Below are 456,102 nucleotides of genomic sequence, written 5' to 3'. Positions count from 1 at the left end.
CAGCAGCGCGGCGCGATCGCCGTCCCAGGACTGCTTCCAGTACAGGTCGTTGGTGACTTCGCTGGCTTCCACCAGCAGCGCGATCATGCGGCGCGTGTTCTCGTCGAAGCGCGAGAGATCGGCCTTCAGCGGCACGACGGCGTAGTCGCCGGCGTGCGCGGCGGCGTAGGACGTCGCGGCGGGCGCTTGCGCGGGCGTGGACGCCGCGGGCGCGGCTTCGGGCGGGTTCGCACGCTGGCAGGCGGCGAGGGCGACGACGGCCAGGCAGGCCAGGACGAGCGGGCGCTGTGTGGAAGACATGACGGCGGCGTTGGGCACGGGGAAAGTCGCCATCGTACGCCGTGCCGCGATGCGGCACGCATCACGCCGGGCGGGCTAGAATGCAGCCATGTCCGTTACGCCCACGCCACTGGCCAACCAGCTGCTGATCGCGCTGCCCGCGCTGGCCGATTCGAACTTCGCGCGCAGCGTGGCGCTGATCTGCCAGCACGACGCCGACGGTGCCATGGGCATCGTCGTGAACCGCGCTTCCGAATACACGCTGGGCGAAGTGCTCGGCCAGATGGGCCTGGAAGGCGGCGACGAAACCATGCGCGCGCAGCCGGTGCTCGCCGGCGGCCCGGTGCATCCCGAACGCGGCTTCGTGCTGCACGACGGCGGCATGCAGTGGGACTCGACCATGGCGATCACCGAGCACCTGTTCCTTACGACCTCGCGCGACATCCTCGAGGCGATGGCGCGCGGCGAAGGCCCCGAGAACGCGATCGTCGCACTCGGCTGCGCCGGCTGGGGTTCGGGCCAGCTGGAACACGAACTGACCGAGAACGACTGGCTCACCGCACCGGCGGACGCCGAGCTGCTGTTCGAGCTGCCGCTGGATGCGCGTTGGCAGGCCGCCGCCGGCCGCATCGGCGTCGATTTCGCGCACCTGGCCGACTACGCCGGTCACGCGTGATGGCGGCCTCGCCCGACAAGCCCGGCATCCGTCGCGACGGCACCGTGCTGGGCTTCGACGTGGGCGCGCGCCGCATCGGCGTCGCCGTCGGCAGCGCGTTCGGGCACGGCGCACGCGCGCTGGCCGTGATCGACGTGCACGGCCACGGCCCGGACTGGGCATCGATCGACCGCCTGCGCAGCGAATGGCGGCCCGACGGCCTGATCGTCGGCGACCCGATGGCGCTGGACGGTGGCGACCAGCCGATCCGCCTGCGCGCGCACGCCTTCGCGCGTGAACTCGCGCAGCGCTACAACCTGCCGGTGGTGCTGGTCGACGAGCGCATGAGTTCGATCGAAGCCGCGCAGCGGTTCGCGTCCGATCGCGCCGAAGGCCGCAAACGTCGCCGCGACGCCGAAGCGCTCGACGCCGTCGCCGCCGCGGTCATCATCGAACGCTGGCTCGCGTCGCCCGACGACGCGCTCGACCTTTCCGATCTTCCCGATTCCACGAAATCGAACCGGCCGACGCCGCCTCCGACCGCATGAACAACACGCACCTTCCGCGCCATCTGCTCACGCTCGATGGCCTGCCTTACGACGCGCTCGATGCGCTACTCACGCGCGCGCAGGCCTTCGCCGACGGCCATTACGACCGTCGTGCGCTCGACGGCATCGCGGTGTGCACGCTGTTCTTCGAACCGTCCACGCGCACGCGCATGAGCTTCACGCTCGCTGCGCAGCGCCTGGGCGCGGACGTGCTGAACTTCGACGCGTCCACCTCGTCCACGCGCAAAGGCGAAACCGCGCTGGACACGCTGAAGAACCTCGAAGCGATGGGCGTGCGCGGCTTCGTCATCCGCCATCACGAAGATGGCGCGGTGGCCGCGCTCTCGCAGCACGTCGAGCACGGGACCGCGCTGGTCAATGCCGGCGACGGCCGCAGCGCGCATCCGACGCAGGGCCTGCTCGACATGCTCACGCTGCGGCAGGCGAAGGGGCACGACTTCTCGAAGCTGAAGGTCGCGATCGTCGGCGACGTGAAGCATTCGCGCGTCGCGCGTTCGGACCTGCAGGCGCTGCGCACGCTCGGCACCGGCGAGATCCGCGTGTGCGGCCCGGCCTCGCTGCTGCCGGACGATGGCACGCTCGACGGTTGCGTCGTCTCGCACGATCTCGATGCCGCACTGGACGGCGTGGACGCGGCGATGATGCTGCGCCTGCAACGCGAACGCATGGAAGAAGGTCTGGTCGCCTCGCTCGACGACTACCACCGCGAGTTCGGTCTCACCGCGCAACGCCTCACGCGCGCCGCGCCCGATGCGGTCGTGATGCATCCGGGCCCGATCAACCGCGGCGTGGAAATCACCGACGAAGTGGCCGACGGTCCGCAGTCGCTTATCCTGCGCCAGGTGAGCAACGGCGTCGCCGTGCGCATGGCGGTGCTGGAGGCGTTGCTGCGCGGGTGAGGCCCGTCATCCCGGCGAAAGCGGGGACCCGGGCCGGGTGCGTCGGCGCACTGTCTCAGCGGCGAACCGTTATTTCGTCATTCCAGCGAAGGCTGGAATCGATGTTGATCTTCGCTAATCCGCGGCCTGCGCCTCACGCATGAATTGCGGGTGCGTGCGACAGCGAGCCGGCCGGCCCTCACCCCAACCCCTCTCCCGCAGGCGGGAGAGGGGCTCAGGAATCCGGCATCAGAACAATCCGCCCTTACGCTGCTGCGCGAACGCCCAGGTCCACAGGTCCGGGGTGGCATACGCGGCGTCCCAGCTGTTGTGGCCGAGCTCGGCGAACTCGGTGTAGCGCACGTTGCCGCCCACGTTGCGCAGCGCTTCGACGAAGTGCCGCGACTGGTCCGGAGTCACGACGTCGTCCTTCCCGCCGTGGAAGGCCCACACCGGCAGCTTCTGCAGTTTCTGTGCGGCCGCGAGGAAGGGATCGGGCGCCAGCGCCACGCCCTCGACCTGCAGGTGTTCCTTCAGCGCCGGCGGCTGGGTGATGCCGCCGCAGACCGGCACCAGCGCGGCAAAGCGGCGCGGTTCCATGATCGCCAGTTCCAGTACGCCGTAGCCGCCGCGCGACATGCCGGTGAGCACGATGCGGTCCTCGTCGCCGTCGAATTCGTCGATCGCCGCATCCAGCGCAGCCAGCGCGACGCGCGCCTGCGTGCCGGTCCATGACGTGCCATCCGGCGACTGCGGGAAGACGACGATGGCGGGGAACGTCTCCGCGTGTTCGCGCACGAACGGGCCGAGGCCGACGTCGACCTGGCGCTGGTTGTCGGTGCCGCGCTCGCCGGAGCCGTGCAGGAACAGCACGGTCGCCGGATGCTTCCCGCCGGCCTGTCGCGACGGCACGAAGACCTGGTAGCGATGGCTGCCGCCGTCGACCACGACGCTGCGTTCGACGAACCGGCCCGGCGGCACCTCGCGCGGTGTGGTCGCGCAGGCGGCGAGTGCGAGCGCCAGGGCGACGACGGCGAGGCGGGTCAGAAGGGAAAACGCGGAACGCGGAAACGAAGGCATGGACAGGCTCCTGGCATCGGCCCGCATGATTGGCGCAGCCGCGGCGCATCGCAATGGCGTGCGTCGCAGATCGCGACGCGGGTCCGCATCGGGCGCCTCAGCGCAGCAGGATGATCGTGGCCAACCCGAGGAAGGTGAAAAAGCCCATGACGTCGGTCACCGTCGTCAGGAAGATGCCGGACGCGAGCGCGGGGTCGTAGCCGAAGCGCCGGATCGTCACCGGCACCAGCACGCCGGCCACCGCCGCGAACAGCAGGTTCGCCGTCAGCGCGGTCGCGATGACTATCGACAACCCGACGCTGTGGAACCACAGCAGCACGATCAGGCCGAGCAGGGTGCCCAGCACCACGCCGTTGAGCAGCGCGACGCGCGCTTCCTTCCACAGCAGCGTGCGCACGTTCGCCGCGCCGACCTGGCCCAGCGCAAGGCCGCGCACCATCAGCGCCAGCACCTGCGTGCCGGCGTTGCCGCCCATGCCGGCGACGATGGGCATCAGCACGGCCAGCGCGACCAGCTTGTCGATGGTGTCGGCGAATTCGCCGACGACGCTCGCCGCCAGGAAGGCGGTGCCGAGATTGATCGACAGCCAGATCAGTCGGCGACGCATCGCGCGCCAGACCGGGCTGAACAGGTCCTCGTCCTCGTCCAGGCCCGCGGCGCTCAGCGCCTGGTGCTCGGCCTGGTTGCGGATGATGTCGACGACGTCGTCGATGGTGATGCGGCCGAGCAGGATGTTGTTGTCGTCGACCACCGGCGCGCTGAGCCAGTCGTGGTCGGAGAACTTGCGCGCGACCTCGTTGGCCGATTCCTCGACGTCGATCGCCGGCTGTTCGTCGTCGATCAGCTTGTTGATCGGCGTGCCGGGCTCGTGCGTCAGCAGCGCCGCCAGCGCGATGCGGCCCAGGTACTGGTGGCGCCGGCTGACCACGTACAGGTGGTCGGTGTGCTCGGGCAGTTCGCCGCGCAGGCGCAGGTAACGCAGTACCACGTCGATGGTGGTGTCGGTGCGCACCGTCACCACGTCGGGGTTCATCAGTCGGCCGGCGGTGTCCTCCGGGTACGACAGCACCTGCTCGAGCCGCTCGCGGTTCTCGCGGTCCATCGACTTGAGGACTTCGTCGATGACGGTATCGGGCAGGTCCTCGACGAGGTCGGCGAGGTCGTCGATGTCGAGGTCTTCGACCGCGGCGATGATCTCGTCCGGGTCCATCTCGGCCAGCAGGCCTTCGCGCACGTCGTCGCCGACGTGCACCAGCACCTCGCCGTCGTCCTCCGCATCGACCAGCCCCCACACCACCGTGCGCTTGCCCGGCGGGAGCGATTCGAGGAGGTTGCCGATCTCGGCGGGGGAGAGCGTGTTGACCAGCCGGCGCACGGGGCCAAGGCGGCCGCTGTCCAGTGCATCGGAAAGCAGGCGCAGTTGGCGCGCGGTCTTGTCGTGGCGGACGGCTTCGGCCATGCGGGGCTTCCCGGGCTTCGTGAGAAGCGTGGTCGCGTCGGGCCGCTCGGGCACGACAGGGTCAGGTGTTCATCGCGACATTATCGCCCCGAACGCCGGGGATGCCCACCCCTTCGCGCGCATCGCCGATGCGGCATCACGCCACGACGGGTGCGTTCTCCGCGATCCATTCCTCGATGCCGGCGCGGTCGCGCGCGCGCAGCAGGGCAGGGGCGCGCGACTGCAGTTGCGCGAGGTCGCAATGGCGGATCGTGCGGCGCAGTTCCAGCAGCGTGGCCGGGTGCAGGCTGAATTCCATCAGCCCCAGCGCGAGCAGCATCGGTGCGAAGTGCGAATCGCCGGCCATCTCGCCGCACACCGCCACCGGCTTGTCGCGCTTGCGGGCCAGCTGGATGACGTCGCGCACCAGCCGGATCACCGCAGGATGCAGCGGCGTATAGAGGCTCGTCAGCGCCTCGTTGTTGCGGTCGGCCGCGAGCAGGTACTGCACCAGGTCGTTGGTACCGATCGACAGGAAGTCCACGCTGCCGATGAACGCCGGCAGCGCGATCGCGGCCGCCGGCACTTCGATCATCGCGCCGAGCGGGATGTTGTCGGCGATCGCGTGGCCCTGTTCGCGAAGTTCCAGCGTGACGCGCTTGAGCGTGGCGCGCACCTGGCGCACTTCCTCGCGCGTGGAGATCATCGGCAGCAGGATCCGCAGCGGCCCGTAGCCGGACGCACGCACCAGTGCGCGCAGCTGCGCTTCCAGCAGGCCCGCGCGCGCGAGCGACAGGCGCACGCCGCGCAGGCCGAGCGCGGGGTTGGGTTCGTCGCGAAGCGCCAGCCCCGTGCGGTCCGCCTTGTCGGCGCCGAGGTCGAGCGTGCGGATCGTCACGGCGCGACCGGTCATGCCGAGCACGACGTCGCGGTAGACGCGGAACTGCTCTTCCTCGTCCGGCAGTTCATTGCGCTGCAGGAACAGGAATTCGGTGCGGTACAGGCCCACGCCGGCCGCGCCGAGCGCATGCGCCTCGGCGACGTCGTCGCGCGATTCGGCATTGGCGTAGAGCTTGATGTCGACGCCGTCTATCGTGCGCGTCGGTTCGCGGCGCAGGCGATGCAATTGCTTGCGTTCGCGCGCCAACTCGCGGACGCGGCCGCGATGCGCGCGCAGGTCGTTCGCGTCGGGCTCGAGGATGACGTTGCCGGTGGCACCATCCACCGCGAGCACGTCGCCGTCGTTGATCCGCTGCAGCGCGCCTTCGGCACCGACGACCAGTGGCAGGTGCAGGCTGCGAGCGAGGATCGCGCTGTGCGACAGGATGCTGCCGGTGGTCGTGACGATCGCCATCACCCCCTGCGCCTGCAGTTGCGCGATTTCCGCCGGCGCGACGTTGTCCGTCACCAGGATCTCGCCCGCGACGCCGGGCATGCCCGCATCGTGGCGGTGCAGCGCGGCGTGGATGCGGCCGATCACCTGGTCGATGTCGTCCACGCGGCTGCGGAAATAGGCGTCGTCCATCGTCTGGAAGACCGAGGCGATGCGATCGCGTTGCAGGCGCAGCGCGTAGTCGGCCGAATAGCGACCGGTGCGGATCAGTTCGTCCAGTCCCTGCAGCAGTTCGGGGTCGTCCAGCAGCAGGCTGTGCAGGTCGAGGAATTCGCCGACTTCGTGCGCGAGCGCGCCGTGCAGGCGTTCGCGCAGGGCGAACATCTCTTCGCGCACGGTGGCGATGGCCGCGTGCAGGCGGACGATCTCGCCCTCCACGCGCTTGGCTGGGATGTGTTCCTCGACGACTTCCAGTACATGCGGCAGGCGGACGCGTGCGCGGCCGAGCGCGCTTCCGCGCGAGGCCCCGTGACCGACGAACGTCTGCCTCATCCGCGCCTCAGCTGTCTTCGTCGAAACGGCGTTCGAACAACGACACGACCGCCTGCGCGGCGTGCTCCTCGTCGTCGCCTTCCACGCGCAGGCGCACCTGCGTGCCCTGGCCGGCGGCGAGCAGCATCACGCCCATGATGCTCTTGGCATTCACCTCGCGGCCCTTGGCCGTGAGCGTGGCGCTGCTGCGATAGCCCGACAGCGTCTGCACGAGCTTGGCCGTGGCCCGCGCATGCAGGCCGAGTCGATTGCTGACGGTCAGTTCGTGCTCGATCATCGTCGCGTCCTCCGGGCCCGTTGCCGGTCCCGCGTGTGTGTTGCTCCAGTCATGCTTCTTCCAGCTGTTTCGCGCCCGACCGGCGTCAGGCTTCGTCCAGGATCACGCCGTTGCGCGCGCCGGCGGCGGCGACCGCCGGCAGTTCGTCCAGGCCCAGGTCGGCGTAGTTCATCACCCGCAGCAGCATCGGCAGACTCACCGCCGATACCCGCCGCACCGGCGTACCCAGCCGCGCGACCTTGGCCGCGAGATTGCTGGGCGTGGCGCCGTAGAGATCGGTCAGCACCAGCACGCCGTCGCCCGCATCCACGCGGCGCAATGCCGCGCTGGCCTGCGGCAGCAGGGCGTCCGGGTCGCCTTCGAACGGCACCTCGAGTGCTTCGGTCCGCAGCGGCAACTGGCTCAGCAACCGGCGCGCCACCGCGACCAGCGCGGTGCCGATGCCTTCGTGGGTGATGAGGAGGATGCCGACGGCCATGGCGTCAACTTAACAGGTCCGGGTGACGGGCCGAAAGCCGGAAACAGGCCGTCTTGCGACTTCCGCGATGCTCGCCCCGCAAAGGTCCCGGAGTCGTGTTGAAGACGGTCACGAATCCGCAGCGCCGGATACGAGAACGGCCCGCGGGTGCGGGCCGTTCGGGGGGGATGTCCCCGTGCGATCAGGTGCGCGGCGGAGTGGTGCTGTCCTGCGGCGTGGTCTGGTCGGCCGGTGGCGTCGTGCCTTCGGTGGGCGGCGGGGTGGTGGCCGGCGGTGTAGTCGTATCCGTCGGGGTCGTCGTATCCGTCGGCGGCATCGTGCTGTCGGTCGGCGGCGTGGTGGTGTCCGCAGGCGGCGTGGTCGTGTCGGCCGGCGGCGTGGTGGTATCGGCCGGTGGCGTTTCGGTGGCCGGCGGGACGACGTCGGTTTCGTGCTTCTGGCAACCGGCCAACGCCAGCGTCGAGGACACGAGGATCAGCGCAAGGGCGCCGGTGAGTCGATGGGTGTTCATTCGGTTGGTGCTCCTTTGGTCTCAGGGGGAACGGCTTGTCGATGGGGTCTTGTCGTTGGGGCCCTGCGCGAGACGCGCGCGGATCATCGCGGCGTCGAGGTATCGGTGCGCTGGTGGCCCGCTGCGTATTCGGCTTCCGACACCTGCCCGTCGCCGTCGCGATCGACCTGCGCGTAATGGCTGGTCAGTCGTGCGTCGGCCGCGGCTTCGTCCTTGCTCACCTTGCCGTCGGCGTTGACGTCGAGGTCGGAGAAGCTGAGCGTGCGCGGGGTCGTGTCGGTGGTACTGCCGGTCGGTGGCGACGTGGGCGTCGGCGGTTCGGTCCGCTGTGCGAGGGCAGGGGAAGCGAACGCGACGGCCATCGCGATCAGGACCGTTCGTGTCACGGTGGACTTTCGCATTGCACTCTCCTGCGGATGAGCGCCGTCGATCAGCGCAACCCGACCGTAGCCTTGGCACCGCAAGGCGCGTGCAAGCGTGATGCGAAAATTTCGTGAGGCGTGCTCATGCGAAGGCACGAGTCAGGACGCATTCACCGCGATGAGGCCGCCTTCGTTGCGGTGCCGTGAAGACGACTGGAAGCCGGTGAAGATCGCGCGCCGATCAATCCAGCTCGCGATGATGCACGGCGACCTCGTCCCAGCCCTGCTCGCGCGCGTGCTCGGCGAAGCGTTCGGCCAGATACACCGAACGATGGCGACCGCCGGTGCAGCCGAAGGCGATCGTCGCGTAGCTGCGCGTGCTGTCCACGTGCAGGCGCGGCAGCCACGTGTCGAGGAACGTGCGGATCTGCTCGAAGAACAGGTTCACGTCGGCCTGCGATTCCAGGTATTCGCGGATCGCCGCATCGCGCCCGGACAACGGGCGCAGCACCGGATCCCAGTGCGGGTTCGGAAGCGCGCGCGCATCGAAGACGAAATCCGCGTCCGGCGGCACGCCGCGACGGTAGGCGAAGGATTCGAACAGCAGCGACATGCCGGTGTCGCCGCCGATGCCGAATTCGGTGAGCACCTGCCGCCGCAGCTGGTGCACGTTGAGGGTGCTGGTGTCGACCACCGCATCGGCGATGGATCGAAGCGGCTTGAGTACCTGCCGCTCCAGCGCGATCGCATCGGCGAGCGACAGCCCGAGATGGCTCAGCGGATGACGACGGCGCGTGTCGGCATAGCGCTTGAGCAGCGCACTTTCGTTCGCGTCGAAGAACACCAGCCGCGGATCCAGCCCGAGCTTGCCGACAGCTGAGAGCCACTCCGGGATGTTGCTCAGGTCGCTGTGGCGGTTTCGCACGTCGATGCTCACCGCCATCTTTGCCGGCGCGCCGTCGTCGGCGCGCATCACGCTGGCGACGAATTGCGGCAGCAGATCGGCGGGCAGGTTGTCGACGCAGAAATAGCCCAGGTCTTCGAACGTGCGCAGTGCGACGGATTTGCCCGAACCGGACATGCCGCTGACGATGACAAGCGTGGAGTTGGGCGTTTCGCTCATGGCGCTGGCAGGCGAAGGGAAGGTGCGCGGTCAGGAATCGCCGCGTTCGAGGAAGTTGCTGTGTCGCGCGATGAACGCCGCCGCCGGGTCCAGCCCCTTCATGCGCAGGCTGTGCAGCCGCGTGGCTGCTTCGGTCAGCACGGCGAGGTTGCGGCCGGGCATGACGGGCAGGGTGATCATCGGCACGTCGAGGTCGAGCACGCGACGCACGCCGCTGTCGCCGGTGAGCCGTTCCATGCCCATCGGCTTGGGTTCGGTCATCGGCCTGCCAAGATGCACGATCAGGCGCAGGTACTTGTTGTTCTTCACCGCGGTGTCGCCGAACATCTGGCGGATGTTGAGCACGCCCAGGCCGCGTACTTCGAGCAGGTCCTGGAGCATTTCCGGGCACGTGCCGTCGAGGACGTCGGGCGCGATCTGCGTGAATTCGGGCGCGTCGTCGGCGACCAGGCGGTGGCCGCGCGTCACCAGTTCCAGCGCGAGTTCGCTCTTGCCCGATCCCGACTCGCCGGTGATCAGCACGCCGATGGAGTAGATCTCCATGAAGACGCCGTGCAACGTCACCCGCGGCGCGAGTGCGCGCGCGAGGTGGTACTGCAGGTGGTTGAGCAGCTCATGCCCGCGTCGCGGCGAGACCCACAGCGGCGTGTTGCTTTCCTCGGCCGCGATGCGCAGGTCTTCCGGGCACGCCTGGTCCTTGCTGATGACCAGCGCGAGCGGGCGGAACTGCATGATCTTCTCGATCGTTTCCCAGCGCAGGCGCGGTTCGAGCGCGTCCAGCCACGCCAGTTCCTCGGTGCCGAGGATCTGCACCTTGTTGGGGTAGATCGCGTTGAGATAGCCGGCCAGCGACGGACGGCGCGCGACGGTGTTGACCGCTTCGAGGATGCGACGGTCGCCGCGTTGCCCGGCCAGCCAGCGCAGGCCGAGACGATCGCGTTGTTGTTCGAACAGTTCCCCTGCGCTGATGCTGGTGCTCATCCGGGCCCTCAGGCGGCGCAGGGAAGGAAATCGGGACCCGAGCCGCCCAGCAGCTGGCGCAGGTGGCCTGCGTCGCGGGCCTTGCGCAGCGCGGCGCGATACTCGGGATCGGCGAAGCGCTCGGCGATCTCCGCCAGGCGCTGCAGTTGCGCATTGACGTCGTGCTCGGGCACGAGCAGCGCGAGTACGAGGTCGACGGGCTTGCCGTCGGCCGCTTCGAAATCGACCGGGTGCTCGACGCGCAGAAACGCCGCACGGCATTCGTCGATGTCGGCCACGCGCGCGTGCGGCACGGCCACGCCGTCGCCGATCGCCGTGCTGGCGCGGCGTTCGCGATCGCGCAGGGCGAGCGAGATCGGCGCGCTGTCCTCGCCATCGGACAGCAGCCACGCCGCTGCGTCGAGCACGCGCAGAAGTGCGGGCGCGCCCTCGGACGCGCCCGCTTCTATCGCGTGGCCATCCAGGATGGCGACACGCGCGCGTGACAACAGATCATGCAGCGGCATGGTGTGGGGTGGCGGGTCTCGGTCAGCCGAAGCTGTTGCTGCGGGCGGCGCTTTCGCCGCGATGATGGTCGACGACCTTGCTGCGGTGTTCGCGAAGCAGGCGGTCGAGCTTGTCGGTGAGCAGGTCGATGGCGGCGTACATGTCCAGCGCCTGCGCGTCGGCCACGAGCGTGCGGCCGGCGAGATTCACGGTGGCCTTTGCGCGGTGGTTGGGTTTCTCAAGGCTCAGCTGGGTGCGGACGTCGAAGGGTTGTTCGCAATGGCGCTCCAGTCGCGAGAGCTTGCTTTCCACGTAGTCCCGCAGGGCGGGCGTGACCTCGATCTGCTGGCCGTAAGTTTCGATGCGCATCGAAGACCTCCTTTACGTCGCGACGGGAAGACAGGATGGCACGCCCGGTGCGTTGCGCAAGGGGCATCCATCCGCAGTTTCGGGCTTGCGCGTCGAACGCTTTGATCCGGCAAGGTTTTGTGATCGCCGCTTTCACGCAACGATCCCGATTTCCTAACCGATCCTTACGCGGTCCTGCGAGGACGGGATGCTCATGGCCTCGCGGTACTTGGCGACGGTGCGGCGCGCGACCGGGACGCCGGTGGCCTTGAGGGTCTCGGCCAGGCGGGCGTCGGAGAGGGGCTTGCGGGGGTTTTCGGCCTCGATGAGGCGGCGGATCATCGCCTGGATGGCCGTGCTCGACGCCTCGCCACCGGCGCCGGTCTCGATACCCGATGCGAAGAACGCGCGCAGCGGCACCGTGCCGCGCGGGGTGCGCGCGTACTTGCGGGCGATCGCGCGCGAGACGGTGGATTCGTGCAGGCCGACCTCCGCCGCGACTTCGCGCAGGGTCAGCGGACGCAGCGCGCTGTCGCCGAACTCCAGGAACGCCGCCTGCTGCTTGATCAGGCAGCGCGCCACCTTGATGAGCGTTTCGCCGCGCGCTTCCAGGCTCTTGAGCAGCCAGCGCGCTTCCTGCAGGTGTCCGCGCAGGTAGCTGGCGTCGGTGCCGCTCGCGTGGCGCAGCATGTTCTCGTAGCCGCGATGGATCGAAATGCGCGGACGCATGCCGTCGGCCAGCGCCACGCGCCACAGGCCGTGCTGTCGCCAGATCACGACGTCCGGTGCGACGTAGGTGTCGCTGGCGATGGCACCGATCTGCGCGCCGGGGCGCGGATCGAGCGAGCGCAGCAACTGCACGGCCGTTTCCGCTTCGACCAGATCGAGCTTGAGTTCGGCCGCCAAACCCGCCACGCCGACGCGCGGCAGGCGTTCCAGCGGGCCATTGGCCAACTGGTGGGCCAATGCGCGCCCCGGCGTCTCCGGCGGCAGCTGTGCGAGCTGCAAACGCAGGCATTCGCCCAGCGTGCGTGCGCCGACGCCCACCGGGTCGAACTGCTGGATCTGGTGCAGCACGGTGGTGAGTTCGTCCTGGCTGCATTCCAGCGAGGACTCGAGCGAGGCGGCGATCGCGTCGAGTGGCTCGCGCAGGTAGCCGTCGTCATCGATGGATTCGATCAGCGCCACGCCGATCGATCGATCGCGTGAGGAGAGCGGGCTGAGGTGCAGCTGCCAGAGCAGGTGATCGTGCAGCGTGTCCGATTCGGCGACCTGTTCGGCGATCGGCGTGTCGTCGTCGCTGTCGGCCGGGCCCACGCGTTCGTACCAGGGCTCGCCGTCGGTGTTCCATTCGGCTTCCGGCGGCAGGTGTTCGGGTTCGGCGCCGTTGGTGGCGCTTTCGCCCGAGGATTCACCGTTGGTGGCCGAACCGTTGGTGACGCTGATGGCCGTTTCCGTCCAGTCGAGCAGCGGATTGCTCTCGACCGCCGCGGCCAGTTCAGCCTCGAGCTCGACCGCAGACAGCTGCAACAGGCGGATTGCCTGACGCAACTGCGGTGTCATCACCAGCTGTTGTCCGAGTGCGGCTTGAAGACGCGGTTTCATTGTCCAATGCCAACGCGACCAGGGGGAACCGACGGCCGCGTGGCTATGGGTGTGCGGTGAAACCGCACCCTTCGACTACATCCTTACAGCCGGAAGGTTTCACCCAGGTAGACGCGACGCACATCGGGGTTCGCAAGCAACGCATCCGGTGCACCCTGCGCCAGAACGCCGCCTTCGTTGAGGATATACGCACGATCGCAAATGCCCAAGGTTTCGCGGACGTTGTGGTCCGTGATCAGGACCCCGATTCCGCGATTCTTGAGATGGCTCACGATCCGCTGGATCTCGCCGACCGAAATCGGGTCCACGCCCGCGAACGGTTCGTCGAGCAGCATCAGGCGCGGCCTTGCCGCCAGTGCGCGTGCGATTTCGACACGACGGCGCTCGCCGCCGGAAAGGCTCGCGCCGATCTGGTCCGCAACGTGGCCGACCTGGAGTTCGTCGAGCAGGCTGTCGAGTTCGCGGTCACGGCCGTTGCGGTCCAGGTCCTCGCGAAGCTCAAGCACCAGGCGGATGTTGTCGGCCACCGACAGCTTGCGGAACACAGACGGCTCCTGCGGCAGGTAGCCGACGCCGTACTTGGCGCGCGCGTACATGGGCTCGGACGTGATGTCCTTGCCGTCGAGCACGATCTGCCCGGCATCGGCGGGCACCAGGCCGACGATCATGTAGAAGCACGTGGTCTTGCCGGCGCCGTTGGGGCCGAGCAGGCCGACCACTTCGCCGGCATCGAGCGTGAGGCCGAAGTCCTTCACCACTTCGCGCGAACGGTAGGCCTTCCGCAGGCCCTGGGCGACCAGCATCAGCCGCCCCCCTGATTCTTCGGAATGATGCGGATCTTCACGCGATCGTTCGTGCCCTGGCCGCCGCCCTGCACCTGGCCGGTCCTCATGTTGTAGACCACGCGCTCGCCGGCGATCGAGCCCGACGGCTGGCGGATGTTCACGCTGCCGGTGAAGACGACGATCTCGGTCTTGAGGTCGTAATCGACTTTCTTGGCGACGGCGTCCATCTGCTTGCCGTCGTCGAGTTCCTGCTTGAGGGTGACCGGCGAGCCGGTCAGCACCACGCGCACCGGATCGCCGTTGGCCGAGGTGATCACGGCCTGGTCGGCGCGGATCTCCAGCGTGCCCTGCGTGATGATCACGCCGCCGCTGAGCACCGTCGGACGGCTGTCGTCCATCGAGTAGTCGCTCTTGCCGGCGTCGATGTCCATCGGCTTGCTGCGATCGGACGTGCGCGCGAACACCGTCGCCGGCATGAGGGCCAGTGCCAGCAGCACAGCGCTAAGGGGCAGCACGTTCATATCGGGCCTTGACGTCGTTCTTGAGGGTGATGCGCTTGGCATCGAGGTCGGCATCCAGGCCGCGGCCGTTCAGTATAAGGCCGGGCTGCGTGAGGGTTACCTGCGAGGCCGTGGTGGCGCGGCGCGCATCGGGGAAGACGTTCAGTTCCTCGGTGACGATCTTGATCGGCTTGCCGTCAGCATTCGCGCTCTGGGCGCGCACGCCACCGAGCAGACGCACCTCGTCCGCCTTCGCGCTGACCCAGCCGCTCTGGGAGTTGATCGTCCACGCCGAGGCCTGGCCGCCTTCACGCGGCGGGATCTGGAATTCGGGCGTGGCGATCTGCATCGTCCGCACGTCCGGATCGCGCTCCAGCTTCGGCGCCACGACGGTGAAGGACTCGCGTCCGCCCTCGTCGAGCACCGTGGCCTGGAAGTCGTGCAGCACGTAGTCGGGACGCTTGCCGACGGGGCCCGTCGCGGTGCCGCGGTCGCGTTGCTGCCACATCATCCAGCCGCTGAGCAGGGCGCCGCACAGCAGCGCCAGCGTCCCGATGGCGCGCCAGTTCATCGCGCTCCACTTCATGCGTTGCCTTCCACACGCACGCCTTCCACGCGCAGCAGGTCGGCGAGCAGGCGCTCGGCGTGGCCCTGGGCGGCGAGCAGCAGGTCGCAGAACTCGCGAACGGCGCCATGGCCGGCGCGCGCGGTCGTGCGCCAGTGCACGCGTTCGGCGACCCAGCGGTGCGCGTCGGCCGGCGCGACGGCGAAGCCGGTCTGCAGCATCACGCGCAGGTCGGCGAGGTCGTCGCCCATGAAGGACACCTGTTCCATGCCGATGCCCAGACGCGCGGCGATGTCCTGCACGCACGCCAGCTTGTCCTTCACGCCCACGTGTACCTCGTCGATGCCCAGGTCGGCGCCGCGGCGTTTCGCGATGGGACCGCCGCGCGCGGTGATGAAGGCCACGGCGATGCCGACCTTGCCCAGCAGCGTCAGGCCTTGGCCGTCGTGCACGTGGAAGGCCTTCAGTTCGCTGCCCTCTCCATCGAAGTACAACCGCCCGTCGGTCAACGTGCCGTCGACGTCGAAGCACGCGAGCCGCACGCGCGTGGCGCGTTCGCGGATGTCGGCGGGATAGTCGTTGAGGTGGCTGTAGGGCATGGGGCTCTTAGACCACCCTTGCGCGCAACAGGTCATGAATGTTGAGGGCGCCGACCACACGTCCTTCATCGTCCACGACCAGCAGGCCGCTGATCTTGTGCGCTTCCATCAGTTGCGCCGCTTCCACGGCCATCGCGTCGCTGCCGATGGTCTTGGGCGAACGCGTCATCACCTCGACGATGCGCGTGTTCCGCAGGTCGAGGCGATCGTCGTCGAGCGTGCGGCGAAGGTCGCCGTCGGTGTAGAGGCCGAGCAGGCGATCGTTCTCGTCGACCACCGCGGTCATGCCCAGGCGCTTGCGGCTCATCTCGACCAGCGCTTCGCTGACGCTGGCATCGGCGCCCACGCGCGGAACGCTGTCACCCGAATGCATGATGTCGGCGATGTGCAGCAGCAGGCGGCGGCCGAGCGAACCGGCCGGGTGCGAACGCGCGAAATCGTCGGCGGTGAAACCGCGCGCGTCGAGCAGCGCGACCGCGAGCGCATCGCCCATCGCGAGCGAAGCGGTGGTGCTGGAGGTCGGCGCCAGCGCGAGCGGGCACGCTTCGGCGTGGACGCTCACGTCCAGATGCACGTCGGCTTCGCGCGCGAGCGAGGAATTCGGCCGGCCTGTCATCGCGATGAGCTTGTTGCCCTGGCGCTTGAGTACCGGCAGCAGCATCAGCACTTCGTCGCTTTCGCCCGAGTAGGACAGCGCCAGGACGACGTCGACGTCGGTGATCATGCCCAGGTCGCCATGCCCGGCTTCGCCCGGATGCACGTAGAACGCCGGGGTGCCGGTGGACGCCAGGGTCGCGGCGATCTTCCGGGCGATGTGTCCCGACTTGCCCATCCCGGTGCAGACCACCCGCCCCTGCGAGGCGAGGATCAGGCGGCAGGCGGCGCTGAAGTCGCCGTCGATGCGCGCGGCGACTTCGGCCAGCGCCTGCGCTTCGATCTCGAAGACGCGGCGTCCGCTCGCGGCGAGCGTGGCCGGGTCGTCGGCGTAGGTCGACGCGTGGAGGGGCGAGGAACGAGAGGGAACGGGAATGCTGGCCATGGGGCGCGCCATTTCGGACCGGGGGTCTTTCCGCTAGGCTAATCCCTCCATTCTAGGCGGTTGCGCCGGCAAGTGCCCGTCACGGGCGCCCCGACAGCGCCAGGCCGATGGCCACCGCCGGCATGCGCGGCGCGCAGGACGCGCGAAAACCGCACGCTTCCAAGCCCATTCCCCCGAAGCCCAGACTCCAAAGGCCGTCCCTTGAACCCCGACACCATCCGCCAGCTGATCGAACAGGGCCTGCCCGGCGCGCGCGCCGACGTGCAGGGCGACGACGGCGTGCATTTCGAAGCCACCGTCGTGGCCGAAGCCTTCCGCGGCAAGCTGCCGCTGGCCCGCCATCGTCTGGTGTACGCCACGCTCGGCGACCGCATGGGCGGCGAAATCCACGCGCTCGCGCTCAAGACGCTGACGCCGGAAGAAGCAGGACAGGCGTAGTCGGCGATTGGTGGCCGACGATTCGTCGGCCCTCTTGAATCCACGCAGCGCGCGACCCCATCACGAATCACCAATCACGAACCACGTCCCCATGCAAAAGATCGTTGTAGAAGGCGGCGCCGCGCTCAACGGCGATGTGCAGATCTCCGGCGCGAAGAACGCCGTGCTGCCGATCCTGTGCGCAACGCTGCTCGCCGATGGCCCGGTATCGATCACCAACGTGCCGAACCTGCACGACGTGGTGACCACGGCCAAGCTGCTGGGCGAACTCGGCGCCGGCATCACGGTGGATGAGGGGACGCTCGGCCGCGGCCGCGGCATGGTGATCGACCCCACCACCGTCCACAGCCACGTCGCGCCGTATGAGCTGGTCAAGACGATGCGTGCCTCAGTGCTCGTGCTCGGTCCGCTGCTGGCCAAGTACGGCGCGGCGGAAGTCTCGCTGCCGGGCGGCTGCGCGATCGGCTCGCGTCCCGTCGACCAGCACATCAAGGGCCTGCAGGCGCTGGGGGCCGACATCACTGTCGAGAACGGCTACATCAAGGCCCGTCGCGACGGTCGCCTGAAAGGCGCGCGCTTCGTGTTCGACATGGTCACCGTCACCGGCACCGAGAACGTGCTGATGGCCGCCGCGCTAGCCGAAGGTACCAGCGTGCTGGAAAACGCCGCGATGGAGCCGGAGATCGTCGACCTGGCCGACTGCCTCAACGCACTCGGCGCGAACATCGAGCACGCCGGCAGCGGCCGCATCGTCGTGCACGGCGTCGAACGCCTGCACGGCGGAAGCCACCACGTATTGCCCGATCGCATCGAGACCGGCACCTTCCTCGTCGCCGCGGCGATGACCGGCGGCCGCGTGACCGTGCGCAACGCGCGCCCGGACACGCTCGACGCGGTGATCGACAAGCTCAAGCAGGCCGGCGCCGACATCACCGTCGATGGCGATCGCATCACGCTCGACATGGGAGGCCGTCGTCCGAAGTCGGTCGACCTCACCACCGCGCCGCATCCGGCGTTCCCGACCGACATGCAGGCGCAGTTCATGGCGCTCAACTGCATCGCCGAAGGCGTGGGCGTGATCAACGAGACCATCTTCGAAAACCGCTTCATGCACGTGTCGGAACTGCAGCGCCTGGGCGCCGACATCCGCGTGGAAGGCCACACGGCGATCGTGCGCGGCGTGCAGCGCCTCAGCGGCGCGCCGGTGATGGCGACCGACCTCCGCGCGTCGGCGTCGCTGGTGCTCGCGGGCCTGGTCGCCGAAGGCGCGACCACCATCGACCGCATCTACCACCTCGATCGCGGCTACGAGAACATCGAGGAAAAGCTGTCGGGCCTCGGCGCGAACATCCGCCGCATCGCAGGCTGATCCCACGATGGCGCTGATCGATCTCTCGCGAAAGAAATCGGCTCCCTTTACCGCGCGCCGCATGGCGACGCTGGGCTTCTTCGTCACGCTGCTGATCGTCGTCGGCTGGCTGCATTTCACCGGTGCGGCCGCCACGCGCGGCATCGAACGCAAGGACATGGACTGGAACAACGACGGCAACGTCACCATGCGCGAGATGCTGCAGTCCTTCTACGCCGTCACCGTCATCACGACGACCGAAGGGGCGCGCGAGTGCCGCACGTTCGCGTTCCGTGGAAGCGACCAGTCGCTGCGCGTGGACTGCCGGACGGTTCTGAAGGGCGCTGAGGATTGACTCGATCGATCGAGCTCAACGCGTGCGACCTGCATTGGCTCGGTGACGAACGAGGCTGGCCGGACGATCAATGCGCCCACGGCAGCGTCGAGTTGAGGGTGGGCGATGTGGTGCTGGTGGACGCCGGGGACCTGACTCTCAGTGGCGCCGCTTTGCACCTGCTGCGCACGATCGATGCAGATCACAGCCCGGAACACTCCGCCGCTCCAGCCAACCTCCTCTTTCCTTGTTGCGCATTCAATGCGTGGCCCGATGATGTTCACGGCCTGCTACTCGTCGGCTGCCCTAATGGGGTTGACGTCGTCGTCGAGCATCTGGAGGGCGGGAGCGTTCGACTCACACGCGACGAAACTACCCTGCACGTGGCATCAATCGATTGGCGGATGGCAGTTGTCGGCTTCGCCCGGCAAATCGAAGCCTTCTACGCAGCATCGACTCCGAAAATCCCGCCGGGCGACGAGCTTGATCGCAAGGGGTGGGAACTGTTCTGGTCGGAGTGGCGAACGCTTGTAGCTCGGCACTCTCGCGCCTGACAGCCTCGCGATGAAACGAAAAAGCCCCGCAATGCGGGGCTTTTTCATGTCCGGTAACGACGAAGGTCAGCGCACGTTCTGCACCCGCAGGTCGATCGCGTCCTGACCCTTGTCGCGCTGGAGGATGCGCGCCGGCACCGGCATGCCGTCGACCACCCACGCGATGGTTTCCTTGTCGCCCTGCTTGCTGACGACCTTGGTCGCCTGCTTCGACTGGCCGCCGACGGTGATCGCTTCCTTGCCGGCGACGGTGTAGGTGAGGTCCTTGACGCGGCCATCCTCGACCATCCGGTAATGCGTGGTCTTGCCGGCCTGCACGTCGCGCACGATCGCCAGGTTGATCAGCAATGCGTCCATGTCGCCGGCCTGCAGCTTGATCGGGCCGGCGCGTTCGGGCTTCACGTCGCCCGTCCACGTCGCCACGCCCTTGGACCAGTCGTAGGTGGCGTTCTTGTTCTGCTTCTTGGTGAGCACCTGCGAGCTGTCGTTGCCGGACACCGGGCGCCACTGGCCGCCGGTGTCTTCAAAGACGGTCGTCTGGCGCAGGTTCGCCAGCGGGCTGGTCACCGAGAGGCTGTACTTCCAGCGATTGGTGCCGTCGGCGACGAGCGTCATCTTGCCGGCACCCTGCATGCCCATGTAGCTGGCCTGGTAATCGGCGGTAAAGGGCTGGATCGCCAGCGCCGGCGCGCTGACCGCAGCCAGGATCGCCGCTGCAACCAACGGGCGCAGCAGGCGGGTGGTGAAGCGAGCCTTCGTGGGGGCCATCAGGGAGCTCCTTTGTAGTCGACCAGGCGCAGGTCGTAAGTATCCGTGCCGTTTTCGCGCTGCAGGATCCGCACGGGGGTGGGGACGCCTTCCACGACCCACACTACCGTTTCGTCGTTGTTCGAGCCCTGAACGCGGCTCACGCGCATCGCGTTGAATCCCATGCCGTCGACGGTGACTGGTTCCAGATCCTGCGCGACGGTGAAGTTGTGGTCGCGCGCGCGACCGTTGTCGACAAAGCGGTACTGCAGCGCCTTGCCGGGCTGCGCGTCGCGAACGATCGCGAGGTTGATCAGCAGCCCGCTCATGTCGCCGTCCTTCAGCGGCACCGGCACCTGGCGCTTCTTCTTCACATCGCCCGTCCAGCGCGCGGTGCGCGCATTCCAGTCGTAGGTGCCCGTCATCTTGCGGCCAACGAAGATGGCCTTGCGCACCGTGCTCTGGCTCAGCGGCCGATAGACGTCGTTGCCGACGACATCGAACACCGTGCTCTGCTGCGCATTGACGTTGGCCAGGCCCATGAGGCCCTTCGTGCCGCGCATGTCGAGATCGATGCGCCAGTGCGCGGGATTCTCATCGGGCACGACCTGCATGGTCGCTTCGCCCAGCGGCTTGCCTTCGTTGAAGATCTGGTAATTCGCCACGAACGGCTCCAGCGCCGACGCCGGCGCGGAAAACGACGCGAGCACGAGGCAGAGCAGCGGGGCGGTGGTGAGGACGCGGGAGAGGTGCTTCATCGACAGCCAGTACGAGGGAAGGTGCCGTGTCATGCCGATTCCCCGGAAGGCCCGTTAGACGGGGCCGTCGGCGCCGGGGGCACGCAGGGCACCGGCGGAATCTAGGAGGAGCGGCGTAAACAGGGCATGACCGTCCAGGGTCGTGGTGGTTCCCCGTTCAGCCAGCCGGCCCGCGACCGCCAACCGCAGCACCGCGAGCAGCAGCGGGTGCTCCACTTCGAGCACGCGCGCGGCCAGCGCATCGGCGTCATCGCCGGGGCGCACCGGCACGCGTGCCTGCGCGACGACGGTGCCGGCATCGAGTTCGGGAATGACGAAATGTACGCTGGCGCCATGCTCGGGCTCGCCATCGGCAATGGCGCGCGCGTGCGTGCGCAGGCCGGGGTACTTCGGCAGCAGGGAAGGATGGATGTTGAGTAGCCGTCCCTGGAAGCGTTGGACGAACGCATCGCACAGGATGCGCAGGTAGCCGGCGCAGACGATCCAGTCCGGCCGAGTCGCCTCGATCGCATCGCCGAGCGCGGCGTCGAAGGCCTCTCGCGAGGCGTAATCCTTCGGGCTCGCACTCCAGCGCAATGCAGGTTCGACGCGCTCGAGCGCGGCCGCGGATGGCTTGTCGGAAAACACGCCCACGATGTGCGCCGGCAGCGTGCCGGCGTCGATCGCATCGAGGATCGCCTGCAGGTTGCTGCCGCGCCCCGACACCAGCACCGCGATGCGGTCGGGACGCGTCGGCGTCGCGCTCAAGTCCGCGCTCAACCGATGTGGACGCGACTTTCGAGCGACGCGCCCGCGGCGGCCTTCACGACCTGTCCCATCGGGCGATGACGCAGGCCCAGGCGGTCGAGGTCGGCGTTCACCGCGGCGACATCGCCCGGCGCGACGACCAGCACGAAGCCGACGCCGCAATTGAAGGTGCGCCACATCTCTTCGTTCGGCACGGCGCCTTCGCGCTGCAGCCACTCGAACACCGGCGGCAGCACGATCGCCGACGCCTCGATGTCGAGGCCGAGGCCGTCCGGAATCACGCGGATGATGTTTTCGGTCAGGCCGCCGCCGGTGATGTGCGCCATGGCGTGCAGATCGTGCTTGCCGAGCAGTTCGAGCACCGGCTTCACGTACAGCTGCGTCGGGGCCATCAGCGCGTCGATCAGCTTGACGCCGCCGACGTCGAGGTCGGCCGGGCGGCCGGCGCGATCGTAGATCCTGCGCACCAGCGAATAGCCGTTCGAATGCGGGCCGCTGGAGGCGATGCCGATCAGGACGTCGCCCTCGCGCACCTTGGCGCCGTCGAGCAGCTTGGACTTCTCTACCGCGGCGACGCAGAAGCCGGCGAGGTCGTATTCGCCCGGCGGGTACATGTCGGGCATTTCGGCGGTCTCGCCGCCGATGAGCGCGCAACCGGACAGCTCGCAGCCCTTCGCGATGCCGCCCACCACTGCGACCGTGGTATCCACGTCGAGCTTGCCGGTCGCGAAATAATCGAGGAAGAACAGCGGTTCGGCGCCCTGCACGAGGACGTCGTTGACGCACATCGCCACCAGGTCGATGCCGATGGTGTCGTGCCGGTTCAACTGCTGCGCCAGCTTGAGCTTGGTGCCCACGCCGTCGGTGCCCGAAACCAGCACCGGCTCCTTGTACTTGCCCGACAGGTCGAACAGCGCGCCGAACCCGCCGAGCCCGCCCATCACCTCCGGGCGGAAGCTGCGCTTGACCAGCGGCTTGATGCGTTCGACCACCTCGTTGCCCGCGTCGATGTCGACGCCGGCGTCGCGGTAGGTGATCGGAGTGGGGGCGGAGGGGGAACTGGACACGGGCGGCCTCGTCGGTCGCGGGAGATGAAGCGGCGATTTTAACAGTCGTGACGAGCTTGAATGGACGGGCCGGGCCTGCCTGCGGCACCATTTCGGCTGATGACGCACCCAGGTACAGCGATGGTTCGGGCAATCCGCGCGGAAATGCCGCGCACGACGTTCCTCCGGAAGCTCCATTTCCTGATGATGGCCGCCGCCTTGATGGTGGCCAGTTCCGGCGCCTGGGCCCAGCGCGTGGAGGGCGATCGAGCCCGCGCCGAGGGCATCTACGCCACCGAGGTGAAGGTCAACGGGCAGGGCGAGACCGAGCGCAACGGCGCGTTCGCGCGCGGCCTGGCGCAGGTGCTGGGCAAGCTCTCGGGCGACCGCAGCGTCTCGTCCAAGCCCGGCGTCGGCAACGAGCTGCGCCAGGCGAAGATCTACGTGAAGCAGTACGACTACCGCCAGGACGAGGGTGTCGGCCCGACGGGCGCGCCGAGCTTCAACACCCTGCTGGTGATCCAGTACGACGAGGAGGCCGTCAACGACCTCGCCGCCACGCTGGGCATCGCGATCTGGCCGCAGCCGCGGCCCAAGCCGGTGCTATGGCTGGCCATCGACGACGGCAGTGGCCCGCGCCTGGTCGGCCTGCCGCAGGTGAATGCGGCCCGGCCGGCCCTGAACCGTGCGGTCGAGCGGGGCTACAAGCTCGGACTCCCGACCGGCAACGCCGCCGAACAGGCGGCTGTCGGTGCGATCTGGCGCGGCGACAGCGCCGCCGTGGCACGCGCGTCGGCGCGCTATAGCCCGCCGATGCAGCTGATCGGCAAGCTCTACCGCGATACCACCGCCGGCTGGAAGGCCGACTGGACTTTCGTCGATGCCGGCAAGGTGCTGGCGAACTGGTCGCAGACCGGCGCGGACGCCCGCCAGTTGATGGCCGGCGGCGCCGATGGCGCGGCCGATGCCCTGATGAAGCGTTACGCCAAGCGCGCGCCGTCGGGCGAGCCGGGTGTGTACCGCGTGACCTTCACCGGCATCGACAGCAGCGATGATTTCATCCGCCTGGCGGGCTATCTGCAGAAGCTCTCGGTCGTGCGTCGCCTCGCGCCGGTGCGCGCGACGCCGCAGGGCCTGGAATACGAACTCGACCTCGTCAGCGGAATGCCGGGCTTTAACCGCCTGCTCGCACGCGACGGCGTGGTCGATGTCATGGAAGGCCTGGAAGGCCAGCCGCCGGTCTACCGCCTGCGCTGACGTCATCACCGACAAGGAACCGCATGCAATCGCAAGCCCTGGACGACATCGCACGCTTCCTGCGCCGCCTGCAGTGGACGGCGCTCGCGCTGGCCGTGTGCTGGCTGGTCTGGGTGCTCGCACCGATCCTGACGCCGTTCGTGTTCGCGCTGATCCTGGCGTGGCTCGGCGATCCGCTGGTCGACCGGCTCGAACGCGCCGGGCGCTCGCGCAACGTCGCGGTGACGCTGGTGTTCACCGCGATGGCGCTGATCGTGCTGGCGGGCCTGCTGATCCTGGTGCCTTTGCTTGAACGGCAGATCGAAACGCTGATCGCCTCGTGGCCGCACTATCGCGACTGGTTCATGGTGACCGCGCTGCCGTGGGTCGAACAGCGCCTGGGCATCGAACTCACCGATTGGCTCGATTTCGGCCACCTCAGCCAGCTCGTGCGCGAGAACTGGGACCGCGCCGGCGGCATCGCCGCGACGGTGCTGGGGTATCTCTCGCGCTCGGGCTTCGCCGTGATCGGCATCGTCGCCAACGTCGCGCTGCTGCCGGTGATCACCTTCTTCTTCCTGCGCGACTGGGATTTGCTGGTCGAACGCGTCGCCTCGCTGATCCCGCGCGACCACCTGGACGTCGTGAGCCGCCTGGCGCACGAATCCAGCGAGGTGCTCAGCGCCTTCCTGCGCGGCCAGTTCCTGGTGATGCTGGTGCTGGGCGTGATGTACGGGCTGGGCTTGTGGGCCGTCGGTCTCGACCTGGGCATCCTCATCGGCCTGATCGCCGGACTGTTGACCTTCGTGCCGTACCTCGGCCCGGCAAGCGGCATTCTTCTCGGCGTGATCGCCGCGCTCGTGCAGTACGGCGACTGGCAGCACGTCGCCGGCGTGCTGGTGGTGTTCGGCATCGGCCAGGTGATCGAGAGCTACGTGCTGACGCCCAAGCTCGTGGGCGATCGCATCGGCCTGCACCCGGTGGCGGTGATCTTCGCCGTGCTCGCGGGCGGGCAGCTGTTCGGCTTCCTCGGCATGCTGCTGGCGCTTCCGGTGTCGGCGGTGGTCAACGTGCTGCTGCGATACGCGCAGGAGCGCTACCGCCACAGCCGTCTCTACGTCGGCACGCATTCCTTGCCCGAGGACGCCGTGCCCGATCCGCTCGCCGATCCGCACCTGCCGCCGCCGGTCGACCGCAAGCCCGAGTGATCGAAGAGCGAGTAATCCCGCAGTGAGCGTTCCGCAGTTGCCGCTGGCCTTGCGCTATCCGCCCGACCAGCGACTGGACACCTTCGTGCACGCGCCCGCCGGCGCGATCGAACAACTGCGCGCGCTGGCCGAAGGCCACGCCGATGCGCGTCGCGACAGCACCTACGTCGCCGGCCCCGCCGGCGTCGGCAAGACGCATCTGCTGCTGGCGACGTGCGCGGCGACCGAAGCCGCGGGCCGTCGCGCCGCGTTCCTGCCGCTCGCCGCGGCGGCCGGGCGTCTGCGCGATGCGCTGGAATACCTCGAAGGCAACGACGTGATCGCGCTCGATGGCCTGGACGCCATCGCCGGCCATCGCGACGACGAAGTCGCGTTGTTCGACGCCCACAACCGCGCGCGCGCCGCGGGCCGCGCGCTGGTCTATGCCGCGCGCGACATTCCCGACGCGATCGGGCTGACCCTGCCGGACCTGCGCTCGCGCCTGGGACAGTGCACGCGCATCACGCTCGCGCCGCTGGACGAAGACGGCCGTCGCGACGTGCTGCGCCAGCGTGCCCAGCGACGCGGGCTCGTGCTCGAAGACACGGCGCTCGACTGGCTGCTTCGACGCGTGGGCCGCGATCTGGGCGGACTCACTGCGTTGCTGGACCGGCTCGACCGCGCGTCGCTCGCGGCGCAGCGCCGGGTGACGGTGCCGTTCCTGCGGCAGACGCTGGGGAGTGGAGAGTCGGGTTCGTAAGGGGCACAAATCCGTCATCCCGGCGAAAGCCGGGACCAGGCCCGCGATCCGTCAGCACCCTCTCGGCATTCCAGCGAACGCTGGTCTGATCTTCGCGATGTGTGGATCGCGCAGCGCAACAGCGCAGCGCGGTGCTGCGTCGATGGTTCGCCCCTGAGGCTTCGTTACCCCTCACCCCGACCCCTCTCCCGCAGGGAGAGGGGCTAAAACCCACGCCCCTCTGGCGATAGCGCGGACTTAAGCGCCCGCCAGCTCCCGCTCCAACCCCGCCAACCGCTCCGGCGTCCCAACATCCGTCCAGCGCCCGCGATGGTGTTCGCCGGTGATGCGGCCCTGCGCCATGTGCGCGCGCAGGATCGGCGCGAGGCGGAAGCGTGCCGGCGTTTCGTCCGCGCCCGCATCGCTGCTGTGCGAACGCCAGTCGTCCAGCAGCTGCGGGCGATACACGCCGATGCCGGAGTAGGTGAGTCGATCCTCGCCATCGGCACGCACGAAGCCGTCGGCATCGAGCGCGAAATCGCCCTGCGTCGCCTGCGCCGGACGATCGACCATCACCAGGTGCGCGAGGCCCGCCGGCTCGCGCGGCAGGCGCGCGAAGTCGTAATCGCTCCACACGTCGCCGTTGACCAGCACGAACGGTTCGGCACCCAGCAGCGGCAGCGCGTGCAGCATGCCGCCACCGGTTTCCAGTGGGCGGTCGCCCTCGTACGAATAGCGGATCGACACGCCCCAGCGTTCGCCATCGCCGAGTTGCTCGGGGAACTGCGACGCCAGCCAGCTGGTGTTGATCACGATGTCGCGGACGTCGAGTGAGGCGAGTTTTTCCAGGTGCCATTCGATGAGCCGCTTGCCGCCGACGCGCAGCAGCGGCTTGGGCGTGTGGTCGGTCAGCGGTCGCATGCGCTCGCCGAGGCCGGCGGCGAAGATCAGGGCTTTCAAGCGGACTCCGGTGCGGGTTACGGCGAGGGCAGGGCGACGCGTTCCATCGCCGGGCGGATGCGCACGTCCAGCACTTCGCGCAACGGCGTCAGTTCGGGGTAGCGCGGCAGCACTTCGTCGAGGTAGCGGATGAAGCGCGGCGCGTCGGGCAGGTATCTGCTCTTGCCGTCGCGCGTAATGCAGGCGCGCGAAGATGCCAAGGATCTTCAGATGCCGCTGCACGCCGAGCCAGTCGGCATCGCGCTGGAACACCGGCAATGGCGGCACCGGAATCCGCGCGCGCACCGCGCGTTCGTGATAGCGCGCCAGCCATTCGTCCACGCGCTCCAGCGGCCAGCTCAGGAACGCATCCTTGAACAGGCTCACCGGATCGTAGGCGACCGGACCCCATACGCAATCCTGAAAGTCGAGCACCGCCGGGCCGCCTTCGACCGGCATCAGGTTTCGTGGCATGAAGTCCCGATGCGTCAGCACGCGCGTCTGATGCAGCGCGTTGTCCATCAGGCGACGCTGGCCCAGTTCGAGGCGGTCCAGGTCGTCGCAGGTCAGTTCGAGTCCGAGGTGCCGGCGCAGGAACCAGTCCTCGAACAGGCCCGCGTCGCGCTGCAGCAACGCTTCGCCGAATTCGCCCGTGCCCAGCGGCGGCTGGATCGCCTGCAGGCGCAGCAGTTGTTCGATCGCCGCGTCGAAGTGCGCGTCGGCGGTGCTCTCGTCGATGGTCTGCGCGAGCGTCGGTCCGCCGAGGTCCTCCAGCAGCAGGAAGCCGTTGGCGACGTCTTCCACCAGCACCTGCGGCACGCGCACGCCGCCGCTTTCCAGCAGCGCGCGCATGCGCAGCCACGGACGCACGTCTTCGAGCTGCGGCGGGGAATCCATCACGATGCGGCTGCCGCCGGAGGTCTGCACACGCCAGTAACTGCGATGGCCCGCATCGACGGACGCGCGCACCAGTTCGAGGTCGGGGACGTCGGTGGCGGCACGCGCCCAGGCGAGGCGCGCGTTTTCACGCTCGATGGCGTCGGGCGTGGGAAGCGGATTCGAACCGGGTACGACGGTCATGCAGGCTCCGTGCGGGATCGTTGGCGACCACAATCGCCGCCACGCACAGGTTAGCCCGCCGGCCGTGCACGGTGGAATGCACCGCGATCACGGCCCGCATCGCGTGGCGCCGGCTTGCGCGGCGCTCACGCGACCTTCGCATTGCGGGCCGTTACGCGGCGACCGCGTCGCGCTCCAGCGATTCCAGCCACTCGTCATCCGAGCCTTCGGACACGCCCTCGAACAGGAACGTCGACAGGTAGCGCTCGCCGGTGTCGGGCAGCACGGCCAGCAGCACCGAGCCCTCCGGCGCACTTTCGGCGACCTTCAGCGCCGCGGCCACGGTCGCGCCCGCCGAGATGCCGACGAACAGGCCTTCCTCTGCGGCAAGGCGGCGCGCGGTATCGCGCGCGAGGACTTCATCGACCGGCAGCACTTCGTCGGCGACGGTGCGGCTGAGCACGGCGGGCAGGAAGTCCGGCGTCCAGCCCTGGATCTTGTGCGGTTGCCATTCCTTGCCCGACAGCAGCGCCGCGCCGGCGGGCTCACTGGCGATGACCTTCAGGTCGGGACGCGCCAGCTTCAGCACTTCGCCAGCGCCGGTGATCGTCCCGCCGGTGCCCCAGCCGCTGACGAAGTAGTCCAGCCGCTTGCCGGCGAAATCGCGCAGGATTTCCGGGCCGGTCGTGCTGCGGTGATAGGCCGGGTTGGCTTCGTTCTCGAACTGGCGCGCCAGGAACCAGCCGTGCTTCTCGGCCAGTTCCTTCGCGCGGCGCACCATGCCGGTGCCGCGTTCGGCGGCGGGCGTCAGGATCACCTTCGCGCCGTATGCGCGCATCAGCTTGCGGCGTTCGACGGAGAAGGTCTCCGTCATCACCGCGACGAAGGGGTACCCACGCGCCGCCGCAACGAGTGCGAGCGCGATGCCGGTGTTGCCCGAGGTCGCCTCGACGATGGTCTGGCCCGGCTTCAGCAGGCCCTTGCGCTCGGCGTCGAGCACGATGGCGAGCGCGAGACGATCCTTCACCGAGCCGCCCGGATTGAATGATTCGACCTTCGCGTAAAGCGTCACGTGCTTCGGCGCGATGCGATGCAGCTTGACGATGGGCGTGCTGCCGATGGTGTCGAGGATGCTGTCGTAAAGGGCCATGGCGTTGCCTCGTTTCGATGTAGGGGATGTGGTGTTGCAGGAGTCAGGCGGCCGCGGCGATGGCCGGCGCGCCACGCAGCGGCGGCGCGCCGAACCAGTGCAGCGTGTCCGCGAGCGCGGCGACTTCGCCGACGATCAGCAGCGCCGGCGATTGCACGTCGTGTTCGCGCGCGCGCTGCGCCAGTTCCGACAGCGTGCCGACGATCACGCGCTGGTTCGCGCGCGAGCCGTTTTCTACGATGGCGAACGGAGTCGACGCGGCGCGTCCGTGTTCGATCAGGCGCGCACTCAAGCGGTCCAGGCCGGCGACGCCCATGTAGACGGCGAGCGTCTGCCGTTCCTGCGCGAGCGCCTGCCAGTCGAGCGTGTCGTCGGAGTCCTTGCAGTGCGCCGTGACCAGCCGCACCGACTGCGCGTGATCGCGATGCGTGAGCGGCACGCCGGCATACGCGGCGCATGCGAGCGCCGCGGTGATGCCGGGCACGACCTCGAAGTCGATGCCCGCATCGCGCAGCACTTCGAGTTCCTCGCCGCCGCGGCCGAACACGAACGGATCACCGCCCTTCAGGCGCACGACGCGCTTGCCGGCGCCGGCATGTTCGAGCATCAGCGCGTGGATCTGCGCCTGCGTCGCGTGGTGGTTGCCGGCCTGCTTGCCGACTTCGATGCGCTGCGCGTCGCGTCGCACGAGTTGCATCACCTCGTCGCTGACGAGGCGGTCGTGCAGGATCACGTCGGCTTCGTTGAGCACGCGCAGCGCACGCAACGTGAGCAGGCCCGGATCGCCCGGGCCCGCACCGACGAGCGCGACGCTGCCGCGCGAAGACGGGACTTCGGCGTGCAATTGCGCCGCGAATTCGCGTTCGGCCGCCAGATGCTGCCGCTTGCGCAGCAGCGCCGGCACCTTGCCGCGCAGCAGGCGGTCGAAGAAGCGGCGTCGTGCGCCGAGCTGCGGGAAGCGCGCGCGGATGCGCGTGCGTTCGCGGCCGAGCAGGTTGGCCAGCTCGCCCAGCGATGCGTCGAGCTGCGTTTCCAGCGTCTCGCGCAGATGGCGCGCCAGCATGGGCGCGGCACCACCGCTGGAGATCGCCATCTGCAACGGACCGCGGTCGACGCGCGCCGGAATCTGCACGGTAGACGCCTGCGCGTCGTCGACCACGTTCACCCAGAGACGGCGCGCCTCGCCGGCCTCGGCCACGGCGCGGTTCACGACGTCGTCATCGGTGGCGGCAATCGCCAGCCACGCGTCATCGAGCCAGTGCGGCGCGAATTCGCCAGGCAGATGTTCGATGTCGCCACGCTCGGCCAGCGCCGCCAGTTCCGCATTCAGCGCCGGTGCGCCCACGCGCACCCGTGCTCCGGCCTCGCGCAACGCCGTGGCCTTGCGCAGCGCCACCGTTCCGCCGCCGACGACCAGCACGATGCGGCCATGCAGGTCGGCGAACACGGGGAAGAGGGGGCGCGAAGCCTGCGGATCTGAGGCCACCGGACTGCTCATGGCACCGAAGCGAAACGGAGGGATTCCGTGACGCTACGCATGCACCCCGACGTGCGGAAATGACGCCGCCGCCTGCGGTCATGCCGTTTCGGAATGACCCGGCCGGGCCCGGCGAGGGCGCGGCCGCGCCGCGCGGCCCCGCGCTGGACACGGCCGGCCGCGCAGGGTAATTTTTGTTCATCCCTTTATTCGTATCGAGCGATATATGAACGCGGCCGCCGTTCGGACCACGTGTTGTCGGTGCACGTCGAAACCGACCGCCGCCCGCACGTCCGGGCCCGACCTGCCGCCTTCGCCACTCGCTCCGACATGACCCTTACCCAGCTCCGCTACCTCGTCGCCATAGCCGATTCCGGCCTCAACATCACGCTGGCCGCCGAGCGCGTGCACGCGACGCAACCCGGTTTGTCCAAGCAGCTCAAGCAGCTGGAGGACGAGCTGGGCTTCCAGTTGTTCACGCGCAAGGGCCGCAGCCTGGAAGCGGTCGCGCCGGCCGGCGAACGCGTGCTGATGCACGCGCGCCGCATCCTCGAGGAAGCCGGCAACATCCGCGCCTACGCCGCCAACGAACGCGGCCAGCACAGCGGCCAGCTGGTCCTGGCGACGACGCACACGCAGGCGCGCTTCGTGCTGCCGGAGGCCATCGCCGCGGTGAAGCGCGAATTCCCGCAGGTGAGCATGCACCTGCAGGCGGTCGCGGGCGACGAAGTGCTCGAACTGCTCGCGCGCGGTGAAGCGGACCTGGCGGTCATCAGCACCGCGGGCGGCGAGCCCGAGGGCGGTGTCGCCGTGCCGTTGTATCGCTGGCGCCGCCTCGTGCTGGTACCGCGCACGCATCCGCTGTCCAGACTCAAGCGCGCGCCTACGCTGGCCGAACTCGCCGCGCATCCGCTGGTGAGTTACGAGTCGTCCACGCGCGCCGAGTCGTCGCTGCGTCGCACCTTCGTCGACGCCGGGCTCGAACCGCAGCTGGCGATGACCGCGCGCGATGCCGACCTCATCAAGACCTACGTGCGTGCCGGCCTCGGCGTCGGCGTGCTGGCGGAGATGGCGGTGGGCGCGCGCGACGAAGACCTGGTCGCCTTGCCCGCACCGGACGCGCTGCCCGAGTGCGTGACCTGGGCGGTGATCCCGCGCGCCCGCGTGCTGCGCGAATATGCGCTGGCGCTGCTGCACGGCATCGCGCCGCAGCTCGATCGCCGCGACCTGCGCCGCGTTCTGGAGGGCAACCTGGAACCGCAGTGGCCGAAGGCGCCGTCGTGGCGCGAGCTGAGCCAGCCGATCACCACCTGACGGCCACACCGTCGAACACCGCGACCGTCATCGAAACGGGAGAGCCGTCATGCCGCTGGTCACCCTCACCGTACGCAAGCCCAAGCCCGTCGTGTTCAAGACGAAGGTGCTCGATGCCGTGCATGCGAGCCTGGTCTCCAGCGGCGTGCCGCAGGCGGATCTGTTCCAGCGCGTGTTCGAACTGGACGCCGACGACTTCCGTTTCGATCCCGGCTATCCCGATCTCGCATCGCCACGCACGGACGACTTCGTGCTGATCGAGATCCTCTGGTCGGTCGGCCGCAGCGTGAAGGTGAAGAAGAAGCTGCTGGCCGAATTGATGGATCGCCTCGCGCAGGCGGGGCTCGATCCCGAACACGTGATGGTGGCCTTCAAGGAAACCACGTGGGAGAACTGGTCCTTCGGTGGCGGGCGCCTGATTCATACCTGAGCGTCCGCATCGTAGCCGCCGCGGCGCCACGGATCGCCCGGTTACAGCAGCGCCATCCACACGGCCATGCCGCCGAGCGTGCCGAGCACCGCCGACGCGAGGGCGCGCCGGAACCACAGCGATTGCGCGGTCGCGGCGGACGTCAGCACCGAGTCGTCCGGCGCAAGCCCCACCATCGAAATCAGCACCAGCAGTGCGACCAGGATCGGGCAGCAGATCGCGTTGCCCACGGCGACATTCACGGCCCACTGCACGGCGGAAAGGATGCCCGCCAACGCCACCCACGACCATCCCAGGCCGCGCGCGATGAGCGGCCGCTGCCAGCGCATGATCGCGAAGACCGACCACGCCAGCAGCGCGGTCGTGATCACGGAGCGCAGGAAGTCGAACGCGGCGTATCGCATCCACGCGATGGTGGGTGCGGGCGCGTCGGAAACCGGTCGGAGTGCTTTCCCGAAGCCGCGTGGCGGCTATCCGGTCAGGCGGCGTTCGGCTCGTCGAAATGCAGGCCGCACTCGCGCTTGAGTCCGAAGAAGCGCGTGTCTTCCTCGTTCATGCCGGGCTGCAGCGGGCGCGTGGTGTGCACGTCGCCGATCGACACGTAGCCCTGGTGCCACAACGGGTGGTAGGGCAGGTCGTGCTGCTGCAGGTACTGCCACACGTCGCGATCGGTCCAGTCAGCGATGGGGTGCAGCTTCCAGCGCCCGTCGCGCAACTGCAGGAAGTCGATCGCCGCGCGGCTGCGCGACTGGCTGCGGCGCAGGCCGGCGATCCACGTGCGCACGCCCAGGTCGTCGAGCGCGCGCTGCATCGGCTCGACCTTGCGCATGCGGTTGTAGCGTTCGATGCCTTCAAGGCCGCTCTCCCACAGCTTGCCCAGGCGCGCTTCCATCCACGCGATGCCGATCTGCGGGCGATACACCTTGAGGTTGAGGTGCAGGCGTTCGGTGAGCTGGTCGATGAAGCGGTAGGTTTCGGGGAACAGGTAGCCCGTGTCGATGAGGATCACCGGCAGGTCGGCGCGTTGCTGCGTCGCCAGATGCAACGACACCGCCGCCTGCGCGCCGAAGCTCGACGACAGCGCGTGTTCGCCGGCGGTATGTTCCAGCGCCCAGGCGATGCGCTCGGACGCGCTCAGGCCGCCCAGCCACGCATTGAGTTCGGCCAGTGCGCGGGGCGATTCGGCGGCGGTGATGGGATCGGGCGGGCTCATGCGGCATTCTCGGTGACGGCGTGCTGCAGGTGGAGTTCGATGGAGGATCGGGGCGGAGCGACGATGCCGGCGCGCACCAGGAAATCGCCGAAGCCTTCCTCGTCGCGACGCTCGCCGGCGTAACGCGCGAAGAGCGGATCGAGGGCTTCGAGGATCTGCGGCTGCGCCACGTTCTCGCGATACATCGTGTTCAGGCGCTGGCCGCGGTGGTCGGCGCCGAGCATCAGGTTGTAGCGGCCCGGCGCCTTGCCCACGAGCGCGATCTCGCCCAGGTACGGACGCGAGCAACCGTTCGGGCAGCCGCTGATGCGCAGGTGGATCGGCGCTTCTCGCAGGCCGTGCGCGTCGAGCAGGACCTGCACCGCGTCGGTGAATTCGGGCAGGTAGCGCTCGGCTTCGGCCATCGCCAGGCCGCAGGTCGGCAGCGCGACGCAGGCCAGCGCGTTCTTCACCAGCGGCGTCGCCGAGACGTGCGTGTCCAGGCCGTATTGCGCGACCAGCGCATCGACGCGTGCGCGCAACACGGCCGGAATGCCTGCGATGACAAGGTTCTGGTTCGGCGTGAGGCGGAACTGCGCATCGCTCGCCTCGGCATCGAGCATGCGCGCGATCTCGCGCAAGCCGGTCAGGTGCGAGAGGCCGTCGCGATCCCAGATGCGCCCGGCGACGATGCGCAGCGTCAGGTGTGCGCGGCCATCGCTTCCCTCGACCCAGCCGAAGCGGTCGCCGTTATGGACGAAATCGAACGGTCGCGCGTCGGAGAGGGCAAAACCCGCGCGCCGTTCGACTTCGCCCTTGAACCAGTCGAGGCCGCGATCGTCGATGGTGTACTTCAATCGCGCACGCTTGCGCAGCACGCGGTTGCCGAAGTCGCGCTGCGCGGTTACGACCGCAACGGCGACCTGCGTGAGCTGTTCCGGCGTGACGAAACCGATCACGTCGGCCAGGCGCGGATACGTTTCCGGATCGCCATGCGTGGCGCCCATGCCGCCACCGACGCTGATGTTGTAGCCGAGCAGTTCTCCAGCCGCATCGATGATCGCGATGAAGCCCAGATCCTGCGCGAACACGTCCACGTCGTTGTATGGCGGGACCGCGAAGCCGATCTTGAACTTGCGCGGCAGGTAGGTCGGGCCGTAGACGGGTTCGTCCTCGCTGCCGCTGCCGGCGACGCGCTCCTCGTCGAGCCAGATCTCGTAATACGCGCGCGTGTTCGGCAGCAGGTGCTCCGACAGCGCGGCGGCGTGCGCGAAGACCTGCGCGTGCGCCTGCGATTGAAGCGGATTCGCCGCGACGGCCACGTTGCGGTTCACGTCGCCGCACGCCGCCAGCGTGTCGATCAGCGCGGCGTTGATCGCCTGCATCGTCGACTTGAGCTCGGTCTTGATCACGCCGTGGTACTGGAACGCCTGCCGCGTGGTGATGCGCAAGCCGCGCTCGGCGTAGGTCGTCGCGACGTGGTCGAGCTTGAGCCACTGCGCCGGCGTCACCACGCCGCCCGGCGTGCGCGTGCGGATCATGAAGGCGTACGCCGGTTCGAGCTTGGCCAGGCGACGTTCCTCGCGGATGTCCCGGTCGTCCTGCTGGTAGCTGCCGTGGTACTTGATCAGCGTCTGGTCGTCGTCGTTCAGCGCACCGGTGACCGGATTGGCGAGCGACTCCAGCAGCGTGCCGCGAAGGCGCCCGCTCTGCTGCTTGATGGCCTCGACGGAATGGCTGCTCATCAATACACGTCCCGCGCGTAGCGCCCCTGCTGCTGCAGGGTGTTGAGGTAGTCGTCGGCATCTTCGGCCGACTTGCCGCCGTGTTCGGAGATCACCGACAGCAGCGCCGCATGAACGTCCTTCGCCATGCGCGTGGCGTCGCCGCAGACGTAGAGGTGCGCGCCGCCTTCGAGCCAGTCGAAGAGGTCACGGCCGCGTTCGACGAGGCGGTCCTGGACATAGACCTTGTGCGCCTGGTCGCGCGAGAACGCCAGGTCGAAGCGATGCAACGATCCGTCCTTCAGCGCCTGCTGCCATTCGACCTGGTAGAGGAAATCGCTGCGGAAATGCGGGTTGCCGAAGAACAGCCAGTTGCGCCCGGTGGCGCCGACGGCGGCGCGTTCCTGTACGAATGCCCGAAACGGCGCGACGCCGGTGCCGGGGCCGATCATGATCACGTCGCGCGAGGCATCGGCCGGCAGGCGGAAGCGCTCGTTGTGCTCGATGAACACCGGCAGCCGCGCGCCTTCCTCACTGCGCGCGAAATGGTTCGACGCCGCACCCCAGCGCAGGCCGTCGCCGTCGTCGTATTCGACATGGGCGACGGTCAGGTGCACTTCGTCGCCGACGTGCTTCTGGCTGGAGGCGATGGAATACAAGCGTGGGGTCAACGGACGCAGCGCGGCGACGAGTTCGTCCGGGCTCCACGACGCCGGATAGCGTCGCAGCAGGTCCAGCACCTGCGCATCGTTCAGCAGCTTCGCCAGCGCGGGTTGCCGGTCGGGCGCGAGCAGGCCGTTGAGTGCCTCGCTGCGCGATTGCGCGGCGTGACTGGCGACGAACGGGCGCGCCAGCTTCGTGAGCTCGCGCTTCTCGCCGAGCCACTGCCGCAGCGGCAGCCGCACGCCGCCGTGCTCGACGACCGCATCGCCGTCGAGTTCGCCCGTCCGCAGGATCGCCTCGACCAGCGCCGGCGGGTTCACCGGCCACAGGCCGAGCGCGTCGCCGGGCTCGTAATGCAGGCCGGAGCCTTCCAGCGACAGTTCGACGTGCCGGACGTCCTTCACGCTGCCGCGCGCGGTGATGCGCTGGTTCGCGAGCAGTTCGGCGGCGAAGGGCGCGTCGCGGCCGTGCAGCGGCGTTGCCTGCAACGGACGCAGCGGCGTGACGGTCGCGAGCGGTGCGGCCGGCTTCAGCGCCTCCTTCGCCTTCGCCAGCGCCTGCGCGACCCACGGCTCGGCGATGGTTTCCAGGTCGAGGTCGGCATCGGCGCGCGGCAGCAGGCGCGTGGCGCCCAGTTCCGCCAGCCGCGCGTCCAGCCGTTGGCCGATCGCACAGAACTGCGGATAGCTCGAATCGCCCAGGCCCAGCACGGCGTAGCGCAGCTGCTTCAGTTCGGGCGCGCGCTTGCCGGCGATGAAGTCGACCAGCGCGCGGGCATCGTCCGGCGGATCGCCGTCGCCCTGCGTGCTGATGACCAGGTACAGCGTGCGTTCGTCCTTGAGCTCGCGCGTGGGGTAAGCATCGGCACGCAGCAGGCGAACGGGCAGGCCGGCGGCTTCGCTCTGGCGCGCGAGCTGTTCGGCCAGCCGCTTCGCGTTGCCGGTCTGGCTGCCGTAGACGATCGTCAGGCGGCCCGCGGGCGTGGCGTCGGCAACCGGCGCTGTAACCGTTTGCACGCCGGCGGTGCCGCGCGATGCGAGGCCCGCTGCGTAGCCGGAGAGCCACCAGAGGCCGTTGCTGTCGAGACCGTCGGTCACGCGCGCCAATGCCGCAAGCCGGTCCTCGGTAAGGGGAGCGGCAAGCGCGGCGGAAACGTTTGGCAGGGTGGCCGACATGGGCAACGGGAAAAAAGGGGACCGTTGCAGGCTAGGCCCCGGCGGCGGCGGCCAGAAAGGATGAGGGGTTATGCGCTCATGCCGGTGGCTTATTTCCGGCCGGAAGCACCGCCGTTCCTACAATGTGGTCAACTTGCCGCGAGCGTCCGCCGCGCCCGCCGCCCCATTTCGCAAGATCAAGATCCGATGACGTTGCCCCTGGACCTGAGCCACCTCGACCGCCTCGAAGCGGAAAGCATCCACATCCTGCGCGAGGTCGCGGCCGAGTTCCGCCATCCGGTGATGCTGTATTCCATCGGCAAGGACAGCTCGGTGCTGCTGCACCTGCTGCTGAAGGCGTTCGCGCCGGCGCGCCCGCCGATTCCGCTGCTGCATGTGGATACCGGCTGGAAGTTCCGCGAGATGATCGCCTTCCGCGACCAGCGCGCCAGGGACACCGGCGTGCAGCTGCACGTACACACCAACGCCGAAGGCATCGCGCAGGGCATCGGTCCGATCACGCATGGCGCCACCGTGCATACCGACGTCATGAAGACGCAGGCGCTGAAGCAGGCGCTGGACGCGGCCGGTTACGACGCGGCCATTGGCGGTGCGCGTCGCGACGAAGAGAAATCGCGCGCGAAGGAACGCATCTTCTCGTTCCGCAACGAACAGCATCGCTGGGATCCCAAGCACCAGCGCCCCGAGTTGTGGAGCCTCTACAACACGCGCATCCACAAGGGCGAATCGGTGCGCGTGTTCCCGCTGTCGAACTGGACCGAACTCGACGTCTGGCTCTACATCTACCGCGAGAAGATTCCGGTGCCGTCACTGTACTTCGCGGCGCAGCGCCCCGTCGTCGAACGCGACGGCGCGCTGATCATGGTCGATGACGAGCGACTGCCGCTGCGCGATGGCGAATCGCCGCAACTCAGGCAGGTGCGCTTCCGCACGCTGGGCTGCTATCCGCTGACGGGCGCGATCGAATCCGACGCCGACTCGCTGGAGAAGATCATCGCCGAAATGCTGGTAGCGACGACGTCGGAACGACAGGGGCGCGTGATCGACCACGATCCAACCGCGTCGATGGAAAAGAAGAAGCAGGAAGGGTATTTCTGATGACGCGCGCACACGACGCGGGCGCGACGATCGCCGCCTACCTCGCCCAGCACGAAACCAAGGGCCTGCTGCGTTTCATCACCTGCGGCAGCGTCGACGACGGCAAGAGCACGCTGATCGGCCGGCTGCTGTACGAAAGCCGCGCGCTGTTCGACGACCAGCTGTCCGCGCTGGAAAAGGACAGCCGTCGTCACGGCACGCAGGGCGAGGCGATCGACTATGCGCTGCTGCTCGACGGGCTATCCGCCGAGCGCGAGCAGGGCATCACCATCGATGTCGCGTACCGCTTTTTTAGCACCGACAAGCGCAAGTTCATCGTCGCCGACTGCCCGGGCCACGAGCAGTACACGCGCAACATGGCGACCGGCGCGTCCACGGCCGATGTCGCCGTCGTGCTGGTCGATGCGCGCAAGGGGCTGCTGCCGCAGACGCGCCGGCACAGCTACATCGTGTCGCTGCTGGGCATCCGTCACGTGCTGCTCGCGGTAAACAAGATGGACCTGGTCGATTTCGACCGTGGCGTGTTCGACGAGATCGAAGCCGGCTATCGCGAGCTCGCCGCGACGCTCGGCATCGAGCAGGTGCAGGCCATTCCGTTGTCGGCGTTGCAGGGCGACAACCTGATGGGGCGCTCGGAACGCACCGCGTGGTACGGCGGCCCCAGCGTGCTCGAATACCTCGAAACGGTCGACGTGTCTCGCCAGGCGCAGGACGTGGGCTTCCGTCTTCCCGTGCAGTGGGTCAACCGGCCGAACCAGGATTTCCGCGGCTTCGCGGGCACGGTGGCGGCGGGCGAGATTCGTCCGGGCGACGAGATCGTCGCGTTGCCGTCGGGCCGTCGTTCGCACGTCGCGCGCATCGTCACCGCCGACGGTGATCTCGAAATCGCGCGCGAAGGGCAGGCGATCACGCTGACGCTGCGCGACGAACTCGATGTCAGTCGTGGCGACGTCATCGCCGACGCGCATCGGCCGGCGCAGGTCGCCGACCAGTTCGCCGCGCAGGTGCTGTGGATGGGCGAGCAGCCGCTGCTGCCCGGCCGTCCGTACTGGTTGAAGATCGGCACGCGCACCGTCAGCGCCAGCGTCACGGAGATCAAGCACAAGACCGACGTGAACACGCAGGAGCCGCTGGCCGCGAAGCACCTGGAACTCAACGAAGTCGGCTACTGCAACCTCTATCTGGACCAGCCGGTTCCGTTCGAGGCCTACGCGGACAACCGCACGCTCGGCGGCTTCATCCTGATCGATCGCCAGACCAACGCGACGGTGGCCGCCGGCACGCTGCAGTTCGCGCTGCGTCGCGCGGGCAACATCCACTGGCAGCACCTGGATGTCGACAAGGCCGCGCGTGCGCGCATCAAGGGACAGAAGCCGCGCGTGCTTTGGTTCACGGGCCTGTCGGGCTCGGGCAAGTCGACGATCGCCAACCTCGTCGACAAACGCCTGCACGCGCTGGGCTACCACACCTTCATCCTCGACGGCGACAACGTGCGCCACGGCCTCAACAAGGACCTCGGCTTCACCGACGAGGATCGCGTCGAGAACATCCGCCGCGTGGCCGAAGTCGCGAAGCTGATGAGCGACGCGGGCCTGATCGTGCTGGTGAGTTTCATCTCGCCGTTCCGCGCCGAACGCCGCATGGCGCGCGAGCTGTTCGCGCCGGGCGAGTTCGTCGAGGTCTACGTCGATACGCCGCTCGCCGTGGCCGAGAAGCGCGACGTGAAGGGTCTCTACGCGAAGGCGCGCGCCGGTCAGCTGCGCAACTTCACCGGCATCGATTCGCCGTACGAAGTGCCGGAAGCCGCGGAACTGTCGCTCGACACGGTGTCCGACAATGCGGAACGACTCGCACAGCGGGTAATCGATTTCCTGACGGAGTGACGTAGGAATAGTCGGTCGCGCAACGAAAAACCCCGTCGAAAGCCGGGGTTTTCCTTTCGTGCATAACGAACCGGGTCAGGCTGTTCGCACGGTTTTCTTGCGCACGATCTCGTAAAGGAACAACAGCACGACGGCGCAGATGATCGATATTACGAAGCCGATGAAGCCGCCACCGGCGTAGATCAGGCTGCCGATGTACGCGCCGACGATGCCGAGCACGATGGTGAGGATCCAGCCCATCGGATCCGCTCCAGGTTTGAAGAACCGCGCCAGCACACCAATGACCGCACCGATGATGATCGTGTAGAGCAGACTGCCCATGGCGTTCTCCTTGGGTGGTGATGCCGGCGCAGCGTAGCAGCGCCGGACGTGGTCGGCGATCGGGCCGACGAACGGTCGCCATGGTGTGCGCGCAAACAAAAAACCCTCGCCGAAGCGAGGGCTTTCTGATGCCGCCGGATAACTCGATCAGCAGCAGCCGTGGCCGCCGTGGCGATCGCCGCTGTCGGGCGCGACCGACGCGCCGGTCGTCTCGCCGCGCAGGCTCGCCTGGTGGTGTTCGGCGATCACGCGCGACACGCATGCCGTCACGCGCTTGCCCATCGGGATGTGCAGGAACTCGTTCGGACCGTGCGCGTTGCTGTGCGGGCCGAGCACGCCGGTGATCATGAACTGCGCGCCGGGGAACTTCTCGCCGAGCATGCCCATGAACGGAATCGAGCCGCCTTCGCCCATGTACATCGCCGGCTTGCCGAAGAACTCGCGACTCGCCGAATCGATGGCTTTGGTCAGCCACGGCGACTGCGCGGGTGCGTTCCAGCCGGAGGAGGACTTCTCCAGGTCCAGCGTCACCTTCGCGCCGTTCGGCGGATCCTTCGTCAGCACTTCGCGCAGCAGTTCGCCGGCCTTCTTGCCGTCGAGCGTGGGCGGCAGGCGCAGCGACAGCTTCACCGAGGTGTACGGACGCAGCACGTTGCCCGCCGACGCCAGCGGCGGCATGCCGTCCACGCCGGTCACCGACAGCGCGGGGCGCCACGTGCGGTTGAGCACGAGTTCGGCGAGGTCCGACGCCATGGGCGTCATGCCGGGCAGGAACGGGAACTTGTCGAAGATCGCCGTGTCGAGCACCTTCGCCGCTTCGCGCGCCTGCGCGAGGCGTTCTTCGGGAACATCCACGAACAGGCCGTCGACGCGGATCTTGCCGGTGTTCTCGTCTTCCAGTCGCGACAGCAACTGGCGCAGCAGGCGGAAGCTCGACGGCACGATGCCGGACGCATCGCCCGAGTGCACGCCTTCTTCCAGCACCTTCACCGTGAAATTGCCGCCGGCCAGGCCGCGCAGCGAGGTCGTGCACCACAGCTGCTCGTAGTTGCCGCAGCCCGAATCCAGGCACACCACCAGCGAGGGCTTGCCGATGCGGTCGGCGAGGTGGTCGACGTATGCGGGCAGGTCGTAGCTGCCGGACTCCTCGCAGGCTTCGATCAGGATCACGCAACGCGCATGCGGCAGTTGCTGCTCCTGCAGCGCGAGCACTGCGGTGAGCGAGCCGAAGATCGCGTAGCCGTCGTCGGCGCCGCCACGCCCATACAGGCGGTCGCCCTTGATGACCGGATTCCACGGGCCGAATTCCGGATCCCAGCCGGTCATTTCCGGCTGCTTGTCCAGATGGCCGTAAAGCAGCACGCAATCGTCGTTGCTGCCGCCGTTGGACGCCGGGATGTCGATGAAGATCAGCGGCGTGCGGCCTTCCAGGCGCACCACCTCGACCTTCATGCCGGGAATCGGCTGGGCCTTCGCCCAGGTTTCCATCAGCTTGACCGCATCGTCCATGTAGCCGTGCTTGACCCAGTCGGCGTCGAACATCGGGGACTTGTTGGGAATCTTGATGTACTCGACGAGCTGGGGAACGATCTCGTCGTCCCATTTGTCGCCGACGTAGCGGTCGACCTTGCTGATGTCCATGGCGGATGCGGCCTTGTGGCGGGGACGACAAGTTTACGCCTCCGTGACGGCGGGCCGGCTCCCGGCGCAGCGCCGGAGGCTTCCGATACGCCGGCGGATTGTTCCGACGTACAGCGAAATGGCGCCTACGCATAGTTGCGGCGGTTTCCTTGCCGTTTTAGGCGGATCGCCCGATAGGGCCGGCTGTCCCCGCTCCGGAGACTGTGCTGGCCGCCCATGCAGCGTTTCGGCGGCCATCCAACCATCCACGTCGTGGGCCCGTCCGGGCCCAAGGAGATGCTCATGCAATCGTTCGAAATCAGGTCCCCGGCTGTCCGGTCCTTCGCGATGTTCGTCCGGGCCCTGCTGCTGTCGCTGGTCCTCACCGGTACGGCCATGGCCGCCGAGACCGTCAACATCAACACCGCCGACGCGGCCACGCTGGATCGCGTGCTGGTGAACATCGGCCCCGCCAAGGCGGAAGCGATCGTCGCCTACCGGAAGACCAACGGCCCGTTCCGCAGCGCCGATCAGCTCGCGCAGGTTCCGGGCATCGGCCTGAAGACGGTGGAGAAGAACAAGGACCGCATCGCGATCGGCGGCGGCGCGCCCGCTACGGCAGCCGCAGCCAAGCCCGCACCGGCAGCGTCGGCGGTCAACGCATCGAAGCCGGCGGCCACCAGGCACTAGGGGAGGGGCGCATGCCGGCCCGGCGCCATCGACGCGATCCGGCACGCCGGTCGCGCCGGGCCGGCACTGCGATCGCCGATGTTCGATCGCTGGAGCATTGCGACCCGTACGGAAGTCCGCACGGAGGCCGGCCGCTAGACTGTGGCGAACGACTACCGGACGTGACGGATGGCTCCCGAGCAATACAGCCGTTCGCGGGTGATGCCCGCCAACGAATACCGCCGCGAACGCTGGCGCAACCAGATGGGCTGGACGCGCGAGATCCACGCCGGCCGTCTCGACGATGCCGCGCCGGGCGCACCGTGGGATTGGCGGCTTTCCATCGCGGAGATCGAGCGCGATTCGGAGTTCTCGGCCTTTCCCGGCATCGACCGCGAACTCGTGCTGCTCAGGGGCAACGGCGTGCGTTTGCGCTTCGACGACGGCGAGTCGCACGAACTCCATCCGCCGCACGATCGCCTGCGATTCGCCGGCGAATGCAAGGTGACCGGCGAACTGCTCGATGGCCCGACGCACGACTTCAACCTGATGTGGCGCCGCGACCGGGTGCGCGCCGCATTGTGGCACCGGCCACTGGTGGGACCGATGGTGCTGTTCGCCGATCCGGGCACGACGTGGGTCGCGCACCTGATCGCAGGGCAGGCGCAATTCGCGGACGACTCGGGTCTTCCGCCGATGTCGGCGGGCGACACGGCCTTCTTCGAGGCGGGCAGCGAACGGCTCCGCCACGTGATCGATGGCGGTGGCGAACTGCTCGTGATCCGCATCGAGCCGGTCGAAGGCGCGCGCTGACGACGACGCGTCAGTAGACGTCGCGGCAGTACCGCCCGTCCGCGGCCATCGCTTCCAGCGCATCGAGGCCGACGGTCTCGCGCAACACGGCATCCACGGCGGGCGCCATGCCTTCGAGGCTGCCGCACACGAAAACGGCGGCGCCGTCGGCGATCCATTCGCGCAGGCGTTCGCTGTGTTCGCGCAACACGTCCTGCACGTACATGCGCTGCGCGCCATCGCGGGAGAAGGCGAGGTCGAGATGCTGCAGATGGCCTTGGCGGAACCAGGCTTCGATCTCGTCGCGATGGTGGAAGTCGTGTTCCCGCTGGCGTTCGCCGAAAACCAGCCAGTTGCGATGATGTCCGGCGAGTGCACGCGCCCTCAGATGCGCGCGCAAGCCAGCGAGGCCCGTGCCGTTGCCGACGAGGATCATCGGCCGGTCGTCCTTCGGAGCATGGAAAGCGATGTTGCGGCGTATGCGGACGTCGACGGTCGCGCCGACATCGGCATGCGCAGTCAGCCAGCCGCTGCCGCTGCCCAGCCGTCCGTCGGGATGACGCATCTGGCGGACGAGCAGGTGCAGCGCGCCATCCTGCGGCACGGAGGCGATGGAGTATTCACGGTGCGGCAGCGCTTCCAGCAGGTTGGCCACGGCTTGCGCGGAATGACCTTGGACGGCTCCGGGCTCGGGAAGGCGCGAGCGCTGGAGCAGGGTCGCCAATTCCAGCGTTTCGCCGTCGTGTTCGACGGTCGCGTCGCCGTCCTGGTTTGCGGCTAGCAGCCAGGACGTCACCTCGGGCGGAGCATGTCGCGGGCCGACCTCGGCGATGTCGCCGGCTTGCCAATCGAGATCGCCCGCATCCATCGGCAACAGCGCGACGTGATACGCCGCTCCCCCGACACTGCCGGGATTGAGCCATCGCCGTTCCTGCAAGCGCCACGGGCGGTAGCGCGGCGCGCTCCAGTCAGCCAGCGCGGTGTGACCGGCAAGCTGACCGAGTCGATGCTGCCAATGCCGCAGCGCGCCGGCGTCGCCGGCGTCCACGTCGATGCGGTCGAACATCGGCTGCGCGCCGCTGTGATGCAGCCATTGATCAAGGCGACGACCGAAGCCGCAGAAGCGGTCGTAGGCGCGATCGCCCAGTGCGAGCACGGCATACTCCAGCCCCGCGAGCGTCATCGGCTGGCCGAGCACGTGACGGGTGAAGCCAAGCGCGTGGTCGGGCGGATCGCCTTCGCCGGTGGTGCTGGCGATGAACAACGCCCGGCGATGCGAGCGCAGCACGTCCGCATCGACACGATGCAGCGGCATCACGCGCACCGGCGTTCCCGCGTCGCGCAGCGCCTGCGCGGTGTGCTCGGCGAGTTGCTGGCCGAAGCCGGTCTGGCTGGCCCATGCGAGCAGCATCGCGTCGTCGCCACCGGCATCGGGAACGTCAGACGCGGCCCGATCCGCGCGCGCATCGAGCCACGTCGACACGCACAGCCCGACGAAGGCCAGTGCGACCACCATCGCGAGTACCCAGCTGCCGGCGCGGGGCGAGGCGACCCACCAGGATTCCGTCTGCCAATGGCCGAACGCGACGATCGCCGCGAACAGCGCCGCCAACGCGGCGCCGTTGCCGAGCCACGCGCGGATCGAACTTCCCGCTTTCGAACGCGTCGCGCTCATGCTTGCAACAGCGCCTCGAACGCTGGCGTCATCCGCTCCTCGACGATGTCCGCGAAGCCCTGCGATGAAGGTCGCACGTCGACAAAACGCGCCGCCAGCCCGTGCGCATTGGCGACGTCCATTCCTTCATGCGTCCCCAGCACGGTGAGCGCAGTCGCCCAGGCATCGGCGCGCATGGCATCTCCCGCGGCGACGGTCACCGCCACCGGCGCGTTGGTCACCGGATGTCCGCTGCGCGGGTCGAGCGTGTGACTGATGCGGCGGCCGCGATGCTCGCGCCGGTGCCAGCGATCGCCCGACGTCGCGACCGCAAGGCCGTCGAGCGCCAGCACGCGCGGTTCGCGCGCGTCGTCTTCATCGCCATCCCAGCCTTCCACGATGACGCGCCACGGAGTGCCGTCGGGCTTTCGTCCGAAGCCGAACAGCTCGCCGCCCACTTCCACCAGCGCCGCGTCGACGCCGCACGAACGCAGGTGCGCAGCGACGGCGTCCACGCCGAAGCCCTTCGCGATCGCGCACAGGTCCAGTCGCGTTCCGCCGGGCTGCAGCACGCGGCGTTCGTTGCGATCGAGCACCACGCGGCGCCATTGCACCTGCGCGCGGGCGGCCTCGGGCGAGAAGCGTTCCGTCGTCGCGCCCGAGGGCCCGAAGCCCCAGCCATCGACCAGCGGGCCGACCGTAGGATCGAAGGCGCCGCCGCTCGCGTGGGCGATGTCGAGCGCGCACGAAAGCACGGAGAAAAACTCCTCGCGCAATGCGTGCCACGAACCGGCATCGGCCGCGTTGTAGCGGCTGAGGGCCGACGCCGCTTCCCAGTTGCTCATCTGCGCCACCACGTCATCCAGCCGCGACTGGACGCCCGAATGCAGCGCATGCAGGTCGGCGTTGCGTGGCGAGACAAGCTTCACCGACCAGGTCGTGCCCATCGTCGCGCCGCCGAGGACATCGACGGCGCGTGTGACGGACGCTGGGGGCGCGTGCATGTTCACGGAAAGACGGCGCCGCGATTACTGCGGCAGCACTTCCAGCGTGGCGACGTAGCCCAGGCGGCGCTGCTTGGCCTGCTTCACCGTGGTCTTGTCGTCCTGCGCGTTGGCTTCGATCCAGTACATGCCCGCTTCCGGCCACGTCACGGCGAACTCGCCCTGCGCGTTGGTCTTCACTTTCAGCTCGTCCTGCGCGTTGCGATAGCGCGTACCGCCGCGGACGATCTCGATGTCGAGGTTCGCCGCCGGCTTGCCGTCGATCTGGAAGCGGAACTTCGCTTCCTCGCCCGCGAACAAGTCGTTGGGATGCGTCACCGGCACCAGTTCCAGGCCGACGCCGCTGGGCTTGAGTGCCGTCTCGTTCGGCGAGCCATTGGTGACGAAGGTTTCCACGCGACTGACCGACTGGCCGACCTGCAGCTTCTTCGCGTTCTTCGGCACTTCGGTGGCGAAGGTCGCTTCGGTGCCGCGCCAGCGCTTGGGCTTGCCGTCTTCTTCCCAGCTGCCGGTGACGTACTTGTTCACCACGCCGATGCGGTAGGTGCCGGCCTGCTTCAGTTCGACGTCGAACACCGTGCGGTACTTGCCCGTGGCGATGTTCTGCGCGGCGACGGTACTCCCATCGGGCGCGGTGATGGTGAGGTTGTCGGTCTTCAGCGGCACGTGGTTGAAATAGAACAGATCGTTGGACACCGCGGCATCCACCGTCACCCACGGGTTGTTGCCGGCCAGCACGGTCTGCGACGGCTGCAGCCACGCCTTGTGCGCCTGCGCGCCGAGGGGAAGGGCGAGGGCCAGCGCGAGCGCGGCGAACTTGAGGGTCTTCTTCACGACATGCTCCTGCGTTCGTTGAGGTGTATCTGTTGTGGCCAAGGAGACATCAGGGCTTGCTGGCGACGCTCACCAGGCCAAGCTCGCTCGTACCCTGCGCCTTGCCGCTGCCCGCGCCGCCCCACTTGAAGGGGACCTTGACCAGTTCGCGACCGCCGACTTCGCGCGCGGCTTCCACCACCAGCGTGTAGTCGCCGGGCGGGAGCTTGCCGAGTTCGGGATGCTGCGCGCCGAAGGTGAGCGCATGCGTGCCGACCGGCCGCGTCGGGCCGGTCACGCCATCGACCGGCACCGTCAGCGTGCGGCCACTGCGGCGCCACCACTGCCGCAGGTCCGGCAGCCACTTGGTGCCGTGTCCTTCGGAGGTCGACTTCTGCTGGTACCAGACCGCGAGGTTCGCCAGCGCCTTCTGGTCCGGGCCTTCGACCCAGATCGCCACGTACGGGCGGTGGTATTCGGCAACGTTGAGCTGCGGGATCTGCACGTTCACGTTGATTTCCGCCGAGTACGCCGGCAGTGCGAGCAGTCCGCTCAGCGCGATGGTCAGTTGGACGCGCATGGGTTTCCTCACGGTCAGGTTAGTGGATGAAGAGCAGGGCGATCAGCAGCGGAAGCGCGAGCCCGAGCGCGACGTACGGCCACGTCATGCGCCGCTGTCGCGCGTGCATCTGCAGCAGGAACAAACCGGTGATGCAGAACACCAGGCAGGCCAGCGCGAAGACGTCGATGAACCAGCGCCAAGCCGCGCCGGCATTGCGGCCCTTGTGCAGGTCGTTGAGGTAAGCGACGACGCCGCGCGTGGTGCGTTCGTACTCGACCGCGCCGGTCGCGCGATCGATGCTCAACCACGCGTCACCGCCGGGACGCGGCAACGAGAGATAAACCTCGTCGGCCGACCACTCCGCCGGCTGCGCGCCGATCGATACGGGCAAGACGTCGTTGAGCCAGTCGCCGACGGTGCCCGGCAGCGGCGCGGTGCCGTCCTCGCGCGTGCCGAGCGCACGCAGCACGGAAGCGGGCATTTCGACCTTGCGCGTCAGCGTTTCGGGTTTGGCTTCGATCGCGGCCGAGTGATTCAGCGTGATGCCGGTGATCGAGAACAACAGCATCGCGACCAGGCACATGGCCGAGCTGATCCAGTGCCACGAATGCAGCGTGCGCAGCCAGAATCCGCGGCGCTGCTGCTGCGCAGCGATGTCGGGAGTGGCGGACGACGGACTCACGGCGCGCGGCTCACGGCTCGGCCCAGCGACGCAGCAGGTTGTGATAGATCCCGGTGAGCTGCACGAGCGCGGGGTGCTCCGGCACGTCCTGCGTCAGGTGGCGGATCGACACGTCCAGCTCGAACATCAACCGGCGCTGCGCATCCTCGCGCAACAGGCTCTGGATCCAGAAGAACGACGCGACGCGTTCGCCGCGCGTCACCGGCGTGACCTTGTGCAGGCTCGTGCCCGGGTAGAGCACCAGGTCGCCCGCCTGCAGCTTCACGCGCTGCACGCCATAGGTGTCCTCGATGATCAGCTCGCCGCCGTCATACTCCTCCGGCGCGCTGAGGAACAGCGTCGCCGACAGGTCGGTGCGCACCGGATCCACGCCGCCGCGGCTGCGGTCGTAGCGGATCGCGTTGTCGACGTGGAAGCCGAAGGACTGCCCGCCGCTGTAGCGGTTGAACAGCGGCGGATAGATGCGCTGCGGCAGCGCGGCCGAGAAGAACGTCGTGTTGCGCGCGAGCGCGTCGAGGATCAGCCCGCCCAGCTCGCGCGCCACCGGATCGTTCTCCGGCAGCTGCGCGTTGTCCTTCGCCATCGCCGACTGGTGGCCGGCGGTGATGCGGCCATCGGCCCAGCCGGCATCCCGCAGGCGGTCGCGGCAGTGGGCGACCTGTTCGGCGCTGAGGACTTGCGGGACCTGTAGCAGCATGTCGGATCCTTGGCTTCGTCAGGCCCGGCGAACCGGGCGTCGCGTGGCTGGATGGGGTGTCACCGGAGCGGGATAGCGAGGCGCGGATCAGAAGCGGTAGATCGCCTGCAGCACGACCTGCCGCGCCTCGCCCGGCGTCGCCCAGCCGTTGTTGCGGATGCGGGTGTAGTACGTCTTGTCGAACAGGTTGTTGACGTTGAGCTGGAAGGCGAGGCGTTCGTTGAGGTCGAAGGCCACCATCGCGCGATGCGAGGTGTAGCCCTTCGCCTCGGCGATGTTCGCGCCGTTGCCGGTGTACACGTCGTAGTTGCCCACGTACGTCAGGCCGTAGCCGAACGTCCACTGGCTCAGATCGTACGTGGTCCACAGGCTGCCCGAACGCTCCGGCGTGCCGCTGATCGGCAATCCCGCGAGCGGATCCGGATTGGCCGGCGTGTTGCCGCACGCGGTGCCCGGATTGGCCTTGCAGTAGTCCGACACGCCCTGGATCACTTCGCTGTCCAGCCACGTGAGGTTGGCGAAGATCGACCATGCGTCGGTGATGTGGCCCGCCGCGCCGAGCGCGATGCCGTCCACGCGCGCCGTGCCGTCGAGCTGCTGCTCGCCGCTCGGGTTTTCCGGATTGCCCGGATCGGCGACCTTGTATTCCTCGCGTTCGTTGCGGAACACCGCCGCGGTCAGCGCCAGTTTGCTGTTGATGTCCCACTTCGCGCCGGCCTCGATGTTGATCGCGGTTTCCGGATCGACATTGCAGTTCGCCGTGCCAGTGGTGCTGGTCGCGGTGCACGAGCCGTTGACCGAGGCCTTCGACGGCGTCTTGCTGTTGGAGTACGACAGGTACAGGCTCGCGTTCGCCGCCGGCTTGAAGATCAGGCCCGCGCGGTACGAGAACAGGTCGTCGGAGTTTTCGGCGACCACGCGCGTCGTCGGCTGGCCCAGCTGCGGGCTGCCGGCCGTGGTGTTGAACGTCGTGGTGACCGTGTCGCCCTCGTTGTGCTCGTAGCGCGCGCCGAGGTTCAGCATCCAGCGATCGTTGAATTCGAGCGTGTCGAAGGCGTAGATCGCCTGGTTGTCGAGCGAACCTTCGGCGATGCTGCCGCGGATGTAGTTGATCGGGCCGCTATAGACCGAATACGGATCGGTCACCGACATCGGCGGCAGCGGTACCGTCGCGCCGGTCGGCGTGCGGAACAGGTTGCCGGTGTCGAGGTCGAACTCCTCGCGGGAGAACGACACGCCCGTCACCAGCGAGTGCTTGACCGAGCCGGTCGAGAATCGCGACACCACATCGGTCTGGCTGACGGCGAGCGTGTTCTTCGTGTCGCGGCTGAAGCCGCGCGGGCCGCTCGGCAGGTAGGTGTTCGGCGTCGTGCACGGTGCGCCCGTCGCCGGGTTGAAGCCGGCCGGCAGGCACCACGTGCCCTGCGGCGCGTCGACGACGCTCAGCTGCTCCACCTGCTGGAAGCGCGCCAGGCTACGCAGCGTGGTGTTCGGCGTGAAGTCGTGCTCGAACACGCCGGTGACCATGTCGACATCGATCTTCTGGCGGTCGATGTTGTGGTAGCCGTAGTAGTTCTCGGTATCGACGCCCGGCAAGCCACCGCCGAACGCGGCGAAATACGGCACGCCGTACTGCGGGAGGTTGTCGTCGCTCTGGTGGAAGTAGCTCGCGGTGAAGCGCGTGTCGCCGTCCAGGCCGAACGCGACGGACGGCGCGATGCCCCAGCGCTCGAAGTTCTCGTAATCGCGGCCCGGCACGTCGTTCTGATGGACCATCGCGTTGATGCGGAACGCCGAACCGTTGTCCAGATCGGTGTTGCTGTCGAGGGTGATGCGGCCGAAGCTGTCGGTGCCGGCGCCGGCCGTCACCACGGTGGAATCGCCGCTGCGCGCGACCTTGCTCACCAGGTTGATGTTGCCGCCGACCGAGCCCGCGCCGGAATACACCGAGTTGGCGCCGTTCACCAGTTCGACCGACTCCAGGTTGAAGTTGTCGGTGCGCGTGTACTGCGCGCTGTCGCGCACGCCGTCGGTGGTGATATCGCTGTTGGCGTTGAAGCCACGCAGCGTGATGCTGTCGCCGTAACCGCCGCCGCCTTCGCCGGCGCCGAAGGTGATGCCCGGCAGCGTGCTCAGCACGTCGCGCAGGCCGATCAGGTTCTGCTGGTCCATCACGTCCTTGGTGACGACGGTGATGGTCTGCGGCGTGTCCAGCAGCGGCTGCGTGTACTTGATGGAGGACGGCTTCTCGACGTACTCGCCGTGCACCTCGATCTTGTCCAGGTCACGCGCGTTGGCGGGCTCGCCGGCCGGTTCGGCCAGCGCGGGCGCCACGACGGCGAGCGCAAGGGCGCCGGCGAGCGGCGAGACGACGAACTTCCTGTTGGACATGGGATTCCTCGGGGGAAAAGCAGGGCGGCACGGCCGCGGTTCGGCGTGAGATGTTAATGAGATGAATTCTCATTTGCAACGAAAAGTGAACGCGGGCGGACGAGCGGCGACCGCGTGGGCGTCTGGGCGGTCGTCCGCGCGGGCGCACGACGGCGTTCCTGCCAGGGCAGGCGCATGGACTGATCGGAGGTTTGGGAAGCGCTGACTGGCGAACGCCCGGCACTGCGGTAGCAGGCCTGCGGAGGGCCCGGGCTAACCTGCGCTCACCCCGGGTGCGCTTCGCTTACCCGGGCTACAAGAAAGGTGCTTTGGTGCGCGCGGTATCAGCCGCGATCGTCGCGCGTCCAGACGCCGACGTCGTCGACCTTCACCGGGAACTTCGGCACCGGTTCGTAGGCCGGCGCGCAGAGCGGGCGGCCATCGCGCACGTCGAACTTCGCGCCGTGCAGCACGCATTCGATCGTCGCTTCCTCGCCGTCGAAGTTGCCGGCGGACAGCTCGAAATCCTCGTGCGAGCACTTGTCTTCGAGCGCGTAGTAATCGCCGTCGTAGTTGACGACGAGGATGGCCGTGTCGCCATCCCATGCCACCGTGCGTTCACCCGGCAGCAGTTGCGAGGTTGCGCAGACGAACACCCATTGCTCGGCGGCGCCGCTCACAGCGGCTTCTCCAGCACCTCGAAGCGCAGGTCGTCGCGCTTGGGCTCGCCGAAACGCTCGTCGCCGTACGGGAACGGCTTCTTGATGCCGGTGCGGCGATAGCCGCGGCGTTCGTAGAAGGCGATGAGTTCGTCGCGGATGTCGATGACCGACATGCGCATAGACGGCAGCGACCATTCCTCGCGCGCGAGGCGTTCGGCTTCGGCGATGACCTGCTTGCCGATGCCGCCGCCCTGCAGGGCCGGGTTCACGGAAAACATGCCGAAGTAGCCGGCGCCATCTTCCTCGGCGACGTGCGCGCAGGCGAGCAGTTCGCCGCCTTCGCGCTCGGCGATGAGGATCGCGCTGCGCGGCCGGTCGATGCAGGCCTGCACGTCGTCCGCGCCGGTGCGGCGACCGCCAAGCATGTCGGCCTCGGTCGTCCAGCCTTGCTTGCTGACGTCGCCGCGGTAGGCCGATTCGATCAGTGCGACCAGCGCGTCGATGTCGGCGTGGGTCGCGTGGCGGAACTGCAGGGACTGAACGGTCATGGTGTCGGTCGGTGAAGAGCGGGCAGGCGGCCATTCTCCAGCGTGATCGCGGCGGTGTCATCCGGCGCGATGCGCGACGTTTACCCCAGCAGCCGGCGGACCTTCTGCAGCCCGGCGACGAACGCCTCGATTTCTTCGTGCGTGTTGTAGAACGCCAGCGACGCGCGGCACGTGGCCGGCACGCCGAAGTGCTGCATCAGCGGGTGCGCGCAGTGGTGGCCCGAACGGATCGCGACGCCTTCCAGGTCGAGCAGCGTCGCCAGGTCGTGCGCGTGCGCGCCTTCGACCAGGAAGCTCACGACCGCGGCCTTCTCGCGCGCCTGTCCGAAGATGCGCAGGCCCTCGACCTTCGACAGCGCCTCGTTGAAGTGCGCCAGAAGTTCCTGCTCGCGCGCCTCGATGTTGGTCATGCCGAGGCCGGAGAGATAGTCGACCGCGGCGCCAAGACCGACGAAGCCGGCGATGTTCGGCGTGCCCGCTTCGAACTTGTGCGGCGCGTCGTTGAAGACGGTGCCTTCGAAACGCACTTCCTTGATCATCTCGCCACCGCCGATGAACGGAGGCATGGCGGCGAGGTGTTCGCGACGCGCCCACAGTGCGCCGGTGCCGGTGGGACCGGACATCTTGTGGCCGGTGAAGGCGTAGAAATCGCAGCCGATGGATGCGATATCCACCGCGCGATGCGGAACTGCCTGCGAGCCGTCGACGACCGTGACGATGCCGCGCTTGCGCGCTTCGCGGCAGATCTCGCGTACCGGGTTCACCGTGCCCAGTACGTTGGACACGTGCGTGAGCGAAAGCAGCTTCACCTCGGGCGTAAGCAGCGAATACAGCTGCGCCAGGTCGAGCTCGCCGCGTTCGTCGATCTCGGCGACCTTGATCACGGCGCCCGTGCGCTGCGCGACGAGCTGCCACGGCACGATGTTGGCGTGGTGCTCCATTCGCGTGAGCACGATCGCGTCGCCAGCCTTCAGCTGCGGCAGTGCCCACGAATACGCGACGAGGTTCAGCGCGAACGTCGTGCCGCTGCACAGCACCAGTTCGTCGCCGCGAACGTTGAGGAACTTCGCCAGCTTCGATCGCGCGCCTTCGTACGCTTCCGTCGCCTCGGTGCCGAGCGCGTGCACGGCGCGGCTGACGTTGGCGTTGTGGCGGCGGTAGAAGTCGTCGACGGCATCGATCACCGCATCGGGTTTCTGCCCGGTGTTGGCCGAATCGAAATAGACCAGCGGCTTGCCGTGCACCTGCCGCGTGAGCAGCGGGAAGTCGGCGCGCACGCGGGCCCAGTCGATGGCGTTCGTCGAGTCGGTGGCGGGAAGGTTCATGCGTGCTCCATTCAGGCGCGCCGGTCAGGCGGCGCCGAGGCGTTCCAGCGAGGCGTCCAGGCGGGCTTCGAGCGCCGTGCGCAGCGCGTCGCCGGGCTCGAACACCGACAGGGTCTCGCGGCAGAACGCCGCGGTGAGCAGGGCGCGCGCCTGTTCGGACGAGAGGCCGCGGCTGCGCAGGTAGAACAGCGCCGTCTGGTCGAGCTGGCCGACGGTCGCGCCATGCGCGGCCTGCACTTCGTCGGCGTGGATTTCGAGCACCGGCTGCGTATCGATTTCGGCGCCTTCGCTCAGCAGCAGGTTCTTGTTCGACAGCTGTGCGTTGGTGCCATCGGCGCCTTCGCGGATCAGGATGCCGCCGTGGAACGCGGCCTTGGAACGGCCGGCCGCCATGCCACGCCACGTGAGTTCGCACGCGGTATCGCGGCCGACGTGATCGATGCCCAGCCGCGTATCGATATGGCGCTTGCCCGATGCGAGCAGCACACCGTTCGCGTGCAGGCGCGCGTTGTTTCCGTGGAGCGCGGCGTTGAGTTCGTGACGCGACAGGCCGGCGCCGAGTTCGAGGTCGAGGCGGCGATAGTCGGCCTCTTTCGCCAGCACCGCATCGGTGCGCGCCATCAGCGTCGCGCCGGCCGCCTCGTCCTGCACGCGCGCGTGGCGCAGCGTGGCGTTCGTGCCGAGGTGCACGTGCGTCAGCTGATTGGCGAGATGGTTGTGCGCGCCTTGGGCGAGATGGTGCTCGACCACGACCAGCGAGGCGTTGTCGCGAAGTTCGATGAGGTGGCGCAGATGCCAGGCTTGGTCGGCCTGCGCGGGCGCGCCAATGAAGACGATGTGGATCGGCTGCGTCGACTGCGCGCCCGATTCGGCGCGAAGCACGACGCCATCGTCGGCGAGGGCGGCGTTGAGGCGCGCGAAGATCTCATCGCTGCGATCGAAGCGGCGCGCGAGGAAGTTGGCCTCGCGCGGCTCGCCTTCGACCAGCACCTGCGAAAGCGGTTGCAGCGTCACGCCCGACGACAGACCCGAGAGGTCGCTGTGCGACACATCGAAACGACCGTTGACGAAAACGATGCGCGGCGCCGGAATATCCGCCAGCAGCGCATCATCGAACGTCGCGATCGAGGCCGAAGGCGCGGCGAACGCGCGGCGTTCCAGCGCTCGCAGCGGCGTGTACTTCCACGCTTCCACGCGCGCGTGCGGAACGCCGTCGCGCAGCACGGCATCGAGCGCGGCGCGGCGGGTTTCGCCCAACCCGGCGGCCTCGCGGGATAGAAGCGATTCGAAAGCGGTGGCGAAGGAATCGAGCAGGGCGCTCATGTCACGCGCTCGCCGCCGGGGTGATGCGTTCCTTCACCCACGCATAGCCGTGCTGTTCCAGCTCGAGCGCGAGCTCCGGGCCGCCCGTCTCGACGATGCGGCCATCGGCCAGCACGTGCACGACGTCGGGCTTGATGTAGTCGAGCAGGCGCTGGTAGTGCGTGATCACGAGGAACGCACGCTCGGGCGAGCGCAGCGCGTTCACGCCGTCGGCGACGGCCTTGAGCGCGTCGATGTCCAGGCCCGAATCGGTTTCGTCGAGGATCGCCAGCTTCGGTTCGAGCAGCGCGAGCTGGAAGATCTCGTTGCGCTTCTTCTCGCCGCCGGAGAAGCCTTCGTTGACGCCGCGATGCAGCAGTTCGTCCTTCAGGTGCAGCACGGCCAGCTTCTCGCGCACGAGCTTGAGGAACTGCATCGAATCCAGCTCGCTCTCGCCACGCGCCTTGCGCTGCGCGTTGAGCGCGCTGCGCAGGAAGTAGGTGTTGTTCACGCCCGGGATCTCGACCGGGTACTGGAACGCGAGGAACACGCCGGTCGCGGCGCGCTCTTCCGGCTCCAGGGCGAGCAGGTCCTGGCCTTCGAACGTCACGGTGCCGGCGGTGACCTCGTAGCCTTCGCGGCCGGCGAGCACGTTTCCGAGCGTGGACTTGCCGGCGCCGTTGGGCCCCATCACCGCGTGCACCTGGCCGGGCGTGAGTTCCAGCGTGAGGCCCTTGAGGATCTCCTTGCCGGCGACGGAGACGTGGAGGTTTTCGATCTTGAGCATGGGGGCGTGATTCGCGATTCGTGAGTTTTGATTCGAACGGTGCGTCAGCCGACGCTGCCTTCCAGCGATACTTCCAGCAGCTTCTTGGCTTCCACCGCGAACTCCATCGGCAGCTCGCGGAAGACGCTCTTGCAGAAGCCGTCGACGATCATCGACACGGCGTCTTCCTCGGAGATGCCGCGCGAGCGGCAATAGAACAGCTGGTCGTCGCTGATCTTGGAGGTGGTCGCTTCGTGTTCGACCGTCGCGCCGGGGTGTTTCACTTCGATGTACGGGAAGGTGTGCGCGCCGCACTTCTTGCCGATCAGCAGGCTGTCGCACTGCGTGTGGTTGCGCGCGCCTTCGGCCGAGCCGAGCACCTTCACCAGGCCGCGGTAGGTGTTCTGGCCGCGGCCGGCGCTGATGCCCTTGCTGACGATCTTGCTCTTGGTGCGCTTGCCGACGTGGACCATCTTGGTGCCGGTGTCGGCCTGCTGGCGATGGTGCGTGAGCGCGACCGAATAGAACTCGCCGACCGAGTCGTCGCCGACCAGCACGCACGACGGGTACTTCCACGTGATCGCCGAGCCGGTTTCGACTTGCGTCCAGCTGATCTTGCTGCGCGCGCCACGGCATTCGCCGCGCTTGGTCACGAAGTTGTAGATGCCGCCGACGCCGTTCTCGTCGCCCGGGTACCAGTTCTGGACGGTGGAGTACTTGATCTCCGCATCGTCCAGCGCGACCAGTTCGACGACCGCCGCGTGCAGCTGGTTCTCGTCGCGCATCGGCGCGGTGCAGCCTTCCAGATAGGAAACGTAGCTGCCTTCCTCGGCGATGATCAGCGTGCGCTCGAACTGGCCGGTGCCCATCGCGTTGATGCGGAAGTAGGTGCTCAGTTCCATCGGGCAGCGCACGCCCTTGGGGATGAACACGAAGCTGCCGTCGGAGAACACCGCCGAGTTCAGCGCGGCGAAGTAGTTGTCGCCGGTCGGGACCACGGTGCCTAGGTACTTCTTCACCAGCTCCGGATGGTCGTGCAGCGCCTCCGACAGCGAGCAGAAGATGATGCCCTTCTCCGCCAGTTCCTTGCGGAACGTGGTGCCGACGGAGACCGAGTCGAACACGGCATCGACCGCGACGCCGGCGAGCTTGGCGCGCTCGTGCAGCGGCACGCCGAGCTTCTCGTAGGTGTCGAGCAGTTCCTGCGGGACGTCGTCGAGCGAGGCGTACTTGGCCTTCGGCGCGGAGTAGTAGCTCACCGCCTGCAGGTCGATCGGCGCGATGTTGAGCTTGGCCCAGTGCGGCATCGGCATCGTCAGGAAGTGCCGGTACGCCGCCAGGCGCCAGTCGGTCATCCACTCCGGCTCGTTCTTCTTGGCCGAGAGCGCGCGGATCACGTCCTCGTTGAGGCCGGGCGGGAGGCTGTCGGATTCGATGTCCGTGACGAAGCCGGCCTCGTACTTGCGGCCGAGCTGCTCATGGATCTCGCGATTCTCGAGCGGGTGGTTTTCCAGGATTTCGGTGGCCATGGGGCTGCCTACTTCTCAAGCCAGGTGCAGGTCGATGGACCTGCGGGGTGGTTCGTTGGGCGGCGGGGCGAGCATCTGCGCGAGCGTTACCGCGCGCAGCGCCTCCACCACCACGTCGTTGATGCGGCGCCAGTTGGCGCGTACGCCGCAGGACTGTTCCAGGCCGCAGCTGCCGGTGTGAACGCTGCATTCGGTCATGGCCAGCGGCCCTTCCATGGCCTCGACGATTTCGATCAGGCCGATGTCGCCGGCCGGCCGGGCGAGCCGATAGCCGCCGTTCGCGCCCCGGAACCCCTCCACCAGCCCGGCCTGGGCCAGCGGCTTGAGCACCTTGGCGACGGTCGTCGCCTCCAGGCCCGAGCGTTCGGCCAGTTCGGAGGCGCTGAGCACGGCATCGTCGCCATGGGCGAGGGCGGTCATGACGACCGTGGCGTAGTCGGTGAGCTTGGTGACGCGGAGCATGGGGCACTGCAGGTTGAATCCGTACCGGAATTGTACGTTTTACGGCGGCCGAGGCCAAGGGCGTGCCGGATCGGCGATTCAGGCTTGCCGTACGTGCGGCTGGTTCCGGTGGCCTCGGCGCTTGAGGGCGGACGCGCGGCGGCTCTCGTGACGGGGATGTCGTGATTGGCGCGCGATGGCGATGTCGCGCGGATCCGTACAGAATGGCCGCTTTCACCCAACCGGACCTCCGCATGCCGCGCAAGATCGTCGCCCGTCGTTCCGCCATCCATGGCAACGGTGTTTTCGCCGTCGCCCCGATCGCCAAGGGCGAACGCATCGTGGAGTACAAGGGCCGCCGCCGCACCCATGACGAAGTCGACGCCGACGTCAGCGGCGACCCGGATTCGGGCCACACCTTCCTCTTCACGCTGAACGAGGAATACGTCATCGACGCCAACTACGAAGGCGGCGTGGCGCGCTGGATCAACCACAGCTGCTCGCCCAACTGCGAGGCGGTGCTGGAAGAGGCCGACGGCGACGACCGCACGAAGGACCGCGTGTTCATCGAGGCGATCCGCGACATCAAGCCGGGCCAGGAGCTGTCGTACAACTACGGCATCACGCTCGAGGAAAAGCACACGCCCGAGCTGAAGAAGATCTGGGAATGCCGCTGCGGCTCGCGCAACTGCACCGGCACGCTGCTGCAGCCCAAGACGCCGAAGAAGGCGAAGAAGGCCGCTTCGAAGTCGAAGAAGACCGCTGGGAAGAAGGCCGCGACCGGCACGAAGCGCGGTGCGAAGAAGACCGGCGCCAGCAAGACCGGCGCGAAGAAGGGCGTGCGCAAGGCCGCCTGATCCAGCTGTCACGCGCCCCGGGGATTCCGGGGCCGCGTGCGGGAACGGCTCCGCCGCAATCCCGAAACCGACCTCCCGTACCATCGAACAATGGCGCGCCCGCCGACGCATCGACACACTGCGTCCGCGCCCTTGGCGCAGTCCCGTGCATCGATCGATCAGGAGCCCCGCATGACCCAGTCCCGCGCCCTCGACGGCCAGACCGCCCTCGTCACCGGCGCCGCCAGCGGCATCGGACGGGAAATCGCGTTCGAACTCGCCCGCGCCGGCGCGGCGGTGGTCATCGCCGATCTGAACGAGGCCGGCGCGCAGGCCGTCGCAGCGGAGATCGAAGGGCAGGGCGGCAAGGCGCTGGGCGTCGCGATGGACGTCACCGACGAGGCCGCCGTGAACGCCGGCGTTGCGCGCGCGAATGACGCGTTCGGCAGCGTGGACATCCTCGTGTCGAATGCGGGCATCCAGATCGTCAATCCGATCGACCAGTTCGCCTATGCCGACTGGAAGAAGATGCTGGCGATCCACCTCGACGGCGCGTTTCTCACGACCAAGGCCGTGCTGCCGCACATGTACGGCACGAAGCCCGACGGAAGCCACCGCGGCGGCACCGTCATCTACATGGGCTCGGTGCACTCGCACCTGGCCTCGCCGCTGAAGTCCGCCTACGTGACGGCCAAGCACGGCCTGCTCGGCCTGTCGCGCACGCTCGCGAAGGAAGGCGCGAAGCACGGCGTTCGCAGCCACGTCGTTTGCCCCGGCTTCGTGCGCACCCCGCTGGTGGACAAGCAGATTCCCGAACAGGCGAAGGAACTGGGCATCAGCGAGGAAGAGGTCGTCAGCCGCGTGATGCTGGGCAACACGGTCGACGGCATCTTCACCACTGTCGAGGACGTCGCGCGCACCGTGCGCTTCCTTGCTGAATTCCCGACGGCGGCCTTCACGGGGCAGAGCTTCGTCGTCAGTCACGGCTGGCACATGCAATAGCGGACGCCGCCGTCGTGTGACGGCGCTCCACAACCCGAGATGCGCGACGCATCGAAAGGGTTGCCATGACTCACGCCACTGCGTAGGGTTCGCCGCGCCGCTTAGTCTGCGCCTCGCCCGGGCATCACGCCGCGAGCCGGCACGAAGCCGCCCCTCCAGCACGGACCGCCGGTGGATGCGCGAACGCGCAACCGGAACCACGCGCTGGGCCACATGGACCGCGAAGACCCCAACGCATGCGCGCACCGCTGCTCCTCATCCTGGCCGTCGTTTCCACGCCCGTGTTCGCCGTGGAAATCGATGGCCGTATCGACCCCGCCGAATGGCAGGGCGCACGTCACGTCACCGATTTCCGCAAGGTCCAGCCGTTGTCGCTGGAGCCGGGCACGCTGCCGACCGAGGGCTGGATCCTTGCGACGCCCGAAGGCCTCGCCATCGCGATGCGCAACCAGCAGCCGGTGGACACGCGCACGCGCCAGCGTGTGCGGCGCGACTTCGAGGAGCAGGTCGATCGCGTCAACCTGATGATCGATTACGACGGCGACGCGCGCACCGGCTACAACTTCACGGTCTCCTCGACCGACGGCATCGCCGATGCGGTGATCACCAACGAAAACCAGTTCAACGACGACTGGGACGGCAACTGGCGGCATGCCGTCAGCGAGGATGAGACGTCGTGGTCGGTCGAGATGCTGATTCCCTGGTACATCGCGCCGATGCGCGAGGGCAAGGACGGCGTGCGCACGGTGAAGATCTACCTGGACCGCGTGATCGGTTCGACCGGCGAGCGCTCGGCATGGCCGGGCGCGAGCTACACGCGGCCGCGCTTTTTGTCCGACTTCGCGCCGGTGGAAATGCCGCAGTACGACCAGTCGCTGCTTGCCGTCACGCCGTACGTGTCGGGCCTGTACGACAACATCAGCGGCGGCAGCGACTTCGACGCCGGCGCCGACATCTTCTGGAAGCCGAACGGGCAGTTCCAGCTCTCGGGCACGATCAACCCGGATTTCGGCCAGGTCGAAAGCGACGACCTCGTCATCAACTTCGACGCCACCGAAACCTTCATCAGCGACAAGCGCCCGTTCTTCACCGAGAACCAGGGCATCTTCGAGTTCACCACGCCGTCGGACTACAGCCAGCTCCTGTACACGCGTCGCGTGGGCGGGCCGGCCGACGACGGCAACGGCGCGGGCGACATCACCGCGGCGGTGAAGCTCAACGGCAGCATCGGCGCGACGAAGTACGGCGTGTTCGCCGCCGACGAAGCCGATGAAGTCGGCCGCACGTTCGGCGCGGTGCGCGTGGTGCGCGACCTCGCCAAGCAGAACCTCGGCGCGATGGTGACCTACGTCGACCGGCCATTCCTCGATCGCACCGCCACCGTGATGGGCGTGGACCACAACTGGCGCCCGACGGCCCGCGTGAGCGTGGAAACGCGCGTGATCGGCAGCCAGATCGACGAGCACGGCCGCACCACCGACGACAACGGCGCGACGATGTGGGTCAACTACGAGATGGACCACGGCTGGCGCCAGCAGTGGCTTGCGATGCATTTCGGCAACGAGCTGGAAATCAACGATTTCGGTTACCTGCAGCGCAACAGCACCAACTACCTCAACTGGCAGGTGATGCGCCGCTTCACCGATCTTCCGAAGGAATCGCGTTACGCGTCGAAGGACTGGCGCGCGCGCATCAGCGGCACCGACAACGACCACGGTGACCGGCTGCAGCGCCAGCTGCGCATCAGCCGCGAAGGCAACCTGCGCAACGGCAGCTACGAGTACGCGCAGATCAACATCAACACCTCGGGCGTGGACGACCTGCTCACGCGCGGCAACGGCGTGGTCGACAAGCCGTCCAACTTCAACGCGTACTTCGAATACGAACGGCCGCGCAAGGGCGACTGGGCGTGGGATACCGAGGCCGAAGTGTTCTCCGGCGGCCTCGCCGGCAACGACAAGATCGGCTACAACCTGCGCGTGCAGCCGACGTACTTCATCAGCGACGCGTTCAGCGTGTACCTGGGCGGCTTCTACGAGCGCATCCCGAGCTGGCTGGTGTGGCAGGAAGACAACCTGATCGGCGAGTTCAACGAACGCATGCTGCAGATCGACGCCGGTCTGGACTGGACGATCACGAACAAGCAGGAACTGCGCGTGAAGATGCAGGCGATCGGCCTGGACGCGGGCCTGGAGCAGGCATACCGCGTGCAGCCGGGCGGCGCGTCGATCGCATCGGACGACGTGGTGAACGACTTCAGCGTGCGCAACCTGGGCTTCCAGGTGCGTTATCGCTACGAGATCGCGCCGCTGTCGTACCTGTACGTGGTGTACGGCCGCGGTGGCTACCAGCAGGATCCGTTCACCGAGCGCCCCGGCGATCTGCTGCGCGACAGCCTGGAACTGCGCGACGACGAGCAACTGCTGGTGAAGCTGAGTTATCGGTTCGAGCTTTGAGGCCGTTGCTCTGATTGAGGTTCACGCTGTGCGTGGTTACCTAAAGCATCGTCATCCCAGCGAAAGCTGGGATCCATCCTGGTTCTCTCCGATAGGCAAAGCGCAGATGGATTCCAGCTTTCGCTGGAATGACGAGTGTGTGGTTTCCGTCAAAACGCCTGGGTCCCGTCTTTCGCCGGGATGACGACGCAGGGCCACGACGATCTAGGGCGCTGATGGTCCGCGCGCAGCCACCCACTCCACCGCCGTCAGAATCTCGAACCACCCCTCGCGCTTCGTCCGGCGTGCCAGCTTCAGCAGCGCCTCGTCCCGGCTGAGCAGCCATCGCGCGCCGCACGCGGCTGCGAGTTCGAGGAACTTCTGATCGTCCGGATCCGCGCAGCGCGGCAGCGCGAACGCATGCGTGTCGTCGAACGCGCGCATCGCGGCGTCGTACGCGGCCAGTTGCTTCGCACGCGCCGCGTCGTCCAGGCGCAACACCGGATACGCCAGCACGCGTTCCCATTCGCTGCGGCATGCCTGGCTGGTGGCACCGATCACGGCGCCCGAGTCCAGTGCCTCGCGCAACGCGGACACCGCCGGGTCGCGGAAGACGAACAGGTCGAGGCACACGTTGGTGTCCAGCACGATGCGCGGCGGCGCATCGGCGAATGACCCGCTCATGTCACGCCGCGCGCGTCACGGCGCCACTTCGCGGATGTCGGCCGTGCCGATGCGCCACGCGCGCTGGTCGGCGGTGGCGCCATCGACCACGGCGCGGCGCAGCGTGTACGCGCCGACGAAACGCTGCTGGCGGCCGTCGGCGTGCGTGGCGGTCAACGCGACCGGTATTTCCACATAGCGCGAACCCGCGGCGGCATCCACGCGGCCCGGCGCCATGATCTCGACCGACACGCCGGTCGTGTCGGCGAAACCGGCGGCGAACTGCTCCGGCGTCTGGTTGCTCGAGCGTCCGCCGTCGGACCACAGCGCATACGCCTGCGCGAAATCGCGGCGATTGATGGCGGCGTAGTAGTCGCGGATGACGGCGACGGCATCGTCCACGGTGGGCTCGTTCGTCGCGATGTCGGTCGGCGGCGCGTTCGGATCGACCGGCGCCGCCGTCGCAGCGAGCGGGTCTTCCGCCGGCAACACGGGATTGCCTTCGGCATCCAGCGCCACGGTCTCTTCGGGCTTGGGCGGCCCGACCACGCCGGGGCCGGGCTCGTCTGGCATCCCGGTCACGCTGCCGCGTGCGCCGGCCGGGGCGGGCAGCGCTTCGGTGTCGTCGCCGGAAGCGCCGGGCGCGCGCGACTTGTCGCCGCCGCACGCCGACAGGGCGGCCGCGCAGGCGAGGAGAAAGGCGAAGCGGAACTGCGTCATTGCATCAATCCAGGTGGACGACGACGTTGCCATTCTCGATGGCGGTGGTGCCGATGCGGCGTGAACCCAGGCGGTCGAGCAGGCTGTTGTCGAGGCGGTAGACGGGTTCCTCGCGCGCGTACTCGGCCAGCCACGAATTGAGCATGGCGCGCGCGCTGGCGTTCATCGCGCCTCCCAGTGCCGGCACGTCGACGTTCTCGATGCGCGGGTCCTGCAGGTGCAGGCCGCGCGTGGACGGATCGAAACGCAGCGCGCTGGTCAGCGCGAACCGGCCCGAGGCCTTGCTGCTGTCGCTGCCCAATGCGCCGAGGCCCACATCGAAATCCAGCCGCAGGCGGTTGCCGTCCTGGGGGATCGACAGGCGCGGATTCATCAGCGTGAGCGAGACCAGGCCGCCGAGCTTGTCGTAATGCTTCGGGAAATTGCGATCGAGCGAATGCTGCAGCTGCATCGGCGTGAATCGCACGTCGTCGCCGAGCAGCGCGCCGACTGTCGAGCAGGCGGACAGCAGCGCGACGGCGAGGGCGAAGAGGACGGCGAGGGGAAATCGGAGAGTGCGGCGCGGGTCCATCTCAAGCTCCACGGGGATGCCCGGACGATACCCGCGCCGCATGAACAACACCACTCGATCGGCGGCGTGCGGCGATGCTAGCGTCCCGCCGTCCACGCCGGGTGATGGCCCGACGAGCGGACGTCGCGACGGTCGATCAGCCGCGTTGCTGCATCGCCAGGCGCAGGCCGAGGCCGATGAAGAGCGTGCCGGTCGCGCGCTGCGTCCAGCGTCCCGCGCCGCCGGCGAGGCGTCGGCCGAAACGGCCCGCGGCGAAGCTCAGGAAGAGGTCGTTGCAGAAACCGATCACGGCCAGCAGCGCGCCCAGGACGAAGAACTGCAGCCACACCCAGCCGCGTTCGGGATGCACGAACTGCGGCAGGAAGGCGAGGAAAAACAGCGCCACCTTCGGATTGAGCACGCCGGTCACGACCGAGCGCAGGTAGACGCTGCGGCCGGATGCGCGTGGTTTCGGTGCGTCGGCATCGGTGGTTGCGGTGTCGGCGTCGCCGCTGCGCCAGGCCTTGATCCCGAGCCACACCAGATAGGCCGCGCCGAGGTACTTCACGAATTCGAACGCCATCGCCGACGTTGCCAGCAGCGCCGACAGGCCGAGCCCCGCGGCGAGCGCATGCAGCAGCGTCGCCGTTTCCAGGCCGAGGCCCGCCTGGATTCCGCGCTTCGTCCCGCCCGCGAAACTCTGCGCCAGGATCCACGCCGTGCCGGGCCCGGGCAGCAGCACCAGCACGAGGGCCGCGGCGAGATAGGCGAGCAGGGTCGTCGTGTCGAACAGGTGCATGGCGGCGCGCGGACGTCGGTGGGGCGCTCAGGGTACGCGCGTCTGGTCGCAGGCGGGGATGCGCGCGGCGCAACGGATCGTCGCGACGCCTGCACCGTCAGGGCGATGCCGCATCCGCAGGCTTCGCGCGCGCCCCGCGCGCCTGCACCGGCACCGGCGGCTGCCCGCGACGCGCGCCCGCGTAGCGCGCGTAATCGCGGTAGAGCATCTGCACCGTCGGCGTGCCGTCGAGGTCGTGTGCGACCTTGCCGCCCGCGCGCGGTTTGAGCACCGCGAACCAGCGGTGCGCGCCGATCACGTCCGCGTCGGTCAGCGGTCGCCCCTTCGTGTCGGTCGCGACCACCGACAGCGTCACCGCATGGTTGACGTTCCCGCCGATGGCGTAGAGCCGGTTGTTCTTGACGTCGGTCTTCACCACCAGGTCGCAGTGCAGCGCGTTCGACGGGCTGTTGCCGGTGCGGACGTCGGCGATGGACGCGAACGAACTGTCCCCGCGCGAGGTGCACAGCAGGTCGCCGGCATCTGGCGTCGCCTCGGTGAGGTCGTAGGCGACGAACGCATGGTTCGGATCCTGCCCATCCCGCGCGCGCATCGCGGCGCGCACGTAGTCGATGTGGCCGCCGCTGCGGCGGAACTGGTCGGTCGACAGGCCGGCCTCGCACGCCAGCCACGAAATGAACGCAGCCGACCACGGCATCGCCCAGCCGGCCTCGTGCCAGCCGTAGTTGACGATGCTCTGCACGCGCATGGCTTCCTCGTTGCCGGTCGCGGCCCAGTAGCCGGCGATGGCGCCGGCCACCGCTTCGTCGTCCTCCATCAGCCCGAGGCGTGGCGCCTGGCGCAGCACGCGATCGCCGATGGAGGCGTTGCGATCGGGCGAGATGATCTCGACCACGCCCGACGGCTGCGGCACGCGCGGCACGATCGCCGCCGGCTCCACCGCCATGTCGAGGATGGGCATGCCGAAGTACGCCCACTCGGCGGTCGCCAGGTCGATCATGCGGGCGCGGTAATCACCGGCCGCGCGAATCGACGGACAGGAACTGGTGGCGATGCGATACCCCGCCGCGCGCGCGGGCGCGTAGCCGCCGTCGGGCGTTCGGCGATACAGCGGTTCGAAGCGGTTCTCGCCGACGCGCACCATCATCGGCGGCGCTTCGTCGGCGCGCGAGTAGATCACGCGCAGTGCGGGATCGGGAAAGCCGGAGGGACGTGGGAAGGCGGGGATCGCGCGGCTCGCGCTGCGTGCCGTCTGCGCCCACGCCGGCAGGCTCGCGAACATTGCCAGGCTCATGCCGAAGGCGACCATCAGGACGGTCGGCAGCGTGTGTCGTGTCGATCGCATGGGCGCGCTCATCCGTAGCGGAGCGCACAGAGTGGCCACTGGCGCGTGAAGCCGGCATCGCGTCGCGCGCGTGCCGGCCCCGCGGGCGGGTCAATCCTCTTCGTGCCGGGGCTTGTAGGCCTCGACCAGCTTCTGCTGCACGTTCGACGGCACCGGTTCGTAGTGGCTGAAATCCAGCGAATACCGACCGCGGCCCGCGGTCACGGACTTCAGTTCGGCCGCATAGCCCTCGAGCTCGGATAGCGGAACCTGCGCCTTCACGACGATCTCGTTGCCGCGCACGCTGTCGGTGCCGCTGATGCGCGCGCGCTTGCTCGCCAGGCCGCCGCTGACATCGCCCATGTGCTGCTCGGGCGCGTTGACCTCCAGCTCGACGATGGGTTCGAGCACCTGCGGCCGCGCCTTGCCGATCGCATCGAGGAACGCCTTCTTCCCCGCGGCGACGAACGCGACTTCCTTGCTGTCCACCGGATGGTGCTTTCCGTCGTAGACGATCACGCGCACGTCCTGGATCGGATACCCCGCCAGCGCGCCGCTCTGCAGCACCTGGCGCACGCCTTTCTCCACCGCCGGCATGAACTGGCCGGGGATCGTGCCGCCCTTCACCTCGTCGACGAATTCGAAACCGGTGCCGCGTGGCAGCGGTTCGATGCGCAGGAACACCTCGCCGAACTGGCCCGCGCCGCCGGTCTGCTTCTTGTGGCGATGATGGCCCTCGGCCTTGCCGCTCACGGTTTCGCGATAAGCGATGCGCGGCGGACGCGAAGTCACTTCCACGCCGTAGCGTTCCTTCAGCCGCTCCAGGTTGATGCGCAGGTGCAGGTCCGAGAGCCCGCGGATCACGGTCTCGTTGGTTTCGGCTTCGTGTTCGACGACGAAGCACGGGTCTTCCTCGGACAGCTTGTGCAGTGCCGTCGCCAGTTTCTGCTCCTGTCCCTTGCTCGCCGCTTCGACCGCGAGGCCGAACATCGGGCGCGGGAAATCCAGCGGCGACAGGTGGATCTGGTCCTCGTCGTGGCTGTCGTGCAGCACCGCGTCGAAGTGCAGTTCCTCGACCTTCGCCACCGCGGCGATGTCGCCGGGAATCGCCTGCTCGATCTCGACGTGATCCTTGCCGCGCAGCTTGAACAGATGGCCGACCTTGAACGGCTTCTTGCCGTCGTCGACGAACAACTGCGTGTCCTTCTTCACCGTGCCCTGGTGCACGCGGAACACGCCGAGCTTGCCGACGAAAGGGTCGTTGACGATCTTGAAGACGTCGGCGATGACGTGCGCCCTCGGATCCGGCGCGGCCTGGATACGCGTGCGCTCCGGGCCTTTCTCGTACGGCGGCTCGTTGGCTTCGGCGGGGTTCGGAAACCAGCGTTCGGCGACGTCCAGCAGTTCGCCGATGCCGGCACCCGTCCGGGCCGAGCAGAACAGCACCGGCACCAGATGCCCTTCGCGCAGGCACTGCTCGAACGCGTCGTGCAGTTCGTCTCCGGACAGGCCTTCCTCGCCGAGGTCCAGGTAATGCTCCATCACCGTTTCGTTGATCTCGACGATCTGGTCGATGATCTTCTGGTGCCAGTCGGCCACGGGCCCGAGGTCGCTGTCGCCCTGCGGGTTGATCAGGCAGTCGACGACTTTCTTGCCGCCATCCGCGGGCAGGTTGAGCGGCAGGCATTCGGGGCCGAAGGTCTCGCGCAGGTCGGCCAGTACGCCTTCGAGCGACGCGCCTTCGTGGTCGATCTTGTTGACGATGATCGCCCGGCACAGGTTGCGGCCGCGGGCGTACTCCATCATGCGGCGCGTACCGTATTCCACGCCGGCGGCGGCATCGACGACGACCGCCACCGTTTCCACCGCACCCAGCGCCGACAGCGCGGGGCCGCGAAAGTCCGGGTAGCCGGGAGTGTCGATCAGGTTCACGTGCATGCCGGCGTGGTCGATGCTGGCGATGCTGGCGTCGATGGAATGGCCGCGTTGCTTCTCGATCGGATCGAAGTCGGACACCGTGCTGCCGCGTTCGATCGTGCCTGCCGTCTGGAGTGCGCCGCCGGCCTGCAGCAGGGCTTCGAAGAGCGTGGTTTTGCCGGCGCCGGGGTGGCCTGCCAGGGCCACGTTGCGGATGGATTGTGTGCTGTAGGACATGAGCGGACTTCTCCCGTGAGGGTGGGAAGGCCGTCATGGCTGTCCGGCGCTGCGCCTGCGCGAAGGGGGCGCTCGGCGGGCGGTCATGGCGGGTGCCGGCGGGGGCCGGGAGCGAAAGCCTCGCGCAAGGGGGAGGGGTGGTCAAGCCGGCGAGGGGCGAAGTGGGCAACGACGACGGATTTCACGCCGCCTCGGCGAAGCGGCCCGCATGCGCATGCGCGGCTAACGTCCGCCACGCTAGGCTGCACGCTCTTTCACCCCACGAAGGAGTAGCGAAATGGCATTCAAGCGTACGGCCGAGGCGGTGTGGCGCGGCGACCTGCAGGGCGGAAAAGGCGCACTTTCCACGCCCCAGAGCGGCTTGTTCACCGACCAGAACTACTCCTTCAAGACGCGCTTCGGCGACGAGAAGGGCACCAATCCCGAGGAGCTGCTGGCCGCCGCGCACGCGGGCTGCTTCTCGATGGCGCTGTCGGCGGTGATGACCAAGGCCGGCTCGCCACCCGACACCATCCAGACCCGCGCTGAAGTGACGATGGAGCCGGGGATGGACCCGGGGCCGACGGTCACGGGGGTGAACCTGGTCGTCACGGGCAAGGCGCCGGGCGTGGACGAGGCGACCTTCCAGCAGTACGCCGAAGCGGCCAAGGCCGGCTGCGTCATCTCGCGCGCGCTGTCTGTGCCGGTGACGCTCCAGGCCTCGTTGCAGGGCTGATCGGGCTTGATGGCGACCAATGCGATCCGCCGCGCCGTGCTGGTGCACGGCGCAGGCGGGGGCGGCTGGGAATGGCAACGTGTGGCGACGGGTGTTCGCCGCGCTCGGCATCGAGGCGCAGGCGCTGGACCTCCAGCCGGCCGAAGATGGCCTTGAGGCCACGGGATTTGCCGATTACGCCGCGCAGGTGAGCACCGCGCTCGAAGCGTCGCCGCGTCCGTGCGCGGTGGTCGGCGCCAGCCTCGGGGGCCTGCTCGCGATGGTGTGCGCCGATGCGGCCGATGCGTTGGTGCTGGTCAATCCGCTGCCACCCGCGCCATGGGTGGAAGATCTTCCTTCACGCGAATGGCCCGACGTGGTGGCGTGGCAGCGGGACGCTCGCCTCGGCTCGACGCGGCGCGCGCTGCCCGATTCGGACGAGGCCACCGCGCTGTTCGCCTTCCGGCGGTGGCGCGATGAGTCCGGCCTCGTGCTCCGCCAGGCGCATGCCGGACTGCTGCTGGACGCGCCCGCCTGCCCGACGCTGTGCATCGCGTCCTCGCAGGATGAGGACGTCCCGCCCGAGGTGACGGCCGAACTCGCGCGCGCCTGGGACGCGGACCTGTTGCGTGTCGCCTCGCCGGGCCATGTCGGTCCGCTGCTCGGGCGCGGTGCGGCCGCGGTGGCGACACAGGCCGCGGCCTGGCTGACGGCGCGGCTGTCGGCACGGTAAATCCCCGTCGCGCCTGCGCCCATGTGAAGGCGTGGATTCAGCACCCATTGCCCGCGGCGGCCGGACGATGCGCGCACGCCCTTCCGGCGCCGGAGCCTCCCCATGAATCGCCTGATCGTCGCTTCCCTCGCGCTGGCCGCCGCCGCGAGCGGTTCGGTGCACGCGCAGTCCTACCCGCAGTCGTATCCCCAATACGGTTCGACCAGCAGCAGCGACTACGCGCGCGTGGTCCGCGTCGATCCCGTGTTCGACCGTTACGAAACCAGCGCGCCGCAGCAGCGCTGCTACGAGCGCCCGACCTACGTCGGCGGCGACGGCTATCGCAATGACGGCTATTACAGCGGCGGCGATCCGTACGGCGGAAGCTCGTATCCGTCGGGAACGCAGACCGGACGCACGGTCTCGACGATCGTCGGCACCATCGTCGGCGCCGCCGTCGGCAGCCAGATCGGCGGCGGAAGCGCGCGGTATGCGACGTCGGCGATCGGCTCCGTCGTCGGCGGCATGGCCGGCCGGCAGATCTACGACCAGAACCAGGCGCAGCGCGAACGCGTCGGCACCGTGCGCGTCTGCGATCCGGTGTATGAAGGCGACGGCTACTACTCCTCGCGCAACGGCAGCCGAAACGCGAGCGCGTACGACGTCACCTACGAGTACGCCGGTCGCACCTACACCACGCGCACGAGCTACGACCCGGGCGACCGCATCCGCGTGCGGGTGAACGTCACGCCGGAGTAATCGGGTTTCGCCGTAGCCCGGGTGGGCGAAGGGCACCCGGGCAGGACGCGTAAAGCCCGAGTCGTAACCCGGGCTATCAAACTGCAGGGAGCCTTTCTCAGGCCCAGTCGATCGTCCCGCGCACGACGTTGCACACCTGTCCGCCGGACCACACCTCGCCGTCCGCATCCACGCGCAACTGCAGGCGGGCATCGAAACCGACTTCGCGCCCTTGGCTCACCGTGTATCGACCGCCGGTGCCGGGCAGGGCGTCGTTGTGCTTGAGCCACGCGGCGAGCGTGGCGTTGGCCGCGCCCGAAGCGGCGTCCTCGAACCGAGCCGGCGCGCCGACGAATGCACGCACGACCAGGTCGTAATCGCGGCCTGCATCGGCGCGGGCGAAGGCGCACAGTCCCATCGTTTCGGTGGTCTCGGCCAGGTGCGCGATGGCGTCCCAGTCCGGCGTCGCGTCGCGCAGCGCCGATTCGCTGGCGACTTCGGCGAGCCACCAGCGGCGTCCGCCGTCCATCAGCGCCGGCGGCAGCGCGCCCGGTTCCAGTGCAGCCAGCGCCGCCGCCAGGCGCGCATCGCCCGCTTCGGCAACCTCGACCACCCGCGCGCGCGGCGTGCGCACCGCGATCGTGCGCGTCGTTCCGCTGCCTTCGACCGACAGCGGAAGCGTTCCGGCCGCGCCTTCCTGCACGATCCGGCCGTCGACGAGTTCGGCCAGCCCCGCGTCGAGCACGACGTGCGCCGTGCCCACGCTCGGATGCCCCGCGAACGGCACTTCGCGCCGCGGACTGAACATGCGCACGCGGTAGGCCGCGCCGGGCTGCGTGGGCGGGAAAACGAAGGTGGTTTCGGGCAAACGCGTCCAGCGGGCGATGGCCTGCATGCGGGCATCGTCCAGGCCCTGCGCGTCCAGCACGACGGCCAGCGGATTGCCGGCACCGGGCCGGTCGGCGAACACATCCAGTTGCAGGTAGCGGCGAAGCGTCATTCGGCGGGGGTCCGAGTGGAATATTCGACTAGAATCGCGGAGTTTACGGTGCGACATCCGCCCATGCAGGCGCGGCGCGCCATTCTAGTTTCCGTGACGGCCCCGCGCCGGCATGGTTTCGGCGGCAACCACATTCCATCCAATCATCACCAGACATCAAAACCTCATCAAAGGAACCGTTGCAGTGGCGGAAGCGAATCGCTGGGTAGTACTCAAGTTCGGCGGCACCTCGGTGTCCCGCCGGAACCGTTGGGACACCATCGGGCGCCTCGCCGGAAAACGCATGGCCGATGAGGGCGTCCGTGTGCTGGTCGTGGTCTCCGCGCTGTCGGGCGTGACCAACGAGCTGCAGGCGATCGCCAATGGTGACGACGTCGACGCACGCATCGCCGCGCTGGTCGAACGCCATCGCGCGTTCTGCGGCGAACTCGACCTGGACGCCGACACCGTGCTCGGCGAGCGCCTCGCCGCGTTGCAGGCGCTCGGCACCGACGCGCGCGTCGCGACGCGTCCGCTCGACTGGCAGGCCGAAGTGCTCGCGCAAGGCGAGCTGCTCTCGTCCACGCTCGGCGCCGCGTACTTGCGGTCGCAGGGCCTGGATTTCGGCTGGTGCGATGCACGCGACTGGCTCGATGCGGTGTCGCTTCCAAACGCCAGCGCGTGGTCGCAGCGGTTGTCGGTGAATTGCCGACTCGACAGCGACGGTTTCGGCGAGCGTTTCTCCACGCAGCCGACGCGCGCGCTGATCACGCAGGGCTTCATCTCGCGCCATGGCGACGGCAGCACGGCGATCCTCGGCCGCGGCGGTTCGGATACGTCGGCCGCGTACTTCGGTGCGTTGCTGAAGGCGCAGCGCGTCGAGATCTGGACCGACGTCCCCGGCATGTTCAGCGCCAACCCGCGCGACGTGCCCGAAGCGCGACTGCTCACGCGTCTGCATTACGCCGAAGCGCAGGAAATCGCGACGACCGGCGCGAAGGTGCTGCATCCGCGATCGATCGCACCCTGCCGCGACGCCGGCGTGCCGATGGCGATCCTCGATACCGAACGTCCCGAACTGCCCGGCACGCGCATCGACGCGACCGCCGCGACAGTGCCGGGCGTAAAGGCGATCAGCCGCCGCAACGGCATCGTGCTGGTGTCGATGGAAAGCATCGGCATGTGGCAGCAGGTCGGCTTCCTCGCCGACGTGTTCGAACGCTTCAAGCGCCACGGTCTGTCGATCGACCTGATCGGTTCGTCGGAGACCAACGTCACCGTGTCGCTGGATCCCAGCGAGAACCTGGTCACGACGAACGTGCTCGAAGCGCTGAGCGCGGATCTCGCTGAAATTTGCCGCGTGAAGGTCATCGCGCCGTGCGCGGCGATCACGCTGGTCGGTCGCGGCATGCGTTCGTTGCTGCATAGACTGAGCGACATCTGGGCGACGTTCGGCCGCCAGCATGTGCATCTGATCTCGCAGTCGTCCAACGATCTCAACCTCACCTTCGTCATCGACGAAGCCGATGCCGAAGGCCTGCTGCCGCACCTGCATGCCGAACTCATCCGCTCGCGCGCGATGCCGGTGCGCGATGCGACGGTGTTCGGCCCGAGCTGGCGCGAGATCGCGTTTGGCGCGCCGCAGCGTGCGCCCGCGTGGTGGCGCGGCCGCCGCGAGCAGCTGCTTTCGCTCGCCGCGCACGGCACGCCGCGCTACGTCTACGACCTGGCGACGGTGCGCGATCGCGCGCGTTCGCTCAGCGCGACCAATGCGGTGGATCGCTGCTTCTACGCGATCAAGGCCAATCCGCATCCCGAGATCCTGCGCACGCTGGTCGGCGAGGGCTTCGGGCTGGAGTGCGTATCGCAGGGCGAGTTCGACCATGTGTTCGCAACGTTGCCGCACATCACGCCCAGCCGCGTGCTGTTCACGCCGAGCTTCGCGCCGCGTCGCGAATACGAGGCGGCGTTCGAGCGCGGCATCATCGTCACGCTCGACAACATCGAGGCGCTCCAGCGCTGGCCTGAAGTGTTCAAGGGCCGCACGACCTGGCTGCGCATCGACCTCGGCCATGGCGAAGGGCACCACGAAAAGGTCAAGACCGGCGGCGTCGCGGCGAAGTTCGGCCTGCCGATGACGCGCTTCGATGCGTTCGTCGAGGAGGCGCGCAAGCTCGGCATCCGCATCAGCGGCCTGCACGCGCACCTGGGCAGCGGCATCGAGGATCCGCAGCACTGGCGCGGCGTCTACGCGCACCTGGCCGGCCTGGCCGATGGCATCGGCACGATCGAGACCATCGACATCGGTGGCGGTTTGCCGATTCCGTACACGCCCGAAGCGCCGCAGTTCGACCTGCCGCTGTGGCGCGCGGGGCTGGAGGAGATCAAGGCCGCGTATCCGCGTTACGGCCTGGTCATCGAGCCGGGTCGCTACCTCGTCGCCGAAAGCGGCGCGCTGCTGCTGACCACGACGCAGGTCGTCGAGAAGGACGGCGTGCGCCGCGTCGGTTGCGACGGCGGCATGAACGCACTGATGCGCCCGGCGATGTACGAGGCGTACCACGGCATCTTCAACCTGTCGCGCGACGGCGACACCGCCGTGTTCGACGTGGTCGGTCCGATCTGCGAAAGCAGCGACGTGATCGGCCGCGGCCGCACGCTGCCGGCCGATACCGCCGAGGGCGACGTGATCCTGGTCGCCGACGCCGGCGCATACGGCATGGCGATGGCCAACACCTACAACCTGCGGGCCCTTCCGGCCGAGGAAGCAATCGAATGAGTGAGTGGAAATTCAACCGCGACGCCGTCGGCGCGTTCCGTTTCGTGCGCTGCGGATTCGACGCGGACACGGGCGTCGCGCAGCTGGTGTACGCCTTCGACGACGGCCCGGAAATGATCGAGACGATCACCGTGCCGGGCGCGCCGTTCGCGCTCGATGCCGAGCGTTCGGCCGCCGCCGAACGCGCGCTGCGCCTGCTGCACCTGATCGCCGGCGTGAGCTACTACAAGGCCGCGGTGCCGTCGGGGATCCGCATCGACTCGTATGCGATAGATGCCGACACCGCCGCGCTGCTGGAGCTGATCTACGTCAACGGCTTGGGCGAGTTCGCGTATCGCAATGGCCTGAACCTGCACGGGAAGATCAAGTTCCCGGTCGCGGACCAGGGCGATGCGACGGCGCCGAAACTCGGCCTGCGCGAACACGCGCTCGTCGCCATCGGCGGCGGCAAGGACTCGCTGGTCAGCATCGAAGCGCTGCGCACGCTGGGCGTCGAACAGACCGTGACGTGGATCGGCGGCTCGCAGCTGATCCGCGCGTGCGCCGAACGCACGGGCCTGCCGACGCTGAACCTCGGCCGCGCGCTGGCGCCGCAGCTGTTCGACTACAACCGCGAAGGCGCATGGAACGGCCACATCCCGGTGACGGTGTTGAACTCGGCGATCATGGTCTTCGCCGCCGTGCTGCTGGGCGTGGACCAGGTCGTGTTCTCGAACGAACGCTCGGCCAGCTACGGCAGCGTCATCGAAGGCACGGGCGAAGTGAACCACCAGTGGTCGAAGGGCTGGGAGTGCGAACGCGCATTCGGCGAATACGTGCAGCGCCACGTCGCCGCGGACCTGCACTACTACTCGCTGCTGCGCCCGCTCAGCGAGCTCGCCGTCGCGCGACAGTTCGCGAAGACCGACCGCTACGACGCGCACTTCAGCAGCTGCAACCGCAACTTCCATATTCTCGGCGAGCGTCCGGCGAGTCGCTGGTGCGGCGTGTGCCCGAAGTGCCACTTCGTGTTCCTCGCGCTCGCGCCGTTCATGCCGAAGCCGCGCCTGATGGGCATTTTCGGCCGCAACCTGCTCGACGATCCGGCGCAGATCCCCGGCTTCGATGCGCTGCTGGAATACCAGAACCACAAGCCATTTGAATGCGTGGGCGAAGGGCGCGAATCGCGTGCGGCGATGGCCGCGCTGGCCGACCGCCCGGAATGGCGCGAAGACGCGCTGGTCGACCGCTTCGCGCACGAGATCCGCCCGCAGCTGGACGCGCAGGAACTCGGTATCGAACCGCTGCTCGTGATCGACGACGAACACCGCATCCCGGCCTCGCTGTGGGAACGCCTGCGTGCGCAGTTCGCCGCCTGACATCGCCTCGCTCGACGGTCGAAAGGTCGCGCTCTGGGGCTGGGGACGCGAAGGGCGCGCGGCGTATCGCGCGATGCGCGCGCGGCTGCCGTCGCTGCCGCTGACGCTGTTCTGCTCGGCCGCCGAAGCCGCCGAAGCGGCTGCGTTGAACGACGCGAGCCTCGTCACCGAAACCGAGGCGTCCGCAGCACGGCTGTCGGCGTTCGACATCGTGGTGAAGTCGCCGGGCATCAGTCCATACAAGCCCGAGGCCGTCGCCGCGGCGGAGCAGGGCACGCGCTTCATCGGCGGCACCGCGTTGTGGTTCGCCGAGCACGCCGGTGCCGACGGTGTCGCCGCGAACACGATCTGCGTCACCGGCACGAAGGGTAAGAGCACGACGACGGCGCTGCTCGCGCACCTGCTGCGCGCCGGCGGGCATGTCACCGCGCTCGCCGGCAACATTGGCCTGCCGCTGCTGGAAGCGCTCGAGCCGGACATCGCGCCGGAATTCTGGGCGATCGAATTGTCGAGCTACCAGACGGGCGATGTCGCGCAGGCTGGCGTGCGACCGGAGATTGCGGTCGTCCTCAACATCTTCCCCGAGCATCTCGACTGGCATGGATCGCACGAGCTGTACGTCGAGGATAAGCTGAAGCTTGTCACGCAGGCGCAGCCGCGCATCGCCGTGCTCAACGCGAACGATCCGCGGCTCGCGCAGCTCGGCCCGACGTTGAGCGCAAGCGACGTCCGCTGGTTCGGGCATCGCGATGGCTGGCACCTGCGCGAGGACGATCTGTATCGCGGCGACGCGTTCGTCATGGACACGCGCGCGCTGCCGCTACCGGGTCGCCACAACCGCGGCAACCTGTGCGCGGTGCTGACGGCGATCGAGGCACTGGGTCTTGATGCGGTGCCGCTTGCGCCGCATGCCGCGAGCTTCCGGCCCCTGCCGCATCGCCTGCAGACGGTGGGCACACGCGATGGCATTACGTACGTCAACGATTCCATCAGCACGACGCCGCATGCGAGTCTCGCGGCGCTGGACTGCTTCGCGTCGCGCCGTGTCGCGATCCTCGTCGGCGGACACGATCGCGGCCTGCCGTGGGAAGACTTCGCCGACGCGATGCGCACGCATGCACCGCTGGCGATCGTCACGATGGGCCAGAACGGGCCGCGCATACACGCGCTGCTGGAGCCGGTCGCGGCGCAGGCGGACTTTGTGCTTGGTGCAGCGGTCGATCTGGCCGACGCGATGGCGCAGGCGCGCGAGGCGCTGGGCGGGGAGGGCGTCGTGCTGCTGTCGCCAGGTGCGCCGAGTTTCGGCGCCTATCGCGATTACGTGGCGCGCGGGCGCCACTTCGCCGAACTCGCGGGTTTCGATCCGGAGATGATCAGTACGATCCCGGGGCTCGGCATCGCCTGAGTTCTGCTCGCGCGTGGCGTTGGGCCCACGCGCGTTGCCCGCGCGATCAGTGGTCGCGGCTCACCGCATAACGCGCCAGCCCGCGCAGTGCGAGCGTGTAGTCGTTCTCGTCCAGGCCATCGAGCGCGTGCTCGGCGGCCTGCGCGTACTCCTGCGCGCGACGACGGCTGTAATCGAGGCCGCCGGTGGCGTGGATCGCCGCCAGTACGTCGGGCATCGCCCCGGTGTCGCCGTGTTCGACCGCGTGGCGCAGGCGCGCACGCGTGGAATCGTCGCTGTGCGCGATCGCGTGGATGAGCGGCAGCGTCGCCTTGCCTTCGGCGAGGTCGTCGCCGAGGTTCTTGCCGAGCGTCGCAGCGTCGGAGGCGTAGTCGAGCACGTCGTCGGCGATCTGGAACGCGTAGCCGAGGTTCATGCCGTAGTCGTGCAACGCGTCGCACGTGGCTTCGTCCGCGTCGGCCAGCAGCGCACCGAGGCGCGTTGCGGCGGCGAACAGCACGGCGGTCTTGCGTTCGATCACGCGCAGGTAGGCGGCTTCGTCGGTGTCGGGATTGCGCACGTGCAGCAGCTGCAATACCTCGCCTTCAGCGATGCGGTTGGTCGTGTCGGCCAGGATCTGCATGACGGCCATGCGTTCCAGTTCGACCATCAGCTGGAAGCTGCGCGAGTACAGGAAATCGCCGACCAGCACGCTGGCCGCGTTGCCCCACACCGCATTGGCCGTCTTGCGGCCGCGGCGCAGATCGGATTCGTCGACGACGTCGTCGTGCAGCAGCGTCGCGGTGTGGATGAACTCCACCACCGCGGCCAGCTGGTGCGCGTGCTCGCCGACACCGCGCCCGCTGCTGCCGCCCAGCGCTCCGTTCGCCAGCAACAGCAGCATCGGTCGCAGGCGCTTGCCGCCCGCGCCGACGATGTACTCGGCGACCTGGTTGATCAGCACCACGTCCGAAGCCAGTCGGCGCCGGATCAGCGCGTCCACCGCCGCCATGTCCTGACGGGTCAGGGCCTGGATGGTGGCCAGGTCGGGGACGGCTGGGGTCGTCGTCGGACTGGGTGGCATGGGCGAACCGCGTGGGAGGGGCTCTGGATTATACGGGCGCATTCGCGGCGAGGATTTTTCGGACAGTTCCGATGGTCCCGTCCGGTGGCGGGTTCCAACCTGTGGTTTCGATTCCCGCATCGCCACCGCCACCGGAATGCCCATGAGCACACGACACAATGCCGCCGACGACGCGATATCCCCGGTGGCGGTTCCGCACTGGCCAGGGGTGCGGCACGTCGACTTGATCGAGCGCAGCCTGCGCGGCCTCAGCGGGGCAAGTCGCGAGGCGCTGCTCGATGCCGTAGCGAGGACCCTGGATCGTTACGTATCCGGAACCACGCGTCGCGTCGGGTACGCGTGCCTGGACCTCGATGTGGAGCTCGACGAAGTGCTGCGGCGTCTCGGCCCGCCACGCTCGTCGGCCCTCGCCGGAGCGATTGCCTGATGGCCGGCCGCCCCATCCGGCGCAAAAGCCAGGAGAAGGTCCTCGCACGGGAGGCGCTGGCGATGCCCGCGGCCGCGAACGACGACCCCGCCTCGTTCGAACTGCTGCGGCTCTGGGCGGTCGACCGCAGCCTGGCGATGAGCGTGTGCCCGGCCATCGAGGGCGAACCCTCGGATTTCGGCGCCTTGCTGGCCGACCTGTTCAGCCACGCCTGCGAGCGGTATGCCCTACGCACGGGGGAGCCGGAATCCGACATCCGGGCCAGCATGTTCCTCGCCTTCGCCTGCCGCTTCGGCGACCTGACGCGCATGTGATTCCCCACGGCCGCGTCCCGGTTTCGCCTCGGTGGCGGACGACGGGCGGCTGTTATGATGCTTCCCCTGCCGGCACGCCCGCATCGCGCTTTCGTGCCCGGCCTCCAGACGAAGCACACATAAGAGGGGAAGGCACTCCCATGGCACGCGGCATCAACAAGGTGATCCTGGTCGGCAACCTGGGCGACGATCCCGAAACCAAGTACACCCAGGGCGGCATGGCCGTCACCAAGGCGCGCCTGGCGACGACCAGCGTGCGCAAGGACCGCGACGGCAACACCCAGGAGCGCACCGAGTGGCACCGGGTGACCTTCTTCGGAAAGCTCGGCGAGATCGCCGGCGAATACCTGCGCAAGGGCAGCCAGGTCTACGTCGAAGGCTCGATCCGCTACGACAAGTACACCGGCCAGGACGGCGTGGAGCGCTACTCCACCGACATCATCGCCGACGAGATGCAGATGCTCGGCGGTCGTCCGGGCGGCGAGGGTGGCGGCGGCAGCCGCAGCGAATACCGCGGCGGTGGCGGTGGCGAGCGTTCGTCGCGTCCGCCGGCGCGCCAGGAATCAGCCCCTCGTCGTGAGGCGCCCCCGGCCAAGTCGAGCAGCTTCAACGACGACTTCGCGGACGACGACATTCCGTTCTGAGCCACCTCGTTTTTTTGCGCTTTTGGGATTTGAAAGGAGTTTCAGTGGCTACGTGGATAGTGACAGGCGGCGCCGGCTTCATCGGCGGCAACTTCGTGCTGGATGCGGTCCAGCGCAACATCAAGGTCGTGAACCTCGACGCGCTCACGTACGCGGGCAACGTCGATACGCTTGCGTCGCTGGAGAACGATCCGCGGCATGTGTTCGTCCACGGCGATATCGGTGATGCTGCGCTCGTCGAGCGATTGCTGAAGGAGCATCGCCCCGACGCCGTGATCAACTTCGCGGCGGAGAGCCACGTCGACCGGTCGATCGACGGTCCGGCGGCGTTCGTCCAGACGAACGTCGTGGGAACGCTCAGCCTGCTGGAGAAGACGCGCGACTACTGGAAATCGCTCGATGCCGCCGGCCGCGATGCCTTCCGCTTCCTGCACGTTTCGACGGACGAGGTTTACGGCACGCTCGGCGAGACCGGCAAGTTCACCGAGGAAACACCGTACGCACCGAATTCGCCGTACTCGGCGTCCAAGGCGGCGTCGGATCATCTGGTGCGCGCGTTCCACCACACCTATGGCTTGCCGGTGCTGACGACGAACTGCTCGAACAATTACGGGCAGTACCAGTTTCCCGAAAAGCTCATTCCGCTGATCATCGCGCGTGCGCTGGCCGGCGAGCCGCTGCCGGTGTACGGCGATGGCCGGAACGTGCGCGACTGGCTCTACGTCGGCGATCACTGCGCGGCGATCCGCCGCGTCCTGGAAGCCGGTCGCATCGGCGAGACCTACAACGTCGGTGGTGATGCCGAGCGCCAGAACCTCGAGGTCGTGCAGACGATCTGCCGTCTGCTGGACGAGCGGCAGCCGCTTGCCGATGGTCGCGCGCGCGAGTCCCTGATCACCTTCGTCGCCGATCGCCCCGGACACGATCGCCGTTACGCCATCGACGCCTCCAAGCTCAAGGGCGAACTGGGATGGGCGCCGACGGTGACTTTCGAACAGGGAATCGCGCTCACCGTGGACTGGTACCTGCAGAACCAACCCTGGGTGAAGCGTGTGTTGGACGGCAGCTATCGACTCGAGCGCATCGGACAAGGCTAAGGAAGGCACATGGACCGTAAAGGCATCATCCTGGCGGGTGGTAGCGGCACGCGCCTCTACCCCATCACCAAGGGCATCAGCAAACAGCTGCTGCCGGTGTACGACAAGCCGATGATCTACTACCCGCTGAGCGTGCTCATGCTCGCCGGCATCCGGGAAGTCCTGGTTATCAACACGCCGCACGAGCAGGCCCTGTTCAAGGCGCTGCTCGGCGATGGTTCGCAATGGGGCATGCGCATCGAGTATGCCGTGCAGCCCAGCCCGGACGGCCTTGCACAGGCGTACCTGATCGGCCGCGAGTTCCTCGCGGGCGGACCGAGCTGCCTGGTGCTCGGCGACAACATCTTCCACGGTCCGGGCCTGACGGCGATGCTCAAGCGTGCCGACGAACGGCCGTCGGGCGCGACGGTCTTCGGCTACTGGGTGCGGGATCCGGAGCGTTACGGCGTCGCCGAGTTCGACGCATCCGGAAAGGTTGTTGGCCTGGAAGAAAAGCCGTCCGTGCCGCGCTCCAACTACGCGGTCACCGGCCTGTATTTCTACGACGGACGTGCGAGCGACTTCGCCGCCGAACTGAAGCCTTCACCGCGCGGCGAACTCGAGATCACCGATCTCAACCGCCGTTACCTCGACGAAGGCTCGCTGCACCTCGAGCAGCTCGGCCGCGGTTACGCGTGGCTGGACACGGGCACGCACCAGTCGCTGCTGGAGGCGTCGAACTACATCGAGACCATCGAGGCACGGCAGGGGCTGCGCGTCTGCTGCCCCGAGGAAATTGCCTGGAACAACGGCTGGATCACGGCCGGACAGCTCAACGAACTCGCGCGCCCGCTCGCGAAGAATGGTTACGGCGAGTACCTGATGAGTCTGGCCGAACGGGGGCCGGTGCCGTGAAGATCATCGAGACCGATCTGCCGGGCTGCGTGGTGATCGAGCCGCGCGTGTTCGGCGACGACCGCGGCTTCTTCTTCGAGTCCTTCAACCTCGACAAGCTCGGCGATGCCGGGATCAAGCCGACGTTCGTGCAGGGCAACGTGTCCTCGTCGCGTCGCGGCGTGCTGCGTGGCCTGCATTACCAGTGGCCCAAGCCGCAGGGCAAATACGTGTCGGTGGTCGAGGGCGAGGTCTGGGACGTGGCGGTGGATATCCGACGCGGATCGCCGACGTTCGGCCGCTGGACCGCGGTGCTGCTCAATGCTGAAAACAAGCGCCACTTCTGGATTCCCGAAGGCTTCGCGCACGGCTTCGTGACGCTCAGCGAACGCGCGGTGTTCACGTACTTGTGCACGGAAACCTACGACGCGTCGGCCGATGCCGCCGTTCGCTGGAACGACGCGACGCTGGGCATCGACTGGCCCATGTCCGATGTGACCCTGTCCGACAAGGACGCGCGCGCGCCGTTCCTGGACGAGATCCCGGAAGACCGCATGCCGGTGTACGTCCCATGAGGCAGGCGTCGTGAAGCTGCTGCTGGTAGGCGCGAACGGACAGGTTGGCGATGCGCTTCGGCGCAGTCTCGCTCCGCTGGGCGAAGTGATCGCGACGACGCGAAACGGGCGCCTCGACGATGAGACGAGCTGCGAAGCGCTCGACCTCGGCGATCTGGACGCCATCGCGTCGCTGGTCGCGCGCGTGCATCCTGACGTAATCGTCAACGCCGCGGCCTACACCGCGGTCGATCGTGCCGAGGACGACGTCGAGGCCGCTTTCCGCATCAACGCCCTGGCGCCGGGCCGCCTCGCGGAAGCCGCCGTCGCATGCGGCGCGTCGCTGGTTCATTACTCGACCGACTACGTGTTCGACGGCCGCGGTTCGCGTCCCTATCGCGACGACGACACAACCGACCCGCTGGGCGTCTACGGGCGCAGCAAGCTCGATGGCGAACTCGCGATCACCGGCAGCGGTGCACGACATCTGATCCTTCGGACCGCCTGGGTGTACGGCCTGCACGGTCACAATTTCCTGCGCACGATGCTGCGTGTCGGCGCCGAGCGCGACGAACTGCGCGTCGTCGCCGACCAGCGCGGCTGTCCGACGCCTGCATGGCTCATCGCCGATGTGACGGCGGCCGTGCTGCGCAAGGGTATTGCCGAGTCTGGCATCCGCCATCTCGTCGCCAGTGGTGAGACCACATGGCACGGCTTCGCCGAGGCGATTTTCGATGAAGCGTCGGAGCGTGGCCTGATTGCCCGCCGTCCGACCGTAATCCCCATCGCCACCGCCGATTACCCGACCCGCGCGGTCCGCCCCGCGTATTCGGTGCTCGATACCACGCGTCTGCGCGACGAATACGCCCTGGAGTTGCCCCACTGGCGCGACGCGCTGGCACGAACGCTGGCCTGACGCTCTACGCGTCCCACCCGCTCGTCCGGCGCTGCCTCGCGCGGTAGTCTTGTGTCGTCGCCTGGCGGGGAGCCCGGCGACCCACACTAGGGAAGGGGACAATGAAGAAGCTTCTGCTTGCCGCCGCTTTCGCGGCGCTGTCGTCCAATGCCGTCGCGGGCGGCGTCGACGTGTCGGCCTACGTCCGCAGGGACCAGTTCACCGATCTGAAGATCTCGCCAGGGGGACAGTATCTGGCCGCGACGATTCCGATGGAGGATCGAAGCGTCCTGGCCGTGATCGAACGCGGCACGAACAAACTCACCGGCACGTTCAAGATGCCGCGTGACAATTACATCGCCGATTTCGAATGGGTGGGCCCCGAGCGCGTGGTGCTGAGCGCTGCCGAGAAGTTCGGCTCGCTCGACGAGCCGCAGCTTACCGGCGAACTGTTCGCGATGAACGCCGATGGCGGCAAGGCCGAGATGCTGGTCGGGTACCGCACGCAGGACGGCGGGCTGGGCACCACGATCAAGCCGAAGAAGGGTAACGACCGCATCTGGGCGTACCTGATCCCGACGCCGGTCGGCGATGGCCGTTCGGCACTGATTTCGGCGCAACCGTACTCGGACGATCCGCATTCGAGCGCCGAGCGCATCGATGCCTTCACCGGCCGGATGAAGCGCGTGGCGATCGCACCGATGCGCAACGCCCGTTTCGCCGCGGACAACCAGGGCGTGGTGCGTTTCACGTGGGGCTCCAACTCCGACAACATCCGCCATCTCTACTACCGCACGGGCGATGGGGCCGAGTGGGACCTGCTGACCATCGAAAAGGAAGGCCTGTTCGAAGTGCCGATCGGCTTTTCGGCCGACGACCAGACGGTGTTTCTGCAGGTCGAGCAGGCGCGCGGCCCCGATGCGATCGTCGCGATGGACCTGGCTACCCGGAAGCGCACGCAGGTCCTGCGCGACGAGAAGGCAGACCCGTCGCGCATCATCTACCGCAACAACACCCGCGTGCCGATCGGCGCCTACTTCGCCGACGGCCGTCCGCATTCGGCCTTCTTCGACAAGGAGGCGCCCGAGGCGCGCCTGCAGAAGAGCCTGGAAGCCGCGTTCGCGGGGCAGGGCGTGGTGATCACGTCGCAGACGAACGACGGCGCGCTTGCGCTGGTGCAGGTCTTCAGCGACCAGAACCCGGGCGATTTCTACCTCTTCGATACGCAAGCGAAGAAGGCCGCGCACGTGCTCGCCAAGCGCGAGTGGTTCGATCCTGAGAAGCAGGCCACCGCGAAGCCGATCGAATTCAAGGCGCGCGACGGGATGACGCTGCACGGCTTCCTCACCACGCCCAACGGCAGCAACGGCAGGAACCTTCCGCTGGTGGTGATGCCGCACGGCGGCCCGATCGACGTGCAGGATTACTGGGGCTTCGATTCGGACGCGCAGTTGCTCTCGGCGGCGGGCTACGCGGTGCTGCAGGTCAACTATCGCGGCTCGTCCGGCTACGGCAAGTCCTACATCAGCGCCGGGGCGAAAGAGTGGGGCGGAAGGATGCAGGACGATCTCACCGATGCCACGCGCTGGGCCATCGCCGAAGGCGTCGCCGACAAGGGCCGCATCTGCCTGTACGGCGCCAGCTATGGCGGCTACGCGTCCCTGATGGGCGTGGCGAAGGAGTCCGATCTCTACAAGTGTGCCGCCGGCTACGTCGGCGTGTACGACCTGCCGAAGATGATCGCCGACGACACGCGCGACAGTCGCCGTTCGGGCAACTGGCTGCGTGAATGGGTGGGCGATCCGGCGAAGCTGGGCGACGTCTCGCCGAACCGTCTGGCCGATCGCATCAAGGTCCCGGTGTTCCTCGCCGCGGGTGGCAAGGATCGCGTTGCGCCGATCGAGCACAGCCGCATGATGGAATCGGCGCTGCGCAAGGCGGGCGTTCCGGTCGAAACGCTCTACTACGACACCGAAGCGCACGGCTTCTACACCGAGGAACACAGGCAGGAGTTCTACACGCGACTGCTCGCGTTCCTCTCGCGCAGCCTCGGCGGTTCGCTGGCGGCGACGGGCAGCGCAGGCGATGCGAAGGCCGCGAAGTAGTCGTCATCGGAAACACATGAAAGCGGCGCCTCCGGGCGCCGTTTTCATTCCTGCAATCACTTGATGCCGTGCATCAGCCGCCGCAACAGTGGCGCGGCGACGAAGGCGAGCACCGCCCAGCCGATACCGATTCCCGTCATCAGCCAGAACAGGTCGGCGTACTTGTCGCCAGCGGCGGCGAAGTCCAGCGCAGTGCCTTCGGGTACGTCGATGGCGGCGAGCTTGCCGAACAGCGCGGCCAGCGTCTCCGAGAACGCCGTGGCGAGGAACCATGTGCCCATCATCAGGCTCATGACGCTTCTTACCGACAGCTGCGTCACCGCGGCGAGGCCGACCGGCGCCAGGCACATCTCGCCGATTTCCAGGACGAGATAGGCCAGCACCAGCCACCACACGCTCGCGAGTTGTCCTGTTTCGCCGGCGTGCTGCGCGGCCCACGCCATCGGCACGAAACTCAATCCGGCGAACAACAGTCCCAGCGCGGATTTCGCCGGCTTCGACGGATCCAGTCCGCGACGGTCGAGTCCGTCCCACAGCCGCGCGAACACCGGCGCGAGCAACACCAGGAACAATGCGCCGAGGTACGTCAGCGATCCCGCCGTCTGCGGCAGCACGACGCAGTCGCGCAGCAGGAAGACGAGCATCAGCACGATCGCGCCGGCGAACAGCAGCTTCGGCATCGACGAGGCTGGCCTGCGATCTGACAGCGTGGCCGCCGCGACGAACGCCATCGGCGCGAGCACCAGCGAGACCGTCGACCACGGCCAAGGCGTGCCTTCGCGAATGACCAGCGAGGGAAACACATCCTTCGTCAGCAGACGATCGGTGAAGGTCACCCACGAACCGTAGGTCTGCTCGTACAGCGTGAAATACACCAGCGCCATGAAGATCAGTGCCATCAGCGCGAGCATGCGGTGGCGCTGTTCGCGCGTGCAGCGCGCCTTGAGGAACCAGGCGAACCACGCCAGCACCGCGAGCATCACCAGCAACATCAGGATCAATGCGAGCGAGATCTCGCCGCCGAGCGCGAAGCGTCCATTCGCGACGGCCCACATCAGCGCCGCCAGCGGCACCAGTGCGAGCACCGCGCCGAGGTAGATCGCCCATTCGCGCGGCAGGCCGCACACGCGTTCGCGCAGGCGTGCGGGATCCGGCGGTTCGGCATGGCCGTGCAGGTACTTCTGTCCCCACAAAAACTGCGCCAGCCCGAGCAGCATGCCGATGCCCGCCGCACCGAAGCCCCACTTCCAGCCGAGCGTCTGCCCCAGATAGCCGCACACCAGCGCGGAGAACAGCGCGCCCAGGTTGATGCCGGCGTAGAACAGCGAGAAGCCCGAGTCGCGGCGCGGATCGTTTTCCGGATACAGGCGCCCGACGATGGTGGAGATGTTCGGCTTGAGGAAGCCGACGCCGACGATGATCAGCGCGAGCGAAAGGTAGAACACGCGCAGCGCGCCCTCGTCGCGCACGACGTTGCCGCCGCTGACAGTCGCGGCATGGCCTTCCACCGCCATGCCCAGATGTCCCGCGACGAGCAGCAGTCCGCCGAATACCACCGCCTTGCGCATGCCGAGATAACGATCGGCGAGCAACCCGCCGACGACCGGCAGGCAGTAGACGAGACCGCCGTAGGCGCCGAGCACGTCGAGTCCCGGCCCGTCGCCGAAGCGGTGGTGCTGGAGCAGGTAGAGCAGCAGCAGCGCCTTCATCCCGTAGAACGAAAAACGCTCCCACATCTCGGTGAAGAAGCAGACGTAGACGCCCTTGGGGTGGCCGAAGAGCTCGTCGCGCGGATCGCGGGCGACGTCGTCGACGTGGTGGTGCGGCAGTTCGATGGCGGCCACGCAGGGCTCCGCGGTGAGTCGGTCGGGAGTATAGGAGCGACGGCGGAGCGCGCCCGCGGGAAGGATCCTGCGGACTGTATCGCCTCCTCGCGCGCAGACCGGCGCAGGTTCGATCGAATGCGCGCCAGCCTGCGTAGGGGACCACCGTGCCCTCGCGGGGCAGCCACACAGCCGCGCGCTGCGACTTTCTCGCAGGCCGTGGCAGCGCGGCAGCCTCGCGAGCGGCGCGATGCCCCCGCGAAGGCGCGGGCAAGCCTGACGTGGGTGTCGTGCGGCCTTGCGAGGCTACGCCGCAGCTGTGCGAGGGTGCTCCTCTGGCCATCCGAGGCTCGCGCCGACCCGCGCGAGGGGCGCCGCGAGTCGTTCGAGGGCCGCGATGTGTCCACGCGAGGCTGCACCGGCACCCTTCGACGATCGCCCGTCGGGCTTCGCGGCCGCATCGTCATCCCGCGCGATGACGAAGGTGGCCCCAGTCGACCTGCCACGCGATACCCCCACGTATCGCTGCACCGCCGCAAATTGCCGCGTCCTGTCCATTTGCCGCGGAGTTTTTACAGGCCACGGCAGCCAATGCGATGATCCGGGACCGCTCGATCCAACCGAGTCCTCCTGGAGCTGCCGATGGCCTCGCCCGCGACGCCGCAATTGACCTTCCGAGCTGTCCTGCTGGCCGTCGTGCTGGCGGTGATCCTCTCCGCCGCCAATGCCTACCTGGGCCTGTTCGCGGGCCTCACCATCGCCACCGCCATCCCGGCGGCCGTCGTCTCCATGGGCGTGCTGCGCCTGCTCGGCGGCGGCAGCATCCTGGAGAACAACATCGTGCAGACCGGCGCCTCCGCCGGCTCGTCGATCGCCGCCGGCGTGATCTTCACGATCCCCGCGCTGATCATCATGGGCGTCTGGCCCGACTTCAAATACTGGTGGGTGGTCGGCATCGCCGGCCTCGGCGGCCTGCTCGGCGTGCTGTTCTCGGTGCCGCTCCGCCGGTCGATGATCGTCGAGGAACCGCTGCCGTTCCCCGAAGGCAAGGCCGCGGCCGAAGTGCTCAAGGCCGGCGAGAACCCCGGTCCGGGCCTGAAGATCCTCGGCGTCGCCGGCGGCCTGGGCGCGCTGGTGAAGCTCGCTGCCGAAAGCGGCCTGCGCCTGATCCCCGACAACGCCGTCGCCTCGGGCTTCATCGGCAAGTACCTGGGCTACATGGGCACGAACCTGTCGCCGGCGCTGCTGGGCGTGGGCTACATCGTCGGCCTGAACATCGGCATCGTGGTGGTGTCCGGTTCGATCCTGTCGTGGCAGTTCGCGATTCCGATCTACCACGCGTTCTTCCTCAACTCCGATCCCGCGCTCGCCGCGCAGATCGCCGGCGCGTCCGCCGCGGACGCGGGCGGCGCGATCTGGTCGGCGAAGATCCGCTACCTCGGCGTCGGCGCGATGTTGATCGGCGGCATCTGGACGCTGTTCTCGCTGCGCAATTCGCTGGCATCGGGCATCAAGAGCGGCCTTGCCGCGGCACGCAAGGGCGGCGGCCTGGCCGTTGCCGAAACCGAACGCGACCTCCCGATGAAGTGGATGCTCGTCGCGCTGGCCGTGTTCGTGATCCCGCTGTGGATGCTCTACCACGCCATCGTGCAGTCCTGGGGCGTGAGCCTGACGATGACGATCATCATGATCGTCGCAGGCTTCCTGTTCGTGTCGGTGTCGGCATACCTCGCCGGCCTGGTCGGTTCGTCGAACAATCCCGTCTCCGGCATCACGATCGCGACGATCCTGTTCGCCTCGCTCGTGCTGATGCTGCTGCTCGGCCGGGATTCGTCCATCGGCCCGGTCGCCGCGATCATGATCGGCGCGGTGGTGTGCTGCGCGGCGGCGGTCGGCGGCGACAACCTGCAGGACCTCAAAGCCGGCTACATCGTCGGCGCGACGCCGTGGAAGCAGCAGCTGATGCTCGGCATCGGCGCGTTCTCGTGCGCGCTGATCATGGCGCCGGTGCTGAACCTGCTGGCGCAGGCGTACGGCATCGGCCCGCCGACGGCCGAACATCCGAACTCGCTGTCCGCACCGCAGGCCACGCTGATGGCGTCGGTCGCCAAGGGCCTGTTCGGCGGCAAGCTGCCGTGGGACATGATCGGCATCGGTGCCGTCATCGGTGCGCTGGTCATCGCGCTGGACGAGTGGCTGAAGTCGCGCAAGGCGCACTTCCGCGTGCCGGTGCTGGCCGCGGCGATCGGCATCTACCTGCCGCTGGAACTGATGGTGCCGATCTTCCTCGGCGGCCTGCTCGCGTACATCGTCGAGCGTCGCCACGGCCTGTCGATCGACAGCGACGAAGCCGACCGCGATCGCGCGCATCGTCCGGGCACGTTGTTCGCCGCGGGCCTGATCACCGGCGAAGCGCTGACGGGCATCGCGATCGCGATTCCGATCGTCTGGTCGGGCCGCGCCGACGTGCTGTCGCTCGGCACGCACCTGGGCCCGTGGGTCGGTCTGGCCGTGCTCGCTTTCGTCGCCTGGCTGCTGTTCCGCACGAGCGTGCGCGGCGGCGGCGTCGAATCGGCGAAGCCGGCTCCCTGATCCGAACCGCGTCATCTCCGCGAAAGCGGGATCCAGCGACTTGCCCGCAATCGAGGCACTGGGTTCCCGCGTTCGCGGGAATGACGAGGCAAGCGCAACGCGCTGATCGCTCCATCTCTACATGCATTCGAGAAAACCCATGACGCCACGCCACGCCATCCTCCCGCTCGCCCTGCTGCTGGCCTGCGGTTCCACCAACGCACTGGCCGCGCGCGGCTTCGACGTTCGCGACCTTGCCTCGCTCGAACGCGTGTCCTCGCCGACGCTGTCGCCCGACGGCCGCCGCGTGGTGTTCGCCAAGCGCGTGGTCGACATGGCGGCCAACAAGTCCTCGACCGCGCTCTACATCGAAGACCTGATGGCGCGCGATGCCGCGCCGCCCAAGCGCCTCACGCCGGAAGGCTGGAACGTCAATTCGCCGGGCTTCTCGCCGGACGGAAAGACCGTCTACTTCCTCAGCGCGAAGGGCGGCTCGATGCAGCTGTACGCGATCCCCGCAGCCGGCGGCTCGCCGAAGCAGGTGACCGATCTGTCCACCGACGTCGGCGGCTACAAGCTCTCGCCCGATGGCAAGCGCGTGGCGATCAACCTTGAGACCTTCCCGGAGTGCAAGGGCGACCTGGCCTGCTCGAAGAAGAAGCTCGACGAGCGCGGCGCGCAGAAGAACACCGGCGTCGTCTTCGACCGCATGTTCATCCGCCACTGGGATGCGTGGAACGACGGCCGCCTGAACCGCCTGTTCGTCGCCAACCTCGGCGACAAGGCGGCGACGACGGCGACGCTCGTCAGCGGCGGCGTCAACGGCGACGTGCCGTCGCGTCCGTTCGGCGACGCCACCGAATACACCTGGTCGCCGGACGGTGCGTCGCTGGTCTTCAGCGCACGCATTGCCGACGCGAAGGAACCCACCTCCACCAACTTCGACTTGTACCAGGTGAGCGCCGACGGCACCGGCGCGACGAAGAACCTCACCGCGTCGAATCCGGCGTGGGACACGGGCGCAACCTTCAGCAGCGACGGCAAGACGCTGTTCTATCGCGCGATGAAGCGCCCGGGCTTCGAGGCCGACCGCTTCGGCCTGATGGCGATGGACGTCGCCACCGGTAGCACGCGCGAGATCGCGCCGAAGTGGGACCGCTCCGCCGACGGCATCACGCTGGCGAACGACGGCAAGACCATCTACACCACCGCCACCGACATGGGCGAACACCCGCTGTTCGCGGTGGACATCGCGTCGGGCGAGGCGAAGAAGCTCGTCGGCGAAGGCAGCATTTCGGCCATTGACCTGGCCGGCCCGACGCTCGCGCTGACGCGCAACACGCTCAAGACCGGCGACGTGCTGTACACCACCAGCGCCGATGCGTCCGCGCCGCTGCGCGCGATCACGCAGACCACGGGCGAGCGCCTGCCCGACGTCGCGTTCGGCGATTTCGAACAGTTCGACTTCAAGGGCTGGAACGGCGACACGGTGCACGGCTACATCGTCAAGCCGTGGAACTACGTCGAAGGCAAGAAGTATCCCGTCGCGTTCCTGATCCACGGCGGTCCGCAGGGCAGCTTCGGCAACGGCTGGAGTTATCGCTGGAATCCGCAGACGTACGCGGGCCAGGGCTACGCGGTGGTGATGATCGACTTCCACGGTTCGACCGGCTACGGCCAGGCGTTCACCGATGCGATCAGCCAGCATTGGGGCGACCGCCCGCTGGAAGACCTGCAGAAGGGTTGGGCCGCGGCGCAAGAGCAGTACGGCTTCCTCGACGGGGACAAGGCCTGCGCGCTGGGCGCGAGCTACGGCGGCTTCATGGTCAACTGGATCGCGGGCAACTGGTTCAATCGCGATGGAAGCTCGCCGTGGAAGTGCCTGGTGAGCCACGACGGCGTGTTCGACCAGCGCATGATGGGCTTCGCGACCGAAGAGCAGTGGTTCACCGACTGGGAGCAGGGCGGCAACGCCATCGACAAGGCGGCGAACTACGAGAAGTTCAACCCGGTGAACCACGTGAAGAACTGGCGCGTCCCGATGCTCGTCGTGCACGGGCAGCAGGACTTCCGCATCCCGGTCGAGCAGGGCATCGGCGTGTTCACCGCGCTGCAGCGCCAGGGGATTCCGTCGCAGTTCCTGTATTTCCCCGACGAGAACCACTGGGTGCTCAAGCCAGCCAACTCCGTGCAGTGGCACGACACGGTCAACGCGTGGCTGAAGCAGTACATCGGGCAGTAACAACCCGGTGTTGCGGAATAAGGCGGAGCCAAGTGCTCCGCCTTTTTTATTTCCGACGGTGCAGCGATTGCGCCGACGAAAACCTCTCATGGACAGGCGCCCGCTCGCTCGCGAACTTGACTCTTTCCATGTCAAGGATCGGTCCATGGCGCATCAGGCGGAAATAGGGTTCACGCTCGATATAGCGAGTCGTGCATTCGACGTCGTTCGTTTCGATCTCACCGAGGGCGTGTCGCAGTCGTTCCGGCTTGAGCTGGAGCTGTCCGCGCCCGACGACGCCGTCGACGCCAGCGCGCAACTGGACCGCAAGGCGGTGTTCGCCATCGAACGCGACGGCAGCGCAGAGCGCACCGTGGTCGGTGTGGTGACCGCTTTCGAGCAGGGCGGAACCGGATTTCGCCTGACCCGCTACAAGGCGGTGGTCGAATCGCCGCTTGCGCGGTTGGCGCTGCGGCACAACTCCCGCATCTTCCAGCAGGTCGACGTGCCGTCGATCCTCGCGACGCTGCTGGACGAGCACCGCTTGGCGGTGCCAAGGACGGCATATCAGAGCCACCACGCATCGCGCGAGTACGCGGTGCAGTACCGGGAGGACGACCGACGCTTCCTGCATCGGCTCGCGACCGAGGAAGGCATCGTCTACTGGCACCAGACCGAAGAGGGAGCCGATCGCCTCGTGTTGAACGATCGCATCGAGACCGCGCCGCGTCTGGCTGGCGACGTCCTCTATCAGTCATCGCCGGCCGGGGATGCGCCCGTACCGCATCTGTGGCGTTTCGCACATCGGCGGCAACTGGCGCCAACGCGGATCACACAACGCGACGCGACCTTCCACAATCCCCGTTACGACCTCCAGCACGAAGCCAGATCGTGGAACGCCGAACATGCGGTCGGCGACTACGAGCACTACGACTACCCCGGCCGCTACAAGGCCGATGCCGGAGGCAAGCCTTTCACCCGCGCCCGACTCTCGGGCCTGCGCAACCTTGCTGAGCACGCGCTGATCGAAGGCAACGATGCGCGCCTGTACCCGGCGCTCGCCTTCGATCTGGCCGGCCATCCGGTCGAGACGCTCAACACGCATTGGCGCGTGATCACGATGCATCACGCAGGCGAACAGAACGTGTCGCAGGAAGCCGACGGTTCCGATTCCGAACACGGCACGCGCTACCGCTACCAGGCGGTCGTGGTGCCGGCGCACTACGACTGGAAGCCGGTCCCCGCGGCACGTCCGGTCATCGACGGTCCGCAGGTCGCGCATGTGGTCGGCCCGCAAGGTGAGGAAATCCACTGCGACGAGCACGGCCGCGTGCAGGTGTGGTTTCCATGGGATCGCGAAGGCCCGCGCGAAAACGCCACCTGCTGGATTCGCGTGAGCCAGGGCTGGGCCGGCGCGATGTATGGCTTCATGGCGCTGCCGCGAATCGGACATGAGGTGATCGTCAGTTTCCTCGAAGGCGACCCGGACCAGCCGATCGTCACCGGCCGCGCGTATCACGCGGCGAACCGCCCGCCGTACGAACTGCCGCGTCACAAGACGCGGACCACCTTCAAGTCGCAGACGCACAAGGGCGAGGGCTACAACGAATTGCGGTTCGAGGACGAAGCGGGCCGTGAGGAGATCTTCGTCCACGCGCAGAAAGACCAGAACATCGTCGTCGAGCACGATGAGACGACGAAGATCGGGCACGACCGCAGTGAAGACGTGGGCAATGACGAAACCATCGCCGTCGGCCACGACCGCAAGGAGTCGGTCGGCAACGACGAGAGCCTGAGCGTCGGCCAGGATCGCCGCGAAACGCTGGGACGCGACCACGTCATCGACATCGGCCGCTCACGGCAGATCACCGTCGCGAAGGACCTGAGCGAGTCGGTCGGCAATGTCCGCGTCGAGAACACCGCATCCGATCGGTCCGCCGAGACAGGTGGGCACTACTCGCACCGCGTTGAAGGTCGCATGGATATCGAGGCCGGCGAGCGCATACACGAGCGCACGCAGACGTATCTCATCGAGGCAAGTGAACGGCTGACGCTTCGCGGACCCGGCGGGACCATCACGATCGACGACGACGGCGTAACCATCGAAGGCCTGGCGATCGACTTCAAGGGCCCGATGAATCACGTACCTGAGGGCACGGGCAACCTGTTGTCGATGCTGGGCGTACCGAAGGACGCGATCTGCCTGGAGTGCATAGCTCGCGCCGCGATGGCAGGTCTTCCGACGGTGGCCCTGTGAATCCGCTGCCCGACGAGTGGGCGCGACTGCGCGCCGCAGCGCCGCAGGCGCACGAACTGGTGTTCATCGATGGCGCCGTGCAACACGAACTGGGCGCCAAACTGGCCGAAGATGCCTCGGGCGCGCTGTCGCTGTTCGTGGGCCTGGAGCCCGAGGCGCAGGCGCTCGGACCGTGGTTGATGAGCTCGGACACCGCGCGCGGCCTTGGTATCGACGGCGCGGCGCGCGGCGTCAATTGGCTGCTCGGTCGCGTGGACCTCACCGCGGCGCATGCCCATCTGGTCCCGTGGATCGTTGCGCCGCTACCGGACGGCACGCCGCGCGGTTATGTACGCGTCGCCGATGGCCGCACGCTGCGTGCGCTGGTTTCGATCTGGCACGCGGAGCAGCGAACGGCGTTCTTCCAGCCTTGGCATGCCTGGTGCTGCGGCGACCGCGACGGACGCGCCGTGCTGCTGGATTTGCCGCAGATGAAGAACGAAGACGCCGTCGCATGGGGTGATCCGGCACTGAGCCCGGCACAGTTCGGACAACTGTGCGAAGCCAGCGTGCCCGACCAGCTGCTGCACGAGGCCAAGGGCTTGGTCGTGCCGCACGCCACGCTGTTCTCGCGAGAGCGGCGTCACGAGGCTGCCGACACGCTGATCGAGTACGCCCGCTCCATCGGCTACCACGACCTCGATGATCAATTCACCCTGTTGCAGTGGGTATTGAAGGTCGGCACCGAGGAATGCCGCCAGTTGGGTGTGCATCCCGCGGTTCGCCAACGGCTGAAAGGCGGTGACCTGTGGAATGCGCTGATCGGAGCCGACGCGGCATGAGGTGCGAAACCCACCCGCGCGCCCACCGCGGACGGCACGGCCTGAGCGTGGCGCCGCGGATGTTCAGAGCTTTCATCAATGCGCGAAGGTCGGTGTGCGTAGTGCTGCTTGCGTCCCTCTTGGCGGGATGCGGCTCGAAGGAACCCGATCCGAACGCGACATTCGGCAGCTCCGTCACCGCGATGGACCACGATCCCAGCGACACGTTTGTGCGCAACGTGTTCGTCAATGGGACGTGGGTGGGTGAAGCGAGCATGGGAGGCGGCATCGTGGCGGGCGGTATTTCGCTGCCATATCGCTGGCGGCCCGGATTGACCGCCGTGGTGAGGTGGGAGCGTTGCGATCGGTTCGATCGAAATCATCCCGTCGCGGATGAAGAAGCCTGCCATTGGACCGAGAAGGTGGTGCCGATCCAGAAGTACGGCGAGGTTGGACACACGGACCTGCATCTTTTGGAAGGAGACCGTGTGCTGATCATCCCCACGATGCTCGATCCAAGGCATCCGGCCTACCCCGGTCCCGGGTATCCCACCAAGGATTTCTTCCATATGCCGCCGAAAGGCAAGGAGCAAAAGCAATGAGCAATGTCGCCTACACGCCGAAAGACGCGCCGGCGACCGTGCCCAAGCCGGGGCGTGTACTGATCTGCAGGAACGGTGAGTGCAAGCTGAGCATTAAGTTCGGGGTCTATTTCGACGGCACGGGCAACAACAAGAATTTGTGCGACCGCGCGGACGGCGGTTACTCGCGCGCGGATATGGCACGACGTTCGCGATGGTTCGCGACAGCGGGCGTGGCGTTGCTCGCGCTGGCGTTGGCCGCGTGCGCGCCGAAGCAGCCGGAGCCCGATGCGATATTCGGCAGTTCCGTCACCGCGATGGATCACGATCCCAGCGACACGTTTGTGCGCAATGTGTTCGTCGATGGGACGTGGGTGGGTGAGGGGGGCGTGGCGGAAAAACCGTGCTTGGCGGTATTTCGCTGCCCTATCGCTGGCGGCCCGGATTGACCGCCGTGGTGAAGTGGGAGCGTTGCGACCGGTTCGATCGAAATCATCCCGTCCCGGATGAAGAAGCCTGCCGTTGGACCGAGAAGGTCGTGCCGATCCAGAAATACGACGACGTTGGCCGTACCTGGCTTCATTTACTCCCGGATGATCAAGTGCGGATCATTCCGAGCATGTTGGCGCCAAACCATCCGGCCTACCCCGGTCCCGGGTATCCCACCAAGGATTTCTTCCATATGCCGCCGAAGGGCAAGGAGCAAACGCAATGAGCAATGTCGCCTACACGCCGAAAGACGCGCCGGCGACGATGACCAAACCGGGTCGAGTGCTGATCTGCAGGAACGGTGAGTGCAAGCTGAGCCTGAAGTTCGGCATCTACTTCGACGGCACAGGCAACAACCAACAATTGGGCGACCGAGCGGAAGGCGGTTACTCGCGCACGGATATGGCACGACGTTCGCGATTGGCAACAGCGGGCGTGGCGCTACTCGCGCTGACGTTGGCCGCGTGCGCGCCGAAGCAGCCCGATCCCGATGCGACATTCGGCAGTTCCGTCACCGCGATGGACCACGATCCCAGCGACACGTTTGTGCGCAATGTGTTCGTCGATGGGACGTGGGTGGGTGAGGGGGGGCGTGGCGGCAAAACCGTGCTTGGCGGTATCTCGCTGCCCTATCGCTGGCGGCCCGGGTTGACCGCCGTGGTGAAGTGGGAGCGTTGCGAGCCCTACGGAAAGAACTGCCGTTGGACCGAGAAGGTCGTCCCGATCCATAAGTACGAGAGGGTTGGCGGAACTTGGCTGCATCTACTTTCGGACGATGAGGTACTGATCATCCCAAGCATGGTCGGCCCCGGCCATCCCGCCTATCCCGGACCCGATCTTCCCACCAAGGATTTCTTCCATATGCCGCCGAAGGGCAAGGAGCGAACGCAATGAGCAATGTCGCTTACACCCCGAATGATGCGTCCAGAACCGTCCCGAAACCTCGCTGGTACAGGCGCGCGATGAATAGACCGGTTCCGTCCTGCCTTTCGGTTCCTCGCGCGAGTGCGAGCACGATTGCGCTTCTAGTGCTGCTGATACTGCCTCTGACTGCGTGCCGTCCCGTCGAACCGCCGATCGATCCGAACGGCACGTTCGGCAGCAGCGTCACCGCGATGGACTACGACCCCAGCGACACGCACGTGCCAAACGTCTTCGTTGATGGAACGTGGGTCGGTGAGGGAGGGCGGGGCGGAAAGATCGTCCTTGGAGGGATCAAGCTGCCTAAACGCTGGCACCCCGGCCTCACCGCGGATGTGCGGTGGCAACGATGCGATCGGCTCGATCCGCAGCATCCGGTTCCGTTGGAGGAGGCCTGCCACTGGACCGAGAAGGTCGTGCCGATTCACCGGTACGACGAGGTGGGACGAACGTGGCTGCACATTCTTCCGGGCGATCGGGTGTTGATCATCCCCAGCATGTTGGGCCCCGGACACCCGGACTATCCGGGGCCCGACCTTCCAACCAAGGACTTTTTTGGCGACTCGAGCGTGAACAACAAGAGCAAGGAGCTCGCGAAATGAGCAATGTCGCATACACTCCGAATGACGCGCCCAAGACCGTGCCGAGACCTTCCCGCGTGCTGATCTGCAGGAACGGCGAATGCCGGTTGTCACTGAAGTTCGGAATCTATTTCGACGGCACAAACAACAACCGCGAACTAGACATGCCGTCGCTTTCCCACAGCAATATCGCGAGGCTCTTTAACATTGCGCACGACGACTCGCTCGCGGGGTTGAACGCCATCTACATCCCCGGTGTCGGCACGCCCTTCCCGCAAATCGGCGAGAACGTTCCGCATCCGGATGGCTCGTCCATGGGGGCGATGGGTGCGGAGCGCATCCGTTACGCGATTCTGGTGATCATGAATCAAATCTCCTGGGTGCTCACGAAGAAACTCATCGTTCCAGAAGACAAGATCCCCGCAGCCGTCAAAACCGACGACAGCTACTGGACATGGAAGAACCGCCTCACCGCACTGCTCACGCAATCGCGTCAGTGCACGGCGGGGCCACATATCGACGATGTCGTGCTGGATGTATTCGGCTTCTCCCGAGGGGCGGCGGAGGCGCGCTCGTTCGTCAACCAGTTGCTCAACCATTTCTGCGAGGACGGGCAGTTCTGCGGCGTGCCCGTACGCATCCGCTTCATGGGGCTGTTCGATACGGTGGCATCGGTGGGGTACGCCGATTCCTTCCCCGGGCCGGTAGAGGGACACCAGGGCTGGGGAGACCAGGATTTGCTGGTGATCCCGCCCGCGGTGGAGCAGTGCGTGCATTTCGTCGCCGGGCACGAAGGCCGCAAGTCCTTTCCGGTGGACCTGGTGCTTGGCAAGGGCGGACGCTATCCGGCCAATTGCATCGAGGTGGTGTACCCGGGCGTGCATTCCGACGTCGGCGGAGGGTATGGGCCGCGCGAGCAGGGAAGGGGATACGGTTCCGGCCAAGACGAAATGCTTTCGCAGATCCCGCTCAACGACATGTACGAGCGAGCACTCGCGGCGGGCGTTGCACTACGCCGGCGCGACAAAATGGCAGAGACGGCTTACGGGGCGGAGTTCGAAGTGAGTCCCCGCTTGCGTCGCCACTTCGACCATTATCTGGCCACACTGCGACGCGAGTGCGGTGGTTATCCTGCCACGCGCCAGTACGAAGCCCATCTTCGCTACTACCTTTATTGGCGCCGTGAAGTGTTGTCTTCGGCGGCGTTCTCGGCCTCGTACAGCATGCAGCGCGTGGATGCGCAGGGTCGCATCAACCTAACGCAGTCCAACGACCAGCTCCGCCAGTACGTTACTGGCATGCAACAGGCCGATGTGCAGTTGGCCCGCTACGAGGCCGTCCATGATCCAAGAATCGCACCGCCTCCGACCGACCCGACGGGCGTGGCCCATTACCGCAAATACTGGCCCAAGCCCACGACGCTTCATGGCGGCGGACAGACGCTGCTCGACTTCTTCGACAACTACGTGCACGACTCCCGCGCGGGGTTCACCATCATCGACCCGGTCACCTATTACGATCACAAGCGCATCCATGAACGACTTAAGCAACTGGATCTGAAGTATCGGCGTGACCTCCAGGCCTACGAGGCGCAAGCCGTGCGCCGGCCACCGACGCAGTGGATGGACCCGGGCACCACGGCGGGCAGTCCGCGCGTTCGTCCGAAGGATCCGCTCACGGCTCGCGAACGCGAGAACCTCGCGATCTACAACAAGACGCGAGACCCGGATAAATTGCGCCAATACGACGAGGTCCCCCAGTACAGCGACAGACATCCGGGTACCTACGACGACGCGGGCGTTAGCGGCACCGATCTGCTTGCGGCCATGGACGGACGTCGCGAGGCACGGTGGAGCTACCTGCATCCGCGCCAGCATTTCGCGTACTCAAGACTTCCCTTCTGATGCCCTCTGCCCGCCCGGCACGATGGGCAAAGGCGGCAAGGCGAGATGCCTGTCCGCCGAGCGCCCTGCCTGATAACCTCCGGTGCATCACACAAGGCGATCCGTCCGCATGCCGCCAGCCCCCAGTACCGCGCTGATCACCAACGACATCGTGATACTGGGGCTGATCGCCGCCACGCTCGGCGCGGTGTTCTGGACCTCGTCGCTCGCCTCTTTCCGCAAGTTCTATTCGATCGTTCCCGCGCTGCTGCTGTGCTACCTGATCCCGGGGCTGTTCAACACCTTAGGCGTCATCGACGGCGAACACAGCAAGCTCTACAACCCCGTCGCAAGCCGCGTGCTGCTGCCCGCCGCGCTGGTGTTGCTGACGCTGTCCATCGACCTGAAGGCAGTGATGCGCCTCGGCCCGAAGCTGGTGGCGATGTACGTCACCGCGTCGCTCAGCGTGGTGGCCGGCGGCATCCTGGCGTTCCTGCTGTTCCAGGCGGTGCATCCGGAAACGGTCGCGGGCGACACCTGGGCCGGCATGACTGCGCTGGCCGGCAGCTGGACCGGCGGCGGCGCGAACATGCTCGCGATGAAGGAAATCTTCCAGGTCGACGCGACGACGTTCGGGCAGTTCGCGGTGGTCGACGTCGGCGTCGGCTACGTGTGGATGGCGATCCTGATCTTCCTCGCCGGGCGCTCGGCGGCGATCGACGCGCGCAGTGGGGCCGACACGCGCGCCATCGACGAACTCAAGGACAAGCTCGCCGCGTTCAAGGCCGAGCACAGCCGCGTGCCGACGCTCACCGACCTGATGGTCATCGTCGGCATCGCCTTCGGTACCGTCGGTCTCGCGCACTTTCTCGCCGCGCCGCTGTCGACGTGGTTCGGCGCGAACGTGAGCTGGGCGCGCTCGGTGAGCCTGCACGAACCGTTCGTGTGGGTGGTGCTGATCTCCACCTTCGTTGGCCTCGGCCTGAGCTTCACGCGCGCGCGCACGCTGGAAGGCGCCGGCGCATCGAACATCGGCACGCTGCTGCTGTATTTCCTGATCGCCGCCATCGGCATGCAGATGGACATCCTCGCGCTGTTCGACCGCCCCTGGCTGTACCTGCTGGGCCTGGTGTGGCTCGGTTTCCACATCCTGATGCTGTGGCTGGTCGGGCGCCTGCTGAAGGTGCCGTTCTTCTATTTCGCGATCGGTTCGCAGAGCAACATCGGCGGTCCCGCCTCGGCGCCGGTCGTCGCCTCGGCGTTCCATCCGGCACTCGCGCCGGTCGGCGCGCTGCTCGGCACACTGGGTTACGCGACAGGCACCGGCCTGGCGTATGCGATGGGGCTGGTGTTGCGGTCGCTGGCGCACTGACGAAGCGACGGGCCGAGCCGAGAGAGACATGTTCAATCCTCTCGATCCCGACAGTTGGCTCGGCCTGCTTGAGCACTGGCGTTTCTTCGCGCCGCTTGCGGTGTGCGTCGTGCTCGCGCTGGCGGTGTACCGGATCGGGGGCAGCACGCCCGATGCGGCAGCGATGGCAGCCTTCATCGGCGTGGCCGGATTGATCGGCGGCGCGGCGTGGCAAATTGTGCATTGGAGTCGCAACCGGCCGCTGGATCTCTGATCGCCCGGTAGGTCCACAAAAAGAAAAAGGCGCCCCATGGGCGCCTTTTCTCTTTCATGCTCCAGCCTCAACAACAGCGACTGCTGCCCTTGCCGTACCGCGCTTCCATCCGCTCCCGGAAGAACTCCTCGCGCGTCATCGGTTCCCGATCCGGATGCGTGCGTCGCACGTGGGCGACGTACACGTCGTAATCTGGAATGCCGATGGCCAGGCGCGCGGTCTGGCAGCTCGCACGCCACCACCGTGCGAGCAGGCCCGACGCCACGCGCAGGGTGCGCGCGGCAGTGCGATCAGCGGGCGATGGCATCGAGCGCGACATAGTCCGACTCCTTCGCCGTCGGGGTGTTGGTGCGACGCGCGGCCAGTGCGGCACGCAGGCCGAACAGAACCGTCGCCACCACCACCGCGACGAACAGTCCGCACAGCGCGGCGTCGAGGTAGTTGTTGAAGATCACGCGCGACATGTCATCCATCGACTTGGCCGGTGCGAGCACCTCGCCGCGCGCGGCGGCGTCGGCGAACTTGCGGGCGTTGGCGATGAAGCCGATCTTCGGATCGGGGTGGAACAGCTTCTGCCAGCCGGCGGTGAGCGTGCAGATCAGCAGCCACGCCGTCGGGATCAGCGGGATCCACAGGAACTTCTCGCGCTTCATCTTCACCATCACCACGCTGCAGAAGACCAGCGCTATGCCCGCGAGCATCTGGTTGGCGATGCCGAACAGCGGCCACAGCGTGTTGATGCCGCCGAGCGGATCGACCACGCCCTGGTAGAGGAAGTAGCCCCACAGGCTCACGGCGATCAGCGTGCACACCACGTTGCTGACCCAGCTCTCGGTCTGCTTGAACGGCTCGTACGCCAGGCCGACGAGTTCCTGGATCATGAAGCGCGCCACGCGCGTGCCGGCGTCGACCGTCGTCAGGATGAACAGCGCTTCGAACAGGATCGCGTAGTGGTACCAGAAGGCCATCATCCCTTCGCCCGGGATCAGGCCGTGCAGGATCTGCGCCATGCCGACCGCGAGCGTCGGCGCGCCGCCTGTGCGCGAGAGGATGGTCTGCTCGCCGATTTCCTTCGCCGTCGCGGTCAGGATGTCGGGCGTGAGCACGAAGCCCCAGCTGGAGATCGCGGCGGCGGCGGATTCGGCCGTCGTGCCGATCAGCGCGGCGGGCGAGTTCATCGCGAAGTAGATGCCCGGCTGCAGCACGCAGGCGGCGATGAGCGCCATGATTGCGACGAAGGCTTCCATCAGCATGCCGCCGTAGCCGACCATCGGGATGTCGCGCTCGCTTGCGATCATCTTCGGCGTCGTGCCCGAGCTGATCAGCGAGTGGAAACCCGACACCGCGCCGCAGGCGATGGTGATGAAGAGGAACGGGAACAGCTTGCCCGAGAACACCGGGCCAGTGCCGTCGACGAACTTGGTCACCGCCGGCATCTGCAGGTCGGGCATCGCGACGACGATCGCCAGCGCGAGGATCAGCACGGTGCCGATCTTGAGGAACGTGGACAGGTAGTCGCGCGGCGCCAGCAGGAACCACACCGGCAGCACCGAGGCGACGAAGCCGTAGGCGATCATCAGCCACGCCAGCGTCGTGCCCTTGAGGTGGAACACCGGGCCCCAGGTCGGGTGCGCGGCGACCAGTCCGCCGCCCCAGATCGCCAGCATCAGCAGCACGAAGCCGATGATCGACACTTCCATGATGCGGCCCGGGCGGAAGTAGCGCAGGTACAGGCCCATCAGGATCGCGATCGGGATCGTCATCGCCACGGTGAACGTGCCCCACGGGCTTTCCGCGAGCGCCTTCACCACGACCAGCGCCAGCACCGCCAGCAGGATCACCATGATCATCAGGATGCCGACCATCGAGATCACGCCCGCGGCGGGGCCCATCTCGGCGCGGATCATCTCGCCCAGCGAGCGGCCGTCCCGGCGCGTGGAGAAGAACAGCACCAGCATGTCCTGCACCGCGCCGGCCAGGACCACGCCGAACAGGATCCACAGCGTGCCGGGCAGGTAGCCCATCTGCGCGGCGAGCACGGGGCCCACCAGCGGGCCGGCGCCGGCGATTGCGGCGAAGTGGTGTCCGAAGACGATGCTCTTCGCGGTCGGGACGTAGTCCAGTCCGTCGTTGCGACGCCATGCGGGCGTCGCGCGCGAGCCGTCGATCATCAGCGCGTTGCGCGCGATGTACAGCCCGTAGAAGCGGAACGCGACGGTGAAGGTCGCCACCGCCGCGACCACCAGCCAGATCGCGTTGATCGTTTCGCCGCGATGCAGGGCGATGGTGCCGATGCAGAAAGCCGCCAGTACCGCCAGGACGGCCCAGCCAAGCCAGGACAGAGATTTCATGACACCCCTCCGGAAGGATCACCGAAGGGTCGCGCCGCGCCGGGCGCCGGGTCAATGCGCAATGCGTCAACTCGCCTGCGACTTTGGTCTAGGCACGGCGACGCCGGGCGCAGTTACAGCCATTTGGCGCGCCGCAACAACGCGAAGAGCACGACGCAGACCACGCCGACCAGGACGATCATGGCCGGGTAGCTCCACCGGCCTTCCAGTTCCGGCATGTGCGTGAAGTTCATGCCGTACCAGCTCGTGATCAGGGTCGGTGCGGCGAGCAGCGCGGCCCAGCCGGCCAGCCGCTTGACGATCTCGCCCTGGTGGATCGTCACCAGCGACAGGTTCACGCTCATCGCCGCGGTGAGCATTTCCCGCAGCGTGTCGGTGGTTTCGTTGAGGCGCACGGCGTGGTCGAGCACGTCGCGGAAGTACAGCTGGCTCTCCTCGTCGATGAGGCCGGTTCGCGCCCGCGCGAGCTGCCCGAGGATGTCCTGCAGCGGCGACACGGCCATGCGCAGGCGCGTGAGTTCGCGCTTGAGGTCGTACAGGTGCTTGACCGTTTCGCTGCGGAATTCCTCGGCGAAGATGTCCTGCTCCAGCTCGTTCAGGTCCTGGCTGAACTCCTGCACGATCGGCTGGAAGTTGTCGACGATGAGGTCGAGCACCGTGTAGAGCGCCGCACCGGGCCCATGCGCGAGGTCGTCCGCGTCGCGCTCGTAGCGGGCGCGCGCCGGCGCGTAACTGGTGGACGCGCCATGCCGCACCGTCACCAGGTAGCGCGGTCCGACGAAGATGTGCGTCTCGCCGAAGCGGATGTGGCTGTCCACGCTCTGCGCCGTGTGCACGACGATGAAGAGCGAGTTGCCGTAGGTTTCGATCTTCGGACGCTGGTGCGCGTTGCGTGCGTCCTCGATGGCGAGGTCGTGCAGGCCGAACTCTTCCTGCAGCTTGTCGAGGATGGCGTCCTCGGGTTCGTACACGCCGACCCAGACGAAGGTGTCGTCGTCCTTCGCGAGGACTTCGCTGATCTCGTCCAGGCTGATTTCACGGCGCGTGCCGCCCCGCCCGTAGGCGGCGCAGTTGACCACGCACTGGGGGTTGAGGCTGTTGTGTTTCGTCGGAGTCGGGGCAGGCGTGCTCATGCGCGAATCCTGCGCCCGGCACGCCCGTCGCGGCAACCCTCAGCGTCGAGCGCGGAAGGCCTGCAGGAGCCCCAGGTGGATCGGCAGCAGCAGCGCGATCCAGTGCACGTTGCGCTGCGGCGTCACCGGCAGCCAGTACACGAACAGCGACGCGACCGCACCGACGGCCACCGCGACGAGCACGCCGCGGAAGAACCGCCGCGGGTCGCGCCCGCGCAGCACGCGCACCGCGCCGGGCAGCAGCAGCCAGCACAACGGGCTGAGCAGCAGGAGATTCGCATTCGCCCACGCATACGTGTGCTGCGTGCCGAACCAGAGGAACAGCATCAACGCGCCGAGCACGCCGGCGAGGATCCAGAACGGCAGCGCGACGGCGGCGACCACGCGCGGACGCGAGCGTCCCACCACCGCCGCGGCGATGCCGAACGCGATGCCGGCCAGCGCCCAGGGCCACCAGCGCACCGGGCCGTCCTGCGGCTCGGGCGGAAGTCGATGCGGAAGGATTTCCTGTTCTTCCAGCACGAGCGGACGCCCGTCGCTGTTCTTCACTTCGCGCAGCGCGTCGGCCAGGCGCATCGGCACGTACGACTCGCGCCAGACCGGCATCGGTTGGTCGGCGGACGGACCGAGCCCGACGTCGAAACCCAGCCACATCCACCACGCCGGCGAGGCGAGCCGCACGGCTTCGCTGCGCGCGGTGGAGCCGTGCGAACGGCCTTCGATCTGCCGGCGCAGGCCGCCGTCGAGCACGCGGTCGAGCGCATCGCGCACGCGCGTGGAGCAGTTGTCGTCGAAGTATTCGTACTTGTAGAACGCGTTCTCCGGCTTCGCGTTCTCCGCCAGCGCGGCGGCCACCTCGCTCGCCTGCGCATCGGTCAGGTCGAGCCACTGGATGCTCACGCCGCGGCCTTCCTCGCGGTATTGCATCAGGTCCTGCTCGAACGGCAGCGCCGCCAGGCGATAGCGCATGTCGCCCTTCACGAAGCGGCTGACGAAATCCTTCTCGGTCGGATCGAAGAACCCGAAGTTGTAGGAAATCGCGTCGTTCGTTTCCGGATCGACCACGACGATGGCGTTGTGGCCGAAGCGCTCGAAGAAGATCTCGCCGGGCTGCATCGTCGCGACGCCAATGCGCGGCGCGGCGGCGAAGGCGGGCAGGGCGACGAACGCCAGCAGCAGGAGGATCAGCGCACAGAGGCGGCGCATCGCGCCCGGCTCACGCGTCACCCAGCACCCCGACGTGGAAGGCGTGCACGCGGCGCGCATCGGCGCCGGAGACGCGGAACACGAAGCGTCCCAGCGTGAGCTCCTCGCCGGCTTCGGGCAGGTGGCCGATGGCCGCCGTGACCAGCCCGCCGATGGTGTCGTATTCGTCGTCATCGAAGTCGGCACCGAAGCGTTCGTTGAAGTCGGAAATCGGCGTCAGCGCGTCCACCACGAACTGGCCGTCGGCCTGCGCGGCGATCAGTGCGTTCGGGTCTTCCGCGTCGTCGTGTTCGTCGTCGATCTCGCCGACGATCTGCTCGAGCACGTCCTCGATGGTGACCAGGCCGGCGACGCCGCCGTGCTCGTCGATCACGATCGCCATGTGGTTGCGCGACTGGCGGAACTCGCGCAGCAACACGTTCAGGCGCTTGGATTCGGGGATCAGCACGGCCGGGCGCAACAGTTCGTGGATGCTGCCCGGGCCGTTGTCGGCGACCACGCCGCGCAGCAGGTCCTTGGCTAGCAGCACGCCGAGGATCTCGTCCTTGTCCTCGCCGTGCACCGGGAAGCGCGAATGGCCGGATTCGACCACCTGCTTCATGAGGTCGAGGAACTTGGCGTCCGCCGGGAGCGAGACCATCTGCGAGCGCGGAATCATCACGTCGCCGACGGTGAGGTCGGACACCGCGATGGCGCCTTCCATCATGCGGAGCGTGTCGGCGGCGATCAGCCCGTCGGCCTGCGCATCGCGCAGCAGTTCGACGAGGTCTTCGCGGGTGGTCGGTTCGCCGGAAAGCGCCGAGCTGATGCGTTCGAGCCAGGAACGGGGCTTTTCGTGCCCGCGCCGGTCGGCGCGTTTTTCCTGGTGCTCGGGCGAATGGAAGCTACTACTGTCGTCCTCGGACATTGCGATTTAGTCAGGCGCCCCGGGGGGATGGGGGCGTCGGGGGAGTCTAGCGCGGATGGGCGACGGGCGCTTGGCGGGCCCGGGCCGGGCAAGCTTCATTCGCCGTAAGGGTCCTCGATGCCCATCCCGGCGAGGATTTCCCGCTCCAGCTGCTCCATGCAGACGGCTTCCTTCTCGTCTTCGTGGTCCCAGCCCAGCAGATGCAGGACGCCATGCACCGTCAGGTGCGCGTAGTGCGCGGCCAGCGGCTTCTTCTGTTCCTTCGCCTCGCGCGCGACCACCGGCGCGCAGATCACCAGGTCGCCCAGCAGCGGCATCTTCGCGCCTTCGGGCAGGCCGTCGGGCAGTTCCGCTGGAAAGCTGAGCACGTTCGTCGCGTAGTCCTTGCCGCGATAGTGATGGTTGAGCGCGCGGCCTTCCTTGGTGCCGACGATGCGGATGGCGAGGTCGGCTTCGCGGATGCGGCTGTCGAGCGCGGCCGCGACCCACTTGCGGAAGCTCACCGCGGACGGAACGCCGGCACGCGGCACGGCATAGTTGATGACGACGTCGAGACGGATCGGACCCTTGGTCATGGCATCGCTCAGGCGGACGGGCCGGTCGCCGCGTTCTGCGCGTCGCGGGCATCGTAGGCGTTGACGATGCGCGCCACGAGCGGATGACGCACCACGTCGCGCGATTCGAAGAAAGTGAAGCTGATGCCGTTGACGTCGCGCAGTACGTCCAGCGCATCCTTCAGGCCGGACTTCTGGTGCCGCGGAAGATCGATCTGCGTGAGATCGCCGGTGACCACGGCCGTGCTGCCGTAGCCGATGCGGGTCAGGAACATCTTCATCTGCTCGATGGTCGTGTTCTGCGCCTCGTCGAGAATCACATACGCATCGTTAAGCGTGCGTCCGCGCATGTACGCAAGGGGCGCGATCTCGATGACGTTCTTCTCCAGCAGCTTGACGACCTTCTCCACGCCGAGCATCTCGTACAGCGCGTCGTAGAGCGGGCGCAGGTAGGGATCGACCTTCTGCGTCAGATCGCCCGGAAGAAAGCCCAGCTTCTCGCCGGCTTCGACCGCCGGACGCACCAGGATCAGCCGCTGCACGCGCGCCTCGTTCAAGGCTTCCACCGCGCTGGCCACGGCGAGGAACGTCTTGCCGGTGCCGGCCGGACCGATGCCGAAGTTGATGTCGTTGGTGGCGATCGCGTGCAGGTACTTGGCCTGGTTCGCGCCGCGACCGCGGATCGTGCCGCGCTTGACGCGGATCGCGACTTCCTGCGGTTCGACGTCGTCGTTGGCGACGTGGTCGGCGTCGATCTCGGTGAGGCGCAGGTGGATCGCGGGCTCGGTGAGCGTTTCCTCGGCGGCGTCGCGCCAGAGGTCGCGCAGCAGGCGCTCGGCCTTGCCCACCGCGTCCTGCGGACCGACGATGCGGAAGATGTTGCCGCGGTTGGCGATCTCCACGCCCAGGCGCAGTTCGATCATGCGCAGGTGGCCGTCGAAGGGACCGCTGAGGTTGGCCAGGCGCTCGGTTTCGGCCGGCTCCAGGACGAATTCGGACGTGGTTCGGGACATCGTGACGGGATCTTCCGTGGGGGAGTGCGCGCGACGCGCGCCGGAGCCCACAAGCTTGCGCCCGCGGGTGTCATTTTTCAAAGAAGCCTCAGCGCGTGTCGCGATGGCGTCGATGCGTGGCGAACGCGCACGCGGTCCACACGGCGCCGACCGCCACCAGCCCCAGCGATCCCCACAGCCAGACGTGCATCACCATGTCGGAGAACACCTGCGCGTCGCGCGAATAGCGCATCCACCAGCGCAGCAGGCCGAGCGCGCCGAGCCCCAGGAACCACAGGCCGAGGGCGCAGCGCTGGAGGAGGGGATGCGTGGGAATCATGGGAAGGATTCCGTGGTGGACCCGTCCCCATCATGGCCGACCGGGCCGCGCGACGCTTGTCATCTTCGCAACGCCCGCGGGCTCGCAACTGCGCCACCGGACGCGACCGTTCGTCGGAACCGGCTTGCCATCTAATTAATTGCGCAATTAAATACAGGCCATGAGCGCCGAGCTACCCCCTAGACCACGTCGGAAGGCCGCAAAGGCCCCGAGCCCGCCATCCGCTCGACGAACAGGTGCGGGGCGACCCGCTGGCCGTTCGCCGGGCCGTCCGAACGCCGACAGCCCCGACCTGCGAGAACGCCTGCTCGACGCGGCGATCGCCTGTTTCGTGCGCGAGGGCATCGCTGCGACCTCGCTGCGGACCATTGCCACCGAAGCCGGCGTCACGCCGGCGCTGCTGCATTACTACTTCGGCGACAAGGCGCAATTGCAGGAAGCGGTGATCGCCGAGCGCGTGCTGCCGGCCTTCCAGCAGTTGCGCGAGCCGGTGCTCGCCGCTGGCGACGACGTGGCCGGGCTGATCGCGGGCTTCGTCACCGGCGTGGGCCGTCTGGTCGCCGCGCATCCCTGGCTGCCGCCGCTGTGGGTGCGCGAAGTGCTGTGCGAGGGCGGCGCGCTTCGCGACGTGCTGTTCGAACGCATCGGCCCGCAACTGCCGCAGATGATGGCCGCGCGCTTCGCCCAGGCGCAGTCGCGGGGCGAACTCAACGAAGACCTCGATCCGCGCCTGCTGATGGTGTCGCTGGTCGGATTGACGCTGTTTCCCGCGGCAGGTGCGCCGATCTGGCGCCGTCTGCTGCAGGCGGACGACCTCGATTTCGACGTGCTGCGCCGGCACACGCTCGCACTGCTCGACCGCGGCCTGGGACTGGAGTGACGCCATGAACGCACGTGTCTGCCTTCTCGCCCTGACGCTGGTCGTGGCCGGTTGTCGTGACGACGCGCCGCAGGCGCTGGGCACGCTGGAATGGGACCGCATCGCGCTGCCCGCGCCCGCATCGGAAAAAATCGTCCGCATCGACGTGCGCGAAGGCCAGCGCGTGAAAGCCGGCACGCCGTTGCTGCAGCTGGAGGTCACGCGAACGCAGGCGCAACTGCAGGCATTGCAGGCCCAGGCGCAGCAGGCGGGCGAGGCGCTGGAGGAACTCGAACACGGCCCGCGCAGCGAGCAGATCCAGCAGGCGCGCGCGAACCTCGCCGCCGCGCAGGCCGAAGCCGCCGACGCGCGTGCCTACTACACGCGCCTGCAGCCGCTCGGCCGGCAACGTCTGGTCGCGGCGTCCGATGTCGATCGCGCACGCGCTGCCGCGGGCACCGCCGACGGGCAGGTCCGCGCCGCGCAGGCCGCGCTGCTCGAACTCGAACGCGGCACGCGCGTCGAACAGATCGCGCAGGGCCGTTCGGCCGTCGCGGCCGCGCAGGCGCAGGCGGCGAACCAGCAGGCGACCTTGCAACGGCTCGATGTCACCGCGCCGCGCGCCGGCCTCGTCGACAGCCTGCCATACCGGCTCGGCGACGAAGCGCCGCTCGGCGCGCCGCTTGCGGTGATGCTGGTCGGCGATCGCCCCTACGCGCGCATCTACGTGCCCGAACCGATCCGCGCGAACGTCAAGGTCGGCGACACCGCGCGTGTGTTCCTGGACGGACGCGACGCCGCCTTGCAGGGCCGCGTACGCATGATCCGCAGCGAACCCAGCTTCACGCCGTACTACGCGCTGATCGGCGAGGACGCCGCGCGCCTGAGTTACCTCGCCGAGGTCGAGATCACCGGCGACACGGGCGGCGAGCTTCCGGCCGGCGTGCCCGTGCGGGTGGAATTCGCGCGATGAACGCGCAGGTCGCTCCCGATACGGCCGGCGATCTGGCGATCCGCGCGCGCGGGCTCACCAAGCGCTTCGGCCAGCTGGTCGCGGTGAACCACGTGAACCTCAGTGTCCCGCGCGCGAACGTGTACGGCTTCCTCGGTCCGAACGGTTCGGGCAAGACGACGACCATCCGCATGCTCTGCGGCCTGCTCACGCCGACCGAAGGCGACGTCGAAGTGCTGGGCCTGCGCATTCCCGAACAGGCCGAGGAACTGCGACGTCGCATCGGCTACATGACGCAGAAGTTCTCGCTGTTCGAAGACCTCACCGTGCGCGAGAACCTCGAATTCCTCGCCGCCGTGCAGGACATCCCGCGCGCGCAGGCCGCAAAACGCATCGACGAACTCGTCGAGCAGTACCACTTCGCCGATCGCCAGAAGCAACTCGCCGGCACGATGAGCGGTGGCCAGAAGCAGCGCCTCGCGCTCGCCGGCGCGGTGATCCAGAAGCCGGAACTGCTGTTCCTCGACGAACCGACCAGCGCGGTGGATCCCGAATCGCGCCGCGATTTCTGGGAGAAGCTTTTCGACCTCGCCGATGCCGGCACGACGATCCTGGTGTCGACGCACTACATGGACGAGGCCGAACGTTGCCATCGCATCGCGATCCTTGATCGCGGCGTGCTCGTGGCCGACGGTACGCCGGACGAACTTACCCACGCGCTTGCCGGCCGCACGCTCGAAGTGATGGCCGACCAGCCGCGTCGCGCGCAGAAGGTGTTGCTGGACGTGCCGGGCGTGCTCAGCGTGGCGCAGATCGGCAACGCGTTGCGCGTGCTCAACGACGCCAACGGCGATGCCGCCGCGCGCGTGAAGAAGGCGCTCGACGATGCCGGCCTGGAAGCCGATGTCTCCGAATCGACGCCGAATCTCGAAGACGTGTTCGTGTCCTCCACGCGGGGCCGCGACGACGAGCAGGATGCGGGCAAGCCGGAGAAGGCCGGATGAACCTGCGCCGCCTGCTCGCGATCGTCATGAAGGAACTGCGGCAGATGCGGCGCGACCGCATCACCCTGGCGATGATCGTCGGTATCCCGGTGATGCAGCTGGTGCTGTTCGGATACGCGATCAACCTCAACCTGCGCGGCCTGGACACCGGCATCGCCGATTTGTCCAATACCGCGGCCTCGCGCGCGCTGGTGATGGACATGGTCGCCACCGGTGTCATCGACCCGACGCTCAGCGCGACGTCGCCGCAGGAACTGATGGATGGCCTTCAGCGCGGCGAGATCAGCATCGGCGTGGTGATCCCGCCGGATTTCGAACGCCGCCGTTTCGAAGGCCGCGAAGCCGTGCAGGTGCTGGTCGACGGCAGCGACACGGTGGTGCAGAGCGCGGCCGTGCAGCTCGCGCAAGTGCCCTTGAACACGCAACCCACGACCAATCGCAGCAGCGGCAGCGCCGTCGGGCAGATCGGGCCGGGGCAGGTGAGCGTGGTGAGTTTCTACAACCCGCAGCGCCGCTCCGCGATCAACATCGTGCCGGGCCTCATCGGCGTGATCCTCACGATGACGATGGTGCTGTTCACCGGCGTGGCCATCGTGCGCGAGCGCGAACGCGGCAACATGGAACTGCTCATCGCCACGCCGTTGTCGAGTTCGGAACTGATGATCGGAAAGGTGCTGCCGTACGCGGCGATCGGCCTGATCCAGACGACGGTGATCCTCGTGCTGGGCGTGTGGCTGTTCGACGTACCGATCCGCGGCAGCCTGCTCGACGTGTACCTCGCCGCGGTGCTGCTGATCCTCGCCAACCTGACGCTGGGCCTGCTCATCTCGACCAAGGCGCAGTCGCAGTTCCAGGCGATGCAGATGACGTTCTTCGTCTTTCTTCCGTCGATCCTGTTGTCGGGTTTCATGTTTCCGTTCGCCGGCATGCCGAAGGTCGTGCAGTGGCTGGCCGAAGTCCTGCCGCTCACGCATTTCCTGCGCCTGATCCGCGGCATCATGCTGCGCGGCGCCGGTCTTTTCGAGCTGTGGCATGACGTGCTGGCGCTGCTGGCCTTCATCGCGGTGATGATGACGCTGGCGATATCGCGCTTCCGCAAGCGACTGGACTGACCGGCCGCAGCACTTGCCACGACCGTCGCGATTGCGCACAGTCCGGACACTTTCGGACATGCGGGGTAGGGGATGCGTACGCTGGTTCTAGCGCTTTCGGGCGCGCTGGTCGCGATGTCGGGCCACGCGATGGCCGCACAGGTCACGGTGCTGAGCGCCGCGCGCATCCACACGATGGAAACCGCGCAGCCGAAGGTGCAGGCGCTGGCGTACGACGAGACCGGCCGCATTCTCGCGCTTGGTTCCACCGCCGAGCTGCTCAAGCGTTATCCGAAGGCCGAGCGCATCGATGCGGGGCAGGCGACCGTGATTCCAGGCCTGATCGACGCGCACGCGCACGTCTCGGGGCTGGGCATGACGATGCTCAGCGCCGACCTGGTCGATGCCGCGAGCAAGCAGGAGGTCGTGCAACGGCTTCAGGCGTTCGAAAAGCAGCTGCCCGCCGGCGCGTGGCTGATCGGCCGCGGCTGGGACCAGAACGACTGGCCGGACAAGACCTTCCCGACCGCCGCCGATCTCGACGCCGCGTTCCCTGACCGCCCGGTCTGGCTCGAACGCATCGACGGCCACGCCGGCTGGGCGAACAGCGCCGCGATGCGTGTGGTGAAGCGCGATCTGTCCGGCGACTGGCAGCCCGATGGCGGCCGCATCGTGCGCGACGCGCGCAAGCAGCCGACCGGCGTGTTCATCGATGCGGCCTCGGCGCTGGTCGACGAAGCCCGACCGCCGCTGGACGAGGCAACCGCCGAGCGCGCGCTGTCGCTCGGCATGCAATCGGCGGTGGAGCATGGCCTGACCGGTGTGCACGACGCGGGCGTGAGCCTGGCCGAACTCAAGCGTTACCAGCGCCTGGCCGATCGCGGCGCGATGCCGCTGCGCATCACCGCGATGGCCGACGGCAACAACGAGGCGCTCGAATCGCTCTGCGCGAATGGCCTGTACACGCATCCGTCCGGCCGCCTGCAGATGCGCACGCTGAAGCTCTACGCCGACGGCGCGCTAGGCAGCCGCGGTGCGGCGATGCTGAAGGAATACAGCGACGACCACGGCAACCTCGGCATCATGGTGACATCAAAGGAGCAGATCGCGGTGGCGGTCGACAAGGCCAAGCGCTGCGGCGTGCAGGTCGCCACGCACGCCATCGGCGATCGCGGCAACCACGTCGTGCTCGAAACGTATGCGAAGGCGCTCGGAAAGGACGCGACGACCACCGATCACCGCTGGCGCATCGAACACGCGCAGGTGCTCTCGCCGACCGACCTTCCGCGCCTGGCGCAACTGCACGTGATCGCATCGATGCAGCCCACGCACGCGACCAGCGACATGCCGTGGGCGGAGGATCGCGTCGGCCCGCAGCGCATCATCGGCGCGTACGCGTGGCGCCAGCTGCGCGACAGCGGCGCGCGCCTCGCGCTGGGATCGGACTTCCCGGTGGAATCGGTCGATCCGCGCTTCGGCCTGTACGCGGCGACGATGCGCGCCGATGCGCAGGGCCTGCCGGCCGGCGGCTGGTATCCGCAGGAGAAGCTGACGGCGTTCGAAGCGCTGCGCGGTTTCACGCTCGATGCCGCTTATGCGGGCTTCGCCGAAACGCAGGTCGGCAGCCTCGCCGTCGGCAAGCGCGCGGATTTCGTCGTGCTGACGGAGGATCCGCTGGCGATCGCGCCGAACGGCCTGCGCAACCTCACCGTGCAGGCGACCTACGTGGACGGCAAGGCGGTGTACCGCGCGAAATGAGGCAGCGCGCGCCGTCGCGTTCCTCACGCAACTGAACGATCCCGCGGTGCGTGCGCGACATCGCGCGCCGCACGGCCGATAATGCGCCTCGCCCGACGCATTCGCGTACGGGCCCACGGAGACCTTCCCGCAGTGTGATCGCACGACTCCTTCCGCAGAGCCTTCGACCTGCCGCCTGACGCAGGTTCGTTCTGATCGCCGCGCCCTCGCGCCGGCACGATGGAGTCATCCCGCATGCGCGCACACGTACGCGTTTCCCAGCTTTGTTTCGCCTGGCCGGACGGCACGCCGGTCTTCGATGGACTGTCCTTCACGCTCGACGCCCGTCGAACGGGCATCGTCGCGCCCAACGGCGCGGGCAAGAGCACATTGCTCCGGCTGCTCGCCGGCGAACTGACACCTGCATCCGGGCAGGTCGACATCGCCGGCTCGCTCGCTTACCTGCCGCAGGACCTCGCCTTTCCCAGTACCTTGCGCGTCGCCGACGTGCTCGGCGTGCGCGAACGGCTCGACGCGCTCGCGGCGATCGCGGCCGGGCGCGCGGAGCAGGCGCTGTTCGATGCGGTCGGCGACGCGTGGGATCTCGAAGAGCGCACGCGGGCAAGCCTCGCCACGTTCGGGCTGGATCGCCTCGCGCTCGACCGCACGCTCGACACGCTTAGCGGCGGCGAAGTGATGGCGCTTGGGCTCGCGGCACAGTGGTTGAAGCGGCCGGACGTCTTGCTGCTCGACGAGCCATCCAACCACCTGGACGCCGCTGCGCGGCAGCTGCTTTACCGCTTCATCGACGAATGGGACGGCTGCCTGGTCATGGCAAGCCACGACCGCGCGCTGTTGGGGCGCGTGGACCAGGTGGCCGAACTCGATCGCACGTCGCTGCGTCTGTACGGTGGCGATTTTGCGTTCTACGAAGAGGCCGTTCGCGTGCAGGCCGACGCTGCGGAGCAGGACGTGCGCAGTCTGCGACGCGCCGTGAAGCGGGAGGAACGCGAACGCCAGCAGGCGCGCGAGCGCACCGAACGTCGCGCATCGAACGCACGTCGCGGCGCATCCGACGCGGGACTGCCGCGCATCGTCGCGGGCAATCGCCAGCGCGCGGCGCAGGTGTCAGCGGCTCGCTCGGAAGACGTGCATGCGGCGCGACTGGCCGACGCGGGCCGACGCCTGGCGGTCGCGCAACGGTCGATCCGCGAGGAGCCAGACCTCGGCATCGAATTGCCGGACACGCACGTACCGCCGGGCAGATGGCTGTTCTCCGGTCGATCTCTGCAGGTCCTCCATGATGGCGTCGCCCTGTTCGCGCCGGGCGGAATCGACCTGGACATCCGCGGCCCCGAACGCGTCGCCATCGCCGGTGGCAACGGGTCGGGCAAGACCACGATCGCGCGATTGCTCTGCGGCGATCTCACGCCGGACGCCGGCGTCATCAGGCGCGGCGAAGGTCGCGTCGCGCGCCTGTCGCAGCGGCTCGACGCATTCGGTGCGCCAGACACGGTGATGGGCTGCTTCAGCGCGAACACGCCGGCGCTCGACGACGTCGAACGCGCGAACCTGCTCGCACGCTGGCTTTTCCGCGGTGCCGCCATGCATCGGCCGATCGCGGCGCTCTCCGGCGGCGAGCGGCTGCGCATCAGCCTCGCGTGCACGCTGCATGCAACGCCCGCACCGCAACTGCTCGTGCTGGACGAGCCGACCAACAACCTCGATCTGCACGCGGTGCGCGAACTCGAACGCGCCCTGCGCGCGTATCGTGGCGCGCTGGTGGTGATCAGCCACGACGTGGCGTTCATCGAAGCCCTTTCGCCGACGCGGCGACTCGTACTCGACAATGGTCGCCTGCTCGAACGGGCGTTCGTCGATGCATAGCGCCCCTGTGTCCGATGTCACGGGTGGGACGCCACGCGGGCTGCGAGAATGGCCGTTCTTGCGAACGCACCATGGGAGGAGTGGATGAGCGGACGATGGATTCGATGGGCAGGTGCGATCCTGCTGGCGCCGGCGATGGCGAGCGCGCAGGTCGATCTGACCACGCTTGATCGCGACATGGCCGGTCCACGCGCGCAGGTGCTGGTGCTCGGTTCGGTGCATCTGAGCGAGCTGCCGACATCGTTCAAGCCCGCGTCCCTGGCGCCGGTGATCGACCGGCTCGCCGCGTTCAAGCCCGAGATCATCACGATCGAGGCATTACCAGGCGAGGAATGCGACATGGCCGCGCGCAACGCGGCGATCTATGGCGCCGATTACTGCGCCAGCACGGACGCGGCGAAGCAGGCCACGGGACTCGACGTTCCCGCGGCCATCGCCGAAGTCGAGAAGACCCTCGCGCAATGGCCTGCCCAACCCACGCCCGCGCAGCGCCGCCATCTGGCCTCGCGCTTTCTTGCCGCGAACGATCGCGCGTCGGCGTATGTGCAATGGCTGCAGTTGCCCGCGGGTGAACGACGCGCGGGCGATGGCTTGGACGAGGCGCTCGTCGCGATGCTGCGCAAACTCGAAACGCGCAACGACGAGAGTTACGTGATCGGCGCGCGGCTTGCCGCCCAGCTGGGCTTGCCGCGCCTGCACGCGGTGGACAACCACACCGGCGACAACGCACGCATTGCCGACGTGCAGGCGTTCGGCAAGGCACTGCAGGCGGCCTGGGATTCGGACCGCGCTGACCTCGACGCGGCGCTCAGGCGCGAGAAGGTATCGACCGAGTCGGGCGACATGCTGGCGTTGTATCGCGTGCTCAACCAGCCCGCGTCGCTGGATGCACGCGCGAAGAACAACATCGTGCCGGCGATGCGGTCGACTTCGCCCGAGCGTTATCCGCAGGTGTGGGTCGCCGGCTGGGAAACGCGCAACCTGCGTATGGTCGCCAACATCCGCGAGACGTTTCGCGAAAAGCCGGGCGCGCGCGTGCTGTCCATCGTGGGCTCCGCGCACAAGCCCTGGTTCGACACCTGGCTGGGCCAGCTGCAGGGCGTCGAGATCGTCGACGTCGGGACGGTGCTGAAGTAAGTCGCCCCGGCGCGCGCCGGGACGATGCCGCGAACGGCGCCAGGATCAGGCGTCGTTCGCTTCCGCCACCGCAACGCGGCCACGCAGCGAGTTGCTCATCGCCTCGGTGATGACGACATCGACGAACTGGCCGATCAGACGCGCGTGACCGGGGAAGTTCACCGAACGCATGTTCTCGGTCTTGCCGGTGAGCTCGTTCGGGTTCTTCTTCGACGGGCCTTCGACCAGCACGGTCTGCGTGGTGCCGACCATCGCGTCGGAGATCGACCGCGCATGCGCGTTGATGTGCGCCTGCAGGCGCGACAGGCGCGCATGCTTTTCCTCGCTGGAAACGTTGTCTTCCAGGTCGGCTGCCGGCGTGCCGGGGCGGCGCGAGTAGATGAAGGAGAACGACTGGTCGAAGCCGACGTCCTCGATCAGCTTCATGGTCTTTTCGAAATCGGCGTCGGTCTCGCCGGGGAAACCCACGATGAAGTCGGAGCTGACCGAAATGTCGGGACGCACCGCGCGCAGCTTGCGGATCTTCTGCTTGAACTCGATGGCGGTGTAGCCGCGCTTCATCGCGCTCAGGATGCGGTCGCTGCCGGCCTGCACCGGAAGGTGCAGGTAGTTGGCGAGCTTGGGCACGTCACGGTAGGCCTCGATCAGCGAGTCGGAGAACTCCAGCGGATGCGAGGTGGTGAAGCGGATGCGGCCGACGCCTTCGATCTCGGCGATCGCGCGGATCAGCAGGCCGAGGTCGGCGACTTCACCGTCTTCTCCGTACGGGCCGCGATACGCGTTGACATTCTGGCCGAGCAGGTTGATCTCCCGCACACCCTGCGAGGCGAGGTCGGCCACTTCGACCAGCACGTCCTCGAACGGACGGCTGATTTCCTCGCCGCGGGTGTAGGGCACCACGCAGAACGAGCAGTACTTGCTGCAGCCTTCCATGATCGACACGAAGGCCGACGGGCCTTCGGCGCGAGGTTCAGGCAGGCGGTCGAACTTCTCGATCTCGGGGAAGGAGATGTCGACCTGCGGCAGGCCGGTGTCGCGACGGGCCTGGATGAGTTCGGGCAGCCGGTGGAGCGTCTGCGGGCCGAACACCAGGTCCACGAACGGCGCGCGCTTCACGATCGCCTCGCCTTCCTGCGACGCCACGCAGCCGCCGACGCCGATCACGACCGGCTTGCCCCCGTTCTTCAGCGACTTCCAGCGGCCGAGCTGGCTGAAGACCTTCTCCTGGGCCTTCTCGCGGATCGAGCAGGTGTTGATCAGGATGACGTCGGCCTCTTCGGCGTTGTCGGTCAGCTCCAGGCCGTCGCTGGCGGCGAGCACGTCGGCCATCTTGGCCGAGTCGTACTCGTTCATCTGGCAACCGTGGGTCTGGATGTAGAGCTTGCGCGGCGCGGTGGCGACGGCAGCATCGGTGCCGCGCTCGGCGGCTGCCTCGAAGGGCAGGGAAGTCGTGTTGGTCTGGCTCATCTGGCTCGATCCGGGAGGGGCGGCGGTTATTCCGCGCCGGAGGGGGCGCATTCTACAGGCCGCGGTCCGGGTCCGGCCCGGAATCGCGTTCTGAGATCAGAGGGCAGACGGAGGGCGCGCGGGCCGCGCCGACGACCCTGACGTTCGTGAAGTCCCTGAAGGCAGGCTTTGCATCGCTGGGGTTGGCCGGGCTGCTCGTGGCGGCGCCCGCGGCGTGGGCGCAGTCCGGACTCGGGCAGCCAAGCCGGCCGTCCGCGCCGGCGCAGTCGCTCGGCTTCCCATTCGGTGCGGCGGACGATGCGCCGGCGGCGGTCGAAGCCGCGGACGCGGCCGACGCCCTGCCGCCGATGCGCGTCGCCCGGGGGCAGGTCTACACCTACACCGAGGCCGGCGTCGTCCACTACGCCAGCCAGCGCCCGACCCCACGCGCCGGGCTCGGGCCGGTGAGCCGGGTCACCTACACCTATATGGAGTCCTGCTACGCCTGTGCGCTCCAGCCGGGCGTGGACTTCGCGACGATCCGGCTGGACACCCGGGCCTTCAGCGCGGAAATCGCGTCGGCGTCCCGCGATTTCGGCGTCGACGAGGCGGTGGTGCGGGCCATCATCCACGCCGAGTCGGCCTACAACCCGAATGCCATCTCGCGCGTCGGCGCCCAGGGGCTGATGCAGCTGATGCCCGCCACGGCCCGGCGCTTCGGCGTGGTCAACGTCTTCGATATCCGCCAGAACATCCGCGGCGGCGTGCAGTACCTGGCGTGGCTGCTGCAGCGGTTCGACGGAAACCTGGTGCTGGCCGCCGCGGGTTACAACGCCGGCGAGGGCGCGGTCGACCGCTATCGCGGGGTGCCGCCCTTCGACGAGACCCAGCGCTACGTGCAGCGGGTGGCGGTACTGGCCGAGCGATACCGGTCGGCGACCGCGATGCGGCGCTGACCCGCACGGGGTTCGACCGGCGGGCGGGGCGGGGATGCGGGCGCGGTCACGTTTCACGAGGCCAGCGCAATCAAGGACTTGTGAAGGGGGAGCAGACAGGACACACTCGCGGCCATGAGGGGGGGCTCACTGCTGCTGGGGATCGTCTGCCTGTTGGCCGCGGCGCCGTCCGTTGCCGGCACGCTGTACCGTTGCGACGGTCCCGATGGCTCGCGCAGCTACGTGAGCAAGCGCCCGGCCGGTGCGAAGTGCACGATCGTCAGCCAGACGCCCGATGGTCCCGCGCGCAAGTCCGCCGCATCGAAGCCGATGGTTTCCACGCCAGCCGCCGCCGTCGGCGCGGTGACTTCTCCGGCTTCTTCCGTCACCGCTTCGGTGTCGGCATCCGCGCCCGCATCGACGACGCCTTCGATGATCGCGACCGTCGCCACGTCGGCTCCGATCGCACCGACGCCCGTGCCCACGCCCTCGTACAACGCGCCGCGTGTCGTGCAGGGGCAGGTGTACTCCTACATCAAGGATGGCGTGCGTCACTACACCAGCCGCAAGCCGCAGAACGTGGCCAGCGCATCGGTGGTGCGCACCATCCGCTACAGCTACATCGAGACCTGCTACGCCTGCTCCATGCGGCCCGGCGTGAACTTCGGCACGGTCCGCCTCAACACCGACGCCTACCGCGACGAGATCGCCGCCGCGGCGCGCCAGCACGGCGTCGACGAGTCGATCGTGCGCGCGATCATCCATGCCGAATCGGCCTACAACCCGAACGCGCTCTCGCGCGCCGGCGCGCAGGGACTGATGCAGCTGATGCCCGCCACCGCGCGGCGCTTCGGCGTGAGCAATGCGTTCGACGCCCGCCAGAACATCCAGGGCGGCGTGCAGTACCTGGCGTGGTTGCTCAAGCGCTTCAACAACAACCTGACCCTCGCCGCCGCCGGCTACAACGCGGGCGAGGGCGCCGTCGACAAGTACAACGGCGTGCCGCCTTACAGCGAAACCCAGCGTTATGTCCAGCGCGTGGGCCAGCTGGCCGATCGTTATCGGGGCGCCACCGCCATGATGCGCTGACGTTTTTTCCCATCCCGCGCCCGGCGGGGCGTGGGGTGCGTGCGCGTCCGTCCAGCGGACGACTCGCGCAACGTGTAGCGGATTGTCGGTTCATTCATCGTTCCGTTACACTTCCCCGTCTTTTGTGCCGCGAGCTGTCGCCAGTGGCGTTGGCAGTGCGGCGTAACTTCGTTCCAGCTTTGCGGAGTGCCGGATGGCCAACCAAGGGGTCAACGATCCTGTCAACCAGGGCCGCCGTCGGTTCCTGACCGCGACCACTGCAGTGGTCGGCGCGGTCGGTGCCGGTTTCGTGGCGGTGCCCTTCATCAAGTCGTGGAATCCGAGCACGCGGGCGAAGCTCGCCGGTGCACCGGTGACCGCCGACATCTCGGCGCTGGAAGAAGGCCAGCGACTGATCATGGAATGGCGCGGCCAGCCGATCTGGATCGTCAAGCGTTCCAAGGCGATCCTCGACGCGCTGCCGACGCTGGACGCGCACCTGCGCGATCCCAAGTCCGAGAACAAGGACCAGCAGCCGGCGTACATCACCGGTGAGCTGCGTTCGATCAAGCCGGAGATTTCTGTCCTCGTCGGCCTGTGCACCCACCTGGGCTGCTCGCCGGAAATGAAGGCCGAGATCCGCCCCGAGCCGTTCGATCCGGAGTGGAAGGGCGGTTACTTCTGCCCCTGCCACAAGTCGCGCTTCGACATGGCCGGTCGCGTGTTCCAGGGTGTCCCGGCGCCGATCAACCTGCTCGTGCCGCCGCATCATTACGAGAACGACACCACGATCGTCATCGGTGTCGATCCCTCGTCCAGCAGCAAGGGAGCGGCGTAAGCCATGGCGAACATTTTCACGAAGGCCGCTGGCGGCGTGATGGACTGGGTCAACGAGCGGGCCCCGGCGATGATGCCGGCGTACCGCAAGCACATGACCGAGTACTACGCGCCGAAGAACTTCAACCTCTGGTACTACTTCGGTTCGCTCGCGCTGCTGGTGCTGGTCAACCAGATCGTCACCGGCATCTTCCTGACGATGCACTTCAAGCCGTCCGCGGCCGAAGCGTTCTCGTCAGTCGAATACATCATGCGCGACGTGGAGTGGGGCTGGCTGATCCGCTACATGCACTCCACCGGCGCGTCGATGTTCTTCATCGTCGTGTACCTGCACATGTTCCGCGGCCTGATGTACGGCTCCTACCAGAAGCCGCGCGAGCTGGTGTGGATCCTGGGCATGCTGATCTACCTGGTCCTGATGGCCGAAGCCTTCATGGGCTACGTGCTGCCGTGGGGCCAGATGTCGTTCTGGGGCGCCAAGGTGATCATCTCGCTGTTCGGCGCGATCCCGGTCATCGGCAACGGCCTGACCGAATGGATCATGGGTGACTTCCTGCCGGGCGACGCCACGCTGAACCGCTTCTTCGCGCTGCACGTCATCGCGCTGCCGCTCGTCCTGCTGCTGCTGGTCGTGCTGCACCTGGGCGCGCTGCACGAAGTGGGTTCGAACAATCCCGACGGCGTCGAGATCAAGAAGGGTCCGAAGGGCAACCGCTGGGATCCGAACAAGCCGGCCGACGGCATCCCGTTCCACCCGTACTACACGGTGAAGGACCTGTTCGGCGTCGGCTTCTTCCTGATCATCTGCGCGTTCGTGATCTTCTTCGCGCCGGCCTTCGGTGGCTGGTTCCTGGAGCACGACAACTTCACCGAGGCCAACCGCCTGGTGACGCCGGAGCACATCAAGCCGGTGTGGTACTACACGCCGTACTACGCGATGCTGCGTGTCATCCCGCACAAGCTCAGCGGCGTGCTGGTGATGTTCTCGGCGATCGCGGTGCTGTTCTTCGTGCCGTGGCTGGACAAGTCGCCGGTCAAGTCGCACCGCTACCGCGGCTGGATCACCAAGGTGATGCTGGGCGTGCTGGCGATCTGCTTCCTGTGGCTGGGCAAGATCGGCGCCGGCCCGGGTACCGACCCGGTGGAGACGATCATCGGCCGCGTGCTGACGTTCCTGTACTTCGCCTTCTTCATCACCATGCCGCTCTGGACCAAGCTCGATAAAACCAAGCCGGTACCGCAACGGGTGACGATGCATGACTGAGATGACCGCTCGCGCCATCCACCGCCCCGTCCAAAAGATGCGCATCGTGAAAAAGTTCGCCACCTTTGCCGCCGGCCTGCTGGTGTCCTTCGTCGCGCTGTCGACCAACGTGTCGGCGGCCGAGGGCGGCCACCTGATGCAGTCGGGCACCGACCTGGACGACCGGACCTCGCTGCAGAACGGCGCCAAGCTGTTCATGAACTACTGCTCCGGCTGTCACTCGCTGAAGTACCTGCGCTACTCGCGCATGGCCGAGGACCTGGGCCTGACCGAAGACGAGGTGATGAACAACCTCAACTTCACCGGTGCCAAGTTCGGCGAGCAGATCCACGTCAGCATGACGCCCGAACACGCGAACCAGTGGTTCGGCAAGATGCCGCCGGACCTGAGCCTGATCGCCCGCGTCCGTGGCAGCGACTGGATCTACACCTACCTCAAGTCGTTCTACCTGGACGAATCGCGTCCGCTGGGCTGGAACAACCAGCTGTTCCCGAACGCGTCGATGCCCAACCCGCTGTGGGAGCTGCAGGGTCTGCAGCACGCGGAGTTCGGCGACGCGGACAAGGCGACCGGCGAGCGTCCGGTCCTCGGCCTGAAGGTGACCCAGCCGGGCCACCAGAACGCCGAGGAGTTCAACCGTTCGGTGCGCGACATCACCGCTTTCCTCGAGTACGCCGCCGAGCCGGCCGCCCTCAAGCGCCAGAGCCTCGGCGTCTGGGTGATCCTGTTCCTGGCGATGTTCACCCTGCTGGCCTACCTGCTCAAGACCGAGTACTGGCGGGACGTGGACAAGCACTGATCGCATGCTGTATCCCTTTGGAGCCCGTACAGGAATGTGCGGGCTCCTTGGTTTGCAGTGAGGGTGTAGCTGATCGAGGCCGTGACGACTGTCCACACGGGGTGGGCGGCGTCTAACCACCGGCGGATTCCGGTGGCCGGAGAGGTCGAATGGCGGCGAGTCCACGTATGCGCAATGCCCTGACGCTGTTTTCTTCCACCGACTGCGTGCTGTGCCATCGCGTGCGCCTGGTGCTGGCCGCGAAAGGCGTGACCTACGACCTGGTGCCGGTCGATCCGCAGAACCCGCCGGAAGACCTCGTCGACCTCAACCCGTACCACTCGGTGCCGACGCTGGTCGAGCGCGACCTGGTCCTGTACGCGGCCAGCGTGGTCAGCGAATACCTCGACGAACGTTACCCGCACCCGCCGCTGATGCCGGTGGATCCGCTTTCCCGCGCGCGCCTGCGCCTGGCGATGCTGCGTCTGGAGCACGACTGGGTGCCGCAGGTGCAGGCGATCCAGCTCGGCAACAAGGCCCAGGCCGAAGCCGGCCGGAAGCGCCTGAAGGAACTGCTGACCGCGTCGGTCCCGCTGTTCAAGGCGAGCAAGTTCTTCCTGAACCCCGAAATGAGCCTCGCCGACTGTGCGATGGCGCCGATCATCTGGCGCCTGGACGCGCTTGGCGTCCCGCTTCCCAAGGACGGCAAGGCCATCGAGGACTACGGCAACCGCATCTTCCGCAACCCGGGTTTCACCCGGAGCCTGACCGACCAGGAGCGCAAGCTGCGCGAGATGCCGGCCTGACGGTAACCACTGGGTTGCACGCACGGACGGGCCTTCGGGCCCGTCTTCGTATCTGCGGCCGATGACCGCCTGGAGCAGGCACTGCGTATAACCGTCGGCGACCGCGCGGCGCTACACTCCCGGCATGAGTCAGGAAAGCAATTCGTCGATGACCAGCCACCGCCCGTACCTGTTGCGGGCGCTGTACGAATGGATCGCCGACAACGGCATGACGCCGCATCTGCTCGTCGATGCCACGCGCCATGGCGTGCAGGTTCCCACCCACGCGGTGAAGGACGGCAAGATCGTCCTGAACATCGCCGAGCGCGCCGTATCGCGCCTGGAAATGGCGAACGACGCGATCCGTTTCAGCGCGCGCTTCGGCGGCGTGAGCTACCCGGTAACCGTTCCCGTGCAGGCCGTGCTGGCGATCTACGCGCGCGAAACGGGGCAGGGCATGGCGCTGCCGGAAGACATCCACGCCGCTGCGGACGAAGGCGAGGTGGAGGTCGAGCTCGCCGACGAGACGCCCATCAGCCCGCTCAGCGCGGTGCCGAGCGAACCTGCGCCCGAGGGCGACGACGACGGGCCTCAGACGCCGACGCCAAAGCGCGGCGCGCACCTGCGCATCGTGAAGTGACGTATCGGCGCGCACGCGCCATGCGCGTGCGCCTTTGCCGATACGTCATCCCGGCGAAGGCCTGGATCGAAGCCGTCACGCCATCAGCGGCAATGTTCAGGCGACAGGAGGCCAGGTCCGGTCGCGACGCCGCCGACCACGCTGATCAATGCAATGCCGAAGGCTCCCGCGTCACCGGTCCGGTGAACGCCACCAGCCGTTCTCCGCGCAGCACCAGCTTGCCGATGTGGCGGTCCTCGCCGTTGATCGAATAATCGAAGCGGAACGTTCGTTCGAAACCGAGCCATCCGCTGTCCTGGCGATAGAAGCGCAGGCCGATCGCGTGCACGCTCTGGTCCAGCCACTGCACGCCGGCAGCGCGGCAGGCATCGCGTCCGACGGCCTCGGCGCGTTCGGCGGCGGCCCGGCTGGCGCTCCAGAATGCGAACGCCATCGCAGCGACGATCATCAAGATCAGTAGAGTCATGCCGTTACTGTGGCGACGTGCCGAGCTGCTCGCAAGGTCCGACCGCGACGCGCCCCACACGTCGCGCACCACACAATGATGGGAACCGCTGCAGGGGGCAGATCCCGCTTGAAACTCGTCTTTCCGGGTGGAGAACACCCGCAGGTCCTGCTGGGCCATGGCGTCAACCGGGTCGGCTCCGACCCCCAATCCACCATCGTCATCGACCGCCCCGGCGTGCTGCCGCAGCACTGCCAGCTGCATGTCACCGCGCAGGGCGTGATGCTCGACGTCCCAGCTGGGACGGCGGTCAGCGTCAACGGCCGGCAGGTGCAGGGGCTTATCGCCCTGCGCCCCGGCGACAGCGTCGGCTTCGACCAGGTGCAGGCGAAGCTCGCCGCGCTTGGTCCGCCGCCGGTGGTCGCGCGCCAGCCGGTCGCGGGTCCCGACCTCATGTCGGCCAACGACGACCCCGGCGTCACCGCCGTGCGTCCGGTGTTGCCGCGCTTCTTCCTGCGCAGCGTGTCCGCGGAACTGGGCAGCCGCAGCGATGCGCTGGTCGGCGTGCTGACGATCGGCCGCGGACCGGACTGCAACCTGCGGTTCGATACGCCGGGCCTGTCGCGCTCGCATGCGCGGCTGATCCCGACCGACACCGGCGTGCAGGTCGAGGACCTGGGCTCCAGCAACGGCACCTTCCTCAACGGCAAGCGCATCCTGCGTGGCGAGGCGAAGGTCGGCGACGAGCTCGCCTTCGACGTGCTGCGTTTCCGAGTCGCCGGGACGTCCGTGCAGGAGCCGGTGCAGGTCGTGCCGACGTCGATGCGCAAGACGAAGGAAACCCCGAAGCGTTCGGCGTGGCCGTGGGTCGCGCTGGCGCTCGTGCTGGTGGCCGCCGGTGCCGCTGCGGTCGTGTTGATGCCGCTGTAAGGGACCCGACCGCCGCCGCCTCAGGCGGGCGGCGGTCCGAGCTTGAGCGACAGGTCGATCGCGCGGACGTGTTTGGTCAGTCCGCCGATCGAGATGCAATCCACGCCGTCCTCGGCGATGCCGCGCAGCGTCTGCATGTCGACGCCGCCGGACACTTCCAGCGGAATGCGTTCATCGGCCGGCACCTCGTGCGCGATGCGAACCGCCTCGCGGCGCATCGATGCATCGAAATCGTCGATGAGGATGCGGTCGCAACCTTCGTGCAGCGCTTCGCGCAGTTGCTCGATCGATTCGACTTCCACGATCAGCGGCAGCGAGGGGTGCATCGCGCGCGCGGCACGGATGGCGGCCGTGATCGAACCGGCTGCACGCACGTGGTTTTCCTTCAGCATCACCGCGTCGAACAGGCCGATGCGATGGTTCACGCCACCACCGACGCGCACGGCGTACTTCTGCGCCTGACGCAGGCCGGGAATCGTCTTGCGCGTATCGAGGATCCTGGCGGCCGTACCGCGTACTGCCTCGACGTAGGCCGCGGTCGTGGTCGCGGTGGCGGACAGCGTCTGCATGAAGTTGAGCGACGCGCGTTCGGCGCTTACCAGCGCACGCGCGCGGCCGTGGAGCGTCGCCAGTACCGTGCCGGCCTTCACGCGGTCGCCTTCGGCCACGCGCCAGTCGATGCGCACGTGTGGGTCGAGCGCGCGATGGCAGGCGTCGAACCACGGCCGCCCGCAGACCACGGCGTCTTCCTTGCACAACAGGTAGGCGTCGTCGGCGACGTCGGGCAGCAGGGCGGAGGTGACGTCGCCGCTGCCCAGGTCTTCGGCCAGCGCCAGCGCGACGTCGTGCGCTACGACCTCGGCCGGCGGCGGGGCGAACGTGCTCATGCCCCCGGGAAGGCCGGGATCTGCGAGGTCGCGATCGCTTCTTCGGCCAGAAGCACCGGAATGCCGTCGTCGACGCGGTAGACGGTCTTGCGATCGCGCGTGACCAGGGCCTCGTGCAGCGTCTCGATCTGCGCGCTGCCGTCGGCGCGCTGCAACCCGCCCCCCTCGATCGCGGCGTTCAGCGCCGTGAGGCCCCGGCTGTCCAGCAGTTGCAGCGGCTGGCGCGAGGTGGGGCAGACGAGCAGGTCGAGCAGCTTGCGGTCCATGGAGTCGGTGCCGGGGGAATCGAACAGGGGGTTAGAATACGTCTTTGCACAGGGCCTTAGGACCATGCCAGGAGAACCCACGCCGCTGGTCGGCATCGTGATGGGCTCGCGCTCCGACTGGGAGACGATGCAGCACGCCGCGGCGAAGCTGGAGGCGCTGGGCGTCCCGCACGAAGTCCGCGTGGTGTCGGCGCATCGCACGCCCGACGTCCTCTTCGATTACGCGGCCACGGCAAAAGCCCGCGGTCTGCGCGCGATCATCGCCGGCGCCGGCGGCGCGGCGCACCTGCCCGGCATGCTGGCCTCGAAGACCGCGGTGCCCGTGCTCGGCGTTCCGGTGCAGAGCAAGGCGCTCAACGGCATGGATTCGCTGCTGTCGATCGTGCAGATGCCGGCGGGCATTCCGGTGGCGACCTTCGCGATCGGCAACGCTGGCGCGGCGAACGCGGCGCTGTTCGCCGCGGCGCTGCTCGCCAACGACCAGCCGGCAATCGGCGACGCGCTCGACGCCTTCCGCACCCGCCAGACCGACGACGTGCTGGCCAACGACGATCCCCGGAAGTGACGGCGCAAATGACCACCGTGGGCATCCTCGGCGGCGGACAGCTCGCCCGCATGCTCGCGCTCTCGGGCGCGCCGCTTGGCTTGCGTTTCCTGGTGATGGACAACGTCGCCGACGCCTGCGCGGGCCAGTTCGCGCCGATGGTCGTGGGCGATTACCGCGATGAGGCCACGCTGTCCGAGTTCGCGTCGCGCGTTGACGTAGCGACGTTCGATTTCGAAAACGTGCCGGCCGAGTCGGCGCAGTGGCTGAGCGAACGCGTGCCGGTCTTCCCGAATCCCGGCGCGCTGGCGACCGCACAGGATCGTCTGGCCGAGAAGACGTTGTTCCGCGAACTCGGCATTCCGGTGCCGCCGTTCGCGCCGATCGACACGCGCGAGCAGCTCGATGCCGCGCTGGCCGAGATCGGCACGCCCTGCATCCTCAAGACGCGCCGCCTCGGTTACGACGGCAAGGGCCAGTTCCGCATCAAGTCGCCGGCCGATGCCGATGCCGCGTGGGATGCGCTCGGCGCCCAGGCGCCGAAGGTCGGACTGATCCTGGAAGGTTTCGTGCACTTCCAGCGCGAGCTGTCGGTGGTCGCCGTACGCGGCCGCGATGGCGAATTCCGCGCCTGGCCGCTCACCGAGAACTGGCATGTCGACGGCGTGCTGTCGGCGAGCCTCGCGCCCGCGCGCGTGGACACCGCGCTGGGCGAGATCGCCTACGACTATGCGCGTCGCCTGGCCGAGGCGATGGATTACGTCGGCGTGTTCGCGCTGGAACTGTTCTGCCGCGATGGCGAACTGCTCGCGAACGAACTCGCGCCGCGCGTGCACAACTCCGGCCACTGGACCATCGAAGGCAGCGAGACCAGCCAGTTCCAGAACCACCTGCGCGCCGTGCTCGGCCTGCCGCTGGGCGACACGCGCATGGTTGGCCTTGCGTGCATGCTCAACTGGATCGGCGAAATGCCCGATGCGCTGCCGATGCTGCGCGAGCCGGGCGGCCACTGGCACGACTACGGCAAGCTGCCGCGTGCGGGTCGCAAGGTTGGCCACGCGACGCTGCGAGCCGATGATGCGAACGCGCTGACGATGTCGTTGGAACGCGTCGGCCTCGCGCTCGGACGCGAGGCGCAGGTGGCGCCGGTGGTCGAGGCGCTGCGCTGACGCTACGTAGCCGAATACGACGCCACAACGAAAAACGGCCGGGTTTCCCCGGCCGTTTTTCACTGCATGGGGACGCGAACTTACTTCAGGTTCGACGCCACGAAGTCCCAGTTGACCAGGTTCCAGAACGCCTCGACGTACTTCGGACGGGCGTTGCGGTAGTCGATGTAGTACGCGTGCTCCCACACGTCGCAGGTCAGCAGCGGGGTGTCTTCGCCGGTGATCGGGGTGTTGGCGTTGGAGGTGCTCACCAGGGCGAGCGAGCCGTCCGGACGCTGCACCAGCCAGCCCCAGCCCGAACCGAACGTGCCGATCGACAGCTTCGAGAACTCGTCCTTGAACTTGGCGAAATCGCCGAAGGCCTTGTTGATCAGCTCGGCGACCTTGCCGGTCGGCTCGCCGCCGCCCTTGGGCGAGAGGCAGTTCCAGTAGAACGTGTGGTTCCACACCTGCGCGGCGTTGTTGAACATGCCGCCCTGCGACTTGCGGATGATCTCCACCAGCGACAGCTGCTCGAACTCGGTGCCCTCGATCATCTTGTTGAGGTTGTCCACGTACGTCTTGTGGTGCTTGCCGTGGTGGTAGTCCAGCGTCTCGGCCGAGATGTGCGGCTCCAGCGCGGTGCGGTCGTAGGGCAGGGGGGGCAGTTCGATGGCCATTGCGGGCTCCTGAGGGGGCTGGCTAAGGGAATGCCGGGCGGCGATCGGTGAACTGCGCGCGTCCGCGGCTCGGGAAGGCTTACAATTGGACATTCTATCCCCACGTTCCGTTGCCGTGCCGTCAACCGCCGGCAACGCACCATTGCAGGAGTTGTCGCCATGTCCGTGATGGAGCGGATCCAGGCCGAAGTCGAAAGCCATCCGATCGTCCTTTTCATGAAGGGCACCGCGCAGTTCCCGATGTGCGGTTTTTCCAGCCGCGCGGTGCAGGCGCTCAAGGCCGCGGGTGCGACGCAGCTGCACACGGTCAACGTGCTCGAGGATCCGGAGATCCGCGCGAATCTGCCGCGCTATTCGAACTGGCCGACCTTCCCGCAGCTTTTCATCCACGGTGAGCTGATCGGCGGCTGCGACATCACGCTCGAGTTGTTCGAGTCGGGCGAACTGGCGCGCATGATCAGCGAGACGCACAACCAGTGAGTCCGCTCGAAGGACGCGTCGTCCTGGTGACCGGCGCCCACGGCGGACTTGGCGCCGCCGCGGCGCAGGCCTGCGCGCGGGCCGGTGCGACGGTCGTGCTGCTCGGCCGCAAGGTGCCGAAGTTGAACCGCGTGTACGACGCGCTGGCGCAGGTCGGGCCGGAACCGCTGCTCTATCCGCTCGACCTGGAAGGCGCCAGCGCCGACGACTACGCCGAACTCGCGCAGCGCATCGAAGCCGAACTCGGACGCCTCGACGGCGTGCTGCATTGCGCGGCCGACTTCGCCGGCCTCACGCCGCTGGCGCAGACCGATCCGGCGGCGTTCGCGCGCGCGCTGCACGTGAACCTCACCGCGCCGTGGTGGCTGACACAGGCCTGCCTGCCGCTGCTGGCGAAGTCCGACGACGCTTCGCTGGTGTTCGTCGTCGACGATGCCGCGCGTGCCGGACAGGCGTTCTGGGGTGGCTACGGCCTGGCGCAGCAGGGGCTGGAAGGCCTCGTGCACATGCTGCATGCCGAGATGCCGAACTCCTCCATCCGCGTGGCCGGGCTGCGACCGGGCCCGATGCGTACGGCGCTTCGCGCCAAGGCCTACGTGGAAGAGAACGATCGCGCCGCGCTCGATCCGTCGGCCTATGCCGCCTCGTGCGTGACCCTGCTTTCCGCCGCCGGCGCCGCCCATCGCGGACAGGTCTGGATCCCGACACCCGCGGCCGTCGGCCTGACCCAGTTGCAGTGACCGAACGCCCATGACCATCGCGTCCGCAGCGCTGCTGCTGTTCCTCATCCTCGACCCGCTCGGCAACGTGCCGGTCTTCCTGAGCCTGTTGCGCGGCCTGCCGCCGCAGCGCCAGCGCATCGTGCTCGCGCGCGAGCTGCTGATCGCGCTGGCCGTACTGATGATGTTCCTCTGGGGCGGCAAGTACGCGCTGGAGCTGATGCACCTGCGCCAGGAGTCGGTGTCGATCGCCGGCGGCATCGTGCTGTTCCTCATCGGCATCCGCATGATCTTCCCGCCGCCGGAAGGCCTGATGGGCGAGATCCCCGACGGCGAGCCCTTCATCGTGCCCATGGCGATCCCGCTGGTCGCCGGCCCGTCGGGCATGGCGGCGGTGATGCTGATGGGCAGCAACGAGCCCGCCCGCCTCAACGACTGGAGCCTCGCGCTGCTCATCGCCTGGGGCGCGACGGCGGCGATCCTGTTCTCCGCGACGCTGCTCTACAAGCTGCTCGGCCGCCGAGCGCTGACGGCCATCGAGCGCCTGATGGGCATGCTGCTGGTGGCCATCTCGGTCCAGATGTTCCTGGACGGCCTCGGGACGTACCTCAAGATCTCGCCCCCGTAAGCGGTGCCAGCCGTCCAGACGACGCCCGATCCGGTTTTGCCGGGTCGGGCGTTTTCGTTCATGGGCCGACGTCCCGCGTCCGGATCCGCCCGATGTGCGGTTGGCGGTTTGTGTCCGTTAGTGATGGCCGTCACGGCCCTGTCACACAAGGCTTCTAGCCTGTTAAACTGACGTTAACCGGCGGGCTCCGGCCCGGCGCCCCAGGGGGCGGAATCTCAAAACCTTTTCTTGCACGGGTGCGACCGGGGTCGCGCCTGGCTTCCCTCTTGTGAACCACGCTTCGAGGCCATCGTAATGACCCATCCGAATCGCGTCCGTCTGTCCAAGCTTACGCTTGGTCTGCTCGCCGCCCTTGCCACCGCGCCCGTGTTCGCACAGGCCACCTCCGCCGGCGTCGGCGGCACCGTGACGCGCACGGACGGCCAGCCCGTCGCCGGTGCGGAAGTCGTCATCACCCACGTCGAATCGGGCACGGTGAGCCGCGCCACGACCGACGCCAGCGGTCGTTACGTCGCGCGCGGCCTGCGCGTCGGCGGTCCGTACACGGTGACCATCACCAAGCCGGGCGAAGGCACGAAGTCGGAAGACAACGTCTATCTCGACCTCAACAAGACCAACACCGTCAACGCGGCACTGACGGGCGACCTCACCACGCTCGATACCGTCACGGCGGTCGCGCTGGGCGGTTCGGACGTCTTCAGCGCCACCAAGATGGGTTCGGGCACGAGCATCAGCCGCCAGACCATCGAAGGCCTGCCGTCGGTCAACGGCAACATCCAGGACTACATGCGCCTGGATCCGCGCCTGGCCGTCACCGACCGCGCGTCGGGCTCGATCTCCGCCGGCGGCCAGAACCCGCGCTTCAACAAGATCACCATCGACGGCGTCTCGGCCAGCGACACCTTCGGCCTGGAAGGCAACAACATGCCGACGCAGCGCCAGCCGGTGTCGATGGATGCGATCGAAGCCATCGACGTCAACGTCGCCAACTACGACGTGTCGTTCTCCGGCGCCGCCGGTGCGAACGTCAACGCGGTGACCAAGTCGGGTACCAACGAGTTCCACGGCACGATCTACGGCTCGATCCGCGACGGCGACTGGTTCGGCGATTACCCGGCGCGCGTCGCCGGCAGCACGCTGGACGTCACCGGCCTGCCGTTCGACGAGTTCAAGAAGGAAACGACCTACGGCATGACCTTCGGCGGTCCGCTGATGAAGGACAAGCTGTTCTTCTTCGCGAACTACGAGAAGTTCAAGCAGACCGACATCGGTCCGGCCGGCAAGAGCCAGGGCACCAACCCGCTGGCCGTCGGCGCCGACTTCTCTGCCGACGACGTGGCCCGCGTGCAGGACATCGCGCGCAACATCTGGGGCTTCGAGCCGGGCAGCACGAGCGGCAGCGGCGACACCGAGCTTGAAGAGTACGCGCTGAAGCTCGACTGGAACATCAACGATGCCCATCGCGCGAACCTGCGTTACAGCAAGCTCGAACAGAACCGCGTGCGTCCGGAAGCGTCGACCGCATCGGTGCTCGCGCTGAGCTCGAACTGGTACAACCACGTCAAGACCGTCGAAAGCTACGTCGGCCAGCTCTTCAGCGACTGGTCGGACAATTTCTCGACCGAGTTCAAGGTGTCGTATCGCGACTACTCCGCGATTCGCGTCAGCCCGACGACGGCGCCGACGGTGCAGGTGTACTTCGACGACGGCAGCCCGACTACCGCGATCAACACCGGCGACGCGATCCGCCTGGGCACCGAGCGCAGCTCGCCGGGCAACACGCTGCTGACCGAAACGTGGAACTACTTCGCGGCCGGCACCTGGACGCTGGGCGACCACGACATCAAGTTCGGTGGCGAGTACGCCGAGAACGATATCTACAACTACTTCCTGCAGGATTCGTGGGGCAACTACAGCTTCTACGTCCCGGGTACCGGCACTGCCAAGGACTTCAGCTTCCTTGAGAACGGTCGCTACTTCGATTACGACCTGCAGACCAACCCGGCCGATCCGAATGCGATCGCCGCGCGTTACAAGGACAAGAAGCTCGGTCTGTTCATCCAGGACACCTGGTATGCCACGCCGAACCTGACGCTGACCTACGGCATCCGCGCCGATCGTCCGGAAGCCACGCCGGCTCCGCCGTTCAACGCCTGCTTCGCGTCCGCGCGCGTCGCCAATGGCACGGGCGGCGCCGCCTGCCCGAACGGCGGCTTCAGCCTCGACAACACGGCCACCTACAGCGACGACTTCATCCTGCAGCCGCGCTTCGGCTTCAACTACACCTTCAACTGGGAGCGTCCGGCCCAGCTGCGCGGTGGCGTGGGCCTGTTCCAGGGTGACGCGCCGCAGGTGTGGGTGGGCAATGCCTACAGCAGCACCGGCATGAACTACACCGCTTACGGCAACCCCGGCACGTACTCGCCGACCGCCAGCATCAACTGCTCGGGCACCGGCCCGGTCAACGGCTGGAACCCTGTCACCGGCTGCAACAACGGCCTGGACTTCAGCGCCGACGGCTTCAACCAGCCGATCCCCGCCGGCGGCACCGGCATCCGCAACGTCAACGCGATCAGCGAAGACTTCGAGCTGCCGTCGGTGTGGAAGGCGAACCTCGCCATGGATGTCGAGACGCCGTGGAACGGCATCGTCGCTTCGGCTGAAATCCTGCTCACCGACGTCAAGAACGGCCTGTTCTACCGCACGCTCAACATCGGCCCGGGCTTCATCCCGGCAAACTCGCCGGATGGTCGCGTGCTGTACTGGAACCCGAACTCGGTCAACAAGAACGCGACCGCGCGCTTCGGCAACAACAGCTACTTCGGCGACGTCTTCCTGCTGGAGAACACCAACAAGGGCAAGGGCCAGCAGTTCACGGTCTCGCTGACGCAGCCCTTCATGGAAGGCAGCGACTGGTCGTGGAGCCTGGCGTACACCTACACCAACGCCGAGGAAGTGTCGGCGCTGACCAGCTCGACGGCTGGCTCGGGCTTCGGCTCGCAGCTGAGCTTGAACCCCAACGAGCCGAGCAGCAGCACGGCGCGTTACGAGATCCGCGACCGCATCACCGGCTCGTTGAACTGGGACCACAAGTTCTTCGGTGACTACAGCACCAGCGTCGGCCTGTTCTACGAAGGCCGCAGCGGTCGTCCGTACAGCTACATCTTCAGCGGCGACGCGAACGGCGACGGTCGTACCTTCAACGACCTGTTCTACGTGCCGGCGGGCCCCGGCGACGTGCAGTTCGGTACGCTCAGCGCCACCGGCGTGTTCACCGCCAACGCGGCGATGGAGCAGGCGTTCTGGAACTGGATGGGCACGCAGACCGACCTGCAGGCCTACCGCGGCCAGGTTGCTCCGGAGAACGGCTTCCGCGCCAACTGGGTGAACACGTTCGACGTGCGCATCAGCCAGGAGCTGCCGGGCTTCTTCAAGGGCCACAAGTCGCAGATCTGGTTCGACATCCAGAACGTCGGCAACCTGCTGAACAAGGATTGGGGCCATGTGATCGACTACGGCTTCAACGCCAACCTCGCGGCGGCGACGCTGGTGGGCATCGATCCGGCGACCGGCAAGTACGTCTACTCGTACCGCAGCGGCACCGAGTTCGGCCAGGCCACGGCGAAGGGCATCCCGACCAACGCGGACGGCCAGACCAACGGCATCTCGCAGTGGTCGATGTCGATCGGCGTGCGCTACGAGTTCTGATCCAGCAGCCTGATGTACCGAAAACGGCCGGGGAAACCCGGCCGTTTTCTTTTTACGGGGGAGGGGGCTAGAGTCGCAGGGCTAAAAAACGAAAGAAGAGACAGACAGGTTCATGAGCACCGCCACCCCCATCGAAACCACGCTTCCCACCGTCAACGCCCGCATCTACCCGAAGGGCGGGCTGGACGTTCTCTCGCACAACGAAGTCGCCCGCCTGCGCGACGTGTCCACCGGCATGCACGACCTGCTGCGCCGTTGCGCGCTGGCCGTGCTCACCAGCGGCAGCGCGTCGGACGATCCGCGTGCCGCGCGCGAGCTGTACCCGGAATTCGACATCGAAGTGCACCAGCAGGATCGCGGCATGCGCATCGACCTGCACAACGCGCCGGCGATGGCGTTCGTCGACGGCGAGATCATCCGCGGCGTCGCCGAACTGCTGTTCGCCGTGGTGCGCGATCTTGCCTACACCGCGATGGACCTGGGCCCGGATTCGCCGCGCGACCTCGAGACCAGCGACGGCATCACCGACGCCGTGTTCGGACTGCTGCGCAACGCGCGCATCCTGCATCCGACCGATCCGAACCTGGTCGTCTGCTGGGGCGGTCATTCGATCTCGCGCGACGAGTACGTCTACACCAAGCAGGTCGGGTACGAACTGGGCCTGCGCGGGCTGGACATCTGCACCGGCTGCGGCCCGGGCGCAATGAAGGGCCCGATGAAGGGCGCGACGATCGCGCACGCCAAGCAGCGCCGTTTCAAGACGCGCTACATCGGCATCACCGAGCCGGGCATCATCGCGGCCGAATCGCCGAACCCGATCGTCAACCACCTGGTGATCATGCCGGACATCGAAAAGCGCCTCGAGGCCTTCGTCCGCATGGGCCACGGCATCATCGTCTTCCCGGGCGGCGTCGGCACGGCGGAGGAGATCCTCTACCTGCTCGGCATCCTGCTGCGCGAGGAAAACGCGAACCTGCCGTTCCCGCTGATCTTCACCGGCCCGGCGTCTGCCGCGCCGTATTTCGAACAGATCGACAAGTTCATCCGCCTCACGCTCGGCGATGAAGCGACCAAGCGTTACGAGATCATCGTCGGCGACCCCGACCAGGTCGCCAAGCGCATGTCGGCGGGCATTCGCAAGGTGCGCGAGCATCGCATCGCGCAGAAGGATTCGTTCTTCTTCAACTGGTCGATCGACATCCCGCTGACGTTCCAGCGCCCGTTCGTGCCGACGCACGAGGCGATGGCCGCGCTCGACCTGCATCACGGCCGCAAGCCGCATGAGCTCGCGGCCGATCTTCGCCGCGCGTTCTCGGGCATCGTCGCCGGCAACGTGAAGGAAGACGGCATGCGTCGCATCGAGGAGTTCGGGCCGTTCGAGATCCACGGCGATGCGGACATGATGCAGTCGCTCGACGCGCTGCTGCGCGCGTTCGTCGAGCAGCGCCGCATGAAGATCGCCGGCGAATACAAGCCCTGTTATCGCGTGGTGGCGTAAGCCGTCAGGGAAGGCCGGTGCGGATCGCGCCGGCCTTCCAGGTTCATCGGGTCACGCGTTCGTCGGCAGGCGCACAGTCGCGATGAAGCGGCGACCTTCCTGCTGCGTCAGCACGCTGCCGCGACCGCCGGTCAGCGCCTCGATCCGCACCTGCGATGCATTCAATCCGACGTGGTGGCCGGGCCGGTTCTCGCCGCCACTGGCCAGCGGATTGATGATCCGCACGATCACCGTGTCGGGCATCGTCGACACCGCGATCTCGACCTCGCCACCCTCGGGGCGCCGCTCGATGCCGTGCCGGATCGCGTTTTCCACCAGCGGCTGGATCGACAGCGAGGGCACCATCACGCGCGGGATCTCGCGCGGCAGTTTCCACTCGATGCGCAGACGCTCGCCGAAGCGGAGCGATTCGATTTCCAGGTAACGGCGGGCGAGCGCCAGTTCGTCTTCCAGCGTGATGTCGCGTGGACCGGCGAGCGCCGCGCGGAACAGGTCCGCCAGGTCGAGCAGCAGGCGTTCCACTTCCTCCGGCTTCCGATGCACCAGGGCGGCACCGGTGTTGAGCGTGTTGAACAGGAAGTGCGGGCGGATGCGGGCCTGCAGGGCTTCCAGTTCGAGCTGCTTGGCGCGCAGGGCGAGCTGCCGCGCGCGCCACTGGCTCTGGAACACGGCGATGCCGAGCGCGCCGATCGTCATGACCATGCCGATCAGGCGCCACTGCGTCCAGCGCCAGTCGCCGATGTCCATGCCCCAGCCTTCGCGGAAGAAGAAGCCGATCGCGGCGGTGATCATCCAGGTGCTGACCAGCAGGATCGCGAGCACCACGTACGCGATGCGGTGCGGCGGCAGCGAGCGCAGGGGGCGGCGGACCAGGTACAGCGAGGCGATGCTCCACAACAGCACCCACTGGATCGCCACCGACATCAGCCAGAAGTAGCGCAGGCGTTGTTCGTCCAGTCCGGGCGCCAGCGCGAGCAGCAGGGCCAGGGCTTCGCCCGACAGCATCGTCCAGATGATCGCCGTGGGTTGCCACAGGGCGTCCAGCGGACTGTGTGCGGGTTGCGAACTGGGCATTGGAGCACTGCACTGGAGCGGCCGCCGGGCCACCATATTGCCTGCCGGCCCGTGGCGGGGGCCATAGCCGGCAGCCACGGGCGACCGGGCGAGATGCGCGTCACAGCGCTCGCCACGCCCATCGGCCGATCCGACCGCTCATCCCCGGTGCGCTTGTCCGGGAGCGGCGGTCAGGGAAACATGCCCTCGGGGTGTAAGGGGATTTCCAACTCATGACCAGTTCCGCGAGCCGGGGGTTCACCCTCATCGAGCTCATGATCACGATCGCCGTGCTCGCCATCGGCAGCGCGCTCGCGTACCCGGCGTTCACGAGCGTGATCAAGTCCAACCGCATCGCCACGTCGACGAACGGGCTGCTGGCGGCGTTCAACCTCGCGCGGACGGAGGCGATCCGCAGCAACCGCGGTGGTGGCGTGTGCCCATCGACTTCGGGCGCGCAATGCGACGGTGCGGACTGGAACGTCGGCTACCTCGCGTACACCGACATGGATTCCAGCGGCACCTTCACCACCGGCGACACGGCGATCCGCTACTTCGAAGGCAACTCCGCGCTGCGCCTCACGGCGGTCGCCAACGGCGGCGGCGTGTCGCAGATCCCGTTCGATCGCACGGGGCGCACCAGCCAGCAGGCCGAACTCACCTTGAAGCTGGCCGACTGCTCGACGGGTCAGGATTACCAGCGCCTGATCACCCTCAAGCGCAGCGGACAGGCGCGCATGGAAAAAAGGAGCTGCCAGTGATCCGCCGACGCAACACGCCCGGGCGCGTCCACGCGCAGCGCGGCTTCTCCCTCATCGAGGTGCTGATCGCGCTGCTGGTGCTGGCGGTTGGCCTGATCGGCCTGGCGTTCCTTCAGGTGCTCAACGTCCGTTACACCAACAGCGCCCAGCACCGCACGATGGCGACGAACCTCGCCAGCGAAGTGATGGACATGATGCGGTCCAACCCGCGCCACATCGTGGTCTACAACCGCCTGACGGAGGACTCCTTCACCGGCGTCACCGTCCCCAACACCGGCTGCAGCTCCGTTGCCGAAGATGCCGCCACCGCGCTGAACAACATCGCCCGCTGGCGTTGCGACGTCGTGTCCCAGCTCCCCGGCGGTCGCGGCAGCGTGGTGGTCGTGGAAAACCCGACCGGTCGCTACACCGCCACGGTCACCGTGATCTGGGCGGACAACGTCAGCCGCACCAACGACGCGGCCAGCGGCGGCATCGAAGGCCGTCTCACGAGCTTCCAGGTGGTCTCCACGCTATGAGCATGCGCAACTTCAAACACCGGCATGGCCAGACGGGTCTGTCGCTGATCGAACTGATGATCGCGATGGTGATCGGCCTGGTCCTGCTGCTGGGATTGGTTCAGGTGATGGGGGCCTCGCGCAGCGCTTACCAGCTCTCCACCGGCGTCGCACGCACCCAGGAAAACGCGCGCTTCGCGGTGGATTACATCCAGCGCGACCTGCGCATGGCAGGCCACATGGGTTGCGTGAACGACCAGGCGCACATGGCACCCGAACGTCCGAGCGCAAGCGATGCGACACGCCAGGGGCTGAACCTCTGGTTCCTCACGCCGGCGCAGCGCACCGCACGCAACTTCCAGGCGGCCGCGTTCCCGCTGCGCTTCGACATGGGCGTGCAGGGTTTCGAGGCGACCGGAACCGCGCCCGGCGGCACCCGCGCGCTGACCGCCGGCACGCCCGTCGTGGGCAATGTCAATCAGTGGTCGCCCGCGCTCCCGGCTGCGATCAACAGCCTGCAACCGGTCGTCGGCAGCGACATTCTCGTGGTCCGCTATCTTTCGCGCGACGGTGTTCCGGCGACGCTGGCCGCCGCTTCCGCCACGTCCTACACCATCACGCCCGCCAGCTACGGTTCCGCGGTGAGCACGACCGATTCGAGCGGCCTGTTCGGCCTGGCAGATTGCCAGCAGGTCAGCGTGTTCGCCGCCAACGGCGGCGTGAACGCCGCTGGCGTCGTGTCGGCCAGCGTTACCGGACTCAACGGAAGCGGTCTCATCGGCGACGAATGGAGCTTCGAGGGCAACACGCAGAACAAGCCGGTGCTCTATCGCGCCGAAACCGTCGTGTACTTCGTGGGAGTCGGCGAAGGCACGAATACCGACAACACCCGGCCGCCGTCGCTCTTCCGCGCGCGTGCGACCGTCGATGCCAGCGGTGCGGTGACCTTCGTCAAGGAAGAACTGGTCGAAGGCGTCGAATCGATGCAACTGCTCTACGGCATGGACGAGCACCTGCCCAACGACCTGCCGCGCGGAAACGTCGAACGCACGCGCGTGGCTTCGGCCGTCAACGCAACGCCGACCAACAATCCGGACAACCTGCAGTCCGATGAGTGGCGTCGTGTCGGCTCGGTGCAGGTCGGCCTGCTCATGCGCAGTTCCGACCGCTCCGCCGCCGAGCAGGCGACGACCGTACCCAACGTGCTGGGTCTGAACCTGACCCGTCCCACGACCAACGATGGCCACTACCGCTCGGCCTACGTGACCACGGTCGTGTTGCGCAACCGCCTGTTCGGCAACTGAGGCCGGCCCGATGAAACGTTCCCCATACGCATTCCCGGCCCGCCAGCGCGGCGCGGTGCTCTACGTCGCGCTGATCTTCCTGGTGCTGTTGTCGTTGCTCGGCATTGTCGGCATGCAGGTCGCCGCGCTGCAGGAACGCATGGCATCCAACTACCGCGCGGTGAACACCGCGTTCCAGCGCGCCGAAGGCCTGGCGCGCAACGTCGAGGTCCAGGTCAACGCGGACAGCCGTTTCATCCCGCGCGCGGGCGAGCGCGACGAGGAACGCCGCTGCGACGATCCCTCGCCGGTGCGCGGTTCGGCATGGGCAGGCTTCCGCGCCGCCGACGACGACCCGGACACCGCCGTCGTCGCCACGCGCCTGAACGAGTGCACCCCCGGCTACTCGATCGCGCAGGGCACGCAGCCGGTCAACGAAAAGCCCGTGATCTGGCAGATCTCCGCATTCTCGACCGACGTGGCGGCCGATCCGACCTCGGATTCCGCGGTCGAAACCGTCTTCATGCCTTAAGGCACCTACACATGAATCTCGAACGATTGCTGATCGTTACCGCACTAGCCGCCGGCGCCGCCGGCGTGCTCGCGCTTACCGACGTAGGCGCGAACGCCACCCGTCAGGGCGACGGCGTACTTGCGCAGGAGCCTATGCACCTGGGTGCGACGGTGTCGCCGAACTTCATCATGGCCATCGACGATTCGGGTTCGATGACCTTCCAGACGATGTTCCCCGGCGCCGACGGCGAGGGTTGCTGGAGCACTTCCGCACAGAGCTTCTTCGACGGCACCGCGCTGCGTACGTCGGGGTCGTGCGATTACCTGTACGTTCTTCCCGGCACGCGTATCAACAACTATCTCGGCGTCCCGCCCTTCGACAGGTACGGCTTCGCCCGTTCGCCGGACTACAACAAGACCTATTACAACCCGGACACGACCTACGATCCGTGGGTGAAGTCAGACCTGACTTCGTACGGCGACGCTTCGCTCACCCAGACCAGGCTCGACCCGCGCCAGTCCGCGTGGGTCAACCTCTTCGCCCCGTACTACAGCACCAGCAGCGACGACGACTTCCGCATACAGACGGGCATGGTGATTCCGTCGGGCACCAAGTACGCCCGCTACCAGTGCGTGGCGACGAACTGGCAGGGTAACTGCACCCGGCAGGACTGGGTCGTCTACACCGCGTCGTCGGACGTGACGTGGAACTCGGGCGCCGAAGACATCGCCATCGAATACACGCCGGCTGTCTTCTATCTGAAGGAAAACCGCGCGATCGCCGGTTACTCGACGGCGGTGGAAGTCACCAACGCCTGTGGCACCGGCTGCTCCCTGTACAAGTACACGCCGACCACGACCGCGACCCAGCAGAACTTCGCCAACTGGTTCTCCTACTACGGCAACCGCAACCGCGCGATGGTTGCGGGCCTGACGCGCTCCCTGGTCGATACCAGCAAGCTCCGCGTGGGCTACTTCACGATCAACAGCGGCGGCGGCAGCTACGCCTACGCCAACGTCACCATGCGCGACATGGACGACAACAGCGCCAAGTCGGCGCTGCTGTCGGACGTGCTCCGCCTCGGCGCCAGTGGCAGCACGCCGAACCGCTGGGCCGTTGAGCACATCGGCAAGCAGTTCAACACCAACGCCGACATCATCCAGAACGCATGCCAGAAGAATGCCGGCATGCTGTTCACCGACGGCTACAGCAACCAGAACGGCCCCACCGGCTACGACAACGCAGACGGAACGATGGGCGTCCCGTACGCCGACACTTTCAACAACACCATGGCCGACATCGCGGCCTACTACTACAACAACACGCTGCGTGGCACGGCGTTCACGCCGGGCCGCGTACCGACGGCCAACCCGCAGATCTGCGAAGGCACCGATGCAGCCGCCAAGAAAGGCGTGGACTGCAACACCAACCTTCACATGAATTTCTACGGCATTACGCTCGGCGCTCGTGGCAAGCAGTTCGGCGTGAACTACGGCGTGATGCCCAACGGCACCACCAATGGCGCGCTCGCGACCGCTCAGGCGCTGGCGGCGACAACCTCGCCGGCCTGGGAAACGCGCACGAACGACAACCCCAACACCGTCGACGAGATCTGGCACGCGACGATGAACTCGCGCGGCCAGTACATCAACGCCCAGACGCCAGCGGACATCACCACCGCCATGCGCAACGTGCTCGCCTCGGTCGGCGTGGGCGGCGGCGTGTCGGGCAGCCTGGCGGTCACCGGATCGCGCCTCGGTGACAACTCGCTTTCGGTCACGCCGCGCTTCGACCGCAACGGTACCGACTGGCACGGCGACGTGGTCGCGTCCAAGCCGGCCCGCGTCCGCAATACCGATGGCACCTCGACCTTCACCTATACGCGCATGTGGTCGGCGAGCGAGCAGGTGCCAACGGCCGGTGCGCGCAAGCTGTTCTATGCGACGACCACCGATGACAGCACGCCCGCCGTGGCCGACTTCTACACGGCCGGACCGAGCACCCTGACCGCGCTGTGCGCCAATTACGCCAGCGGCTGCGGGCCGGTGTCCGGCGCGGACATCACAACGCTCAACGTCACTGCGACCGAAGCGGTGCAGTACCTCGCCGGCGATCGCACGCTGGAAGGCACGAAGCTGCGCCGCCGCACCACGCTGCTGGGCGACATCATCAACTCCACGCCGGTGGTCTCCGCGCCGACGGATGACTACGGTTACTCGCTCATCCGCAAGGCCGACGGTACCTTCGAGTACGACCCGTACAACTACAATGCGTACCTCACGGCCAAGGCCACGCGTAAGCGCATGGTCTACGTGGGCGCGAACGACGGCATGCTGCACGGCTTCAATGGCCTGACCGGCGCCGAGGTGTTCGGCTACATCCCGGCGACCGCCGTGGGCTACATGGGCAACCTCCTGTTCCCGACGAGTCCCAACTTCCAGCACCGCTATTACGTCGACGGCCCGGTCGTGGTCTCCGATGCGATGTTCGGCACGACGTGGAAGACGGTGCTTGTCGGCACCTCCGGTGCCGGCGGGCGCAGTGTGTTCGGTCTGGACGTCACGTCCGCGCCGAACACCGGCTTCCAGGCCAACGACGCCCTGTGGGAAGTGAACGACCGCATCCCGGGTGCCGTGGGCGATCGCATAGGTTTCGTGCTGGGCAAGCCGGTGATCGTGCCGGTGCGAGGTAGCAGCGGCCGCCCGGTGTGGAAGGCGATCTTCGGTGGCGGCTACGGCAACAAGCTGCAAGGCGTGACCGCGACGCAGGGCACCGTCACGTTGTTCGTCGTCGACATGGCCACCGGCGACGTCGATTACATCGACGCGAAGGAAACGGGCGGCCCGGCCGCCGCGAATGGCCTTGGCAACATCGTCGCGATCGACCGCTACCAGTACGACACCACGTCCAGCGGCTACCTGCTCGGCTCCGACGGCATGGTGGATACGGTCTACGGTGGCGACCTGCAGGGCAACGTCTGGAAGTTCGACCTGACCAAGACCGGTACCGCGCGTGTCTCGCTGAGCGGAAAGCCGCTGTTCACCGCGAAGGACGGCACGGGCAGCACGGCCAAGCGCCAGGCGATCACGGGCGGCTTCGAAGCTGCGGTCGGCCCGCGCGGCGGCGTCATGGTCCTGTTCGGCACGGGCAGCTTCTCGTACGACGGCGACAAGCAGAACACCGACATGCACACGATGTACGGCGTGCTGGACATGCCGGGCGAGAACCTCACCCTGCCGCTCACGCGCGCCAATCTGGTCGGCCAGACCGTCGCGGCGAGCGGTACTGTCACCAACACCACGGTGAACTACTTCACGCAGCGCGGCTGGTACCTCGACCTCGGCGTGACCGGCGGCAGCGGATTCGTCCGGGCAGGTGAGCGCATGGTCGGGTATCCGAAGATCGACGGCGGCACCCTGTACTTCACCACCTACGCGCCCACGGCAGGCGACGCCTGCTCCGGCGGCGGTGCGAACTACGTGTATGGGCTCTCCACGCTGAGCGGCGGCGGCAATCTGGGTACGGTCAAGGTCGGCTCGCCGACCGGCGACAACCTCGCGGAGGGCAGCGGCCGCCTGCAGCTCACCACCGATGGCTCCGCGCCGGTCAAGGATGTCAGCGTCTATACGACGGGCAAGGAAGCGGGCCTGTCGGGTACGCCTGACGATGCCGCCATCGCCAACTACGATGCGATGAATCCCGAATACTGCATGGCGATCGTGTCGGTGGCAGGTTCGCAGCCGCTGTATCGCGTCCGTCCATGCGGCCGCCAATCCTGGAGACAGATCCGATGAATGCTGGTGCACTTCCCACGCGACGCGCGGCCCGCGGTTTCACATTGATCGAACTGATGATCGTGGTTGGCGTGGTGGCCATCCTGGGCGCCATCGCTTACCCGTCGTACACCGATTCGGTCCGCAAGGGCCGGCGAGGCCAGGCAAAGGCCGACCTGCTGGAGCTGGCGCAGCTTGCGGAGCGCTGGAAGACGGTCAACAACACCTACGTCGGCTTCGGTTCGCCGGGCGGCGATTGCGTGCTGGCGGGCGACTTCGGCCGTTCGCCGCGAACCGGCACGGCGTACTACAGCGTCTGCATCAACGCGACCGCGACGACTTACACGCTCACCGCGAGGCCGGTGACCGGCACCGACCAGGCGAGGGACTCACGCTGTGGTGAGCTGTCGATCAACCAGGCCGGCGTGAAGACCAAGACCGGCACCGCCGCGTCGGTTTCCGACTGCTGGTGAGCACAGCTACGTTCTGACGCTGCAAGCGTCGCGGTTCGAGCGCTGGAATGCAGAAGGCCGCGAGAGATCGCGGCCTTTCTATTTCGCGCGCCGGGAAAACCCTGGCGGCCTGCACGCGACGTGACGTGATGGCCGGCGACGGCTCCAGCACGTGTGACGCACCGTGGCTGAGGACTCTCCGGCAACCGCTTCGCCGGGATAGCTTGTCGCAACCGATAGTGGCGAGATGGGTGGAACGTATCGGGCGAACATCGACGGGCATGCATGCCTCTGCGTGGCCGGCTGCGCGCACAAAAAAAGGCCCGCATCGCTGCGAGCCTTCATGTATTTGGCGCCCGAAGTTGGACTCGAACCAACGACCCCCTGATTAACAGTCAAGTGCTCTAACCGGCTGAGCTATTCGGGCGGGGACCGGCATTGTAAAGCCTCGGACGACAAGGTCAAGACATGAGCGCTCAGAAGAGGCATCCCGGGCTCGGAACGCGCGGCCGCTCCGTGCGGATGCGGCCGGGGCGGCTCACCACGACGCGGCCCACTTCGCGCTGCGCGAGGCGTTCGCACAGCAGGATCGTCAGGTTGTTGGTGGCTGTGTAGCCGCTGGACACGTAGCGCACGCGCTGGCGGCCGCTGGTGCTGCGCAGGGTGAACGCGTCCTGGTCGATGGTGAAGCGCTGCAGGATGTCAGTCGCAGTCTCGGGCTGATCCCGGCTGTGCGGATCGCGATAGAGGATCCAGCCGTCGTCCCAGATCGAATCCTTGCGACATTGTCGCCCGTCCGAGCTCGGGCACACCGTAACCGGCACTCGCCGCGACACGGCCCCCATCCGTGCCCCGGCCAGGGATGTGCCGAGCAGGCTCAGCGCCGCCGTCCCTTTCGTACTCAACATCAGCGAGCTGAATTGCGGCCAGGCAAGCGCAGTGCAGATAGCCAGCACGGCAAGGGTGGTGATCAGTTCAGGAAGGGTGAGGCCCCGGGCCTGGTCCATGGCGTCGAAAGCAGCGTGGGAGAGGGCTCCAGCGTCGCCGTCAACGCGGCCCGGCGGCATCGCCGCGCGCCGTCGGGCAGGGTAGGGAAATGCCGTTCCCGCCCCCATCCATGAGGCGGTCTACACTGAGGAATTTTCCGGAGCCATGCCGATGAACGACAGCCTCCATCCCGCCGGTTTCCAGCTCGTCTCGTCGTACCAGCCGGCCGGCGACCAGCCGCAGGCGATCGAGCGCCTGGTGGCGGGCTTCGAGAACGGCCTGGCGGCGCAGACGGTCTTGGGCGTCACCGGCTCGGGCAAGACGTTCACCGTCGCCAACGTCGTCGCGCAGGTGCAGAAGCCGACGATCGTCATGGCGCCGAACAAGACACTCGCCGCTCAGCTGTACGGCGAATTCAAGTCGTTCTTCCCGCACAACGCGGTCGAGTACTTCGTCAGCTACTACGACTACTACCAGCCGGAAGCCTACGTTCCCTCGTCCGACACCTTCATCGAGAAGGACAGTTCGGTGAACGAGCACATCGAGCAGATGCGCCTGTCGGCGACCAAGGCGCTGCTCGAGCGCCGCGATGCCCTGATCGTCTGCACGGTCTCGGCGATCTACGGCCTGGGCGATCCGAACGAATACTTCCGCATGGTGCTGCACATGGTACGCGGCGAGCGCATCGACCAGCGCGAATTGATCCGTCGCCTCACCGAAATGCAGTACACGCGCAACGATACCGAGCTGCGCCGCGCGACCTACCGCGTGCGCGGCGAAGTGGTCGACGTGCATCCGGCCGAAAGCGACGCCGAGGCACTGCGCATCGAGCTGTTCGACGGCGAGATCGAACGCCTGACGCTGTTCGACCCCCTCACCGGCGAATCGCTGCGCCAGGTGCCGCGGTACACGATCTATCCCGGTTCGCACTACGTCACCACGCGCCGCACCGTGCTCGATGCGGTCGAGACCATCAAGGAAGAACTGCGCGAGCGCCTGGAGCAGCTGTACGCGCAGAACAAGCTCGTCGAAGCGCAGCGCCTCGCGCAGCGCACGCAGTTCGACCTGGAAATGCTCGCCGAAGTGGGCTTCTGCAACGGCGTGGAAAACTACAGCCGCCACCTCACCGGCCACATGCCGGGCGAGCCGCCGCCGTGCCTGTTCGACTACCTGCCGCCGGATGCGCTGCTGGTGGTGGACGAATCGCACGTGACCGTTCCGCAGATCGGCGCGATGTACAAGGGCGACCGTTCGCGCAAGGAAACGCTGGTGGAATTCGGTTTCCGCCTGCCGTCCGCGCTGGACAATCGCCCGCTCCGGTTCGAGGAATGGGAAGGCCGTTCGCCGCGCGCGATCTACGTGTCGGCGACGCCGGGTCCGTATGAACTGGAAAAGTCCGAAGACCAGATCGTCGAACTGGTCGTGCGCCCCACGGGCCTGATCGATCCGGAAGTGGAGATCCGACCGGTGGCCACGCAGGTGGACGACGTGCTGGGCGAGATCAACGAACGCGTGAAGATGGGCGATCGCGTGCTGATCACCACGCTCACCAAGCGCATGGCGGAAAACCTCACCGAATACCTCGGCGAACACGGCGTGCGCGTGCGTTACCTGCACTCGGACGTGGACACCGTCGAACGCGTGGAGATCATCCGTGACCTGCGCCTCGGCAAGTTCGACGTGCTGGTCGGCATCAACCTGCTGCGCGAGGGCCTGGACATGCCGGAGGTGTCGCTGGTGGCGATCCTGGACGCGGACAAGGAAGGCTTCCTGCGTTCGGCCGGCTCGCTCATCCAGACCATCGGTCGTGCCGCGCGAAACGTGCGCGGCAAGGCGATCCTCTACGCCGACCGCGTGACCCGGTCGATGCAGGCAGCGCTGGACGAAACCGACCGCCGCCGCCAGCGCCAGGTCAAGCACAACCTCGAGCACGGCATCACGCCGCGTTCGGTCGCCAAGCCGATCGTGGACATCATGGAAGGCGCGCGTCCCGAACCGGGCGAGGTCGGCAAGGGCCGCGGCAAGGGCAAGAAGGTGGGCGAGAGCCTGGCGGACTACGCCAAGCTCACGCCGGCGCAGTTCGCCGCGCGCATCAAGGCGCTCGAACAGCAGATGTACGAGCACGCGAAGAACCTGGAATTCGAGGAAGCCGCAGCGGTGCGCGACCAGCTGCGGCAGCTCAAGGACGCCGGATTCGCCGCCTGAACCGGCGCGGCGACGGTCCGACGCGTACGGACCTGTTGCCGCAGCCGGGCCGACGGTTTACACTGCGCGCCCCTCGACGAGCGGTTCGCGGCGAGAGGAATCCGGAGCATTCCGGGAAGATTTCCGGGCGGTTAGCTCAGCGGTAGAGCACTACCTTGACATGGTAGGGGTCACAGGTTCGAACCCTGTACCGCCCACCACTACACAGTGGTTTCGAACGGCGCGTTCCTCCGGGATCGCGCCGTTCTGCTTTCTGCGTCCCGGCACGGCGCGTTTCGGGTTTCGCACGCATCGCCACCGGTGCGTCGCCTCACGTCCGCGTGATACAGATAGGCTAGGGGACGGCACCGTGGATGCGGGGACGCCGTGGGGCGGCAATGCCCGGGAGGGGCGCACGTGCTGGGAGCCTGGGTCAGATCGATCGGACAACGCCATCTCGACCTGCGCCTGCGCGCCGGTCGGGACTTCGATGCCCGCATCATGGAACGTCCGGGCCGCTGGATGAGCGCGACCGAACTCGCGGCGCTGTCCGCGCAATTGCGCGAGGTCGCATCCCGAACGCTGCCCGCCGGCAGCCTCACCTACGGCGTGTTCTCGGCCGACCGCACTCACCTGGCCCAGAGCGTGATCACCGTGGTCTACCGGCGCAGCGACCGCAAGCCGGTGGCGTTCAACGCCATGGCCGCGATGGGGATCCAGCTTAACGGCCGCCCCGAGGAGGTGCTGCACCTGGGGCTGGTCATGGTCGATCCGGAAGTGCGCAGCAAGGGACTCTCGTGGGTGCTGTACGGCCTGTCCTGTTTCCTGTTGCTGTTGCGCGCGCAGATGCGGCCGCTGTGGGTGTCCAACGTGACCCAGGTGCCTGCGATCGTGGGCATGGTGGCGGAGACCTTCTCGCAGGTGTATCCGGGGCCGCATGAAGGCGCGCGCCGACGCTTCGCGCAGCTGCTGGCGGCGCGGCAGATCATGGCGGGACACCGGCACGTGTTCGGCGTCGGCGGCGAGGCGGGCTTCGACGAGGACCGTTTCGTCATCACCAACGCCTATACCGGCGGCTCGGACGCGCTGAAGAAGACCTTCGACGCCGCACCGAAACATCGCAATGCGATCTATAACGAATTCTGCGCGCGCGAGCTCGACTACGCACGCGGCGATGACGTGCTGCAACTGGGGCGCATGGACCTAGAAGCGGCGATGCGCTACCTGCGCCACAGCGTGCCGCGCGACGCGTGGGCGCGGGTGTTGCTGACGGCGGTGTCCGCCGTGCTGCAGCGGCTAGCATTGCCGGTCTTGCACTGGTTCGACAGCGATCGCGAATGGGGAATGCTGCGTCCATGGAAATGGTAGGGTCGTTCGACTACGCGAGCTTCAGCGGCCGCAACCTGGGGTTCATCACCGCGCCGGAGCAGGATCGGCTGCGCCAGTCGACCGTGTTCGTATGCGGCGTCGGCGGGATGGGCGGAGCCTGCGTCCAGGCGCTGGTGCGTGCCGGCGTCGGGCGGCTGGTGCTGGCGGACGTCGACCACTTCGAGCTTTCCAACCTAAACCGGCAGGTGTTCGCCTTCACCGATACCGTCGGCGAGCACAAGGCTGAGGCGACGGCGGCGCAGTGCCGCCGCATCAATCCGGACCTGGACATCCTGCTGCTGCGCGAGGACTGGCCTGTGCATGCCGAAGACTGCGTCTCGCGAAGCGGCGCGGTGGTGAACGGCACGGACGATCTCGCCGCATCGCTGCTGCTCTACCGCACCTCGCGCCGGCTGGGGCGACCGGTGGTGGACGCCTACGCTTCGCCGCTGCCTTCCGTGTACGTCACCCGTCCGCATGAAGCGATGCCCGAGGAACGCCTGGGTTATCCCACGCGCGGCACCGCCTGGGACGCCCTCTCGGACGACCAGCGTCGCGAGGCGTTCCTTCGCGAGGCCGAATACGTGCTCCTGCATTCGTCCTCGCGCAAATACATCGATCTGGGACTGGCTGCCGAAGTCGCGGCCGGGCAGCGCAGCCGCATGTCGTTCGCGCCGATGGTGATCACCACCGGCATGCTGATGGCCTACGAGACAATCGCCCTATTGCTCGGCCGCACGTCCGTCTGCGACTGCCGAGGCTGGTTCTTCAATCCGTATGCGGCCCGCGTCGAACATCCACGCAATCCATTCGCCGCCGCTCTGCTGCGCCCGCTGGTGCGATACGGCGTGCGTAGGCTGCTGGAGGGAGCGGCGTCGTGAACGGCTACCTGGTAGCCGACAGCTTCGTCTCCATCGCGGCCGCATCGGGGCTGCTGGTCCTGATCGCGGCGCTGCGCCGGCGTCATCCGGGCGAAGGCTTGGTGGTGCGATTGTCGTTCGGACTCGGCGTACTCGCGGTGATGCTCGCCAGCCGCGTGCTGGTGTGGTGGGGAGCGCCGTTCCCGTTCAACACGTTGACCTTGACTGCCGCAGGCCTGGTCCCGCTGGCGGCGCTGCTGTTTTGCGAAGGACTGCTGCGCCGGCACGCGCCCAAGGCATTCAAGTGGGTGGCAACCGCCGGTGCGCTGGTGTTCGCGATCCTCGCATGGTTGCCGACGTCGTGGGCCTATCCATGGCGGACCATCGCGCTGCTTGTGTTCCAACTGGCGGGATTCCTGGCGATGGCGTGGCTGTTGCTGGCGCGGGACCGCACGTCGCTGTCGGCACTGGAGAATCGCAGTGCCGATCGCATCGCCCTCTCGTTGTTGCTGATCCTGCCGCTGCTGGCGACCGATTTCCGGTTTCCGGGCTTTCCGATACCGGTGCGGCTGGCGGGAATCGCTATTTTGGCGTTCTGCTGGCTGGCCCAGGGACTGGGGCGCGGCCAGCGGGCCCATCGCGACAGCGTGCGCGCCTTCGTCGCGTACTGCGCCAGCGCGCTGGCAGCGGGTGGGGCGGTGGTGCTGATCGCCGGCCTGGATGCCACGACCTCCATCCAGGTGCTCGCTGTGTGCTGCGCGGCGGTGCTGCTGGGCGCGATCGTCAACGATGCATTCGAACTGCGCGCGGAGGAACAACGGCGCGGCATGCTTCGCCTGCTTGCGCAGGGCGACCTGGCCGATGCCGATGCGTTCCTCGGCGGCCTGCAACGGCATGCGCAGATCGATGGGCTGCTGATCCTGCGTGAGGCGGAACTGGGCGACTTCGACCGGACGGTGCTGGAAGACGTGTTCGCACGGCATCCGTTACTACGCAGCGGCCAGGTCGGCACGCCGGAGTTTGACGAAGGCACGCGCGAACAGCTCGACAGCCTCATGCAGCGGTACGGCGCCAGCCATCTGATGCGCGTATCGATCCGCCCTCTGACGCTGGCGGCGCTGAACATGCCGGTGCTCGCAGACGCGCCCATCGCACAGGCGGAACTCGCTGCCGTGCAGCGCATGGCACAACTGGTGGCGGAGCGGAGGAGACAGCTTGATCCAGCTGAAGGAACGTGATTTCGAGGCCTTCTTCGAGGCGCCGTTTTCCGCGTACGGGCCTGACTGCACGTACGTATCGCCAATGAAGAGCGACCTGCGGCGTTTCCTCGCTGCCGGCGTCAACCCGCTGTTCCCCGACGAAACGACCTTCACCTGGTTCACCGCGCACCGGGATGGCCGCGTCCTGGGACGAATCACCGCACACGTGCATCCGGCGTCGAACGCGCTGTATGGACTCGAACGTGCCTACTTCGGTTATTTCGATTGCGCCGACGACAGCGAGGCGGCGCGGGCGCTGCTGGGCGCGGCGGAGGACTGGGCACGCGAACGCGGTTTCGCCGAAATCGCCGGCAACTTCAACCTCACCGCCATGCAGCAGATCGGCGTGCAGACGGGCGGGTTCGAGCATGCGCCATACACCGATCTCGCCTGCAACCCGCCGCACATTCCGCGGCTGCTCGAAGAGAATGGCTACACGCCGTTCTTCCCGATGAGCACCTTCGAGAACCGCATCGGTTCCATCGACATCGACTCGCTGATCGGACCACCGCAGCGCGCCATCCTCGATTCACCCGAGTTTTCGTTCGCACCGGTCACCTGGCGCACGATCGACCAGCGCATGGAGGATGCGCGAGTCGTCCTCAATGACGCGTTCGCTAACAACCCGATGTTCGTGCCGGTGACAGCGCATGAATTCCATTTTCAGGCGAAGGAGATGAAGTGGATCATGGATCCGCGCATCTCCGCCGTCCTGCATCATCGCGGCGAGCCGGCTGCATGCATCATCTGCATTCCGGATCTCAATCCGCTCCTGCGCGCGACGCGCTCGCGATTCCAGTTGTCCACGCCATGGCACTTCCTGCGGCACCGGCTGCGGCGCGATCGCGCCGTGCTCATCTTCTCGGGTGTGGTTGGCCGGCTGCAGGGGAAGGGCGTGAATGCGGTGGTCCTGCATCGCATCCTTGGCGCGATGCAGCGCGCCGGTTACCGGACGCTGGGTGGCACGTGGATCTCCGATGCCAATCGCGCCAGCCTCGCGCAGAAGGTCAAGATGGGCGCCTATCCGTTGCATCGATTGCACCTGTTCCGAAAGGACCTGCGCGCATGACGATCGAGCGCGGGATGCAGGAGCGCATCGTCGCGGCGGCGCGGCTCGCGCCGTCCGCGCACAACACGCAGCCGGCGCGATGGCGTTTCGAACGTGGCGGTTCGATCGTGCTGCTCGGCGACACGACACGACGCCTGCCCTGCGCCGATCCGGGCGATCGCGACTTCGCGCTGTCGTGCGGCGCCGCGCTCGAAGCCACGGTGCTGTCGCTCGGCCCGCTCGGCATCGGGGTGGCGTCAGTGGAGCCGGGTGTGTCCGATGCGCGCTCATCGCTTCCGGAGATGGCGCGGATCACGCCCGGCGGCGTGGCGGTAGTCGATCCGCTGACACGCTGGATGGAAGCGCGCAGCACGTGGCGCGGCGGTTTCGTGCCCGCAACGGACGAACAGGCCCGGTCGCTGCACACGTGGGCCGCGATGCAGACGGACGTGATCCTTGCGACGGAGCCGGACGATCGCGTGTTGCTGGCGGAACTCAATGATCGCGCGACGGCCGGCTTCCTGCGCGATGCGCACTGGCGCGCCGAGTTGTGCGATTGGATGCGGCTGTCTCCGCGGCATCCAGCCTATGCGCGCGACGGCATGAATCGCGAGGCCCTGCACATGGGCGCGATCGACGCCGCGGGGGCGCGATGGGTGCTGGGCAAGGCGTACGCCTGGCTGGATCGAGCGGGTCTGTCGACGGCGCTCGTCGGGGAACGTGCGCGCAGCATGACGGCCAACGCCATCGTGCTGTTGCACCGGCCGGCCGACGAAACGCCGCTCGCCTCGGGCCGCATCCTGTATCGCCACTGGCTCGCGCTCACGTCGTTTGGATTCGCCGCGTGGCCGATGTCGGCGGCGGTGGACGATGCGGAATGCGCGGGCCGGATCGTCTCGCACTTCGACGTGCCGTCCGGGCGTCGTCTGCTGGCCGCGCTGCGCGTCGGCAAGGCCCTGGGCGTTGCGGCCCGCGTGCGCTTGCCGGTTGGTGAACTCATAGTCGCTTGAGGTATTCGATCAGCGCGTGCTTGGCCTCATCGTCCAGGTGTTCGAACTCGCGCTCGTGCCCGCCATTGCCGAGTCCGGGACGTCGCGTATCGAACATCTCCGGTTCGGAGAACGGAACGTACCTGTCGGGATATCGGCAACGTCGTTGCGCATCGCAGACCAGCGCGAGTCCGGCCTGCGCGAAATCGAGGGCGTGGCCGCCGACCGGGAACTCAATCGCGCGCTGGTCGGGGTTCATCAGCTGCCAGAGGCTCGGCACGCTGCCGTTGTGCAGGTAAGGAGCGCTGGACCATAGGCCGGTCAACGGCGGTGCGCTGTAGCGCGGGGCAACGCGCACGTCGAGGTGGCGCCCGTAAGCGGACTCGTTGACCGCCGACGCGACCTGCGGCGTGAACTGCGTCGCCCGCACGCGATCAGTGCCGACGTCGCCTTCCCAGTTCGGGAACGTCTGCAGCCGCGGGTGTTCGAGTGAGTCGTCGTACGTGCCATGGCAGCCCGCGCAGGCGGCCGCATACAGCGTTCGACCACGCATGGCGAGCGCCTGGTCCGTGGCGCCGGGGAAGGGCTGCGGCCGGTAGTCGCGCAACCAGTGCAGGATCTTCTCGGTGTCGCCGATGTGCGACTGCGCCGCCTCCGGCGTCACCCCCATGCTCGGCACCGTGAAGTACGCAACGATCCCAGCGAGCTCGTGCATGTGCGCCTCGTCGACGTCGGCCCGCGCAAGCGGCCGCGGATCCGGCTTTCCGGGGACGCCGTAGGCGCCGGTGTTGAGCAGGCGGGTGCGCATGACGCGATCGCCCAGGTCCGGGATGGAATTGAGCGCGCTGCCCTCGACGCGTTCGCCGGGCGGAATCAGGGCGAGGCGGCGACGCAACGAATCGAATCCATTGGTCGCGCCCGGCGTGCCGGAGTTGAATGGCAGCAGGTCATCGGCGCCAGCCGCCTCCAGCGCGATTGCACGACGGCGCAGCTCAGGAAGGACCACGAAGCGCAACGTCATGCGTTCGCGCGCTTCGAGGTCCGGATACAGCCGGTCGATCGCGGACCACAGGCGCACGTCGTCCACGCCCTGTTCGCGCATCGCCCGATAAAGGCTGCGTGTATAGGCGCCCAGGTTGAGCGAGGTGTTCGGCGTGCCGAGCCACGCACGGGATGGGTCGGGGCGGCCGTCGGCTCGGTACATCACGCCGGCGTGGCAGGCGGCGCATCCCAGGTTGCCGATCGTGAGTGCCATGGGCGGCACCAGGCGCCGTGCATGGCCGATGTTCTGGCCGAGCGGCTGGCCCGCCTGCGCAGGAGGCAACGTGGACTGCGGCCAATTGCCGATGGTCGAGGGATAGAGGAACCCGGACCGGCGGAGCGCAGCCTCCACGTGATGCGTGCTCACCGTGGCGGGATCGCCGCCGGTCTCCTGCAACGCCAGCAACGTGCTCGTCAGCACCCACGGCGCGGCGGACACGCGAAGCGTGTCGGTGTCCAGCGCGGAGAAATCACCCAGGGCGAAGTAGGCCAGGCCCGGCCCGACGCGCTCGAGATCGGCCGGCGACAGCGACGCGTGGCGCTCGGATACCGCCGAGGCACGACCGTGGATCATGCCTCCCATGTCGCCGTCGAGCGCGACCAGCACGCCAAGGATGGCCGCGCCGGCCAAGGCCAGCCCGCCGAAGAGCCTGCGCTTTCGCATGGGTCACCTTCCATCGGCTCCATGCGGCGGCCTGCCTTCACGGCGACCTTCCCCAACCGCTGGAACAGGCCGATTGTAGATGGGCGCGGGCCGGCGTTTGACTTGACCGCGCTCAGCCCCAACACTTCACCTCGTACTCCGGCGTCTGCCGACCGGAGAAAGGATCGAGGTGGCCCGCGGCAAACCGCCGGCCGAGCGTGCGACATGAGCACTACCACCGCCCACTGCTGAACGCCCTCGACGCCCCTTCAAGACGGCGCCGCGGCGCCGTTTTTAGTTTCAGCCACTGCTCTTCCCCCGCGCAGCCCTTCCGGCGGCGCCGACATCAACACAGCCAGCCGCGCACCGCGCGCCCGCATCCCATGATCGCCATTACGCTCCCCGACGGCAGCCGCCGCGAGTTCGAAAACCCCGTTTCCGTGGCCGAAGTGGCCGCATCCATCGGTGCCGGCCTGGCGAAGGCCGCGCTCGCCGGCAAGGTCGACGGCAAGCTGGTCGACACGAGCTACCGCATCGGCAACGACGCCTCGCTCGAGATCGTCACCGACAAGCATCCCGACGCGCTCGACGTCCTGCGTCATTCCACCGCGCACCTGCTGGCGCAGGCCGTGCAGCGCCTGTATCCGGGCGCGCAGGTCACCATCGGTCCGGTGATCGACAACGGCTTCTACTACGACTTCGCGTACGAGCGCCCGTTCACGCCCGAAGACCTGCCGGCCATCGAGGCCGAGATGCAGAAGATCGTCAAGGAATCGCTGCCCGTGGCGCGCAGCGTGAAGTCGCGCGACGACGCGGTGGCGTTCTTCCGCGGACTGGGCGAGGCGTACAAGGCCGAGATCATCGAATCGATTCCGGCCAACGAAGACCTCTCGCTCTACAGCCAGGGCGAATTCACCGACCTGTGCCGCGGCCCGCACGTGCCGTCCACGGACAAGCTGCGCGCGTTCAAGCTGATGAAGGTCGCCGGCGCGTACTGGCGCGGCGATTCCAACAACCAGATGCTGAGTCGCATCTACGGCACCTCGTGGCTCAACGACAAGGACCTCAAGGCGTACCTGACGCAGCTGGAGGAAGCCGAGAAGCGCGACCACCGCAAGATCGCCAAGGCGCAGGACCTGTTCCACCTGCAGGAAGAAGGCCCCGGCCTGATCTTCTGGCATCCGAAGGGCTGGTCGATCTGGCAGGTCGTCGAGCAGTACATGCGCCGCGTGTATCGCGAGACGGGTTACGGCGAAGTGCGTTGCCCGCAGATCCTCGACGTGTCGCTGTGGCAGAAGTCCGGCCATTGGGACAACTACAAGGACAACATGTTCTTCACCGAGTCCGAGAAGCGGACCTACGCGCTGAAGCCCATGAACTGCCCCGGCCACGTGCAGGTGTTCAACCAGGGCCTGCACAGCTACCGCGACCTGCCGATCCGCTACGGCGAGTTCGGCGCGTGCCATCGCAACGAACCCTCGGGCGCGCTGCACGGGATCCTGCGCGTGCGCGGCTTCACGCAGGACGACGGCCACATCTTCTGCACCGAGGACCAGATCGAGTCCGAAGTGCGCGCCTTCCACGAGCAGGCGCTGAAGGTCTACGGCGATTTCGGCTTCACCGACATCCAGATCAAGATCGCGCTGCGACCGGACTCCCGCTTGGGCGACGACGCCACGTGGGACAAGGCCGAGAACGCGCTGCGTTCGGCGCTCAGTGCCGCCGGCGTGGAGTGGCAGGAGCTGCCGGGCGAGGGCGCCTTCTACGGCCCGAAGATCGAATACCACCTGCAGGACGCCATCGGCCGCACCTGGCAGCTGGGCACGATGCAGGTGGACTTCATGATGCCCGGCCGCCTCGGCGCCGAGTACGTCGACGAGCACAGCCAGCGCCGCCACCCGGTGATGCTGCACCGGGCCATCGTCGGCTCGATGGAGCGCTTCATCGGCATCCTGATCGAGCACCACGCCGGGCAGTTCCCGGCATGGCTGGCCCCGGTCCAGGCCGTGGTCATGAACATCACCGACGCCCAGGCCGATTACGTCGAAGAGATCCGGAAATCCCTTGCAAATCAAGGCTTCCGGGTCCATTCCGATTTGCGCAACGAGAAGATCGGCTATAAGATCCGCGAGCACACGCTGCAGCGGGTGCCTTACCTGCTGGTGATCGGCGACCGCGAGAAGGAAAACGGCCAGATCGCCGTCCGGACGCGGGGAGGGGAGGATCTGGGGACGATGTCCGTCGCCGATTTCGCCTCGCGTTTGCGCAGTGAGGGCGTACAGTAACGCCTGCAGCCTGACATGACTCCGGCCGCCCCCGGTGGCCGGCACGATCCAAACCGGAGATTGCAACATCAGTACCCCCGAGAAGCCGAATCGCAAGAACCAGGAAATCCGCGTACCGCGCGTGCGCGTGATCGGCAGCGATGGCGAAATGATCGGCGTGCTTTCGCGCGACGAAGCCCTGCGCATGGCCGAAGACGAGGGCCTGGATCTGGTGGAGATCCAGCCCAATGCCGATCCGCCGGTCTGCAAGATCATGGACTTCGGCAAGTTCCGCTTCGAAATGCAGAAGAAGGCCAACGAGGCCAAGAAGAAGACCAAGCAGGTCGAGATCAAGGAACTCAAGTTCCGCCCCGTGACCGACGAGGGCGACTACCAGATCAAGCTGCGCAACATGCGCCGCTTCCTGGAAGAGGGCGACAAGGTCAAGGTGAACATCCGCTTCCGTGGCCGCGAGATGAGCCATCAGGAGCTGGGCCGCGAGATGGCCGCACGCATCGAGGCCGACCTCGGCGACGACATCGTCATCGAGTCGCGCCCGCGCCTGGAAGGCCGCCAGATGGTCATGATGATCGCGCCGAAGAAGAAGAGCTGAGGTTCGCCAAGCTCCCGAAACGGGCCGCCCATGCGGCCCGTTTTCGTTTCCGGGCCCCGGCCCCCGCCGCCGGCAGCTCTGAGCAGCCACTAACGCCCTGAATTGCAAAGGTTTCCGGTTGTCTGCATAATGGCCGGCCCGGCTCGCCGGGATCTGCAGTTCGTTGTATCAGGAACCTGTCGTGATCCTTTTTGGATCAACGACTTACAAGCCGGCACGGGCAGGACGGAAAGAGTGGTTGCGTCTACTTCAGGCGCGCAGGCCACCGCCCAGGCCAGTCATCGAAATCCGAAAGGACATCGCAATGCCCAAGATCAAGACCAATCGGGCGGCGGCCAAGCGCTTCCGGAAGACCGCTTCCGGCAAGTACAAGTGCGGCCACGCCAACAAGAGCCACATCCTCACCAAGAAGGCGACCAAGCGGAAGCGCAACCTGCGGCAGACGAACCACGTTCGTGCCGAGGACGCTGGCCGTCTCGATCGCATGCTGCCGTATCTCTGAGGAGGGCTGAACAATGGCACGAGTTAAGCGTGGCGTGCAGGCGCGCCGCCGTCACAAGAAGATCCTGAAGCAGGCCAAGGGCTACTACCACGCCCGTCGCAAGGTTTTCCGCGTCGCCAAGCAGGCGGTCACGAAGGCCCTGCAGTACGCCTACATCGGTCGCAAGCAGAAGAAGCGCAATTTCCGTTCGCTGTGGATCACCCGCATCAATGCGGCGGCCCGCATCAACGGCCTGAGCTACAGCCGCTTCATCAACGGCCTGATGAAGGCCGGCATCACCCTCGACCGCAAGGTGCTGGCGGACATCGCCGTGCACGACGCGCAGGGTTTTGCGGCGCTGGCAGAGAAGGCGAAGAGCGCGCTCGCGGCGTAAGTTGCTCGCACCACCACGTCGACCCAGGGTCGGCGTCGGGCGGATGCACAACGCAATACACGCATGGGGAAGGGCGCAAGTCCTTCCCCATGTTTCGTTTTGGGCGCCCGTATCACGAATCGCGCGCCGGTCCCGCCAGGGCCGCGCGCGGCTGATGGCGGTGAACGACGGGCTTCAACGCAACACAACGATCGAAAAGGTTCGGCAGCACATGACCGGAATCGAATCACTGACGCAGCAGGCGCTGGCCGATATCGCCGCGGCGGAAACGCCGGACGCGATCGAAGCCCTGCGCGTCTCCCTGCTGGGCAAGAACGGCAGCGTCACCGCGCAGCTCAAGCAGCTCGGCGCGTTGCCCCCCGACCAGCGCAAGACCGCCGGCGAGGCGATCAACAAGGCGCGTGATGAACTCACCGCTGCACTTGGCGAACGCCGCACCGTGCTCGACGATGCCGCGCTCGATGCGCGCCTGTCCTCGGAAAGTGTCGACGTCACGCTGCCCGGCATCGATGCCGCGCGCGGCGGCCTGCATCCGGTCAGCCGCACGATGGAGCGCATCGCCGACATCTTCGGCCGCCTGGGCTTCGAGCTCAGCAACGGTCCGGAGATCGAGGACGACTGGCACAACTTCGAAGCGCTGAACTTCCCGCCGCATCATCCGGCGCGTGCGATGCACGACACGTTCTACTTCGGCGACGGTCGCCTGCTTCGCACGCACACCTCCGGCGTGCAGGTGCGCTACATGCAGGAACACCAGCCGCCGCTGCGCATGATCGCGCTGGGCAAGGTGTACCGCAGCGACAGCGACCAGACGCACACGCCGATGTTCCACCAGTGCGAAGGCCTGCTGGTCGACGAGCACGCGAGCTTCGCCGACCTGAAGGGCACGCTGGCCGAATTCGTGCGCGCGTTCTTCGAGCGCGACTTCGAAATGCGCTTCCGCCCGAGCTATTTCCCCTTCACCGAACCGTCGGCCGAAGTGGACATCGCCTGGCAGCAGCCCGACGGCTCCACGCGCTGGCTGGAAGTGCTCGGCTGCGGCATGGTGCATCCGAACGTGCTGCGCAACGTCGGCATCGATCCGGAGAAGTACACCGGCTACGCCTTCGGCCTGGGCGTGGAGCGCTTCGCGATGCTGCGTTACGGCGTCGACGACCTGCGCAGCTTCTTCGACAACGACGTGCGTTTCCTGAAGCAGTTCGCCTGACCTGTCGCGTCCCGGATAGACACGAATGAAATTCTCCGAAAACTGGCTCCGCCACCACGTTCCGACCACCGCCACGCGCGATGAACTCGCCGCGACGCTGACCGCGATCGGCCTGGAAGTCGAGGAGGTCACGCCGCTGGGCGACTCGCTCGACGGCGTGGTCGTGGCGCGCATCCTCAGCGCGACGCGTCATCCCGAAGCCGACCGCCTGCAGGTGTGCGAAGTCGACACCGGCAACGGCACCGTGCAGATCGTCTGCGGCGCGCCGAACGCGCGCGCGGGTCTGGTCGCGCCGCTGGCGACGGTCGGCGCGACGTTGCCCGGCGGCATCGCGATCAAGGCCGCGAAACTGCGCGGCGTGGAATCCTTCGGCATGCTGTGTTCGGCGAAGGAACTGGGCGTGGATCCCGATGCGTCCGGACTGCTCGAACTGCCCGACGACGCGCCGGTCGGCACGCCGCTCGCGCAGTACCTCGGCCTGCCGGATGCCAGCATCGAGATCAAGCTGACGCCCAACCGCGCCGACTGCTTCAGCGTGCGCGGCATCGCGTTCGATGTCGCCGCCGCGCACGGTGGCGAGGTGAAGCCGCTCGACGCCGCGCCCGTTGCGGCGGGCAGCGATGCGGCGATGCGTGTCGAACTCGACGCCGGCCCGCGTGTGCCGCGTTTCGCCGGTCGCGTGATCGACGGCGTCGACGCCACCGTCTCCACGCCGGCGTGGATGGCCGAACGCCTGCGCCGCAGCGGCGTGCGCCCGATCAGCTTCCTCGTGGACGTCACGCAGTACGTGATGCTCGAACTCGGCCAGCCGATGCACGCCTTCGACAAGGACACGCTGGAAGGCGACGTCGTCGTGCGCCCGGCGCGCGCCGGCGAAGCGCTCAAGCTGCTCGACGGCCGCACCGTCGAACTCGACGACGATTTCCTCGTGGTGTCCGACAGCCGTGGCGGCAAGGCCGCGCGTGCGGTCGCACTAGGCGGCATCATGGGCGGCTTCGACACGCGCGTGACCGACGCCACGCGCAACGTGTTCCTCGAAGCGGCGCACTGGATTCCCTCGGCGATCATCGGCCGCAGCCGCAAGCTCGGCCTGCACACCGACGCCGGTCATCGTTTCGAACGCGGCGTCGATCCGGAACTGCCGCGCATCGCGGTGGAATACGCGACGAAGCTGATCCTCGAGATCGCCGGCGGCGTGCCGGGCCCGACGGTCGACGTCACGCTGGCCGAGCACCTGCGCGCGCCGCAGCCGATCGTGCTGCGCCGTGCGCGACTGGCGCGCGTGCTGGGCCTGTCCGTTGCCGACGCGGAAGTCGAGCGCATCCTGCGTGCGCTGGGCCTGCAGGTCGAATCGCTGGCCGATGGCTGGCGCGTCGTGCCACCGAGCCGCCGCTTCGATCTGGAGATCGAGGAAGACTTGATCGAGGAAATCGCGCGCATCCACGGTTACGACGCGATCCCGACCACGCTGCCGGCCGGTGCCGCGCGCCTGGTCGCGCCGAGCGAAACGCGCGTCGACGAATCGACCGCGCGTCGTCACCTGGCCTCGCGCGACTTCCTGGAAGCGGTGAACTACGCGTTCGTCGACGCCGACCTGCTGTCGAAGTGGAGCCTCACCGACGGCAGCGTGCCGCTGGCCAATCCGCTCAGCGGCGAGCTCGGCGTGATGCGCACCGCGCTGCTGCCGGGTCTGGTTGCTGCGCTCGCGCGCAACGCCGCGCGCCAGCAGCCGCGCGTGCGTCTGTTCGAACTGGGCAACGTATTCCGCGACAACCCGGGCGAGGCACCGATCGAAACCGGCCGCATCGCCGCCGCCGCGTGTGGCGACGTGCATGCGGAGCAGTGGGGGATCGCCGCGCGCCCCATCGGTTTCCACGACCTCAAGGGCGATCTGGACAGCCTCGCCGCACTGGCGGGCGCGACGCTCGAATACCGCGCCTCGCAGCCCGCGTGGGCGCACCCGGGTCGATCCGCCGACGTGTACCGCGACGGCGTGCACCTGGGCTGGATCGGCCAGCTGCATCCGCGCCTGCAGCGCGCGCTGGAGCTGGATGTCGAGGTGGTCGCGTTCGAGCTCGACCTCGCGCCCCTGTTCAGCCGCGCGGTGCCGCGCGCCGCTGCGCTGTCGAAGTATCCGTCCGTCCGCCGGGACCTCGCGTTCGTCGTCCCGGAATCCGTCGAATGGGCGGCGATCGAGCGGGCCGTGAAGGCAGCCGCGGGCCCGTTCCTGCGCGATCTGGTGCTGTTCGATCGCTACCAGGGCAAGGGCGTTGAACCGGGTTTCAAAAGTCTTGCTATGGGCTTGATTCTGCAGGATGAATCGCGCACCCTGACTGACCGTGACGTCGATACCGCAGTGGCTTCGGTGACCGGCGCGCTGCAGCGGGAGTACGGGGCAACGATCCGCGGCTGAGGTTGAGGAAGCAACGATGGCATTGACCAAGGCCGAGATGGCCGAACGCCTGTTCGACGAAGTCGGGCTGAACAAGCGAGAGGCGAAGGAATTCGTGGACGCGTTCTTCGACGCGCTGCGCGAGGCGCTGGAGCACGGTCGCCAGGTGAAGCTTTCCGGTTTCGGCAACTTCGACCTGCGGCGCAAGAACCAGCGCCCGGGCCGCAACCCGAAGACCGGCGAGGAGATTCCGATCTCCGCCCGTACTGTGGTGACCTTCCGCCCGGGCCAGAAACTGAAGGAACGCGTGGAAGCCTATTCCGGAGCTGAGCATGCTTGACCCCGGCAGCAATCGCGAACTCCCGCCGATCCCGGCCAAGCGCTACTTCACCATCGGTGAGGTGAGCGAGCTGTGCGACGTCAAGCCGCACGTGCTGCGCTATTGGGAAACCGAGTTCCCGATGCTCAATCCGGTCAAGCGCCGCGGCAACCGTCGCTACTACCAGCGCCACGAGGTGCTGATGGTGCGCCAGATCCGCGGCCTGCTGTACGAGCAGGGCTACACCATCGGTGGCGCGCGCCTGCGCCTGGAAGGCGAAACTGCGAAGGACGAGTCCGCGCTGAGTTCGCAGATCATCCGCCAGGTGCGGATGGAGCTGGAAGAAGTCCTGCAGCTGCTGCGGCGCTGAGTTCCGGCCGCCGCCGCGGTGGCCGCGGCGAGGTTCCACCGTTATACTTGCCGCCCGCTCGCAAGGGCGGCACACGCAATACGTCGGGGCGTAGCGCAGCCTGGTAGCGCATCTGCCTGGGGGGCAGAGGGTCGTCGGTTCGAATCCGGCCGTCCCGACCATCTTGCGAATCTTGTGTTCTTCCACGCGCGAATCCGCGCCGCACGCCGCACCGGCGGGAAGGGAAGAACCCAATCACGATCGAAGCGAAGATCGCCGCCACGTTGCGGCGCTTGGCGCTCCTGTGCGTCGCTGCCCTTGATCGCGCGTCTGTTGGCCGAACGCCGCTCAGAGACGGACGTCTCCCAATAGCGTGTTCGCTTCCCGGCCTTCACGCGCATGGCGCGTTGGCGAGACTGCGCGCACGGTGATGACGCTGCCGAAGGATCGGCGTGAGCAACACGCGCGCATCGCCTCCGCACTGCACGATGCCAAGCGCCGCGCTCGTCGCGCGGCAGCGTCTCAGCCTGTCGCACCGTCAGTGTCGTCTCTTCACACCATCCGGCTGAGCTCGCTTCGCGACGCGCCGAAATGCCTGCTTTCACGCGCGTCGAATCCCGAAATTTCGCGCAACGAGTGCACGTCGCGCGAATCGCTCGATCAGATCACACAGCGAAAATCCCAGTCAGAAACCTGAAGAATTCACCGTGCTGAACCATTCGGCCGCATTTTCTTGAGCTGAACCACAAATACGCAAAGTCGCTTCGCTTGTTCAGCACTGTCACGATCGCGTGACGCTAAGGTGCATTCCAGTCACGAACATGATCGTGACGTGATGACCAAGCGAAGGCAGTGTGAATGCATTCGGTTCTTCGCTTCGTCTCCGTGCTGTTCAGTAATCACTCCCGGAAACGAACGTGAACGATCACCGTGCTTTCAATGCGGCCGCCATGCCGCGCCGCCAATTCTTCCAGAAGACCCTTCTCCTTTCGGTGCCGCCCATCCTCGGCTTCACAGGCATCGGCAAGGTGCTCGCCGCAGGCTCGACGACCGCCCTGACGTGGACCCCGCCGACCCGCGCCCGCGGCACCGCCGTACTGAGCGTGAAGAACTACGGCGCCGTCGGCGACGGCGTGCGTGACGACACCGCGTCGTTCCAGGCGGCGATCAACGCGCTGCCGTCGACCGGTGGCACGGTGCAGGTGCCGGCCGGCACCTATCTGATCGATCCGACCGTCAACGTGCGCCTGCGCAGCAGCATGCACCTGCAGCTGGATCCGAACGCGATCCTCAAGGCCAAGCCGAACGCCGCCGAGCGCGCCTACGTGCTAATGGCGATGCAGGTCAACGACGTCGAGATCTCGGGCGGCCGCATCATCGGCGACCGCGATGCGCACCTGGGCACAACGGGCGAGTGGGGTCACGGCATCATGCTGCGCGGTTCCAACCGCGTGACGGTGCGCGATATCCACATCTCCAACGGCTGGGGCGACGGCATCTCGATCGGTGGCGCCGCGCAGGCGTCCGGCGCGGTCATTCCGTGCAACGACGTGGCGATCCACAACATCGTGTCGACCAACAACCGTCGCCAGGGCCTGACGATCGGCTGCTCGCGCAACGTGAAGGTGTACGACAGCGAGTTCAGCAACTCCAACGGCATCGAGCCGCAGTGCGGCATCGACATCGAGCCGGACATCAACGACCTGCGCACGACCGATACCGTGCACATCCAGAACTGCCTGATCCGCAACAACAAGGGCAACGGCATCCTGGTGTACAAGCGCGTCACCAACGTCACCGTGAAGTCGTGCACGATGGAATACAACGGCGGCTACGGCCTGCTCACGGTGGGCGCGGCGGCCGGCTACATCGCGCAGAACCGCTTCCTGCGCAACACGCTGTGCGGCCTCATGTTCAGTTCGACCACCGACAACTACCAGGCCAGCAGCAACGTGTTCCGCAACAACTACACGAAGATCTTCGGCGTCAGCACCGTCGACAAGCCGCTGGTCACGATGACGGGCATCCTCGCCGGCGCGATGCCGAAGGGCAACGATCCGCACGTGCAGAAGGCCACCGCATCGACCAACATCCGCGTCACAACGAACCAGTACGCGATGTAAGCGATCCTCGTCGAGTCACAACGCTCGAACTTGATCCGCCGCTGTGCAGACAGCGGCGGATTTTTTCTGGCGGCTTATTTCGACGGGGGCGTCGTCTTCTTGCGCGCCTTCTTCGTCGTGTTCAGTGCGACGGCCGAGCGGATGAGTGCCTTCAACGCGGCTTCGTCGATCTCGTCGCCTTCATGCAGGTCGATCGCACGCCGCGTGTTGCCGTCCAGGCTCGAATTGAACAGCCCCGCCGGGTCATCGAGCGACGCGCCCTTCGCGAAGGTCAGCTTGACGTGTTGCCTGTAACTCTCGCCGGTGCAGATGATCCCGCCGTGCGACCACACCGGCACGCCGCGCCATTTCACTTCCTCGACGACGTCCGGGTCGGCCTGGTGGATCAGCTTTCGCACGCGCGCCAGCGTCTTGCCGCGCCAGTCGCCCAGTTGCGCGATGCGTTCGTCGATCAGATGCGAGGCGTCTTCGGTGCCCGCATCCGTGCTGCCGTTTCCGTTGGACTTCTTCATGGTCGATCGCCTGGTCTTGCGTGAGGGGCGGCGTTACATCTTCTCGCCGGGGAGCTTGCTGGCCTGCTTCAGCCACGTCGCGAAGCGCGCTTCGTCGACGGGCTCGTCTTCGTGGATGTCGAGGTAACGCACGTGCGCCATCTTCGACTCGCCCGGCGGCATCGGCTTGAGCGATGCGCCGCGGAAGAACGACACCTTGATGTAGCGCGTGTAGCAGTGCACGCCGAGGAACCAGCCTTCATCGCCGGGCGCACCGTAAAGCGGCGAGTTCCACTTCACGGCCTTGCGCACGCCGGGAATGGTCTTCTCGATGAGTGTGTCGAGGCGACGCCACACGTCGCGTTTCCAGCCGGGCATGGCGTCGATGTACGCCTGCACCGGCGCGTCGCCGTAGCCTTTGGGGATCTGGGGATTGCCGCCTGAAAGCAGCGTCGGCGCTGTCTTCTTCGCGACGGCTTTGGCCGTTTTCGTCGGCGAGGTCTTCTTCGCGGTCGTCGTGCGGGCGACCTTCTTGGAGGCGGGCTGCTTTGCCGCGCCTGCCGCCTTCCTTGGGGTCGTCGTCGTACCGGGCATCACGGCGCGTCCTGTCGATCATCGGGACGACGGGGGTTTCGCGTCGCCCCTGCGGGGTCGCGGCGGAGGATAGCACTGGCTGGAAATGGGCCGCCCGTGAAAGGCGGCTGCCGGATCGATCGGGCTACGCCATCAGGGCGCGTGGCCGAAACACGCCGCTCAGGAAAGCGCCAGCGCCTCTCTCCCAGCGAAGGCGCTTTCCCGAGCCGGCTCGTCGGCGAAAGCTCCAATGACGAACGGGGCGTTGCAGGCGTAGCCCTGCAGGATGCCTTCGCGGTTCACGACGTCGAAACCGACGGCGAGGCGTTCCTGCCACAACGCATTTCGTTCTGCCGACTTCTCCATCTCCTGCCCCTCAAGCGGTCAAGGGGCGCAATCTCCGCGATGCACGGTGAGGAGGCAGTGAAGTCGGCGCCCCATGCATGCCGATCACGCCGGAGGCTCAGACAGGTTGGGATCGTTCGACGACACGCGATGGCATGTGCGCGTGTGCGGGATCGGAGGACGCCTTACTCCAGCGCCTCGTCATCCAGCCCCGGCGGAACCTCGCCCGGCAGTCGCAGTTCGAACGTCGAGCCTTCGCCCGCGCCCGCGCTGTAGGCGGTGAGGGTGCCGCCGTGCAGGCGCGTGAGGCTGCGTGCCAGCGCCAGTCCGATGCCCAGGCCGCCTTCGTGCCGCTCCGGCGTGGACTCGGCCTGCGCGAACAGCTCGAACACCCGCGACAGCAGTTCGGGTTCGATGCCGACGCCGTTGTCGCGAACGCGCAGCAGCACATCGCTGGCCTGGCGTTCGATCTCCAGCGCGACCGTGCCGTTGGGCGGCGTGTACTTGGCGGCGTTGTTCAGCAGGTTCGAGAGGATCTGCGTCAGGCGCGAACGGTCGGCCCACAGCTCCACGCCGTGGGTGCGGTCGGCGAGGCTGAAGCGGTGGCCGCGACGCGTCATCAGCGGCATCGTCTGTTCGATCGCCGCATCGACGATCTCCGACAGCCGCACCCGACGACGCTTGAGCGAGGTGAGCCCGCGCGTCACGCGCGAGACGTCCATCAGGTCCTCCACCAGGTTGCCCATGTGGATGGCCTGGCGATCGATGATCTCGCTGGCCTGCAGCACGTTCTGCACGCTGTCGGGCGCCATCTTCAGCAACTGCGCGGCCGTGGCGATGGGCGCGAGCGGATTGCGCAGCTCGTGCGCGAGCATCGCCAGGAAGTGGTCCTTCTGGCGATCCGCCGAACGCAGCGCATCCTGGCTGCGCTCGAGCATTTCCTGCACGCGCTTCTGGTCCTGGATGTCCGTGCAGGTGCCCATCCACCGCACGATCAAACCCGACGCGTCGCGCATCGGCAACGCACGGCCGAGCACCCAGCGGTATTCGCCGGTGTGGAAGCGCATGCGGTATTCGATGTCGTACGGCTCACCGGTGGCAAGGCTGCGACGCCACAACGCCCAGGCGCGATCGCGATCGTCCGGGTGCAGCGGTTCGTCCCACTCGTGACCGCGCGTGGCGCCTTCAGGCAAGCCGGTGAAGTCGTACCAGCGCTGGTTGCAGTAATCGATCTCGCCATTGCCACGCGCCGACCAGACCATCTGCGGGACGAGGTTGGCGATGGTGCGGAAACGCCCCTCGCTCTCGCGCAGGGCCGACAACGCGGCCTCGCGACCGGTAACGTCGGCGCCCTGCACGAAGATGCCTTCGATGCGGCCGTGCGAATCGCGCACCGGCTGGTAGATGAAGTCGACGAAGAGCGTGCGCTCCTCCCCGCCGGTGTCCCGCAGGATCACCGGCATGCCGCGGCCGACGAAGGGGTTTCCGGTTTCGCGCACCTGGTCGAGCAGTTCGAAGAAGCCCTGCTCCCTCAGCTCCGGCAACACTTCGCGCAGCGGAACGCCGATGAAATCGCGGCGGCCGATCAATCGTTCGTACGCTTCGTTGGCCAGGTCGAATACGTTGTCAGGTCCGCGCAGCACGGCCATGAAGCCCGGCGCCTGTTCGAACAAGTCGGTGAGGAAGGCCTGCCGCGCCGACAGCCGCGCGTTGTCGCGCTGCACCGCCGCCGCGCGCGAGAGCACGCCTTCGGACATCTGCTCGGCGGTAAGCCCGGTGGCTTCGCGCGCGCGGCGTACTTCCTCGCGCAGGCGATGCACTTCGGTGACGTCGGTGGTGTGCTGCATCACCGCCACGACATTGCCGTCGTCGTCGCGCAATGGCGTGTGCGTCGCGCTCCAGTAGCGGACATCGACGATGCGGCCTTCGGGCGTGTCGGATTCGATCGCATACGGAATCAGCGCGAGCACGTCGCGCTCGCCGGTGGCGAACGCGCGTTCGAGCGAGGCGCGCAACACGTCGGCCTGCGGGCTGCCATCGTCGTTGGTGGCGCCCGGAAAGACGTCGAACAGCGCGCGCCCGAGCAGCTGCACGCGCGACAGCCCCGTCAGCAGTTCGTAGGCGTGGTTCGCCTCGACGAAGCGCATCTGCCGGTCCAGCACCATGTACGCGTTCGGCGAGTGCTGGAAGAGGCGATCGAACTGGATGGACACGAGGTGCTCCCTGGGCTGGCGCCAAGTATCCACTACCTGTGTGCAGAGGCGTGGCACGGCTAGGATGGCCCGATGGATCCGACCGCCGCGCGCCTGATCGACGAACTGCAACTCTCGCCGCATCCCGAGGGCGGGCACTACCGGCGCGTGTACGCCTCGTCGATCTCCGTCGAGCACGGCGGCCACCTGCGCCCGGCGCTGACGGCGATCCAGTTCCTGCTCGCGCATGGCGAAGCGAGCCGCTGGCACCGCATCGATGCCGACGAAACCTGGCACTGGCAGGACGGCGGGCCGATGGAGCTACAGGAGTTCGACGTCGCGACCGGCGAGCTGGTGACCGTGCGGCTGGACAGCGCCGCGCGTGGCGGCCCGGCGATGCACGTCGTGCGCGCGGGGCGCTGGCAGGCGGCGCGGCCCTTGGCGGCGTACACGCTGGTCGCCTGCACGGTGGCGCCGGGGTTCGTGTGGGAGGGCTTCGCGATGCTCGATCCGGCCAGCGGGATCGCCGACGCGCTGCGCCGTGCCGGCGCGTGGTCACCGGACTGAGCGGAACTCGCGCACGCGCCTGAAGGTCCCAAGCCAGGCAAGCGCACCACGTCGTTCAGCCAGGCGCGTCCCGTCGCGCCATTCGGACAAGGAATTCAGATGCGTCGTAGAAACGTCAGCTGGCTTTTGGGAATGCTTGTGTCGGTGGCCGCCGTCGGCATCGCCTCAGCGCAAACCGCGCCTTCGTCATCCGACGACACATTGCCGCCAATCCGCGATCTCGCTCCGCTCGTGGTCAGCGGCATCCAGCCGGGTCCCGGCTTGTGGAAGGTGCGCAAGGGCGACCACACGCTATGGGTGCTCGGCACCGTGTCGCCGCTGCCGCGCCGCATGGAGTGGGAATCGCGCGAGGTCGAGCTGGTGCTGTCGAACTCTCAGGAACTGATCGAACCGCCCGGCGTGCACATCGACGCCGACCTGGGGTTCTTCGGGAAGCTCGCGCTCGCGCCGAAGGCGTTCGGAGCACGCAAGAATCCCGATGGGCAGACGCTGCAGGACGTCGTGCCGCCGGACATGTACGCGCGATGGCTGGTGCTCAAGGGCAAGTACATGGGAAGCGACCGCGGCGTGGAAACGTATCGTCCGATCCTCGCCGCGATGGAGCTGTACCAGGAGGCCATCGAGGACGTCGGGCTGAAGCAGGGCGGGGTGGTGTGGCCGGTCGTCGAGAAGATCGCGAAGCGCCACAAGGTGCCGCGCACCGAAACGACGGTGAAGGTGATGATCGAAGACCCCAAGGTCGCGCTGAAGGAACTGCGCAGCGCGCGGCTGGAAGACCTCGACTGCTTCGCCAAGACGCTGCAGCGGCTGGAATCGGACCTGGGCACGATGCGCGAGCGCGCCAACGCGTGGGCGGTCGGCGACCTGGCATCGCTCAAGGCGTTGCCCTATACCGACCAGAACGAGGCCTGCCTGCGCGCCGCCGCGCAATCGGACGTGCTGCGCAAGCGCACGAGCGACATCGAGGCGCAGGTCGCCACGCGCTGGCTGGGCGCGGCCGAAGCGGCGCTGGCGAAGAACACGAACACCTTCGCCGTGCTGCCGATGCGCGAGGTGCTGCGGCCGGACGGCTTCGTGGCGCGATTGAAGGCGAAGGGCTACGCGGTGGAGGAACCGCAGCCGCCCGGGGCGCAGGACGTTCCGGCGGCAGCAACGCAGACGCCCTAAAGTGCGGCAATTCCCGGCGCGCGCTGCCGTAAACGACCCTTCTCCCGCTTGCGGGAGAAGGTGCCGGCAGGCGGATGAGGGCCAAGGTAAGCGAAGCGCCGCGGCGTCGTACGCCCTCACCCCAACCCCTCTCCCGCAGGCGGGAGAGGGGCTCGAAAACGGAAGGTCTTACGCCAGGACTTCGCGCGGCTGTTGTAGCCACGGCAACCCAAGCGCACCCGGGTATCTTCGAAAAGGCGGGCCCTCAGCCCGCCGCGCTCACCGCCACATTCGGTCGACCCAGCTCCGGCCAGCGCTTCAGCACCGACGCGCGAATTCCCGCGACGTCGAGGCCCGCTTCGGCCAGCAGTTGTTCGCGGCTGGCATGGTGCTGGAAGGCGTCCGGCAGGCCCAGATGCAGGATCGGCAGCGTGATGCCTTCGGCGGCCAGCAGTTCCGCCACGCCGGAACCCGCACCGCCCGCGACGACGTTGTCCTCGATCGTCACGAAGCCGGCGTGCGAACGCGCGAGTTCGAGCACGAGCGCGCGGTCCAGCGGCTTCACGAAGCGCATGTTCACCACGGTAAGGCCCAGCTCGGCACCGACTGCCTCTGCCGCGGCGGTGACCGCACCGAACGCCAGCAGCGCCAGCTTGGAGCCGTCGCGACGCACTTCCGCGCGACCGATCGGCAGCGTGTCCAGCGTGGGCAGCACGGCGACGCCGGGGCCGGTGCCGCGCGGATAACGCACGGCCGCCGGACCTTCGTAGTGGTAGCCGGTACTCAGCATCTGCCGGCATTCGTTCTCGTCGGCCGGCGCCATCACCACCATGTTCGGCACGCAGCGCAGGTAGCTCAGATCCAGGTTGCCGCCGTGCGTCGCGCCGTCCGGGCCCGACCACGCCGCCGCGGTCGATCGCGAACAGCACGTCGAGGTTCTGGATCGCCACGTCGTGCACGAGCTGGTCGTAGCCGCGCTGCAGGAACGTGGAATAGATGGCGACCACCGGTTTCGCGCCTTCGCACGCCATGCCGGCGGCGAGCGTCACCGCGTGCTGCTCGGCGATGGCGACGTCGAAATAGCGCTGCGGGTATTCGCGGCTGAAACGCACCAGGCCGGAGCCTTCGCGCATCGCCGGCGTGATGCCCTGCAGGCGCGGTTCGGCCGCGGCCATGTCGCACAGCCAGTCGCCGAAGACGTCGGTGTACGTCGGCTTCTTCGCGCCCGGCTTGCTGATCAGGCCCTTCTCGGGATCGAACGGACCGACGGCGTGGTAGCCGATCTGGTCGCCCTCGGCGAGTTCGTAGCCCTTGCCCTTGGTCGTGATGATGTGGAGCAGCTGCGGGCCCTTCAGGCCCTTGAGCGTCTTCAGCGCGGAGAGCAGGGCGGGCAGGTCGTGGCCGTCGATCGGGCCGGTGTAGTGGAAGCCCATTTCCTCGAACAGCGTGGACGGCACGAACATGCCCTTCCAGTGTTCTTCCCAGCGCTTGACGAACTTCGCCGCCGGCTTGTTCTTGTCGCCGAGCAGGCGCTTGCCGCCTTCGCGGATCGCGTTGAGCGTGCGGCTGCCGGTGAGGCGCCCGAGCATCTGCGTGAGGCCGCCGACGTTCTCGGAGATCGACATCTGGTTGTCGTTGAGGATCACCAGCAGGTTCGGCTCCGGATCCATGCCGCCGCCGTGGTTCAGCGCCTCGAACGCCATGCCGGCGGTCATCGCACCGTCGCCGATCACCGCCACGACCTTGCGGTCGTCGCCCAGCTGCTGCAGCGCGATCGCCATGCCGAGCGCGGCCGAGATCGACGTGGACGAATGGCCGACGCCGAAGGTGTCGTATTCGCTTTCCTCGCGCTTGGGGAACGGCGCGACGCCGTCGGCCTGCTTGACGGTGTGGATGATGTCGCGGCGGCCGGTCAGAATCTTGTGCGGGTACGTCTGGTGGCCGACGTCCCACACCAGGCGGTCCACCGGCGTCTCGTACAGCCAGTGCAGCGCGACGGTCAATTCGATCACGCCCAGGCCCGCGCCGAAGTGGCCGCCGACGAGGGCGACCTGTTCGATCAGGTAAGCGCGCAGTTCGTCGGCGATCGCGGACAGTTCCTCTTCGGGGAACTGGCGCAGGTCGGCGGGGACCTGGATTCGGGACAGGCGCGGATAACGTTGCGGGTCGATCATCACGACGGGGTCAGGCGACAAGTTCTCCATTGTCCCGCCGTCGTCCGGGGCGGGCAAGGATCGACCCCGATCGCTTCACGACGCCCTGTTCAGTCGCCGGCGCGAACGACCCCGGCGAAGCGCGCTGGAATCAGCGACCGCGCAGGCGTCCGAACAGGCCGCTGCCGGCCTTGCCCGGATCGACCGGCTCGGGTTCGCGCTCGACCTCGGCGAAACCGGTGGCGAGATTGGCGTTGATGAAATCGGCCACTTCAGCCTGCGTGACGCCGCTGGCTTCGGCGATTTCCGACACCAGCGACGGGCCCTTCATCATCACCGTGGCGATGCGGAAGTGCTTGGGATATTCGCGCTCGGTCTGCGGCCACTTCACCATCAGGTAGCGGCGTGCCGGATCGTGTTCCGACGCCAGCGACCCCTTTCCGGCGAGCAGGTTGCCGAACCACACCAATCGCGACAGCGGCATCGCAGCGCCAAGCCGCGCGCTTTCGCTGGCCCAGGTCGCCGCGTCGACGGGCACGAATTCGCTCGAATCCAGCTTGCCTTCGAAATGCGGGGCCAACGGCTTGAGCGCCGCCGGCCCGTGGTAGACGCGCTGATCCACATCGATCAGCAGGCCATCGGTCGCACTGCGGAGGCGCACGCGGCCCTTCAGGCGGTCGTTGGCGATCCAGTCCAGCAGCGAACCTTCGACGATCGACGACGCCGGACGTGCGGCGACCGGCTCGGCAGCGGCGGGCGTTTCGACAGGCGCTTCGGCGACGGGCTTTTCGACGACGCGTGCGGCTGCGACCGGCGCGGGTGCCGGAGTCGGGACGGGCGCAGGTTCCGGTGCCGGCGCGGGCGTCGCAGCCACCGGCGTGGGCGTGGGCGCGACAGGCGCAGGCGCAACGGGGGCCGGAGCCGGCTTCGGTTCCGGCGCGGCGGGTGCTTCGATCGTCACGCCGGCCTGCGTGGCGATCTCTCGGAGCAGGTTGGCGACGGTGTTCGCGTCGAACGGCTGGCCCAGGCGGAAATCGGCCTGAGTGCGCTGCGCGGCGGTCAGCGCGACCACGCTCTTGCCGGCGGCGTGCAGTCGCAGCCAGCTCATCGGGCCGTACATGCTGTCCATGTCGACGATGACGTATTCGGCGTCGGCGTCGGGCACGAGGCTCCACGCATTGCCCATGCGGCTGTTGGCCGCCTGTATGGCCGCCTGCAGGGCGGACTCCGTGTTCGGGTCCATGCCGGTCAGGCCGAGGGTCAGGCGCATCGTGAATCCGTCGTGAATTTGCAATGGATGGCGAGTGTCGTGGACGCCCTGACGGTCGTCAACGCGCGCAGAGCGTCGCATCTGAACGTTTTATGTCAGCCGCCCCGTTGCCGGAAGCGCGACCCCGTCAAAACGCCAACGCCATCACGCGCTGGATCCCGTCTTCGCGGATTCATGCCTGCATGCGCGCGTTCTTCGGGAGATGGCTCCGGAGGAAGGCCATCTGGTCGGCGAGGATGTTGCGGTTGGACAGGATCAGGTGCTCGACCCAACTCGGCCGGTACGGCACGGCGAGCAGCGGCATGCCCGCCTGCTGCGGCGTGCGGTTGCCCTTTCGCGAATTGCAGTGGAAGCAGGCGGCGACCACGTTTTCCCAGAGATCGCGCCCGCCCTTGGAAACGGGAATGACGTGATCGCGCGTGAGGTGCGGGCGGCTGAAGTCGTGGCCGCAGTACATGCACAGGTAGCCGTCGCGGGCGAACAACGCGGCGTTGGTCAGCGCGGGCGTGGGATCGAGTGCGTGGGCGCGCGCGTGGCTGCGCGCGGCGACGATCGGATGCAGTTCGATCACGCTCTGCTCGCCGGTGAAGCGGCTGATGCCGCCGTGCACCTGCAGGCAGGGATCGCCCAGCGTCCAGGCGACCGCACCGCGTACATAAAGACAGGTCGCGTCCTGCCAGCTCATCCAGTCGAGGACGCGGCCGTGCGCATCCAGCGAAAGCAATCGGACCGAATTCAGTCGGTCTATCGCGCCGCGAGGCACGAAGGGAGCGGACACCGGATCCAGATCGGTTCCAGTTCGGACCAGGCGCAGATTCGCTCTATCGGTCTCCATTGGGAAACCAGCTTATACGCCATTGTTTACGTTTTGTGTACATGCGACCTGCGCGGTTTGTTATCGCGCAGGTCGCATTTGGCTCAAACCGCCTCGACGGCCAGCTCCGGCAGCCCGGCCACGCCGCTTTCGATCGCCGCCGAATGCGTCAGCGTGCGCGGCAGGATGCGTGCGAAATAGAAGCGTGCCGTCGCGCGCTTGTCGTCCTTGAAGGCCTGCGGGTGCGTCGACGCATCGGCCGTCGCCACGCTGCGCGCCCACCAATAGGCGAGCACCGCGTAGCCGGAGTACATCAGGTAATCGAACGACGCCGCGCCGATTTCGTCGGCGTTGCCGGCCGCGCGCTGGCCGATCTGCATCGTCAGCTGCTGCCAGCGCGTGGCGGTTTCGCGCAGCGGGCCCACGAACTCGGCCAGCGATTCGTTGCCCGCATTCTCTTCGCAGAACGCGTGCACGCGGGCGAGGAACGCCTTCAAACCCGCGCCCTTCATCGCGAGGATCTTGCGGCCCAGCAGGTCAAGCGCCTGGATACCGGTGGTGCCTTCGTACAATGTGGTGATGCGGGCATCGCGCGCGAGCTGCTCCATGCCGTGCTCGGCGATGTAGCCGTGGCCACCGAAGCACTGCAGCGCGTTGTACGTGCATTCCACGCCCCACTCGGTGAGGCAGGCCTTGACGATCGGCGTGAGGAAACCCGCCTGTGCATCGGCCAGTTCGCGTTCGGCGGCGTCACTCGAATTCGCCGCGATGTCGCCCTGCATCGCCGCGTCGTAACCCATCAGGCGGCCGCCTTCGATCAGCGCCTTGCAGGTCAGCAGCATGCGGCGCACGTCGGGATGCACGATGATCGGATCGGCCGGCTTGTCGGGGAACTTCGCGCCGGACAGCGCGCGCATCTGCAGGCGTTCGCGCGAATAGCGCAGCGCGTTCTGCAGCGCGCGTTCCGACAGACCCAGGCCCTGCAGGCCGACGCCAAGACGCGCGGAATTCATCATGGTGAACATCCCCATGAGCCCCTTGTGCGGCGCGCCCACCAGATAGCCCTGCGCACCATCGAAGTTCATCACGCACGTGGCCGAACCGTGGATGCCCATCTTGTGTTCGAGGCTGCCGCAGCGCACGGCGTTGCGCTCGCCGGTCGAGCCATCCTGCGCCACGCGTTCACGCGGCACGACGAACAGCGAAATGCCCTTGCTGCCAGCCGGCGCATCGGGAAGGCGCGCCAGCACCAGGTGCACGATGTTGTCGGTGAAATCGTGCTCGCCGGCGGTGATGAAGATCTTCGTGCCCGTGATCGAATAGCTGCCGTCGCCGTTGGGCTCCGCGCGCGTCTTCAGCAGGCCGAGGTCGCTGCCGCAATGCGGTTCGGTCAGGCACATCGTGCCGGTCCAGCGGCCTTCGACCAGCGGCTTGAGGAACGCTTCCTGCTGCCAGGTCTCGCCGTGATGCAGCAGCGCTTCGATCGCGCCGTGCGAGAGCAACGGGAAGTTGCCCCACGCGAGATTCGCCGCGTCGATCATTTCCTTCAGCGGCACGCCGACCAGTTGCGGCAGGCCCTGTCCGCCGAACTCCACCGGCGAGGTCAGGCCCGCCCAGCCGCCATCGACGAATTGTGCGTACGCCTGACGGAAACCGCTGGGCGTGGTCACTGCACCGGTGGACACGTCGAGCTTGCAGCCTTCGCGATCGCCCACTGGATTGAGCGGTGCGAGGACCGTCTCGGTGAAGCGACCGGCTTCGTCGAGCACGGCATCGAGCACGTCGCGCGTGGCGTCGGTGAAACCCAGGCGCTGGAACTGCGCTTCGGCGTCGAGGACATCGAACAGCGCGAAGCGCATGTCGGCGAGGGGGGCTTTGTAGCTGCTCATGAAGGATTCCGTGCGTGACGCGCGCTGCGGCGGTCGATAAGAAAGAAGGGCGGGGCGATCAGCGCAGGACGCCGGGCAGGCCCGGTGCGGGGCTCAGGACGCCGTTGCGATCGAGGTCGAAGCTGCGCTGCTTGCCTTCGTCCGGCGTGGCGTCGATGCGCCCGCTGAGCGAGTACGCCAGGCTGCGGCCGGAAGCCAGCGCGTCGGCCGCGGCGAACTTGCCGGCGGCGTCGGGCATCACGGTGACGGTGATGACGTCGGCCGACTCCGGTCCGATCGTCAGGTTCGGCTGCGCGCGCAGCCGGCCGGTTTCGGCATCGGCAACCTCGACGGCCAGGTCGACGTTCTCGAACCGCATCGGGATGCTGCTGAAATTCTCTATCCGCAGTTCCGCCGACCAGCTGCCGTCGGCGCGGACGGTAAGTTGCTGGATACGCGCGGACGGCTCGGAGACGCGGCGGACGGGTCCACTGGAACAACTGGCTAGCAACAGCGCAAGCAAGGCCAGTGCGGTCCAACGTGTCCAGTGCATCGCCTTCATGCCGCCGCTCCGAATGATGGGACGGCGAGCATACTACGGCGCACGGTAGGGGCTGCCAGCGTCTGGCAACGGTGAAATGCCGGCTAGCGTTGTCGAGCGTGAAAAGGCGTTCGGCGACCGAACGCAGGCTAATCGAAACGTGCCGTCAGGTGGCGGCGGCAGGCGCGATGACCTGGGCGATCAATGCCAGCGCGGCGACCGTGGTCCAGACCACGACGTACCGCAGGGCCGCGCGGCGCGCGCGCTTGCGACGGTAGTCCCGATGCGAGTCGGACACGTTGGGGTTGACGGCGCCGTTGGCATACGAGTCCCGCGAGGAACCGCTGGCGTAAGTCGATCCCACCCTGAGCCCCTTGGACGCGCGTCCGATGTCGTGCGGAAAAGAAGAAGCGCCCCGGCCCAGCAAGCTCACCCGCTCACGGTGACGGCCTGATTCCATTGCTGAGCAGCATCCTTGCTTGCGCATTGACCGGGCTGCCGGGGCGGATGCCAGAATCGCGCCTGAACCAGCCGTGATGCCATCGGGTAATCGCGCTTTTAGGGGTAAGACTTTTCCTACCCTTCGCCCCGCGCGCCAAGTCGGCGGCGAGCGCCTTTTCCCTTTTGGAAGAGATGGTTGGGTGATGGGGCGGTCGGCATTCGGCCATGCCCAAAGTTGCGCTGAGGATGCATTTCTGACGGCGGACGCCTATATCGGCAAAGGCAAGCCGCGATGGCCCAGATCCGTCCCGCGCACTGCTTTGCATCCGAGGACGCACTGAGAATTCTCGCGTCGATTGCGCTCATACGAAAGTTGTTGCGCATGAGTCGAAATCGATGGGCATCAAAACAAAAACCCCGCGAAGTTGCCTTCTCAGGGTCTTGAATTCGAATGGTGGCCGGGGAGGGAATCGAACCCCCGACACGGGGATTTTCAATCCCCTGCTCTACCAACTGAGCTACCCGGCCATTCCGCAACGGGCAGGCCGTGCGAGAAGCGGAATGATACGGACGGGCGGCGGAGTGCGCAAGCCGGATATGCGCTGAACGGGTCGGGCCGGGGCGTCTGGCGCGTGCTTGCGGCGGGTGCATGATGGGCCGACAGTCCATGCCGCAGCCGTGCGGGCTGCAAGGAAATCCCATGAAAGCGCTTGTTTTCGCGGTTCTTTCCACCCTGGCCTTCAGCGCGTGCGCGGCCGATGCGCGCGTCAGCGACGCCGATCGCCTCGCGCTCTATCGCGCCAATGCGGGACAGCCCGTCGCGAACTTCCAGTACTTCGGACGGCTCGATGGCTGGACACCGCTGGGCGATTCCGCGCTCGCCGTATGGACGAAGCCGAGCACGGCTTACCTGATCGAACTGAAGGGCACCTGCCAGGATCTCGACTTCGCCAACGCCATTACCGTCACCAACCAGTCCGGCCGCGTGTACGCGAACTTCGACAAGGTCATCGTCCTCGGCCCGGGGATGAACCAGATGCCGTGCTGGATCAAGGAAATGCGCCCGATCGACGTCAAGGCGCTCAAGGCCGCCGAGCAGGAAAAGCGCCAGGCGCAGACGGCCGAGCGCGAGAAGACGACCTAGCTTTCGCCCGAACCTTCGGGCACGTAGCCGGCAGGCTTGGCCGCGTCGCCGCCGAAGAGGAACTTCTGCATCTCGCCTTCGAGGAAGGCGCGGTGCTCCGGGTTCATCGGCGAGAGGCGGTTTTCGTTGATGAGCATCGTCTGGTGCGCGAGCCACGCCGCCCATGCGGCCTTGCCGATGTGGGCGAACACGCGCTTGCCCAGTTCGCCGGGCCATGGGACGAAGTCCAGGCCTTCGGTTTCGCGCTTCTCGTATTCGCAGTAGACGGTACGGGGCATGTCAGGTGCCTTGATTCGTTAGCAGTTTGCGGATCGGCGCCGGAATGCCGAGCGAAGTCAGTTCGTCGCGCGCGACCCAGCGCAGGTCGTCATTGTCGCCGATGCGCGCACGCGATTCGGCACGCACGCGCAGCGGCTGCAATTGCAGCTTGTAGTGGCTGAAAGCATGGTCGATCGGCGACAACGCCTCCGCGCCGGCGTAATCGCCGGAAAGGTGTTCGTCGAACCACTGGCGCGCCGCATCCGCGTCATCGGCCTGGGGCAGCGTCCACAACGATGCCCAGATGCCGCTCGGTGGGCGGCGCAGCATCAGGATGCGGCCCTGCGCGTCTTCGGCCCACAGGACGTAAGCGTATTTCTGCGGCGGCGTCTTGCCGGGCTTGGGCGTCGGCAGTTCGGCCACGCGGCCTTCGCGACGCGCGATGCATTCGTCCTGCAGCGGACACAGCACGCAAGCCGGGTCGCTGCGCGTGCAGAGCGTTGCGCCCAGGTCCATCTGCGCCTGCGTGTAGTCGGCCAGTCGCGTGTCCGGCAATTGCGGGCTGGCGACGTGCGCATCGACCAGCGCCCACAGCTTTTTCTCGACTGCCGGAAGGCCGGGATAGCCCTCGACGCCGTGGTAACGACTTATCACACGCTTGACGTTGCCATCGAGGATCGCGTGCCGGTCGTTCCATGCCTGCGATGCGATCGCCGCTGCCGTGCTGCGACCCACGCCGGGCAGCGCGGTAAGTGCATCCACATCGCGCGGCAGCTCGCCGCCATGCAGTTCGACGCAACGCTTCGCCGCCGCATGCAGGTTGCGGGCACGCGCGTAGTAGCCGAGACCCGACCAGAGCGCGAGCACGTCGTCGAGCGGCGCCGCGGCGAGATCGCGCAGCGTCGGCAACGCCTCGACGAAGCGCTGGAAATACGGTGCGGCGGTTTTCACCTGCGTCTGCTGCAGCATGATCTCCGACAACCACACGCGGTACGGTGTGCGCGGATGCTGCCAGGGCAGGTCGTGGCGGCCGCTGACGTCGAACCAGGCGAGCAGGCGGGCGGCGAAGTCTTTGGTATTTCGTTCGGTCATGGCGTTGCGTCTTCGCCGAACTCGACTTCCACGCCTTCCAGCGTGGCACCGGCGATCTCGAGCTTCGGGGTGCTCAGGTGTCCCTTCAATGGTGGCAGCGGCGACGCGCGATCGAACGTGTCGATCCAGCTCAGGATCGCGGGCAGGCGGAATTCGCCGTCGAAATCCGTCGTGTCGCGCCGCAGTTTCAGCGCGGTGCGGGAAGACAGATCCGCGCGCCCGCGATAGTCGAGCGCGAAGGGCAGGGGCGAGGTGGATTCGCCCAGCGGCGACGGCAGCGCCGGCCAGGCGCGCGGCCACGACGACAGCGTGCCGTCGAGCTGCAGGTTCAGCGAATCGCCGAACGCGAACGCGCCTGTGCCCTGCAGGTTCGGCACCGCACCGCTGCCGTACACGACCGCACCGAGCGGCGCGATGCGCAGCGTTCCATCGCGCACGCGCAGCGGGCCGGCGAGGCCGTAGGTGAATGCAAGATCGGTCTCGCCATTTCGATACGTCGCATCCGCGCCCACGCGCATGCCGTCGAGGCCGATGCCGTCGGCCCCGTTGTGCAGTCGACCGGAAAGCCGCGTGCGCATCGGCATCGTCCACGGCGGCGAGAGCACGTTGACGTTGCCGACCACGCCAAGTCCCGCTTGCGCCGCCGGGCGCGTCAGCGCGGCGCGCACGTCGAACGGCACGCGCAGTTCGCCGGTGGCGAAGCGACCGAGCAGGCGCGCACGCACCGCGCGATCGGGATGGAACGACGGCACGTCGACGTGGATCTGCTCCACGCGCCAACCATCGCCGGCGACATTGCCACGGACGATGCGCAGGCCGTCGGTCAGCGTCGGCAGGCGCGGTTCCTTCGATGGCGGACGCGTCGCGAGCCAGCGTTGCAAGGCGGGCAGGTCGAGTTGCGGCGCGTCCAGTTCGATGCGGCGCACGGTGAGGTCGGCGCCGCGTGCGCGGATCGTCGACCACGGCAGTTCCAGGCGGATGCGATCGGCGCGCAGAAGCGGCGTGGCATCGCCCGGCTTGCGCGCGACGACACCGCGGATCGTCAACATCGGCGTGCCTCGCAGGCGATACTCGCTGGCGCCACTCGACGTGATTTCCAGTCCGAGCGCGTTGCCGACCTGCGCGAGGATCAGCCGGGCCACGCGTTCGGGCTGGGATATCCAATGCAATGCGAGCGCCAGCATCGCCAGCGCGACCAGCAGCGCCAGCAGCCCGAAGCGGCGCCGGCGCGGTGGGGTTTCGGGCTCCGGCGCGGCCATGCGGTGCCGGCGTCGCGTCAGGCGCCGAGCGATTCGGGCAGCAGCGCGTCGACGAAGGCTTCGGCGTCGAACACGCGCAGGTCTTCCGGACGTTCGCCGATGCCGGCGAAACGGATCGGGATGCCGAACTCGCGCGCGAGCGCGAACACCACGCCGCCCTTCGCCGTGCCGTCCAGCTTGGTCACCACCAGGCCGGTCACGCCGACGGCCGCATGGAACTGGCGCAGCTGCGACAGCGCGTTCTGGCCGGTCGTGCCGTCGATCACCATCAACACCTCATGCGGTGCGGCGGTGTCGAGTTTCTGCAACACGCGCTTGATCTTGCCCAGTTCGGCCATCAGGCCCTGCTGCGTGTGCAGGCGGCCGGCGGTGTCGGCGATCAGCACCTGCGTGCCGCGCGCCTTGGCGGCCTGCAATGCGTCGAACGCGACGGACGCCGCATCGGCGTTCTGCCCCTGCGCGACGACGGGCACGCCGTTGCGATCGCCCCACGCCTGCAACTGCGCGACGGCGGCGGCGCGGAAGGTATCGCCGGCGGCGAGCATCAGAGGACGGTTCTCGTCCTTGAAGCGCTTGGCGAGCTTGCCGATGGTCGTGGTCTTGCCGACGCCGTTGACGCCGACGGTCAGCAGGACGAAAGGCTTGGCGTCGACGTCGATCTGAAGCGGCTGCGCGACCGGCTTGAGCATCGCGACCAGGTCGCTCCGCAGCGCGGCGAGCAGCGCGCCGGCGTCGGCGAACTCGCGCGCCTTCATGCGCTTGCGCAGCGATTCGACCAGCTGCGTGGTCGCGCCCACGCCGACATCGGCGGTGATCAGCGCGGTTTCGATCTCGTCGAGCAGATCGTCGTCCAGGCGCGGATGACGCGAGAACAGCCCGCTGAAGCTGCGCGCGAAGGCCGAACCGCGCAGACGATCGCGCCAGCCGGTCTTGCCCGGTGCGGCCGGTTCGGCGACGGGATGATCGACCGCGATGGGGGCGACGTCGGCCTCGGCGACGACCGCGACCGGCTCGACCTCGAGCGCGGCGGCGATCACTTCGGCGGGAACGGGTTCCGGGGCCGCGGGGCGGGCGGACTCGGCCACCGGCTCGATAGTGCGAGGCGCTTCGGCTTCGACCGCCGCGGGAGCCGGCGTTACTGGAGCCGGTTCGACCTGTCCGACGACATCGCGTTCGACGGTGTCGCTTTCGGCCTGACGCGACGGGAACGCCGCCGCCAGTTCCTCGACGCTGTAGCGTTCCTGCGCGCCACCGGGCTTTGCCGCATCGGTCGGGGACTGGGCTTTCTTGCGACGGAAAATGTCGAACATCGAGGCGGCGTGGGGGAATGCGCGAGAATGCGCACATGCTAGCACCGGCCCCAGCGAGCCCCCGATGAACAAAGCGCCCCGACGCCCGCCCGGCGCGGCCAGCACGTCCGCCAATGCCGGCAAGGTTCGCATCATTGGCGGGCGTTGGCGCGGCACCCGGCTGGGCGTGCCGGACGTCGCGGGCCTGCGGCCGACATCCGATCGCGTGCGCGAAACCTTGTTCAACTGGCTCATGCCGATGCTGCCCGGTGCGCGCGTGCTGGACCTGTTCGCCGGCAGCGGCGCGCTCGGGCTCGAAGCCCTGTCGCGTGGCGCCGCAAGCGCCGTGCTCGTCGAACGCGATCCGACGCTTGCCGCCGCGTTGCGCGCGACGGCCGCGCGCCTGCCCGGCGGCGAGGCCGCGACGGTCGCGCAATCCGACGCACTCACGTGGCTGACCTCGCAGCCGGCGGGCGGCTTCCACCTCGCCTTCGTCGATCCGCCGTTCGCGGCCGGGCTGTGGGATGCGGTGCTTCCCGGCATCGCGCGGGTCGTGAAGCCGGACGGCTGGCTGTACGTCGAAGCCCCGCACGAGGCCGCCTTCGACCTGCCGCCGGACTGGCGTCCGCATCGCGAAGGCCGCACCCGCGAGGTGCGCTACGCGCTCTATCGTCGCTCTCCCGGCGGCCCCGCAACGGCCGCGCCCGCGCCCGGTTCCGCCACTGCTACACTGCCGGCCGCGCCGGCCAGCCCGGATTCCGGCGCCCTTGCCTGACCTTCGAATGACCGCGGCCCGAAACCGAATCGCCGTCTACCCCGGCACCTTCGACCCGATCACCAACGGCCACATCGACCTGGTCGACCGCGCCGCCCCGTTGTTCGAACGCCTGATCATCGGCGTGGCCGAAAGCCCGGCGAAAGGCCCCGCGCTCCCGTTGGCGCTGCGCGTGGAACTGGCGAAGAAGGCCACCGCCCACCACGACAACGTCGAAGTCCGCGGCTTCGACTGCCTGCTGGCGCATTTCGTTGCGCAGGTCGGCGCGGGCGTCCTGCTGCGCGGGCTGCGCGCGGTGTCGGACTTCGAATACGAATTCCAGCTGGCCAGCATGAACCGCCATCTCATCCCGGACGTGGAGACGCTGTTCCTCACCCCCGCGGAACAGTACGGCTTCATTTCCTCGTCGCTTGTGCGCGAGATCTCCCGCCTCGGCGGCGATGTCTCCGGCTTCGTGCCGCCGGCGGTCGACGCCGCGCTCCAGGCGCAGTGGCAACGCGCTCCACGCTGATCCGGCGCCGCCGGAACAGACGCTCCATCACCACCAACACCCGGAACAAACCGAGGGGAACCCGATGAAGACCACCACCCGTTTGCTGTTGATCGCCTGCCTGTCGATGCCGCTGCTGGCCGCCTGCAACAAGCAGGAAGAGAAGACCGAAGCCGTCGCCGAGGCCCCGCTGGCCGCGCCGACCTCCAACGACAGCACGGCGTGGGATACGTACCTGACGAAGGTGGTCACGCAGAAGATCGAAGGCGCGACCAACGTCTACCTGTACACGCTGCCCGATCCGGCCGGCGCCAACTTCCAGGGCGAGTACGACCGCCAGCTGGAGAAGGCGCAGGGCGACGTCGCCCGCGGCGGCGTAGACGGCACGCTGCTGGCGTTCGGCTCGCAGAACTCGGCCAAGTCGGCCGACCTCGCCATCGCGTCGTTCGCCCAGGCCCAGCCGGGCACGATGAAGGGCGTGCGCGTGATGTTCATTGGCGCGCAGGCCGACGCCGATCGCGTCAAGGCCGCCGTCGAGCCGTCGGGCGCCAAGTTCGAGTTCGTCGAAGCCAAGTGACGTTCCGGCCCGCGTCCGCTCGCGGACGGGGGCTTTGCCGAAACGTCACCCCGGCGAAAGCCGGAATCCGGAACGGGCCCGCGAAAGCGGGCCCGTGCTTTTTCGGGGCGCGATGGGACACAGCGTGCCCGCCCGCGAAAAGCCCCGCGCATCCCCTCATGCGACAATGCCCGCATGTCCCTGAAGATCAACGAGCTCTGCGTCAATTGCGACGTCTGCGAACCGGCCTGCCCGAACCAGGCCATCGCGCAGGGCGAGACGATCTACGTGATCGATCCGGCGCGCTGCACCGAATGCGTCGGCCATTTCGACGAACCGCAATGCGTGGTCGTCTGTCCGGTCGAGTGCATCGATCCCGACCCGGACCATCCCGAGACCGAACAACAACTGCTGGCCAAGCTGGCCGGACTGCGACTGGAGAACCCCTGATGCGGAATGCGTTGCGCGTGCTGGCCGGCCGGACCCTGTTGACCGCAAGCCTGTTGTTCCTCGCGACGACATCCCCGCTCCAGGCCGCGCCGAAGACCGCGCCGGCGAAAACTGCCGCGCAGCATCCGCCCGGCGCGGCCATCGCCAGCGCGCACGCGCTCGCGACGGATGCCGGCATGGAGATGATCCGCCAGGGCGGCAACGCCTTCGACGCCGCCGTCGCGGTGTCGGCGATGCTGTCGGTCGTCGAGCCCATCAGTTCCGGCATCGGCGGCGGCGGCTTCTTCCTGCTGCACGACGCGAAGACCGGCAAGGACGTCTTCGTCGACGCGCGCGAGACCGCGCCCGAATCCGCGACGCCGCAGGCCTTCCTCACCAAGGACGGCCAGCTCGACAACGATCGCGCGACCAACGGCCCGTGGTCGGCGGGTATCCCGGGTCTGCCCGCCGCGCTGGTGCACGTGTCGCAGAAGTACGGCCGCCTGCCGCTGAAGACCGCGCTCGCCCCGGCGATCCGCGTCGCGCGCGAGGGCTTCGAGATCTACCCGCGCCTGGAGCGCGGCTACGCCAGCCGTCGCGAAGTGATGGAGCGCTACCGCGGCACGCGCGAGGTGTTCCTCGCCGACGGCACGCCGCCGAAGGCCGGCGAGATCCTCAAGCAGCCGGACCTGGCGAACACGCTGCAGTTGCTCGCCGACAAGGGTTTCGACGGCTTCTACAAGGGCGAAGTGGCGAAGAAGCTGCTGGCCGCGGTGAAGGAAGAAGGCGGCCGCTGGCGCGCGGAGGAACTGAGCGGTTACCGCGTGAAGGAACGCGAACCGCTGCGTCTGAAGTATCGCGGCTGGGACATCACCACCGCGCCGCCGCCGTCGTCGGGCGGCGTGGCGATCGCGCAGATGCTGCAGATGCTTTCGGGCTGGGACCTCAAGACGCTCGATGAAGCCACGCGCACGCATCTCATCGTCGAATCCATGCGCCGCGCCTTCCGCGATCGCACGATTTATCTCGGCGATCCGGATTTCGTGAAGATGCCGCTTGCGCGCCTGATCAGCGCCGATTACGCCGCAGGCCAGCGTTCGAGCATCCATCCGTCGAAGGCGACGCCGAGCGACCTGCTGCCGGGCCAGCCGGCGCCGCTGGAAGACGACGAGACGACGCATTACTCGATCATCGATGGCGACGGGAATCGTGTGTCGACCACGCAGACGGTGAACCTGCTGTACGGCTCGGGCCTGGTCGCGCCCGGCACCGGCGTGCTGCTGAACGACGAGATGGACGACTTCGCACTGCGTCCGGGCACGCCGAACGCGTTCGGCGTGATGGGCTTCGAGGCCAACGCGCCGGCAGCGGGCAAGCGCATGCTCAGCTCGATGACGCCGAGCTTCATCGAGTCGAAGGACGAACTGGCCGTGCTCGGCGCGCCGGGCGGCAGCCGCATCATCACCGAGGTGCTGCTGGGCATCCTCGGTTACGACGACGGCCTGGATGCGCAACAGGTCGCCGCGAAGCCGCGCATCCACCACCAGTGGATGCCCGACGTGATCTCCGCCGAACAGGGCGCGCTGTCGCCCGAAACGGTGAAGGCGCTGGAAGCGATGGGCCACAAGGTCAACGCTGGCGAGAAGCCCTGGGGCAACCTGCAGACGGTGTCGTGGGACAAGCGCGTCAACACGCTGGAAGGCGGCACCGATCCGCGCAATCCGGTGGGCAAGGCGGACGTGCTGGTGAAGTGACGCTTTCGCCGGGTGGCGCCGCGTCTGTGGCGGAGTGTCATCCGGCGAAGGTTGTGATCCGGGCTGGCGACGTCTGGCGCTCGCTGCAAAGCCACCCAATAAAGCGACAGCGCTGCTTGTTGTTGCACTGGCGATCCGATGCTTCCCCTTCGTTGCCCCTCACCCCAACCCCTCTCCCGGCGGGAGAGGGGCTAGAGCGCAGGTTCCATTCGAATTCAACGCCGCCAGCGCTAAAATCGACCCGTCTGACGCAACGGTGACGCCATGAAACTCTGGTCCATCCTCGGCAACAGCCAGAAGCTCGACGGCGGTGCGATGTTCGGCAACGCGCCGCGTGCGATGTGGGCGCGTTGGGCGTCGCCGGACGACGAGAACCGCATCGATCTCGCATGCCGCGCGCTGCTCGCCTCGCCGCTCAACGGCAAGACCGTGCTGTTCGAGACCGGCATCGGTGCATTCTTCGAACCGAAGCTGCGCGAACGCTACGGCGTGGTGGAAGACCGCCACGTGCTGGTCGACTCGCTGGCCGCGGCGGGCTTCAAGCCGGAGGACATCGATGTCGTCGTCCTCTCGCACCTGCATTTCGACCACGCCGGCGGGCTGCTCGCGCCGTGGAGCGAAGGCCAGTCGCCGGCGCTGCTGTTCCCGAACGCGACCTACATCGTCGGTCGCCGACATTACGAACGCGCGCTGGAACCACACGCGCGCGACCGCGCCAGCTTCATTCCCGAGCTGCCCGCGCTGCTGGAAGCCACCGGCCGGCTGGAACTGGTCGACGGCGAATACTCGAACGCGCTCGGCGATACCGTGCGTTTCCACTACAGCGACGGCCACACGCCGGGGCTGATGCTGGCCGAAATCGTCGGCCCCGACCGCGTGGACGGCGAGACGCACGGCGGTGTGGTGTTCTGCGCCGATCTCATCCCGGGCCGCCCGTGGGTGCACGTGCCGATCACGATGGGGTACGACCGCAACGCCGAGCTTCTCATCGACGAGAAGAAGGCGTTCCTCGCCGACAAGCTGCGTCGCAACGTGCATCTGTTCTTCACCCACGATCCGCAGTGCGCGCTCGCGCAGGTCGTGCGCGACGAGAAGGGCAAGTTCGGCACCGCGCACGAAGTGCCGGCGCTGCACGCGAGGGCGCTGGCGGCATGAGGTTGATGGGGGCGGCGTTCGCGCTGTCGTGCGTCTGCGCGCTCGCCGTTGGCGTCGCATTCGCACAGGTGGAGGCCGAGGAGCCCGTCGGCGTTCCGCAATCCGGCGCAGGTCTACGCGATCGCGATTTCGGCGTGGTCACGCGCCAATTCGGCCTCGACCGGCAGGTCGAGATGTACCAGTGGCGCGCCAGCGGCGACGGCTACACGCAGGTGTGGAACGCTGCGCCGATCGATTCGCGCGGCTTCGCGCCCGACCGTGCCAACCCGCCGAAACTGCCGATCGAAAGCCGCCGCTGGTGGGCGACCGAGGCCACGCTCGACGGCCACCCCATCGATGCGAGCGTGCTGCAGACGCTAGGGCAGTGGCGCGTGTTCCGCCCGAACTTCTCGCGCCTGCCGGCGAACCTCGCCGCGTCGTTCCAGCCGGAAGGCGATGGCCTGGGCAGCGCGGAGAATCCACTGGAACCGCGCGTGGGCGATCTGCGCATCCACTGGCGCGAACTCCAGCTGCCGCCGCTGGAAGGCAAGGTCGAACTGCGCGACGGCCGCTGGCGCCTGTCGTCGAGCGCGGCGCAGGCGGCGCTCAGCGCGGCCAATGCGTCCAATGCGGTGGAACTGCCCGAGAACCAGGACCGCGCGTTGCTGCCGTGGTTGCTGGGCGGCGCCACGGTGGTGGTAATCGCGGGGTTGATCTGGCGTCGCGTCCGGCGTCGGCACGAGGCTTAGTCGGGACGGCGCTCTTCCCCGGGTGCGCTGCGCTTACCCGGGCTACAAGGGCAACGCGCGTCAGCGCGTGCCGGTGCGCAGGTTGGTGTCGCCGTGCAGGTGCATCAGCGATTCCATCAGCGCCTCGTCGGCGCTCGAACACACGCCCAGCAGCACCACTTCCTCGCAGCCGTCGGCCGCGATGTAGGCGTGGCCCATGTTCGAGTCGATGTACACCGATTGCCCCGCTTCCAGGATGATCGGGTCATAGAACTCGGTGTGCACTTCGGCGCGGCCTTCGAGCACGTGGATGTATTCCTCGCCCGAGTGGTGCACGAGCTCGCCGAATTCCTCGATGCTCTTGGCGCGCACGCGCGTGATCACCGGGATCATGCGCTTGCGGCGAAGTTCCGGGCACAGATAGAAGTAGTCGTAATTGGGCGTGGTGACACGCACCGCGTCCTCGATGCGGCCGATGCTCCGGCGCGCCGTGACCGGCGGTTCGGGCGTGTTGTCGTCCTCGGCGAACAATTCCGACATGCGGATGTTGAGCCGCTGACTGATCTGCTGGAGCTTGTCGTAGGTGAGCGTCAGGCGGTCGTTCTCGACCTTCGACAACGTCGACAGCGGAATGCCGCAGCGCTGGCTCATTTCCTTGAGCGTCCAGTCGTTGCGCGCGCGAAGGGCGCGCAGGAGGCTGCCGATGGTCGGGTGCTGCTGGGTCATGCCGGTGAACGCTCCTGCAGGGCCGGCGTGGGGCCGGCGTCCGGTCGGCCGAAGGCCGAATGCCTGCAATTCTAGGTGACGTCCGGACTCGGTTGACAATTTTCCAATCAGGATCATTATCTCCAACGGGGTTGGTTGGTGTCGGGCCGTGCCTGCCGCACGGGGCTGCAATCACTGGGTGGGGAGTTTTTCCTTGATGAAGAGTCCGAACAGGCGCGGTGTCTCGCGTCCCGTCGCCGCGGCGCTGCTGTCGCTGGCCATGTCGATGTCCGCCATCGCGGCCGGGCCCGCCGGCCAGGCGCCCGTTCCGCCCAAGGCCGAACCCGCGCTGCCGCTGCCGCCGGGAGAGGCCACCTCGGTCGCCGTGCCGGTGCCCGCCGCCCACGAGCGCCTGACCGCCGCGGACCTGGAAGCCTGGGTCGACGGCTTCATGCCGTACGCACTGGAGCAGACCGACGTCGCCGGCTCCGTGGTCGTCGTGGTGAAGGACGGCAAGGTGCTGTTCCAGAAGGGCTACGGCTACTCGGACCTCGTCACGCGCAAGCCGGTCGATCCGGCGCAGACGCTGTTCCGCCCGGGCTCGGTGTCCAAGCTGTTCACCTGGACCGCGGTGATGCAGCTGGTCGAGCAGGGCAAGCTCGACCTCGACAAGGACATCAACACCTACCTCGACTTCAAGATTCCGCCGTACGACGGCAAGCCGGTCACGCTGCGCAACGTGATGACCCACACCTCGGGCATGGAAGAGGTGATCCGCGGCCTCATCGCGAACAACGAGAAGGAAATCGCGCCGCTGGATGCCACGCTCAAGCACTGGATTCCCGAGCGCATCTACGAACCCGGCAGCACGCCGGCCTATTCGAACTACGCCACCGCGCTGGCCGGCTACATCGTCCAGCGCGTGTCGGGCGAACCGTTCGAGAAGTACGTTGCCAACCACATCTTCGCGCCGCTGCAGATGCAGCACTCCAGCTTCTCGCAGCCGCTGGAGAAGAACCTGCAGCCGATGGTGTCCAAGGGCTACAAGACCGCGTCCGACGGCAAGCCGCAGCCGTACGAGTACATCAACCTCGCGCCGGCCGGCAGCCTGGCGTCGACGGGCGCGGACATGGGCAATTTCATGATCGCGCACCTGAACAATGGCGCGTTCGGTGACGCGCGCATTCTCGGCGAAGCCACCGCGCGCCAGATGCACGAGACCGGGCAGGAGTCGATCAAGCCGCTCAACCGGATGATGCTGGGCTTCTACGAGACCAGCGTGAACGGCCATCGCGCGATCGCCCACGGCGGCGACACGCAGTGGTTCCACAGCGACCTGCAGCTGTTCCCGGACGACAACATCGGCATCTACGTGTCGACCAACAGCGCCGGCAAGGACGGCAGCGCACGCCTGATCCGCGACGGTCTGGTCACCGGTTTCGTCAACCGCTACCTGCCGGGTCCGGCGAACGTCGCGAAGGGCATCGACGAGGCGACCGCGAAGGAACACGCCCAACTGATGGCCGGCTCGTACAACAGCAGCCGCCGCGCCGATTCCAACTTCATGAACCTGGTCTACATGCTGGGCCAGACCAAGGTCGTCGCGAACGAGGACGGCACCATCAGCGTGCCGATGCTCGCCGGCTACAGCGGCGCGCCGAAGAAGTGGCGCGAGATCGCCCCGTTCGTGTGGCAGGACACCGGCAGCGGCGACCGCCTCGCGGCGGAAGTCGTCGACGGGCGCGTGGTGCGCTTCAGCGCAGAACCCATCGCCGCGATCATGGTCTTCCAGCGCGCCGCGTGGTGGCAGACGCCGGGCGTGTTCCTGACGATGCTCTTCGGCAGCCTTGCCGCGCTGCTGTTCACGGTGCTCGCGTGGCCGGTGTCGGCGATGGTGCGTCGCCACTACGGCGCGCGTTATCCGCTGGCCGGACAGGACGCCCGCGCGCATCGCTGGGTCCGCATCGCCTCGCTCGCGGTGCTGGTGTCGGTGGGCGCGATGATCGGCATGGTCTTCGCGATGATGTCCGACCTGTCGATGATGTCGCCGGCCAGCGACGCGTACGTGATCGCGCTGCGCCTGCTCTGCACCATCGTGCTGCCGCTGGGTGCGCTCATCGCACTGTGGAATGCGTGGGTCGTGCTGCGCAGCCCGCGTTCGTGGTGGGCGAAGTTGTGGAGCCTGGTGCTCGCGGCGGCCTGCCTGTCGCTGCTGTGGATCGGCTTCGCCACGCACCTCATCGGCTTCAGCGCCAACTACTGACGAACCCACCTGCGCGGCGGCGCGATGCCGCCGCGCATTACAGGGAGCATTGCCGTGACCAAGACCGCCCGCGTCCAGCTCGGACTGCGGAACGAGGACCTGCGCCTGTCCGCACCGTTCCGCATCTCCGGACACGTCTTCGAAGTATCGCCGGTGACGCTGGTCACCCTGCAGAAAAACGGGCGCGTGGGGCGCGGCGAAGCGGCCGGCGTGTATTACACGCGCGACACGCCCGCGCTGATGCTGCTGATGATCGAGAAACTGCGCGATGCGCTCGAACGCGGCATCGGCCGGCAGGAACTGCGCACGCTGCTGCCGTCCGGAGGCGCGCGCAATGCGGTCGATTGCGCGTTGTGGGAACTCGAAGCCGCCATCGCCGGCGTCCCGGCGTGGGAACTGGCGAAGATGGAGAAGCCCAAGCCGCTGCTCACGACCTTCACGGTCGGTGCGGACGATCCCGGCGTGATGGCCGAGCGCGCCCGCGCCTACACGCATGCGCGCGCGATCAAGCTCAAGCTCACCGGAGAAGCCGACCTCGACATCGCGCGCCTGCGTGCGGTGCGTGCGGCGCGGCCTGAAGCCTGGATCGGCGTGGACGCGAACCAGGGCTACGTGCCCGACACGCTCTCGCAGCTGTTGCCTGCGCTGGTTGACGAAGGCGTGTCGCTGCTCGAACAACCGTGTCGTCGCGGTTACGAAGCCGAACTCGATGGCGTCGATCGCGCGGTGCCGATCGCCGCGGACGAAAGCATCCTCGACCTGGACGAACTGGAAGAGCGCGCGCACTGGTTCGACGTGGTGAACATCAAGCTAGACAAGTGCGGCGGCCTCACCGAAGGCCTGATGATGGCCCGCCGCGCGCGCGAACTCGGCAAGCGCGTGATGGTCGGCAACATGGTCGGAACGAGCCTTGCGATGGCGCCGGCGTTCCTGCTCGGCCAGTTCTGCGACATCGTCGATCTCGATGGTCCGCTGTTCCTCGACCACGACCGAAAGCCGGGCGTGGTCTACGCCGACGGCCACGTCGATTGCCCCGACACGGTGTGGGGCACGCCGGATGCGGTGATCGCGTGAGCGCGCCGGCCGCCCCGCGCGACGGTGTGCGCTGGTTCTTCAACCAGCCGCCGGGGCTGGCGATCCTGTTCCTCACGCAGATGTGGGAGACGTTCTCCTACTTCGGCATGCGCGCGCTGCTGGTCTATTACATGACCAAGCAGCTGCTCATCGGCCAGCAGCAGGCGTCGATGATCTACGGCGTGTACACGGCGACGGTGTACTTCACGCCGATCGTCGGCGGCGTCATCGCCGATCGCTGGCTCGGCCGTCGCCGCGCCGTGATCATCGGCGGCGCGATCATGGCGTTCGGCCATTTCCTGATGGCGTCCGAATCGCTGTTCTTCTTCGCGCTCGCCGCCATCGCGCTGGGCAATGGCCTGTTCCTGCCGAGCCTGCCGAGCCAGATCGACGGGCTCTACGCGAAGGACGATCCGCGACGCGGTTCGGCCTACAACTTCTACTACGTCGGCCTGAACCTCGGCGGCCTGCTCGCGCCGCTGGTGTGCGGCACGCTGGGCGAAGTGTACGGCTGGCATTGGGGCTTCGGTGCGGCGGGCATCGGCATGCTCGGCGGATTGCTGCTGTACGTGTTCGGCCAGCGCTGGCTGCCGCAGGAGCCGCCGCGTTCGGCCCGCGTCGTGGAAACGACGACCGACGCCACGCCGCGCGACGCGCTGAAGCAACGCGTGATGGCGCTGGTCGCCGTCGCGCTCTGCGTGATGGTCTTCCGCGGCGCGTACGAGCAGACCGGCAACACGATCGCGCTGTGGGCCGATGCGGGCATCGACCGCAGCTTCCTCGGCCTGGTGATCCCGATGACGTGGTTCCAGGCGTTGAACCCGTTGCTGGTGATCGCGCTGACGCCGGTGCTCGTCGCGCACTGGGTGCGGCAGGCGCGCCGCGGCCGCGAGCCGACGCCGGCGCGCAAGATGGCGATGGGCGCGTTCGGCGTGGGCGCGGCGTTCGCGATGCTCGCCGTCGTCGATGCCTCCGCGCATGGGCAGGCGAACTGGGTCTGGCTCGCGCTGTTCTTCCTCGTGCTCACCACCGGCGAGCTCTTCATCCTGCCGATCGGGCTGGGCCTGTTCGCGCGGCTCGCACCGAAGGGGCATGGCGCGACGACCATCGCCGGCTGGTTCTTCACCTCCTTCGGCGGAAACCTGCTGGCCGGTGCGCTGGGAATGCTGTGGACCTCGTTCGGCCCGTCGGCGTTCTTCGGCGCGATGGCACTCGTCGCCGCGGCGGCCGGGACGCTGCTGCGCCTTCTGGACGGCGCCGTCGGGCGGGCCGAGGCGGGAAACGCTACGGCAACCACGGTATCGAAAACTTGCGCCTGAACGCGCCCAATCGGATTGACATGTTTCCAATCAGGATGTTTATATCCTGAAAGGGAGTAGAGGAGCGTAACATGGCGACCGGGTTTCCCTTCAATGACAGACGCCAGCGGCCCGAAGTGATGGGCGCCGCGGCGTCGCAGCCCGGGCCATTGATCGAGCGCCCCGCGCTTTCGCAAGACCACCAACACGATCCGGCCCGGGCGCACGCCCGCGGTCGTTCCTACGTCGACTTCGCATCCGTGCCGGGCGGCCAGAACCGCCCGCATCGCGACGTCTTGGGCTGACAGACCGGTCGAAACCGGCGAACTCTGGGGAGAGGGGAATGCACATGCACGACACGCGCGAGATGGCGATGCGACGTCGCCCGCTGACGAAGGCGATCACCCGGTCGCTGGCGGTGACAACGCTGGCCGTCGCGCTGGCCGCACCGGCCATGGCGCAGCAGGGCGCGACGCAGGCGCCGGCCGACGACGTCGGATCGCAGCAGGCGATCACCACGCTCGACAACATGACGGTCACCGCGAACAAGCGCGTGGAAAACATCCGCGAGGTCGCCACCGCCATCACCGTGCTGGGCGGCGAGCAGTTGGAAAACCTCGGCGCGACGCAGATGTCCGACTACGCCAGTTACGTGCCCGGGCTGCAGCTGCAGTCCAGCGGCACGCCGGGGCAGACGCAGGTCTCGATGCGCGGCATCGCGGCGCTGTCGCCCGGCTCCACGATCGGCACGTACCTAGACGAAACGCCTGTCGGCTCCAACAGCCTCTACCAGCAGGCGACGCTGTTCTCGCTCGACCTGTTCCCGTACGACATCGAGCGCATCGAAGTGCTGCGCGGACCGCAGGGCACGCTGTACGGCGCCGGCGCGATGGGCGGCCTGCTCAAGTACATGACGCGCAAGCCCGACACGTCGAAGACCGAGTTCCGCATCGGCGGCGGCGTGTCCGACACCGAAGGCGCGGGCGACCTGGGCACCAACTACCGCGTCGGCATGAACCTGCCGCTGGTGCAGGACAGCCTCGCACTGCGCGTGAGCTACGCGCGCAACGACATCGCCGGCTACGTCGACAACCTCGTCGATGGACGAAAGGACATCAACGAAGGCGACCAGACCAGCGCACGCGCGGCCCTGGCGTGGGAAAGCGACGTCGTCGACGTGCAGTTCGCCGCCATGCGGCAGGAGATCGACAGCAAGAACAACGCGATCATCGCGCTGGATCCGGAAACGCATGAACCCATCGCCGGCCTGAGCAACTACGTCTACGAGAACGAGCCGTTCATCAAGGACCTCGATCATTACTCGCTGACGGTCGACTGGGATCTGGGCTTCGCCGACTTCGTCTCGGCGACGAGCTACTCCGAGACGCACACCAGCATCACCACCGACCAGACGCTGACCTACGGGCCGTTCACGCAGGTGCTCGGGTTGCCGGAAGCGGGCAGGGCGCGGCTGAACTACACGCTGGACCTCGACCAGTTCACGCAGGAATTCCGCCTCACGTCCAAGTCCGGGCAGCCGTTCGAATGGCTGGTCGGCACGTTCTATTCCGACGAGGACGGCGACAACTTCCAGACCGTGCCGATCATGCAGGCCGACGGCTCGCCGATCCCGGGGCTGAGCACGCTGGGCGACCTGTCGATCCCGAGCACGTACGAGGAAACGGCGGTCTTCGCCAACGCTTCCTACAAGTTCAACGACTGGTTCAAGCTCGGCGCCGGCGTGCGCTTCTCGCGCAACGAGCAGGATTTCGCGCAGATCGTCACCGACGGCGTGTTGCTGCCCATCGGCACCAACGTGAACTCCTCCAGCGAGGACGTCTTCACCTGGAGCATCACGCCGCAGTTCCAGCTCAACGAGGACGTGATGGTCTACGCGAAGGCCGCGACCGGCTATCAGCCCGGCGGCCCGAACGTGCTCGCGCCGGGGCTGCCGCCGGTGGTCGATTCCTCGATGCTCACCAGCTACGAGATCGGCATGAAGTCCGCCTTCGCCGACAACCGCATCGCGCTGGACCTCACCGCGTACCAGATCGACTGGGAAGACATCCAGGTCGCCTCGCAGGTCAACGGCGTCAGCGGCCTGGTCAACGGCGGCGAAGCGACGAGCCGCGGCATCGAGGCCTCATTGCAGGTCCGCCCCATCGACGGTCTGACGCTCGGCCTCAACACCGCCTACAACGACGCGAAGATCGATGAGGACTTCCCGACGATCGTCGTGCCCGCCGGCCCCGCGCAGGTCGAGGTCAACACGGGCCTGAAGAACGATCGCATGCCGTACGTGCCCGACCTGACGTGGTCGCTCACCGCCGACTGGTACGTCCCGCTGGGCGGCAACTGGAGCGCGAATTTCGGTGGCGGCGTGCGCTGGGTGGACGATCGCACCAACGCCACGACCGAACGCCAGATCGTGCGCCTGCTCGATCCGCCGACGGTGCTGGATGAAACGATCACCGAGCCGCTGGTCATCGACAGCTACACCGCGTTCGACCTGTACGCCTCGTTCTCCAACGACAACTGGACGCTGCGCGCGTACCTGAAGGAACGCCACCGACGAGCGCGCGTATTCGACGATGAACGACATCATCAACCAGGTCACCGACGAAACGCACCACACCGCGGCGACGCCGATCCAGCCGCGCACGTTCGGCGTGGAAGTCGATTACCGCTTCTGAAGCCTGTGGGACGCGGGCGGCCGCAACGGTCGCCCGCGCGTTGCGGCGCGCCCGCGCGTGCGTCCATTGGGGTGAATCACTTGAAGTCCGACGTTGTTCTGCCGCAACCGTATCTCTTGTTCCTGGGCGACACGACCGAGCCCGGCTACGCGAAAACCGCCTTCGGCCTGCGCGACTGGGCCGGCGAGCGCTGCGTCGGCGAGTTCGCCATCGACGGTGCGACCGTCACCACCGGCCTTCCATCGCTCACGCCCGAAGAGGCCGCGACGATGGGCGCGAAGGCGATCGTGATTGGTGTCGCCAACGCCGGCGGTTTCATTCCGCCGACATGGTGGCCGGCGCTGGTGCACGCGATGGAAGCCGGGCTCGACATCGTCAGCGGCATGCACGCGCGTCTTCGCGACATCGACGTGCTGCGCGATGCGGGCCAGCGCCTCGGGCGACGCCTGATCGACGTGCGCGAGCCGCCCGCGAACATCCCGATTGCCACCGGCAAGCCGCGCACGGGCAAGCGCCTGCTGACGCTCGGCACCGATTGCGCGCTCGGCAAGAAGTACACCGCGCTTGCGCTGGCGCGTGCGATGAATGCACGCGGTGTCGACGCGACATTCCGCGCGACCGGGCAGACCGGCATCCTCATCGCCGGCGGCGGCATTCCGATGGACGCGGTCATCGCCGATTTCGCCGCCGGTGCCGCCGAGATGCTGTCGCCCGATGCGCACGAGAACCACTGGGACGTCATCGAAGGGCAGGGTTCGCTGTTCCATCCGGCGTACGCCGGCGTGTCGCTCGCGCTGCTGCACGGCAGCCAGCCGGACGTGATCGTCGTCTGCCACGAGCCCGGGCGCGAGCGCGTGCTCGGCCATCCCGGTTACGCGCTTCCGTCGATCCAGGACACCATCGACCTCGCGCTGCGCCTTGGCTCGCGCACGAATCCGCGCATCCGCTGCGGCGGCGTCAGCCTCAACACCGCGCGCCTCGATGCAGACGCCGCGGCGCGTGTCATCGCGCATGAATCCGATCGCCTCGGATTGCCCGTCGCCGATCCGATGCGCGGCGGCGACGCATTCGAGCAACTGGTCGACGCGTGCCTGTCGTGAACTCCACAAGGACATCCACCATGACCCTGTTCGCACCGGTTCGGCTCGCCGCGCTTGCCGTGGCGTTGTGCTCGCTTCCTGCCTTCGCTGCACCGCCGCCGGATCTCGACGCGCGCGTCGATGCCGCGATGCGCGAGCACGGCGTGCCCGGCATGGCGATCGCCATCGTCGAGAACGGCATGCCGGTGCTCGCGAAGGGCTATGGCGTGCGCAAGCTCGGTGGGCTCGAGCGCGTGGACGCCGACACGATCTTCCCGACCGGTTCGACCGGAAAGGCGATCACGGCCGCGGCGCTGGCCGTCCTCGTCGACGACGGCAAGCTAGGCTGGGACGACAAGGTCATCGACCACATGCCTTGGTTCCGCATGTACGACCCGTGGGTCACCAGCGAGATGACCGTGCGCGACCTGCTCGTGCATCGCAGTGGACTCGGCTTGGGCGCGGGCGACCTGACGTTCGTGCCGTCGTCGTCGCGCAGCCGCGCCGACACCGTGCGCGCGCTGCGCCATCTCAAGCCTGCGACGAGCTTCCGCAGCGGTTACGCCTACGACAACCTGCTGTATGCGGTGGCCGGCCAGCTGATCGAGGAAGTCAGCGGACAGACGTGGGAAGTCTTCACGCGCGAACGCGTGCTCAAGCCTGCGGGCATGGTCGATTCGGTCACCGAACAGGCGGCGCGCTTCGCGAATCCGAACCGCGCGTGGCCGCATGCGCGCACCAGCGGCGTGATGCGCGGCATGGGACCGCAGGCGGTGCTCGACGAACGCAAGACGCTGGGCGACAACGGCGCGCCGGCCGGCGGCCTGTCGTCGAGCGCGAACGACATGGCGCACTGGCTGCAGGTACAGCTGGGCAAAGGCACGTGGACGAATGACGCCGGCGCGCCGGTGAAGGTCTTCAGCGAGGCGCAGTCGAAGCAGATGTGGACGCCCGCGGTGCTCACGCCCACGCCGACGTGGCCCGGCAAGCTCGCGTCCGCGGCGCCGAAGTTCTCGTCCTATGCGCTGGGCTGGAACGTGCGCGATTACCGCGGCGAGAAGATGCTCGACCACGGCGGCGCGGTGTTCGGCGTGCAGGCGTACGTGGCGATGATCCCCGACCGGAACTTCGGCGTCGCGGTGCTGATGAATTCGGAAGACACGCAGGCGATGCGCGGCGTCGCGCTGGAAATCATCGATCACGCGCTCGGCCTGCCGGAAACCGATTGGGTCGCGGCGTTCGACGAGTTCATGGACCTTCGCATCGAAGGCGGCCTCAAGGCACTGGATGCGGCGGCGAAAACGAAGCCGGCGTCGGGCGGCAAGCCGTCGTTGCCGATCGCGCAGTACGCCGGGCGTTACAGCGATGCCTGGTACGGGCCCATCGGCATCACGAACGACAAGGGTGGGCTGCGCATCGACTTCACGCAGACGCCCGGCATGGCCGGCCGCCTCGAGCATGTTCACCACGACACCTTCCGCACCGTGTGGGACGACGCGACCATCGAGCCCGCGTTCGTCACCTTCGGCCTGGGTGCGGAGGGCAAGGTGGAGCGCATCACGCTGAAGGCCGCCTCGCCGATCGCGGATTTCAGCTACGACTACCAGGACCTGCTGTTCACGCCGCGCCCCGATGACGTGAAACAACTACCGAAATGAACGCGCCGCAGCGCGTTGTATCGGCAAACCACGGGCTTTGCTCGTGAATGGGTGGAATCAGTCGCTGCTGCTGCCAGAACCTGTCAGTGGCCCGTGCCATGATCGCGGCTCCATCGGAAAGGAGCCGTGCCATGTCGATGATCGCGTCCTGCCACTGCGGTGCCACGAAGATCCAGGCGGCCGAAACGCCGCGTTCGGCCAAGCAATGCAACTGCAGTTTCTGCGCGCGCACCGGCGCGGTGTGGGCGTATTACGCGCCGGGCGAGCTGACCTTCCTGTCGCAGGACGAGGAGCGCACGTATTCGGCGCGCGGCATGAACCAGCACCATTTCTGCGGTATCTGCGGCATGCAGACCTGGGGCGACTCGCCGGACTGGGCGTCCGCGTACAACGCCGACGGCAGCGCGAAGGAGGGCTTCACGCCCGGCACGATGCCGACGCAGCGCATCTATGCGGTCAACCTGCGGCTCGTCGACGGCCTGGACTGGTCGAAGATCGCCATCGAGCAGATGGATGGGCGGAACAACTGGTAAGCGCGTTCCCGAGCGCGGCGTTCTCCTTCGGCGGCCATGACCACCCGCAGTTGATGCAGTTCAACTTTTGCTGTCATTCCCGCGAAGGCGGGAATCCATCTGTCCGACCATCACGTTCGACGGAAAACGTGATGCACCTGACGCATGGATCCCCGCCTCCGCGGGGATGACGTGAGAAGGGCGGATGCGCTGTCGGCCTGGATCCCGGCTTTCGCCGGGATGACGGTGAGGGGCAGCGCGGCGAAGCGGCTGAGCGGCGACGCGGTGGGAGCGGTGGAGTGGCGACGCGGTGGAGCGGTGGAGCGACGACGGGGCGAAGCGGCCAAGCGGCCAAGCGGCCAAGCGGCCAAGCGGCCAAGCGGCCAAGCGAAGCGCCGCGCTCACCCATGCTGTCATTCCCGCGAAGGCGGGAATCCATCTGTCCGACCCATCACGCTCGACGGAAAACCTGATGCAGCTGACACATGGATCCCCGCCTGCGCGGGGATGACGTGAGAAGGCCGGATGCGCTGCAGGTGAAGCCCGTCTTACCCGTGCCGAGTCCCAAAGATCTTGTCGCCCGCATCCCCCAGGCCCGGAAGGATGTAGCCCACGTCATTCAGGCGTTCATCGACGGAGGCCGTGTAGACCTCGACGTCCGGGTGCCTGGCTTCCAGCACGCGAAGGCCTTCGGGCGCGGCGACCAGGAACAGGCCCTTGATGCGCTTGCAGCCGGCCGCCTTGAGCATGTCCACCGTCGCGACCAGCGTGCCGCCGGTGGCGAGCATCGGGTCGAGGATCAGCGCCGTGCGCTCGTCCATGCGGCCGGTGAGCTTCTCGTAATAGCCCACCGGTTGCAGCGTGCGCTCGTCGCGCTGCAGGCCGACCACGCCGACTTTCGCGGCGGGAATCAGTTCGAGCACGCCGGGCAGCATGCCCAGGCCGGCGCGCAGGATCGGCACCAGCGTGACCTTCGCACCCTTGATGCGGCGCGTCGTCACCGGGCCGGCCCAGCCTTCCACGACGGCCTCTTCGGTTTCCAGGTCGGCCGTGGCCTCGTAGGTGAGCAGCGTGGCGACTTCGGAGGCGAGTTCGCGAAACGCCTTCGTGCTGATGTCGCCCATGCGCATCAGGCCGAGTTTGTGCTGCACCAGCGGGTGACGGACTTCGACGACTTTCATGGGCGATACCGGGCGCGGGAAGCCGCCAGTGTGCCTCACGCGCCGTGATCGTCGAAGCCCCTTCCGGGCGGAAGGGGCGCCGACACCCGAATGCCGTCAGAACGAGTACCGCATGATCAGCTGGTAGACCCGGCCGGACGACTCGGTCTCCAGCTCGAACTCGTCGTAGTCGCGGTCGAACTGGTCGGCGGCGTTGTCGAACTTGTGGAAGACCTCGTCCTTGTGCGCGTCCAGCAGGTTCGAACCGGTCAGGCGCAGCGACAGGTCGTCGCCGAAGCGCTTCTCGATGAAGACTTCCAGATCGCCGTCGTAATGCGTGCTCACTTCCTCGGCGAGCATGCGCGAGAACGCATCGCCCTGGCGGCGGTAGCTCGCACCGAAGGACATGCCCCAGTCGCGGATGTCCTGGATGAAGCCGACGTTGTAGACGTACTTCGCCTGGTTGTTGAAACGGCGCTCGCCGAAGTCGTCCTTCACGTCGCTGTCGAGCCACGAGTAGTTCACGAACAAGCCCGTGTCCGGCAGGCCCAGCGCGGTAAGCGGCGTCGACAGATCGAACTCGATGCCGTACACGTTGCCATCGCCGACGTTGCGCGCGGTGTAGACGAAGCTGTCCGGATCGAATTCCGGATAGCCCGGCGTGGTTGGCGTCGCGCCGGGATTCTCGTCGAGGAATTCCTCCACTTCATCCTCGTAGTCGCCGATCGCGGTCGAACTCGGTTCGCCCGTGTTGACGATCTCGATCAGGTCCTTCACGTCGCGATAGAACACGTTGACGCCGAACACGCCCCGCGCGCCGAGGCGACGTTCGTAGCCGAAATCCACGCCCCAGGCGCGCTCGGGATCGAGCGTCGGATTGCCGGTGAAGTCGTTGTCGCCGAATTCCTCTTCCAGCGTGAGCGGCAGGATCTGGTCGAAGTTCGGACGACGCACCGTGCGGCCGACGGAGAACAGCAGGCGGTCTGCGCTGGTGAAATCCCACTTCAGGTGCGCCGACGGCAGCAGCGTGTTGTAGTCGTTGCTTGCGGCCTCGTCATCGAACGCGACGTCCACATCGGTCGTCTCGTAGCGAAGGCCCGCTTCCCACGCCAGCGCGCCGGCGGTGCCGGAGAACATCAGGTACGGATCGACGCGCGTTTCGTCTATGCGGCTGTCGTTGCGGTCGAAGTCCTCGTACGGCGGCAGCGCGGCGCCTTCCTCGTCGGTGTCGACCTCGCTGACCTGAAGCGTGGTTTCGCGGCGCTTGTCCAGATAATCCACGCCGAACTCCATCGTCGCGCCACCCACGCCGCGCTTGTGCGCGAGCTTGAACGAGCCTTCGCTGTCGCGCGTGTCGGTCAGGGTGCGCGTGCCTTCGCGTTCGTCGAACGAGGGCGGCGTGTCCTCGTCGTCGAAACCGCTTTCTTCCTCCGTCGAGCGCGTGTCGTCGTCGAAGCGCGCATAATCGACGTCGAATTCCGTGCGGCCGCCGGCCATGTCGAACGCGTACTCCACGCCGAGCGACCAGTTGTCCTGCCTGATCGTCTCGACCTGGTCGTTGATCGACAGCAGGTTGTCGCGGCTCGTGCTGGTCGGATCGTTGTACTCGACCGAATGCTCGGTCTCGGTGCGGTCGGTGCGCACGTAGAAGCCGTCGACCGACAGACGACCGGTGCCGATGTCGCGCGTGTACGACAGGTTGGCCGAATAGTCGTCGCCGTCGCGCGTGTCGTCCTGGTCTTCGCGATCGACGAAGTCGCCGCCGGGCTCTTCGAAGCGGTCGCTGCGCTTGACCTTCGGGTTGTAGCGGCCCTGCACGTTGAAGCCGCCGAGCAGGCGGCCGCCGCCGACTTCGCCGCTGGCGACGGCGCCGTAGGTCGGCTTGACCTCGCCGTCGTCGAAGCGCAGCGCGCCCAGGCGCACGTACTTTCCGTCGAACTCGTAGGCGTCGCGCAGCACGATGTTCAGCGCACCCGCCACCGCGTCGCCCGAGCGGTTCGCGCTGGTACTGCGGATGATCTCGATGCGCTCGACCAGTTCGGCCGGAATGCGGTCGACGAAGAACGAGCGGTCGTTGCCCGCGCCCGGCACCTTCTTGCCGTTGATGAGGATCTGCGTGTAGCCCGGATCCAGGCCGCGCAGCTGGGCGCCGTCGTACTCGAGCACGTCGGACACGAACGCCACGCTCGGCACGCGCTTGAGCATGTCGCCGACGGTCAGCGGTTCGAAACGCTGGAAGTATTCCAGATCGTACGAGAGCACCGGCGCGACCGAATCGGTGCGGTTGCGGTACGCGATGTCCGCCTGCACGACGACCGAATCCAGCTGCTTGGGATCCGGCGACGCATCGGCCGGCGCCTCGGCGGCGACGGCGGTATTGAAGGCGGCAGCAAGGCTCATCGGCGCAATCAGTGCGCACACCAGCGCACGCGACATCGCCGCGGCCAGCACGTTACGTTTCATCGAAGTGGCATCCCCAGGTAATGGAAGGCGGCAGGCGACACGCCCCCTGCGGCCGCCCAAGCCGCGTTTTGTAGCCGCGGCGCATGGCGGAAACATGACAACGTGCGCACGCGCCGCATGACACGCGACCGTCACAATGCGCGCGTAGAAATTCGCGGTTTGTTACGACGGCTCAGGGGAAGGCATGTCCGATTCGATGAAGATGCGATGGGCCGCGTTGGCGCTCGCGTTCGGTTTGACCGCGTGTGCGACGACGGGCACCGCACCGGTGGCGCAGCACGATCGCGAGCCTGATGAGGCGATGGAAGTCGATCCGCTGCTCGCGCAGGCGGGCATCGCGCACCAAATCGTGGCCGAAGCGTTCCTCACTGCGTCCACGCCCAATGAGAACGTCGATTCGCCCGCCAGCTGGCGCACGCCGGACGGCAAGCGCTGGCTGATCGCGACGGGCAAGGCGAGCGATCGCCTCATCGTGTATGACGGCGACACCGGCGCGACGCTGCGCACCGTCGGCGGCCCGGGCACCGCGCTCGGCCAGCTGCAGCGGCCCAACGGCATCAGCGTGATCGACCACTACGTGCTCGTCGTCGAACGCGACAACCATCGCGTGCAGATGTTCCAGCTGCCGGACTTCAGGCCGCTGCTGGCGTTCGGCGCCGAAGACCTCAAGCAGCCGTACGGACTATGGGTGCGTGCGCAGCGCGACAGCTACGAGGTCATCGTGAGCGACAACTACATGTCGCCGCAGAACGAAGACGTGCCGCCGCCGCTGGCCGAACTCGATAAGCGCTTCAAGCGTTACCAGCTGCGCCGCGTGCCGGACGGCTGGCAGGCGCGGCTGATGGAAACCTTCGGCGACACGGACGAGGCGGGTGCGATCCGCATCGCCGAGTCGGTGTTCGGCGACATCGGGCACGATCGACTGCTGCTGGCCGAAGAGGACATCGCCACGGGCACGCGCATTCGCGAGTACGGCCTCGACGGCACGTACCGCGGTCGCGATATCGGAGCCGACCTGTTCAAGGCGCAGGCCGAAGGCATGGCGCTGTATCGCTGCGAGGGCGGCGCGGGTTACTGGATCGCCACCGACCAGTTCAAGGACCGCAGCCTGTTCCACGTGTTCGATCGCGTGACGCTGCAGCACCTGGGCGCGTTCGCCGGCAACAAGACGGCCAACACCGACGGCGTGTGGCTCGACCAGAGCGGCGACAAGCGCTTCCCGCAGGGCGTGTTCTACGCGGTGGACGACGACCAGGCGGTCGCGGCGTTCGACTGGCGCGACATCGCGCGTGCGCTGTCGCTGCCGGCGTGCAAGGCGGAGTGACAAAAACTCGAGCCCCTCTCCCGCTTGCGGGAGAGGGGTTGGGGTGAGGGCCAACGCGTTGGGCTGACCGCCATCCGTCCCCTCATCCGCCTGCCGGCACCTTCTCAGCTCTGCACTCCCTTCGGTCGCCGCAGGCGGGAGAAGGGCTCCTTCGGGATGCGCGATATCGATCAGTCAGCGAGTAACTGCCTGCCGTCGCGGCAGGAATTGAGGTTCAAAAGCAGGCGAAGACGGCGGGTGTGGGGGCACCCGCCGCCTTCGCGGCGGCGTCCGGGGGAGGTCAGGCCGCCGCTGCCTGCTGCGCGCGGGGGCCTTCCCGCAGCGCACGAGCGACCATCGCGACCAGCAGGTCGATTTCCTCGCTGGTGATGGTGAAGGTGGGGGTGAAGCGCAGCGAATTCGCGCCGCCGTGGATGACGCCGATGCCCTGTTCGCGCAGCCACTCTTCCGTCGAGCCGGTGCCGTAGCACTTGAACTGCGGCGAGAGTTCGCACGAGAACAGCAAGCCGGTTCCCTGCACCTTGGTGATCATGCCGCCGAGTTCGGCCTTGAGCTTTTCCAGCTTCTGCAGCGACTCGGCGCCGCGCGCGCGGATGTTCTCTCGAAGTTGCGGCGTCACCTGCGCCAGCACCGCGCAGGCGACATCGAGCGCCCGCGGGTTGGTCGTCATCGTGTTGCCGTACAGGCCCTTCTTGTAGAGCTGCGCGGCCTGCGCGCCGACGGCGAGCACCGACAGCGGGTACTGGCCGGCGTTGAGCGCCTTCGAATAGGTTTCCATGTCCGGCGGATCGAGCTGCTCGAAGCCGGGGTAATCGATGATCGACAGCACGCCGTGCGCGCGCAGGCCGGCCTGGATCGAATCCACCAGCAACAGCGCGCCATGCGAACGCGTCAGTTCGCGCGCCGCGGCGTAGAACGCCGGCGGCACGCTGCGGCCCGGATCGCCTTCGCCCATCACCGGTTCGAGGAACATCGCCTCGATGAACCAGCCGTTCGCGTCGGCATCGGCGAACACCTTCTTCAGCGCGTCGACGTCGTAGGGCTCCACCGTCAGCACCGAATCCTCGCCGCGGAAGCTCGCCAGGTGCTGCAGGTAGGTCTTGCGCGAGGAGTCCGAATACAGCGCCGGGCGTTCGGTACGGCCGTGGAAGCTGCCCTTCACCACGACGCGCTTGATCGTGCGGCCGGCGTGGCGACCGCCGGTGTCGGTCATCAGCTTGGTGTTGGCATCGGCGATGCGCGCCGCGAGCGAGACCGATTCGGAACCGGAATTCAGGCAGAAGAACTTCTCGTACGGGCAGCCGCCGCGTTCGGCGCCGATCGCGGCGCGCAGCGCCTGGTCGAAGCGCAGCTGTGACAGCGACGGCGTCATGATGTTGGCCATCGCCTGCGGGCGGGCCATCGCGGTCAGCACGGGCTTGGGCGCATGGCCGAAGCCGAGCATTCCGTAGCCGCCGGAATCGTGCAGCACGGCGCCCTTCAGCGTGACCACCCAAGGGCCGCGCGCAACGAGCGCGACGTAGGGATTCACCGCGTCATCCGGGTAGAAATTGACGTAACCGCCCTGGACGGCATGCACCTGGGCGTCTTCGTCGAGCTCCAGCAGGTCGGCGAAGTCGTCCTTCACGCGCTGGTATTCCTGCTCGGCTGCCTCGATCGCCTCGATCAGCTCGGCGTGCGTGTGGGCGAAGCGCGCGATGGTCGCGTCATCCAGGCCGTGGGTACGGCGGCGGCCACCATGGGCGCGCAGGGGGGCGAGACGGTCGATGACGGCCATGAGGTCCTCCGGGGTCGAAACAGGCGGTAACCCGTCCATTATCTGGATTAAATCGTCGATCGACAGTACGGATTTGTACGAATTCGTGGATAATTTCGTCGTTTCGACGAATATTGAGGGCGAATCGTGAAGATCACCGACGCCGACCAACAGGTGCTCTCCGTGCTGCGCGAGAACGCCCGCGCCTCGACGGCGGACATCGCGCGACGGCTGAAGCTGTCGCGCACCACCGTGCACAGCCGGATCGAACGCCTGGAGCGCGAAGGCGTGATCCAGGGCTACACGGTGCGCGTCCACGACGCCGCCGAGCGCGGCTACATCCGCGCCCACATCATGATCACCGTCCTGCCGAAGCGGGCGCCGTCCGTCGCCGCCGCACTTCACGCGATGCCCGAAGTGCGTGCGCTGCATTCGGTGAGCGGCCCGTTCGACCTGGTGGCGCTGGGCGTGGCGCCGTCGGTGGAGGCGATGGACGAGCTGACCGACCGCATCGGCGCCATCGATGGCGTGGAGCGGACGACGTCGGCGATCGTGCTGTCGGCGAAGTTCGAGCGGTGAATCGCCGGGCGCTGGCATTGAGCCCCTCTCCCTCCGGGAGAGGGGTTGGGGTGAGGGTCGGTGCGTGCGATCACGCTGGCGCCTGTAGTGCCTCCTTCGGGGGCGCCAACGAAGCGGAAGCAAAATGGATTCCAGCTTTCGCTGGAATGACGAGCGTAAAGGTGAATTCGCAACCGCGAATGCCCGAGTACCCCGAACGTCACTGGCCTGGATCCCGGCTTTCGCCGGGATGACGGTGCTTTGGGCCAGGGGATTGGGCGTGACGGAGTGTCCGGCTGCCCGGGCGCCTTCCTTCTACAATGTGCGATCCCCGCTCGACCGACCGGCCTGTCTTGCCGGCCCAACGCCTTGAAGAAATCCGACTTCCATTACGACCTGCCGCCCGAGCTGATCGCCCAGGCGCCGCTGCCCGAGCGTTCGGCCAGCCGCCTGCTGGTGGTGCCGCCCACGCCCGGCAACGCCTTCGACAGCGGCTTCCAGGACCGCGTCTTCCGCGACCTGCCCGACCTGCTGCAGCCCGGCGACCTGCTGGTGTTCAACGACACCCGCGTGATCCCGGCGCGCCTGTACGGGCAGAAGACCACCGGCGGCCGCGTGGAAATCCTGATCGAGCGCATGCTCGGCGGTTTCGAGGTCCGCGCCCAGCTGGGCGTGAGCAAGTCGCCGAAGGAAGGCGCGCGTATCGCGCTCGACGCCGGCGGCGAGGCGGAAGTGCTCGGTCGCGACGGCGAGTTCTACCGCCTGCGGTTCCACATCGACGAATCGCTGGAGAAGTACCTGCTGCATGCCGGCCGCCTGCCGCTGCCGCCGTACATCCAGCGCGAGGCCGGCACGGACGACGACACTCGATACCAGACCGTTTTCGCGCGCGAGGTCGGCGCCGTCGCCGCGCCCACCGCCGGGCTGCATTTCGACGAAGCGCTGCTGGACGCGCTGAAGGCGCGCGGCGTCGAGTTCGGCCACGTGACGCTGCACGTCGGCGCCGGCACGTTCCAGCCGGTGCGCGTGGACGAACTCGACCAGCACGTCATGCACAGCGAATGGCTGAACGTCGGCGCGGTGCTGATCGAACAGATCCGTCGCACGCGCGCTGCGGGCGGTCGCGTGATCGCGGTCGGCACGACGGTCGTGCGCGCGCTGGAAAGCGCGATGCGCCGCAACGACGAGGGCGAAGGCGAACTGCAGCCGTACGCCGGCGAGACGCGCCTGTTCATCCTGCCCGGCTACCGCATCCGCTCGGTGGATGCGCTGATCACCAATTTCCACCTGCCCGAGAGCACCCTGCTGATGCTTGTTTCCGCCTTCGCCGGCAAGGCGCGCGTGTTCGCCGCCTACGACCACGCCATCGCGGAGCGCTACCGCTTCTTCTCCTACGGCGACGCGATGCTGCTGTTCCCGCAGTCGCACGATGAAAGGGAGCAGGCCGAATGAGCCGGCTGTCCTTCGAACTGCTGCGCACGGACGGAGCCGCGCGTCGCGGCCGCCTGACCTTCCCGCGCGGCACGGTGGAAACGCCGACGTTCATGCCGGTGGGCACCTACGGCTCGGTCAAGGGCGTGCTGCCCGAACAGGTCCGCGAACTCGGCGCGGAAATGATCCTCGGCAACACCTTCCACCTCTACTTGCGACCGGGCCTGGACGTCATCGGCGATCACGGGGGGCTGCATCGCTTCACCGGCTGGAATGGGCCGATCCTGACCGACTCGGGCGGATTCCAGGTCTTCTCGCTGGCGCACAAGCGCAAGATCACCGAGCAGGGCGTGACCTTCGCGGCGCCGACCGACGGCAGCAAGGTCTTCCTCGGCCCGGAGGAAAGCATGCGGATCCAGAAGGTGCTGGATTCGGACGTCGTCATGATCTTCGACGAATGCACGCCGTACCCGGCCACGGAGGACGTCGCGCGGCGCTCGATGGAACTGAGCCTGCGCTGGGCCGAGCGCAGCAAGCGCGCGCACGAGGGCAACGACGCGGCGCTGTTCGGCATCGTCCAGGGCGGCGTGCATGAAGCGCTGCGCACGCGTTCGGCGGCGGCGCTCGTCGACATCGGTTTCGACGGGTACGCCATCGGCGGCCTCGCCGTGGGCGAGCCGGAAGCCGAGCGCAACCACATGCTCGAACACACCTGCCCGCAGCTGCCGGCCGACCAGCCGCGCTACCTGATGGGCGTGGGCCGCCCGGAAGACCTGGTCGAAGGCGTCGCGCGCGGCATCGACATGTTCGATTGCGTGATGCCCACCCGCAACGCCCGCAACGGCCACTACTTCACCTCCTTCGGCACGGTACGCGCGCGCAACGCCAAGTACGAGCGCGACCTGCGCCCGATCGAGGAGGGCTGCGACTGCTACGCCTGCCGCAACGGATTCAGCCGCAGCTACCTGCGCCACCTGGACCGCTGCAACGAGATGCTCGGGCCGATGCTGGGCACCCTCCACAACCTGCGCTACTACCAGCGCCTGATGGCGCAGATGCGCGAGGCCATCGCGCAGGGAACCTTCGCCGCCTTCCGCGAGTCCTTCTACGCCGCGCGGACGCCGGAATAGGGATCCGCGCACGGTTTGCGCATGACCCGCACGGGGAGGGCGGGAGCAGCGCAGGGCAGGGGCGGGACGGATCTTCCGGCCGTCCGGGGCCCGCCTGCCGCCCCGTGGCATAATCCCCCGCTATTTTTCGATCAGGACGACCGTCATGAATCTGCTCGACCTCGTGATTTCCCCCGCCTACGCCCAGGCCGCCCCGCAGGCTGGCGCCGGCGGCTTCGGCATGTCGCTGCTGTTCCCCATCCTGCTGATCGCGGTCATGTACTTCCTCATGATCCGCCCGCAGATGAAGCGCCAGAAGGAACACCGCGCGATGCTGGAGAAGCTCTCCAAGGGCGACGAAGTCATCACCAACGGCGGCATCGCCGGCACGGTGAGCGACATCGGCGAGAACTTCATCACCGTGGAGATCGCCGACAACGTGCGCATCCGCGTGCAGAAGGGCGCCATCGCCAACGTGCTGCCCAAGGGCACCCTGAAGTCGGCGTAAGCCCGCTTTCCCGATCCCACCTGAGCGTGCGCCCCTGGGCGCGCGCGGAATGCCGCGATGCTTGAATTTCCTAAGTGGAAATATTTCCTGATCCTGCTCGTACTCGGCCTGGGCGTGCTGTACGCGCTGCCCAACGTCTACCAGAAGGATCCTTCCGTACAGATCACGGCCAACCGCAGCGGCCAGCTCGATGAAGCCCTGCGCACGCGCGTCAAGGCCGAGCTCGCCCAGGCCGGCATCACGCCGCGCTCGGTGGAGATCGAAGGCGACAACCTGATGGTTCGCCTGCCGTCGCTGGACGCGCAGAGCAAGGCCAACAACGCCCTGCGCACCTCGCTCGGCGAGAACTACACCGTCGCGCTGAACCTCGCCTCGACGGTGCCGGACTGGCTGGCCAATCTCGGCGGCAAGCCGATGGTGCTGGGCCTGGACCTCCAGGGCGGCGTGCACTTCGTGATGCAGGTCGACCAGCGCGCCGCGCTGGAAAAGCGCGTCGACGCCTACGCCGAAGACATCCGCGTGAGCCTGCGCGACGCCAAGATCGCCTACCAGTCGGTCGAACGTCGTCCGGACAACAGCATCCTGGCGATGCTCGCCCCGGGCCAGGACGCCGAGCGCGCGCGCAACGAGCTCGCCCGCCTGATGCCGGTGCTCAACTTCGACGTCACCGGCAACAACGTGGCGGTCACGATCCCCGAGGCGGAGCTGCGTGCCATCGCCGCCGGCGCGATCGAGCAGAACGTCACCACGCTGCGCAACCGCGTCAACCAGCTGGGCGTGGCCGAGCCGATCATCCAGCGCCAGGGCGAGGACCGCATCGTCGTCCAGCTGCCGGGCGTGCAGGACACGGCCGAAGCCAAGCGCCTGATCGGCGCCACCGCGACGCTGGAATTCCGCGCGGTCGTCGATGGCGACGCGATGGAAGCCAAGCGCACCGGCGTCATGCCGCCGGGCGCGCGCCTGTACACCATCCGCAACACCGACCAGCCGGTGCTGCTGAGCAAGCGCGTGCTGGCCTCGGGCGACCAGATGGTCGGCGCGAAGGTCGGCCGCGACCAGAACGGCCTGCCGGCGGTGGACATCACGCTCAACAGCATCGCCGGCCAGCGCATGTTCGACTTCACCAGCGAGAACGTCGGCAAGCTGATGTCGGTGGTGTACATCGAGCGCATCCCGACCGTGACCATGGTCAACGGCCAGGAAGTGCGCAGCGTGCGCGTGCAGGAAGAAGCGCTGTCGCCGACGCGCATCGCCGGCGTGTTCGGCAAGAACTTCCAGACCACGGGTCTCGAGAAGGTCGAGGCCGAGACGCTGGCCAAGCTGCTCAGCGCCGGTTCGCTCGCCGCGCCGATGGACTTCGTCGAGGAACGCATCATCGGCCCGAGCCTGGGCGCGGAGAACGTCGAGCGCGGCATCACCGCCGTGCTGTACGCCTTCGTGTTCACGCTGGCCTTCTTCACCATCTACTACCGCATGTTCGGCGTGATCACCTCGGTCGCGCTGCTGATGAACCTGCTGATCGTGGTGGCGGTGATGTCGATGTTCGGCGCGACGATGACGCTGCCGGGCTTCGCCGGCCTTGCGCTGTCGGTCGGCCTGTCGGTCGACGCGAACGTGCTGATCAACGAGCGAATCCGCGAAGAGCTGCGCCACGGCGTACCGCCGAAGGCGGCGATCGCGGCCGGTTACGAGAAGGCGGGCGGCACCATCATGGACGCCAACCTGACCGGCCTGATCGTGGGCGTGGCGCTGTACGTGTTCGGCACCGGCCCGCTGAAGGGCTTCGCGCTGACCATGATCATCGGCATCTTCGCCTCGATGTTCACCGCGATCACCGTGTCGCGCGCGCTGGCGCAGCTGATCTACGGCAACCGCAAGAAGCTCAAGTCCGTGGCCATCTGACCGGGTGAGAACGAATCAATGAAACTTTTCCCGCTTCATCTCATCCCCAACGACACCAAGATCGACTTCCTGCGTACGCGCTACGTGTCGATGACGATCACGGTGCTGCTGTTCATCGCCTCGCTGGTGGTCATCGGCACGTACGGCTTCAAGAAGGAGGCCTACGCGCTGGAGTTCACCGGCGGCACGCTGGTGGAAACCACGTTCCAGAAGCCGGCCGACGTCGATCAGGTCCGCGAGAACCTGGCGAAAGCCGGCTTCGAGAACGCCCAGGTGCAGGCGTTCGGCGGCGGCAATGGCCTGATGATCCGCCTGCAGCCGCACGGCGAGAGCAACAACGCCACCGGCAGCCAGTCCATCGCCAACCAGGTGGTCAAGGCGGTGTCCACCGAGGAGAACCCGGCGCGCGTGCAGCGCAGCGAGTTCATCGGCCCGCAGGTCGGCGCCGACCTCGTGCGCGATGGCATCTACGCCACGGCGTTCATGCTCATCGGCTTCCTGATCTACATCGCGTTCCGCTTCGAGTGGAAGTTCGCGGTGGTGGCGAGCCTGACGGCGTTCTTCGACCTGATCGTCACCGCGGCCTACATCTACATCAGCGGCCGCGAGTTCGACCTGACCGTGCTGGCCGGTCTGCTGTCGGTGATGGGCTTTGCGATCAACGACATCATCGTGGTCTTCGACCGCGTGCGAGAGAACTTCCGCACGCTGCGCGTGGACTCGATCGAAGTGCTGAACCGCTCGATCAACCAGACGCTGTCGCGAACGGTGATCACCGCGGTGATGTTCTTCCTGTCGGCCTACGCGCTGTACCTGTACGGCGGCTCGTCCATGGAAGGCCTCGCGCTGACGCACATGATCGGCGCGGCGATCGTGGTCTTCTCGACGATCCTGGTGGCGGTGCCGATGCTCGCCATCGGCCCGTTCAAGGTCAGCAAGCAGGACCTGCTGCCCAAGGCCAAGGACGAGGCCGCGCTGGCGCGTCGTCCGTAAGCCTGCTGCGAAGCCGTCCCGGGAAAGGGCCGCCTTGTGCGGCCCTTTTCTTTTTCGGGACGACGCCGCCTCGTGCGGCCCTTTTCTTTTTTCGGGACGACGCCGCCTCGTGCGGCCCTTTTCTTTTTCGGGATGACGCCGCCTTGGGCGGCGCTCTGGGGGATCGCGGCGTCGCGTCATCGAAGCGTCACCGTCCCGGGTCAACCTGATGCCCCCGATCTGCCCCGATCAGGCGGCTGGGAAAACTGAGACTCAAGTCACATCAAAGGCGGCCGATACCGAGTCGAACCCACACCGACTCGCCCCGATGCCACTGCCCGACGCCCACCGCGCCGCCGCAACTGCCGCCTTTCCGCACCGCCGATCGACGGCGCCCGCCAGCGCCTGGCAGGGATTGCGCGGTTCGCTGGGCCGGCGGATCGGGCTGCCGCTGGTGGCCACGATGGTCCTGATGATGGCGGGCCTGACCGTGATGGTCAGCCACTACGCAGCGCAGGCCGTCGAGACGCGCGCCCGCGACGACCTGCGCTCGGCCGCCTCGATCCTGCGCGACAACATCGCGACTTACGAGCAGAGCCTGACCGAATCGACGGCGACCCTGGGCGGCGCGTTGCAGGCCGCGCTGTCCGGCGGACCGGTGGCGCTGACGCAATCGAAGGACGGTGCGCCGCTGCTGTCGCTGCAGGGCCAGACGGTCGACGCAACCTTCGCCGCCGTCGATCGTTTCACCGCCGACACCGGCGCGGTCGTGACGATCTTCGCGCGCGACGGCGACGACTTCGTCCGCGTCTCGACCTCGCTGCGCAACGAGAAGGGCGAGCGCGTCATCGGCACCAAGCTCGCGCACGATTCGCCCGCCTACGCGCCGGTCGCGAAGAACCAGCCGTACACCGGCAAGACGCGCCTGTTCGGCCGCGACTACATGGTCCATTACCGCCCGCTGCTCGACGATGCCGGCGCGCTCGTCGGCGTTCTGTTCGTCGGCAAGGAATACGGTGCCGAGCTGACCGCGCTGAAGGACCGCACGCGCGCCATGCACATCGGCGAGCACGGCCATTTCCTCGTGGTGGAAAACTCGAAGGACGGCGTGGAAACGCTCGCGATCCATCCCGCCGCCGAAGGCGCCGCGCTCTCCGAACTCGTCGATCCCGCGGGCCTGAAGTCGTTGCGCGAGGCGATCGCGGCCGGCCGCGGCATCGCCACCGTCGACCTTGCGGCGAAGCCGAACGCTGCGGCGGAGCCGACCCTCGTCGCCGTGGAAACCTTTCCCGACTGGAAGTGGGCCGTCGTGGCCGCCGAGCCGGTCTCGCAGATCGCCGCCTCCACGCACGCGCTGGTGGCAATGATCGCAGTGGCGTCGCTCATCACGCTGCTGGTCATCCTCGCGGTGTCGTGGTGGTGCGTGCGCCGGATCGTCACGCAGCCGCTGGAGCAGGTGGCGCGGCTCGCCGACGACGTCGCGCAGGGCCGCTTCGATGGCGCGATGCCGCCGCCGCGCCACGATGAACTCGGCCGTCTCCTGCAGGCGATGGGCCGCATGCGCGAGCGCGTGCAGTCGGTCATCGCCGCGCAGCGCGAGATGTCGCAGCGCCACGAGGTCGGCCAGATCAGCTTCCGCATGGACGACGCGGCGTTCCCCGGCCAGTACGGCGAGATGGTGCGCGACACCAACGCGCTCGTCGCCGCGCACATCGAGGTGAAGATGCAGCTGGTGGACGTCATGCGGCATTACGCCGTGGGCGACCTGTCCATCGACATGGACCGCCTGCCCGGTGAGAAGGCCGTGCTCACGCAGACCATGGATACGGTGAAGGCCAACCTGTCGGCGATCAACGACGAGATCAAGCGCCTGGCCGCCGCCGCTGCCGCGGGCGAGTTCGGCGTGCGTGGCGATGCCGCGCGCTTCGAGCACGACTTCCGCGCGATGGTCGACGGCCTCAACGCGATGATGTCGGTGAGCGATGCGAACCTCGATCAGGTCTCGCGCCTGCTGCGTGCCATCGCGCGCGGCGACCTCACCGCGCGCATGCACGGCGACTTCCATGGTGTGTTCGCCCGTATGCGCGATGATGCGGACGCGACCGTCGCGCAGCTGACGGGCATCGTCGGCCGTATCCAGCACGCGTCGGACGCGATCGACGGCGCCGCGGCGGAGATCGCCGCCGGCAACGCCGACCTGTCGCGTCGCACCGAGCAGCAGGCGGCGAGCCTGGAGGAAACGGCCGCGTCGATGGAGGAACTGACTTCGACCGTCCGCCAGAACGCCGAATCCGCGCGCCAGGCCAACCAGTTCGCGATCGACGCGGCCAGCGTCGCCGCGCAGGGCAGCCAGGTCGTCGGACAGGCGGTGGCGACGATGCGCGAGATCGAAACGGCTTCGCACCGCATCGCCGAAATCATCGGCACCATCGACGGCATCGCGTTCCAGACCAACATCCTCGCGCTCAACGCCGCGGTGGAAGCCGCGCGCGCGGGCGAGAGCGGTCGCGGCTTCGCGGTCGTCGCCTCGGAAGTGCGCGCGCTGGCGCAGCGTTCGGCCAACGCAGCGAAGGAGATCAAGACGCTGATCGAAGCCTCGGTGGAAAAGGTCAACGACGGCTCGGCGCTGGTGAATCGCGCCGGCGCGACGATGGACGACATCACGACATCGGTGCGCCGCGTCACCGACATCATGGCCGACATCTCCACCGCGTCGCAGGAACAGAGCGCGGGCATCGATCTGGTCAGCGGCGCGATCACGAGCATGGAAGAGGGCACGCAGCAGAACGCGGCGCTGGTCGAGGAAGCGTCCGCATCGGCGCACAGCATGGAGGAACAGGCGCGGGCGCTCGCCGGCGCGGTGCGCCAGTTCGTGCTCGCCGATGCGCCGGCGGTCACGCGCGCGGCGGCCTGATCAACGTTGGGGAATGGAGCCTTCGGGCACGCATCGCTGGAGCGCGCCTTCGTTGGGGAGCGAAGGCGCGCTCGCGATGCGGGTTCGGTTTGGTGTGCGCTGTCGCGCGGGGCACCGGGTCGTGGTGAACCATGTCACCGTTATTCCGGCCGAAACGTCGCGATGGCCGGGATCGGCGGCGGCGCATCGCTGCGTGACAGCGCTTTGTAACGGCGCCCAACTTCACCGTCATCCCGGCGAAGGCCGGGACCCAGGCCGTCACATCGGTGCACTCCGACTGCGGTGAACCACTTCAGCGTCATCCCGGCGAAAGCCGGGATCCAGGCCCGTAACGTTCGGGCACTCCGACTACGGTGACCGCCCTCACCGTCATTCCAGCGAAAGCTGGAATCCATCTTGATGTTGCCTTTGCCGTTGCCGTTGCTCTTGCTCTTGCTCTTGCTCTTGCTCTGGTTCTGGCTCTGGCTCTGGCTCTGGCTCCTGCTCTTGCTCGTCATTCCCGCGAAGGCGGGAATCCAGGGACTCTCCATGCTTTCCCGGCAACGCGTAAGAGCAAAGAAGAATCACAATCCAAGCTTCCGATCGCCTGCGGCGCTCGGGTCACTTTTCTTTGCTCGCACAAAGAAAAGTAACCCAAAGAAAGTGCGTACAAGTCCAACCCAGTCCTACGACCGGACGGAGAAAGGGCGCGTTCGCGATTCGCCATCCATGGCTCAGCGCTCACCGCCGCACATCCTGTGCGGCGCCCTCCGGGGCTAGCGACGAATAGGCTGTTCGACAGCAACAGCAACAGCAACAGCAACAGCAACAGCAACAGCAACAGCAGGTGGATTCCAGCGTCGCTGGAATGACGGTGATTTATGTCGATGCCGGTGTAGTGCTGGCGGCACGGCTTTTAGCCCCTCTCCCAGCGGGAGAGGGGTTGGGGTGAGGGGCAACGAAGCCGTAGCGGTGAACTAACCGTGCCCTACAGCGCTGCGCTGCTGCTTCCCGTCGCGAATGCAAGAACGAAATGGACTCCAGCTTTCGCTGGAAGAGGGCGCAGAGGTGCGCGCCAAAATATTCCCGAACCGCATCCCGACCAAACAAAAAAGCCGCGCAATGCGCGGCTTTTCGTTACGACGTGAACGGGACGCGACCGATCAATCAAACGCCGCCGCATACCCCGTGTTGACGATCTTCTGCTGCAGCAGGTCGGCGACCTTGAGATTGCCCGCGACGAGCTGGCGCGTGGCCAGGCCGCGGTTGTCCATCGGGCCGGTGGTGCGGCCGCGGAAGTCGCTGACCTTGCCGCCCGCCTCGCGCACCAGCAGCACGCCGGCGGCGATGTCCCACGGCTTCACGCCGGCCTCGAAGTACGCGTCGGCACGACCGCAGGCGACGTACGCCAGGTCCAGCGCGGCCGAACCGGTGCGACGGATGTCCTCCGCCTCCAGCAGCAGGTTGTCGATGCACTTGAGCTGCGCGGACACGCGCTCGCGCTCGCGCGGCGGGAAACCGGTCAGCACCATCGCGCCACCCAGATCCTTGCGGTCGGCCACGCGGATGCGGCGCTCGTTGAGCGTCGCGCCGCTGCCGCGGCTGGCGGTGAACAGGTCGTTGCGCAGCGGGTCGAAGATCACCGCGTGGATCGGCTCGCCGTTTTCCACCAGCGCGATCGACACGCAGAAATGCGGGATGCCGTGCAGGTAGTTGCTCGTGCCGTCGAGCGGATCGATCACCCAGGTGAAGCGGTTGTGGCCGATCGAGCCGGTTTCCTCGCCGAGGATCGCGTAGTCCGGCGTGGAACGGCGGAATTCCTTGATGATCTCCTTCTCCGCCAGGCCGTCGACTTCGCTGGCGTAGTCCATCCGGTCCTTCTCGACGATGTTCAGGGCGTCGAGCTTGTTCATGTGGCGCAACAGCACGTTGCCGGCGGAGCGGGCGGCCTTGACCATGAGGGTGACTGCGGGTTTCTGCATGGGTACGGCGCCTCGTTCGGGGGACGGGGAGAGAATGGACTGGCGGGGGTGAAAGAGCGTCGCCGGCGCTGTGGCCGGGGCGCGGAGTTTACCATTGCGCGCCATGAGTTCCGAATCGAAATCCGTGAATCCTTCCCATACGCCCGCACAGCGCCTGCGCATCGTCCTGGTCGGCACCCAGCATCCCGGCAACATGGGCTCCGCCGCCCGGGCCATGAAGACCATGGGCCTGGCCCGGCTGGTCCTGGTCGCCCCGGAAAAGCGTCCCAACGAGGAGTCCTACGCGTTGGCCGCCGGCGCCGACGACGTGCTGGGCGACGCGGTGATCTGCGAGACGCTGGCCGAAGCGGTCGCCGATTGCCGCCTGGTCCTGGGTTGCACCGCGCGCAGCCGCCGCGTCCAGCTGGAGGAACTGATGCCCCGCGACGCCGCGAGCCGCGCCGTGGCGCAGGCCGCCGGCGGGGCGGAGGTCGCGCTGGTCTTCGGCCGCGAACGCACGGGCCTGACCAACGAGGAGCTCCAGCTCTGCCACGCCGCGGTGCACATCCCGGCCAATCCGGACTACAGCTCGTTGAACCTTGCCGCCGCCGTGCAGGTGCTGAGCTACGAGCTGCGACTGGCGCTGCTCGAAGGGGCCTCGGCCGAAGGGGAAAGCGCAGGCACCGAAGACCCGCGCGACCTGCCGGCCTCGCACGCCGAGATGGAAGGCTTCTTCGCGCAGCTGGCCGAAACCCTGGACGCGATCGATTTCCACAAGGGGCGCGCGCCCGAGTCGGCGATGCGCAAGCTGCGCCGGCTGTACCTGCGCGCCGGTCTGGATGCGCGCGAGGTCCGGATCCTGCGCGGCATCCTGGCCGACGCGCAGCGCATGGCGATGCTCGCCGGGTCAAAACGCTGATCTGCTGATGGCCGGGCGGTTTGCCGTTTCGGGTCGCACGCCTTTCGATTACGCTGCCGGACGGCATCCCGATGGGTCGTCGTTCTTGATCGCCAGCCTGCGTCGTACCGCCCTGTTGACCCTTTGCATGCTGGCCATGGCCGCGGCCCCGCTTTCGGTGCTGGCGGCCGACGACTCCGGCGTGCTCGTGCTTGGCCGCATCAGCGACGATCCGAAGAAGAACTACGAGCAGCTCAAGCCGCTGCTGGACTACGTGGTTCCGCGCCTGGCCGACGTGGGCATCCGCGAGGGCCGGATACTGATGGCCAAGGACACGCAGCAGATGGCCAGCTACCTGCGCCGCGGCCGCGTGGACTGGGTCACCGAGACCGCCGGCACCGCGATGCTGCTGCGACAGCGCGCCGGCGCACGCACGCTGCTGCTGACCGAGCGCGATGGCGTGAGCCACTACCGCAGCGTCTTCTTCGCCCGCCGCGACAGCGGGCTGTCCTCGCTGGACGACCTGCGCGGACACAGCATCGCCTTCCAGCGCCCCAACTCCACCAGTGCGTACTTCGTGCCGGCGGCCGAACTGCTGCGCCGCGGGTTCTCGCTGGAAATCCTGCTGTCGCCGGAAGACCGCATTGCAAGCGACGAGGTCGGCTACCTGTTCGCGTGGTCGGAACTCAACATCTCGACCTGGGTGCACAAGGGCCTGGCCGACGTGGGCGTGATGAGCAACCTCGACTGGGCCAACCCGCACCGCATGCCGCCGTCGTTCCGCGACGATCTGATGGTGATCGGCGAGACCGTCGATTACCCCCGCGCGGTGGAGATGGTGCGCGACGGCCTGGATCCGCGCGTCCAGGCCCGCCTGCGCGAGGTGCTGATCGACGCCGCCGGCGATCCCGATGCCGGCGACGCGCTGCTGCGCTTCTTCAACACCACGCGCTTCATGCCGGTGGATCCGGCGTCGCAGAAGGCGCTCGACGGCATTTCCGAAGGCGTTGCACGCGTGCGCGCGGAGGTCGAATGAAGCTGCGCATGGGGCTGCAGGCGCGCTTCCTCGCCCTGATGGGCGTGGCGATGCTGGTGGTCATCGCGCTGGTCGCCCTGCTGCTCAACCGGCAGGAGCAGATGCGCCGCGAGGTCGAAGGCGTCAGCCGCCAGGCCATGCGCACCATGGTCGGGCAGAGCCTGCGCCGGCAGGGCGAAGCGGCCGTCACGCAGCTCGCCGCCGGCCTGACCAACCCGCTGTATTACTCCGACCTCGATGCCGTCGGCGCGCTCGCGCGCTCGACGCTGGCCGCGCCCGACGTGCGCTACGTCATCGTCTACGACGAGGACGGCAAGGTCGTGCACGACGGCAGCGAGGACATCGCGCATTACGGTCGCCACATGGACGATCCGATGGCGAAGCAGGTCATCGCATCGACCGCGCTGCACACGCAGTTCGACGATCGCGTCATGGACGTGTCGATGCCGATCCTCATCGGCCAGCAGCGCGTGGGCGGCGTGCGCATCGGTTACGACATGCAGGCGATGCGCCGGCTGCAGGACCAGTCCGTCGACCGGCTGCGGTCGCGGCTGGATACGTTGGGCCAGCGGCACGTGATCTGGATCGGCCTGCTCGGCGTGGGCCTGCTGGTGTTCGGCGCGCTTTCGCTGTGGCTGATCCAGCGCCTGCTGGTGCGACCGATCCGCCGACTCGCCGAATCGGCGCAGGAAATCGAAGCCGGCCACTTCGACACCACGACGCCGGCCGACGGCCGCAACGACGAAGTCGGCGACCTGATGCGCGCGTTCGATCGCATGAGCCGCAGCCTCGCGCGGCACGATCGCGAGATCCGCCGCATGGCCTACACCGATGCGCTGACGGGGCTGGCGAACCGGCTCGCGTTCCGCGAATCGCTCGACGAACGCCTCGCGCAGAGCGACAGCCGCCAGCTCGCGCTGCTGTTCGCCGACATCGATGACTTCAAGCGCGTCAACGACACGCTCGGCCACGATGCCGGCGACGACGTCCTGCTCGAGTGCGCGCACCGCATCGAAAGCGCGGTCGCGCGCGTGGGCGGCGAGGACGCGCTGCTGGCGCGCTTCGGCGGCGACGAGTTCGTGATCCTCGTGCAGGGCAAGGACGACCCGCAGGACGACGTGCGCACGCTCGCGACGAAGCTCGCCGAAACGCTGGTCGTCGACCTTGGAGCACCGGTGGAAGTGCAGGGGCGGCAGGTGTTCCTTGGCACGTCCATCGGCATCACGCTGTTCCCCGAAGACGCCGCCAGCGGAACCACGCTGATGAAGAACGGCGACATCGCGATGTACCAGGCGAAGGTCGCCGGCAAGAACTGCTTCCGCTTCTACAGCCGCGCGATGAACCAGGCGGTCGAGCGTCGCGTGCACCTGGAACAGGAACTGCGCGGCGCGTGGGATCGCGGCGAGCTGAGCCTGGTGTACCAGCCGGTGTTCCGCCTGGTCGATGGCGCGATGATCGGCGCCGAAGCGCTGCTGCGCTGGCGCCATCCGGAACTGGGTTTCGTCGCGCCGTCGGTGTTCATCGACGTGGCCGAGCAGAGCGGCCTGATCGAAGTGCTCGGCCCGCAGGTGCTGCACGCGGCGTGCTCGGACGCGGTGGCGTGGCAGAAGGTGCGCAAGGACGCCGAGCCGCTGTTCGTCGCGGTGAACGTCTCGCCGCGCCAGCTGCGCAACGGCGATTTGCCGAACGTCGTATCGGCGTGCCTGCGCGACACGGGACTGGCCGCCGACCTGCTCCATCTGGAACTCACCGAGACGGCCGTCATCGGCGACGAACTGCACGCGAGCGCGCTGCTGTCCGAGCTGCGTGGCATGGGCGTGCGCGTGTGGCTGGACGATTTCGGCACCGGCTTCTCGGGCCTGAGCCACCTGCGACGCGTACCGGTCGACGGCGTGAAGATCGACCGCAGCTTCGTCGCCGACGTGTTGCGCGATCCGGACGACCTGGCGCTGACGACCGCGATCATCGCGATGGCGCATTCGTTGGGCATCCTGGTCGTCGCCGAGGGCGTGGAGAAGGAAGGCCAGTACGCGATCCTGCGCGAACGCGGATGCGATTTCGCGCAGGGCTACTGGCTGGGGCATCCGGTGACGGTGGATGAGTTCCTGCAGTTGCGGGCGTGAGGCTGGCGGTCTGGGGTTTGCTCCGGACGCGCTTGTAACGGCGTCCAACGTTCCCGTCATCCCGGCGAAGGCGGGGACCTAGGCCCGCAGCGTCCGGGCACTCTCTTGACGGTGCTGCACCTCACCGTCATTCCAGCGAAAGCTGGAATCCATGTTGATCTTGCCGTTGCCGTTGGCCGTTAGCGTTGCTCTTGCTGTTGCTCGTCATCCCCGCGAAGGCGGGCCGCTTTTGGGCCGCCGAATGGCGGCACATCCAGGGACTTTCCACGCTTTCTCTGCAACGGTTACGAGCTAAAGAAGAATCACAATCCAAGCTTCCGATCGCCTGCGGCGCTCGGGTCACTTTTCTTTGCTTGCCCAAAGAAAAGTAACCAAAAGAAAGGGCAGTTCCCCGACAAATCAATCCCACGGCTGGAAAGCGAAAGGGCGCGTTCGCGATTCGCCATCCATGGCTCAGCGCTCACCGCCGCACATCCTGTGCGGCGCCCGTTGGGGCTAGTGACGGTTAGGCTGTTCGATAGCAAAGCAACAGCAAATGGATTCCAGCTTTCGCTGGAATGACGGTGGGGTTGTTCGCCGATGATGGAGTGCCCAGGCCCTACTAGCCTGGATCCCGACCTTCGCCGGGATGACGAGCAAAAAAATGATGAGCGGCCGGTGCTCTTAAGCCCCTCTCCCGTTCACGGGAGAGGGGTTGGGGTGAGGGCCGGGCTGCAGGATGCATGGATTTCCACAGCGCCCTGCACTCAAAAATCAAACAGCTCCCCTAGAAGATTTTTCTTCTTCTTGTGCTTGTAGTCGGACTTGTAGTGTCCGGACTTGTACTCGTCCGAATGTCCGTAGCCACGCGGCTGCTCGCGCATCGGAGGCGGGGGCGGCGCAGCCTGCGCACGCGCCGGCGCATCGGCGGACGCGCGCTCGATCAGCTTGTCGAGTTCGCCGCGGTCCAGCCAGACGCCGCGGCATTGCGGGCAGTAGTCGATCTCGATGCCTTGGCGATCGGTCATCGCCAGTTTCACGTCACGGCAGACGGGACAATCCATGCGGGGTTCCTCGCGTCGGGGGAACCCCTGTTTTCAGGGCGCGCGGCCGCTACGTCAAGGCGCTTCCGGAACGCGCCGTTCAGCATGGCGGGCAATGAAGTCGCGCACCTGCGGGTACACCTGCGTGCGCCAGCGGCGGCCGCTGAAGATGCCGTAATGCCCCGCGCCGTCCACGGTGAGGTGTTCACGATCCGCCTCCGCGATGCCCGTGCACAGCGTGTGCGCGGCGCGCGTCTGGCCCTGCCCGGAGATGTCGTCCAGCTCGCCCTCGATGGTGAGCAGAGCAGTGCGGTGGATCTTCGACGGATCCACGCGCTCGCCGCGCACGTCCCACTCGCCGCGCGGCAGCAGGTGTTCCTGGAAGACGATGCGCACCGTCTGCAGGTAGTACTCGGCGGGCATGTCGAGCACCGCGTTGTATTCGTCGTAGAAGCGGCGATGCGCGGCGGCGTCGTCGAGGTCGCCCTTCACCAGGTGCATGTAGAAATCCCAGTGCGACTGGAAATGCCGCTCGGGATTCATCGCGACGAAGCCGCCGTGCTGCAGGAAACCGGGATAGACGCGGCGACCGTGGCCGGGATAGTTCGCCGGCACGTGCTGGATCAAATTGTCCTCGAACCACGACAGCGGCTCGTGCGTGGCCAGGTCGTTGACCTTCGTCGGGTTCTGGCGCGTATCGATGGGGCCGCCCATCATCACCATCGAGCGCGGCGTCGTTTCGCCGCGTGCCGCCATCAGCGAGATCGCGGCGAGCACCGGCACCGTCGGCTGGCACACGCTCACCACGTGCAGCGTCTCGGCGCCGATCTGGCGGATGAAGTCCTGCACGTACTCGATGTAATCGTCGAGCGAGAACTCGCCTTCGCCCACCGGCACCATGCGCGCGTCGACCCAGTCGGTGATGTAGACCTTGTGGTCGCGCAGCAGCGTGCGCACGGTGTCGCGCAGCAGCGTCGCGTGATGCCCGGACAGCGGCGCGACGACCAGGACAGGCTGCTGCTCCTTCAGGTCGCGCAGGTTGCCGGCGTCGTCGGCGTAACGCTTGAAGCGCAGCAGCCGGCAGAACGGCTTGCGCGCCATCTCGCGTTCGATCACCGGATACACGGTGCCGTCGATGTCGATGGAGTGGATGCCGAACTCGGGCTTCTCGTAGTCCTTGCCGATGCGGTACAGCAGCTCGCATCCGGCCGCGGTCTGCGCGGCGCCGGGCAGGGACGACAGCCAACCGCCCTGCGCGCCGAACATCTTGGCGCACGCCTCGGCCCAGTACGTCATCGGGGCCATCCACGCGCGGCCCAGTTCGTGCATCTGATAAAGCATCGGTTCGAATCCGGTGGCGGGCCCGGGTCGGGCCGCATGCTGCGTCGCAGCATAGCGGAACGGTCCGGACGACACGTTAATGGGGGGCTGAATGGGCGTGAGGCGCCTCAGGCCGGTCGTTCGAGCGCGACCAGACGGTCGGTCAGGGCCGGCGACAGCCACAGGTGCGAGCCCAGCGGCACGAAACCCGCCTTCGCGAACCGCTGGCGATAGAACCGGGCCGGGCGCGGATGGAAATCGACGTTGTCGCCGTCGGTCTCGTCCTCGCCAGTGAAGGTCTCCAGGAACGCGACGCCGCCGCACAACTCCGCGAGACCCGGCAGGCCGCGATCGAGCTCGCGGGTTTCCAGGTAGTGCATGACGTCGCTGCAGACCAGCAGGTCGACAGGCGGGCAGGGACGCAACTGCGCGAAATCGGCGAAACGCGCGAAGTGCAGGTTGCGTCGCGCGCCGAAGCGACGCACCGCGTACTCGCTGCTGTCGAAGCCGAGGTAGGACGCCTTCGGCCGAAGCTTCAGCAGCGGCGCACGCCATGCGCCTTCGCCGCAGCCGATGTCGAGCACGGTGCGGATCGGACGTTCGAGGTGGTATTCGGCAGTGGCCACGGCGAGCGCCACCTTGCGCGTGAGCCGCGCGGCGCTGCCGACGGCATGGTCCTTCTTCGAGGATTCGCGATACCAGCGTTCGAAGTAGGCCTGGTCGTAGTGTTTGGTCATCGGGCGATTGTACGGGCGTGGTCGCGGTGAGCGACCTGCGCGCACGCTGTGCGATCCTGTGCGCCGCTCGCGACAGCCACCTGCCATCCGCCGAGGATTCCCATGGCCTATTTCTGGATCAAGACCGCCCACCTCGTGTTCGTGATGGCCTGGATGGGCGGGGTGTTCTACCTGCCGCGCATCCTGGTGAACATCGCCGAAGCCGGGAACGAGCCCGCGGTGCGTGCGCGGCTGGTGCTGATGGGCCGCCGCCTGTACCGCTTCGGGCACATGATGTTCGGGCTGGCGTTCGCGTTCGGACTGGTGCTGTGGCTGGGCTACAAGGTTTTCCCGGGCTTCCCGACGATGGTCGGCCCCGGTGCCGGCTGGCTGCACGCGAAGCTGGCGCTGGTCGTGCTGATGCTGGTCCATTTCACCGTCGCCGGGCGCTGGTTGAAGGGCGTGGATGCGGGCCGCACGCTGCCGTCTTCCAAGGCGCTGCGCTGGTTCAACGAATTGCCGGTGCTGCTGCTGGTGGCGATCGTCTTCCTGGTGCTCGCCAAGCCGTTCTGACGGCCGGGACGTTCTCACTCCGCGTCAACCCGCGCCTGCTAAGGTTCGCCGCAATCCACCCACCCGCGTGGTGCGCGAATGGACGAGCGTCTGTCGTTGATGCGCGGCGGCCTGCTGTACCGGCTGTCGCATGCCGGAGGCGTCGCGTGGACCGCGCGCGCATACGCGCCGTGGATCGCCGGTGCACTGCTGCTGGTCGTGCTGCTTCCGGTGGTCGTGCTCAGCGCGGTGGATGGGCGCCTCCTGCGTGGCGTATCGGTGCCGCTGCTGCGCGACTACAACGTCTGGGCGCGGTTCGTGCTGGCGCTGCCGATGCTCGTTCTCGCCGCGCCGCTCGCGGACGAGCGCATGTGGCGCTCGCTCGAACACCTGCGCAACCTGGTGGAGCCAGCCGACAACGCGAATTTCGAACGCGCGCTCTCGAGGCTGCGGCGCTGGCGCGATTCACCGTGGCCCGAGCTGATCCTGTTCGCGCTGGCGATCGGCGCCTCGTTCGGCGCGCCGTCGCTGCCGCTGTACGAGCAGGCCACCAACTGGCGCAACGACGGTCCGCAGTTCACGCGTGCGGGCGCGTGGCTGTGGTGGGTCGGTTTCCCGGTGTTCCGGTTCCTCGCGTTCCTGTGGCTGTGGCGTTTCGTGCTGTGGGTCGTCCTGCTCACGCGCTTCTCGCGGTTGAACCTCTCGCTGCATGCGTCGCATCCCGACGGTTGCGGCGGCGTCGGTTTCCTCGGCTATGCGCACGCGGCTTTCCTGGTGATGCCGCTGGTGGCGAGCCTGCTCGTCGCCGGCAGCTGCGCGGTGGAAGTCAAATACCTCGGCGTTCCGTTCGCCAGCCTGCACATGCTGCTCGGCGGCTATGCGGTGCTCGTGCTGGGCGTGATGCTCGCGCCGCTGCTGCTGCTCACGCCGAAGCTCGCCGCGCTCAAGCGCAACAGCCTGCTCGCCTACGGCGCGCTGGGCACCGATTCGTCGGAGGAATTCGAACACCGCTGGCTCGGCCTTGCGCGCCGGAAGGCGGCGCCGATCCTCGATGGCGGCGATCCCTCGGCGCTGGCGGACCTCACCGCCGTCTACGCCACGGCGAGCCGCATGGGGACGGTGCCGGTGCAGCGCTGGATCCTGCTGCAGTTCATCGGCGCGACGGTGATCCCGCTGCTGCCGCTCGGGTTGCTGGTCATGCCGCTGGAAGACCTGGTGCGGAAACTGTTCTCGATGCTGGTCTGATCAGACGCCGCGGACGCGGATTTCCACGTCGTCCAGCATCACCGTCTGCCCCGCGCGGATCTTGCAGGTCTTGCGCAGCTCGACCTCGCCGTCCACCGCCACCACCCCGCTGGCGACGATCGCCTTGCCCGCGCCGCCGCTGTCGCACAGGCCAACCAGCTTGAGCAGCTGGTTGAGTTCGACGTGGTCGTGGTCGCGGTCGAGTTCGAAATCGATGTGCTGCATGGAAAGGGCCGGCGTGCGAGGGCGCTCAGGATACGCTCATGCGCCCGCGCAGAGCGCGCGTTTCTGCTCGGGGCGAAGCTGCTTGATCGCGTGTTCGGCGCGGCTGGCCGATGCGCGGTCCGGATGCGGGAACTGCCCCAGCAACCGCACCGGCGGGCGCGAGCGCGTGTAGCGCGCGCCTTTTCCCGCCAGATGCTGCGCGTAGCGCCGCGCGACATCGGTCGTGATGCCCGTGTACAGGCTGCCGTCGCGGCATTCCAGCAGGTAGACGTACCAGGGCGCGGCGATGTCGGCGTCGGAACTCATGGCAGGTAATCGTACAGCCGGTAGATCCACGACAGCTCGTAGACGATCGCGAAGATCACGAACGCACGGTGGAACCGCTCGCTGCGTACCTTCATCGCGACGAGGCTGAGTACGACCATGAGCGCGTTGCGGATCGGGTATTCGACGCCGAAGTGCTCGTAGTAGGGCTTGCCCTTGATCAGCGTGTCGACGAAGTCGATCACGTACAGCGCGGCCATGATCCCGAAGAACCAGCTGCGCCGTGACTGGAAGTAATCGCGCCACCCGCTGTAATCGGCCAGGTCGTCCGGGAACAGCAGCGTGCACAGCAGGAACAGCACCACCACGTAGAGGACCAGGAACGCGTAGGACGTGAAGCTCCACGGGTGCACGCGCACCAGCCCGAATTCCCACCACCAGAAATGCACCAGCAGGATGAACATCGACAGCGCCCAGCCCAGGTGCACGCCGTAGATGCGCTCGCGTCCCGGGTGCTGGACGAACTTCGCCATTCCCTTGAGCAGGGTGGTGAGCGCCAGGCCCAGCACGATGCCCAGCACGATGCGGATGTGCGCGAACTGCGGATCGCTGGCGGCGACGGTCGTTTCCATGGCGCGTGCGAGGGCCTGTAGCCGATGCCGCGAGGATAAACACCGCCGCCGCGTGGCGCATTCACGCCGGCAGCTGCGATCATGGCGGCATGACCGATTCCCCCGACACCGCGGCCCCGGCGGCCGCCTTCGACCGCCTCCCGCTCACGCCCGCGCTGCTGCAGGGCGTGCAGGCGCTGGGCTACACGCAGATGACGCCGGTGCAGGCGCAGGCGTTGCCGGCGATCCTCGACGGCCGCGACCTCATCGCGCAGGCACCTACCGGCAGCGGCAAGACCGCCGCCTTCGGCCTGGGCCTGCTGCACCGCCTCGATCCGGCGTCCACTGCGACGCAGGCGCTGGTGCTGTGCCCCACGCGCGAACTCGCCGACCAGGTCGGCCGCCAGCTGCGCAAGCTCGCGTTCGCGATTCCGAACCTCAAGCTGTCGATCCTGTGCGGCGGCATGCCCTTGCAGCCGCAGCTGGATTCGCTGGCCCAGCACGCGCCGCAGATCGTCGTCGGCACGCCGGGCCGATTGCAGGAACTGCTGCGCAAGCGCGCACTGGACCTGAAGAACGTGCGCACGCTCGTGTTCGACGAGGCCGATCGCATGCTCGACATGGGCTTCGAGGAACCCATCCGCGAGATCGTCCGCGCCACGCCCGCGTCGCGGCAGGGGCTGCTGTTTTCGGCGACGTTCCCGGATGCCGTGCGCGAGATCAGCCGCGCGATGCTGCGCGATCCGGTGGAAGTCACGGTCGAGGGCGGCGAACGTCATGCCGCGATCGAACAGCGTTTCTACGAGGTCGATCCCGCGCGCAAGGTGCAATTGCTGGCTGCGCTGCTGCTGCAGGAGAAACCGGAATCGTGCGTCGTGTTCTGCAACATGCGCCGCGACGTGGACGAGGTCGCCGGCTCGCTGTCGCATTACGGCTTCACCGCGCTCGCGCTGCACGGCGACATGGAGCAGCGCGATCGCGACGAAGTGTTCGTGCAGTTCGCCAATCGCAGCTGCAACGTGCTCGTCGCCAGCGACGTCGCCGCGCGCGGCCTCGACGTGAAGGAACTGGCGATGGTGGTGAACTTCGACGTGCCCTCCGATGCGGACACCTACGTGCATCGCATCGGCCGCACGGGACGCGCCGGACGCGATGGCCTCGCGTTGACGCTGGTGGGCCCTCGCGAACAGGGACGCGTGTCGGCGATCGAGGAACGGCAGGACGCGCCGCTGGACTGGTTCAAGGCGACGCCGCTTTCCGGCAAGCCGAACAACGTGCCGCCTGCCGCGATGGTGACGCTGCGCATCGACGCCGGCCGCACCGACAAGCTGCGACCCGGCGACATCCTCGGCGCGCTGACGGGCGACGCGGGCCTGAAGGCCGATTCCGTCGGCAAGATCGACGTGTTCCCGACGCGCTCCTACGTGGCAGTGGCGCGCGGGCAGGCGACGCACGCCCTGTCGCGTTTGCGAGAGGGGAAGATCAAGGGGCGGAAGTTCCGGGTCAACCGGATGTGAGCCGGCTGGCCGTCGTTCGGCCAACCTCACGCGTCATGCCGCCGTTCATCGTCATCCCGGCGAAAGCCGGGACGCAGGCCCACAACATCCGGCACTCCGACGGCGATGAACCACATCACCGTCATTCCAGCGAAAGCTGGAATCCATCTTGATCTTGCCGCCGCCGCCGCCGTTGCCGTTGCCGTTGCTGTTGCTGTTGCTGTTGCTCGTCATTCCCGCGAAGGCGGGCCGCTTCTGGGCCGCCGCATGGCGGCACCATCCAGGGACTTTCCACGCTTTCCGGTAGCCCGGCAAAGCAAAGAAGAATCACAATCCAAGCTTCCGATCGCCTGCGGCGCTCGGGTCACTTTTCTTTGCTCGCACAAAGAAAAGTAACCCAAAGAAAGTGCGTACAAGTCCAACCCAGTCCTACGACCGGAAAGCAAAAGGGCGCGTTCGCGATTCGCCATCCATGGCTCAGCGCTCACCGCCGCACATCCTGTGCGGCGCCCTTCGGGGCTAGCGACGAATAGGCTGTTCGACAGCAACAGCAACAGCAACAGCAAGATCATATGGATTCAGACCTTCGCTGGAATGACGGTGCGCGTTTTAGCCCCTCTCCCACCGGGAGAGGGGTTGGGGTGAGGGTTGGGGCGAGCGTTCACGATGGCACTCGCGGTGCTCTTCGCCACCAAGCGGAAGCAACAACAAATGAATTCCAGTATTCGCTGGAATGACGATGTGATCGTTTGTTGTTGAAGTGTGCCCGAGCGTACGGGCCTGGATCCCGGCCTTCGCCGGGATGACGACCTGGCTTTGCGCGTTGCGCTCCTGCTTTGGCTCTGCGCTTCACGCTCGTGATCTGCCAGCGACTTAAAGCGAGCCGAGCACCGGAGCTGGAAAGGGACGAAGAGCCGCGCGCTGTCTGAGCGCAGCGAGTTCGCGCGGCGCTCCCTTTCCAGTGAGGAGCGCAGGGAACCGTCGCGTAGCGGCGGATCGCGTCAGGAGCGAGTGGTTTTGGTTACTTTTGCCGAAACAAAAGTAACCCGCTCGTTCACGAGCGGAAGCTTTTGATCTTGCTTAAAAGCCGGCAGCAGGTAAAAGCCGGTTGCAGCAGAACACCGCTGCAACCGACCGTAAACCTCACCTCTGATTGAACGCCCACTTCCCCGGCCCCAACAGCGCAATGGCCGCTGCCGTCGCCAGGAACATCACCTGCAGCTCGATCGCCCAGCCGCCCTGCTGGTTGAGGTGCCCGATGTCGCCCAGATGCACCAGGTACAGCGCGAACAGCATGTTGATCATGATCAGGATCGCGCCGATGCGCGAGAAGAAGCCGGTGATGACCAGCAGCGGGGCGATCACCTCGCCGATGATCACGCCGTAGGCGAAAAAGCCGGGAAAGCCCTGCGTTTCGACCAGGCCGACGATGCCGTCCAGGCCACCTTCGAGCTTGCTCAGGCCATGCAGGAAAACCAGTACGCCGAGCGCGATGCGGAGGATCAGCTTGCCTGCGTCTTGCTGGGTGCTGCCGTTCATGCGGTACCCCCTCTGTTTGGACGTGCGTGCTTTTCTGGATTCGCGTGCTGCGGAGTCGTGCGTTGAAGGCGTGCTTGGAAGGAACAGGCGGATCGTCCGCTGCCGCCGCGTCCGGCGCAACCGTCAGCGCAGGGGCAGGGCGACGCGGCGGCCGTGCCAGTTGAGCACCACACCGTCCGCGGCGATCTCCTCCACCACCGCCTCGCCGACGCGGTCGCCCTGGCCGACGCGGGCGCCATCGATGATCGCGAACCGCTGCGCGGGCGTGGGCCCGAACATGTGCATGCTGATCTTCAGCGCGGGCAGCTGTTCGCGTTCGCCCGGCGACAGATCGGACAGCCGCACCGGCGCGCCCGTGGCGGGCGGGGGAGCCGGCAGCGGCGCGACGGGCGCCGGCGTGGCCGCGGGCGTGCGCGGCGTCGAGGCCGTCGCGGCATTGGCGATGGCCTGTTGATACCGGTCGTTCGGGCGCGCCGGTGCAGGCACCTGCGTCGCAGGCGGCTCCGGCTGCGTTGCGTCCGTCGGTGTGGCTGCGGTCGGCGTCTGCGCCGTCGGCGGCGGGTAGGCGGCGGACGCCGCGGCGTAGACGTCGTCTTCCACCGGCTGGGTCGGTTCCGGTTCTGCGCCGGGCAGCGGTTTCGACTTCGGAAGCGGCGAGGCGGCGGGCGGCGCGGCGACCACGACCGGTTCGACGGGAAGCTCCGCCGTGTCCGATGGAGGCGGTGCATCGGCCGGAATCGCGACAGCCTCTACTGCTGGTGGCGCGTCCGGCGTGCGGTTCCAGAACCCCCAGCCCAGCGCGACGATCGCAATCAGTACCGCGATGCCGGCGAACCAGAACGGCCAGCGGCGACGCGGCGCGACATTGCGCGCGGCGGGCGGAAGTTCTGCACGAAGGTCGGGCATCTCGCCACGTCGGCGTTGCGCTTCGGACTTGCGCAGGGCGTCGAGGATCAACGACATCGCGTCACTGCGCTCCCGTATCGGATTCAAGCGCGGCGGTTCGAACCGGCGCCTCGTGCGCGGCCAGCGCCATCAGCGTCGCCGGGCCGACCACGCCATCGGCGGAAAGGCCCGCATCGCGCTGGAAACGCCGCACCGCATCCTGCATCGCCGCATCGAATACCGCCGGCGCGCCGGATGTTGCTAGGTAGGCGGGATGCAGGCGCCGCGAAATCCATTCGACCACCGCGCCGCTCGCGCCGGGCTTCAGCGGCGCGTCGCGCAACGCGGCGGCGAAGGCTTCCGCATCCAGTTGCGCGAGATCGGGCTTCGCAACGGGCGAAACGACCGCCGGCTTCGTCACGACCACCGGCTTCGTCGGCACGACCGGCGTCGTCGCGGGCTTCGCCTGTACCGGCGCGCGCGGCCACCACCATGCGGCCATGCCCATCGACGCCAGCAACAGCGCGGCGACCGGCACCGCGAAGAGCCACCGTCGCGTGCGGCGCACCCGGGCGGGCAGCACTTCGGCGGACGCACGATCGACCCAGCGCGCATCCAGCATCGGCACGTCGTGCGCGAAACCGGCGAGCAGGCTGCGTTCGGCAATCACGTTGATCAACCGCGGCACGCCGCCGGAATGCACGTGGATGCGCTTCACGGCCGACGCATCGAACGGAAACCGCGTGCCGCCGGCGACGCGGTAGCGATGGCGCAGGTATTCGCCGGTTTCCGACGCGTTCAGCGGCGTCAGGTGGAAGCGCGCGGTGATGCGCTGTGCGAGCTGGCGCATGTCCTCGCGTGCGAGCATCGCGCGCAGTTCCGGCTGCGCCAGCAGCACGATCTGCAGCAGCTTCTGCGTCGGTGTTTCCAGGTTGGTGAGCAGGCGCACCTGTTCCAACGCTTCGACCGACAGGTTCTGCGCCTCGTCGATCACCAGCACCACACGCAGGCCCTGCGCGTAGGCATCCAGCAGGTAGACATTGAGCGCGTCGACCAGCGCCTTCGTGCTGCCGCGCCGGCCTTCCAGTTCGATGTGCAGTTCTTCGCAGATCGATTCGAGCAGTTCGACGGGCGTGACGCGCGGGTTGAGCACCAGCGCGACGCGGGTGGGCGTGGTCGATTCGAGCTGGGGAACTTGTTCCAGCAGCAGGCGGCACAGCGTCGTCTTGCCCGTGCCCACTTCGCCCGTCAGCTGCACGAAGCCGCCGCCGCCGCCCTGCGTGATCCCGAACAGCAGGTGCGCCAGCGCATCGCGATGGCGTTCGCTGAGGAAGACGAAGCGCGGGTCCGGCGTGATCGAGAAGGGGGGCTCGATCAGGCCGTAGTGCTCCAGGTACATGGGCGACGGTCTGGCGGCGTTGGCGTCAGGGTAAGCGAGAAACGGCCCGCAGCGGTCGCCGCCGGCCGCAACCCCGCGTCAGCTTTTGGCTTCCGCCGTGCCCAGCAGCTCCGGATCGACGCGATGCGGCCGTCCCAGCAGCGGATGGATGAACACGGCGGCGAGGATGATGACCACGCCGACGTAGAACAGCGTGGTCAGTTCGCGCTGCTCGCCCAGCAGCAGCGCGGCCAGGACGATCGCGTAGACCGGTTCCAGGTTCACCGCGAGCTGCTGCGCGAAGGCGCTCATGTGGCGCAGCGCCACCAGCGACAGACTGAACGGGAGCAGCGTGCAGGCCAGCGCCAGGCCCAGCAGCAGCCAGGCGTCGTGCGTCGACGGCGTCACCAGCAGCGGGCCGGCGAACGCCGGAAACACCAGCGGCATCAGCGGCGCGAGCAGGCTCAGCGTGAGCACGCCGGCGCCGAGTTCGAGCGCGGTGACGGTCAGCGGATCGCCGTGTTCGACCATGCGCTTGTTGAGCGAGCCGAAGATCGCCACCAGCAGCGCCGACACCGCGCCCACCGCGATGCCCGCGCGCATGCCCGCGGGCACGCCGCCGACGACCATCGCCACGCCGGGCAGCACCATCAGGCCCAGCGCGAGTTCGCGCTTGGAAAACCGCGTGCGCGTCAGCCACGGTTCGATCATCGCCACGAACACCGTGCCGAGCGCCATGCAGGTCGCGCCGACGGAGGCGTTCGAGAGCTTGATCGCGCCGTAGAAGGTGAGCCAGTGCAGCGCGACCAGCGCGCCGATGCCGGCGTAGGCGAGCATCGTGCGGCCCGACATCGCGCGCAGCCCGCGCCACACGCGCGGCACCAGCGCGAGCGCCGCGACCACCAGCAACATGCGCCACCACACCAGCGGCAGCGCGGGCAGGGTGATCAGCTTGCCCAGGATCGCCGTGAAGCCCCACAGCAGCACGCAGAAATGGATTTGCAGGTGGGCCTTGCGGGTCGGGGTCATGCGGGGCGATGCGCGGCGGGACGGGTGCGCATTGTCGCCGCAGTGGCGGGGGCGGTGTGCCTCCCAAGGCGGCTGTCGAAACCGGACGGGCGGCACGGTATTTGCCGAGTCAGGCGAAACCCCTAGCAAATTCTTAACAACCCGTTTTAGGCTGGGGCCATCCGCCACCGCAGGGAGTGCCCATGAGCCAGCACCGCAGCCGTCTGTTCAACGCAGTCACGACCGCCCTCTGGCTTGGAGGCGGGCTGCTGGTCAGCGCCGCGGCCGCCGCGCAGCAGGCGCCGCCGGTCACCGGCGAGCCCCAGACCCCGGCCGAGGAGCGCGCGGAGGACGCCCGCGCCAAGACGCTCGACACCGTCTCCGTGCTGGGTTCGCGTCGCGTCCAGCGCTCGTCCGATACCGCCTCGATGTCGCCGGTCGACGTGCTGCCGATGGACCAGGCGGTCGAGGAAGGCGCGCAGTTCGACCTCGCGCAGACGCTGCAGTACGCCTCGCCGTCGTTCACCTCGACTCGCCAGACCGGCGCCGACGGCGCGGACCTGATCGACGGCGCCGCGCTGCGCGGCCTGGGCTCCGACCAGACGCTGGTGCTGGTCAACGGCAAGCGCCGCCACACCGTGTCGCTGGTGAACATCTACGGCGCGCGCAACCGCGGCAACACCGGCACCGACCTCAATTCGCTCCCGCTCATGGCGATCGACGCGGTCGAAGTCTTGCGCGATGGCGCCGCGGCGCAGTACGGCTCCGACGCGATCGCCGGCGTCATGAACATCTCGCTCAAGCGCAGCAAGGGCTGCGAGGCCGTCGCCGGCTATGGCGAATACACCCGCGGCGACGGCGAGAACTGGCTTGCCACCGCCTACTGCGGCGCGGAACTGGCCACCGGCGGCATGTTCGCCGTCACCGGCGAATGGCAGGACCGCGGCCGCTCCGACCGCTCCGTGCCCAAGGGCAGCCCGCGCATCATCGGCGACTCGGAGGTGACCAACCGCACCGTGTACCTCAACGGCGATTCGCCGCTGGGCGAGGCCGCCGAGGTCTACTTCACCGCCGGCATGCAGTCGCGCGATGCGTCTTCGGCCGCGTTCGCGCGCGAAGGCATCGGTTCGGAAGACATCCCGTCGCGCAACTCCGAAGCGATGTACCCGGACGGCTTCGTGCCCTTTATCGACGGCGTGCTCGAAGACCGCTACGGCATCCTCGGCCTGCGCGGCGACGTGTCGCAGTGGCACTGGGACCTGTCGCACACCTACGGCTACAACGAGCTGCGCTACACGATCAACGGCACGCTCAACGCCTCGCTGGCGAACCTCGACCTGCTGAACGGCGGCGCGGGCATCAGCCCGACCAGCTTCGACGCGGGCGGTTTCTCGTTCCAGCAGAAGACCAGCAACTTCGACGTCTCGCGCTACTTCGACAGCGCGCTGGCCGGCGTCAACGTCGCCTTCGGCCTGGAGCAGCGCGAAGAGCGCTACCGCATCCGCGAGGGCGAGGAAGGCTCGTACCTGGACTACGACGGCGCGGGCGAGGGCGGCAATCCGGGCAGCCAGGGTTTCCCGGGCTTCCAGCCGGGCGACGTCACCGACAAGTCGCGCGACAGCACCGCCGGTTACGTCGACGTGGAAGTGAACTTCACCGACCGCTTCATGATGGATTACGCGGTTCGCTACGAGGACTACAGCGACTTCGGCAGCACGCTAGACGGCAAGATCGCCGCCGGCTTCCGCGCGACCGACACGGTGATGCTGCGCGGTTCGGTGAGCACGGGCTTCCGCGCGCCGTCGCTGCAGCAGAAGTATTTCTCCTCCACGATCACCGATTTCATCAGCGGCGAGCCGGTGGACGTGGTGATCGCCTCCAACGACAGCGAACTGGCCGCCCTTGCCGGCGTGCCGAACCTCACCGAGGAAACCTCGGAAAGCACCACGCTGGGCCTGACGTGGACGCCGCGCGACAACGTGTCGCTGACGCTGGACCTGTACCGCATCGACATCGACGACCGCGTCGTGCTCAGCGGCGACTTCGACACCAGCGACCCTGCGATCGGGCCGATCCTCGAAGCGATGGACGTCGGCCTGGCGCGCTTCTTCTTCAACGCGGTGGACACCAAGACCGAAGGCGCCGACCTCACGGTCACCTACGACTTCGACTGGGCCGACGCGAAGTGGAGCACCTACCTCGGCGCGAACTGGAACAAGACCGAAGTCACGCGCGTGAACACGCCGCCGGCGCTGGCCGGCCGCGAGGACACGCTGCTGCCCGAGCGCGATCGCCTCTTCATCGAAAACGGCGCGCCGCGCAGCAAGGCGGTGCTCGGCGTGGACTACACGCGCGGTTCGTGGTCGGCCAGCGCGAAGGGCATCTACTTCGGCGAGCAGGAACTGGGCACGTTCTCCGGCACCGAGGCAGGCGTGCCGAACCAGCACTACGCGAGCAAGGCCTCGGCCGACGTCAGCGTCAGCTACGCCTTCGCCGGGAACACGAAGCTCACCGTGGGCGGCTCGAACGTGTTCGATACCTTCCCGACGAAGCAGAACCCCGACGAGACCGACAACGGCCACATCTACGAGAGCGTGCAGTTCGGCCTGAACGGCGCCGCGTGGTACGTGCGGTTGTGGCACAAGTTCTGATGGGAGTTTGAGCACCGTGCAGGTCCCTCTCCCGCGCGCGGTAGGGAGCTTGCAGCAACCCATTTCCGCCTGCGGGAGAGGCCCTCGCAGTAACCCCTCTCCCGCTTGCGGGAGAGGGGCAGGGGTGAGGGCGAGGTGCCCGCCACGTTCCGCTCGTACTGCCATCGCCGACCACGCATGCCCAACGCCTTCCTCGCCCACGTCCACGACCTGCTCGATCCCCTCGGCGCGGTGTCCACGCGCGCGATGTTCGGCGGACACGGCGTGTACCTGGACGGTGAACTGATCGGCGTGGTGATGGGGGAGGCGCTGTACCTCAAGGTCGACACCGAAACCCGCCTGCATTTCGAAGCCGCCGGCTGCGAGCCGTACGTGTACCTGGGGCAGGCGGAGCCGATCACGCTGAGCTACTGGTCGGTCCCCGAGTTCGCAATGGATTCGGCCGAGGCGATGCGGCCGTGGGCGGAACTGGCGCGCGCGGCGGCGCATCGGGCGGGGCGGGGGAGGTAGTTGCCGCTTCAGGATGCGGGCAGGACAAAAGGCCCGTCATACGGTGAGTGCGGCAGGAGCGCAAAAGAAGCCGTCATCCCGGCGAAAGCCGGGACCCAGGCCTCTAACGCGCGGGCACTCCGGTGCGGTGAACCGCCTCGCCGTCATTCCAGCGAAAGCTGGAATCCATTTGGTTTTTCAGCACGGCAGCAGGCGAAAGCAACACCGCAGCGCTGTGCGGCACCGGTAGGTCACCGCCACCTCTCCGTTGCCCCTCACCCCACCCCTCTCCCTATGGGAGAGGGGCTTCAACCGTCATCCCGGCGAAAGCCGGGATCCAGGCCTGTAACGCACGGGCACTCCGGTCGCGGCGAACCACCTCACCGTCATTCCAGCGAAAGCTGGAATCCATTGGGCTTTTCCGCATGCGTTGCGGAAAGCAACACCGGAGCGCTGCGCGGCAGCAACGGGTCACCGCTGCCTCTCCGTTGCCCCTCACCCCAACCCCTCTCCCGAGGGGAGAGGGGCTCAAATCCGGCCCGCCGGGCCGATGTCGATTTCCGACCACCCCATTCGTCGAACCCATGAAGGCCGCCAACCGCGGCCGCCTTTGACGAGGAATCGCATGTCCATCCGCAAGCCGTTTCCGCAGCTCCTGCTCGCCGTGACGCTGTCGCTGTCCGCCGCGGCCACCGTCGCGGCACCGGCCGTGTACGAGATCGATCCTGCGCACACGTTTCCCAGTTTCGAAGCCGACCACATGGGCATTTCCGTGTGGCGCGGCAAGTTCGATCGCAGCAGCGGCGAGATCACGCTCGATCGCGAGAAGCAGACCGGCAGCGTCAACGTCGTCATCGACACCGCCAGCGTCGACTACGGCCTGGACGCGATGAACACCGAGGCGCGCAAGGACACGCTGCTGGACACGACGAAGTTTCCGCAGGCCACCTACAAGGGCACGCTCGCGGATTTCCGCGACGGCGCACCGACGCGCGTGAAGGGCGAGCTGACGCTGCACGGTGTGACCAGGCCCGTGGACCTGACGATCAGGCGCTTCAAGTGCATCCCGCATCCGCTGAACAAGCGCGAGCTCTGCGGCGCCGATGCCTACGGCGATTTCCAGCGCGATGCGTTCGGCATCGACGCCGGCAAGGATTACGGCTTCGACATGACCGTGTCGCTGCGCATCCAGGTCGAGGCGACGCGCAAGCCCTGATTTTCCGTTCCGCTAACACCGCTTCCCCCAAGCTGCGGCTTCCCGCCGCGACACCACAGGAGTGAACGATGGCTTTCTACGTCGATGGATTCGTACTGCCCGTCCCGCGCGACAAGGTGGACGACTACAAGAAGCTCGCGCGCATGGCCGGCAAGATCTGGCTGGAATACGGCGCGCTGGAATACCACGAGTGCCTTGCCGACGACGTGCAGCCCGGCAAGGTCACTTCCTTCCCGCAGGCGGTGAAACTCAAGCAGGACGAGGTCGTGGTGTTTTCGTGGATCGTCTACAAGTCGCGCAGGCAGCGCGACAAGATCAACGCGCAGGTGATGAAGGACCCGCGCCTGGCCGGCATGGATCCCAAGTCGCTGCCGTTCGACGGCAAGCGCATGTTCTGGGGCGGCTTCAAGCCGATCGTTTCGATGACGGCGGAATAACCGCGTCGTCCGCGCCGGCCGCCGCCTCGCACTCGGCGGCGCGCCGGCGCAACAGCGCCTGTTCGCGTGCATTGCGCGTCATCTGCGCGGCGCGCTCGAACGCATCGCGTGCCTCGCCCCAGCGTTCGAGCTTCTTCAGAAGATCGCCGCGCACCGCTGGCAGCAGGTGATAGTCCTTCAACGCCGGCTCGTCGGTCAGCGCATCGACCACCGCGAGGCCCGATTCGGGACCGAACAGCATCGACAAAGCCACCGCGCGATTGAGCTCGATCACCGGCGACGGCGTGATGCGCGCGAGCGCGCCGTACAGGCCGACGATCGCGGCCCAGTCGGTTTCATCTGCCGTGACCGCACGTGCGTGGCACGCGGCGATCGCGGCCTGCAGCGTGTACGGGCCGCCCGGCGTTGTGCCGCGCGCGGCGCTCTGCTTCTGCGCGCGATCGAGCGCCGCCAGCCCGCGATGGATCAGCAACTGGTCCCACCGCGCGCGGTTCTGTTCCAGCAGCAGCACCGGCTCGCCGTCGGGCGCGACGCGCGCGGCCGAACGCGATGCCTGGATTTCCATCAGCGCGACGAGGCCATGCACTTCCGGCTCGTTCGGCATCAGCTCCGCAAGCATGCGTCCGAGGCGCAGCGCGTCCTCGCACAGGCCGGGGCGCATCCAGTCATCGCCCGCGGTGGCAGCGTAGCCTTCGTTGAAGATCAGGTAGATCACCGCGAGCACCGACGCCAGACGCTCGTTGAGTTCGTCGCCGCGCGGCATTTCGTACGGGACCTGCTTTTCGGCGAGCGTGCGCTTGGCGCGCACGATGCGCTGGGCGATGGTCGGTTCGGGCACGAGGAAGGCGCGCGCGATTTCGTCCGTCGTCAGGCCGCCAAGCAGGCGCAGTGTCAGTGCGACCTGTGCGTGCGTCGGCAGCACCGGATGGCAGGCGGTGAAAACCAGCCGCAGCAGGTCGTCGTTGAACGGGTTGTCGAGCGCGTCCAGGTGCGCGTCGTCCGCGTGCGCCTGTTCGTCTTCGAGTTCGCGCGCGATCTCCTCGTGCTTGCGCCGCTGCAGCTTGCTGCGGCGCAGGCGGTCGATCGCGCGATGCTTGGCGGTGGCCATGAGCCACGCGCCGGGCTGGTCGGGCACGCCGCTTTCCGGCCATTTTTCCAACGCCGCGACGAGCGCGTCCTGGGCCAGTTCCTCGGCCAGCCCCACGTCGCGCAACATGCGCGCGAGCGAGGCGATGAGCCGGGCGGATTCGATGCGCCACACAGCATCGATGGTGCGATGGATGTCGGTCGCCGTCATGGCGACGGATGAGAGCATCGCGGGCTGTGCGGTGCAAGTGCGGGGAGTGTGTTTTGCGGCGGGGTGTGTGCCGAGGCGCGGAGGGGGTTGTCGGGGTTAAGGAAATGTCAGTCCTGCCACGGGCCTCGTCTTGCAGTGGATGTCATTCCTAAATGGACGTCATCTCCAAATGGACGTCATCCCGGCGAAGGCCGGGATCCAGGCTGTCACGGCATCCAACTCCTTGCTCGTCATTCCAGCGAAAGCGGGAATCCATTCGGATGTTCTGGAAGCGCAACAGCGCAGCGCTGTGCGGCAATGACTGTTCACCGTATTCGCTCCGTTACCCCTCACCCCAACCCCTCTCCCGACGGGAGAGGGGCTAAGAGCACCGTCATTCCAGCGAAAGCTGGAATCCATCTTGATGTTCTGGAAGCGCAACAGCGCAGCGCTGTACGGTCGCCGAAGGGAGAGGGGCTCAACGCCGTGGGAGAGGGCGCGTTGATGCGCATGGAAAGAACGGGCTGAAGGTTCTTTACCCCTGCTCAGCCAGCTTCTTCAGATTCGCCAACCCGCGCTCGAAGTCTTTGCCGACCATGCGGTCCATGCTGAATACCAATGACATCACCTTGCCGATGTAAGGCTGCGGACCGTGCATCGCCCAGGTGACGCGGCTTGCATTGGTTCCTTCGGGGACGATCACGAATTCGGCCGTGTTGTGCGCTTCCATCGGGCGCGTGAAGTCGAGCTTGATGCCGACCTTCGACGCAGGCACCGACTCGACGATCTCCATGCGCCCCGCGCCGGCCTTCGAGTTTCCATCCCACGTATACACCGCGCCGGTGCCGCACTGCGCGCCGGCGATCTCGCGCTTCATCGCGGGATCCAGCGTCTCGAACGGCGACCATGCGCGCCAGCGGTTGAAATCGTTGACCTGTTCGAACACGCGCTGCGGTGGCGCGTTGACGACGATGCTGCGTTCGATGCGGAACGTGTCGGGACGCGTCGCGGCGAATACCAGCACGCCTGCGATGGCCACCAGCACGATGAGTCCGATGATCTTCCACATGCGCGACGTCCTCAGTTCTTCGGCCGTTGGGTGGATTGCTGCATCTGTTCGAAGCCGGCCGCCGCTTCCTGCACGTCGGCGGGGAAATCGTCGAACTCCTGCACCTGGCGGATCTCGATGACCTCGTTCTCCGAACCCGGGCAACGCGACGCCCACGCGATGGCGTCCTCGCGCGATTTCACCTGGATCATCCAGTAGCCGCCGAGCACTTCCTTCGCCTCGGCGAACGGACCGTCGGTGACATGCGGGCGACCGCCCTCGAAGCTCACGCGCGCGCCCATCGACGGCGGATGCAGGCCATCGAGCGCAAGCAATACCCCGGCTTTCTGCAGCGATTCGTTGTATTTCATCATCGCCGCGACGCGGTCGGCAGGCGGCATCGTGCCGGGCGTCGCGTCTTCGTAGCCCTTGGGGATCATCAGCATCATAAAGCGCATGGTCGTGTCTCCTGTTCGATGGATGCGTGGAATCAGGCCGGGTCCGGCATGCCGCTCATGTGCACGAATTCCCAGTGATTTCCGTCGAGGTCCTCGAACGCGCGCGAGTACATGAAGCCCATGTCCTGCGGATCGCCGCCCGACTTCGCGCCAGCCTTCACCGCCTTCGAATGGATATCGTCGACGGCTTCGCGGCTGTCCAGCGAAAGGCAGTTGATCGCGCCGACGACCTGTCGCGTATCGGCGACGGGCTTCTTCACGAACGAGCCGAAGAACTCGCGCGTGAGCAGCATCACGTGGATGGTGTCGTCGACGACCATGCAGGCCGCCTTGTCGTCGGTGAACTGCGGGTTGTTCCTGTAACCGATCGCTTCGTAGAAGGCCTTGGCCTTCGGAAGGTCATGGCAGGGAAGGTTGACGAAGATCTGGGTCGACATGGTCTGTTCCTGTGTGGTGTTCTGTAGGTTCGAAACGGGGGCGCGAGCGGATCATTCCTTCTCGCAGTTCACCATCCACGACACGCCGAAGCGGTCGACGAACATGCCGAATCGCGCGGCCCAGAACGTGGGGCCAAGCGGCATGATCACGTGGCCGCCTTCGCTCATCGCGGCGAACACGCGTTCGGCTTCGCTCGCCGAATCGACGTTGATGGCGATCGACACGCCCTTGATGCCTTCGTACGGATGCTCGGGCACCGAGTCCGAGCCCATGATCGCCTGGTCGCCAACGACCAGCCGCGCGTGCATGATCCGGTCGCGATGCGACTGGGGCACGTGGTCGCAGGCGGGCGTGTCGCCGAAACGGCTGAGCTGCTCGAGCGTTCCGCCCAGGCACTGATGGTAGAAGCGGAACGCGGCTTCGCACTGGTCGTCGAAAGACAGGTAAGCGTTGATCTTCATCGTGGCGGCTTCCTTGTGTTGGACCGCGATTACTGGGCGCGCGCGTCGATCTGCGCGCGGATGCGTTCGCCCTGCGCCTTGAGTTCCGGCGTGACTTCACCGCCGCAGGCGTGGCCTTCGTAGACCTGGCGGATTTCGATCTGGCTCGGGCCGCAATCGGGATTCGGACAGCGCTTCACCCATTCGATCGCTTCCTGCAGCGACGCCGTCTGGAACAGCCAGTAGCCGGCGATGAGTTCCTTCGACTCGGTGAAGGGGCCGTCGATCACGCTGCGACGATCGCCGTCGAAACGAACGCGCGCGCCGTGCGAGCTGGCGTACAGCCCCGCGGCGTCGAGCAGCACGCCGGCCTTCGCCAACTGCTCGTTGTAGTGGCCCATCTGCTCGATCAGTTCGGCGCTTGGCGGCGCGCCGGCTTCGCTTTCGGGCGTGGCATGGACGATCACCATGAACTTCATTGTCGTGTCTCCGTTTTGGCGCGCGTTTTGCGCGCATCTGTGGAGACGACGAAGGGACGCGGGGGAAATCGACACGGTCCCGGATTTTTTTTTGCGCGCCCTGCGCCCGGTCGTTATCCGTCCCGTGCCGTATCCAGCAGCCAGCCGAGGAACACCTGTGCCGCCGGCCGCAGGCGCCGATGCGCCGGATACACCGCGTAGTAGCCCCACCGCGCCGGCATCGACGGCACGGGCAGTCGCACCAGTTCGCCGCCTTGCAGGTACGGCACGGCGATCCACGAGCGCGCCAGTGCGATACCAAGCCCCGCGGCGGCGGCCTTCATGGCGTCGGTGGTGTCGCTGAAGGTGTAGCGCTCCTCGAACTTCGCGCCATGCACGTGCGCGGCGCGGAACCAGTCATGCCAGCCCTGGCGGGCGTGGTCGGCGATCAGCGGATGCCGCGTCAGGTCGGCCGCGCAGGCAATCCCGGCCGCCGCGGCGTAGTCGGGTGAGGTCACCGGGAACAGCGCTTCGTCCATCAGGAAATGCGCCGTAAGCCCAGGCCAGTGGCCCGGCCCGTGGCGGATGCCCAGGTCCGGGCCGCCGTCGTCGAAGCGGGTCAGGGCGATCTCGGTGTCCACGCTCAGCGCGATGTGCGGGTGCGCCTGCGTGAAGGCCGGCAGCCGCGGCAGCAGCCAGGTGTAGGTCAGCGAATGCAGCGTGGTGATGCGCACGCGGCCTTCGTCATCGCGTGCCCCGCGCAGGCTGCGCAGCACGCCATCCACGTCGGCCAGCGCGGTGCCGGCGGCGTCGGCGAGCTGGCGGCCTTCGGCGGTGAGCGAGACCCCGCGCGCGTGGCGCTGGAACAACGCCACGCCCAGGCGCGATTCCAGCTTGCGCACGTGGTGGCTGACCGCGCTCGCGGTGAGGTGCAGTTCCTCGGCGGCGTGGGCGAAGTTCTGGTGGCGCGCCGCCGATTCGAACGCCGTGAGGGCAGGGAGCCAGTCCGCGCGAAGGGCCATATGAGCCTCAAATCTGATTTGTGTCTGCCTTCGAAAGTATGCGCTTGTAAGGCCTTGTGGCGTAACGACAATGACGGTTCGGGCTGAGCCACACTCTTGATCGCGGAGCAACGCATGGATCGATCCAACGACACCGGGCCACAGGACGTCCCGAACGACGCTCCATTCGAGGCGCCGGCGCCCGCACCTCCGGCGATGCAGGCCTGGGCCATCGACGCCGTGCCGGCGCTCCAGATCGGCCAAGGCTGCACGCGTCGCGACTTGCCCGCCGGCCCCGGCGTGCGCGTGTGGGTGGTCGACATGGCGCCGGGCGCGCAGTGGCCGGTGCTGGATCACCACGAAACCGGCGAGTCGTACTACGTCATCGCCGGGGAAGTGATCGAAGGGCAGGCGCGCTTCGGCCCCGGCACGTACGTGTACTTCGCGCCGGACAGCCGCCATCGCCCGCATACCGAAACCGGCGTGCGGCTCATCGGCATGAACCTGGGCTACTCGGCGTTCCTCGCGGCCGGCGGCAGCCCCGAATCGATCACCCACTGCTACCACCCCACGCAGGGCTGATGCCCGCAGCTGGCCCTGCGCCACACTTCCTCCCCCACGAGGCTTGCGATGAACACCGCCGTGACCGCACCCGCACTACCCGACGCCCGCGAAGGCGGTTGGCTGACGCCGCTGGAACTCGCGCTGCTGGGCGCTATCTGGGGCGCCTCGTTCCTCTTCATGCGCGTGGCGGCGAAGGACTTCGGCGCGATGCCGCTGGTCGAGCTGCGACTCGGGCTCGGCTCGCTGGTGCTGCTGCCGTTCCTGCTGCGCGCGCGCTCGCAGTTCCCGCTGAAGCTGTGGCCGAAGCTGGCGATCATCGGCGCGATCAATTCGGCTGCGCCGTTCATGCTCTTCGCGTGGGCCGCGCAGCGTGCGCCGGCCGGCATCGGCGCCATTTCGAACGCGATGACCGTTCTGTTCACCGCGCTGGTCGGCGCGCTGTTCTTCCACGAGAAGATCGGTGCACGCCGCGCCATCGCGCTGGTGATCGGCTTCGCGGGCGTGGTCGTGCTGGCGAGCGACAAGACCGCCGGTGGCGATCAGGTGGGCTGGGCGGTGGCGGCGGGCGCCACGGCGTCGTTCCTGTACGGCATCGGCATCAACCTGGTGCGCCGCCATCTGACCGGCCTTCCGCCCGCGGCCGTGGCTTCGGCGACGCTCGGCGCCGCGGCGCTGCTGACGCTGCCGTTCGCGCTCGCGACTTGGCCGACGCACGCAATTCCCGCGAAGTCGTGGTTCTCGGTCGGCATGCTCGGCGTGGTCTGCACGGGCCTGGCGTTCGTCATGTACTACCGCCTGATCGCGCGCATCGGCGCGAGCCGCGCCTCCACCGTGACGTACCTGATCCCGGTGTTCGGCGTCGCGTGGGCGTGGTTGCTGCTCGACGAACCGCTGACGATCAAGATGGGCATCGCCGGCGCGATGATCCTGGGCAGCGTGGCCTTCAGTCAGCGCGCTTCGAAGTGACGAGCCGGCGCGAAGCCGCCACGCGGCTTCGCCTTTGCCGGCTCGTCATCCCGGCGAAGTCCGGGATCCAGGCCCGTATCGCATCAGAACCAAGGACCCCGGCGACGGCCGGAATCCAGCGCTAGACCGCGTTCGAAAAGAAGCATCCGGCAAAAACCGGATCCATTCCCCTGACCTCGACTCATCGCCCCATGACCCAGAAACGCGTCGTCTTCGACTTCGACCTGCAGTTCACCAACGGCGGCGGCATCCAGGGGCAGGATTTCCGCCTCGACATCGACGGCGACGACATCGACGACGCCGCGCTCGTCGACTACATCGTGCGCGACCTGCGCCTGCTGATGGTCGGCCCCGCGCGCATCCTCAACAAGAAGATCATCGTCGAGGCACACAAGCGCAAGGCGCAGGCCGATGGCAGTCGTCGCGTGTACGTCGAACTCAGCCACGACATCGAGGACGGCATGGTGACCTATCCCGGTCTTCCGGCCGCGCGCATCTGCGATTACCTCAGCCGCGAGCGTTCGCGCGAGATCTACGCGGCGGGCACGGAATTCCAGATCGCGACGATCGAGATCGTCGCCAACACCGGCACCTACCTCGATTGCCCGTCGCACCGCTACGAACACGGCCACGACCTGTCGCAGATCGGGCCGGAGTCCTTTTGCGACCTCGACACGATCGTGATCCGCGCCGACCACCGGCAGGTGCGCGCGATCGACGCCTCGTATTTCCGCGATCGCGAACTACGCGGGCGCGCGGTGCTGGTGCACACCGGGTGGGACGCGTACTGGCGCGAGGAGGCGTACGCAGTCGAGCATCCGTTCCTGACGCAGGACGCGGCCGAATACCTGCGCGATTGCGGCGTCAAACTCGTCGGCATCGATTCGATGAACATCGATGACACCTCGCGCGACGGCGAGGGCGGCAAGTCGCGCCCGGTGCATTCGATCCTGCTGGGCGCGGACATCCTCATCGTCGAACACCTGTGCAACCTCGCCGCACTGCCGGACGAAGGCTTCGAGTTCAGCGCGATGCCGCCGAAGGTCAAAGGCGCGGGGACGTTCCCGGTGCGGGCGATGGCGCGACTGCGGGGCTAGCCGTTCGCGGCGTCACCGACGCAGTCCTTCGCCCGCCACGTCGAGACCTTCCGGCAACGGTTCCTTCTCCACGCGCGCCTGCGCACGCGCCAGGCCCGCGCCAGTCAGCGCCCATGCCAACGCGATCGCCGCACCCAGCAAGGCCGCGATCGCCGGCTGCTGCGCCAGCATGTCGACCAGCGCCTTCGCCCACCCGCTCACGGCGTCGGCGCCGCGATACACGACCGAGTCGATGAAGTTCTTCGCCTTGTACTTGGCTTCCGTCGGCACGACGGTGAACAGCATCTCGCGGCCCGGTCGCACGAAGGCGTATTCGCCGGCGCGACGCACCACCATCACCACCGCCAGCACCGCGAAGGTCGGAGCAAAGGCCAGCCACACGAAACCGAGCATCGTCACCACCGGCACGGCGACCAGCAACGCCGCCATGCCCAGGCGCTGCACCAGCCGGCCAGTGATGAACACCTGCGAGAGGATCGTCAGGCTCTGCACGATCACGTCGATCGTGCCAAACACGCGCGTCTGGTCCGCGCGGTCGGGGAATTTCATCTCGACCAGACGCGCCTGTTCGAAGTACAGGAACGTGGTCACGCTCGCCAGCAGCAGCACGAACAGCGAAATACTGAGCAGGTAGGGCGAGCGCATCACCGTCGTGATGCCCGCGAACGGATGCCCGCCCAGCGGCCGCGCGCGGGCCTGCGCGCTGAGGTTCTCGCCCGCCGGCTGCGCGTCGCGCCATCGCTGCAGATGCCGCGCGATGAAGATGCCGACCACGAGGAACGCCGCGGCAAGCCACAGCAGACCGGCATGCCCGATCGGCCCCACCAGCGCGATGCCCAGCAGCGGTCCGACCAGGCCGCCGATGCTCGCGCCGGCGGCCATCAGCGCGAACAGGCGCTTGGCCTGCGCGCTGGGGAACAGGTCCACGCACACGCTCCAGATCACCGAGATCGCGATCAGGTTGAACACCGAGATCCAGATGTAGAACGTGCGCGCGATCCACGCGTTCTCCGGATCGCGCTGGAACGCGATGGCGAACAGCGCCAGGTTCACCGCGAAGAAGCCGAACGTCCACGGCAGGATGCGACGCCGCGGCACCTTAGACGCGATCCACCCGAACAGCGGCATCGCCGCCAGCGTCGCCAGGAACGTCCCGGTGAACAGCCATTGCAGGTTGTCCACGCCGCCGGCGACGCCCATCGTCTCGCGCACCGGTCGCAGCATGAAATAGCCGGCGAACATCACGAAGAACAGCGTGGCGCCGATGAGGACCGGACGGGATTCGGCTTCGGTGATGCCGAAGGTGCGGGCGATGCGCGCGGACAGGCTCATGCGGAATTCGTGCTCAGGCCAGCGCGGCGATCAGCGCCTGCCGCTGCTTCGCGTCCAGCAGCGCGCCGGTGCCCGCACGCAGGTTGTCGACCTGGTGCTTCACCTTCGACGTCGCGGGAATCACCACCGTCACGGCCGGATGGCTCAGCACGAACTTCAGGAACAGCTGCGCCCACGAATCGGCACCGACGTCCTTCGCCCACGGCGGCAGCGGCTTGTCGCGCACCTGCGTGATCAGGCGGCCGTCTTCGAACGCGCGGTTGATCATCACGGCGCAGCCCAGCTCCTGCGCGAGCGGGAAAATGGTCTGCTCCGCGCCGCGCGAAACGGGCGAGTAGTTGATCTGGATGAAATCGGGCTTGTGCTTGCGCATCTCGTCGGCGAGCTGCGCCTGGCCGTCCTCGCGGTAATGCGTGAGGCCGGTGTACTTCGTCTTGCCCTGCTGCTTGAGCTCGCGCGCGAGCGCGATCTGCGTCGCCGTATCGCGCAGGTTGTGCACCTGCAGCAGCTCGACCTTGTCGGTGCGCAGGCGCCGCAGCGAATCGTTGAACTGCTTGAGCCCCTCGTCGCGCCCGGTCACGCCGGACAGCTTCGTCGCAAGGAAGAGCTTGCCGCGCGTGTTGGTCTGCGCGATGAGGTCGCCGAGCACGTCCTCGGCCGTGGAGTAGGTGGGCGCAGTGTCGATGAGCGAGCCGCCCGCGGCGACGAACGCCTGCAGCACGTCGCGTAGCGGTCCGCGTTCGCCCGCATCCGCGCCGACTTCGAAACTGCCTGACGTGCCCATGCCGATGACGGGGATCTTCTCGCCGCTGGACGGGATCGTGCGCGTGATCAGCGTGCCGCTGAACGGCTTCGGCGGCGCGGCGCTGGCGGCGGGCGTTGCGGGCGGGCGTTCCTGGCTGCAGGCGGCGAGCGGCGCGAGCGCGACGCCCGCGGCGGCCAGGGTGGCGGTGGAAATGAATTCGCGACGGCTGGTCATGGCGATCTCCCTTCACGGCGACAGGAACGTCGATAGTGACGTTGATAGTGTCGTGGGCGTGCGCACGGGAGTGCCGTTCGGCACGGTCCGGTGTAGGGGTTTGCGACGAAGCGCCGGGAATGTGCGGTGGGGCGTTCCGATACGGGGGCGGTTTGCGTGATTACCCCGCGTCCCGCCGCGGCCGTCATCCCCGCGAAGGCGGGGATCCATGCTTGCGAGCGTCAACGCCTTCGAAGGCCGGAATCGCGTCGGAGAGATGGATTCCCGCCTTCGCGGGAATGACGATCAAGAAAGCGGACACGCTCCTTCGAGCTTCGAGCTCCGAGTCCCGGCGGTTCCCGGGTTCGGCGTGCCCGGATCCCTCACAACTTCCCGATCAACGCCATCGCCGCCGCGGGATTGCGTTCCTTCGCCGCGCTGATGAAGAACACGAAGACATCGCGCTTTTTCTTGGGTACGGCATCCTTCGCCAGCGTCGGAAGCGCGTCAGGTTGGCCGCCTTTCGCCCATTCGTGCGCACGCTTCGCCCACGTCGACAGTTCGCTGTCGGTGTAGCCGGTCGGCACGTCGCTGCGGGCGCGCATCAGGCGCGCGTAAACGAAATCGGCGGTGACGTCGCCGAAGGACGGGTGTTCGTCCGAATCGGTGAACACCGTCGCCATGTTGTGCTTGCGGGCGAGCGCGACGTAGTCGGCGTCGACGAAATTCGGATCGCGCACGTCCAGCACGTGACGCAGCGCACGGCCTTCGGTCTCGCGCGGGAGCAGCGACAGGAACTCCGTGAAGCTCTCGCGCTGGATCTTCTGGTTCGCATCGAACTGCCACACGATCGGCCCGAGGCGATCGCCGAGCGAGGCGATGCCGCCCAGGAAATCCTCGATCTGCGGCCCGGTCTTCGCGAGCGCGCGCGACTGCATGATGCGCATCGGCGCCTTCGCGGAGAACACGAAGCCTTCCGGCGTTTCCGCCGCCCACTTGGCGTAGGTCGCCGGCTTCTGCGCGCCGTAATAGGTGCCGTTGACCTCGATCGCGGTGAGCTTGCGGCTGGCGTATTCCAGCTCGCGGCGCTGCACCAGGCCCTTCGGATAAAAATTGTCGCGCCACGGCGCGAACGTCCAGCCGCCGATGCCGACGCGGATGCCCTCGACGGGCCGGGGATGTTCGTCGAACAGTTCCATGCTCAGGCGTTCCCGCTTTCGTTCCACGGATCGTAGGTGCCGAACCACCACACGTAGCCTTCCGGATCGCGTGCCGCATAGCCGCGACCGCCGTAGTGCTGGTCGGCGATGTCGATGACGATCGCCGCCCCGGCGGCTTTCGCGCGGGCGTAATGCGCATCGGCGTCGTCGACGATCACGCACACGCCGTGCGTCGAACGCCCGCCGATCTCATCGGGCTGCGCCATCAGCTTCGCCCAGTCGCCGTCCTTGTTCGCCGAGCCGAGCATGATCATGCCGGTATCGCGATACGTCAGCTGCGCATGCAGCACGACGTCGCCCTCGGCGTAGACAGCCTGCTTCGTGAAGCCGAACGCGCGCACGAGCCAGTCGATCATCGCTGGTGCGTCGCGATAGCTCAGGGTGGGGACGACGGTGCTGCCGGGGCGTGGCGAAGGCATGGCGACTCCGGTTCGGCGCAGAGGGGCGGGGTGGGGGCGAAGCATAGCGCCGACGGGTTAAGCCGATGTCGCTTCGGGCACATTCGACGGGCGCCGCGCTGGGGCACAATCGGGCCTTCCACCTTCACCAGCATGGAGCACGCGTCATGGCGCATTACAGCGGCGGTTGTCACTGCGGCGGCATCGCCTACGAGGTCGACGGCGAGATCGACCAGGTCCTGGACTGCAACTGCTCGCTGTGCGCCAAGCGCGGCGGCCTGCTCTGGTTCGTGCCGCGAACGGCATTCGAACTGAAGACGCCCGAGTCCAACTACCGCACCTACACCTTCAACACGCACAAGCTGCAGCATCACTTCTGCCCGGAGTGCGGCATCTCGCCATTCACGGAAGGCCAGATGCCGGACGGCACGCCGATGGTGGCGATCAACGCGCGCTGCCTGGAGGGCGTGGATCCGGCGTCGCTGAAGGTGGTGCATTTCGATGGGCGTTCGCGCTGATTCCATTGCGACACCCTCGCTGTCATTCCCGCGAAGGCGGGAATCCATGCCTGCGTGCTCGCACGGTTACCGGAGAGCGTGATGCGCCGGGCTGTTGGATCCCCGCCTTCGCGGGGATGACAACAAAAAAGGCCGCGGCTAATGGAAGCCGCGGCCTCGATCTTTGAATCACCGGACGCCTGGATCCCCCCCTGCGCGGGGATGACGTTCCGGCAATGGCGTGGCCGCGGACCCGGCCGCCGTTTGCTGTCATTCCCGCGAAGGCGGGAATCCATGCCTGCGTGCTCGTTACCGGAGAGCGTGATGCGTCGGACAGTTGGATCCCCGCCTTCGCGGGGATGACGAACCGGCAAAGCCGCGGCCGCAAAGCGGCCGCGGGCCGGTTCGTCACTTGATCGGCTCGTCCAGCATCATCTCGCGCACGTAGCGCACCGGCGGGGCGCCGTAGCTCAGCACCTGGTCGTGGTAGGCCTTGGCGTTGAACTTGTCGCCGAGCTTGGCTTCCACGGCCTTGCGCATGTCGAAGTGCTCCTGCGCGCCGACGAAGTACGTCGGCAGCTGCGCGCTGGTCAGCTGCGCGCGGATCCACTTGCCGGCAGCCTCGCGTTCCTGCTGGAAGGCCTGCTTGGTCATCAGCTCCATCGCCTGTTCCTGCGTCCAGTTGTCGACGTGGACGCCCTGGTCGAGGATCGCGTTGGCGATGGTGCGCAGGTAGAACTTCAACTGCACGAGGCGGAACAGCGGGTCGTTATCGAGGTAGCCCGCGTCGGCCATCATGTCCTCGGTGTAGACCGCCCAGCCTTCGGCGAACAGGCCCGAGCGCAGCACCGAACGCAGCGTCGAATGCGACTTCACCGAATGCGCGCCTTCCAGGTAGTGGCCCGGCATCGCCTCGTGGATCGACAACAGGTGGATCATGCGGCTGTTGTATTCGCGCAGGAACGAATCGACCTGCTTGGCGTCCCAGTCGTCCGGGATCGGCGAGATCGCGTAGTACGTGTCCAGGCCCTTGTCGAGCGGACCCGGCGAATCGCAGTACGCCACCGCGACGCCGCGCTGGAATTCCGGCATCAGGATGATCTTCACCGGATCGTTCGGCACGGTGACCAGGTCGTGCTTGCGCGTGAAATCGGTCGCCTGCTCAAGCGTCTTCTTCGCGAAATCGACCACCTGGTCGCGCGCGGGCTTGTCGGCGTAGGCCAGTTCGAGCGCGGCCTCGATCGCCTTCTGCTGCTGCTCCGGCGACGGATTGGCCGGCATCTCCGGTGCGTTCGGCTTGTCCTTCAGCACGGTCTGCGCGATGGCGTACATCTCGCCGCGCACGCGCTTGAGTTCGCCTTCGGCGCGCTGCTTGATATCCGCGCGCGACAGCGACGAATTCAGCGAGAACTGCAGCTTCTCGTCGTACAGCTTCTGGCCGATGCGGAAGTCGCCCTTCGCGTTCGGCACCAGCGTCTTGTCGAGCCACGTCTGCTGGTCGGCGACCGCCTTGCGCAGGTTCGTCACGGCCTCGTCGAGCTGCTTGCGGTCCTCGCCCTGCAGCTGGTCGGCGTTGGGCGTGATGAACGTGTCGATCAGGCTCAGGATGCCGGCGTTCTGCCTGGCGACCGTCTCTGCGTGGATCTTCGGCACGCGCGCCGGATCGAGGTTCTCGCGCATCTGCGCATAGATGTTCGGGATCTTCTGCATGCGCGCGGTCGCCGACTTCAGGCGCTGCGGCATCGGCGCGAACTCGCGCGCCATCAGGTTGTAGATCGCGCCGCCGGCCAGGCCGCTGTACACCTGTGGATCCCACGCCCAGCTCTGCAGCGTCTCGACGTTCCAGATATCGCCCTGCACCTGGTTACGCAGGATCGCCGCGTCGATCTGGTTCTCGCGCGAGAGCTTGGTGGTGTCGATACCGTCGAGCGCGGCCAGCGTCTTCTTCGCGAAATCCACCTGCGCCTGCCGGCCGGCGGCGCTGAGATCGTCGACCTCGCTGTCGAAGTCGTGCTTGCCGATCTGCGTGGCGGACACCGGATTCAGGCGCAGCCAGCCGTCGAGCCACTGCTGGGAGACTTCGGCCAGGCGCGCGTCGGTCGCGGCGTCCGAGGTCGGCGCGGCGGCGGTGGCCTTCGTGTCGGCGGGCGCGGGCGTGGTCTGCGGCTGGCAGGCGGCGAGGCCGGCGCTGAGCACGGCGACGGCGAGGAGGGTGGGACGCAACGAGGGCATGTTCTCTGGGGCTCGGATCAGGCGGCGGGGCCGCGGGCCGGCCGAGGATATCGCCTGCGTGCCCGCCACCGCATGGGCCGGAGGGTGGGCGCGTCTTGCCGAATCGGGCCGCAGGGCCTTCGCTCAGGATCCGGCCGCGATCCGTTCCGGGTGCGCGTACACGTTCAGCGAATCGCCGCGCGCGAACGCCGCCAGCGTCACGCCGGCGGCGTCCGCGGTGCGGATGGCCAGGTCCGTCGGCGCGGAGATCGCCACGACCAGTCCAATGCCGGCCGTCGCCGCCTTGTGCACGATCTCGTACGACGCGCGCGAGGTGATCACGACGAATCCCGAGTCCGGCGCTATCGCGTTGCGCGCCATCGCGCCGATGAGCTTGTCCAGCGCGTTGTGGCGGCCGACGTCCTCGCGGACCAGCAGCCCACCACCGTGCGCGAAGCCCGCCGCGTGCACGCCGCCGCTGAGCGCGTTCAGCGGCTGCTGCGCGGCGAGGGCATCGAGCGCGGCTCGGATCGACCCGACGTCCACGCGCATGGATGACGTGACGCGCGGCGCCGGTCGCAGCGCCGCCTGCAGGCTTTCGACGCCGCACAGGCCGCAACCGCTGCGGCCTTCCATGCCGCGTCGCCGGTCGGCCAGCGCATCGAAACGCGGTTGCGGGATCGCGGCGTGCAATGCGACGCCTTCGTCATGGCGCACGACATCGACGAGGCGGAACTCGGATGCATCGCCGACGATGCCTTCGCCCAGCGCGAAGCCGAGCGCGAAGTCCTCCAGCGAGTCGGGCGTGGCCATCATCACGGCGAAGGACTCGCCGTTGTAGAGCAATGCGATGGGCGCTTCCACGATCACGCGATCGTCGTGCGGCGCGCGATCGCCCGCACGCAGGCGCAGCGCCTGCACCGGTTGCAACGGCTCGTTCATGCCGAATCCACCAGGCTGCGCCCCTTCTCGGTGAGCCAGAGCCGCGTGCGTTCGCCGTCCTGGCGGCGTTCGACCAGGTCGAGTCCGTCGAACCGCGGATCGTCGCCGAGCGCGGCGAGCACGCGCTGCAGTTCGCTCAGGCCCAGCTGCAATCGCTTGGCGACGCGATGGATCGACTGGCCGTCTTCCTCGCGCAGCAGGCGCAGCACGGCGAGCGCCGATTCCTCGCTCATGCCGCCCTCCGGCGCAGCAGTCGCACGGGGATGGATTTCGACGCCGGCGTGCGTGCGCGTTCGGCGTGATGGTCCAGCGGAACGAGCGGATTGGTCTCGGGGAAATACGCGGCGAGGCAACCGGGCGGGATGTCGTATTCGACCAGCCGGAAATCGCGCACGACGCGTTCGCCGTCGTGCCAGACGGAGGCGATGTCGACGTGCTCGCCGTCGCGCAGCTGCAATCGTTCGAGATCATCGCGCGAGATGAACACCACGCGGCGCAGTCCGTGCACGCCGCGGTAGCGGTCGTCCATGCCGTACACGGTGGTGTTGTACTGGTCGTGCGAGCGCACGGTCATCAGTTGCAGCACGTCGGCCTGTGGCTTGCGATCATCCAGCGCGTGCGCGTAGAAGCCCGCCTTGCCGCGCCGGGTCGGGAACACGCGCTCACGCCCCGGATGGTGAAGGTGGAACCCGCCGTCGGTGCGCACGCGCGCGTTGAAATCGGCGAAGCCGTCGACCACCTGCGCGATGCGGTCGCGGATGCGGTCGTAATCCTCGATCAGCGCCAGCCATGGCGTGCGACTGCGCGGCAACGTGGCGGCCGCGAGGTGCGCGACGATGGCCGGCTCCGACATCAGGTGCTCAGACGCCGGTGGATTCATGCCCGACGACAGATGCACCATGCTCATCGAATCCTCCACCGTCACCGCCTGTGGGCCGCTGGCCTGCACGTCGATCTCGGTGCGCCCCAGGCACGGCAGGATCAGCGCATCGCGCCCATGTACCAGGTGCGAACGGTTGAGCTTGGTGCTCACGTGCACGGTGAGTTCGCAGCGACGCAGCGCTTCGTGCGTATGCGCGGTGTCGGGCGTGGCGGCGGCGAAGTTGCCGCCCATCGCGAAGAACACCTTCGCGCGGCGGTCGAACATCGCCTCGATCGCGGCGACGGTGTCGTAACCGTGTTCGCGCGGCGGCTGGAAATCGAACGCGGCGCCCAGGCGATCGAGGAACGCGGGCGAAGGCTGTTCGTAGATGCCCATCGTGCGGTCGCCCTGCACGTTGGAATGGCCGCGCACTGGGCACGGTCCGGCGCCCGCCTTGCCGATGTTCCCGCGCAACAGCAGCAGGTTGCCGAGCATCTGGATCGTCGCCACGCTGCGCGCGTGCTGCGTGATGCCCATGCCCCAGCAGGCGATGGTCGCGGTGCTGTCGAGGTAGGTGCGGCCGGCCTGTTCGAGGTCCGCGCGCGACAGGCCCGATTCGCGTTCCAGCGCTTCCCACGGCGTCGCGCGCACGCTGTCGGCGAAGTCGTCGTAACCGTGCGTGTGCCTCGCCACGAACGTGTGGTCCACCGCGCCGGATTCGATCACCACCTTGCACAGCGCCGTGGCGACGGCGAGGTCGCCACCGATGCGCGGCTGGTAGTACTCCGAGGCGATGCGCGTGCTGCCGCCGAGCATCTCGGTTGGCGCCTTCGGGTCCGCAAAGCGCTCCAGCCCGCGCTCGCGCAACGGATTGAACGCGACGATGCGGCAGCCGCGTTTCGCGGCGCTGCGCAGTTCGCCGAGCATGCGCGGATGGTTGGTGCCCGGGTTCTGCCCGAAGATGAAGATCGCCTGCGCGTGTTCGAAATCCTCCAGCGTCACCGAGCCCTTGCCGCTGCCGAGCTGTTCGGTGAGCGCCACGCCCGAGGCTTCGTGGCACATGTTCGAGCAGTCGGGCAGGTTGTTGGTGCCGTATTCGCGGACGAACAGCTGGTACAGGAACGCCGCCTCGTTCGACGTGCGGCCTGAGGTGTAGAAGATCGCTTCGTTCGGCGACGCGAGTGAATTCAGGGCGCGTGCGATCGTCGCGAACGCCTCGCTCCACGCGATTGGCCGATAGGTGTCGCTCGCGGCGTCGTACGCCATCGGTTCGGTGAGGCGGCCCTGCGCTTCGAGGAAGCGGTCGTCCTGCTCGTTCAACGATGCGACCGTGTGTTGCGCGAAGAACTCGGGCGTGACGCGACGGGACGTCGCCTCGTTCGCCACGGCCTTGACGCCGTTCTCGCAGAATTCGAACGTCGAATGCACGTTGCGGTCCGGCCACGCGCAGCCGGGGCAGTCGAAGCCGCTGGGCTGGTTGGCGCGCAGCAGCGTGTTGGCGCCCTTCATCACGACCTGCTGGTCGCGCAGCGCCTGCCAGGAGCTGCGCAGCGCATCCCAGCCGCCGGCGGGCTTCACATAGAGTTCGATGGATTTCTTGTCTGACATCGGATGCTGCAGAAGGGCTGCGAAGGCGCACGCCAGCATCATAGGCCCGCGCGCCCGCGGCGGCGATGACGTCCGGCGGGTGCGGGCGGGCGCGAAGCGGTGGCATAGTCACCGCACTTTCCGGCCGGATCCGCGTTTTCGCGGGTCGCCCTCCGCACGGACCCACCACATGCGTCTTTCGCTGCGTTTCCTCGCAATGCTGTTCACCCTTGGCCTCGCCGCGCCCGCGTTCGCGGCGCCGGCCTGCCCGCCAGAGGGCTGGCCGCTCGAACGGCTGGAAGCCCTGCGCCAGAGCGGTTTCGTCGTCGCCGATCCGGGCGAGCGCGCGACGCTGGCGTATGCGCTGTCGAACTGCCTTGCGGCGAGCGATCCTCAACTACGCGACGAACTGGCGTATGAAGCGCTGTCGACGTGGATGCGCAAGGGCGAGCTCGCGCCCGACACGCTGCGCGCGTTGCGGGACCGCTTCTACGCGATGCTCGGCGAGCCCGATCCGGACGGCGTCGCGTGGCCGTTCGCGGCGCTGGCGTTGTCGGAAGTGGCGCGCACCGACCGCGTGTCGCCCTGGATGACGCCCGCCGAACGCACGGCGATGGTGCTGCGCGCGGTGACGTACCTGGAATCGGTGCGCGACTACCGCGGCTTCGAGCCCGGCGAGGGCTGGCGGCACGGCGTCGCGCATGGCGCCGACTGGCTGATGCAGCTCACGCTGAATCCTGCGCTGGATGCGCCGCAGCTGCATCGCATCGTCGATGCGGTGGCGGCGCAGGTCGTACCGGCGACCGGCGTTGCGTACGTGTTCGGCGAACCGCAGCGGCTCGCGGCGCCCATCGTGTACGCGGCGCAGCGCGGCGTGCGCGACGAGGCCGGCTGGACGGCGTGGTTCGCCGCGCTGGTGCCGCGCCTGGGCGATCCGTCGCAGGCGTGGAAGGATCCGGCGTGGCTCGCACGCCGGCACGATCTGGTCGCGTTCCTGCAGGCCGTGTACGTGGAAGCCGGCCAGTCCACCGACAAACGCACGCGTACGGTCATTCCGGGCGTCGTCGCGGCGCTGAAATCGCTGCCTTGAGGCGCTGCGCGACGGCGTAATTCGGACCTGTCCGATTCAAGCGCCTCCGGGATCTGCCGACCATGGCCGTTTGTTCGGACAGGGACGACGGCCGGATGCGCCATACCCAACCTCGCGAAACCTGCCCGCGCTGCGGCGCGAACGTGCGCACGCTGCAGCTCGCCGGCGAGCCGGTGCGGCATCACCAGTGCACCGGCTGCGGTTATCGCTACGAGAACGTGCCCGAGGGCTACGACGAGCAGGGGAAACTCGATGGCCTCGCTGGCATCGATGCCCTGCCGGAAGACGATCGCGATGCCATGGAAGGCATGATCTTCCTGATCCTCGGCGCGGGCACGATGATGGGCGGGATCGAGCTGACGTCACGTTCGATCGCCGAACTGGTCGCCGAACATGGTGCGCCGGAGTCGGTTTTGCGCAATTTCGCGTGGCCGGCGCACCAGTGGCTGCTGAAGCGCGTGAAACGCTTCACGTCGCATCTGGTCGCCATCGACCAGGGACAATGGCGCGTGTGTTTCACCGTGCGGCGACTGAGTCCCGTGGCGCTGGGCTAACGTTTCCGCGGCAAACGACGATGCGGGTCAGCCCTCGTCGTTGTCGAATTCCACCAGCACGTCGAGGTCGAACGCGAGCGCTTCGACCGCATCGCGCACGCGGTTGGCGGTGGCCTGGTTGGGCGCGTCGATTTCCAGCGCGTGCTGGCCCGGGCCCTGGTCGTCGGGCAGGCCGGCGGAACTGGAATCGTCGTCGTCCATGTGCGGCATGAGGTCGTCGACTTCCTCGATGTGCTCGATGCCGTCCAGGCTGGTGAGGAGGTTGGCGATGGCGCGGACGTCGTCGTCGCTGCCGGTCACGCGCAGGCGCATCAGGGGCATGGGGTCGAACCTTCGTCGGTGTGGCCGTTGGAGGCAGGCTATTGAGCGACCGGGCAAGGCGGCGTGATGGCGCCCGGCGTGCGCGTGTCATGCGCGAGGAGTAGGGTTGGGCGCATGAATGCGAAGCTTCCCGTGCCCGGCGTCACCCTTCGCCCGCTCGAACGCGGTGACCTGCATTTCGTGCATGTGCTCAACAACAACCGCAGCGTGATGGGCTACTGGTTCGAGGAACCGTACGAGTCGTTCGTCGAGCTGGAAGAGCTGTATCGCAAGCACATCCACGACCAGTCCGAACGGCGTTTCATCGTCGAGGACACGGCGCACGAACGCGTGGGACTGGTCGAACTGGTGGAGATCGACCACCTGCACCGGCGCGCGGAATTCCTGATCATGATCTCGCCCGACCAGCAGGGCCGCGGCTACGCGCGCGCGGCGACGCGGCTGGCGATCAACTACGCGTTCCGCGTGCTCAACCTCTACAAGCTGTACCTGCTGGTCGACGTGGACAACACGCGTGCGATCCGGATCTACGAGGACGCGGGGTTCCGTCGCGAAGGCGTGCTGGTCGACGAGTTCTTCAGCGACGGTCGCTACCACGACGTGGTGCGGATGTGTTTGTTCCAGCGCGATGTGCTGCGCGAGGATGCGGGGCGCAGGGAGGCGGGCGTCGGTGTTGAGGAGCGGACGGCGCCGCCGTAGTACGGATAGCGCCTCTTTAGGTGCTCTGGCTCTTGCTCGTCATTCCCGCGAAGGCGGGCCGCTTCTGGGCCGCCGAATGGCGGCACCACCCATGGACTTTTCATGCTTTAGCCGTAGCCCGGCAAAGCAAAGAAGAATCACCCGCCAAGCTTCCGATCGCCTGCGGCGCTCGGGTCACTTTTCTTTGCTCGCACAAAGAAAAGTAACCCAAAGAAAGTGCGTGCAAGTCCAACCCAGTCCTACGGCCGGACGGAGAAAGGGCGCGTTCGCGATTCGTTTGGCCCGCGCTTGCGGCGCGGGCGTTCGGGCGATGCGCGAGCCAGTGGCTCGCAAGCGCGCATCGCCCTCACTCCATGGCTCAGCGCTCACCGCCGCACATCCTGTGCGGCGCCCTTCGGGGCTAGTGAACTGATCGGCTGTTCGACAGCAACAGCAACAGCAACAGCAACAGCAACAGCAACAGCAACAGCAACAGCAACAGCAACAGCAACAGCAACAGCAACAGCAACAGCAACAGCAACAGCAAACGGATTCCTGTTGCCGCTGGAGTGACGGCGGGCCTTAGCCCCTCTCCCACCGGCGACCGAAGGGAGTGCAGAGCTGAGAGGGGTTGGGGTGAGGGGCAACGAAGCCTCGACGGCGAACGACCATCGCCGCACAGCGCTGCGCTGCACCTTTGCAGTTCGGATGCAGAAGCGAATGGATTCCGGCTTTCGCGGGAACGACGATGCGCCCCGCGACAAACCCCTACGACTTCGAAGCGCCCGCCGGCTTCGCACCCGAACGCGGCTTCTTCGCGCGCGGCTTGGGCTTCGCCTTTTCGACCACCGGCTTCGGCGGCGGTGCGCGCGTCGGGAGCGGGACGTTGCACAGGTCGATGTGGCCGGCCATGTGCTTGTACCACTCGTCGCGACGGTTGCGCCGCGCTTCGACGAGTTCAGCGAACAGCGGCGTGTCGGTGCGCAGCACTTCGATGCCGACGCGCTCCTTCTTCGGCACTTCCGACGCAAGGCGGATCGACTTGATCGGCGTGCGCTGCGACGGCTGTTCGTAGAAACCCAGCGGGCCGGTGCCGCGCGGCAGGACCGACAGCAACTCCATGCCCTGCAGCACGCGACCGACCACGGTGATGTTGCGGTCGAGCTGGCGCGGCGACTGGCCGATCACGACATACAGCTCAGTACCGTTGCTCGAATCGGCGGCCATGTCGCGGCCGGCGCCGACCGTGCCGTAGCAGTGCGCCATCCACGCGGCGTCGGCGCCCGGATCGCGCCCGGCCGGGAAACCGCTGGAGAAGCCCACTTCCGGCGCCCAGCCGTCGACGTCAGGCAGTTTGTCGAAGGGCAGGCCCTTGGTCTTGCGGGCGAATTCCGCCGGCAGCTTCGCCTTGGCGCCGCGACCGAGCGGTTTGCGGTCCTTCTCTTCCTGCGCAGGGTCGCCCCATTGCACGACGAAGTTGTCCTGCGAGCGGTTGATGCTCATGCCGTTCCAGTAGCCGTTCTTCGCCAGCGCACGGATGTTGGCCACGTGTGCCGGCGCAAAGGCGGGCGCCAGTTCGATGAGCACGCGACCGGAATCCAGGTCCAGGTACAGCAGGTTCTTGTTGTCCGGCGTGCGCCAGTCCGTCGGCTGGGAGGCGTCGAGGATTTCCTGCATCGACCGCGGCTTGCCGGGCACGGCGTCCTCCGCGGCGACCTGCGCCAGGGGCAGGACAGCGAGCAGGGCGACGAGCAGGGCAGGGCGCCAGCGGCGGGCGTCGCGCTTGGGCGCCATGGATTCCAACGCGACAGGCTTCGACAGAACGGGTTTGCGCACGACGGAAATCCCCCTTGGATCCGGATCGCTGAACACGCGGATTCTGGCTCACCGCCCCTCCGGGCGGCCAGCCCCATGCCGTGGGAACGTGATGGCCGTTGCGTGACCGGACATCACGACCCGCCGTCCGGCGGATCGTGACGGGCCATCAGGACGAAGCGCCGTTCGTGCCCTTGCGGGCGCGGGTCCGGGCGGCCTTCTTCGCCGCGGCGCTGCGCGAGGCGGACGTGCGGGTCGACTTCTTCGCCGCCTTCTTCGCGGTCTTGCGGCCCGCGGTCTTCTTCGCGGCTTTCTTCGTCGCCTTCCTTGCCGTCGTCTTCCTCCCGCTGGTCTTCTTGGCGGCCTTGCGGGCGCCGGTCTTCTTCGCAGTCTTCTTGGTCGCTTTCTTCGCCGTCTTCCGCGCGGTCTTCTTTGCGGCCTTCTTGCCGGTCTTCCTGGCCGCCTTCTTCGCCGGACTCTTGCGAGCGGTCTTCTTCGCGGCCTTCTTGTTGGCCTTCTTCGCGGACTTCTTGCGGCCCGAACCGCTGCGCTTGCCGCCACCGTCCTGCTTGTTGACCGTCGCCCAGGCGATGCGCTCGGCGGCTTCCTCGGAGCGGCCTTCCTTGCGCTCGCTCTCCTCGATGTGCTCGGCCTGTCGCTGCTGTTTGTCGGTGTAAGCGGATTTGTCGCCTCTGGGCATCACGTCGCTCCTCGGCCGCGGGGCATGCGGCACCGGATTCGGTCATAGCAGCCGCGCGGTGGAGATCCCGGCAAGGCGCGTGACTAATGGCAGGTTCGGTATATGGAAGTTCACATTACTGTTGAGTCCAGCCTACCGGCCGACCCGTCGACATGATCGAACTCGATACCCAGCTGCGGAAATTCCAGAAGGAGCTCAGCGCGGGCACCGTGTCGCTGGCGCTGCTGGCGGTATTGGGATCGGCGCCGGAGCCGCTGTACGGCTACCAGATCGCCAAGCAGCTCGAACGCATCGGCGGCGGCGTGCTCGCCGGCAAGCAGAGCGCGCTGTACCCGGTGCTGCGCAACCTCGAAGGGGCGGGGCTGCTGGAGAGCCACGTCGAGCCGTCGATGACCGGCCCGCCGCGGCGCTATTACCGCATCACCGATGCAGGTCGCACGGTGCTGCACGAATGGGCCGCCGCGTGGCGCGCGACCCGCGACAGTGTCGATTCCGTCCTGGGGGGACTTGAGCCATGAACGCCTTCGAAGCCAGCAGTGTCCGCCCCGGTGGCCTGCCCACGACCATTCCCGAGTACCTCGAACACCTGCGTCGTTCGCTCGCCGGCGCCGATCCCGCGCTCGTGCAGGATGCGCTGTACGACGCCGAGGAATACCTGCGTTCGGAACTGGCCGAAAACCCCGGCAGGAGCGAGGCCGACGTGATCGTCGCCGTCGCCGGCAGCTATGGCGCGCCCGACGAGGTCGCCGACATCTACCGCGACACCGAAGTGAAGGTGCAGACGGCGCTGCGTCCGCCCGCGCCGAAGCCGCGCCGCTCGTGGATGGGCCAGTTCTTCGGCGTGATCGCCGAGCCGCGCACCTACGGCGCGCTGTTCTACATGCTGCTGTCGCTGGCCACGGGCATCTTCTACTTCACGTGGGTGGTGACGGGTTTGTCGCTGTCGGCCGGCCTGGCGGTGCTGATCATCGGCGTGCCGTTCGTGATCCTGTATTTCGGTTCGATCCGCGTGCTGTCGCTGGTGGAAGGCCGCATCGTGGAGGCGATGCTCGGCGAGCGCATGCCGCGCCGCCCGCTGTACAGCAGCCGTGGCCAGCCGCTGCTCAAGCGCATCGGCGAGCTGTTCACCGATCCGCGCATCTGGGCGACGCAGCTGTATTTCCTCTTCATGCTGCCGCTGGGCATCGTGTACTTCACCGTCGTGGTGACGTGCCTGAGCGTGTCGCTGGCGTTGATCTCGTTGCCGGTGGGCCTGCTGCTCGGCTATGGCGGCGTGCTTTCGATCGACGACTGGAACCTCGGCATCGGCAGCGCGCCCTGGCTGTGGCCGATCGCGATGCTGGTGGGCGTGCTGCTGCTGTTCGTCACGCTGCATATCGCGCGCGGCGTGGGTTACCTGCACGCACTGCTGGCCAAGCACATGCTGGTGAAGACGGCGCAGTACGACTGAGCGGAACCGATCGCGTGAAGGCGCGCATGTGAAGGCGTCGTTCACGCACGGACTGCGGGCTGGTTAACAGAACCGGCCCGCTGCATCGCCTACGGTGCGCGGGCGGAACCTTGCCGCGACATCAAAGGAGATGAGCATGCGTCGTTTCAGGATCTTCGCATTGGCCGCGCTGGTGGGCCTGTCGTCGTTCACCGCATCCGCGAGCTGGCAGGGCACGTGGTTGTACTACGACGACGAAGGCGTGCTGGTCGGTTCGTGGACCGCAGGCTGTCGCGAACTGGACGGCCGCTGGGGCGTGGAGACCGACAACAAGGTGTTCGTGCAGGGTTGCCGCGCGTCGAGTTGAGCCGGTCGCGATCGTGTGTCGAAGAAGCCCCGCGATGCGGGGCTTCTTTTTTACCTCGTCATTCCCGCGAAAGCGGGAACCCAGCGACTTTCATCGTCACGTCAGAATGCTGGCTGAAGGCGGCTGACGCGGAACATTAGTCGCAAAGCGCGGAAAGCCCGTGGATTCCCGCTGAGCGGGAATGACAGGCTAGACCTTCTTCCGCACCTTCGGCTTGCCGCCTTTCGAAACATGCGGATCGGCCGCCACGTGCCATCGCCAGTGCAGGTCCGTCGCCTTGCTGATGCCGATGCGCGGCGACGCGACGGGCGAGTCGGGCGGCGGCGTTCCGTCGTCGCCGAACCACACCGGCGAGTTTCGATCGGTGATGTCCACGCCGTTATGAACGCCGCTCAGGCCCATCGCCTGCGCGAGGCGGCCGGGACCGCTCGCAAGCAGTCGCACGTCTTCCATGCCGCGCGCGCGACGCATGCGGTCGATGCCCTCCATCGGCGACAACGCGCGGATCAGCACCGCGTGCCCGGCCGGCCCGCCGCACACCGCGTTGATCGCCCAGTGCATGCCGTAGATGAAATAGACGTACAGATGACCGGGTGGTCCGAACATCACCTGCGTGCGCTTCGTGGGTCCGCGAAACGAATGCGCGGCAGGATCCTCGCCGCCACGGTAAGCCTCCACTTCGACGATGCGCCCGACGCGTCCGTCGGCAGTGACGATCACCTTGTTGAGCAGCAGCGGCGCGACGTCGCGTGAATCGTGCGCGTAGAAGCGGCGGGGCAGGGGCTTGATGGGCATGGGCGGATGCTAATGGAGATGAAGGCAACGCGACCTCGCGATGTCGTCATCCCCGCCTTCTCGGGGATGACGGAATGCGCGCGCATCCCGACTTCACGCCCGCCGCGCTATTCCTTCGTGCGATGGCAGACGAAACCGCACAGAACCCGGTCGAGAAAACGGCGGAGAAGCTCGATCCCACCGCGCCGCGCCGGACCGAGCCCGACCGTGGCGACTCGTTCCGCCGCCCGGCGATGAAGGCGCTCGTGCGGCGCGCGCAGGGCAGCCTGCCGGCCGATCTGGTGCGCCGTTTCGTCGATACCGAGCTGATGGCGCAGGCGGCGGCGCTCGCGCTGTACGCGATGCTCTCGCTCGCGCCGCTGTTGCTGATCCTGGTCTGGCTGACCAGCGCGCTGCTGCCCGGCGCGCAGGAATCGCTGATGCAGCAGATCGGCCTGCTCGCCGGCGGCGAAGCCGAACGCGTCGCACGCACCGTGGTCGACAACGCGCGCGACCGGCCCGATACGGGTTCGATCGCCGGATGGTGGAGCGTCGCGCTGCTGTTCATCGGCGCCACGGCGGTGTTCGCGCAGTTGCAGGACGTGCTCAACAAGATCTTCCGCACCGACGCCACGCGCCTGGCCGGCGCAATGGCGTGGCTGCGCAAGCGCGTGTTCTCGATGGGCCTGGTGCTCGCGATGGGCTTCCTGCTGCTGGTGTCGATGACGGTATCGACACTCGTGCAGCTGGCGTTCTCGCGCATGGAATGGGCGCTGCCCATCGTGATGAACGTGGCGACGTGGCTGGTGTACGCGATCAGCTTCGCGCTGATGTACCACTACCTGCCTGATCGCTCCGTCGGCTGGAAGCGCGCGCTCGGCGGCGGTGCGATCACCGCGCTGCTGTTCGTGCTCGGGCGCTGGCTCATCGGCTGGTACCTGCGCGAGTCCAATCCCGGTTCGGCCTATGGCTCGATGGGCGCGCTGGTGCTGGCGCTGGTGTGGATGTACTACGCGGCGCTGATCGTGTTCATCGGCGCGCTGATCACGGCGGTGATCGATGAGCGGCGCAAGCAGAAGCGGGGCGGGGATCGCGAGGCGGTTGGCGATGCCCGCGCTCACGCTCCGGTGGTCTCCCGTCATCCCGGCGAAGGCCGGGATCCAGGCCCGTAACGCTCGGGCACTCCGTCGGGCGCTGCCGACCTCCAGTCATTCCCGCGAAAGCTGGAAGCCATTTGCTTCTTGCGGCCCGCCCGCGTGGCACGGCCAGCGCCGGCGCTCCCTCGCGCCACGACCCTCACCAACCCCTCTCCCGCGGGGAGAGGGGCTCAACGGCAGCCCGGCGCGACGACGGTGAAGCGCCAAACCGTGCCCCACCGCCGACGAACCGTTCCCGCCCGGACCCGCCGAGGGGCTAGCATCGCTGCACCGCGTCCTCGCTCCTGCGGCTTCCATGGCCATTACCGCGACCCACCCGCTGGATCTGCCCCGCCAGCACCTGTTCTGGATCTTCCATTCCGCCGGCTGGCTCGGCTATTTCGGCCAGAGCTGGCTGTCGGCGATCGCCTACGGCAAGCCATCCGGCTACTGGATCGTCCCGTTCACGGCCGCCTGCACCGGCTTCGTCGTCACGCTCGGGCTGCGCTACCTGCTGCGCGCGTGCTGGGGCCTGTCGCCGCGCAAGCTGCTGATGACGATGATCGTGCCGATCCTCGCCAGCTCGGCGGTGATGGACCTGACCACGCGCACGATGCTGGTGCGCTTCTGCGACACCTGCGCGCCGACCAGCCGCATGGCGTACATCGCCTATTCGCTGACCTACATCTACGTGGTGCTGGCGTGGGTCGGCCTGTACCTGGGCATCAAGTACTACCGCCAGCTGCAGGACGAAACGCAACGCGCGCTCGCCGCCCGCACGATGGCGCACCAGGCGCAGCTGAAGATGCTGCGTTATCAGCTCAATCCGCACTTCCTGTTCAACACGCTCAACGCGATCTCCACGCTCGTGCTCGATCGCGACAACGCCACGGCGAACCGCATGGTGCAGGGCTTGTCGTCGTTCCTGCGGCATTCGCTGGACAACGATCCGATGCAACGCGTCACGTTGCGGCAGGAGCTGGACGCGCTGACGTTGTATCTGGACATCGAGAAGATCCGCTTCGCCGAGCGGCTGCGCATCGAGACCGACATCGACGAGGACTGCTGGCGCGCGCTGCTGCCGAGCCTGCTGATGCAGCCATTGGTGGAGAACGCGATCAAGTACGCCGTCGCCAAGCAGGTCGCCGGCGGGCTGCTTCGCATCGAGGCCGAACGCGACGGCGATCAGCTCGTGCTGCGCGTGATCGACGACGGCCCGGGTTGCTCGAGCCTGGAAGGCAACCAGCTTCCACCGGGCAAGGGCGTCGGTCTGCGCAACACGCGCGAACGCCTCAACGTGCTGTACGGCGAGGAAAGCAGCTTCTCCGTGCGCAACCGCGAGCGCGGCATCGAAGTCGAACTGCGCCTGCCGTTCGAAACCAAGCAGCTGGGTGGAGACTGAAGATGGATCGAGCGGTCGACAGTCGCGTAGTGGAACGCGAGCGCCAGTCCGAATCCGCCACGCACGGTACGCGCCTTCGCGCGCTGATCGTCGACGACGAGCCGCTCGCGCGCCGCGGGCTTGAAATCCGCCTCGAGGCGCATCCGGACGTCGAGATCGTCGGCGAGTACGGCGACGGCCTGTCCGCCATCGCCGGCATGCGCGAGCATCGCCCCGACCTGGTCTTCCTCGACGTGCAGATGCCGGGCATGGACGGTTTCGAAACGCTGCGCAGCATTCCCGCGCACGAGATGCCGCTGGTGGTCTTCGTCACCGCGTACGACCATTACGCGATCCGCGCCTTCGAGGCGTCGGCGACCGACTACCTGCTCAAGCCCGTCGAGGAGGGCCGCCTGGCGCAGGCGCTTGCCCGCGTGCAGCAGGCGCGTTCGCAGCGCGAGGCGAGCGGCCACTGCGCACATCTGCTCGGCCTGCTCGGCGAGCTGAGCGGTCGACCGCTGCTCGACCTGGACGAAGCGTTGAAGCCCGATGCGCTGGAACAGCTGCGTCGCGACGACAAGCTCGCCGTGCGCGACGGCGGTCGCACCGTGCGCGTGGACCTGTCGAGCATCCGCTGGATCGATGCGGCCGGCGATTACATGTGCATCCACACCGACGGCCCGGCCGATCGCGCCGCGCCACAGGGCGAGACGCTGGTGCTGCGCGCGACGATGCGGGATCTGGAAAAACAGCTTGATCCACAACGTTTCCCGCGCATCCACCGGTCGACGATCGTGAATGCGCGCCGCGTGGTGGAGTTGCGGCCGCATACGAACGGGGAAGGATTCCTGCGGCTGGATTGCGGGCAGGAGTTGAAGTTGTCGCGGACGCATCGCGACAAGCTGGCGCTTTTGATCTGAGCTGTCGCTGTTGATCTTGCTCTTGCTCTGGGTCTTGCTGTAGCGCCTGCTGTTGCTCGCGCTCTCGCAGAACAGCAAAGACAACAATCACGAGCAACAGCTTCCGCCCTGAAGGGCGGGTTACTTTTGTCTTGGCAAAAGTAACCAAAACCGTTCGCTCCTGACGCGAGCCGCCGCTACGCGGCGGTGCCCTGCGCTCCTCGTCGGAAAAGGGACGTCGCCCGAACTCGCTACGCTGCGCTCCGCTCAGACAGCGGGCGACTCTTCGCCCTTTTCCGACTCCGGTGCTCGGCTCGCTTTAAGTCGCTGGTAAGAGCAAGGGCAAAAGGCAGAGGCAAAGCAACAACAACAGCCACGGCAACAGCCGGAGCGACGGCTTTTGAGCCCCTCTCCCATCGGGAGAGGGGTTGGGGTGAGGGGTAACGAAGCGTTAGCGGTGAACGGTCGTTGCGGCACAGCGCTGCGCGGTTGCTTCCTAGACGGAACGCGGAAGAAAAAATGCATTCTAAGTCTCACAGGAATGGCGGTGATGTCGTTCGCCGTGCCGCGGAGTGGCCGGAGACCACGGGCCTGGATCCCGGCCTTCGCCGGGATGACGGATGACGGCGAATGGGCGCATGGGCGCGACTGACGCATCAGGCGCCGCGTCGCGTACCAGACACATGCGCAACGCACAAAACCCGCCACGACCACGTGTAGCCCGTACGCCCAACACCCCTGCCATTAGTTGGGTGCACACAACGCCCCCCGTTGCACCGAAGAAACACGAATACCCATCCAGGAACGCTTCACCGCGACGACTCAACGACTGAACGCAAAGCCCAGCCACGCGTGACTTCCGGACCATCCCGGCAAAGTCGCACGGGCGCATCGTGCGCACCGCACTCGTCCCCGCGCGGAGCCGCACGATGAAACTCACCGAAGCCTCGTTGCGCAATCCCGCCGCGGTCGCGGTCGCCGTCGCGATGGTCTGCGCCTTCGGCCTGCTGTGCCTCCTGAAGCTGCCGCTTCAGCTATTCCCCGACATCGAACGCCCGCAGATGTCGATCCAGACCAGCTGGCGCGCCGCATCGCCGCAGGAAATGGAATCGGAAATCGTCGAGCCCATCGAAGCGGTGATGCAGGGCCTGCCGGGGCTGGCGGAGATCGAATCCAACATCAACGCCGGCAACAGTTTCATCAACCTGACCTTCGCCGTCGGCAGCGACATGGACGCGACGCTGGTCGAAGTGCTCTCGCGCATGAACCGCCTGCAGCCGCTGCCGCGCGATGCGACGCCGCCGGTCGTGCAGGCCGGCGCCGACAACGCCAACAACTCGCTCACCTATTTCTTCGTGCAGCAGCTGCCGGGCACTCCGGGCGACATCCTCGACCAGCGGCAGATGATCGAGGACCGCATCGTGCCGCGGCTGTCCGCGGTGGAAGGCGTCGCGGGCGTGGAAATCAACGGCGGTGCGCCGGAGGAACTCACCATCACGGTGAACCTGGAGCGCGCGGCCGCACTGGGCATCCAGATCCCGCAGATCGCCGACGTCGCCGCGCGCGCGACGGATGTGTCCGGCGGTGTCGTCGAGGCCGGTCGTCGCGAATACGTTTTGAGGTTCGCCGGGCGCTATTCCCCCGAAGCGCTCGGCAACCTCATCCTCGCCTGGCGCGACGGCCGGCCGGTGCGGCTGGGCGATGTCGCCAACGTCGAAGTGAAGCGCCCCGAGCAGCGCTTCTTCGCCTACCAGAACGGCAATCCCGCGATCGGCCTGCGCATCCTGCGCGAGAGCGGCGCGAACGTGCTCGACACTCTCGATCGCGTGAAGGCGGTCGTGGAGGAAGTGCGCGCGAAGGAACTGGCGCCGCTCGGGCTCGACATCCGCCAGAGCTTCGACGCCTCGGTGTTCATCAACCGCGCGATCGGCCTGTTGTCGGGCAGTCTCGGCGCCGGCGTGCTGCTCGCGGTGGGCTGCCTGTGGTGGTTCCTGCGCGATGTCCGCGCGACGGCGCTCATCGCCTGCGCCATTCCGATTTCGCTGCTGGCGACCTTCATCGTGCTCAAGCTCACCGGGCGCAGCCTCAACGTGATCTCGCTCGCCGGCCTGGCGTTCGCGGTCGGCATGGTGATGGACGCCGCGGTCGTCGTCGCCGAAAACATCGTGCGCCTGCGCGAGGAAGGCGTGCCCGCGAAGCAGGCCGCGCTGGACGGCACCCGGCAGGTCGGCGGCGCGCTGGTCGCGTCCACGCTGACGACCATCGCGGTGTTCCTGCCGGTGATCTTCATGGAAGACGTCGAAGGCCAGCTGTTCGCGGACCTCGCGCTGACGATTTCCATCGCCGTCGGCATCTCGCTGCTGATCGCCGTTACCGTGCTGCCTGCCGCCGCGAGTTCGTGGCTGCGCACGCGCGAGGAGGTGCACGAGCAGAAGCAGCATCGTTTCTGGATCGGCGTCAGCGACTGGGCGATGCGCGCCACGAGCAGCCGCCGCAACCAGCTCGCGTGGGTCGGCGCGCTGGTCGTCGCGCCGATCGTGCTGACCGTGGTGCTGATGCCGAAGATCGACTACCTGCCGCCGGTGAAGCGCGCGGCGGTCGACGCGATCTTCAACTTCCCGCCCGGCATGAGCCCGGAGCGCGTGAACGCCGAGATTGCGCCGACGCTGCTGGCGCGCATGAAGCCGTACATGGACGGCGAGAAGGCGCCGCAACTGAGCAACTGGTACCTCAACCTGTGGCCCGGCGGCGGCACGGTGGGTGCGCGCGTGGTCGATCCGGATGACATCGGCGAGCTCGAACGCATCGTTCGCGATGAAGTGGCCGTCGGTTTTCCCGACACGCGCGCCTTCGCCAGCGAAGGCGAACTGTTCGGCAGCTTCGGCGGCTCGGCGCGCGCCATCGCGATCCACCTCCAGCATGCCGATGGCGACGCGCTGACGCGCGCGGCGGAAACCGGCCGGAAACTGCTGTCGGAGAAGTTCGCCGGCGCGAACGTGCAGGCGTGGCCCAATGCCGACGCCGGCACGCCGGAGCTGCGCATCAATCCCGACGACCGCCGCCTCGCCGAGGTGGGCTGGCGCCGGCCGGATCTTGCGACCGTCGTGCGTGCGCTCGGCGACGGGCAATGGCTCGGCGAATACTTCGACGGCGACCGGCGCCTGGCGATCATCCTGCGCAGCGATCGCGAGGACGACGTCGAGCGCCTGGGCGCCGCGCCGCTCGCCACGCCGAACGGCGGTGCGCTCACGCTGGCGGAGCTCGCACAAGTCGACACCGTGCTCGCGCCCAACCAGATGCGTCGCGTCGACCGCCGCCGCACGGTGACGCTCACCGTCGATCCGCCGCCGGCCATGTCGCTGGAAGAGGCGCTGGGCATCGTCGAAGGCGACGTCGTGCCGGTGCTGCGCGATGCGCTGCCGCAGGATGCCGCGATCCGCGTATCGGGCAGCGCGGACCGCCTTGGCGAGGTCGTGCGCAGCATGGGCACGAACTTCGCGATGGCGCTGGTGGTGCTGTTCCTCTTGATGGCGGCGATGTTCAGGTCGCTGCGCGATTCGGCCTACGTGATGGCGACGCTGCCGATGGCGGTGCTGGGCGGCGTGATCGGCCTGCGCGTGCTGGACCTCATCGCCGGACAAACGCTCGACCTGCTGTCGATGATCGGTTTCATCATGCTGCTGGGCATGGTGATCAACAACGCGATCCTGCTCGTGGCGCAGGCGCGCGAAGGGCAGGCCGCGGGCGCGACGCTCGACGAGGCGCTCAAGCAGGCGCTGGACCAGCGGCTTCGCCCGATCCTCATCGGCGCGTTGACCGGCGTGCTCGGCGCGCTGCCGATGGCGATCAACCCCGGCCCGGGCGCGGTGATCTACCGCGGGCTTGCCGCGGTGTCCGTCGGCGGCGTCGCGCTGAGCCTGGTGTTCATCGTGGTGCTGGTGCCGGCGCTGCTGCGACTGGCCGAATCGCGCCGCGAACGCATCGAAGCCGGCGCGCCCGCGCTGGCCTGAACCAACCCATCCCTTCCCCCGGAGGCATGCAATGAAGTTCAAGTCCCGTAAGCCGTCGTCCCGCCTGCCCGGCCGGATCATCCTGGTGCTCGCGCTGGTGCCCGTGTTGCTCGTGCCGCTGATCCGCTGGGAAGTCGAGGCGACGCCGCCCGCCAAGCCCGCCACGCCGCCGGCGGTGGTCGGCGTTGCCAACGCGGTGACCACCGAACTCGCACCGATGCACTGGGCGCCGGGCAGCGTGATCAGCCGTCGCGACGCGAAGGTCGCCAGCGAGCAGGACGGCCGCGTCGTGCGCGTGGCCGAAGTCGGGCAGAAGGTGCGCGCAGGCGAACCGCTGGCGGTGCTCGACGACAGCACGCTGGCCTTGCAACAGCAGCAGGGTGAAGCGGACGTGGCGCGCATCCGGGCGCAGCTGGACATGGCGGCGCGGCAGGAGCAGCGCTATGCGCAGCTCGCCGCGCAGCAGAACATCGCGCGTGCGCAGTACGAACAGACGCGCGCCGACCGCGACATGCTCGCGCAGGACCTTGCGCGTGCGCAGGCGCTGCTCGCGCAGACGCGGCTTCGCCGCACGCAGATGGTGGTGCGCGCGCCGTTCGACGGCGTGGTCGCAGAGCGCTCGGTGCAGCTGGGCGAATACGTCGGCATTGGCGATCCGGTCGCGCGGTTGGTCGACACCGGCGCGCAGGAAGTGCGCGTTCGTGCGCCGGTCGATCTGGCGCAGCACCTCGCGGTCGGCATGCCGGTGGAAGTCAGCGTCGGCAAGCGTGGCACGACGGAAAAGACCGGCACCCGCACGCATCCGGTGAGTGCGCTGGTGCCGGTCGGTGACGAGGCGTCGCGCCAGCTCGAACTGCGCATCGCGATGGAGGACGGCGAACTTCCCGTTGGCACCGCGGTGGACGTCGGCATGCCCGATTCGGGCAGGCGTTCGGTGGTCGCGGTGCCGCGCGATGCGCTGATCCTGCGACGCGATGGCGACTACGTGCTGCGCGTGGCATCGAACAACACGGCCGAACGCCTGCCGGTGAAAACCGGCACGGAGGTCGACGGCCTGGTGGAAGTGCAGGGCGCGGTTAAGCCGGGCGACCGGCTGATCGTGCGCGGCGGCGAGCGGATCGAAGCCGGGCAGGCGGTGACGATCCAGCAGGATCTGGCGCGGGCGACGGCGGCGAGGTAACGCTGCGGTTTTCGCGGGTGGACTGCACGGCCCCTCTGCTGAATGGTGGAGGGGTTTTTGTTCTTTGCTGTTGCTTTGATTTGCGCGTGCTCTTGTTCGTCATTCCAGCGAAAGCTGGAATCCATCTTGCCGTTGCCGTTGCAGGTTCCGTTGCTCTTGCTCGTCATTCCCGCGAAGGCGGGAATCCATGGACTTCCACGCTTTACCTGAAGCCTGGAAGAGCAAAGAAGAATCACGAGCCAAGCTTCCGATCGCCTGCGGCGCTCGGGTCACTTTTCTTTGCTCGCACAAAGAAAAGTAACCCAAAGAAAGTGCGTACAAGTCCAACCCAGTCCTACGACCGGGACGCAAAAGGGCGCGCTCGCGATTCGCCATCCATGGCTCAGCGCTCACCGCCGCACATCCTGTGCGGCGCCCTTCGGGGCTAGCAGCGAATAGGCTGTTCGACAGCAACAGCAACAAATGGATTCCAGCTTTCGCTGGAATGACGGCGCGCCTAAGCCCCTCTCCCTCCGGCGACCGAAGGGAGTGCAGAGCTGAGAGGGGTTGGGGTGAGGGTCGGGGCATGCGATCACGCTGGCGCTTGCGATAGCTCGTTGCTTAGGCTGCCGAACGGAAGGCTCACCCCTCCGTCGCAAACGCCTGCCACGGCCCGTCCACCCACTCGCGCATTTCGCGCAATGTTTCGATCGCCTGCGCCAGCGGGGCCGGACGATGGATGCCGAAGCCCTGGACCTGGTTGCAGCCGTGCATGGCGAGCCATTCGTACTGAGCGCGCGTTTCCACGCCTTCGCCGACGACCGCCAGTCCGAGGCCATGGCCGAGTGCGAGCAGTGCCTGGCAGATCGACGCACTGCGCTCGTCCCGATGCACGTCGCGCACGAAGGACTGGTCGATCTTGATCGCATCCAGCGGCAACTGCTTGAGGTACGACATGCTCGAAAAGCCCGTGCCGAAATCGTCCAGCGACAGGCAGACGCCGGCCGACTGCAATCGCCGCAATGTTTCCAGCGCCTGTTCCGGACGCGTCATCAGCACGCTTTCGGTCAGTTCGATGTGCAGCGCGCCGCGCGGAAGTTCGTATTCGCGCAGCACGCTTTCGATGTCGTGCGCGATGTCGCCATCGAGGAACTGCATCAGCGACACGTTCACCGCCACCGGCAGTCCGGGGAAGCCGGCGCGTTCGAGCAGGCGGTGCGCGGCGGCCGCCTCGCGCAGGGCCCAGCGGCCGAGCGGGACGATCAGGCCGGTGTCCTCGCACAGGCCGATGAATTCCGACGGCGGCAGGTAGCCACCACCGCGTTGCGGCCAGCGGATCAGCGTTTCCAGGCCCGCCGGGCGCGAATACGCCACGTCCCACAGGATCTGGAAATGCAGTTCGAATTCGCCTGCGTCGATCGCGCGGTGGATGCGGCCGGCCAGTCGCAGGCGATCGCTCGCGTGGCGCGCCATGCCCGGCTCGAACACGACGATCGGCCGATGCTCGGTGCGTGCGACGTGCGCCGCCAGCCCCGCGTTGCTGATCGCCTGCACCGCCTCGTCGTCGCCGGTGCGCATGTCGGACACGCCGATCCACGATTCCAGCCGGTGCAGCGTGTCCTCGCCGGGAATCGGTCGCGCGAGTTCCTGCTGAAGGCATTCGAGCGCTTCACCCCAAGCCTCCACCGGATGCACCGCGAGCGCGAACTCCTCGCCGCGCACGTGCCCGGCCACGCCGAAGCGCTCGCCCAGGCGCGCGATGCGCGTGGCGATGACGCGCAGCGTGTCGTGTCCGGCTTCGCGGCCGAGGCTATCCTCGATCAGTTCCAGCCCGCGCAACTGCACGCACGCGATGCGGCACGGGCCAGGCGGCAACGCATCCACGCGTTGCGCCAGCGCGTCGGCGTTGAGCAGGCCGCTGGTCATGTCGTGGCTCGCGCGATAGGCCAGCTCGCGCTGCTGCGCCATGCGATCGGTGACGTCCTCGGCGAGCACCAGCCGCGCGGGATTGCCGCGGAAATCGATGTCGGTCGCGTGGATGCGCACTTCCAGCAGGCGACCGTTCTTGCGGCGATGCACCCACAGGCGGATCTCGTCGCGATCGCCGGGACGATGGTTCGCCAGGTCGTTGGCGACCTCTTCGCGATGCTCTTCCGGGCGGATGTCGTAGATGGTCATCGCGAGGAATTCCTCGCGCGAGTAGCCGTACTGGTCGATCGCCGCCTGGTTCACTTCGAGGAAGCGCAGCGTGCGCACGTCGAAGACCCAGAACGGCAGCGGGTTGCGCTCGAACAGCAGGCGGAACTGGCGTTCGGCTTCCTCCAGCGCCAGCTGCGCCTCGATGCGATCGGTGACGTCCACCACGGTGCCGGCCATCTCGACCGTGCCGTCGTCGTCGCGCGTGGCGGCGCCGCGCGCGGAGATCCAGCGCACGCGGGAGTCATCGCCACGGATGATGCGATAGTCCAGCGAGTAGGGCGCGCCGGTCCGCCATGCCTCGTTGAAGTGCTGGGACAACCGTTCGCGGTCGTCCGGGTGCACGATCGCGTAGAACTCGCCGATGGTCGCGGCCGATTGTCCTTCCGGCAGGCCGAGCAGGTCGCTGACCGGTTCGGACCAGCAGATCGTGCCGTTGCGGTCGGCGATCCACGTGCCGGTACGGCCGAGCTGCTGCGCGCGGCGCAGGTTGTCGGCCGCTTCGGTCAGGCGTTCGACCATCTGCGCGTTTGCTCGCGCGTTGCGACGGACCACGCGCACCACGTACACCAGGCCGCACAGATAGAGGAGGTAGAGCGCGATGCCCGCCGCGACCAGGCGCCACCACGGCGCGAGGATGTACCCGCGCGCAATGGCGACGTCGACATGCAGCGGGTAGTCGGGCACCAGGCCGCTGACGGTCATGCGCGACACGCCGTCGCGTTGGTCGTCGTCGTCCTCCTCCATCAGCGTGGGTTCGATACGGGTCGGCACGACGGCGTCGTCGGGCTGGCCGACGTACTGCTCGCCACGCGTGTCGGCGACCAGCCGGCCATCGGCGCCGGCGAGCTGGATCAGGTGGATGCGGTCGGCATCCAGGTGCATGACCAGTTTCTGCAGTTCGGTCGTACGCAGGCGCGCGACGATCCATCGTCCGTCGTCCATCGGCAGGGCGAGCGGCAGCAGCCATTGGCCGCGATGCTGTGCGAGCGGGCCGACGAACATCGACTGCGGATGCGGCTGCGGCGTGCGGAGATCCGGCCAGTTCGGCAGGTCGGGCTCGCCGCGGCCGCTGCTGATGGGGCGGCCCTGCGCATCGGTGAGCTCGAGGCTTTCCAGTTCCTGCTGGCGCTGGGAGACGCCGGCGAAGAACTCGGTGATCAGCTGCGGCAGGTGTTCAGGTGCGGCAACGGCGACACCCTGCACATCGTTGGAGATACCGCGCATCGCGCGTTCGAGGTTGCGCAGCTGCAGCCAGACCAGGCGCTCGGCGCCGGCGGCCAGCGCGAGATTCTGTCGCTCGGCCGCTTCCAGGCGGTTGGCCCGGTCGGCCGCCGCGCCGGCGAACAGCGTCGCGGCGAGCACCACCGCCAGCGCCAGTCCGAAGCCGAGCACGGCGGCGGCCGATTGCGTGCGGCGACTGGCGGGACGGGAGCGTTCGTCGGGAGGCATCGCGTCGCGTGTTCTTCCGGCAGCGGTCCGGGACCTTTCGGTGCGTTCTATTCAGTGCGTCCGACGGTGACAACGTTGTGAGCGCATCGCCGCGCGGACACGGTTACATCGGCATCACCTTTCGATATCGGCCGAAGCGGGCACAACTTCAGTCTTCACGCGGGTAACGGCGCATCGCCCGGCTCGGCGCGCTCGGGAAGCAGCGCCAGCAGTTGCGGGATGCGGTAGGGCTTGGGCAGGAAGATCACGTTCCCCGGCAGCGCCGGCAGTTGCGCGCGCGCGAAGCCCGACGCCAGGATCACGCGCGCATGCGGCTGCAGTCGCGCGACGTGATCGGACAGCTCGATTCCCGACATCCCGTTCGGCATGCTCACGTCGCTGACCACGACGTCGAACGCCTCGCGCTCCATCGCGGTCACCGCCTGCGGGCCGTCGGCGGCGGTGCTGACGCGGTAGCCGGTCATGCGCAGCGCTTCGCCGATCAGCAGGCGCAGATCGTCCTCGTCCTCGACCAGCAGGACGCGTACCTCAGACATCGGTTCGTTCTCCGTTCGCGGCGTCGCCCCCGGGCGCCAGTTGTGCGGGAAGGTGGATGCGCACCTGCGTGCCCTGGCCGGGCTCGCTCTGCAGCAGCACGAAACCGCCGGACTGCGCGGCGAAACCGAACACCTGGCTCAGGCCCAGCCCGCTGCCCTTGCCGATTTCCTTCGTCGTGAAGAACGGCTCGGCAGCGCGTTCTGCGACCTCGCTGCTCATGCCGGAACCGTCGTCGATCACTTCGACCACGACGTACTCGCGATCGCCCTCGTCGGGCGCTTCGGGTCGCGTGCATTTCGTGCGGCGCGTGCGCACGGTGATCGTGCCGCCACCGGGCATCATCGCGTCGCGGCTGTTGGCGACCAGGTTGAGCACGGCGGCCTCGAACTGCGCGGCATCCACTTCCAGCGGCGGCGCGTCGTCGGCCAGGTCGAACTCGAACCGGATCGACGCACCGCACGCGCGGCGGTAGAGCTCGGACGAACGCGACAGCAGGTCGTTGATGTCGTGGGGTTCGGGCGCCAGGTTCTGGCCGCGTGCGAACGCGAGCAGCTGCCGGGTGAGCAGGGTGCCGCGATCGGCGGCGCGCTGCGCTGCTTCGATCCACTCCAGCGTGCGCGCATCCTGCGTGTTCTTCAGGCCGATCAGGTCCAGGCTGTTGACGATGACCGTCAGCAGGTTGTTGAAGTCGTGCGCCAGGCCCAGGGTGAGCTTGCCGATGGCCTCCAGCTTCTGCGACTGGGCCAGCGCCTTCTGCGCGGCCTGCAGGCGCAGCATCGCCTCGTAGCGCTCGGTGACATCGCGCGTGACCTTGGCGAAGCCGATCAGTTCGCCGTCCTGCCAGATCGGGTCGATCACCACGCTGGCGCGGAACCGCGTGCCGTCCTTGCGCAGGCGCCAGCCTTCGGCCTCGAACTTGCCTTCGGTGCGCGCCGCTTCCAGGCCGCGCTGCGGTTCGCCGCGGACGATGTCCTCGGGCGTGTAGAAGCGGGAGAAATGCTGGCCGACGATCTCCCGATCGGTGTAGCCCTTGATGCGTTCGCCGCCGGGGTTCCAGCTGCGGATGACGCCGTTGGGGTCGAGCATGTAGATGGCGTAGTCCGTCACGCTTCCGATGAGAAGCGCGAACTGGCGGGACTCGTCGTCGAGCCCGCGAACGGATACATCGCCAAAGTCCACGCCCGTATCACGCGGCGTGGGAATCGCGTCGACCAATGTCACTTCCCCCTGTGCGGCGACGAGCCTAGTGCGCCCGCCGTTAAATTTCCGTGCAAAACGCCACGTCCTGCGATCAACGCTCGGCCTGCGAGGGCGTCCCGTTGTCGGGCAGGTCGTACTCGGCGTCCAGCGCCGTGTCGCGCAGCGGTGGGGTGAGGTCCGCGCCCTGTCCGGGCTGATCGTCGCGGTCGTCGGGTTTGCGCAGCTCGCCCTTGCGGGTGTCGGCCTCGGGCAGTCCCTCGTGGTCGCGATGGAATTTGCTCATGGCGTGGGTCCACGGTGTTTCCAGGGTGCAAAGGTGACCACACCCGGCGAGGACGGCAAGTGAAGCCCGGCCCTTGCGCCGCCGCGCCGCGACGCTCCGACCCGATACGGCAAAGCGCCGCACGCGGCCTTCACCTGACGCACGCGCCGCCATCGGCTAGCATCGGCGCGCTTCACGGCGCGTGTTCAGGCGCGCATGCAGTGGAGCTGCACGTCTCGAATCAGTTTGCCGGCGGGCCATTCGCCGGTACCCGGGGAAAGATGGAACCAGTCACGACTCGCATCCCGTGGGGACGATGGAGGCTGCCGCTTCTGGCGGCCGGCATCGTCCTGATCATGGTCGCGCCCTTCCTGCTGCTGCAGCGCCTGTCCGAGCAGAACCTCGCGGCGGCGGACGCGGTGTCGCACACGCACGAGGTGGAGGCATCCGTGGCCTCGCTCGCGCTGAGCGTGCGCGACGCCGAATCGGCCGCCATGTCGATCGCGCTGGGCCACGACCGGCCGCTGACGCGCCAGCGCTATGCCGAAAGCAAGGCCGCCATCAGCCCGAACCTCGACAGGCTGACCGTGCTCACCGCCGATAACCCGGCGCAGCAGGTGCTGATCGGCCGCCTGCGCGAGCTGGTCGAGAACCGCATGGACGTCATGGACGAGCTCCTGCGCGATACGGCGAGCGGCGGTGCGGTCCACAGCGCGCAGATCCTCGCGCCGCTGGCCGATCGTTTCGCGATCCGTCCTGCGCTGGAGGAAATGCGGAAGAACGAACGCGACCTGCTGGCGCGCCGGAACTTCGACGCCGATCAGCAGCGCCGCCACGCCACCTGGCTCGGCTGGGCCGCGATGACCGCGCAGCTGGTCCTGATGGGCATCGTGATGCTCCTGCTGGGGCGGCAGATCTCCAGCCGAATCAACGCCGAGAAACGCTCCACGCAGGCCAGCGCCCGCGCGATGGCGGTGCTGCAGACGGTGCGCGAGCCGATCGTGCTGTTCGATGACGACCAGCGCATCGTGATGCACAACGCCGCGTTCGCCGAGATGTACGGCATCGAGGGCGATGGCGTGTCGCTGTCGCTGTCCGACATCGGCCACGGCGCATGGGACGATCCCGTCCTGCGCCAGCGCCTGCGCGACGTGCTCCAGCGCGGCCGCGAGCTGTGGGACTTCGAACAGGACCAGAAGCAGCCGGACGGTCCGTCGCGCACGGTGCTGCTCAACGCGCGCCGCATGCCGCTGCCCGATGTCGACGACCACGTCGTGCTGATGACGATTTCCGACGTCTCCGCGCAGAAGGCCACCAACCAGAAGATCGCCGAACTCAACCGACAGCTGGAAGGCAAGGTCGAGCAGGTGTCGGAAGTGAACCGCGAGCTGGAGGCCTTCAGCTATTCGGTCTCGCACGACCTGCGCGCGCCGCTGCGCCACGTCGCCGGTTTCTCCGACAAGCTCGCGCGCCATTTGTCCGAAAGCGCCGACGAGAAGACGCACCACTACCTCGACGTCATCGGCAGCTCGGCGCGACGCATGTCGCAGCTGATCGACGACCTGCTGGTGTACTCGCGCCTGGGTCGCAGCGCGCTGCGCCTGCAGGCGGTGGACATGCAGTCTGTCGTGGCCGAAACGCGCGCGATGCTCGATGCCGGCGCCGAAGCGCGGGCACCGCGCGTGGAATGGCGCATCGCGCCGCTGCCGATCCTGGTCGCCGACGAGAACATGATGCGCCAGCTGTGGACCAACCTGCTGGGCAACGCGGTGAAGTACTCCTCGCGCCGGGACGTCGCGACGATCGAGGTCGCCCATCGCATGCTCGACGACGGCTCGCACGAATTCAGCGTGCGCGACAACGGCGCCGGTTTCGACATGGCGTACGCGAGCAAGCTGTTCGGCGTGTTCCAGCGCATGCACAAGGCCACCGAATTCCCCGGCACCGGCATCGGACTGGCCAGCGTGCGCCGCGTGCTGGCGCGCCACGGCGGCCGCATCTGGGCCGAATCCGCGCCCGATGCCGGCACCACCTTCCATTTCACCCTTCCCGCGGCGCTGGACGCGCCCACTTACGAGCGAACCGCCGCATGACCGACTACCGCACCATCCTCCTCGCCGAAGACAGCCAGGCCGACGCCGAAATGGCGATCGACGCGCTGCGCGAGGCCAACCTCATCAATCCCATCGTGCATGTGGAGGACGGCGTGGAAGCGCTGGATTACCTCCTGCGTCGCGGCAAATTCGCCGATCGGGCCGAAGGCATGCCGGCCGTGCTGCTGCTCGACATCAAGATGCCGCGCATGGACGGCCTGGAAGTCCTGCAGGCCATCCGCGAGCACGATCACCTGCGTTGCCTGCCCGTGGTGATCCTGTCGTCCTCGCGCGAGGAAAGCGACCTGGCGCGCAGCTGGGACATGGGCGTGAACGCCTACGTGGTCAAGCCCGTAGATGTCGACCAGTTCTTCCAGGCGGTGAAGACGCTCGGCACGTTCTGGGCCGTCATCAACCAGGCGCCCGAGCGCGCTGGACAACAGCCGGTCTGAGCATGCAGTCCAACGGGACGCCATCGTCGCTGGGCCCGCTGAGCGTCCTCATGGTCGAGGACTGCAGCGAGGACGCCGAACTGCTCAGCGAGCAGTTGCTGGAGTCCGGGCTGCAGGCGCGGTTCCATCGCGTCGACAGCGAGCCCGCGCTGCGCGAGGCGCTCGCCCGCGAGCGCTTCGACGTGGTGCTGTCTGACCTGTCGCTGCCAGGCTTCTCCGGCATGGAAGCGCTGCGCATCCTGCGCGAGCGCGATGCCGAGCTGCCCTTCATCTTCGTCTCGGGCACCATCGGCGAGGAAACGGCGGTCGACGCGCTGCATCGCGGCGCGAACGACTACGTGCTCAAGCAGAATCCCGCGCGCCTGCCCAACGCGGTGGCGCGCGCGGTGCGCGAAGCGCGCAACGCACGCGAGCGCGAGCTTGCCGAAAAGGAGCTGATGCGTTCGCAGCGCCTGGATTGCCTCGCGATGCTGGCCGCCGGCCTGAGCCATGACTTGCGGAACGTGCTGCAACCGCTGCTGATCGTGCCGGATCTGCTGAACTCCTACAGCGACGATCCGAACATCCATCGGCTGTCGTCGCTGATCGCCGAAAGCGGGCGGCGCGGCCACGAGATGGCCGAATCCATGCTCGCTTTCGTTCGTGGTTCGCATCGCGCGAGCGAGGATGTCGCCGTCGCACAGCTTTTCCAGGCAGTGCAGCTGCTGCTTCAGGGCACGCTGCCGCGCGACATCCAGCTGGTGTGCGAGCCGCTGGAGGAAGACCTCGTCATTCGCTGCAACTACATCGAGTTCCAGCAGTGCCTGGTGAACCTCGCGCTCAACGGCGTGCAGGCGATGAGGGAACGAGGCGGCGAACTTCGGCTGTCCGCGCGACGCGTCATGCACGAGAGCGGCGATCAGTTGAGCATCCGCATCTCCGACCGCGGCTGCGGCATGGATGCGAGCACACGAGCGCGGCTGTTCACGCCGTTCTTCACCACCAAGCCCGACGGCACGGGGCTCGGGCTGATGTCGTGCAAGCGTTTCGTCGATTCGCTGCAGGGCCGCATCGTGGTGGAAAGCGAAGTCGGGCAGGGCACGACGTTCGAACTGCACCTGCCGCTGCGCGGGCCCGGTGCCGATGGCGATGCCGCCGGCGAGCGTTTCGCCGTGGGCAATGGCCAGCGCATCCTGCTGGTCGATGGCGATGGCACGCGCCTGTCGCTGCTGGCGAACGCGCTCGACAGCCAGGGCTACGAGCCGCAGATCGCCGTCGACGGTGCCGCGGCACTGCGTCTGCTCGCTCGCGAAGGCCTGCCGGCGGTGGCCATCATCGACAGCGACATCCTGATGCTCTCCGCCGTCAGCCTGCTGCTGGCGCTGCGCGATGCGGGCTTCGATGGCCCGGTGATCACGCTGGGCGACCCGGCCGATCCGCTGCGCCACGACGCGCTGCCGTCCGATGCGGTCGCCGCGGTATTGCAGAAGCCGCTGCAGATGAGTGCGGTGTTCCGGGCGGTGGAAGTCGCGCTGCGGGCGCGGGAGCCTGCTTAGGCTGCTGTGGTTCTGGAGGAGGTCGGGAGGTCGGGACGTCGGCCCGAACATTCGCGAGGTCCATGCCGCGAAAGACGGTCGGGCACTCCAACCACGTTGAATCACACCAGCGTCATCCCGGCGAAAGCCGGGACCCAGGCCCGTAGCGTGCGGGCATTCCGACGCTGGTGAACCACACCATCGTCATCCCAGCGAAAGCTGGGACCCATCTCGATCTTGCGGTTTGCTCTTGCTCTTGCCCTTGCTCGTCATTCCCGCGAAGGCGGGCCGCTCCTGGGCCGCCAAATGGCGGCACCATCCATGGACTTTTCATGCTTTACCCGAAGCCCGTGAGAGCAAAGAAGAATCACAATCCAAGCTTCCGATCGCCTGTGGCGCTCGGGTCACTTTTCTTTGCTTGCCCAAAGAAAAGTAACCAAAAGAAAGGGCAGTTCCCCGACAAATCAATCCCACGACCGGAAAGCGAGTAGGCGCGTTCGCGATTCGCCATCCATGGCTCAGCGCTCACCGCCGCACATCCTGTGCGACGCCCTCCGGGGCTAGCAACGAATTAGGCTGTTCGACAGCAACAGCAAGAGCACCATGGATTCCAGCTTTCGCTGGAACGACGGCGCGCCCCTCTCCCACCGGGAGAGGGGTTGGGGTGAGGGCCGGGGCGAGCGAGTACGTCGGCGCTCGCAGATGAATTCCAGCGTTCGCTGGAATGACGTGGGAATGGGTCAGCGTTGAAGGAGTGCCCAAGCATTCCTGGCCTGGATCCCGGCTTTCGCCGGGATGACGATGTTTTTTTGGCCGGCCGTTGCCCTTCCGCTGCCGCTGCCGCTGCCTTTGCGGTTGCTTGTGCTCTTGATCTTCCAGCGACTTAAAGCGAGCCGAGCACCGGAGCTGGAAAGGGACGAAGAGCCGCGCGCTGTCTGAGCGCAGCGCAGCGGAGCGAGTTCGCGCGGCGCTCCCTTTCCAGTGAGGAGCGCAGGGCACCGCCGCGCAGCGGCGGCTCGCGTCAGGAGCGAACGGTTTTGGTTACTTTTGCCAAGACAAAAGTAACCCGCCCTTCAGGGCGGAAGCTGTTGCTCGTGATTCTTCATCTTGCTGGCCTGCGCAGCAGGAGCCACGCGGCACGGCCGCGCAAGCGGCCTAACTCACCCCCGCACCCTCGCCACCACCCCCGCCGCATCCGGCCCCTCCACAAACACCGCCACGCGATCCGCCACGCGCTTGAGCACCAGATGCGCGCGTCGCTCGCCAAGCGTCAGGTTGCGGATCGACAGTTCCTCCACACCCGCAGGCAGGCGCGGATGATCGAGCACGATCTCCGCCGAGGGTCCGTCGATCTCGATGCCCAGGCACGCCTGCAGCGACATGAACGCCGATCCCGCCGCCCACGCCTGCGGCAGGCAGGCGACCGGATACGCCACCGGCGCGCCGCCGGGCACGCGCGGGAAGCCGCAGAACAGTTCCGGCAGGCGCATGTCGAAACCGACGGCCGCCTCGAACGCGGCACGCAGCAATCGCACCGACGCCTCGCGCTGGCCATAGCGCGCCAGGCCCGCCGCGCACAGCGCGCTGTCGTGTGGCCACACCGAACCGTTGTGGTACGACATCGGGTTGTAGCGCGCCTCGCCGACGGCAAGCGTGCGGATGCCCCAGCCGCTGAAGAAGTCCTGCGACATCAGCTGCGCCGACACCGCCTGCGCACGCGCGTGCTTTGGCAGCCCCATGTAGAGCAGGTGCCCCGGGTTGCTCGCGCGCACCGCGCACAACGCGTTTTCGCCATCGACCGCGATGCCGTAGAAGCCCGAGTCCATCCAGAAGTGCTGCTCGACCGCTTCGGCGATGCGTTCCGATCGCCACAGCCATTGCTTCGACGAGTCGTCCTCGCCCAGTGCCAGCGCCAGTCGCGACATGCCGCGCATCGCGGCGAAGACGTAACCCTGTACTTCGACCAGGGCGATGGGGCCTTGCGGCGAACGTCCATCGGCATGGAACACCGAATCAAAACTGTCCTTCCACCCCTGGTTCGCCAGCCCCGTCGCTTCGCCGCGCGCGTAATCGAGGAAGCCCAGTGGATTCGCGTCGCACACGCGTTCGATCCACGCCGCCGCGGCCTTCAGTTCGTTCCAGATGCTGCGGATGAAGATGACGTCGCCGGTGCGGCGCGCGTATTCCGACGCGAGCACGAGGAACAGCGGCGTCGTATCCACGCCGCCGTAGTACAGGCCGAACGGGAGTTCGCGAAGACGCGCCATCTCGCCCTTGCGCGTCTCGTGCATGATCTTGCCCGGCGAGGCATCCATGAACGACGACTCTTCCTTCGCCTGGTTCTTCGCGAGGAAGGCGAGCACGCCGCGCGCGAGCTGCGGATCCAGCCACAGCGTCTGCAGCGCGGTGATCACCGCATCGCGACCGAAGGGCGTGGAGAACCACGGGATGCCCGCGTACGGATACGGCCCGGTGTCGAGTTCGCTTGTCAGCAGCGCGAGGTCGGCGCGCGAACGTTCCATCCATGAATTGAACAGCGGCGCCTCGCTGCGAACACGCGACAGCCGCCGCTGCCTGCGACGCATGCGCGTGCGCGCGACGCTCGCCGCGGCGCGATAGCGCGAACGCGTGGCCGGCGGCGGGTCGTCGTCGGCGCTGACTTCCAGGTACAACTCGTCGCGCCCACGCGGCGGCAACGTGATGTCGAACGCGAGTCGCCCGTCATCGAGGCGTTGCGGCGCGCGCGAGAACACGATCGACGCACGGCAGGGCGCACCGTCGAGTCCGACGTAGCCGAAGGTCAGGCCGTCCTCGCGCGGATGCGGCGGCAGCTGCTGTCCGCGCGCCGCGCGATGCGTGCCGCGCACTTCGAACATGTCGCGGAAATCGGCATCGCAATCGAAGGCGAGGTGCAGGCGCACCGCGTCGGTGCCGTAGTTCGTCAGCGCCACGCGCTCGAACAACCGGTCCGCGCAGAGGAATCGCGTGCGCTTGATGTGCACCAGGCCGTGCGGCGTCGCGTCGCCGCCGAGCGGCGGAAGTGCCCGATTGGTCAGGTGCGCGACGAAGAACACGTTGTCGCGCGAGACCATCGAACTCAGTAGCGCCGGCGCCGTGTCGCCGAGCGTGAGGCGGAAACGCGAGAGCACGCGCGTGTCGTTGTGGAACTGGCCGTCGCCTTCGCCGACGACGTCGCCCGAACCGTTCGCGATGAGGAACGTGTCGCCGTCCTTCAGGACGTAACTTGAGAACAAGGTCGCGGCAGCGGCGGGATCCATGGGTCAGCCCGTCGATGAAGTGGGGTGGAGCGGTGCGCCCTCCGTGGCGCGCGGCGTCGCTGGCGTGCGGCTGCCGTCGATCATGCGGTGAGGCGGATGCGCGTGCCGCCCTGCTCGAGCACGCGCCAGTACAGCTCGACGTAGCGGCGCGCCATCGCGGCGGACGAGAAGCGTTGTTCGAATCGCGCGCGGATACGGCCGCGATCGTAGCGTGCGACGGCCTGCACGGCGTCCACCGCGTGGTCCATGTCGTCGACGATGACGCCGGTCACGCCGTGGTCGAGCACTTCCGGCACCGAGCCGCAGTTCCACGCGATCACCGGAGTGCCGCAGGCCATCGCCTCGATCATCACCAGGCCAAACGGTTCGGGCCAGTCGATCGGGAACAGCAGCGCGACCGCGCCCCCGAGGAAATCGCTCTTCTGCTCGTCGTTGATCTCGCCGATGTATTCCACGCCCGGCGTCGACAGCAGCGGCTCGATCTCGTCGTGGAAATAGGCGCGATCGACCGTGTCGACCTTCGCCGCGATGCGCAGCGGCAGGCCGGCGCGGCGTGCGATCTCGATGGCGCGATCGACGCGTTTTTCCGGCGAGATGCGGCCGAGGAAGGCCAGGTATCCACCGCGCGGCGTCGGGCTGAACTCGTACTGCTCCGGCGGCATGCCGTGGTACACCGTGCCCGCCCAGTTCGCCGACGGGATCGGCCGGCGCTGGTGGTCGGAGATCGACGCCAGCGGGAATTGCGGCCAGCACGCATACGCTTCCGGAAGATCCTTCAGGTCCAGCCGACCGTGCAGCGTGGTCAGCGTGCGCCACGGCATGTCCTGGAAGAACGGGAAATGCAGCAGGTCGATGTGGAAGTGCAGGATGTCGAACTCGTCGGCGCGCTGTCGCACTTCGTCGAGCATCGCCAGGTGCGCGGCGAGGTCGCTCTTCAGTGGCGCGGGATCGAGCCGGATGGCCTGGTCGCGCATCGGCGCGAGCGTCGCCCGCGTGTTCGCGTCACCGGCGGCGAACAAAGTGACGTCATGTCCGGCCTGGACCAGTGCGTCGGAGAGGTGTGCCACGACCCGTTCGGTGCCCCCGTACAGCTTCGGCGGGACCGCTTCGTACAAGGGTGAAATCTGCGCGATCTTCATGGGTTCGGTTTCTGAGGGACGCCGTCGCCGCTCGGGGAAGGCGCATGAATGGGCGCGTCCCCGGCCTGCTCGTGCTGGCTAGGCACCGACCTTATGACGCCGTTCTTCAAGGCCGCGTGATGCAAAGTCGCGATGCCATGGAGGCGCGCCGGCGGCTCGCCGACGAGGGGATCACGAGCCCGGCGCGACGATCCGGCCATGAATGAGGCAGACATCGACAGCGAGCGGACGTGCGCCGAAGCGATCTCGGCACAGGCCGCTTCGCCGGTGGAAGTACGCGTGGAATCGCGGCGCATCCGCGTCGACGACGACCACTTCTGCGCGACGCTGGCGGTGCCGCAACCCGCGCTACCGGCCGTCATCTTCGTACACGGCTGGAACGGGACGCAGGAGTTCGACCTGGGGCACGTGCGCGACGCGGTCGCGGTCGGTTGCGTGGTGCTGGCCGTCGACCTGCGCGGACACGATCGCGACGACCCGCGCAACGAACGCGTGACGCGCGAGGACAACCTGCGTGACCTGCTCGCCGCCTACGACTGCATTGTTGCGCGTGACGATGTCGATGAGCGCGCGATCGCGGTCGTCGGTTTCAGTTACGGCGCTTATCTCGCGACGTTGCTGACCGCGCAACGCCACGTGCAATGGCTCGCGCTGCGCGCGCCCGCGCTGTATCCCGACGAGGGCTGGAACGTGCCCAAGCACGAACTGGAAGCACGCGTCGCGCTGGACGAGTACCGCCGGCAGATACAGCCGCCTGACGGCAACCGCGCGTTGACGGCGCTGACGCAGTTCCGCGGCGACGTGCTGCTGGTGTCCTCGCAGCACGACCAGGTGTTGCCGCAGCCGGTCGCCGAAAGTTTCCGTGGCGCGCTGGTGCGTGCGTCTTCGATCACCACGCGAACGATCGCCGGTGCGGATCACGAGTTGTCGCATCCCGATGCGAAGCGTGCATGGGCCGACCTCCTGCAGGACTGGCTCACGGCGATGATCGGCGGCGCGAGGCGGCAGGCCGTCGTTGCCGCGCTGGAAGAACGTCACGAGACGGTGGACGGGGCAGGGGATCCGCACGAACTCGCGTGACGTTGTACGCCGCCGATGGTTGCGCGGCTATGGCCCCGCTCGCGGGAGCGGGGTGGAGTGAGGCCGAAGGCCTGCAACGCAGCGCCTCCTGCATGGCGCCAGTGCCAGAGCCTGGCAAGCGAGGCTCGGAGGCTGGTCGCCTGCATCGACGTGCCGAAAGTCGGCGCACTTCAGGCGATTTTGTGGGTGAGTCAACGACGACCACTGCAATAAGGCCCTAGGAACAATCCGAAAAAGTCGCGCGCAACCCCGCGTAGAGCAGCTTCCGACAACGATTTGGCCAAGCCGTAGAAAACTCTCATATAAGCAAAAGTCTCATCTCGCGAGCATCACCTCCGTTGCGAAGCGCACCGCGCCCAACGTCCTTTCCTTACCGAGGTGATGTCATGAACAAGATCTACCGCATCGTTTTCAACGCCGTGACCGGCCGCTGGGTCGTCGCTTCCGAACTCGCCACCGGCCGCAAGAAGCAGGGCGGCGGCGAGCGCGTGGCCGTGGCCGCCGTGCTGGTGACCGGCGTGCTGGGCAGCCTGATGGGCGCCGCGCATGCCGGTGTCGTCGTCAACGGCGATCCGCAGGAAGCCACCGCGAGCTGTGAGCTCATCACCGACAGCGGCACCACCACGTGGACCGCCAGCACCAATGCCGGCGCGTGCCTGGCCCCGGTGCTCGCCGGTTCGGCCAGCGGCCAGGGCAACCCGGGCGCGGACGCCGTGTTCTACGCCTCCAACAAGACCAACGGCAGCGAGGACTCGCTGAACCTCGGCGGTTATCTCGACACGTGGAAAACCGCCACCTTCCACGGCGGCATCGCGATGGACGGCCAGAAGATCACCGGGCTGGCGAACGGCACGGCGGCCACGGATGCGGCGACCTTCGGGCAGCTGAATGACGCGACGCATCTGTTCCGCGCGACGTCGGCAGGCGCGGATCCGACTGTGCTTACTGGAGAGAGCATCGCCATCGGTGGCGGGTCGCAGGCTGGCCTCAGCGGCTTCGGCGTCTACAGCGCGAACATTGCGGTGGGCTCGAACTCGATTGCCGGTGGCGGCAACTCGATCGCCCTCGGCACAGGCGCCAAGGCCGGGGCAAAAGCTCCCTATCCGAACACTTCCGACCTGATTGCGATCGGCGCCAACGCTCAGGCGGAGTACGGTCACAGCATCGCCATCGGCGGCAATGCCAAGCTGGATCTGGCCAGCAACGGCAGCAACGGGTTCGGCTACGCGGTCGGTATTGGCGACAGCACCACCGTCACGCAGGGTGGCGGTACCGCTCTTGGCGCCACTTCCTCCGTGACTGCCCTCAATGCCACCGCGCTTGGCGTGGGGGCGGTGGCGAGCACCGCCAACGGCGTCGCATTGGGCGCCAACTCGGTCGCCGACCGTGGCAACGCAGTGTCGGTGGGTTCCACCTCCACCAAGCGTCAGATCATCAACGTTGCAGACGGCACGGTTGCTACCGACGCGGCGACTGTTGGACAACTGACCTCGGCGATGCGGCATTTCCACGTCAACTCGGCGCTGTCCGATTCCACGGCCGGCGGGATCGACTCGACGGCTATCGGGCCGCAGGCGAGCACTACGTCTGTGGCCAGCAACTCGGTCGCCATCGGGCCGGCTGCCAAAGTGGAAGGGATCCAGAGCGTCGCCCTTGGGCGCCAGGCGACCGTGTCGGCCGACGACTCGTTCGCGGTGGGCTACCAGGCCAACATCGGTGCCGGTGCGATGAATTCGCTGGCCATCGGTCGCAGTGCGGTCGTTACGTCGAACGCGACCACCAGCGGCTTCGCGATCGGGACGGGTGCCAAGGTCGATGCCTCCGACAGCATCGCGTTCGGTCGTGACTCGTACACCGCAGGCACGGACTCGCTTGCCATTGGACGCAAGGCGAGCGTCGCTTCGGGCGCCATCAACTCGATCGCGATCGGCATGGGTGCCAGGGTGACGACGAACGCGACCACCAGTGGCTTCGCCATCGGCACCGGCGCCATGGCCGACGCAACGGATACCGTCGCCTTCGGGCGCGACTCCACGGCCACTGCGGCCAATTCGCTGGCGTTGGGCCACGCGTCGGTCGCCGATCGCGGCATGACTGTGTCGGTCGGCAAGGCCGGCTTCGAACGCCAGGTCGTGAACATGGCCAAGGGCACCGCCGACACCGATGCGGTGAACGTCGCGCAGCTCAAGGGTGTGACGGGTGCCATCGGCGGCGGTGCGGCGGTGAATGCCGACGGCACGATCAAGGCGCCGAGCTACGCGCTGTCCAACGCGAACACCATCGCCGGTACCACCGGTGCGGCGGCCGATGTCGGCGCGGGCTTCGCCAAGGTCGATTCGGCGCTGGGCAAGGTCAACACCACCGTCGCGCAGAACGCCACCGACATCGCCGGCAACACGAGCTCCATCACCAGCCTGCAGACGACCGTCAACAACATCTCCAACGGCACCACCGGCCTGGTGCAGCAGTCGGCCGCCGGCGCCAACCTCACGGTGGGCAAGGGCACCGACGGTGCTGCGGTGGATTTCGCCGACAAGAACGGCACGGCGCGCAAGCTGCTGAAGGTCGCTGCGGGCACGGTTTCGTCGGGCAGCACGGACGCGGTCAACGGCGGCCAGCTGTACACGACCAATCAGAACGTCGCGCAGAACACCGCCGACATCAGCTCGCTGGGCGGTCGCGTGACGACGGCGGAAGGCAACATTTCGACCATCAACACGAACGTCACCACCCTCGGTGGCCGCGTCACGACCGCGGAAGGCAACATCACCAATCTGCAGAACACGGTCAACAACATCAGCAGCGGCACGACGGGCCTAGTGCAGCAGTCGGCCGCCGGCGCCAACCTGACGGTGGGCAAGGGCACGGACGGCGCGGCGGTGGACTTCGCCGACAAGAACGGCTCGGCGCGCAAGCTGCTGAAGGTCGCGGCGGGCACGGTTGCGTCGGGCAGCACGGACGCCGTCAACGGCGGCCAGCTGTACACGACCAACCAGGCCGTGGCGCAGAACACCGCCGCCATCTCCACGCTGGACGGCCGCGTCACCACGAACGAAGGTGACATCAGCACGCTGAAGACCGACGTGACCAACATCGACGGCCGCGTCTCGACCGCCGAAGGCAACATCACGCAGCTCGACAACCGCGTCACGACCAACGAGGGCGACATCTCCACGCTGAAGACCGACGTCACCAACAACACCAACAGCATTTCCACGCTCAACACCAGCGTCAGCAACATCGACAGCCGCGTGACGAACGTCGAAGGCTCGGTGTCGACCATCACCAACCAGCTCAACACCGGCGAAATCGGCCTGGTCAAGCAGGACACCACGACCCGCGTCATCACCGTGGCGAAGGACGCCGACGGTGCGGTGGTCGACATCAAGGGCACGGCGGGTGCGCGCAGGCTCACTGGCGTCGCCGACGGCACGATCGCGGCCGGCTCGAAGGACGCCGTCAACGGCGGCCAGCTGGACGCGACCAACCAGGTCGTCGCGCAGAACGTGGCGGACATCGCCGACCTCGACGGCCGCGTGTCGACCAACGAAGGCGACATCACCACGTTGAAGACCGACGTGACGAACATCGACGGCCGCGTGACCAGCAACGAGAGCAGCATCGCCACGCTCGACACGAACGTCAGCAACATCGACAGCCGCGTGACGAACGTCGAAGGTTCGGTGTCCACCATCACCAACCAGCTCAACAGCGGCGAGATCGGCCTGGTGCAGTACGACGACGCGGCCGGCATCGTGACCGTGGCGAAGGACAAGGCCGGTGCGGCCGTGGACTTCCGCGGCTCGGCAGGCGCGCGTCGCCTGAAGGGCGTCGCCGCCGGTGGCGAGGACGAGGATGCGGTCAACGTGTCGCAGCTGAAGAAGATGGCCGATGCCATCGGCGGCGGCGCGACCGTCAACGCCGACGGCTCGATCACCGCGCCGACGTACTACGTCACCAATGCCGACGGTTCGAAGTCGGCCGTGACCAACATGGGCGATGCGATGAGCAACATCGACGGGCGCGTGTACAACAACACCACGCAGATCCAGTCGATCAGCACGCAGATCAGCAGCGGCACCATCGGCATGGTGCAGCAGGCCGGCGCCGGCCAGAAGCTGACGGTGGGCAAGGACACCGACGGAAGCGAAGTCGACTTCGCCGACAAGAACGGCAACGCCCGCAAGCTCACGAACGTGGCCGACGGCAAGGTCGAAGCCGGCAGCAAGGACGCCGTCAACGGCGGCCAGCTGCACGCGGTGAGCCAGTCGATGGCGAGCGCGCTCGGTGGCGGCTCGGTGGTCAACGCCGACGGCACGGTGACCGCGCCGACGTACACGGTGACCAATGCCGATGGTTCTTCCTCGCAGGTTAGCGGCGTTGAAGGCGCGGTCAGCAACCTCGACAACCGCGTCTATCAGAACACCACGGCGATCACCAACAACACTGCGGCCATCAACACCCTGTCGACGCAGATCAGCAATGGCGAAGTGGGCCTGGTGAAGCAGGACGCGGCGACGCGCCAGATCACCGTGGCCAAGGACAGCGACGGCACCTCGGTGAGCGTGGCCGGCACGGCGGGCGACCGCGTGGTGACGGGCGTCGCGGCGGCCAAGGCCGACAACGACGCAGTGAACCTGGGCCAGCTGAAGTCGGCGGGCATCATCGCCGCCAATGGCGAAGCCAAGTCGGTCATCACGTACGACTCCGGCGACAAGTCCAGCATCACGATGGGCGGCGAAGGCGCGACCACGGCGGTGACGATCCACAACGTCGCCGACGGCGTGGCCGACCACGACGCGGTCAACGTCAGCCAGCTCAACCAGCGCCTGCAGCAGAACACGACCGAAGTGCTGGTCCAGGCCAATAGCTACACCGACCAGAAGCTCGGCGACGTGTGGACGGGCATGGACAAGCTGTCGAATGAGATGGCGAAGCAGGACGGCCGCATCAGCTCGCAGGGTGCGATGTCGATGGCCGAAGCGCAGATGGCCTCCGGTGCCGCTGCGGCCGCGGTGGGCAACCCGAACGGCGCGTGGTCGGTCGGCCTGGGATCCGAGCAGGGCCACGGCGCGATCTCCGCCGGCTACGCCAAGCCGGTTGGCCGGAAGAGCCAGATCAGCTTTGGCGCAGCGTTCGGCGGCGACGACCACTCGGTCGGCGTGGGCTTCGCGCACAAGCTGTAAGCGGCACGGAAGCATGGGCGCCTCAGGGATGAGGCCACACGAAGGATGGAGCGGGCGACCGCTTCGTCCTTTCGAGCGTCCGGTCGCGCGAATCGGCGCGTCCGGCAAACGGAGCCGGCTGTATCCTGTGCGCCCGTGCGCAGGATGCCGCCGATGCCGTCACCACCGTTCCAGTTGCAGCAGATCGACCACGTGGTGCTGCGGGTCCGCGATGTCGCCGGGATGGTGGCGTTCTACTGCGACGTGCTGGGCTGCACCGTCGAACGCCGGCAGGAGGCCATCGGCCTGATCCAGCTTCGCGCCGGCGCCAGCCTGATCGACCTGGTCGACGTGGACGGCACGCTGGGCCGCAAGGGCGGCGCGGCGCCGGGCCAGGAAGGCCACAACATGGACCACCTCTGCCTGCGCGTCGAACCGTTCGACGTGGACGCGATCGTCGCCCACCTCACCGTGCACGAAGTCCGCGTCGCGGAGTTCGGTTCGCGTTACGGCGCGGAGGGCGAGGGCCCATCGCAATACCTGTACGACCCTGAAGGCAACCTCGTCGAGCTGAAAGGCCCGCCGGACGCCTGACCGTCACACATGCGGGCGCGATCGCGTCCGTATTCGCAAGAATCGAATTCCGCCGAGCCGATGCCCACGCAACCCGCCACGCTGTCCATTCCCGTCCGTCGCCTCGCCCTGCTGCTGGGCGGACTGGCGATGTTCGGGCCATTCTCGATCGACACGATCTTCCCGGCGTTCCCGGCCATCGGCGCGCAGTTCGGTGCCGACAAGCTCGCGATGCAGCAGACGATCAGCGTGTACCTGGTCGCCTACGCGCTCATGAGCATCGTGCACGGGCCGCTGTCGGACGCGATCGGTCGCCGGCGCGTGATCCTCGGCGGATTGATCGTGTTCGCCATCGCCTCGGTCGGCTGCGCGTTGTCGAAGGACCTGACGACGCTGCTCGCCTTCCGCGCGTTGCAAGGGTTGTCGTCGGGCGTGGGCCTGATCGTTGGCCGCGCGGTGATTCGCGACGTGCTGCACGGCGACGACGCGCAGCGGCTGATGAGCCAGGTGTCGATGATCTTCGGCGTCGCGCCCGCGCTGGCACCGGTGATCGGCGGCTGGATCCTCGGCGTCGCGCATTGGCCGGCGATCTTCTGGTTCCTGGTCGCGTTCTCGATCGTGCTGATCGTCGCGACGTGGCGCGCGCTGCCGGAAACGCATCCGTCGCAGGCGCGCCTGCCACTGGCGCCGAAACGTTTGTTGCGCGATTACGTGGCCATCATCGTCAATCCGCGTTTCCAGCGCCTGTCTGCTGCGGCGGCGTTCAACTTCGCCGCGCTGTGGGTGTACATCGCGTCGGCGCCGGCGTTCGTGCTCGATATCCTCAAGCTCAGCGAGCGCGAGTTCGGCTGGTTCTTCGTGCCGATGATCAGCGGCATGATCCTGGGCGCGTTCGTGTCCGGCCGCAGCGCGGGCAAGGTGAGCGGCGCGAAGCTGGTGTCGATCGGGTTCGCGTGCTCGGCCGTCGCCATGGCGATCAACCTCGGCTACAACCTGCTCACCGACGTGCCGAAGGTGCCGTGGGCGGTCCTGCCGATGATGCTCAACGCGTTCGGCATCGCCCTGGTGTTCCCCATCGTGACGCTTGCCATCCTCGACATGTACCCGCGCCAGCGCGGCTCGGCCTCGTCGCTGCAGGCATTTACCGGCCTGGTGCTCAACGCGGTGATCGCCGGCGTGCTGTCGCCGCTGATCAGCGACCACGCGCTGTGGCTGATCGCCACCGCCATCGCGTTCCTGACGATCGCGTTCGGCTTCTGGCGCTGGGAAGCGCGCGTGTCGCGGATGCGCAACGGCACGGAGGCGACGCCGACCGTCCCCGGCGAAACGCTGTAATCAGCCGCTGACCGCGACTCGGCGTCGGCGCATCCACGCATAGAGCGGGAAACCGGCGAGGATCAGCACCGCGCCCCACACGAGCGCTTCGGTGCCGATGCCGAACATCGCGTACAGGCTGTAGCCCAGCGCCAGCGCGGCGAGCGTGCGGCTCACCGCGCCGGTGCCGCGCACCAGCCACGCGGCGCTGCTGACGACGTAGGGCAGCAGCGTGGCGGCCGTCGAGAGCAGGATCGAGAACGTGAACACCTGCACCAGCGAGCGGCTGTAGTTCGCCGCGACGAGCGCGCTGGCGAGCACGCTGCTCACGATCACGCCGACCACGGGCGTGCCGCCCTTGTCGAGCTTCGTGAACGAGGCCGGGAAGAGGCCGTCGCGCGCGGCGGCGAGCGGCAGCTGCGCCGACAGCAGGATCCAGCCGTTGAGCGCCCCGAAGCAGGAGATCGCCATGACGACGGCGAGCGTCACGCCCGCGGCCGGGCCCCAGAGCGAACTTGCGGCATCGGCCATCGGCGCCTGCGACTGCGCGAGCACTTCGCGCGGCAACAGGCCGAGCACCGCCGTGCAGGCGAGGATCGTCGCCACGCCCGCGAGGAGCGCACCCAGCACGGTCGCGCGCGGCACGGTCGCCTGTGCGTTCTCGGTCGAGCCGGCGGGCACCGTCGCCGCTTCCAGCCCGAGCATCGCCCACAGCGTCAATGCGACGGTGGCGTTGGCGACGTGTGGCAGGCTGTCGATCGTCGGGTTGAACGGCGTGTAGTGCTTCGCATCGACGAACCACATCGCGACCAGGCCGAACAGCAGCAGCGGAAGCAGCTTCAGCACGGTGGTCACCAGCTGCAATCCGCCGGCTTCGCGCAGGCCGATGAGGTTCACGCCGCTGCACAACCACAACGCGCCGAGCGCGCAGATCGCCGCGCGCAGCGGCGTGGCGGTGAGCGCGGGGAAGATCGCGCCAATGCTCCCGGCGAACGCCACGGCAATGGCGGCCGTGGCGCACCAGATCGAGATCCAGTAGCTCCACGCGATGACGAAGCCCGGCAGTTCGCCGAACGCGTTGCGCGCGAACACGTAGGGTCCGCCGGTCTGTGGCCAGCGCATCGCCAGTCGCGCGAAAGTGATCGCCAGCAGCATCGCGCCGGCGAGCGTGATGCCCCAGCCGAGCAGGCTCGCCGCGCCGAACGGCGCCAGCGCCGCCGGCAGCAGGAACGCACCGGAGCCGATCATGCTGCCGACCACGAGCGCGGTGGCGGACCAGAAGCCGAGAGGGCGGGTTTGGGTCATGGGTGGTGTACTGGTCGAGGTCGGGGACGCCGAAGGGCAGGGCGGCGCGTCGCTTTTGAGTCGTCATCCCCGCGAAGGCGGGGATCCATCTGTCCGATGTGGCTCTGCTTTCAGGAAACTTGACGCGCTGAAGTGTGGATTCCCGCCTTCGCGGGAATGACGGCATTACCCTCCATCCGCCCGATACACCGCCCGCAACAGCTCATGGAAATGATGCACCGCGTTCTCGCGCAGCGGATTCAACCGGCCGGGTTCGTACGACCCCGACGACAGCCCACGCTGCACGTCCTCGCAGATCGTCAGGTCTTCCAGCTGCACTTCGTCGCTGAAATCGCGGTCAGCCTCGCGGCGCTGATGCGCTTCGTCGCTGTCGTCCATCGCGTAGTAGAAGTCGAACTCGACGCGGCAACGATCCACGCCCTTCGGCACCACGCGGTTGGTCTGCAGGCGGCCGGGCAGGATGTTGAGCATCGTGTTCGGCCACAACCAGTAATACAGCGCGTCGCCATCGCCGTAGAGGCCGTCGCCGCTCTCCAGCGGACTGAACTGGTATGAGTACCACTGCGCGGTTTCGGTGATGTAGCTGCGGTAATCGAGCAGCTTGTTCAATCCCGGATGGATGTGCGGGACGTGGTAGCCCTCAAGGTAGTTGTCGACGTAGACCTTCCAGTTGCACGCGACGTCGTAGCCGACGCGGCGATGGTGGCCGTAGCGTTCGAGATGGCGGTTCGGGCCGAGTCGCGCGTCGATGCCATCGACGAACGCGTCGAAGTCCGGCGCGCGTGCTTCATCGACCGCCGCGAATACCATCCCCTGCCACACGCGCACCGCCAGTTGCGGCAGGTGGATGTCGCCGGGCACGAAGTCCGGCGCGGAGCCCATTTCCGGCGCGGAACGCAGGACGCCGTCGAGCGTGTACGTCCAGCCGTGGTAGCGGCAGCGGAGCGACTTGGCGGCCAGGCCGTCGCAGCTGGCGATCGGCCCGGCGCGATGGCGGCAGACGTTGTGGAAGACGCGGATCTCGCCGTCCGCGCCGCGCACCGCGATCACCGGCAGCCCGGCGAAATCGCCGACGACGTGGTCGCCGGCGTCCTTCAGCTGGCACACGTGCGCGAGCAGCTGCCAGCCTGCGTCGAAGATCGCGCGGCGATCCAGTGCCGGCATCGCCGCGTCCACGTAGTAGCGCGGGGGCAGGGCGGTGGCGTGGTCGAGCGGCTGCGGTGCGAGGTCGGAGAGGCGGTCGGCGCGGTTCATGCGCGCAGGGTACGACCGCCCCTGCCATTGGGGAAGCGCCGGCGCGCGGCGGCGATCAGGGCTTCGTCGAAGCAGCCGCGGCCTGCTGCGCCGCAACGCGGCGTTCGACGTCGGCCAGCATCGCGTCGAGGTCGGCCCGATCGTGCACCTGGCCGCGCTGCACGACAGCGTGGATCCGGCGCGTGGCGTCGATGTCGCGCAGCGGGTCGGCGTCGAGCAGCACGACGTCGGCGATCTTGCCCGCCTGCAGCGTGCCGTATTCATCCGCGTGGCCGAGGAAGCGCGCGCCGTTGATCGTCGCCGCCTGCAGCGCCTGCGTCGGCGTCAGGCCGTAATGCACGAGCCAGCCCAGTTCCTGGTGCAGGCCGATGCCGGGGTAGTTGTAGGAGTTGAGGAAGCCCGCATCGGTGCCCGCGAGGATCGTCATGCCGGCCTTCTGCATCATCGGCAGCACGCCCGCGCTGGTCTCGAAGCGCTCGTGGCGACGCGCGACGGCCTGCGCGTCGTCCTTCGCCGCGCGTTCGACGCGCCAGGTGTAGGTGGCCTGCAAACCGGGGCCGATGTACTTCAGGTACGGGTCGCCCTTGTGGTCGTCCTGGTCGAGGTAGGTCACCACGCGGCTGCCGTTGATCGTCGGCGTGATCGCGGTGCCGTGCGCGGCGAGGTTGCGGTAGGCCGCCATCGCACGCGCGGGATCGAAGGTGGCGTTCCATTGCGTCCACGCATCGCGGCTGTTGATCTCGCCCCTGGCGATCTTCCCGCCGAGCGATTTCTCCAGCGGGGAGCCGGCCTTGTAGGCGTAGTCGAAGTGTTCGATCGAATCCAGGCCCGCCGCGCTCACTTCTTCGAGCGTGAGCGAATACGGCACGTGCGCGGAGGTCTTCATGCCGCGACGGTCGGCTTCCTTCACCGCAGCGAGAAACAGCTCCGGCGACAGCGTGTTGTCGGTGATCTTGACGAAGTCGACCTTCCAGCCCTGCAACTGATCGAGCGCTGCATTGAGTTCAGCCGTATTGCCAATCTCGATGTCGCCCGGCCAGATCGACTTGTAGCCTTCGATCTTCGGGCCGGAGGTGAAGATGCGCGGGCCGGCGAGCTCACCCTTGCTCACCTGGTCGCGCCACTGCAGCACGCTCGGGCTCAGATCGCCCGCGCAGTCGCGCACCGCGGTGATGCCGTGCGCGAGGTAGAGCGGAAGCAGGTTGCGGTTTTCCTCGATCAACTTGTCGCCGCCGCCGAAATGCACGTGCATGTCCCACAGGCCGGGGATGGCGAACTTGCCCTGCGCATCGACGACCTGCGGCGCCTCGTATCGCTTCGCCTGCTTCGCATCGGCGATGGCGAGGATGTGTCCGTCGCGAACGGCGATCGTGCGATGCGGCTGGAGTTTTCCGGAGACGACGTCGACGACGGTGGCGTCGCGGATGAGCAGGTCGACGCGTTCGGCGGCGTTCGCGGCGAACGGCAGCGTGGCGGCGATGGCGAGGAAAATCAGATGCTTGTTCATCCCGTCACCATACGCGTGCCGCGGTGGCGTCCGCGCTACGCAGGTTGGCGGGAATGCGGCGCGATGTCGCAGAAAAGAAAACGGCCGGCAGGGCCGGCCGTTTCCTTTGCGCGGTCAGGACGACACTCAGCCCTGCTTCGGCGCTTCCTGCTTCGCCGGAGCAGCCGGCGTGGTCGCAGGCGCCGGTGCTGCTGCGGCAGTCGCATCCGCCTGCCAGCCGCAGGTCTTGCCTTCGTTCTGCTGCTTCAGCCAGGTCTGCAGCGGGCCGAAGTATTCCAGCACCGCCGAGGCGTCCATCTGCTCGCCGCCGGTGAGTTCCTTCAGCGTCTTCTGCCACGGCTGGCTCGCGCCCTTGCTGAGCATCGCCTGGAAGCGTGCGCCAGCTTCCTTGTTGCCGTAGAAGCTGCACTCGTGCAGCGGGCCCTTGTAGCCCGACGCATCGCACAGCGCCTTGTAGAACTGGAACTGCAGCACGTGCGCGAAGAAGTAACGGGTGTACGGCGTGTTGCCCGGCACGTGGTACTTCGCGCCGGCGTCGAAGAACTCCTCGCCGCGCGCCGTCGACGGCGCCACGCCCTGGTACTTCGCCTTCAGTTCCCACCAGGCCTTGTTGTAGTCGGCCGGCTTGATCGAGCCGTCGAACACGCCCCAGCGCCAGCGGTCGATCATCAGGCCGAACGGCAGGAACGCGACCTTCGCCAGCGCCATGCGCATCTGCGCGTTGACCACGGCTTCGTCGCTGACCTGCTGCTCGCCGGCCAGGCCGATCGACTGCAGGTACTTCGGCGTCATCGACAGCACGATCGTGTCGCCGATGGCTTCATGGAAGCCGTCGTGCGCGCCCTGCTGGAACAGCGGCGGCAGCTTGTTGTACGCCAGGTAGTAATAGACGTGGCCGAGCTCGTGGTAGATCGTCGTGAAATCTTCCTCGTTCGGCTTGATGCACATCTTGATGCGCACGTCGCCGGCCATGTTCATGTCCCATGCGCTGGCGTGGCAGACCACGTCGCGATCGCGCGGCTTGATGAACTGCGTGTGCGTCCAGTAGCTCTCCGGCAGCTTCTGCATGGCCAGCGAGGTGTAGAAGTCCTGCGCTCGCTCGCTCATCAGTTTGGCCGAGGCGAGGCGGGCGTCCTGCTCAAGCTGCGCCAGTTCCGCCGGCGCGCGCTTGCCCGGGTTCTTCGCGAGCATCGCGTCGTGCGTGGCGCGGTACTGCGACTCCAGGGCGGTGGTGATCTCCGGAACGCTGGCGTTCGGATACGGCGCCAGGATGTCCCACAGGTTGCCCCAGTCCTGCTGCCACATGTTGCCCATCAGGTGCGCGGGCAGCATGTTGCCGGCAACGTGGCCGCGGTCGGTGCCGTACTTCGCTTCAAGGCGCGTGCGCGCATAGCAGTGCAGCTGTTCGTACAGCGGCTTGACCTGGCCCCAGAGGCGGTCGGTTTCGGTGGCCATCTCGGCGGGCGTCATGTCGTAGCCCGAACGCCACATCTCGCCGGTATCGGCGAAGCCCATGTCGCGCGCGCCCTGGTTCACCAGTTCGACGAAACGCGTGTAATCGCCGCGCATCGGCTTGGAGATGGTGTGCCAGCCCTGCCACGCCTGCAGCTGCTCGTCGTAGTCGCGGCTGGTGCGCAGCACGTCTTCCAAGTCGCCCAGCTGGCGGCACTGCTTCGCGTCGCCTTCGCCGGTGCAGTAAGTGCCGGCGCCGTACATGCCTTCCAGGCGCGTGGCGATCTTGGTCAGTTCCTCGAGCTTGGCCGGATCCTTCGGCGGCGGCATCGCGGTGCCGAGCTTGAGCAGCTGGATCGCGCGCGCCGTTTCCGGCGACATCTGCTGGCCTTCGAAACGCTTGGCCTGCTCGATCCAGTTGTTGAGCTGGGCGAGGTAGCGCTCGTTGGCCTTGGCCGACAGCAGCTGGCTGTCGTCATTGATGTAGGTCGAGGACAGCCACTGCGCGGCGGTCATCTCCGGATACATCTTCCGGTACTCGTCGTTCACCCGGGCGATGAACTGGTCGGCGGTCTCGCCGGCCGGCGCGGTGGTCGGCGCTCCGGTGGTCGTGGTGGTCGGGGTCGGTTCCTTCTTGCAACCGCCCAGGCCGATCGCGGCCGCGGTGATGCTGAGCGCGAGGAGCGCGCGTACGGGTTTCATGATGGCTCTCTCCGGAGTGAACTGCCCGCCAGACGGCGGCCCCGGAAGGCTAGAGGCGGCGCGGGACGGGCGCAAGGGAAGGAAGATTGGTGCGGTGCAGCGCGGCGGGTACTGGGTCGCGACAGCCCGTCATCCCCGCGAAGGCGGGGATCCAGCGCTCAAACGCGTCATGCCTTCCGGAAGGCGGAATTGCAGCGGGCGGCTGGATTCCCGCCTTCGCGGAAATGACGGCTTAGAGAGGCCCCGCCAGGGAACGCGTTGCCAGATCGGCCAGGCCGCGCACCTGCAGCCATTCCCATGCGGCATCGGAATCGCGTTCGAAATACGCCTTCGCCGAGCCCAACCGGAACGTGTAGCCCCAGCCGTCCATGTCGGCGAGCACGCGTTCGCGTCCCACGCCCGGCAGCGCATCGCCGAGCAGCGCCTGCAGCACGCACACGGCGTCTTCTTCCTCGATCGAGTCGGTGGCGTCGGTGTGCACCTGTGCGCGGCGTTCGGGCGGCAGGACGATCAGGTGCGCGGCTTCGTGCAGCAGCGAATGCACCGGCGTGTCGCCGCGCGCGTAGACGTTGTGTCCGATCAGCCCCGCTTCGCATTCGCCCCAGTAGCTGCCGGGAATCGCCACGCCGTCGGCGACGCGATGCAACGCCAGGCCGTAGCGCGCGAGCAGCGCGGCGGTGGCGTCGAAGGAGATGTCGGCGAGGGTGAGCATTGCGGGTTTCGTCCCCTCTCCCGCTTGCGGGAGAGGGCAAGGTGAGTCCCGCTTGCGGGAGAGGGCAGGTGACGGCGGACGGAGCGGCAGCTCTGGGCTGCCCTCATCCGGCCTTCGGCCACCTTCTCCCGCGGGCGGGAGAAGGGATCAGGCGATCACGCCTGCGCCGGGTTTTCCGGCAGCGCGACGGAAATGTCCAATACCTTGCTGTCGCCTTCGCCGATCAGGTCAACCTTCACCGATTCGGCGTCGACGTTGATGTACTTGCGGATCACCTCCAGCAACTCGCGCTGCAGCATCGGCAGGTAATCCGGGCTGTTGCTGCCGCGGCCGGCGCGTTCGTGCGCGACGATGATGCGCAGGCGATCCTTGGCGATCGTGGCGGTCTGCTTCTTGGCGAGCAGGAAATCGAACAAGCCCATCCTCAACCTCCGAAGATCTTGCTGAAGAAACCCTTCTTCTCTGCAGTGATGAAGCGCATCGGCCGGGTGTCGCCCAGCAGGCGCGCGACGGCGTCGTCATAGGCCTGGGCCGCGTTGGACTCGGTTTCCAGGATGACCGGCTCGCCCTTGTTGGACGCGTTGAGCACGTCCGGCGATTCGGGGATCACGCCGATCGTCTTCAGGCCGAGGATTTCCTCGACGTCGCCGACCGACAGCATCTCGCCCGTTTCCACGCGGTTGGGGCTGTAGCGGGTGAGCAGCAGGTGTTCCTTGATGCGCTCGCCGTTCTCGGCGCGGCGCGTCTTCGACGCCAGCAGGCCGAGGATGCGGTCGGAGTCGCGAACGGACGAGACTTCCGGGTTCACGACCACCAGCGCCTGGTCGGCGAAGTACATCGCCAGGTACGCACCCTTCTCGATGCCGGCGGGCGAGTCGCACACGATGTAGTCGAAGCCCTCGGCGGCCAGGTCGTCGAGCACCTTCTGCACGCCTTCCTTCGTCAGGGCGTCCTTGTCGCGCGTCTGCGACGCGGCGAGCACATACAGGTTCTCGAAACGCTTGTCCTTGATCAGCGCCTGCTTCAGATTCGCCTCGCCATTGACGACGTTGACGAAGTCGTACACGACGCGACGCTCGCAGCCCATGATCAGGTCGAGGTTGCGCAGGCCGACGTCGAAGTCGATGACGGCGACCTTGTGGCCACGGCGGGCGAGACCGCACGCGAGGCTGGCGCTGGTGGTGGTCTTGCCCACGCCGCCCTTGCCCGAGGTGACTACGATGATTTCGGCCACTAAACAATCCTCCGGTAGTGCGGTCTCAATCCTGAGCCGCGATCTTTAGTTGTTGGTCTTCGAGCCAGATCTGCACGGCCTTGCCGCGCAGTTCCTTCGGAATTTCTTCCATCACTTTGTAGTGGCCCGCGATCGCGACGAGTTCGGCATGGAACTCGCGGCAGAAGATGCGGGCCTGTTCGTTGCCTTTGGCGCCAGCGAGGGCGCGACCGCGCAACGGTCCGTAAATATGCACCGAGCCGTCGGAGATCACCTCCGCACCGGCGCCCACCGTTGTCAGTACGGTCAGGTCGCGGTTTTCGGCGTAGATCTGCTGGCCCGAACGCACCGGTGCCGACTGGATCATGCCCGGGGCGACGTTCGCGACGGCCGGCGCCGCGGCGGCGGGCGCGCTTTTCGCGGCCTTCGGCGGCGGCGGGGGCTCTGGCTCGCGAATGGTCGGCGCGGGCGGCGGCGCCTGCTCGTCGCGCTCGTAGGAGGCGCGGAACTTCGCCAGCAGCGGCAGGCCGAGCGCTTCGGACAGCCGCTCGATCTCCGTCGTGCCGTAGGCCAGCGCCACCGGCAGCACGCCGGCGTCGCGCAGGCCTTCGATCAGGGCGCGTGCGGTGGCTTCGTCCGGCGTGCGCGTGAGGCCGCCGAAGTCGATCACCACCGCCGCACGCGCGAACAGCTTCGGCGCGCGCTGCACGCGGCCGCGCATTTCCTCGGTGAGCCTGGCGACGTCGAGGGTGCGGATGCGCAGGTTCGCGATGCCGACCTGGCCGATCTTCAGTTCGCCGGCCAGTTCGAAGTCCATGGCGGCGCTCACAGGGCGGTACCGGTCAGGCGTTGCGCGGCGACGGCGTTGCGCGGGCGGGTGATCCACGGCGCCTGCGGCAGCGCGTCGCCGTAGGTCTCGCGGACCCAGGCGTAGCTGCACAGCGGCTTCATGAGCATCGCGGCGCGCACGTCGGCCTCTTCCATCACGTGCTGCCCGACCTCGTGGAAGCCGAAGCTGCCGTGGAAGAGCAGGGCGGGGTCGTTGGTGCCTTCCAGGAACACCTCGCAGGCCATCTGCGGATAGCGCAGTTCGGCGTAGCTCTGGGCGTCGGCATAGAACGCACGTCCGACGCCGCCGCCGCGACGGCGGCTGGCGACCACGATGCGGTCGATGTAGAAGAAATTCGGGTAACGCTCGCAGAACCAGCGGAAGTTGCTGCTGTCGTGATTCGTGTGGCTGCCCACGCCGATCAGGAAGCCGGCGATGGCCCCGTCGCGCTCGGCGACGCGGAAGTATTCGGCGGTATCGAAGAAGTGACGCAGTCTCGCCGCATCCAGCGGCAGGATCGCAGGGCCGGCGGCGTTGTTGAGGGCAAGGACGGAATCCAGCTCGTGCTCACGCACGTCGCGGACGACGATCGACATTCCAGGCTCCAGCTGTGCTTCGGACCGGGCGCAAAGCGCGGCCGGCGTCGCGATTATCGCATGGCCGACTCCCCCGGGCGACCCGTCACGGCGCGGCCGACGACGCCATGGGAAGATGCGGGCGACCGCTGAGACATGACTTTCGGACGGCTCCCCAGACCCTTGATGCGTTTAGCATGCCGGCATGCTGGCCCGCCTCAACCACACCCGATTGCTGCGCTACGCGGGCCTGTTCACCTGGGGCGCCGTGGGCCTCTGGCTGCTCAGCGTCTGGTTCGATCCGACCATCCTCAGTCCAGACACCGAAGGCCCGCCGGCGCTGCAGATCCTGCGCTGGCTCGTGGTTTACCTCGCGTTCGGGCTGATCTACTGGTGGATCAGCCGCCAGCTCGGACGGCCGAGCGGGGCGCTCGACAAGGTCCTGCTGCTCGTCCTCACCGGGTGCGCGATCGGGGTCGGTTACTTCTCGCGCACGGGCCTGGGCTCGATCCTGCTGATGGTCGTGGCCGGCCTGCTGCCGTGGCTGATGCCGGTGCGCTGGGGCCTGGCGCTGCTGGTGGGCGGCAACGTCGCGATCATCCCGCTGTTCGTCGAGGCGCTGGATTTCCCGCCCATGGTCGCCGTGCTCCAGTCGGTGACCTACATGGGCTTCTCCAGCCTGGTCTTCGTCACCGCGCTGGTCGCGCGCCAGCAGGCCGAAGCCCGCGAGGAGCAGCGCCGCCTCAACGCCGAACTGCGCGCCACGCGCGCGTTGCTGGGCGAGAGCGTGCGCGTGAACGAACGCACGCGCATCTCGCGCGAACTGCACGACCTGCTCGGCCATCACCTCACGGCGCTGAGCCTCAACCTGGAAGTCGCCGGGCACCTGTCGGAAGGCCGGGTGAAGGAGCACGTCCAGCAGGCGCACACGCTCGCGCGCCTGCTGCTGACCGATGTGCGCGAAGCGGTGAGCCAGCTGCGCGAGGGCGGGGCGATCGACCTGTCGGCCGCGCTGCTGCCGCTGGCCGAGAACGTGCCGGCGCTGGACATCCACATGGACATCCAGGCGCCGCTGACGCTGGACGATCCCGAGCGTGCGCACGTGCTGCTGCGCTGCACGCAGGAAATCATCACCAACGCCGTGCGCCACGCCGGCGCGCGCAACCTGTGGATCAACGCCGGGCGGCGTTCGGACTGCATCGTCATGAGCGCGCGCGACGACGGCAACGGAAGCGACAACCTCGTCGCCGGCAACGGCTTGCGCGGCATGCGCGAGCGCCTGCAGGCGCACGGCGGGGACCTCAAGATCGAAACCCGGCTGGGTGCGGGCTTCTGCCTGCACCTGACGTTGCCGGCCTCGGCGGCTGCGGCCGCCGCCTGCGAAGGAGCCATCGCATGATCCGTGTGTTGATAGTCGACGACCAGACGCTGGTCCGGCAGGGCGTCCGCTCCCTGTTGGCGCTGGCCGAAGGCATCGAGGTAATTGGCGAAGCCGGCGACGGCCGCCAGGCGGTGGACCTGATTCCGCAGCTCAAGCCCGACGTGGTGCTGATGGACATGCGCATGCCGGTGATGTCGGGCCTGGAGGCGCTGCAGCACATGGCGCGCAACAACACGCTGCCGCCGACGATCATCCTGACCACCTTCGACGACGATCAGCTGGTGCTGGCCGGCCTGAAGGCGGGCGCGAAGGGCTACCTGCTCAAGGACGTCTCGCTCGAACAGCTGGTGAGCGCGATCCAGGCCGTTGCCGACGGCGGATCGCTCGTGCAGCCGGCGGTGACGCAGCGCCTGCTGTCCGGCCTGGAACACATGCGCAACGACTTCGTCAGCCTCGATCGCCCCGATCCGCTGACCGAACGCGAAACCGAGATTCTGCGCCTGATGGCCGGCGGCTTTTCCAACAAGGAAATTGCCAACTCCCTCGGCGTCGCCGAAGGCACGATCAAGAACCACGTCTCGAACATCCTGTCGAAGCTCGGCGTGCGCGATCGCACGCGTGCAGTGCTCAAGGCCTTCGAGTTGCAGCTGGTCTGAGCGCAGGATGCCCGGCCCGGCGCAGCGCGCCGGGCGTTCGCCGCCATCGCATGCGAGGCAATGCCTCGCATGCGATGGCGGCTCACCCTGTCCAAGCTCGGCGTGTGCGATCGCACGCGTGCGGTGCTCAAGGCCTTCGAGTTGCAGCTGGTCTGAGCGCGGTCGGTACCGGGCCTTTTCCGCACGCGGAACGGGCCCGAAGTGGCAAAGCCGTCGACCGCGCCCCGGCATTCCCGGGCCGCACCTTGCCGACCCTGTCGGGTCGCCCGGCTCCGGACTGGCCGGTCCGCGCAATGGCTCGGGGCGCCGCGCCAGGCGGCCTTTCCCCACCTTACTTTTCTTGCCCGGACAGCTGCCCCGCCCGCGGCTTCCTTGATACGATTGCGGGTCTGTGTCCCGGTCAACCGGGTACCGGCGCCCTCGGAGAAACCTGAATGACCCGTCTGATCGAGATTTTGATTTCCCTGGCCATCGTGGCCGCGCTGTTCCTCATCGTAGGCATCGCGCTGCCGTCGAGCCGTCACCTGGAGCATTCGGTTGAGACCAACCGCAAGCTCACCATCGTGTACGACAGCCTCAATAGCCTGAAGCGCTTCAAGGACTGGAACCCGCTCGTCCTGCGCGACCCGAAGATCGAGCTGAAGCTCTCCGGCCCGGAATCGGGCGTGGGTGCGCGCCTTGACTACAACTCCAAGGAAAAGGGCCTGCGCCAGGGCAGCTGGGAGATCACCGCCAGCGATCCGGGCAAGCGCGTCGCCTATGCGCTGACCGACATCGAGCCGGGTCGCAACAAGCGCACCGAGTTCACCCTGCGTCCGACCGGCCGCGGTGGCCGCAACGTGCAGATCACGCAGACCTATGACGTCGACTACGGCTGGAACCTGATCGGCCGCTACGCCGGCCTGTACGTCAGCAGCAACGTCGGCGAAGACATGAAGATGGGCCTGACCCGCCTGACCAACATGCTCGCCGCCGTGCCGAACTACGACTACGCCGAGCTGAGCAAGGCCGACCCGTCGAAGGCGCCCAAGATCGTCGATCGCCCGGCCGAGAACCTGCTGGTCGTCACCGCCGCGGTCGAGCGCACCAACGACAAGGTCATGGGCCAGATCAACTCCAACATGGAGTGGATCAAGAAGGTGATGGCCGCCAACGGCCTGGAGCCGGCCGGCCCGGTCCGCATCGTGACCAACGAGTTCGGTTCGGAGATGTACTCCTTCGACGTCGCCCAGCCGGTCAAGAAGATCGGTGCCGCCGACGGCAGCGAGAAGCTGGACGTCAAGCTCGAAGGTCCGGTGACCTTCGCGTTCAACGAGCCGGCGCGCGTCGCCGTCGTCCCGGGCTTCAAGGGCCACATGGCCAACCTGCCGAAGGTCCGCGACGCGCTGCGTGGCTGGGCGTTGACGCACGGTTACGAGACGGTCGACCGTCCGTACGAAGCGTGGACCGGCGGTGTGCCGGCTGCGTTCACCGAAGAAGGCACCTTCGACGTGTTCTGGGCCGTCAAGTAAGACGCCCGGCTCACGCCGACGCTTCACGAAACGCGCCGCGGATTCCGCGGCGCGTTTTTTTGTGCCCGCGTTTCGCACTGCGAATGGGCCATGCACGGCCGCACGGTTTGGAGTCTCGCGCGAACAGGCGCTATCGTGCCGACTTCGCGCAAGGGACGACCTGCATGAGCCTCTACCCGAGCACGCACCATCTGCCGCTGCCGGCGCGCCTGCTCGCCGCCGCGGGCGCACTGCTGGCGGCCGCGGCGGTCGCGCTGTCGGCCTATGCCGCCCATGCCGCGCAGGGCGAGGACGTGCAGCGCCTGCACAGCGCCGCGTTGTTCGCCTTCGGGCATGGCATCGCAATGGCGGCGCTCGTGCCGCGCCGCCCGCGCATGTTCCGCACGCTGGCGCTGGTGTTGCTGCTGCTGGGCACGCTGGTGTTTTCCGGCAGCCTCGCCGGTGCGGTGCTGTCCGGCATGACGACGCGGTTCGCGCCCATCGGGGGCAGCATGATGATCCTGGCGTGGGTGCTCTACGCCGTCGACGCGCTGAGGCGCTGACGTGCCCCGTTTCTCGCGAGGATTCGATACCGACGCAGCGCATGCGCACCTGGTCAGGCGCGACCGGAAGCTCGCGCGCTGGATGAAGAAGATCGGCCCCATCGAACCGGATCCGCGCTGGCGCAAACCCTTCGATCCGGTCGACGCCCTTGCTCGCGCGATCCTCTACCAGCAGCTCAGCGGCAAGGCCGCGGCGACGATCGTGGGCCGCGTGGAAACGGCGATCGGCGCCACGCGCTTCCACGCCGACACGCTGGCGCGCATCGACGATGCGGGCCTTCGCGCGTGCGGGGTGTCGGGCAACAAAACGCTGGCGCTTCGCGATCTCGCGGCGCGCGAAGCACGGGGCGAGATCCCCGACCTTCGCCGCATGAGCGTCATGGACAACGACGCCATCGTGCAGGCGCTGGTCCCGGTGCGCGGCATCGGCCGGTGGACGGTCGAGATGATGCTGATGTTCCGCCTGGGTCGGCCCGACGTGCTGCCCACCGACGACCTCGGCATCCGCAAGGGCGCCCAGCGCGTCGACGCGCTGGAGGAAATGCCCACGCCGAAGGTACTGGCCGAAACCGGCGAACGCTGGGGTCCGTACCGCACCTACGCCAGCCTCTACCTGTGGCGGATCGCGGACTTCGCCGCGGCCGCGAAAGCGCCCACGAAGCGTTCGCAGGACTGAGCACCCCGACGGCTGCCAAGCGCGCGGCGCGACCGCGACGCCGGCATGACGGGGAGCGTGCCTAGATTCGAAGCGCCGACGGCCAGCGCGCGCCGTCCACCCGCTGTCCACAGAAGGAGGTTCGTCATGCGATCGCTCCAACGCTCCGGCTTCATCCGCGCCGTGTCTCTCGTCGTCCTGCTTTGCGCATGCGCGCTCGCGCAGGCGGCTCCGTCGAACAAGTGGCGCATCCAGGTCAGCAGCGATGCCGACAGCGACGGCGTCGTCGCCTTCCGCATCGCCCCGACGGACGCCGCGCCTGTCGACGTCACCGTGCAGGTGCCGAAGGACGCCGGCGAGAACCACATCGCGCGCCTGATCCGCGACACGCTGCGCGCCAAGCTCGGCGACCGCTACAAGATCGAGGTCGACGACGGCGAGGACGTGCTGGTGAAAAAGCGCACCGGCGGTTCGAACTTCGACCTGACCATCACCCAGAAGACCGTCGCCGGCGTGCGCATCACGCTGGATCGCGAATAGCGACCGGCATCGACTCGGGCACGACGTCCGGCGCGACGTCCGGCGCGACGGGCGCCGGCGCGCGCCTGCGCTTGAACCGCAACGCCGGCCGTTCGACGAAACGCCATGACAGCGCGGCGAGCGTGCCGGCGAGCAGCGTTGCCCAGAACGTGTTGAACAGCGGCCCGCTTCCGGGCGCGACATGCAGCACCAGCTGCTGCGACGGCCAGCCGTACAGGTAAAGGCCGTAGGAGATGTCGTGGTGCCGGAGCCGCGGCAGCTTCGGCACGTAGGCGACGAAGAACGTCGTGTACGACAGCGCGATGAAATAGGCGATGTAGAAATACGTCGTGCCGCGCATCACCGCCGCCGCGCCGAGCGCAACCACCAGCAGCGGCCAGGTCAGCGGAATGCGCGCGCGGTTTACCCAGGCGAACACACCCATCGCGAAGAACGCCTGGCACCAGAGGTTCGAGACCTTCCACGGCGCCAGGGCAGCGACGTCGATGAACATGAAACCGGCCACCAGACCGACCACGGCCAGCGTGTTGTAGCGCCAGCCACGCAGCAGTCGCGCCATGCCCAGCGCGGCCAGCAGCAGGTACAGGCGGAATTCCACCGGCAGCGACCAGATCGACCCGTTGATCGCCTTGCTGGGCAGGTCCTCGAACACGCCCGGCAGGAAATACTGCGCCTTGTCGAGCGTGATGTTGCGCAGCAGGTACTTCCACGTCTGCGGCGACTGCCAGTAGTCCGGCGAGGTCGTCAGCAGCGCGCCCAGCACGAACACGCTCAGCGACACGCAGACGATCAGCGCCGGGAAGATGCGCAACGCGCGCGCGGCGAGGTAGTCGCGCAGGCGGTTGCGCTCGAAACTCGCGGCGATGAGGAAGCCGCTGATCAGGAAGAACATGTCCACCGCGACAGCGCCGGCGAAGCGGATCTGAACCACCTGCTGGATCAGGTCGGGTCCCGGCGATGCCGTCACCGCGTACGAATGGCCGTAGATCACCAGCCACGCGGCGAACAGGCGCATCAGGTTGAAGTTGTTGTCGCGCTGAGAGGCGCCGTCGGCGAGCGAACGGAAGGGCGTGGGCATCTAAGGGAAAGGGAAGGATGGTTCGGCCGTGCCGCGTCACGCGGTCCGGAATGCCCAGTGCCACGGTTCGTAGACGATGCCGTGCGGGTTGTCGCGCGGGTAGGTCATGGCGAAGCCGTAACCGCCGGCGTTGTCGCGCAGCCAGGCGAAGGCGCGCGTGTGTTCGAATGATTCCTCGGCGGGCGGCTCGTCCGGCGCGCCGATGTCCAGCGCGAGGCCGGAATGGTGTTCGCTGTAACCCGGCGCCGCGTTGACGGTGAGGATGTCCTCGACGCTTAGTCCGCGTGCGAGCTTGCGTTCGAAAATGCCCAGCTGGTAGTCGTGGCTGCGGTAGCCGGAGATCGCTTCCAGCACCACGTTGTCGTGCAGCGCCGCCTCGCGCATGTGCGTCCAGGCTCGCGCGGCTTCGACGTGCAGCCACAGCGGGCGGCGATAGCGATCGAACCCGGCGAAGGCGAGCCAGTCGGGTTCGGCGACCAGTTCCAGCCCGGTGCGCTCGGCGTAAGCGTGGTCCAGGCCAAGCTGCTGGAGTCGTTCTTCCAGCCGGTCGAGCGGCAGGTCGCGCACGTGCTCCAGCCCCACGCGACGATGCGCCGGCGCGGCATCGAGCAGGTCCAGTGCTTCGTCCAGGCCGGGCTCGGCGCGCAGGCGCGGCACCAGCGCGAGCAGGCCTTCGGGAAGGTCGGCGGCGAGGTACTGGCCGTCGCATTTGCGACGCAGCACGTGGCGCGCGCGCGCGAGGGCGCGTGCGTCGAAGTTGCTGCGCGCGCGCAGCAGCCCGGCCGGCCAGATCTCGATCCGGGACGTGTTGACCAGGGCGGTCTTCAGGGGAACGGGCGCGCGCATCGGGACAGGGTAGCGGGGCGGGTGCGAAGGCGCACCCGGCAGTGCGTCAGGCCGGACGCTTCAGCACGGCGCGCAGGTGGTCGAACGGCGTCACTGGCATCACGCTGACCAGCTCCCAGCCGTCCTCGCCCAGGCGGTTCAGTTCTTCCTGCAGCCGCTCGCTGACAGCCGGGCCAAGCATGCGCGGCACGATTTCCAACACGTGGTACGTCCACTGGTTCACGTCGATTCCTCGTCGGATGCGGGGTCGGATTCCTGTGCGGAAGTATGCCCCGGCAGCCGCCCCGCCTTGCGCAGCGCGTCGCGCAGCACGTATTCGATCTGCGCGTTCACGCTGCGCAGCTCGTCGTCCGCCCAGCGCTGCGCTGCGGCGAGCACGTCGGCGCTGATGCGCAGCGGGAAGGCTTTCTTCTCGCTCACCGGGCCTCCGTCAGCGCGGCCCGGAACGGCCGCGGCCGAGCTTGAACAGCAGCACCAGCCCGAGCCCGTTCACCGCCACGACCATCGCGACGATCACCGCCAGCCGGCGCGTGCCGTCCTCGCCTGCCCACAGCAGGCCGAGCGCGCCGGCGACGATCGCCATGCCCACCAGCCGCATGACCACCGCCAGCGGCGGCCGCGGTGCGCCCGGCGGGCGGCCGCGCGACATCAGCGACGCCGCGATGAACGCCGGAAGGCTGCTGACCGCCAGTACGGCGGGAATCACGTAATCGATCATCGCCATCAGTACAGCGTGCCTGTGTTGACTATCGGCTGCGTGCCGCGCTCGCCGCACAGCACGACCAGCAGGTTGCTGACCATGTGCGCCTTGCGCTCCTCGTCCAGTTCGACGACGCCGTTCTTCTGCAGCTCGGCCAGCGCCATCTCGACCATGCCGACGGCGCCGGCGACGATCCGCGTGCGCGCGGCGATGATCGCGTTGGCCTGCTGGCGCTGGAGCATCGCCTGGGCGATTTCCGGTGCGTAGGCGAGGTGGCTGATGCGCGCGTCGACCACGCGCACGCCAGCGTCGGCCAGGCGCTCGGCCAGTTCGTCCTGCAGGTGCTGGCTGATTTCCGCCGCATGGCTGCGCAGCGCGAGCTGGCCTTCCTCGTGCTGGTCGTACGGATAGCTGGTCGCCATCGCGCGCAGCGCCGATTCGGACTGGATGTGCACGAAGCTCTCGTAGTCGTCGACGTTGTAGACGGCTTCGGCGCTGTCGATGACCTGCCAGACGATGACGGCGGCGATCTCGATCGGGCTGCCGTCCAGTTCGTTGACCTTGAGCTTGCCGCTTTCGAAGTTGCGCACGCGCTGGCTGACCTTCTTCTTCGCGTAGAAGGGGTTGTTCCAGCGCAGGCCGTTTTCCTTGACGGTGCCGATGTACTTGCCGAACAGGCTCAGCACTGCGGCCTTGTTGGGTTCGACCATGTACAGGCCGAACAGGCAGACGAAGCTCGCCAGCCCAAGAAGCAGGCCCCAGGCGACGCGCGTGCCCGAGGGGTCGTCGCCGGCGACGCCCAGGCCGGTCAGCAGCATCCAGCCGGCCGTGGCCAGGAGGATGAGCAGGATCAGCAGGACCGGGATCCCGGGCAGGGAGCGGATCGGGTTCTCTTTCATCGGGGCGATCTCCATTCGTCGATGGAGAATGTGATATCAAAAAGATATCAGGTTGCGCAATCGCGCCGGCGCGCCCGTCCGACGAGCGGCGTCAGGGGACGATCCGGTAGAGCGGGGCCGGGATGAACTCGCCGGTGGCGTAAAGCGCGGTGCCGTCGGCGCTCCAGCCCAGCGCTTCGGCCTGCGGCAGCCACGGCAGCGGCTGGAAGCGCGGCGCGCGCGAGACCGCCTCGCCCCAGCCTTCGTCGCCCAGGCGCGGGTAGAGCAGCAGCCAGCGGTAGGTCATCACCGCCATCGTGCGGTGGTCGGGCGAGATGTCGGCGGCGGTGACCTGGCTGTCCAGGCGCGCGCGCTGCGGGCTGCGGGTCAGCGCTTCGGCGGACGGCTGCGGCACGCCGGCGAGCGGCCCCAGTTTCTGCGCCGTCTGCAACGCCGTGCCGGTCGTGGGCCGCAGCGGCAGCGAGAACAACTCCGGCGGCTGGCGCTTCTTCGAGATCAGCAGCACCTGCTCGCGTTCGGCATCGACGGCGACGGCCTCGCAGTCGCGTGGACCGTCGGGCCAGCGGAAGGCGATCGACCACGCCGGACGCAGGCGCGCGTTCTCCAGCTTCGCCGGCTCCTCGATCACGTGCAGCTGCAGGCTGCGCCGAAGCCCGCCGTTGTCGCCGGTGTCGGCGATCAGCAGGTACGCTTTGCCGTCGAGTTCGAACGAGGCGATGTCTTCCCAGTCGGTCTTGGTCACGCCTTCCACGCGCAGCGTCGCCAGGCGCGTGCCGTTCGTGCTCACGGCGAACAGCCGCTCGGGATTGCCGCCGTCGTCGTGCATCCACAGCACGTCGCGATGGCGACGCGAGGCCGCCAGTCCGCTGATCTCGTCCATCTGCGGGTCGAGCAACACGCCGGCCAGGCGCGTGCCGTGCTCGACCGGGCGCGGCGCTTCGGCTTCGCGCGAGCACGCCGAAAGCGTCATCGCGAGCGCGACGACCATCCATCGAACCAGGTTGCGCGGGTGGGGGCCGGGCATCGCGGTCAAGGATCGCATGCCAACGCTGCGCGCCGACAGCCCGAAGCGGCTCGTTCGCGCCGCCGAGAGCGCCGGCCGGCGGATCGTCGCGTTGATGCGCCCGGTACACTGGCCGTCTTCTCCAGCCCCCACGGATTGCGCATGGTCACCATCGGCACGCCCTTGTCCCCGCACGGTTTCCGCGTGCTCCTGCTCGGCTCGGGCGAACTGGGCAAGGAAGTGGCGATCGAGCTGCAGCGTTTCGGCGTCGAAGTGATCGCCGCCGACCGCTACGCCGACGCGCCGGCCATGCAGGTCGCCCATCGCAGCCACGTGCTCGACATGCTCGACGGTGCCGCCGTGCGCGCGCTGGTCGCGCTGGAGCGTCCGCACCTGATCGTCCCGGAGATCGAGGCGATCCACACGCAGACGCTCGTCGAGCTGGAACGCGAGTTCGAAGCACGCGGCAGCGACGTGCGCGTGATCCCGACCGCCCGCGCCGCGCGCCTGACGATGGATCGCGAAGGCATCCGCCGTCTCGCCGCGGAAACGCTCGGCCTGCCGACTTCGCCCTACCGTTTCGTCGACACGCTGGAGGATTACCGCGCCGCCGTGGCCGAAATCGGCGTGCCGTGCGTGGTGAAGCCGGTGATGTCGTCCTCCGGCAAGGGCCAGAGCCTGGTCCGCTCGCAGGCCGACATCGACCAGGCGTGGGAGTACGCGCAGACCGGCGGTCGCGCCGGCGCGGGGCGCGTGATCGTCGAAGGCTTCATCGATTTCGAGTATGAGATCACCCTGCTGACCGTGCGCCACGCCGGCGGCACCACGTTCTGCGCGCCGATCGGCCACCTGCAGCGCGACGGCGACTACCGCGAAAGCTGGCAGCCGCAGGCGATGTCGCCGCGCGCGCTGGAGCGTTCGCAGGAGATCGCGCGTGCGATCACCGACGACCTCGGCGGCTGGGGCGTGTTCGGCGTCGAACTGTTCGTGAAGGGCGACGAGGTGTGGTTCAGCGAAGTGTCGCCGCGCCCGCACGACACGGGCCTGGTCACGCTGATCTCGCAGGACCTGAGCGAATTCGCGCTGCATGCGCGGGCGATCCTCGGCCTGCCGATCCCCGCGATCCGCCAATACGGCGCCGCGGCGTCCTGCGCGGTGCTCGCGCACGGGCACGGCGTGCCGGTGTTTTCCGATGTGGACAAGGCGCTGGAGCAGGCCGACACGCAGCTTCGCCTGTTCGGCAAACCGCGCGTGGAAGGCCATCGCCGCGTCGCCGTCACGCTGGCGCTCGGCGAGGACATCGAGAACGCCCGCCAGCGCGCCCGCGATGCGGCAGCCGCGCTCACCTTCGAACTGCGCTGAGGGCTGGCCATGGCCGAAGACAGCAAGCGCGACCGCTTCCAGGGCTATGCGGTGTTCCTGTACCCGCAGGCGCTGGAGATCCTGGGCGAAGCGATCCGCCCGTACCTGCACGACGGCCCGCACGGCCCGCACGTGCTGTGCAGCGCGATCGACACCGGCGGCGCGCTGATCGACATGACGCTGCACGGTCGCGGGGACGACGGGCATGACGTCGAGATCGAACTGATGATCCCCACCGGCATGGTGCGCATGATCGTGTCGGCGCGCAGCGATGCGGCCTTCGGCTTCGGCCCGCGCGTGTATGCGCCGGAGCCGGGTGCGTCGACGGTCCTGCCGCCTGCACCACTTGCGTCGGGCGCGCCGCCGATTCCGGCGGGCTTCGTGGAGCCGAAGATCGATGTAGCGCCGCCGACGCTCGGTAAGTTGCCGACACCGGACACGAAGCTGCCGCCTGAGGGGTGACGCTGCGCGCCTGCGAGCCAGCGGGGGCGAACGCTGGCTAGATGACGGCGCGTGACGGTCGGCGCTTAGCCCCTCTCCCATCGGGAGAGGGGTTGGGGTGAGGGGTAACGAAGCCGCGTCGGTGAACGGGCCGTGCCGTACAGCGCTGCGGTGTTGCTCTGCGTGAATGAAGAAGCAAAATGGATTCCAGCTTCCGCTGGAATGACGACCTAATGGTTCGCCGGCGATGGAGTTCCCAAGCGCTTCGGGCCTGGATCCCGGCTTTCGCCGGGATGACGAACCATCAACGCACGGCGAACCAAAACAGCCGCAGCATCAACGAAGCAGCGTCATACGAAGCAGCATCACCGCTGCTTCGAAACCGCCGCGTCCAGATCCACCCACACCAGATGATGATCGCTGCCATCGGCGATCGCGGCGTCCTGCGAAGTGGACGACGGCCAGAACACGCCGCTGTCCTTCAGCGCGAAACCCACCGAGGGCAGGACGTAATCCAGCCGCATCGTGCCGGCCTTCGGGCCGAAGTCGCCCGTCGCGTGTTCCGGCGCGCCGCGGTGGACGATGCCCGCCGCCGCGTACTGCGCGGTCTTTTCCGCCGCGCCGACACTGCGCGGCGTGGCGTAGCGAAGCACGCGCGGATGTTCGAGCAGTTCGACGATCGCTTCGTGTCGGCCATCGCCATCGACGGGATCGTTGTTGAGATCGCCCGCGATCACGAAGCGTGCATTGGACGCCAAACCGCCGCAACGGCCGCGATCGTCGCAAAGCCACGGTTTCGCGCCGTCCGACAGGTATTCCGACCACAACCGGATCTCGTCCGCGTTGCGCGCGCCGTTGCGGTCCTCCGGACCATCGAACACCGGCGGCGTCGGATGCGAGACGAGGAAATGCACCACGCCCGACGGCGTGCGCACTGGCACGTCCCAATGCGATTTGGACGATAGCCGCAGCTGCGACCAGATCTCTGCCGGATACCACGGCGCATTCGCCTTCGGATCGACCGGCATGCGCGCGCCGGGCATCGCGCTCCACTTCAGCTTCTGGAATGTGCGCACCTGTCCGGCGTCGATCGGATACTTCGACAGCACGAGCATGCCGTATTGCCCCGGATGCAGGCCGTAGCCCCACGCGTCGTTGCCGCGATTGCGTCCTTCGCCGCCCGCCGTGCCGTTGCGATCCAGGTCCAGGCCGCTGGGCACGCCGGTGTTCACCGGTGCGAGGTAGCGGTACGGATAGCGCAGCGGATCGCCGCCGCCGGGTTGCGCGATTTCCAGATAGTGCTGCTGGAACAGATCAGCCGCGCGACCCTGCTCGTCGAAATCGAACTCGTTGAGCAGCACCAGGTCCGGACGCACGCGCTGCAGCACGGCCGCGATCTTGCGCGCGCCGCCGTCGCCGGATTCGAGTCGCCGAATGAGCCCGCCGGTCTCGTCGTCGTAGAGCGACGTGTTGTACGTCGCCACGCGGAGCGTCGTGTCCGCGCTCATCGCACGCGCCCACGCTTCGGGATCGCCCTTGACGTTGACCTGCGTGCAGGCCGAAAGCAGAAGCGCCAGCGGCGCGGCAAGGAGGAGAGGGAGTCTGGACATCGCGCGATTCTGTCATGCGTCCGCGCACGCCGGATGACAGCGCGTGGCGGTTGTGCGGGCGGATGCGCGGAGCCGGCGTTCAGGGCAGGTCGTGCCACTGCCGGCCGTCGAAGGCTTCCAGCGGACGGAAACGCCGCTTGTAGTCCATCTTCGGATGGCCTTCGATCCAGTAGCCGAGGTACACGTGGCGACGGCGCTCGCGCCGGGCCCACTCGATCTGCCGCAGGATCGCCAGCGTGCCCAGTCCGCGGTCGGCCTGGTCGGGCTCGTAGAAGGTGTAGACGGCCGACAGCGAGACGTCCGTGCAATCGGTGACGGCCACGGCGAGCAGGCGTCCCGGACCCTGCCGCGAGGGTTCGCGCAGTTCGAGGAAACGGCCTTCGCTCCAGCTGCCGATCAGGAACTGGTCGAACTCCGACGCACCGTGTCCGTCCATCCCGCCGCCGGCGTGGCGCGAGGCGAGGTAGCGACGGTACAGCGCGAGCTGTTCGGCCGTGCGATGCGCGGGCAGCACGCGCATCTCGACATTGGCATTTCGCGTGAGGCAGCGGCGCTGGCTGCGGTCGGGCACGAAGCGGTCGACGGGGATGCGCACGGCCACGCAGGCGCGGCAGCCGGCGCAATGCGGGCGATAGACGATGTCGCCGGAGCGGCGGAAACCCCAGCTCAGCGCATGCGGATACCAGTGGCGCAGGCGGGGATCGCGCGGGTCCAGCACCAGGTCGCGCGCGGCCCGCTCCGGCCAGTAGCCGCATGCGTGTTCGCCCGTGTGGAACAGGCGCAGGTCGTCGCTGTCCTGCGGTTCGGTGCCCATGCACGCAGCATAGCGCCGCCGCACGTGAGGACAACGCTGTCGTGCGACTGAACGCGGCAGGCGCGACGTCAACCTGCAGTCGCGGCGCGCGTTGACCTGACATCGGCCCCATCCGGTGCCGCCCCCAGGAGCTTTGCCATGACCCGCACGACCCTGTCCGTCCTGCTCGCCACCGCCGTCGCCGCGACCGTCGCAGGCGCCGCCATCGCCGCGCCGCAGTCGGGCGCCACGCGTCAGAAGATCGACCTCAACAACGACGGCGTGATCGATCGCACCGAAGCCGCCGCCCATCCGCGCCTGGCCGCCTCGTTCGACCAGCTCGACAAGAATCGCGACGGCAAGCTCGACGCGTCCGAACGCCCGCACCACCGCAAGGGCGGCCACGGCCGCCACGGCGGCGGCATGGATCGCATCGTGAAGGCCGATGCCGACGGCGACGGCCGCATCAGCCGTACCGAAGCCGGCTCGCTGCGCTTCATCGGCGAGAAGTTCGCCGAGATCGACAGCAACCGCGACGGTTACATCGTCCGCAGCGAACTCACCCGCTACCACGAACGCATGCGTCCGCAGCACGAAGCCGAACGCGCCAAGCGCGCCGAGGAACGCTTCGCCGCTGCCGATCTCAACAAGGACGGCAAGCTGAGCCGCGTGGAAGTCAGCGAGAAGATGCCGCGCCTGGAGAAGTCGTTCGCCTTCATGGACGAAGACCGCGACGGCTTCCTGACGCGTGCGGACCTGGCGCCGCCGAAGCGTTGATCTGATCGGTAGTTGAGGTTGTGCCCGTCACGGCGCACAGCAGTTTCAGACCACGACGCTTTTAGCCCCTCTCCCAGCGGGAGAGGGGTTGGGGTGAGGGTCGGGGCGCGCGATCACGCGCGCGCTCGTAATGCTTCTTGATCGACCAGCCGACCTGTCGGATTGAAGGTCGAAGATGGATTCCAGCTTTCGCCGGAATGACGGCGACACGGTTCGTCGTCACCGGCGTTCCCAAGAGTTACGGGCCTGGGTCCCGGCTTTCGCCGGGATGACGGCTTTCGCAACCCCCACTCACATCGCCACGTGCTTCAACGTCCGTCCCACCTGCCAGCCGCTTTCGGTCTGCTTCACTTCCAGCGTCTTGTACGAACCCGACAGCCGGTGGTGGTAGGCCGTGATTTCCAGCGTGCCCGTCACGTTGCCATCGTCGTCGCGCGCGGTCGGACGGAAAGCGTGCACGTCGACGATCACCGCCGGCTTGCCCGTGCCGCGCTGGCTGCTGCCGACGTCGTCGTTCGCGTTGCGGATGCATTGCGATGCCGGAACGACGTCGCGGCGTCGCGGCTGCAGCAACAGCGGCTGCATCGCCTGCACCAGTTCCGGTGAGGCGTCGGTGCCGTCGATCGACAGGCACACCACGTCGATGCGCGTCTTCGGCAATTCCTGCGTGAACACCGCCGCCGCCAGCGGCTGGGGGATCTGCGCGGTCGTGCCGTCGAGCGGATGCGTCTTCAGCGCCTCGCCCGCGATGTCGAGCTTCACCGCGTGGCGAATCGCCAGCGCGCCGACGATCACGATGCCGGCGATCAGCACCAGCTTGAAACGCAACGCGCGCGACTGCGACTTCGCCTGAGCCGGCGTCGGGTCGGAATTGAGGCGGAAACTCGGGCCGGCGAAGCTTTCGCGCGTGGATTCCAGCAGGCCGGCTTCGCGCAGGATCTGGCGCGCCTTCACCGTATCGTCCGAACGCACGACCCACACCGCGGGCTTCGGGCCGCCCGCGTCGCTTTCGCTGTAACTGAAGGTGCCTCGGCGTCCGCCCTTGTACGAGCGCCCGTTGGTGATGCGCACCTCGATGTCCGCGTCGCGCAGCATCTGCGCGACGGTCTCGACGTTTTCCAGGCGCTGGCTGCTGAAGACCTGCCTCATGTCATTCCTTCGCCGGTACGTGCGAGGCCGCGGCGGCGTCCTTCACCACGCGGATCAAACCTTCCTGCGCGGTGCTCGCGACCAGGTGGCCGGCGCGATCGAAGATCTGCCCGCGCGCGAGGCCGCGACTGCTCTGCACGGTGGGGCTGTCCATCGAATACAGCAGCCATTCGTCCGCGCGGAACGGGCGGTGGAACCACAGCGCATGGTCGAGCGAGGCCATCTGCACGTTCGGCTGGTAGTAGCTCACGCCGTGCGGGAACGTCGCCGTGCCGAGCAGGTGGAAATCGGACGCGTAGGCGAGCAGGGCGCGATGCAGTTCCGGCGCGTCGCCGACACGCTCGGTCAGGCGGAACCAGAACTGCTGGTACGGCGGGCGCTTGGGCGGATTGAGCTCGTCGCGCGGATACACGTGGCGCAGTTCGAACGGTCCCTTGCGCGACAGCCAGCGCTGCACCTTGGTCGGCAGCGTCGCCATGACGTGCTCGGGAAGGGCCGGCGCCGGGTCGATGTCCTCGGGCTTGGGGACTTCGGGCATCGACAACTGGTGCTCGGCGGCGTCCTCGGTCTGCTGGAACGAGGCGGCCATGAAGAAGATCACTTCGCCGTGCTGGATCGCGGTGACGCGGCGCACGGAGAAGCTGCCGCCGTCGCGGGTGCGGTCGATCTGGTAGACGATCGGCGCGGCGATGTCGCCGGCGCGCAGGAAGTAGGCATGCAGCGAATGCGCGCCGCGCGGCGCCTGCATCGTCGCCTGCGCCGCCGACAGCGCCTGCCCGAGCACCTGCCCGCCGAACACGTACTTGGTGCCGATGTCGCGGCTTTGCCCGCGGAAGAGGTTGTCCTCCAGCCGCTCCAGCGAGAGCAGTTCGACCAGTTCGTGAACGACTTGCTCGTTGGCGGGCGAGGTCATGCGCAGGCTTTGTCGGGGGCGGGACGAAAGTATAACCGCGCGTGTCGGAAGGCCTTTCCGGACCTTGAGCCCTCTCCCTGCGGGAGAGGGGTTGGGGTGAGGGTCGGCACGCGCGACAACGCTCGCGCTCGCGATCCTTCGTCCAGCTCGAAAATCAAAATGGATTCCAGCTTTCGCTGGAATGACGGCGCTTTGAGCCCCTCTCCCCACGGGAGAGGGGTTGGGGTGAGGGGCAACGAAGCCGCACCGGTGAACGAACCTTGCCGTACAGCGCTGCTGGTTCGAGTCTTGAGCGCAGAAGCAGATGGATTTCAGCTTTCGCTGGAATGACGACCAGGTGGTTTTGCCAACCCGGGAGTGCCCAAGCGCTGCCTGGGTCCCGGCTTTCGCCGGGATGACGATCCGATCAGGGACGACGGCGACCTGGAGCCCCTAAGGCACCCGCACCAACCCCACCGCCCCCATCACGCGATCCCACGGAAACAGCGGCCCCGGGTCGCGCTTGCGGTACACCAGCACGTCCGGATCGTCCGTCGCGCGCACCTGCGTGGTGTCCAGGTCTTCGTGGCCGGCGATCGTCCGCAGCGACGGCAGCTCGACTTCCAGCCAGCGCAGCAGCGCGATCAGCGCGTCGATCTGCGCCGGCGTGTACGCCTCGTCCATCGCCTGGTGCGACGCCGCCAGCCAGTCGGGATAACGCCCGCGGTTCACCAGTTCGATCCCGACCGCGCGCGTGTTGTGGCCACGCACGTGGTGGGCGATGCGGTCGAGCGCGACGTACTGGTGCACGCTGCCGTCGCGGTCGATGTAGAAGTGGCCGCTGTTGCCGGTAAGCGAGGTCTCGTACAGCACTTCCTCGCCGAAACGCCGCGCCATCGCCAGGTCCGGCAGCTCGGTGCAGTGGATGACCACCAGGTCGATCGCGTCGAGCGCCCGCGCGTCCAGCCGCTCCTGGTAGGGCAGCGGATCGAAGGCGATGGACGGGGCCGGAGGGGCGGTCGACATGGGGCCGGATGCTACCATTCGCCTCCCGCGCGCCAGGCGCGGCGCCGCTTCTGCGACCCCATCCCCGCCCGCGCCCGTCGCGGTCCGACCCCCGGACGGAACCGCCCATGAAACTCCCGCCGCCCGACTCCGAGCTGGGCAAACTGATGGCCACGCTGCCGCAAACCGGCACGGTGGACTGGATCGGCCTGCGCCCGACTCGCGGCGCTCCCATGTCCGAAGTCGACCAGGTCGTGGCCACCAACGGCGCCGGCCTCACCGGCGATCGCTACAAGGGCGGCAGCGGCAAGCGCGGCATCACGCTGATCCAGGCCGAGCATCTGCCGGTGATCGCCACGCTCTCGGGCCACGCATCGGTCGAACCGGCGACGCTGCGACGCAACCTCGTCGTCTCGGGGATCCCGCTGATCGCGCTGAAGGGTCGGCGTTTCCGCGTCGGCGAGGTCGTGCTGGAAGGCACCGAGTCGTGCGATCCGTGCTCGCTCATGGAGGCCCTGCTCGGGCCCGGCGGATACAACGCGATGCGCGGCCACGGCGGCCTGTGCGCGCGCATCCTGCAAGGCGGCACGATCCGCCGCGGCGACACCGTCGTCGCCCTTCCCATCACAGACTCCAACGCATGAGCACTCGCGGACACTGCATCCTCTCCCACGGATTCGAGAGCGGTCCGGACGCCACCAAGGTCACCGCGCTCGCGCTGGCCGCCGAGCGCCTGGGCTGGACCCACGAGCGCCCCGACTACACCGATCTGGACGCCAAGCGCGAGGTGAGCGAAGTCGGCGACGTGTACGCACGCGTCGATCGCCTGCTCGGCCTCGCGCAGGCCGCCGCGTCGCGTGGTCCGGTGGTGCTCGCCGGGTCGAGCCTGGGCGCTTACATCTCCGGCCTGGTGTCGCTGAAGGTGGACACGCTCGGCCTGTTCCTGATGGCGCCGCCGGTCAGCATGGGCAAGGCGCCGCGCCTGACCGCCGCGAACGTGCCGACCTCGATCATCCACGGCTGGAACGATGAACTCATCGCGCCGGCCGAAGTCGTCGCCTGGGCCTACGCGCGCAGTGCGCGGCTGCTGCTGGTGGACGACAACCACCGCCTTTCCAACCACGTCGAAGCGAGCGCGGACGCGTTCGCCTCGCTGCTCGCATCGCTCTGAGATTACGTACATGAAGTTCTTCGCCAGCTGCGGCAAAGGCCTGGAATACCTGCTCGCCGACGAGCTGGCCGCGCTGGGCTGCACGCGCGCCACCGCGGCCATCGCCGGCGTCAACGCCGAAGGCACGCTCGCCGACGCGCAGCGCGCCGTGCTGTGGTCGCGCCTGGCCAGCCGCGTGCTGTGGCCGATCGACGAGTTCGACTGCCCCGACGAACACGCGCTTTACGCCGGCGTCGCCGCGATCGACTGGTCGAAGCATCTCGAGCCGCACCACACCGTCGCCGTCGATGCGCACGTGTCCGGTGAAGCCATCACGCACGCGCGCTACGCCGCGCAGCGCGTGAAGGACGGCATCGTCGACGTCATGCGCGCGAAAACCGGCACGCGGCCCGACGTCGATGTCGAATCGCCCGACCTGCGCGTGAACCTCGTGCTGCGCAAGGGACGCGCGATCGTGTCGATCGACCTGTCCGGCGGGCCGATGCACCGCCGCGGCTGGCGCACGAAGCAGGGCGAAGCGCCGCTGAAGGAAAACCTCGCCGCCGCCGTGCTGATGCGCGGGCAGTGGACGAAGGTGTATGCCGAAGGCGGATCGCTGCTGGATCCGATGTGCGGCAGCGGCACGCTGCTGATCGAAGGTGCGCTGATGGCCGCCGACGTCGCGCCGGGATTGCAGCGTCACGGGAACGAAACGCCCACGCGCTGGCGCGGTTTCGACATCGCCGCATGGAACGGGTTGGTCGACGACGCGCGCAAACGCGAGGCGGCCGGCATGAATGCGCTGCGCTCGGCGTTCTTCGGCCGCGACACCGACCCGCACGCGGTCCGCGCCGCACAGGACAACGCGGTGCTGGCGGGCCTGGCCGGCCTGATCGATTTCCACGTCGGCGACATCCGTTCGCTCGACCATGCGCCCGACTTTGCGCGTCGTTCCCGCGAAAGCGGGAACCCAGTGACTTCCATCGACGAAGCAACGTCCATGGATTCCCGCTTTCGCGGGAATGACGAGCAACAGCAAAGCGGCGGTGACGCAAACGGCCTGGTCGTCTGCAACCCGCCCTACGACGCCCGGCTGCACGCCGATCCCGCGCTGTACCGCGCGCTCGGCGACGCGCTCAAGCGCGCCGTGCCGCAGTGGCGCGCGAGCCTGCTGTGCGGCGATGCGGAACTCGCCTTCGCCACCGGTCTTCGCGCGCAGAAGAAGTACCAGGTGTTCAACGGCGCGATCGAGTGCACGCTGATCGTGTGCGATCCCGTCGCGCCCGCGCAGCGTCGTCGTACCGACGAAACCGGCGCGGAAGTGGCGCCCACGCTGTCGGAAGGCGCGCAGATGGTCGCCAACCGCCTGCGCAAGAACCTGCACAAGCTCAAGCGCTGGCGCGAACGCGAAGGCGTCACGTGCTATCGCGCGTACGACGCGGATATCCCGGAGTACGCCGCGGCGATTGACGTCTACACCACGCACGAGCAGAACCCGCGCACGTTCCTGCACGTGCAGGAATACGCCGCGCCGCAGGAAATCCCGGAGAACATCCAGCGCCGCCGCCTCAACGAACTGCTGGCCGCCGCGCGCGACGTCTTCAACGTGCCGCGCGAGAACGTGGCACTGAAGACGCGTGCACGCGGCAAGGGTGGAAGCAAGTACGGTGCGATGGATTCGCGCGGCGAGTTCGTCACCGTGCGCGAAGGCGACGTGCTGCTGCGCGTGAACCTGTTCGATTACCTCGACACCGGCCTGTTCCTCGATCATCGCCCGATGCGCCTGCGCATCGCGGAGGAAGCGCACGACACGCGTTTCCTCAATCTGTTTGGTTATACGGGCGCGGCGACGGTGCACGCGGCCGTCGGTGGCGCGCGCCTGACCACGACGGTGGATTTGTCGGCGACGTACCTGGAGTGGTGCGCCGACAACCTGCGCCAGAACGACATCGGCGGCACGCGCCATCGCCTCGTGCAGGCCGACGCGCTGACGTGGCTGGAAGCGGACACGCACCAGTACGACCTGATCTTCTGCGACCCGCCGACGTTCTCCAACTCCAAGCGCGCGCAGGACTTCGACGTGCAGGCGCAGCACGTGCGCCTGCTGCGCGCGGCGGTCGCGCGCCTGGCCGACGACGGCGTGCTGTATTTCTCGAACAACTTCCGCCGCTTCCGCCTGGACGAGGCGAGCGTTGCGGAATTTGCGAAGGTCGAGGACATCAGCGCCCGCACGATCCCGCCCGATTTCGAGCGCGACGCGCGCATCCATCGCTGCTGGCGCATCACGCGCAGGTAGGCGCGGCGACGAAGCGCTCGCGTCGGCCAGCGTCCTTCATCGGCATTGAACGGGCGCAGGCGTAAAGCTCAGCCCGCTCGAACGTCAGGCGCGCGACCGCGTGGTGATGCGCGCGCGCGGGACTTCGGCGACGCCGCCATCCGTCGGCGCCGATTGCCTCGGGAGCGCGCCAGATCCGCCTTCGAACCGCACCGCCGCGTCCACTGCGACCGGCCGTGAAGTGCCTCGTCCTGCTCGCGGCCTGCATCGGCGCCTGGCTTCCGGATCGCGCGCGGGCACAGGAAGCGTGTAGCGGTCCCACCGGACAGACGGTCATCGCCGTCGGCACCGGCGCGTTCGTCTGCGGCACCGGCGCGACGGCAGGCGCGGACAACGCGGTGGCGCTCGGCACGCAGGCGCAGGCGCTGGCAACGCTCTCGCTCGCCGCCGGTTTCAACACCATCGCCAACGCCACCGGCGCAAGCGGGCTCGGCCTGGACACGCTTGCGACCGGCGCGAGTTCGGTGGCGGTCGGGCACGTGGCCATCGCCAACGGCGACGAGAGCGTGGCGATGGGCCACGAAGCGATCGCCGTGGCAACCAGTGGTATCGCCATAGGCCAGCGTTCGCGTGTTGGCGTGAATGCGAACGTGGGAATCGCGATCGGTCGCGACGCGTTGTCGGAACAGGAATCGGCCATCGCCCTGGGTACCACCGCGCAGGCGCTCGGAACCGGCAGCCTCGCGTTAGGCGCCAGCACCCACGTATCCCATGACGGATCGGTGGCACTTGGCCTGCTGTCGACCACGACCGTCGGCGCGCAGACCGGCTATGCCGCGTTCGGCCTGGCCGCGCCACAAACCTCGGTCGGCGAAGTCTCCATTGGTGGATTTTCGGGCAACCGCAAGCTGACCCACGTCGCCGCCGGCAGCGAGGACACTGACGCAGTCAACGTCGCGCAACTTCGCGCGGTGCAGGTGTCTGCCGGCGACGCGTTGTTGTGGGACCCGGGCGCCGGTGCGTTCAGCGCGAACCACCTGGGCGCGGGGCCGAACCGCATCGTGAACCTCGGCGACGGTCTCGTCGCCGCGGGCAGCACCGAGGCGATCAACGGCGGGCAACTGTACGGTGCGCTGTCGGGCGTGAGCAGTGCGCTGGTGGGCGACGGCTCGCTGGTCAATGGCGGCGTGCTGCAGGCGCCGCAGTTCGTGCTGCGCGGGAACGTGTTCAACGACGTCGCGTCGGCGTTGCAGTTCCTCGACACGCAGGGCGGCGGAGGCGGCGGGAGCGATGCGCGCTTCACCGCACAGGACGCCACGCCGGCGAGCGCGACCGGCAGCAACTCGGTCGCCGCGGGCAGCAACGCACAGGCGAGCGCGAACAACAGCGTGGCGCTCGGCGCCAATTCGGTGGCCGATCGCGCGAACACCGTGTCGGTCGGCGCGGCGGGCGCGGAGCGGCAGGTGGCGAACGTCGCCGACGGTTCATCCGGCACCGACGCGGTGAACGTGCGGCAGATGCAGGCGCAGTCGGTGACGACGCTGAACCAGGCGAACGCCTACACCGACCAGCGCGTCAGCGAGATCGTGGCGGTGCCGATGCAGGCGATCGAAGACCTGCGCGGGCAGGTCGAGGACGAATTCCGCCAGACGGACCGCCGCATCAGCCGGCACGGCGCGATGAACGCCGCGATGATCCACATGGCGTCCAGCGCGGCGAACATCCAGACGACGAACCGCGTGTCCGTGGGCGCCGGTTATTCGGAAGGGCAGGAGGCGCTCGCGGTCGGCTACCAGCGCCAGCTGAAGCCGAACGTGTCCTTCTCGCTGGGCGCGGCGTTCAGTGGAAGCGAGCAGTCGGCCGGCGCGGGCATCGGCATCGGGTGGTAACAGCACGTAGGCGAGTTCTCTCTCCCTCCACTGCGCGCAGGGGAGGGTTGGGGAGGGGTGCGAAGCACCGAGCTCGCCGCGTCGAGCAGAAAGCCTCGCGGCCCGAGCTCCAAGCTCGACGCTTCGAGCAAGAAGCCTCGCGTTACGAGCTCCAAGCTCGGCGCTTCGAGCGAAAGGCCTCGCGCAGCGAGCTCCGAGCCCGGCGCGTCGAGCAAGAAGCCTCGCGTTCCGAGCTCCGAGCCCGGCGCGTCGAGCAGAAAACCTCGCGTCCCGAGCTCTGAACCCGGCGCGTCGAGCAAAAAGCCTCGCGTTCCGAGCTCCGAGCCCGGCGCGTCGAGCAGAAAGCCTCGCGTCCCGAGCTCTGAACCCGGCGCGTCGAGCAAAAAGCCTCGCGTTCCGAGCTCACAGCTCGGCGCGTCGAGCAAAACGCTCCACGTCCCGAGCTCCTGGCTCGGCGTGCCGGGCAGAAGGCTCCGGAACATGGACCGTTCCACCCACGGCACTGGCCGCGACGCGGCCATGGCACGACATTGTCGGAAGCGACATTGGAGATTCCCCATGAACAGCACCGACTTCGCCCACATCGGCCGCACCCTGCGCGGCATGCCCGCCTCGGACGGCGCCGGCGTGCGCCTGACGCGCGTGATCGGCACGCCGCAGCTGGAGATGCTCGATCCGTTCCTGATGCTGGACGAGTTCGGGACCGACCAGCCCGAGGATTACCTCGCCGGCTTCCCGGAGCATCCGCATCGCGGCTTCGAGACCGTCACGTACATGCTCGACGGTCGCATGCGCCACAAGGACAACCACGGCAACGAAGGCGTGCTCGTCCCCGGCAGCGTGCAGTGGATGACCGCCGGCCGCGGCCTGGTGCATTCGGAAATGCCCGAGCAGCAGGAGGGCCGCATGCGTGGTTTCCAGCTGTGGGTGAACCTGCCCGCGGCGGAGAAGATGAGCCAGCCGCAGTACCAGGAATTCGCGCCCGACCGCATTCCGCAGTTGCAGGCCGCTGACGGCGTGCGCGTGAAGGTGATCGCCGGACGCGTCGGCGACGTGGCCGGGCCCATCCGCCAGCCGGCGACCGATCCGGTCTACCTCGACATCGAACTCGCCCCGAACACGACCTGGGACCACGACCTGCCCGAAGGCCACAACGCCTTCGCGTATGCATTCGAAGGCGGCGGCTCGATCGGTGAAGGCGCGCAGTCGCGGGCGATCGCCTCGCAGGAAATTGCGGTGCTCGTCGGCGGCCGCACGGTGCGCCTCACGGCGGGCGAGGGCGGGCTTCGCGTGATCCTGGTCGCCGGCCGGCCGCTGCGCGAACCGGTCGCGCGTTACGGCCCGTTCGTGATGAACACGAAGGAGCAGATCATGCAGGCCTTCGTCGATTTCCAGGAGGGACGCTTCTGATGGCCGTTCGCGAACACCGCTACCGCATCACCGTCGAACACCTCGCCACCCCGCGCGAGGACCAGCCGCTGCGCGGCACGCTGAGCTTCGAGGATGGCAACCACGACGACCTGTTCCGAATCGTCGAACTGCAACGCGCCAGCGGCCGTTTCGGCAGCGAAGACGAAGCGGCGGCGTTCGCCATCGGCCTGAAATTGCTGAGCGAAGCGGTGCTGCGCAATCGCGACGATCCGCTGCTGCAGCAGCTGAAGGCGCCGATCGGCGATTTCATCAAGCAGTTGAAGGCGCAAGGCGCTGCGCGTTCGAATCCTGACGCTTGAGTCGCGATATCGGCGCACAAAAAAGGCCACGCTTTCGCGTGGCCTTTTCGTTTCGACGAGGGCGCGTGCGATCAGCGCTGCGTGCCGGTGACGTCCGGGCCGTACTGGCCGAGCCAGCGGTAGATCACGCCGCCGAGCAGGCCGCCTGCGATCGGCGCGACCCAGAACAGCCACAGCTGCGACATCGCGACAGGACCTGCGAACAGCGCCACGCCCGTCGAGCGCGCCGGGTTCACCGAGGTATTGGTCACCGGGATGCTGATCAGGTGGATCAGCGTGAGCGCCAGGCCGATCGCGATCGGCGCGAAGCCCACCGGCGCGCGCACGTGCGTGGCGCCGAGGATCACCACCAGGAACATCGCGGTCATCACGATTTCCGTCAGGAACGCCGCGTTGATGCTGTAGCCCCCCGGCGAATGCGAACCGTAGCCGTTGCTGGCGAAGGCGCCGGCCGCGTTCGGATCGATCGCGAAGCCCGGCGTGCCGCGTGCGATGTGGAACAGGATGAAGCCGGCGAAGATGCCGCCCAGCACCTGGGCGATGATGTAGGGCACCAGTTCGCGCGCCGGGAAGCGGCCGCCGGCCCACAGCCCGAAACTCACCGCCGGATTGAAATGGCCACCGGAAATGTGGCCCAGCGCATACGCGCCGGTGAGCACCGTCAGGCCGAACGCCAGCGAGACGCCGAGCAGGCCGATGCCGAGGGGATTGCCGTCACCGCCGAAATTGGCTGCCAGTACCGCACTGCCGCAGCCACCAAGGACCAACCAGAACGTGCCGATGAATTCGGCCGCAAGCTTCCTGATCATGTTGCACTTCTCCTGCCCAGGGATTGAGGGAAACCGTGCTGCGCTGCGTTTTCGCAGGCAAAACGGGCTCGGATCTTAGGAGCGGCAGGAGCGACGGTAACTGCGAAAGAAGCTGATTGCACGCGCAAGCCGATTGACGGCGCTCCGCCCGGCATCGCGGGCGGATGAGCCGTCCGGCTCGCCCGGAGACGTCAGTTGCTGGTCAGGCGCGTGGCGGGAAAGCGCATCGACTGCGCCTGGTTCAAGGTCGGGGCCAGGTCCGGCACCGCTGCCTGCAACCAGATGTGCGCGACGCGACCGTCGGGCAGCTGCACGAGCGTCTCGCGGACCTGCATGTCCGGCTTGGTCGCCAGTTCGCCCTTGTACCAATACACGCTCTGCCCATCGATCACCGCTTCTTCGGCGCGGTTGCCGCGCTTGGGCTCGAAGTTCGCCTTGCGCGAGATGTACAGGCCGAACGCTTCGGAGCCGTCCGCACGCAACGCGCGGCAGAAGTCCGAACCGCCGGTGGCCTTGTATTCCCACGTCAGCCCCGAATTCGCCGGAAGCTGCGGGCAGCTGACCCCATTCTGCGATTCCTGCGCGTATGCACCGCCGAAGCTACCGGCGAGCACGAGCAGGGCCGACATACGCCATGCCGTCGTCTTCACGACAAACCCCCTGTTGATCGTTACACCCCATGCAACGAAACAGCCCGTGGCGGACTGCTGTATGACCGCCGAAACGTGACGGATCGGCCGGTCTGGATCGAACATAGTCCAGAAAACGGCACTTGACAAATAACCAGACTTAATAGGCGAACACCCGGGCTTATGAGTCGCCCGAGGCCCTGTCCCGAGGGGCGGAAAGGGCGGAAAAGGCCGATTTCAGGGGCTTCCGGGCGGTCCAGGTGGTTTCCCGCGAAACCATTTGCGCGGCCGAAGGCCCCGGACGATCAGGTCCAGGCTTCCACCGCCGGCAGCGGTGTCTCCTGTGCGGCATCCATATCCGCGGCGGTCAGTTCCGACAGATGCAGCAGCAGTTCGGCCAGCGTCGCCACGTCGCGATCGTTGTGGGCGAGCACGCGTCGCAGGTTGAGCGCCGAACCGCCACGCAGGTACGACAGCCATGCGGCGGGCGCTTCGGAGCCGGGCAGATCGTCCTCGCGGACGACGTTCAACGCGCGACGTTCGATCGTCGCCAGCCGGCAGTTCTCCCAGCGGCCGCGATAGCGGCGTCGCGTGGGATAGAGCAGGTCGACATGCGACAGCTCCGCCAGTGGCGTGCCCATGCGGTTCAGCCGGAAACGCGTGGCGAGCAGCGGTGCGTCGTAGCACTTGCCGTTGTAGCTCACCAGCGTCGTGTCCGGACGCAGCCACTGCCGGAAGACGTCGAGCATCGCCGCTTCGCCGGACATCGCCGTGATCAGCAGCTGCCGCACGCGCAGCGCGCCGTCGAACCAGTCGGCGGCGCCGATCATGAAGGCGCGCGTGCCGCTGCCGCCGGCCAGGCCCGTGGTTTCGGTGTCGAAGAACATCAGGTTCTGCGCATCGAGCGCATCGCGACGATCGAAGCGGCCGTCGATCCATGTCTGCGGTGGCGCGAACGGCAATCGCGCTTCGACCAGTCGCAGGCCCGGTGCGATCTCGACGCCCGGTACGTGGCGGTCGTTCGATGCGATGCGCGCCACCGGTTCCGGCGCGCGACGCCGCAGGTGGCGGCGCAGGTCGTCGATGCTCGGTGTGTGCGCCGGCTCGACCTGCTTCGTGGGAGCCGCCGCGCCCGCCTGCCGCTTGAGTTGTTGGAGACGCGCGAGGGTCAGGCTCATGCCGGTGCCAGCGCCTTCAGCACGCGCAGCGCGAGCGCACGCGGCGCGACGCTCGCGTCTTCGTCCATCGCGAGTACCGGCCCCACGCACGCCGGGCAACCGGCCTTGCAGTCGCAGCGTTCGACCAGTTCGACCGCGCGCTGCACGAGTTCGCGCTGGCGGAAATGCAGCGGTTCGCTCAGGCCCACGCCGCCGGGGTAGTTGTCGTAGAGGTACACGGTGGGCACGAAGCGTTCGCCGTCTTCCAGCGTGGCCGCATCGTCGCCCGCGCCGCGCAGCTGCCCACGGCCGCGTCCATCGGCGCTGGCGAACCACGCGCCGTTGCCGTCGCCGACGGCCTTCTGCAGGTCGACGCCTTCGGCCATCACCGCGAGCTTGGCGACGACATGCAGCGCATAGCCGGCGCCGAGGAAACCGTCGAGCGCTTCCTGCCTCGACGCGAATTCCGACTCCAGCACGGCCGGTGGAAGCTGCCACCACACGCTCGTCGTATGCAGCTCCTGGTCGGGCAACGTGACCGGGCCGTAGCCGATGTTCTCGTGCGTGTAGTAGCGGATCTTCTTGTAGCCGGCGACGCGCCGCACCACGTGCACCTCGCCGTGGTGGCAGGTGCCGCGACCGGCGGGCGAACCGTCGAAACGTTCGAGCACTTTCAGCTTGGTGTAGTCGATCGCGTCGGTGTAGTAGTCCACGTGCGTGCGCGTGACGAAGGCCTTGCGGCCGTCCCAGTCGAGCTTTTCGACCTGGTAGGGCGTGGCCTGCACCATGTAGATCGCGCCTTCGTACAGCGTGAGCGGCGCGGAGGAGAAATCGACTTCGGCGATGATCGTCTGCCGGCCTTCGGTGCGATCGACCACGACGAAATTGCCGTCGGCCACCGAACGCAGGCTCACCGCGTTGGCGGGATAGCTGTCGGCGATCCACTCCCAGCGGTCGTTCTCGTTGTGGACCACGCCGTCTTCGGAAAGTAGTTGTAGGTAGACCTGCGGATCGACCGGGCCGAACAGCTCGCGCGCCTGGAACGGCAGCTCGAACGCCGCGCAGCGGATGTGGTCGAGCAGGATCACCGGCTGGTCGGCGTGGATGCGCGCGTGTTCGGGCGAGGCGTTGGCGAAGAACTCCGGATGCCGGATGACGTATTGATCGAGCGGATCGGAACTGGCGACCAGCACGCCGACCGACGCCTGCTGGCGCCGGCCGGCACGACCGAAGCGCTGCCACGTCGCGGCGATCGATCCGGGATAGCCGTTGAGCACCACTGCATCGAGCGCGCCGATGTCCACGCCGAGCTCCAGCGCGGAGGTCGACACGATGCCGTCGATGGTGCCGGCGCGCATCGCGCGTTCGGTCTCGCGGCGTTCGGTCGGCAGATAGCCGCCGCGATAGCTGCGGATGCGCGCGGGCTTCCGCGGATCGTTGTCGAAGACGTCCTTGAGGTACTTGGTCAGCACTTCGACCATCAATCGCGACTGCGCGAACACCAGCGTCTTCAACCCGGCCTTGATGGTCAGGCGCGCGATGAGGTTGCTCTGCGACCGGGCCGACGCGCGCAGGCCGAGGTCGGGATTGACCACCGGCGGGTTCCACAGCAGCACGTGCTTGTCGCCGCTGGGCGCGCCGGATTCGGTGACGGCGGTGACGTCGCGCTCGGTCAGCGCTTCGGCGTGCGCCTTCGGATTGCCGATCGTCGCCGAGCACAGGATGAACTGCGGCTTCGAACCGTAAAACGCGCAGATGCGCTGCAGGCGGCGGATCACGTTCGCCACGTGCGAACCGAACACGCCGCGGTAGCTGTGTACTTCGTCGATCACCACATAGCGCAGGTTCTCGAAGAACTGCGCCCATTTGGTGTGGTGCGGCAGGATGCCCTGGTGGAGCATGTCGGGATTGCTCACCACGATGTCGCCGTGCAGGCGGATCGCCTGCCGCGCATCGCCCGGCGTGTCGCCGTCGAAGGTGAAGGTGCGCACGCCCAGGTTGCCGGCGGCGTTGAGTTCGAGCAGTTCGGCGACCTGGTCCTGCGCGAGGGCTTTGGTCGGGAACAGGAACAGCGCCTTCGAACGCTGCGTCGATGCGGCGGCCAGCACGGGAAGCAGGTAGCACAGGCTCTTGCCCGACGCGGTGGCGGTGGCGATCACCACGTCCTCGCCGCGCCGCACCGCGTGCCACGCCTCGGCCTGGTGCGAATAGAGGCGGTCGATGCCGCGCGCGCCCAGCGCCTGCACCACCCCGGCGGGAACGTCGTCCGGCATCGGCACGCTGCGCTCGGGCCGGCCGGGCACCGTGTGCACGCCGGTGATGCGCGAGAGGTACTTGTTCTCCAGCCGCTGCGCGAGCGCGCGCCCGTCGGCGGCGGGTCGCGGTCGTGCGACCTCGGGAAAGACGGAGAGGTCGGACGGACTGCGCGCCGGCTGGCTCATGCGGGTTCGATTCGCGGAAGGGCAGGGCGTTGTAGGGCGCGCGGGTCTCACGGAGTGAGACTGCGTGATTCGGTGTTCTAGTTCGCGCGTGCGCATCCGAAGCGTCATCCCGGCGAAGGCCGGGACCCAGGCCCGCAACGTTCGGGCATTGCGGCACCGGCAAACCTGCCGCGCTAAGCTCTCGCGCGTCCCGGCGTGGTCGCCGGTCCTTCCACCCTCGGAGCACCCCCATGACCCGCACGTCCCTTTCCCTCACGGTTTCCCTGCTGCTCGCCGGCGCGATGCTCGGCGGTTGCGCGAAGCCCGCATCCGAAGAGCAGGCCGCCGCGCCGGCGACTCCGGCCGCAACGCCGGCTGCGCCCGCACCTGCACCCGCGCCGCGGGAAAGCGCCGACATCTTCCGCTTCAAGGTCGGCGCGCTCGATGCGGTCGCGCTGCTCGACGGCACCATCGACACGCCCAACGACGGCAAGACCTTCGGCGTGGGCCAGAAGACCGGGGACGTCGCCGCGCTGCTCACCGCAAACGGCCAGCCGACCGACGTGCTGCACCTGAGCATCCAGCCGCTGCTGGTGCGCGACGGCGAGCGCACGCTGCTGTTCGACACCGGCGCCGGCGACGTGAGCTGGGCGAAGGCCGGCAAGCTGCAGGCGTCGCTGAAGGCGGCGGGCGTCGAGCCGGCGCAGGTCACCGACACCTTCATCTCGCACGGCCATCCCGATCACGTCGGCGGCCTGCTGGCGAAGGACGGCACGCTGGCGTTCCCCAACGCCGCGGTGCACCTGTCGGCGCCGGAGTGGGCGGCGATCCAGAAGAACGCCGACGCGGCCAAGCTCGTCGCGGCAATCGGCCCGAAGGTCGCGACCTTCGAACCCGGCGCGACCGTGCTGCCGGGCGTCACCGCCGTCGCGCTGCCGGGCCACACGCCGGGTCACAGCGCGTACGAGATCGCGTCCGGCGAGGAGCGCCTGCTCTACATCGGCGACGCCGCGCATCACTCCATCGTGTCGGTGCAGCGCCCGGACTGGACCATCGGCTACGACACCGACGCGCCGACCGCCGAGGCCGCGCGTCGCGCGCTGCTCAAGCGTGCCGCCGACGGCAACCTGCGCGTGTACGCCGTGCATTTCCCGTTCCCGGGCATCGGCCACGTGAAGGCGCAAGGCGATGCGTACGTGTGGGTGCCGGAGGGTTGACCTCGAAGCCCGCGCGGCTTTAGCCCCTCTCCCATCGGCGACCGAAGGGAGTGCAGAGCGGAGAGGGGTTGGGGTGAGGGGGCAACGGAGTGGTTGCGGTGACCGACGGGTGCCGCACAGTGCTGCGCTCTTGCTTCGCTCGTCGAAATTGCGAAGCCCAAAAATGGATCCAGCTTTCGCAGGAATGACGGTGAGGTTGATCCCCGGCGTCGGAGTTGCCCAAGCGCTACGAGCCTGGGTCCCGGCTTTCGCCGGGATGACGATGCTCAGAGGCGCGCGCCGGATCTGACACCCACCCCGGCCACCGCCAGATCGCCCGCCGCGCTGTCCCATGATTCCCCAGCTGATACACGCCCACCGCCACCGGCGCGAACGCGAACGCCGTGAAAGGCGCCACTTCCAGCTCCCGCAGGAACGCCGCACGCGCATGCCCCAGCGTCAGGTGCGGCGCGTAGTTCGCGCCACTGTGGTCCGGCACGAAGCGCTCGACATAGCGGATCGTCGACTCGCGGATCGGTGAGCCGTCGTCGTTGCGCACGAACGCCTGCGCCGTCCCGCCCGCGACGGCCAGCGCCTGAGCCGTGGCGAGGCAATCGTCGGCCAGCGCCTGCAACGCCGGTGACGGGGCGATGCGCCACGACGCGCTGCCCGTGTCGCCATCGACGCGCACCTGCACGCCGGTGACCTCCAGCGACAGCGCGAGCGGGTTGTGCGCTTCGGCGACGCTCGCAATCCCCGCGAGCAGTGCAGCCAGATCGTGTTCGTAGACGTAACGCTGCACCAGCGTGACGTGCGGAAGGTGCGTGGCGTCGAACGCGAAACCGGCCGGATGATCCGCGCGCAACGCCGCGTTGAGTTCGCGTGCGCGGGCCTGCGTGACGGGGTCGGGTTCGAGCAGGACGTCGATGGCGATGGGGTGGCTCATCGGGCGCTCCGGAGGGAAGGTGCGGCCTGCGTCTCAAGAATGAACAGGCCCGGCCGATAGAATGCCCGACAAACCGCGATGCGATGTGGCCTGCGGGCCGGAGCGCGCCGCCTTCATCCACGGCATGGAAGCCACACGCGCGACGAAACCGCGCCGGACGACGCGATTCCATGACCGCAACCCGCCGCCGACTCTCGCCGCTGCGCGTGTTCCTCGCCGCCACGGTGATCCTGATGGCGCTCGGCCTGTACGTGGTCGCCAACGCGATCCAGTTCGCGTCCGACTACCGCTCGGTCACGCACACCTACACCGTGCTCCAGCACCTGGACCGGATCGAGTCGCTCAAGCACCAGGCCGTGGCCGAATCGCGCGGCTACCTGCTCGCCGGGCGTGCCGAGAACCGCGACAGCTTCTGGCGCATCGGCGGCGCCTTGCAGCGCGAGGCGGACCTGCTCGCCGAACAGGTCAGCGACAACCCCGAGCAGCTCGGACGCGCACTGGAGCTGCGGCGTTCCCTCGACGCGCGCCTGCGCCTGAGCGAACAGGCGATGCAGTCCTGGCGCCGCGGTGTCGACGCGCCGGTCGATGCGCCGCTGCTGGCGGCGATCCGCAACGGCGACCGCGACATCGCCACCCGGCTCGACAAGCTGCGGGCCGCCGAGAATGCACTGCTGTCCACGCGATCCAGGCGCGCGGAGCGCTCGGCGTGGCTGACGCTGCTCGCCGCGGGCATCGGCATTCCGCTGAGCCTGCTGCTGATCGGCCACGCGCAGCGGCTGCTCGCGCGCGAGAACCGCGTGCGCCAGCAGGCCGAGGCCGCGGCATCGCAATCCAACGCCGAACTCAACGCGACCGTGCAGCAACTCGCGCGGCTGTCCGACAGCATGGCCGCGCTGAGCCAGTACTCCGGGATGCTGCAGGGCGCATCCGACGCGCAGGAACTCTACGAGATCACCGCCTCGACGTTCCGCCAGCTGCTGCCGGGAATGGGCGGCCTGCTGTACGTCATCCGCGCCTCGCGCGATCACGCCGAACTCGTCGCGCAATGGGGCAGCCCGCGTGGCGCCGAACGATCCGGCGCCTGCGCTACAGGCGTGCTGGTCGGTGCGCAAGCACGCGCCGTTCGCGATGGAAGACCTGCGCCATGGCCTGCGGTGCTCGCACATCGGCCGGCCCCATGGCGCCGAAGACGTGCACGGCCTCTGCGTGCCGCTGAGCGCGCATGGCGAAGTGGTGGGCTGGCTGTCGCTGCAGGGCGAGGGCGCACGCGGCCGCATTCCCGACGAATCGCTGGCGATCCGCCTGTGCGAGCAGCTGTCGCTGGCGCTCGCCAACGTGCGCCTGCGCGAAAGCCTGCGCCACCAGGCGGTACGCGATCCGCTCACCGGACTGTTCAATCGTCGTTACCTGGAGGAATCGCTGGCGCGCGAGATCGCCCGCTGCCAACGACGCGAACAGCCGCTGGCCGTGCTGATGCTCGACATCGACCACTTCAAGGCCTTCAACGACCGCCACGGCCACGCAATGGGCGACGCGGCGCTGTCGGCCTTCGCGCGCATGCTGAAGACGCGCTGCCGTCCGGAGGACATCGCGTGCCGCTACGGCGGCGAGGAATTCACGCTGATCCTGCCCGAAACCGACTTCGCGACCGCGCTCGAACGCGCCGAGGACATCCGCGCCGGCGCGGCCATGCTGCGCATCGGCGAATCCGACGGCGCGATGCTGCGCATCACGGTGTCGATCGGCGTCGCGTTGATGCCGGAGCACGGCGATGTCGGGCTGGAACTGATGCGCGCGGGCGATCGCGCGCTGTATCGCGCCAAGCACGAGGGACGCGATCGCGTGGCGGTGGCGGCGGGACGCGTGGTCGAAGGGGCTGCGGTGCTGGAGCTGGATCGAATGGTGTGATGAGGTGGTTCACGACGCATTTCGTCGTGATGCGTTGCGTGGTGACGCGTTGATTACCATCGGCTTGTAGTCCGGTGTCTCCGTCTACTTGCCGTCATCCCGGCGAAAGCCGGGACCCAGGCTCGGCAGATTTCGGGCACGCCGATAGCGGTCAACAAACTCACCGTCATCCCGGCGAAAGCCGGGATCCGGGCTCGCAGATTTCGGGCACTCCCATAGCGGTCAACGACCTCATCTCGTCATTCCAGCGAACGCTGGAATCCATCTGCTTGAGTGGTTGGCAGCTGTCGGAAGCAACCACGCAGCGCTGTGCCGGAATCGCAGTTCGCCGGTGGTGCTTCGTTACCCCTCACCCCAACCCCTCTCCCGGTGGGAGAGGGGATTTACACCATCATTCCAGCGAATGCTGGATCCATTCTGCTTTACGCACTTACGGCGAGCTCTTCGCCGAGCGCATTTCCTTGTCGTGTCCGGCCTTCATCTCGGCCGCGGTCAGGTTGCCGTCGCCGTTGGTGTCCATCTTCGTGAACATCTGCGCCGAGCCGGCGTCGTGTTCGGCGGCCGAAATCGCACCGTCGCCGTCGGTGTCGAGCTTCTTGATCTTGTCGGCCGACGACATCTTCATCCTGTCGCCACTTTTCCCGCCCATCTTCGCGGCGTGATGGGCGTCCATCTCGGCGGCGGTGACCTTGCCGTCGCTGTTGGCGTCCATCTGCGTGAACATCGTCTTCGCGCCTGCGGCGTGCTCGGCGGAGCTGACCATGCCGTCGCCGTCGGTATCCATCAGCTTGGCCTTGTCGTCGCCAGCCATCACCGCGGCGGGTGCGAGCAGCAGCACGCCCAGCCACAGACCCATGCGCATGTCGGATCGAGTACCTGTTTTCATCGTGCCCTCCCAGGCGAGTTCGTCAGGTACGCGGCAGGGTGCGCGCGCACTCGTTCGACACGCGTCAAATCGGCGCGAAAATCCGCTGCCAGCGTTGGGCTAGGTGAATGCGGGCGGGTGCTCGGTAGACGCCACGCAACTCTTTACCGCGTCCGGAAAACCGTGCGCTTGGCGCCGGACACATCGGCGGCGGAATGCGGCCGGCGTCGGGCCGTCCCGATGGCACGGCTCTTGCGGTCTTCCTTCCATGGAGGCCGCTCCCGGGCACCTTGTCGCGGCGACGCAGTTCCTGCGTTTCCGGCCCGCCGGCGCGGCCTCCTTCTTCCACCTTTCGTGATCGGCGCCGCATCCGGGCGGCGCCACGCTGCCGGCAGGACGGGCACACTGCGCCTCTGGCACTGTGCCTCCATCCCGATCACGAGGTTGTCGAACGATGCGCCGAACCCTGGTAACCGCCGTCGCGCTGGCCCTTGCCGGCCTCAGCTCCGTTTCGACGGCGGCCCCCGACGCTCCCGCCGCTCCGGCCAGCCGCCCCGTCACGACGACGCAGCTGCCGCGCAACGTGGTGCCGACGCATTACGACGTGGCGATCACGCCCGACATCGCGAAGCTGACCCTCGCGGGCAAGGCGACGATCACGCTGCAGTTGCTCGAGCCGACGCCGAGCATCACGCTGAACGCGCTCGACATGGCCTTCGCTTCGGCCGCGCTGACGCCGGCGAAGGGCAAGGCGCTCACGCCGAAGATCGCCGTCGACAACGACGCGCAGACAGCGACCTTCACCTTCGACAAGCCGCTCGCGCCGGGCCAGTACCGTCTGGCGCTGGATTACACCGGCAAGATCGGCACGCAGGCCAACGGCCTGTTCGCCATCGACTACGACACGGCAGCCGGCAACAAGCGTGCGCTGTTCACGCAGTTCGAGAACTCCGACGCGCGCCGCATGATCCCCTCGTGGGACGAGCCCGCGCACAAGGCGACCTTCACCCTGCAGGCCACCGTGCCGACCGGCCTGATGGCGGTGAGCAACATGCCGGCGTCCGCCACGAAGGATCTCGGCAACGGCACCACGCGCGTGGATTTCGCGCCCTCGCCGAAGATGTCGACGTACCTGCTGTTCCTGTCGGTCGGCGATTTCGAACGCGCGACCACGCAGGCCGACGGTGTGGAAATCGGCGTCGTCACGCAGCGCGGCGCGATCGACCAGGCGCGCTTCGCGCTGGACTCGTCGGCCGACGTCCTGCGCGAATACAACGACTACTTCGGCACGCCGTACCCGTTGCCCAAGCTCGACAACGTGGCATCGCCGGGCGCGAGCCAGTTCTTCAGTGCGATGGAAAACTGGGGCGCGATCTTCACCTTCGAGCACACGCTGCTGCTGGATCCGAGCATTTCCACGCAGTCGGACAAGCAGCGCGTATTCGCCGTCGCCGCGCACGAGATCGCGCACCAGTGGTTCGGCGACCTGGTGACGATGAGCTGGTGGGATGACCTGTGGCTCAACGAAGGCTTCGCGACGTGGATGGCGTCGCGCACTACGCAGAAGCTGCATCCGGAATGGAACACGCAACTGGAGGCGATCGGTTCGCGCGAATCGGCGATGGCGCTGGATTCGGTGGAATCCACGCATCCGGTCGTGCAGCACGTGGAAACGGTCGAGCAGGCAAGCCAGGCGTTCGACTCGATCACCTACCAGAAGGGCAGTGCGGTGATCCGCATGCTCGAAGGCTATGTCGGCGGCGATGCGTGGCGCACGGGCGTGCGCAGCTACATGAAGGCGCACGCGTATGGCAACACCGTCTCCGATGATCTGTGGCGCGAGATCCAGTCCGCCGCCGGCAAGCCGGTGCTCGACATCGCCCACGATTTCACGCTGCAGCCGGGCATCCCGATGCTGCGCGTCGCCGCGGGCAAGTGCACCGACGGCAAGACGACGCTGACGCTCACGCAGGACGAGTTCACGCGCGACCGCCCCGGCAAGACGCCGCTGCGCTGGCGCGTGCCGGTGATCGCGCAGGCCGGCGGTCAACCGGCCCGCACGGTGGTCGAAGGCGGGCAGGGCACGCTCGACGTGCCCGGCTGCGGTCCCGTCGTCCTCAACGCGGGCCAGAGCGGCTATTACCGCACGCTGTACGCGCCCGCGCAGTTCGCGGGCCTTCGTTCGAACTTCGCCAAGCTCGATGCGATCGACCAGCTCGGCGTGATGAACGACGTCTGGGCGCTGGGCATGGCGGGATTGCAGTCTTCGTCGGACTACCTCGATCTCGTGAAGGCGACGCCGCGCGATGCGGATCCGCAGATCTGGGGCGACATCGCCGGCTCGCTGCAGAGCCTGGACGCGTACTACCGCGGCGACGCGCAACGCCAGGCCAAGTTCCGCGCGTTCGCCATCGCGCAGCTGTCGCCGGTGTTCGCCCGCGTGGGCTGGGACGCGAAGCCGGGCGAAGCCGATCCGGTGAAGGTGCTGCGCACGGACCTGATCGAAGCGCTCGGCGCACTGGGCGATCGCGACGTGATCGGGGAATCGCGTCGTCGCTACGCGGCGCAGGACTCCGGTGCATTGCCGGGCGAACTTCGCCGCAGCGTGCTCGGCGTCGTCGCGCGGCACGCCGATGCCGCCACGTGGGATCGCCTGCACGCCGCGGCCAAGTCGGAGAAGACGCCGCTGGTGAAGGACGATCTGTACATGCTGCTGTCGTCCGCGCAGGACGCCGCGCTTGCGCAACGCGCGCTGGAACTCGCGCTCACCGATGAGCCCGGTGCGACCAACAGCGCCGGCATGATCCGCACCGTCGCCGGCCTGCATCCGGACCTCGCGTTCGATTTCGCCGTGGCGCATCGCGAACAGGTGGACGCGAAGGTCGATTCGACGTCGCGCTCGCGCTACTACCCGCGTCTTGCGAACAACTCGCTGGATCCTGCGATGGTCGGCAAGCTGAAGGCGTACGCCGACAAGTACGTCGCAACAGGCTCGCGCCGCGCGACGGAGAACGCGATGGCGAACATCACCTACCGCGTCGGCGTGCGGAAGGAACGCCTGCCGGGGATCGATGCGTGGCTGGCGAAGCACGGGGGTTGAGCGCTTCTGCCCCTCTCCCATCGGGAGAGGGGTTGGGGTGAGGGGCAACGAAGCGATTGCGATGAAGGGCCGACGCGGTTCAGTGCTGCGTTTGCTCCGTGCAAGAGCAAAGAGGACTGCAAGGCTGGGTGGTGCCGGCTCGCGCTGGGAAGACAGTAGCGTTCGTTGCCGTGAGCGGATCCATTGGGCCTCACGGGCCTGGGTCCCGGCCTACGCCGGGATGACGGCGCAAGAGAGACGTCCGAACTGCACTTGACCCTCAAAGACCCTCAATGCGGCCGGGCCCGCTCCACCATCGACTCCACCGCTTCGATGATCCGCTCGGACGTGTAGGGCTTGCGCACCAGTTCGCAATCGCGGAAGTCCTGCGGGATCGTGTCCTTCGAGTACGCCGAAGCGAACGCGAACGGCACGCCGGATTCGCGAAGGCGGTTCGCGAGCGGATACACCGCTTCGCCCTGCAGGTTGATGTCGAGCAGCGCGACGTCCACGTGTTCGTGGTCGGCGATGTCGAGTGCATCAGACAGCCGCGCGGCGCCCAGGACGTGGTAGCCCGCGTCGGTCAGCAGGTCTTCCAGCGCCATCGCCAGGTACGCTTCGTCTTCGACCATCAGCACATTGGGTTTCATGAACACGCCTGTCATCGCATGCCAGCGCGCATGGTGCGGCATCGGTTCGTAACGGGAGTGTCATGATTCCGTGTCGCCGCAACCTCCGCCGGCACACGGTTCAGCGTGAACTCACGCGATCGCGTCGCGTGCGCCCCGTTCAACCAGAACATCGTCGACGATCCGCGACAGCTGGCCATGGTCGATCGGCTTGCGCAGCACGGTCCGCAGCATGTTCGCCGGCAGCGACGGCTCGCGGATGCGATCGGCCAGTCCCGTGTACAGCAGCACCGGGAGATGCGGCGCGATCGGCTCCAGCGCCTGTGCGAGCTGGATGCCGGTCATGGTCGGCATCGCGTGATCGGTGATCACCAGGCGGTACTGCGCGGGCGACTCGCGAACGCGCGCCAACGCCAGTTCCGGCGTCGAGACGAAATGCGCCTCAAGACCCCAGTTCGACAGCAGTTCGCACATGAACTCGCCGACGCTGTGCTCGTCGTCCACTACCAGCACGCGTCCTTCGCGACGCGCGATGCCGAGGCGATCGGAACGGCGCCGTGACGGCGTCGTCCGCGCCGCATCTGCACACGCGGGCAACAGCACACGGAACGACGTGCCGCGTCCGGGTTCCGTATCGACGAGCAGGTGCCCGCCGTGTTCATGCACGATGCCGTGCACCGTCGCCAGGCCCATGCCGGCGCCTTTTCCGGGTGGTTTCGTCGAGAAGAACGGATCGAACATGCGCTCCAGCACCGCGGCCTCGATGCCCGGCCCGGTGTCGCCGACACTCAGTTCGACGAACTCGCCGTCCACCGGCTGCCGGCACGCGGCGCATTGCATCGCCTCCACGCGCGCGTCGCGAAGCGCGAGTCGGAGCCGACCTTCGCCCTGCATCGCATCGCACGCGTTCACACAGAGGTTCAGCAGCACCTGCCCGAGTTGCACCGGGTCGAACTGAACCGCGCACGCGTTCGCCTGCACGTCCTGTTCGACCTCGATGCCTTGGGCCAAGGTCGGGCTGAGCACCGCGAGGTTCTGCTCGATGCAGCTGGCGACGTCGATCGCCTGCGCCTGTCCCGTTCTGGCCGCGGCTGAACATCAGCATCTGCTGGATGAGGTCTCGCGCGCGCTCGCAGGATTGCAGGGCCTGGTCGAGATAGCCGGACAGTCGCGCGTCCTCGCCGTTGTCGCTGCGTTCGTGCGCGAGCGCGACGTAGCCCATGATGCTGGCGAGCAGGTTGTTGAAATCGTGCGCGATGCCGCCGGTGAGGTGGCCCAGCGCTTCCATCTTCTTCGCCTGCAGCAGCTGCGCTTCCAGCCGCCGGCGGCGTTGCTCGGCCTCGGTGCGCTCGGTGATGTCCCGCAGATAGCCGATGAACACCTTTCCGGAGGGACTGTCGTCCACGCCCACGGCGAGCTCGGCGGGAAACTCCGCGCCGTTGGCGCGCATCGCCGTGACCTCCAGGCGCTTCTTCAGGACCGGGCCTGGTCCTCCTTCGAGGTACAGCTTCAGGCCGAACTGATGCCGCTCGCGGAAACGTTCGGGAATGATGGTGTCGGCAAGCGAGCGGCCAAGCGCGTCCTTCTCGCGGATGCCGAAACAGGCTTCCGCCGCGGGGTTGAACTTCACGATCATGCCGCGCTCGTCCATCGCGATGATGCAGTCCAGCGCCGCATTGACCGTCGCGCGCAGGTGCTCGGCATTACGCTGCGCGACGTCCTCGGCGCGCTGGCGTTCGATCTCCGCCGCCGCGCGCACGGCGAAGATCTTCATCACCGATTCGATGAACTCCGGCTGCTCCAGCGGGCGGCGCGACACGATGGAGATGATCCCCAGCGGACGGCCCTGCGCATCGCTGAGCGGATAGCCGGCGTAGCTCTCCGCGCCCATCTCGATGAAATCGTCGTCCAGCGGGAACAGCGAGCCGAGTCCGGCCGGGTACATGCGGAAGCCGTGTCCCACCACGGTGTCGCAGGCGGTGTTCGCGATGGGGTAGTCGTAGTTTTCGCGCGGCTTGTCGTCGGCGACGAAGGCGAGGATGCGCATCATCGTCGGTTCGTCCTCGCGGATCTGCGCGATGAACGCGACATCGACATCGAGGATCGCCGAGAGGTAGCGCGACAGTTCCACGAACAGATCGCGGCCGTACGCGCCCGACACCGCGAGCGCCGAACTGGTGAGCGCGGTTTCCACCTGCTTGCGCCGCGTGATGTCGGTGGCGATGCCGCACACCGCGTACGGCACCTGGTCGATGTCGAGAAGTGGGAACTTCGCCGACAGGAACGTGCGGTGTTCGCCTGCGAACACGCCGCTCTCCTCGAACTCCATCGCGCGCGCTTCCAGCAGCACGAGCATGTCGTTGCGGCGCAGCGCCGCGGCCATTTCGGGCGGAAAGATGTCGCGATCGTTGTGGCCGAGCAGGGCGTCGGCGTTGCGGCCGGTCAGGCGTTCGAACTCGTGATTGACGAACAGGTAGCGGCCCGCGCGATCCTTCGCGAACACCGCGGCCGAGGTGTTGTCGAGCACCTGCTGCAGCCGCAGCTCGCTTTCGCGCAGTGCGCGTTCGCGTTCGTCGATCTGCACCGGCGTGGGGGCGCCGTCGTTCATGGCCAGGCCCTGGTGTGCGTGGGGCGAGTATAGGAGCGGGGTTCGGGCTGCGGAGGCGGTGTTACGGGGTTGAAACAAAAAGGTGTTCGCCGCGCCCTGATCTAAGCCCCTCTCCCTCCGGGAGAGGGGTTGGGGTGAGGGTCGGCGGAGTGATTACGGGGCAGGTTGTCGTGGTCTGCTTTGTGTTGAAAGCAAGAATCTAGCCTTGCGCCGCATCGTCGTTCGAGCGATACGGCTCCGTTGCCCCTCACCCCAACCCCTCTCCCGATGGGAGAGGGGCTTGAAGGCCACGCACTCTGAGAGGCAACGAACTCAAGGCACGAACATATAGCCCACGCCACGCACCGTCCGTATCGCCCGCGGATTATCCGGATCGGCTTCCACCTTCCGCCGCAAGCGCGCGATGCGGATGTCGATGGAGCGATCGAACGGCTCCCACTCGCGGTTCTTCGTCAGCGTGAGGATCGCATCGCGCGACAGCGCCTTGCCCGCGTGCTCGTGCAGCACGCGCAGCAGGTCGAATTCCATGTGCGTGACCATCACCTCGCTGCCGTCCTCGTCGTACAGCTGGTGCGAGTCGAGATCGAGCGTGCAGCGCCCGAACGGCACGCGCCGCGCGTTTTGAGGCGCCGATGCAGCGGTGGCATCGGGACGCGCCTGGATGCGGCGAAGCACGCTCTTCACGCGGGCTAGCAGTTCGCGCGGGTCGAAGGGTTTTGCGACGTAATCATCGGCGCCGATCTCCAGCCCCACGATGCGATCGATCACGTCGCCCGAGCCGGTGACCATGATGATGCCCACGTCGTAGCGTTCGCGAAGAAAGCGCGCCAGCGTCAGCCCGTCCTCGCCGGGCAGGCGGATGTCGAGCAGCACCAGGTCGGGCGCCTCGCGTTCGAGCTCGCGTCGCATGCCGGCGCCGTCGCCGGCCTGCAACGCGCGGAAACCGTGGGTGGCGAGTGCTTCCAGCAGCATCTCGCGCGTGGGCTGGTCGTCGTCGACCACCAGGACACAGGGCGTGTGGGCCATCGCGTTACCTGCCGTCGCCAAGGGGATTCGGGCGGGCATCCTGCCGCATTGCGGGCGCAGTATCCGCCCCTGTTACCAACGGTTACAAATCCATCGACACGGGACATCGGACCGTTACCGGCCGTACGTAGATTGGCCCCATGCCGGAAACGCGCCGGCGAAGAGAGGCCGAAATGACCCGTTGCCCGCTCGAACTGGACACGATGTACCTGAATCGGCAGGTTCGTGCGACGTACGAGCGTGTCGCACGCGCCCCGGCCAGCGGATTCCACTTCCACACCGGTGCCGACTACGCCGTCCGCCAGCTGCGTTACGACGCCGCCGAGCTCGCCGCGCTGCCGGCCGCCTGCACCGAACGCTTTTCGGGCGTGGGCAACCCGCTGCGCATCGGCACGATTCCTGCCGGGGCGGTGGTGCTGGACCACGCGTGCGGCGCCGGAATGGACCTGCTGCTCGCCGCGAAGGCCGCCGGCCCCGACGGCCGCGCGATCGGCGTCGACCTCACGCCCGGCATGCGCGCCAGCGCGCTGCGTGCGGCGGCGCAGTCGGGATTGCTGGATCGCATCCGCGTCTTCGAAGGCACGTTCGAGGATCTCCCGATGGACGACGCCAGCGTCGACGTCGCGATCTCCAACGGCGTGCTGAACCTCGCGCCGGACAAGCCGCGCGTCCTGTGCGAAATCGCACGCGTGCTCAAGCCTGGCGGCCGGCTGTTCCTCGCCGACGTGGTGCTTGATCGCGAACTTGCCGACGGCGTGCGCAGCAATGCGGACCTGTGGGCGTCGTGCATCGGCGGCGCGGTGACGGAAAGCTTGCTGATGGAGTTGCTACGCGACTGCGGATTGAGCGACGCGCAGGTGACCGAACGCTTCGAGTGCTTCGCCGGCACCGACATCGACCGCAAGTTCCACACGCACCTGCACGCGTACGGCGTCAACGTGCTCGCGCACAAGCGCTGACGCGACACCCCTTTCGATTCGGCCGGTTCCCCCGCCGGCCATTCGCGCCACAGGCGCACAACGGAGGCTCGTCATGTTCAAGAAATACGTGATCGAACGGAACATCCAGGGCATCGGCGCCCAGCCGATGGAAGCGCTGTGCGGCGTCGCGCTGCAGTCCAACAACGTGCTGGACGAACTCGGCACCGACATCCAGTGGCTGCATTCCTACGTCACCGCCGACAAGACCTACTGCGTGTACATGGCGCGCGACGAGGCGCTGATCCACGAACACGCCAAGCGCTCCGGCTTTCCGGCGAACTCGATCGCCGAAGTGAAGGCCGTGCTGGATCCCACCATGGCGCCTGCGTAACGCCGGCGCGAGAAGCACCTGGAGTCACGAATGAACGCTGCAACTGCCCGCACCACCGCCCCGCAATGGAATGCCGAAGTGGCGGACGCCGACAGGGCGCGCTATGCCCGCTGCATCGAAGTGTCGCGGCGCGTGCGCTGGGACATCGACCGCGACGTGATCCGCGGACGCGATTTCGATTTCGACCGCACCTTCCTGCCGGCGGGCTTGTCGCTGGTGAACCGGCTGGATTTCCTCGACAGCGATGAGCGCCGTTTCTTCAGCCAGGTGCAGGGACGCACGTATGCATGGATGTTCGGCCTGTGCGAGCGCTTCATCGGCGCGAAGATGCTGCAGACCTCGGGCCTGCACTGGCTCGGCGACCAGAAGGCGCTGGAAGCGCTGGTGCGGTTTTCCGACGAGGAGATCAAGCACCAGGAGCTGTTCCGTCGCCTCGAAGCGCTGCTGGACTCGCGCATGCCCGACGGCCATATGAAGACGGCCGAACCCAATGCAGTGGCCCAGTTCGTGCTGGCGCGTCGTAGCTGGGCGGTGCTGGCGCTGGTGTACCTGATCGAGCTGTTCGTGCAGCGCCATTACGAAGAGAGCATCGCGCCGACGCAGGAACTGTGCCCGCTGTGGACGGACGTGTTCCTGTTCCACTTCCGCGAGGAGTGCCAGCACTCGGTCATGGACGAGATCGAATGGCGTGCCGAGGACGCACGCCTGGATCACGACGAACGCGATGCCGCCATGGACGACCTGATCGCGCTGCTGGGCGCGGTGGACGACATCCTGCGCGCGCAGGCCGATGCGGACGCGGCGTACTTCGTCGCCGCATGCGGACGACCGTTCGGCATGCGCCAGCAACTGCTCGTGCTGGACGTGCTGCGGCGTGCGTATCGCTGGCAGTACATCGCCTCGGGCGCGCGGCACCCGCGCTTTCGCCAGGCGTTGGCGAAGTTGTGCACGCCGGCGCAGCGGACGCGCTTCGAGGCGGCGCTCGCGTCGATCGTGCCCGAAGACTGATTCGACAAGACACATTCCCCGATTGCTTCATGCCCCACACGGCGACCGCGAGCGGCCGCCGCCCGACAGGACTGCAACGATGAAAACGATGACCCTGATGGCCGCGCTGGCGATGGTCGCGGCGACCCATTCCATCGCCACCCGTACCGCCGCTGCGAGCGACAACACCACCACGACCGCAACCGCGATCCGCACCTTCGACCTGCCCACCGTGCGCGTGTACGCCACGGTTGAGCGCGAGCCGGATGCGATCGCGATGCAGGCCCCGCGCATCCACGACCTCCCCCCGGTGCGCGTGCATGCGGCCCGCGACGATCGCGACGTGGCCGATGTGGGCAAGCGGGCGATCGCGATGCGCACGGCGACCGCGCGCCGTGCCTCGCTGGCCATCCCGCGTGGTTCGCAGCGTCGCGGCATCGCGCCCGAGCGCGTGATGGCCTCCAGCGCCGAAGAGCGCACCGATCGCTGGATCGCACTCGGTTGCGTCGTTCGTCAGCGCCTGGGTCGCGTGTGGCCGATGCAGCAATGCAACGGCGGTTCGACATCGACCGGCGGAATGACCGGCGGGATGCGCATGTCGCTGCCGATGTCGCTGGACCGGCGACGATGAATGCATCGATCGATGCGATATCGAGAAGCCCCGCAACCGCGGGGCTTTTCGTTTGTGGTCGTCGCAATCGTGGGAATTATCTGAGTCGAAGGGGAAATCGTCGCCTTCAAGCGACGGGCGGTTCCAACCTAAAGTCGCGGCCCGCACTCGCGCAGGGCCGGCCACCGGTCGCGTCGCGGTGCAGCCAGGCCGGAGGCGCAACGCCTCGGCAACGTGGGCCGGGCGGCGGACGACCGAAGGATCGGCACGTCATCGCGGCTTTCAGTAAATCCCCCCAAGAGAAGTACCCATGACTCAATTCGAAGCACGCTACGAAGCCGGCACGCTGTCGGCATCGCAAAAGGCCCTGCGCGTCCTCAAGCCGACCGTCCTCGCCGTCGCGATGGGCTGCGTCGGCAGCGCGTGGGCCGCCGACGGCGGTGTCGTCGTCAACGGCACCGGCCGCATCGCCACGCAGGGCGCCACCACCACCGTCACCCAGTCGACCGACAAGATGGTCGTCAACTGGAACAACTTCGACATCGCGCAGGGCCAGACGGTCAACTTCGCGCAGCCGAACGCGTCGTCGGCCGTGCTGAACCGCGTCGTCGGCCCGGTGAAGGCCACCGACATCCAGGGCACGCTGAACGCCAACGGCCGCGTGTACGTCGTCAACCCGGCCGGCGTGATGTTCGGCCAGAACGCCGTCGTCAACGCCGACAGCGTCGTTGCTTCGACGCTGGACATCGGCGCACAGCAGTTCATGGCCGGCGGCCGCACCGCGGGCAACCAGAAGCTGCTCGACCTGACGGCCGGGAGCACCAAGGGTTCGGTCGTCAACCAGGGCCGCATCAACGCCCGCCAGGTCGCGCTGCTCGGCGGCCAGGTGCTGAACAAGGGCCAGATCAACGCCACGGGTGACGTGACGCTCGGCTCGGCCCAGACGGCAACGCTGTCGCTCGACAACTCCGGTTTCTCGGTCGCCTTGGGCGCACCGGAACTGAACGCGCTGGTCGACAACGGCGGCATGATCGTGGCGAAGGGCGGCAACGTGCGCCTGACCGCCGCCGCCACCGGCGACGCGCTGCGCAACGCCGTGCGCAACACCGGCACGATCGAAGCACGTCGCGCCACCACCGGTGCGGGCGGTTCGATCGAACTGCGTTCCGACGCCGACGGCCAGATCTCCTTCGGCGGCAAGCTGACGGCGGACGACCGCATCAACATCGAAGCCCGTCCGGGCACGGCGACCAGCAAGGGCCGCACGATCGTCGTCGAGCCGCTGGCGCAGCTGCAGGCGTCGGACATCGCGATCAACGCCGTGGGCAGCACGCTGACCACCAACGGCAGCTATACCGCCAACACCGTCACGCTGGCCGGCGACAACGTCGTCGTCAATGCGCCGGTCGTGTCGGCACGCGACGTGAACGTGTACGGCGCCAACAGCGTCACGCAGAAGGCGAACATCACCGGCACCGGCCGCGTGTCGATCAACGGCAACACCATCGATCAGGCCGCCGGCGTGACCACGCGCGGTGGCGCGATCGAACTGCTGTCGAACACGACCACCGGTTCGGTCAAGGCCGCCACGCTGGACGGCGAGCAGGTCCGCATCGCCGGCAAGACCGTCGCGCTGAACGAAGACGTGAAGGGCAAGTACGGCATCGACGTCGCCGCCGGTCGCGGTGGCAACATCGCGGCGGCGAAGTCGCTGACCTCCGACGCCGGCAGCGTGAACCTCGACGCGGTGGGCGCAAAGGTCGTCACGCGCGGCGCGGTCAACGGCCAGCAGGTCCGCATGAACGCCGACGCGGTGGAAATCTACGCACCGGTTACCGGCAAGGGCGACGTCGTCCTGTCGGGCAACGTCACCGGCGTGTGGCAGGCCGCCAACGTCACCAGCACGCAGGGCAATGTGATGGAAACCGGCGGCGCGCTGTACCACGCCGCCGGCGTTACCACGACGGCCGCGCGCAACGCGGAATTCCGCGCTCCGGCGCGTGGCGTGCCGCTGGCGTTCAACCTGGGCGACATCAAGGCGTCGCAGGTCGTGGTGGATAACGCCGCGGGCAGCGTGAACCTCAACGGTGCGATCTCGGCCGATGCCGGCGTGCAGGTGAATGTCGGCAACGGCAGCCTGACGACCGCCAAGGCCATCGACGCGAAGTACGGCTCGGTGAACCTGGCCGCCACGACCGTCACCACCAACGGTGCGATCAACGCCGCAAGCGACGTCAACGTCAGCGGCACGACGATCAAGTCGGGCGTCATCACCGCCGGCAACCAGATCGCGCTGAACGGCAGCGACGTCACCCTCGGTGGCAAGCTGACCGCACGTCGCGTGTTCGTTCCGGCGAATGCGAAGAACACCGCCGGCTACATCATTGCGACGGATGCACAGCCACAGCCGCAGCCGCAGCCGCAGCCGCAGCCGCAGCCGCAGCCGCAGCCGGAACCCCAGCCGCAGCCGGAACCCCAGCCGCAGCCGACCCAGCCGATCTACCCGGCTCCGGAGCAGCAGGTGCCGCAGCCGTCGCAGCACACCGAGCGCCTCATCCCGATGAGCCAGGCGCAGGCCGAAGGCATCAACCAGTTCTCCGTGGTGTGGGTCGATGGCCGTCCCATGGCGCTGGTGATCCAGTAAGACGGGCGGGCGGTGGTTTCGGCCACCGCCCCTTCCTGTCGTGACGTGAACCAAGCGGGAGGAAGGTGCGAGGGCGCCTTCCTCCTTCTTGCGTAATGACGCTTCCGCGTTTCTTGCGTGGTCTCGATCGCGCTAAACGCTTTCCTTTCCAGATTCCAGATGCGCGGCGATGACGCCGTGCGTCGAAAACCCGTGCCGTGAATTCCTTTCCCCGTACCACGCTCCGCCGCCTGTCCATCGCGACCGCGTTCGTTCTCTCGCCGCTCGCCCACGCAGCCGAAGGCGGCATCACGTCCGGCGGACTGCTGCGACAGACGCCCGAGCTTTCACATGCCTTGCAGCCGACCGGTCCTGCAACGGCGCAGAACGATTCCACTTCGTCCTCCGAGGCGCCCGGCGAGGGCGACGAACTGCGTTTCCCGATCAATGACTTCGTTTTTGACGGCGAGTTGTCGCCCGAAGAGCGCACGCGCGTCGAGGCCTTCATCGCGCCGCTCCGCGGTCGGCAGATGACCTTGTCCGCATTGCAGATCGTGCGGGGCGAATTGACCGAACTGCTCTACCACGACGGCGAATCGCTCGTGCGCGTGACGCTGCCGCAGCAGACGATCGAGGGCGGCGTCGTGCGCTTCGAGATCGTGCGCGGCCACATCGAGCGCATCGAGGTCAGCAACGCGTCCGACGTCGCGACCGACCGCATCGAACGCATCCTGCGGGGCGGCAGCATTGCCGATCCGAAGCTGCGTGACATCGACGCGCGCATGCGCCTGCTGCGCGCATTGCCGGGCGTCGGCGCGGTGGACGCCACGCTCTCGCCCGGCAAGTACGCCGGCGGAACGATCGTGACCGTGAGTGTCGCGCCCGGCGCCGGTCTGTATGGCGCGATCACCGCCGACAACGCCGGCTCGATCGAAGCGGGCGAACGCCGCATCGGGCTCGTTGGGGGCATCAACAACCCGTTCGGTCGTGGTGACCGCCTCGAAGCGATGGTGTACGTCACGCCCACCGCATTGCAGACGCATGCGTCAGAAGGCGGGCAGACGCGCCTGGCGCGCGTGTCGTATGACGCGCCCGTTGGCGATGGCGCGACGCGTGTCGGCGCCGCGGTGTCGCATGTCGCGTACCGGCTTGGTGGCGCGTTCGACGGACTCGGCAAGGGTTCGGCCGACGTCGCCTGCGTGTACGCGAGTCGCCCCGTGTGGCGCACGCGCGACGCGAGCCTGGATGTCAGCGCGTCGATCGACCGCAAGCAGCTGCGCGACGACCGCTTCGACGGCCTGCTCGAAAGCCGCCGCGACAGCAACGTCGCCAGCGTGCGCGCCGACGGATCGGGCGTTGCGGGGCAGGGACGTTGGCGGCGCTGGTATCGCTATGGTCTCGGCGTGTCCTACGGCGCGATGGACCTTACCGATCTGGACCGCACCAGCGGCGACGACGCCACGCGCAAACATGCGACGTTCGTGAAAGCCGAGCCCGTCGCGAGCATCGCCGTCGCGCCGGTGTCGAGCCTGCAACTCAGCGCGCAGGTGCGGGGCCAGTGGGCGAGCCGCAGCCTCGACGGCTCGGAGCGGATGAGCCTCGGCGGCCCCGGCGCCGTGCGCGCCTACGACCTCAGCGCCGCGGCGGTCGACGAGGGCGCCGTGGTATCGCTGGAAGCCAGCCACGATTTCATCATCCCCAACACCCGCATCAGCGCCTTCTACGACGGCGCGGCCGGTCGCTATCGTTCGGCGATGGGGTACCCCTCGCGTTCAACGAACCTGCAAGGCGCCGGCATCGGCGTGAACTGGAACTGGAAGGGCGTGCAGGGGCAAGTGAGCGTCGCGCGTGCGATCGGAGGTGCGGACGAAAAGCCGAAGGACGATCAGGTGTGGGTGACGGTGGGGAAGTCGTTCTGAGCCCGGCCATCCTACGGAGCGCGATGCAACGGACAGCGCAGCTTTTCGCCCCTCTCCCGACGGGAGAGGGGTCGGGGTGAGGGGCAACGAAGCGGACGCGGTGGTCAATCGTTGCGGTACAGCGCTGCGCTGGTGCTTCGATCAGCGCGAATGTGGCTTCGAAATCAGAATGGATTCCAGCGTTCGCTGGAGTGACGGTGAGGTGGTTTGCACTCGCCGGGTGCCCCAACGCTACGGGCCTGGGCCCCGGCTTTCGCCGGGATGACGGTTCTCTTTAGCGCCCTGGTCCGACCCTCGCATCACGCCGTGCCGCCGTCATTCCCGCGAAGGCGGGAATCCATCCATCCGCCGCTGCACACCTTCCGGAAAGCGCGATGTGTCGGAAGCATGGGTCCCCGCCTTCCCGGGGATGACAGCAGCAGAGCAAAGGCGCTGCTTACGCCCGACGCTGCGTTTCCCACCCGGCCATCGAATGACGATATCGCGCAACGCACGATCCAGTTCGTCGCACAGGTCTTAGAGGATCTGGAGCTTCGGGTGACAGATCGAGCTCGACGGCGTTGTGATGGATACGCGCGGACGTAAGGCGGAAGAGCAGGGCGGGCCGATCACGCAAACCGCATCAATGCGACGAAGTCGCGAACGGTAGCTGCGTCTCACATTTTCAATAACGTCGCTCGTGGAGCCCGGACACCTCACCCCGCGACAAACATCGCTTGACACGTCTCGACCGCATAGAGGCCGATCAGCGTGAAATCCCGCCGCAAACAGAGCCGAACCACGCTTGCCGCGTGCATTCGCCAAATATCGCCATTCGATGCGGCGCAAACGGTGCAGCCGAACGCCATTCCGGCCCTGTGAGTCCCCGGTTTCCTGAACTTTTGACCAGTTTTTCGCTGAGAGTTGTCTGAGGAAGAACGCCTCGATCCGCGCAGAAGCGGCTCGCGCTTATCCGGTGCTCAAACCCTCAGATTTATCCAATAGGACCACTGCCTGCCGACGACGAGGATGCGCACCCGTCTGGGCGCTCTTGCCCGGCGTCTTTGTTTTCTTCCTTTCTCGTCAAACAGGTGTGTGTCAAATGAACAAGATTTATCGGGTGGTATGGAACGCGGAGACCGGCCAGTGGGTCGTGGCTTCGGAAATGGCCAAGGGCCGCAAGAAGTCGTCGAGTGCCCGCGCAACCCTGCTGGTCTCGGCTGTGGTGAGTGGTGCGATGGGCGTCGCCGCGCCTGCATTCGCGGGTTCCCTTGACGGAGGCAACGTGAATGGCCAGCCCGATGCCGTGGCCTATGGCCCTGGCGCGTCCACACTTGGCCAGGGTGCCACCGCAATCGGCATGAACGCCTACGCCGAACAGACAGATGCCACAGCGCTGGGCAAGCAGAGTTCGGCGATTGGCATCAACTCCACGGCTCTGGGTAACCAGGTGACGACGCGCGGAAATCGCAGCATCGCCATCGAAGGCAACGATGCCCCGTTCCTGGCGATCGACGCGGCCTCCACGAACGCTATCGCCATCGGTTATCAGGGCCTCATCTCCAGCTCGGTGAACGCCATTGCGCTGGGTTCTGATGCTTCGGTAAAGAGCGGCGCGGATTCCATCGCCATCGGCAAGAAGGCTGCCGTCACGGCTGCCAACGCCGTTTCGCTGGGTGGGAGCAGTTCAGCGACAGTCGCCAGCGGCGTGGCGCTGGGCGACAGCGCGGTCGCCGACCGCGCCTCGGGCACCGGCGGCAGCACGAAGGGCGCGGTTTCGGTAGGTAGCGGCGGTACGGGTATTGCGACCGACACGCGCCAGATCATCAGCGTCGCACGCGGTACGCAGGACACCGACGCGGTGAACGTCAGCCAGCTCAAGGGCGTGACCACGGCGCTGGGTGGTGGCGCGGCTGTGAATGCCGATGGCACGATCAAGGCGCCGACGTACACCGTCAATGGCAATACCTACAACACCGTCGGCGATGCCATCGGCAACATCTCCAACGGCGGTGGCATCAAGTACTTCCACGTCAACTCGACGCTGAGCGATTCGTCTGCAGGTGGTACGGATTCCACGGCCATCGGCCCGGAAGCGACCGTCGACGCCGCCGCTACCGGGGGTGTCGCGCTTGGTCGCAGCTCCTCGGTCACCGCTGATGCCGTGGGTGGCGCCGCCATCGGGTCGGGGGCCACGGCCAGAGCCGACGGCGCGATTGCTTTCGGCCGCGATGCGGCTGCCAGCGTGTCCAGCGGCGTTGCGTTGGGCAACGGCTCGAAGGCCAACCGCGCTTCGGGGATCGGCGGCAGCACCAAGGGCGCGGTCTCGGTGGGCAGCGGCGGCGCAGACGCCGCGACCGACACGCGCCAGATCATCAGCGTCGCACGCGGTACGCAGGACACCGACGCGGTGAACGTCAGCCAGCTCAAGGGCGTCACCACGGCCCTCGGCGGCGGCGCTGCCGTGAATGCGGACGGCAGCGTCAAGCAGCCGAGCTACACCATCAATGGCACGACGTACGACAACGTTGGATCGGCCCTGACCGCGGCAGCCGCCTCGGGCGGCGGCGAAACCAAATACTTTCACGTCAACTCCACCCTGAACGATTCGTCGGCGGGTGGTACCGATTCGACGGCCATCGGTCCTGAAGCCAACGTCAACGCGGCAGCTGGTGGTGGCATCGCGATCGGTCGCAGCGCTTCGATCACCGCCAATGCCACCTATGGTGGCGTGGCGATTGCGTCGGGTGCGAAGTCCGACGCCAACGACGCGCTCGCGTTCGGCCGCGATTCGACGGCCAACGTGGCCGACAGCGTGGCGCTGGGCCATGGCGCCATCGCTGACCGCGCTTCGGGCACCGGCGGCAGCACCAAGGGTGCGGTCTCGGTGGGCAGCGGTGGCGCGGGCGTCGCGACCGACACGCGTCAGGTCATCAGCGTTGCACGCGGTACGCAGAACACCGACGCGGTGAACCTGAGCCAGCTCAAGGGCGTGACGACAGCGCTGGGCGGCGGTACGGCGGTCAACGCCGACGGCACGATCAAGGCGCCTACCTACACGATCCAGGGTACGACGGCCAACGATGTGGGCACGGCGCTGAGCAAGCTCGACACGGCGACCACCAAGAACGCCGGCGACATCACCAACCTCAACACCACCGTCAACAACATCACCAACGGCGGTGGCATCAAGTATTTCCACGCAAACTCCACGCTGGCCGATTCGGCCGCAACGGGTGCCAATTCCATCGCCGTTGGTCCGGCGGCAACCGCCAAGAGCAGCAACGGTGTCGCCATCGGTAACGCCGCCAACGCAAACGACGGTTCGACCATTTCGATCGGTGGGTCCAGCGAAGCGAAGGGCTCGTGGTCCGTCGCGCTGGGTACCAGCGCCAAGACCACGCTGGACAACTCGGTGGCGCTGGGCAGCAACAGCTCGGTGACCGTGGCCGGTGGCGTTGCCCTGGGCGACAGCACCGTGGCCGACCGCGCGTCGGGCATCGGCGGAAGCACCAAGGCTGCAGTGTCGGTGGGTAGCGGTGGCGCCGGCGTGGCGACCACGACGCGCCAGATCATCAGCGTGGCGCGCGGTACGCAGGACACCGACGCGGTGAACCTGAGCCAGCTCAAGAGCGTGGTGACTGACCTGGGCGGCGGCGCGGCCGTGAACGCCGACGGCACGATCAAGGCGCCGACGTACGACGTCAACGGCACCAACTACACCAATGCCGGCGGCGCGATCGACGCACTCGATACCCGCATCGACGGCGTGGCCGCCAACCCGCTCAAGTTCACCGGCAATGACGCGACGGCCGGAGTGGTCAGCCGCAAGCTCGGCGACACGCTGGCGATCAAGGGTCTAGCCACCACGGCCGGCACCTTCTCGGGCAACAACATCAAGACGGTGACCGACCCGACCAACGGCGGCATCTCGATCCAGATGGCCGATGCGCCGAAGTTCGGCAACATCACCGTGAACGACAGCGGCAAGATCAGTGGCGTTGCCGCTGGTACGGCCGCGACGGACGTGGTCAACAAGGGCCAGTTGGACGCGGCCGTCATCCAGGCCGGTGCGGGCTGGAAGATCAAGGCCAACGCCGGCACGGAAGGCACGATCAAGGGTGGCGACACGCTGGCCGTGGTCGATGGCACCAACACCAAGGTCGCGTTCGATTCGACGAAGAACGAACTGAAGGTTTCGGTGGCCGACGCCCCGACGTTCTCCGGCATGGTCACTGCCAACGGCGGCCTGACGGTCGGCGCGGGCAAAACGATCGACATGGGCGGCAACAAGATCACCAAGGTCGCGGCCGGCACGGCCGACACCGACGCGGTGAACGTGAGCCAGCTCAAGGGCATCACCACCGCCATGGGCGGCGGCGCTGCGGTCGCCAGCGACGGCACGATCACCAAGCCGAGCTACGACGTAAACGGCACCAAGTACGACAACGTCGGCGGTGCGGTCGACGCGCTGGATACCCGCATCGATGGCGTGAACAGCACGGTGACCAACATCACCAACGGCGGCGGCATCAAGTATTTCCACGCAAACTCCACGCTGGCCGATTCGGCCGCAACGGGTGCGAACTCCATCGCCGTTGGTCCGGCGGCAACCGCCAAGAGCAGCAACGGTGTCGCCATCGGTAACGCCGCCAACGCAAACGACGGTTCGACCATCTCGATCGGTGGGTCCAGCGAAGCGAAGGGTTCGTGGTCCGTCACGCTGGGCACCAGCGCGAAGACCGCGCTGGACAACTCGGTGGCACTGGGCAGCAACAGCTCGGTGACCGTGGCCGGTGGCGTCGCCCTGGGCGACAGCACCGTGGCCGACCGCGCTTCGGGCATCGGCGGCAGCACCAAGGCTGCGGTTTCGGTGGGCAGCGGCGGCGCCGGCGTGGCGACCACGACGCGCCAGATCATCAGCGTCGCGCGTGGTACGCAGGACACCGACGCGGTGAACCTGAGCCAGCTCAAGAGCGTGGTGACGGACCTCGGCGGCGGCGCAGCCGTGAACGCTGACGGCACCGTCAAGGCGCCGAGCTACGACGTGGGCAGCACCACCGGCATCACGACGGTGGGCGGCGCCATCAACGCGTTGGACGATCGCATCGACGGCGTCGCCGCGAATCCGCTGAAGTTCTCCGGCAACAGCGGCACGGATGTATCGCGCAAGCTCGGCGACACGCTGGCGATCAAGGGTCTGGCCACCACGGCCGGCACCTTCTCGGGCAACAACATCAAGACGGTGACCGACCCGACCAACGGCGGCATCTCGATCCAGATGGCCGATGCGCCGAAGTTCGGCAATGTCACCATCAACGACAGCGGCAAGATCAGCGGGGTTGCCGCCGGTACGGCCGCGACGGACGTCGTCAACAAGGGACAGCTGGACGCGGCCGTCATCCAGGCCGGTGCGGGCTGGAAGCTGAAGGCTAACGCCGGTACCGAAGGCACGATCAAGGGCGGCGACACGCTGGCCGTGGTCGATGGCACCAACACCAAGGTCGCGTTCGATTCGACGAAGAACGAACTGAAGGTTTCGGTGGCCGACGCCCCGACGTTCTCCGGCATGGTCACTGCCAACGGCGGCCTGACGGTCGGCGCGGGCAAGACGGTCGACATGGGCGCCAACAAGGTCACCAACCTCGCGGCCGGCACGGCGAACACCGACGCGGTTAACTTCGGCCAGCTCAAGGCCTCGGAGCAGTCCGTGGCCAATGCGCTGGGCGGCGGTTCGGCGGTCAACACCGACGGCACGATCACCAAGCCGGCCTATTCGGTCGACGGCAAGACGGTGAACGGTGTTGATGGCGCGATCACCGCGCTCGACAGCGGCGTGAAGGCGGCGAAGGACGGCATCAACGGCCTTGACGGCAAGATCGCCGATCTGGGCGACAAGGGCCTGACGTTCTCCGACACGGCCGGCACGAAGGTGCAGCGCAAGCTCGGCGAAACGCTGAAGATTTCGGGCGTGGGCACCACGGCCGGCACGTTCTCGGGCAACAACATCAAGACCGTTGCCGATGCGACCACCGGTGAAATCAAGATCCAGATGGCCGACGCGCCGAAGTTCGGCAACATCACCGTCAACGACAGCGGCAAGATCAGCGGCCTGACCGACGGTACGGCTGCCACCGACGCCGTGACGAAGGGCCAGATGGACACCGCCGTCGCCGGCGCCGGCAAGTGGAAGCTGACGGCCAATGGCGCCACCGCGAAGACGATCACCTCGTCCGACACGGTCAACCTGGTCGATGGCAAGAACACCAAGGCCTCGTTCGACAGCACGACGAACCAGTTGAAGGTCGACGTCGTCGACGCGCCGACGTTCTCCGGCATGGTCACCGCCAATGGCGGCCTGACGGTCGGCGCCGGCAAGACGGTCGACATGGGCGGCAACAAGATCACCAACGTCGCGGCCGGTACGGCGAACACCGACGCGGTTAACTTGGGCCAGCTCAAGGCCTCGGAGCAGTCCGTGGCCAATGCGCTGGGCGGCGGTTCGGCGGTCAACACCGACGGCACGATCACCAAGCCGGCCTATTCGGTCGACGGCAAGACGGTGAACGGCGTTGATGGCGCGATCACCGCGCTCGACAGCGGCGTGAAGGCGGCCAAGGACGGCATCAACGGCCTTGACGGCAAGATCACCGACCTGGGCGACAAGGGCCTGACGTTCTCCGACACGGCCGGCACGAAGGTGCAGCGCAAGCTCGGCGAAACGCTGAAGATTTCGGGCGTGGGCACCACGGCCGGTACGTTCTCGGGCAACAACATCAAGACCGTTGCTGACGCGACCACCGGCGAAATCAAGATCCAGATGGCCGACTCCCCGCAATTCGGGAACATCGTCATCAACAAGGGCGGCAACGGCGCCATCGACATGGGCGGCGGCAAGATCACCAACCTGACCGACGGCACGGCTGCCACCGATGCGGTGACGAAGAAGCAACTGGACGACGCGGTGATCAGCGCGGGCGCGGGCTGGAAGATCAAGGCCAATACCGGCACGGCTGGCACCATCAAGGGCGGCGACACGCTGGCCGTGGTCGATGGCGCCAACACCAAGGTAGCCTTCGACTCGACCAAGAACGAGCTGAAGGTCTCGGTCGTGGATTCGCCGAAGTTCGGCGACATCACGATCAACGACAACGGCAAGATCACCGGCCTGGAAAACGGCACCGCCGCCGGCGACGCCGCCACGGCCGGCCAGCTGAAGGAACTCGCCGACGTCATCGGTGGCGGCACGAAGGTCGACCCGACCACGGGCGAGATCATCAAGCCTTCCTTCGACATGGCCGACGGCACGAAGGCCGACACGGTGGCAGGCGCCATCGATAACCTCGATCAGCGCGCCAAGGACGCGAAGGACGGGATCGACGGCATCAACGGCAAGATCGAAACCATCACCGGCGACATGGCCGACGTGGTCAAGTACGACTCGGCCGACCACAAGAAGGTGACCTTCGGTACGGCCGGCACGCCGGTCGTCCTGGATAACGTTGCGAGCGGCAAGATCGCGAAGGACTCCAAGGAAGCCATCAACGGTGGCCAGATGTTCGACGTGACGAAGTCCGTGGCCGACGCCATCGGCGGTGGCGCGACGGTCGATCCGGCCACCGGCAAGGTGACCGAGCCGACCTTCACCATCACCGACAAGGATGGCAAGGAGCACGACTCGCACACCGTCGCCGACGGCTTCAGCACGCTCGACGGCCGCATGGACGGAATCGATGGCCGCGTGACGATCGTCGAAGGCAACGTCACCAACATCATGAACGGTGCGGGCATCAAGTACTTCCACACCAACTCGACGCTGGCCGATTCGCAGGCGAAGGGCGTGGACTCGGTGGCCATCGGCGGCAACGCCATCGCCAACGCTAAGAACTCGGTGGCCTTGGGCTCCAACTCGACGACCGATCGTGAAAACACGGTGTCGGTGGGCAAGGCCGGCGCCGAACGTCAGGTCGTCAACGTGAAGGCCGGCGTGCAGCAGACCGACGCGGTTAACGTATCGCAGTTGAAGGGCATCGCCGATGTCATCGGCGGCGGCACGGCGATCGACCCGACCACGGGCGCGATCACCCCGCCGAAGTTCGACGTGACCGACAAGGAGGGCAACGTCGTTCCGGCGACGAGCGTGGTCGACGCGATCACCAAGGTCGATGGCCACGTCGTCAACGTCGACAAGCGCGTCACCAACATCGAAGGCGACGTCACCAACATCATCGACGGCAAGGCCGGCCTGGTTCAGCAGGACGAGACGAGCCGCGAGATCACGGTGGGCAAGGACACCGACGGCACCGTCGTGAACTTCACCAACAAGGACGGCGAAGCGCGCGTCCTGGACGGTGTGGCGAATGGCGAGATCAAGGAAGGCGGCATGCAGGCCATCAACGGTGGCCAGGCGTACGACATCGCCAATTCGGTGACCGAAGCGCTGGGCGGTGGTTCCGTGGTGAATCCGGACGGCACCATCTCGAAGCCGCAGTACGACGTCACCAACGCCGACGGCACGACGGAGAAGGTCGACGGCGTCGAAGGCGCCATCACCAACCTCGACCAGCGCACGTACGACAACACCACCAACATCACCAACCTGACCCAGCAGATCAACGAGGGTTCGGTCGGCCTGGTGCAGTACGACGATGCGACCGGCACCGTCACCGTGGCGGCCGGAAAGGGCGGCACGATGGTTGACTTCGCCAACGTCGACGGCGAAGCCCGTCAGCTGAAGAACGTCGCCGCCGGTGCCGAAGACACCGACGCGGTCAACGTCAAGCAGCTGAAGGACATCCTCGGCGGCACGGACACGCAGGACGAGAACGGCAACTACGTCGGCCCGACCTACAACGTGACCAACGTTGATGGCACCACGCACAACTCCACGACGGTTGGCGACGCCCTTACCACCATCGACAGCCGCGTGACCAACGTCTACAACCAACTCAACGAAGGCACCGTGGGCCTGGTCCAGCAGGCGGCCGCGGGCGAGAAGCTCACGGTCGGCAAGGACACCGATGGCACCGAGGTGAACTTCACCGGCACGGCGGGCGACCGCAAGCTGACCGGCGTCGAGAACGGCGAGGTCTCCGACAAGAGCCACGACGCGGTGAACGGCAGCCAGCTGTACACGGTGGCGCAGTCGGTGGCCGATGCCATGGGCGGCGGTTCGACGGTCAACGAAGACGGCTCGGTGACCACGCCGGTCTACAACGTCACCAACGTCGATGGCACGACCACGACGGTCAACGGTGTCGAAGGCGCCGTGAACAACCTCGACCAGCGCACCTACAGCAACACCACGCAGATCCAGAACATCACGAACCAGATCAACGGTTCGGGCATCGGCATGGTGCAGCAGGCGGCCCCGGGCGCCGACCTGACTGTCGGCAAGGGTACGGACGGCAAGGCGGTGAACTTCACCGGCACCGACGGCGACCGCGTGCTGACGGGCGTTGCGGCCGGTTCGGCCGACAACGATGCCGTCAACATCAAGCAGCTGAAGGACGCGGGCGTCATCAACAAGGACGGCAGCGCCAATGCCGTGGTGACCTACGACAACGCCGAGAAGACCAGCATCACCATGGGTGGTGAGGGCGCTTCGACGCCGGTGGCGATCCACAACGTCGCCGACGGCGTGGCCGACCACGATGCGGTCAACATCAGCCAGCTGAACCAGCGCCTGCAGAGCAACAACACGGAAGTGCTCAATCAGGCCAACAGCTACACCGACCAGCGCATCAACGACGTGTGGCAGGACCTCGGCGACGAGATCAACCAGGTCAACCGCCAGGCCAACCGCGGTATCGCGGCGGCATCGGCCCTGGTCAACGTGACGCCGTACCTGCCGGGCAAGACTGCGGTCAACGCGGGTGTCGCGTCCTACCGTGGCGAAGCCGCGCTGGGCGTGGGTGTGTCGCGCTGGAGCGACAACGGCCGCGTGAACTTCAACGCGGGCGTGTCCGCGGCGAAGGGCGACGAGCCGGTGTTCCGCGTCGGCGTCGGCTACGTCTTCTGACGAGAGCGGAGGGGAAAGGACGTTGCGGGACTTCGTGCCCGCAGCGTCCCGACCGCTCGTCCGTCATCCATTCCATCCCGCGGCTCCGGCTGCGAGGCAGAGGTTCCAACGATGTTCAATTACAAACGAATGCCGGGGTTCGCCCTGGCGCTGGCCGCGGCTGCGACGTTGTCCGCCTGCGGCTCCACGCACCTGAGCAGGATCGACGACGGCCAGACGCAGCAGCCCGTGTGGCCTGCGGTCGAGAAGGCGCGTCCGATCGTCGAGTCCACGGTGTTCCCGCAGGTCGAAGCGCTTCGCAAGATCGACGTGGGTACGCCCAAGCTCGAGGTGTACCGCCTGATCGGCCATCCGATGTACCGCGAGGGCATCGCCGGCGTGCACGAGTGGGACTACGTGTTCAAGTTCCCGCTCGCCGAGCAGCCCGGCCAGTACATGACATGCCAGTACAAGGTGCTGTTCGACGACCGGATGCTGGCCCGCCAGACGTTCTGGAATCCGGCCGGTTGCGCGGGTGTCGTCGGCCCGGTGCAGGCGGTGCAGCCGGCGCAGCCGGATGCTCCGGCGCGCGTGGTCGCGGCGACCGAAGTGTCGGCGGATTTCCTGTTCGACTTCGACAGCGGAACGCTCGCCCCGGGCGCGACGCAGGCCATCGACAGCAAGGTCATGGAAGTGCTCGACAAGGCCGAACGCGTGGAAGCGTTGCGCGTGATCGGCTTCACCGACCGCCTCGGTAGCGAGGCCTACAACCAGCAGCTTTCGCTGAAGCGCGCGGAAGCGGTGAAGGCGTACCTCGTGTCGCGCGGCGTGCCGGGCGAGGCGATCCTCACGTCCGGCCGTGGTGCAGCCGAGCCGGTCGTGAACTGCCCGGGTGCGAAGAGCCCGTCGGTGGTCGCGTGCCTCAAGCCGAATCGTCGTGTTCGCATCGAGGTGGTGGCGCGCTGAGTAGCACCTGTGAGGCCGACGCTTGCTGCGTTGGCGTCGCGAATTCTCGTCGTGAGTGGAAGACGCCCCGTCATGCGGGGCGTTTTCTTTTCTGGATGCCGTTGAAGGAAGGGCACGGCGGATTCCAGCTTTCGTTGGAAGGACGGTTGGCTTGTTTCGACGCGGTGTTGTTCGCCGACAGGGGGGGGTGCCCATGCGTTGCGGGCCTGGGTCCCGGCTTTCGCCGGGATGACGAACTACAGCATTTGCCGGATGTCGGGGGAGAGCATCGCTTAAGCCCCTCTCCCGGCGGGAGAGGGGTTGGGGTGAGGGGCGGTGCGTGCGGTGCGCTCGCCTTCGCGGTGCGCTAATGCTCCGCGCTTTAGGCAGTCGCGCGTCGAGGCAACAGCAAGATGGATTCCAGCTTTCGCTGGAATGACGGTGGGGTGGTTCGTCGGCGACAGCGTGCCCATGGGATACGGGCCTGGGTCCCGGCTTTCGCCGGGATGACGGCTTCGGAGGCACGTTTCCCGCTCTTCCTAATACCGAATCCCGAATCGATCAGCAATCAGCAATCCCAAATCACCAATCACGAATCACGAATCACGAATCACGAATCACGAATCACGAATCACGAATCACACGAGTCACGACCCCCAAAAGCAGAACGCCCCGCACGAAGCGGGGCGTCTGCATCAAGGCGAAGTCTCGACGTAAAGAAACGCCTTACGCCTCGACCTCGTCATCCTTGTACGCATCGACCGGGATGCACGCGCACATGACGTTCTTGTCGCCGTAGACGTTGTCCACGCGCGCGACCGGCGGCCAGTACTTCTGCAGGCGCAGGCTCGGCAGCGGGAACGCGGCCAGCTCGCGCGGGTACGCGTGCGTCCACTCGCTCGCCGACACGGCGGTCGCGGTGTGCGGCGCGTTCTTGAGCGGGTTGTCCTCGCGATCGAGCTTGCCTTCTTCCACAGCGCGGATCTCGTCGCGGATCTGGATCATCGCGTCGATGAAGCGGTCGAGTTCATGCAGCGACTCGGACTCGGTCGGCTCGACCATCAGCGTCCCGGCGACCGGGAAGCTTAGCGTCGGCGCGTGGAAGCCGAAGTCGATCAGGCGCTTGGCGACGTCCTCGGCCGATACGCCGGTCGAATCCTTCAGTGGGCGCAGGTCGAGGATGCACTCGTGCGCGACCAGGTCGTTGCGGCCGGTGTAGAGCGTCTCGTAGTGCGGGGCGAGTCGGCGGGCGATGTAGTTCGCGTTGAGCAGCGCGACCTGCGTCGCACGGCGCAGGCCGGCGGCGCCCATCATCGTCACGTACATCCAGCTGATCGGCAGGATCGAGGCCGAACCGAAGCTCGCCGCCGACACCATGCCCACGTCGCCGTTGCCGACGCCGTCCGTCTTCACGCCATCGGCGTTGAGCGCACCGGGCAGGAACGGCGCCAGGTGCGACTTCACCGCGCACGGGCCAACGCCCGGGCCGCCGCCGCCGTGCGGGATGCAGAAGGTCTTGTGCAGGTTGAGGTGCGAAACGTCCGAACCCCACTTGCCCGGCTTGGCGACGCCGACGAGGGCATTCATGTTGGCGCCGTCGGTGTACACCTGGCCGCCGTGCTTGTGGATGATCTCGCAGATCTCGACGACCTCTTCCTCGAACACGCCGTGCGTGGACGGGTAGGTCATCATGATCGCGGCCAGGCGATCGCTGTACTTCTCGGCGTTGCGGCGGATGTCCTCGACATCGACGTTGCCGTTGCCGTCGGTCTTGGTCACCACGACCTGCATGCCGCACATCTGTGCGGAGGCCGGGTTGGTGCCGTGCGCCGAATCCGGGATCAGGCAGATGTCGCGATGCGCTTCGCCGCGCGAGCGGTGGTAGGCGCGAATCGCCAGGAGGCCGGCGTATTCGCCCTGCGCGCCGGAGTTCGGCTGCAGGCTGACGGCGTCGTAGCCGGTGCATTCGACCAGCATCGCTTCCAGTTCGCCGATGAGCCGCTGGTAGCCGGCGGCCTGCGCGCCCGGGGCGAGCGGATGCAGGTTGCCGAACTCCGGCCACGTCACCGGGATCATCTCGGCCGTGGCGTTGAGCTTCATCGTGCACGAACCCAGCGGGATCATCGTGCGATCCATCGCCAGGTCCTTGTCGGCCAGCGAGCGCATGTAGCGCAGCAGCTCGTGCTCGCTGTGGTGCGTGTTGAACACCGGGTGCGTCAGGAACGCGCTGGTGCGCAGCAGGCCGTTCGGCAGCGCGTCCTCCACGATCGCGTCCAGCGCATCGACGTCGACCTTCGCGCCGAACAGCGCGGCGAGCGCGACGACGTCCGCACGCGTGGTCGTTTCGTCCAGCGAAATGCCGAGGCTGCGCCCGTCGATGCGGCGCAGGTTGATGCGGGCATCAACGGCCTTGGCGTGGATCGCGTCGGCATCGACGTCGACCACGTGCAGCGTGTCGAAGAAGTCCGGGCCGACGGTGATGCCGGCGTTGCGCAGCGCGGTGGCGAGGATCGACGCCAGGCGGTGGGTGCGGCGCGCGATCCGCTGCAGGCCGTCCGGGCCGTGGTAGACGGCGTACATCGACGCCATCACGGCCAGCAGCACCTGCGCGGTGCAGATGTTGGACGTCGCCTTCTCGCGACGGATGTGCTGCTCGCGCGTCTGCAGCGTGAGGCGGTACGCGGCCTTGCCTTCGGCGTCGATCGACACGCCGATCAGGCGACCCGGCATCGAACGCTTGTAGGCATCGCGGCACGCCATGAACGCCGCGTGCGGGCCGCCGAAACCGAACGGCACGCCGAAGCGCTGCGTGTTGCCCACGACGATGTCCGCGCCCCATTCGCCCGGCGCGGCGATCAGCGTCAGCGCGAGCAGGTCGGTCGCCACGGCGACGAGGCCGCCGCGCGCGTGCACGGAGTCGGCGAGCGCCTTGTAGTCGTGGATCTGGCCGAAGGTGTTTGGGTACTGCAGCAGCACGCCGAAGCTGTCGATGCTGGCTGCCTCGTTGTCATCCGCGACGACCAGTTCGATCTCGAGCGGTTCGGCGCGCGTGCGCAGCACTTCCAGCGTCTGCGGGTGCACGCCGTTTGATACGAAGAAGGTGTTGGACTTCGACTTGGCCGAGCGCTTGGCCAGCGTCATCGCCTCGGCCGCCGCGGTGGCTTCGTCGAGCAGGGACGCGTTGGCGATCTCCATGCCCGTCAGTTCGGCGCACATCGTCTGGAAGTTGATGAGCGCTTCCATGCGGCCCTGCGAGATCTCGGCCTGGTACGGCGTGTAGGCCGTGTACCACGCGGGGTTCTCGAGGATGTTGCGCAGGATGACGTTCGGCGTGTGCGTGCCGTAGTAGCCCTGGCCGATGAAGCTTTTGAAGACCTGGTTCTTGTCGGCGATCGCGCGGATCTTGGCGATGGCCTCGACTTCCGTGATCGGCGCCGGAAGGTCCAGCGGCTTCGGGGACTTGATCGACGCCGGGACGATGGCGTCGGTCATCGCATCCAGCGAATCGAACCCGACCACGCCCAGCATCTGCGCGATTTCGGCATCGTTGGGGCCGATGTGGCGTTCGAGGAAGGCGTCGTGGTGCTCGAGGGCGCGCAGGGAGGTCTTCTGGCTCATGTGACGAGGGGCATCCAGGTTTGGCTCGAAAGCCGGGGCGTGCGCGGTCGCGCACGTGGAGTGCCCCTCTGTCCTTTTGCCTGAGAGTTTCAAAGCGCGGGGCGGGGGAGGAGACCCCGCTGGCTTCTTGCCCCTTCGGCGCCGGTTCCGGCCGAATGCATCGGGCGCGGGCGGTCTCTCCAGAGTGTGAGCCGACGGCGGTAATGGGGCCTGAGCGATTCCGGGCGTTTGCGCCTTCGGCAGCGGCTCCGACCTGTTCAGGTTGGGCCGCTTCTCCCACCGTCTGCTGGGTGCGAATCATACCGGTCGCGGGCCGATCCTGCCTGCCGCAGGGGCCGCCCCGGCGCGGGGTTCAGCGCTCGGGCAGGGGGATGAACTCGTCGTCGCCCGGCACGTGCCCGAAGCGGCCGTCGAGCCAGTCCTGCTTGGCCTGCTCGATGCGCTCCTTCGAGCTGGACACGAAGTTCCACCACAAGTGGCGCGGGCCGTCGAGCGGCTCGCCGCCCAACAGCATCGCCTTGACCGGCGTGCGCGCACGCAGCTTCGGCCGCGTGCCTTCGTCGAGCACCACCAGGTGCATCGCGGGGATGTCCGCGCCGTCGAGCTGCGCGTCGCCTTCCAGCACGTAGAGCGCGCGCTGCGCATGGCTGTCGTCGAGCGCGAGTTCGGCGTCGGCGTCCAGGTCGATCGCCACGTACAGCGTGTCCGCATACACGCGCACCGGCGATTCCTCGCCGTAGCCGCGACCGGCCACCACGCGCAGCCAGCTGCCGTCGCGGCGCTGCTGCGGCAGGGTCGCCGCGGGATGGTGGAAGAAGCCCGGGTCGGCCTCCTCCGAACTGCGCGGCAACGCCACCCACGTCTGCATGCCGTGCAGCGGATGTTCGTGCTCGCGCAGCGTGGCGGGCGTGCGTTCGGAATGCGCGATGCCCCGGCCGGCGGTCATCCAGTTCACGTCGCCGGGGTTGATGTCCTGCAGGCTGCCGAGCGTGTCGCGATGGGTGATCGTGCCCGACCACAGGAACGTCACCGTCGCCAGCCCGATGTGCGGGTGCGGGCGCACGTCGATGCCGCGGCCGACTTCGAACACCGCCGGCCCCATGTGGTCGACGAACACGAACGGACCGATCGAGCGCGCCTGGATGCTCGGCACCGCGCGGCGCACCTGGAAGCCGCCGAGGTCGTGCACGCGCGGGGAAACGATGAGGGTCATGGCCGGACTCCGACGTGGGGTCCGGCGAGCGTGTCACATCCTGCGGAAGGCGGCACGTCCCTGGCTGGCACGCACCGTGTCGCTCAGCGGGATGCGTCGTCCACGCGCAGCGTCGCCGGCGGGCGCGGGCCGGGGCCCAGGCCGCGGAGCGTGACGCGCCACGTGCCGATCGCGCGCGGCTGGCCCTGCTCGGACGCCTTGAGCGTCACGTCGAGCACCGCGTCGGGTTTGACGAAACGCACGTGCACGTCCGCATCGCCCGCATGCACGCACTGCACGTCGGGCGGGCAGCGCGAATCGTTGGTCGTATCGACATAGATCAGGCTCGCGCCTTCGGGCAGCGCCATGCGCCGGCCGGGGTGCAGCTGTGCCTCCACGGGCAGCGCGACGTTCGGCACGCTGGCGCAGGCCGTGAGGAGCAGGGCGAACAGGGCGGGCGCGAAACGGACCATCGTCGAATCGGAGTCGGCAGGTGAACGGGACGGCGCGAGTCTAGCCGCTGCGCGCTACGACGCGGTGATCGCCGTCGCGTGAATGAGTCGTTGAAGGGGCCGTCGCTAGAATCCGGGCAGTGCACAACGCCGGATCCCCATGACACGAAAGCTGCGGTGGATCGGCCTGGCCGTGTTCCTGCTGGCGGCGGCCTCGCTGCTGTCGCTCTACAGCTACGGACGCTTCGCCCAGCGTGCGCGCGGGGCGCCGTCGCAGGCGATCGCCGCCACGGCGGTGCAGACGCCGCTGGATCGCGTGATCGCGCCGATGGAGCAGGCGCATCCGGGCCAGGCGGGGCTTTCGCTGATCGCCGACAACCTCGACGCGTTCACCGTGCGCGCGCTGACCGCGCGCGAGGCCGGGCGCAGCCTGGATCTGCAGTACTACATCTGGAAGCCGGACCTCACCGGCAACCTGATCGTGCACGAAGTGCTGCGCGCGGCCGATCGCGGCGTTCGCGTGCGGCTGCTGCTGGACGACCTGAACTCGCACAAGAAGGATTCGGTGCTGGCCGCCCTCGACCGCCATCCGAACATCGAAGTGCGCATGTTCAATCCCTCGCGCGCGCGGCAGTCGTATTTCCTGCGCGGCGTGGAGATGGTGCTGCGGATCTTCAGCCTCAACCGGCGCATGCACAACAAGGCGTGGATCGCCGACGGCCGTGTGGCCGTAGTGGGCGGTCGCAACATCGGCGATGAGTATTTCGGTGCGGCGTCGGAGTCGAACTTCCTCGATGCGGACCTTGCGGTCATCGGCGAGCCGGTGCGCGAAACCTCGCGCATCTTCGACGCGTACTGGAACAGTTCGACCGCGATTCCGCTGTCGGAGCTGGTCGACGCCGACGAGCTGTCGCTGCAGCGGCTGAGGCGCGTGGGCGTGCTCGAGTACCGGTCGAAGGACGCCAAGCCCTACATCGAACAGCTTCGCCGTTCGCCCAGTGTCCAGGCGCTGCTGCACGGCAGTCGCGAACCGCGCTGGACGCCGAACGCGCATGTCTACTCCGATCCGCCCGAGAAAGCCGAAGGCGCGCCGCGTCGCCGGAACTGGCTGATCGATGCGATCACGCCGGCGTTCACCAGCGCCGAGCGCGAGGTGTTCATCAGTTCGCCGTATTTCGTGCCCGGAGACGACGGCGTGGCCGGGCTGCTGCGCATGCGCGATCGCGGCGTGCGCATCGGCATCCTGACCAACTCGCTGGCCGCGACCGACGTCGCCGCGGTGCACGGGGGTTACGCGCCGTACCGCGTGCCGCTGCTGCGCGGAGGCATCGAACTGTACGAACTCAAGGCCCAGGGACCGGGAGGCGGTCGCGCCGGCAGCGGTCTGCTGGGTTCGAAATCGGGCGAGGCGAGCCTCCACACCAAGGCGTTCATGGTCGACGGCGACTGCGGCTTCGTCGGTTCGGTCAACTTCGATCCGCGCTCGATCAACCTCAACACCGAGATGGGCATCCTGTTCACCGACCGCGAGCTCACGCGCGACCTGATGCGCCTGTACGCGTGGAAGATCGGCCGCGAAAACAGCTACCGCCTGTGGCTGGAGAACGGCGAACTCCGCTGGGAAGATGCCGCCGCGAAGCCGCCGCGCACGTGGACGGAAGAACCCGATGCCGACTGGAAGCGCCGCACGATGGCGACCGTGGCGAGATGGCTGCCGGTGGAGTCGCAGTTGTAGTGGCGCAGTTTTCAGCGGTCGCTGCGCTTTGAGCCCCTCTCCCAGCGGGAGAGGGGTTGGGGTGAGGGGTAACGGAGCATGAGGGCTGGAACTCGCAGTGCAGTGAGGCACGGCTGGTTCTACCGTGACGCTCCGTTGCCCCTCATCCGCCCTTCGCGCACTTTCTCCCGCAGGGAGAAGGAAACAGCAGGCGCTACTGCCTCGCCACGTCCAGCGCCGCACGCCCGGACGCATCGATCCGCACCGTCATCAGCCGGTCGTACTCCGCCTCGCTCATCGGCGCGACATCGCACGAACACAACGCGGCCGCGATATCCGGCACCGTGTTGCTATGGCCGACGACCAACACCGTCTGGCCCGCATGCCGCTGCTTCAATTGCGCGGCGAACTCCGACGCCGGCAGCTTCGCGTCGTACTCGATAAGCGGCAAACCGTGTTCCTGCGCCGTCGGCGTCGCGGTCTGGCGCGTGCGCTGGAACGGCGTGGTGTAGACCGCGATCACCGGCATCGACGACAGCCGCTTCGCCAGCGCCTGTGCACGCGCGTGGCCCGCATCGGTCAGCGGCGGATCCTTCGAGCCATCGGGCACCTTTTCGGCGTGACGCACGATCACGAACGTCATCGACGCATCGGTCTGCGCGGCCTCGGCGTGCGGTGCCGACGTACATGCGGACAGCAGCGACAGGCAGGACAGGAGCAGGGCGGTGAGCGGCATCTTTTTCATGCCGCCCACCTTAGCCGACCTCACGCGGCCGGCTGAAGTGCCGTCAGGATGCCCTTGGCGGCCAGCACGCGCGAGGATGCATCGGGCAGGTCCAGCGTCATGCGCAGCTTGTCGGGACCTTCCATCTTGTAGAGCTTCGGCTGGCCCTGGATCAGGCGGATGATCGCCATCGGATCGACATTGGGCTTCTCGACGAAATGCACGCGTCCGCCGGTTTCGCCGAGGTCGAGCTTGCGGATGCCCAGTTCCGTCGCGCGCAGCTTGAGTTCGGCCACCGCGAACATGTACTTGGCGGGGTCGGGCAGCAGGCCGAAGCGGTCGATCATCTCCACCTGCAACTCGCGCAGTTCGTCCGTGTCGCGCGCGCCGCTGATGCGCTTGTACAGCGTCAGGCGCGTGTGCACGTCGGGCAGGTAGTCGTCGGGGATGAGCGCTGGAATGCGCAGCTCGACTTCCGCGCCGCGTGCTTCGACCATGTCCACGTCCGGCAGCTTGCCCTGGCGGATCGAGCGCACCGCGCGTTCGAGCAATTCCGTGTAGAGGCTGAAGCCGACTTCCGCCATCTGGCCGCTTTGTTCCTCGCCCAGCAGTTCGCCGGCGCCGCGGATTTCCAGGTCGTGCGTGGCCAGCGTGAAGCCCGCGCCGAGCTCGTCCATCGCCGCGATCGCGTCGAGCCGCTTGCGCGCGTCCTCGGTGATTGCCTTGCGATCCGGCACGACGAGGTACGCATACGCGCGGTGGTGCGAACGGCCCACGCGGCCGCGAAGCTGGTGCAGCTGCGCCAGGCCGAAGCGGTCGGCGCGGTTGATGATGATCGTGTTCGCGTTGGGGATGTCGATGCCCGATTCGATGATCGTCGTCGACAGCAGCACGTTGTAGCGCTGCTTGTGGAAGTCGAGCATCACGCGTTCGAGTTCGCGCTCGGGCATCTGCCCGTGCGCCACGCCGATGCGCGCTTCGGGTACCAGTTCCTGCAACTCGCGCTGCATGCGGCCGATGCTTTCCACGTCGTTGTGCAGGAAATACACCTGGCCACCGCGCGACAGCTCGCGCTGGAACGCCTCGCGCAGCTGCATGTCGTCCCACGGCACGACGAAGGTCTGCACGGCAAGGCGGTGCGCTGGAGGCGTCGCGATGATCGACAGGTCGCGCAGTCCGGCCATCGCCATGTTGAGCGTGCGCGGGATCGGCGTCGCGGTGAGCGTGAGCAGGTGCACGTTCGCGCGCAGGGCCTTGAGCGCTTCCTTCTGGCGCACGCCGAAGCGCTGCTCCTCGTCGACGATGACCGCGCCAAGATCCTTGAAGCGCACGTCCTTCTGCAGCAGGCGGTGCGTGCCGACGATCACGTCGATCGTGCCGTCGGCCACCTTCGCGAGTTCCGCCTCGATTTCCTTCTTCGTCTTGAAGCGCGAAAGCACCTCGACCCTGATCGGCCAGTCGGCGAAGCGGTCGCGGAAATTGCGGTAATGCTGTTCGGCCAGCAGCGTCGTCGGCACGAGCACGGCGACCTGCTTGCCGCCCATCGCCGTGGTGAACGCCGCGCGCACCGCGACTTCGGTCTTGCCGAATCCGACGTCGCCGCAGACCACGCGGTCCATCGGCTGGCTGGAGGCGAGGTCGCGGATCACCGCTTCGATGGCCGCGTGCTGGTCGGGCGTTTCCTCGAACGGGAACGCCGCCGCGAACGGTTCGTACACCGCGCGATCGACGTCGATCGCAAGGCCCGCGCGCGCCTGCCGCTTGGCCTGGATTTCCAGTAGTTCCGCCGCGACGTCGCGCACCTTTTCGGCGGCCTTGCGCTTGGCCTTCGTCCACTGCTCGCCGCCGAGCGAATGCAGCGGCGCGGTTTCTTCCGACGCGCCGGAGTAGCGGTTGATCAGGTGCAGCTGCGCGACCGGCACGTACAGGCGGTCGCCCTTCGCATACTCGATTTCGAGGTATTCGGCCGGCATGCCGCCGGCTTCCAGCGTCACCAGTCCGCGATACCGGCCTACGCCGTGATCTTCGTGGACGATCGGCGCGCCTTCAGTGAGCTCGCCCAGGTCCTTGATGATCGCTTCGGGTTCGCGGCCGACGCGACGACGGCGACGCGGCTGGCTCGCGCGTTCGGGGAACAGCTGCCGTTCGGTGAGCACGACGAACGCCGGCTCGGTGATCGCGAAACCGTCGTCGAGCGGCGCGACGGCAATGGAGAATCGCGACGCGTCGTTCGCGAGGAACGCCGGGAAATCCGCGACGACCTCGGGCTTCAATGCGCCGGCTTGCAGGATTTCCAGCAGCGCCTCGCGACGTCCCGGCGAGTCCGCCGCCACCAGCACGCGGCCCGGGTAGCTGGACAGGAACGACGTGAGCGCATCGGCCGGGGCGTGATCGCGCGCGGCGACCGGCAGGGACGGTGCCGGCTGGTCGCCGAGCGCGCTCGCGCGTTCGCGCTGCGCGTGGCCTTCGCCGCAGACTTCCACGCGAGCGCCGGCATTGAGGCGTTCGCGCAATGCGTCCGGCGGCAGGTACAGCGCGTCGGGCGGGAGCAGCGGGCGTTCGAGGTCGTGGCGGCGCTGCTCGTAACGCTCACCCGTATGCGTCCAGAACTGATCAGCCGCCTCCATCGCACCGTCGGCGATCACCGGCAGCGTCTCCGCGTCGAGGTAGTCGAACAGCGTGGACGTCGTATCGAAGAACAGCGGCAGGTAGTACTCGATGCCGGGCGGCGCGAGGCCGGCCTTCAAATCCTGGTAGAGCGCGCTCCGGCGCGTGTCGAGGTCGAAGCGGTCGCGCAGCGCGTCGAGCGCGCGCTTCAGCGCCGCATCGCTGAGCGGCACTTCGCGGCCCGGCAGCAGGTGCACGGCGTCGATCTTCTCAAGCGAGCGCTGCGATTCCGGATCGAACGCGCGGATGGTTTCGATCTCGTCGTCCAGCAGCTCGACGCGGAACGGCTGGTCGGCGCCCATCGGGTACACATCGAGCAAGCCGCCACGCACGGCGAAATCGCCAGGATCGAGCACCTGCGGCACATGGCGATAGCCGGCCGATTCGAGGCGGCGCTTTTCGGCGTCCAGATCCAGCCGCTGCCCGGTCCTCACGTCGAAACTGCCGCCGACCACGTGCTTGAGCGGCGCCAGGCGCTGCAGCAGCGTCTGCACCGGCACGATCACGATGCCGCGCTTCAGCGTGGGCAGACGATGCAGTGCGGCCAGGCGCTGGCTGACGATGTCCGGGTGCGGGCTGAAGACGTCGTAGGGCAGGGTTTCCCAGTCGGGGAAGCCGATCACCGGCAGCTCGGTCTGCTGCGCGCCCAGGAGCGTATGCAGGTCGGATTCGAGCTGGTGTGCGCCCTGGTTGTCGCGCGCGACGACCAGCAGCGGCGCGCTATGGGCGGACGCCGCGGCGGCGACGTGGAACGCCAGCGCGGACGGCGAGGCCGGCGCGCGCCACCAGGCGCGCTGCTGGCCGGTCTTCGGCAGGGGAGGCGTGGGGATTGCGGATTTGCGCATCGGGAAGGCGTGGGGCGTCCGGAAAGCGAAAACAAGACCAGCGCCGGAAGCGTGCCTCCCAGCGCAAAGAGCCCGCATTTTACGGGACATGCGGATGAAGGCCGTTCGGACGGGCCGCTGACGGGCCGGTACCGGACCGCAGCGTTATGTCAGGGCGCGTAATATCGCTTGCAATTAGATAGCGTGCTATGTAAATTTCCGACCCATGAAGACCGTCCGCAAAGCCTCCACGCAGAAGCCTGCCCGCAACCTGCTGCATCTGGACGAGCAGCTCTGCTTCGCGCTGTATTCCACCGGGCTGGCGCTGAACAAGGTGTACCGGCGGCTGCTCGCGCCGCTGGGCCTGACGTATCCGCAGTACCTGGTGATGATGGTGCTGTGGGAGCGCGAGGGGCTGAGCGTGTCGGAGATCGGCGAGCGCCTGTTCCTCGACTCGGCGACGCTGACGCCGCTGCTCAAGCGGCTGGAGGCGATGGGTCTGGTGACACGCACGCGCGCCAGCCACGACGAGCGGCAGGTGATCGTCGAGCTCAGCGCCGAAGGCCGGGCGCTGAAAACCCGGGCGAAGTCGATTCCGGCCGACCTGCTGTGCGCCTCCGAATGCTCGCCCGACGACCTCGTGGCGATGAAGCAGCAACTGGAATCCCTGAGGGAAGCGCTCGCACGGAACGGATGAGTCCGCCGCGCGACACTTCGCCATATCAAATAAGTAGTGCGCTATGAAGTAGCGGACTATCTATGTAAACGGCCAGCCGGCCGCCACGTTCCACCCCACAACCAGGAGTCATCCCATGTCCCTCGACCAGGTCCTCTACACCGCCCACGCCACGTCCACCGGTGGCCGCGACGGCCGTTCCGTCTCCTCCGACAAGGTGCTCGACGTCAAGCTCGCCACGCCGCGCGAACTCGGCGGCGCGGGCGGCGAGGGCACGAACCCCGAGCAGCTGTTCGCGGCGGGTTACTCGGCCTGCTTCCTCGGTGCGCTGAAGTTCGTCGCCGGCAAGGAGAAGATCGCGCTCCCTGCCGATGCGAGCATCGACGCCGCCGTCGGCATCGGCCCGCTGCCGACCGGTTTCGGCATCCAGGCCGAGCTGAAGATCTCGCTGCCGGGCCTGCCGCGCGAGCAGGCCGAAGCGCTGGTGCAGAAGGCGCATCAGGTCTGCCCGTACTCCAACGCGACCCGCGGCAACATCGACGTGACGCTGACCGTCGTCTGATCGCACGAGGAAGCGCGGCGCGGGCGTCCAGCCCGCGTCGCGCGTGCCCCCTCGCTACCGGAATGAAGCGGGCCTCACGGCCTGGCTTCGAACACCAGGTTGAACGGCGTCTGCGTCGCGCGGCGGAAACGCGTGAAGCCGGCGTCCGTCATCACCTTGCGCAGCCGCGCCTCGCCGGCCTGCGCCCCAAGCGCCGGGCCGTTGCGCGCCAGCGACACCGGCACGCAGATCTGCGACGACGCGCCGTAGTACACGCGGCCGACGGGATTGAGGTTCTCCGCCACGCTGTCGCCGGCGAAGGGCTCCACCAGCATGCAGGTGCCGTCGGGTTTCAGCGCCTGCAACGCGTGCCGCGCGGCCCCGACCGGGTCAGCCATGTCGTGCAGGCAGTCGAAGAAGCAGATCAGGTCGAAGTCCTTCTCGGTGTAGCCCGTGGCGTCGGCCGCCTCGAATCGCGCATTGGTCGCGCCGGCCTGCTTCGCGCGCTCGCGGGCGACGTCGATCGACGGTACGTGGTAGTCGAAACCAAAGAAGGTCGAGTTCGGGAACGCGCGCGCCATCAGCGAGGTGCTGGCGCCGTGGCCGCAGCCCACGTCGGCGGCCTTGCCGCCCGCGCGCAGCTTGTCGACGACGCCATCCAGCGCGGGCAGCCATTCGGTCACCAGGTGCGCGTTGTAGCCGGCGCGGAAGAAGCGCTCGGTGCCATGGAACAGGCAGGGATGGTGCTCGCCCCATTCCATGCCCTGGCCGGTGCGGAAATTTGCCTTGGTCTTCTCCAGCGCGTGGAAGGTCGCTTCCACGATGGAATACGCGCCGGGCAGGTCGACCGGCCCGCCCGGATCGGCCAGGCAGAGGGCCTGTTCGGCGCTGAGCGAATAGGTGTCGCTCTCGCGGTCGTAATCGACGTACCCGCCCGCGGCCTGGTTGCCGAGCCACTCGCGGATGTAGCGCTCGTTCGTGCCGGTGTGGCGGGCGAGGTCGGCGGCGTTCATGGGCTTTTCGGCGAGTGCGCGGTACAGGCCGAGCTGGTCGCCCACGAGCATGAGCGTGGCGCTCATCGCCGCGCCGAGGTCGCCCACGGCCTGGCCGAGGAACTGGTTGAGGCGGTCTTCGTTGATGGCGTTCATCGCTGCGGTCCCGGAAAAGATCCTTCCGTGGACGGACGCGGTTGTGCCTGCCGCAAGGCCCCCCGGTCGTTGTTTTACAACGCGATGGCGCGTGCGGGACGGTCACTTCCGGCCGCTTGTCGCGCAAGCGCCTGTTCACGGGCCAGCGCAGGGCTCGCGTCGGATCACGCGTGTTGGGCTGCGTCCCGACCTGCGCCGGGATGACGCCGCGAGGCGATCAGGCGGCCTTGGGCTTCAGGTCCAGCCGTACGCGGATGAGCCCGGCGGCATCCTCGCCGCTGCGCTCGAAACCGAGCGACTCGGCGAGCGAAAGCATCGCCTGGTTGTGCTCGAACACGTCGCCATACACGCAGTCCAGTTTCTTGCCGCGCGCCCACTTGACCAGCCGGGTCATCAGATACCGGCCCAATCCCATGTTCGCCACGTAATGGCTGACCAGGATGGCGAACCCGGCATCCCGGCCGTTGTCGTCGACCGAGATGCGCGCGACCGCGCCGATCAACGCCTCGCCGGGCGGGCAGAGGCTCGGCCGCGACGAGGGCGAACTCGTTCTTGGGGTTGATGCGGGTCATCCGCTCGGCCGCTTCGGGCGTCATTTCCGCCAGGGCGTCGCGCTGGATGCCGGAGGAAAAGCGCTGGCGCACCTCCTCCGGCTGGAGCAGGGAGAAGCTGGCGCGAATGGGTTCTGCGTCTTCCGGACGGATCGGACGAATCAATACTTCGCGTCCGTTGGGAAGACGCATCCTTTCGTGCCAGGGCGGGAGTCGTTCGCGCGCGGCCATGGACGGATATTGGCACACTGCCCGTATTCACATTCTTCACGGGGACAGCCCCGGGGACAGGGCGATGGATCAGGCGGGATTGCGGGACTGGGTGGGCGGCTGGCCGGGCGTGGAGGCCTCGATCAAATGGGGCGAGGACCTGGTCTTCTCGGTGGCCGGGAAGATGTTCTGCGTGACGCGTGCCGATCAAGCAGGGGCACACGGCGCGGGCGCGGTGAGCTTCAAGGTCGAGGACGACCGCTTCCTGGAACTGACCGAGCGCCCCGGCTTCCAGCCGGCGCCGTACCTGGCGCGTTCGCATTGGGTGATGGTGGAAGAGCCCGGCCGCCTGCCGCCAGGCGAGCTGCGCGCGCTGCTGCGCCGCAGTTACGAACTGGTCCGCGAAAAGCTGCCGAAGAAGACGCAGCGCGAACTCGCCGACTGACATGCTGGCGTCGAGGTGGCGGTCTTGACGAAGCGCACACCCCGCGCCTGCATCGGCGCCACATGGCCCGGTGCTAGACTCGCGCCGCTTCGACGCACTCATCGATCCACACTTCTCTAAGGACGACGCATGGCTGGTGGTGGTGATTCGACCCGCGCGATCTTCTTCGCGCTCGGTGCCAATTTCGCGATCGCGGTCGCCAAGGGCGTGGCCGCGTTCTTCACCGGTTCCAGCGCGATGCTGGCCGAGACCGTGCACTCGCTCGCCGACTGCGGCAACCAGCTGCTGTTGCTGCTGGGCATGCGCCAGGCCAAGGCGCCGCCGTCGCCCGACTACCCGCTGGGCTACGGCAAGGCCATCTACTTCTGGTCGTTCCTGGTGGCGGTGATGCTGTTCACCGTCGGCGGCATGTTCTCGCTGTACGAGGGCATCCACAAACTCCAGCATCCCGAACCGCTCCAGCACTGGTACTGGGCCGCCGGCGTGCTGGTGTTCGGCATCATCGCCGAGGGCGTGTCGATGCGCGCCTGCCTGCACGAGGTCAACAAGGCGCGCGGCGATCGCAGCCTGTGGCAGTGGTTCCGCGAAAGCCGCCAGGCCGAGCTGGTCGTGATCTTCGGCGAGGACCTCGCGGCGCTGCTGGGCCTGGTGTTCGCGCTGGTCGCCGTGCTGCTGGCGGTGTACACCGGCAATCCGCTGTGGGATGCCATCGGCACGATCGCCATCGGTGCGCTGCTGATCGTGGTGGCCGTCTTCGTCGCCATCGAAGTGAAGGCGATGCTGATCGGCCAGAGCGTCGATCCGGCGCGCCAGAAGCAGATGCGCGACTTCCTGGAAGCGCGTCCGGAAGTGCAGCGCGTGATCAGCCTGATCACGCTGCAGCTGGGCAACGAAGTGATGGTGTCGGTGCAGGCGCAGATGCACGAGCGCCGCGACGTCGAGACGCTGGTCGACCAGATCAACGGCATCGAGCGCGCGATGAAGCAGAGCTTCCCGGAAGTGCGGTGGAGCTTCTTCGAGCCGGACTGCAAGGCGGGGCTGTAACCCGCGACTGACGCGCGACAACAGGACTGCCGGCGGCGCCGTCAGTCCTCGCGCTTCAACCACTCCAGCCGCCCGGACGCCGCGGCGTCCTCGCCGAGCACCTTGGCCAGCAGCGGCAGCACGCCGGCCATCGTCTGGTCGAGCTGCCACGGCGGATTGAGGATCAGCAGGCCGCTTCCGTTCATGCGCAGCGGCGAATCGTCGGCACGCACGAGCAGTTCGGCGACGAAGGACGACTTCGCGGGCAACGTCGCCGCGCGGCGGTAGAACGGCTGCAGCGAGCGGCGCAGCTTGATCGGATACCAGAACGCGTACGTGCCCTGCGGCCAGCGCGTGAGCGCGTCCCGTAGCGCGCCGAGTGCTGCGTCGAACTCCTCCAACTGCGCCTCGAACGGCGGGTCGATCAGCACCAGCCCGCGATTGAGGCGCGTCTCGCCGAAACGCGGCGGCAGCAGCGCCTTCATCGCGCCATAGCCGTCGCGCTCGTGCACGGCGACGCGGCTGTCGCGCGCGAACACCGATTCCAGCTGCTTCGCTTCCTCCGGGTGCAGTTCGCACGCGGCGATACGGTCCTGTTCGCGCAGCGCATGCGCGAGCAGCCACGGCGAGCCCGGGTAGGCGGTGGGCCCGTGGTCGTGGCGGCAGGCGCGGATCGCCGACAGGTAGCGCGTGATGGCCGGGTGCTTCGGTGCCTCGGCCATCAGCCGGCCGATACCGCCCTCGGCCTCGCCGGTGCGCTGGGCGGAGTTGCTGTCCAGCGCGTACAGGCCGCGCCCGGCGTGCGTGTCGAGCGCGAACGCCGCCGCCGGCTTGGCGGTCAGGGCGTCGCACAGGGCGAGCACGGCGATGTGCTTGAGCACGTCGGCATGGTTGCCGGCGTGGAAGGCGTGGCGGTAATTCATGGGGATGGGGTATTCGGAAGGAGGATCGGCAGGAGCCAGTATGCTCTTGCCGTCGATTCTACGATCCCGAACCCAGATCCCCGATCCATGCGCATCCTCCTGGTAGAAGACGAACCCGCCATCGCCCAGGTCGTGACGCACGCGCTGCGCGCCGAGGGCTTCGAGGCCGTGCATTGCCTCACCGGCGGCGACGCGCTCGCCGCGGCGCGCGGGCAGGACTTCGACCTGGTGGTCCTCGATGTCGGGCTGCCGGACATCGGCGGCTTCGCGCTGTGCCGGCAATTGCGGCGCGAGCGCGACCTGCCGGTGATCTTCCTCACCGCGCAGGACGCGGAGGCCGATCGCATCCTCGGGCTGGAAATCGGCGCCGACGATTACGTCACCAAGCCGTTCTCGCCGCGCGAGCTCGTCGCGCGCGTGCGCGTGGTCCTTCGACGAATGCAGCCGCCGCAGCCGGCAACGACGCCCCAGAACAACGCCGTGTTCGCGCACGACGCCGAAGGCCACCGCATCCGCTACCGCGGCCGCGTGCTCGATCTCACGCGCTACGAGTACGGCCTGCTCGCCGCGCTGTTGCAGCGCCCGGGCGCGGTGCTCTCGCGCGCGCAGTTGATGGATCGCGTCTGGGGCGATGCGCTGGAAAGTGGCGATCGCACGGTCGACACGCACATCAAGACGCTGCGCGCGAAGCTGCGCGACGTATCGCCCGATGAGGACCCGATCCGCACGCATCGCGGCCTCGGTTATTCGCTGGAAGCCGGTGCATGAAAATCGGGCTGCGCATCTTCCTGGGCTATTTCCTGATCGTCGCCATCGCCGGTTTGCTGCTCGCGCAGGTGTTCGTCGCGCAGGTCAAACCCGGCGTGCGCCAGGCGATGGAAGACACGCTGGTCGACACCGCCAACGTGCTCGCCGAGCTCGCCACCGACGATTTCATCGCCGGTCGCATCGACAAAGGCGACTTCGCCCGCCGCGTGCGCGCGATGGCCGGGCGCGACTACGGCGCGCAGATCTGGGGCTTCGGCAAGCGCACCTCGCAGTACCGCATCTACGTCACCGACGCACGCGGCATCGTCGTGTTCGACAGCAGCGGGCGCGACGTGGGGCGCGATTATTCGCGCTGGAACGACGTCTACCTGACGTTGCGCGGCCGCTACGGCGCGCGCTCCACGCGCAGCGAGTACGCCGATCCGAACTCCACCGTGATGCATGTCGCCGCGCCGATCCGCGACGCAGGCGGCCGCATCATCGGTGTGCTCACGGTCGCCAAGCCCAACAGCGCGATCGCGCCGTTCATCGAACGCAGCCAGCGTTCGGTGTGGCGCTGGGGCGCGGTGCTGCTGGGCGTGTCCCTGCTGATCGGGCTGATGGCGGCGTGGTGGCTGTCGCGCCAGCTCGGCGCGCTGCGACGCTATGCGAATGCCGTCACCGCCGGCGAACGCGCAACGTTGCCCCGAACCGCCGGCGAGTTCGGCGAACTCGGCCACGCGCTGGAAACCATGCGCACGCAGCTGGAAGGCAAGCAGTACGTTGAGCAGTACGTGCACACGCTCACGCACGAAATGAAGAGTCCGCTGGCGGCGATCCGCGGCAGCGCGGAGCTGCTGGAGGGCCCGCTCGACGACACCGACCGCACGCGCTTCGCCGCGACGATCCGTGCGCAGACCGAGCGCCTGTCGCAGATGATCGACAAGATGCTGGCGCTGGCCGCGGTGGAACACCGGCAGCGGCTGGAGCATCCCGAGGCGCTGTCGCTGGCGGACGTCGTCGCCGATGCGGCATCGCAGTGCGAAACGCGGCTGTCGCAGGCGGGATTGCAGTTGTCGCTGGACCTGGCTGCCGGCTTGCATGGCGTGCGCGGGGATTCGCTTCCTGCTTCGGCAGGCCGTGGTGAACCTGATCGAGAATGCCGTGGATTTCTCGCCGCAGGGCGGCGTGGTGGAGGTGCGCCTGGACGCCGAGGGTGATCGGCAACGCGTGGAAGTGCGCGATCGCGGGCCGGGCATTCCCGACTACGCCGTTGAACGCGTGTTCGAACGGTTCTATTCGCTGCCGCGCCCGGGCAACGGCAGCCGCAGCAGCGGGCTGGGACTGCCCTTCGTGGCCGAAGTCGCTGCGCTGCACGGCGGTGAGTCGTCGCTGGTCAATCGCGACGGGGGCGGGGCGGTTGCGGGGTTGGTGCTGCCCGGCTGATCTGTCTTGCCCGATATTTTGTCATCCCGGCGAAAGCCGGGACCCAGGCCCGCATCGTCTAGGCACTCCGATTGCGATGGACCACCTCACCGTCATCCCAGCGAAAGCTGGGATCCATCTTGCGGTCGCCGTTGCTCTTGCTCGTCATTCCCGCGAAGGCGGGACTTTTCACGCTTTCCCTTCAACGCACAAGAGCAAAGAAGAATCACCAGCCAAGCTTCCGATCGCCTGCGGCGCTCGGGTCACTTTTCTTTGCTTGCCCAAAGAAAAGTAACCAAAAGAAAAGGCAGTTCCCCGACAAGTCAATCCCACGACCGGCCAGCACCAGGGCGCGTTCGCGATTCGCCATCCATGGCTCAGCGCTCACCGCCGCACATCCTGTGCGGCGCCCTTTGGGGCTAGCAACCAATAGGCTGTTCGACAGCAACAGCAACAGCAACAGCAACAGCAACGGAGCCGCAGCACAGCCGCCGCCGCCGCAACCGCAACGGCGAAGCGCCAACCGCCCCCAGCCCACTTCACCCCCACTTCACCGTCCCGCCATCGTCTCCCCATGCGAGGCGCCGAAGCTCCCGACCGTTCCCCATTCCACGGAGCTGGACCATGCGGTTGTTCCTCAAGATCGGTTTCGTTGCCGCGATGACCATCGCGATCCTCATCCCCCTGCTGATGATTCGCGGCGTCATCAGCGACCGGCAGATGTATCGCGCGCAGGCGGTGGCCGACATCTCGCGCAGTTACGCCGGCGCGCAGTCGTTCGCCGGGCCGGTGCTGGTGGTGCCGTATACCGAAGAGGTCGAGGTCGAGGAGGCCGACCAGTTCAACGTCGTGCGCAAGGTGCGGCGCGCGAAGACCTCGCAGTGGGTGTTCTTCCCGACCGCGCTGGACGTGCGCGGGACGCTCGTGCCCGACACGCGCAAGCGCGGGCTGCACGAGGTGCGCGTCTACGAATGGAAGGGCAAGGCGACGGCACGCTTCAACGCGGTGATCCCGAATGAAGGCGACCCCGCGGCGCGGCAGATCGGCCGGCCGTGGCTGAGCTACGGCGTCGCCGACGTCCGCGGCCTGCGTTCCACGCCGGTGCTGCGCGTGAATGGCGCCGAGCTGCCGCTGCTGGAAGGGCAGGGCGCACGTGATGGCTCCGGCCTGCACGTGCGGCTGGATGCCCCGCGCGCCGGGCAGACGCTGGACCTGTCGACCGAACTGGACGTCGTGCTCGGCGGCACCGAAACGCTCTCGCTGGTGCCGATGGGCCGCAGGAACCGGTTCGCGCTCGACTCGAGCTGGCAGCACCCCAGTTTCTCCGGCACCTCGCCGCGACAGGACGCCGACGCGCGCGGGTTCCGTGCCGACTGGGACATCGCGTCGGTTGCGAGCAACGCACAGGGCAAGTTCCTCGCCGGCTCCTCGCTGGCCGAACTTGCGCGCGAGGAGGGCGTCAGCGTGTCGCTCATCGATCCGGTCGACATCTACACGCAGGCCGATCGTGCGACCAAGTACGGCCTGCTGTTCGTCGTGCTGACGTTCGTCGGGTTCTTCCTGTTCGAACTCATCAAGCAGTTGCCTATCCACCCGATCCAGTACGGCCTGGTCGGCCTGGCGCTGGCGATCTTTTTCCTGCTGCTGGTGAGCCTGAGCGAGCACATCCGCTTCCTGTATGCCTACCTGGCTGCCAGCGTCGCGTGCATCGGGCTGCTGGGCTTCTACCTCAGCGCCGTGCTGCGCAGCACCGCACGCGGTCTGGGCTTCGCTGCGATGCTGGCAACGCTCTATGCCGCGCTGTACGGGTTGCTCGTGTCGGAGGACAACGCGCTGGTGCTCGGCGCCGGCCTGCTGTTCCTGGTCCTGGCAACCGTGATGGTGGTGACCCGCAAGGTGGACTGGTACCAGGTGGCCGGTGCGCGCCCGGCGGTGCGTCAGGCCTGAATGAGCGCGGCCGCGAAGGAAGGATCTTCGCGGCCGCCTTCGTCGTGCCCGTCTCGTCATCCTCGCCGTCGCCAGGGGCCCTAACATGTATGTCATGGACGTCAAACCCGCCTTTACCGCACGCCCGGTCGAAATCCGCTGCTACAACGGGCTCGCGATCGAACCCTGGCTGGGCCACTTGGCTGCGTTGCGCATCGCGGTCTTCCGCGACTGGCCGTACCTGTACGACGGCGACGAGGAGTACGAAGCCGAATACCTGAAAACCTACCTGCGCTCGCCGCGCAGCGTCGCGGCGCTCGCCTTCGATGGCGACATGGTCGTTGGCGCGTCCACGGGCCTGCCGCTGGCGGACGAATCGGATGAGTTCACCGAACCCTTCACGCATACCTCGATCCCGATCACCGATGTGTTCTATTGCGGCGAATCGGTGCTGTTGCCGGCCTATCGCGGAAAGGGCATCGGGCACCGCTTCTTCGACGAACGCGAAGCCCATGCACGCAGTTACGGCGACTACGGCTGGACCGCGTTCTGCGCCGTCGACCGCGAGCCCTCGCACCCGCGGCGGCCTGCCTTCCACCGCGGTAACGAGGCGTTCTGGAACAAGCGCGGCTACCGTCCGCGCCCCGAACTTCGCGCGCGCCTGCCGTGGCGGGAGATCGGACAGGAAGGCGAAACCGACCACACCCTTACGTTCTGGCTGCGACCCCTGGAGCGCACCCGATGACCCATCCGCACGAAGCCCCGGCGGCCCTGAAGGTGGCCGTGGCGAAATACACGATAGACGCGCCGGCGGATTTCGACGCTTTCGCGCGCAAGCAGGCGCAGTGGCTGGACGAAGCGAAGGCCCTCGGCGCGCGCATCGCCGTCTTGCCGGAATACCTGTCGCTGGAACTGGCGGCGACGTTCGACACCACCATCAGCGGCGACCTTCATGCCTCCCTCGCCGCGACGCAGCGCCATCACGGTGCGTTCGTCGACCTGTTCTCGCGTCTGTCGCGCGAGCGCGCAATGCACGTGGTGGCCGGCACGTTCCTGCTCGACACCGGGCGCGGGCGCTATCGCAACCGCAGCTACGCCTTCGCACCGGACGGCGCGCACGTGTGGCAGGACAAGCTGCGCCTGACGGGCTTCGAGAAGCGCACGGGCGTGATCGAATCCGGCGATGAACTCAAGGTCTTCGAGACCGATGGCGTGCGCAGCGCGGTGTCGGTCTGCTACGACAGCGAATTCCCGCTGCCGGTGCGCGCGCAGTGCGAGGCGGGCGCGCGACTGCTGATCGTCCCGAGCTGCACCGACACCGATGCTGGCGCCACGCGCGTGCGCGTGGGCTGCCTGGCGCGCGCGCTGGAGAACCGCTGCTTCGTCGCGCAGTCCGTCACCGCCGGCGAAGCGCCGTGGAGCCCCGCGCTCGACGTCAACACCGGCGAGGCCGCGTTGATCGCGCCCATGGACGTCGGCCTGCCGCACGACGGCATGGTCGTCCAGACGCGCGGCGACCAGCATTGGGCGGTAGCGACATTGGACTTCGGTGCGCTGGAAGACAGCCGCGCGCATGCGCAGGTATCGAACGACCGTGACTGGGCCGCGCAGTATTTCCCCAGTGTCGCGAGGGCGAAGGTGGTGCGGGCGGCGGCGTAGGGTGCAGCGCTGCGTATGCGCTGCTGTTGATCTTGCTGCTGTTGCTCGCTCTTGCTCTCGCTTGCTCTTGATCGTCCAGCGACTTAAAGCGAGCCGAGCACCGGAGCTGGAAAGGGACGAAGAGCCGCGCGCTGTTTGAGCGAAGTGCAGCGGAGCGAGTTCGCGCGGCGCTCCCTTTCCAGTGAGGAGCGGAGGGAACCGCCGCGTAGCGGCGGCTCGCGTCAGGAGCGAATGGTTTTGGTTACTTTTGCCGAAACAAAAGTAACCCGCTCGTTTACGAGCGGAAGCTCTTGATTTTCGTATTCCCGTAGATCGCAAAGGCAAGATCAAAATGGGTTCCAGCTTTCGCTGGAACGACGAGATGTTGTTTTCCGCGTCGGGAGTGCCCGAACGGCACGGGCCTGGGTCCCGGCTTTCGCCGGGATGACGCGGATGGATCAAGGGATGTGGGACACGCGTGTGGCGCGAATTGGGATACCGACCGCGTCCATCGCGCAGCCGTCAGAACAACGTCACCCCCGGCACCACCCACAATGAAAGCCCCGCCAGCCCCGACCCGATCACCGTCGCGGCCAGCACGTCGCTCGGATAGTGCAGCCCCAGTACGACGCGCGAGGCCGCCACGCTTGCCGTGAACGGCACCAGCACCCACGCCAGCATCGGGTAGTGCGCCATCCCGACGAGGCTGAAGGCCACCGCGTGCAGCGTGTGGCCCGACGGGAACGAGAACTCGTCCAGCGGCGCGACCCATGCGTGGATGCGGCGGTCGGAGGCGAACGGGCGCGGGCGGCGCGTCCAGCGTTTGAGCAGCTTGTAGAGCGTCAGCGCGATCACGCCCGTCGCCGCCAGATGTGCTGACGCCGCAAGGCCGTCCAGCCCGTCCACGACGATCAGCACGCCCATCAGCACGTACCAGAACACGCCATCGCCGAGGCGGCTCACCGCTGCGAAGTACGAACGCGAACGGCCGCGTTCGCCCCAGCGGTTCGCGCGCAGGCACCAGCCGGAATCGCCGGCTGCGAAACGCTTCTGCAGGGTGTGACGGTTCATGACGCCTCCCGTTCTGCCGCCGTGGCGAGGGTGCCGGCCGCGCGTTCGCGGCGCGCATCGACGAGCTGCTGGAGCAACGCGTCGAAATCGGTGCTGACCTGTTCCGGACGCAGCGCGATCACCGCCTGCCGGGCCGCGTCGCGCATGGTTTCGCGCATCGCGTCGTCGGCGGCGATGCGCACGCATTGGGCGATGAAGCCGGCTTCGTCGTTCGGTGCGACCGCCGCGCCGTGGATGCCGTCGCGCAGGTATTCGCGCGCGGCGCCGTAATCGAAGGCCACCGTCGGCACGCCGCTGGCGAGCGCTTCCAGCGTGACGTTGCCGAAGGTTTCGCTCAGGCTCGGGAAGACGAACAGGTCGCCGCTCGCGAAGTGGCGCGCCAGCGCTTCGTCGCGCTGGACGCCGCAGAAGATGAAGTCGGGGTTCTCGTGTTCGAGCTTCGCGCGCGCCGGGCCATCGCCGATCCAGACGAAGCGAGCGTCCGGTCGCACGTTCTGGATCTGGCGGAACGCGCGCACGGCGAGATCGAGGTTCTTCTCGGCGGCAATTCGGCCGACGTAGATCGCCAGCAGGGTGCGCTCGCCGACGCCCCACTGCGCGCGCAGCGAATCGTCGCGGCGGCGCGGGTCGAACAGCCCGGTGTCGACCGCGCGCGGCAGGCGGACGACGTTGCGGAAGCGCTGCGCGGCGAGGAAGTCCACCAGCTCGCGCGTCGGTACGAGCGTCGCGTCGGCGTCGTTGTGGAAGCGGCGCATCCACGCCAGCGCAGCGCCGGTGAGGAAGGGCAGACCGTAATCGCGCATGTACTCGTCGAAGCGCGTGTGGAAGCCGCTCGCCGCGGGGATGCCGAGCCGCCGCGCCGCGCGCAGCGCCGACCAGCCCAGCGGACCTTCGGTGGCGACGTAGACCGCGTCGGGTCGCGCCTGCGTCCAGGTCTGGATCAACCGCGACGTCGCCGGCAGGCCCAGCCGCAGGCCGGGATAGCGCGGCAGCGGCGCGCCGCGCACCAGCACTTCATGCGTGGCGGCGATGTCCTGCGGCGTCTGGCGGGGACGTATCAGCCGGACGTCGTGTCCCCGGGCACGCAGCCCGTGTTCGAGCCCTTGCACGGTCAGGGCCACGCCGTTGATTTCCGGCGGGTAGGTTTCGCTGACGATCGCGTAGCGCATGCGCCGGTCCCCGGCCTGGGCAAGCCCGTTGCGCAATCGTGGTCGCGCGCGGTGAACCGGCGATGGCAGCGGAATGACGCGACGATGACGCGGCCTTCGAAAAACCGCGACTGAAAACGGTTACCCGTTGTGACGCGCGTGAAGGCCCGATGTCGCCGATGAGGCGGCCGCGCTCGGATTAACAATTCCCTGCCTAGAATTAACCGCTTTGACATCCCCCAAGGAGTGCGCGTGCACCGACGCGAAGTGTTGCTGGCCGGCCTGTCGTGGCCCATCTGGGAGTTGTTGGGAGGCGCTCAGGCGCGCGCATGGGCGCCGGCTGGCGCGCCGGCGGCGTTCGATGCCGACACCGTGGCGAAGATGGCCCAGGCGCTCGCCGCCAAGCCTTTCGTCCCGCAGAACAAGCAGCTGCCCGCCTCGCTGGAACGCATCGGTTACGACGAGTACCGCAGCATCCGCTTCAACCCGGCGCAGGCCCTCTGGCGCGCCGAAGGCCTGCCGTTCCAGGCGCAGTTCTTCCACCGCGGCTTCTTCTTCCGCGACCGCGTGGACATCTACCAGGTGGCCGACGGCAAGGCGACGCCGGTCGTCTACAAGCCGTCGCAGTTCACCTTCCAGGGCGTGAAGGCGCCGACCGAAACCGATCTGGGCTATGCCGGCTTCCGCCTGCATGCGCCGATCAACAAGCCTGAGTACTTCGACGAGATCGCGGCCTTCCTCGGCGCAAGCTACTTCCGCGCCGTCGCGAAGGGCCAGGCGTACGGGTTGTCGGCGCGCGGCCTTGCGCTGAAGACCGGCGGTTCGCAGGAGGAATTCCCGGTGTTCCGGGCGTTCTGGCTGGAGCGCCCGGCCAAGGGTGCGAAGCAGATCACCGTGCATGCGCTGCTCGACAGCCCCAGCGTCGCCGGCGCGTACCGCTTCACGATCACGCCCGGCGTCCAAACGGTGTTCGATGCCTCGGCGCGCCTGTTCCCGCGCGTCGCGCTGGACGAGGTCGGCATCGCGCCGCTCACGAGCATGTTCCAGTTCGATTCGAACGACCGCGTGGGCATCGACGATTACCGTCCCGCCGTGCACGACTCCGACGGCCTGGGGATGATCAACGGCCGTGGCGAGCAGATCTGGCGGCCGCTGTCGAATCCCTCGACCGTGCAGGAAAGCGGCTTCGAGGACACCAACCCGCGCGGTTTCGGCCTGATGCAGCGCAAGCGCGCGTTCGCCGATTACGCCGACAGCGAGGCGCATTACGAGAAGCGCCCGAGCCTGTGGATCGAACCGCAGGGCGAGTGGGGCGAGGGCGCGGTGCACCTGTTCGAGCTGCCCACCGCGGACGAATTCCACGACAACATCGTCGCGTTCTGGCGCCCGAAGCAGCCGCTGGCCGCCGGTCGCGAGCATCGCTTCGACTACCGCATGCACTGGTGCGACCAGCACAGCTGGAAGCCGGAGCTGGCGACCGTGACGCGCACGCGCATCGGCGGGCTGACCTTCGGCGAGAACGCGGGCAAGGCGCGGCTGGTGGTGATCGATTTCGACGGGGGGCGCCTTGAGGGTCTGGGCGACAACGCCAGGGTGAAGGCCGACGTTTCCGCGTCGAAGGGCCGCATCGCCAACGTCACCGCGCATCCGAATCCCGGCGCGGGCGGCTGGCGCCTGGGCTTCGAACTCGTTCCCGGCAACGAACGCAGCATCGAACTGCGCGCGGTGCTCGGCGACGAACGCGGCCCGCTCACCGAAACCTGGCTGTACCGGTGGACGCTGTGACGGAAGTCCGCACGACGATGACCGACCTGCCGACGGGCGACACGACGCCGTTGCTGCCGCCCGAAACGCCGCTGCCGATGCCCGTGCAGACGCTGCGCGCCGGCGCGCTGCGCAACCCGCGCCTTCCCACGACGCCACGCGGCATGGCGATGCGGCGACTGGCCGTGATCGGCGGCGCCGCGCTGCTGACGCTGATCGCGACCTACCAGATCTGGTGGGTGCTGCGCGGCGGCGGCATCGACGTGCTCGAGGGCATCCTGCTCGTGCTCTTCGTCGGCCTGTTCGCGTGGATCGCGCAGGCCTTCGTGGGCGCGCTCGCCGGCTTCGTGCTGATCGTCGGCGGGCATCGCGCGCGGCTCGGGCTGCGGTCGGACAACCCGTTGCCCGAGCTGTCGACGCGTACCGCGTTGCTGATGCCGACCTACAACGAGGATCCCGAGCGCCTGCTCGCGGGCCTGCAGGCGATCCATGAGTCGCTGCAGGCAACCGGTCGCATGGACCGCTTCGACTTCTTCGTGCTCAGCGACACGACGAAACCGGCGATCCAGGCGCACGAGGAGCGCGCGTTCCGCACGCTGCGCGATCGCATCGGCGACCACGCGCAACTGTTCTACCGGCATCGCACGGACAATCGCGAACGCAAGGCCGGCAACGTCGCCGAATGGGTGCGTCGTTTCGGCGGCGCATACCCGCAGATGCTGATCCTGGACGCGGACAGCCTTATGACGGGCGACACCATCGTGCGCCTCGTCGGCGCGATGGAACGCAACCCCGATGTCGCGCTGGTGCAGACGCTGCCGATGATCGTCAACGGCAACACGATGTTCGCGCGCATGCAGCAGTTCGCCGGACGCGTGTACGGGCCGGTGATCGCGCACGGCATCGCGTGGTGGCACGGCGCCGAAAGCAATTACTGGGGCCACAACGCGATCATCCGCACGCGCGCATTCGCCGAGGAAGGCGGTCTGCCGGAGTTGCGCGGTCCCCGGCCGTTCCGCGGCACGGTGCTGAGCCACGATTTCGTCGAAGCCGCGTTGATGCGCCGCGGCGGATGGGCGCTGCACATGGTGCCCAACCTCGGCGGCAGCTACGAGGAAGGCCCGCCGTCGCTCACCGACATGCTCGTGCGCGACCGCCGCTGGTGCCAGGGCAACCTGCAGCACGGCGCGGTGCTGCCGGCGAAGGGTTTGCATTGGGTCAGCCGCTGGCACCTGATGATGGGCATCGGCCATTACTTCACGTCGCCCATGTGGGCGATGCTGATGCTGGTCGGCCTGGCGATCCCGCTGGTCAACGCAGGGCTGGGCACGGCCGCTTTCACGCTGCCGGGCTTCTCGCCATCGGCGTACTGGCGCGAGCAGGATCCGGAACGCTTCCTGTGGGTCTTCATCCTGACCATGTCGGTGCTGCTGGCGCCGAAGTTCATGGGATGGCTGACGCTGTTCTTCGACCGCGAAACGCGACGCGGCTGCGGCGGCATCGTGCGTTCGTTCCTGAGCATGCTGCTGGAAACGCTGCTGGCCGCACTGATGGCGCCGGTCACGATGTACGTGCAGTCGCGCGGCGTCGCCGAAGTGCTGGCGGGCAAGGACTCGGGTTGGGATGCGCAGCGTCGCGACGACGGTACGCTGCCGCTGTCGGGGCTGGTGCGCAGCTACGGCGGCGTGACGTTGCTCGGCGTGGTCGCGGGCGTGGTGGCGTATTTGATCTCGCCGTCGCTCGCGGCGTGGATGGCGCCGGTGATCCTGGGTTTGCTGCTGTCGATCCCGATCGTGGCGTTCACGTCGGCACGCGGGCCCGGACTGTTCCTGCGCAAGCTGAAGATCTTCTCGATCCCCGAAGAACACACGCCGCCCGCCGTGCTGGTGCGCGCGGCGGAACTGCGCGCGCAGGTCGCCGAGCACGTGGAGCCGCCGGAGCCGCATTTGTAAGGCGCGCTTTAGCCCCTCTCCCCGCGGGAGAGGGGTTGGGGTGAGGGTCGGGGCGTGCGACTGCGATTGCGCTCGCGAAGCCTGCTCCACGGACGCAGTTGCTCGCGCGCGAAGCGGTAAACGAACGCAAAGCCGAGTGGACTCCAGCTTTCGCTGGAAATGGCGGTGCGATGGTTTACCGTCGAGGAAATGCCAGGACGCTACGGGCCTGGGTCCCGGCTTTCGCCGGGACGACGGTGATGGGGTTATCGCCGGGAGTGGACGCTAGAGGCCAAATCCCGGCTCACCGGGATTCCGCCTCAAACAAACTCCAGCTTCAACGCGATCCCCAGTCCCGCGATGTCCTCCGGCTCGCCTTCCAGGTCGGCGCGCACCAGCGGGCGGGCGTCGAGCCAGCGGCGCGATACGCACACGGTCAGCGTGTTGCCGTCGGCTTTCGCGTCCAGTTGCGGGATCGGATCGGCTTCGTGCGCGCGGTGCAGCAGCACAGCCAGGCGCAGCAGCGCGGCCAGGCGTCGCGCGGATGTCAGCAACCGGTCTGGCAATGCATCGAATGCGGACTTCGGGATGCTGCGGCGATGCGTGCGCACCAGCGCGGCGAGGAACTGCTGCTGCTGGCGCGAGAAGCCCGCGATGTCGGAGTGCTCGACGATGTAGGCGCCGTGCACGTGGTACTGGCTGTGCGCGATGGCCAGGCCGAGTTCGTGCAGGCGTGCGGCGCGCTGCAGCATGAGGCTGTCGTCGGCATCCAGCGACCACGCCTGCGCGACCTGTTCGAACAACCGCAGCGCGGTGCCGACCACGCGCTGCGCCTGCCCATCGTCGATGCCGTAACGCTGCATCAGCGCGGCGACCGACGCATCACGCGGATCGTCCGCGCCGCCGCGGCCGAGCATGTCGTACAGCACGCCTTCGCGCATCGCCGCCTTGCTCACGGCCATGCGCTTGAGGCCGAGCGCATCGAACGCCGCCTCCAGGATCAGCACGCCGCCGGCGATCACCGGGCGACGGTCCGACGACAGCCCCGGCAGGTCGATGGCCTCGATGCGATCGGCCTGCAGCAGGCGGTCACGCAGGATGGGCAGGGCTTCGGCCGTCACCGCGCCCTTGGTGAGCTTCATCGCCGCGCAGATGTCGCCGATGGCCTTGTTCGTGCCGGACGCGCCGAGCGCTTCGTTCCAGCCCAACGCGCGATACGTGCCGGCGAACTGCTGGAACTCCGCGGTGACTTCGGTCAGCGCCTCCTTCCATTTCTTGCGCGAGAGCTTGCCGTTCTCGAAGAAGCGGCGCGTGGTCGCGATGCAACCCAGCTGCAGGCTCTCGCGTTCGATCGCCTCGAACCCCGAGCCGATGATGCATTCGGTGGAACCGCCGCCGATGTCGATCACCAGGCGCAGCTCGCCCGGGCGCGCGGGCTGCGCGTGGGCGACGCCAAGGTAGATCAGGCGTGCCTCCTCGCGTCCGGCGACGACTTCGATCGCGTGGCCCAGCGCGGTTTCGGCCGGCATCAGGAACGCCTGCGGCACGGCGAGGCGGCGCACGGTGTTGGTCGCGATGGCGCGCACGCGCTGCGGCGGGATGTCGCGGATGCGCTGGCCGAACCGCGCCAGGCATTCGAGCGCGCGCTGGCGCACTTCCGGCGACAGGCCGCCCTTGCGGTCCAGGCCTTCGGCCATGCGGACGGTTTCGCGCAGGCGATCGACGATGCGCAGCTGGCCGAGCACGTACCGCGCCACGACCATGTGGAAGCTGTTGGAACCAAGGTCGACGGCGGCCAGGAGGTCGCCATCGACGAGCGGCAGTTTGCTGGTGGGGAAGGCGTCGCTCATCCGCACATGATCCCCGGTCGGCCCCGCGCCCGTAAATGGGGACGGTGTCCACGCCCTGCCTTCACGCGCCACGCCATGGCCGCGCCCGCGTTACGCGCCGACGTTGGCGAGCAACGAGAGCTGTGCCGAATGCGGCGCATCGCCAGGTGCGGGCGTCAGTCGCACGTAGCTGCCGTCGGACTGCAGCGTCCATGCGCTGCAGTTGTCGGCGAGATAGTTCGCCAGCGCCTCCTCGTACACGCGCTGCGCCAGTTCCGGCGCGAGGATCGGGAAGCCGGTTTCGATGCGTCGGAGCAGGTTGCGCTCGAGCCAGTCGGCGCTGGAGCAGAACAGGTCCGGATCGCCGTCGTTGGCGAACCAGTACACGCGATGGTGTTCGAGGAAGCGCCCGACGATCGAGCGCACGCGGATGTTCTCGGAAATGCCCGGAAGGCCCGGGCGCAGCGTGCACGCGCCACGCACGATCAGGTCGACCTGGACGCCGGCCTGCGATGCCATGTACAGCGCACGCACGACCTGCGGTTCATTGAGGGCATTCATCTTGGCGATGATGCGCGCGGGCTTGCCGGCCTTCGCGTGGCGCGTTTCGCGGTCGATGCGCTTGAGCACGCCCGCATGCAGCGTGAAGGGCGACTGCAGCAGGCGCTTGAGCTTGATCGTCGGCGCCAGGCCCGACAGCTGCTGGAAGATCAGGTGCACGTCGTTGCCGATGTCCGCATCGGCGGTGAACAGCCCGAAGTCGGTGTAAACGCGCGCGGTGCCGCTGTGGTAGTTGCCCGTGCCCAGGTGCACGTAGCGACGCAGCTTGCGGCCTTCGCGACGCACGATGAGCATCATCTTCGCGTGCGTCTTGTAACCGACCACGCCATACACGACCTGCACGCCCGCGTCCTGCAGGCGGTCGGCAAGGCCGAGGTTCGCTTCCTCGTCGAAACGCGCGCGCAGTTCGACGACGACGGTGACGTCCTTGCCGTTGCGCGCGGCCTGCACGAGGCTGTCGACGATCGGCGATTCCTTGCCCGTGCGGTACAGCGTCTGCTTGATCGCCAGCACGTTCGGGTCTTCGGACGCCTGCTTGAGCAGCTCCAGCACCGGCGTGAACGCGTCGAAGGGATGGTGCAGCAGCACGTCGCCTTCGGCGATCTTGTCGAACATCGCTTCCACGCCCGACAGCTGGCGCGGCTGGAACGGCACGAACTTCAGGTCCGGGCGCTGCACCAGGTCGTAGACCTGGATGACGCGGTTGAGGTTCACCGGCCCGTTGATGCGGTACACCGCGTTTTCGGTGAGGTCGAAGTTCTCCAGCAGGGTGCGCACGATGTCATCGGGGCACTGCTCGGCGATCTCCAGCCGCACCGCGCGCAGGTAGCCGCGGCCGACGAGTTCGTCGCGCAGCGCGAGCGCGAGGTTCTCGACTTCGTCCTCGTCGACGATGAGTTCGGAATTGCGCGTGACGCGGAACTGGTACGCGCCCTTCACCTGCATGCCGGGGAAGAGCTCGTCGACGAACGCCGAGAGCACCGCGGAGAGGAACACGAAGTCGTGCTTGCCGCCGGAGACGTCTTCGGGAATCTGGATGATGCGCGGCAGCGAACGCGGCGCGCGCACGATGGCCAGGTGCCCCTCGCGGCCGAACGCGTCCTTGCCCTTGAGCACCACGACGATGTTCAGCGACTTGTTGAGGATCTTCGGGAACGGATGCGCCGGATCGAGCCCGAGCGGCGACAGCACCGGCATGATCTCGTCGCGGAAATACTCGCGCAGCCACTGCGTCTGCTGCTCGCTCCAGCCGTCGCGATGCATCACGCGGACGCCGGCATCGTCGAGCGCGGGCCGCAGTACGTCGTTCCAGCATTCGTACTGCGAGCGCACCAGGTCCGCGGCGCGCTCGTGGATGTGCGCGAGCACCGTGGCCGGCGCGAGCCCGTCCGGGCCCGGCGGCACGCCCAGGTCCTGCGCGTGGCGCAGCGTGCCGGCGCGGATCTCGAAGAATTCATCGAGGTTGGTGCACGAGATGCAGAGGTAGCGCAGGCGTTCGAGCAGCGGCACCTGCGGGTCCTGCGCCTGCGCGAGCACGCGGAAGTTGAAATCCAGCGCCGACAGTTCGCGGTTGAAGTACAGCTCGCTGTCGCGCAGCGGATCGGTGTCGACCACCGTGGTGGCGGTGTCGAATGCGGCGGCGTTCATGGCAAAGCCTCGGAAAGCGCGAACTCGTCGCGCGGGCGCACGCGGTCGGCGCCGAAATGGCAGGAGAACGTGCTGCCGCGACCGACTTCGCTGGTGATCTCCAGCCGCGCCTGGTGCAGGTTCAGCACGTGCTTGACGATGGAAAGCCCGAGCCCCGTGCCGCCGCTCTCGCGCGAGCGGCTGGTGGAGACGCGGTAGAAGCGTTCGGTGATGCGCGGCAGGTGCGCGGCGGGAATGCCGTAGCCGCTGTCGATCACTTCCAGCACGGCGCCCTTGTCTTCGCGACGGAAACGGACGCGGATCGTGCCGCCGGCCGGCGTGTAGCGCACGGCGTTGCTGACGAGGTTGGAGAACGCGCTGTGCAGTTCCTTGTTCGAGCCCCACAGATCCACGCCGGCGGTGTCTTCGACGATGACCTCGTGACGGCCCTGGCTCAACGCGTTGGCCTCTCGGCGCAGCGTGGCGATCATCGGCGCCATCGCGACGGTTTCCTCGGCCGGCAGGCTGTCCTGCGATTCCAGGCGCGACAGCATCAGCAGGTCTTCGACCAGCTGCGTCATGCGCTGGGACTGGCGCTGCATCTCGGCGAGCATCGGCGCCCAGTCCGGGTGTTCCTCCGGATCGAGCATGTCGAGGTAGCCGTGCACCACCGTCAACGGCGTGCGCAGCTCGTGCGACACGTTGGCGACGAAGTCGCGGCGCATCTGCTCAAGCTGCAGCAGACGACTGACGTCGCGCGCGACCAGCATCCACAGGTCGTCGGAGTAGGGGATCAGGCGCAGGCTGAGCGTGACGGCCGGATTCCACGGCGAAGCGATTTCCAGGGTCTCGGCGTTACGCCCGGACGCCAGCCAATGGGACAGCTGCAACGGTTGGAGCCGTTGCGCGAGCGGGGCGCCGATGTCGCGCGGATAGCGCAGCTGCAGCAGGCTGTTGGCCGAATGGTTGAACCACTGGATGCGCTGGCTGTTGCGTTCCACCACGACGATGGCGTCGGGCATCGCCGCGGCGGCGGCGCGGTAGGCGCGCAGCATCTCGATGAGGCGCTTCTTGCGCGCGCGCATTTCGGACTGGCTGCGGTGGAGCAGGCGATCGAGCTCGTTCCAGATGCCGTCGCCCAGCGGCGGCTTCAGCCGCTGCCGTGCGGTGAGCCGCAGCAGCACGTTGCGAAGGCGCCAGTAGTGCCACGCGACCACGCCCAGCGCGGCGAAGGTGATGACCGGCCACGGATAGCCGATCGCCAGCCCCAGCACCGCCGCGCCCGCCAGGATCAGGGCGAGCTGGCCAAGGGTGCGCAGCCAGGCGGAATGGGATCGGGGCGGCATGGGATGGGCGATGGGTGAGTGGCGATTCGTGATTCGGTGGACGGACGTGTCCGATCGGCTACTGCCCGGATGGTAGCCGCAGGCTTGCTGCGGTTTTGCGAATCGCGACTCAGCCGTCACGCATCACGGCCGTCCCTCACGCTTCGACCGACGCGGAGAACCGGTAGCCCGCGCCCCGCACCGTCTGCACCATGCCGTCGAGCTGGTGCGGTTCCAGCGTCTTGCGCAGGCGGCGGATGTGCACGTCGACCGTGCGTTCCTCCACGTACACGCTGCCGCCCCAGACGTGGTCCAGCAGCTGCGTGCGGGTGTACACGCGCTCCGGATGCGTCATGAAGAAATGCAGCAGGCGGTATTCGGTGGGGCCGATCTGCACCGGCTGGTCGCCTTCGGCGGCATGGGCGAACACGCGGTGCGCGGCGCCGTCGATGCGCAGCGGGCCAACCGCGACGCTGCCGTCCTCGTCGTCCTCGCGCGAGCGGCGCAGCACGGCGCGGATGCGGGCCAGCAGTTCGCGGGCGGAGAAGGGTTTGACGACGTAATCGTCGACGCCCGCCTCCAGCCCGCCGACGCGGTCGTTTTCCTCGCCGCGGGCGGTCAGCATGATGATCGGGACTTCGCGCGTGAGCTGGTCCTTGCGCCAGCGGCGGGCGAGGTCCAGGCCGCTGGTGCCGGGCAGCATCCAGTCCAGCAGGATGAGGTCGGGGACGCGGTCGGCGATCGCGGCCTGCGCTTCGCGCGCGTCGCCGGCATGGACCGGCTCGTACTCGCCCTTGCGCAGGGCAAAGGACACCATGTCGCGGATGGCGGGTTCGTCTTCGACGATCAGGATGCGCTTCTGCACGCGGTCACCGGGGAGCGGGAGGGGGCTTTGGCAAGCCGCCTCAGTACACTACCGTTTTATGACGGGCCCATGACACGGTCATCCGGGCCTTCTGCGGCAAAGGGTTACTTGCGTCGCAGATCCTCGTCGCGGATGCCCTGGCGCTTCAGTTCGAGCACCGTGGGAGTGATCGCGGCGATCCGCGCCTCGATCCGCGCACGGGCGTAATAGTCCAGATCCGAACGCCGCTTCAGCGTGTTCAGCTGCACCAGCGCCTGCTCCGGGCGGCCGTTCAGATAAGCGGCTTCGGCATAGGCCTCACCGGCGCGGACCGGATCGCCGGCCATGTCGCACGCGCGGGCGAACACGCTCTGGAACTGCGCGTCGTTGGCCGACACACCCAGCAGCGGCCGCAGGATTTCCTGGGCGCGGCGCCCGGCCTGCGCGTTGCCGCGCTCGGCAAGCACGTCCGCGTAGCTGAGCACGACAGGGCGGCTGTGCGGCGTCTGGCGCAGCAGCGTCTCGAAACGCGCATCGGCCGAGGCCGCCTTGCCGCTCTTGGACTCCGCTTCGGCCAGCGCGAGGGTGAGCCAGACGTCGCCCGGATTCTTCTGCAGCAGCGCATTCAGTGCAGTCGCCGCGGCTGCGGGCTGGTTCGCGCGCAACTGCGCATAGGCGAGGCCGTAGCGCTGCGCATCGGTGCGTTTGGCCGGGTCACCCATCCGTTCGTATTCGCGGATCGCGTCGCCCGGCGTGTTGGCGCTCAGCACGCGAAGGCGTTCGCGCGCGTAATCGAAACGACCGGTGCCGCCGACGCCGAACGCGGTGCCGAGGTTGGCCTGCAGCGTGGGCGGCAGCAGCGGGTTGACCGCGCCGTCGGTGGGGAATTGCGGGCGCGGGGCGCTTTCTTCCTCGCACTGCGCCGGGCCGTCGGGATCGCGCACGCAGACCTGGCTGCTGCCGCGTTCGCGACGGATGCGCGCGGCGCGGTCCTTCGCCTCGGTGATGCGCGTGATGGTGACCGGGTGCGTCATCAGCCAGTCCGGCGATTCGCCCCAGTAATTGGCGCCGTTGCTGCGGGAGCGCGCCTGCATGATGGTGAAGAAGTCCGCCATCGCCTCCGGATCGTAGTCGCTGCGGGCGAGCGTCTGGATGCCCAGCCGGTCGGCTTCCGATTCGTTGGCTCGCGTGTAGTTGATCTGGCGCTGCTGCATCAGGCCCATCGCGCCGGCCATGGCCGCCTGCGCGGCGTCGTCGGACGAATTGCCGCCCGCGGCCTGGGCCGCGACGATCGCGCCCAGCATCGCCAGCAGCAGCGGCAGCTGGTCACGCTGTGCGCGTTCGGCGCCACGGAGCACGTGTTGCTGGGTCACGTGCGCGATTTCGTGCGACAGCACGCCGGCGACCTCGTCCTCCTTGTCGGCGGCGAGGATCAGGCCGGAATTCACGCCGATGTAACCGCCAAGCGTGGCGAAGGCGTTGATCTGCCGCTCGCGCAGCATGAAGAAGGTGAACGGCTGCTTGGGCTGGTCGCTGTTGGCGGCCAGGCGCGTGCCGAGCGTGTCGAGCCAACTGTCGATCAGCGGGTCTTCGAGCAGGTAGTCGTAGTGGCGCAGCTGCGCCAGCATCATCGCGCCGTATTCCTGCTGCTGCCGCGGGCTCAGCAGTTCGCCGGCGGACGAGCCGATATCGGGCAGTCGCGATTCCTGCGCCGGCGCGCACAGGCTCGCAACGGCGATGGTCAGGGCGGCAACGGGCAGGACGATGCGACGCAAATGAGGCTCCCTCTGGACCGGCGATCCACCGGGCGGCGGTCGCTCCGCAGGATGCGGGGCGCCCGTGGGGCCGGGATGAACGGGTCCATTACAGACGACGGTAATCCTTTCACATGGCTGTCGGGATGCACCATCGCGCGTGGTGTGTTCCACGCGCGGGGTGGAAATGGCCGCAAGCCAAGCCCATATTCGACCACAGCCCCATCCGCGAGTTCATCGGAGAACCGTTTTGACCAGTTCCAACGTTGCGCCCGGCGCCGACCCGGCTGCCAAGGGCCCGGAAATCGTCATCTACACCACGCTGATCTGCCCCTATTGCGTGGCCGCGAAGAACTTCCTGAAGAGCAAGGGCCAGTCGTGGACGGAGATCCGCATCGACCTGGACCCGGCGCAGCGCGAGATCATGATGGCGCGCGCCCGCCGCACGAGCGTGCCACAGATCTTCATCGGCGAGACCCATGTGGGCGGCTACGACGACATGATCGCGCTGCACCGCGCCGGCGGCCTGGAGCCGCTGCTGTCGCCGCAGTAAGGCGTTCCGGCCCATTGGCCCCATGAAGTTCACGGCCACGGCGCCAGACGATGTCTGGCGACAGTGGCCGGTTCGTTACAGACTTCTCCCATTCTTTCGCCCGGAACCTCCATGAGCAACGAAACCCCCGACAGCGGCGACCGCGTCGCCGAATTCACCGCGTTCCGCAAGCGCATGAACGAGCGGATCCTCGCCGAGCCGAACCAGGTCGTGCGCCGCTTCTTCGCGCTGGACACGCAGACCTACCAGGCCGGCGCGCTGGACGTGAAGACCAAGGAGCTGCTGGGTCTGGTCGCGTCGCTCGTGCTGCGCTGCGACGACTGCATCAGCTACCACGTCGCGCAGTGCAAGGAAGCCGGCGTGAACCGCGACGAGATGTTCGAGACGTTCTCGGTGGGCCTGGTCGTCGGCGGTTCGATCGTGATTCCGCACCTGCGCCGCGCGGTGGACTTCCTGGATCGCCTCGAACAGGGCGAGGCGGCCGCGCCGGCCGGTCACGACCACGGCTGAACGCGGTTCGGCGTCCCGCAAGAGCCCGCTCCGGCGGGCTTTTTGCGGTGTGGGGCGCGTCGCCGGGACTTTGGTCGCATCCTTCACGCCTGCAGGGGCGGGCCGCTTCCGGCATAATTCCGGGGCTCACCATCCGGCGCCGTACTTCCTCGTCGCGCGCCCATAAGTCGGAAGAACCCCCCAAATGACGCAGACGATTACGGTCATCCGTGGCGACGGCATCGGCCCGGAAATCATGGACGCCACCTTGCACGTGCTCGACTCGATGAACCTCGGGTTGCAGTACGAATTCGCCGATGCCGGCCTGGTCGCGCTGGAAAAGCACGGCGAACTGCTGCCGCAGGCGACGCTCGATTCCATCCGCAAGAACCGCATCGCGCTGAAGTCGCCGCTGACCACGCCGGTCGGCGAGGGCTTCAGCTCCATCAACGTCGAACTGCGCAAGCGCTTCGACCTGTACGCCAACGTGCGTCCGGCCAAGTCGTTCCCGAACACCAAGTCGCGCTTCGCCGACGGCGTCGACCTGATCACCGTTCGCGAGAACACCGAAGGCGCGTACATCGGCGAAGGCCAGACGCTGTCGGAAGACGGCGAAACCGCGCTGCTGACGCAGAAGGTCACGCGTCGCGGTTCCGAGCGCATCGTGCGCTACGCCTTCGAGCTGGCCCGCAAGACCGGCCGCAAGAAGGTCACCGTCGTGCACAAGGCGAACATCCTGAAGTCGACGTCGGGCCTGTTCCTCAAGACCGCGCGTGCGGTCGCCGCGGAATATCCGGACATCGAGTGCAACGAGATGATCGTGGACAACACCTGCATGCAGCTGGTGATGCGTCCGGAGCAGTTCGACATCATCGTCACCACCAACCTGTTCGGCGACATCATCTCCGACCTGTGCGCCGGCCTCGTCGGCGGCCTGGGTCTGGCGCCGGGCGCGAACATCGGCACCGATGCGGCGATCTTCGAGGCCGTGCACGGCACCGCGCCGGACATCGCGGGGCAGGGCAAGGCCAATCCGTGCGCGCTGCTGCTCGGCGCGGCGCAGATGCTCGACCACCTGGGCGAATGCGAGAAGGCCGAGCGCCTGCGCGCGGCGATCATCGCCACGCTCGAAGCGAAGGATTCGCTGACCCCGGACCTGGGCGGCACCGGCAACACGATGTCGTTCGCGAAGGCGATCGCCGGCCGCATCTGATCGCGGATCGCACCGACACGCTGCACCTCGACAGGGCGCCTCCGGGCGCCCTGTCGCGTTTCAGGGCGAGACACGCAGTTTTCCCGCGCCGGCGACTTGCCTCCGCGCATGCTCCGCCTGTGTTCCGCCGGTGATCTCGACACCGGCGCCCTCCGGCCTCAGAATGCGCCGCCTTTTCGCTCCATTCGGATAAAGAGATGAATGAGCCCGTCCGGCCGAGCGCCCTTGCGCTCACGCCGCTGCTGGTGTTCCTGGCGCTGTTCTTCGGCGCCGGCGTGTATTTCACCAGCCATGGCGAGGCCATGGGCTTCTACCAGCTGCGCGCGCCGGTGGCGATCCTGCCCGCGCTGGGCCTGGCGGCGCTCATTGCCTGGCGCCGCGGCCTGAAGCCGCTGGAGACGCTGCTGGGCGGCATGGGCGACCACAACGTCGTGCTGATGTGCCTGATCTTCCTGCTGGCCGGTGGCTTCGTGGAAGTCTCCAAGGCGATCGGCGCCGTGGACGCGATCGTCGCGCTCGGCATCGGCCACCTGCATCCGGCGCTGCTGCTGCCGGGGCTGTTCGTCGTGGCGGGTTTCATCTCGCTCTCGCTGGGCACCTCGATGGGCACGATCGCCGCGGTGGCGCCGATCGCACTGGGCGTGTCGGACGCGTCCGGCCTGGATCGCGCGCTGGTGCTCGGTGCCGTGATCGGCGGTGCGACCTTCGGCGACAACCTGTCGGTGATCTCCGACACCGCGATCGTCGCCAGCCGCACGCAGGGCTGCACGATGCGCGAGAAATTCCGCGAGAACCTGAAGCTCGCGTTGCCTGCGGCGCTGCTGACCGTGGTAGTGCTGGGCTTCATCGGCGAGACCGCGCCGGTGCAGACGCTCGAGCCCGTGTCGCCGTGGCTGATCGTGCCGTACGTGATCGTGCTCGGTCTGGCGATGGCCGGTGTCGACGTGATCATCGTGCTGAGCCTGGGACTGGTGATCGCCGGGCTCTTCGGCGCGTTCTTCACCGACGAATTCGGCGTGGCTGCTTACGCGACGCACATCTGGGAAGGCTTCGAGAGCATGGTGGAAATCATCCTGCTGTCGCTGCTCGTCGGCGGCCTCGGCGCATTGATGAAGGCGACCGGCGGCCTGGCGTGGCTCGCGCAGTCGATCGGCCGCTTCGCACGCGGCCATCGCAGCCGTCGCGCCGGCGAGGTGAGCATCGCGGCGCTGTCGGCGACAACGGACGTGTTCACCGCGAACAACACGGTCGCGATCCTCATCAGCGGCGGGCTGGCGCGCGACATCGCGCAACAGCACGGCGTGCCGCCGGCGCGCGCGGCGAGCGTGCTCGACATCTTCGCCTGCGTCACGCAGGGCGTGCTGCCTTACGGCGCGCAGATCCTGCTGGCGGCGTCGCTCGGAACGGTGTCGCCGCTGGCGCTGGCCGGGCATGTGCATTACAGCTGGCTGCTGGGCGCGATCACCATCGCCGCGATGCTGTGGCCATCGCGGAAGACCGCGCCGCAGGTGGCGTGAAGCGGGCAGAAAAGGGAAGGGCGCGGATTCCTCCGCGCCCTTCGCGTTTGCAGCGTCGTTGAAGCTGCGGCGTCAGTCGCGCGACTGCAGCTTCGACAGCAGGCGCAGGAACTCGACGTACAGCCACACCAGCGTGACCATCAGGCCGAACGCGCCGTACCACTCCATGTACTTCGGTGCGTTCTGCTCGACGCCGCTTTCGATGAAGTCGAAATCCAGCACGAGGTTGAGCGCGGCGATCACGACCACGAACAGGCTGAAGCCGATGCCGATCAGGCCCGACTCGTGGATGAACGGCACGCGCACGTCGAAGAACGACAGCACGAACGAGGCCAGGTACACCAGCGCGATACCGCCGGTCGCGGCGACGACGCCGAGCTTGAAGTTCTCCGTCGCCTTGATCAGGCCGGAGCGGTACGCGAACAGCAGCGCGAACAGCGTGCCGAAGGTGAGCATCACCGCCTGCATCACGATGCCGGGGAAGCGGTGCTCGAAGATCGCCGAGATCGCGCCGAGGAAGAAGCCTTCGGTCAGCGCGTAAAGCGGTGCGGTGACCGGCGCCCACTCCTTGTTGACGATCGTGGCGATGGCGAACACCAGCCCGCCGATCGCGCCGCCGAGGATGTAGGGCATCGCGCCGACCGAGCCGGTTTCGGTGAACTGCACCTGGCTCCACGCGAAGGCCGCGGTGATCACGCACAGCAGCAGCAACATGCCGGTCTTGTTGACCGTGCCGTTGAGCGTCATCGCCTCGCTATCTCGCTGGACCACCGCGCCGCTGGAAAGATCGAGGAAGGTGCTGTCCTTCAATGCGGGATTGCCGCTGCGTCCGATCATGTCGTCCCCTGTTCCGTGTCCAATGGTGGCCGGAGCATACAACGCCACCTCGCGCGGCTCGCGATCCGTTGACAGGGGCGGTCGCGCCAGCCAGACTATCCGACCTTTCGCGGCGTTGGCGCGCAACGGAAGTCCCGGCTTCGGGGTATAGCTCAGCCTGGTAGAGCGCCAGCTTTGGGAGCTGGATGTCGTGGGTTCGAATCCCTCTGCCCCGACCATCCAGGACCGAGCGGTGAGTGTTGCCGGCGGTTGCAACGGATGTGTCAGTTAAGATGTAACGCTGGCGCCCGTAGCTCAACCGGATAGAGCACCGGCCTTCTAAGCCGGTGGTTGTGGGTTCGAGTCCCGCCGGGCGCGCCACAAGTTGTAGGAAACGCCGTAAAACAAGCTTTATGGTGGCTGTAGCTCAGTTGGTTAGAGTACTGGATTGTGATTCCAGATGTCGGGGGTTCGAGTCCCCTCAGCCACCCCAGATTGTGTGACAGGTTGTTGGCGGAACACGTTTTTGTTGTTATAGTTTCGCTCCTAAGTTGTTCCGGGCCGTTAGCTCAGTTGGTAGAGCAGTTGACTCTTAATCAATAGGTCCAAGGTTCGAATCCTTGACGGCCCACCAATCCCGGAAAGCACCTGGCAACCCCAGGTGCTTTTTTCTTTTCCGGGCGATCGATTTCGGGGCATTTCAACTTTCCCGATCCCGCGGCCTAGAATGCCGCCGCGCCGGCCCGATGGCCGGCCCAAGCGAAAGTGGCGGAATTGGTAGACGCCCTGGATTTAGGTTCCAGTGCCGCAAGGCGTGCGGGTTCGAGTCCCGCCTTTCGCACCAGCCTCCCTCAGTAACCAGCGGCCGAACGCATCGAGCGAGCGCTCGCGAGTGATGCAATCGGCGGCCGGGCGGTGCTTCCGCACCGGGCCAGTAGCCCCAGCGAGCGTTCGCGAGTGATGCATCGGGCGGCCGGGCCGTGTGCTTCGACGCCAGTCCCGAGCCGAGAGGAGCCCTCTCGAGCGATGCTCCCGACAGCTTGGCAGAGCTCCCGCGCGCCCCATCCGCGCCCTTGCTCCAAAACACCGCCATCGTGTCCCCGCAACCCCCGTCCAGCGCTGGCACGATGGCCCGCAATCGGCCAAACTACGCCGTTCCGCCGGCCGCGAAGCATTCCGCCCGGGCCGCGGGCAGGACAGGACCATCAACATCGTGCCGCGGCAGCTCGCCGCGGTGGCAGGAGTGGATATGCAAGTTTCGGTCGAATCGCTCGGCAACCTCGAACGCCGCATGACTTTCAGCCTTCCGGCGGACCGGCTGGAAGCGCAGGTCGGCGGTCGCCTGCGCGAGATCTCGCGCGGCGCGAAGATCAAGGGTTTCCGCCCCGGCAAGGTGCCGGCCAAGGTGATCGAGCAGCGCTTCGGCGCGCAGGTTCGCGCCGACGTCCTCAACGACCTGCTGCGCGAAGGCTTCAGCACCGCGATCCGCGAGCAGTCGCTGCAGATCGCCGGTAACCCGCAGATCGTGCCGGCGCAGGGCGAGGACGCCCTCTCGTACGTGGCCACGTTCGAGGTCGTGCCGGACTTCGGCGATATCGACGTCGCCAAGCTCAATGTCGTGCGCCACACCTCCGAGGTGAGCGACGCCGACATCGACGCGATGATCGAGAACCTCCGCCTGCAGCGCCGCACCTGGAACCCGGTCGAGCGCGAAGCCGCTGCCGGCGACGCGGTCGAAATCGAAACCTATTCGCAGGTCGGCGACGAACGCCTGCCGGCCGAGGGCGTCGAGCGCGGCGCGACCATCATCGGTTCGGCCGCGATGTTCCCGGCGATCGAATCGGCGCTGGTCGGGATGAAGGCCGGCGACGAGAAGGACGTGGACGTCGACTTCCCGGCCGACTGGCGCGTGCCGGCGTTTGCGGGCAAGACCGTCAAGGTCCACCTGGTGGCGACCAAGGTGTCCGAGCCGGTGCTGCCCGAGGTCGATGCGGCCTTCATCAAGAGCTTCGGCGTGCGCAGCGGCGATCCGGACCAGTTCCGCGTGGACATCCGCAGCAACCTGGAGCGCGAGCTCAAGGGCGCGCTGATGACCCGCCTGCGTCGTGAGGTCGGCGAGCAGCTGATCGCGTCGTACTCGCACGTCGAGATGCCGCCGAAGCTGGTCGAGGCCGAAGCGCGCGACATGGCGCGCCAGACCATCGAGACCGCGCGCCGCCAGGGCCGCGCTATCGGCGAAATCCCGGCCGACGCGCACGTGGGCTTCATGGACGCTGCGCGCAAGCGCGTGCTGGTCGGCCTGCTCGTGGGCGAGATCGCCCGTCGCAACGAGCTGCGCCTGGAACCCAAGCGCGTGACCGAGACGCTGAACCTGATCGCCTCGACCTACGAAGAGCCGCAGCAGGTCATCGAGCTGTACCGTAACGATGCGCAGCTCATGAACGGCCTGCAGGCCCGCGTGATGGAAGAGCAGGTGATCGACTGGATCGCCGAGCGCGCCCAGCACACCGAGCAGCCGCTGTCGTTCAACGAAGCGATCCGCCAGTAAGTGGATGCATCGCGGCCGCGACGTCTCGCCGCGGCCGGTTCCATCGTAAGGACGCGCCCCTTGCGCTCTGGTCCGGTTGGCCCCAAGTTGGTCGGACCGCGCTCACCCAAGCGCCCCCTATCCGTTCCAAGGTGCCGTCGAACATGGACAACCTGACCAAAGCTTTGAACCTCGTGCCGATGGTGGTCGAACAGACCAGCCGGGGCGAGCGTGCGTACGACATCTACTCGCGCCTCCTCAAGGAGCGCGTGATCTTCCTTGTCGGCGGCGTCGACGACCACGTCGCCAACGTGATCGTCGCCCAGATGCTCTTCCTCGAGGCGGAGAATCCCGAGAAGGACATCAGCCTGTACATCAACTCGCCCGGTGGCGTGGTCACCGCGGGCCTGGCGATCTACGACACCATGCAGTACATCAAGCCGGACGTGAGCACGATCTGCGTCGGCCAGGCCGCCTCGATGGGCGCGCTGCTGTTGGCGGCGGGCGCGAAGGGCAAGCGGTATGCGCTGCCGAATTCGCGCGTGATGATCCACCAGCCGCTGGGCGGCTTCCAGGGCCAGGCGACGGACATCGACATCCACGCTCGCGAGATCCTGACCCTGCGCCAGCGCCTGAACGAGATCCTGGCCAAGCACACCGGCCAGGCCCTGGAGACCATCGCGCGCGACACCGAGCGCGACAACTTCAAGAGCGCCGAAGCGGCCCGCGAGTACGGCCTGGTCGACCAGGTCCTCGAGCGCCGCCCGGAAGACTCGATCCAGGCGGGCTGACGCCCTGCACGGCACTTCCATCACCATTTCTCGGCCCGTGATCTGGCCCGCAAGGCGGGCTGGATCGCTGTGTTATCCTCGGGCCGCAGCACCTGAACGCGTCCGGCCCGGCAAAACTTCCGGCCGGCGGGTTCAAGACACGAGCACCATTTGGGCACAGGCATGAGCGACGACCGACAGGGCCGCAGCACCGGCGACAGCAACAAGATCCTTTACTGCTCGTTCTGCGGGAAAAGCCAGCACGAGGTCCGCAAGCTCATTGCGGGCCCGAGCGTGTTCATCTGCGACGAATGCGTCGAGCTGTGCAACGACATCATCCGCGAGGAACTCGAGGAGAAGGCGCAGTCGGCCCGCAGCCACCTGCCCAAGCCGCGCGAGATCCTCGAGGTCCTGGACCAGTACGTGATCGGCCAGCAGCGCGCCAAGCGCACGCTCGCGGTGGCCGTGTACAACCATTACAAGCGCATCGAGAGCCGCCAGAAGAACGACGACGTCGAATTGGCGAAGTCGAACATCCTGCTCGTCGGGCCGACCGGTTCGGGCAAGACGCTGCTGGCCGAAACGCTGGCGCGCCTGCTCAACGTGCCGTTCACCATTGCCGATGCCACCACGCTGACCGAAGCCGGCTACGTCGGTGAGGACGTGGAAAACATCATCCAGAAGCTCCTGCAGAAGTGCGACTACGACGTCGAGAAGGCGCAGCAGGGCATCGTCTACATCGACGAAATCGACAAGATCTCGCGCAAGAGCGACAACCCGTCGATCACGCGCGATGTGTCGGGTGAGGGCGTACAGCAGGCGCTGCTGAAGCTCATCGAGGGCACCGTCGCCAGCGTCCCGCCGCAGGGCGGCCGCAAGCACCCGCAGCAGGAATTCCTGCAGGTCGACACGCGCAACATCCTGTTCGTCGTCGGCGGTGCGTTCGCCGGGCTCGACAAGATCATCCAGCAGCGCAGCACCGAGGCCGGCGGCATCGGCTTCGGCGCCAAGGTCAAGAGCAGCGAGCGCAAGAACGACATCGGCAAGCTCCTGGCCGACGTCGAGCCGGAAGACCTGATCAAGTTCGGCCTGATCCCCGAGTTTGTCGGCCGCCTGCCGGTGGTCGCCACGCTCGAGGAGCTGGACGAGCCGGCGCTGGTGAAAATCCTCACCGAGCCCAAGAACGCCATCACCAAGCAGTTCAAGAAGCTGTTCGAGATGGAGAGCGTCGAGCTCGAGTTCCGCCCGGACGCCCTCTCGGCGATCGCACGCAAGGCGCTCAAGCGCAAGACCGGTGCCCGCGGCCTGCGGACCATCGTCGAGTCGGTCCTCCTGGACACCATGTACGAGCTGCCCTCGCTGGAGAACGTCTCCAAGGTGGTCGTGGACGAGTCGGTGATCGATCACAAGACCGAGCCGTACCTGATCTACCAGACGCCTCCGGCCGCCCCGAAGGTCGCGGCCGCCGACTGACGGCGACGTGACCGGCGTCCCGCCTCCGACATCTCGGAGGACGGGCTAAGCGTCTGATTCACAAAGGATAAATGCCCCCGGCCCGCAGCATAGCCTGCGGGCCGCTTGCATCCGTTCGCGCCGGACCCCATAACCGTCGCCATGGGCGAAGTCAGCCCACGAAGTCCCCGGGCGTTCCCGCCCGCACCCGCTTTCCGGAGTCCCCCCATGGCCGTATCAACCGAGCACGAGACGCTCACCCTCCCGGTCCTGCCGCTGCGCGACGTCGTCGTGTTCCCGCACATGGTGATCCCGCTGTTCGTCGGCCGGGACAAGTCGATCCATGCGCTGGACGTCGCCATGGAAGCCGACAAGCGCATCCTGCTGGTCGCGCAGAAGTCCGCCGAGACCGACGACCCGGGCGCCGACGACCTCTACAAGGTCGGCACGCTCGCCCAGGTCCTGCAGCTGCTGAAGCTCCCCGACGGCACCATCAAGGTGCTGGTCGAGGGCGTGTCGCGCGTGAACGTCCATGACGTCACCGAGCGCGGCGGCGCCCTGAGCGGCCAGGCAGAAGTCGTCGAGCCGGAGAGCGATCGCGAGGAACGCGAAATCGAGGCGATCGCGCGCTCGCTGATGGGCCTGTTCGAGCAGTACGTGAAGACGAACCGCAAGCTCCCGCCGGAGCTGATGCAGACGCTGTCCGGCATCGACGAGCCCGGTCGCCTGGCCGACACCATCGCCGCCCACCTGGGCGTGCGCATCGGCGACAAGCAGAAGCTGCTGGAGACGCACGGCGTCGGCGCACGGCTGGAGCAGCTGGTCGGCCTGGTCGACGGCGAGATCGACGTGCAGCAGCTCGAGAAGCGCATCCGCGGCCGCGTGAAGTCGCAGATGGAAAAGAGCCAGCGCGAGTACTACCTCAACGAGCAGATGAAGGCGATCCAGAAGGAGCTCGGCGAGATCGACGATGCGCCCAACGACATCGACGAGCTCACGCGCAAGATCGCCGAAGCCGGCATGCCCAAGGCGGTCGAAGCCAAGGCCAAGGCCGAACTCAACAAGCTCAAGCAGATGTCGCCGATGTCGGCTGAAGCCGCCGTCGTGCGCAATTACCTCGACTGGCTGCTGGGCGTGCCGTGGAAGAAGCGCACCAAGGTGCGCAAGGACCTCAAGGCCGCTCAGGACGTGCTCGATGCCGATCACTTCGGCCTGGAGAAGGTCAAGGACCGCATCCTCGAATACCTCGCCGTCCAGTCGCGCGTGAAGCAGATGAAGGGCCCGATCCTGTGCCTGGTCGGACCGCCGGGCGTGGGCAAGACCTCTCTCGGCCAGTCGATCGCCAAGGCGACGAACCGCAAGTTCGTTCGCATGTCGCTCGGCGGCGTGCGCGACGAGGCCGAGATCCGTGGCCATCGCCGCACCTATGTCGGTTCGATGCCGGGCCGCATCGTGCAGAACCTCAACAAGGTCGGCAGCAAGAACCCGCTGTTCGTGCTCGACGAGATCGACAAGATGTCGATGGACTTCCGTGGCGATCCGTCATCGGCGCTGCTGGAGGTGCTCGACCCCGAGCAGAACAACGCCTTCAACGACCATTACCTGGAGGTCGACCTCGACCTGTCCGAAGTGATGTTCGTCGCGACCTCCAACTCGCTCAACATTCCCGGCCCGCTGCTGGATCGCATGGAAGTGATCCGCATACCGGGTTACACCGAGGAAGAGAAGCTCAACATCGCGATGCGCTACCTGCTGCCCAAGCAGATCAAGGGCAACGGCCTGAAGCCCGAAGAGCTGAAGGTCGCCGAGAGCGCGGTGCGCGACATCGTGCGCTACTACACGCGCGAGTCGGGCGTGCGTTCGCTCGAGCGCGAGATCGCCAAGATCTGCCGCAAGGTGGTGAAGGAAATCGCGCTGGCGGGCCCGTCGAAGAAGGGCGCGAAGAAGAACGTCGTCAACGTCACGTCGAAGAACCTCGACAAGTACCTGGGCGTGCGTCGTTACGACTTCGGCCGCGCCGAAGAGCAGAACGAAGTCGGGCTCGTCACGGGCCTGGCGTGGACCGAGGTCGGCGGCGACCTGCTGCAGATCGAAGCGACGCTGGTGCCGGGCAAGGGGCAGTTGCTGCTCACCGGCCAGCTCGGCGACGTCATGAAGGAGTCTGCATCGGCCGCGTTGTCCGTCGTGCGCGCGCGCACCGAGCAGCTCGGCATCGACCTGGATTTCCTGCAGAAGCACGACGTCCACGTGCACGTGCCCGAAGGCGCTACGCCGAAGGACGGCCCGAGCGCCGGCATCGCAATGGCGACGGCGCTGGTGTCGATGCTCACGCGCAATCCGGTCAAGGCCGACGTGGCGATGACGGGCGAGATCACGCTGCGCGGCCGTGTGCTGCCGATCGGCGGCCTGAAGGAAAAGCTGCTCGCGGCGCTGCGCGGTGGCATCCGCACCGTGATCATCCCCGAGGAAAACCGCAAGGACCTCGCCGACCTTCCGAAGACCGTGACACAGGGACTGAAGATCATCCCGGCGAAGTGGATCGACGAAGTGCTCAACATCGCGCTGGAACGTGCACCGACCCCGGCGCCTGCCTCGGCGTCCGGCGAGGGCGAAACGCCGGTTCGCGATGGTTCGAAAACGGTGACGCAGACGGACGTCAAGCACTGATTCCCGCCGCCTGTCGGATGTCGTTCGAAATCGCTGGAAGCCGCGCCACGCCTAGCTTTCAGGCTTGCGGCTCAAAAATGCCGCTGGTATAACGGCTGCGGACCGCGCAGCCGTTGCGACGCGCTGGTTGCGCGGCGAAGAACGATCGGGGGAATCGCCTTCGATTCCATGCTGCTTCATCCGAACATGCGGCGCTCGTCCGCACAGGGAGTCAGAACGAATGAACAAGGCTGAGTTTGTCGGCGCCGTCGCCGAGGCTGCCGAGCTGTCCAAGACCGACGCTGCCAACGCGGTCGACGCCATGATCAACGTGGTCACCAAGGCGCTGAAGAAGGGCGACACGGTGACGCTCGTTGGTTTCGGCACGTTCCAGGTCCGCAAGCGCGCCGCCCGCCAGGGCCGCAATCCGAAGACCGGCGAGACCATCAAGATCAAGGCGTCGAAGAATCCTTCGTTCAAGGCTGGCAAGGCGCTGAAGGATGCCGTAAACTAATCAACTCGCCGCCGATGTCTGAACGAATCGGTTAGCACCGCCGGGGTTTCGGCCCTCAGGCAGCAGTGCAAACGGGTGCTTAGCTCAGCGGTAGAGCGTCTCCTTTACACGGAGAGGGTCGGGGGTTCGAAACCCTCAGCACCCACCATCAAGCATCCAGCGGTGGTTGTAACGAGTTTTGAAGCACGCGGAGTGGTAGTTCAGTCGGTTAGAATGCTGGCCTGTCACGCCGGAGGTCGCGGGTTCGAGTCCCGTCCACTCCGCCAGTCTTCACAAGGGCGCCGGAAACGGCGCCTTTGTATTAGTGAGAGGGTCGAAACGCGGTTCATCGCGTCGATCCGGGGCTTCAGGCCCAGGTTTCAAAAAAGCGGAGTGGTAGTTCAGTCGGTTAGAATGCTGGCCTGTCACGCCGGAGGTCGCGGGTTCGAGTCCCGTCCACTCCGCCAGTTTTAAGTCGAAAGGCGCCGGAAACGGCGCCTTTTGTTTTTTCGGCGTCCGCGATGGAAACCACGTCGCGCGCTCTGCCCGGAGGCCACTTCCAGTGGTGTCGCCGGCCATCGAAATTCCTGCCTCACGCCGCCGTGACGGCGCTAAACTGTCCGGCTTACGACTGAACGCGTCCCGGACATGCTGCAGAAACTTCGCGACAAGACCTCGGGCTGGATCGCCACTGTGATCCTCGGCCTGCTGATCATTCCCTTCGCCTTCGTCGGCATCGAGCAATACCTCGGCCAGCGCACCGACAACTCGGTCGCGCGCATCGACGCGCCGCCGACCTGGTGGCCGACGGCGCCGGCGTGGTGGCCGGTGTCGGTGTTCTGGACGCACGAGAAGATCACGTCCGACGAGTTCCGCAGCCGTTTCGAGCAGGAGCGCATGCAGCGCCGCGCGCAGCAGGGCGAAGCGTTCGACGCACGCGCTTTCGAGAGCGTGGACAACAAGCGCGCGATCCTCGAAACGCTGATCGACGCACGCGTGCAGCAGATCGCCGCGCAGCGCAACGGCTTGGTCGTCAGCGACGCGATGGTGCAGAAGGCGATCATGGACGTGCCGGGTTTCCAGGTGGACGGCAAGTTCGATTACGCGCGATACAAGCTCGCGCTCGCATCGCTGACGCCGCCGCAGAGCGAGCGCCAGTTCGAAGCGACCGTGCGCGACGACGTGCAGCGTTCGATGCTCGCGGTGGGCGTGGGGACCAGCAACTTCGTCACCACCGCGGAGATGGACCGCCTGGTCCGCCTGATGGGCGAGCGCCGCGACGTGTCGCTGGTGCTGCTGCCGCCGCCCGCGCCGGACACCGCCGAGGTCAGCGCCGCGGAAATCCAGAAGTGGTACGACGCACACACCGCGCAGTTCCGCGCGCCGGAAACGGTCGAAATCGAATACGTCGAAGTCGACGCGAGCAAGCTGCCGCCGCCGGCCGCTGCCGACGAGGCGACGCTGCGTCATCGCTACGAGCAGGAGAAGGCGCGCTTCGTCGAAGCCGAGCAGCGCCAGGCTTCGCACATCCTCGTGCGCGTGGATGAGAAGGCCGACGCCGCCGCGCAGAAGGCCGCCGAAGAGAAGGCCAAGCGCCTGGCCGAACAGGCCAAGGCGCCGGGCGCCGACTTCGCCGCGTTGGCGCGTGCCAACAGCGACGACACCGGCTCGCAGGTCGCCGGCGGCGATCTGGGCTGGGTGGCCAAGGGCATGATGGTGGCGCCGTTCGAGAACGCGCTGTTCGCGATGAAGGCCGGCGAAATCAGCGCCCCGGTGAAGAGCGAGTTCGGCTGGCACATCATCCAGCTGCGCGACGTGCAGACCGGTTCGCAGCAGACCTTCGAGCAGGTGCACGACCAGCTCGCGCGCGAGCAGGCTGAAGTGGACCGCGAGCGCACGGTGAGCGACTTCACCAGCCGCCTGGTCGACCTGACGTTGAAGAATCCGTCGTCGCTCGCGCCCGCCGCGCGCGACATGAACCTGCCGCTGCAGAAGCTCGGTCCGTTCGCGCGCACCAACGCGCAGGGCATCGGCGCCAATCCGGCCGTGCAGCGCGTCGCGTTCTCGGAAGAGGCGATCCAGAGCGGCGCGATCAGCGACCCGATCGAGGTCGCACCCGGCCACAGCGTGCTGTTGCGCGTGACCGCGCATACGGCCGAACACGCGCAGCCGCTCGCGCAGGTGCGCGATCAGGTCATTGCCGCCGTGCGTGCCGACCGCGCCAGCAAGGCCGCGCGGAAGGAAGCCGACGCGCTGGTCGCGCGCGTGAACAAGGGCGAGACGCTCGACGCCATCGCGGCCGAGAAGCAGCTGCCGCCGCCGCAGGTCGTGCCGGGCGTGCCGCGTGGTGCGCCGGTGCCGGAAGCCGCGGTTTCTGACGCGATCTTCGCCGTGCCGGCTCCGGCCGCGGGCAAGTTGTCGGCGGGCCACGCCGAGCTGTCGAACGGCGGCATCGCATTGTTCGCGGTGAGCCAGGTCACGCCGGGCGACGTCGCGACGCTGCCGGCGGAGCAGCGCCAGATGCTGCAGCAGCAGATCGCGCAGGTCGGCGGTGGCGACGACGTGCGTGCGCTCGTCGATTCGCTGCGCAAGCGCGTGAAGGTGCAGGTCGTCGAGCAGAACCTCTGACGGTTCCGTCCTCGCAATGATGAAAAAGCCCGGCGATCGCCGGGCTTTTTCTTTGCGACCGGAGTGATCGCTCCCCTCGGTCGGCGACCACAAGAAAGCCCGGCATGGCCGGGCTTTCTGTTTGGCGATCCCGCGGCGTTATTCGCCGTGGATGCCCGTCATGCCGAGGATGTTGTAGCCCGCATCGACGTAGGTCACTTCACCCGTCACGCCTGCGGCGAGGTCCGAGCACAGGAATGCGGCTACGTTGCCGACGTCCTCGATCGTGACCGTGCGGCGCAGCGGCGCGTTCTCTTCGACGTGGCCGAGGATCTTGCGGAAGCCCGCGATGCCCGCGGCGGCGAGGGTCTTGATCGGGCCCGCAGAGATCGCGTTGACGCGCGTGCCTTCCGGGCCGAGGTTGAGGGCGAGGTAACGGACCGACGCTTCCAGGCTGGCCTTCGCCACGCCCATCAGGTTGTAGTTGGCGAGTGCGCGTTCGGCGCCGAGGTAGCTCAGCGTGACGATCGAACCGTTGCGGCCCTTCATCATCGGGCGCGCGGCCTTCGCCAGCGCCGAGAGCGAGTAGGCCGACACGTCGTGCGCGATGGCGAAGTTCTCGCGCGTCATGCCGTCGAGGAACTCACCGGCGATGGCTTCGCGCGGCGCGAAGGCGATGGCGTGCACGAGGATGTCGAAGCCGTCGTTCCAGCGCTGGCCGAGCTGCTCGAAGCACGCTGCGATCTGCGCATCGTCGCTCACGTCCAGCGGGATCACGATGTCGCTGCCGTACTCGGACGCGGCCGACTGCACGCGCGATTTCAGCTTCTCGTTCTGGTAGGTGAACGCCAGTTCCGCGCCCTCGCGGTGCATGGCCTCGGCGATGCCGCTGGCGATCGAACGCTCGCTGGCGATGCCGGTGATCAGTGCACGCTTGCCTTGCAGAAAACCCATGAGCCGATTCCTTCTTTGATGCCGATGCGGTGGGGACGGCCACCATGCGGCGGCCCAAAAACGCAGTTTAGCCGCAGCCGGCGCCGCGTTGCCGCGATGCGCCGGCGTATGTGGAAGGGCTCGCCGTGGAGGGCTGGCCGGTCAGGGCGAACCGGTCGCCGTCGGCAACGCGCCCGTTGGCGATTCGAGCGCGTCGATGAGCAGCGACTGGCCCGGCTTCAAGACGGCCTTCAGCGCCAGACCGTTGCGCCGCATCAGTTCGGCGACGGTGATCCGGTATCGACGTGCGATCGTCCACGCGCTTTCGCCCCTGGCGACGGTGTGGCGACGCGCAGCGGTCGATGCTGTCTGCGTCAACGGTGTCGGCGTCGTGGATTCGGACATCGACACCGAACTGGCGATATCGGCGGGGAAGTCGACCTTCGCCTCGTCGCCAGCCTCCGCGACGCGCGCATCGGTGCGGTCGGCGACGGCGAGCACGTGCGCGGTTGAACCGCTGGCCGGCACGATCCGGCCCTCCGCGTAAACCGGATTCCAGCGCTGCAGCTGCGCGGTGGTCTGCCCGGTGCGGGCCGCCCACTGATCCAGACGCTTGACGTCTTTCGGCAGCGTCACCGCCTGCAAACGCGGGACGGGGCGGTCGAGCGCGGTCATCCACTCGGCGCGATCGTCGGCCTGCTCGATCAGGCACGACAGCGCGTGCAGCTTGCGCACGTAGGCGACGGTGATGTCCGGCAGGCCGACGAGCTTGTCGAGCTGCACGTCGCGAATGTTCTGCCCGCTGCGCTTGAGCGCGCCCAGCACGCGGTATTCGCCGGCGTTGTAGGCCATCACGGCCAGTCGCCAGTCGCCGCCGAACATGCCGTGCAGCGTCTTCAGGTAGCGAACGGCCGCCTGGGTGGAATCGATCGGCGACAACCGGCCGTCGTAGCCCTTTCGGATCGGCACGCCGTGGTTGCGCGCGGTGATCGCGATCATCTGCCACAGGCCGGCCGGACCGGCGGCGCTGCGTGCGCCGGGTCGATAACCGCTCTCGACGAAGGGGATTAGCGCGAACTCGGTCGGGACGTGGCTTTCGCGCAGGGCATCGACGACGTAGCCGAACAGCGGCAGGACGTCGTCGTCGCCGGCGGCGAGCCGGCGCGGCACGTGGGCGAAGTGCTGGCGCCAGCGCGTCGACGTCGCATCGGCATCGCATTCGGGCTCGGCGAGGCCCTCGCGGAAGCTGTTGTAGATCTCCAGGCCGTTACGGGTGCGCGGGTCGGGCTGCGTTTCCGGCGTTGCTGTCTTGCTGTCTGCAGCCGACTGCGGCTCATCCGGGGCCTCCTGCGCGACGACCGGCAGGGCCGTGAAGGCGGCCAGGCAGAACGCGCCCAGCCGGCGACGCCATCGATCGGCGCCGGTCATGCGGTGAATCCGTCCTTCCAGCGCCGCAGTGCGGCGAATGCGTCCACGTCGTTGGCCGCGGCACAGCCGGTCTCGCGCGCCAAGCTGGCGCGCACCTCGGGGCGGTCCACGCGCAGGAAAGGATTGGTGGCCAGTTCGTCGGCCAGGGTGCTGGGAAGGGTGGGTCGTCCGGTCGCGCGCATGGCCGTGGCCTCCTCGAAGCGGCGCTGGAGCGCCGGGTTGCCGGGTTCTACCACGCGGGCGAAGGCCGCGTTTGCGAGCGTGTACTCATGTCCGCAACACACCCGCGTCGCGGGGGGAAGGGCGGCCAGCCGGGACAGGGACGCGTGCATCTGCTCGGCGGTGCCTTCGAACATCCGCCCACAGCCGAGGCTGAACAGGGTGTCCCCGCAAAAAAGCAGGCCATGCCCGTGGTAGGCGACGTGGCTTCGCGTATGGCCCGGGACGGCAAGGACGTCGAAATGCCAGCCCGCAACATCGATCGCCTCGCCATCGGCCACGCGTCGATAGCTCGCCGGGATGCGGTCGTCGTCCGGCGCGAAGACCGGCAGCCCCGGCCAGCGTTCCAGCAACGCCGGCACGCCACCGATATGGTCGCCGTGGTGGTGGGTGAGCAGGACCCCGGCCGGATGCAGCCCGGCGTCGGCGGCCGCGAAGACGGGCCCGGCTTCGCTCGGGTCGACGATCAGCGCCCGCGCGCCATCGTCGGCGGCGAGCGTCCAGATGTAGTTGTCGCTCAGGGCGGGCAGGGGCGTGAGGTGCATCGTCAGTCCGTGGAATGCCCCCGATCGGCCGGTCCTGCCGCACAATCGGGGAGTCGGCGCCCTGGGGCGCCCGGAGAAAAGCCGGCCCGACCATGCCCGCCGCCCACCCACCGCGTCAATCGGAGACATCCGGATCTGCGCTCGGCTGGTTCAGCAGCGAGGCGGGCCAGGGACTGCTCGCGGTCGAGGAAGCGGCGATGCTCCGCGTGCTCGCGAGTTGCCCCGCGGCGGCCTGGGGCTGGCTCGGCGTGGACGGTGCGCCGGCGCCGGAAGTCGGCGGCCGCGGACTGCTGCTTCGACGTTTCGGCCTGGGCTTCCACGGCGCCGTGCGCTGCCGCCTGCCCTTGCCCGTGGCGAGCGAAGCGCTCGGCGCGGTGCTGCTCCAGCACGCGCTGGACGACGAGGTTCCGATCGATCCGCTGCTGGACGAATGCGCCCGCGTCCTCGCGCCGGGCGGCACGCTGTGGCTGGCGGTGCTCAATCCGTGGAGTCCGTACCGCCTGCGCTGGGCCCGCACCGGACTTCGCGCGCGCGATCCGGGCGTGTGGCAATCCGCGTTGCGGCGGGCGGGGTTTCGCCTCCGATACCGTCAGCCTGCAGTGGCTCGGGCCGCACTGGCGCGTGGCGCATGGCGAAGTGGGCGTCGGCGCGTCCGATCGCCTGCGCGCGGGTGTCGCGCTCACGGTCAACAAGCGCGTGCATGCGTTGATCCCGCCCAAGCCGCTGCGTGGATTGCGATGGCAGGCGGGCACGCGATCCCACCTCGTGCGACGCGAGCCGGCGATAATGGATCCATGAATTCGCCCGACCCGACGTCCGCACCTTCCCCCAAGCACATCGAAGCCCACACCGACGGCGCGTGCCTCGGCAATCCCGGTCCCGGCGGCTGGGCCGCGCTGCTTCGCTATCGCGGCCACGAACGCGAACTGTCCGGCGGCGAGGCCGACACCACCAACAACCGCATGGAGCTGATGGGCGCGATCATGGCGCTGGAGTCGCTGAGCGAACCGTGCAGCGTCCTGCTGCACACCGACTCGCAGTACGTGCGCAAGGGCATCACCGAGTGGATCAACAACTGGGTCCGCCGCGGCTGGAAGACCGCCGCCGGCGAGCCGGTGAAGAACCGCGACCTCTGGGAGCGCCTGCACACCGCGACGCTGCGCCATCGCGTCGAGTGGAAGTGGGTGAAGGGCCATTCCGGCGATCCGGACAACGAACGCGTCGACGTCCTCGCGCGCCTCCAGGCGCAGCAGTTCCGCGCCAGCGCCACCGTGCGCTAATCCCGAACCAACCTGTGAGAATGCAGCCGATGCGGCAGATCATCCTCGACACCGAAACCACCGGCCTGAGCTGGGAGCGCGGCAACCGCGTGGTCGAAATCGGCTGCGTCGAATACATCGAGCGCCGCCCGAGCGGGCGCACCTTCCACGTCTACCTCAAGCCGGACTGCGATTTCGAGCAGGGCGCGCAGGAAGTGACGGGGCTGACGCTCGAATTCCTCGCCGACAAACCCGTGTTCGAGCAGGTGGCCGAGGAATTCCTCGCCTTCATCGACGGCGCCGAGTTGATCATCCACAACGCGGCGTTCGACCTGGGCTTCCTGGACAACGAACTGCGCCGGCTCGGCGAGCAGTACGGCCGCATCACCGATCGATGCCGCGTCGAGGACACGCTGCTGCTCGCGCGCCAGCGTTTCCCCGGCCAGCGCAATTCGCTCGACGCGCTCTGCAAGCGCCTGGGCGTGGACAACTCGCATCGCCAGCTGCACGGCGCGCTGCTCGACGCCCAGATCCTGGGCGACGTCTATCTCGCGCTGACCTCCGGGCAGGAGGAAATCGGCTTCGCGGTCGAGGCCGCGGCGAGCGCGGTCGATACGTCGCAGTTCCGCGTCGATCCGAACGTCGCCCGTCCGCGCGTGCAGATCAGCGTCGAGGAACAGGCCGCGCATGACGCGCGACTGGAGAAGCTGCGCAAGAAGGCGGGCAAAGCGGTGTGGGACCAGTTCACCGTGGTCGAGGCCGTCGCGGAGCCGGAACTGGCGACGGCCTAGTCGCCGTGGTCATCGGCGACTACGCGGGCCGCGCTCGCCGAGCGTCATCCCGGCGCACGCCGGGACCCAGGCCGGGCGCCCTTCAGCAAGACGTCCCGCCATTCCAGCGAAGACTGGAATCCATCCTGATCTTCGAAACGGGCGAGACCTGAAGGCCCAGCGGCCTTCAGTGATGCCGCACCAGGATCACGGTGACGTTGTCCGAGCCGCCGCCGTCCAGCGCCGCGGCCACCAGCGTGTCGACGCATTCCTGCGCGCTGCAGTCTGACTGCGCCAGCACGCGCGCGATGCCGCGATCGTCCACTTCCTCGGTCAGACCGTCGCTGCACAGCAGCAACTGCATGCCGGGCTTGAGCTCCCCGGTCATGGTCTCGACGTTGAGGTTGCGCGGATCGGTCACGCCTAGCGCCTGCGTCACGACGTTGCGGTGCGGATGGCTGCGTGCCTGCTCCTGCGTGATCGCGCCGTTGGCGATCAGCTCCTGCACGTAGCTGTGGTCCTGCGACAACTGCGCGAGGTTGCCTTCGCGCCACAGGTAGACGCGGCTGTCGCCGACCCAGGCCACCTCGAAGCGGTTGCCGGTGATGCGCGCGGCGACGACGGTCGTGCCCATCGGCAGCGCGTCGTTGCGCCGCTTGGAGGTGCGGATGATTTCCTCGTCGGCGATGCGGATCGCCTGCGCGAGCGGCGTGCCGTCGCGGATCTCGCGCACGATGGTCTCGCGAGCCAGGGCGCTTGCGACTTCGCCGTATTCATGACCGCCCATGCCGTCGGCCACCAGCCACAGGCCGAGCTCGCCGTCACCGTAGTAGGTGTCTTCATTGAGCTCGCGGCGCAGGCCGACGTGCGTGAGGTGTCCGAATTCGATCATGCGTCCGTTGATTCGGCGGCGGTCTTTCAGGCGGTAACGGAATCATCGGGGCGCAGCGGCCGGGTGGCAAGGAGCGCGATTAAGGTTCTCGTTGCCGACGGACTGGGCAAAGGCGGCGGACCGTCGTGCGGCGCCGAAATACGGCGATCTACCGGGAACGGACGTCCTGCTGCTTGCGGCCCCCGGCGTTGCACCGGGAGCCGAACACGTACGCGCTTACGGCGTGTTGCCGGTCCGGTAGTCCTGGTAGGACTTCTCCTCGACGTAGGCCGAGCCCAGCGCAAGGTTGATCTCCTTCTTGATCCGCGCGCGTTCGTCGTTCTCGAAGTAGACGCTGCGGGCCAGGCGGACGAACTCGTCGTCGAAGGCCTGCGCCTTCTCCTTGATGCGGATGTCGTCCTCGATGACCCACAGGCGCTCGTTGACCGCCTTGAGGTCGGCGCGCAGGCGGGCGATGTCCTTGCCGGCGGCCGGATGCGCCATCCACGTCTTCTCCAGCGCGGACAGCTCGTTGCGGACGTTCTCCAGCTTGGCCGGATCGCTCATGCGCTCGGACTTGATCTGCAGGATCGCGATCTTGTCGAGCAGTTCGCCAAAGGAGACCGGGACGAGGATTTCGGACATGACGAGGCCGTTCATTCAGGGGACTACAGTGTAGCCGGGCTTTCGGACCGCTTGCCGGACGCACGTCGTCCCCGTAGAATTGCCGGCTCACTGCACCCGGAGAGGTGGCAGAGTGGTTGAATGTACCTGACTCGAAATCAGGCGTACGTTTATAGCGTACCGAGGGTTCGAATCCCTCCCTCTCCGCCAGACAAAAAAGAAGACGCCCCCGAAAGGGGGCGTCTTCTTTTGCGTTGCGGAGAGGGAGGACGTGATGAGGACCCTCGGTTCGACAAATCGGCAGGACTGCCGATTTGGACAACCGGAGGTTGCCTGGAGGCGCGTAGCGCCGGAAGGCGAGCGCCATGGATGGCGCGAGTCCATCCCTGCATCAGTTCGCAGGGCTGCGTGAACCCGCAGTCGCTTGCTCATCACGGACGAATGCGGACTGCAATCCGCAACACTCGCGTCAACGCGCCAGCGCGTACGCGGCAAGCCCAAACGCCAGCACAGCAGCCGTCACCGCCACGCCCGTTACCCACTGCATGACCTGCAGTCGGCGGTCCTGTTCGACCTGCTGGCGGCGAAGGTCGACCAGCGTCGATTCGAGTTGCGCGGACGCCTGCTTCAATGCCGACCGCGTCTGCTCCATCTCGCTGGCCAGGGTGCGGATCGCCTGGTCGTTGCGATCGACCGCGTCCTGCAGTTCGCGGATCTGCTGCGGAATCTGCGACGGCTCGCGGCTGCGCGTGAACATGGGGCGCGCGGCGCGGATGAGCTCCGGCAGCAGCGGCGCGACGACGGTGAACCAGGCAGCCATCACGGGTTCTCCTGCGAACTGACGATCGGATGATCGGCGCAGTAGCGTTTGAACGCGGCGATGGCGTCGTCGACGGTGATCAGGTCCATCACGCCGGCATGCTCGATCTTCGTGCCCCAGCGCAGTTCGGAAGCAGGCTTGCCCAGGTATCTGCGTGCGGCGTCGTCATAGCGGTCCACGCAGTAGCGACGGTCGCTGTAGGGCCCGCTGCGCGCGGGATTGCTCGCCGCATGCAGGCCCAGCACCTTGGTGCCCATCGCATTGGCGATGTGCATCGGCCCGGAGTCGGGCGTCATCAGCAACTGACCGCGTTCGAGCAGCGCCGGCAATTGCTTGAGCGTGTCCTTGCCGATCAGGTCCAGCGCGGGATGCGCCATCGCCGAAAGGATCGCATCGCCGGTTGCACGTTCGAGGTCGCTTCGCCCGCCGCACAGCACGACGCGCCAGCCGCGCTCGGCGGCATGATCCGCGACGGCGGCCAACCGGTCGGCGGGCCAGTTGCGCAGGACGTGGCTCGAGCAGGGTGAAATGAGCAAGGTCGGCACATCGTCCTGCGGCCACTGCGCACGCGCCCATTCGCGCGCGTCGTCCGGCACGGGAAGGTCCCAGATCACGCGCTCCTGACGCAGGCCCAGCGGCTCGCAGAAGCTGCCGATGGCGTCGAGCACGTGGATGCCGGGGCGGTCGGGGATGCGCTCGTTGATGAAGACGCCATGCAGGTCCTTCGAACGCGAGCGGTCGTAGCCCACGCGCCTGCGCGCCGGAATGAAGGCCGACAACAGGTTCGCGCGTGCGGCGACCTGCATCTGCAGGAGCACGTCGAAGCGCTTCGCGGCGCCGAGGCGTTCGCGCAATTCGCCACGCAGTGCGCGCATGCCGGCCACGCCGGTCTTCTTGTCGTACTCGACGAAGTCCACGCCGGGCAGGCCGGCAAGCAGGCGGTGCTCGCCCTTGCCGATCACCCACGTCAGCCGCACGTGCGGCCATGCCGCCTGGAGCGTGCGCACCAGCGGCACGACGTGGGTCACGTCGCCCAGGGCGGACAGGCGGAGCAGGCAGATCGAAGCGGGCGCGGGAGGCGCGCTGGAGGAGGCAGCGGACACGTGAATTGCTAGACTCCGGGCAATGACGGGGTTCGATGCTGCCGAAGAGTTGACGCCGTTCCGCGACGACAGCGGGTACGGAGCCATTCTGTTCGACCGTAACCGGGTGCGGCAAGCAAGCCCGGACTGGTTCATGCCGTCGTTCTGGCAGCAACGCGCGCGCCCGGTGGAAAGCGGCGGTCGCGGCGGCGCATGGTTCGTCGACGCGCCGTTCGGTCCGGCCCTGTTGCGGCGCTACCTGCGCGGCGGCATGGTGGCGAAGGTCAGCCGCGATCGTTACTGGTGGCACGGCGCGGCCAGCACGCGCAGTTTCGCCGAGTTCCGCCTGACCCGCGCGATGGCCGAGAAGGGCGTGCCCGTGCCCCGGCCCATCGCCGCGTGCTACCGCCGCGACGGCCTGTTTTACCGCGCCGCGATCCTGCTCGAACGCCTCGACGACGTGCGCTCGCTGGCCGACCGCGCCGCCGTCGCCGGCGATGGCGCGCCGTGGGAGGAAGCTGGCCGGCTGATCGCACGCGCCCATCGCGCGGGGCTCGATCACGCCGACCTCAACGCCCACAACCTGTTGTTCACCACGACCGGGCGAGGCTGGATCATCGATCTCGACCGCGGTCGCGTCCGTATTCCCGCCACCGGCTGGCGCGAACGCAACCTCGCGCGGCTCAAGCGCTCGCTGCTGAAGCTGCGCGGGAAACGCACGGTCCCGGACGTCGAGCGCGATTACGCGCGCCTGCGCGCGGCGTACGATCGGGCCTGGGAACGAGGCTACTGAGATGACGTGGCAACTGCGTCTTCATGGCGTCGGCAATGCGTCGGCGGTCGAGCTCGGCTCGGCGATGGCGACCATCGAGCGCGACGGCGCGCCGTGGCTGACGATCGACTGCGGCGGCGAAGGCCTCACCGCATACCAGGCTTACTACGGCGACATGCCGCGCGCGCTGTTCGTCACGCATACCCACCTGGACCACGTGGCGGGCTTCGAGCGCCTGTTCGTCAGCAGCTATTTCGACGATGCGCGCCGTGGCCGCGTGAAGCTGTACGTGCCGGCGCCGGTGGTGCCGCTGCTGCACCAGCGCGTGGGCGACTATCCCAATGCGCTCGCCGAAGGCGGCGTGAACTTCTGGGATGCCTTCCAGGTGATCCCCGTCGGCGGATCGTTCTGGCACGACGGCGTGCGGCTGGAAGTGTTCCCGACGCGCCATCACTGGCCGGAAACCGCGTTCGGCCTGCGCCTGCACGGCAGCATGGTGTGGACGGGCGACACCCGCCCGATCCCGGAAATGCTCGCGCGCTACGCCGACGCCGGCGAACTCGTCGCGCACGACTGCGCGCTGCACGGCAATCCTTCGCACAGCGGCATCGAGGATCTGGAGCGCGAGTATTCCGCTGCGCTGCTCGGCCGCTGCCTGCTGTATCACTACGGCAATCGCGAGGAAGGCGAGATACTCGCCGCGCGCGGTTACCGCGTGGCCCATCCCGGCCAGGTCGTCGCGTTGCACGAACCGTCAGCGGTGCGCACGGAACCGGCATGAACGCCGCTTCGCAACCGCTGACCGCCACGATGCCGCTCGACGTGCGCGGGCGCCCGCTGCGCGACCTGCGGCTGTCGGTGATCGAAGCCTGCAATTTCCGCTGCCCGTACTGCATGCCGGCCGATCGCTTGCCGGACGACTACGGTTTCGATTCGGCGACGCGCCTGTCGTTCGACGAGATCGAAACGCTGGTGCGTGGCTTCGCGCAGCTGGGCGTGAACAAGCTGCGCCTCACCGGCGGCGAGCCGCTGCTTCGGAAGAACCTGCCGTCGCTGATCCAGCGGCTGGCGCGCATTCCCGGCCTGGACGACATCGCGCTCACCACGAATGGCTCGCTGCTCGCCGCGCAGGCACGCGCATTGCGCGAAGCGGGGCTGGGACGCATCACGGTGAGCCTCGACGCGATGAATCCCGCGCGGTTCCGCGACATGACCGGCGGCCGCGGCGAACTGTCCGACGTCCTGGCTGGGCTGGAAGCGGCACGCGCGGCCGGCTTCGAATCGATCAAGATCAACTGCGTCGTCGAGCGCGGCATCAACGACGACCAGGTGCTGCCGCTGGTGTCGCATTTCCGCGGCACGGGCCACGTCGTGCGCTTCATCGAGTTCATGGACGTGGGCACCTGCAACGACTGGTCGCGCGATCGCGTGGTGCCATCGGCGGAACTGCGCGACCGCATCGCCGCGCGCTGGCCGCTGCGCGCGCTGGAAGCGAATTACCGGGGCGAAGTGGCATCGCGGTACGCGTTCGAGGACGGGCAGGGCGAAGTCGGCTTCGTGAGTTCGGTGAGCGCGCCGTTCTGCGGCGATTGCCATCGAGCCCGGGTCTCCGCCGACGGCCGCCTTTACACCTGCCTGTTCGCCGGCGATGGACACGATCTTCGTCCCGCGCTGTCGCAGGGCGTCGACGCCCTGCGCGAGCGCGTATCGACGATATGGACGCGCCGTGGCGATCGTTACAGCGAGATGCGCGGCGGCGTCGGGGCGTCGCGCAAGCACGTAGAGATGTTTCTTATTGGTGGGTGAGCGTACGCGCTTGCGGACCACTGGTCCGCGCGTGCGCGAACGCCCGGCCATGGATGGTCGGGCAGGGCGACCCGAAGGTGGTGCGCGCCGCCATGGATGGCATGGACACGCTAGTTGAGGTGTGAGCCGCGCGGCACTGCCGCAAGGCCTGCCGAATGCCCGGCCATGGATGGACGGGCAGGGCGATCCGGAGCCGGCCACGTGCCGCCACGGACGGCCGAACCGACGCTGCCGAAGCCAATGCCTTGCGAAGGCGACTCAGCCCGCAACGTGCATCCCACCGCCCCCACCCCCAAAATACCCGCATGAAAAAGCCCGCGAAAACCCTCACGCACATCGACCCGAAGGGCCGTCCCGCAATGGTCGACGTCTCCGCGAAGGAAACGACGAAGCGCGAGGCGCATGCCCAATGCCGCGTCCGCTTTCCCGTCGACGTCGCGCGCCAGTTGCGTGCGACCGGCCTGAAGAGCGCCAAGGGCGGTATCGTCGAAACGGCGATCGTCGCCGGCACCATGGCGGTGAAGCGCACGCACGAACTGATTCCGTTCTGCCATCCGCTGCCCATCGACGGGTGTCGCATCGCCATCGAATGGGATGGCGAGTCGTCACTACGCATCGATTGTGCAGTGAAGACCACGCATCGCACCGGTGTCGAAATGGAAGCGCTGACCGGCGCGACCGTCGCCGCGCTCACCGTCTACGACATGTGCAAGGCGCTGTCGCACCGCATCGTGCTGGGCCCGGCGAAACTGCTCGGCAAGCGCGGCGGCAAGCACGATTTCGGAGCGATGTGATGACGCAGGTGACGGTGTTGTATTTCGCGAGCCTGCGCGATGCGGCGGGCATCGACTCTGAACGCGTCGAGTTCGACGGCGACCTGCGCGCGCTGTACGTTGCATTGCGCGAGCGCCACGGTTTTGCACTTCCGGTGGAGCGTCTGCGCGTCGCGGTGGATGGCGCGTTCGCCCGCTGGAGCGATGTGGCTCAGGATGGCAGCGAGGTCGCCTTCATTCCGCCGGTCAGTGGGGGGTGAGCGGCCCGAGCCGCTGCGTCCAGCTCGAAAAACCCCCTGCACACCCCGAGTGCCACGATCTCCCCATGACCCGTTTCTCGCTCGCGCAAACCCCCATCGATACCGCGACGCTGCGCGTCGAACTGCTCGACGACCGCGTCGGCGGCTACGCCAGCTTCGAAGGTTGGGTGCGCAACCATAATGAAGGCCGTGACGTGCTGGGCCTGCGCTACGAAGCCTATGCCGCGCTCGCCGAAGCCGAAGGCGAGAAGGTGCTCCACGAGGCCTGCGCGAAGTTCGACATCCTCGACGCGCGCTGCGTGCACCGCGTCGGCGACCTGGTGATCGGCGAGATGGCCGTCTGGGTGGGTGTGAGCGCCGCGCATCGCGATGCCGCCTTCGCCGCCTGCCGCTACATCATCGACGAGGTGAAGGCGCGCGTGCCGATCTGGAAACACGAGCGTTACGCCGAAGGCGACGCCGGCTGGCTGCATCCCGATACGAAGCCCTGAAACACCCTTCCCACGGAGAAACGTCGTGATTCGCGATTTCGTGATTCCGCTTTCCGTCGCCGCGATGCTGGCCGCCGCGTCCGCATCCGCCGGCGACCTGCTGGTCGGCAACAAGTCCGCCGACACGGTGTGGCGGCTTTCGACGAAGGACGGCACGCGGGTGGGCGAATTCGCGACCGGGCAGGGCCCGCACGAAATCGTCGTGAGTCGCGACAACCGCTTCGCCCTTGTCAGCAATTACGGCGCGGCGACGCCGGGCCGCAGCATCACCGTGCTCGACTTCAACAAGCCCGGCAGCACGCGCACGATCGACCTGGGCGAGAACGGCAAGCCGCACGGCATGCGCCTGCTGCCCGATGGCAAGCGCGCGGTGGTCACGACCGAAGCCTCGCGCAAGCTACTGCTGGTGGATGTGGCGAACGGCCGCGTCGAGCATGCGATCGACCTCGGCGACGGCCGCGGCCACATGGTGGCAGTGTCGGGCGATGGAAAGACCGCTTTCGTCACCAAGATCGATGCCGGCACCGTCAGTTGCGTCGATCTGGTCACGCGTACGAAGACGCATGAAGTGCCTGCCGGTGCGGGCGCGGAAGGCGTTGGCGTGCATCCGGGCACCGGTGAAGTGTGGGTCAGCAATCGCGAAGCCGGCACCGTGACGGTGCACGACCCGAAGACGCTGGCGATCCGCCACACCATCGCGAGCGAGGGCTTTCCCATCCGCGTCGTCTTCACTGCCGACAATCGACATGCGCTGGTGACCAACGCCGGTGCCGCGACGCTGTCGGTCATCGACACCGACAAGTACGCCGTCACGCATACCGTGGCGCTCTCGCGTCCGGACGTCGAATACCGCGAAACCATGCTCGGCCGCGCGGCGTTGCCGATCGGCGTGATTGCAGATCCGAAGCAGCCGCGCGTGTACGCCGCCGTCAGCGGGGGCGACGAGATCGCGGTGATCGACACCGCGCAGTGGAAGGTCGTCGATCACTGGAAGACCGGCCGCGAGCCGGACGCGCTGGGGATCGTGGAGTAGGGCGAGCGCGTTTCGTGCTTGCGCCGTTTTAAGATCAACATGGATTCCAGCTTTTGCTGGAACGACGGTGAGCTTCGTTTACCCCGTTGGGAGTGCCCGTGCGGTGCGGGCCTGGATCCCGGCTTTCGCCGGGATGACGGGCTCTTTAGGGGCATCGACTAGCCGATGCGCAACGTCAGCGGTGACGTCCGGACCCAAGAGCCCCCTTGGTAAGGGGGCGCCCCGGCAGGGGCGGGGATCGGGAGCACATAGCCGGGGCCCAAGATTCGCCCAGCGAATCTTGGGATTTCGAATGCGCAGCATGAGAAATGGCGATGACCCCGCCGGCTGACCTCGGCACCCGCATCAGTCGATACCGTTGCTGCCTTCCGGCCCTGGCGGGGTTTTCGACCTAGCGTCGCGAGGGGCCGACGGGGCCACCATAGAGACTTGCATCAAAAGCCCCGCCGTCAGCGGGGCTTTATCGAATCTGGCGGAGAGAGGGGGATTCGAACCCCCGAAGCGCGGTTTAGACGCTTACACACTTTCCAGGCGTGCTCCTTCAACCACTCGGACACCTCTCCGTTTTTCCGGGAGAGGCCTGAACGCGGCGCTGGGCCAGGTCAGGGGTGCACTCCAGGGCCGTGAATTCTAGCTGCCAGGCCCGGCATGGACAAGCGACGCCTTCACGGTCGCAGTCGATGCGATGCGGCGTGGCAGAATGAGGGCATGTCCTATCTTGTCCTCGCCCGTAAGTGGCGTCCGAAGCGCTTCGCCGAGCTGGTCGGGCAGGAGCACGTGGTCCGCGCCCTCAGCAACGCGCTCGACACGGGCCGCGTCCACCACGCCTTCCTGTTCACCGGAACGCGCGGCGTCGGCAAGACCACCATCGCCCGCATCTTCGCCAAGTCGCTCAACTGCGAGCGCGGCACCTCGGCCGAACCCTGCGGCGAATGCGCGGCCTGCCGCGACATCGATGCTGGCCGGTTCATCGACCTGCTCGAGATCGACGCGGCCAGCAACACCGGCGTGGACGACGTGCGCGAGGTCATCGACAACGCCCAGTACATGCCCAGCCGCGGCCGGGTGAAGGTCTACCTGATCGACGAAGTCCACATGCTGTCCAAGTCGGCGTTCAACGCGCTGCTGAAGACGCTGGAGGAGCCGCCGGGTCACGTGAAGTTCCTGCTGGCCACGACCGACCCGCAGAAGCTGCCGGTGACCGTGCTGTCGCGCTGCCTGCAGTTCAACCTGAAGCGGCTGGACGAGCAGCAGATCAACGGCCAGATGACGCGGATCCTCGAAGCCGAGGGCATTGCCGCCGAGCCCGGCGCGATCCGCCAGCTCGCCAAAGCCGCCGACGGCAGCCTGCGCGACGGCCTGTCGCTGCTCGACCAGGCCATCGCCTACACCGGTGCCAGCGCGGGCGCCGACGGCGGTGTGCTCGCCGACGCCGGCGTGGCCGCCATGCTGGGTACGGTCGATCGCACCCGCGTCGGCGCGCTGCTCACCGCGTTGGCTGATGGCGATGGCGAGCGGCTGCTGGCCGAAGTGGCGACGCTGGCCGAATTCTCGCCCGAGTGGGGCGGCGTGCTCGACGCCTTCAGCGACGCGCTGCATCGCGTGCAGGTGCGCCAGCTGGTGCCCGGGGCGGAAGTCGAGGCCGACGGCGTCGACGTCGACGCCCTGGCGGGGAAGCTGCGGCCGGAAGTCGTGCAGCTGTGGTACCAGATGGCGCTCAACGGCCGCCGTGACCTGGCGCTCGCGCCGAGCCCGCGCGCCGGTTTCGAGATGAGCCTGCTGCGCATGCTCGCGTTCCGTCCGGCCGAAGGCGAGGGCGCGCGCGCCGCGTCGTCATCGCCCGGCGCGAGCCGCGAGCCGGTGCGCAGCACCGCGTCGGCGGCTCCGCAGGGGCCGGCGTCCACGCCGCGCACGCCGCCGCCGAATCCGTTCGCCGATGCGACGCCGTCCGCGCGACCTGCACCGCCGGCTGCGCGGGAAGCACCGCCGGCGCGTGAGGCCGCGCCGGTCCGCGACGCGTCGCGCCCACCGCAAGCGTCGATCGAAGACTCTCCGCCGTGGGAGGTCCCGCGCGAAACGGCGGTCGCCCGCGACATTCCGCGCGAACCGGTTCGCGCGCCGCAGCCTGTCGCTCCGCCCGCGCCGGCAGCGCCGGCTACGGCCCAGAGCGCGCCGCCCGCGCCGCGTCCCGGCTTCGTCCACGACGCCGGCATCGCGGACGCCGATGCCTGGCATTCGCTGGTCGCGAATTCGAACCTGCGCGGCCCCGCGCGCGTGCTGGCCGAACACGCTGGCTTCGTCGGGTACGCCGATGGCGTGCTGAGCCTGTCGCTGTCGGCGGACGACGATCTGCTGCGCAGCAATGCGATGACGGTGAACCTGGTCGCCGAGGCGCTCGCGCCGGCGCTGGGCGTCACGCCGCAGATCCGTTTCGTCGAGGCGTCGCGACCGGCCGAATCGCTGCGCGAACGCAACGAGCGCGCGCGCGACGAACGGCAGGCCAATGCCGAAGCCAATTTCATGAGCGATCCCGACGTGCAGCGCCTGATTTCGCAACACGGCGCGAAGGTCGTGCCGGATTCGATCCGTCCGTACGACGAGAACTGAGTCGAAACACACCCGCCGCGCTCATGCGAGTCGCGGCACAACGCCCCCACTTGAACACGAGAACGAACATGCGTGGAAACATCGCCCAACTGATGCAGCAGGCGCAGAAGATGCAGGAAAACGTCCAGCGCGCCCAGGAGGAACTCGGCAAGCTGGAAGTCACCGGCAACGCCGGCGGCGGCATGGTCAGCGTGACCATCACCGGCCGCATGGAGTGCCGCAAGGTGCGCATCGATCCGAGCGTGCTGTCCGACCAGGAAATGGTCGAGGACCTCATCGCCGCCGCGTTCAACGACGCCGTGAACAAGGTCAATGCCGAGTCGCAGGCGAAGATGTCGGCCGCCACCGCCGGCATGCCGATTCCGCCGGGCATGAAGATGCCGTTCTGATGATGCTGGCTGCCGTCCGGCCGCCGGCCCGCGCTGGCGCGAACGGCCGCATGCGCAACGCATGACTTCCTCTCTGCTCGAACAACTGATCGACGCGCTGCGCGTGCTGCCTGGCGTCGGTCAGAAATCCGCGCAACGCATGGCCTACCACCTGCTCGAACGCGAGCGGGCGGGCGGCCAGCGGCTGTCGGTCGCGCTCGCCGAAGCGGTCGAAAAGATCGGCCATTGCGCGCGTTGCCGCGATTTCAGCGAAACGCCGGTGTGCGCGACCTGCGCCAGCGCTTCCCGCGACGCGCACCAGCTGTGCGCGGTGGAATCGCCGGCGGATCGGCTGGCGATCGAACAGGCCACGGGCTTTCGCGGCCTGTATTTCGTGCTGCAGGGGCGGTTGTCGCCGCTGGATGGCATCGGCCCGCGCGAATTGGGGCTCGACACGCTCGCCGCGCGCCTGGCCGAGGGCGAGGTCCAGGAGCTGATCATCGCGACCAATCCCACCGTGGAAGGCGAAGCGACGGCGCATTACCTCGCGCAGCTGGCACGCCAGCACGGCGTACGCCCGAGCCGCCTCGCACACGGCGTCCCGCTGGGCGGCGAACTGGAATACGTGGACCGCGGCACGCTGTCGCACGCCTTCGGCAGTCGCACCGAGGTCGCGGATTAGCGGCACCTTCGCAACGATTGCGGCATCATCGAAGCCCTCATCCGCAACTCTCGCCCCGCAAGGAGCGCGCCCATGTCCGAGACCATCTTCCACAAGATCATCCGCCGCGAAATCCCGGCCGACGTCGTCTTCGAAGACGATCACCTGATCGCGTTCCGCGACATCGCGCCGCAGGCGCCGGTGCACGTGCTGTTCGTGCCGAAGACCGACATCGCCACGCTCAACGATCTGAAGGAAGACCAGGCCTCGATCGTCGGCCGACTCGCGCATGCCGCGGCGGAATACGCGAAACGGGAAGGCTTCGCCGAGGACGGCTACCGCATCGTCATGAACTGCAACGGCAACGGCGGGCAAACGGTGTTCCAGATCCACCTGCATCTGCTGGCTGGCGCGCAGCTCGGGCGGTTCGGCACGCCGCGGTGAAGTTGCCGTCGACCACGCGATGCGCCGCATGAAAAAGCCCGCCTTCCGGCGGGCTTTTTCATCAAGCGAACGCGCTGGCGATCACCACCAGCCCCACCACGGCCACGGCGCCGGGTACTGCACGACATCGACGGTTTCGCGCACCGGCCACAGGTAGACCACGTCGGCCTCCACGCGCGGGAAGCGGTAGTCGTACCCACCGATGCGGCGATTCTCGTAACCCGCAACGCGTCCGACGAAGGTCACTTCGCGGTTCTTCTCGAACACCGCCGGATCGTAGAAACCGGTGCGGCAGGCGAGGAAACGGCCGCCGGTGTCGTCGCTGCCCCAGTACGGGCGCGCCGATTCGTTGAGGTTGGTGGAGATCATCTCGAAGCAGGTGCGGTTCTGCTGCGGCTCGACGCTGACGATGCGCCCGCCCCAGCGCACCGAGGCGCCGGTGGAGTCGGACGCAGCCGCCTCGCGCGGGGTGATCGGGTTATAGGCGCCCTGCAGCGGCTGCGGCGCCGAGACGCACGCGCTCAGCAGCGCGGCGCCCAATGCGAGTAGGACGAGACGGACGTTCATCGGCGTTCTCCTGGAGAAGTCGCGGGCGGGCGATGCGCGCGCAGCGCCTTGGCCAAGGCGCGAGCCGAACGTCCCCCCGTTTGGGCATCAGCGTACCGCCAATCGTTGAAACGTTGGCTGAGCACGTTCAGTTCCACGGCCAAGTCCGGACGCGCGGCGGCGACGCGCGACACCCAGGTCGATGCCGCCTCGCTGGGCGACCGCTCGAGCCCGAAGCGGCGATAGCGGCGTCCAAGGCGATGCCATGCGCGCAGCACCGGATCGCGTTCGCGTTCGCTGCGCCGGCTGAACCACACCATCCAGAGCAGGCCGAGCGTCATCGCGCCCACCAGCAACGCGGTGAGTGTGCGCCAGTCCACGCGATCGACGCCGAGCGGGCTGAGCAGTCGTTCCTGGCGTTGTGCGTCGAACGACACCACCAGGTCGTTCCAGCCGCGGCGCATCCAGTCGGTGACGTCGTAGAGCGACCGCACGCCCTGCAGCCCGGATTCGGCGGCAGCGCGCGAATCGAGCGTGTCGTAGATGCGCTCCGGCGCCACCGCGGCGGTCGGGTCGACGCGCACCCAGCCGCGGCCGCGCAGCCAGACTTCCGCCCAGGCGTGCGCATCGGAACGCCGCACGAGCCAGTAGTCGCCGAGCGGATTTCGATACCCGCCGGTGTAGCCGGTGACCACGCGCGCCGGAATTCCGGCCGCACGCATCAGTACGACGAAGGACGAACTGAAGTGCTCGCAGAAGCCCGCCTTCTGGTCGAACAGGAATTCGTCGACCGTATGGCGGCCGAGCAACGGCGTTTCCAGCGTGTACGCGAATTCGCGTTGGATCCACGTCAGCGCGCGGTCGACGATGGCCGCATCGTTGCCGGTCCCGGCTTCGGCGCGCCACTGACGGGCGAGGGCAAGCGTGCGTGGGTTGAACCCCTCCGGCAGGCTCAGCGCATGCCGACGCACGGCGGCGGCCAGATCGGCTTCATACCGTTCCGGCGGCGCGGACTGCAGGCGCCAGCGGCTGATCCCGACCATCGGCCGGAACGCCTGCAGCACGTGGTCGGGATCCAGGTGCGTGCCATCGGGCTGCCCCAGCGGCAGATCGAGCGCCACGAGCTGACGCCCATCGGTGGGTTCGACCTCCATTTCGTAATCCCAGCGCACGTCACCGGATTCGACCTGGGGCCGTGCCTCGCCCGGACGCCAACGCGGCTGCGTCCACGTGCGCCCGTCGAAATCCCACAACACCGGCCCACGCCAGTACATCTGCGACGTCGGCGGCGTCGCGCCGAAGAAACGCACGCGCAACGCAGGCGTGTCGTCGGTCATCAGGTCGATCCAGTCGCCTGGACTCATGCGGTCCGATAGCCCGGTGCGCGCCATGGCGCGCTCGGGAATGCCCCAGATCGGCGAGGCCATGCGCGGGAACAGCCAGAACGCCGCCAGCGCGATCGGAAGTCCCACCGCAAGCAGGCGTGCGATGCCCTTCAGCCGCTGCGAAGGGCCCATGGGCCGCACGTCGCCGGATTCGAGCTCCGCCATGCGTTGCAGTGTCGCCAGCACCAGCAGCACCGCGCCCAGCGCGAGCGCGAGCGACACGGGTCCCTGATCGAGCAGGAACGTCGCGAAGGGCGCGAACAACGCGAAGCCCATCAGGCTGCGCCCATCCCGGAGGTTGAAGGTTTCGGCCGGCTTCACCGCGAGCATCGCCGCCAGCAGCGCGCAGCCGGTGTCGCGCCCCACCGAGAAGCGGCTGAGCCCAAGGACGAGCGCGATCAGGGCCAGCGCGACCAGCACGCGCAACAGGCTGGGCATCGGCCTACGCCACGAAAGGGCGACGACGGCAATGGCACTGGCCGCGATGCCGCCAGCCAGTTGCGCGGGCAATTGCAGCAACAGCGGCAGCAGGCAGGCGCCGGTGCTCCAGAGCGCCCAGCGGCGGGTGCGGTCGTCCAGCGGCAGCGGCGCTTGTTTAGACATGTGGCATCAACGCCAGGGCGCGCAGGCAGGCATGGCGGTGCACTGGTCCGCGGTCGGGCCCGACGGCCGGCTGGCCGGGCAGTTGCAGCCGGTAACGGCGGCCTTCGCGTTCGGCTTCATCGATCCAGCGCGCCAGGCGAGAAATCCTTCCCTCGTACGCAAGTCCCGAGGTCGCGTGCCAGTCGAGCACGATCTCAGAGCCCAGCGGCTGTTCGAATTCGCGCACGATCAGCGCATCGCGACGGGCGGAGGTTTTCCACGCGATCGTCCGCGGGGCGTCGCCCGTGCGATAGCTGCGCAGGTGGTGCACGTCGTCGCCCGCCGGATGCAGCCGCGCCTGAGCGCTTTCGCCGCGGCCGCCCGGAAGCGGCGGGCCATGCGGCTCCGGCGTGGGGTAGACCAGCAGCGGCGTCTCGGGCCACACGTAGGCCCATGCGCGCGCCAGGCCCAGCGGGCGCGTCGTGGAAAGCCGGAGCTTCGGCACGTCGAACCAGCCGCGTTGTTCGGTCGGCAGCAGCAGTTGCGCGTCACCCGCGCCCTTGTCGAGGTTGAGGACGGAGGGCTCCGCGTCGAACGTGCCATCGTCGTCCACGCGCAGTCCGCGACGCAGCCGGCCAGGTTCGGCACGCGCATGCAGGCGCAGTTCGAGCGGCGTTCCGGCCGCGACGGGTTCGGCGTCGGCGGCAATCAGCTGGAGGTCCGACAGCTGCATCTGCGCCGCGAGCAGGCTAGCGAGTCCCGCACCGGCGAGCAGCAGGCCGAGCAGCAACGCCGGATTGTTGTTGTAGTTCAACGCACCCACCAGCATCGTGACCAACGCGACGGCGTAGAACAGACCGAAGCGCGTGGGCAGCACGTAGATGCGGCGCCGGTCCAGGCGCGCGGGCAGTGGTTCGGGATCGCGCGGCCGGGTGAACACCATCGCGATCGCGTGGGCGCGCAGGTACAGGCGCCGTGCAGCGGCGACGGGCATGGATCAGTCCACCGGCACCGCGTGCAGGATGGCCTTCGCCAGTGCCGCATCCTTGCCCGCGTCGACCTCGGCGACGAGGCGGTGCGCGGCGACTGCCGGGAAGAGGGCCTGTACGTCCTCCGGCAACACGTGCGCACGACCGAGCAGCAAGGCATAGGCACGTGCCGCGCGAAGCAACGCGAGTCCCGCGCGCGGCGAAAGCCCCACGCGCACGCCCGGATGCCGTCGGCTGCGCGCGAGCAAGGCCTGCACGTAGGCGATGAGCGCTTCGCTGGCATGCACATCCTGCACGGCCTGACGTGCGGCGATCACGTCCTGCACGCCGAGTTGCGGCGTCGCGCGGGCTATGAGATCGCGGCGGTCCGTGCCGGCGAGCAGATCGCGCTCGGCCGCTTCGCCCGGATAGCCCAGGCTCAGCCGCAACAGGAAGCGGTCGAGCTGCGAATCGGGCAGCGGATACGTGCCGGACAGGTCCACCGGATTCTGCGTGGCGATCACGAAGAAGGGCTCGGGCAGGGGATGCGTCGTGCCGTCGACGGTGACCTGGTATTCCGCCATCGCTTCGAGCAGCGCGCTCTGCGTCCGCGGCGGCGCGCGATTGATCTCGTCGGCCAGCAGCACCTGCGTGAACACCGGACCGGAGTGGAACTGGAAGTGCCGCGCCTGCGGATCGAACACGGACACGCCAACCACGTCGGCCGGCAGCAGGTCGGAGGTGAACTGCACGCGCTGGAAGTCCAGGCCGAGCGTCGCGGCAAGCGCGTGCGCCAGCGTCGTCTTGCCCAGGCCCGGCAGGTCCTCGATCAACACATGCCCGCCGGCCAGCAATGCGACGAACGCCAGGCGCACTTCCTGCGGCTTGCCGAGCACCAGCGCGTTGACCTGTGTCTGCGCGCGGTCGAGGGATGCGCGAAGGCCATCGGTTAGCATGGCCGCCGTCGAAAGGGATACCGCCATCGTGCGTGTCTCCTGGATTGTTCCGGTGGTGCGCCGCGCGAGTCGGCCAGTCGCCGACGAACTCCCCTTCGCGAGGCGGCCGGCGCGTCGGATCATGCCGGACCCTTCATTTCACCCGAGTGTAGCGAGGTCACGAACGGATGCGGGATGCAGTGCAGGCGCGGCGTGCGTTTTGGGTGCTGTGGGTCTCGGTACTGGCGGTGAAGCTGCTCATCGCCGCGCGCCTGCCTCTGTTCGTCGACGAAGCGTTCTACTGGCAGGAAGGGCGGCATCCGGCGGCGGCGTACTCCGATCTCCCGGGTCTGACGGCGTGGCTGACGCGGCTGGGCACGGCTCTGGGCGAGGGCACGTTCGCCCTGCGTTTGCCGTTCCTGCTCATTGGCGCGGCGGTGCCGCTGCTGATGGTGCACGTGGCGTCGCGTGAGTTCGGTGCGAAGACGGGATGGCAAGCCGGCGTGCTGACCCTGTTGTTGCCGCTGGCGGGCGCGCTCGGGTTGATGGCGCTGCCCGATGCGGCAATGGCGCTCGCCACGCTGCTGTGCCTGGATGCGGGCGCGCGCCTGTTGCGGCAGGTCGATGCACCGGCGGCGCTGGAACTGGCCTTCGGACTGGCGCTGGGCGCGCTGTGCCATTACCGCTTCATCGCCGTGATCGTGGTCGGCTTCGTCGCACTGCTGATGCTGCCCGAAGGTCGCCGCGTGCTCCGCGATGTGCGCGTGGTGATCGCCATTGCCTTCGGTGCGTCGGCGTGGGCGCCGCTGGTGGCCTGGAACCTGGACAACGCCGATGCAGGGCTGCGCTTCCAGCTGGTGGATCGCCACCCTTGGTCCTTCCATGCCGACGGCATCCTCTTCATCGGCATCCAGGCCCTGCTGGTGACGCCGCTGTTGTTCGCGGCGATGGCGGTCGCGGCACGGCGCAGCCTGTGGTGTGCCTCGACGGTGTCGCGGTATTTCGCGCTGCTGGGCACGGGCGTGGTCGCGGGCTTCTTCGCACTGGGCTTCTTCGCCGATACCGAGCGCGTCAGTTTCCATTGGCCGTTGCCGGGCTATCTCGCGCTGCTTCCGCTGGTACCGGCGGTGCTCGTCACGTGGCCGCGAGTGTGGCGACTGGCGACGTGGTGGCTGGCGGGCCTCGGGCTGGTCGCGAACCTCGGCTATTACGTCGCCGTCTCGAATGCGAACTGGCGCGAAGCCAGCGCGGCGGAGAAGTGGTATCCCGCCAACTTCGCCGGATGGAACACGCTCGCCGACACGGTGCGCGCGAAACTCGGCACGATGCCCGAAGGCACGCGCGTGGTCGCCGACAACTTCAAGATCGGGGCCGAGCTCGGCTTCGCGCTGGGCGATGCGCGCATCCCGGTGCTCGATCACCCGATCAACCTCAAGCACGGACGCGCACCACAGCTGCGCTTGTGGGGATTGCAGACGGCCGGACGCAGCGAGTGGGGCGCCGCGCCCGTGCTGCTCGTCGTCGGCGCCACGGAAGTGAAATACCGCGACCTGCTCGATCGCTATCACGCACTGTGCGGCATGGTCGGCCCGTTGCCGCCCCCGGAGGTGCTCAACATCGACCACGGGCGGCAGCGCTTCCTGCTGTTTGCCTTGACGGGCGAACCGGTCCCCGGCCCGTGCACGACGCCGTCGATGGCGTGGGTGGATTCGCCCGTTGCCGACGCGCGCGTGGGCCGTCGTTTCGACGTGCGGGGCTGGGCGTTCAAGGACGGCGTCGGGTTGTCGAACGTGGAGGTCACGCTGGACGGCAAGGTCGTCCGGCAGGCGCGTTATGGGCGCGAGTTCCCCGGATTGCAGCAGGTGTGGCCGGTGTCGAACGACCCGCAGCATCCGCGTGTCGGATTCGATGCAAGCATCCAGCTGGGCGAGGACAGCGGCTTCGCGCCGGGCACCCATTGGCTCGGCCTGCGGCTCACCGGCCGCGACGGCAGTGTGGAAACCTGGGCCGAGCAGCCGGTCGAACTGACGCGCTAGGAGTCAGGGCAGGCGGAAGCCCGCCTCGCGCAGCAGTCGTGCGGTAGCGATCAGCGGCAGGCCGATAAGCGCGGTCGGGTCGCGATTCTCGATCGCCTCGAACAGCGTGATACCGAGGCCTTCGGACTTGAAGCTGCCAGCGCAGTCGTAGGGCTGCTCGACGTGCAGGTAGCGTTCGATCTCGTCGGCGGCGAGCTCCCGGAACTTCACGACGGTGCAATCGATCGACTCGAGCGGCTGCTCGCCTTGGCGCACCAGGCACAGGCCGGTGTGGAACCGCACGGGCTGGCCCGACATCGACGCGAGTTGCGCCGTCGCGGCTTCGTGCCCGCCGGGCTTGCCGAGCGCACGGCCCTCGCATTCGGCGACCTGATCGGAGCCGATCACCCACGCACCGGGGTGCCGCGCCGCGACGTCCGAGGCCTTCGCCTGGGACAGACGACGGGCCAGCGCTTCGGGTGTCTCGCCCGAGAACGGCGTCTCGTCGGTGCCGGGGCGCTCGGTATCGAACGGCACCCCCAGGCGGGCGAGCAGTTCGCGCCGGTAAATGGAGGTGGAGGCCAGGATCAGCCGGGGCGTGGCGTTCATGCGCCCGGTGCGCGGGCCTGGGCGATGCGCGACAATTGCTGGTCGATCCGGCCGCGCGCTGCGTCGATGGAGGTGCGGACCTCGTCGAGCTGGGCCAGGCTGGCGTCCGGACCGTGGTCCCGGAGCCACAGCCGCTGGCGGAGCATCTCGCGCATGGCCTCGCCGACCGGGTCGTCGCCGTCGCCGCCGGTGACCGCCTCGATCTCGGCCCGCGCCACACGCAGCTGGGCTTCCAGCGCATCGGCCGCATCCAGGACGTCGCGCATGGCGCGGTCGCGCCGGCTGGGTCGGGAGCGGGAATAGACCAGTGCCGCGATCACCAGGGCGGATACCAGCAGGAGCAGGGCGATGGTCACGATCGTCGACGGAAGAACGGAAGGCCTTCAGTGTGAAGGGCCGCCCCGCGCCCCGCAAATGCGACGGGCGGAAAACGTGAACTGGCCCGCTCCGGCACGACGTGTTCAGGTTTGACAGCGGGTACGGCGATCTCTAACATTCCGCAGCTTATGTCAGCGGACCTGCCCGAGATTCTTGATGCTTGGCGCATGGTGGCGGCGCGGCGCGGCGTGGAAGGCCGTGTGCCGTTGTCGGCGCTGACGCGGCTGCGGGACAGCCTGGTCGACACCCAGGGTGAAGTGCGGTTCGCGCTCGATTTCGATCGCGACTCGCTCAAGGTGCCTTATGTCGAACTGCGTATCGATGCCGAGCTGCCGCTGACCTGTCAGCGCAGCCTGCAGCGGTTCCTGTTGCCGGTGAACATCGTGCAGCGGCTCGGCCTCATTCGCGACGAAGCGGACGAAGCCGCGTTGCCGCCCGGATACGAGCCGCTGCTGGTGCCTGAAAACGGCCAGCTGCGGACCGTCGAACTGGTCGAGGACGAACTCATCCTCGCCGTTCCGGTCGTGCCGATCATGCCCGGCACGGAAGCGGTGGAAGGCGACTGGCCCGCTCCCGAAGAGGGGCCGGAGCCGGAGCGCGTGAACCCATTCGCTGCGTTGTCGGCGTTGAAGAAACATTCGAACTAGTTTTTTTGGAGCAAGACCATGGCTGTCCAGAAGTCCCGCGTTTCCCCGTCCAAGCGTGGCATGCGTCGTTCGCACGATGCGCTGTCCGCCAAGCAGCTGGCCACCGACCCGACCACGGGCGAGACCCACCTGCGTCACCACGTCACCGCCGACGGTTACTACCGCGGCAAGAAGGTGATCGACACCAAGTCCAAGGTTGCCGACGAAGAGTAATCTCTTCGCCCACCGCCGCCCGCGCCCGTCGTCTGACGCGCGCGGACGCCGCCGGGCCGACTGTCCGCCGCCGCAAGGCCCCGCGAGGCAGCGAGGCCGTGGCTGCGATCCTGATGCATTAGGGTAGCGGCGGTACGCTTCCGTCGGCTTCGCCGGCGGTCCCCGGCAAGTGCCCGACAGGGCCATCACGGCTGTGCAGCGGAGTGGCGATGACGCAACAGATTTATTCCCGCATCGCGGGAACCGGCAGCTACCTTCCCGAGAAGGTGCTGACCAACGACGATCTCGCGAAGATCGTCGATACCAGCGATGAATGGATCGCGGCCCGCACCGGCATCCGCGAGCGCCACATTGCCGCCGAAGGCGAGACCACGAGCGACCTGGCCTATCACGCCTCCGTGCGCGCCCTCGAAGCGGCCGGTGTCGATGCCACCGATCTCGACCTCATCGTCGTCGGCACGACCACGCCCGATCTCATCTTTCCGTCGACCGCCTGCCTGCTGCAGCACCGTCTCGGTGCCAACGGCTGCCCCGCGTTCGACGTCAACGCCGCCTGCACCGGCTTCGTTTATGCGCTGACGGTCGCCGACAAGTTCATTCGTTCCGGCGCCGCGAAGACCGTGCTCGTGGTCGGTGCAGAAACGCTGACGCGCATGCTCGACTGGAGCGACCGCTCCACCTGCGTGCTGTTCGGCGATGGCGCCGGCGCGGTCGTGCTCAAGGCCGACACCGAAACCGGCATCCTCAGCACCCACATGCACGCCGATGGCGGCAAGAAGGAACTGCTGTGGAATCCGGTCGGCGTGTCGGTCGGCTTCAAGCCCGAAGAACACAACGCCGGCGTGCGCGTGCTGATGACCGGCAACGAGGTCTTCAAGCATGCGGTGAAGGCGCTCGATTCTGTCGTGGAAGAAACGCTGGAAGCCAACGGACTGGATCGCCATGACATCGACTGGCTGATCCCGCACCAGGCCAACCTGCGCATCATCGAAGCCACGGCCAAGCGCCTGGACATGCCGATGGATCGCGTGGTCGTCACCGTCGACAAGCACGGCAACACGTCGTCGGGTTCGGTGCCGCTGGCATTGGACGAAGCCGTGCGTTCGGGCAAGGTGCAGCGCGGCCAGCTCGTGCTGCTCGAAGCCTTCGGCGGCGGCTTCACCTGGGGCTCGGCGCTGCTGCGCTACTGAGTTTCCTCGTCGCGAACAACATGACGCCTCCGCTCGGTGCGGAGGCGTTCTTGTTTGTGCCTTCGAGACGGCGAGCCTGAGCCGGTCCTCGGAATTTGCCTACAGCCTGTCGCGCACTGTTGCGATGCCATCGGTTCCGCATGCACGTCATGCTTGCCCGATCTCGAACGACACGGACAAGCGGCCATGAACAGGCGGACGAATGCACGCGCCGACGCGAACGGCGACACGAGTTGCGCCGCCGAACGTGCCCGGCCAGCGAGGTTGCTGCGCGAGCCGTTTACGAAGCGCGCGCCTTCACAGTTCCGCAACGCATCCGGTCTTCAATACGATCCGGTACAGACGCACTAGAGCAAAGGCTCGTATCATGCGCACTCTTTTCGCAGGGACCCCCGCCGAGTGACCGATTCCACCGCCCACGACGCTTCGCTGGCCTTCGTGTTTCCCGGCCAGGGTTCCCAGTCCGTCGGCATGCTCGCGGAGCTCGCCGAACTGCACCCGATCGTGCGCGAGACCTTCGCCGAAGCCAGCGATGGCGCCGGCGTCGACCTGTGGGCGCTGAGCCAGGGCGGTCCGGAAGAAATGCTCAACCGCACCGAGTACACCCAGCCGGCGCTGCTCGCCGCGGGCGTGGCGGTGTGGCGCGCGTGGCATGGGCAGGGAGGTCGTTCGCCGGCGCTGCTTGCCGGCCACAGCCTGGGTGAATACACCGCCTTGGTCGCCGCTGGCGCGCTGTCGCTGAAGGGCGGCGCGCATCTGGTTCGCCTGCGCGGGCAACTGATGCAGGACGCCTCACCGGCGGGTGTCGGCGCGATGGCTGCGGTCCTGGGTGCCGAAGACGCGCTCGTGCAGGAAGTCTGCGAAGCCGTATCCGGCACCGAGGTGGTGGTTCCGGCCAACTTCAATTCGCCCGGCCAGCTCGTCATCGGCGGTCATGCCGCGGCGGTCGACAAGGCGCTGGCGATGCTTGGCGAACGTGGCGTGCGCAAGGCGGTGAAGCTCGCCGTCAGCGTGCCTTCGCACACGCCGCTGATGCGCGAGGCTGCCAACCGCCTTGCCGAAGCGATGGCCGGCCTGTCCTGGCGCATGCCCGACCGGCCCGTCGTGCAGAACGTCGATGCACGCGTGCACGAAAACGTGGACGCCATTCGCGACGCCTTGGTGCGCCAGCTCTACCTGCCGGTGCAGTGGACCGGTTGCGTGCAGGCGCTGGCAGGCAAGGGCGCCACGCGCATGGCCGAATGCGGCCCCGGCAAGGTCCTGGCCGGTCTGGTCAAGCGCATCGACAGGGGCATCGACGCACGCGCGATCGGCGCAGTGGGCGAGTTCGAATCCGCGCTCGCCGAGTGGAAATGATCATCGGCATGCAGGCGCGCGGATCCGCCTGATCCCGCGTCGGACGCGCATCCCGACGGATGTGCTTTCACTGCGCTCTCAATGGAGACCTCAATGACCCAGCTTCTCAAAGGTGAAATCGCCCTGGTCACCGGTGCCAGCCGCGGCATCGGCGCGGCGATCGCCGACGAACTGGCCGCGCAGGGCGCGACGGTGATCGGCACGGCCACGTCCGAAAGCGGCGCGAACGCCATCGGCGAACGCCTCGCCGCGCACGGTGGCCACGGCCGCGTGCTCGACGTCAGCGACGCTTCGTCGATCGAAGCGCTGATCGACGGCATCGCCAAGGACATCGGCCCCATCTCGATCCTCGTCAACAACGCCGGCATCACGCGCGACAACCTGTTGATGCGCATGAAGGACGAGGACTGGCAGGCGATCCTCGACACCAATCTCACCAGCGTCTACCGCACCAGCAAGGCGGTGATGCGCTCGATGATGAAGGCGCGCAAGGGCCGCATCATCAACATCGCCTCGGTGATAGGCGTCACCGGCAATGCCGGACAGGCCAATTACGCCGCGGCCAAGGCCGGCATCATCGCCTTCAGCAAGTCGCTGGCGAAGGAGATCGGCAGCCGCAACATCACGGTCAACGTCGTGGCGCCGGGCTTCATCGACACCGACATGACCAAGGCGCTGCCGGAAGAAGCCAAGAACGCGATGCTCGGCCAGATCGCCCTCGGGCGTTTCGGCGAGCCGGCGGACATCGCCCGCGCGGTGGCCTTCCTGGCCGGCCCCTCGGCGGCCTACATCACCGGCGAGACCCTGCACGTCAACGGCGGCATGTACATGCCGTGAGCGGCCTCGGCCGGTCAATGTTTCACCTGTAACCGCTTGAACCCAAAGGGCTTTCGCGTATGCTCGCGATCGTCCTCGATTCAATTAGACTATTCCGTCGAATATCCCGTCCCGGGAGGAGTGAGAACCCATGAGCAGCATCGAAGAACGCGTCAAGAAGATCGTGGTCGAACAGCTTGGCGTTAAGGAAGAAGAAGTCACCAACAACGCTTCGTTCGTCGACGACCTCGGCGCGGACTCGCTCGACACCGTCGAGCTGGTGATGGCGCTCGAAGAAGAGTTCGAGTGCGAGATCCCGGACGAAGAGGCCGAGAAGATCACCTCGGTGCAGCAGGCGATCGACTACGTGAAGGCTCACGTCAAGAGCTAAGCGTCCATCGCTTGGCGGATGCCGGCCCATTGGCCCGGCGTCCGCGAAAACCAACGCCGAGCTTCGGCGCCTGGTACGTCAGGAAAATCAGACCGGGGCCGCACATAGCGGCCCCGTGTCTTATCAGCCGGTCTATACGCCGGCGTAGTGTCAGACGGAGTGTTTCATGTCCAACAACCGACGCGTAGTCGTGACCGGCCTGGGCGCTGTGTCGCCGCTGGGCAACGACGTCGCCAGCACCTGGGACGGCATCGTCAACGGTCGCTCCGGCATCGGCCCGATCACCCATTTCGACGCCACCAACTTCACCACCCGCATCGCGGGCGAAGTGCGCGACTTCGACATCACCCAGTGGGTGAATCCGAAAGACGCCAAGAAGATGGAGGAGTTCATTCATTACGGCGTCGCCGCCTCGCTGATGGCGATGAAGGACGCCGACCTCACGGTCGACGACTCCAACGCCGAGCGCATCGGCGCGCTTATCGGCTCCGGCATCGGTGGCCTGCTGGGCATCGAGGAACAGACGGTCAAGTTCCACGAAGGCGGCCCGCGCAAGGTCTCGCCGTTCTACGTGCCCAGCACGATCATCAACATGCTGCCCGGCCAGGTGTCGCTGCTGACCGGCATCAAGGGTCCGAACTTCTCGGCCGTCTCGGCCTGCGCCACCGCCAACCATTCCATCGGCATGGCGATGCGCATGATCCAGTACGGCGATGCCGACGTGATGATCGCCGGCGGCGCCGAGCGCGGCTCCTCGCCGACGTCGGTCGCGGGCTTCTGCTCGATGAAGGCGATGTCCACCCGCAACGACGACCCGACGCACGCGTCGCGCCCGTGGGACAAGGACCGCGACGGTTTCGTGCTCGGCGACGGCGCCGGCATCCTGGTGCTGGAAGAATACGAACGCGCCAAGGCGCGCGGCGCGCGCATCTATTGCGAACTCGCCGGCTTCGGCGCCAGTTCCGACGCCTTCCACATGACCGCCCCCAGCGAGAACGGCGAAGGCCCGGCGCGCTGCATGGCCGCGGCGATGAAGGACGCGGGCGTCAACGCCGACCAGATCGAGTACCTCAACGCGCACGGCACCTCGACGCCGCTGGGCGACCTCGCCGAAACGCTCGCGATCAAGCGCGCGCTGGGCGACCACGCCTACAAGACGATGGTCAGCTCCACCAAGTCGATGACCGGCCACCTGCTCGGCGCGGCCGGCGGCGTGGAGGCCATCTTCTCAGTGTTGGCGCTGCACCACGGCATCATCCCGCCGACGATCAACCTCTTCGAAGCAGGCGAGGGCTGCGATTTGGACTACGTGCCGAACGTGGCACGCGAGAAGAAGATCGACGTCGCGATGTCGAACGGCTTCGGCTTTGGCGGCACGAACGGCACGCTGGTGTTCCGGCGCGTCTGATCGCCCTTCAAGTGCGACCCGGAAATCCCCGCTTCGGCGGGGATTTCTTTTTTGCACAGCCGCTCAGTTCAGTCCCGGATTCACCCGATCGCGTGTGCCGGCGCCGTGCGTGACGGCGATGAAAAGCGTTCATCGGCCAGCGACGAACGTTCGAGGCCTGGATCCCGGCCTTCGCCGGGATGACGAGCGGATTGTCGCGACGGCGGGTGTACGGGCCGCCAGACCGCGCCAATAGACGACAATGTCGCCATGCTCCTGACCCATTCACTTCCCACCTCCTTCGACCTGCTCGCGCTCCAGCGCCTTGCGCCGGCCCGCTACCCGCTGCTGCTGGAATCCAGCGCGCACGGCACCGCGCAGGGCCGTTGGGACCTGCTGCTCGTTGCCGATGGCGGCCAGCTTCGCCTCGACGTCGACGCAACGGTTCGCGACGAAAATGGCACCGGGATCGGCACCGATTTCTTTGCCGCGCTCGACGCCCAATGGCAGGCCGAGCGCGTCCCGCGCGACGAACCGCGCTGGCCGTTCCGTGGCGGCTGGGCACTGCTCTTTGGTTACGAGGCCGCGGCGCAGGTCGAGCCGATCCTGTCGCTGCCGCGCGCGGAAGGTCGCCTTCCAGTCGCGCTCGCATTGCGTTGCCCGGCCGCCGTGCTGCGCGATCACACCAGCGGCGAGTGCGTGCTGGTCGTCGAAACGGCACACGAGACGCTGCGCGACGACGTCCTCGACGACATCGCCCAACTCGCCGCGCAACCGCCGCTGCCGGCGTGGCACGCGCCTGTCGCGCTGGACGAAGACGAACCCGATCGCTTCACCGATGGCGTACGCCGCGTGCTCGATTACCTCGCCGCCGGCGATGTCTTCCAGGCCAATCTGTCGCGCGGCTGGCGCGCGCGTTTCGGTCGCGACGTGCAGGCCGCCGAGCTATTCCAGCGCCTGCGCGAGAACAACCCCGCACCGTTCGCCGGTGTGTTCGCGGGCGACGACTGGGCCGTCGTCAGCGCGTCGCCGGAGCGGCTGGTGTCGGTGCGCGGCGATGTCGTCGAGACGCGTCCCATCGCCGGCACGCGTCCGCGATTCGATGGCGACGACGACGCGGCGCGCATCCAGGAACTGGTCGGCCATCCGAAGGAGCGCGCCGAGCACGTGATGCTGATCGACCTGGAACGCAACGACCTCGGACGCGTCTGCACGCCGGGCAGCGTCGAAGTCGATGAACTCATGACGGTCGAAAGCTACGCGCACGTGCACCACATCGTGAGCAACGTGCGCGGCCGCCTGCGCAGCGACGCGACACCGGGGCAGGTGATCCGTGCGGTGTTTCCGGGCGGCACCATCACCGGCTGCCCGAAGGTGCGCTGCATGCAGATCATCGCCGAGCTCGAAGGCGTCGGCCGCGGCGCCTACACCGGTGCGATGGGCTGGCTCAACCGCGATGGCGACATGGATCTGAACATCCTGATCCGCAGCGCCGAGCTCGAATCGACGCCCGACGGCGCGACGCTGCGCTTCCGCACCGGTGCCGGCATCGTGGCCGATTCCGACCCGCGCAAGGAACTCGACGAAACCCGCGCCAAGGCGCGCGGCATGCTGCGCGCGCTGGGAGTGGCCGGATGAGCGTGCGGCACTTCGTCGGCGAACAGGCCGTGGCGAACACGCCCGACCACGATCGCGGCCTCGCGTACGGCGATGGGTTGTTCGAAACGATGCGCGCCCACGAGGGCAACGTGCACTGGTGGCCGGCGCATTGGCGGCGGCTGGAACGCGGTGCTCACGCGATCGGAATCGCGTTGCCGGACCAGGCACGCGTTCGCCACGAAGCGCAGGCTCTGCTCGATGGCGCCGGGGGCGTGCTCAAGCTGATCGTCACGCGCGGAGTTGGCGGCCGCGGTTATGCGCCGTTCGATGCCAACTCGCCGCATTGGATCGTGTCGCGCCACGACGCGCCGCCCGCGGCGCCGGCCGACGGCCTGACGCTGCGCTGGTGCGACACGCGCCTCGCAGTGCAGCCAGCGCTGGCGGGGATCAAGCACTGCAACCGGCTCGAACAGGTGCTGGCGCGCGCCGAATGGCGCGATGCCGACGTCGACGAAGGCCTGATGCGCAGCACCGAAGGCGACGTCGTCAGCGCCACCGCCGCCAATCTCTTCGTCCTGCTTGGCGGCCGCTGGACGACCCCCGCCGTGGACCGCTGCGGCATCGCCGGCGTGTGCCGCGAATGGGCGATCGACGCCCTCCAGGCGCGGGAGGCGCGCCTGGCTGTGACCGAAGTCGAAGCGGCCGAGGCCGTTTTCCTGTGCAATGCCGCGCGCGGTATCCTGCCCGTGGCGCGGCTCGGCGCTCGCGTCTGGCGACCGCACCCGCAGGTGGCGCAACTTCGCCGCCGCCTGGCCGCCGAGCATCCCGCATTCGCCACGGAGGTTGCGTGAGTCGCAAATCTGGACGCCGCCTGGGCGGCTTCTTGTTCGTGTTGCTGTTGATCGCCGCCGGCGTCGGCGCGTACCTGTGGCAGCGCTACACCAGTTTCGCCGATGCGCCGCTGGCGGGTCTGGAAGCAGGCGAAAGCCTGGTCGTCGAACGCGGCGATTCGCTCCCGGCCATCGTCCGCAAGCTCCGCGAGGCCGGCGTCCACCAGGGCGATCTGGTCGAATGGCGCGCGCTGGCGCGCCAGCTCGGCGCCGCCGGCAAGCTGCAGGTCGGCGAATACGCGCTGGAACCCGGCACCTCGCCCCGCGATCTGCTCACCGCGATGCGCGACGGCAAGGTCGTGCGTCGCCGCTTCACCATCGTGGAAGGCTGGAACATCCGCGAACTGCGCGCGGCGCTGTCGCGGGCGGGGGAACTCAAGCACGAAACCACCAGCCTCGACGACGCCGCCTTGATGAAGGCGCTGGGCCATGCCGGCCAGCATCCGGAAGGCCGCTTCCTGCCGGAGACCTATCTGTTCACGCGCGGCGACAGCGACCTGGACGTGCTCAAGCGCGCGCACGAGGCGATGGAGAAGGCGCTCGCCGCCGCGTGGGAGCGCCGCGTGCCCGACAGCGTGCTGAAGACGCCCGACGAAATGCTGGTGCTCGCGTCCATCGTCGAAAAGGAAACCGGCATCGCAGAGGAACGCCCGCGCATCGCCGGGCTGTTCGAACGCCGCCTGCAGATCGGCATGCGCCTTCAGACCGACCCGACCGTGATCTACGGGCTCGGCACGAACTACGACGGCAACCTGCGCAAGGTCCACCTCACCACCGACACGCCGTACAACACCTACACGCGCACCGGCCTGCCGCCGACGCCGATCGCGATGCCCGGCGCCGACGCGCTGCAGGCGGTCGCGCGTCCGCAGCGTGGCGAGGAGCTGTATTTCGTCGCGGTGGGCGATGGCAGCGGGCGTCATCTGTTCGCGCGCACGCTCGCCGAACACGAGGCGAACGTGCAGCGCTACCTGCAGAAATACCGCCAGGCGCGCGCGGCCGAACGCACCGCCGAGCCGGCGGCCGGCGCGAAGACGCAGGAACGCCAATGACGCTTCGTTCGTACCCGCGCTTCATCACGCTGGAAGGCAGCGAGGGGGCCGGCAAGTCGACCGTGCTCGCCGCGCTGCGCGAGGTGCTGGCGGGCGATGCACGCGACACCGTCGTGACGCGCGAGCCGGGCGGCACGCCGCTGGCCGAACAGATCCGCGGCCTGCTGCTCGACACGCACCACGAACCGCCGACGACCGAAGCCGAGTTGCTGCTGGTCTTCGCCGCACGCGCGCAGCATGTGCGCGAGACCATCCTGCCGGCGCTGGAGCGCGGCGCGTGGGTGATCAGCGACCGCTTCACCGACGCCAGTTACGCCTACCAGGGCGCGGCTCGCGGCGGCGATCTCGACTTCATCGGCGAACTCGAACGCCGCGTCGTCCGCATCGCGCCCGGCATGACGCTGTTGCTCGACGTGCCCGTGGCGATCGGCCTGCAACGTGCGCGCGGACGCGGCGCGACCGATCGCATCGAGGCCGAACGCGAGGATTTCTTCGAACGCGTGCGCGAGGGGTACCTCGCACGCGCGAAGGCGGACACCGCGCGCTTCCGCGTGATCGACGCGACACAACCGGCCGACGTCGTCGCCGCGCAGGCCGTCGCGCACCTGCGCGACTGGATCGGAGCGAACGCATGAGCGCCAACGTCGCCAACTTCGCGCCGTGGCAGCAGCGCGTGTACGACCAGGCCGTCGCGGCGCTCGACGCCGGCCGGCTCGCGCATGGGCTGCTGTTCTGCGGTCCGGCGAAGCTCGGCAAGCGCGCGGTGGCCGAACGACTTGCGCGCCGCGTGCTGTGCCAGCAGCCGGTCGCCGGAGGCGAGCCCTGCGGCAAGTGCCGGAGCTGCCACCTGATCGATTCGGGCACGCATCCCGACTACCACGTCGTCTCCTTCGTTCCGAACAAGGAAGGGACGCGGCTGCGCACGGAAATCGTGATCGAGCAGATCCGCGAACTGTCCGAAAAACTGTCGCTCACGCCGCAATACGGCGGTGCGCAGGTGGCGATCCTCGATCCGGCCGAGGCGATCAACAACGCCGCCGGCAATGCGCTGCTCAAGACGCTGGAGGAGCCCGTGCCGGGGCGCTACCTGTGGCTGGTGAGCGCGCATCCGGCGCGGTTGTCGGCGACGATCCGCAGCCGCTGCCAGCGTTACGAATTCAAGCTTCCGCCGCACGACGAGGCGCTGGCCTGGCTCCGGGGCAACGGCCATGCGGACGCCGTGGCGCGTGAGGCGCTGGACGCCGCGCGCGGCCATCCCGGCCTGGCGCAGGAATGGATCGAGAACGACGGCCTGAAGCTGCGTCGCGACGTCGCCGCCGATCTGGCGAAGCTCGGCCGCGGCGATGCGGGCGCGGTCGAGATCGCGCAGCGCTGGGTCGGAGATGAACAGGCGGCGCTTCGTTTGCGGCATGCCGCGGACCTCGCGCTGGCCGAGGCCGCCGGCTTGACCGACCCGATGCGAACGCGCAGTCTGGCCGCGTGGTTCGATCAGGCGAACCGGACCCGGGACCTGCTGCGCACCACGGTGCGGGCAGACCTTGCGGTCACCGAATTGTTGCTGGCCTGGCGTGGCGCGAACGGCGCCCAGGCGTCTGGGGGAAGTAGAAGATGAGCGGTATGAACGCAGCGGGCGGCGCGCGCCAGGGCATCCTGTCGTGCGCGATCAAGGACAAGGCGCAGCTCTACAGCGCGTACATGCCGTTCCTCAAGAGCGGCGGCATCTTCGTGCCCACGCCCAAGCGCTATTTCCTCGGCGACGAGGTCTTCCTGCTGCTCACGTTGCCAGAGTCCAACGAGCGCCTGCCGGTCGCCGGCAAGGTCGTGTGGGTGACGCCGGTGGGCGCGCAGGGCAATCGCCCGGCCGGCATCGGCGTGCAGTTCGCCGACAGCGCCGAAGGCGAGACCGTGAAGGGCAAGATCGAAGCGCTGCTCGCCGGCACGCTCGCGGCGGAGCGCCCGACGCACACGATGTAAGGAGGGACGACGGACGCGGGCTCGTCGTCACGTAGGCCTTACGTTATCGCGGTGAAATCCCGACCGTCGCGTCTGCGCTCGACGTCGATTCGCGTCGGTAGATGCTGATTTTCTTCAGACGGACTTCAAGCGTGGGAAAGGCGATGTCCACCTGTGTCCAGGCGCCGCAAGCCATGACGGGTGCTTCCGGAAATGCATCTGCGTCGATCTCGTAGGAGACGACGAGGCGATCTCCCAGTTGCCACACCATCACGCCCTGCGGGCTTATGTGCTCGGCGCCATTGTGGCTAACGAGACCGCGAAGGCGCAGTTCCCCCTGGTTCGACCAGGCGGTCGTCCAGCCTTGCGAATGCGGTTCACCTTCGTCACAGCTTTGCGTGGTCACGTGCAGGCGGTGCGTGAGCGGCACCGGCTCGATCCACTCGGGTTCTTCCGGTGGCGGCGGAAGAACCTCAGGCAATTTGGCGAGCGCGCTGACCGGAAGGCTCAGGACGAGAGCCAGGACGGCGACGCGAACCGAATTGCGGACGCGCTTAACGTGCACGTCAGGCTGCAATCGCTGGGGCTTGCGCTGCGGTTCGCAGCGCCGGGTTATCCCAACCCGGACGCGGCTTGAAACGGTCGCCGTAACGCTGTTCGAGGATTGCCAGGCGGGCCAGCAGGTTGTCCACGCCAGCTTCGCGAACGTACTGGATCGGGCCGCCGCGGAACGGCGCGAAGCCGGTGCCGAAGATCACGCCGGCATCGAGCAGTTCCGCATCGTCCACGACGCCTTCGTGCAGGCAGGCGACCGCTTCGTTGATCAGCGGCATGATCAGGCGGTCCTCCAGGTCGGAAGGAATCTGGTAATCCTTCGGCAGCGCGGGCTTCACCGGCTTGCCGTTCTCCCACTTGTACAGGCCCTGGTTGTCCTTCTTGCCGCGCTTGCCCGCTTCGGGTGGCGTGGACAGCGACGGCGGGATGGGCAGGCCAAGGAACGGCGCGAGCTCCGCGCCGACGCCGGCGGCGACGTCGAGGCCGACGGTATCGATCAGCTCGATCGGCCCCATCGGCATGCCGAACTTCACCGCGGCCTTGTCGATCGCCGCGCCCGGCACGCCGTCGGCATACGCCGTGGCCGCTTCGAGCATGTACGGGAACAGCACGCGGTTGACGAGGAAGCCCGGCGTGCCCGCGACCGGGACCGGCAGCTTGTCGATGGCCTTGCAGAACGCGGCCAGGCGCTGCTCGGTCTGCGGCGCGACGCGGTCGTGGTGGATGATTTCCACCAGCGGCATCAGCGCGACCGGGTTGAAGTAATGCAGGCCGGCGAAATGCACCGGGCGCGCGATGTGTTCGCGCAGTTCGGTCAGCGGAATCGACGAGGTGTTGGTCGTCAGCAGCGCGTCGAACTTCATGCGCGGCTCCAGCGACGCGTACAACTCGCGCTTGGCTTCGGCGTTCTCGATGATCGCCTCGATCACCAGGTCCGCCTCGGCCACACCATCGCCGGACAGGTCGCCCTTCAGGCGCTGGGACACCGTGATGCGCTTGGCTTCGTCCTTAACCTTCTTCTCGAACAGCGTCTGCGAGCGGACGAGCGCGGCATCGATGAAGCGCTGCTCGCGGTCCTGCAGCGTGACGTTGAACCCCTTGCATGCCGACCAGGCGGCAATGTCGCCGCCCATCACGCCGGCACCGACGACGTGCACGTGGCGGATGCCGTGGTCTTTTCCGCCCAGGCTTTTGAGCCGTTCCTGCAGGAAGAACACGCGGATGAGGTTGCGCGCGGTTGGCGTCGAAGCGAGCTTCACCACCGCCTTGCGCTCGGCCGACAGCTGCTGCTGGACGCCGCCACCAGCATTCGCCCAGCTGTTGATCAGCGCGTACGGCGCGGGGTAATGCTCCTTGCGCGCCTTGCGTGCGACCTGCTTGGTCAGCATCGGAGCGAGCAGCTTGCGCGCGGGCAGGGTATTGGTCGCCCAGCCGAGGAAGCGCTGCTTGAACGGTCGCGGTGCCGCGCCCTTCAGCGCGAACGACGCGGCGACATCGATCAGCGACGCCGGATCGGTGACCTTGTCGACCAGCCCGTTCGCGCGCGCGGCAGAGGCCGAAAGCGTGCGGCCGGTCAGCATCATGTCGAACGCGGCCGGCGCGCCGATCAGGCGCGGCAGGCGCACGCTGCCGCCCCAGCCCGGGAAGATGCCGAGCTTCACTTCCGGCAGGCCGATGCGGGTGGACGAATCGTTGCTGGCGACGCGGTAACGGCAGGCCAGCGCGATCTCGGTGCCGCCGCCCATGCAGAAGCCATGGATGGCCGCGACGGTCGGGCAGGGCAGCTCGGCCAGGCGCTGGAAGGTCTGCTGGCCGCGCCGGATGGCGTCGCCCACGGTGCCCTTCTCGTCGAAGGCCTGGAATTCCTTGATGTCGGCGCCGGCGATGAAGCCGGACGACTTGGCCGAACGCAGCACCACGCCCTTCGGCGGGTCGAGCGCGAGGCGTTCGATCAGGGTGTCCAGCTCGATCAGCACGTCCTGCGAGAACGTGTTGACCGGCGTGCCGGCCTTGTCGAAGGACAGGAGCAGCACGCCGTCGGGGCGAAGCTCGGTCTGCCAGTGCTGGAAGCGGAGACCATCGAGGCCAGCCATCATCTGCGCACCATCCGTTCAGGTATGGAGAGGCCGCTATCATCCCGACGATGCTTCGCCGGCGTCAATCGCCGCTTCGGGCGGCGTGTGGCCAACATGCCATGACGGCTGGCGCTTGCGGGCTTCCGGCCAGTCCCCATTAATGAACGTGATTCAGTCTTCGCCCCGTTGAAGTTCATCGTCGACCTTTGAACTTTTCCTCCACGGGGCTGTCCATTCGTTCGGCCATGGCCGAGCTGACAGGAGCGCCGGCGCGG

At 67.6% G+C, this 456,102-nt stretch carries 403 protein-coding genes, 14 tRNA genes, 1 other RNA gene, 9 pseudogenes and 2 riboswitches (1 of these 429 running past the window's edge); of the genes and pseudogenes, 235 read left to right on the top strand and 192 right to left on the bottom strand.

Going from position 1 to position 456,102, the window contains the following annotated elements:
- Nucleotides 1–300, bottom strand: the 5' end (the start) of a protein-coding gene (locus ABIE51_RS16030; RefSeq protein ID WP_192631442.1) for a dipeptidyl-peptidase 3 family protein. Its footprint begins 1,401 nt before the window's first position; the window shows 300 of its 1,701 coding nt (coding positions 1–300); its start codon is at nt 298–300; its stop codon lies beyond the left edge, outside the window.
- An 88-nt stretch (nt 301–388) separates the two neighbouring features.
- On the opposite strand from ABIE51_RS16030, the gene ABIE51_RS16025 reads away from it, so the two are divergent.
- The 3 genes from ABIE51_RS16025 to ABIE51_RS16015 are packed head-to-tail and all read left to right on the top strand — an operon-like array spanning nt 389 to nt 2,402.
- Nucleotides 389–955, top strand: coding sequence for a YqgE/AlgH family protein (locus ABIE51_RS16025; RefSeq protein ID WP_115842563.1), 567 nt, complete (start codon nt 389–391; stop codon nt 953–955).
- Nucleotides 955–1,482: a Holliday junction resolvase RuvX gene (gene ruvX / locus ABIE51_RS16020; RefSeq protein ID WP_115842562.1), complete on the top strand. Its 528-nt coding sequence runs from the start codon at nt 955–957 to the stop codon at nt 1,480–1,482. Before ABIE51_RS16025 ends, ruvX begins: the two co-directional genes overlap by 1 nt.
- A complete protein-coding gene (locus ABIE51_RS16015) occupies nt 1,479–2,402 on the top strand; it encodes an aspartate carbamoyltransferase catalytic subunit (protein ID WP_192631441.1) in 924 nt (307 codons plus the stop codon). Before ruvX ends, ABIE51_RS16015 begins: the two co-directional genes overlap by 4 nt.
- Before the next feature lie 228 nt (nt 2,403–2,630).
- On the opposite strand, the gene ABIE51_RS16010 is transcribed toward ABIE51_RS16015, so the two are convergent.
- From ABIE51_RS16010 to ABIE51_RS15930, 17 genes are all read right to left on the bottom strand, one after another.
- Entirely contained in the window at nt 2,631–3,461 is an 831-nt protein-coding gene (locus tag ABIE51_RS16010) for a carboxylesterase family protein (RefSeq protein WP_192631440.1), read from the bottom strand.
- Nucleotides 3,462–3,558: 97 nt separating this feature from the next.
- Nucleotides 3,559–4,920: a magnesium transporter gene (gene mgtE, locus ABIE51_RS16005; protein ID WP_192631439.1), complete on the bottom strand. Its 1,362-nt coding sequence runs from the start codon at nt 4,918–4,920 to the stop codon at nt 3,559–3,561.
- A gap of 136 nt (nt 4,921–5,056) precedes the next feature.
- On the bottom strand, nt 5,057–6,784 hold the full coding sequence (gene ptsP, locus ABIE51_RS16000) for a phosphoenolpyruvate--protein phosphotransferase (protein WP_115842558.1): 1,728 nt from the start codon (nt 6,782–6,784) through the stop codon (nt 5,057–5,059).
- Between the two features lie 7 nt (nt 6,785–6,791).
- Nucleotides 6,792–7,061 (bottom strand): HPr family phosphocarrier protein, encoded by a 270-nt coding sequence (locus ABIE51_RS15995; protein WP_115842557.1) that lies wholly within the window; start codon nt 7,059–7,061, stop codon nt 6,792–6,794.
- A gap of 85 nt (nt 7,062–7,146) precedes the next feature.
- Nucleotides 7,147–7,539, bottom strand: coding sequence for a PTS sugar transporter subunit IIA (locus tag ABIE51_RS15990; RefSeq protein WP_115842556.1), 393 nt, complete (start codon nt 7,537–7,539; stop codon nt 7,147–7,149).
- Nucleotides 7,540–7,720: 181 nt separating this feature from the next.
- A complete protein-coding gene (locus tag ABIE51_RS15985; protein WP_192631438.1) occupies nt 7,721–8,050 on the bottom strand; it encodes a hypothetical protein in 330 nt (109 codons plus the stop codon).
- Between the two features lie 83 nt (nt 8,051–8,133).
- Nucleotides 8,134–8,451, bottom strand: a complete 318-nt coding sequence (locus ABIE51_RS15980; protein WP_157030959.1) for an EF-hand domain-containing protein — start codon at nt 8,449–8,451, stop codon at nt 8,134–8,136.
- Nucleotides 8,452–8,653: 202 nt separating this feature from the next.
- Complete coding sequence (gene rapZ, locus ABIE51_RS15975) at nt 8,654–9,535, bottom strand: RNase adapter RapZ (protein ID WP_115842553.1); 882 nt, start codon at nt 9,533–9,535, stop codon at nt 8,654–8,656.
- Between the two features lie 30 nt (nt 9,536–9,565).
- Nucleotides 9,566–10,516 (bottom strand): HPr(Ser) kinase/phosphatase, encoded by a 951-nt coding sequence (gene hprK / locus ABIE51_RS15970; protein ID WP_115842552.1) that lies wholly within the window; start codon nt 10,514–10,516, stop codon nt 9,566–9,568.
- Nucleotides 10,517–10,524: 8 nt separating this feature from the next.
- A complete protein-coding gene (locus tag ABIE51_RS15965) occupies nt 10,525–11,004 on the bottom strand; it encodes a PTS sugar transporter subunit IIA (protein WP_192631437.1) in 480 nt (159 codons plus the stop codon).
- Between the two features lie 40 nt (nt 11,005–11,044).
- Entirely contained in the window at nt 11,045–11,371 is a 327-nt protein-coding gene (gene hpf / locus ABIE51_RS15960) for a ribosome hibernation-promoting factor, HPF/YfiA family (RefSeq protein WP_115842550.1), read from the bottom strand.
- 153 nt (nt 11,372–11,524) lie between these two features.
- The gene (locus ABIE51_RS15955) at nt 11,525–12,955 is read right to left on the bottom strand and encodes an RNA polymerase factor sigma-54 (RefSeq protein ID WP_192631436.1); all 1,431 of its coding nucleotides are present in this window, start codon (nt 12,953–12,955) and stop codon (nt 11,525–11,527) included.
- Between the two features lie 83 nt (nt 12,956–13,038).
- Nucleotides 13,039–13,758 (bottom strand): LPS export ABC transporter ATP-binding protein, encoded by a 720-nt coding sequence (lptB, locus tag ABIE51_RS15950; protein ID WP_115842548.1) that lies wholly within the window; start codon nt 13,756–13,758, stop codon nt 13,039–13,041.
- A complete protein-coding gene (lptA, locus tag ABIE51_RS15945; RefSeq protein ID WP_192631435.1) occupies nt 13,758–14,255 on the bottom strand; it encodes a lipopolysaccharide transport periplasmic protein LptA in 498 nt (165 codons plus the stop codon). Before lptA ends, lptB begins: the two co-directional genes overlap by 1 nt.
- Complete coding sequence (gene lptC / locus ABIE51_RS15940; RefSeq protein WP_192631434.1) at nt 14,242–14,826, bottom strand: LPS export ABC transporter periplasmic protein LptC; 585 nt, start codon at nt 14,824–14,826, stop codon at nt 14,242–14,244. The genes lptA and lptC overlap by 14 nt, the downstream gene beginning before the upstream one ends.
- On the bottom strand, nt 14,823–15,404 hold the full coding sequence (locus ABIE51_RS15935) for a KdsC family phosphatase (RefSeq protein ID WP_157030954.1): 582 nt from the start codon (nt 15,402–15,404) through the stop codon (nt 14,823–14,825). Before ABIE51_RS15935 ends, lptC begins: the two co-directional genes overlap by 4 nt.
- A gap of 7 nt (nt 15,405–15,411) precedes the next feature.
- Nucleotides 15,412–16,443, bottom strand: a complete 1,032-nt coding sequence (locus tag ABIE51_RS15930; RefSeq protein WP_115842610.1) for a KpsF/GutQ family sugar-phosphate isomerase — start codon at nt 16,441–16,443, stop codon at nt 15,412–15,414.
- Between the two features lie 201 nt (nt 16,444–16,644).
- On the opposite strand from ABIE51_RS15930, the gene ABIE51_RS15925 reads away from it, so the two are divergent.
- The 4 genes from ABIE51_RS15925 (at nt 16,645) to ABIE51_RS15910 (ending at nt 19,117) form a co-directional block, all read left to right on the top strand.
- Nucleotides 16,645–16,881: a BolA family protein gene (locus ABIE51_RS15925; RefSeq protein WP_115842544.1), complete on the top strand. Its 237-nt coding sequence runs from the start codon at nt 16,645–16,647 to the stop codon at nt 16,879–16,881.
- A 91-nt stretch (nt 16,882–16,972) separates the two neighbouring features.
- Nucleotides 16,973–18,250, top strand: a complete 1,278-nt coding sequence (murA, locus tag ABIE51_RS15920; protein ID WP_157030952.1) for a UDP-N-acetylglucosamine 1-carboxyvinyltransferase — start codon at nt 16,973–16,975, stop codon at nt 18,248–18,250.
- A 7-nt stretch (nt 18,251–18,257) separates the two neighbouring features.
- Nucleotides 18,258–18,584, top strand: coding sequence for an EF-hand domain-containing protein (locus ABIE51_RS15915; RefSeq protein WP_354504488.1), 327 nt, complete (start codon nt 18,258–18,260; stop codon nt 18,582–18,584).
- The gene (locus ABIE51_RS15910; RefSeq protein WP_192631433.1) at nt 18,581–19,117 is read left to right on the top strand and encodes a hypothetical protein; all 537 of its coding nucleotides are present in this window, start codon (nt 18,581–18,583) and stop codon (nt 19,115–19,117) included. Before ABIE51_RS15915 ends, ABIE51_RS15910 begins: the two co-directional genes overlap by 4 nt.
- A gap of 66 nt (nt 19,118–19,183) precedes the next feature.
- On the opposite strand, the gene ABIE51_RS15905 is transcribed toward ABIE51_RS15910, so the two are convergent.
- The 4 genes from ABIE51_RS15905 to purM are packed head-to-tail and all read right to left on the bottom strand — an operon-like array spanning nt 19,184 to nt 22,436.
- On the bottom strand, nt 19,184–19,885 hold the full coding sequence (locus ABIE51_RS15905) for a DUF3108 domain-containing protein (RefSeq protein ID WP_157030951.1): 702 nt from the start codon (nt 19,883–19,885) through the stop codon (nt 19,184–19,186).
- The gene (locus tag ABIE51_RS15900) at nt 19,885–20,655 is read right to left on the bottom strand and encodes a DUF3108 domain-containing protein (RefSeq protein WP_354504486.1); all 771 of its coding nucleotides are present in this window, start codon (nt 20,653–20,655) and stop codon (nt 19,885–19,887) included. The genes ABIE51_RS15905 and ABIE51_RS15900 overlap by 1 nt, the downstream gene beginning before the upstream one ends.
- A gap of 21 nt (nt 20,656–20,676) precedes the next feature.
- Nucleotides 20,677–21,369 carry a phosphoribosylglycinamide formyltransferase gene (purN, locus tag ABIE51_RS15895; RefSeq protein ID WP_192631432.1) on the bottom strand — a complete coding sequence of 231 codons (693 nt, stop codon included), beginning with the start codon at nt 21,367–21,369 and terminating at the stop codon, nt 20,677–20,679.
- Nucleotides 21,370–21,377: 8 nt separating this feature from the next.
- Nucleotides 21,378–22,436 carry a phosphoribosylformylglycinamidine cyclo-ligase gene (gene purM / locus ABIE51_RS15890; RefSeq protein WP_192631431.1) on the bottom strand — a complete coding sequence of 353 codons (1,059 nt, stop codon included), beginning with the start codon at nt 22,434–22,436 and terminating at the stop codon, nt 21,378–21,380.
- Between the two features lie 120 nt (nt 22,437–22,556).
- Between purM and ABIE51_RS15885 the strand changes: the two genes are divergently transcribed.
- Genes ABIE51_RS15885 through hda form a run of 3 tightly spaced genes read left to right on the top strand, consistent with a single transcriptional unit; the run spans nt 22,557 to nt 25,598 of the window.
- On the top strand, nt 22,557–23,672 hold the full coding sequence (locus tag ABIE51_RS15885; protein ID WP_232338441.1) for a DUF2066 domain-containing protein: 1,116 nt from the start codon (nt 22,557–22,559) through the stop codon (nt 23,670–23,672).
- Between the two features lie 23 nt (nt 23,673–23,695).
- On the top strand, nt 23,696–24,859 hold the full coding sequence (locus ABIE51_RS15880; protein ID WP_192631430.1) for an AI-2E family transporter: 1,164 nt from the start codon (nt 23,696–23,698) through the stop codon (nt 24,857–24,859).
- A 22-nt stretch (nt 24,860–24,881) separates the two neighbouring features.
- Nucleotides 24,882–25,598 (top strand): DnaA regulatory inactivator Hda, encoded by a 717-nt coding sequence (gene hda, locus ABIE51_RS15875; RefSeq protein ID WP_192631429.1) that lies wholly within the window; start codon nt 24,882–24,884, stop codon nt 25,596–25,598.
- A gap of 237 nt (nt 25,599–25,835) precedes the next feature.
- Here hda and murU read toward each other — a convergent pair whose 3' ends face one another.
- The 4 genes and pseudogenes from murU to cysG form a co-directional block, all read right to left on the bottom strand.
- Nucleotides 25,836–26,537: an N-acetylmuramate alpha-1-phosphate uridylyltransferase MurU gene (murU, locus tag ABIE51_RS15870; protein WP_192631428.1), complete on the bottom strand. Its 702-nt coding sequence runs from the start codon at nt 26,535–26,537 to the stop codon at nt 25,836–25,838.
- 17 nt (nt 26,538–26,554) lie between these two features.
- Nucleotides 26,555–27,596: pseudogene (locus tag ABIE51_RS15865) on the bottom strand (aminoglycoside phosphotransferase family protein).
- 151 nt (nt 27,597–27,747) lie between these two features.
- Nucleotides 27,748–28,725, bottom strand: a complete 978-nt coding sequence (cysK, locus tag ABIE51_RS15860) for a cysteine synthase A (protein WP_115842535.1) — start codon at nt 28,723–28,725, stop codon at nt 27,748–27,750.
- 43 nt (nt 28,726–28,768) lie between these two features.
- Nucleotides 28,769–30,211 carry a siroheme synthase CysG gene (gene cysG, locus ABIE51_RS15855; protein ID WP_354504480.1) on the bottom strand — a complete coding sequence of 481 codons (1,443 nt, stop codon included), beginning with the start codon at nt 30,209–30,211 and terminating at the stop codon, nt 28,769–28,771.
- A gap of 321 nt (nt 30,212–30,532) precedes the next feature.
- On the opposite strand from cysG, the gene ABIE51_RS15850 reads away from it, so the two are divergent.
- Both ABIE51_RS15850 and ABIE51_RS15845 read left to right on the top strand, forming a co-directional pair.
- Nucleotides 30,533–31,516, top strand: a complete 984-nt coding sequence (locus ABIE51_RS15850) for a LysR family transcriptional regulator (protein WP_157030943.1) — start codon at nt 30,533–30,535, stop codon at nt 31,514–31,516.
- Between the two features lie 49 nt (nt 31,517–31,565).
- Nucleotides 31,566–31,946, top strand: a complete 381-nt coding sequence (locus ABIE51_RS15845; RefSeq protein ID WP_157030942.1) for a tautomerase family protein — start codon at nt 31,566–31,568, stop codon at nt 31,944–31,946.
- A 41-nt stretch (nt 31,947–31,987) separates the two neighbouring features.
- Here ABIE51_RS15845 and ABIE51_RS15840 read toward each other — a convergent pair whose 3' ends face one another.
- The 4 genes from ABIE51_RS15840 to ABIE51_RS15825 form a co-directional block, all read right to left on the bottom strand.
- The gene (locus tag ABIE51_RS15840) at nt 31,988–32,350 is read right to left on the bottom strand and encodes a hypothetical protein (RefSeq protein ID WP_192631425.1); all 363 of its coding nucleotides are present in this window, start codon (nt 32,348–32,350) and stop codon (nt 31,988–31,990) included.
- A 74-nt stretch (nt 32,351–32,424) separates the two neighbouring features.
- A complete protein-coding gene (locus ABIE51_RS15835) occupies nt 32,425–33,159 on the bottom strand; it encodes a phosphoadenylyl-sulfate reductase (RefSeq protein ID WP_115842530.1) in 735 nt (244 codons plus the stop codon).
- Nucleotides 33,156–34,883, bottom strand: coding sequence for an assimilatory sulfite reductase (NADPH) hemoprotein subunit (gene cysI, locus ABIE51_RS15830; protein WP_192631424.1), 1,728 nt, complete (start codon nt 34,881–34,883; stop codon nt 33,156–33,158). The genes ABIE51_RS15835 and cysI overlap by 4 nt, the downstream gene beginning before the upstream one ends.
- Nucleotides 34,883–36,700 (bottom strand): assimilatory sulfite reductase (NADPH) flavoprotein subunit, encoded by a 1,818-nt coding sequence (locus tag ABIE51_RS15825; protein ID WP_192631423.1) that lies wholly within the window; start codon nt 36,698–36,700, stop codon nt 34,883–34,885. The genes cysI and ABIE51_RS15825 overlap by 1 nt, the downstream gene beginning before the upstream one ends.
- Nucleotides 36,701–36,886: 186 nt before the next feature.
- Here ABIE51_RS15825 and cysD point away from each other — a divergent pair, with 186 nt between their 5' ends.
- Together cysD and cysN are read left to right on the top strand one after the other, a co-directional pair.
- Nucleotides 36,887–37,798 (top strand): sulfate adenylyltransferase subunit CysD, encoded by a 912-nt coding sequence (gene cysD, locus ABIE51_RS15820; protein WP_192631422.1) that lies wholly within the window; start codon nt 36,887–36,889, stop codon nt 37,796–37,798.
- Complete coding sequence (gene cysN / locus ABIE51_RS15815; RefSeq protein ID WP_192631421.1) at nt 37,798–39,681, top strand: sulfate adenylyltransferase subunit CysN; 1,884 nt, start codon at nt 37,798–37,800, stop codon at nt 39,679–39,681. Before cysD ends, cysN begins: the two co-directional genes overlap by 1 nt.
- 75 nt (nt 39,682–39,756) lie before the next feature.
- Here the strand turns inward: cysN and ABIE51_RS15810 are convergent, their stop codons facing one another.
- Both ABIE51_RS15810 and ABIE51_RS15805 read right to left on the bottom strand, forming a co-directional pair.
- On the bottom strand, nt 39,757–40,002 hold the full coding sequence (locus tag ABIE51_RS15810) for a GlsB/YeaQ/YmgE family stress response membrane protein (protein ID WP_192631420.1): 246 nt from the start codon (nt 40,000–40,002) through the stop codon (nt 39,757–39,759).
- 147 nt (nt 40,003–40,149) lie between these two features.
- On the bottom strand, nt 40,150–41,643 hold the full coding sequence (locus ABIE51_RS15805; protein ID WP_115842524.1) for a M20 family metallopeptidase: 1,494 nt from the start codon (nt 41,641–41,643) through the stop codon (nt 40,150–40,152).
- A 282-nt stretch (nt 41,644–41,925) separates the two neighbouring features.
- Here ABIE51_RS15805 and ABIE51_RS15800 point away from each other — a divergent pair, with 282 nt between their 5' ends.
- Both ABIE51_RS15800 and ABIE51_RS15795 read left to right on the top strand, forming a co-directional pair.
- Nucleotides 41,926–42,312: a ComEA family DNA-binding protein gene (locus tag ABIE51_RS15800; RefSeq protein ID WP_502913337.1), complete on the top strand. Its 387-nt coding sequence runs from the start codon at nt 41,926–41,928 to the stop codon at nt 42,310–42,312.
- Between the two features lie 168 nt (nt 42,313–42,480).
- Entirely contained in the window at nt 42,481–43,104 is a 624-nt protein-coding gene (locus ABIE51_RS15795; RefSeq protein WP_192631419.1) for a HutD/Ves family protein, read from the top strand.
- Between the two features lie 10 nt (nt 43,105–43,114).
- Here ABIE51_RS15795 and ABIE51_RS15790 read toward each other — a convergent pair whose 3' ends face one another.
- From ABIE51_RS15790 to ABIE51_RS15725, 14 genes are all read right to left on the bottom strand, one after another.
- Nucleotides 43,115–44,758 (bottom strand): flavodoxin domain-containing protein, encoded by a 1,644-nt coding sequence (locus ABIE51_RS15790; RefSeq protein WP_192631418.1) that lies wholly within the window; start codon nt 44,756–44,758, stop codon nt 43,115–43,117.
- The gene (locus ABIE51_RS15785) at nt 44,755–45,741 is read right to left on the bottom strand and encodes an FAD:protein FMN transferase (protein ID WP_354504474.1); all 987 of its coding nucleotides are present in this window, start codon (nt 45,739–45,741) and stop codon (nt 44,755–44,757) included. The genes ABIE51_RS15790 and ABIE51_RS15785 overlap by 4 nt, the downstream gene beginning before the upstream one ends.
- 24 nt (nt 45,742–45,765) lie before the next feature.
- A complete protein-coding gene (locus ABIE51_RS15780; protein ID WP_192631416.1) occupies nt 45,766–46,575 on the bottom strand; it encodes a DUF4198 domain-containing protein in 810 nt (269 codons plus the stop codon).
- A gap of 49 nt (nt 46,576–46,624) precedes the next feature.
- A complete protein-coding gene (locus tag ABIE51_RS15775; protein ID WP_192631415.1) occupies nt 46,625–47,134 on the bottom strand; it encodes a DUF2271 domain-containing protein in 510 nt (169 codons plus the stop codon).
- 19 nt (nt 47,135–47,153) lie between these two features.
- On the bottom strand, nt 47,154–47,798 hold the full coding sequence (locus tag ABIE51_RS15770) for a PepSY-associated TM helix domain-containing protein (RefSeq protein WP_192631414.1): 645 nt from the start codon (nt 47,796–47,798) through the stop codon (nt 47,154–47,156).
- Between the two features lie 10 nt (nt 47,799–47,808).
- Nucleotides 47,809–48,495 (bottom strand): Fe2+-dependent dioxygenase, encoded by a 687-nt coding sequence (locus ABIE51_RS15765; protein ID WP_192631413.1) that lies wholly within the window; start codon nt 48,493–48,495, stop codon nt 47,809–47,811.
- A gap of 87 nt (nt 48,496–48,582) precedes the next feature.
- Nucleotides 48,583–50,886 carry a TonB-dependent receptor gene (locus tag ABIE51_RS15760; RefSeq protein WP_192631412.1) on the bottom strand — a complete coding sequence of 768 codons (2,304 nt, stop codon included), beginning with the start codon at nt 50,884–50,886 and terminating at the stop codon, nt 48,583–48,585.
- Between the two features lie 323 nt (nt 50,887–51,209).
- Nucleotides 51,210–51,545 carry a non-heme iron oxygenase ferredoxin subunit gene (locus ABIE51_RS15755; protein WP_192631411.1) on the bottom strand — a complete coding sequence of 112 codons (336 nt, stop codon included), beginning with the start codon at nt 51,543–51,545 and terminating at the stop codon, nt 51,210–51,212.
- Complete coding sequence (locus tag ABIE51_RS15750) at nt 51,542–52,075, bottom strand: GNAT family N-acetyltransferase (protein ID WP_115842514.1); 534 nt, start codon at nt 52,073–52,075, stop codon at nt 51,542–51,544. The genes ABIE51_RS15755 and ABIE51_RS15750 overlap by 4 nt, the downstream gene beginning before the upstream one ends.
- Nucleotides 52,076–52,155: 80 nt before the next feature.
- A complete protein-coding gene (locus ABIE51_RS15745) occupies nt 52,156–53,400 on the bottom strand; it encodes a cysteine desulfurase (protein ID WP_192631410.1) in 1,245 nt (414 codons plus the stop codon).
- A gap of 24 nt (nt 53,401–53,424) precedes the next feature.
- Nucleotides 53,425–54,723: a Fe-S cluster assembly protein SufD gene (gene sufD / locus ABIE51_RS15740; protein WP_192631409.1), complete on the bottom strand. Its 1,299-nt coding sequence runs from the start codon at nt 54,721–54,723 to the stop codon at nt 53,425–53,427.
- Between the two features lies 1 nt (nt 54,724).
- Nucleotides 54,725–55,489 carry a Fe-S cluster assembly ATPase SufC gene (gene sufC / locus ABIE51_RS15735; RefSeq protein WP_157030925.1) on the bottom strand — a complete coding sequence of 255 codons (765 nt, stop codon included), beginning with the start codon at nt 55,487–55,489 and terminating at the stop codon, nt 54,725–54,727.
- A 44-nt stretch (nt 55,490–55,533) separates the two neighbouring features.
- Entirely contained in the window at nt 55,534–56,997 is a 1,464-nt protein-coding gene (sufB, locus tag ABIE51_RS15730) for a Fe-S cluster assembly protein SufB (protein WP_115842510.1), read from the bottom strand.
- A gap of 15 nt (nt 56,998–57,012) precedes the next feature.
- Entirely contained in the window at nt 57,013–57,459 is a 447-nt protein-coding gene (locus ABIE51_RS15725) for an SUF system Fe-S cluster assembly regulator (protein ID WP_157030924.1), read from the bottom strand.
- Nucleotides 57,460–57,692: 233 nt separating this feature from the next.
- On the opposite strand from ABIE51_RS15725, the pseudogene ABIE51_RS15720 reads away from it, so the two are divergent.
- From ABIE51_RS15720 to ABIE51_RS15710, 3 genes and pseudogenes are all read left to right on the top strand, one after another.
- Nucleotides 57,693–58,154: pseudogene (locus ABIE51_RS15720) on the top strand (SET domain-containing protein); the annotation flags it as partial.
- Nucleotides 58,155–58,466: 312 nt separating this feature from the next.
- Nucleotides 58,467–59,276 carry a 3-hydroxybutyrate dehydrogenase gene (locus ABIE51_RS15715; protein ID WP_192631408.1) on the top strand — a complete coding sequence of 270 codons (810 nt, stop codon included), beginning with the start codon at nt 58,467–58,469 and terminating at the stop codon, nt 59,274–59,276.
- A gap of 236 nt (nt 59,277–59,512) precedes the next feature.
- Nucleotides 59,513–61,732 carry a DUF5916 domain-containing protein gene (locus tag ABIE51_RS15710; protein WP_192631407.1) on the top strand — a complete coding sequence of 740 codons (2,220 nt, stop codon included), beginning with the start codon at nt 59,513–59,515 and terminating at the stop codon, nt 61,730–61,732.
- Nucleotides 61,733–61,936: 204 nt separating this feature from the next.
- On the opposite strand, the gene ABIE51_RS15705 is transcribed toward ABIE51_RS15710, so the two are convergent.
- From ABIE51_RS15705 to fusA, 6 genes are all read right to left on the bottom strand, one after another.
- Nucleotides 61,937–62,395, bottom strand: a complete 459-nt coding sequence (locus tag ABIE51_RS15705; protein ID WP_192631406.1) for a putative toxin-antitoxin system toxin component, PIN family — start codon at nt 62,393–62,395, stop codon at nt 61,937–61,939.
- Between the two features lie 15 nt (nt 62,396–62,410).
- Nucleotides 62,411–63,094 carry a hypothetical protein gene (locus ABIE51_RS15700; protein WP_192631405.1) on the bottom strand — a complete coding sequence of 228 codons (684 nt, stop codon included), beginning with the start codon at nt 63,092–63,094 and terminating at the stop codon, nt 62,411–62,413.
- Between the two features lie 4 nt (nt 63,095–63,098).
- Nucleotides 63,099–63,665 carry a DUF1439 domain-containing protein gene (locus ABIE51_RS15695; protein WP_192631404.1) on the bottom strand — a complete coding sequence of 189 codons (567 nt, stop codon included), beginning with the start codon at nt 63,663–63,665 and terminating at the stop codon, nt 63,099–63,101.
- Nucleotides 63,666–63,801: 136 nt separating this feature from the next.
- The gene (locus tag ABIE51_RS15690) at nt 63,802–64,443 is read right to left on the bottom strand and encodes a LysE family translocator (RefSeq protein ID WP_192631403.1); all 642 of its coding nucleotides are present in this window, start codon (nt 64,441–64,443) and stop codon (nt 63,802–63,804) included.
- Nucleotides 64,444–64,540: 97 nt separating this feature from the next.
- Complete coding sequence (locus tag ABIE51_RS15685) at nt 64,541–65,788, bottom strand: DUF2272 domain-containing protein (RefSeq protein ID WP_192631402.1); 1,248 nt, start codon at nt 65,786–65,788, stop codon at nt 64,541–64,543.
- Nucleotides 65,789–65,878: 90 nt separating this feature from the next.
- On the bottom strand, nt 65,879–67,921 hold the full coding sequence (gene fusA / locus ABIE51_RS15680; RefSeq protein WP_192631401.1) for an elongation factor G: 2,043 nt from the start codon (nt 67,919–67,921) through the stop codon (nt 65,879–65,881).
- Nucleotides 67,922–68,198: 277 nt separating this feature from the next.
- Here fusA and ABIE51_RS15675 point away from each other — a divergent pair, with 277 nt between their 5' ends.
- From ABIE51_RS15675 to ABIE51_RS15665, 3 genes are all read left to right on the top strand, one after another.
- On the top strand, nt 68,199–68,636 hold the full coding sequence (locus ABIE51_RS15675; RefSeq protein WP_115842500.1) for an OsmC family protein: 438 nt from the start codon (nt 68,199–68,201) through the stop codon (nt 68,634–68,636).
- A 91-nt stretch (nt 68,637–68,727) separates the two neighbouring features.
- The gene (locus tag ABIE51_RS15670) at nt 68,728–69,348 is read left to right on the top strand and encodes an alpha/beta fold hydrolase (protein ID WP_354504467.1); all 621 of its coding nucleotides are present in this window, start codon (nt 68,728–68,730) and stop codon (nt 69,346–69,348) included.
- Nucleotides 69,349–69,450: 102 nt separating this feature from the next.
- Nucleotides 69,451–70,086, top strand: coding sequence for a glycine zipper 2TM domain-containing protein (locus ABIE51_RS15665; RefSeq protein ID WP_115842498.1), 636 nt, complete (start codon nt 69,451–69,453; stop codon nt 70,084–70,086).
- Nucleotides 70,087–70,183: 97 nt separating this feature from the next.
- On the opposite strand, the gene ABIE51_RS15660 is transcribed toward ABIE51_RS15665, so the two are convergent.
- Nucleotides 70,184–71,065, bottom strand: coding sequence for a PhzF family phenazine biosynthesis protein (locus tag ABIE51_RS15660; protein ID WP_192631399.1), 882 nt, complete (start codon nt 71,063–71,065; stop codon nt 70,184–70,186).
- A 184-nt stretch (nt 71,066–71,249) separates the two neighbouring features.
- Here ABIE51_RS15660 and ABIE51_RS15655 point away from each other — a divergent pair, with 184 nt between their 5' ends.
- From ABIE51_RS15655 to murD, 3 genes are read left to right on the top strand one after another with little or no spacing between them, the layout of a single operon-like run.
- On the top strand, nt 71,250–73,823 hold the full coding sequence (locus tag ABIE51_RS15655; RefSeq protein ID WP_354504464.1) for a bifunctional aspartate kinase/diaminopimelate decarboxylase: 2,574 nt from the start codon (nt 71,250–71,252) through the stop codon (nt 73,821–73,823).
- Nucleotides 73,820–75,181 carry a UDP-N-acetyl-alpha-D-muramoyl-L-alanyl-L-glutamate epimerase gene (gene murL, locus ABIE51_RS15650; protein ID WP_192631397.1) on the top strand — a complete coding sequence of 454 codons (1,362 nt, stop codon included), beginning with the start codon at nt 73,820–73,822 and terminating at the stop codon, nt 75,179–75,181. The genes ABIE51_RS15655 and murL overlap by 4 nt, the downstream gene beginning before the upstream one ends.
- 1 nt (nt 75,182) lies before the next feature.
- Nucleotides 75,183–76,586: a UDP-N-acetylmuramoyl-L-alanine--D-glutamate ligase gene (gene murD / locus ABIE51_RS15645; RefSeq protein ID WP_192631739.1), complete on the top strand. Its 1,404-nt coding sequence runs from the start codon at nt 75,183–75,185 to the stop codon at nt 76,584–76,586.
- 46 nt (nt 76,587–76,632) lie between these two features.
- Here murD and ABIE51_RS15640 read toward each other — a convergent pair whose 3' ends face one another.
- Nucleotides 76,633–77,649, bottom strand: coding sequence for a polyprenyl synthetase family protein (locus ABIE51_RS15640; RefSeq protein WP_192631396.1), 1,017 nt, complete (start codon nt 77,647–77,649; stop codon nt 76,633–76,635).
- 142 nt (nt 77,650–77,791) lie between these two features.
- Between ABIE51_RS15640 and ABIE51_RS15635 the strand changes: the two genes are divergently transcribed.
- From ABIE51_RS15635 to ABIE51_RS15600, 8 genes are all read left to right on the top strand, one after another.
- Entirely contained in the window at nt 77,792–78,076 is a 285-nt protein-coding gene (locus ABIE51_RS15635; RefSeq protein WP_192631395.1) for a hypothetical protein, read from the top strand.
- Nucleotides 78,076–78,390 (top strand): DUF5076 domain-containing protein, encoded by a 315-nt coding sequence (locus ABIE51_RS15630; RefSeq protein ID WP_115842492.1) that lies wholly within the window; start codon nt 78,076–78,078, stop codon nt 78,388–78,390. Before ABIE51_RS15635 ends, ABIE51_RS15630 begins: the two co-directional genes overlap by 1 nt.
- Nucleotides 78,391–78,530: 140 nt before the next feature.
- Nucleotides 78,531–79,034, top strand: coding sequence for a single-stranded DNA-binding protein (ssb, locus tag ABIE51_RS15625; RefSeq protein ID WP_115842491.1), 504 nt, complete (start codon nt 78,531–78,533; stop codon nt 79,032–79,034).
- 44 nt (nt 79,035–79,078) lie between these two features.
- Nucleotides 79,079–80,131, top strand: a complete 1,053-nt coding sequence (rfbB, locus tag ABIE51_RS15620) for a dTDP-glucose 4,6-dehydratase (protein WP_115842490.1) — start codon at nt 79,079–79,081, stop codon at nt 80,129–80,131.
- Nucleotides 80,132–80,140: 9 nt separating this feature from the next.
- Complete coding sequence (gene rfbA, locus ABIE51_RS15615; RefSeq protein ID WP_192631394.1) at nt 80,141–81,025, top strand: glucose-1-phosphate thymidylyltransferase RfbA; 885 nt, start codon at nt 80,141–80,143, stop codon at nt 81,023–81,025.
- Nucleotides 81,022–81,579 carry a dTDP-4-dehydrorhamnose 3,5-epimerase gene (rfbC, locus tag ABIE51_RS15610; protein ID WP_157030899.1) on the top strand — a complete coding sequence of 186 codons (558 nt, stop codon included), beginning with the start codon at nt 81,022–81,024 and terminating at the stop codon, nt 81,577–81,579. Before rfbA ends, rfbC begins: the two co-directional genes overlap by 4 nt.
- A 10-nt stretch (nt 81,580–81,589) precedes the next feature.
- Entirely contained in the window at nt 81,590–82,474 is an 885-nt protein-coding gene (rfbD, locus tag ABIE51_RS15605; RefSeq protein ID WP_192631393.1) for a dTDP-4-dehydrorhamnose reductase, read from the top strand.
- Between the two features lie 101 nt (nt 82,475–82,575).
- On the top strand, nt 82,576–84,558 hold the full coding sequence (locus tag ABIE51_RS15600; protein ID WP_192631392.1) for an alpha/beta hydrolase family protein: 1,983 nt from the start codon (nt 82,576–82,578) through the stop codon (nt 84,556–84,558).
- A gap of 56 nt (nt 84,559–84,614) precedes the next feature.
- Here ABIE51_RS15600 and ABIE51_RS15595 read toward each other — a convergent pair whose 3' ends face one another.
- On the bottom strand, nt 84,615–86,393 hold the full coding sequence (locus ABIE51_RS15595) for a peptide MFS transporter (RefSeq protein WP_354504894.1): 1,779 nt from the start codon (nt 86,391–86,393) through the stop codon (nt 84,615–84,617).
- A 630-nt stretch (nt 86,394–87,023) separates the two neighbouring features.
- On the opposite strand from ABIE51_RS15595, the gene ABIE51_RS15590 reads away from it, so the two are divergent.
- The 12 genes from ABIE51_RS15590 (at nt 87,024) to ABIE51_RS15535 (ending at nt 100,310) form a co-directional block, all read left to right on the top strand.
- Nucleotides 87,024–88,973, top strand: a complete 1,950-nt coding sequence (locus ABIE51_RS15590; protein WP_192631391.1) for an OPT family oligopeptide transporter — start codon at nt 87,024–87,026, stop codon at nt 88,971–88,973.
- A 139-nt stretch (nt 88,974–89,112) separates the two neighbouring features.
- Nucleotides 89,113–91,194, top strand: a complete 2,082-nt coding sequence (locus ABIE51_RS15585) for a S9 family peptidase (RefSeq protein WP_192631390.1) — start codon at nt 89,113–89,115, stop codon at nt 91,192–91,194.
- Nucleotides 91,195–91,339: 145 nt separating this feature from the next.
- Entirely contained in the window at nt 91,340–93,430 is a 2,091-nt protein-coding gene (locus ABIE51_RS15580) for a type VI secretion system Vgr family protein (RefSeq protein WP_192631389.1), read from the top strand.
- The gene (locus tag ABIE51_RS15575) at nt 93,427–94,251 is read left to right on the top strand and encodes a DUF4123 domain-containing protein (RefSeq protein ID WP_192631388.1); all 825 of its coding nucleotides are present in this window, start codon (nt 93,427–93,429) and stop codon (nt 94,249–94,251) included. Before ABIE51_RS15580 ends, ABIE51_RS15575 begins: the two co-directional genes overlap by 4 nt.
- Before the next feature lie 59 nt (nt 94,252–94,310).
- Complete coding sequence (locus ABIE51_RS15570; protein WP_192631387.1) at nt 94,311–94,832, top strand: DUF3304 domain-containing protein; 522 nt, start codon at nt 94,311–94,313, stop codon at nt 94,830–94,832.
- Nucleotides 94,829–95,260: a hypothetical protein gene (locus ABIE51_RS15565; protein ID WP_192631386.1), complete on the top strand. Its 432-nt coding sequence runs from the start codon at nt 94,829–94,831 to the stop codon at nt 95,258–95,260. Before ABIE51_RS15570 ends, ABIE51_RS15565 begins: the two co-directional genes overlap by 4 nt.
- Nucleotides 95,257–95,526 carry a DUF3304 domain-containing protein gene (locus ABIE51_RS15560; RefSeq protein ID WP_253337835.1) on the top strand — a complete coding sequence of 90 codons (270 nt, stop codon included), beginning with the start codon at nt 95,257–95,259 and terminating at the stop codon, nt 95,524–95,526. Before ABIE51_RS15565 ends, ABIE51_RS15560 begins: the two co-directional genes overlap by 4 nt.
- Nucleotides 95,523–96,194 carry a DUF3304 domain-containing protein gene (locus tag ABIE51_RS15555; RefSeq protein WP_192631384.1) on the top strand — a complete coding sequence of 224 codons (672 nt, stop codon included), beginning with the start codon at nt 95,523–95,525 and terminating at the stop codon, nt 96,192–96,194. The genes ABIE51_RS15560 and ABIE51_RS15555 overlap by 4 nt, the downstream gene beginning before the upstream one ends.
- Before the next feature lie 134 nt (nt 96,195–96,328).
- A complete protein-coding gene (locus ABIE51_RS15550; RefSeq protein ID WP_192631383.1) occupies nt 96,329–96,823 on the top strand; it encodes a DUF3304 domain-containing protein in 495 nt (164 codons plus the stop codon).
- Nucleotides 96,820–98,706 carry a T6SS phospholipase effector Tle1-like catalytic domain-containing protein gene (locus tag ABIE51_RS15545; protein WP_192631382.1) on the top strand — a complete coding sequence of 629 codons (1,887 nt, stop codon included), beginning with the start codon at nt 96,820–96,822 and terminating at the stop codon, nt 98,704–98,706. Before ABIE51_RS15550 ends, ABIE51_RS15545 begins: the two co-directional genes overlap by 4 nt.
- 109 nt (nt 98,707–98,815) lie before the next feature.
- Nucleotides 98,816–100,057, top strand: coding sequence for a DUF819 family protein (locus ABIE51_RS15540; RefSeq protein WP_192631381.1), 1,242 nt, complete (start codon nt 98,816–98,818; stop codon nt 100,055–100,057).
- A gap of 28 nt (nt 100,058–100,085) precedes the next feature.
- Complete coding sequence (locus ABIE51_RS15535) at nt 100,086–100,310, top strand: hypothetical protein (RefSeq protein ID WP_192631380.1); 225 nt, start codon at nt 100,086–100,088, stop codon at nt 100,308–100,310.
- A 67-nt stretch (nt 100,311–100,377) separates the two neighbouring features.
- Here the strand turns inward: ABIE51_RS15535 and ABIE51_RS15530 are convergent, their stop codons facing one another.
- The 8 genes from ABIE51_RS15530 to ABIE51_RS15495 form a co-directional block, all read right to left on the bottom strand.
- Nucleotides 100,378–100,617: a YbdD/YjiX family protein gene (locus ABIE51_RS15530; protein WP_192631737.1), complete on the bottom strand. Its 240-nt coding sequence runs from the start codon at nt 100,615–100,617 to the stop codon at nt 100,378–100,380.
- Nucleotides 100,601–102,661, bottom strand: coding sequence for a carbon starvation CstA family protein (locus ABIE51_RS15525; RefSeq protein ID WP_192631379.1), 2,061 nt, complete (start codon nt 102,659–102,661; stop codon nt 100,601–100,603). Before ABIE51_RS15525 ends, ABIE51_RS15530 begins: the two co-directional genes overlap by 17 nt.
- Before the next feature lie 113 nt (nt 102,662–102,774).
- Nucleotides 102,775–103,794, bottom strand: coding sequence for a magnesium/cobalt transporter CorA (gene corA, locus ABIE51_RS15520; protein ID WP_192631378.1), 1,020 nt, complete (start codon nt 103,792–103,794; stop codon nt 102,775–102,777).
- 39 nt (nt 103,795–103,833) lie between these two features.
- On the bottom strand, nt 103,834–105,000 hold the full coding sequence (locus ABIE51_RS15515; RefSeq protein WP_192631377.1) for a lipoprotein N-acyltransferase Lnb domain-containing protein: 1,167 nt from the start codon (nt 104,998–105,000) through the stop codon (nt 103,834–103,836).
- 10 nt (nt 105,001–105,010) lie between these two features.
- Complete coding sequence (locus ABIE51_RS15510) at nt 105,011–105,907, bottom strand: CorC family transporter (protein ID WP_157030889.1); 897 nt, start codon at nt 105,905–105,907, stop codon at nt 105,011–105,013.
- A gap of 95 nt (nt 105,908–106,002) precedes the next feature.
- Nucleotides 106,003–106,482 (bottom strand): rRNA maturation RNase YbeY, encoded by a 480-nt coding sequence (ybeY, locus tag ABIE51_RS15505; protein WP_192631376.1) that lies wholly within the window; start codon nt 106,480–106,482, stop codon nt 106,003–106,005.
- Between the two features lie 8 nt (nt 106,483–106,490).
- Complete coding sequence (locus ABIE51_RS15500) at nt 106,491–107,474, bottom strand: PhoH family protein (protein ID WP_157030888.1); 984 nt, start codon at nt 107,472–107,474, stop codon at nt 106,491–106,493.
- Between the two features lie 88 nt (nt 107,475–107,562).
- A complete protein-coding gene (locus tag ABIE51_RS15495; protein ID WP_192631375.1) occupies nt 107,563–107,793 on the bottom strand; it encodes a hypothetical protein in 231 nt (76 codons plus the stop codon).
- A gap of 160 nt (nt 107,794–107,953) precedes the next feature.
- On the opposite strand from ABIE51_RS15495, the gene ABIE51_RS15490 reads away from it, so the two are divergent.
- From ABIE51_RS15490 to ABIE51_RS15460, 7 genes are all read left to right on the top strand, one after another.
- The gene (locus ABIE51_RS15490; protein WP_192631374.1) at nt 107,954–108,673 is read left to right on the top strand and encodes a TetR/AcrR family transcriptional regulator; all 720 of its coding nucleotides are present in this window, start codon (nt 107,954–107,956) and stop codon (nt 108,671–108,673) included.
- 4 nt (nt 108,674–108,677) lie between these two features.
- Nucleotides 108,678–109,625, top strand: a complete 948-nt coding sequence (locus tag ABIE51_RS15485) for an HlyD family secretion protein (protein ID WP_192631373.1) — start codon at nt 108,678–108,680, stop codon at nt 109,623–109,625.
- A 38-nt stretch (nt 109,626–109,663) separates the two neighbouring features.
- Complete coding sequence (locus tag ABIE51_RS15480; protein WP_192631736.1) at nt 109,664–110,608, top strand: ABC transporter ATP-binding protein; 945 nt, start codon at nt 109,664–109,666, stop codon at nt 110,606–110,608.
- Entirely contained in the window at nt 110,605–111,720 is a 1,116-nt protein-coding gene (locus ABIE51_RS15475; protein WP_192631372.1) for an ABC transporter permease, read from the top strand. Before ABIE51_RS15480 ends, ABIE51_RS15475 begins: the two co-directional genes overlap by 4 nt.
- Before the next feature lie 72 nt (nt 111,721–111,792).
- Nucleotides 111,793–113,457, top strand: coding sequence for an amidohydrolase (locus ABIE51_RS15470; RefSeq protein WP_192631371.1), 1,665 nt, complete (start codon nt 111,793–111,795; stop codon nt 113,455–113,457).
- Between the two features lie 234 nt (nt 113,458–113,691).
- Nucleotides 113,692–115,323, top strand: a complete 1,632-nt coding sequence (locus ABIE51_RS15465; RefSeq protein WP_192631370.1) for an ABC-F family ATP-binding cassette domain-containing protein — start codon at nt 113,692–113,694, stop codon at nt 115,321–115,323.
- 84 nt (nt 115,324–115,407) lie between these two features.
- Entirely contained in the window at nt 115,408–116,460 is a 1,053-nt protein-coding gene (locus ABIE51_RS15460; protein WP_192631369.1) for a DUF5694 domain-containing protein, read from the top strand.
- 45 nt (nt 116,461–116,505) lie between these two features.
- On the opposite strand, the gene miaB is transcribed toward ABIE51_RS15460, so the two are convergent.
- Nucleotides 116,506–117,813, bottom strand: coding sequence for a tRNA (N6-isopentenyl adenosine(37)-C2)-methylthiotransferase MiaB (miaB, locus tag ABIE51_RS15455; RefSeq protein WP_502913336.1), 1,308 nt, complete (start codon nt 117,811–117,813; stop codon nt 116,506–116,508).
- A gap of 260 nt (nt 117,814–118,073) precedes the next feature.
- Between miaB and ABIE51_RS15450 the strand changes: the two genes are divergently transcribed.
- From ABIE51_RS15450 to ABIE51_RS15420, 7 genes are all read left to right on the top strand, one after another.
- Nucleotides 118,074–118,862 carry a lytic transglycosylase domain-containing protein gene (locus ABIE51_RS15450; RefSeq protein WP_502913310.1) on the top strand — a complete coding sequence of 263 codons (789 nt, stop codon included), beginning with the start codon at nt 118,074–118,076 and terminating at the stop codon, nt 118,860–118,862.
- 114 nt (nt 118,863–118,976) lie between these two features.
- A complete protein-coding gene (locus tag ABIE51_RS15445; RefSeq protein WP_192631367.1) occupies nt 118,977–119,930 on the top strand; it encodes a lytic transglycosylase domain-containing protein in 954 nt (317 codons plus the stop codon).
- A 193-nt stretch (nt 119,931–120,123) separates the two neighbouring features.
- Complete coding sequence (petA, locus tag ABIE51_RS15440) at nt 120,124–120,747, top strand: ubiquinol-cytochrome c reductase iron-sulfur subunit (RefSeq protein ID WP_115842460.1); 624 nt, start codon at nt 120,124–120,126, stop codon at nt 120,745–120,747.
- Nucleotides 120,748–120,750: 3 nt separating this feature from the next.
- Nucleotides 120,751–122,010, top strand: coding sequence for a cytochrome b (locus tag ABIE51_RS15435; RefSeq protein ID WP_192631366.1), 1,260 nt, complete (start codon nt 120,751–120,753; stop codon nt 122,008–122,010).
- Nucleotides 122,011–122,047: 37 nt separating this feature from the next.
- Complete coding sequence (locus ABIE51_RS15430; RefSeq protein ID WP_115842458.1) at nt 122,048–122,809, top strand: cytochrome c1; 762 nt, start codon at nt 122,048–122,050, stop codon at nt 122,807–122,809.
- A 149-nt stretch (nt 122,810–122,958) separates the two neighbouring features.
- Entirely contained in the window at nt 122,959–123,594 is a 636-nt protein-coding gene (locus ABIE51_RS15425; protein ID WP_115842457.1) for a glutathione S-transferase N-terminal domain-containing protein, read from the top strand.
- A 148-nt stretch (nt 123,595–123,742) separates the two neighbouring features.
- Nucleotides 123,743–124,213: a ClpXP protease specificity-enhancing factor gene (locus tag ABIE51_RS15420; RefSeq protein ID WP_115842456.1), complete on the top strand. Its 471-nt coding sequence runs from the start codon at nt 123,743–123,745 to the stop codon at nt 124,211–124,213.
- A gap of 145 nt (nt 124,214–124,358) precedes the next feature.
- On the opposite strand, the gene ABIE51_RS15415 is transcribed toward ABIE51_RS15420, so the two are convergent.
- Entirely contained in the window at nt 124,359–124,679 is a 321-nt protein-coding gene (locus ABIE51_RS15415) for a DUF3301 domain-containing protein (protein WP_115842455.1), read from the bottom strand.
- Nucleotides 124,680–124,787: 108 nt separating this feature from the next.
- On the opposite strand from ABIE51_RS15415, the gene ABIE51_RS15410 reads away from it, so the two are divergent.
- Nucleotides 124,788–125,588 (top strand): FHA domain-containing protein, encoded by an 801-nt coding sequence (locus tag ABIE51_RS15410; protein ID WP_192631365.1) that lies wholly within the window; start codon nt 124,788–124,790, stop codon nt 125,586–125,588.
- A 20-nt stretch (nt 125,589–125,608) separates the two neighbouring features.
- On the opposite strand, the gene nadC is transcribed toward ABIE51_RS15410, so the two are convergent.
- Both nadC and ABIE51_RS15400 read right to left on the bottom strand, forming a co-directional pair.
- Complete coding sequence (gene nadC / locus ABIE51_RS15405) at nt 125,609–126,475, bottom strand: carboxylating nicotinate-nucleotide diphosphorylase (protein WP_192631364.1); 867 nt, start codon at nt 126,473–126,475, stop codon at nt 125,609–125,611.
- Nucleotides 126,472–126,741: a Trm112 family protein gene (locus tag ABIE51_RS15400; RefSeq protein ID WP_115842452.1), complete on the bottom strand. Its 270-nt coding sequence runs from the start codon at nt 126,739–126,741 to the stop codon at nt 126,472–126,474. The genes nadC and ABIE51_RS15400 overlap by 4 nt, the downstream gene beginning before the upstream one ends.
- Before the next feature lie 64 nt (nt 126,742–126,805).
- Here ABIE51_RS15400 and purE point away from each other — a divergent pair, with 64 nt between their 5' ends.
- Both purE and ABIE51_RS15390 read left to right on the top strand, forming a co-directional pair.
- Nucleotides 126,806–127,306 (top strand): 5-(carboxyamino)imidazole ribonucleotide mutase, encoded by a 501-nt coding sequence (gene purE, locus ABIE51_RS15395; protein WP_115842451.1) that lies wholly within the window; start codon nt 126,806–126,808, stop codon nt 127,304–127,306.
- A gap of 8 nt (nt 127,307–127,314) precedes the next feature.
- Nucleotides 127,315–128,454, top strand: a complete 1,140-nt coding sequence (locus ABIE51_RS15390; RefSeq protein WP_192631363.1) for a 5-(carboxyamino)imidazole ribonucleotide synthase — start codon at nt 127,315–127,317, stop codon at nt 128,452–128,454.
- Nucleotides 128,455–128,534: 80 nt separating this feature from the next.
- On the opposite strand, the gene ABIE51_RS15385 is transcribed toward ABIE51_RS15390, so the two are convergent.
- Nucleotides 128,535–129,113, bottom strand: coding sequence for a superoxide dismutase (locus ABIE51_RS15385; RefSeq protein WP_115842449.1), 579 nt, complete (start codon nt 129,111–129,113; stop codon nt 128,535–128,537).
- Nucleotides 129,114–129,272: 159 nt separating this feature from the next.
- Between ABIE51_RS15385 and grxD the strand changes: the two genes are divergently transcribed.
- From grxD to ppnN, 5 genes are all read left to right on the top strand, one after another.
- A complete protein-coding gene (gene grxD, locus ABIE51_RS15380) occupies nt 129,273–129,593 on the top strand; it encodes a Grx4 family monothiol glutaredoxin (protein WP_115842448.1) in 321 nt (106 codons plus the stop codon).
- Nucleotides 129,590–130,333, top strand: a complete 744-nt coding sequence (locus ABIE51_RS15375; RefSeq protein WP_192631362.1) for an SDR family NAD(P)-dependent oxidoreductase — start codon at nt 129,590–129,592, stop codon at nt 130,331–130,333. Before grxD ends, ABIE51_RS15375 begins: the two co-directional genes overlap by 4 nt.
- Nucleotides 130,334–130,343: 10 nt before the next feature.
- Nucleotides 130,344–130,940 (top strand): YhgN family NAAT transporter, encoded by a 597-nt coding sequence (locus ABIE51_RS15370; RefSeq protein ID WP_192631361.1) that lies wholly within the window; start codon nt 130,344–130,346, stop codon nt 130,938–130,940.
- Between the two features lie 294 nt (nt 130,941–131,234).
- Nucleotides 131,235–134,648 carry a TonB-dependent receptor gene (locus ABIE51_RS15365; RefSeq protein WP_192631360.1) on the top strand — a complete coding sequence of 1,138 codons (3,414 nt, stop codon included), beginning with the start codon at nt 131,235–131,237 and terminating at the stop codon, nt 134,646–134,648.
- Nucleotides 134,649–134,760: 112 nt separating this feature from the next.
- The gene (gene ppnN / locus ABIE51_RS15360) at nt 134,761–136,146 is read left to right on the top strand and encodes a nucleotide 5'-monophosphate nucleosidase PpnN (protein WP_115842444.1); all 1,386 of its coding nucleotides are present in this window, start codon (nt 134,761–134,763) and stop codon (nt 136,144–136,146) included.
- Between the two features lie 51 nt (nt 136,147–136,197).
- On the opposite strand, the gene ABIE51_RS15355 is transcribed toward ppnN, so the two are convergent.
- Nucleotides 136,198–137,220 (bottom strand): sensor histidine kinase, encoded by a 1,023-nt coding sequence (locus tag ABIE51_RS15355; RefSeq protein ID WP_192631359.1) that lies wholly within the window; start codon nt 137,218–137,220, stop codon nt 136,198–136,200.
- A gap of 212 nt (nt 137,221–137,432) precedes the next feature.
- On the opposite strand from ABIE51_RS15355, the gene ABIE51_RS15350 reads away from it, so the two are divergent.
- From ABIE51_RS15350 to ABIE51_RS15325, 6 genes are read left to right on the top strand one after another with little or no spacing between them, the layout of a single operon-like run.
- A complete protein-coding gene (locus ABIE51_RS15350; protein ID WP_192631735.1) occupies nt 137,433–137,960 on the top strand; it encodes a GspH/FimT family pseudopilin in 528 nt (175 codons plus the stop codon).
- Nucleotides 137,957–138,478, top strand: a complete 522-nt coding sequence (gene pilV, locus ABIE51_RS15345; RefSeq protein ID WP_192631358.1) for a type IV pilus modification protein PilV — start codon at nt 137,957–137,959, stop codon at nt 138,476–138,478. Before ABIE51_RS15350 ends, pilV begins: the two co-directional genes overlap by 4 nt.
- A gap of 2 nt (nt 138,479–138,480) precedes the next feature.
- Nucleotides 138,481–139,761, top strand: a complete 1,281-nt coding sequence (locus tag ABIE51_RS15340; RefSeq protein ID WP_192631357.1) for a PilW family protein — start codon at nt 138,481–138,483, stop codon at nt 139,759–139,761.
- A 10-nt stretch (nt 139,762–139,771) separates the two neighbouring features.
- On the top strand, nt 139,772–140,272 hold the full coding sequence (locus tag ABIE51_RS15335; RefSeq protein WP_192631356.1) for a pilus assembly PilX family protein: 501 nt from the start codon (nt 139,772–139,774) through the stop codon (nt 140,270–140,272).
- An 11-nt stretch (nt 140,273–140,283) separates the two neighbouring features.
- Nucleotides 140,284–144,048 carry a pilus assembly protein gene (locus ABIE51_RS15330; RefSeq protein ID WP_192631355.1) on the top strand — a complete coding sequence of 1,255 codons (3,765 nt, stop codon included), beginning with the start codon at nt 140,284–140,286 and terminating at the stop codon, nt 144,046–144,048.
- The gene (locus ABIE51_RS15325) at nt 144,045–144,500 is read left to right on the top strand and encodes a type IV pilin protein (RefSeq protein ID WP_192631354.1); all 456 of its coding nucleotides are present in this window, start codon (nt 144,045–144,047) and stop codon (nt 144,498–144,500) included. Before ABIE51_RS15330 ends, ABIE51_RS15325 begins: the two co-directional genes overlap by 4 nt.
- A 329-nt stretch (nt 144,501–144,829) precedes the next feature.
- On the opposite strand, the gene ABIE51_RS15320 is transcribed toward ABIE51_RS15325, so the two are convergent.
- Both ABIE51_RS15320 and ABIE51_RS15315 read right to left on the bottom strand, forming a co-directional pair.
- Nucleotides 144,830–144,906, bottom strand: a tRNA-Asn gene (locus ABIE51_RS15320).
- A 49-nt stretch (nt 144,907–144,955) separates the two neighbouring features.
- Entirely contained in the window at nt 144,956–145,546 is a 591-nt protein-coding gene (locus ABIE51_RS15315; RefSeq protein WP_192631353.1) for a GspH/FimT family pseudopilin, read from the bottom strand.
- A gap of 91 nt (nt 145,547–145,637) precedes the next feature.
- Here ABIE51_RS15315 and uvrB point away from each other — a divergent pair, with 91 nt between their 5' ends.
- The 7 genes from uvrB to ABIE51_RS15280 all read left to right on the top strand — a co-directional run bounded on the left by uvrB (nt 145,638) and on the right by ABIE51_RS15280 (nt 153,195).
- Nucleotides 145,638–147,671: an excinuclease ABC subunit UvrB gene (gene uvrB / locus ABIE51_RS15310; RefSeq protein ID WP_192631352.1), complete on the top strand. Its 2,034-nt coding sequence runs from the start codon at nt 145,638–145,640 to the stop codon at nt 147,669–147,671.
- A 125-nt stretch (nt 147,672–147,796) separates the two neighbouring features.
- Nucleotides 147,797–147,871, top strand: a tRNA-Val gene (locus ABIE51_RS15305).
- A gap of 196 nt (nt 147,872–148,067) precedes the next feature.
- Nucleotides 148,068–149,018: a hypothetical protein gene (locus ABIE51_RS15300; protein WP_192631351.1), complete on the top strand. Its 951-nt coding sequence runs from the start codon at nt 148,068–148,070 to the stop codon at nt 149,016–149,018.
- Nucleotides 149,006–149,899 (top strand): ThiF family adenylyltransferase, encoded by an 894-nt coding sequence (locus ABIE51_RS15295; protein WP_253337861.1) that lies wholly within the window; start codon nt 149,006–149,008, stop codon nt 149,897–149,899. Before ABIE51_RS15300 ends, ABIE51_RS15295 begins: the two co-directional genes overlap by 13 nt.
- Before the next feature lie 140 nt (nt 149,900–150,039).
- Nucleotides 150,040–151,116 (top strand): hypothetical protein, encoded by a 1,077-nt coding sequence (locus ABIE51_RS15290; protein ID WP_354504441.1) that lies wholly within the window; start codon nt 150,040–150,042, stop codon nt 151,114–151,116.
- Nucleotides 151,094–152,206 (top strand): GNAT family N-acetyltransferase, encoded by a 1,113-nt coding sequence (locus tag ABIE51_RS15285; protein WP_192631349.1) that lies wholly within the window; start codon nt 151,094–151,096, stop codon nt 152,204–152,206. The genes ABIE51_RS15290 and ABIE51_RS15285 overlap by 23 nt, the downstream gene beginning before the upstream one ends.
- A complete protein-coding gene (locus ABIE51_RS15280; protein ID WP_192631348.1) occupies nt 152,203–153,195 on the top strand; it encodes a hypothetical protein in 993 nt (330 codons plus the stop codon). The genes ABIE51_RS15285 and ABIE51_RS15280 overlap by 4 nt, the downstream gene beginning before the upstream one ends.
- Here ABIE51_RS15280 and ABIE51_RS15275 read toward each other — a convergent pair.
- Complete coding sequence (locus ABIE51_RS15275; RefSeq protein WP_192631347.1) at nt 153,182–154,879, bottom strand: c-type cytochrome; 1,698 nt, start codon at nt 154,877–154,879, stop codon at nt 153,182–153,184. The two genes, ABIE51_RS15280 and ABIE51_RS15275, sit on opposite strands and share 14 nt — an antisense overlap.
- 362 nt (nt 154,880–155,241) lie before the next feature.
- Here ABIE51_RS15275 and thrS point away from each other — a divergent pair, with 362 nt between their 5' ends.
- The 11 genes from thrS (at nt 155,242) to ABIE51_RS15220 (ending at nt 165,000) form a co-directional block, all read left to right on the top strand.
- Nucleotides 155,242–157,143 carry a threonine--tRNA ligase gene (thrS, locus tag ABIE51_RS15270; RefSeq protein WP_115842436.1) on the top strand — a complete coding sequence of 634 codons (1,902 nt, stop codon included), beginning with the start codon at nt 155,242–155,244 and terminating at the stop codon, nt 157,141–157,143.
- 67 nt (nt 157,144–157,210) lie between these two features.
- Complete coding sequence (gene infC, locus ABIE51_RS15265; protein WP_232338614.1) at nt 157,211–157,735, top strand: translation initiation factor IF-3; 525 nt, start codon at nt 157,211–157,213, stop codon at nt 157,733–157,735.
- Nucleotides 157,736–158,039: 304 nt separating this feature from the next.
- Complete coding sequence (gene rpmI, locus ABIE51_RS15260; protein WP_027083463.1) at nt 158,040–158,237, top strand: 50S ribosomal protein L35; 198 nt, start codon at nt 158,040–158,042, stop codon at nt 158,235–158,237.
- 13 nt (nt 158,238–158,250) lie between these two features.
- Nucleotides 158,251–158,610 (top strand): 50S ribosomal protein L20, encoded by a 360-nt coding sequence (gene rplT / locus ABIE51_RS15255; protein WP_115842434.1) that lies wholly within the window; start codon nt 158,251–158,253, stop codon nt 158,608–158,610.
- 211 nt (nt 158,611–158,821) lie between these two features.
- On the top strand, nt 158,822–159,817 hold the full coding sequence (gene pheS, locus ABIE51_RS15250) for a phenylalanine--tRNA ligase subunit alpha (RefSeq protein ID WP_192631346.1): 996 nt from the start codon (nt 158,822–158,824) through the stop codon (nt 159,815–159,817).
- 25 nt (nt 159,818–159,842) lie between these two features.
- Nucleotides 159,843–162,230, top strand: coding sequence for a phenylalanine--tRNA ligase subunit beta (pheT, locus tag ABIE51_RS15245; RefSeq protein ID WP_192631345.1), 2,388 nt, complete (start codon nt 159,843–159,845; stop codon nt 162,228–162,230).
- A gap of 16 nt (nt 162,231–162,246) precedes the next feature.
- The gene (gene ihfA / locus ABIE51_RS15240; protein ID WP_115842431.1) at nt 162,247–162,549 is read left to right on the top strand and encodes an integration host factor subunit alpha; all 303 of its coding nucleotides are present in this window, start codon (nt 162,247–162,249) and stop codon (nt 162,547–162,549) included.
- Complete coding sequence (locus tag ABIE51_RS15235; protein WP_115842430.1) at nt 162,542–162,898, top strand: MerR family transcriptional regulator; 357 nt, start codon at nt 162,542–162,544, stop codon at nt 162,896–162,898. The genes ihfA and ABIE51_RS15235 overlap by 8 nt, the downstream gene beginning before the upstream one ends.
- Before the next feature lie 84 nt (nt 162,899–162,982).
- A tRNA-Pro gene (locus ABIE51_RS15230) sits at nt 162,983–163,059 on the top strand.
- Nucleotides 163,060–163,307: 248 nt separating this feature from the next.
- Entirely contained in the window at nt 163,308–163,574 is a 267-nt protein-coding gene (locus ABIE51_RS15225; RefSeq protein ID WP_192631344.1) for a hypothetical protein, read from the top strand.
- A 220-nt stretch (nt 163,575–163,794) separates the two neighbouring features.
- Nucleotides 163,795–165,000: a right-handed parallel beta-helix repeat-containing protein gene (locus ABIE51_RS15220; protein ID WP_354504436.1), complete on the top strand. Its 1,206-nt coding sequence runs from the start codon at nt 163,795–163,797 to the stop codon at nt 164,998–165,000.
- A 74-nt stretch (nt 165,001–165,074) separates the two neighbouring features.
- Here the strand turns inward: ABIE51_RS15220 and ABIE51_RS15215 are convergent, their stop codons facing one another.
- The 4 genes from ABIE51_RS15215 to ABIE51_RS15200 all read right to left on the bottom strand — a co-directional run bounded on the left by ABIE51_RS15215 (nt 165,075) and on the right by ABIE51_RS15200 (nt 168,622).
- A complete protein-coding gene (locus ABIE51_RS15215; protein WP_192631342.1) occupies nt 165,075–165,512 on the bottom strand; it encodes a DUF1801 domain-containing protein in 438 nt (145 codons plus the stop codon).
- 33 nt (nt 165,513–165,545) lie between these two features.
- On the bottom strand, nt 165,546–166,085 hold the full coding sequence (locus tag ABIE51_RS15210; protein ID WP_192631341.1) for a DUF1801 domain-containing protein: 540 nt from the start codon (nt 166,083–166,085) through the stop codon (nt 165,546–165,548).
- 159 nt (nt 166,086–166,244) lie between these two features.
- Nucleotides 166,245–166,430 (bottom strand): hypothetical protein, encoded by a 186-nt coding sequence (locus ABIE51_RS15205; RefSeq protein ID WP_192631340.1) that lies wholly within the window; start codon nt 166,428–166,430, stop codon nt 166,245–166,247.
- 164 nt (nt 166,431–166,594) lie between these two features.
- The gene (locus ABIE51_RS15200; protein WP_192631339.1) at nt 166,595–168,622 is read right to left on the bottom strand and encodes a PAS domain-containing sensor histidine kinase; all 2,028 of its coding nucleotides are present in this window, start codon (nt 168,620–168,622) and stop codon (nt 166,595–166,597) included.
- Between the two features lie 72 nt (nt 168,623–168,694).
- On the opposite strand from ABIE51_RS15200, the gene ABIE51_RS15195 reads away from it, so the two are divergent.
- Nucleotides 168,695–169,168 carry a cupin domain-containing protein gene (locus tag ABIE51_RS15195; protein ID WP_192631338.1) on the top strand — a complete coding sequence of 158 codons (474 nt, stop codon included), beginning with the start codon at nt 168,695–168,697 and terminating at the stop codon, nt 169,166–169,168.
- Nucleotides 169,169–169,267: 99 nt separating this feature from the next.
- Nucleotides 169,268–170,335 (top strand): TraB/GumN family protein, encoded by a 1,068-nt coding sequence (locus ABIE51_RS15190; RefSeq protein ID WP_192631337.1) that lies wholly within the window; start codon nt 169,268–169,270, stop codon nt 170,333–170,335.
- Between the two features lie 244 nt (nt 170,336–170,579).
- Here ABIE51_RS15190 and dxs read toward each other — a convergent pair.
- From dxs to ABIE51_RS15155, 7 genes and pseudogenes are all read right to left on the bottom strand, one after another.
- Nucleotides 170,580–172,488 (bottom strand): annotated as a pseudogene (gene dxs, locus ABIE51_RS15185) (1-deoxy-D-xylulose-5-phosphate synthase).
- Between the two features lie 130 nt (nt 172,489–172,618).
- Nucleotides 172,619–173,737, bottom strand: coding sequence for a hypothetical protein (locus ABIE51_RS15180; protein ID WP_192631336.1), 1,119 nt, complete (start codon nt 173,735–173,737; stop codon nt 172,619–172,621).
- A 172-nt stretch (nt 173,738–173,909) separates the two neighbouring features.
- On the bottom strand, nt 173,910–174,572 hold the full coding sequence (locus tag ABIE51_RS15175; protein WP_157030843.1) for an HNH endonuclease: 663 nt from the start codon (nt 174,570–174,572) through the stop codon (nt 173,910–173,912).
- An 83-nt stretch (nt 174,573–174,655) separates the two neighbouring features.
- Nucleotides 174,656–176,440: an acyl-CoA dehydrogenase C-terminal domain-containing protein gene (locus ABIE51_RS15170; RefSeq protein ID WP_192631335.1), complete on the bottom strand. Its 1,785-nt coding sequence runs from the start codon at nt 176,438–176,440 to the stop codon at nt 174,656–174,658.
- 58 nt (nt 176,441–176,498) lie between these two features.
- Nucleotides 176,499–176,972 carry an LEA type 2 family protein gene (locus ABIE51_RS15165; protein WP_192631731.1) on the bottom strand — a complete coding sequence of 158 codons (474 nt, stop codon included), beginning with the start codon at nt 176,970–176,972 and terminating at the stop codon, nt 176,499–176,501.
- Nucleotides 176,973–177,126: 154 nt separating this feature from the next.
- Nucleotides 177,127–177,324 (bottom strand): hypothetical protein, encoded by a 198-nt coding sequence (locus ABIE51_RS15160; protein WP_192631334.1) that lies wholly within the window; start codon nt 177,322–177,324, stop codon nt 177,127–177,129.
- A 529-nt stretch (nt 177,325–177,853) separates the two neighbouring features.
- Nucleotides 177,854–177,929 (bottom strand) — tRNA-Phe (locus ABIE51_RS15155).
- 172 nt (nt 177,930–178,101) lie between these two features.
- Between ABIE51_RS15155 and ABIE51_RS15150 the strand changes: the two genes are divergently transcribed.
- Complete coding sequence (locus ABIE51_RS15150; protein WP_192631333.1) at nt 178,102–178,545, top strand: DUF6491 family protein; 444 nt, start codon at nt 178,102–178,104, stop codon at nt 178,543–178,545.
- On the opposite strand, the gene ABIE51_RS15145 is transcribed toward ABIE51_RS15150, so the two are convergent.
- From ABIE51_RS15145 to ftsY, 4 genes and pseudogenes are all read right to left on the bottom strand, one after another.
- Complete coding sequence (locus ABIE51_RS15145) at nt 178,542–178,823, bottom strand: oxidative damage protection protein (RefSeq protein ID WP_192631332.1); 282 nt, start codon at nt 178,821–178,823, stop codon at nt 178,542–178,544. The genes ABIE51_RS15150 and ABIE51_RS15145 overlap by 4 nt on opposite strands.
- Before the next feature lies 1 nt (nt 178,824).
- Nucleotides 178,825–179,895, bottom strand: coding sequence for an A/G-specific adenine glycosylase (mutY, locus tag ABIE51_RS15140; RefSeq protein ID WP_192631331.1), 1,071 nt, complete (start codon nt 179,893–179,895; stop codon nt 178,825–178,827).
- Nucleotides 179,892–181,154, bottom strand: a complete 1,263-nt coding sequence (locus ABIE51_RS15135) for an AsmA family protein (protein ID WP_192631330.1) — start codon at nt 181,152–181,154, stop codon at nt 179,892–179,894. Before ABIE51_RS15135 ends, mutY begins: the two co-directional genes overlap by 4 nt.
- A gap of 17 nt (nt 181,155–181,171) precedes the next feature.
- Nucleotides 181,172–182,107: pseudogene (ftsY, locus tag ABIE51_RS15130) on the bottom strand (signal recognition particle-docking protein FtsY); the annotation flags it as partial.
- A 421-nt stretch (nt 182,108–182,528) separates the two neighbouring features.
- Here ftsY and rsmD point away from each other — a divergent pair.
- The 7 genes from rsmD (at nt 182,529) to ABIE51_RS15095 (ending at nt 188,330) form a co-directional block, all read left to right on the top strand.
- Entirely contained in the window at nt 182,529–183,218 is a 690-nt protein-coding gene (gene rsmD / locus ABIE51_RS15125) for a 16S rRNA (guanine(966)-N(2))-methyltransferase RsmD (protein ID WP_192631328.1), read from the top strand.
- A gap of 7 nt (nt 183,219–183,225) precedes the next feature.
- Nucleotides 183,226–183,729 (top strand): pantetheine-phosphate adenylyltransferase, encoded by a 504-nt coding sequence (coaD, locus tag ABIE51_RS15120; protein ID WP_115842401.1) that lies wholly within the window; start codon nt 183,226–183,228, stop codon nt 183,727–183,729.
- Between the two features lie 64 nt (nt 183,730–183,793).
- Nucleotides 183,794–184,285, top strand: coding sequence for a hypothetical protein (locus ABIE51_RS15115; protein ID WP_115842400.1), 492 nt, complete (start codon nt 183,794–183,796; stop codon nt 184,283–184,285).
- Nucleotides 184,286–184,459: 174 nt separating this feature from the next.
- On the top strand, nt 184,460–184,714 hold the full coding sequence (locus tag ABIE51_RS15110; protein WP_115842399.1) for a YfhL family 4Fe-4S dicluster ferredoxin: 255 nt from the start codon (nt 184,460–184,462) through the stop codon (nt 184,712–184,714).
- A complete protein-coding gene (gene ggt, locus ABIE51_RS15105) occupies nt 184,714–186,447 on the top strand; it encodes a gamma-glutamyltransferase (RefSeq protein WP_192631327.1) in 1,734 nt (577 codons plus the stop codon). The genes ABIE51_RS15110 and ggt overlap by 1 nt, the downstream gene beginning before the upstream one ends.
- A gap of 264 nt (nt 186,448–186,711) precedes the next feature.
- Complete coding sequence (locus ABIE51_RS15100; RefSeq protein WP_192631326.1) at nt 186,712–187,602, top strand: MBL fold metallo-hydrolase; 891 nt, start codon at nt 186,712–186,714, stop codon at nt 187,600–187,602.
- On the top strand, nt 187,599–188,330 hold the full coding sequence (locus ABIE51_RS15095; RefSeq protein ID WP_192631325.1) for a TMEM43 family protein: 732 nt from the start codon (nt 187,599–187,601) through the stop codon (nt 188,328–188,330). Before ABIE51_RS15100 ends, ABIE51_RS15095 begins: the two co-directional genes overlap by 4 nt.
- Before the next feature lie 60 nt (nt 188,331–188,390).
- Here ABIE51_RS15095 and ABIE51_RS15090 read toward each other — a convergent pair whose 3' ends face one another.
- Nucleotides 188,391–189,035 (bottom strand): helix-turn-helix domain-containing protein, encoded by a 645-nt coding sequence (locus ABIE51_RS15090; protein ID WP_115842395.1) that lies wholly within the window; start codon nt 189,033–189,035, stop codon nt 188,391–188,393.
- A gap of 196 nt (nt 189,036–189,231) precedes the next feature.
- On the opposite strand from ABIE51_RS15090, the gene ABIE51_RS15085 reads away from it, so the two are divergent.
- The 7 genes from ABIE51_RS15085 to ABIE51_RS15055 all read left to right on the top strand — a co-directional run bounded on the left by ABIE51_RS15085 (nt 189,232) and on the right by ABIE51_RS15055 (nt 199,612).
- A complete protein-coding gene (locus tag ABIE51_RS15085) occupies nt 189,232–191,277 on the top strand; it encodes a serine hydrolase (RefSeq protein ID WP_192631324.1) in 2,046 nt (681 codons plus the stop codon).
- Between the two features lie 54 nt (nt 191,278–191,331).
- Entirely contained in the window at nt 191,332–192,351 is a 1,020-nt protein-coding gene (locus ABIE51_RS15080) for a dipeptide epimerase (protein WP_354504426.1), read from the top strand.
- Nucleotides 192,348–193,670, top strand: coding sequence for a peptide MFS transporter (locus ABIE51_RS15075; RefSeq protein WP_354504424.1), 1,323 nt, complete (start codon nt 192,348–192,350; stop codon nt 193,668–193,670). Before ABIE51_RS15080 ends, ABIE51_RS15075 begins: the two co-directional genes overlap by 4 nt.
- Nucleotides 193,671–193,741: 71 nt before the next feature.
- Nucleotides 193,742–193,954 carry a hypothetical protein gene (locus ABIE51_RS15070; protein ID WP_192631321.1) on the top strand — a complete coding sequence of 71 codons (213 nt, stop codon included), beginning with the start codon at nt 193,742–193,744 and terminating at the stop codon, nt 193,952–193,954.
- A gap of 38 nt (nt 193,955–193,992) precedes the next feature.
- A complete protein-coding gene (locus ABIE51_RS15065; protein ID WP_354504422.1) occupies nt 193,993–197,442 on the top strand; it encodes a TonB-dependent receptor domain-containing protein in 3,450 nt (1,149 codons plus the stop codon).
- A gap of 20 nt (nt 197,443–197,462) precedes the next feature.
- A complete protein-coding gene (locus tag ABIE51_RS15060) occupies nt 197,463–199,079 on the top strand; it encodes a serine hydrolase (RefSeq protein WP_192631318.1) in 1,617 nt (538 codons plus the stop codon).
- A 131-nt stretch (nt 199,080–199,210) separates the two neighbouring features.
- Nucleotides 199,211–199,612 (top strand): GFA family protein, encoded by a 402-nt coding sequence (locus ABIE51_RS15055; protein WP_192631317.1) that lies wholly within the window; start codon nt 199,211–199,213, stop codon nt 199,610–199,612.
- A 527-nt stretch (nt 199,613–200,139) separates the two neighbouring features.
- Here the strand turns inward: ABIE51_RS15055 and upp are convergent.
- A complete protein-coding gene (upp, locus tag ABIE51_RS15050) occupies nt 200,140–200,772 on the bottom strand; it encodes a uracil phosphoribosyltransferase (protein WP_192631316.1) in 633 nt (210 codons plus the stop codon).
- Between the two features lie 96 nt (nt 200,773–200,868).
- Nucleotides 200,869–203,214, bottom strand: coding sequence for a TonB-dependent receptor plug domain-containing protein (locus ABIE51_RS15045; RefSeq protein ID WP_192631315.1), 2,346 nt, complete (start codon nt 203,212–203,214; stop codon nt 200,869–200,871).
- Between the two features lie 202 nt (nt 203,215–203,416).
- On the opposite strand from ABIE51_RS15045, the gene ABIE51_RS15040 reads away from it, so the two are divergent.
- Entirely contained in the window at nt 203,417–204,538 is a 1,122-nt protein-coding gene (locus ABIE51_RS15040) for a phytase (protein ID WP_192631730.1), read from the top strand.
- Between the two features lie 280 nt (nt 204,539–204,818).
- On the opposite strand, the gene ABIE51_RS15035 is transcribed toward ABIE51_RS15040, so the two are convergent.
- The gene (locus ABIE51_RS15035; RefSeq protein ID WP_192631314.1) at nt 204,819–206,315 is read right to left on the bottom strand and encodes an aminotransferase class III-fold pyridoxal phosphate-dependent enzyme; all 1,497 of its coding nucleotides are present in this window, start codon (nt 206,313–206,315) and stop codon (nt 204,819–204,821) included.
- 126 nt (nt 206,316–206,441) lie between these two features.
- Here ABIE51_RS15035 and ABIE51_RS15030 point away from each other — a divergent pair, with 126 nt between their 5' ends.
- The 8 genes from ABIE51_RS15030 to ABIE51_RS14995 all read left to right on the top strand — a co-directional run bounded on the left by ABIE51_RS15030 (nt 206,442) and on the right by ABIE51_RS14995 (nt 216,320).
- Nucleotides 206,442–206,873, top strand: a complete 432-nt coding sequence (locus tag ABIE51_RS15030; protein WP_192631313.1) for an Lrp/AsnC family transcriptional regulator — start codon at nt 206,442–206,444, stop codon at nt 206,871–206,873.
- A 348-nt stretch (nt 206,874–207,221) separates the two neighbouring features.
- On the top strand, nt 207,222–208,304 hold the full coding sequence (queA, locus tag ABIE51_RS15025) for a tRNA preQ1(34) S-adenosylmethionine ribosyltransferase-isomerase QueA (RefSeq protein WP_192631312.1): 1,083 nt from the start codon (nt 207,222–207,224) through the stop codon (nt 208,302–208,304).
- Nucleotides 208,301–209,413 carry a tRNA guanosine(34) transglycosylase Tgt gene (gene tgt / locus ABIE51_RS15020; protein ID WP_192631311.1) on the top strand — a complete coding sequence of 371 codons (1,113 nt, stop codon included), beginning with the start codon at nt 208,301–208,303 and terminating at the stop codon, nt 209,411–209,413. Before queA ends, tgt begins: the two co-directional genes overlap by 4 nt.
- A 145-nt stretch (nt 209,414–209,558) precedes the next feature.
- Entirely contained in the window at nt 209,559–209,900 is a 342-nt protein-coding gene (gene yajC, locus ABIE51_RS15015; protein WP_115842381.1) for a preprotein translocase subunit YajC, read from the top strand.
- Between the two features lie 57 nt (nt 209,901–209,957).
- Nucleotides 209,958–211,802: a protein translocase subunit SecD gene (gene secD, locus ABIE51_RS15010; protein WP_157030818.1), complete on the top strand. Its 1,845-nt coding sequence runs from the start codon at nt 209,958–209,960 to the stop codon at nt 211,800–211,802.
- 18 nt (nt 211,803–211,820) lie between these two features.
- Complete coding sequence (secF, locus tag ABIE51_RS15005) at nt 211,821–212,795, top strand: protein translocase subunit SecF (RefSeq protein WP_157030817.1); 975 nt, start codon at nt 211,821–211,823, stop codon at nt 212,793–212,795.
- A 307-nt stretch (nt 212,796–213,102) separates the two neighbouring features.
- Nucleotides 213,103–215,688: a Cache 3/Cache 2 fusion domain-containing protein gene (locus ABIE51_RS15000; RefSeq protein ID WP_192631310.1), complete on the top strand. Its 2,586-nt coding sequence runs from the start codon at nt 213,103–213,105 to the stop codon at nt 215,686–215,688.
- A 353-nt stretch (nt 215,689–216,041) separates the two neighbouring features.
- Nucleotides 216,042–216,320, top strand: a complete 279-nt coding sequence (locus ABIE51_RS14995) for a hypothetical protein (RefSeq protein WP_354504416.1) — start codon at nt 216,042–216,044, stop codon at nt 216,318–216,320.
- Nucleotides 216,321–216,830: 510 nt separating this feature from the next.
- On the opposite strand, the gene ABIE51_RS14990 is transcribed toward ABIE51_RS14995, so the two are convergent.
- Nucleotides 216,831–217,649, bottom strand: a complete 819-nt coding sequence (locus tag ABIE51_RS14990; RefSeq protein WP_157030815.1) for an inositol monophosphatase family protein — start codon at nt 217,647–217,649, stop codon at nt 216,831–216,833.
- A gap of 103 nt (nt 217,650–217,752) precedes the next feature.
- On the opposite strand from ABIE51_RS14990, the gene ABIE51_RS14985 reads away from it, so the two are divergent.
- The 3 genes from ABIE51_RS14985 (at nt 217,753) to ABIE51_RS14975 (ending at nt 221,685) form a co-directional block, all read left to right on the top strand.
- A complete protein-coding gene (locus ABIE51_RS14985; protein WP_192631308.1) occupies nt 217,753–218,547 on the top strand; it encodes an RNA methyltransferase in 795 nt (264 codons plus the stop codon).
- Between the two features lie 127 nt (nt 218,548–218,674).
- Nucleotides 218,675–219,562, top strand: a complete 888-nt coding sequence (locus ABIE51_RS14980) for a phosphate/phosphite/phosphonate ABC transporter substrate-binding protein (protein ID WP_502913309.1) — start codon at nt 218,675–218,677, stop codon at nt 219,560–219,562.
- Nucleotides 219,559–221,685 (top strand): putative bifunctional diguanylate cyclase/phosphodiesterase, encoded by a 2,127-nt coding sequence (locus tag ABIE51_RS14975; protein WP_192631306.1) that lies wholly within the window; start codon nt 219,559–219,561, stop codon nt 221,683–221,685. Before ABIE51_RS14980 ends, ABIE51_RS14975 begins: the two co-directional genes overlap by 4 nt.
- A 746-nt stretch (nt 221,686–222,431) precedes the next feature.
- Here ABIE51_RS14975 and ABIE51_RS14970 read toward each other — a convergent pair.
- The 3 genes from ABIE51_RS14970 to ABIE51_RS14960 form a co-directional block, all read right to left on the bottom strand.
- Nucleotides 222,432–222,728 carry a TFIIB-type zinc ribbon-containing protein gene (locus ABIE51_RS14970; RefSeq protein ID WP_192631305.1) on the bottom strand — a complete coding sequence of 99 codons (297 nt, stop codon included), beginning with the start codon at nt 222,726–222,728 and terminating at the stop codon, nt 222,432–222,434.
- Between the two features lie 54 nt (nt 222,729–222,782).
- Complete coding sequence (locus ABIE51_RS14965) at nt 222,783–224,048, bottom strand: polyhydroxyalkanoate depolymerase (protein WP_192631304.1); 1,266 nt, start codon at nt 224,046–224,048, stop codon at nt 222,783–222,785.
- Nucleotides 224,049–224,155: 107 nt separating this feature from the next.
- Entirely contained in the window at nt 224,156–224,764 is a 609-nt protein-coding gene (locus tag ABIE51_RS14960; RefSeq protein WP_192631303.1) for a class I SAM-dependent DNA methyltransferase, read from the bottom strand.
- 102 nt (nt 224,765–224,866) lie between these two features.
- Between ABIE51_RS14960 and ABIE51_RS14955 the strand changes: the two genes are divergently transcribed.
- On the top strand, nt 224,867–225,316 hold the full coding sequence (locus ABIE51_RS14955; RefSeq protein WP_192631302.1) for a CopD family protein: 450 nt from the start codon (nt 224,867–224,869) through the stop codon (nt 225,314–225,316).
- A 78-nt stretch (nt 225,317–225,394) separates the two neighbouring features.
- The gene (locus ABIE51_RS14950) at nt 225,395–226,540 is read left to right on the top strand and encodes a hypothetical protein (RefSeq protein ID WP_192631301.1); all 1,146 of its coding nucleotides are present in this window, start codon (nt 225,395–225,397) and stop codon (nt 226,538–226,540) included.
- Here ABIE51_RS14950 and ABIE51_RS14945 read toward each other — a convergent pair whose 3' ends face one another.
- The 3 genes from ABIE51_RS14945 to ABIE51_RS14935 are packed head-to-tail and all read right to left on the bottom strand — an operon-like array spanning nt 226,541 to nt 227,661.
- Nucleotides 226,541–226,765, bottom strand: a complete 225-nt coding sequence (locus tag ABIE51_RS14945) for an RNA-binding S4 domain-containing protein (RefSeq protein WP_192631300.1) — start codon at nt 226,763–226,765, stop codon at nt 226,541–226,543. It abuts the gene before it with no gap.
- A gap of 36 nt (nt 226,766–226,801) precedes the next feature.
- Nucleotides 226,802–227,071: a GIY-YIG nuclease family protein gene (locus ABIE51_RS14940; protein ID WP_115842366.1), complete on the bottom strand. Its 270-nt coding sequence runs from the start codon at nt 227,069–227,071 to the stop codon at nt 226,802–226,804.
- Entirely contained in the window at nt 227,068–227,661 is a 594-nt protein-coding gene (locus tag ABIE51_RS14935; protein WP_192631299.1) for a hypothetical protein, read from the bottom strand. Before ABIE51_RS14935 ends, ABIE51_RS14940 begins: the two co-directional genes overlap by 4 nt.
- Nucleotides 227,662–227,750: 89 nt before the next feature.
- On the opposite strand from ABIE51_RS14935, the gene dbpA reads away from it, so the two are divergent.
- Together dbpA and ABIE51_RS14925 are read left to right on the top strand one after the other, a co-directional pair.
- Nucleotides 227,751–229,157, top strand: a complete 1,407-nt coding sequence (dbpA, locus tag ABIE51_RS14930) for an ATP-dependent RNA helicase DbpA (RefSeq protein ID WP_192631298.1) — start codon at nt 227,751–227,753, stop codon at nt 229,155–229,157.
- 105 nt (nt 229,158–229,262) lie between these two features.
- Nucleotides 229,263–229,532, top strand: a complete 270-nt coding sequence (locus ABIE51_RS14925; RefSeq protein WP_192631297.1) for a hypothetical protein — start codon at nt 229,263–229,265, stop codon at nt 229,530–229,532.
- Nucleotides 229,533–230,279: 747 nt separating this feature from the next.
- Here the strand turns inward: ABIE51_RS14925 and ABIE51_RS14920 are convergent.
- The 4 genes from ABIE51_RS14920 to ABIE51_RS14905 form a co-directional block, all read right to left on the bottom strand.
- Nucleotides 230,280–230,675 carry a DoxX family protein gene (locus ABIE51_RS14920; RefSeq protein ID WP_192631296.1) on the bottom strand — a complete coding sequence of 132 codons (396 nt, stop codon included), beginning with the start codon at nt 230,673–230,675 and terminating at the stop codon, nt 230,280–230,282.
- Nucleotides 230,676–230,798: 123 nt separating this feature from the next.
- Entirely contained in the window at nt 230,799–231,638 is an 840-nt protein-coding gene (locus ABIE51_RS14915) for a general secretion pathway protein GspB (protein ID WP_192631295.1), read from the bottom strand.
- Nucleotides 231,639–231,642: 4 nt separating this feature from the next.
- Nucleotides 231,643–232,959 (bottom strand): ExeA family protein, encoded by a 1,317-nt coding sequence (locus ABIE51_RS14910; protein ID WP_192631294.1) that lies wholly within the window; start codon nt 232,957–232,959, stop codon nt 231,643–231,645.
- Between the two features lie 78 nt (nt 232,960–233,037).
- Nucleotides 233,038–233,967 carry a DMT family transporter gene (locus tag ABIE51_RS14905; RefSeq protein WP_192631293.1) on the bottom strand — a complete coding sequence of 310 codons (930 nt, stop codon included), beginning with the start codon at nt 233,965–233,967 and terminating at the stop codon, nt 233,038–233,040.
- A gap of 182 nt (nt 233,968–234,149) precedes the next feature.
- On the opposite strand from ABIE51_RS14905, the gene ABIE51_RS14900 reads away from it, so the two are divergent.
- From ABIE51_RS14900 to ABIE51_RS14885, 4 genes are all read left to right on the top strand, one after another.
- Entirely contained in the window at nt 234,150–236,597 is a 2,448-nt protein-coding gene (locus tag ABIE51_RS14900; RefSeq protein WP_192631292.1) for a TonB-dependent receptor plug domain-containing protein, read from the top strand.
- Between the two features lie 177 nt (nt 236,598–236,774).
- On the top strand, nt 236,775–237,107 hold the full coding sequence (locus ABIE51_RS14895; RefSeq protein WP_192631291.1) for a TfoX/Sxy family protein: 333 nt from the start codon (nt 236,775–236,777) through the stop codon (nt 237,105–237,107).
- A gap of 604 nt (nt 237,108–237,711) precedes the next feature.
- On the top strand, nt 237,712–238,302 hold the full coding sequence (locus ABIE51_RS14890; RefSeq protein ID WP_192631290.1) for a YceI family protein: 591 nt from the start codon (nt 237,712–237,714) through the stop codon (nt 238,300–238,302).
- Between the two features lie 68 nt (nt 238,303–238,370).
- Nucleotides 238,371–238,739, top strand: a complete 369-nt coding sequence (locus ABIE51_RS14885) for a DUF1428 domain-containing protein (RefSeq protein WP_192631289.1) — start codon at nt 238,371–238,373, stop codon at nt 238,737–238,739.
- On the opposite strand, the gene ABIE51_RS14880 is transcribed toward ABIE51_RS14885, so the two are convergent.
- The 7 genes from ABIE51_RS14880 to ABIE51_RS14850 form a co-directional block, all read right to left on the bottom strand.
- Complete coding sequence (locus ABIE51_RS14880) at nt 238,708–240,036, bottom strand: RNA polymerase sigma factor (RefSeq protein WP_192631729.1); 1,329 nt, start codon at nt 240,034–240,036, stop codon at nt 238,708–238,710. The two genes, ABIE51_RS14885 and ABIE51_RS14880, sit on opposite strands and share 32 nt — an antisense overlap.
- A 514-nt stretch (nt 240,037–240,550) precedes the next feature.
- The gene (locus ABIE51_RS14875; protein ID WP_192631288.1) at nt 240,551–241,084 is read right to left on the bottom strand and encodes an SRPBCC family protein; all 534 of its coding nucleotides are present in this window, start codon (nt 241,082–241,084) and stop codon (nt 240,551–240,553) included.
- An 11-nt stretch (nt 241,085–241,095) separates the two neighbouring features.
- Nucleotides 241,096–241,521, bottom strand: a complete 426-nt coding sequence (locus tag ABIE51_RS14870; RefSeq protein ID WP_157030795.1) for a YciI family protein — start codon at nt 241,519–241,521, stop codon at nt 241,096–241,098.
- Nucleotides 241,522–241,553: 32 nt separating this feature from the next.
- Nucleotides 241,554–241,958, bottom strand: coding sequence for a VOC family protein (locus ABIE51_RS14865; RefSeq protein ID WP_192631287.1), 405 nt, complete (start codon nt 241,956–241,958; stop codon nt 241,554–241,556).
- Between the two features lie 51 nt (nt 241,959–242,009).
- A complete protein-coding gene (locus ABIE51_RS14860; protein ID WP_115844802.1) occupies nt 242,010–242,420 on the bottom strand; it encodes a VOC family protein in 411 nt (136 codons plus the stop codon).
- A gap of 29 nt (nt 242,421–242,449) precedes the next feature.
- Entirely contained in the window at nt 242,450–242,878 is a 429-nt protein-coding gene (locus tag ABIE51_RS14855) for a YciI family protein (RefSeq protein ID WP_115844804.1), read from the bottom strand.
- Between the two features lie 113 nt (nt 242,879–242,991).
- Nucleotides 242,992–243,879 carry a LysR substrate-binding domain-containing protein gene (locus ABIE51_RS14850; RefSeq protein WP_192631286.1) on the bottom strand — a complete coding sequence of 296 codons (888 nt, stop codon included), beginning with the start codon at nt 243,877–243,879 and terminating at the stop codon, nt 242,992–242,994.
- A 114-nt stretch (nt 243,880–243,993) separates the two neighbouring features.
- Here ABIE51_RS14850 and ABIE51_RS14845 point away from each other — a divergent pair, with 114 nt between their 5' ends.
- The 3 genes from ABIE51_RS14845 (at nt 243,994) to ABIE51_RS14835 (ending at nt 246,485) form a co-directional block, all read left to right on the top strand.
- Complete coding sequence (locus ABIE51_RS14845) at nt 243,994–244,440, top strand: cupin domain-containing protein (RefSeq protein ID WP_354504405.1); 447 nt, start codon at nt 243,994–243,996, stop codon at nt 244,438–244,440.
- 48 nt (nt 244,441–244,488) lie between these two features.
- Complete coding sequence (locus tag ABIE51_RS14840) at nt 244,489–245,388, top strand: DMT family transporter (protein ID WP_157030789.1); 900 nt, start codon at nt 244,489–244,491, stop codon at nt 245,386–245,388.
- 191 nt (nt 245,389–245,579) lie between these two features.
- Entirely contained in the window at nt 245,580–246,485 is a 906-nt protein-coding gene (locus tag ABIE51_RS14835; protein ID WP_192631285.1) for a cyclase family protein, read from the top strand.
- A 12-nt stretch (nt 246,486–246,497) separates the two neighbouring features.
- Here ABIE51_RS14835 and ABIE51_RS14830 read toward each other — a convergent pair whose 3' ends face one another.
- The 4 genes from ABIE51_RS14830 to ABIE51_RS14815 form a co-directional block, all read right to left on the bottom strand.
- Entirely contained in the window at nt 246,498–247,817 is a 1,320-nt protein-coding gene (locus ABIE51_RS14830) for an NTP/NDP exchange transporter (RefSeq protein ID WP_192631284.1), read from the bottom strand.
- Between the two features lie 13 nt (nt 247,818–247,830).
- Nucleotides 247,831–248,796, bottom strand: coding sequence for an aldo/keto reductase (locus ABIE51_RS14825; protein WP_192631283.1), 966 nt, complete (start codon nt 248,794–248,796; stop codon nt 247,831–247,833).
- 362 nt (nt 248,797–249,158) lie between these two features.
- A complete protein-coding gene (locus tag ABIE51_RS14820; protein WP_192631282.1) occupies nt 249,159–249,974 on the bottom strand; it encodes a DUF72 domain-containing protein in 816 nt (271 codons plus the stop codon).
- 2 nt (nt 249,975–249,976) lie between these two features.
- Complete coding sequence (locus ABIE51_RS14815) at nt 249,977–250,414, bottom strand: VOC family protein (protein ID WP_192631281.1); 438 nt, start codon at nt 250,412–250,414, stop codon at nt 249,977–249,979.
- A 146-nt stretch (nt 250,415–250,560) separates the two neighbouring features.
- Here ABIE51_RS14815 and ABIE51_RS14810 point away from each other — a divergent pair, with 146 nt between their 5' ends.
- The gene (locus ABIE51_RS14810) at nt 250,561–250,911 is read left to right on the top strand and encodes a GFA family protein (protein ID WP_192631280.1); all 351 of its coding nucleotides are present in this window, start codon (nt 250,561–250,563) and stop codon (nt 250,909–250,911) included.
- Between the two features lie 387 nt (nt 250,912–251,298).
- Here the strand turns inward: ABIE51_RS14810 and ABIE51_RS14805 are convergent, their stop codons facing one another.
- The 4 genes from ABIE51_RS14805 to ABIE51_RS14790 all read right to left on the bottom strand — a co-directional run bounded on the left by ABIE51_RS14805 (nt 251,299) and on the right by ABIE51_RS14790 (nt 256,513).
- Nucleotides 251,299–253,113, bottom strand: coding sequence for a DUF885 domain-containing protein (locus ABIE51_RS14805; protein ID WP_192631279.1), 1,815 nt, complete (start codon nt 253,111–253,113; stop codon nt 251,299–251,301).
- Between the two features lie 132 nt (nt 253,114–253,245).
- Entirely contained in the window at nt 253,246–254,043 is a 798-nt protein-coding gene (gene fdhD, locus ABIE51_RS14800) for a formate dehydrogenase accessory sulfurtransferase FdhD (protein ID WP_192631278.1), read from the bottom strand.
- On the bottom strand, nt 254,040–254,276 hold the full coding sequence (locus tag ABIE51_RS14795) for a helix-turn-helix domain-containing protein (protein ID WP_192631277.1): 237 nt from the start codon (nt 254,274–254,276) through the stop codon (nt 254,040–254,042). The genes fdhD and ABIE51_RS14795 overlap by 4 nt, the downstream gene beginning before the upstream one ends.
- The gene (locus ABIE51_RS14790; protein WP_192631276.1) at nt 254,273–256,513 is read right to left on the bottom strand and encodes an FdhF/YdeP family oxidoreductase; all 2,241 of its coding nucleotides are present in this window, start codon (nt 256,511–256,513) and stop codon (nt 254,273–254,275) included. Before ABIE51_RS14790 ends, ABIE51_RS14795 begins: the two co-directional genes overlap by 4 nt.
- 169 nt (nt 256,514–256,682) lie before the next feature.
- Between ABIE51_RS14790 and ABIE51_RS14785 the strand changes: the two genes are divergently transcribed.
- Both ABIE51_RS14785 and ABIE51_RS14780 read left to right on the top strand, forming a co-directional pair.
- The gene (locus tag ABIE51_RS14785; RefSeq protein ID WP_354504400.1) at nt 256,683–257,582 is read left to right on the top strand and encodes a DUF2785 domain-containing protein; all 900 of its coding nucleotides are present in this window, start codon (nt 256,683–256,685) and stop codon (nt 257,580–257,582) included.
- Between the two features lie 95 nt (nt 257,583–257,677).
- Nucleotides 257,678–258,136, top strand: coding sequence for a hypothetical protein (locus ABIE51_RS14780; protein WP_115844832.1), 459 nt, complete (start codon nt 257,678–257,680; stop codon nt 258,134–258,136).
- 27 nt (nt 258,137–258,163) lie between these two features.
- Here ABIE51_RS14780 and ABIE51_RS14775 read toward each other — a convergent pair whose 3' ends face one another.
- On the bottom strand, nt 258,164–258,457 hold the full coding sequence (locus ABIE51_RS14775) for a hypothetical protein (protein WP_115844834.1): 294 nt from the start codon (nt 258,455–258,457) through the stop codon (nt 258,164–258,166).
- A 114-nt stretch (nt 258,458–258,571) separates the two neighbouring features.
- On the opposite strand from ABIE51_RS14775, the gene speG reads away from it, so the two are divergent.
- Nucleotides 258,572–259,156: a spermidine N1-acetyltransferase gene (gene speG / locus ABIE51_RS14770; protein WP_115844836.1), complete on the top strand. Its 585-nt coding sequence runs from the start codon at nt 258,572–258,574 to the stop codon at nt 259,154–259,156.
- Between the two features lie 400 nt (nt 259,157–259,556).
- Here the strand turns inward: speG and ABIE51_RS14765 are convergent, their stop codons facing one another.
- The 3 genes from ABIE51_RS14765 to ABIE51_RS14755 all read right to left on the bottom strand — a co-directional run bounded on the left by ABIE51_RS14765 (nt 259,557) and on the right by ABIE51_RS14755 (nt 261,650).
- Nucleotides 259,557–259,682 carry a hypothetical protein gene (locus ABIE51_RS14765; protein WP_354504397.1) on the bottom strand — a complete coding sequence of 42 codons (126 nt, stop codon included), beginning with the start codon at nt 259,680–259,682 and terminating at the stop codon, nt 259,557–259,559.
- A 221-nt stretch (nt 259,683–259,903) separates the two neighbouring features.
- Nucleotides 259,904–260,929 carry a peptidylprolyl isomerase gene (locus ABIE51_RS14760; RefSeq protein WP_192631726.1) on the bottom strand — a complete coding sequence of 342 codons (1,026 nt, stop codon included), beginning with the start codon at nt 260,927–260,929 and terminating at the stop codon, nt 259,904–259,906.
- A gap of 190 nt (nt 260,930–261,119) precedes the next feature.
- Nucleotides 261,120–261,650 carry a hypothetical protein gene (locus ABIE51_RS14755; RefSeq protein WP_192631275.1) on the bottom strand — a complete coding sequence of 177 codons (531 nt, stop codon included), beginning with the start codon at nt 261,648–261,650 and terminating at the stop codon, nt 261,120–261,122.
- 152 nt (nt 261,651–261,802) lie between these two features.
- Between ABIE51_RS14755 and ABIE51_RS14750 the strand changes: the two genes are divergently transcribed.
- From ABIE51_RS14750 to ABIE51_RS14740, 3 genes are all read left to right on the top strand, one after another.
- Complete coding sequence (locus tag ABIE51_RS14750; protein WP_192631274.1) at nt 261,803–262,168, top strand: PadR family transcriptional regulator; 366 nt, start codon at nt 261,803–261,805, stop codon at nt 262,166–262,168.
- Nucleotides 262,165–263,100, top strand: coding sequence for a sensor domain-containing protein (locus ABIE51_RS14745; RefSeq protein ID WP_192631273.1), 936 nt, complete (start codon nt 262,165–262,167; stop codon nt 263,098–263,100). Before ABIE51_RS14750 ends, ABIE51_RS14745 begins: the two co-directional genes overlap by 4 nt.
- A gap of 136 nt (nt 263,101–263,236) precedes the next feature.
- Complete coding sequence (locus ABIE51_RS14740) at nt 263,237–263,446, top strand: DUF6289 family protein (protein ID WP_157030775.1); 210 nt, start codon at nt 263,237–263,239, stop codon at nt 263,444–263,446.
- Nucleotides 263,447–263,635: 189 nt separating this feature from the next.
- On the opposite strand, the gene ABIE51_RS14735 is transcribed toward ABIE51_RS14740, so the two are convergent.
- Nucleotides 263,636–264,241 (bottom strand): DNA-3-methyladenine glycosylase, encoded by a 606-nt coding sequence (locus tag ABIE51_RS14735; RefSeq protein ID WP_192631272.1) that lies wholly within the window; start codon nt 264,239–264,241, stop codon nt 263,636–263,638.
- A 122-nt stretch (nt 264,242–264,363) separates the two neighbouring features.
- On the opposite strand from ABIE51_RS14735, the gene ABIE51_RS14730 reads away from it, so the two are divergent.
- The 5 genes from ABIE51_RS14730 to ABIE51_RS14710 all read left to right on the top strand — a co-directional run bounded on the left by ABIE51_RS14730 (nt 264,364) and on the right by ABIE51_RS14710 (nt 272,826).
- Nucleotides 264,364–265,392 (top strand): YihY/virulence factor BrkB family protein, encoded by a 1,029-nt coding sequence (locus ABIE51_RS14730; protein WP_502913335.1) that lies wholly within the window; start codon nt 264,364–264,366, stop codon nt 265,390–265,392.
- 280 nt (nt 265,393–265,672) lie between these two features.
- Nucleotides 265,673–266,758, top strand: coding sequence for a sensor histidine kinase (locus ABIE51_RS14725; protein ID WP_157030773.1), 1,086 nt, complete (start codon nt 265,673–265,675; stop codon nt 266,756–266,758).
- Nucleotides 266,759–266,760: 2 nt separating this feature from the next.
- On the top strand, nt 266,761–267,657 hold the full coding sequence (locus ABIE51_RS14720; protein WP_115844851.1) for a LytR/AlgR family response regulator transcription factor: 897 nt from the start codon (nt 266,761–266,763) through the stop codon (nt 267,655–267,657).
- Between the two features lie 908 nt (nt 267,658–268,565).
- Entirely contained in the window at nt 268,566–271,646 is a 3,081-nt protein-coding gene (locus ABIE51_RS14715; protein ID WP_192631271.1) for an efflux RND transporter permease subunit, read from the top strand.
- A 31-nt stretch (nt 271,647–271,677) separates the two neighbouring features.
- Nucleotides 271,678–272,826, top strand: coding sequence for an efflux RND transporter periplasmic adaptor subunit (locus tag ABIE51_RS14710; RefSeq protein WP_192631270.1), 1,149 nt, complete (start codon nt 271,678–271,680; stop codon nt 272,824–272,826).
- 621 nt (nt 272,827–273,447) lie between these two features.
- On the opposite strand, the gene ABIE51_RS14705 is transcribed toward ABIE51_RS14710, so the two are convergent.
- From ABIE51_RS14705 to ABIE51_RS14690, 4 genes are all read right to left on the bottom strand, one after another.
- Nucleotides 273,448–276,453 (bottom strand): bifunctional diguanylate cyclase/phosphodiesterase, encoded by a 3,006-nt coding sequence (locus ABIE51_RS14705; RefSeq protein ID WP_192631269.1) that lies wholly within the window; start codon nt 276,451–276,453, stop codon nt 273,448–273,450.
- A gap of 155 nt (nt 276,454–276,608) precedes the next feature.
- A complete protein-coding gene (locus tag ABIE51_RS14700; RefSeq protein ID WP_115844860.1) occupies nt 276,609–276,989 on the bottom strand; it encodes a response regulator in 381 nt (126 codons plus the stop codon).
- Nucleotides 276,982–278,169, bottom strand: coding sequence for a two-component system sensor histidine kinase NtrB (locus tag ABIE51_RS14695; protein ID WP_253338060.1), 1,188 nt, complete (start codon nt 278,167–278,169; stop codon nt 276,982–276,984). Before ABIE51_RS14695 ends, ABIE51_RS14700 begins: the two co-directional genes overlap by 8 nt.
- A 112-nt stretch (nt 278,170–278,281) precedes the next feature.
- Complete coding sequence (locus ABIE51_RS14690) at nt 278,282–278,473, bottom strand: hypothetical protein (RefSeq protein ID WP_115844862.1); 192 nt, start codon at nt 278,471–278,473, stop codon at nt 278,282–278,284.
- A 260-nt stretch (nt 278,474–278,733) separates the two neighbouring features.
- Here ABIE51_RS14690 and ABIE51_RS14685 point away from each other — a divergent pair, with 260 nt between their 5' ends.
- From ABIE51_RS14685 to ABIE51_RS14675, 3 genes are read left to right on the top strand one after another with little or no spacing between them, the layout of a single operon-like run.
- Nucleotides 278,734–280,545, top strand: a complete 1,812-nt coding sequence (locus tag ABIE51_RS14685) for a sensor histidine kinase (protein ID WP_192631268.1) — start codon at nt 278,734–278,736, stop codon at nt 280,543–280,545.
- Nucleotides 280,542–280,997 (top strand): response regulator, encoded by a 456-nt coding sequence (locus ABIE51_RS14680; protein WP_157030767.1) that lies wholly within the window; start codon nt 280,542–280,544, stop codon nt 280,995–280,997. Before ABIE51_RS14685 ends, ABIE51_RS14680 begins: the two co-directional genes overlap by 4 nt.
- Nucleotides 280,998–280,999: 2 nt before the next feature.
- A complete protein-coding gene (locus tag ABIE51_RS14675) occupies nt 281,000–282,532 on the top strand; it encodes a response regulator (RefSeq protein WP_354504391.1) in 1,533 nt (510 codons plus the stop codon).
- A 1,139-nt stretch (nt 282,533–283,671) separates the two neighbouring features.
- Here the strand turns inward: ABIE51_RS14675 and ABIE51_RS14670 are convergent.
- Both ABIE51_RS14670 and ABIE51_RS14665 read right to left on the bottom strand, forming a co-directional pair.
- Complete coding sequence (locus tag ABIE51_RS14670) at nt 283,672–285,789, bottom strand: amylo-alpha-1,6-glucosidase (protein WP_192631267.1); 2,118 nt, start codon at nt 285,787–285,789, stop codon at nt 283,672–283,674.
- 80 nt (nt 285,790–285,869) lie between these two features.
- A complete protein-coding gene (locus tag ABIE51_RS14665; protein WP_192631266.1) occupies nt 285,870–286,928 on the bottom strand; it encodes a glycosyltransferase family 4 protein in 1,059 nt (352 codons plus the stop codon).
- 198 nt (nt 286,929–287,126) lie between these two features.
- Here ABIE51_RS14665 and ABIE51_RS14660 point away from each other — a divergent pair, with 198 nt between their 5' ends.
- The 4 genes from ABIE51_RS14660 to ABIE51_RS14645 all read left to right on the top strand — a co-directional run bounded on the left by ABIE51_RS14660 (nt 287,127) and on the right by ABIE51_RS14645 (nt 295,081).
- The gene (locus ABIE51_RS14660; protein WP_192631265.1) at nt 287,127–288,008 is read left to right on the top strand and encodes an alpha/beta hydrolase family protein; all 882 of its coding nucleotides are present in this window, start codon (nt 287,127–287,129) and stop codon (nt 288,006–288,008) included.
- A gap of 386 nt (nt 288,009–288,394) precedes the next feature.
- On the top strand, nt 288,395–293,194 hold the full coding sequence (locus ABIE51_RS14655; protein ID WP_192631264.1) for an ESPR-type extended signal peptide-containing protein: 4,800 nt from the start codon (nt 288,395–288,397) through the stop codon (nt 293,192–293,194).
- A gap of 153 nt (nt 293,195–293,347) precedes the next feature.
- Nucleotides 293,348–293,767, top strand: a complete 420-nt coding sequence (locus ABIE51_RS14650) for a VOC family protein (RefSeq protein ID WP_192631263.1) — start codon at nt 293,348–293,350, stop codon at nt 293,765–293,767.
- A 60-nt stretch (nt 293,768–293,827) separates the two neighbouring features.
- The gene (locus ABIE51_RS14645; RefSeq protein WP_192631262.1) at nt 293,828–295,081 is read left to right on the top strand and encodes a multidrug effflux MFS transporter; all 1,254 of its coding nucleotides are present in this window, start codon (nt 293,828–293,830) and stop codon (nt 295,079–295,081) included.
- On the opposite strand, the gene ABIE51_RS14640 is transcribed toward ABIE51_RS14645, so the two are convergent.
- The 9 genes from ABIE51_RS14640 to ABIE51_RS14600 form a co-directional block, all read right to left on the bottom strand.
- Nucleotides 295,082–296,365, bottom strand: a complete 1,284-nt coding sequence (locus tag ABIE51_RS14640; RefSeq protein ID WP_192631261.1) for an amino acid permease — start codon at nt 296,363–296,365, stop codon at nt 295,082–295,084. It abuts the gene before it with no gap.
- A 165-nt stretch (nt 296,366–296,530) separates the two neighbouring features.
- Complete coding sequence (locus tag ABIE51_RS14635; protein ID WP_192631260.1) at nt 296,531–297,619, bottom strand: aromatic ring-hydroxylating oxygenase subunit alpha; 1,089 nt, start codon at nt 297,617–297,619, stop codon at nt 296,531–296,533.
- Between the two features lie 55 nt (nt 297,620–297,674).
- The gene (locus ABIE51_RS14630) at nt 297,675–299,126 is read right to left on the bottom strand and encodes an amidohydrolase family protein (protein WP_192631259.1); all 1,452 of its coding nucleotides are present in this window, start codon (nt 299,124–299,126) and stop codon (nt 297,675–297,677) included.
- Between the two features lie 126 nt (nt 299,127–299,252).
- Nucleotides 299,253–301,280 (bottom strand): M2 family metallopeptidase, encoded by a 2,028-nt coding sequence (locus tag ABIE51_RS14625; RefSeq protein ID WP_192631258.1) that lies wholly within the window; start codon nt 301,278–301,280, stop codon nt 299,253–299,255.
- A gap of 232 nt (nt 301,281–301,512) precedes the next feature.
- Nucleotides 301,513–301,992, bottom strand: a complete 480-nt coding sequence (locus tag ABIE51_RS14620; RefSeq protein WP_192631257.1) for a hypothetical protein — start codon at nt 301,990–301,992, stop codon at nt 301,513–301,515.
- A gap of 155 nt (nt 301,993–302,147) precedes the next feature.
- Nucleotides 302,148–302,414, bottom strand: a complete 267-nt coding sequence (minE, locus tag ABIE51_RS14615; protein ID WP_115842847.1) for a cell division topological specificity factor MinE — start codon at nt 302,412–302,414, stop codon at nt 302,148–302,150.
- 2 nt (nt 302,415–302,416) lie between these two features.
- Nucleotides 302,417–303,226, bottom strand: coding sequence for a septum site-determining protein MinD (gene minD / locus ABIE51_RS14610; RefSeq protein ID WP_192631256.1), 810 nt, complete (start codon nt 303,224–303,226; stop codon nt 302,417–302,419).
- A gap of 25 nt (nt 303,227–303,251) precedes the next feature.
- Complete coding sequence (gene minC / locus ABIE51_RS14605; RefSeq protein ID WP_192631255.1) at nt 303,252–304,022, bottom strand: septum site-determining protein MinC; 771 nt, start codon at nt 304,020–304,022, stop codon at nt 303,252–303,254.
- Between the two features lie 8 nt (nt 304,023–304,030).
- Complete coding sequence (locus ABIE51_RS14600) at nt 304,031–304,630, bottom strand: GNAT family N-acetyltransferase (protein ID WP_115842850.1); 600 nt, start codon at nt 304,628–304,630, stop codon at nt 304,031–304,033.
- Nucleotides 304,631–304,814: 184 nt separating this feature from the next.
- Between ABIE51_RS14600 and ABIE51_RS14595 the strand changes: the two genes are divergently transcribed.
- The 6 genes from ABIE51_RS14595 to ABIE51_RS14565 all read left to right on the top strand — a co-directional run bounded on the left by ABIE51_RS14595 (nt 304,815) and on the right by ABIE51_RS14565 (nt 309,894).
- Nucleotides 304,815–306,008 carry a sensor histidine kinase gene (locus ABIE51_RS14595; RefSeq protein WP_115842851.1) on the top strand — a complete coding sequence of 398 codons (1,194 nt, stop codon included), beginning with the start codon at nt 304,815–304,817 and terminating at the stop codon, nt 306,006–306,008.
- Nucleotides 306,005–306,646 carry a response regulator gene (locus ABIE51_RS14590; protein ID WP_115842852.1) on the top strand — a complete coding sequence of 214 codons (642 nt, stop codon included), beginning with the start codon at nt 306,005–306,007 and terminating at the stop codon, nt 306,644–306,646. Before ABIE51_RS14595 ends, ABIE51_RS14590 begins: the two co-directional genes overlap by 4 nt.
- A gap of 434 nt (nt 306,647–307,080) precedes the next feature.
- Nucleotides 307,081–308,157, top strand: a complete 1,077-nt coding sequence (locus ABIE51_RS14580) for a polyketide cyclase (RefSeq protein WP_115842853.1) — start codon at nt 307,081–307,083, stop codon at nt 308,155–308,157.
- 164 nt (nt 308,158–308,321) lie between these two features.
- On the top strand, nt 308,322–308,699 hold the full coding sequence (locus ABIE51_RS14575) for a DUF423 domain-containing protein (protein ID WP_192631254.1): 378 nt from the start codon (nt 308,322–308,324) through the stop codon (nt 308,697–308,699).
- Between the two features lies 1 nt (nt 308,700).
- Nucleotides 308,701–309,375, top strand: a complete 675-nt coding sequence (locus tag ABIE51_RS14570) for a DNA-3-methyladenine glycosylase family protein (RefSeq protein ID WP_354504382.1) — start codon at nt 308,701–308,703, stop codon at nt 309,373–309,375.
- A 126-nt stretch (nt 309,376–309,501) separates the two neighbouring features.
- Nucleotides 309,502–309,894 (top strand): hypothetical protein, encoded by a 393-nt coding sequence (locus tag ABIE51_RS14565; RefSeq protein WP_157030750.1) that lies wholly within the window; start codon nt 309,502–309,504, stop codon nt 309,892–309,894.
- On the opposite strand, the gene ABIE51_RS14560 is transcribed toward ABIE51_RS14565, so the two are convergent.
- From ABIE51_RS14560 to ABIE51_RS14530, 7 genes are all read right to left on the bottom strand, one after another.
- Nucleotides 309,875–310,972 carry an acyltransferase family protein gene (locus ABIE51_RS14560; protein ID WP_192631253.1) on the bottom strand — a complete coding sequence of 366 codons (1,098 nt, stop codon included), beginning with the start codon at nt 310,970–310,972 and terminating at the stop codon, nt 309,875–309,877. The genes ABIE51_RS14565 and ABIE51_RS14560 overlap by 20 nt on opposite strands.
- A gap of 36 nt (nt 310,973–311,008) precedes the next feature.
- Nucleotides 311,009–311,818 (bottom strand): M15 family metallopeptidase, encoded by an 810-nt coding sequence (locus ABIE51_RS14555; RefSeq protein WP_192631252.1) that lies wholly within the window; start codon nt 311,816–311,818, stop codon nt 311,009–311,011.
- Between the two features lie 46 nt (nt 311,819–311,864).
- Nucleotides 311,865–312,041, bottom strand: a complete 177-nt coding sequence (locus ABIE51_RS14550; protein ID WP_233433586.1) for a DUF4177 domain-containing protein — start codon at nt 312,039–312,041, stop codon at nt 311,865–311,867.
- Nucleotides 312,038–312,238 (bottom strand): type II toxin-antitoxin system antitoxin, encoded by a 201-nt coding sequence (locus tag ABIE51_RS14545; protein ID WP_192631251.1) that lies wholly within the window; start codon nt 312,236–312,238, stop codon nt 312,038–312,040. The genes ABIE51_RS14550 and ABIE51_RS14545 overlap by 4 nt, the downstream gene beginning before the upstream one ends.
- Before the next feature lie 10 nt (nt 312,239–312,248).
- Entirely contained in the window at nt 312,249–312,542 is a 294-nt protein-coding gene (locus tag ABIE51_RS14540) for a hypothetical protein (protein ID WP_192631250.1), read from the bottom strand.
- A complete protein-coding gene (locus ABIE51_RS14535; RefSeq protein ID WP_192631249.1) occupies nt 312,542–313,417 on the bottom strand; it encodes an SPFH domain-containing protein in 876 nt (291 codons plus the stop codon). The genes ABIE51_RS14540 and ABIE51_RS14535 overlap by 1 nt, the downstream gene beginning before the upstream one ends.
- Nucleotides 313,418–313,508: 91 nt before the next feature.
- Complete coding sequence (locus tag ABIE51_RS14530; protein WP_192631248.1) at nt 313,509–314,459, bottom strand: hypothetical protein; 951 nt, start codon at nt 314,457–314,459, stop codon at nt 313,509–313,511.
- A 123-nt stretch (nt 314,460–314,582) separates the two neighbouring features.
- Here ABIE51_RS14530 and purT point away from each other — a divergent pair, with 123 nt between their 5' ends.
- The gene (gene purT, locus ABIE51_RS14525; protein ID WP_192631247.1) at nt 314,583–315,782 is read left to right on the top strand and encodes a formate-dependent phosphoribosylglycinamide formyltransferase; all 1,200 of its coding nucleotides are present in this window, start codon (nt 314,583–314,585) and stop codon (nt 315,780–315,782) included.
- Between the two features lie 9 nt (nt 315,783–315,791).
- Complete coding sequence (locus tag ABIE51_RS14520; RefSeq protein WP_192631246.1) at nt 315,792–316,244, top strand: hypothetical protein; 453 nt, start codon at nt 315,792–315,794, stop codon at nt 316,242–316,244.
- Between the two features lie 344 nt (nt 316,245–316,588).
- Here the strand turns inward: ABIE51_RS14520 and ABIE51_RS14515 are convergent, their stop codons facing one another.
- Together ABIE51_RS14515 and ABIE51_RS14510 are read right to left on the bottom strand one after the other, a co-directional pair.
- Entirely contained in the window at nt 316,589–317,833 is a 1,245-nt protein-coding gene (locus ABIE51_RS14515; protein ID WP_192631245.1) for an endonuclease/exonuclease/phosphatase family protein, read from the bottom strand.
- Nucleotides 317,834–317,912: 79 nt separating this feature from the next.
- Nucleotides 317,913–318,647: an arginyltransferase gene (locus ABIE51_RS14510; protein WP_115842866.1), complete on the bottom strand. Its 735-nt coding sequence runs from the start codon at nt 318,645–318,647 to the stop codon at nt 317,913–317,915.
- 138 nt (nt 318,648–318,785) lie between these two features.
- Between ABIE51_RS14510 and ABIE51_RS14505 the strand changes: the two genes are divergently transcribed.
- Nucleotides 318,786–319,403 (top strand): EF-hand domain-containing protein, encoded by a 618-nt coding sequence (locus tag ABIE51_RS14505; RefSeq protein ID WP_192631244.1) that lies wholly within the window; start codon nt 318,786–318,788, stop codon nt 319,401–319,403.
- Nucleotides 319,404–319,694: 291 nt separating this feature from the next.
- On the opposite strand, the gene ABIE51_RS14500 is transcribed toward ABIE51_RS14505, so the two are convergent.
- From ABIE51_RS14500 to ABIE51_RS14490, 3 genes are all read right to left on the bottom strand, one after another.
- Complete coding sequence (locus tag ABIE51_RS14500; RefSeq protein WP_192631243.1) at nt 319,695–320,552, bottom strand: hypothetical protein; 858 nt, start codon at nt 320,550–320,552, stop codon at nt 319,695–319,697.
- 1 nt (nt 320,553) lies between these two features.
- Nucleotides 320,554–321,465, bottom strand: coding sequence for an acyl-CoA thioesterase II (gene tesB, locus ABIE51_RS14495; RefSeq protein ID WP_157030738.1), 912 nt, complete (start codon nt 321,463–321,465; stop codon nt 320,554–320,556).
- Between the two features lie 432 nt (nt 321,466–321,897).
- Entirely contained in the window at nt 321,898–322,470 is a 573-nt protein-coding gene (locus ABIE51_RS14490) for an N-acetylmuramoyl-L-alanine amidase (protein ID WP_192631242.1), read from the bottom strand.
- A gap of 107 nt (nt 322,471–322,577) precedes the next feature.
- On the opposite strand from ABIE51_RS14490, the gene ABIE51_RS14485 reads away from it, so the two are divergent.
- From ABIE51_RS14485 to ABIE51_RS14460, 6 genes are all read left to right on the top strand, one after another.
- Nucleotides 322,578–323,093 carry an MOSC domain-containing protein gene (locus ABIE51_RS14485; RefSeq protein WP_192631241.1) on the top strand — a complete coding sequence of 172 codons (516 nt, stop codon included), beginning with the start codon at nt 322,578–322,580 and terminating at the stop codon, nt 323,091–323,093.
- Nucleotides 323,090–323,620, top strand: coding sequence for an alpha/beta hydrolase (locus ABIE51_RS14480; RefSeq protein WP_192631240.1), 531 nt, complete (start codon nt 323,090–323,092; stop codon nt 323,618–323,620). The genes ABIE51_RS14485 and ABIE51_RS14480 overlap by 4 nt, the downstream gene beginning before the upstream one ends.
- 10 nt (nt 323,621–323,630) lie before the next feature.
- On the top strand, nt 323,631–325,895 hold the full coding sequence (rlmKL, locus tag ABIE51_RS14475) for a bifunctional 23S rRNA (guanine(2069)-N(7))-methyltransferase RlmK/23S rRNA (guanine(2445)-N(2))-methyltransferase RlmL (RefSeq protein ID WP_192631239.1): 2,265 nt from the start codon (nt 323,631–323,633) through the stop codon (nt 325,893–325,895).
- A 215-nt stretch (nt 325,896–326,110) separates the two neighbouring features.
- The gene (locus tag ABIE51_RS14470; RefSeq protein WP_192631238.1) at nt 326,111–327,763 is read left to right on the top strand and encodes a YadA family autotransporter adhesin; all 1,653 of its coding nucleotides are present in this window, start codon (nt 326,111–326,113) and stop codon (nt 327,761–327,763) included.
- A gap of 558 nt (nt 327,764–328,321) precedes the next feature.
- Complete coding sequence (locus tag ABIE51_RS14465) at nt 328,322–329,173, top strand: pirin family protein (RefSeq protein WP_192631237.1); 852 nt, start codon at nt 328,322–328,324, stop codon at nt 329,171–329,173.
- Nucleotides 329,173–329,493: a DUF3861 domain-containing protein gene (locus ABIE51_RS14460; protein ID WP_192631236.1), complete on the top strand. Its 321-nt coding sequence runs from the start codon at nt 329,173–329,175 to the stop codon at nt 329,491–329,493. The genes ABIE51_RS14465 and ABIE51_RS14460 overlap by 1 nt, the downstream gene beginning before the upstream one ends.
- A 71-nt stretch (nt 329,494–329,564) precedes the next feature.
- On the opposite strand, the gene aqpZ is transcribed toward ABIE51_RS14460, so the two are convergent.
- From aqpZ to ABIE51_RS14440, 4 genes and pseudogenes are all read right to left on the bottom strand, one after another.
- On the bottom strand, nt 329,565–330,302 hold the full coding sequence (gene aqpZ, locus ABIE51_RS14455; RefSeq protein ID WP_115842877.1) for an aquaporin Z: 738 nt from the start codon (nt 330,300–330,302) through the stop codon (nt 329,565–329,567).
- Nucleotides 330,303–330,493: 191 nt separating this feature from the next.
- Nucleotides 330,494–330,931, bottom strand: a complete 438-nt coding sequence (locus ABIE51_RS14450) for a hypothetical protein (RefSeq protein WP_192631235.1) — start codon at nt 330,929–330,931, stop codon at nt 330,494–330,496.
- 305 nt (nt 330,932–331,236) lie between these two features.
- A pseudogene (locus ABIE51_RS14445) lies at nt 331,237–332,058 on the bottom strand (ribonuclease H-like domain-containing protein); the annotation flags it as partial.
- A gap of 47 nt (nt 332,059–332,105) precedes the next feature.
- Nucleotides 332,106–334,529 (bottom strand): DEAD/DEAH box helicase, encoded by a 2,424-nt coding sequence (locus ABIE51_RS14440; protein ID WP_192631233.1) that lies wholly within the window; start codon nt 334,527–334,529, stop codon nt 332,106–332,108.
- Between the two features lie 230 nt (nt 334,530–334,759).
- On the opposite strand from ABIE51_RS14440, the gene ABIE51_RS14435 reads away from it, so the two are divergent.
- Nucleotides 334,760–335,725: an MBL fold metallo-hydrolase gene (locus tag ABIE51_RS14435; RefSeq protein ID WP_192631232.1), complete on the top strand. Its 966-nt coding sequence runs from the start codon at nt 334,760–334,762 to the stop codon at nt 335,723–335,725.
- Between the two features lie 226 nt (nt 335,726–335,951).
- On the opposite strand, the gene ABIE51_RS14430 is transcribed toward ABIE51_RS14435, so the two are convergent.
- Nucleotides 335,952–336,650 (bottom strand): 2'-5' RNA ligase family protein, encoded by a 699-nt coding sequence (locus ABIE51_RS14430; RefSeq protein WP_192631231.1) that lies wholly within the window; start codon nt 336,648–336,650, stop codon nt 335,952–335,954.
- 83 nt (nt 336,651–336,733) lie between these two features.
- Here ABIE51_RS14430 and ABIE51_RS14425 point away from each other — a divergent pair.
- Together ABIE51_RS14425 and ABIE51_RS14420 are read left to right on the top strand one after the other, a co-directional pair.
- A pseudogene (locus tag ABIE51_RS14425) lies at nt 336,734–337,279 on the top strand (CHASE3 domain-containing protein); the annotation flags it as partial.
- A gap of 430 nt (nt 337,280–337,709) precedes the next feature.
- Nucleotides 337,710–338,558, top strand: a complete 849-nt coding sequence (locus ABIE51_RS14420) for a GGDEF domain-containing protein (RefSeq protein ID WP_354504371.1) — start codon at nt 337,710–337,712, stop codon at nt 338,556–338,558.
- Nucleotides 338,559–338,988: 430 nt separating this feature from the next.
- On the opposite strand, the gene ABIE51_RS14415 is transcribed toward ABIE51_RS14420, so the two are convergent.
- Complete coding sequence (locus ABIE51_RS14415) at nt 338,989–339,420, bottom strand: EF-hand domain-containing protein (protein WP_192631229.1); 432 nt, start codon at nt 339,418–339,420, stop codon at nt 338,989–338,991.
- A gap of 457 nt (nt 339,421–339,877) precedes the next feature.
- On the opposite strand from ABIE51_RS14415, the gene ABIE51_RS14410 reads away from it, so the two are divergent.
- Nucleotides 339,878–342,523, top strand: a complete 2,646-nt coding sequence (locus tag ABIE51_RS14410) for a M1 family metallopeptidase (RefSeq protein WP_192631228.1) — start codon at nt 339,878–339,880, stop codon at nt 342,521–342,523.
- Nucleotides 342,524–342,792: 269 nt separating this feature from the next.
- Here the strand turns inward: ABIE51_RS14410 and ABIE51_RS14405 are convergent, their stop codons facing one another.
- From ABIE51_RS14405 to ABIE51_RS14390, 4 genes and pseudogenes are all read right to left on the bottom strand, one after another.
- Nucleotides 342,793–343,152 (bottom strand): response regulator, encoded by a 360-nt coding sequence (locus ABIE51_RS14405; RefSeq protein ID WP_192631227.1) that lies wholly within the window; start codon nt 343,150–343,152, stop codon nt 342,793–342,795.
- Between the two features lie 111 nt (nt 343,153–343,263).
- Nucleotides 343,264–344,025, bottom strand: a complete 762-nt coding sequence (locus tag ABIE51_RS14400) for an ATP-binding protein (protein WP_354504368.1) — start codon at nt 344,023–344,025, stop codon at nt 343,264–343,266.
- A gap of 193 nt (nt 344,026–344,218) precedes the next feature.
- A pseudogene (locus ABIE51_RS14395) lies at nt 344,219–345,739 on the bottom strand (PAS domain-containing protein); the annotation flags it as partial.
- A gap of 312 nt (nt 345,740–346,051) precedes the next feature.
- Nucleotides 346,052–346,765 carry a response regulator gene (locus ABIE51_RS14390; protein ID WP_192631225.1) on the bottom strand — a complete coding sequence of 238 codons (714 nt, stop codon included), beginning with the start codon at nt 346,763–346,765 and terminating at the stop codon, nt 346,052–346,054.
- A 173-nt stretch (nt 346,766–346,938) separates the two neighbouring features.
- Here ABIE51_RS14390 and ABIE51_RS14385 point away from each other — a divergent pair, with 173 nt between their 5' ends.
- From ABIE51_RS14385 to ABIE51_RS14350, 8 genes are all read left to right on the top strand, one after another.
- Nucleotides 346,939–347,724: a methyltransferase domain-containing protein gene (locus tag ABIE51_RS14385; RefSeq protein ID WP_192631224.1), complete on the top strand. Its 786-nt coding sequence runs from the start codon at nt 346,939–346,941 to the stop codon at nt 347,722–347,724.
- A gap of 73 nt (nt 347,725–347,797) precedes the next feature.
- Nucleotides 347,798–348,076 (top strand): DUF4242 domain-containing protein, encoded by a 279-nt coding sequence (locus tag ABIE51_RS14380; RefSeq protein ID WP_157030721.1) that lies wholly within the window; start codon nt 347,798–347,800, stop codon nt 348,074–348,076.
- Between the two features lie 30 nt (nt 348,077–348,106).
- Nucleotides 348,107–349,084: a hypothetical protein gene (locus tag ABIE51_RS14375; RefSeq protein WP_192631223.1), complete on the top strand. Its 978-nt coding sequence runs from the start codon at nt 348,107–348,109 to the stop codon at nt 349,082–349,084.
- Nucleotides 349,085–349,163: 79 nt separating this feature from the next.
- Nucleotides 349,164–349,694, top strand: a complete 531-nt coding sequence (locus ABIE51_RS14370) for a hypothetical protein (protein WP_192631222.1) — start codon at nt 349,164–349,166, stop codon at nt 349,692–349,694.
- Nucleotides 349,695–349,983: 289 nt separating this feature from the next.
- The gene (locus ABIE51_RS14365) at nt 349,984–352,317 is read left to right on the top strand and encodes a two-partner secretion domain-containing protein (RefSeq protein ID WP_192631221.1); all 2,334 of its coding nucleotides are present in this window, start codon (nt 349,984–349,986) and stop codon (nt 352,315–352,317) included.
- 197 nt (nt 352,318–352,514) lie between these two features.
- The gene (locus tag ABIE51_RS14360) at nt 352,515–354,215 is read left to right on the top strand and encodes a ShlB/FhaC/HecB family hemolysin secretion/activation protein (protein ID WP_192631220.1); all 1,701 of its coding nucleotides are present in this window, start codon (nt 352,515–352,517) and stop codon (nt 354,213–354,215) included.
- Nucleotides 354,216–355,296: 1,081 nt separating this feature from the next.
- Entirely contained in the window at nt 355,297–364,215 is an 8,919-nt protein-coding gene (locus ABIE51_RS14355; RefSeq protein ID WP_192631219.1) for a YadA-like family protein, read from the top strand.
- A 111-nt stretch (nt 364,216–364,326) separates the two neighbouring features.
- Nucleotides 364,327–365,160 carry an OmpA family protein gene (locus ABIE51_RS14350; RefSeq protein ID WP_192631218.1) on the top strand — a complete coding sequence of 278 codons (834 nt, stop codon included), beginning with the start codon at nt 364,327–364,329 and terminating at the stop codon, nt 365,158–365,160.
- 705 nt (nt 365,161–365,865) lie between these two features.
- Here the strand turns inward: ABIE51_RS14350 and gcvP are convergent.
- From gcvP to ABIE51_RS14335, 3 genes are all read right to left on the bottom strand, one after another.
- On the bottom strand, nt 365,866–368,757 hold the full coding sequence (gcvP, locus tag ABIE51_RS14345; RefSeq protein ID WP_192631217.1) for an aminomethyl-transferring glycine dehydrogenase: 2,892 nt from the start codon (nt 368,755–368,757) through the stop codon (nt 365,866–365,868).
- Between the two features lie 64 nt (nt 368,758–368,821).
- Nucleotides 368,822–368,944, bottom strand: a riboswitch (glycine riboswitch).
- Between the two features lies 1 nt (nt 368,945).
- A riboswitch (glycine riboswitch) is annotated at nt 368,946–369,046 on the bottom strand.
- Nucleotides 369,047–369,109: 63 nt separating this feature from the next.
- Nucleotides 369,110–369,970: a pirin family protein gene (locus tag ABIE51_RS14340; protein WP_192631216.1), complete on the bottom strand. Its 861-nt coding sequence runs from the start codon at nt 369,968–369,970 to the stop codon at nt 369,110–369,112.
- A gap of 83 nt (nt 369,971–370,053) precedes the next feature.
- Nucleotides 370,054–370,422 (bottom strand): YajG family lipoprotein, encoded by a 369-nt coding sequence (locus tag ABIE51_RS14335; RefSeq protein WP_157030712.1) that lies wholly within the window; start codon nt 370,420–370,422, stop codon nt 370,054–370,056.
- Between the two features lie 139 nt (nt 370,423–370,561).
- On the opposite strand from ABIE51_RS14335, the gene ABIE51_RS14330 reads away from it, so the two are divergent.
- Nucleotides 370,562–372,136 (top strand): phospholipase D family protein, encoded by a 1,575-nt coding sequence (locus ABIE51_RS14330; RefSeq protein WP_192631215.1) that lies wholly within the window; start codon nt 370,562–370,564, stop codon nt 372,134–372,136.
- 193 nt (nt 372,137–372,329) lie between these two features.
- Here the strand turns inward: ABIE51_RS14330 and ABIE51_RS14325 are convergent, their stop codons facing one another.
- The gene (locus ABIE51_RS14325; protein WP_192631214.1) at nt 372,330–372,860 is read right to left on the bottom strand and encodes a SixA phosphatase family protein; all 531 of its coding nucleotides are present in this window, start codon (nt 372,858–372,860) and stop codon (nt 372,330–372,332) included.
- 20 nt (nt 372,861–372,880) lie between these two features.
- Nucleotides 372,881–376,351 (bottom strand): transcription-repair coupling factor, encoded by a 3,471-nt coding sequence (mfd, locus tag ABIE51_RS14320; RefSeq protein ID WP_192631213.1) that lies wholly within the window; start codon nt 376,349–376,351, stop codon nt 372,881–372,883.
- A gap of 205 nt (nt 376,352–376,556) precedes the next feature.
- Between mfd and ABIE51_RS14315 the strand changes: the two genes are divergently transcribed.
- A complete protein-coding gene (locus ABIE51_RS14315) occupies nt 376,557–377,027 on the top strand; it encodes a MarR family winged helix-turn-helix transcriptional regulator (RefSeq protein ID WP_192631212.1) in 471 nt (156 codons plus the stop codon).
- Between the two features lie 115 nt (nt 377,028–377,142).
- Complete coding sequence (locus ABIE51_RS14310; RefSeq protein WP_115842900.1) at nt 377,143–377,568, top strand: organic hydroperoxide resistance protein; 426 nt, start codon at nt 377,143–377,145, stop codon at nt 377,566–377,568.
- Nucleotides 377,569–377,642: 74 nt separating this feature from the next.
- On the opposite strand, the gene ABIE51_RS14305 is transcribed toward ABIE51_RS14310, so the two are convergent.
- Both ABIE51_RS14305 and ABIE51_RS14300 read right to left on the bottom strand, forming a co-directional pair.
- On the bottom strand, nt 377,643–378,695 hold the full coding sequence (locus ABIE51_RS14305) for a class I SAM-dependent methyltransferase (protein ID WP_192631211.1): 1,053 nt from the start codon (nt 378,693–378,695) through the stop codon (nt 377,643–377,645).
- Nucleotides 378,696–378,912: 217 nt separating this feature from the next.
- Nucleotides 378,913–379,477, bottom strand: a pseudogene (locus ABIE51_RS14300) (GNAT family N-acetyltransferase).
- Nucleotides 379,478–379,541: 64 nt separating this feature from the next.
- On the opposite strand from ABIE51_RS14300, the gene ABIE51_RS14295 reads away from it, so the two are divergent.
- Nucleotides 379,542–379,901 (top strand): MmcQ/YjbR family DNA-binding protein, encoded by a 360-nt coding sequence (locus tag ABIE51_RS14295; protein WP_115842903.1) that lies wholly within the window; start codon nt 379,542–379,544, stop codon nt 379,899–379,901.
- Between the two features lie 129 nt (nt 379,902–380,030).
- Nucleotides 380,031–380,945: a cation diffusion facilitator family transporter gene (locus ABIE51_RS14290; RefSeq protein WP_115842904.1), complete on the top strand. Its 915-nt coding sequence runs from the start codon at nt 380,031–380,033 to the stop codon at nt 380,943–380,945.
- 41 nt (nt 380,946–380,986) lie between these two features.
- On the opposite strand, the gene ABIE51_RS14285 is transcribed toward ABIE51_RS14290, so the two are convergent.
- Nucleotides 380,987–381,847: a 23S rRNA (adenine(2030)-N(6))-methyltransferase RlmJ gene (locus ABIE51_RS14285; protein ID WP_115842905.1), complete on the bottom strand. Its 861-nt coding sequence runs from the start codon at nt 381,845–381,847 to the stop codon at nt 380,987–380,989.
- Between the two features lie 87 nt (nt 381,848–381,934).
- Between ABIE51_RS14285 and creB the strand changes: the two genes are divergently transcribed.
- The 5 genes and pseudogenes from creB (at nt 381,935) to ABIE51_RS14260 (ending at nt 387,604) form a co-directional block, all read left to right on the top strand.
- Entirely contained in the window at nt 381,935–382,615 is a 681-nt protein-coding gene (gene creB, locus ABIE51_RS14280) for a two-component system response regulator CreB (RefSeq protein WP_192631210.1), read from the top strand.
- Nucleotides 382,612–384,040 (top strand): annotated as a pseudogene (gene creC, locus ABIE51_RS14275) (two-component system sensor histidine kinase CreC). The gene creB and the pseudogene creC overlap by 4 nt, the downstream one beginning before the upstream one ends.
- 603 nt (nt 384,041–384,643) lie before the next feature.
- On the top strand, nt 384,644–385,966 hold the full coding sequence (creD, locus tag ABIE51_RS14270; RefSeq protein WP_192631208.1) for a cell envelope integrity protein CreD: 1,323 nt from the start codon (nt 384,644–384,646) through the stop codon (nt 385,964–385,966).
- A 94-nt stretch (nt 385,967–386,060) separates the two neighbouring features.
- Nucleotides 386,061–386,690: a GNAT family N-acetyltransferase gene (locus tag ABIE51_RS14265; protein WP_354504357.1), complete on the top strand. Its 630-nt coding sequence runs from the start codon at nt 386,061–386,063 to the stop codon at nt 386,688–386,690.
- Between the two features lie 26 nt (nt 386,691–386,716).
- Nucleotides 386,717–387,604, top strand: coding sequence for a carbon-nitrogen hydrolase family protein (locus tag ABIE51_RS14260; RefSeq protein WP_192631720.1), 888 nt, complete (start codon nt 386,717–386,719; stop codon nt 387,602–387,604).
- Nucleotides 387,605–388,105: 501 nt separating this feature from the next.
- On the opposite strand, the gene ABIE51_RS14255 is transcribed toward ABIE51_RS14260, so the two are convergent.
- Together ABIE51_RS14255 and ABIE51_RS14250 are read right to left on the bottom strand one after the other, a co-directional pair.
- Nucleotides 388,106–388,654, bottom strand: a complete 549-nt coding sequence (locus ABIE51_RS14255; protein WP_192631207.1) for a phosphatase PAP2 family protein — start codon at nt 388,652–388,654, stop codon at nt 388,106–388,108.
- Nucleotides 388,651–389,823 (bottom strand): glycosyltransferase family 4 protein, encoded by a 1,173-nt coding sequence (locus tag ABIE51_RS14250; RefSeq protein WP_192631206.1) that lies wholly within the window; start codon nt 389,821–389,823, stop codon nt 388,651–388,653. The genes ABIE51_RS14255 and ABIE51_RS14250 overlap by 4 nt, the downstream gene beginning before the upstream one ends.
- A gap of 231 nt (nt 389,824–390,054) precedes the next feature.
- Between ABIE51_RS14250 and ABIE51_RS14245 the strand changes: the two genes are divergently transcribed.
- Nucleotides 390,055–391,587 carry an OpgD/OpgG family glucan biosynthesis protein gene (locus tag ABIE51_RS14245; protein WP_192631205.1) on the top strand — a complete coding sequence of 511 codons (1,533 nt, stop codon included), beginning with the start codon at nt 390,055–390,057 and terminating at the stop codon, nt 391,585–391,587.
- Nucleotides 391,575–393,518 (top strand): glucans biosynthesis glucosyltransferase MdoH, encoded by a 1,944-nt coding sequence (gene mdoH / locus ABIE51_RS14240; RefSeq protein WP_502913308.1) that lies wholly within the window; start codon nt 391,575–391,577, stop codon nt 393,516–393,518. The genes ABIE51_RS14245 and mdoH overlap by 13 nt, the downstream gene beginning before the upstream one ends.
- A gap of 299 nt (nt 393,519–393,817) precedes the next feature.
- On the opposite strand, the gene ppx is transcribed toward mdoH, so the two are convergent.
- The 5 genes from ppx to ABIE51_RS14215 form a co-directional block, all read right to left on the bottom strand.
- Complete coding sequence (ppx, locus tag ABIE51_RS14235) at nt 393,818–395,347, bottom strand: exopolyphosphatase (RefSeq protein ID WP_192631204.1); 1,530 nt, start codon at nt 395,345–395,347, stop codon at nt 393,818–393,820.
- 90 nt (nt 395,348–395,437) lie between these two features.
- Nucleotides 395,438–397,534: a polyphosphate kinase 1 gene (ppk1, locus tag ABIE51_RS14230; protein ID WP_157030699.1), complete on the bottom strand. Its 2,097-nt coding sequence runs from the start codon at nt 397,532–397,534 to the stop codon at nt 395,438–395,440.
- The gene (phoR, locus tag ABIE51_RS14225; RefSeq protein WP_192631203.1) at nt 397,531–398,859 is read right to left on the bottom strand and encodes a phosphate regulon sensor histidine kinase PhoR; all 1,329 of its coding nucleotides are present in this window, start codon (nt 398,857–398,859) and stop codon (nt 397,531–397,533) included. The genes ppk1 and phoR overlap by 4 nt, the downstream gene beginning before the upstream one ends.
- Before the next feature lie 136 nt (nt 398,860–398,995).
- Nucleotides 398,996–399,703: a phosphate regulon transcriptional regulator PhoB gene (gene phoB, locus ABIE51_RS14220; protein WP_115842915.1), complete on the bottom strand. Its 708-nt coding sequence runs from the start codon at nt 399,701–399,703 to the stop codon at nt 398,996–398,998.
- Between the two features lie 104 nt (nt 399,704–399,807).
- Entirely contained in the window at nt 399,808–401,457 is a 1,650-nt protein-coding gene (locus tag ABIE51_RS14215) for a M48 family metalloprotease (protein ID WP_157030697.1), read from the bottom strand.
- Between the two features lie 229 nt (nt 401,458–401,686).
- On the opposite strand from ABIE51_RS14215, the gene grxC reads away from it, so the two are divergent.
- The 4 genes from grxC to ABIE51_RS14195 all read left to right on the top strand — a co-directional run bounded on the left by grxC (nt 401,687) and on the right by ABIE51_RS14195 (nt 405,208).
- Entirely contained in the window at nt 401,687–401,989 is a 303-nt protein-coding gene (grxC, locus tag ABIE51_RS14210; RefSeq protein WP_232338427.1) for a glutaredoxin 3, read from the top strand.
- A gap of 111 nt (nt 401,990–402,100) precedes the next feature.
- Nucleotides 402,101–402,499, top strand: a complete 399-nt coding sequence (locus ABIE51_RS14205) for a carboxymuconolactone decarboxylase family protein (protein ID WP_192631202.1) — start codon at nt 402,101–402,103, stop codon at nt 402,497–402,499.
- 184 nt (nt 402,500–402,683) lie between these two features.
- Nucleotides 402,684–403,691 (top strand): isocitrate dehydrogenase, encoded by a 1,008-nt coding sequence (locus ABIE51_RS14200; RefSeq protein WP_115842919.1) that lies wholly within the window; start codon nt 402,684–402,686, stop codon nt 403,689–403,691.
- Nucleotides 403,692–403,888: 197 nt separating this feature from the next.
- Entirely contained in the window at nt 403,889–405,208 is a 1,320-nt protein-coding gene (locus tag ABIE51_RS14195; protein ID WP_192631201.1) for a Na+/H+ antiporter NhaC family protein, read from the top strand.
- 72 nt (nt 405,209–405,280) lie between these two features.
- On the opposite strand, the gene ABIE51_RS14190 is transcribed toward ABIE51_RS14195, so the two are convergent.
- A complete protein-coding gene (locus tag ABIE51_RS14190) occupies nt 405,281–406,045 on the bottom strand; it encodes a Bax inhibitor-1/YccA family protein (protein ID WP_192631200.1) in 765 nt (254 codons plus the stop codon).
- Nucleotides 406,046–406,186: 141 nt separating this feature from the next.
- Here ABIE51_RS14190 and ABIE51_RS14185 point away from each other — a divergent pair.
- The 14 genes from ABIE51_RS14185 to ABIE51_RS14120 all read left to right on the top strand — a co-directional run bounded on the left by ABIE51_RS14185 (nt 406,187) and on the right by ABIE51_RS14120 (nt 416,540).
- Nucleotides 406,187–406,263: transfer RNA gene (locus ABIE51_RS14185), tRNA-Pro, on the top strand.
- 65 nt (nt 406,264–406,328) lie between these two features.
- A tRNA-Arg gene (locus tag ABIE51_RS14180) sits at nt 406,329–406,405 on the top strand.
- A 35-nt stretch (nt 406,406–406,440) separates the two neighbouring features.
- A tRNA-His gene (locus ABIE51_RS14175) sits at nt 406,441–406,517 on the top strand.
- 65 nt (nt 406,518–406,582) lie between these two features.
- Nucleotides 406,583–406,658, top strand: a tRNA-Lys gene (locus tag ABIE51_RS14170).
- Nucleotides 406,659–406,783: 125 nt separating this feature from the next.
- Nucleotides 406,784–406,868, top strand: a tRNA-Leu gene (locus ABIE51_RS14165).
- Between the two features lie 405 nt (nt 406,869–407,273).
- Nucleotides 407,274–408,572: a trigger factor gene (gene tig, locus ABIE51_RS14160; protein WP_157030694.1), complete on the top strand. Its 1,299-nt coding sequence runs from the start codon at nt 407,274–407,276 to the stop codon at nt 408,570–408,572.
- 143 nt (nt 408,573–408,715) lie between these two features.
- Nucleotides 408,716–409,342: an ATP-dependent Clp endopeptidase proteolytic subunit ClpP gene (gene clpP / locus ABIE51_RS14155; RefSeq protein ID WP_115842923.1), complete on the top strand. Its 627-nt coding sequence runs from the start codon at nt 408,716–408,718 to the stop codon at nt 409,340–409,342.
- 162 nt (nt 409,343–409,504) lie between these two features.
- A complete protein-coding gene (gene clpX / locus ABIE51_RS14150; protein WP_115842924.1) occupies nt 409,505–410,794 on the top strand; it encodes an ATP-dependent Clp protease ATP-binding subunit ClpX in 1,290 nt (429 codons plus the stop codon).
- A 207-nt stretch (nt 410,795–411,001) separates the two neighbouring features.
- On the top strand, nt 411,002–413,440 hold the full coding sequence (gene lon / locus ABIE51_RS14145) for an endopeptidase La (RefSeq protein WP_115842925.1): 2,439 nt from the start codon (nt 411,002–411,004) through the stop codon (nt 413,438–413,440).
- A gap of 220 nt (nt 413,441–413,660) precedes the next feature.
- Nucleotides 413,661–413,933 (top strand): non-specific DNA-binding protein Hbs, encoded by a 273-nt coding sequence (gene hbs, locus ABIE51_RS14140; RefSeq protein ID WP_115842926.1) that lies wholly within the window; start codon nt 413,661–413,663, stop codon nt 413,931–413,933.
- 73 nt (nt 413,934–414,006) lie between these two features.
- Nucleotides 414,007–414,081, top strand: a tRNA-Val gene (locus tag ABIE51_RS14135).
- A 41-nt stretch (nt 414,082–414,122) separates the two neighbouring features.
- Nucleotides 414,123–414,199: transfer RNA gene (locus ABIE51_RS14130), tRNA-Asp, on the top strand.
- A 103-nt stretch (nt 414,200–414,302) separates the two neighbouring features.
- A tRNA-Asp gene (locus ABIE51_RS14125) sits at nt 414,303–414,379 on the top strand.
- 181 nt (nt 414,380–414,560) lie between these two features.
- Nucleotides 414,561–416,540: a peptidyl-prolyl cis-trans isomerase gene (locus ABIE51_RS14120; RefSeq protein ID WP_192631199.1), complete on the top strand. Its 1,980-nt coding sequence runs from the start codon at nt 414,561–414,563 to the stop codon at nt 416,538–416,540.
- A 138-nt stretch (nt 416,541–416,678) separates the two neighbouring features.
- Here the strand turns inward: ABIE51_RS14120 and ABIE51_RS14115 are convergent, their stop codons facing one another.
- The 3 genes from ABIE51_RS14115 to gloB form a co-directional block, all read right to left on the bottom strand.
- Nucleotides 416,679–417,473 carry an enoyl-ACP reductase FabI gene (locus tag ABIE51_RS14115; protein ID WP_115842935.1) on the bottom strand — a complete coding sequence of 265 codons (795 nt, stop codon included), beginning with the start codon at nt 417,471–417,473 and terminating at the stop codon, nt 416,679–416,681.
- A 141-nt stretch (nt 417,474–417,614) separates the two neighbouring features.
- A complete protein-coding gene (locus tag ABIE51_RS14110; protein WP_192631198.1) occupies nt 417,615–418,880 on the bottom strand; it encodes a lytic transglycosylase domain-containing protein in 1,266 nt (421 codons plus the stop codon).
- Nucleotides 418,877–419,644 carry a hydroxyacylglutathione hydrolase gene (gene gloB, locus ABIE51_RS14105; RefSeq protein ID WP_192631197.1) on the bottom strand — a complete coding sequence of 256 codons (768 nt, stop codon included), beginning with the start codon at nt 419,642–419,644 and terminating at the stop codon, nt 418,877–418,879. Before gloB ends, ABIE51_RS14110 begins: the two co-directional genes overlap by 4 nt.
- Nucleotides 419,645–420,438: 794 nt before the next feature.
- Here gloB and rnhA point away from each other — a divergent pair.
- On the top strand, nt 420,439–420,924 hold the full coding sequence (rnhA, locus tag ABIE51_RS14100; RefSeq protein WP_115842939.1) for a ribonuclease HI: 486 nt from the start codon (nt 420,439–420,441) through the stop codon (nt 420,922–420,924).
- A 29-nt stretch (nt 420,925–420,953) separates the two neighbouring features.
- Complete coding sequence (gene dnaQ, locus ABIE51_RS14095; protein ID WP_192631196.1) at nt 420,954–421,694, top strand: DNA polymerase III subunit epsilon; 741 nt, start codon at nt 420,954–420,956, stop codon at nt 421,692–421,694.
- A gap of 166 nt (nt 421,695–421,860) precedes the next feature.
- Here the strand turns inward: dnaQ and ABIE51_RS14090 are convergent, their stop codons facing one another.
- Nucleotides 421,861–422,565, bottom strand: coding sequence for a PP2C family protein-serine/threonine phosphatase (locus ABIE51_RS14090; RefSeq protein WP_115842940.1), 705 nt, complete (start codon nt 422,563–422,565; stop codon nt 421,861–421,863).
- 216 nt (nt 422,566–422,781) lie between these two features.
- Nucleotides 422,782–423,189: a DUF6165 family protein gene (locus tag ABIE51_RS14085; RefSeq protein ID WP_192631195.1), complete on the bottom strand. Its 408-nt coding sequence runs from the start codon at nt 423,187–423,189 to the stop codon at nt 422,782–422,784.
- Nucleotides 423,190–423,287: 98 nt separating this feature from the next.
- Between ABIE51_RS14085 and ABIE51_RS14080 the strand changes: the two genes are divergently transcribed.
- Nucleotides 423,288–423,378 (top strand) — tRNA-Ser (locus ABIE51_RS14080).
- Between the two features lie 259 nt (nt 423,379–423,637).
- Here the strand turns inward: ABIE51_RS14080 and ABIE51_RS14075 are convergent.
- Both ABIE51_RS14075 and ABIE51_RS14070 read right to left on the bottom strand, forming a co-directional pair.
- A complete protein-coding gene (locus tag ABIE51_RS14075) occupies nt 423,638–423,988 on the bottom strand; it encodes a hypothetical protein (protein ID WP_192631194.1) in 351 nt (116 codons plus the stop codon).
- Entirely contained in the window at nt 423,988–425,091 is a 1,104-nt protein-coding gene (locus ABIE51_RS14070; protein WP_354504339.1) for a glycosyltransferase family 9 protein, read from the bottom strand. Before ABIE51_RS14070 ends, ABIE51_RS14075 begins: the two co-directional genes overlap by 1 nt.
- Nucleotides 425,092–425,113: 22 nt before the next feature.
- On the opposite strand from ABIE51_RS14070, the gene ABIE51_RS14065 reads away from it, so the two are divergent.
- From ABIE51_RS14065 to ABIE51_RS14035, 7 genes are all read left to right on the top strand, one after another.
- On the top strand, nt 425,114–425,863 hold the full coding sequence (locus ABIE51_RS14065) for a 3-deoxy-D-manno-octulosonic acid kinase (RefSeq protein ID WP_192631192.1): 750 nt from the start codon (nt 425,114–425,116) through the stop codon (nt 425,861–425,863).
- A gap of 1 nt (nt 425,864) precedes the next feature.
- The gene (locus tag ABIE51_RS14060; RefSeq protein ID WP_192631191.1) at nt 425,865–426,623 is read left to right on the top strand and encodes an MBL fold metallo-hydrolase; all 759 of its coding nucleotides are present in this window, start codon (nt 425,865–425,867) and stop codon (nt 426,621–426,623) included.
- Nucleotides 426,620–427,648, top strand: coding sequence for a GTP 3',8-cyclase MoaA (gene moaA, locus ABIE51_RS14055; protein ID WP_192631190.1), 1,029 nt, complete (start codon nt 426,620–426,622; stop codon nt 427,646–427,648). The genes ABIE51_RS14060 and moaA overlap by 4 nt, the downstream gene beginning before the upstream one ends.
- A 305-nt stretch (nt 427,649–427,953) precedes the next feature.
- On the top strand, nt 427,954–428,442 hold the full coding sequence (gene moaC, locus ABIE51_RS14050) for a cyclic pyranopterin monophosphate synthase MoaC (RefSeq protein ID WP_192631189.1): 489 nt from the start codon (nt 427,954–427,956) through the stop codon (nt 428,440–428,442).
- Nucleotides 428,439–428,681 carry a MoaD/ThiS family protein gene (locus ABIE51_RS14045; protein WP_192631188.1) on the top strand — a complete coding sequence of 81 codons (243 nt, stop codon included), beginning with the start codon at nt 428,439–428,441 and terminating at the stop codon, nt 428,679–428,681. The genes moaC and ABIE51_RS14045 overlap by 4 nt, the downstream gene beginning before the upstream one ends.
- A 65-nt stretch (nt 428,682–428,746) precedes the next feature.
- A complete protein-coding gene (locus ABIE51_RS14040) occupies nt 428,747–429,172 on the top strand; it encodes a molybdenum cofactor biosynthesis protein MoaE (RefSeq protein WP_192631187.1) in 426 nt (141 codons plus the stop codon).
- Nucleotides 429,173–429,197: 25 nt separating this feature from the next.
- Nucleotides 429,198–430,205, top strand: coding sequence for a YncE family protein (locus tag ABIE51_RS14035; RefSeq protein WP_354504332.1), 1,008 nt, complete (start codon nt 429,198–429,200; stop codon nt 430,203–430,205).
- A gap of 317 nt (nt 430,206–430,522) precedes the next feature.
- Here the strand turns inward: ABIE51_RS14035 and ffs are convergent.
- Both ffs and ABIE51_RS14025 read right to left on the bottom strand, forming a co-directional pair.
- Nucleotides 430,523–430,619, bottom strand: an RNA gene (gene ffs / locus ABIE51_RS14030) — signal recognition particle sRNA small type.
- A gap of 56 nt (nt 430,620–430,675) precedes the next feature.
- Nucleotides 430,676–430,768: transfer RNA gene (locus ABIE51_RS14025), tRNA-Ser, on the bottom strand.
- A 145-nt stretch (nt 430,769–430,913) separates the two neighbouring features.
- Between ABIE51_RS14025 and dnaX the strand changes: the two genes are divergently transcribed.
- From dnaX to ABIE51_RS14005, 4 genes are all read left to right on the top strand, one after another.
- Nucleotides 430,914–432,812, top strand: a complete 1,899-nt coding sequence (dnaX, locus tag ABIE51_RS14020; RefSeq protein WP_192631186.1) for a DNA polymerase III subunit gamma/tau — start codon at nt 430,914–430,916, stop codon at nt 432,810–432,812.
- Between the two features lie 68 nt (nt 432,813–432,880).
- Entirely contained in the window at nt 432,881–433,201 is a 321-nt protein-coding gene (locus ABIE51_RS14015; RefSeq protein WP_115842950.1) for a YbaB/EbfC family nucleoid-associated protein, read from the top strand.
- A gap of 61 nt (nt 433,202–433,262) precedes the next feature.
- Entirely contained in the window at nt 433,263–433,862 is a 600-nt protein-coding gene (gene recR / locus ABIE51_RS14010; protein WP_192631185.1) for a recombination mediator RecR, read from the top strand.
- Nucleotides 433,863–433,934: 72 nt separating this feature from the next.
- The gene (locus tag ABIE51_RS14005; RefSeq protein ID WP_115842952.1) at nt 433,935–434,285 is read left to right on the top strand and encodes a histidine triad nucleotide-binding protein; all 351 of its coding nucleotides are present in this window, start codon (nt 433,935–433,937) and stop codon (nt 434,283–434,285) included.
- Between the two features lie 81 nt (nt 434,286–434,366).
- On the opposite strand, the gene ABIE51_RS14000 is transcribed toward ABIE51_RS14005, so the two are convergent.
- The 4 genes from ABIE51_RS14000 to ABIE51_RS13985 are packed head-to-tail and all read right to left on the bottom strand — an operon-like array spanning nt 434,367 to nt 438,749.
- Nucleotides 434,367–434,852: a Slp family lipoprotein gene (locus ABIE51_RS14000; RefSeq protein ID WP_115842953.1), complete on the bottom strand. Its 486-nt coding sequence runs from the start codon at nt 434,850–434,852 to the stop codon at nt 434,367–434,369.
- The gene (locus ABIE51_RS13995; protein ID WP_192631184.1) at nt 434,849–436,819 is read right to left on the bottom strand and encodes a transglutaminase TgpA family protein; all 1,971 of its coding nucleotides are present in this window, start codon (nt 436,817–436,819) and stop codon (nt 434,849–434,851) included. Before ABIE51_RS13995 ends, ABIE51_RS14000 begins: the two co-directional genes overlap by 4 nt.
- Nucleotides 436,812–437,762 (bottom strand): DUF58 domain-containing protein, encoded by a 951-nt coding sequence (locus ABIE51_RS13990; protein WP_502913334.1) that lies wholly within the window; start codon nt 437,760–437,762, stop codon nt 436,812–436,814. Before ABIE51_RS13990 ends, ABIE51_RS13995 begins: the two co-directional genes overlap by 8 nt.
- Nucleotides 437,763–437,795: 33 nt before the next feature.
- Nucleotides 437,796–438,749 carry an AAA family ATPase gene (locus ABIE51_RS13985; RefSeq protein ID WP_354504326.1) on the bottom strand — a complete coding sequence of 318 codons (954 nt, stop codon included), beginning with the start codon at nt 438,747–438,749 and terminating at the stop codon, nt 437,796–437,798.
- Between the two features lie 140 nt (nt 438,750–438,889).
- Here ABIE51_RS13985 and ABIE51_RS13980 point away from each other — a divergent pair, with 140 nt between their 5' ends.
- Nucleotides 438,890–440,737, top strand: a complete 1,848-nt coding sequence (locus ABIE51_RS13980) for an ArnT family glycosyltransferase (RefSeq protein ID WP_192631183.1) — start codon at nt 438,890–438,892, stop codon at nt 440,735–440,737.
- Nucleotides 440,738–440,740: 3 nt separating this feature from the next.
- On the opposite strand, the gene ABIE51_RS13975 is transcribed toward ABIE51_RS13980, so the two are convergent.
- On the bottom strand, nt 440,741–441,325 hold the full coding sequence (locus tag ABIE51_RS13975) for a Maf family protein (protein WP_192631182.1): 585 nt from the start codon (nt 441,323–441,325) through the stop codon (nt 440,741–440,743).
- On the bottom strand, nt 441,322–441,681 hold the full coding sequence (locus ABIE51_RS13970) for a hypothetical protein (RefSeq protein ID WP_115842957.1): 360 nt from the start codon (nt 441,679–441,681) through the stop codon (nt 441,322–441,324). The genes ABIE51_RS13975 and ABIE51_RS13970 overlap by 4 nt, the downstream gene beginning before the upstream one ends.
- 150 nt (nt 441,682–441,831) lie before the next feature.
- On the opposite strand from ABIE51_RS13970, the gene ABIE51_RS13965 reads away from it, so the two are divergent.
- The 13 genes from ABIE51_RS13965 to ABIE51_RS13905 all read left to right on the top strand — a co-directional run bounded on the left by ABIE51_RS13965 (nt 441,832) and on the right by ABIE51_RS13905 (nt 453,218).
- Nucleotides 441,832–442,350 carry a YceD family protein gene (locus tag ABIE51_RS13965; RefSeq protein WP_157031722.1) on the top strand — a complete coding sequence of 173 codons (519 nt, stop codon included), beginning with the start codon at nt 441,832–441,834 and terminating at the stop codon, nt 442,348–442,350.
- An 18-nt stretch (nt 442,351–442,368) separates the two neighbouring features.
- Nucleotides 442,369–442,563: a 50S ribosomal protein L32 gene (gene rpmF / locus ABIE51_RS13960; protein WP_115842959.1), complete on the top strand. Its 195-nt coding sequence runs from the start codon at nt 442,369–442,371 to the stop codon at nt 442,561–442,563.
- A gap of 209 nt (nt 442,564–442,772) precedes the next feature.
- On the top strand, nt 442,773–443,753 hold the full coding sequence (locus tag ABIE51_RS13955; protein ID WP_192631181.1) for a beta-ketoacyl-ACP synthase 3: 981 nt from the start codon (nt 442,773–442,775) through the stop codon (nt 443,751–443,753).
- Nucleotides 443,754–444,152: 399 nt separating this feature from the next.
- Nucleotides 444,153–445,109: an ACP S-malonyltransferase gene (gene fabD / locus ABIE51_RS13950; protein WP_192631180.1), complete on the top strand. Its 957-nt coding sequence runs from the start codon at nt 444,153–444,155 to the stop codon at nt 445,107–445,109.
- Between the two features lie 93 nt (nt 445,110–445,202).
- Complete coding sequence (gene fabG / locus ABIE51_RS13945; protein WP_192631179.1) at nt 445,203–445,946, top strand: 3-oxoacyl-ACP reductase FabG; 744 nt, start codon at nt 445,203–445,205, stop codon at nt 445,944–445,946.
- Nucleotides 445,947–446,076: 130 nt separating this feature from the next.
- On the top strand, nt 446,077–446,316 hold the full coding sequence (gene acpP, locus ABIE51_RS13940; protein WP_031373652.1) for an acyl carrier protein: 240 nt from the start codon (nt 446,077–446,079) through the stop codon (nt 446,314–446,316).
- 166 nt (nt 446,317–446,482) lie between these two features.
- Entirely contained in the window at nt 446,483–447,724 is a 1,242-nt protein-coding gene (gene fabF / locus ABIE51_RS13935; protein WP_192631178.1) for a beta-ketoacyl-ACP synthase II, read from the top strand.
- A 249-nt stretch (nt 447,725–447,973) separates the two neighbouring features.
- The gene (locus ABIE51_RS13930) at nt 447,974–449,341 is read left to right on the top strand and encodes an aminodeoxychorismate synthase component I (RefSeq protein WP_192631177.1); all 1,368 of its coding nucleotides are present in this window, start codon (nt 447,974–447,976) and stop codon (nt 449,339–449,341) included.
- Nucleotides 449,338–450,153: an aminodeoxychorismate lyase gene (gene pabC / locus ABIE51_RS13925; protein WP_192631176.1), complete on the top strand. Its 816-nt coding sequence runs from the start codon at nt 449,338–449,340 to the stop codon at nt 450,151–450,153. The genes ABIE51_RS13930 and pabC overlap by 4 nt, the downstream gene beginning before the upstream one ends.
- Nucleotides 450,150–451,244: an endolytic transglycosylase MltG gene (gene mltG / locus ABIE51_RS13920; protein WP_354504318.1), complete on the top strand. Its 1,095-nt coding sequence runs from the start codon at nt 450,150–450,152 to the stop codon at nt 451,242–451,244. The genes pabC and mltG overlap by 4 nt, the downstream gene beginning before the upstream one ends.
- Complete coding sequence (gene tmk, locus ABIE51_RS13915; protein ID WP_192631175.1) at nt 451,241–451,879, top strand: dTMP kinase; 639 nt, start codon at nt 451,241–451,243, stop codon at nt 451,877–451,879. The genes mltG and tmk overlap by 4 nt, the downstream gene beginning before the upstream one ends.
- Nucleotides 451,876–452,856 carry a DNA polymerase III subunit delta' gene (locus ABIE51_RS13910; RefSeq protein WP_192631174.1) on the top strand — a complete coding sequence of 327 codons (981 nt, stop codon included), beginning with the start codon at nt 451,876–451,878 and terminating at the stop codon, nt 452,854–452,856. Before tmk ends, ABIE51_RS13910 begins: the two co-directional genes overlap by 4 nt.
- Complete coding sequence (locus ABIE51_RS13905) at nt 452,853–453,218, top strand: PilZ domain-containing protein (RefSeq protein ID WP_115842968.1); 366 nt, start codon at nt 452,853–452,855, stop codon at nt 453,216–453,218. The genes ABIE51_RS13910 and ABIE51_RS13905 overlap by 4 nt, the downstream gene beginning before the upstream one ends.
- A gap of 43 nt (nt 453,219–453,261) precedes the next feature.
- On the opposite strand, the gene ABIE51_RS13900 is transcribed toward ABIE51_RS13905, so the two are convergent.
- Both ABIE51_RS13900 and ABIE51_RS13895 read right to left on the bottom strand, forming a co-directional pair.
- A complete protein-coding gene (locus ABIE51_RS13900) occupies nt 453,262–453,762 on the bottom strand; it encodes a hypothetical protein (RefSeq protein ID WP_192631173.1) in 501 nt (166 codons plus the stop codon).
- A gap of 1 nt (nt 453,763) precedes the next feature.
- Nucleotides 453,764–455,848, bottom strand: a complete 2,085-nt coding sequence (locus ABIE51_RS13895; RefSeq protein ID WP_192631172.1) for a 3-hydroxyacyl-CoA dehydrogenase NAD-binding domain-containing protein — start codon at nt 455,846–455,848, stop codon at nt 453,764–453,766.
- Nucleotides 455,849–456,102: the final 254 nt, after the last annotated feature.

It is taken from the genome of Lysobacter sp. OAE881, assembly GCF_040546665.1.
Classification (GTDB): domain Bacteria; phylum Pseudomonadota; class Gammaproteobacteria; order Xanthomonadales; family Xanthomonadaceae; genus Lysobacter_J; species Lysobacter_J soli.
This window is presented reverse-complemented; position numbering and strand designations above follow the sequence as displayed.

Coding starts and splice junctions, on each gene's coding strand:
- ABIE51_RS16025 (WP_115842563.1), top strand. CDS start 389: ATGTCCGTTACGCCCACGCCACTGGCCAACCAGCTGCTGATCGCGCTG.
- ruvX (WP_115842562.1), top strand. CDS start 955: ATGGCGGCCTCGCCCGACAAGCCCGGCATCCGTCGCGACGGCACCGTG.
- ABIE51_RS16015 (WP_192631441.1), top strand. CDS start 1,479: ATGAACAACACGCACCTTCCGCGCCATCTGCTCACGCTCGATGGCCTG.
- ABIE51_RS16010 (WP_192631440.1), bottom strand. CDS start 3,461: ATGCCTTCGTTTCCGCGTTCCGCGTTTTCCCTTCTGACCCGCCTCGCC.
- mgtE (WP_192631439.1), bottom strand. CDS start 4,920: ATGGCCGAAGCCGTCCGCCACGACAAGACCGCGCGCCAACTGCGCCTG.
- ptsP (WP_115842558.1), bottom strand. CDS start 6,784: ATGAGGCAGACGTTCGTCGGTCACGGGGCCTCGCGCGGAAGCGCGCTC.
- ABIE51_RS15995 (WP_115842557.1), bottom strand. CDS start 7,061: ATGATCGAGCACGAACTGACCGTCAGCAATCGACTCGGCCTGCATGCG.
- ABIE51_RS15990 (WP_115842556.1), bottom strand. CDS start 7,539: ATGGCCGTCGGCATCCTCCTCATCACCCACGAAGGCATCGGCACCGCG.
- ABIE51_RS15985 (WP_192631438.1), bottom strand. CDS start 8,050: ATGAACACCCATCGACTCACCGGCGCCCTTGCGCTGATCCTCGTGTCC.
- ABIE51_RS15980 (WP_157030959.1), bottom strand. CDS start 8,451: ATGCGAAAGTCCACCGTGACACGAACGGTCCTGATCGCGATGGCCGTC.
- rapZ (WP_115842553.1), bottom strand. CDS start 9,535: ATGAGCGAAACGCCCAACTCCACGCTTGTCATCGTCAGCGGCATGTCC.
- hprK (WP_115842552.1), bottom strand. CDS start 10,516: ATGAGCACCAGCATCAGCGCAGGGGAACTGTTCGAACAACAACGCGAT.
- hpf (WP_115842550.1), bottom strand. CDS start 11,371: ATGCGCATCGAAACTTACGGCCAGCAGATCGAGGTCACGCCCGCCCTG.
- ABIE51_RS15955 (WP_192631436.1), bottom strand. CDS start 12,955: ATGAAACCGCGTCTTCAAGCCGCACTCGGACAACAGCTGGTGATGACA.
- lptB (WP_115842548.1), bottom strand. CDS start 13,758: ATGCTGGTCGCCCAGGGCCTGCGGAAGGCCTACCGTTCGCGCGAAGTG.
- lptC (WP_192631434.1), bottom strand. CDS start 14,826: ATGAAGTGGAGCGCGATGAACTGGCGCGCCATCGGGACGCTGGCGCTG.
- ABIE51_RS15935 (WP_157030954.1), bottom strand. CDS start 15,404: ATGCCCTACAGCCACCTCAACGACTATCCCGCCGACATCCGCGAACGC.
- ABIE51_RS15930 (WP_115842610.1), bottom strand. CDS start 16,443: ATGGCCAGCATTCCCGTTCCCTCTCGTTCCTCGCCCCTCCACGCGTCG.
- murA (WP_157030952.1), top strand. CDS start 16,973: ATGCAAAAGATCGTTGTAGAAGGCGGCGCCGCGCTCAACGGCGATGTG.
- ABIE51_RS15915 (WP_354504488.1), top strand. CDS start 18,258: ATGGCGCTGATCGATCTCTCGCGAAAGAAATCGGCTCCCTTTACCGCG.
- ABIE51_RS15905 (WP_157030951.1), bottom strand. CDS start 19,885: ATGGCCCCCACGAAGGCTCGCTTCACCACCCGCCTGCTGCGCCCGTTG.
- ABIE51_RS15900 (WP_354504486.1), bottom strand. CDS start 20,655: ATGACACGGCACCTTCCCTCGTACTGGCTGTCGATGAAGCACCTCTCC.
- ABIE51_RS15885 (WP_232338441.1), top strand. CDS start 22,557: ATGGTTCGGGCAATCCGCGCGGAAATGCCGCGCACGACGTTCCTCCGG.
- ABIE51_RS15880 (WP_192631430.1), top strand. CDS start 23,696: ATGCAATCGCAAGCCCTGGACGACATCGCACGCTTCCTGCGCCGCCTG.
- cysK (WP_115842535.1), bottom strand. CDS start 28,725: ATGGCCCTTTACGACAGCATCCTCGACACCATCGGCAGCACGCCCATC.
- ABIE51_RS15850 (WP_157030943.1), top strand. CDS start 30,533: ATGACCCTTACCCAGCTCCGCTACCTCGTCGCCATAGCCGATTCCGGC.
- ABIE51_RS15845 (WP_157030942.1), top strand. CDS start 31,566: ATGCCGCTGGTCACCCTCACCGTACGCAAGCCCAAGCCCGTCGTGTTC.
- ABIE51_RS15840 (WP_192631425.1), bottom strand. CDS start 32,350: ATGCGATACGCCGCGTTCGACTTCCTGCGCTCCGTGATCACGACCGCG.
- ABIE51_RS15835 (WP_115842530.1), bottom strand. CDS start 33,159: ATGAGCCCGCCCGATCCCATCACCGCCGCCGAATCGCCCCGCGCACTG.
- cysI (WP_192631424.1), bottom strand. CDS start 34,883: ATGAGCAGCCATTCCGTCGAGGCCATCAAGCAGCAGAGCGGGCGCCTT.
- ABIE51_RS15825 (WP_192631423.1), bottom strand. CDS start 36,700: ATGTCGGCCACCCTGCCAAACGTTTCCGCCGCGCTTGCCGCTCCCCTT.
- cysD (WP_192631422.1), top strand. CDS start 36,887: ATGACGTTGCCCCTGGACCTGAGCCACCTCGACCGCCTCGAAGCGGAA.
- cysN (WP_192631421.1), top strand. CDS start 37,798: ATGACGCGCGCACACGACGCGGGCGCGACGATCGCCGCCTACCTCGCC.
- ABIE51_RS15810 (WP_192631420.1), bottom strand. CDS start 40,002: ATGGGCAGTCTGCTCTACACGATCATCATCGGTGCGGTCATTGGTGTG.
- ABIE51_RS15805 (WP_115842524.1), bottom strand. CDS start 41,643: ATGGACATCAGCAAGGTCGACCGCTACGTCGGCGACAAATGGGACGAC.
- ABIE51_RS15800 (WP_502913337.1), top strand. CDS start 41,926: ATGCAATCGTTCGAAATCAGGTCCCCGGCTGTCCGGTCCTTCGCGATG.
- ABIE51_RS15795 (WP_192631419.1), top strand. CDS start 42,481: ATGGCTCCCGAGCAATACAGCCGTTCGCGGGTGATGCCCGCCAACGAA.
- ABIE51_RS15790 (WP_192631418.1), bottom strand. CDS start 44,758: ATGAGCGCGACGCGTTCGAAAGCGGGAAGTTCGATCCGCGCGTGGCTC.
- ABIE51_RS15785 (WP_354504474.1), bottom strand. CDS start 45,741: ATGCACGCGCCCCCAGCGTCCGTCACACGCGCCGTCGATGTCCTCGGC.
- ABIE51_RS15775 (WP_192631415.1), bottom strand. CDS start 47,134: ATGCGCGTCCAACTGACCATCGCGCTGAGCGGACTGCTCGCACTGCCG.
- ABIE51_RS15765 (WP_192631413.1), bottom strand. CDS start 48,495: ATGCTGCTACAGGTCCCGCAAGTCCTCAGCGCCGAACAGGTCGCCCAC.
- ABIE51_RS15760 (WP_192631412.1), bottom strand. CDS start 50,886: ATGTCCAACAGGAAGTTCGTCGTCTCGCCGCTCGCCGGCGCCCTTGCG.
- ABIE51_RS15750 (WP_115842514.1), bottom strand. CDS start 52,075: ATGACCGTTCAGTCCCTGCAGTTCCGCCACGCGACCCACGCCGACATC.
- ABIE51_RS15745 (WP_192631410.1), bottom strand. CDS start 53,400: ATGAACCTTCCCGCCACCGACTCGACGAACGCCATCGACTGGGCCCGC.
- sufD (WP_192631409.1), bottom strand. CDS start 54,723: ATGAGCGCCCTGCTCGATTCCTTCGCCACCGCTTTCGAATCGCTTCTA.
- sufC (WP_157030925.1), bottom strand. CDS start 55,489: ATGCTCAAGATCGAAAACCTCCACGTCTCCGTCGCCGGCAAGGAGATC.
- sufB (WP_115842510.1), bottom strand. CDS start 56,997: ATGGCCACCGAAATCCTGGAAAACCACCCGCTCGAGAATCGCGAGATC.
- ABIE51_RS15725 (WP_157030924.1), bottom strand. CDS start 57,459: ATGCTCCGCGTCACCAAGCTCACCGACTACGCCACGGTCGTCATGACC.
- ABIE51_RS15715 (WP_192631408.1), top strand. CDS start 58,467: ATGACCCAGTCCCGCGCCCTCGACGGCCAGACCGCCCTCGTCACCGGC.
- ABIE51_RS15710 (WP_192631407.1), top strand. CDS start 59,513: ATGCGCGCACCGCTGCTCCTCATCCTGGCCGTCGTTTCCACGCCCGTG.
- ABIE51_RS15705 (WP_192631406.1), bottom strand. CDS start 62,395: ATGAGCGGGTCATTCGCCGATGCGCCGCCGCGCATCGTGCTGGACACC.
- ABIE51_RS15700 (WP_192631405.1), bottom strand. CDS start 63,094: ATGACGCAGTTCCGCTTCGCCTTTCTCCTCGCCTGCGCGGCCGCCCTG.
- ABIE51_RS15695 (WP_192631404.1), bottom strand. CDS start 63,665: ATGGACCCGCGCCGCACTCTCCGATTTCCCCTCGCCGTCCTCTTCGCC.
- ABIE51_RS15690 (WP_192631403.1), bottom strand. CDS start 64,443: ATGCACCTGTTCGACACGACGACCCTGCTCGCCTATCTCGCCGCGGCC.
- ABIE51_RS15685 (WP_192631402.1), bottom strand. CDS start 65,788: ATGCGATCGACACGACACACGCTGCCGACCGTCCTGATGGTCGCCTTC.
- fusA (WP_192631401.1), bottom strand. CDS start 67,921: ATGTCCTACAGCACACAATCCATCCGCAACGTGGCCCTGGCAGGCCAC.
- ABIE51_RS15675 (WP_115842500.1), top strand. CDS start 68,199: ATGGCATTCAAGCGTACGGCCGAGGCGGTGTGGCGCGGCGACCTGCAG.
- ABIE51_RS15665 (WP_115842498.1), top strand. CDS start 69,451: ATGAATCGCCTGATCGTCGCTTCCCTCGCGCTGGCCGCCGCCGCGAGC.
- ABIE51_RS15660 (WP_192631399.1), bottom strand. CDS start 71,065: ATGACGCTTCGCCGCTACCTGCAACTGGATGTGTTCGCCGACCGGCCC.
- murL (WP_192631397.1), top strand. CDS start 73,820: ATGAGTGAGTGGAAATTCAACCGCGACGCCGTCGGCGCGTTCCGTTTC.
- ABIE51_RS15640 (WP_192631396.1), bottom strand. CDS start 77,649: ATGCCACCCAGTCCGACGACGACCCCAGCCGTCCCCGACCTGGCCACC.
- ABIE51_RS15635 (WP_192631395.1), top strand. CDS start 77,792: ATGAGCACACGACACAATGCCGCCGACGACGCGATATCCCCGGTGGCG.
- ABIE51_RS15630 (WP_115842492.1), top strand. CDS start 78,076: ATGGCCGGCCGCCCCATCCGGCGCAAAAGCCAGGAGAAGGTCCTCGCA.
- ssb (WP_115842491.1), top strand. CDS start 78,531: ATGGCACGCGGCATCAACAAGGTGATCCTGGTCGGCAACCTGGGCGAC.
- rfbA (WP_192631394.1), top strand. CDS start 80,141: ATGGACCGTAAAGGCATCATCCTGGCGGGTGGTAGCGGCACGCGCCTC.
- ABIE51_RS15600 (WP_192631392.1), top strand. CDS start 82,576: ATGAAGAAGCTTCTGCTTGCCGCCGCTTTCGCGGCGCTGTCGTCCAAT.
- ABIE51_RS15590 (WP_192631391.1), top strand. CDS start 87,024: ATGGCCTCGCCCGCGACGCCGCAATTGACCTTCCGAGCTGTCCTGCTG.
- ABIE51_RS15585 (WP_192631390.1), top strand. CDS start 89,113: ATGACGCCACGCCACGCCATCCTCCCGCTCGCCCTGCTGCTGGCCTGC.
- ABIE51_RS15580 (WP_192631389.1), top strand. CDS start 91,340: ATGGCGCATCAGGCGGAAATAGGGTTCACGCTCGATATAGCGAGTCGT.
- ABIE51_RS15570 (WP_192631387.1), top strand. CDS start 94,311: ATGTTCAGAGCTTTCATCAATGCGCGAAGGTCGGTGTGCGTAGTGCTG.
- ABIE51_RS15565 (WP_192631386.1), top strand. CDS start 94,829: ATGAGCAATGTCGCCTACACGCCGAAAGACGCGCCGGCGACCGTGCCC.
- ABIE51_RS15555 (WP_192631384.1), top strand. CDS start 95,523: ATGAGCAATGTCGCCTACACGCCGAAAGACGCGCCGGCGACGATGACC.
- ABIE51_RS15545 (WP_192631382.1), top strand. CDS start 96,820: ATGAGCAATGTCGCATACACTCCGAATGACGCGCCCAAGACCGTGCCG.
- ABIE51_RS15540 (WP_192631381.1), top strand. CDS start 98,816: ATGCCGCCAGCCCCCAGTACCGCGCTGATCACCAACGACATCGTGATA.
- ABIE51_RS15535 (WP_192631380.1), top strand. CDS start 100,086: ATGTTCAATCCTCTCGATCCCGACAGTTGGCTCGGCCTGCTTGAGCAC.
- ABIE51_RS15530 (WP_192631737.1), bottom strand. CDS start 100,617: ATGCCATCGCCCGCTGATCGCACTGCCGCGCGCACCCTGCGCGTGGCG.
- ABIE51_RS15525 (WP_192631379.1), bottom strand. CDS start 102,661: ATGAAATCTCTGTCCTGGCTTGGCTGGGCCGTCCTGGCGGTACTGGCG.
- corA (WP_192631378.1), bottom strand. CDS start 103,794: ATGAGCACGCCTGCCCCGACTCCGACGAAACACAACAGCCTCAACCCC.
- ABIE51_RS15515 (WP_192631377.1), bottom strand. CDS start 105,000: ATGCGCCGCCTCTGTGCGCTGATCCTCCTGCTGCTGGCGTTCGTCGCC.
- ABIE51_RS15510 (WP_157030889.1), bottom strand. CDS start 105,907: ATGTCCGAGGACGACAGTAGTAGCTTCCATTCGCCCGAGCACCAGGAA.
- ybeY (WP_192631376.1), bottom strand. CDS start 106,482: ATGACCAAGGGTCCGATCCGTCTCGACGTCGTCATCAACTATGCCGTG.
- ABIE51_RS15500 (WP_157030888.1), bottom strand. CDS start 107,474: ATGTCCCGAACCACGTCCGAATTCGTCCTGGAGCCGGCCGAAACCGAG.
- ABIE51_RS15495 (WP_192631375.1), bottom strand. CDS start 107,793: ATGATTCCCACGCATCCCCTCCTCCAGCGCTGCGCCCTCGGCCTGTGG.
- ABIE51_RS15490 (WP_192631374.1), top strand. CDS start 107,954: ATGAGCGCCGAGCTACCCCCTAGACCACGTCGGAAGGCCGCAAAGGCC.
- ABIE51_RS15485 (WP_192631373.1), top strand. CDS start 108,678: ATGAACGCACGTGTCTGCCTTCTCGCCCTGACGCTGGTCGTGGCCGGT.
- ABIE51_RS15475 (WP_192631372.1), top strand. CDS start 110,605: ATGAACCTGCGCCGCCTGCTCGCGATCGTCATGAAGGAACTGCGGCAG.
- ABIE51_RS15470 (WP_192631371.1), top strand. CDS start 111,793: ATGCGTACGCTGGTTCTAGCGCTTTCGGGCGCGCTGGTCGCGATGTCG.
- ABIE51_RS15465 (WP_192631370.1), top strand. CDS start 113,692: ATGCGCGCACACGTACGCGTTTCCCAGCTTTGTTTCGCCTGGCCGGAC.
- ABIE51_RS15460 (WP_192631369.1), top strand. CDS start 115,408: ATGAGCGGACGATGGATTCGATGGGCAGGTGCGATCCTGCTGGCGCCG.
- miaB (WP_502913336.1), bottom strand. CDS start 117,813: ATGAACGAGTACGACTCGGCCAAGATGGCCGACGTGCTCGCCGCCAGC.
- ABIE51_RS15445 (WP_192631367.1), top strand. CDS start 118,977: ATGAGGGGGGGCTCACTGCTGCTGGGGATCGTCTGCCTGTTGGCCGCG.
- petA (WP_115842460.1), top strand. CDS start 120,124: ATGGCCAACCAAGGGGTCAACGATCCTGTCAACCAGGGCCGCCGTCGG.
- ABIE51_RS15435 (WP_192631366.1), top strand. CDS start 120,751: ATGGCGAACATTTTCACGAAGGCCGCTGGCGGCGTGATGGACTGGGTC.
- ABIE51_RS15430 (WP_115842458.1), top strand. CDS start 122,048: ATGCGCATCGTGAAAAAGTTCGCCACCTTTGCCGCCGGCCTGCTGGTG.
- ABIE51_RS15425 (WP_115842457.1), top strand. CDS start 122,959: ATGGCGGCGAGTCCACGTATGCGCAATGCCCTGACGCTGTTTTCTTCC.
- ABIE51_RS15420 (WP_115842456.1), top strand. CDS start 123,743: ATGACCAGCCACCGCCCGTACCTGTTGCGGGCGCTGTACGAATGGATC.
- ABIE51_RS15415 (WP_115842455.1), bottom strand. CDS start 124,679: ATGACTCTACTGATCTTGATGATCGTCGCTGCGATGGCGTTCGCATTC.
- nadC (WP_192631364.1), bottom strand. CDS start 126,475: ATGAGCACGTTCGCCCCGCCGCCGGCCGAGGTCGTAGCGCACGACGTC.
- ABIE51_RS15400 (WP_115842452.1), bottom strand. CDS start 126,741: ATGGACCGCAAGCTGCTCGACCTGCTCGTCTGCCCCACCTCGCGCCAG.
- purE (WP_115842451.1), top strand. CDS start 126,806: ATGCCAGGAGAACCCACGCCGCTGGTCGGCATCGTGATGGGCTCGCGC.
- ABIE51_RS15390 (WP_192631363.1), top strand. CDS start 127,315: ATGACCACCGTGGGCATCCTCGGCGGCGGACAGCTCGCCCGCATGCTC.
- ABIE51_RS15385 (WP_115842449.1), bottom strand. CDS start 129,113: ATGGCCATCGAACTGCCCCCCCTGCCCTACGACCGCACCGCGCTGGAG.
- grxD (WP_115842448.1), top strand. CDS start 129,273: ATGTCCGTGATGGAGCGGATCCAGGCCGAAGTCGAAAGCCATCCGATC.
- ABIE51_RS15370 (WP_192631361.1), top strand. CDS start 130,344: ATGACCATCGCGTCCGCAGCGCTGCTGCTGTTCCTCATCCTCGACCCG.
- ABIE51_RS15365 (WP_192631360.1), top strand. CDS start 131,235: ATGACCCATCCGAATCGCGTCCGTCTGTCCAAGCTTACGCTTGGTCTG.
- ppnN (WP_115842444.1), top strand. CDS start 134,761: ATGAGCACCGCCACCCCCATCGAAACCACGCTTCCCACCGTCAACGCC.
- ABIE51_RS15355 (WP_192631359.1), bottom strand. CDS start 137,220: ATGCCCAGTTCGCAACCCGCACACAGTCCGCTGGACGCCCTGTGGCAA.
- ABIE51_RS15350 (WP_192631735.1), top strand. CDS start 137,433: ATGACCAGTTCCGCGAGCCGGGGGTTCACCCTCATCGAGCTCATGATC.
- ABIE51_RS15340 (WP_192631357.1), top strand. CDS start 138,481: ATGCGCAACTTCAAACACCGGCATGGCCAGACGGGTCTGTCGCTGATC.
- ABIE51_RS15335 (WP_192631356.1), top strand. CDS start 139,772: ATGAAACGTTCCCCATACGCATTCCCGGCCCGCCAGCGCGGCGCGGTG.
- ABIE51_RS15330 (WP_192631355.1), top strand. CDS start 140,284: ATGAATCTCGAACGATTGCTGATCGTTACCGCACTAGCCGCCGGCGCC.
- ABIE51_RS15325 (WP_192631354.1), top strand. CDS start 144,045: ATGAATGCTGGTGCACTTCCCACGCGACGCGCGGCCCGCGGTTTCACA.
- ABIE51_RS15315 (WP_192631353.1), bottom strand. CDS start 145,546: ATGCCGCCGGGCCGCGTTGACGGCGACGCTGGAGCCCTCTCCCACGCT.
- uvrB (WP_192631352.1), top strand. CDS start 145,638: ATGAACGACAGCCTCCATCCCGCCGGTTTCCAGCTCGTCTCGTCGTAC.
- ABIE51_RS15295 (WP_253337861.1), top strand. CDS start 149,006: ATGGAAATGGTAGGGTCGTTCGACTACGCGAGCTTCAGCGGCCGCAAC.
- ABIE51_RS15290 (WP_354504441.1), top strand. CDS start 150,040: ATGCTCGCCAGCCGCGTGCTGGTGTGGTGGGGAGCGCCGTTCCCGTTC.
- ABIE51_RS15280 (WP_192631348.1), top strand. CDS start 152,203: ATGACGATCGAGCGCGGGATGCAGGAGCGCATCGTCGCGGCGGCGCGG.
- ABIE51_RS15275 (WP_192631347.1), bottom strand. CDS start 154,879: ATGCGAAAGCGCAGGCTCTTCGGCGGGCTGGCCTTGGCCGGCGCGGCC.
- thrS (WP_115842436.1), top strand. CDS start 155,242: ATGATCGCCATTACGCTCCCCGACGGCAGCCGCCGCGAGTTCGAAAAC.
- rpmI (WP_027083463.1), top strand. CDS start 158,040: ATGCCCAAGATCAAGACCAATCGGGCGGCGGCCAAGCGCTTCCGGAAG.
- rplT (WP_115842434.1), top strand. CDS start 158,251: ATGGCACGAGTTAAGCGTGGCGTGCAGGCGCGCCGCCGTCACAAGAAG.
- pheS (WP_192631346.1), top strand. CDS start 158,822: ATGACCGGAATCGAATCACTGACGCAGCAGGCGCTGGCCGATATCGCC.
- pheT (WP_192631345.1), top strand. CDS start 159,843: ATGAAATTCTCCGAAAACTGGCTCCGCCACCACGTTCCGACCACCGCC.
- ihfA (WP_115842431.1), top strand. CDS start 162,247: ATGGCATTGACCAAGGCCGAGATGGCCGAACGCCTGTTCGACGAAGTC.
- ABIE51_RS15235 (WP_115842430.1), top strand. CDS start 162,542: ATGCTTGACCCCGGCAGCAATCGCGAACTCCCGCCGATCCCGGCCAAG.
- ABIE51_RS15225 (WP_192631344.1), top strand. CDS start 163,308: ATGACGCTGCCGAAGGATCGGCGTGAGCAACACGCGCGCATCGCCTCC.
- ABIE51_RS15215 (WP_192631342.1), bottom strand. CDS start 165,512: ATGAAGAAGTCCAACGGAAACGGCAGCACGGATGCGGGCACCGAAGAC.
- ABIE51_RS15210 (WP_192631341.1), bottom strand. CDS start 166,085: ATGCCCGGTACGACGACGACCCCAAGGAAGGCGGCAGGCGCGGCAAAG.
- ABIE51_RS15205 (WP_192631340.1), bottom strand. CDS start 166,430: ATGGAGAAGTCGGCAGAACGAAATGCGTTGTGGCAGGAACGCCTCGCC.
- ABIE51_RS15195 (WP_192631338.1), top strand. CDS start 168,695: ATGGATCCGACCGCCGCGCGCCTGATCGACGAACTGCAACTCTCGCCG.
- ABIE51_RS15190 (WP_192631337.1), top strand. CDS start 169,268: ATGCGTCGTAGAAACGTCAGCTGGCTTTTGGGAATGCTTGTGTCGGTG.
- ABIE51_RS15180 (WP_192631336.1), bottom strand. CDS start 173,737: ATGCGCCTGACCCTCGGCCTGACCGGCATGGACCCGAACACGGAGTCC.
- ABIE51_RS15175 (WP_157030843.1), bottom strand. CDS start 174,572: ATGGAGACCGATAGAGCGAATCTGCGCCTGGTCCGAACTGGAACCGAT.
- ABIE51_RS15170 (WP_192631335.1), bottom strand. CDS start 176,440: ATGAGCAGCTACAAAGCCCCCCTCGCCGACATGCGCTTCGCGCTGTTC.
- ABIE51_RS15165 (WP_192631731.1), bottom strand. CDS start 176,972: ATGCACTGGACACGTTGGACCGCACTGGCCTTGCTTGCGCTGTTGCTA.
- ABIE51_RS15150 (WP_192631333.1), top strand. CDS start 178,102: ATGAAAGCGCTTGTTTTCGCGGTTCTTTCCACCCTGGCCTTCAGCGCG.
- ABIE51_RS15145 (WP_192631332.1), bottom strand. CDS start 178,823: ATGCCCCGTACCGTCTACTGCGAATACGAGAAGCGCGAAACCGAAGGC.
- mutY (WP_192631331.1), bottom strand. CDS start 179,895: ATGACCGAACGAAATACCAAAGACTTCGCCGCCCGCCTGCTCGCCTGG.
- ABIE51_RS15135 (WP_192631330.1), bottom strand. CDS start 181,154: ATGGCCGCGCCGGAGCCCGAAACCCCACCGCGCCGGCGCCGCTTCGGG.
- rsmD (WP_192631328.1), top strand. CDS start 182,529: ATGAACAAAGCGCCCCGACGCCCGCCCGGCGCGGCCAGCACGTCCGCC.
- coaD (WP_115842401.1), top strand. CDS start 183,226: ATGACCGCGGCCCGAAACCGAATCGCCGTCTACCCCGGCACCTTCGAC.
- ABIE51_RS15115 (WP_115842400.1), top strand. CDS start 183,794: ATGAAGACCACCACCCGTTTGCTGTTGATCGCCTGCCTGTCGATGCCG.
- ABIE51_RS15110 (WP_115842399.1), top strand. CDS start 184,460: ATGTCCCTGAAGATCAACGAGCTCTGCGTCAATTGCGACGTCTGCGAA.
- ggt (WP_192631327.1), top strand. CDS start 184,714: ATGCGGAATGCGTTGCGCGTGCTGGCCGGCCGGACCCTGTTGACCGCA.
- ABIE51_RS15100 (WP_192631326.1), top strand. CDS start 186,712: ATGAAACTCTGGTCCATCCTCGGCAACAGCCAGAAGCTCGACGGCGGT.
- ABIE51_RS15095 (WP_192631325.1), top strand. CDS start 187,599: ATGAGGTTGATGGGGGCGGCGTTCGCGCTGTCGTGCGTCTGCGCGCTC.
- ABIE51_RS15090 (WP_115842395.1), bottom strand. CDS start 189,035: ATGACCCAGCAGCACCCGACCATCGGCAGCCTCCTGCGCGCCCTTCGC.
- ABIE51_RS15085 (WP_192631324.1), top strand. CDS start 189,232: ATGAAGAGTCCGAACAGGCGCGGTGTCTCGCGTCCCGTCGCCGCGGCG.
- ABIE51_RS15070 (WP_192631321.1), top strand. CDS start 193,742: ATGGCGACCGGGTTTCCCTTCAATGACAGACGCCAGCGGCCCGAAGTG.
- ABIE51_RS15065 (WP_354504422.1), top strand. CDS start 193,993: ATGCACATGCACGACACGCGCGAGATGGCGATGCGACGTCGCCCGCTG.
- ABIE51_RS15060 (WP_192631318.1), top strand. CDS start 197,463: ATGACCCTGTTCGCACCGGTTCGGCTCGCCGCGCTTGCCGTGGCGTTG.
- ABIE51_RS15055 (WP_192631317.1), top strand. CDS start 199,211: ATGTCGATGATCGCGTCCTGCCACTGCGGTGCCACGAAGATCCAGGCG.
- upp (WP_192631316.1), bottom strand. CDS start 200,772: ATGAAAGTCGTCGAAGTCCGTCACCCGCTGGTGCAGCACAAACTCGGC.
- ABIE51_RS15045 (WP_192631315.1), bottom strand. CDS start 203,214: ATGAAACGTAACGTGCTGGCCGCGGCGATGTCGCGTGCGCTGGTGTGC.
- ABIE51_RS15040 (WP_192631730.1), top strand. CDS start 203,417: ATGCGATGGGCCGCGTTGGCGCTCGCGTTCGGTTTGACCGCGTGTGCG.
- ABIE51_RS15035 (WP_192631314.1), bottom strand. CDS start 206,315: ATGGCCGTCATCGACCGTCTCGCCCCCCTGCGCGCCCATGGTGGCCGC.
- tgt (WP_192631311.1), top strand. CDS start 208,301: ATGAGCCGGCTGTCCTTCGAACTGCTGCGCACGGACGGAGCCGCGCGT.
- yajC (WP_115842381.1), top strand. CDS start 209,559: ATGAATCTGCTCGACCTCGTGATTTCCCCCGCCTACGCCCAGGCCGCC.
- secD (WP_157030818.1), top strand. CDS start 209,958: ATGCTTGAATTTCCTAAGTGGAAATATTTCCTGATCCTGCTCGTACTC.
- secF (WP_157030817.1), top strand. CDS start 211,821: ATGAAACTTTTCCCGCTTCATCTCATCCCCAACGACACCAAGATCGAC.
- ABIE51_RS15000 (WP_192631310.1), top strand. CDS start 213,103: ATGCCACTGCCCGACGCCCACCGCGCCGCCGCAACTGCCGCCTTTCCG.
- ABIE51_RS14990 (WP_157030815.1), bottom strand. CDS start 217,649: ATGCAGAAACCCGCAGTCACCCTCATGGTCAAGGCCGCCCGCTCCGCC.
- ABIE51_RS14985 (WP_192631308.1), top strand. CDS start 217,753: ATGAGTTCCGAATCGAAATCCGTGAATCCTTCCCATACGCCCGCACAG.
- ABIE51_RS14980 (WP_502913309.1), top strand. CDS start 218,675: ATGCTGGCCATGGCCGCGGCCCCGCTTTCGGTGCTGGCGGCCGACGAC.
- ABIE51_RS14975 (WP_192631306.1), top strand. CDS start 219,559: ATGAAGCTGCGCATGGGGCTGCAGGCGCGCTTCCTCGCCCTGATGGGC.
- ABIE51_RS14970 (WP_192631305.1), bottom strand. CDS start 222,728: ATGGATTGTCCCGTCTGCCGTGACGTGAAACTGGCGATGACCGATCGC.
- ABIE51_RS14965 (WP_192631304.1), bottom strand. CDS start 224,048: ATGCTTTATCAGATGCACGAACTGGGCCGCGCGTGGATGGCCCCGATG.
- ABIE51_RS14960 (WP_192631303.1), bottom strand. CDS start 224,764: ATGACCAAACACTACGACCAGGCCTACTTCGAACGCTGGTATCGCGAA.
- ABIE51_RS14955 (WP_192631302.1), top strand. CDS start 224,867: ATGGCCTATTTCTGGATCAAGACCGCCCACCTCGTGTTCGTGATGGCC.
- ABIE51_RS14950 (WP_192631301.1), top strand. CDS start 225,395: ATGGACGAGCGTCTGTCGTTGATGCGCGGCGGCCTGCTGTACCGGCTG.
- ABIE51_RS14945 (WP_192631300.1), bottom strand. CDS start 226,765: ATGCAGCACATCGATTTCGAACTCGACCGCGACCACGACCACGTCGAA.
- ABIE51_RS14940 (WP_115842366.1), bottom strand. CDS start 227,071: ATGAGTTCCGACGCCGACATCGCCGCGCCCTGGTACGTCTACCTGCTG.
- ABIE51_RS14935 (WP_192631299.1), bottom strand. CDS start 227,661: ATGGAAACGACCGTCGCCGCCAGCGATCCGCAGTTCGCGCACATCCGC.
- dbpA (WP_192631298.1), top strand. CDS start 227,751: ATGACCGATTCCCCCGACACCGCGGCCCCGGCGGCCGCCTTCGACCGC.
- ABIE51_RS14925 (WP_192631297.1), top strand. CDS start 229,263: ATGAACCACATCACCGTCATTCCAGCGAAAGCTGGAATCCATCTTGAT.
- ABIE51_RS14920 (WP_192631296.1), bottom strand. CDS start 230,675: ATGAACGGCAGCACCCAGCAAGACGCAGGCAAGCTGATCCTCCGCATC.
- ABIE51_RS14915 (WP_192631295.1), bottom strand. CDS start 231,638: ATGTCGTTGATCCTCGACGCCCTGCGCAAGTCCGAAGCGCAACGCCGA.
- ABIE51_RS14910 (WP_192631294.1), bottom strand. CDS start 232,959: ATGTACCTGGAGCACTACGGCCTGATCGAGCCCCCCTTCTCGATCACG.
- ABIE51_RS14905 (WP_192631293.1), bottom strand. CDS start 233,967: ATGACCCCGACCCGCAAGGCCCACCTGCAAATCCATTTCTGCGTGCTG.
- ABIE51_RS14900 (WP_192631292.1), top strand. CDS start 234,150: ATGAGCCAGCACCGCAGCCGTCTGTTCAACGCAGTCACGACCGCCCTC.
- ABIE51_RS14895 (WP_192631291.1), top strand. CDS start 236,775: ATGCCCAACGCCTTCCTCGCCCACGTCCACGACCTGCTCGATCCCCTC.
- ABIE51_RS14890 (WP_192631290.1), top strand. CDS start 237,712: ATGTCCATCCGCAAGCCGTTTCCGCAGCTCCTGCTCGCCGTGACGCTG.
- ABIE51_RS14885 (WP_192631289.1), top strand. CDS start 238,371: ATGGCTTTCTACGTCGATGGATTCGTACTGCCCGTCCCGCGCGACAAG.
- ABIE51_RS14880 (WP_192631729.1), bottom strand. CDS start 240,036: ATGACGGCGACCGACATCCATCGCACCATCGATGCTGTGTGGCGCATC.
- ABIE51_RS14875 (WP_192631288.1), bottom strand. CDS start 241,084: ATGTGGAAGATCATCGGACTCATCGTGCTGGTGGCCATCGCAGGCGTG.
- ABIE51_RS14870 (WP_157030795.1), bottom strand. CDS start 241,521: ATGCGCTTTATGATGCTGATGATCCCCAAGGGCTACGAAGACGCGACG.
- ABIE51_RS14865 (WP_192631287.1), bottom strand. CDS start 241,958: ATGTCGACCCAGATCTTCGTCAACCTTCCCTGCCATGACCTTCCGAAG.
- ABIE51_RS14860 (WP_115844802.1), bottom strand. CDS start 242,420: ATGAAGATCAACGCTTACCTGTCTTTCGACGACCAGTGCGAAGCCGCG.
- ABIE51_RS14855 (WP_115844804.1), bottom strand. CDS start 242,878: ATGAAGTTCATGGTGATCGTCCATGCCACGCCCGAAAGCGAAGCCGGC.
- ABIE51_RS14850 (WP_192631286.1), bottom strand. CDS start 243,879: ATGGCCCTTCGCGCGGACTGGCTCCCTGCCCTCACGGCGTTCGAATCG.
- ABIE51_RS14845 (WP_354504405.1), top strand. CDS start 243,994: ATGGATCGATCCAACGACACCGGGCCACAGGACGTCCCGAACGACGCT.
- ABIE51_RS14840 (WP_157030789.1), top strand. CDS start 244,489: ATGAACACCGCCGTGACCGCACCCGCACTACCCGACGCCCGCGAAGGC.
- ABIE51_RS14835 (WP_192631285.1), top strand. CDS start 245,580: ATGACCCAGAAACGCGTCGTCTTCGACTTCGACCTGCAGTTCACCAAC.
- ABIE51_RS14830 (WP_192631284.1), bottom strand. CDS start 247,817: ATGAGCCTGTCCGCGCGCATCGCCCGCACCTTCGGCATCACCGAAGCC.
- ABIE51_RS14825 (WP_192631283.1), bottom strand. CDS start 248,796: ATGACCAGCCGTCGCGAATTCATTTCCACCGCCACCCTGGCCGCCGCG.
- ABIE51_RS14820 (WP_192631282.1), bottom strand. CDS start 249,974: ATGGAACTGTTCGACGAACATCCCCGGCCCGTCGAGGGCATCCGCGTC.
- ABIE51_RS14815 (WP_192631281.1), bottom strand. CDS start 250,414: ATGCCTTCGCCACGCCCCGGCAGCACCGTCGTCCCCACCCTGAGCTAT.
- ABIE51_RS14810 (WP_192631280.1), top strand. CDS start 250,561: ATGGCGCATTACAGCGGCGGTTGTCACTGCGGCGGCATCGCCTACGAG.
- fdhD (WP_192631278.1), bottom strand. CDS start 254,043: ATGAACGAGCCGTTGCAACCGGTGCAGGCGCTGCGCCTGCGTGCGGGC.
- ABIE51_RS14795 (WP_192631277.1), bottom strand. CDS start 254,276: ATGAGCGAGGAATCGGCGCTCGCCGTGCTGCGCCTGCTGCGCGAGGAA.
- ABIE51_RS14790 (WP_192631276.1), bottom strand. CDS start 256,513: ATGTCAGACAAGAAATCCATCGAACTCTATGTGAAGCCCGCCGGCGGC.
- ABIE51_RS14785 (WP_354504400.1), top strand. CDS start 256,683: ATGCGTCTTTCGCTGCGTTTCCTCGCAATGCTGTTCACCCTTGGCCTC.
- ABIE51_RS14780 (WP_115844832.1), top strand. CDS start 257,678: ATGCGCCATACCCAACCTCGCGAAACCTGCCCGCGCTGCGGCGCGAAC.
- ABIE51_RS14775 (WP_115844834.1), bottom strand. CDS start 258,457: ATGCCCCTGATGCGCCTGCGCGTGACCGGCAGCGACGACGACGTCCGC.
- speG (WP_115844836.1), top strand. CDS start 258,572: ATGAATGCGAAGCTTCCCGTGCCCGGCGTCACCCTTCGCCCGCTCGAA.
- ABIE51_RS14760 (WP_192631726.1), bottom strand. CDS start 260,929: ATGGCGCCCAAGCGCGACGCCCGCCGCTGGCGCCCTGCCCTGCTCGTC.
- ABIE51_RS14755 (WP_192631275.1), bottom strand. CDS start 261,650: ATGCCCAGAGGCGACAAATCCGCTTACACCGACAAACAGCAGCGACAG.
- ABIE51_RS14750 (WP_192631274.1), top strand. CDS start 261,803: ATGATCGAACTCGATACCCAGCTGCGGAAATTCCAGAAGGAGCTCAGC.
- ABIE51_RS14745 (WP_192631273.1), top strand. CDS start 262,165: ATGAACGCCTTCGAAGCCAGCAGTGTCCGCCCCGGTGGCCTGCCCACG.
- ABIE51_RS14740 (WP_157030775.1), top strand. CDS start 263,237: ATGCGTCGTTTCAGGATCTTCGCATTGGCCGCGCTGGTGGGCCTGTCG.
- ABIE51_RS14735 (WP_192631272.1), bottom strand. CDS start 264,241: ATGCCCATCAAGCCCCTGCCCCGCCGCTTCTACGCGCACGATTCACGC.
- ABIE51_RS14730 (WP_502913335.1), top strand. CDS start 264,364: ATGGCAGACGAAACCGCACAGAACCCGGTCGAGAAAACGGCGGAGAAG.
- ABIE51_RS14725 (WP_157030773.1), top strand. CDS start 265,673: ATGGCCATTACCGCGACCCACCCGCTGGATCTGCCCCGCCAGCACCTG.
- ABIE51_RS14720 (WP_115844851.1), top strand. CDS start 266,761: ATGGATCGAGCGGTCGACAGTCGCGTAGTGGAACGCGAGCGCCAGTCC.
- ABIE51_RS14715 (WP_192631271.1), top strand. CDS start 268,566: ATGAAACTCACCGAAGCCTCGTTGCGCAATCCCGCCGCGGTCGCGGTC.
- ABIE51_RS14710 (WP_192631270.1), top strand. CDS start 271,678: ATGAAGTTCAAGTCCCGTAAGCCGTCGTCCCGCCTGCCCGGCCGGATC.
- ABIE51_RS14705 (WP_192631269.1), bottom strand. CDS start 276,453: ATGCCTCCCGACGAACGCTCCCGTCCCGCCAGTCGCCGCACGCAATCG.
- ABIE51_RS14700 (WP_115844860.1), bottom strand. CDS start 276,989: ATGTCTGAGGTACGCGTCCTGCTGGTCGAGGACGAGGACGATCTGCGC.
- ABIE51_RS14690 (WP_115844862.1), bottom strand. CDS start 278,473: ATGAGCAAATTCCATCGCGACCACGAGGGACTGCCCGAGGCCGACACC.
- ABIE51_RS14685 (WP_192631268.1), top strand. CDS start 278,734: ATGGAACCAGTCACGACTCGCATCCCGTGGGGACGATGGAGGCTGCCG.
- ABIE51_RS14680 (WP_157030767.1), top strand. CDS start 280,542: ATGACCGACTACCGCACCATCCTCCTCGCCGAAGACAGCCAGGCCGAC.
- ABIE51_RS14675 (WP_354504391.1), top strand. CDS start 281,000: ATGCAGTCCAACGGGACGCCATCGTCGCTGGGCCCGCTGAGCGTCCTC.
- ABIE51_RS14670 (WP_192631267.1), bottom strand. CDS start 285,789: ATGGATCCCGCCGCTGCCGCGACCTTGTTCTCAAGTTACGTCCTGAAG.
- ABIE51_RS14665 (WP_192631266.1), bottom strand. CDS start 286,928: ATGAAGATCGCGCAGATTTCACCCTTGTACGAAGCGGTCCCGCCGAAG.
- ABIE51_RS14660 (WP_192631265.1), top strand. CDS start 287,127: ATGAATGAGGCAGACATCGACAGCGAGCGGACGTGCGCCGAAGCGATC.
- ABIE51_RS14655 (WP_192631264.1), top strand. CDS start 288,395: ATGAACAAGATCTACCGCATCGTTTTCAACGCCGTGACCGGCCGCTGG.
- ABIE51_RS14650 (WP_192631263.1), top strand. CDS start 293,348: ATGCCGTCACCACCGTTCCAGTTGCAGCAGATCGACCACGTGGTGCTG.
- ABIE51_RS14645 (WP_192631262.1), top strand. CDS start 293,828: ATGCCCACGCAACCCGCCACGCTGTCCATTCCCGTCCGTCGCCTCGCC.
- ABIE51_RS14640 (WP_192631261.1), bottom strand. CDS start 296,365: ATGACCCAAACCCGCCCTCTCGGCTTCTGGTCCGCCACCGCGCTCGTG.
- ABIE51_RS14635 (WP_192631260.1), bottom strand. CDS start 297,619: ATGAACCGCGCCGACCGCCTCTCCGACCTCGCACCGCAGCCGCTCGAC.
- ABIE51_RS14630 (WP_192631259.1), bottom strand. CDS start 299,126: ATGAACAAGCATCTGATTTTCCTCGCCATCGCCGCCACGCTGCCGTTC.
- ABIE51_RS14625 (WP_192631258.1), bottom strand. CDS start 301,280: ATGAAACCCGTACGCGCGCTCCTCGCGCTCAGCATCACCGCGGCCGCG.
- ABIE51_RS14620 (WP_192631257.1), bottom strand. CDS start 301,992: ATGCTCACCCTCGCCGACATCTCCTTCGACGCCACCGCCGCGCTGCTC.
- minE (WP_115842847.1), bottom strand. CDS start 302,414: ATGGGCTTGTTCGATTTCCTGCTCGCCAAGAAGCAGACCGCCACGATC.
- minC (WP_192631255.1), bottom strand. CDS start 304,022: ATGGACTTCGAACTGGCCGGCGAACTGAAGATCGGCCAGGTCGGCATC.
- ABIE51_RS14600 (WP_115842850.1), bottom strand. CDS start 304,630: ATGTCGATCGTCGTCCGCGACGTGCGTGAGCACGAGCTGGATTCCGTC.
- ABIE51_RS14595 (WP_115842851.1), top strand. CDS start 304,815: ATGCTGGCCCGCCTCAACCACACCCGATTGCTGCGCTACGCGGGCCTG.
- ABIE51_RS14590 (WP_115842852.1), top strand. CDS start 306,005: ATGATCCGTGTGTTGATAGTCGACGACCAGACGCTGGTCCGGCAGGGC.
- ABIE51_RS14580 (WP_115842853.1), top strand. CDS start 307,081: ATGACCCGTCTGATCGAGATTTTGATTTCCCTGGCCATCGTGGCCGCG.
- ABIE51_RS14575 (WP_192631254.1), top strand. CDS start 308,322: ATGAGCCTCTACCCGAGCACGCACCATCTGCCGCTGCCGGCGCGCCTG.
- ABIE51_RS14565 (WP_157030750.1), top strand. CDS start 309,502: ATGCGATCGCTCCAACGCTCCGGCTTCATCCGCGCCGTGTCTCTCGTC.
- ABIE51_RS14560 (WP_192631253.1), bottom strand. CDS start 310,972: ATGCCCACGCCCTTCCGTTCGCTCGCCGACGGCGCCTCTCAGCGCGAC.
- ABIE51_RS14555 (WP_192631252.1), bottom strand. CDS start 311,818: ATGCGCGCGCCCGTTCCCCTGAAGACCGCCCTGGTCAACACGTCCCGG.
- ABIE51_RS14540 (WP_192631250.1), bottom strand. CDS start 312,542: ATGGCGATGATCGATTACGTGATTCCCGCCGTACTGGCGGTCAGCAGC.
- ABIE51_RS14535 (WP_192631249.1), bottom strand. CDS start 313,417: ATGAAAGAGAACCCGATCCGCTCCCTGCCCGGGATCCCGGTCCTGCTG.
- ABIE51_RS14530 (WP_192631248.1), bottom strand. CDS start 314,459: ATGCGATCCTTGACCGCGATGCCCGGCCCCCACCCGCGCAACCTGGTT.
- purT (WP_192631247.1), top strand. CDS start 314,583: ATGGTCACCATCGGCACGCCCTTGTCCCCGCACGGTTTCCGCGTGCTC.
- ABIE51_RS14520 (WP_192631246.1), top strand. CDS start 315,792: ATGGCCGAAGACAGCAAGCGCGACCGCTTCCAGGGCTATGCGGTGTTC.
- ABIE51_RS14515 (WP_192631245.1), bottom strand. CDS start 317,833: ATGTCCAGACTCCCTCTCCTCCTTGCCGCGCCGCTGGCGCTTCTGCTT.
- ABIE51_RS14510 (WP_115842866.1), bottom strand. CDS start 318,647: ATGGGCACCGAACCGCAGGACAGCGACGACCTGCGCCTGTTCCACACG.
- ABIE51_RS14505 (WP_192631244.1), top strand. CDS start 318,786: ATGACCCGCACGACCCTGTCCGTCCTGCTCGCCACCGCCGTCGCCGCG.
- ABIE51_RS14500 (WP_192631243.1), bottom strand. CDS start 320,552: ATGAGGCAGGTCTTCAGCAGCCAGCGCCTGGAAAACGTCGAGACCGTC.
- tesB (WP_157030738.1), bottom strand. CDS start 321,465: ATGACCTCGCCCGCCAACGAGCAAGTCGTTCACGAACTGGTCGAACTG.
- ABIE51_RS14490 (WP_192631242.1), bottom strand. CDS start 322,470: ATGTCGACCGCCCCTCCGGCCCCGTCCATCGCCTTCGATCCGCTGCCC.
- ABIE51_RS14485 (WP_192631241.1), top strand. CDS start 322,578: ATGAAACTCCCGCCGCCCGACTCCGAGCTGGGCAAACTGATGGCCACG.
- ABIE51_RS14480 (WP_192631240.1), top strand. CDS start 323,090: ATGAGCACTCGCGGACACTGCATCCTCTCCCACGGATTCGAGAGCGGT.
- rlmKL (WP_192631239.1), top strand. CDS start 323,631: ATGAAGTTCTTCGCCAGCTGCGGCAAAGGCCTGGAATACCTGCTCGCC.
- ABIE51_RS14465 (WP_192631237.1), top strand. CDS start 328,322: ATGAACAGCACCGACTTCGCCCACATCGGCCGCACCCTGCGCGGCATG.
- ABIE51_RS14460 (WP_192631236.1), top strand. CDS start 329,173: ATGGCCGTTCGCGAACACCGCTACCGCATCACCGTCGAACACCTCGCC.
- aqpZ (WP_115842877.1), bottom strand. CDS start 330,302: ATGATCAGGAAGCTTGCGGCCGAATTCATCGGCACGTTCTGGTTGGTC.
- ABIE51_RS14450 (WP_192631235.1), bottom strand. CDS start 330,931: ATGTCGGCCCTGCTCGTGCTCGCCGGTAGCTTCGGCGGTGCATACGCG.
- ABIE51_RS14440 (WP_192631233.1), bottom strand. CDS start 334,529: ATGAGCCAGCCGGCGCGCAGTCCGTCCGACCTCTCCGTCTTTCCCGAG.
- ABIE51_RS14435 (WP_192631232.1), top strand. CDS start 334,760: ATGACCCGCACGTCCCTTTCCCTCACGGTTTCCCTGCTGCTCGCCGGC.
- ABIE51_RS14430 (WP_192631231.1), bottom strand. CDS start 336,650: ATGAGCCACCCCATCGCCATCGACGTCCTGCTCGAACCCGACCCCGTC.
- ABIE51_RS14415 (WP_192631229.1), bottom strand. CDS start 339,420: ATGCGCATGGGTCTGTGGCTGGGCGTGCTGCTGCTCGCACCCGCCGCG.
- ABIE51_RS14410 (WP_192631228.1), top strand. CDS start 339,878: ATGCGCCGAACCCTGGTAACCGCCGTCGCGCTGGCCCTTGCCGGCCTC.
- ABIE51_RS14405 (WP_192631227.1), bottom strand. CDS start 343,152: ATGAAACCCAATGTGCTGATGGTCGAAGACGAAGCGTACCTGGCGATG.
- ABIE51_RS14400 (WP_354504368.1), bottom strand. CDS start 344,025: ATGCAGGGCGAAGGTCGGCTCCGACTCGCGCTTCGCGACGCGCGCGTG.
- ABIE51_RS14390 (WP_192631225.1), bottom strand. CDS start 346,765: ATGGCCCACACGCCCTGTGTCCTGGTGGTCGACGACGACCAGCCCACG.
- ABIE51_RS14385 (WP_192631224.1), top strand. CDS start 346,939: ATGACCCGTTGCCCGCTCGAACTGGACACGATGTACCTGAATCGGCAG.
- ABIE51_RS14380 (WP_157030721.1), top strand. CDS start 347,798: ATGTTCAAGAAATACGTGATCGAACGGAACATCCAGGGCATCGGCGCC.
- ABIE51_RS14375 (WP_192631223.1), top strand. CDS start 348,107: ATGAACGCTGCAACTGCCCGCACCACCGCCCCGCAATGGAATGCCGAA.
- ABIE51_RS14370 (WP_192631222.1), top strand. CDS start 349,164: ATGAAAACGATGACCCTGATGGCCGCGCTGGCGATGGTCGCGGCGACC.
- ABIE51_RS14365 (WP_192631221.1), top strand. CDS start 349,984: ATGACTCAATTCGAAGCACGCTACGAAGCCGGCACGCTGTCGGCATCG.
- ABIE51_RS14355 (WP_192631219.1), top strand. CDS start 355,297: ATGAACAAGATTTATCGGGTGGTATGGAACGCGGAGACCGGCCAGTGG.
- ABIE51_RS14350 (WP_192631218.1), top strand. CDS start 364,327: ATGTTCAATTACAAACGAATGCCGGGGTTCGCCCTGGCGCTGGCCGCG.
- gcvP (WP_192631217.1), bottom strand. CDS start 368,757: ATGAGCCAGAAGACCTCCCTGCGCGCCCTCGAGCACCACGACGCCTTC.
- ABIE51_RS14340 (WP_192631216.1), bottom strand. CDS start 369,970: ATGACCCTCATCGTTTCCCCGCGCGTGCACGACCTCGGCGGCTTCCAG.
- ABIE51_RS14335 (WP_157030712.1), bottom strand. CDS start 370,422: ATGGTCCGTTTCGCGCCCGCCCTGTTCGCCCTGCTCCTCACGGCCTGC.
- ABIE51_RS14330 (WP_192631215.1), top strand. CDS start 370,562: ATGACACGAAAGCTGCGGTGGATCGGCCTGGCCGTGTTCCTGCTGGCG.
- ABIE51_RS14325 (WP_192631214.1), bottom strand. CDS start 372,860: ATGAAAAAGATGCCGCTCACCGCCCTGCTCCTGTCCTGCCTGTCGCTG.
- mfd (WP_192631213.1), bottom strand. CDS start 376,351: ATGCGCAAATCCGCAATCCCCACGCCTCCCCTGCCGAAGACCGGCCAG.
- ABIE51_RS14315 (WP_192631212.1), top strand. CDS start 376,557: ATGAAGACCGTCCGCAAAGCCTCCACGCAGAAGCCTGCCCGCAACCTG.
- ABIE51_RS14310 (WP_115842900.1), top strand. CDS start 377,143: ATGTCCCTCGACCAGGTCCTCTACACCGCCCACGCCACGTCCACCGGT.
- ABIE51_RS14305 (WP_192631211.1), bottom strand. CDS start 378,695: ATGAACGCCATCAACGAAGACCGCCTCAACCAGTTCCTCGGCCAGGCC.
- ABIE51_RS14295 (WP_115842903.1), top strand. CDS start 379,542: ATGGATCAGGCGGGATTGCGGGACTGGGTGGGCGGCTGGCCGGGCGTG.
- ABIE51_RS14290 (WP_115842904.1), top strand. CDS start 380,031: ATGGCTGGTGGTGGTGATTCGACCCGCGCGATCTTCTTCGCGCTCGGT.
- ABIE51_RS14285 (WP_115842905.1), bottom strand. CDS start 381,847: ATGAATTACCGCCACGCCTTCCACGCCGGCAACCATGCCGACGTGCTC.
- creB (WP_192631210.1), top strand. CDS start 381,935: ATGCGCATCCTCCTGGTAGAAGACGAACCCGCCATCGCCCAGGTCGTG.
- creD (WP_192631208.1), top strand. CDS start 384,644: ATGCGGTTGTTCCTCAAGATCGGTTTCGTTGCCGCGATGACCATCGCG.
- ABIE51_RS14265 (WP_354504357.1), top strand. CDS start 386,061: ATGGACGTCAAACCCGCCTTTACCGCACGCCCGGTCGAAATCCGCTGC.
- ABIE51_RS14255 (WP_192631207.1), bottom strand. CDS start 388,654: ATGAACCGTCACACCCTGCAGAAGCGTTTCGCAGCCGGCGATTCCGGC.
- ABIE51_RS14250 (WP_192631206.1), bottom strand. CDS start 389,823: ATGCGCTACGCGATCGTCAGCGAAACCTACCCGCCGGAAATCAACGGC.
- ppx (WP_192631204.1), bottom strand. CDS start 395,347: ATGAGCGACGCCTTCCCCACCAGCAAACTGCCGCTCGTCGATGGCGAC.
- ppk1 (WP_157030699.1), bottom strand. CDS start 397,534: ATGAACGCCGCCGCATTCGACACCGCCACCACGGTGGTCGACACCGAT.
- phoR (WP_192631203.1), bottom strand. CDS start 398,859: ATGCCGCCCCGATCCCATTCCGCCTGGCTGCGCACCCTTGGCCAGCTC.
- ABIE51_RS14205 (WP_192631202.1), top strand. CDS start 402,101: ATGAGCAACGAAACCCCCGACAGCGGCGACCGCGTCGCCGAATTCACC.
- ABIE51_RS14200 (WP_115842919.1), top strand. CDS start 402,684: ATGACGCAGACGATTACGGTCATCCGTGGCGACGGCATCGGCCCGGAA.
- ABIE51_RS14195 (WP_192631201.1), top strand. CDS start 403,889: ATGAATGAGCCCGTCCGGCCGAGCGCCCTTGCGCTCACGCCGCTGCTG.
- ABIE51_RS14190 (WP_192631200.1), bottom strand. CDS start 406,045: ATGATCGGACGCAGCGGCAATCCCGCATTGAAGGACAGCACCTTCCTC.
- tig (WP_157030694.1), top strand. CDS start 407,274: ATGCAAGTTTCGGTCGAATCGCTCGGCAACCTCGAACGCCGCATGACT.
- clpP (WP_115842923.1), top strand. CDS start 408,716: ATGGACAACCTGACCAAAGCTTTGAACCTCGTGCCGATGGTGGTCGAA.
- clpX (WP_115842924.1), top strand. CDS start 409,505: ATGAGCGACGACCGACAGGGCCGCAGCACCGGCGACAGCAACAAGATC.
- lon (WP_115842925.1), top strand. CDS start 411,002: ATGGCCGTATCAACCGAGCACGAGACGCTCACCCTCCCGGTCCTGCCG.
- hbs (WP_115842926.1), top strand. CDS start 413,661: ATGAACAAGGCTGAGTTTGTCGGCGCCGTCGCCGAGGCTGCCGAGCTG.
- ABIE51_RS14120 (WP_192631199.1), top strand. CDS start 414,561: ATGCTGCAGAAACTTCGCGACAAGACCTCGGGCTGGATCGCCACTGTG.
- ABIE51_RS14115 (WP_115842935.1), bottom strand. CDS start 417,473: ATGGGTTTTCTGCAAGGCAAGCGTGCACTGATCACCGGCATCGCCAGC.
- ABIE51_RS14110 (WP_192631198.1), bottom strand. CDS start 418,880: ATGACCGGCGCCGATCGATGGCGTCGCCGGCTGGGCGCGTTCTGCCTG.
- gloB (WP_192631197.1), bottom strand. CDS start 419,644: ATGCACCTCACGCCCCTGCCCGCCCTGAGCGACAACTACATCTGGACG.
- rnhA (WP_115842939.1), top strand. CDS start 420,439: ATGAATTCGCCCGACCCGACGTCCGCACCTTCCCCCAAGCACATCGAA.
- dnaQ (WP_192631196.1), top strand. CDS start 420,954: ATGCGGCAGATCATCCTCGACACCGAAACCACCGGCCTGAGCTGGGAG.
- ABIE51_RS14090 (WP_115842940.1), bottom strand. CDS start 422,565: ATGATCGAATTCGGACACCTCACGCACGTCGGCCTGCGCCGCGAGCTC.
- ABIE51_RS14085 (WP_192631195.1), bottom strand. CDS start 423,189: ATGTCCGAAATCCTCGTCCCGGTCTCCTTTGGCGAACTGCTCGACAAG.
- ABIE51_RS14075 (WP_192631194.1), bottom strand. CDS start 423,988: ATGGCTGCCTGGTTCACCGTCGTCGCGCCGCTGCTGCCGGAGCTCATC.
- ABIE51_RS14065 (WP_192631192.1), top strand. CDS start 425,114: ATGACGGGGTTCGATGCTGCCGAAGAGTTGACGCCGTTCCGCGACGAC.
- ABIE51_RS14060 (WP_192631191.1), top strand. CDS start 425,865: ATGACGTGGCAACTGCGTCTTCATGGCGTCGGCAATGCGTCGGCGGTC.
- moaA (WP_192631190.1), top strand. CDS start 426,620: ATGAACGCCGCTTCGCAACCGCTGACCGCCACGATGCCGCTCGACGTG.
- moaC (WP_192631189.1), top strand. CDS start 427,954: ATGAAAAAGCCCGCGAAAACCCTCACGCACATCGACCCGAAGGGCCGT.
- ABIE51_RS14040 (WP_192631187.1), top strand. CDS start 428,747: ATGACCCGTTTCTCGCTCGCGCAAACCCCCATCGATACCGCGACGCTG.
- dnaX (WP_192631186.1), top strand. CDS start 430,914: ATGTCCTATCTTGTCCTCGCCCGTAAGTGGCGTCCGAAGCGCTTCGCC.
- ABIE51_RS14015 (WP_115842950.1), top strand. CDS start 432,881: ATGCGTGGAAACATCGCCCAACTGATGCAGCAGGCGCAGAAGATGCAG.
- recR (WP_192631185.1), top strand. CDS start 433,263: ATGACTTCCTCTCTGCTCGAACAACTGATCGACGCGCTGCGCGTGCTG.
- ABIE51_RS14005 (WP_115842952.1), top strand. CDS start 433,935: ATGTCCGAGACCATCTTCCACAAGATCATCCGCCGCGAAATCCCGGCC.
- ABIE51_RS14000 (WP_115842953.1), bottom strand. CDS start 434,852: ATGAACGTCCGTCTCGTCCTACTCGCATTGGGCGCCGCGCTGCTGAGC.
- ABIE51_RS13995 (WP_192631184.1), bottom strand. CDS start 436,819: ATGTCTAAACAAGCGCCGCTGCCGCTGGACGACCGCACCCGCCGCTGG.
- ABIE51_RS13985 (WP_354504326.1), bottom strand. CDS start 438,749: ATGGCGGTATCCCTTTCGACGGCGGCCATGCTAACCGATGGCCTTCGC.
- ABIE51_RS13980 (WP_192631183.1), top strand. CDS start 438,890: ATGCGGGATGCAGTGCAGGCGCGGCGTGCGTTTTGGGTGCTGTGGGTC.
- ABIE51_RS13975 (WP_192631182.1), bottom strand. CDS start 441,325: ATGAACGCCACGCCCCGGCTGATCCTGGCCTCCACCTCCATTTACCGG.
- ABIE51_RS13965 (WP_157031722.1), top strand. CDS start 441,832: ATGTCAGCGGACCTGCCCGAGATTCTTGATGCTTGGCGCATGGTGGCG.
- rpmF (WP_115842959.1), top strand. CDS start 442,369: ATGGCTGTCCAGAAGTCCCGCGTTTCCCCGTCCAAGCGTGGCATGCGT.
- ABIE51_RS13955 (WP_192631181.1), top strand. CDS start 442,773: ATGACGCAACAGATTTATTCCCGCATCGCGGGAACCGGCAGCTACCTT.
- fabG (WP_192631179.1), top strand. CDS start 445,203: ATGACCCAGCTTCTCAAAGGTGAAATCGCCCTGGTCACCGGTGCCAGC.
- acpP (WP_031373652.1), top strand. CDS start 446,077: ATGAGCAGCATCGAAGAACGCGTCAAGAAGATCGTGGTCGAACAGCTT.
- fabF (WP_192631178.1), top strand. CDS start 446,483: ATGTCCAACAACCGACGCGTAGTCGTGACCGGCCTGGGCGCTGTGTCG.
- ABIE51_RS13930 (WP_192631177.1), top strand. CDS start 447,974: ATGCTCCTGACCCATTCACTTCCCACCTCCTTCGACCTGCTCGCGCTC.
- pabC (WP_192631176.1), top strand. CDS start 449,338: ATGAGCGTGCGGCACTTCGTCGGCGAACAGGCCGTGGCGAACACGCCC.
- tmk (WP_192631175.1), top strand. CDS start 451,241: ATGACGCTTCGTTCGTACCCGCGCTTCATCACGCTGGAAGGCAGCGAG.
- ABIE51_RS13910 (WP_192631174.1), top strand. CDS start 451,876: ATGAGCGCCAACGTCGCCAACTTCGCGCCGTGGCAGCAGCGCGTGTAC.
- ABIE51_RS13905 (WP_115842968.1), top strand. CDS start 452,853: ATGAGCGGTATGAACGCAGCGGGCGGCGCGCGCCAGGGCATCCTGTCG.
- ABIE51_RS13895 (WP_192631172.1), bottom strand. CDS start 455,848: ATGATGGCTGGCCTCGATGGTCTCCGCTTCCAGCACTGGCAGACCGAG.